The organism is Streptococcus criceti HS-6 (genome assembly GCF_000187975.2).
Taxonomy (GTDB): Bacteria; Bacillota; Bacilli; order Lactobacillales; family Streptococcaceae; genus Streptococcus; species Streptococcus criceti.
In genome coordinates this window covers 518,720-980,092 of the sequence record NZ_AEUV02000002.1, presented here as the reverse complement: position 1 = coordinate 980,092, position 461,373 = coordinate 518,720, and the positions used below count along the sequence as shown (strand labels likewise).

The following is a 461,373-nucleotide window of genomic DNA, read 5'->3' as shown; positions in this document are numbered from 1 at the left end:
TTCACCTGAAGCAGACAAACGATATTTAAGGCTATCGTCCTCATTAACAGCTAAACCATCCAAAAAGAGACTGCCAAAGGAATGTAACCTTTCCTGTTGCTTTTGACTAGCTGCTTCATTTTTCAGCTGATCAACTATCTCTTTGCCAGCAGGATCATTTTTCAGATAAAATTCTATAGCCGCCAAGTGTGAACAATAGTTCTTTTGAGCAAACATAGGGCAAGAACAGCTGACCCTGTCATCATCAAAAGAGAACTGGATAGCAACATCAGCCACCTCTGCCTTGATAATCTTATTAGCTGTTGATTTAATTTTGACTTTACCAGCTTGGGACAGGGCAATACCTTCATTACGAACCCGTCCAGGAATCAATCTTGCCATAATTATCCATGTCCAATCTAAATTAACTTATCCTTTTATTATAACAAAATGAAATAGCATTTTCATAAAAAATAGTTTAGAGAAAAAGCTTATGCTATACTAGAAAGAAACGAAAGGGGACAGCCTTGTCAATAACTATCCAAAACGCTAAAGAAGTTGACCTACCTCAGCTCCTAGCTATTTATGCACCTTATGTTGAAAAAACAGCCATCAGTTTTGAATACCAAGCCCCCAACCTGCAAGAATTCAGCCAGCGTTGGCAAAGCATTAGCCAAACCTATCCTTATTTAGTAGCCAAACAGGACGACCACATTCTAGGTTACGCTTATGCCTCTCCTTTTCACCCACGAGAGGCTTACCAGTGGCTGGCAGAAATCACTATCTACCTAGCCCCCCATGCTCAAGGCAAAGGAATCGGCCGGCTTCTCTACCAAAATTTAGGAACTTGTCTCAAGGCTCAAGGAATTGTGACCGTTCTGGCCTGCATCGCGACAACTGAGCATCCAGATGACTATCTCACCAATAAGAGTTTAGACTTCCACAAGCACCTAGGCTTTAAGGAGATCGGGCACTTCAAAAAGTCAGGCTATAAATTTGGACACTGGTATGATATGAAATGGTTGGAAAAAGACCTAGCGAAGAAAAGCGACCAGCCTCAACCGATTAAAAAGTTTAGAGAAAGCAAACTTTTTCAAGGATTATGAGTAAGACTAAAGAAGCCAGCGTCCCGTAAAACAGCCTAAAAGAGTCTGGAACCGCTTTGGGTTCCAGACTCTTTTGACATAGGTGCATTAGGCAGCAATCTCCCTTTAACTTGTTAATGCTCTGCTGCTTATTTTTGTGTTGGATTGACATTTATCTTTGCCCAGTCTAAATGGATCCCCATTAAAAAACTGTCCTGAAAATTATCAATGGGATGAAAATAGGCCTTGCCAAACTCATCAATCAATCCGTGAAATTCTTGGGCATCCTGATAAGTAAAAGGTTCCGGAAGCTGAGATAGCTGGCGGTTCAAACTTTGATAAGTGGTTAATCCCTCAACACCTAGGAGGCCAAAGAGCGTGCGAGCATACTTGTCTGCTATAAATTGCGGCTGATCAAAAATATAAGTCAACAAGACATCAGCCGTCTCAGGGCCAACACCGTGCAGCTGGAGAAGAGTGTTGCGCAGAGTCTCACCGTACTGAGCCACAATGGCCTCAGAATCTTCATCATAAGATAGGTACCACTGAGTTAGTGTTTTAATCGCCTTACTCTTATTCTTCATAAAACCTGCCGGCCTAACTAACTCCTCTAGTTTATCTGTCGACAACTCCTGAATCTTCTCAAAATTATAAGCAGTTTCCTGACGAATGAGAGACGAAGCCACTAGAGCATTGCGCTCTGTTGTATTTTGAATCAAAATAGCTTCAATAATAATTTGCTGCTTGCTGTCAGCCGGCCACCAGTTGGTCGGCCCCATGTGAGCCAGCATTTTTTGATAGAGGTCGTATACACTCAAGGCCACATGCCTACCTCCTTGTAGAATAAGTTCATGGGAATCTTTGATCTCAAGTTTTATCCATTCGATCTTAGCTATGCAAGGTTTTCTAAAATAATAGAAGCATGTAGCGGACTCATAAGCATCCCTCTACTTCCTTCTTACTCTGAAACTCATCTTAGCTCCTGTTTCCTATCCCCCTTCTTTTATCAGCAAAGAATCACCTTTCGGCTTCAATTGAGCTTATTTTCGCTTTCGGGCAATCAAATGAATAGGTGTTCCTTCAAAGGTAAAGGCTTCACGTATTTGATTTTCTAAAAAACGCATATAGGAAAAATGCATGAGCTCTTCGTCATTAACAAAGATAACAAAAGTCGGCGGTTTAACCGAAACCTGAGTTGCATAAAAAATTTTCAGGCGCTTGCCTTTATCAGTCGGTGTTGGATTAATAGCAACCGCATCCATAATCACATCATTAAGCACAGCAGATGGAATCCGCGTGTTTTGACTCTGGCTGATGCCTTTAATCAGTTCAGGCAACTTGTGCAGGCGCTGCTTCGTTTCCGCTGAGACAAAGACAATCGGAGCATAGCTTAAGAATTGAAAATTATCCCGAATATCTTCTTCCCATTTGCTGGCTGTATGGTTGTCCTTTTTGATGGTATCCCACTTATTGACCACGATGATAATTCCCTTACCAGCTTCATGGGCAAAGCCAGCAATTCGTTTATCGTAATCTCTGATGCCTTCCTCAGCATTGATAACCATGAGGACTACATCCGAACGGTCAATTGCCCGCATAGAACGCATAATGGAGTACTTTTCGGTATTCTCGTAGACCTTCCCAGATTTCCGCATGCCTGCAGTATCAATCATGGTGTACTCTTGTCCCTCATCATCAACGAAGTCCGTATCAATAGCATCCCGCGTAGTTCCAGCGACAGGGCTGGCGATTACCCGCTCCTCACCCAGCATGGCATTGATAAGACTGGACTTGCCAACATTAGGGCGGCCGATCAGGCTGAACTTGATAATATCAGGATTGTCATCGTCTTCTTCAACCGGAAGACTTTCAACAATGGCATCGAGAATATCACCAGTCCCAATGCCGTGAACAGAGGAAAGAGGGTAAGGATCCCCTAAGCCCAGTGCATAAAAATCATAAATATCGTTACGCATCTCCGGATTATCCACCTTGTTGACGGCCAGAATAACCGGTTTGTGGGTGCGATAAAGGATCTTGGCTACATATTCATCGGCATCTGTCACACCTTCCTTGCCGGAAACAACAAAGACGATGACATCACTTTCAGTCATAGCAATATCCGCCTGATGCTTGATCTGTTCCATAAAGGGAGCATCGACATCATCGATACCGCCTGTATCAATAATAGAAAACTGGCGATTAAGCCATTCCGCTTTAGTATAAATTCGGTCTCGGGTTACCCCTTCCACATCTTCAACAATGGAAATGCGTTCACCCGCAATCCGATTAAAAAGGGTCGATTTCCCCACATTAGGACGACCCACAATAGCCACAGTTGGTAAGGCCATTTGTTTTCCTTTCTTGTCTGACTTATAGGTAAAAGAGTCAGTTATTTATAAATCTAGCTCCTAGGGAGCCAAGCAATATTTTCTGGCAAATGAAATTTAGCAGGCGAAACAGAAACCAAATCCCTTGCCTAGGAAGCCATTCACCTTGCGCTACCCTCAAAATCACCGCCGATTTTCACCTAAGAGGTGAACATCCTTAGCGAGATAGCGAATACGTTCCATGACACGCTTAGCCTGCCAAGATTCATCGGCCCCTTTGATATTGCCAAACTTAGCTTCCAAATTAGCCAAGCTATAGTTGGAAGTGAAGAAGGTCGGCAATTCTTCCAACATTCGATGCTGCAGAATTACTTGGAGAATTTCATCCCGGACCCAAGAAGTGGTCTGTTCAGCCCCAATATCATCTAGGATAAGGACTGGAACCGCCTTGACTGCATCAATCTCCTCCTTGACGCCGCCAGAATTGATAGCATTTTTAATATCAATAACAAAGCTGGGATAATGAAGCATGGTCGTCTCAACAGCCTTTTTCTCGGATAACTCATGGGCCATGGCTGCCAATATAAAGGACTTCCCGATCCCCATGTCTCCGTAGATATAAAGTCCCTTTTGATTCGGACTTGGATAGCGATCAACAAAATTGACCAAATACTGGAAGACATCTGAACGCGATCCTGTAAGATCAACATCTTGAAAGGTGATATTCTTATAGGATTTAGGTAGGCTGACTACATGGATGCGATCTTCGATAGCCCTTTGCGCCTGAGCCTGCTTGAGGGCCTTAGTTTCCTTGTAGGAAACATCTGCATAGCCTTCATTCATGGTTAAAATAGGCTCGTAACCCTTGGCTATGTAACTGCTATCGCCTGTTTGAAACTTCCGTCGCTCCACCAAGAATTGGTTGAACTTGGGGAGGCTGCGTTTGATTTCTGCCTGACTCAGCTGGTGCTCTGAAATAAAACTAGCTACCGCCTGATCTGCCATGATTTGATTGGTCAAATCGTCTAAATTAACCCGACTGGCATGCCCTGTCCGATTAAGGGCTTGTCCGATACTTTCCATCTAGTCACCTCCTTTTTCTAATCGCTGGAGCATTTGTCGCTTCATTTCATCTAATTTTGCCTGCTCCTCAGGGCTGGTCTCTTCCTTATAGTCTGGATTACTCCAATCTGGCACACTGGAGGTCGTCTGCTTAGCCGCCCCCTGACCTTTACTTTTAGAATAACCTTGGCTATGTTGACTGAGCACTGTCAGGGCAGATTCCGCACTAATCGCCTTTTTTGAGGAAACAATATTCGCTAGACTCATCATAGCATTCCTGCCCAAGGTAGCCGAATTATTACGTTTGAAATAATAGACAACCATGATATTGATAACTTCATCAAGGAAATCCATCTCCACCAAATCTGCCAAGATTTTCTTTTCCTTGGCAGTTGTTGTTACAGCTCCCAAACCAGTTTTAACTTTAGCTAAGAAATTCTCTGGGGTAGAAGCCTTGGCTTCTCTGAGGATGACCTCTTCCTCGTGGCTGAATGCAGCCGACTGAGATTCTTGTCCTTGTCGCAGCTTAACAACAATCCGTTTGGGCAGAATCTTATGGTGGCTGGACGTTTCCTTAGCCAGCTGATAAACATCAAACCAAGTCAGCTGAAACTTTTCAGAAATATTATTGAGGGCGATGACATCCTGCTTTTCATTAGCGAAATAGAGACCATCAAGCGTCATCCGCTGTTTGAAGCTCTCCAAATCAAAATTAGTTTTGGGCTGCACAGGATGTAGTTCCACTTCTCCCTTATCAGAAAAAACGTCTGAAAATTTCTTAGAGAGATTACGCAGATGGCTGACGTCTTCCATTTCCAGCTCTGCTACCGCCACATCACCGATATGACTTTCCAAGAGGCGACGATAGACAGGATTCGCTAGAAAAATTTGGGCAGTCAGGGGCTCTCTCAGCTCAATGATATAGCTAGAGAGATCTTGATAAAATGCCACCAGGTCCATGCCAGTTAAGACCGCCAGAGCCGCTTCAAAGCGGGGCAGATCAAAGAGGGTATGGTTAAGGATTTCGGCGAACTTATGAATTCTTCCTCCGCCGTCATAAAAACTAGTCAGATATTGATAGACCACTGCAGCATCGCTGCCTATAATAGGCAGGTAGAGCCTGATCAAATTGGTCATATCCCTGCTGACCTGATTATTTTTCACAAAAGAAAAATCATCAATTGGTTTCATCGTTTACCTTATTTTTCTTATTTTTACTACGAACACGATTGGTAATTTGTTGGAGGAGATTCTCAATTTCATCAACATCCTTGAAGGAGCGATAAACACTGGCAAAACGGACATAGGTAATTTCATCCAGATCAGCCAACTCATCCATAACCAGATTGCCAATCACCTCACTCGACACTTCGGAATCATACTCACTGCGAATTTTCTGCTCAATCCGACTAATAACATTCTCAATATCAGTGCTAGAAACCGGCCTCTTTTGGGCACTTTGGATAATGCCATTGAGAATCTTATCACGAGAGAATTGTTCCCGAGTTCCATCCTTTTTCACAACCAAGAGGGGCACTTCTTCAATTCGCTCAAAGGTAGTGAAACGAGTCCCACAATGGTCACATTCACGACGCCGACGAATAGTATTGCCATCCTCAGCCTGACGACTGTCAATGACGCTAGATTTATTATTATTACATCTTGGGCAACGCATAAAAACACCCCAATTCTATCATATTTTAGTAATACTTTATTTTACCATACTTTGGGACATAAAAAAAGGATTGACTCTCCCTGCCAAACCTAATCTTATCCCATTTTTACGCTATTTTGAATCTATCCTATCTAAGTTTTCTCTAATGTTCTCGAATGACATAGCCTAAGCCTCGAACAGTTTGGATATAAGATTCATGACCGGGAATATCAATTTTTCCACGGAGGTAACGAACATAAACATCCACAACATTAGTCTCAACTGTGCCATCGTTATAGCTCCAGACATAGTCCAGCAATTCCTCTCGTGTCATAACCGTATTGATATGCCGCAATAAGGTCGACAAAAGAGCAAATTCTCTTTTAGTCAGAGCTATGGCTTCTCCTCTGCGGATAACCGAACGGCTGGCCTCATCCATAATTAAATCCTGATAAGCCGTTTGATTAGACTTAGGAGGCTTGCGTTTCAAACCCTTGCGTTGGAAAATTTCATCAACCTTATCCAAAAGCTCTTCCACTGCAAAGGGCTTAACCAAGTAATCATTTGCCAAGCCCTCTGTTTTGGGTAAATTTTCCACATCTTCACGATTGACCATCAAAACAGTAGAAACTTTCTTGACCTTCTTGATTTCTTGCATGAGTTTCAAGCCGTCCTGATCAGGGAGGTTGAAATCAATAAAAATCAATTCAAAATCCCTTTCCAATGCCATTTTTAAACCAGAATGACCATTCTGACTGACAAATGCCTGATAGCCTTTTTCCTGTAACTTCAAGGACACCAACCTTGATAAACTTTTCTCGCCTTCGATTAATAGAATGCGTTTTGCCATTATCCACTACCTCCTTCTTTTTCTTAGCTAATCCACATTTTCATCTGAGACTAGCTAAATCACCAAATAAACTAAACATTCGATTCTCTACTAATCTGGATCAAAAAGACCATCCAAAGCAGCAAAGGGATTATTAGCTTCTTTATTTTCCTCCTGTAATGCCTGATATTGCGATTCTGTTAAAACTGACCAATCATTACCCGCTGGCAGGCTATCATCCTCAGCTTCCTCCTGCGTTAAAACTCTGAGCGGAATGTTGAGTAAAATATTATCAACAACACTTTCCTCTAAATCAATGGTATCAGTTTCCAAGATCAGAACTAGGTCTTCATCAACCAAGTCTTTCTTAGCTTCAATCCGGCTAGCCTCAATAAATACCTCTGAAACAAAGCAGTTATTATCAAAGGCAACCGGTTCCATTGAACGACTGGACGGCAGGGTCAACTGATAAGTCAAATCATAATTGAGCAAGAAAAGCCCATCATCAAAACCTACCAATCCCTTGGCTCTAACGTCTTTAACATCAATAATCTCTGGATTTCGACTTAAAAGCAGCGACTTAATATCTAACTCTTGGTCGAAATGAAGTCCCTCTGGATTCTTCTTTAATTCTGCAATATTAAACATCTTTCTCCTTAGTATGACCGAACGAAACTAACAATTAGAACCTGCCGCTTCTCACTTATCAAACAAAATAAGACAGTCATCTGTTAAACATCTGCCTGATACAACTTTACCCACCTAGCCTAGTAACTTTACTATCACAGACTGAAGCAAATAGGTATCGTAACTCACCTACCCTACTCAAATAACTCAGTAAACTGTTCGAACCTGTCGCCTTAAAGCTGAAAAACAACGGTTGATTGCTTTGGCTCGTGTCGCGACAAAGTGTAGACTGCTGAAGTCAACACCCCTTCGTTTTGATTTTCAAGGGGATTAGGTAGTAATCACAAGGACAATCTCAATTTCTCCCTAAAATGATTGCTCTTAATATAACAGAAATAGTTTTCAATCTCTTTACAATCAAACAAAAATCGCCCTACAGGGGCGACTTGATTTGTTATATTAAAGATAAAAGGACGCAGTCTCTAAATTTTATTCAGAATTAGCTCACGCAAGCCTTATCCGTTATCCCTCCTTCGAGAGCGAACCTTTTAAACCGCCTCCAGTCGCGCAATTCGATCCGCAATCGGTGGGTGAGTAAAGAAGAGCGCCTTCATTCCACCTTTTTTTTGAGGATCATTGATATAAAGCTCTGCACTGGCATCATCGACATGCTGTTGCATAGGCTGAGATTGATCCAATTTTTTAAGAGCATTGATCAGCCCCTGTGGATTTCTGGTCAACTCTACCGAACTGGCATCCGCCAAATATTCCCGCTGACGAGAAATAGCCAACTGAACCAGACTGGCAGCCAAAGGAGCTAAAATCAGAGCCAGCAAAGAAAAGACCAGCAGGATGATACCTAAGCCGCCGTTATCACGATTGTTGGAACGTCGGCTACGACCGCCACCCCACCACATCATGCGGCCGCCGATACTAGAAATCAGAGTGATAGCAGAAGCTAGAGCTACTGCTATCGTAGAAATTCGAATATCATAATTGCGGATATGACTGATTTCATGCCCGATCACCCCTTCTAATTCTTCACGGTTTAGGACTGCAAGAATACCAGAAGTTGCAGCTACAGCAGCATTTTCTGGAGAAGAGCCTGTTGCAAAGGCATTGAGAGAAGGATCGTCCACAACAAAGACTCGAGGCATAGGGACTTGAGCCACCATAGCCATATCCTCAACAACATGGTAGTAATCAGGATATTCCTGGGCTGTCACTTCACGAGCATTGTTCATGGACATAACGACATTGGTCGATTGAAAAATCATGGAAGCGGCGTAGATAGTTCCGATGATGAGGGCTATGATAGTTCCTCCAACAAGGCTGTCCAGCCAGAGATAGCCAACGGCCGCCCCAATTAGGCTTAAAAGCGCAAAGAAAAGAATCAGCAGCACAAAGGTACGGCGTTTATTGGAAGCAATCTGTTGATATAACATAGGCAATTCCTATAGGTTAAAATCAACTTTGGGAACAGCTTTTTCATTCTCAGCTGTTTCCAAAAATTGAACAGGTTTGAAACCAAAGATAGCAGCCACCAGATTACTAGGGAAAATTTGCAACTTAGCGTTGTAGTTAGCCGTTGTATTGTTATAGAGTTGACGAGAGTAGGAAATTTTATTTTCCGTATTGGTCAATTCTTCCTGTAATTTGACAAAACTAGTATTAGCCTTTAAATCAGGATAGTTTTCTGCCACCGCAAAAATTCCCGAAACCTGCTTAGTAAGAGCGTCACTAGCTTGCATCGTTTCGGCAGGAGATTTTGCTTGTGTCACCTGTGCCCGCAATTCCGAAATTTTCGTTAAGGTTTTTTCTTCATAGGCTGCATAACCTTTTACTGTTTCCAACAAATTTGGAATTAAGTCATTACGACGTTTGAGCTGCACATCAATTTGACTCCAAGATTCTTGAGTCTGCATCCGCAGACGCACCAAGCCATTGTAACTGATGATGACCAAAAGCACTAAGACTGCCACTAGGGCAACTATAATCCATAACATAAATGATCCTCCATTTAAAACATCATCCAAACTCTTACACCAGATTAAACCAAGCGCAAGTCAAAAAAATAATCCAGATGATAAATAAGAAAAGATTCTTAAATCCTTCCATAGCTACCCTTTATTATAGCAAAAATTGCTGAGGGGAGGTAGTCGGACAAACGGATTCTTTCACTCTATCAGAATCCCGACAAAATGGGCAACAGGACGAGTAGACTTAGTCTTCTTTTATTGAGCTTTGAGACCTACAGTGGTAAAATAGAGCTATTATTCAATTTGAGGGAGAAAAATGACACCACAAGAATTTTATGAGTTACTGGCCAGCCAAGGTTTTACCCTATCGGAACAGCAGAAAAAGCAGTTTGAAGACTACTTTAAATTGCTGGTGACTTGGAATGAAAAAATCAATCTGACAGCCATCACCGACAAGGAGGACGTCTATCTCAAGCACTTCTACGATTCTATCGCACCTGTCCTGCAGGGCCTAATCAAGAACAGCCCTCTTCGCTTATTAGATATCGGAGCTGGAGCTGGTTTCCCCAGCCTCCCCATCAAGATTCTCTGTCCCGAGATTGAGGTGACCATTATTGATTCCCTTAATAAGCGAATTAACTTCCTCAATGAAGTTGCAAAAGGCTTGGAGCTAACAGGAGTGCATTTCTGTCATGGTCGAGCCGAAGATTTCGGACACAATAAAGATTTTCGTGCCAGCTTTGATATTGTCACTGCACGAGCTGTTGCTAGAATGCAGGTTCTCTCTGAGTTAACCATTCCTTTCCTTAAGATTGGTGGCAAATTATTGGCCCTCAAAGCCGCTGCTGCTGACCAAGAACTAGTCCAAGCCAAACAAGCTCTTAATCTTCTGTTTGCTAAGGTTCAATCAAACAACACTTATCAGCTGCCTAACGGGGACGGCCGCACCCTTACAGTCCTCGAAAAAAAGAAGGAAACCCCCAATAAGTATCCTCGGAAGGCTGGTCTTCCAAATAAGAAGCCCCTCTGATTGGAGTCCTTTTACCCATGACAAAATTTAATGTTATTAGAAATTTATCTGTTGCCCAGCAAATTAGCGCTAGCTTCATTTCTGTCATTCTGATTGGCAGCCTGCTTTTATCCCTGCCAGTTACACAATATGATAATGCCCCTGCCACAAACTATTTGGATCATCTGTTTAACACAGTATCCATGGTCTGTGTGACTGGACTTTCTGTTTTTCCCATTGGAGATGTTTATAATGGCTTGGGACAATTTCTCGTGATGTGCTTGATGCAAATCGGAGGCTTAGGACTAGTCAGTCTAATCGCCTTTAGCTATTATAGTATTAACAGACGGATGTCCCTCAGACAACAGGAAATCCTTCAATCTTCTATCGGCAGTAATTCCAGCGCTGACCTCAGGCACTATCTTTTTCGGATTTACAAAATCACCTTCACTATCGAATGTCTCGCCGCCCTGACCCTGATGATTGATTTTATTCCAAGGTTTGGCTGGCAGAACGGTATCTTCAACAGTTTTTTCCTAGCTGTTTCTGCTTTTTGTAATGCCGGTTTTGATAATCTTGGCTCGACCAGCTTGATTCATTACAAACTTAACTGGATTGTCAACTTAGTCGTAGCCTTTTCCATTATCTCGGGCGGATTAGGCTTTCGCAATTGGATGGCTCTGATTGACCTTGCTAAATCTTGGTTCAAGGCGTCTCCTCATAAACTTGGCCTCCTCAAGAGGAATTTAACCATTCAGACTCGCTTGGTTCTCACTACCACAGCAATCATCCTCCTCATTGGTACCTTGCTGGCTTGGATTTTAGAGCAAGATAATCCAGGCACCATTGGAAGCCTAAGTTTCTATCATCAAGTCCTCGTCAGCTTCTTCCAGACGGTCACTATGCGGACAGCTGGCTTTGCAACAATTGACTACACCAAGGCTGGTAATGCTGTTAACTTCATTTTTATGATTCAGATGCTAATTGGCGGGGCCCCTGGCGGTACGGCCGGAGGGCTCAAGGTCATCGTAACCGCTATCACCTTCCTTATTTTTCGATCGGAATTTTTGGGACAAACTCGAGTCAGTGTTTATAACCGTACTATTCCAACTCGTATTGTTAAACAGACCTTGACGATCCTCATCTTCTTTTTTGTCATTTTAATCATTGGCTATATTTGTCTGTTAGAATTTGAACCAAATATCTCTCCTTTTAGGCTGTTCTTTGAAGCCTGCAGTGCCCTTGCAACTGTCGGTGTTTCTATGGATGTTACCAGTCATTTATCAACAGCGGGTCGCTGGGTCATCATGGCCCTGATGTTCTTTGGTCGAGTTGGGCCAATCACAGTGCTTCTTAGTTTGCGACAAAAGTCCAAACAAACAATCAATTATGCCCGTGTTGACCTCACTCTAGGTTAAAAGGTAAGAATACTAGGTGCTTCTATCTAATAAAAACTAGATAGAAACGCTTAGTCTAAATTTTATTTTAAGAGGAATTTTTTATGTCAGAAAAAATTATTGGTGTTTTAGGTTTGGGAATTTTTGGAGCCACCTTGGCTGAAAAATTAGCTAAGTTTGGTGAAGAAGTGATTGTCATTGATAATAAGCCCAACCATGTACAAGATATTGCCGATTTAGTCAGCAAAGCCATTATAGGCGATATTACCAACATTGAGACCCTCAGGGATGCTGGAATTGACCAGTGCCATCAAGTTATCATTGCAACAGGAAACAACCTAGAAAGTTCCGTCTTAGCCATCATGCATTGTAAAAAACTAGGAGTTCCCTACATAGCTGCTAAGGCTAAGAACGAAACCTTCGAGGAAGTACTCTACGAAATCGGTGCCAATCGTGTTATCTCACCTGAACGAGAATCTGGTCGCACACTCGCTTCAACGCTGATGCGGCATCGTATTCATAATATCTTTTATCTGGAAGAAGGGGTCTCTATCGTAGAATTTGAATTACCCGATAGTTGGCAGAATAAAGAACTAGCCAAACTCAATCTGCGTGATAAGTACGACCTCAATATCATCGGCTATCGACTCAGAAAAAACGCCAGACTACAAACAGATATTAGCCCTGACACCATTTTCCCAGAACAAGCAACCATCGTTGCTGTTGCTAGTTCTGACACCTTTGAAAAATACGACTATCTCAACTATCTAAAATAAACAAAAGACAAAGAGCCTTGACCATAGGATATCAACCCATGATCAAGGCTCTTTGTCTATACAATCTTATCCAGTCATCTAAGCCTAACCTGATAGTACTGCATTTTCTATGCTATTGGGGAAAAAATATCTCTGAACATCAGCTCAGCTATATTCTGTGACAATCAAAAAGTGATATATCAAGCAACGGACGATAGAACAGACCTGAGGCTGGAAAAAAAGTATTCCAGCCTTCTATTTTTTGCAGTAATAACAGTCTTACTCCCTGCACAGTTCATTAGGTGCTTTAGCACCAATAAATCACTGCTGACTGATTTTCCTGTTGCCACAAGGCCAAAGCGGAAAACCTAAACGAATGTGATGACCATCGTTCATCTTATTCCCACCTTCAAAAGGTCTGGGGAGAGACCGTTTCAGGTTACCACCTTAAAACTAGGACGTAGTGAGGAACTAAAATTTTCAATTTTTGGGGTCTTTCCCACTCCCACAAACAACAAAAATAGGCTAACATGGCTACGAAACACTCCTCAAAACGTTATTTAACCGCCATCAGTCTCAACAACAAAGCATGATTAACCTTTGATGTTAATGAGTATAAACTGGCTAAACCCAAGGATTATAAAACCGTCCATGATTCCAAAAGATTAAAGCCAGACTAACAAGCAAAATGATAAAAGCTAAAGCTAGAACCCACCAATCTTTGCCAGTCATCGGCTGAGCCTGATACCAGGTCCGCTTCTTATACTTCCCAAAACGGCGCAATTCCATTGCTGTTGCTATGGTATCAATCCGCTCTAAGGAACCAAAGATTAAAGGAATAACAATTTGCAAATTGCCTTTAATTCGACTGACTAAATTGGCCTTCTTAGACAATTCTAAACCACGCGCCTCTTGTGACAGCTTAATCATGCCGAATTCCTCTTGAACATCGGGGATATAGCGCAATGTTAGGCTAACCGAATAAGCCAATTTATAAGGCAGACCAATCCGGTTGAGGCTGGCAGCAAACTGGCTAGGATGGGTGGTCATTAAGAAGAGAATCGCCAAGGGAACGGTACAAAAATATTTAAGAATCAGATTAAAAAGGTAAAAGAGCTCCTGACTGGTAACATAGAATCGTCCCCAGCCAGCAAACAATAGTGTCTTAGTCCCGTAGATTTCCTCCCCATAGGACGGAGCAAAGAGATAAACCATAAGTAGATTAAACAAGGCAATCAAAAAAACTACCGTCATAGCAAAAGACACATCTGCCCACTTAATCTTAGCCCAGCGAAAGAGTAATACGGCACAAAAACCAAGCACCAAAATAAAGCGGGTGTCATAAGTCGCCATGCAGGCAATGGAGACTAGGATGAAAAAAATCATCTTGCTGCTACCTGATAGTTGGTAGAGAAAGCCCTGACCCTGCCGGTAACCAATAAATTTATTTGCCACTAGTGAGCTCCTCCTTCTTTTGACGGTAAAACTGACTCAAAGCCAGAGGATCCAATCCTAGCTTATCCGCCAACCGAAAGATGCTGGTTTCTTTCAAGTTAGCCTTCCGTAACAGATCCCGATCTGAGAGAACTTCCATAGGGGATTTATCAGCCAAAATTTTTCCATCCGCTATCACCAAACAGCGATCTGAATAATCCAGCATCAATTGCATATCGTGGGTAATCATGACAATCGTCTGCCCAGCTTGATTGAGCTCATCCAGAAAATCCATGATTTCAGTGTAATGCTGCATATCCTGACCAGCCGTTGGCTCATCCAGCAGAATAATTTCCGGTTCTAAAACTAGAATAGAGGCAATAGTAACTCGCTTCTTCTGCCCGTAAGATAAAGCTGAAATCGGCCACTGACGAAATTCATAAAGCCCACAAGTTCTTAAACTGGCCAAAACCTTCTCCTCTACCGCTTTTTCCCCAAGTCCTCTCAAACGCAGGCCCTTAGCAACTTCATCAAAAATCATGGTCTGACTAATCATCTGATTAGGATTTTGCAGAACATAACCAATTCGGCTGGCCCTCTCCTTGATCGAATCATCCGAAATATCTTGTCCCTGCCAAAGAAACTCACCACTAGCTTCAACAAATTTGGTCAACGCCTTGGCTAAGGTGGACTTTCCAGCACCATTCTTGCCAACAAGAGCAATGCGTTCTCCTCTTGCTAAGTCCAGATGGATGCTTTTTAATATAGGGTGATTAGGACTATAACCGAAACTAAGCTGATTAACGTTTAAAAGAGGCTCCTTGGGCTGACTAGACTGACTGCTCCTTTGTCCAGCAAAGTCAATCTGAGGAAGATTCAGATTCTCTAAATCTGAAAGAGACGATAAATTGGTCATATCCAGCCCCAACTGGCGTAAAACCGTGATATAAAGAGGCTCACGAATGCCATTCTCAGCCAGAATTTCTGAAGCCAAAAGTTGATCAGGGGACCCTTCAAAAAGTATCTGGCCATCATTCAGCAAAACAACCTTGTCCACCGGTCGGTAAAGGACATCTTCTAAGCGGTGTTCAATAATTAAAGTCGTCGCACCAGTCTCTTGATGAAGTTGGTCAATAAGGGCAATGGTATCCTGACCAGATTTAGGATCCAAATTGGCTAACGGCTCATCAAAAAGCAAAATCGGGCTCTCATCAATCAGTACCCCTGCCAAACTGACCCGCTGCTTCTGACCACCGGATAAATCTTGTGGACGATGATCCAGTAAATCCAAAAGTTCTAACTTGTCTGCCCAGCTATGGACCGTGTGAACCATTTCTGCCTGCTGACAGCAGTCATTCTCTAAAGCAAAGGCCAAATCTTCTGCCACGGACAGACCGATAAATTGACCATCAGTGTCCTGCAAGACCGTGCTGACCAAGTGGGATTTTTCATAAATGGACGTGTGAAAAGCGGGTTGACCATTAATCATCAAACTGCCAGTACTTTCACCCTGATAAGTATTAGGAATAATGCCATTGATGGTCTGAGCCAGAGTTGATTTTCCACAGCCAGACGGACCGATAATCAGGACCTTTTGCCCCTTTTCAATAGTCAGGTTAAGTGACTTTAATGTTGGCTCCTTTTGGGCATCATATTTAAAAGAAAAATCCTTAAATTCAATAAATGGCTTCATAATCAATCTTTTGAAAGGCTTCCCGACTGAACTCGGGTCTTAGCATAAACTGTTAACAGTATAGTGCCTCCGATTGCAATAGTCAGAACATTAGCTGTCCCAGCAATAAATCCCTGAGCAAAGAGATAGGACCAAGCCTGTTTATACATCAAGCGGTCGCCAAGTGGGCAAATGAGCCCGTAAGCGATATAAACGGTAATGATCTGAACCAAATTGAACCCAATCAATTCTTTAAGAGCAAATTTCCCTTTACTGACATCATAGAAGCGGCGGAAAAGACCAATACCTAAACCAATCAGACCGCTGGCCAAAACCCAGGCCCAGGAGATATTACCATATTGAATCCCATCCTTTAAGGCATGGCCAATAAAACCGATGAAAAAGCCCGCTACAGGTCCAAAAATAACCGAAAAGAGGGCTTGCACCGCATATTGCAACTGGATACTAGTATTCCCAAAAATCGGAATATTGATAAACATACCAATGATTACGAAAAGAGCGGCACCAATTCCTGTTGCTACAACAGTTTTAATAGAATTATTTGTCATAAAGATCTCCTCCAGTTAAATCTTTTTGATTTCAATACGCCACTGGGGACCAACACCAACATTGTAGGCCTTGGCAAAAGACCCCTGATTAATGGCCAGCCCAACACGATACAGTGAATTAATATAAATAATCGGTTGTCCTATCCGCACATCTGCAAATGATTTCCCATAGGTGACCTGATTTTGGTATACCAACATATCATTATTAAAAATAGTTACCTCAAAGCGGTCACCAAATTGAGGATTCAGAGTGTTGAACTCGTCATTTCTGATGGAAGTCCAAAGCGATCCAAACCTGACATCTAAGATATCAACTGCTCCACGAATCAGATTCTTCTCAAGCACAGTCTTAACAACCGGCAGTTCAACAATTCCCTCAACCGAAAATTCTGGCCCAACATCCTTAAAAGCAAGGTGGCCCGAAGCTAATTTAGCGCCCGTATAGGCATAGACATCCCGACCGTGGAAGGTGTAGGAAAGTTCCGTATTTTCACGACGATTTTTCAGTTCAGAAATTTCACGAACAGCCTTGATGCCAATATGTTTTTTTATATAAGACAAAGTCCCATTATCAGGTGTAACAATATACTGATTTTTTTCTGTCAGAGCAACGACACTTTTGCGGTCAGACCCAACACCTGGGTCGACCACAGAAACAAAGGTCGTCCCTTCAGGCCAGTATTCTACTGTCTGAAAGAGACGGTAGGAACCCTCAAAAATATTATAGGGGGTAATATCATGAGTCAGGTGGTGAATTTTCAAATCACCAGCTTCTTGCAAAGCAACCCCAACCATAGCCGAAACAGCTCCGTCAACGAGACCAAAATCTGATTGTAAGACCAATAAATTATTTGCCATAGATGTCCTTCTTTTCATTCTTGTTGCCCTTCATTATAGCATATTTGACCAGCTCTTCAGCTTAGATTTTTTCTATAACCAGTTATAATAATCTCTCAGCAGGTTAGCTAATTTCAAAACAACCTCATCTAAGCAAAGAGCTCCGACCATGGATAGTCAGAGCCCTTTTGTTATAGCTAAAGTTTAACTGATTTATTAGTCGATTTTTCTCTCCCCCAGGCTGACAGTTCAGCAACTGCAGTAAAGAGAACATCGGTTGATGAATTGAGAGCAGTCTCACAGGAATCTTGAATAACACCAACGATAAATCCAGCCCCAACCACCTGCATGGCTGTATCATTATCAATTCCAAACAAGCTGCAGGCAACTGGAATTAAAAGCAATGAACCTCCGGCTACCCCAGATGCCCCACATGCTGAAATAGCAGCCACTACACTCAGAATCAGAGCTGTCGCAAAATCTACATGAATCCCCAGAGTTGAAGTCGCTGCCAAAGTCAAAACATTGATGGTGACAGCGGCCCCAGCCATATTGATCGTGGACCCTAAAGGAATGGACACCGAATAAGTATCTGGATCCAAGCCAAGGTCCTCACAAAGCTTCATGTTGACCGGAATATTGGCAGCCGATGAGCGAGTAAAGAAGGCTGTCACACCAGATTCTCTCAAGCAACGTAAAACCAAGGGATAAGGATTGCGACGCATCATGATAACAGCAATGATTGGATTGACTACTAAAGCAACAAAGGCCATCGTACCCACTAGGACAAGGATTAAAATACCATACCTGGAAAGAACACTAATCCCATTCTCTGAAATGGTTGTAAAAACCAAACCAAGAATTCCAAAAGGAGCTAGATTAATAATCCAGCGAACAATCTGTGAAGTTACCTCAGCAATCGTATTAAGCAATTCCTTGGTATGCTGACTGGCTGTCCGCATGGCAAAACCAAAGACAACTGCCCAAACCAAAACTCCGATATAGTTAGCTTCAACTAGAGCATGGATAGGATTATCGACCATCTTCAAAAGCAAAGCCTGAAAGACAGCTCCCACCCCTTTAGGTGATTGAGAAAGGCTTGAAGCTGCCTTGGTCGCTGCACCAGATAGAGTCAATTTAATGGGAAAAAGATAATGAGAGATAACAGCAGTCAGAGCAGCTGCAAAGGTACCAAACATATAGAGACCGATAACAGTGGTCATATTGGATTTTTGTCCTTCACGCGTTTGTGATAGAGCGTTAGCTACTAGGGCAAAGACCAAAAGAGGGGCAATAGCCTTCAAAGCACCAACAAACAATTTTCCTAGGAGACCAATGATGGTAAGCTTGGGAAGGACCAAACCAAGAACAGCACCACAGACAACACCAATGGCAATTCGTTTCAATAAGCTGGTGCGATTCCACGTTGATAAAATTCGTTTCAATATTCTACCTCTTTATAAAGCTGAAATGTAATATGATGTATGAAACCATCTTAATACAAAAGACCGAAGTCGTCAATACGGCTGGCAAAATTAAGGATACAAAAGAGAAGATCCGAAGATCTTCCCTCACTTTTGTTTATTTTTGAAGCGCCATTCGAAGCGAAGCTCGTCGTAGAATGGATAGACTAAATTTAAGACACCGTAGCCTAGGATAAGACTAGCAAGAACATCCGTTGGATAATGTACACCCAGATAAATCCTCGACAGACCGATAAGAAAGATAACTAATCCCAACAAAAATTCTACAAGGTAACGAATAACTTTTTGTTTAATCCGCTGACGGGCAATGATAATCATACCACCAACCATCAACATCAATACTAGCGAATGCGCACTGGGAAAAGAATATCCTGTTTCTACTACTAGATGCCGAATTGATGGACGAGGGCGCTGGTAAAGATTTTTTAAAATTACTACCAAGACAAGATCAATTACCCCCAGCAGAGTCAAAAAACCAGCTTCTATATACCATTTCCTACCAATCATAAAACCAACAATCACTACAAAAATGACCAGTAAGGTTGACGAATGTGTGATAGTTCTAAAGAAAGCTGTCAAAGGAGCCGGTAAATCCCCCCGAACAGCAGATTGAATAGACTGGTCAAATCCTTGCAGGGTACGGGGGTCAAACTTAACGATATAACCTAAGATAACAAAGACTAAAGCTGCAAAGCTAGCTCGGATAAAATATTTTTGTCGATTATGCATAACGGTATTATAACATAGGACCTACAATTTCGCTATGAGAGGTTTGATAGCTAGGTAAAGTACATAAAAGCTGACTGCAAAGATAGCCCCCTCAATGAGGTTAAAAGGAAGGACCATAGCAAAAAGGTAGTTCGCCATACCCAAGATAGCCTTAATATCAAAGTTAGCAAACTTAGCATAGAGCGGAGCTGCATAAATATAATTTAGAATAATCATGGCAGCCGTTAAGCCTAGCGTCCCCAAACCAGCCCCTAGGCAATAAGATTTAAATGTCTGCTTTTTTTTCCACATCAGTCCCAGCGCTGCTATAAAAAGACTGAGGGCGATATAGTTCATTGGTAATCCTATTAAGGTACCCACGCCACCGTTATTCAAAAGCAATTTTAACAAGGTCCGCAACGTTAGAACTGCAAAAGCACTCTTGAGATCAAAGATAGCAAGCGCTAGAAGCACTGGCAGAATTGAAAAATCAACCAGCAAAAAGCTAGCCCCTGGAATCAGCGGAAAGCTAAAATACATGAGTAAGAAGGACACCGCCGAAAGAATGGCAATATAGGCTAAACGACGTGTCGATTTGATAGATGTTGACATAAAAAATTCCTCCAATTTTTTCCAAATTGAAGGAGGCTAAGTCATTTTAGAACAAAAGATCTAGGTACCTTAGCTGAGCCCAACTACCTTAAAATTCCTTTGTAGCACAAAAAACTTGTCTCCTCCCTTCCAGACTATACTGTCGGTTGTGGAGTTTCACCACATCAACCCCGTAGGGTTCGCGGACTTCCGCTTCTTTTGAAGCCGTCACCGCCGGTCGGGAATTTCACCCTGCCCTGAAGACAATCTAAGCATAACAAAAAAGACCGATAAAAGCAAGATTATTAGTCTTGAAAACTTAATCTGGTCAAGTATTGTCTCGCTTATACAACTTTTTCCAAATAAGGTAAAACACCTCTGACACGAAAGCGAAACAAGCCATACTTTTATTTGTGAATGTAGCGTTATGGTTTTGGGAAAAAATGACTTATGAAAAGTAGCATTCAAGAATTCAGAGAACGTCTGGGACAATCTCTTATGAGCGTATTCCTCATGGAGCCTGAAACCGATACCCATCTAGAAACCACTCGTTAAACTAGGAGTGGGATCAACTCAAAAATTGAAAATTTTGGTCCTCACCACATCCTAATTTTAAGATGATGACCTGAAATGGTCTCTCCTAAGCCGTTTTTGACACTTGCTTTCAAGCTCCATTCCCCGATTAAAAAGGTCTCCCAGACCTTTTTAACCCACCCCTGCACAGCTCAAAAATTCTGAGGGACCTTTTGGGGTTGAAAATAAAATGAACGATGGTCATCACAGTCGTTTAGATTTTCCGCTTCAGCCTTGTGGTAACAGGAAAACCAACTTGTAGCTTCTTTGCTACTAAAGCACCTCATGAACTGTGCAGGGCTAAGACTTCTTGGCCTAGCCTAAGCCAACAAGTCTTGTTCCCAACCACTGCTTATCCTAAAGCAGGAATACTGGACAAATTTTTGGCCAGCCTTGGGCCACTTCACTAGAATTGTTTTTTGCCTTACTTGCATTATCAAACTAACTATTACCTTTATGGGCAAAGAATTCCTAATCATCCGTATTATCACAAACTAAAACAAAAAATCTCGGACCGCTGGGCCCGAAATTTTTACTAACCAATTTAGAAATGGATCGACTCTAGGGAAGGTAGCCTTGTTCAAATTCTCATATGAACACTTGTTAGGATTTATCTTATTTTAATTTATCATTTTCATAGGTGTGGACTAAATCCAGATGATTGAAGTTCTGCTGCCGCAAGGCTTCATAGACAATCATGCAGACAGTGTTGGAAAGATTGAGACTACGAACATGCTGATCATTCATAGGAATCCGAATAGCCTGTTCACTATGCTCTCGCATAAAGTCTTCTGGCAGTCCTTTGTCCTCTCTCCCAAATATGAAATAATGATCCTGATCATCCGCATAATCAATATCAGAGTAAATACTTTCAGCAAACTTGGACACTAGGTGGATGGCCCCCTGACATTGAACTAGAAACTCCGCTAGACTATCGTAGAAACTGATATCTAACTTATCCCAATAATCCAGACCCGCCCGCTTCATCTTACGATCATCGATAGGAAAACCCATAGGCTTAATAATATGCAAGGGGCTGTTAGTAGCTGCACAAGTACGGGCAATGTTACCCGTATTAGCTGGAATTTGGGGCTGAAAGAGAACCACATGATTGCGACCTTTGGTCTCATGATAGTTTTCCTGAATGAAGGGTTGTACGACCATAACTACCTCACAAGATTTTTTATTACTATTTGCTTCTCACTACTTGCAAAAAAATAACCACGCTGCCCGGAGTCAAGCTCAGCAAACAGCATGGTTGGTGGTGGCTCATTAACTTAAATCATAACAGGTCTGATTTAAATCAACGATTCTCTACAGTTTAGTATAGCACTCTATGGCTAGAAGTCAACACTTACTAAATAAAAAATTTTTAAATGTTACAAAAAGAATGACTTTTACGCTCATTTTATAAAATTCTTCTTTACAGTCCAAAAACTAGTTCATTTCAATCTTGTTTCAAGACTTATTATTTTAAAAAAGGGGATGATTTTTCTCCAAAAAAAGAGTAAGATAATATATTAGCTTAGGCCTTTTTGGCTATTTTTAAAAAGCTAAAGAACTGTTTTTTAACTCAGCTAATCATCGCACAAATGCAATGAATGTAAACCTATGCTAAACAATCATTAGAGCTTATAAAAAATTCGGTTCATAGACTAACATATAAGGAAAAGCAATGAAAATTATTGTTGTCGGCGGTGGTAAAGTCGGTACCGCCTTATGTCGTTCTCTAGTTGAAGAAAAGCATGATGTGACCTTAATTGAAGAAAAGGAAGAAGTCTTGGGTCGCGTTAGCAGACGCTTAGATATTATGGGAATCGTTGGCAATGGTGCCAATTATAAAATTCTGGAGCAAGCTGATGTACAGCACTGTGATATTTTTGTTGCTATTTCCGACCAAGACGAAGTCAATATGATTTCGGCCGTCTTAGCTAAAAAAATGGGGGCCAAGGAAACCATCGTTCGGGTCCGTAATCCGGAATATTCCAATGCCTATTTTAAGGATAATAATTTCTTGGGCTTCTCCATGGTGGTCAACCCTGAGCTTCTAGCAGCCCGTTACATTGCCAACAGTGTTGATTTTCCAGGAGCTCTATCGGTTGAACACTTTGTCAACGGCCGCATTATGTTGATGGAATTCAAAATCACTGAAAAGAGCAGGCTTTGCGACCTTTCACTCGATCAATTTCGCCGGAAATTTGGTAATATCTTGGTCTGTGCCATCAAGCGTGATGGCCAAGTCATTATTCCTGACGGAGATGATCAGCTGCTCACTGGTGACAAAATCTACGTGACCGGCGACCGCATCGAAATGATTCTCTTCCACAATTTTGTCAAAAGCAAGGTCATCAAGAATATGATGATTATTGGAGCAGGACGGATTACCTACTATCTGCTCAATCTCTTGCGCAACACCAAAATTAAGCTCAAGGTCATTGAAATTACCGAAAAGCGCAGCCAATACTTTAGCCAAGAATTTCCAGAAATCCCTATTGTTTTGGGAGACGGAACCGCTAAAAATATTCTGGTTGAAGAAGGTGTTGAAAACTACGATGCCGTGGCTACACTGACAGGGGTCGATGAAGAAAATATCATCTCTTCCATGTTTCTTGATACCTTAGGAATTGAAAAAAACATTACCAAGGTTAATCGAACCAGCCTTTTGGAAATTATCGACACCGATGGATTTTCCAGCATTGTTACACCAAAATCCATTGCGGTCGACAGTATGATGCATTTCATCCGCGGCCGGGTCAATGCTCAAGAATCGTCAAGTTTGGATGCTGTCCACCATATTGCTAATGGTAAGATCGAAACTCTCCAGTTCGAAATCCGTGAAAAGAATAAAATCGCCGGTAAGCATCTGGCTGATGTGCAACTCAAAAAAGGAGTCTTGGTGGCTGCTATCATCCGTAAGGGCAAACCGCTGTTTCCAACCGGACAGGATACTTATGAGGTCGGTGATAAAATCGTCGTGGTAACCCTGCTGACTAATATCACTGATATTTACGATCTTTTGAAATGAGGTGGCCTGAATGAATCGTTCTATGGTCCGCTACCTCCTAGCGAAATTATTACTGATTGAAGCCGGTCTGCTAACTGTTCCCTTGTTTGTCGCTCTCATCTACCATGAGGATTGGCAGGCATTTGCCAGCCTACTGACTACGATGGGAATTCTTGGTCTGCTGGGCTTGACAGGCTCTGCCTTTAAACCCAAAAACTATCGTATTTATACGAAGGAAGGGATGTTGATTGTCGCCCTCTGTTGGATTCTCTGGTCCTTCTTCGGAGCGCTGCCCTTTGTCTTTTCCGGTCAAATTCCCAGCCTAGTGGATGCCTTCTTTGAAGTCAGTTCAGGTTTTACAACGACTGGCGCTACTATCTTGCCCGATGTCAGCGTCCTCTCCCATGCCCTGCTCTTTTGGCGGAGTTTCACCCATTTAATCGGGGGGATGGGAGTATTGGTCTTTGCTTTGGCAATTATGGAAAATTCTAAAAATGCTCACTTGGAAGTCATGCGAGCAGAAGTTCCTGGCCCCGTCTTTGGTAAAGTAGTCTCCAAACTTAAGAACACTGCTCAAATTCTCTACATTATCTACTTGGGAATGTTTGCTATTTTTGCAGTCATTCTTTGGTCTTGCGGTATGCCCTTTTACGATAGTGTCATTACTGCTATGGGCGGTGCCGGCACTGGAGGCTTCGCTGTCTATAACGATAGCATTGCTCACTACCACAGCAGCCTGATTACAGTTATCGTTTCCATTGGAACCTTGATTTTCGGAGTGAATTTTAATCTCTACTACTTCCTCTTGATTCGGAAGTTCAAGATTTTCTTTGGTGATGAAGAACTGCGAACCTACCTAAGCATTGTAGCCATAGCTACAGGACTGATCTTCCTCAATATTTTCCACCTGTATGGCTCTTGGGCTCAAAGTTTGCGCTACTCCTTCTTTGAAGTTTCCAATGTTATCACCACGACCGGCTTTGGCATTACCGACCTAACCAAGTGGCCCCTTTTTTCTCAGGTTATCCTTTTAGTGCTGATGATTATCGGGGGATCCGCTGGTTCTACAGCCGGTGGTTTCAAGGTTATGCGTTCATTGATTGTCAGCAAGATTACCAAAAACCAAATTCTAAAAACCCTTTACCCCAATCGTGTCATGTCTCTCCATGTCAACCATAGCCCGCTGGATAAGGCTACTCAGCACAGTGTTCTCAAGTACCTGACTGTCTATGCTATGATTTTCATAGGACTGATTTTATTAATTAGTTTGGACAATAATGATTTTATTATTGTGGTCAGTGCTGTTGCTTCCACCTTCAACAATATTGGCCCAATGCTGGGAACTGCGGATACCTTCGCCATTTTCAGCCCCTGGGCCAAATTCCTTATGTCTCTAGCGATGATTGCCGGACGTCTGGAAATCTATCCGGTTCTCCTCCTCTTTATCCCAAAGACATGGTCTAAATATTAAGAATAAATCAAAAAGGAGCCGTTCAGTAAGAATGGCTCTCTTGCTTAAAAAATGGAGCTAGGTAGAACCAACCAGCTCCGTTTTTTTGTTTATTAGGGCATGTAATTTTTATATATCCGTCAGCGGGGTAGCCTCATCCGGCGAGGTATCTAAGACTTTAAAGTCATGACCAACACCAAAATCAGCCTGAGTCAGGTTGTTTTCCATGGTCATGTGGGCCAATTCCTTGATGTTATTTTCCTTACTGAGATGGCCTAGATAAATCTTCTTGGTCCGGTTGCCGATAGTGCGAATCATAGTTTCAGAGCCATCCTCATTAGAGAGGTGACCCTTGTCCGATAGGATTCGCTGCTTAAGACTCCAAGGATAGGCACCTGATCGTAGGATTTCCATATCGTGATTGGACTCAATCAGATAGCCATCCGCATTTTCAATCAGACCTGCCATCCGATCACTGACATACCCAGTATCTGTCAGCATAACAAAACTCTTGTCGTCTTTCATAAAGCGGTAGAATTGGGGATCAACAGCATCGTGACTGACACCAAAACTCTCAATATCAATATCGCCAAAGGTCACGACCTTCCCCCGCTCAAAAATATGTTTCTGCTCTGGGTCAATCTTACCAATCATATTGTGAGCATCCATGGTCTGCCAAGTTTTTTTATTGGCATAGATAGGCATCCCGTACTTTCGAGCCAAAACACCAACACCGTGGATATGGTCTTTATGCTCATGGGTAACTAATATAGCATCCAAATCTTCAGGCTTGCGGTCGATTTCAGCTAGAAGACTGGTAATCTTCTTTCCTGAAAGACCTGCATCAATCAAGAGCTTCTTCTTGGGAGTTTCCAAGTAAAAGGAGTTCCCTGAGGAACCCGATGCTAAAATACTATATTTAAAACCTTTATTGGTCATCGACTGACTCATCTTCCTCCCATTCATCATCAAAGTCGTCAGGCTCCTTATCATAAGGGAGAACAATGGTAAAGGTCGAGCCCTGACCATATTCACTCTTAGCCCAAATAAAGCCATGATGTTGCTTAATAATTTCCTTGGCAATAGCCAAGCCCAGACCGGTACCACCTTGAGCCCGACTACGCGCCTTATCTACACGATAGAAGCGATCGAAAATCAAAGGCAGGTCCTTCTTAGGAATACCCAGACCCTGATCGGAGATTGAAATAATTAATTGGGTATCGGTGGTAGTCATTGAGACTGTAATCTCACCACCATCAGGTGAGTACTTGATGGCATTGTTGAGAATATTATCCAAGACCTGGGTCATCTTGTCGGTATCGATTTCGACCCAGATTGGATTGAGTGGATAGTTGCGAACAATTTCATAATCCTTATCGGAATCCTGTTGACTCTTAATTTGATCGAAACGATTGAGAATAACCGTGATAAAAGCGGTAAAGTTGGTCATTTCAACTTCTAAATGGCTGGTATCATTATCAATCCGCGACAGCTGCAAGAGGTCAGAAATCATCCGCATCATTCGGTTAGTTTCATCCAACGAAACCTGAATAAAGCTAGGGGCTACATCCTCATTGAGAGCCCCTTCATTGAGGGCTTCCAAATAGGATTTAACCGAAGTCAAAGGAGTCCGCAGTTCATGGCTGACGGTCGAGACAAAGAGGCGGCGCTCACGCTCCTCCTTTTCCTGCTCAGTTGTATCATGCAAAACAGCAACCAAACCAGAAATAAAGCCACTCTCCCTTCGGTTGAGGGCAAAATTGACCCGCAAGGTGATAAATTCATCGTATTCATTACGGCGATAGAGAGTCACCTCTGGGGTTTGGGTAATTAAATCACGATAATCATAGTCATCCGAATCAATCAGGTCCATGATATTCATCTCAAGAGCTTCTTCTCGTGTCAGATTCAGCTGTTTACGAGCTGTATCATTAATCATAGTAATCTTTCCAACACGGTTGGTCGCCAAAACTCCGTCGCTCATATAGGAGAGGACAGAAGCTAGGCGGTTGCGTTCTTGCGAAAGGTTTTCATGAGTCAGATGGAGGACATCCGATAGGTCATTCAAGTTGGTTCCCAACTCAATCAGTTCAGAATCTCCCTTTAAATGAAGATCTTCTGTGTAATCACCAGCAATCAAACTGGTCACCTTTTGGCTGATTGCCCGAACAGTCTTAGCATTTCGGTATTCCCGAACTGCCTGATAAATAAAGTAAAGGGCAACCAAGGCCAAAAGGATTAGTAGGGCTAATTCAAAGGTATTGAGATTTTCAACAACAGGATTATTATTCATAAGACTTCATATAATAACCAACGCCACGACGGGTTAAAATATATTCTGGCCGGCTTGGGGTATCCTCAATTTTTTCACGGAGACGACGGATAGTAACATCAACAGTTCTGACATCACCAAAATAATCATAACCCCAGACTGTTTCCAATAAATGTTCCCGAGTCATGACTTGGCCGATATGAGTCGCCAAATGATGGAGCAGTTCAAATTCACGGTGGGTTAATTCTAATTCTTCGCCACGTTTTTTAGCAACAAAGGCATCCGGAACAATTTGCAAATCGCCAATAATAAGCTCACTGTCTGAAATACTGTTTTCCTCAGCAACGGCTGTTTCAATTGTTTCGGTTCGACGCAGATGCGCCTTGATTCGAGCCAGAAGCTCACGATTAGAAAATGGCTTAGTGACATAGTCATCGGCACCAATTTCCAGACCGATAACCTTATCAAATTCACTGTCCTTAGCAGACAGCATGATAATTGGCACATGGCTGCCCTTGCGAATCTCCTTAGCAACTTCGAGCCCTTCCAATTCTGGCAGCATCCAATCCAAGATAATCAAGTCTGGTTTTTCATCTTCAAACTGCTTAAGGGCTTCCTTACCATCAAAAGCAGTAACAACTTCATAACCTTCTTTAATTAGATTAAATTTAATAATATCTGAAATCGGCTTTTCATCGTCGACAACAAGAATCTTTTTCATCATTCTTACCTCTTTTTTCCTATTAATTGATATTTTATCCTTTATTATAACAAAAGTCACGAAATAATAGAAATACTAAGGGTTTACAAGTCTATTTCAAGTCTGTATAAATTTTCTGAAAATATTGACAAGAAATCTTTCTTATGATAAAATTTATACCACATTAGGTTTTCTGACATCAGAATTCAAATCAGCTAACGTCTTCGTCAAAGGAGGAATCTATGGCACTTATCGAATATAATAATGTAGAAAAATACTATGGTAACTACCATGCCCTTCGTCATATCAATCTCGAAATTGAAAAGGGACAAGTCGTTGTCTTGCTAGGGCCTTCTGGTTCAGGAAAATCAACTCTCATTCGCACCATGAATGCCTTGGAAAGTATCGAAACTGGCAGCCTCAAAGTCAACGGCCATGAAGTTTCTAATGCGTCTAACAAGGAATTGGTGCAGCTGCGCAAGGAAGTTGGCATGGTTTTTCAGCATTTCAACCTTTATCCTCACATGACCGTGCTAGAAAATGTGACATTGGCTCCTATTCGCGTTTTAGGCATGGATAAACAAGAAGCAGAGAAAATTGCTGAACAATACTTGACCTATGTTAATATGTGGGACCGCAAGGATTCTTATCCAGGCATGCTGTCCGGTGGTCAAAAGCAACGGGTAGCTATCGCTCGCGGTTTAGCCATGAATCCTGAACTCCTGCTCTTTGATGAACCTACCTCTGCCTTGGATCCTGAAACCATCGGGGATGTTCTAGCCGTCATGCAAAACTTAGCCAAGGAAGGGATGAACATGGTGGTGGTTACCCACGAAATGGGCTTTGCCCGCAGTGTAGCCGACCGCATCATCTTTATGGCTGATGGCGAAATTTTAGAAGATACTACTGATGTGGACGGTTTCTTTGATCATCCAAAAGAACCACGCGCCAAACAGTTCCTTTCTAAGATTATCAACCATACCAGTGAAAAAGTTTCTATTGAATAAGGAGGGATGACACATGAAAAGAATACCCCTCGTACTGGCAACCTTGCTACTTGCTTTAGGGAGCTTTTCCCTTTTCAAGGGAAATTCAGCACAGGCAGCCACCCAAGGTAAACTGCCAGCACAAGTACAAAAGATTAAGAATTCAGGAACTCTCAAAGTCGGTGTTAAACAAGACGTTCCTAATTTTGGTTACTATGATTCTAAAAAAGATAAATACACCGGTATGGAAGTGGATCTTGCCAAGAAAATCGCTGATACTTTAGGTGTTAAGGTCCAATATACAGCTGTTACTGCCCAAACTCGAGAAGCTCTGCTGGATAATGGGCAAACTGACATCATGATTGCCACCTACACGATCAATGACCAACGTCAGGCTAATTTCAGTATTTCAAAGCCTTACTATTATGATGAAATTGGCTTTTTAGTCAACAAGGCTTCTGGTATCAAGAATCCCAAGAATTTGGATGGAAAAACGATCGGAGTCGCTCAAGGATCAACAACCAAGGCTTCCCTAGAAACTTTTGCTTCTGATAATGGCATTAAATTCAAGTATGTTCAGTTAGGAAGCTACCCTGAATTGGCTACAGCCTTGCGGGCTTACCGAGTTGACGCCTTCTCTGTTGATAAATCCATTCTGACAGGATACGTCAGCAAAAACAACAAGATTCTTGACCAAGGTTTTGACACCATGGAATACGGGATTGCCAGCAAGAAATCAAACAGTCAAGTCACCCAATACATCAACGGTCTCCTAGACCAATGGCAAAAAGATGGTAGTCTGCAAAAGCTATATCAGAAGTATAACCTCAAGCCTGCCAGCCCTGACAATAAGTAGAAAGGAGCTCTGAGCCTATGTTTATTTTAATAACAGCAACTAGTCCCTACGCCCTTTCACGGTGGGCTGATTACTTTGCCAACTTTGGCCAATTCGCTAAAGGCTTCTTTTACACCTTAGGCATGGCCATCTGCGCCCTCTTGCTAGCTCTAGTCCTTGGTTTAGCCTTCGGAGCTATGTCTTCATCTCGCAACAAGTTAGCCAAGGCTATCGCTCGTGTTTATGTGGAACTTTTCCAAAATACACCACTACTGGTTCACTTTGTTTTTGTCTACTACGGACTCTCCATTTTAACCAGTGGAGCCATCAAGGTCCCAGCTTTCTGGACTTCTGTAATCTGTGTCGGTGTCTATACCGGAGCCTATATGTCAGAAGTCATCCGCTCGGGGATTGAATCTATCCCGCGCGGGCAGACAGAGGCTGCATTATCACAAGGTTTCACTTACCGTGAAACGATGGGGTTAATTATCCTGCCTGAGGCCATTCGGATTATCATTCCACCGATGATTAACCAAGTCGTCAATTTAATCAAGAATACAGCGACAGTTGCGATTATCTCGGGAGCAGATATCATGTTTACTGCCAAGGCTTGGGCCTACGAAACAACTAACTATATTCCTGCCTTTGCAGGAGCAGCCCTGCTTTACTTCATCGTCTGCTTCCCTGTTGCTACCTGGGGCCGGCATGTTGAAGAAACCAATAAGAAAGCTTACGATTTATAGGGAGGAGGAAAACGTATGTCTGAATTATTTGCATCTTATAACTTAAAGTTCCTCGCCCAAGGTCTCTGGACAACTATTTATCTGGCCTTTATCATCATTGTTCTCTCGACTATCTTTGGGATGATTTTGGCTGTCATGCGTAATAGTAAAAATACCGTTTTGAAGCTGATCGCCAGCATCTATATTGAATTTGTCCGCAATGTTCCTAATCTTCTCTGGATTTTTATCGTTTTCTTGATTTTCCAACTTCAAGCGACATCGGCAGGGATTACAGCCTTTACCATCTTCACTTCGGCTGCCTTGGCAGAAATTATTCGCGGAGGACTCAATGCCATTGACCATGGACAAACCGAAGCTGGCCTTTCACAAGGACTGACTCAGTTTCAGGTCTTACGGATTATCGTCTTGCCGCAGGCCATCCGCAAAATGCTACCTTCAATCATCTCTCAGTTTGTTACCGTTGTTAAGGATACCAGCTTCCTTTACTCGGTTATCGCTCTCCAAGACCTCTTCGGAAAAAGTCAGATCCTGATGGGTAAATATTTTGAAACCAGCCAAATTTTCGCACTCTACTTTACCATCACCGCTCTTTACTTCTTAATTAACTTCAGTATTTCCAGTTATTCCCGCCACCTCTCCAAAAAGTGGGAACGAGCAGCGGAATAAAGGATCAAAAGATCCTTATCTCGCTGACAAAAGCAGCTGGTGACTAACAGGGAGCACTATGCCAGCTATCTCCCTCTACTTCCAAGCTGTTATCACTATCGAGTCATCTCATATCAAAATAAGAAGACAGCTTAGGAGGACTCATCCTCTCTAATAACTTCACCTCTGACAGGATTTTATGATCGACTGTCAGGGTCAGGAATGAACTAGCCTATCAATAGGCAAAAAGCCAAGCTTGAGACATTTTCAAGCTTGGCTTTTTATACATTTCTTTATTATCGTAAGGCATATTTCATTCGCAGTACTCGCTCTTGCTGCTTACTTAGGCGCAGAAGAATAACCACCTTGTCCACACTCATATTACTTTCTAAAAGCCGCTCTGCTGCCATCATCAAACCGTTTTCGATTCCCATCTTAAGAACAGGATTTTCTGTGTCATTGGCATCAAAGAAAAACTTGCTATTAGGAAGGTCAAAGAGGATTTTCACTGCCCCAAAAAGTTGCTCAAAGCTATCAATAGCTACATCATAGACAAGCTTAGTACCTGTCTTAAGCTTTCTGCCACGGTGGTTGAACCACATAGCCTGCCAACCACTGGCCTTGGCACCAACCACATCATTGTCATAGGAATCACCAACGTAAAGAGTGGTGGCGGGATTCATTCCGAATTGCTCAGCTGCCAGATTAAAAATCTCCTTCTCAGGTTTTTGAAAGCCTGTGGCCTGGCTAACGAGAACGTGACCCGGCTCAATATAATCATAGAGGCCCAACTTGCGAACTTTCTTGAGCTGGTGCTCGGTCGGACCATTGGTGATGATTCCCATAGTGACCCCTTTTTCCTTTAGAAAATCAAGGGTCATCCTCATTTCGTCCAACATGGTGATATTTTCTAATTCGTGCTCGTAGACTTCTTGGAAGCGGCTGCCTGTCACTTCATCTATTTCGCGGTAGCCAAATTCTAAGAGGGTCTCTTTGCAGCGCCAAAAACGGAAATATTCTGTTGTCCATTCACCGGCCATGACACGAGGAAAACCGACATCTGAATAATGACGGAACCTGATATAAGCTTGATTTATTTGGCTCATATCAAAGTCTGGAAAGCATTGTTCTATAGCCAGACGATAGGGAGCTTGCTGATCATAAATAGTATCATCAACGTCAAAAACAATAGAAGTAATCATGATAGACCTTTCGATTTTATTTCCCAAAAATTATACTATCTTTTGAGAAGAATGACAAACGCTAATCGCCAGTCACAATATCGCTAAAACCAGTTTTTAGCTCTTGATTTTCAGTTTCTTTAACAACATAACGGTCACCATTGGTATCTTGCGAGTAGAGAACCTTAGGTTCACCAGAAGCACTGATCACAAAAATGTAGCGATGGACGCTGGTACCGTTACCGTACCAATACTCATAAGCATCCACAATCGTCTCATCACTGCTGAGTTTGCTGCCATCCTGCCAGTAGACAGGGAGGTCAACCGCTATTTTCTTGTAGTTTGGCTGCTTCATCTGTCTCCCCCAGGAATCCATAAAGTCTGCCAACTGGCTGGCCTTGTTAGCATTCCAATACTGGGATTTCTCGTTTTGATGATCAGCTTCTGAGGAAGAATGGGAGGATTGGCTTGAGGAAGAACTTTGACTAGAAGAGGACGAGGGCTTTGATGGTGAACGAGATTTACGGACACGGTTATTCCTCTGACTGGTCTGTTGGGTGCGGACAGACTGGGACTTCTCTTGCTTTAGTTGGAAAACCAGTACTGCGATAATGGCTAATAAGGCAAGAATCAACAGACTGAGCGCTAGCTGATGCTTATTCTTACGATTACTAGAGGCATTCTTAACCTGACTTGACCCCTGCTTTTGTTGGTTGGCAAAGGCTTCTTGAACCTCTTTTGGTGTCGGTTTGCGATGATTGATTTCTTCAAAGGCTGCAATCCATTCCAACTCTTTCTGACTTAATTTTTTCATCAATAGCTTTCCTTTCATAATACTTATCTCTATTGTAGCATAGTTGGCAAACCACAGACAAGGCTCCTCTAATTATTAGTTTAGGGTAACTATTAAAGTTTCATTTTTGCTACATTTTTTACCTCAAATAGCGGTTTTGCACTTATTTTCCTATATCACATGTTTCTATTTTATGATAAAATAGATTGGAGTAACTACTGGAGGATAAACATGTCTCAGGAACATAAGCAAGAATTGAATGACCAACAAATTGTCCGCCGAGAAAAAATGGCGGCTTTGTCCGAAATGGGCATTGACCCTTTTGGCAAACGCTTTGAACGAACTGCAAATTCAGCTGAGCTCAAGGCTAAATATGATGATAAGTCCAAGGAAGAACTTCATAAGCTTAACGAAACCGCTACTATTGCTGGCCGCCTCATGACCAAACGTGGTAAAGGTAAAGTCGGCTTCGCCCACCTGCAAGATCGGGAAGGGCAAATTCAAATCTATGTCCGTAAAGATGCCGTTGGTGAGGAAAACTACCAAATTTTCAAAAAGGCGGATATTGGCGACTTCTTGGGCGTTGAGGGTGAAGTCATGCGAACCGATATGGGAGAACTTTCTATCAAGGCAACTCATATTACGCATCTGTCCAAGGCCCTGCGTCCCCTGCCTGAAAAATTCCACGGTCTAACAGATGTGGAAACCAAGTACCGCAAGCGCTATTTGGATTTGATTACCAATCGTGACAGCTTCGAACGCTTTGTCACTCGCTCACAAATCATTTCTGAAATTCGCCGTTATCTGGACAGCCTTGGCTTCTTGGAAGTTGAAACACCTGTTCTCCACAATGAAGCCGGTGGGGCAGCGGCTAAGCCATTTATTACCCACCACAATGCTCAGGATATGGACATGGTACTGCGGATTGCAACCGAACTCCACCTCAAACGCCTGATTGTCGGTGGTATGGAGCGTGTTTATGAAATCGGCCGCATCTTCCGCAACGAGGGAATGGATGCTACCCATAACCCTGAATTTACCTCCATTGAAGTGTATCAGGCCTATGCAGATTTCAATGATATCATGGATCTGACCGAAGGCATTATTCAGCATGCCGCTAAATCCGTTAAGGGGGATGCTGCTGTCATTTATCAAGACACTGAAATCAAAATCAACGAACCCTTCAAGCGTGTGCACATGGTTGATGCTATCAAGGAAGTAACAGGAGTTGATTTTTGGCAGGAAATGTCTTTAGAAGAAGCTCAAGCGCTAGCACGGAAAAAAAATGTTCCGCTTGAGAACCACTTTACATCTGTTGGACATATTATTAACGCCTTCTTTGAAGAATTCGTTGAAGAAACGCTGATTCAGCCAACCTTTGTCTACGGACATCCAGTTGAAGTCTCTCCTCTGGCTAAGAAAAATACAGATGATCCGCGCTTCACCGATCGTTTTGAACTCTTTATCATGGCCAATGAATACGGCAATGCCTTTACCGAGTTAAATGATCCAATTGATCAGTTAGAACGTTTCAAGGCTCAGGCAGCTGCCAAAGAACTTGGTGATGATGAAGCAACAGGTATCGACTACGATTATATTGAAGCCCTCGAATACGGTATGCCGCCAACAGGCGGACTAGGTATTGGAATCGATCGTTTGGTCATGCTGCTAACCGATACCACAACCATTCGCGACGTATTGTTGTTCCCTACGATGAAATAAATTTAAAACCACCTTTTCACGGGTGGTTTTATTTATTATGTTAAAAACTAAGATTGACTGACCAGCAATCGAGGTCTTGGTCATTGTGATATGGAACTATGATTTTGTAATTCTGACACTAGTTCCCTGCCCGACCTGGCTGGTTATTCGGATAGAAAGCTCTAAACTGTCTAGTATCTGCTTGGTCATGTAAAGACCAAATCCAGTAGCCTTCTGGTGCTCATGGCCATTATAACCAGTAAAGCCTTCTTCAAAAAGTCTAGGCAGATCCTCTGGGAGAATGCCCAATCCTTGGTCCGTAATAGTCAGACCTGTTTGCGTCATGGATAAGATAATCTTTCCCTGCGGCCTAGAGTATTTAATAGCATTATCTAAAATTTGCGAAATAGCGAAGGTCAGCCATTTCTTATCGGTCTTAATCTGCCACTCTCCCTCAATCTCAACAGAAAGTTCTTTGGCCAGACAGGCGATTCGGTAAGTCTTGACTAAATCCACTGCCACTTTCCTTACCGAGATATTTTCAAAACGAAAATCATCTTGATGCTGGCTAAATTTAAAATAGGCTAAGAGGGTAGACAGATAATTTTGCAGGCGGAGCAATTGCTGCCTTACCTCTTGTTTGTCCAAATTATCTGTCTGAGCCATAAGCGATATAGCCGAGATAGGCACTTTCATCTGATGAGACCGCATCTTAACGACAGATTCTAACTGCCTAATTTGACTGATAGCCTGCAGTTGATGCTCTGCTTCTCCAGCCTTTAAATCAGCGATAATGGTTTGATAGGCTTGATCACTGGGAGTCTGCCACATTTTTAAATCCGTCAGTTCTAAATTGACTGTGGCGCTAGTTATCTGTTTTAGCTTACTGTAAAAACGGATATAAAGCCAGAGGCTGAACCCTAACAAAATAACGATATTTAAAGCTAGACTATTGATAAAATAGGCCAGAGGCAAATGATAGAGCCAAAAAGTTAAGCAGAACAGACCAGCTATGAGGCTATAAATCAGATACCAGAGGCCGTATTCTTTGATGAACTTTCTAATCATTTGAGTAAATACCCTACCCCTCTCACCGTATGAATATGATTAAAATCCAAAGGGCTTATCTTCTTGCGCAGACGGGTCATATTAACACTCAAGGTATTTTGATCGATAAAGCTCTCATTTTCCCAGAGTTTCTCCATCAGTTCTTCCTTGGACACCACCTGATCTTTATGAGACAGCAAAATCGCTAAAATCTTATTTTCTGTCGGCGATAAGGTAACCTGCCTGTCACCATTCGACAAAAGGCCGTCACGTGTCAGGCTAAAATCACCTATATGCAGGACATCAGCTGTAAATTGCTGAGCCCGGCGCAGGAAGGCGGAAATTTTAGCATCCAAAAGGGGCAGTGAGAAAGGCTTGGCAATAAAATCATCGCCACCCATATTGAGGGCCATGACCATATCCATCTCATCATCACTGGACGATATAAAAATAATAGGGACAGTCATAGACTTGCGAATCTCTGTTGTCCAATAAAAGCCGTTGAAATAAGGCAAGGTAATATCCATTAAGATGAGGTCTGGTTTAAAATCTTCAGCTTCTCGGCGGACATCACGAAAATTGCGGACACTGGCTACCTGATAGCGATCGGACAGGTGCTGGCTAAGTAGCGATACAATGGTCTGATCATCTTCAACAAGATAGATTCTCTCTTGTGTCTGAGTCATAAGCTTCCTTTCTGGATGGTGAGGGAAAAGCGGCTCTGCTCTTTTCTGCCACGCTGGCTTTCCTTTCGCAAGATACAAAAGCGGCAAGGCAAGACAACAGAGGGTAACACCGTAGGCTTGCATACAAGGCAGGCGGTCCCTTTCTCGATGTTTTTAATCCATGTTTCGTTTACAAGATACAAGGACATTGAGCACTCCAAAGAAAACGAGCGAATCTGATAAAGAAGTACCGAGACTCTAGGAAGACGGCCCTTTTTCCTCAGAAGTGCAAACGCATTTAACTCATTTTAACATAAAAGGACCTGTGTCGACACTATCGACTGAGGTCCTTGAAACTTTAATCCTAATAATCAGTTGCTCTTTCAGCGTTCAATCAGGCGATAATAGGTACGGCTGGTCAGGCGATAGATGATAAAGTAGATCAAGGCGATAACCGCAACTGTTATAACGCTGACAAGATAGACCAGATTGGAGCTGGTCACACCGAAAACTAAAAGCATCTGCTTGAGCATGGGAATAGCCATCACAAAGTTCAAGGCAGCAAAGACCAAAGGCATAAAGAAGACGAGGATAATTTGTGAATTGATGGTCTTCTTCACCTGCCCTTCACTCATACCGACTTCTTGCAAAATGCGGTAGGATTTCTTGTCTTCATGCCCTTCAGAATACTGTTTGTAGTAGATAATCAGAGCCAGTCCTAAATAAAGCTGCTGCCTAAAAGGACACCTGTGAAGAGCAAACCGCCGAAAACCTGATAACCTTCTGCTAGAGAAGCCTCGCGTGTATCCAGATGACCCGCATCTTTACTCTGGCCGATAGCAATGCCATTTGGTGCAACTTTCTTGATTTCCTTATCAGACAGTTCCAAGTAGGCCGTATACGTTTCACCGATCGTTGTCATCTTAGATAAATAAGGTTTGTAAGCTGCTACTATAGCCATAGCCTCTTGACGGTCAGCAACGACCAGAACGCCTGGATTATAGGTCGTAGTAACGTCTGGCATTTGCACAGCTTTAAAGTTCTTGACGATATTATAATGCCGTCCTAATAAATCGAGGTTTTTTAACCGACTGTTCCCCTTTTGGATATAGAAGGCTGCCTGCTTCTTTTTTAGGTGGGGGAGATCATTGCCTAGTTTTCGGAAATCCTCCTGTGTCAGGACATAGACAAACCCCTGTTGGCTAGCATCCTTTAGAACATCTTTATCGGTTACACGTACAGATTTTTGAGTGCTTAGGGGCATAAAAATCATGCTCGTAGTGTAGTCAATAAGGTCCTTGTCCGATTTGTTTAGTTTGTCTAAGACATCAGCCTGCAGACGCTGACGTCCTTCGCCATGCTTAGTGGCATAGGTAATTCTGACGGATTTTGGAAAAGTCTCTCTGGCCACATTTTGAGTATTACTATAGAGGGATACTGTTGTTCCGATGGTAACCAGAGCCATGACGGCCAACAGGGTAATGCTGGCTAGACCTATCGCATTTTGCTTCATGCGAAAGATCATCTGCGAGGTGGTGACAAAGTGTTCGGGTTGATAGTAATAAGCCTTGTTTTTACGACGGTGCTTGAGGTACCAGGTCATAAAGCTGATATAGAAAAGATAGGTCCCAGCAATAACTAATAGAACAGCGATAAAGAAACGGTAGAGTACCACGAGAGCAGCAGAATTGGTAGATGTTAAAGCGAGATAATAAGCCCAACCCAGTGACAGCAGTCCAGCTGCTGCCAAGATAATATTGCCTCGAGGTTCTTTTTCTCCCTGCTCCTGCTTACTGAAAAGGTTTAAAGGAGAGGACTTTCTGATATGCCAGAGGGCTGTCAGTTCCAAGATCAGAAAAATTCCTGCAAAAATAATAATTGTCAGAATAAAGGGCAGAACGGTCAGCTTTAAATTAAGCTTATCATAATTGATGATATTGACAAAGATGAGATAGAGAAACTTTGAGAAGACCGCACTGAATACAGAACCCAGAAGGATTAAGCCCAAAAAGATCATTCCTAGTTCTAGTGTCGCTATAAAGCTGACCTGAGCTTTATTCATCCCCAATATATTGTATAGTCCGAATTCACGGCTGCGTTGCTTGAGTAAAATCTTGTAGCTGTAGCGCTCCATGATAAGAGAAAAGATAGTCAGGACAAAAATGCCTAAAACCAAGGTAGTGGCCCCAGTGTTCATTCCTTTCCCCATAGGACTGAGCAGAATCAGCCATGACGAACAAAGCAAGGAAAAGAGCAGGAGACTGGCCAACATGAAGGGACCGTACTGACTTATAGAGTTTTTGAGGTTGCGAACAGCCATTTTAAGATAGAACATCCTATTCACCTCCTAACAGGGCTGACATGGCTAGCGAGATTTCCTTGCTGAAATCCTTGTTGCTCTTATCACCACGGTAGAGCTGATGGAAAATTCGACCGTCTTTGATAAAGAGCACACGCTTGGCGTGACCAGCGGCATTGGCTGAGTGGGTTACCATGAGCAAGGTCTGACCATCCAAATTAATCGTTTCAAATAGATTGAGCAGGTCTTCCGAGTTACGATAGTCTAGGGCTGCTGTCGGTTCGTCAGCCAGCAGAACCTGCGGATTGGCCATCAAACTTCTGGCAACTGCCACCCTTTGTTTTTGTCCGCCAGACAATTCAAAGGGGCGCTTATCCAGTAAATCCTGAATCCTGAGTACGGGGGCTAATTCATTTAGCCGACGATTCATTTCCTGATAGGACTTGCGATCCAAAACCAGGGGCAAAAAGATATTATCCCGAACCGACAGGGTATCTAGCAAATTGAATTCCTGAAAGACAAATCCTAGATTTCTGAGGCGAAAACCAGCCAGCTGACTCTCCTTGATTTTGGTAATATCCTGACCATTGAGCATGACGGAACCTTCCGTCGGCTTTTCTAAGGTTGCCAGAATATTCAAAAGCGTGGTCTTACCAGAACCCGATTCGCCCATAATAGCGATAAATTCGCCATTGTCAATCTTAAAATCAACATCCTGCAGCGCATGGGTTTCTTCCTTGGAAAAGCGCGTGCGGAAAATTTTCTTGAGATGATTAATTTCTAACAGCATGTGGTCTCCTCTTTTCTATTTATTATAACCTAAGTACCAACCAGCTTAAAGCTGAATTGGTCTAACAGATTCTTTTATCTTTAACCATCTTTAGTTTACCGAAAAATTCCCCTTTGCAACCTTACAATCGCTCTCTACTTTCTTACAGTTTTGTAAGAAAGCAAAAAAGCACCCTACTGCTGGATTCTCATCCAACAAAGCAGGGTACTCTTCATCGTTTATTATCTATGACTCAACTTTCTTGTTAAAAAGTCACCAGTAAATTGAATGATAAAAATTAAAAGAAGGATAAAGATAGTCGCTACTAGAGTGATATCTCCTTGGAAACGCTGATAGCCATAAGCAATGGCCACATTTCCCAAACCACCAGCACCAATGGCACCAGCCATAGCTGTTTCTCCGACTAATGAAATCAAGGTAACAGTAGAAACGCGAATGAGCTCAGGAAGACCTTCACTGAGATAGATCTTGATGATATCCCATAGCGTTGCGCCGCTAGCCTGTCCTGCTTCAATCACCCCTTTATCCATTTCTGAAAAGACCACCTGAACTTGGCGGGCAAAGAAGGGAAAAGTGGCCGCTGAAAGAGGAACCAAGGCTGCAGTCGCACCAAGCGTTGTTCCAGCGAGAAAGAGTGTGATACCTGATAAGATCGCCAGCAAAATAATAAAAGGAATCGCACGGAAAATTGAAACAACCTTATCCAGCACCCAAAAGACTGGTCGATTTTCAATGACACCGCCTGGGCCCGTCAAAACGAGAAAAAGACCTGCAATCAGTCCCAAAGAAGCCCCTATCAAGAAACTCCAAAAGGTCATGTAGAGGGTTGCCAAGATAGCAGACCACCAGCCTAAATCACCAGACCAGCCCAACTCATAAGCATTGGGTAAATACTTTTCAATCAGCTCCATTATTTCCTACCTCCCTTTAAAATCGTGACAGATACATCTGCCTCTTCAATAACTGTTAGAGCAGACTCAACCTGTTGACCGGACAGTATCACGACCATCTCTCCGACAGGCATATCTCCTAAAATTTCAATATTGGCATAAAGAATATTGGCCGAAACCTCATAGTCCTTATAAAGCTGATTGAGAAGGGGCTCGTCGGTCGAAGCTCCAGCATAACGCAGCAGGACCAGACGATCATTTGCTCCTAGATTCTCAACCACCTCTTGACGATTAATTTTAGCCAAGGCATCATCAATCCCCGTTGCCGTTTTGATAAAATCCTGTGTCAAGGCTTCCCTAGGATTGGAGAAGATTTCCAAAGTGGACCCTTCCTCAATCAAAGATCCATTTTGCATGACAGCTACCCGATTGCAGATATCTTTAACAATCTGCATTTCGTGGGTAATCATAACCACTGTCAAGCCCAATTTCTTATTCAAATCTTGCAAAAGCGCCAGAATTTGCTTGGTCGTCTTGGGATCGAGGGCTGAAGTCGATTCATCTGAAATCAGAATCTTTGGATCATTAGCCAGCGCACGAGCAATGGCCACCCTTTGCTTTTGACCACCAGATAATTGAGCAGGATAGTTATCGGAGCGATCTGTTAATCCCACCAAGTCCAACAATTGATCAACCTTTTTAGCCTTTTCTTCCTTGGACAAATCTGAGTGGCGTAAGGCAAAGGCGATATTTTGCCTAGCCGTTTTTTGAGCCATCAGATTAAAATGTTGAAAAATCATTCCGATTTCACGACGTTTCTGTCGCAATTTAGAGGAATCCAAGGTCACCTTTCCCTTATCAAATAAGGGATCACCGGCAACTTGAACCTTTCCCGCTGTAGGAATCTGCAAGAGATTAATGGCCCTGACCAAGGTAGACTTCCCAGCACCAGAGTAACCAACGATTCCGTAGATATCCCCTTGATTGATGTGGACCGTCACGTCCTTAACAGCCTCAATGACTTTTTTCTTTTGATGGAAAGTAATATCAATATGATCTAATTGAATAATAGCTTCATTCATATGATTTTATTAACTCCTTAACTAGTTCAATGTGAGTATAATAATCTGCAATCGAAACATTTTCATCTCCGGCATGGTCTCGGCTGTTAGCATTTCCTAAGCCAAAGGCAGCCATAGGGACCTGAAGAGCCTGATGGATCATCTTCATAGGACCCGTGCCAGCAGCTGTCGGTAGGACTGCTAGACCTGCTGGATAGAATTGCTTAGCCAAATCAATCACACGAAGAATAGGCTCAGCCGACATATCAGAACGATAGCTTTCCTCGCCTAAAGTGTAGATCACTTGAACAGCGTCAAAGCCATGCTTGAGCAGATGACGCTTAATTTTATCAATAACCAGTGCTGGCGTCAAGCCAGGTACCAAGCGCATCTCCATCTTGGCTTGAGCCGCCGACGGAATAATTGTTTTGACACCTTGGCCCAGATAACCTGAACGGATCCCTTCCACACCAAGAGCAGGTTCGAAAAAGTAGCGTTTCAGAAAAGCTTGTCTATCTTCTAACATAACAGGTAATTCTAGGCCATATAAATCTGTCAGACCTTTTCCATTTTCGATAGCATATTTTTCGACCAATTCCAATTCCCTTTCTGTCGGCTTTTGAACCTGATCGTAAATACCATCAATCAATATACGCCCTTGATCGTCACGCATACTGTCAATAGCCCTAAGGAGGTACCAAGTTGCAGACTCAATAACACCTCCAAATTTTGAATGGATATCAACGCTAGCACTTTTCACAGATAAATCAAAAGTAACAATGCCCTTATTGCCACCAGTAATCTCCAGCTGCCCCTTGGCATTTTTAATCCCCTGTTCCCAGATTAAAAAATCAGCAGGCAGAAGATCTTCTCTGTGCTTGGTCAAGTATTTTTCTAAATCCGTTGAGGCTGACTCCTCAGCTCCCTCCATCATGAAGGTTATATTAAGGGGTAGGGCACCCACCTCTGCCAAATACTGACACACAGCCGTCAGGCGGGCAATAATGTGTCCCTTATCATCATCAACGCCTCGACCATACATATAGCCATCCCTAAGGCTCAGTTTAAAGGGATCCCCTGTCCAGACCTGATCCGCATCCGCCGGGACCGTATCATAGTGATTATAGAAAATAAGGGTCTTAGCCTGAGGATTAGGGCTCTTAAACTTGGCAAGCACCAAGGGAGCCTGATAGCTCTCGTCAACTAAAACCTCCGCTCCAGCCTGAGAAAAAATATCCTTTAGATAGGCAGCCACTTCCTTCAGACCAATGCCTTGGGCAAAGATAGATTTTTTGGCAATTAGTTTTCTCAAAACCTCAAGGTACTCCTGAGCAAATTTATCATTCTCAAACTTCGCGATTTGCTCTTTCTCATTTGACCCCATCATTTTAACCTCCTCTATTTAAGATACTAAACCGTTCAGTGACTCAATAGAGAATAGGAACGTTATCGTTATCTTTTTTCTGCAGAGTCGTAAGCGTAATCCATTAATAAAAAAAGAAGCTGAAAACAGTTATGATCCAGCTCCCCTTGTTTTTCATCTAGTCTTTAGCTATTACCGGATGATGCTGGTTTTGGAGCACCCTTCCATGCAGCCCGATCAACACCATGGGTGGACTTGTCAATCAATTTTGCAATCTTATCAGATTGGTAAATCTTAACCAGAGTCTTGATGTCATCAGCCTTGTCTGATTTTTTCCAATCCTTCTTAGCTGCAATAACGTTGACCCAATCTTTAGACGTTGCATCAATTTTTTCCGTATACAGCGTCGTCTTATAATCAATCTTACCTTCCTGAGCATAAGCATTGTTGATAACCGCAGCATCTAAAGATTTATTTTTGAGATTAGTAACCAGCTGTTCAGCGCTAACCTCTGTGATATCAATATTCTTAGAATTTTCGGTAATATCCTTCAAAGTTGCTAGGTCACCATTCTTGGTAGAGAGCTTAATCAAGCCAGCAGCCTGAAGTAAGAAAAGAGCACGACTTTCATTTGAAGCATCATTAGGAATGGCAATTTTAGCACCTTCAGGTAGATCTTTAACATCTGAGTACTCTTCCTTACCAGATGAGGTTGTTTTAGAGAAGAGACGGATTGGACTGATTAGGGTATCACCCACCGCTACTAAATTCCCCTTGTTTTCCTTGTTCCAGTTATTAAGGAAATAATAATGCTGGAAGGCATTGACATCAACCTGACCAGTCGATAGGGCCTTATTAGGTTGGTTATAGTCTGTAAATTGAACATACTTGATGGTGATGCCCTTCTTAGCCGCATCCTTTTTAACCTGATCCCAGACAGGTTTTGTCGTATCGTCCAAAGTCATAATTCCAACCTTGAGTTCGTTTTTACTATTTGATTTAGAACCACAGGCTGTCAAGAACAGGGTTGCCGCAGCTACTACTGTAATGATACCAATAATCTTTTTCCACTTCATAAGAAGACCTCTTTTCTAAATTATCGTGAGTTTATTATCCCACAAGGATAGACTGCTTTCAAATTGTTTATTATTGTATAGACTTATAGCTAATAACTATATCGCTAGAATCCGACCATGAGCGACTTTTAGCAAAAAAAGGAGGCCTGACCTCCTTTCAATGATTTATTTTTTAGCAGGTACCTTCATTTCCTTGGCTGTAGGAATATAATCTTTGTTGCCTAAATGTTTCTTTGCCAACTTCGCTAAAGTACCATCCTTCTGCAATTTTTCTAGACGCTTGTTGACATAGCTTTGCAAATCCTTTTGGTCACTCGAGAAAACGAAGTAGATAAATGGTTTTTGCTCAGAAGGCACATCAATGGTTTTCAAGTTTGACAGGTTCTGACTCTTGATAACTGAGTTGACTGTCGGAGCATCAAAGAGTTTAAAGTCAAACTTGCCATCATTCAAGCTGCCTAAGATTTGGGTAACATCTTCTTCGGTATAATTGATGTCAACCGGATTATCGCTGTGCTTCTTATTATAGTCTTCCAATTGCTTAGCAGTCGTTGTCCCTTGAACAACTTGGGTAGAATGACCAGCAATATCATCATAAGATTTAATATCACTATCCTTAGGCACAGTCAAAACGGTTGGGGTTGTCCCCGTTGGCTCAGAGTAGAGATACTTCTTAGCGCGATCAGTAGAATAAGAAATGTTATTACCGCCCATTTGGTATTTGCCAGAATCCAACCCAGCAAAGACAGATGACCATTCGGTTTTCTTGAACTCAACCTTATATTTATCAGAGCCCTTAAAAACGGCCTTAGCCACTTCAATATCGTAGCCAGTCAGCTTACCGCTCTTGTCTTCATAGGAGAAGGGAGCGGTGGTTCCTACAGTTGCAAAATTGACAGTCTCTTTTCCGCCAGATGCCCCTTTAGAACTGCAAGCTGCCAGAATGGCAACTGAAGCCACAGCTACAGCGCCTAATTTCACAATATTTTTAAGTTTCATAAAAAACTCCTTACAATTTTAATCGTAAACTCATGATATCATCTTTAAGCTAGGCAAACAATTATTTAAAACTTATCAAGCGATAAACAATTTTTATCACTCTTTAGTCTTTCCCTATCAGGATAATCGGAACTAAGAAAAAAGGAGTAGGATTAGCCCAAAAATTGAAAATTTTGGGTTGTTCCACGTCCTAGTTTTAAGGTGGTGGCCTGAAACGTTCTCTTCCCAGACCGCTTTCGACACTTGCTTTGCAAACTTCATTTCCCGATTGAGAGTGGGACAGAAGTCGATTTTTATATAAATTGACTTCGTTGTCCCACCTCCGTACAGTTGATTAGGATGGCCGCTAACACTTGCATAGTAGTTAAACAGTCCAGTGGACTGTTTAAGGGGGTGCCTGAAAATGGGACTGCACCCCAAGATAAGGACCTCTAATCAACAGTGGTTCATTGGTGCTAAAGCACCTAATGAACTGTGCAGGGGTAAGACTTCTTGGCAGTGCCAACAAGTCTTACTTCCAACCACTACGTTAAGAGTTTATTCAAAAGCATGAGATTGGATGAGCCTTTGACCAGCTCCCCATTCAAAGAAGGGTTGTTCCCTCAGGGCTCTGTTTAATCTTTTGAGCTTTCATCAATCCCCCTAATGCTTTTTTAAACTGTCCCTTAGAAATGCCAAAAATCGCCTTGATAGCCTCTGGAGATGATTTATCATTCAAGATCATAAAACCGTCATGACTTTCCAGATAGGCCAAAATCATCTGAGCATCATTTTCCAGCATCTCAAAGGAGCGTGGCTTCAGCGAGAGATTAAGGGTACGATCAACGTGACGGTAACCAATGACACGCGCTTCCAGCTCCTGACCCAGACGGGGCTCTGAATAACGCTCACTCGGATGAATAAAGCCCAGCATGTTATTATCAGGCAGGTAGACAAAAGTTCCTGACAGTTTGAGACGATAGACGATGACCCGCAACTTCTCGTTCTGCATATTGTCATAAGCAGGGCCAGCCATCTTTTGGAAGACTTCTGCTTGAGCTGGGAGAGACCAGATCCGGTCCTTTTTATCAACCTCTAATTTTACATAGAGCTTATCCCCCTTCTTAGGCCAAAGTTCCTTGATATCAGGCAGGACATCTAAAGAAACCACAACTTCCTTATCCGGCAGACCCGTATCAAGGAAGACCCCTAAGTCTCTGCGGACATTGGTCACTACGCCCCAGCCATAGCTATTCTGGGTAGCAGAAACCTTAAGAGTTGTCAGTCGGAGCTTTTGATGTTGATCTGTGTAAGCAAAGCCTTGAACCATCTGGCCCAGTTGATGCTCCCCTTCCTTTTTATCCAAGGCTAAAGTCAGACCATCTTTTTGCACATAGTAATAGTGATCATTTTGGTCTGTCACCATAGCTGTAATAATTTTTGCTAGTAACTTGTTCATCTTATCTCCTCATTGACTAAGAAAGGTCCGAGACGCTCTTGTCCCAGACCCTCCCAGCTGCCATTAAACGGTTAGCAATTCTTTTTCTTTTTCGTTGGTCATGCTATCAACTTTCTTGACGGCATCATCGGTTGCTTTTTGGATATCCTTTTCCAATGACTTAAGTTCGTCTTCGGTAATTTCCTTAGCCTTCTCTTGCTTCTTAGCCTCGTCCATAGCATCACGACGGATGTTACGGATAGCAATCTTAGCATTTTCACCGACCTTCTTCACTTCCTTAGCCAGCTCTTTACGTGTTTCTTCGGTTAAGGCTGGGATCACCAAGCGAATCACAGAACCATCGTTAGCAGGGTTGATGCCGAGGTCTGATTCATTAATCGCCCGTTCAATATCCTTGATAGAGTTTTTATCAAACGGTGAAATCAAAAGGACACGAGCTTCTGGTACTGTGATAGAAGCCAATTGATTGAGGGGAGTTGGAGCCCCATAATATTCCACTTCAATGCGGTCCAAAAGACTAGCATTGGCTCGACCAGCGCGGATAGCTGAGAACTCACGAGCAAGTGACTCATGCGAGTGTTTAAAACGATCATTTGCTTTATCAATAATAGAATTTGCCATTATACTTTTTCCTTTTCTTTCTTAATTTGACGATTTGTTAGAAACAGTTGTACCGATGGATTCGCCAAAGACGACGCGTTTGATATTGCCAGATTCGTTCATATTGAAAACAACCAGATCAATATCATTGTCCATAGACATTGTAGCGGCTGTTGCATCCATAATCTTGAGACCACGTTTGATAACTTCTACATGGGTCAATTCATCAAACTTAACGGCATCAGCATTCTTGCGGGGATCATCATTGTAGACACCATCGACACCGTTCTTAGCCATGAGAATGGCATCAGCCTCAACTTCAGCCGCCCGAAGAGCTGCCGTTGTATCAGTTGAGAAATAAGGAGAACCAATGCCTGCACCGAAGATAACAATCCGCCCTTTTTCCAGATGACGCAAGGCTCGACCGCGAATGTAAGGTTCTGCTACAGATTGCATAGCAATAGCTGTTTGCACACGGGTATCAACACCAACCTGCTTGAGACTATCTGCCATAACCAAGGCATTCATGACTGTCCCCAGCATGCCGGTATAATCGGCCTGAACCCGATCCATACCAGCCGCCGCTGCTGGCTCGCCCCGCCAGAGGTTACCACCACCGATAACCAAAGCAATTTGGATCCCTAATTCATGCACTTCAGCAATTTCCTTAGCCATAGCTTGGACGGTTGGCAGATCAATCCCGACACCTTTGGAACCCGCCAAGGCTTCACCAGAAAGCTTAATCAAAACACGTTTATACTTGGGTTCTACCATTATTCCTTCTCCTTATACTTTATCCCTACTATTTTACCATAAAAGGAAGTTTTCTCCTAGCGGTTTAAAAAATAATTCTTCTCAAAGATTCCTTGAAAGAACGCAAAAAAGAGACTGGATAATCCAATCTCTTTAGACAATAAGACATTAAAGTGAATTGCTATCTACCTTAATACCTACACCTTGAGTCGTGGTAATAGCAAGGTTGGTGATGTAAGCACCCTTAACAGTTGCTGGCTTAGCTTTCACGATCACATCGTTGAAGGCCTTGAAGTTTTCAACTAACTTATCAGCATCGAAGGATACTTTACCAATGATAGCTTGTACATTACCTGCCTTGTCAGCACGGTAAGTGATTTTACCACCCTTAGACTCTTCAACAGCTTTAGCAACATCCATCGTTACTGTACCAGTCTTAGGATTTGGCATGAGGTTACGTGGGCCAAGGACACGTCCAAGACGACCAACGATTGCCATCATGTCAGGTGTTGCAATAACAACATCAAAGTCCAACCATCCACCGTTGATTTTAGCAACGAGGTCATCTTCACCAACAAAGTCGGCACCTGCAGCCTTTGCTTCTTCAGCTTTAGCGCCGCGCGCAAATACAAGAACGTGCTGTGTTTTACCTGTACCGTTTGGCAATACCATTGCACCGCGGATTTGTTGATCAGCCTTTTTAACGTCAATGTTAAGGTTATAGGCAACTTCTACTGTTGCGTCAAATTTTGCAAAGTTTGTTTCTTTTGCCAATGCTACAGCTTCTTCTACGCTGTATGCTTTTGAAGTGTCTACCTTCTCCAAGGCAGCACGCATTTGTTTACTTTTTTTAGCCATGTTATCTATTCTCCTTGTGTTATGTGGTCCTATCGATTTTCATCTTCCACACCGCCATCGAGATCCGATGATATCAGGTGCAGCCGGATTCACACTTAATCAGTAACAGTGAATCCCATTGAACGTGCTGTACCTTCGATCATACGCATAGCTGATTCGACATTTGCAGCGTTCAAGTCAGGCATTTTTGTTTCAGCGATTTCTTGCACTTGTGTACGCGTTACTGAAGCAACCTTAGTTTTGTTAGGTTCACCTGAACCTTTTTCAACACCTGCAGCCTTTTTCAAAAGAACAGCAGCTGGAGGAGTTTTAGTGATGAAATCAAATGATTTGTCTTCATACACAGAGATAACAACTGGGATCAGCATACCTGCTTGGTCAGCAGTGCGAGCGTTAAACTCTTTAGTGAATCCCATGATATTGATTCCGGCTTGACCAAGTGCAGGACCAACCGGTGGAGCTGGTGTAGCTTTACCAGCAGGAATTTGAAGTTTTACGACATTTTCGACTTTTTTAGCCATTTGTAATTTCCTCCTTTGTGGTTTTGGCGGTAAGGATAAGATTTTTACCTCCCACAAGTATGTCTGGACAACCAGATACACCTTTAATATTATACAGAAATATACTGATTTTGCAAGGATTTTTGACTTTTTCCTGAGAATAAGTTTACTTTATTCTCTAATCAGGATAAAATAGTCTTATGATATATATTCTCGCAATTCTTTACTTCTTTTTGGTACCATTTTTAGCCCAATCACTGGTTCGTTATTTCGACCTCAAGCGCTTTAGCATCAAATTTCCTGACCTTTCCTTGCCCTTCTTGGCTTGGGCTATTATTCATTACTCAAGCACTTATTTCACCCACAGCCTCTTTCCTCAGTATCTCCTGATGATGTGCCTCTTGGCTATCGCAACATGCCTTTTCATTATCCGCAGCAATCGGAACAGCAGGCGAAAAATATTCTCTTACCGACGATTTTTCAAGCTGTTCTGGCGAATGGGGTATCTGCTGACTGCTGTCTTCTACATTGTTACAGTCATTTTGATCGCCCTTCGATAATATAAAAATCGGATCTCCAAAAGGAAATCCGATTTTTATATTATTCACTTGCATTCAATACCTTAAATGTGAGAGTGGGATAGACAGCCATGATAGCTTTGCCCTCATCTACAAAGTAATGTAACTTCAGAAGATTACATATAGAGACAGGCCTTTTCCCCGACTTCTTGTCCTAAATATGGCCCGTCAGCCAGGCATCGATAAAGAAGATGGCAAACCCAAAGAGGTAAATTAAACCTGCGATAGAAAGCCATTTGAGCCATGGGGCAATCTTATGACCGTCGTTAATCACCAGCTTATAATTGAGATAAGCAAAGAAAGGTGTCGTAATAAAGGAAGCAATCATTGAAAATCTCACCATATTAGCCACATTCCCAGAGAAGAAATAGACAACAATGAGACCAATTGCTGCAGTAGCCGTCATCCAAATATTAAGAGCCTTTTGGGATGAATTTTCTCTGTCTAAAATCAAACGCAGGGTTTCATTATTAGCTCGAGAATACCCATCAATAACGGTGATAACTGTACCAAAGATACACAAGAAAGCAATCAGAGCAATCAAGAAACGGGCCCAATCTCCTAAAACAGACGTGTACATCTTAATAAATTGGGCGATGTAAGGGGCCGAAGCTCCTTGAATGGCCTTGCCTGATCCAAACTGAATCAAGGCTCCTAAAGCAAGGAAAATCAAGGCCAGAATAGCTGTTCCGATGTAGCCCACATTAAAATCGAAGAGGCCATCCAGATAGGACATTTTAACGCTCTTTCGCTTTTCTGCCGACCACATAGAATTAATAGCAGAAATTTCAATTGGAGCTGGCATCCAGCCCATCAGAGAGACGATAAAGGGCAGGGCTGCTAAGCGCCAAGGCGTTGGTGCTACAAAATTAGGAGCATACTCACGGTGCTTGAACATAGCAATCACGACTGCTGCTACCGTCGCCAGAGTCAAGGCTGTCATGACCCACTTGGCCAAGCCGTCCAGAAATTTATAACCGCCAATCAAGAGCATAGCCCAAATTAAGACAATCAGAATAGTCGTTAACTGAGAAATACTCAGGCCAAAACCATTTGGAAAAATGTTATAAAGGATGGCCGCACAGAGAATACCAACAGCTGCTGTATTGACAATAGCCGAAAAAACATTCAGGATAAAGAAAACCCAAAGGGTAAGTTTCCCCCGCTCTGCGTAACCTTCAATCAATGTTTTACCGGTCTGCATGGTGTATTCCGAACCAAAGCGGAAGAAAGGATACTTAAAAACATTAATCAAGAGGATAACAATGGCCAACTGCCAGCCATAAATAGCACCGGCTTGAGTCGAAGAAACGATATGGGAACCACCGACGGCCGCTGAAGCCATCAAGATTCCAGGTCCCATAGCCCTGAGTTTTGTCTTCCAAGTGGATGTCACTTGTTCTGTCATAAAGCTACCTCGCAATTCCATAATTTTCTGACTTTTCTGTCAAAATGTGTTTTCTATTATAAAGTCTTCTAAAACTACTGTCAAGACTATTTTTGAAATTTTCTGTAAATTTTTGTAACTGTAGCCCGTTGATTTCTCATGACCTATCCAGCCAAATAATTCACAGCCAGCTGATCAATCTGTTATAATAGAGGAAATTTGAAAAAAGGATATGATTATGAAACTCATTTCTTGGAATATAGATTCCCTCAATGCAGCTCTGACCAGTGATTCAGCTCGTGCGCTTCTCTCGCGTCAAGTTATCGATACACTCATCGCACAGGATGCAGATATCATTGCTATTCAAGAGACAAAACTATCAGCCAAAGGGCCAACAAAAAAACATCTGACCCTATTGGAAGACTATTTCCCTGACTACCAAATCACTTGGCGTTCCTCAGTTGAGCCTGCACGTAAGGGGTATGCAGGCACCATGTTCCTCTATAAAGCCAACCTGCCGAAACCAATTATTACTTATCCAGAAATTGATGCCCCATCAACCATGGATAAGGAGGGGCGGATTATTACCCTAGAATTTGATAACTTCTTCGTTACTCAAGTCTATACCCCAAATGCCGGAGACGGGCTCAAACGTTTAGAAGAGCGTCAGCTCTGGGATATCAAATACGCTGAGTATCTAGCCCAACTTGATGACCAAAAACCTGTTCTAGCCAGTGGGGATTATAATGTTGCCCACAAAGAAATCGACCTCGCTAACCCCAGTAGCAACCGCCGTTCTCCCGGCTTCACAGACGAAGAACGTGAAGGCTTCACCAACCTGCTGGCCAAAGGCTTCACAGACACCTTCCGCTACAAACATGGCGACATTCCCAATGTCTATACTTGGTGGGCACAGCGCAGTAGGACCAGCAAGATCAACAACACCGGCTGGCGCATCGACTACTGGCTGACCAGCACCCGCATCGCTGATAAAATCATCAAATCCGATATGATCGACTCAGGCGACCGCCAAGACCACGGACCGATTTTGCTGGAGATCGATTTATAACATTGCATATAGAAAAGCCACCTATACAAAATGATATGGTGGCTTATTTGTATATTGACGTTAATGCTTATTACTATTAACACTGTAGACCTTACTATCTATAGAAATAAGGTGCCTCACATCTTATCTTCCTATTGAACCATTAGGAAACTATTTTTTTAAGATGACGAATCTGTAAAAAGCTAGCTCCTAACACGATTAGCACGGTATAGAGAACCAGTCTCAGCCATTCAAAACTTGTAATCTCTGGATTAACAGCAGTCATCTGATTCATGGAAGCGGCCAGTTTAGCAAAAGGAAGCACATAACTTAATTCTGAGACTATATGTTGCGCCGTTAAAATAAAGCCAAACACACCGATCACCATAGCTAGGGCAACAGGTGGAGCAAAACTTTTGATCCGCAGAGACAAGTAGGTTTGAATAGCAACTAGTGATACTGAAAAAAGGCTAGCTAAAATGGCCCATAAAAGCAGGGGTGTTGGAAAAGCCATTTCAAATTTAAAGAGGAGCCCACTGATGGCATAAAGGCTCAAAAAATATAATTGCGATATTAAAATTAAGCCAAAAGCAACGATTATTTTTGCCCAAACAACACTAGAAAATGAGTAGGCAGATGTTAAAAGAAGTTTTAAACTATTACGCTTGTGCTCACTATTCCAAATATAGGCGCACACAATACCGATCATACCTGGAAAGAAAAAACTTCCGTAGAAAAGATAAACTTGGGTCCATAGGCTAAGCCATTCTCGTTTAAGAACTCCAATATTCCCAGCAAAATTAACACTACCATAAACAACTGATAAGAGTGGCAAAACCAAAAGTGGTAACCAGAAACGAGCTCGTCGCAGTTTTAGCAGTTCAATCTTTATTAGAGCCATCCTAATCACCAACCTTTACATGTTTGCCTAATTGAAAGAGAACAATCCCAAGAATAAGAGAAGCTATAAAAGGAAATGCATTGAAACTTCTCAGATGTCCAATAAATTCACTGCCCACCCTCTCCATATCAACTGATATTAAAAGGCCATACCAACTGTAAATCCAGATATGAGCAAATCCTTTAGAAATAAAGAGAACAAGCATCCCAACCAAAGACCCTACAAGAGCGATTGACAAACTGATAAGCTGATTGCTCCATTTTAGAGATAAAAGGTAGTGCAAGAGGAGCACTACGGCTGACACCAAGACCATAGAAAGAGCAAAAAGCTCTAGACGCGCCAGTGGGATATTGACAGTAAACCCATGAATTTTAACCAACAGCAGGATGATTACCCATTCAATAACTTGAGATACTAAGTAACAAAGGTAAATATAGGTAAATTTAACGGCGTAAATAGAACTATAATGGACGCCGCTGCTGTAAAGCATCTTCCACATCTTATGACGATTTTCCAATTGCACCGCCATACTGGCTAGACTAGCTAATATAATCGGAGCAGAAATAATTTTAAAAACAGCATTGTTATCAAACACTTGATAAAGTTTTACGATATCCCCTAGTTGGTTCGCTCCTTTCACCCGAAAGATCACAAGGGCACAGATGACAACATTTATGATAACAGAAAGTCCCAGCAAACGCACAACAGGCAGACCACGATATTTTCGCATTTCTATTTGAAATAATTTTTTCATCGTAAACACCGCCTTACAAAGTATCTTCGGCCGTAAAGTCAATGAAGAGCTCTTCAAGAGACTTGGTTACCTCATAAATACGATAGACATCCACATCAGCAGCCAATAAACGTTTGACAGTCTCTGCTATCTGCTCATCCGATAAATGCGGCAGAAGCAGGCCTTTTTCAGTCACTTTGACATCATTCGTCGCAAAGTCCAGTAAAGATACCACAAGCTCGTCATCTGAAGTTTTCAAACAAATATTGCTGCTGTGTTGGCTCTTAAACTGCTCAATGGTTCCTTGGTAGAGTGGCCTTCCCTTACCAATAATCCCTATCTGAGTCACCATTTTTTCAATCTCATCCAGAGCATGTGAGGAAATCATCACAGTCGTGTTAAATTTTTGAGGCAACTCACGAATAAGCTTGCGGATTTCTTCACGCGCCTGCGGATCAAGACCATTGGTTGGTTCGTCAAGAACAATCAGTTTAGGACGCCCTATAATTGCCATAGCTATCCCCAAGCGCTGCTTCATCCCCAAAGAATAATGCTTAACTTGCTTATCCTTGTTCTCTGTCAAATGGACAGTGGCCAGAGCTTCAGTAACATCTTGATCCTTCAGATTTTTCAGCTCTTTAAGGATCTGTAAATTCTCGTAGCCCGTTAGATTATCATAGTAGGCAGGCTCTTCAATGAGAGAACCAATCTGCTTCAAAATAGCGGTACGATTGCTTTCACTCATAACAGAACCTGCGACATTAACCTGACCAGATGTTGGTGTCAGAAGCCCACAAATCATTTTCATGATAGTGGATTTTCCAGCACCATTTGAGCCAATCAAACCGTAGACTGCCCCCTGCTCAATTTTTAGATTATTAAGATCAACAGCCGTTTGCTGTCCAAAAGTCTTTCTGATTTGGTTGAGTTCAATCATTGTTGTCATATCAACTAGTTATCCTTTCATAAGATACAAAGCCGTTAAGTGACTCTAAATTCACAGAGTCGTAGGCGCGTTCGATTAATAAGATACGGCAGAGGCTGGTTATTTAAGTACTTCGCACTTGATAACAAACGCTAATCACTAGAATGAATTGGCTACCTCTCCCACTAACTTCGTTTGCTTAGTAAGATCAACGAACCCAAAGCCATGTCACAAAGCCCGTTAAGAAAGCTAGAAAAAATAAGAGATCAATGGGCCATGAAACAATCTTTCCTTTTCTTGACACCTTCAGCTCACTTTCAATGACCTTGTTTCTACTCACAGTTTACTAAAAAGCATGCTCCAACAACCTTACAGCTGTCCCTAGTTTTCTTACAATTTTGTAAGGATCTAAAGTTTCTGGATGATGTTTTATTATTAAAATCTTCGTTGCTAAGTAACTCTTAATCTTATTACTTCTTGATTTTCGTTTTTAGGAATCAAAATTTTTGATACAAGGTATACAAGTTATTTAAATAATCTAGGCAAACAAAAAATAAGGCAGTAACCAATACCGTCTACTGTCTTATAACATTATTTTAGAAAAAATTCTTGATATCCTTGAAATGTAACATTACATACCTCTCACCAAGAATGCAATCTCACTAAGTCAAACCAAACGCTGTTTTTTTGACTTCATCGATAAAGATTATAGGGCTTCACTACTACGCTAGCCCAGAGTTTCACCGACACTTTCTACTATAAGTGCAGTGACATTATATCTACTCCTGATAGACGCGGCGCAGTAAAATCAATAAAGCCAACAACACCGGCTGGCGCATCGACTACTGGCAGACCAGCACCCGCACCGCCGATAAAATCATCAAATCCGATATGATCGACTCAGGCGACCGCCAAGACCACGGACCGATTTTGCTGGAGATAAATCTCTAATACTAGACACAAAAATTCCTACTCAAACGAGATAGGAATTTTTTAGCTAGGACAAGACAATCACCAAATGGTTAAGCGGTCCTTCTTATCCATATACATCTTGTCACCTTTTTTAATATCATAAGCCTTGTAAAAGTCATCTATGTTTTTGACAATCTGGTTAACCCGTAGTTCAGCTGGAGCGTGAACGTCTGTAGGGATCACCGATTTATAGTATTGAACATATCCGACCTCACGGAAGCTAATGGCATAGCTCTTAAAAAAGGCCTTGAGATTAGGTGAAGAATCCTGTTCTTTTAAAGCTTGCAGGGCGACATTGGCGCCACTCAAATCAGCAGCATTTTCAGTTACAGTCTGCTTAGCATTGACCTTAACACCAGCATACTCCAGACCATCCCATTGCTGAATCAAAGTATTCGTCTTTTTATCAAAAGCCCTATGGTCTGCCTTGGTCCACCAGTTCTTATGATTCCCATTTTTATCATAGTTGGCACCATTGCTATCAAAAGCGTGACTGATTTCATGACCAATAACAATCCCAATGCCACCATAGTTATCTTCATCACTATTCTTTTTCGAATAAAATGGATCCTGTAGAATGGCAGCATCTAAGTTAATCGAATTATTCGTTGGATCATAGAAGGCATTAACAACAAAAGAAGAAACCCCGCCAACTTGCTTATTGACAGGCTGATCAAATTTTGAAAATTGATAAGACATCCATTTCTTGGTAATTGCCATATCATTATCAAGAAGAGACTTAGATTTATCAATTGAAATATTTTGGTAAAAATCCTTTTCAACATAATCAGAATAACCAATATTATAGGTCATACTATCCAGCTTCTCGATGGCCTTATCCTTGGTGGCTTGAGAAAGCCAACTATTATTCTCCAAACGTTCTTTATAGGTCTTGGTGATTTTTTTAACCATTTTGGTTGCATCATTCTTAGCATTTTGACCGAAATGCTCTTGGCCGTAGTAAACACCCAGACTATCTGAAAATGATTGAGAGACTAAGTTATAAGCTAGCTTCTTCTGGCTTGGAAGCTGACTTTGTCCTGTCATCATTGTTTGATACTTACCAGCATCTTTTTGCGTAGAGTGATCCAGATAGTTCGTCATGTTCATAGCGTTTTGAACTAAGCTCCAAGACTTGACCTCTTTAAAATTTTTCTGATTCATAAACTTGCTGAGAGCTTTAAAATACTTAGGATTGGTTACATCCACCTTGTCGACCGAATGCCCAACTAAATTACTACCCAAGCCCATCAAGTCCAAATCTTTTGAATAAGATTTGAGCTGATTAGAAGAAACTTCATGGTAGATTTTCGTTTGATCTGAAGCATCTTCTGCTGACATGCGATATTTAGCCATCTTCTTATCTAAGGAAATAGTTTGCTCAACCATCTTTTCGGACTCAGACTTACTGTAGCCCATATCCTTCATAACAGCCGTTGCCGCCTCTTTATAGGCCCTGAAATATTGCTGGGATTGGTTCTTATCCTTATAAGTGCTGGTATCAGGAAGAATTCCACCAGTTTCACTGTAACTTAGAATATAGCGACTGGTATCAGTATCTTGGGGAACTAGAGAAATATTAACAGGCAGCACAATTCCTTCCATTGTCAGATCTTTATAAGATTGATTTAGCTGAGAAAGACTATCAAGATCATCCAGTTGCTTAAGGTATTTCTTAGCTGGCTTAGTACCATTCTTACTGCGGGCCTTACTGTCTGTCGCCATAGAATAATAGTCGATAACCACATTCATCCCATCAACTTTGGTAGACTTTTTCTTAGCAGCCAGTTCATCCAAATCAGACATGAGCTGCTTGTCCGCCTTGTCCTGAAGCTCATCAGTAACACCTTGTGTCGCTCTATCTTTGGGAATCTTTGTTTTGGCTAAATAGTCCTTATTGATATATTGAAAAAAATTGGACTGGGCCCTTGCATTCTTATCAAAGCTAACCTTGTGAGGAATAAAATTTTTGTAAGCATAGTAACCGCCACCAGCCAAAGCTAGGATTAAAACTGCTCCTGTCCCCCATAAGACTCGTTTAGTTCGCCTCTTCATCTTCTTTTTCGTTTGAGTTTTAGCTTTTTTCATTTAAAAACCTTTCTATTGTTATGCTCATTTAGTACAATCATATAATAGAACAACTATATTACAAAAATACTTCTAATACATTACAGGGAAGCAACATAAATGTAGACTATTCAAATTATCTTTCAAAAAAACTGACCTTCTTGTCTTTGTTTAAAGAAGATCAGTTATTTTACTTAGAAAATCAAATAGTAGTCCATTGCTTCACACTAGCCACTTGCTTGGTATCTTCGGCAATCGTCTTCAAATCGTGATTATAGGCATGAATTTTGACCAAGATAATAATTTTTTAGATCAATAAGTATTAACAGGACTCCATAGGTAATAAAACCATAGTAAGCAAGGATTAAACCAAAGTTAGACAACATTGGAAAGAGGAAACTGGTTATAGGGGGAACCAAAGTGAGGCAGGCATTGACTGTTGTAATAATCCCTCCTAACTGTCCAACTGGAGTGCAATTAACAACTTTTGCTGAAAAGCGAGGAGAAATAGTTCCTAGGAATAAAGAGAGTAAACTACTTGCTATAAGAATCACATAAAGATTATTGAGTAAAAAACCTGAGCCTACCAATATAATAAAGATATCTGAAAACATAGTTAAATTTGAAATCGACTGATTCCTCAAAATCTTTGTTCCCATTAGATTTCCAGCAATCATTGCTAAGGTAATCACTCCAGATAAGAGAGAAATTTTTAAAGAAGCTGGAAAAATGGATAAATTTTTATTTTTTTTAATAAAAAGGGTAAAAATCGGAACTAGACCACCGAAAAAACCATTCAGTAGGCATAATTGTAAAAGATTCAATGATAATTTCCTATTTTCCAAGAATTCGTTAAAATTTGTCTTTACTGCTATGAAAATATTATCAAAATCAGCTATAGCTATAGCATTTTCAGTTTTTCTCAACTGTGGAGCTAGTTTGAGAAATGCAAAGGCTACGAATACAAAAATCAAAGCATTAATCATTGCCAAAAAGCTTTTATTGAGGATAATTAAAAGAATTGAACCTAAAAAAGTCGCAAGCACATTGACCAACTGAGAACCTAAACTAATAAGCCCTTGAGCTCTTTCCATATCCTCAGCTGCAACTAACTTCTTAGTGAATGGGGAGAATAAGGCAGTTGAATAGTTTCCACTTATATCCGATAGAAGGTTCAGCAGGGAAGCCATAACTAACAAGGGTAAAGTTGACCGATAGCAAAAAAGACCTCCAATTCCCAGATACATGACTGCTCTGAATAGAGAAGACCTCATAAGGAGTTTAATCTTGCTAGCTTGCTGATCTGCTACTGTACCAGCCAATAAGCTTAGTAATACTGGTAAAGTCTCAGAGGCAGACACCACCATTACTGCAGTGCTACTATGGGGTAAAAGACTGGCTGTTGTTAGCATAGCTGTATAGAAAAGGCGATCACCAACTTTTGAAAAAAGATTAATGGTGATTAATTTCGTAAATAAACAATTTTGCTTAAATAATTTTAGCATAGCTTTCCTTTCCAAACGCAAAAACGAAACTTGACTTAGAAGATATCCTTGCCAAATTTCGTTTTTCTTCCTATGTGCTTAGTTAGCACAAATGATAATCAAGCCTTGCTCTTTCATCATGCTCACCTCCTTTCAATTCAATCTGCATTCTAAAATCATATATGGCGACGAAATATCAAATTTTCCATTGTTATAATTTCCATAAATTTGAGAGATTTGTAAGCCGGCTTGCTCAAGGAGAACTTTAATTTCTTGCAAGGAGTACAATCTCATTTCAACAGAAAACTCCCGACTAATTCCATCTATTATTCTAATTTGCTCTATCTGTATAGCACCTTTTTGAGAATCGAATTCCCGACGTTCAAGGACGTAGCCAGCCCTTTCGTTTCCAAACCACATTCGTTCACCTAGATTCTTAATTAAATAATCTCTATTGATTAGATGTAACACAAAAATACCATCTACAGTCAAAAGATTTTGTTTTAAATTTTTTAAAATTTGAACTGTTTGTTTATCGGGTAAATAACCTATAGAGCTTTCCATACTATAAATCAAGTTATATCTATGCGAATTTGAAAAATTTTGGGCATCCGCAACGTAAACCTTTCCACTACTTATTGAGTCAAGTTTCCTACTTGCAACAGATACATATTCCTTATTAATATCGACCCCATCTACTTTATATCCATCTTTATTAAGAGGCAGCAAATGCCTTCCTGTTCCACAACATAAATCAAGAATTGATAACTCAGATTTTAATTTTTTCTCTAAATAAGTTTTCCTCAAAAAGCTCAACTGATCCGCTAATTCAATATTTAATAAATCCGAATATACCCTATTATATGTGCTGTCAAAGAAATCATTTTTACTAGCATTCACCCTTTGATCGATGTCAACTTGCTTTAAATCCATTTTCAACTCCTTAAAATTACTATCGAATTATTCTAATACCTTTGTTGTCCTTATAATACCTCAATAATTTGGTATATTGATAAATTATTAAATATGAATTTATTTTTCCAATTTTTTTCATATTTGCGAATTTTCCTTTTTTCTACATTACTGCTTATAATAGAGGAAAGGAGGAAAATCAATCATGCTGAAAAGAATTCTACTACTAATCATTTGTTTACCCATCATACTTTTTCCTTTATAGGATATCATTGTTTTTTTTAAAGGCCTCCCGAAATTGATTCGGAAGGCCTTTAATTTTATTACTAAATTTTATTTCTTTATAATTTCTTCTAAATTTGTCCTTAAAAATTTGGCTAGAATCGGGTTTCCAAGCTCTTCAACTGCTTGGATATTTTTTCTAATACTTTCTAAATTATCCTGCTCTCCCGTTAAATAAGAAATAACTTGCTTTAAAAAATTCTTAAAAATTATAGCAAACATATCTTGATAGCTCAGCAAATGATCGAGATTTTCAATAAAAAAATTAGCATGGTAAAATTTTTTACGCTCAACTAAAGTTAAGATAAGATTTAACAGAACCAACTCAGCATTTCTCTTATGACTAGCTAAAGAGCGGTATAGCTTATCACGCTCAACAAATGCCTTTCCTAAGAAAACCAAATCTTCATCCGATAAGACAATCATAGTATTACCAAAAAGATAAAGTTCGTACTCCGTCCACTCTTCAATGGCATAGAGATAGCTTGTCAGAAATTCTTTTTCATCATCTGTAATTTGATAACTTGGTTCTATCGTAGAAATAACTACTTTAATGACTAACTTATTTAGGCTATTATACGTCTCATAAACTTCATCACCTGAATAGGTTGCAAGAAGCTCTTTCAAGCCAGCTAAATCATTATGTGACTGTAGTTCAACTAACTTTTTCCCCATTTTAAAAAAAATGCTATCTTGATATTGAGTAAGGGCATAACCAAACTCTGAAAATGACATGTGAATTCCTTGAATTGCCAATAGAAGCTTATCTGCTGCCAGCATTGTTTGACCATTTTCAAACTTCGACAACTGTGAAACTGATAGATTATCACGAGCAATATCTTTCAGCTTCAGTCCTCTGGCCATTCTAAGTTCTTTATAGAGTTCACCAAGTTCAAGTGATTTTCCCAACATCTCAATTCTCCTCGTAAAACAATATTCTATTATCATGACAATGACTCATCTAGTCAGCACAACAAATTATCAATTATAAGTGATTCTAAGTTAATTTCAACTTCTTACAAGATTTCCAATAATCGGCTTACATCTCCTCGCTCCTTCTTTATCAACACAGTTAGCGTTATGTTGATAAATCCATTATACTCGTTTTTTTACTTTTGGATTGTTTATATCATGAATTGGCGTTATTTTGTCGTGAATGGTTATTAAAAAAGCCGCCCCAAAATGAGAAGCGGTTTCAATATGCTATAGATCCAAATTTATATAAAGGGTACGATAACCAATCTGCAGGAGTTTTCCGTCCTTCACGAGGAGAGGTCGCTTGATCAGCATACCGTCGGCTGCTAGTAAATCAGCGGCTTCCGACAGACTGATTTTATCAATCTTGTCCTTCAAATCAAGTGCTCGATAAGACTGGCCTGAGGTGTTGAAGAATTTTTTTACCTCTCCTCCACTTTCTCCAATCCATTTCTTAAGTTCCTCAGCTTTGGGCGGATTAGCCTTAATATCAATGGCTTCATAGTTCCATCCAAGTTCATCTAATTCTGCCTTAGCGCGTTTACACGTTGTGCATTTAGGATATTGATAAAAAATAATCATGTTTTTCCTCTCTTATTTTTTCAATGTGATAGTCAGACCCTCATGCTCAAGCAGCCAAGCTTTTTTATCAAGACCACCAGCATAACCCGTCAACTTTCCTTGACTCCCCAGCACACGATGGCAGGGGATAAAGATACTAATGGGATTTTTTCCGACAGCAGAACCAACGGCTTGGGCAGACCGACAGTTGAGTTTTTTGGCAATTTGACCATAGGTCAGGGTGGATCCGGCAGGAATGGCAACGAGAACCTGCCAGACCCGCTTCTGGAAAGCTGTCCCCTGAGGAGCCAGAAAGTCAACAGCTGAGGGATTTTGACCAGCAAAATAAGTATCCAGCCAAACCTTAGCCTGCTCAAGAACAGAATTAGCCTTGAGTACTAAATCAATCTCTTCAAAACCTTTTTCATAGTATTTTTGACCGAAAAACCAAGCTCCTAAAAGAGTTCGGTCATCAGCAATCAAAGAGATCGACCCTAAGGGGGATTGGTAGGTTTGTTTACAAATCATAATTCTCCATTTCGCCACTTTTCATTGATTTTTAGACTGCCATCTGCATTGAGCAAGGACATTAAACTGCCGTCAGAAACACCAACAAAAAGATATTCTATACCTGTTTCGCAATCAATATACAAAATATCCGCTCCCCTCCTTTGGCCGTAAAATTAAGCGCATAAATGCTCCCCTAGCGATTTCTGATAGCCTTTTAAGTCTCTTTTATCCATGAGATCCTTCTAGCTAAAGCTAAGGCCAATAGTCTTATCGTACCAAATTATAGAAAAAACAATGTCTTCAAAGAGACACTGTTTCTGGTAAAAAGACATGGCTTCACTTATGAGCCTTAATCAAGCGTACCTTGATGATATTGTCACTGGATTCAAAGGCTGCCACGAGGGCATTAATCTTATCTTTATCGGTTTCATCCAAGTCCAGCAAAGTATAGGCAAAATCCCCCTTAGAACGGTTGAGGATATTGGCAATATTGATGTTGGCATCAGAAACTGCTGTCGAAATACGAGCCACGATATTGGGAACATTGCGGTTAATCAAAGTAATCCGGTAGGGGGCATCTTGTACCTGATGCATATTAGGGAAGTTGACAGAGTTCGTGATTTCACCAGTTTCCATAAACTGACGGATTTCCTGACTGGCCATTATGGCACAATTGAGCTCTGCTTCCGCTGTCGAGCCGCCCACATGCGGAAAGACCGTAATCTTGTCTTTATTGAGCAATTCTTCGCTGCCAAAATCTGTGATGTAGCGTTTGACTACGCCTGCTTCGATGGCTTCAAAAAGATCTTGATGATTAACTAATTCTCCTCGAGCAAAGTTGATAATGGTGGTTCCCTTATTCATAAGGGCAAAAGCCTCAGCATTAAAGGTCTCACGGGTATCGTCTGTCAGAGGAACATGCACGGTAATATAGTCAGCATTGGCGAATATTTCCTTGATATCTTGAACCCGCTTGACATGGTGGGAGATATTCCAAGCCGCCTCAATAGATACATATGGATCGTAACCCAGAACCGACATACCTAAGCGTCTGGCATCATTAGCAATACGGGCGCCGATAGCTCCAAGCCCAATAACACCCAGTGTTTTTCCTCGGATTTCAGTACCGGCAAATTGTTTTTTTCCAGCTTCAATCTGCTTAGGCACATCATCACCAGACAAACTGTTAACCCAAGCGTTGGCTGAAATATAATCGCGTGCTGACAAAAGGATCGAGGCCGTCACAGCCTCTTTCACCGCATTGGCATTAGCACCAGGGGTGTTAAAGACGACAATTCCACTTTCTGTAGCACGATCAATCGGAATATTGTTCGTCCCTGCACCGGCACGCGCAATAGCCTTAAGATTGCTCGGAAAGGCATAATCGTGCAAATTCTGACTGCGGATAATATAAGCGTCTGGGTTTTCTGCTAAATCCCCATCAACTTGAAATTTATTACCCAATTCTTTTAAGCCAACTTGATTGATATTATTGAAGGTTTTGACACTGTAAACCATAATTTACTCCTTGTTATAATCTCTTATTAAGAACTCATACGAAAAGAGCTATCTAGGAACACTAGCCTGATAGCTCTTTTTACCAGTCTAGATGGTGTGATGATCTGCCTCATCCACTTCCTGATAAAAGACTTTTTCAGCCTTTGACTTAATTTTTTGATAGGCCAAACGCTCACTCTCGTAAACAACTTTCCCACAGTAGTGGTAGCCTAATTTTTCTAAGATATGCTGCATGGCCTTATTTTTCTCATGCGTGTCACAGCGGAAATCCGGACCATCGTGCCCTTCGATCAGGCCCTGCAAGAAGGTTTGAGCCAAGCCCTGTCCCCGAGCAGAATCAGCCAAGGCAATCCGATGAAAGGTAACATAGCGATAATTATTGTGTTCCCACTTGCCATCATAAATACCATCATAGGCAGGTTCATGACCTTCAATAACCGCAGCATAGGCTATCAGGAGACCTTCCTCTAGGCCCACCCAAGCACGTCCTTCGAGAACATCCTCAAAGATATCCTCTTGACTTGGATAACCATTCTGCCATTGGTCACTGCCTGATTGAGCCAAATAGCTCTTCGCTTTTTCAATAATTGTCATGATTTTATCCACTTCGTTCGGATGGGCCAGACGAATTTCCATTATTCTCTCCTACTTACACATATCAAAAAGGGATTAGTTCCATTCTTTACTTATGTTGAGCTTCAAACTTCTTCATGAAATCGAGCAAATCCAAAACTCCTTGTTTTGGAAAGGCGTTATACAGACTAGCCCGCATACCGCCGACACTGCGGTGACCCTTGATATTCTTGAAGCCAAGTTTATCAGCCTGAGCGACAAATTCAGCATCCAATTCCTTACTTGGGGTCACAAAAGGAATGTTAGTGACAGAACGGTCTTTAACGTTTTTTACAGGACTGGTATAGAAGTCAGATTGCTCGATGAAATCATAGAGCAGGCCAGATTTTTCACGATTGATCTCTGCCATCTGATCAACTCCGCCGATAGTATTCTTCACCCATTCAAAGACAAGTTTTGAAATGTAGATACTATAAGCTGGTGGCGTATTGTAAAGCGAACCTGCTTCTGCCTGAATACGGTAGTCCAGCATAGCAGATAATTGGGGCTGATCATTGAGAAAGTCTTCTCTGACAATAACCACGGTCACCCCTGCTGGGCCAATATTTTTTTGAGCGCCAGCGTAAATCAAAGCAAAATCTTCTACATTGTAACGCGCTGCTAAAATATTGGAAGACATATCCGCCACAATTGGAACACCGTTAGTGTCTGGCAGATCATAGATAGACGTTCCTTCAATTGTATTGTTCGTCGTGATGTGGACATAGGCCGCATCTTTATCAATACTAGCTGGATCAAAGTCAGGAATATGGTCATAGACCGTATCTTCTGAAGAAGCCAAGAGAATCGGTTCAAAAGGAATTGTTTTGGATAATTTGACTGCCTCATTGTAGGCCTTCTTACCCCAAGAACCGCCAACCAAATAATAAGCCTTCTTGCCCTGAGCAAGATTGAGCGGCACCATGGTGAATTGGAGGGAAGCCCCACCTTGCAAGAACATGACCTTGTAATTAGCAGGAATAGCCATCAATTCTCGCAAGAGTCCTTCCGCATCTTTAATAATGTTGTCGAATTCTGGAGAGCGATGGGACATTTCTAGCACGGACATTCCGGAACCTTGATAATCAAGCAGCTCATCACGCGCTTGTTCCAAAACTGGTTTAGGTAAAGTAGCAGGTCCTGCCGAGAAATTGTAAACAGTCATAACGACACCTCCAAAATTTTAATGGTTTTATTGTAGCACAGTTGTCTGAATCTTGTAAAGATTTTCATGAAAACGATTCCTTTAACTCGGCTAGATCCGAATATTCGCAAGAAGAGATAGTTGATGAGTAAAAAAGAGTGGGAAGAACTCAAAAATTGAAAATTTTGGTTCTCACCACTTCCTGATTTTAGGATGATGACCTGAAACGGTCTCTCCCCAGACCGTTTTTGACACTTGCTCTGAAAGCTTCATTTCCCGATTAAAAAAGTCTCCCAGACCTTTTGAGGTTGGAAATAAGATGAACGATGGTCATCACAGTCGTTTAGGTTTTTCGCTTTGGCCTTGTGGCAAGAGGAAAACTAGCCAACAGCGGAGTCTGAGACAAAAGTCCAAACTCGTTAGCCTTGTTCTAGATTTACCAGATTGATGCAGAGTTTGGGAGTAAGACTTGTTGGCTATGCCAAGAAGTCTTACCCCTGCACAATTCATTACAATGAACCACTTCTGATTGGTTTTCTGCAACTGGACGCTTCTTAGTTTTTAAGCGGCCACCTTTAACTACCATGCAAGGGATAGCGCCCCCCCTGCGCCAAGAGCTTATTCAAAACAGGAATGCTGGACGAACTTTTTATACGTAATCCTCGAAGATTACAATATTTTATGGGGGAGGGCAAAGTCATCATGACCGTCTGTCCCACGCTCTTGAACTACTGAGATTAATTCTTAAAACTGAAAGGTTTATAGCCAACTTTTAGGACAAGCTAGTTAGGCACTGATTTACCAATGTGATTAAGATGGACTACTTGTCCAGCTAGTACGAATAAATGGAATGATATCACACTTCGTCAGCCTGTCTCCTGTCTTAGAGCTTGTTAATAATCTTCTGTGCGAAATCGCTGGTCGAGAGGGCCTCGACACCCATAGCAAAAGCGAAATCAGCAGTAACCTGTTTGGCCTGAATCGTTTCTTCTAGCGCAGATTCAATCTGATCGGCAGCTTCTGTCCAGCCTAGATAGCCCAGCATCATAACAGCTGATAAGAGTAGGGAACAGGGGTTAGCCTTATTCTGGCCCGCAATATCCGGTGCCGTGCCATGAGTCGCTTCAAAAATAGCATGACCTGTCTCATAGTTGATATTAGCCCCCGGGGAAATGCCAATTCCACCAACCTGTGCGGCCAGGGCGTCACTGACGTAATCCCCGTTGAGATTGGTCAGGGCCACCACTTGAAACTTTTCCGGATGAAGCAATATCTGCTGAAAGAAGTTATCAGCAATAATGTCATTGATGACCAAACGGCCATCTGCGAGTGCTTCGGCATAGTCTCGCTGGGCCAATTCATAGCCCCATTTTCTGAAACCACCCTCGGTAAATTTTTGAATATTGCCCTTGTGGACTAGTGTCACCTTTGTTAAACCATGTGTCAGGGCATAATCTATAGCAGAGCGAATCAGCCTTTCACTTCCTTGCACCGAAATTGGTTTGATGCCAATGGCTGATGTCTCAGGAAAGCGAATCTTCTTGACAGCCATTTCTTTCTGTAAAAAAGTGATCACCCTTTTGACCTCTGCTGTTCCGACTTCCCATTCAATACCTGCATAAATATCTTCGGTATTTTCACGAAAGATAGTCATCTGAGTTTTTTCAGGTTCCTTGAGCGGGCTGGGCACACCCTTGAAATAGCGGACAGGACGCACACAGGCAAAGAGGTCCAATTCTTGACGCAGAGCTACGTTAAGGGAACGTCTGCCTTGTCCGACTGGTGTCCCTAGCGGTCCCTTGATGGCGATAAGATTTTCCTTAATCGCAGACAAGGTTTGCTCCGGCAAAGATTGGCCAGTCAAGGCAAGGGCCTTTTCGCCGGCCAAGGCTTCCTGCCAGTCAATCTGGCGGTAGCCTGCATAAACCTTTTTTACTGCCTCATCAACAATGCGACGGACACTTTCCCAAATATCTTGACCGACACCATCCCCTTGAATATAAGTGACGATTGGAAAAGCGGGCACCTGCAAAGTACCATTTTTCATAGAAATTTTTTCAGACATAAGGACTACCTCCTGTTAATTGAGATATAGATCAATTTTTTAAGCCAACATAAACAAAACGAGCTTATACCCTCCCTTGCTCCTGCACATGGGCAATCCAACCCGCAACCCACAGCAACGATGAAGGAAACACAGGACCACCAAGTCTTCCAGCTATCAAATACCTCATCACGTTTTTTTAAGTCAGCTTGCCCAAGCTAATTGACAATTTAGGTATACTAAAAACACTCCTGTTTTCTCACTGATACTAGTTCCAATAGAAGTGTTTTGCTTGTCTATCAATTTATGAATGCCGTGCCAAAAGATGCCGAACACTTATAAATCGTGATAAAGTTTATAAACCTCTTGGCGGTTGAGCTGGTAAGCCTTAGCGACTTCTTTAATGGCCTTATTGGGCTTAGCACCCTGAGCAATCGCTTCTTCCACTAAAGCTGTAATCGCCGAATCATCCAGCTCAGCAGCTTGTATTTCCTGACCACTCGAGCCAGAGACAATCAGGAGGCACTCCCCCTTGGCAGGAGTATGCGCCAGATGGCCGAGGATTTCAGAAATTGATCCCCGCTGATATTCCTCATAAATCTTGGTCAGTTCCCTCACCAAGACCGCTTGGCGGTCGCCATAGATCGATCTCATATTAGTCAGAGTATCAACCAAGCGATAAGGAGATTCATAGAAAATCTGTGTTTCTGGATAGGCCAGCTTCTGTTTGAAGAATTCCTCCTGCTGCCTCTTCTTGCGCGGTAAAAAACCGTAAAAGATATGAGGCTGAGGAGATAGACCGCTGGCAATCAAGGCTGTAATCCCAGCCGAAGCCCCCGGCAAGGCAACCACGGGAATCCCCTGTTCAATAGCTGCTTGCACCAAATCATGACCTGGATCAGAAATGCTAGGTAGACCGGCATCAGAAACCTGAGCCAGATTTTTCCCAGCTGACAGTAAATCCAAGAGGTCAGGAATCTTCTCATAAGCATTGTGCTCATGGAAGGAAATCTGCTTGGTGACAATTTCAAAATGCTTGAGCAGAAGGCCAGTATTCCTAGTATCCTCGGCACAGATAAAATCAACAGATTTGAGGATTTCTACCGAGCGATAGGTCATATCCTGTAAATTACCGATGGGAGTCGGCACGAGATAGAGCTTTCCGGTCTCCTCGTCCCCCTTAAAAGATTTTTGCAGCTGCATGCCCTACTCCCTGTTCAATAATTCCATACAAAAGAGACAATCTTCGTTATTATCACGGCGTTTGCCATAATCATTGTTGCAGACATGAAAACCATCCTCATAGATGGACTCCAAATTTTCTCGGCCCTGACTGAAAGATTTGGCAGGCATTTTTTCATCGACATCAGATAGACGTTCCCGCAGCTTGGCGTTTTCCAACCGCAGCTGGGAATTTTCCTCCATAATTTCCTGCATCTTCTTTTTCATCAATTCGACCTGAGCAAAATTTTCCATCAAGTTATTGGAAACATCGTCGAAGGCAGCAAAGAGTTCATTCTTATCCATGTAAACTAATCTCCTCCAAACTATAGGTCAACAGGCCAGCCCGATCCTCAAAACGAACCTTAACGGTTTCGGCAAAGACATCCATCCCTGCCACAGTCCCCCTGCCTTCAGCAGTTTCTACTGGGCTTCCGAAATCAGGAAATTTCTGCTTGGCTTCTCGGTAAAAATCATCTTCAAAACTGAGACAGCAGAGCAAACGGCCACAAAGACCAGTTGTCTTGCCGGTATTCAGAGAGAGACCTTGATTCTTGACCATCTTAATCGAAACCGGTGGGAAATCACCAAGGAAACTAGAGCAGCAAAGAGGACGGCCACAAGGGCCCAGCCCACCAAAGATTTTAGCTTCCTCACGGGTATTAATCTGCCGCAATTCAATACGCGCTCGGAAATGACCAGCCAAATCCTTAAGCAGCTGTCTGAAATCCACTCGATGCTCAGCTGTAAAAGAAATGAAGACATGACTGCGATCCAAGGGGAAAGCAATATTAACGAGCTTCATATCTAATTGGCATTTGGCAATCATCTCATTAACCGCTGCTATATTGTCACGAGCATAACGACAATTGGCTTGATGGCGGTTAAGGTCTTCTTGTCGAGCCAGACCTAGAACCCGATCCATCTGAGCAGGCAGGTCAGCTTCTTCTAACTCAATATTAGCTTGGACCACCTGAGCCAGACGATTACCCTTACGCAAGCGAACCACTACTAAATCATTTTTTTCATAAGTTTGATCTGGCAAAACATAGGAAAGGAGATCATTTTCCTCATATTTTACCCCTATTACTTCTGTCATTCTAACACCATATATTCTAAGACATTTTGAAAACTGACATTACTAAGCCACATCTGTCTAGCCTGATAAACCTTGGTAACCCAACGAGGCTGCTGAGTCCGCCCCAGCATCACCAATAAAAGCTTAAAAGCCAAATCTTGCTCCGCTTTATCAGTTGCTAAACTAGCTAGACGTGTCACCTGTAAAAAGGATTGGTCAGAATCCTTATCTAAGCCAGCAATAAATTTTTCCAAACTGCGGCATAGGTCGTCAAATTTAGTCATTTCTGTCAATGCTAAAGCCGAAGCTCCATCATCAGCTACAGCGGCAATCAAGCTAGCCTTGGCCTTTAAAAGACCATTTTGCTCCAAGAGATTTTTTAAATACTCTTGATTCTTTGGAAAACGAAAAATCTGACAGCGACTCTTGATCGTTGGCAAGACCCTGCTCTCATCCGACGTCAAGAGAATCATATAGGAAGACGATTGGGGCTCCTCAATAAATTTCAAGAGACTGTTGGCCGCATTGATATGCATCTTATCAGCATCTCGAATAATGAAGACCTGAGACTGACCTTCAAAACCCGACCGCGTAAAATCACGCAGGAGCTCGCGAATAGTATCTGTCTTGATGACATTGCCTTGGGGCTCAATCACCTTGACATCTGAGAAATCCCGCTCAGCAATCAAATGGCATTCCCGACACTGCCCACAGGGCAGATTATCTTGCAAATTTTCACAAAATTGACTTTGAGCCAGAAAAATAGCCATTTCATAGCTGCCAAAATTCCCTGAAAAGAGGTAGGCATGACTGAGTCGTCCACGTTGTAAAATTTGATGAAACTCTTGAAAAATTTTAGGTTGTAAATCAGCTAATGTCATCCTCAGTCCTTTGTAAGTGCCAGCTGAATAGTCGCTAAAGCATCAGCGACTACTTTTTCTAAACCTTGAGCAGCATCAATGATCTTAATCCGCTCAGGCTGATTCTTGGCCAAATCCAAATAACCCTGCCGTACCCGCTGATGCAGATCCAGCTTTTCTAAATCCAGACGGTTCACTTCCCGAACATCAGCCTGCTCAATCCGTGCCAAACCAACTTCTGAAGGCAGATCAAAAAGCAGGGTTAATTCAGGCTTAGTTTCCTCAATAGCATAATCATTAAGCCAGTTAATATCGGTAACCGACAGACCACGTCCAGAACCTTGGTAGGCCACTGAACTGTCAATAAAACGATCAATCAGGACCAGCTTGCCCTGAGCCAGGGCTGGCAGAACTTTCTCAACCAAATGTTGTCGCCGTGCTGCAATATAAAGCAAGAGCTCTGTCTTTTCATCCATGGCTGTGTTATTGACATCCAAAATGACCTGACGAATACTCTCAGCAATAGCTACGCCACCAGGTTCCCGAGTCGTCACCACTTGATAGCCTTGAGCTTCTAATAAAGGGACTAATTGTTTCAGAACACTGGTCTTACCGGCCCCATCAGGTCCCTCAAGGGTAATTAAATGTCCTTTTTTTTGCGTGTTTAGGTCTTCCATAGTAGTTCTATTTTACCAAAAAACTGGCGAGATTTCTCCCACCAGTCTCCAAAAGATAAACATCAGCCAACCCAGCAATTCTGACGAGCCAAAAGGAAGCTGTCCACGGCAAAACTTCCAACCTTTCGTTAAAACAAGGCCTTGGCTTGCGTCTCTTGAATACCATCGACCATCAACCCAGCAGCTTCTAACTTAGCCTTGAGATCAGCGATATCAGCTTTACCATCAATTTGGATTTCATTGACAACCTTACCGTCCTTAGCTCCGGCAATCACTGTCCGCCGAATATTGAGACCTTCCTTGGTAATCGTGCTGACAATCTTTTCCAAAACACCAACGCTATCGTTAGCCAAAATCCGAACACGCACCCCCTCTTCACCATAACCAGAAACTTCCAAGAAGGTCCGGAAAATATCTTTATCGGTAATAATCCCTGAAACCACACCATTTTCTTCAACCGGTAACACGCCAACCTTGTGCGTCATCATCAGATAGATCGCATCTTCCACGCTGGCAAAAGGCGACACGGTCACCACATCCTTGATCATGATATCACGAATCTTAGTCTTATTGAGCAAGTAATTCATTTCATAAATAGACAGGCTGGTTGCCTTAGATGGACTGTTTTCAGCCATGGTTCCAGCCGTCACAATCCCTACTAATTTATCATTTTCAATAACTGGCAAACGGCGTAAACCCTGTTCCCGCATGATATCAGCCGCATGGGCAACGGTCGTATCAGGTGATACATAGACAACTTTTCGGGTCATAAAATCTCTAACAGCCATAATCTATCAACCTCACTTAAACACTAAAAATTTAACAGAACAGACCTTTTCTGTTCCTTATTTCAACCCTATTATATCATTTTTTTGAGAACGGTTTCAATATTTTCATAATTTTTTCAAATATTTTTGTTATAAACATCTGACAAAGAAACCAAGCGGTGCTTTCTCAATCAGCAACGGACTCTAAGATTAAAGCTTTTTGCCATAACTACGCATACCCTTTAAAAATCAAAGCGATGCATCGCTGCAAACGGAACACTGCCGATAATGCTGTGCGAAAGGATATAGTCTTAAATGACTCTTCGGTAGGTATCTGCTTGGCATTACTTAGTAACGGAACACACCTACGTTTCTGCGAAAATAGATTAGTTTCCCTTGAATCTTTAAATTAATGACTCTGCGTCAAACGTCCTAATTTTCTTTAAAATACTTAACAGCTTGGTATCTTCTTTCAGCTTACTATACTTTTAAAGCCCTGCCTTATCCATTCTCGCAATCTCAAAAGGCCCTCCAGACCTTTTGAACTGCCTACGCCTTGTTCATTTTTGATTTTCTTTGAGCACTAATAAAAGAGGTCAGGAGCTCCCCACCTCTTCTAATCTAAACGTTTTAGTCAGCAAGATCCACGTTGTGATAAACCTTTTGCACGTCCTCATCATCTTCCAAGACGTCAATCAAGCCTTGGAAAACTTCTAAATCTTCACCAGACAAGGTAACTTCCGATTGCGGAATCATTTCTAATTCCGTCACTTGGAATTCTTCTACGCCATTGGCACGTAAGGCTTCCATGCCTTTATGAAGATCTGTTGGAGCTGTGTAAACAGTGATGCTACCATCTTCTGCCTCAACATCATCAACGTCAACATCGGCTTCAAGAAGGGTTTCAAAAATACTGTCCGCATCATCCCCCTTGAAAACAATGACTCCCTTGCGGTCAAACATATAAGAAACAGAACCAGAAGCTCCCATGTTTCCACCATTCTTACCGAAAGCAGATCGAACATTAGCTGCTGTCCGATTAACATTTGACGTTAGAGTATCAACGATAATCATTGAACCATTTGGTCCAAAACCTTCATAACGCCCTTCAACAAAGGTCTCGTCAGTATTTCCCTTAGCCTTATCAATCGCCTTGTCAATAACGTGTTTAGGCACTTGCGCTTGCTTAGCCCGTTCCAAAACAAATTTCAAGGCTGAATTAGATTCTGGATCTGGTTCCCCTTGCTTAGCCGCTGCATAAATTTCAACACCAAACTTAGCATAGACCTTTGAGTTAGCACCATCTTTAGCCGTTTTTTTCGCAACAATATTGGCCCATTTACGTCCCATGGGTAAGTCTCCTTTTATCAATTTTTATTTATCCAGTAAAGCTGAAATCTAAAGTGAGAAAATCAGCTAAATCCTAAGCTATTATAGCAAGTCAGGCCTTAAAAATCAAGGTAGGAAAGGAAGCTGGAAAGTTAAGCTGTCTTTTTTCCATCACCACAAGGTGACTAGCTAGTGGGAGAGGCCTTTATATATTAAGAAGGAACCTAGCCAAGCGGCTAGGCACTTCCTCGGGGATTATGAAAAAGTACATCGGCCTGCGATACAAAGTCGGCCTAGATCGGCGGAACCTGATGCAGTGGAGTCGCAGCAGGAAAAGTTTAATCCCTTTATATAATAATGCTTTTTTAGATCCCCTTTTAACGCCAAGTCACCTGCAATCGGCAATCATTATAAAGAAACAAAGGGTTTCAATAGCAGATTTTTCTAACAGATCTAATTATGTACAATTACAGCTGTCCACTCTTCTGATCTTCCTATTCTAGCTCCTTTCAAGCACAGCAAAACAGCCTAATTCTTTAGTATTCAAAAAATTAGACTGTTCTTTTGATGTTCATTGAGGATATTTCAGCAAGCTTTATTGTTTTTTATTTCAATGACCTACTATATTGGTCGACTGCTAAAAGTGCATGGGCAACATCACTGGCACTAATTTCAAACGGCATTTGATGGATTGTCTCACCTTCAATTGTAGCCTGTTTACCGACCTTTAGAAGTTCAGAATAATCAACATTTTCTAAATGTATCTCTGCTAAAGTGGTTGGCATTCCAATAGCTCTATAGAAATGAATATATTTGTCAATTTCTTCTTTTGGACGGTTTTCAAGGAAAAGCTGGGTCAATGTTCCATAAGCAACTTTTTCACCATGTGTTAGATGATGAATATCTCCTTCTAGGGCTGTAAATCCATTATGAATGGCATGAGCAGCAGCCAAGCCTCCGCTCTCAAATCCTAGACCACTTAATAAAGTATTGGCTTCAATGACATTCTCAAGAGCCCTAGTCACCACTTTAGCTTTACAAGCCGATAAGGCCTGCAAACCATCAGCGAATAAAGTTTCTTCGCAAGATCTAGCAATCGCAAGACTGGCTAAGCTTTGTCCGGCACCAGCCATAGTCTGGCCATTTTTTTGGAGCACAGCTCTTGCTTCTACCCAAGTTGCCAAACCATCAGCAATTCCTGAAGCCAGCAACCGTACGGGTGCCTTGCTGATAACAGCTGTATCCACCAGAACTAAATCAGGATTTTTTGAATAAAAGATATATTTTTCAAACGCTCCTTCTTCTGTGTAAATAACTGATAAGGCTGAAGTTGGAGCATCTGTGGAAGCTACGGTTGGAGCAATGATAACAGGTATTTTAAGGATATCTGCAATTGCCTTTGCACTGTCAATCGTCTTTCCTCCGCCAAGACCGATAATTAAATCATTCTCATTTTCCTTTGCAATTGCGACAACTCGGTCAATTTCTTTTGTCGAAGCTTCTCCATTAAAAGGAACATATTTTACAAGCAGGCCTTCTTGATTAAGATAGGTTTCAAACCGTTGCCCAATAATCTGATAAACAGTCTCATCAGAAAGTAGAATCGGGCGACTTCCTAAATTGATAACGGCCTTTGGATTATTAAATAAGGCATTTTCTCCCTGAATATAGCGGGAAGGACTGGCAAAAATTCTCATTGTAAGATCTCCTTTCATCTTGAAAATTTGTAAATATTATATAGTTGAACGACCTTGGGTACTTTCCCAATCAGCAGCAAAATCATCAACTGCCTTTTGAATAGACGGATTGGCAAAGCCAGCAGCAAAGATATCTGCTCCAGCGGTGACAGCTTGAGCACCGGCAGCTAGAGCTTTGGTCATTTGAGAAACATTTTTAAAGCTTGCTGCTAAAATTTTTGTGGTAGCTTGTTTACGCTCAATGGCCTGAGCAAGCTGACTAATCACCTCAACAGGATCTGTATTAAGGTTTTCCATACGATTGTAATAAGGCGCTAAATAATCTGCACCAGCTTCAATGGCTAAAAGACCTTGAAAAACGGTATAAATAGCCGTTGCTGTAATTTGAAACCCTTCTTTTTTAAGCTGCTTAATAGCTGTCAGACCTTCTGGAGAAACAGGTATTTTAATATAGAGATTGCCTCCAAGTGTATCTCGAAGTTTATGAGCATCTTTGACAATACCTTCCACGTCTTCTGCAACAACTTGAGCATGAAGACTTGGTCCTTCGCCAATAATAGCACGAACTTTTTTCATCTGCTCGAAAAAGTCAATTTGCCCTTCTTTTTTAGCGATAGATGGGTTGGATGTCACACCGGCTAATGGTAAGATGGCAGCCCATTTTTTAATCTCCTCTAAGTTGAGTGTGTCAAGCATAAATTCCATTTTCTTTTCCTCTTTTTCTTAAATTGCGTGTTCTGTCCGTGCAATAATATCATCTTGAGTTGCTTTAGAAAGAACATTGAAGAAGGCTGAATAACCTGCAACACGAACAATCAAATCACGATGTTTTTCAGGATGTTTCTGAGCGTCAATCAAAGTCTCGCGGGAAACCACATTATACTGGATATGATAGCCGTGAAGACGATTGAAGAAGGTTCGAAGCAGGGCAATAAGCTTTTGTTTGTCCTCTTCTTTTGCTAGGGTTTGTGGATTTACTTTTTGATTGAGAAGAACTCCGCCGACAATTTCATCCGTTGGTAATTTAGAAACGGATTTAAGCACAGATGTAGGACCATTCTTATCCATATTGTGAGATGGCGAGCAGCCTTCAGCAAGCGGTGTGCCGGCATGACGGCCATCCGGAGTAGCTAAAGTCCCGCGGCCCTGTCCAACATTGGCTGAGATAGAAGATGTTCCTGAATAACGGATACCGCCGATTGGGCCACGACCATAGCGTGTATTAGGATATTTAGCAATTTCATCAACATAAACATCATAGCAATCACATACCAATTGGTCTGCGTAATTATTGTCATTACCGTATTTAGGAGCTTCATTAATAAGCATTTGACGGATTTCTTCACCGTGCTTACCAGCATAATCTGATTGAAGAGCTTCCCAAAGTTCAGCCGTTGTTAAACGTTTTTCTTCAAAGACCAATTTCTTAACAGCAGCCAGAGAGTCAGAAAGATTAGCGATACCAACTTGAAGTCCAGAAATGTAGTCATAGACTGCACCGCCTTCTTTCAAATGCTTACCACGACCGATACAGTCATCAGTCAAAGCTGAACAAAGAATATCTGGAACCTCACGTTCAAGACTTAGGTCAATGCTATTTTCTACAATGACACTCATCCGCGTCAAATAACGAAGGGTCTTATCCCAAGCAGTCTTGAGTTCTTCATAGGACTTCATGTTGACAAAGCGACCAAATTCTGGGGCAAAGCGTTTGCCGGAAGCTGGATCAATACCATTATTCATAGTAATGAGCAATACTTTAGGGAAGTTCATATAACTCATACCAGTACAGCGATAGCCCCATTTACCAGGAACTGCCGTTTCCACACAGCCAATTGCTGAATAATCATAAGCATCTTCTTCTGTTACACCCTTGTTGATAAAAGACGGAATGATGATTTCATCATTGTTAAAGGCTGGCATACCAAAGCCTAGTTTCATCACTTCAATAGCTTCATTCATGAAATCTGGATCAAGTCCAGCATGGTAACGAACCGTCAAGTTAGGCTGCGGCAAATGTGTTTGGGCAACTGATTTCAAAACAAGGAAAGACAAAGGGTTAACCGCATCTTTTTTATCACGTGTTTGACCACCGATAGTGACATTTTGATAAAGCGGTGATCCAGCAGATGAGAAGGTATGAGCTTGGCTGCGCACTTTATTAATCGTCAGTGTCTTAATCCAAAGATTGGTCAAGCGCTCAACAATTGATTCTTCAGTTTCACGACCTGCTTCTATATCTGCCTTCATATATGGATACATATATTGGTCAAAACGACCGTAGGAAAGAGAGTGACCATTTGATTCAATCTGAAGAATACATTGGATAAACCAGACAGACTGCACAGCTTCTGCAAAGTTTCTAGCTGGATGGTAAGGTACGTGTTCACAAATCGCTGCAATGTCAAGCAGTTCTTTGCGGCGCTTAGCATTAGCTGTCTCTGCCATTTCTTTTGCCAAAGCTGCAAAACGCTCTGCATAAGTCTTGACAGCCTCTATTGTAATCAAGATAGAATCATAAAAATGGTATTTATCAATGCTGGCTGGATCTGTCAAATCAAGATTGGCCTTAGCTTCACGCGTACGCTTTTCAAAACCGATAAGTCCTTGTTCAAGTAGTTTTTGATAATTGACAGCCAAATGAGCATCTCCGGAATTCATCTTACCTTCCATGCCGAAGAAACCTGTTTCCATATACACCTGCACTTCATCCGGAAGCATAGCACTTGCTCGAGCACGCAAGTTATTATTTTCCCAGAAAGGAGCAATTTCACGAATTTGCTTTTTGGTTTCTTCTGTAATGTAGAAAACATCCCCATCACGCTTTTCAAAAAGATCCAGTTCGTTTAAAACAAATTCAAGGGTGTATTCAGGGAAGATTGGTGCGTCTTTATCACTAGAAGCTTGGTTGCCAACAATCAAAGTTTCATCATCAATATAGAGGGACATTTTTTCCAAGATATTTTTAAGCATGTAAGCACGCTTAAGAACATTTGGTTTTTCCTGATGTTCTTTATAAGCTTCAGTAGCAAGAAGGGCACGTTCTGCATCAATGTAAGGCTTCTTGTCAAGAACCTTATCACGGTAGTTATACATGCGTTCTGTTAAATAACCAAAGTGTTTTTGAGAATTTTTTTGAACATCATTGGTATATTTTTGAGTTAAAAGTTGAACTGTCATTTCCTCCTCCTTTTTATGTTCGTAATTTTTTTATTTTCTTTCGAAATTATAATAACAGTATCTTCCCTGAAATGCAATTATTTTTCTTAAAATACAATCGTTTTTTTTAAAAAAAGGATCAGCTTTGGTGAATGAAACCACTGACCCTTTTTGCTTTTTGTGCAAATCTAAACATTTTAACAAAAAAATCTGGACAAAGCCAGATTTCTAGATTTTATTTATATTATCCAATAATGGTGTGATGCTTACAAATGCCTTAATTTTAACCTTACTTACAAACATCTTTTCAAAATCTATCAATTTCTTGTTGTGAAATTACCTCTTTTTATGATATAATTATGGTGTAGATAATTAAACCATTAAAGTTAAGAGGGAAGAAAATGGCTAAAAAACAACTCAGTTTAGAAGATGTCTTGAATTATGTGGAGACACTACCTTATACACAATTTAAAAACGTGGTGGAACACTATTCTCAAAAGCAAAGCAGTGATTTCTCCAACACACTCAATCAGCTTGTTGTATCTAATTTTGAGCAACGCTTAGAGAAATTAGAAGTTAATACAACTTGTCCTTCTTGCACCTCTGATTCTGTGGTCAAAAATGGAAAACGTCATAACATTCAACAGTTTAAATGCAAGGATTGTCATAAGCGGTTCAATCGCTTTACAGACACTATTTTAGAGAAGACACGTTGGCATTGGGATATTTGGGTTAAGGTGTTAGAAATGGTGATACACCACTATCCTATTCACGATATGATAAATGTCTTGGTAAATGATTATGGCTGCGCTGGGATTGATTATAAAACTGTGTGGTTTTGGAGAATGAAGTTAATTCATGCTCTGGCTGAGATGCCAATGCCTCAATTAACAGGGGTTGTCCAAGTAGATGAGACCTTTGTCAGAGAAAGCCAGAAAGGAAGTCGGCAGTTAGTTTCCACTATCAGTAAGAACGCCTACAGGAAACCACGTTATGGTAGGCAGCCTTCCCAGTATGGCGTGATGGGGTCAGAATTCGCCACTGTCATTACAGCTGTTGATAGTAGAGGTTATTGCGTTTGTAAAGTAGCAAGTTTAGGCAAGGTATCCCCCGAACTTTTCTTTGATTTGTTTGATGAACACTTTGATAATATTTCTTATCTCTGTAGTGATGCGAATAGTATTTATGAGGACTATTGCAAATTGAGAAATACACCTCACTATGTTCGTCCTTCTAACTACATTAAAATGATTGGGGATTATGGCTATGTGATTCAGACAACAGAAGAATTTGAAAAGAAGGCGAATAAGAAAGTGTTGGAACATCTCTACTATGAAGGAATTAGTGACCGTATTACCAATCGAGGAGACATGCTATTTGATACCTTCACCGAATTGAAATACCAAAATGGGCTATCACTGGGGCGAGTGAATGAACTCCATAAAGAGATTAAGCAATATATCTACCGTGATATGACAAATGTATCCACTAAGTATTTACAAGACTATATTGGTTTCTTCACCTATATTCGTAACTGGAGAACAGAACATGGGTATTATCCCACTTCTCAAAAAGATGCAGAATCCATCTTTATTGAGATTTTAAAGACAAAGAAAAACCTTACTTCAACTGAAGTAAGGCAAAAAGAATTAGTATTACCAAAACCAAGTTCCCGTTACATGGAAGTTTTGAAAGAAGAAACTGAGAAGGCGAGAGACGCAGTTGACAGCCCTTATTTCAAATTCAACGAGGAAGATGGAGTTCTCTCTTTTAACAAACGTGAATACCTCCTAGACCTCCCTAAAACGAGACTATATGCCATTGCCAAAGAATGTCATATCCCCCGATATAGAAAACTAGCGAGATGGTCTCTAGTCTCTATGATTTTGAAACAGAAGAATATTCAGGATATTCTCTATCAGGAATTGGCAGAGGAGCGTGTCTCATTGGTTGATGAGGAAGATTTGCAGGTGTTGGAGTGGAGAGAAAAGTTTCTTAGGTAGTTCGTAAAGCATCATTAAGAACTTAATTCTTTCAATATTTCCAATTTATTCAATACTGGGACTTCTAAGGATTTTATTGTTTTGACATTCCATCCCAATCTGGTATTAACCCTTGCTCATTATAAATCTTCTCTTTATCAATTACAGGAGAGCCATGATTATTTGTCAATACAGGTAATTAATTTTTAATGTATATAAATTACTACCAGTTAAAGCATCGCTATAATCAAATTTTTCGGAAGCTAATTTAATTATAGTTGATATAAATAAAGAATTATATTTATCCAAATTATCATTATATAATAAAGATATAGCTGACCCAGCACCACCACGTCCAAGAAAATCATGCTCTTGATAAAATGCTGAGCCATCTAGGGGGCTGACAGTTATACAATTTCCCTCCTCAATATCATCTTCATTTTTAGGTTCTAAATATGAGACAACTCCATTATTGATTGCACCTGATGATACATACGGAACATCACCTTCAATGTACTCTGAAATTTTTCTTGCTTTAGGCGATTTTATAGTGAATAACCGTGAAATTTCGAAGTCATGCCATTTCTTAATATCAATTTTCCCCATTATTTGTCTCCTCAACCACAATTGATACTATACCCGTTTCTTTTCTTTTAGTAATATCGCTGGAATAAATCACTTTTTCTGATATATTTTCTTTTAATTTTTTTAAATCAATATCCTCTTTAAACATTAAATAATCAAAGATACTTTTTTTGAAATCTTCTTCAAAAACCTCAAACTCTTTCAAATCTTTCTGATAGCTTAAATGCTCGCTTGGTTTTATCCACTTGATACTATCATCCCCACTTTGTTTCTTTATAACTTCTACCCATTTATTTTCAATTACAGACCATTTTTTATTTATATCTTGTCTGCCTTGATTTTTTACTCTTTCCAACCCATCATCTTTAATATAGCAAGTGAAAATTTCCTCATTATTTTGTGATATGCCACTTTCAAAAATAAATATAGATGTTGTTACTCCTTCATCAAAGGTTTTTTCGGGTAATTTAATAATTTTTAAAATCCTATGATTTTTCTAAAAGATTTTTTAATACCTTTTTTGATATTTTTCTAGCTTTTTATCAGGGAGTAAAAAGCAGCTAAAGAGCGTGGTTTAATATTATCAAGAACATTTTTAATGATTAACTCTGGATGGTATTTTCTTTCATAAGGTGGGTTCATTAAAACTCTTGTAATATTTTTACTGTTAATCCATTCTCCAGCCGCCTCAGAGGTTGAATCAAGTTGCTCAAGATTTGTTTTTCCATCTTTATGTATCAACATATTTGCACATGCCAAAGAAAAAATTCTTTTATCTATTTCGATTCCATATATTTGAGAAGCCATAATAGTTCCAGATTGTTTTGTACCTGGACCTCCAGATTCTTTTATCATATTAGACATTGCTTTAGTCAGAAAAGCTCCACTTCCACAAGCTGCATCTAAAACGCGGTCTTTCTTAGGGTCAATGTTTATCAATTTATACATAAACGAAGTAATATGCTCTGGTGTGAAAACTTGTCCATTTTTAGAAGAGCCTTTATAACGATTAAACTCATTAAAAAATATAGACATTACATCTTCACCATTCCAGTATTTTGAATTGATAAGTTTTGAAATAGTTTCTATATGCTCTATGAATGAATCAATGGCATTTTGGTTATCAGTAATACTCATTTGAATTCTAGAATAAGTATCCAATAATACATTTAATTTGTCATTTTGTTTTTTTGCTTCTTCAAGAGATTTAGAAAGTGTATCTAAAATTGTAAAGTGAAGTAAAGTATATGACATCCCTTGTGTCAACGGAGCTTCATATCTTTTTGCAACCAATGCGCAAGCAGTAAACACCATCCTATCATAATAATCATTTAAACCAAATTTAAAATGGAGTAAATTGTTAATTTTCATAGTTGTTAAGTATATTTTGTTAGTGTCAATTTCAAAATTATTAAACAATTCGGTATAGAATGATTTTGTTTGAAGTTTTTTCGGGGTATCAACCTGTTCTTCATCATTCAAAAAAACTCTTGTATGAATACCATTAAATAATATTCCAACGACTCTTGGATATTTTGAATTTGCAATTTTCACATTTGCTAAAAGTTCTTCTGTAAATTTGGTAGATTCAATATCCTTATCCGAACTTTTGGTTTCCAATATTATTGCGACCTTAGATACGTCATCTGGTAAATACCAACCATCAGGTTTATGATTGCTTCCTTTTCCTGTAAAACCAAGCGACTTAAAAGTAGTTATTTGCCCAGTACCTTGACTCACATTATTCTCATATTTATCAAATTCTAAAATTTGTTTTGCACCTTTAAAAAATCCATCTTTATGTGCGTAACCATCTCTAACTTGGTCTTCAGTTAATTTTCTAACCATTAAAAATCACTCCAAATCTAAATGAAGGTGATTTTGCGTATTCTGAAAAAAGGTAGTAACTACCTGTGCTGTGCTGTGCTGTGCTGTGTTGTGCTGTGCTGTGCTGTGCTGTGCTGTGCTGTGCTGTGCTGTGCTGTGCTGTGCTGTGCTGTGCTGTGCTGTGCTGTGCTGTGCTGTGCTGTGCTGTGCTGTGCTGTGCTGTGCTGTGCTGTGCTGTGCTGTGCTGTGCTGTGCTGTGCTGTGCTGTGCTGTGCTGTAGCTGTGCTGTGCTGTGCTGTGCTGTGCTGTGCTAATGGATTGTACCATACTTTTCTCCTTAATCAAGCGTTTTTCTTCTGAATTAGACGTAAAACTTTATGTCCTTTTTCAGTAATTTCATATTTTCCACGTTTATTTTGATAAGGGCAAACAAAGCCACCTTCAATCAAGTCACGCAGAAGTCTATTCGTTTTCAGTTTTGACATTTTGTTAATGTCTGCAATCTCTTGTTGAGAAAGCGGTATATAATAAATGCCTTTTACTTCAACTTGGTTTTCTTTCAATGATTTAAGTAATTTGAAAGTGTCGTTAGCAAAAGGCTCAAGAGTAAATTCAACCATAGTGAACCTCCTAATGTACCTATTATACCACAATTACCTTTCTAGTTAACAGTGCAATTCTTAACACCGTTATTTTTTAACTCTCATTCTCAACGAGAAAATAAGAAAAAACAGCCATTTTTAGCAAAATCCGTTATCAGTGGCTGTTTTATTGTTGAAGTATAGGGGTGTTCGCCGATTCAGCTTCTATCCCTCTCTAACTGGATAATATAAGATTTTATTTTAAACCAAAAACTTTTTTTATTAACCAACAATGTCAACTGAATTTTTATCCTAGATTAGCTGTATCAAGATCCTGATCTAACTCTAAAACTTTTAAAATAGTAGACTTGTCAGTCACCAAATGATTGATGTTTTAGCCAGCAAACGTCTTTTTTCTTTATTCATAGCAGTTTTACACTATTATTATTTTTAGTCCACCAATTTTAGATTAATATGATTAGCCCTTAAATGCTCACGTAAGGTTTTTGAAACATCAGAATCTGTTATGACTTGCGAGACTTGGCTTAAAGCAAATTGATTGACCAAACTGCGTTTAGTAAACTTACTTGAATCTGTTAAAACAATTAATTCATCAGCTGATTTAGCCATATATTGAACAACTTCACACCGCATCATGTCTTTTCCCATAAAACCTAATGTTTCATCAAAGCCATCTGTCCCTACGAATAATTTTTCAACATGAAATGACTTGACCATCTCTTTTAACAAGGGACCGACAGTGACTTCGGAATTAGCTTGATAATTGCCACCAAGCAAAATCACCTGACAGGAATCATACTTTCGAACGTAAGACGCAATAAAACAAGAATTAGTAATAATTTTAACATTACGTCTATGTTGACAAATGGCTTCCGCTAATAAAGCACAGGTCGATCCTGATTCAATCATAATCGTTTCATTATCACTGACCAATTCAACCGCCCTTTCCGCAATGGCTTTTTTGATCTTATAATGATAAGACAGTCTGACATTTAAATCATCGCCACTATTCAATACTGCATAGCCATGCTCACGATGCAGTAAGCCTCTGCTTTCTAATTTGTCCAAGTCTTTGCGGACAGTTACTTTTGATACACCTAACTTTTCAGATAGGGTATTAACATCTATTTTTTTAGCTTGAGAAACTAAATTAATAATGTCATCTAAACGCTTCATATGATCACCTCTGGATTTATTTTAACAGATAAATATTAAAAAAGAAAGCAAATCAAAAGATTACGTTCGTAATTGATTGAATTTCGTTTTTGTGATAGACTGACATTAAGATAAAAAAGGAAGGTAAAACCATGACTGGTGAAAAAGGAATCATTTTCAATATTCAGCATTTCTCTATCCATGATGGCCCAGGCATTCGTACAACTGTTTTTTTAAAGGGCTGTCCCTTGCGATGCCCTTGGTGTTCCAATCCTGAATCTCAAAAACGTCAGCCCGAACAAATGCTGGATGCTGAAACAAAGCTTCCAACGATTATGGGAGAAGTAAAGACAGTGGACGATATTATATTTGAAGTAAAAAAAGATGTCGATTTTTATGAAGAATCCGGTGGCGGTCTTACTCTATCTGGCGGTGAAATTTTTGCACAGTTTGAATTTGCTAAAGCCATTCTCAAACGTGCTAAAGAAGAAGGGCTTCACACAGCCATTGAAACAACAGCTTTTGCCGAACACGAAAAATTTACTGACTTAATCCAATATGTTGATTTTATTTACACAGATTTAAAGCACTACAATACGATTCGTCATCGCAAGGTGACGGGTGTCAATAACAATCTTATTATTCAAAATATCAATTATGCCTTTACACACAATAAAACAATTGTTTTAAGAATTCCCGTTATTCCTGATTTCAATAACTCATTAGAGGATGCCAAACACTTTGCAAAACTATTTAATGATATTCAAGTGGACAAAGTTCAGCTGCTCCCTTTTCATCAATTTGGAGAAAATAAATATAAACTTCTAAACCGCAAATACGAAATGTCTGACTATGCAGCTCTTCATCCAGAGGATCTTTATGATTACCAAGCTGTTTTTCTGAAACACGGCATTGACTGTTATTTTTAAAATGCAGAGCAAAAAACGCTGGAATATTCCAACGTTTTTTCATTTATCTTGCCTAAGGCTCAGTGCTCTCACTTGGTTAGTTCTGCTAGACCGATGGGGTTGCGTCCCAAGACGCGCTCGATGTCATTTGAAAGCCCAGCCTGTTCTCCTTTGGCAATGGCCGTATAAGTGGACACCCAAGCGTCATACTCCCAATCCTCTGCTGACCAAGCCTTGCGGGATTCGTAGGCTTCTTCGACCGTCTCTGGGACATAAGTGACCGTTTTCCCCAGACTTTGGCTGAGAATCCGAGCTATCTCGCCCATTGTCAGCTCTTCAGGCCCTGTCATATTCAAAGTTTGGTTGGCCCATTTACTTGGATTTTCTAAAATCTTGGCCAAGACCTGAGCAACATCTTGACGGGCCACCGCTGAAACTTTGCCATCTCCAGCAGGGCCCTTAATTTGACCATAGGCTCGACCCAATTCAACAAAGAAATCCAAGTAAAAATTATCACGAACAAAGGTATAGGTAAAGCCCTGCTCTTTGATATAATTTTCTGTCCCTGCATGGGTGCGGCTGAGCGTAAAAGTCGCATCAGGCTCAGCACCATAAAAAGAGGTATAGACAATCTGCTTGACCCCAGCCTTTTTGGCACTATCAATAAAAGCCTTATGCTCCTCTAATCTATCCACACTTTCACTAGCCGAGACCATGAGGAGAACATCCACACCAGCCAGGGCTTCTAATGTTTTTTGAGATCGATCGTAGGCCGATTGAAAAACAGGAACACCAGCAACCTTGGGAGCCCGCTCTGGGCGTCTGGCTAAATAACGTAAATCCATCTTTTTTCCGTCTAGTGCTTGAGCAACCAGACCGCCTAGATGGCCTGTCACCCCTGTTAAAGCAATAACCGTCATAGTTTGCCTCACTTTCTTTTTTCATTATAGCACGCCTCAGATAGTCTGTCCGTTTTTTAAGTTGCTAAAAGACCCCCACCTCATGGAGGCGAGAGTCTTCATAAACGAATTTATCAGCTCCAAAAACCTAGGCTTTAGAAATGACCAACTGTCCGTCTACCATATCGGCCTTAAGTGCTTTAACATCAAGATGATCAAGGTAGAAATCTGTTACCTTATCACGAATTTGGCCTTCAATAACCCGACGCAGAGGCCGAGCCCCCATGGCTTCATCGTAACCTTCCTCAATTAGGTAGGCCTTGGCTGCTTCGCTCACTTCCAATGTGATATTCTTTTTAGCCAGAGTGTGGTTAACTTCATCCAGCATAAGATCAACGATTTCTTTCAAATCTTCTTTCGAGAGGTGAGAGAACTCAATGACACCGTTGAAACGGTTGAGAAATTCTGGACGGAAGAATGGGGCCAATTTATCGCGCAGACTGAGTTCTTTACCATCCTCTTCTGAGGCAGCCCCAAAGCTATAACCAGCATTAGAGGTTGCGATAATCACAGTATTCTTGAAGTTGACGGTGTTACCTTGACCGTCAGTCAGACGGCCATCATCCAATACTTGCAAGAGCAGAGTAATGACTTGTGGATCAGCCTTTTCAATTTCATCTAGGAGGATAATGGAGTAAGGATTGCGGCGGACCCGTTCGGTCAAGGTATTGGCGTTATCATCGTAGCCTACATAGCCGGCAGTTGTTCCAATCAGCTTAGAAACGGCTGTGCGATCGCTGTACTCTGACATATCCAGACGGATAACCGCATCCTTGGTGCCAAACATATCCAAAGCCAATTGCTTAGCCAACTCAGTCTTACCGACACCAGTAGGTCCGACAAAAAGGAAGCTACCGATTGGACGATTTCCTTCGTCAAAGCCCGCACGGTTTCGGCGAATGGCCTTACTAACAGCCTGTACAGCTTCATCTTGGCCGATGACTTTACCTTTAAGGCGGCTGCCCATTTCTTTCAGGCGTTCAATATCAGAAGCACCCATTTGCGAAACAGGAATACCGGTCATACGCTCAACAGCTTGAGCAACATCATTAATAGTCGCCACAACCTTTTGATTTTCAGTGTGGTTATCGATTTGTTTTTGCAACTCATCGATCTTAACCTTTTCAGCCAAAGCTGCTTCATAATCTTCCTTATCAGCCGCGGCTTGCTGACGATCACGCGCCTTAGCTATATCAGCTTCTAGGGTTTTAACATCGGTCGCTGGATGTTGAGCTGCCAAGTGAGCTGCAGTGACATCAATCAAATCAATAGCCTTATCAGGCAGGGCCCTTTGTGGCATATATTGAATAGAGTAATCTACCGCAGCCTTCAAGACCTTATCTGGTAATTCCACATTGTGGTGTTGTTCATAGAGAGGTCTAATGCCTCTCAGAATAGCAAAAGTGTCTTCTGCCGAAGGAGCATTAACCTTAACTTCGTTGAAACGACGAGCCAGAGCAGCATTCTTCAAAATAGTGTTGCGGTATTCATCCTGGGTCGTTGCCCCAATAACCGTCAACTCACCCCGAGAAAGGGCAGGCTTGATAATGTCAGCTAGACCCTTGGAGCCTTGACCATCACCAGTACTACCAGCTCCCAAAATTTGGTGAATTTCGTCAAAGAAGAGAATGATATTGCCTGCTTGCTTGACCTCGTCCATCAATTTTTGAATATTTTCTTCAAAGGCGCCGCGGTATTGGGTTCCAGCTTCCAAACCAGAAATATCAATGGAAATGATTTCCTTGTTCTTGATGGAAGCAGGCACATCACCTGCCACAATAGCTTGAGCTAGCCCTTCAACAACCGCAGTCTTACCAACCCCAGCATCACCGACCAGAACAGGATTGTTCTTAGTCCGACGCGCCAGAATTTCAGCGGTATCTTGAATTTCTTGATTACGACCGATGACAGGATCCAGCTTACCTTGGCGGGCTTCTTCGGTCAAGTTGCGACCGAGCTTAGCCAGAATCCCATCTTGTTTAAGTTGACCTTGACTGGCTTGAGACGCCCCTTCTTGCACGGCTTCTTGACTAGGCAAGTGACCCGTTTGCCGATAATAGTTGAATTCTTCAGGAGTAACCTCCCGACCGTTGATGCGGTAACGCCGGGTTTCCGAATTGAAACCGCCCATGTTACCCATCAATTGATTGAAAATGTCGTCCATATTGTTAAATCCAAAATTGTTGTTCATAATAGTACCTCTTTACTTTTCTTATTTTTGTTTTTTGACTATTACTGACTTTTTGTCCAAAAATTTTTTCAGAACCTTACTCTTAGAATGAGAAATCTGTTCTGACCTTCTTTGACCTTTGGCTTAAAAATAAAAGGCCAAGCTTGAAAGGGCGAAAGAAATCCGTATAGAATTGGGAAGAGATAGAAAGCCCTAATTTCTAGAAGCTCATCTTTTCCCTAGATTTTTAGCCTCTTTCAATTTTTGCGACGCACTGTCAGTTTCTTCATCAGGGTTCTCCTCTCATCTCCAACCCTGTGATATTACTATATCACTTTGGTCAGGAAAGGTCAATAGAATTTTTGACTTTTTTTGACCTTTTTGAAAAATATTTTTTTAAAGCACAAAAACCCCCGAAATGTAGTGACCCCAAAAATTTGGACATAATAATTTAAGTGAAGGATTGCGTTCTGTATTGCACAGGACTCAGTCCTTTTAGTTTTAATTTAATACGTTTATTGTTGTAATAAGCAATGTAATCTGAGATGGCGAGCTTTAAGGCCTCAATGGATGGAAAGTCCTTCTCAAAGCCATAGAACATTTCAGATTTTAAGGTTCCAAAAAAAGATTCCATCATCCCATTATCTAAACTGTTACCCTTACGGGACATAGATGGTATTATCTTATGCTCTTTTAGAAAATGGTGGTAATAAGCGTGCTGATACTGCCAGCCTTGGTCGCTATGTAAGATGGCTCCCTGATAGATATCATCAGGGAAAGCCTCCTCAAGCATGGCTTTCAGCTGTTGTAAATTGGGGGAAGTGGATAAACTATAAGCAATAATTTCACTGTTATAACCATCAAGGACCGGTGACAAATAGAGCTTCTGGTCACTCGCTGGAATGGCAAATTCTGTGACATCTGTGTAGCACTTCTTCAGAGGTTGGGAAGCCTCAAACCGACGCCTAATCAGATTCTTAGCTTTCTTACCGACGTCTCCCTTGTAAGAATTATAGCGACGTTTGACACGGGTCCTAGCCTTCAATCCAAGCTCCTTCATCAAGCGTTGAACTTTCTTATGATTCACTTGAATTCCTTGGTTTCTTAGTTCAAGGTGAATTCTACGATAGCCGTACCTCCCCTTGTGTTCCGTATATATTTCTTGGATCGCTTCTTTTAGGTCTCTGTCTTTATCGGCTTGAGACAACCGCTTAACTTGATAATAATAAGTTGAACGGGATAAGCTAAGAATAGCAAGTAATAGTGTCAGGGCAAACTCTTCAATCAATTCTTGGATGATTTCTGTTACTCTTTGAGCCTTGCATCCCTCAAACGGAAGTCTCTCAGCTTTTTTAGCACAGCCACCTCCGCTTTCAGGTACTCATTTTCATATTGAAAGCGCTCCAATTCAGCCATCTCTTCGAGTTTTTTCTTAGGCTTCCGTCCCATTTTAGCAGGTCTCCCTCTTGATTTTTCAAGAATAGTATACCCGTTTTTCTTGTATTGCGCTATCCAATTTGGAAGCGTTCCTCGATTTGGCAGAGCATAATCTAGAGAGACTTCAAGTTGAGAGCGTCCTTGTAAGAGCACTTGATCAATCATTTCCTTTTTTAATTCAGACGGATAGTATTGATTCTTACCTTTTCTAACACTCTCTAGACCGTGCTTATCAATGAGCCTTACCATATACTTAAGACCAGATTCATTGACTCCGAATTTTTGGCTGAGCATTTGCCAAGTCCAGCCAGATTGCCTCAAGCGATAGATTTCAATTTTGTCTTCATACCGTAATTTCATAAGAAAAACACCCCAATCGTTAGATTTTTTGTTTAACTTTTGGGGTGCAGTTCAAAACAAGTGGTTCCGAAGGTCTTCTTGATTTAGCCTTTACAATAATGGGCAATGGCTTGGCTGACGAATTGAGCTATGCCTGTGCCACCAGTCTGATCAATGGTCTGGCTGAAACGATTATCAGCCACATACATTTTTCCAAGACCTGCCAGAATTTCAGGGCTGCAAGGGTAGAACGTTTCTGAGATGTAATCTTGCAAGACCTTAACTTGGGCTTGGACCTTGTCATCTGTAGGATCCAGGTCTTTCAAGCGACCGAACTCGCTCATTATAACCATCATCTCATCGGTCATTTTAGAAAAATCCTTCTGATTGGTCTTAGCCGCAAAGGCTTGATAGGCTTGGGTAGATTCCCAACGCTCCTTAGCTTCAGTTTCCAAGGCCTCCAGTTGGGACTTATCAAAAGCAGTAAATGTCATAGTATCTCCTCCATCTTGCAGACGACGAGCATGGGCCAGAACCCCTTCCAAATGGGCCTTTTTAACCTCCAAAAGCTTAATCTGCTCAGCTAGGGCTGCTTGCTGGTCATAACTCGGACTGTCCACAATCTTCTTAATTGTTTTGAGGGGAAATTCCAGCTCCCGAAAAAGCAAAATCTCTTGCAGACGGGCTATGGCCTTATGGTCATAATAGCGATAGCCATTCTCAGCCACCTGACTGGGCTTGAGCAGATCAATCTCATCATAATAATGCAGCGTGCGCACACTGACACCAGACAGCTGACTCATTTCCTTAACGGTTTTCATAAGAACCTCCTCTCTTTCGAGGATACTAAGCCGTTAGCACTCTAAAGAAAATTAGGAAGCCTAACGACAGTGACATAGCACCGAGGAAGGCTTCTACCTTGGTAGTCTTATCTGTAATTCGACTAAAGTCGAAACAGCTACCTCTCTATTTTCACAGGAGTGTAGGCCTGTCCACCTCAACTATGAGTATAGACTATGACGTAGCGGGAGGGTCAAGGGATTTTTTGAAAAAATTAAAACCACTCTGATTTATCATATTCAACAACATCAATTGCATCATTATCTTTAAGATGATTATTTGACCTTTTTTCTATAAGAGAATTATTGGGAATAACAAGTAAGTTGATTAGTAGTGTTAATATCCCCACAAATATTAATCCAATAAAAATTGAAAAAAGTGGAATAAAAGAATGATTATTCTTTAATAATGAAGGCATTATCTTTCTGGGAATCTGAAACCAAAATTGCTTAGCTAACCATTTGGGATCCTTCTTTAGTAAAACGTAATTAGTAAAGACAACTGTAATCAAAAACAGCTCTAATCTGGTAAATAATTTCTTTCCTTCCTTACTAAAACTTAATTCATAATTTCTCCATTTATCAGTAGCTAACTGAGGTAATCTATCATGTATTAATGTCAATAACAACGGGAAAAAGGACAGAAGGCCATCTGGATCCACAAAGTTTACTACCATTATATATACTAACAGTACCATACTACCAATTATCAAATAGGAAACTTCTTTTGGAGTAATTCCGTATATTGTATAAAATATCAATCTAATATGCATCATTAAAGAATATATAAATCCAATTAATAATACTGAAGAGACGAAGCTACCCATATTCCATTTTTCATCCATAACAACTACAATTGATAGAAATACATAAAAGGAAAGAAGTTCAGATGGAAGATGAAATTTGCCATTATAAAATAACAAATCCTTAAAGTGACATTTAAAACCGTCCCATCTTATATTCAAACTTGTAATTATGAAATATCGTATAAAAACAACTGCTATAGAAACAATGGTGATATAAGAATTATCCAAGTACTTGATGCAATATAAAACTCCCAAGGTTACAATATCTGCTATTATATGGGGAATTAACTTAAATTGTCTAAACCAATCAGCAAATAAGTAGAGAAGAATTTCCATACCTACGACAAAAATAAAACTACGCCAATTTCTACTTAATGAAACTATAAATACTAAAAATAGCAATACATAAGCAATAAACCGAACAATAGAATCTATTTTAGAGGCAGTCTTATTCCCCAATTTGCTAAATCTAACGATTACAATAGATTTTAACACCGCAAGAATAAGGACAATAGTCATACCGAGTAGACAACCAATATCGTACTTAAATTCAAATATAGATTTTAAAGAAATAACTTTGTTAAATAAAATCGACCATAATTTGAGAATCAAAACTGCTGCTATATCTATTCCAAAAAACACAAGAGCTATCCTTTTATACCTGGCGATTCTTTGAACTTTATCAGATGCAGCTTTGACCAACTTTTTTCTCCTGATATATCGAATGTACCATCTATCTTTATTAGTTAGAAATTTAATAATTGATTCTCTTTTGCTCTTTTCTTCCATCCAAAAGCTCCCTATCATTTAATTGTTTTAAGTATATCAAAAAGACCTAGCACTAACTAGGTCATCATAATCTCTCCTTGGCTTTACCACTTCTAGCTTCGGCTAAGCCTGCAATAATTTTATCTGACAGGTATTTGTTTTGAGAAATCTCCCAGGTTGACTGGTAGCCATCCCACTCCTTCTTTGATAGGATGACGACATCTTGCATTTCATCTTCAGAGGTAGAGGTTACTACTATCGGTTGGACAGTCCGGTTGACCTGCTTCATGTAGGCTTCTATATCATCTTTAAATTCATCAAAACTTATTGTTTCCATGTTAGTTCTCCTCTTCTATCCTCACCGGCACCCGGCCCCAGTTTTGCTCTTTGATAGCGGAGTTGCCGAGCTGGTAGACTGCGTCGGCTTTTTGGCTCTGGCTGTCCCAAGGCTCCTTGCCGATACGGCTGACCAGTTGAACTTGATTCTTGATAGTCTTGAGGTGGTCTTGGCCTTTTTGGTTGAAGCCCAAGACATGGATGGCTTGAGGCAGGGGGCTTTCTTGCGCCTGGACCAGAATATAGGTCAGAACCCTGCGGATTCTGGCCTTGGTATAGCGCTTGGTGGCCACCAGCTCCACTAATTCGTCCAGGCTGGTTACTTCTTTTATGGCTGAGCTAATGCGGCTGGCCAATTCCTCATTAACCTGAAAAATCTTAGTCAGGTCGGGATTGGTCAGAATCTGATATCTGAGCAAGGGGAAATAGTCGGCCCAGACAACCTTGCTGGCTTGTTCCAAGAACTGGCTGTCGGGAACGGTCTGGGCTAGGAAATCTCGGTCGTCCAGGTGCTTGCGAATAGCGGTCGCCGAGGCAATCTGCTCGGACTTGCTTTCGGAGTGATAACCGGCCCCCAATCGCTGGATCGGTCTGAGGGCAAGGCCTCTCTTGGCTACTGCCTTGGCATAGGCCAGCCCCAAAATATGGTTGGGGGTCTTGCCTGTAAAATTCACTCCTGCGAAGACTTCCCACATTTTCTGTGTCTTTTGCGGGTAGCTCAGCTTATCTGGCAAACTAGCCAGATAGGCTTCCATTTCCTGTGATTTTTGGGCATAGACTTGCGAGAGTCGCTGGTAGTCAATAACTTCTTCCGTTCCAAACATGAGCTGGTCAACCCCAAGTTTGGCTAAAAGGTCAACTCCCCCTTGGGCAAAGTAATCAGCCGATTGGACGGCTACCAGAAAGGGGAGCTCAACCACTAGGTCAGCTCCATTTTCCAAAGCCATCTGGACCCTGGTCCACTTATCAATCAGGGCTGGTTCGCCTCGCTGGACGAAATTGCCCGACATGGCCACGACGGTCACGCCCTGGCTCTGCTCCAGAAGGTGACGATGACCATTGTGGAAGGGGTTGAACTCTGCGATAATACCGGTAACTGTCAAGTGATGCTCCTTTCGCAAGATATAAGGGCGTTAAGAAATCCGTATAAAAATAGGAATCGGACGCAAGTGTCACTCGGACACGAGGACGATTCTCTTTTTTACTAGGATTTTAGCCCGCATTCAATTAGGTTTTTCAAGGATTTTCTGCCGAGAGAATCGTTAAATAGCTATCCAAACGCTCATTAATATATCGTGCAAAAAGATTCTCCATTGAGTTTATGCTTCCTTTGGCATGAAACTCCTCAAAAGCTTGATAATAAGCAAGCCTGTCTGTAAATTTGATATCAATTGGTGGATAACCGGCCTTCATCAACTCTAAGTTAACAAGAAGTCTTCCTGTACGTCCATTCCCATCAATGAAGGGATGAATACTTTCAAATTCGAGATGAAATCTAGCCAACTTTGCCACAATATTATCATGGCTACTAACATATCTCTCTAACAACTGCTCCATCATAGGACGAATCATATAGGGTTGTACAGACTCATTGCTAGCCCCCATAATACGAACAGGCACTTTACGATAAACTCCTCTATCATCCTTCTTATCAGACAAGACTAGATGATGAATGTCTTTAATAACTCTCTCAGTCAAAGGTTGTCCTTCAGCAACCATACTTTGAACATATTGGAAAGCTTCACGATGACCAATAGCCTCCATGTGATCTTTGAGAGGTTTCTGGTTGATTGTCAAACCACGTAACACCAAATCAGTTTCACGTAGTGTCAGAGTATTTCCTTCAATAGCATTTGAATTGTAGGTATATTCTACCGTAAATTCCTCATTAAGACGTTCTACTTCTCCGCTAGTCAGGGGACGCAAACTTGATAACTGGTCCATTTTTTTAGCAATCTGTTTTAGAAGGCTATTCGACTTTTTATAACGGCTATCAACAGGTTTCTTAGCATTTAAAGGAATTTTCCACAGCCGACCTTCATGAATAGCACCTAGAATCTTTCCTTGACTGCATAATGCCCGTACACGACGATCCGAAATCCCCCACAATTCAGCGGCCTGCTTTACTGTCATATACATAGACATCCCTCCATTCACCTCTTTATATGGTTAATATTATAGCATAGTTCGGAAGGATAGCTGATTTAACGGAACAACATTTTAGGATTAACGGAACAATAGAAAAACTCAGCACCCTTTAGTACTGAGTTAGATGGACAAGTTGAGGTTATCTTTTCTACTTCTCCGCCACGAAGAACCACCGCTGACTAGTTGGGGTGGGGTCCCGGTCTGTGAAATCTGCGTAAACCTTGCGGGTCTTAAAGCCGGCTTGTTCGAGTAGAATGTCGTAGGTCAGGATGTCATAGGTCCGCTCCTCATGGACCTCATCGTAGCGGGTGAAACGACCGTCAGCATCCTGAATAAAAAAGGTCAGCTCGTGAACCACCGAGTGGGGAGCCTCGTCAGCATAGCTATCCCAGACCATGGCAAAGTCTTCCGCATTTTCATGGTAGGAATACCCAGGGAAAATGTCATCCGTCTGATAGGTGGAGTGGACGTCAAAGATAAAGACACCACCGTCATTAAGCTGATTATAGACTTGCTGGAAGACATCACCGACATCGACCTCGTCCTTCATGTAACAAATGGAGTCCGAATAGCAAGTCACCAAGTCGAAACTGCCAGCTTGGGAAAGGTCCAGCATGTCACCTTGGATGAAGCTGATAGTCAGACCTGCCACTTGGGCTCTTTTCTGGGCCAGGCTTAACATCTCCTGACTGAGGTCTAGGCCCGTCACATCAAAGCCCGCCTGGGCGAAGCGAACTGACTGAATCCCCGTTCCGCAGGCCAATTCTAGCAATTTTTTCTTGCCCTTGGGAAAATGGCGGAGGGAAAATTCTGTCCATTGGTCATAGAGACTGTCGTCCATAATGGCATCGTAGACCGATGCAAATTTTTCATAATTCTTAGTCATGCCATACTCCATAGTAAAGAGTTAGAGACAAAAGTCTTTAAATTTTTACTTTTTCAAGATTAAACATCTTGAAAAAGTGGTTGATTGGAAGTCCTTATCCCTTGCAAAGCAAGTGATAGCGGCCAACCTAATCAACTGTGCGGAGGCGGGACGACAAAATTAATTTGACGGAATCACGATTTTTGTCCCGCTCTCATCTTATGCTAGATAAGCCGACACATCCACCATGGGTGCTTGGTGCCAGAGTTTTTCCAGATTAAAATGTTCCCGTGCTTCTTGCGAGAAGAGGTGGACAACACAATCGTTGAGGTCCAAGAGAACCCAGCCGGTCTTGCTGTCACCTTCAATATGGCTGGCATCGCCACCAGCTTCCTTAACCTTTTCACGGATATTGTCCGCAATAGCCTCCAACTGGCGGGTATTCATGGCGCTCATAATGATGAAGTAGTCAGTAAGACTGGTCAAACCGGCCAAAGCCAAAGCCACAATATCCTCCGCCCGCTTCTCATCAGCGGCCTGCACAACAATTTTCAATAGTTCATCTTTTGTCATCTATTCATTTTTCCTTTTTTAGTTTAATTTTCCTAATTTCTCTAGGGATACCAGTTTGGCAAAACGACCGTCCCATATGGCTTCATAATGCTCAATGAGTTGTTTGGCAGATAGTCGGTCTGTAGAAAATGTTGTATGCCCCTCTTTAGGAATAAGGACTTCATAGCCCAATTCAAAAGCTACCTTACAAGACGTATCCATGCGATATTGCGTTTGTAAGCCTAAAAGTATCAGGCGGTCAATGGACTCTTGCCATAAATAATCGGCTAAACCAGTTTCTTAAAAAATACTATTGAAGCCTTTATCAAAATATTTAACCCCATCGGGGAGATTGAGCTGCTCTGTGACTTGCCAACCTTCAGAACCAGGGGTCAATTCCTCATCACAATGACGAAGGCAAATAAGCTCCCAGCCTTTACTTTCTGCCAAGGTCAGACTTTCCTTTACTGTCTCAATGAATTCATCAAGACGATAGGGAAGACTAGCTATCAAAGCCTGCTGGCAGTCAATTAATATCAGTGCTGTCTTCACTGGCTAGTCCTTCAACTTCCCGACAAAGGCATTGTAGGTGTCAATGGTTTGCGGGTAGATGGGCAATTTTCGCTCAATCAAGTGGGCCAGCGTATGGGCCGTTTCGTAGGCGACGGCCTTATCTAGGGATTGCTCCGCTATTTGCCGAGCCTGGTTCACCCCAGGAAAATCACGGTTATCCTCAATATAATCGGCCACATAAACAATCTTATCCAAGGTGGTCATCTGGTGACTACCTGTCGTGTGGTCTTCAATGGCTTTGAGGATTTCAGCATCTGTCAGTCCCAAATCTTCTTGAATCTTGTAAATACCAACCTTACCATGCCAGATATTATTGCCCCAGTTTTTTAAGTCGGGGTCCAAGGAATACTTATCAATCAAGGCCAGAAAATCACTGTCTGAGAGCTCTTTGGCATAATCATGCAAGAGACCGGCCAGGCCAGCCTTTTCCAGAGAACAATCATTGAGTTGGGCCAAATGTCTAGCCGCCTGCTCCACACCCAGACAGTGCTGGAAGCGCTTGGCAGACAGGCGGTCTTGCATAAGGTCTAAAAGTTGCTGGCGGTCATAAGGACGACCTAAAAATGTCTCATACATTAACGATAAAGCCCCGCTTTCTTGATATAGGCCAGAACTGATTGGGGTACCATGAAATTAGGCGTGTGCCCCGTCTTAATCAACTCTCTGACGGCTGTTGAGGAGATGTCCATGAGGGGAACATCCACCCAAATAACGGGATAGGAGGTTCCTGCCTTGAATTTTGGTCTTTGAACACCAACAAATTGCACCAGGTCAACCAACTCATCAATCCGATGCCACTTAGGCAGGTACTCAACCATATCAGCCCCGATGATAAAGTAATAATCGGTATCGGGATTTTCCTCAGTCAGGTACTTCATGGTATCGTAAGAATAGCTAATACCCTTACGCTCCAACTCGATGGTCTCAATATCCAGACCTTCAACCCCATTGATAGCCAGCATCAGCATATTGAGACGGTGGGCCTCACTAATGGTTTCCTTCTTATCCACATGAGGGGGCAGGTATTCGGGCATGAGCAGGACCTCATCCAGCCCCAACTGTTGGCGCACCTGGTCGGCCACAATTAGATGGGCATTATGGACGGGATTAAAATTTCCGCCCAAAATACCGACCTGCTTGCGACCAGTTTCTTTAACCTCTTCTTCCAATTCAACCTTGGTGAAAGGCGTTACTAAATCCAGTGCCATAGCCATCTCCTCACGCTCTAGAAATCAACTCTTTTAGCCACCATTATAGCATAATTAGGGATAAAGAAAAAGTTGGGAAAGAGACCATTTACCCTGTAATTCCAATAAGAACAGTTTCTCAAGAAAAGAAAAAGGTGCTCTAAGCACCCTAATCTCAAATTTCTTTCACCTTCTGCGAAAGTTTGCGGTTTTCCTTTTTGGCGGATTGTTTGTAGAGGGTCAGAACTCGACCGGTTTTGGCAACGGATTGAGCGCCAATTTCTTCCTCTAAAATGTCAGCGACTTCGTGAATGTTTTCATCCGTATTCTGCAAGAGCTTGACCTTAATCAGCTCACGGGCATCAAGGGCCTGGCGAACACTGGTCTTAATCTGGTCATTGAGACCGTTCTTACCAACCTGAACGACCGGCTTCATAGTATGGGCCTGACTATTAAGAAAGGCTCTTTGTTTTGATGTTAATGTCATATTTTTTCCTTTTTATTTGTGAAAATAGCAGAGCTGGTCCAAAATTTACATGAGATTTCTTTTGACATCAAACAGATAAGACTGCTCTTGATAATCTTTGACATAGTATTTCATCTTAGTTTTCCCTTTTTGAATGATGCGATGGCCTTCTGCTTCCAGCAAGACTTTCTGAGCTTCCAGACCACCGGGATACTTGGCATTGACTTCTCCACCTGACTTGAGTACCCGCCAATAGGGTATTGACTCATCCTCCTCAGACCAGGCAACAATCAGAGTGGCTATTCCCGAGAAAACTGGAACACTGTCACTCTGCCCTAAGTAGGCCCGCAAGTCAGCCAAGGTCACCACTTTGCCATAGGGTATTTGTCGAATAGCTTTGGCATATTTATCTGGCGGAATAAAAGTTGACTGACTCATACTTTCTACCTTTCTTAGATGATGGCCTTGCGAACCATGACCCCGACACCCTCGGGAGCCCAGGCTGCAACCCTGGCGCTACCATTAACCCGAACCCAACCTAGTCCAGAAAAGACCACATCGGTTTTCCCCGTGATGGTAAATTCATGGCGGACCAATTTGGGAAAATTAGCCACTTCCTTAGCAGAAGGTGGCGTCAAAAGACTGCCAGCGTGCTTGAGGTAAAAATCATCGGCCCCCTCTAGTTTGGTGCGGTGGAGCTTGAGATTATTGTCAAAATAAGCTGTAAAGCCCTGTTTGTCACCTTCTACAAAATCAAAACGACCTAAGCCCCCTAAAAACAGGGTTTGCTCGGGATTGAGCTGGTAGGTCTTGGGCTTGATTTCCTTCTTGGGACTGACAAACTTGAGGTCCTTGGCCGACAGGTAGTGGGCCATCTGGTGGCGGTGAATAATCCCTGGAGTATCAAAGATATAAGCACCATCATCCAGCGGAATTTCAATCTTATCCAGGGTCGTCCCCGGAAAGCGTGAGGTGGTTATAACCTCCTGATCTCCAGTGATTTCCTTGATAATAGCATTGATCAGGGTTGACTTGCCGACATTAGTCACACCAACCACATAGACATCACGCCCAGCCCGCAGCTTTTCAATGCGCGCAATCAATTCCTTGATGGCCTGACCATTCTGAGCGGAAGTCAAGAGAACATCAACTGGTCGCAGGCCCTCTTCATGGGCACGCTCGGTCAGCCATTGGGTCACCTTGCCATTCTTGACCGACTTGGGGAGAATATCCTTCTTGTTACCGACTAGGAGGACATCATTGCCGGCAACAAAACGACTGAGACTGGGGATAACCGAACCGTTAAAGTCGAAAATATCAACCACATTTAGGATTAAGGCATCGCTGTCTCCCACCTCGTGGAGAAGCTTGAGGAAGTCATCATCAGAGATGGCCACATCGACAATCTCATTGTAGTGGCGCAGGCGGAAACAGCGTTGGCAATAGAGCTCGCCTGTCTCCTGACTTTTTTCAATGCTGGACTGGGGTGTATAGCCAGGAGCTTCCTTGTCCTGACTTTGAATCTTGGCCCCACAGCCGATACAGTATAATTCTTCCATTAAATTTCCTTTTGATACTTGAGCGGACCATACTTTTGGGCAATTTTTTTCATGACCCGTCGCTCTCTGGCTCGATTAAACTTGGTATTCCAAGCATCTGAGGTTACCAGAGGCTTGACCAGAATCGAACGGATACCAGCCCTATGGCAGGCCCTGATGTCGGTCATGAGTTGGTCCCCAACCATAACCACCTCTTCACGGTCAAAACCGTAACGCTCAATGGCCTGATTAATCCCACGGGTGAAGGGCTTCATAGCCCGACTGATAAAGTCCACATGGAAGGGCTCAACCGCGCGCTTGACCCGCTCGTGTTTATTATTGGAAACTACCACCACCGGTATATCGGCCTCGGTCATATCGTCCAACCACTCCCTTAGCTCAGGGGTCCCATCAGGATTATTCCAAGCAATGAGGGTATTATCCAAATCCACTAAAACCGCTGAAATCCCGTGTTTTCTCAGGCTCTCAGGCTTCAAATCATAAACAGCTTCGACCGCGAAGGTCGGCAAGTAATCTTCTAGACTCACAACTTTCTCCAAAACTAATAGTACCCCTTATTATAGCATACTTTGAAGGCGAGTTGAGGAGGAAAAAAGGGGGGAATTTGAAGGTTACCATAAGAAAGAACCTCCGTTGGATTACGTGGCCCTACGGAGGTGATTGTATTTGTGAAATGGAAGTTGATACTCAACTAATCTTGTTCAGGAATTGGTGGCATGGGATTATCAAAAAGCGATGAAAGTTCATCAACAGAACCTGCCTTAATTCAGTCTTTCATTCCTTGTTTCCAGACAAGAGTATCTGGATTAAACTGACTTTTTGTTTTCATTTGGGATAGGCTGGAGATGTCATAGGGACCATAGGCCTGACCATCAATAACTACATGATAATACCCGTTGTGCTAGTTAACACTAGCCAAAATAAAAAACTTTGCCTATCATAAACTCAGAACAACCACGAAATGAGGGAATGATAGGCAAAGCCAAGACTATTATCTCGCAAATCCACATCAAACACAAGATATCTTTTCAGTTTTGCTAACAAAAGTGAGTACACTTTATGACCGCTTCGTTCCTTACTGCGTGAGGCATCGGCGAAACGTTCACTTACAAAAGCAACCAGATGTCGTTATTATAGCTAGTTATCTCTGGGCCATTCAAGAGGGGTGCCGAACAGCCAGCTCAATTTATCGAGCCATTCGTTATAGCCTTTTTCCTAATGACTTTCCAGAACGTTCCCGCTTTTGTCGGATTTGTCAAAACCTTTCCCAAAGCATCCAACGCATGCGCTACTTTATGGTATCTTTCCTTTGTGAAACCTCTTCATTTGGCCTGATTGACAGTTTTCCCTGTGCCTTATGTCATCCCATCCGTAATCTAATACTCATCCAAAATCAAAAATAGCGGATGTCCAATTTCTACGAACAATGCTTTTTAAAGTGCTCCAATGCAAACCTCTAATCACTTCTTGTAGCTTATCAATGACGTCATTGAGACTTCTAAACATCCTGTTCTTGAAACCGCGTTTACGAATTTCTGCCCAGACTTGTTCAATTGGGTTCATCTCAGGCGTGTAGGGTGGAATGAAAGTAAACTCGATATTGTGAGGAACCTCTAAACTCTTAGACTTATGCCACACGGCATTATCCATAACCAGTACGATGTAGTCATCCGGAAACTGCTCAGACAAGCCTCGTAAAAATTCATTCATCCATTCAGTATTACAGCCACCTGCGATAAGGAAAAAGGAGTGCCCCGTATGGGCATCAACAGCCCCATAACAGTAGCGGAATTCTCGAATATGATGGCTAGCCACAATCGGACGGACGCCTTGCGGGGGCCAGCATTTTCCTAACTTACTAATGCGCCCAAAACCGGCTTCATCTTGATACATAAGACGCACCTTGTTATAACGGCGACTATATTTGAAGCGCTTACGGGCGCTCTTGACTATAGATTTTATTTTTAGACACTTCAATAACTTGAGCGTCTGCTTTCTTGGGATGTTGAGGTCTAGGGCTAACTTTGCGCCAACCGTGTCGTTTAAGGAGGGCATAAAATCCTTCGCGAGTAGTGGGATGCCCCACGCGTTTTTGATAAGCATCAAAAAGGGCTTCGATAGTAATAAATTTACCATCAATGGCTTGTTCAAACTGCTCTTTTAGGAAGGCCTGCTCTTCTTCAACGGTTAGATAAGAGCGGCGGCGGCCGCCTCGTTTTTCCTTTAAGATAGCTGAGAGGCCTCCTTCTTGATAGCGAGTGATAAGGTTACGTATGGTTTGATGAACGAGACCAACTTCTTTTCCAATAGCAGTCAAACTCTTTCCCTCATAGTGTAGGAGGAGGGCATGAAGTTTTCTATAGTGTTTATCATTTGCCTTATCTTTAAGGGCTTGTTTTAGTTCTTGTGCTTGTGCTGGTGTAATTTCTAGTGTCATGACTATATTATATCGCTATTTTTGATTTTTGTTAAGTGTTAGTTTGCGACATAAACAAGACTTTGACGCAGTAGTTGGAAGTTTTTATCCCTTGTCTCACAAGTGATAGCGTTTGACACTAACTTCGTTAGCTTTATTTACCCACTTCCATAGTCTATTCCTAGACTATCTTTGACGCTAACTCCATTAGCTCTATCTACCTACTTTGATAGTCTCTCCCCAGACTATCAAAGCAAAACCAACTGTGCGGAGGTGGGAGTACACGCAGCCTGAACCGAAAAATGAGAAAGTGAGGGCAATCGATTTCTCCCAAATACCGATTTTTGTCTCACTCCATCTCAACAGTTAGAACTAGTCTGCTAGGTACTGTAAGATATCAGCATCTAGGTAGGGTAGAAAGTTTTCTAAGTGCTTGTAGAATGGTCTGGCTAATTCTTTTTGGGATGATTTTAGCAGTTTAGAAAATCCTTCATAGGCTTCTTGGAAGCGACCAAGCTGGACACCGGCAGATAGAAGTTCAAAGGCAACCCAATAGTCATAGCTTGACTGCCAAACAAAGAGATTGGCAGTATCAGCTTCCAGATCTTTAGCCATATAGGCAAAGGCAAAAGCGAGATGGTGTTCTTGACGTTCCCGATGACTGCGCGCTAATTGATGCCAGGCTTCTGCACGTTTAGGATTAATAACCGTTGCCTGCTCCCACCAGTAGTCTGCCATCTTTAAATTACCTTGATTTTCATAGAGATTACCAGCAGTAAGGGCAGAACAATAGGCCTCTTCCGACCAACCCTCTGTCATATGAGCCCGTTTTTCAAACCAAGGAAGGGCTCGTTTAGGCTCATCTGCATCACGATAAGAACGTCCGCAATAAAAGACATAACGTGGCAATAAGTCGGGATCTTGATTATCTAGGATGGCCTTTTCCAAAAGCTGAGCATCTTTGAGATATTTTTTCTCATCTAGATTGCGACTGCCCTTCCTTCTAGAAATCAAGCGATAGGCCCCTAAGATGGTACTAATAGAAGAACCTTCTGGCAGGTCAATGAACTCATGGAGAACACCCCGCCAATAGATATCTGGGCGATTTTTGAAAAGGGAAATACGACGATAGACGGTTTCTGCAAATTCTGTTGAAAATTCTAGATAATAGGCATCTGCAGTTAAGGGGTCAGGCAAAGACAGCTCCCCTTCTATCTTATCGTCAGCATCGAAAACAAAGATATAATCTCCTTTTCCTCTGGCATGCTCAAGAGCCTTGTTCCGATTATGGGCAAAATTCTGCCATTTATCATAAAACAATTCACCTTTAATTCCTTTTTCTTTGAAGAAGGTTTTAATAATTTCTGGTGTCTGGTCTGTTGAACCCGTATCAGAAATTACCCAGTAATCAAAGGCTAGGTTGCTAACAAGATTTTCTAATGTTTCTTCAATGATATGAGCTTCATCCTTAACAATCATGTTTAAAACAATCTTGGTCATTACTTACTCCTTAGCTACTAGTATTTCAAGTCTTGATTTTCCTGTAGTTAGACCATCGCCATAACGTTTAGGCACACAAACACTGACGGCCCTATCTTTGACAACAGCCTCATACTCGCAGATAAAACGCTCAGGGATATAGCGTGGGCTCAAATCGTCATTAGGAAGTGGACTAATCTGACTATACAAGCGCCAGGTAAGTTTCTGTCCGTCTTCATAATTTAAATCAATTCTCTTATAATAACCACCCTCGTCACAACCAATGTGGGTGATATCATAATTTTCTCCAACTGACGTTATCGGATGAGCCTCAAAAAAGCCAAACAGGCGGTCGCTAGCATAGAGATCTTGCCGGACATACTGCCAGATATAGTCCCTTAGGAAGAATTGATCCGCAAAGCGTGGATGGAGTGAAGTGGTCTGCACATAGGTAAACATCTTTTGCGAAAACTGGGGAACACTACCTGCCAAAGCCCCCCATAAACCTGCCATAATCAACTCAGTATGAGCACCCGAATCACGAATGGTGTGAAACCGACGACCACTCTTTACCCACTCCTCAACGGTTGTTGCTTCACGTCTTGAAATAACAGAATCCGCATCTCTAAAAATGACATAGCCAGCATTTGGATCTTCTAGGGCTAAAAATCGCCACATGGTGGGTGGCAGTTTTTTCATCTCGGGTGTTGCATAGATTATTTCGGCTTTATGGGCTTCTAGACGAGCTAGGGTTGATTGTGGCACCGTCTCATCAACATAGAACCGGCAACGCCAGTCGGGATAAAACTCATCTACCAATTCCGCATTTAACACCGCTGTTTCATTATAATCAGGGCTAGCGCCATAGAGCGAAAAACTAATGATATTTTGTTTACCTTTTAGGGATATTTTGCTAGGTAGCTGAGGGGGAACCTTATTATTTGCACAGCTGACCTCATCTCGAAGTTCCAGAGCTTTTCGACCATATTGCCCAGCAGGCTCCCAATCGTATAGTGCTCCAAAAGCGTGTGCCAATACATCATGTGAATTGATATGCTTTGGCTCAATACTAATACACAGTAAGGCATACTCAATCGCTTTAACCCAATCCTGTAAAAAAATTGAATAGGTTGCAATATCAGATAGGACTTGAGGAATATTAGGAAGAATGCCATTGATTTCAAGAGCTAAGTCACGAGCTTGTTGGTATTCTTTACGTCTTGAATGTTGATAGGTAATAGCAAGCAACTGCTTAACCAAGGCTTCTTTCTCTTCTCTAGATGTAATAACTGCCATTGTCCTCTCCTTATTTGCTTCTATTTTACGTTTTACGAATAATACCGCCCCTGCTATTTTATCACATTTCTTTGAATTTTAATAATTCTATCATATTAATTTTAATTAAAAAAGGGAGCAGGACAGACAATCATGATGACTTGGCTCTCACCAACAACTAATACTCATTTAATTTCAAAAGCTAATTTTTTGATAGTTTCTAAAATAGTGCGGACGCAAGCGACTTCCTTGGGAATGCCATTGCTAATTTTTGAGCCTAAGTCTCAAAAATCCCGTTATGAGAGTGGGACAGACGTCTATGATGGTTTCCCACTCACCCACAAATAATGAAATCTTTGAAGATTACGTATAAAAAGTCCTCAGGTTCCTTAGTTTGTGAAGTAACCATCATTGTCGCAACTTTTTCACCTACTACTTGTGTTCAAAAGCTTATTTTACGACTTTGTCTTAATGGAATTAAACTTCCCCTTCACGTTTTTTTCTAGCTAAACCAGTTGTAGCTACTAACAGTAAACCTACACCTACTAGACTTGCTAGACCATTGTCTTGCTCCCCAGTTGCTGGTAGTTGGTTGGCCCCTTGCTTAGAATTAACTACTGGGGTTGAATCACTTGGTCGACCTGTTAGAGACATAGATTTGCTAGATTTACCTAGTTTAGTAGGTTTGTAAGACTGACTTGAACTATTTAGTTTATCAGAAATAATTGGCGGAAGTGGTGGTAATGGTTTATTGGGATCACTTGGTTTGCAATCACATTTCCCATCTTTACCGTCATGGACAGTCACGCGGGAAACTTCCTTACCATCGCCATCTCTAGTAATGATGGTATAAGTGCCGTCACCGTTATCAACAACCTCTACCGATGGTGATTTAGCATCCTTGCCATCACGAACTGTTATTTCTGAGATGTTACCATCTGTATCAGTAATAGTGATGGTGTAAGTACCGTCACCGTTATCAGTTACAGTTGCACTGACTGACTTACCGTCTACGCCATCACGACCTGCAGCTCCTGTGGCTCCCGTAGCGCCCGTTGCTCCTGTTGCACCATCTCTTACTGTGGCGGTTGTCGTTGAGCCATCTGCGTTGCTAATGATTATCACTTTCGTGCCGTCGCCATTGTCAGTTATAGCAACACTTGGTGAAACACCGTCAACACCATCACGACCTGCAGCTCCTGTGGCGCCATCTTTACCATCTACCACAGTCGCACTGGTCCGTTCATTATCAGATATAGTACCATCGCCATCTTGGTCATAGCCAGTAGTAATGACTTTGGTGCCATTGCCATTATCAATTACAGTCGCCATAGCTGACTTACCATCTATACCATCACGACCTGGTGCACCGGTAGCTCCAGTATCTCCTTTTTCACCTTTGATTGTTGCAACACTGAAGTTTGAACTTATCTCTTGACCGAAAGTATCAGTATAAGTGACTGTATAATTACCGCTACCGTCAGAAGTAATATTCATCGTAGGAGCTTTCAAATTCAGTGAATAAGTAATGACGTTATTCACTTGTTCAATATTGAGACCATTACCTGCTTGGAATGTGACCGTATTATTAGAAACCTTATATTCTTCAGGACCTGCTGCTGTTGTATGAACATTATTTTGTGTTCCTGAACCCACTATTCCTGTGTTGATACTCCAAGCCAAATTGTTAGCCACATTATACAATTGGCTACCATTGATAGCATCCGTAGATGTTGCTGTAATTTGACCTGCGGCTACATTTGTAAGTTGACGCTCTTGTCCTGTCTGACCAATAGATACGACGCTCGTTGGGGCATTCCCAGCAAAACCACTATAAGAAATGCCATTAACTGTGGCAGAATTGGTTGCTACTGCGGCAGAAGTCGTACTATTAGCACCTAAAGCTACACTATTTGCATGGGTTGCACTCGCAGTTGTACCAATAGCAACTGCGTTGTTAACACTGGCATTAGCAGCATTACCGATTGCTGTTGAATTCTGACCAGAAGCATTAGCTTTGAGACCAACAGCGATAGCTTGTGCTGCATTAGCATTAACCTCACGACCGATGGCGATAGTGTTGACTTGTGATGAATTTGCCTTCCACCCCATAGCAATTGCATCTGTTGCACTGGCTTTACTGTCACGGGAGATGGCAATTGCTCTAGTTCCACTAGTTTCAGCGAGATAACCTATTGCAATACCCTGCTCTCCTCCTGTGCCAGTAGCTGCATCTGCCGCTAAGTTTTTAGAACTCCAGCCGATAGCAATAGATTGAGCTGTTGCGGCGTTAGAACTTTGTCCGAGGGCACTACTACTTGTGCCTAATGCTTTGGCATTGTGACCGAGTGCGGTACTACTTAATCCATTGGCTTTGGAAAGATGACCGATAGATACTGCATTGTCTCCTTGGGCTTTAGCAGCACGACCAAATGCTAAGGCACTTATACCAGAAGCAATCGTACTTTCACCTAAAGCGACTGTACTTGTACTTGTCGCTTGAGAAGCTGTACCAATCGCAACTGCACTTTTATCAGTTGCAACTGTTGCTGAACCTACTGAGACTGCATTATCTCCCGTTGCACTTGCAGCCGCACCCACTGCCATGTTTCCTGTGGCACCTTCGTTGTTATAGTTAGTCTGTTGCTTCCCTTTATCCTCCACGCTGAAGTAGTGGATGTCATTTGAAGGGAAAGCACGTAGGACCGTATTTCTTGCCACCAAGGCGGATGAATCAAGGGTTGAAACAGTGGCATCAAGAGTATTTTCAGTAACACCTGCCGTAATGACTGGTAAACCAGAATTTTCCTGATGAGCGACATATAATTTGGTTTCTGTCACATAGGTTACAGCACCTGTACCAGCAAATGTACCATCTGGTTTAGTTGCTTGACGACTGGCTTGCGACAAAATAGTATAGTTTTCTGCTAATAGCGGGCTACCTTCAATCTTGCCTGTCGTAGCATTGGTGGAATGAGAGTGGGACAGAAATCGATTTCCCTCACTCTCTTATTTTCTGGTTCGGGGCTACGTGTACTCCTACCTCCGCACATTGGTTTTGCTTTGATAGTCTGGGGAGAGACTATCAAAGTGGGTAGATAGAGCTAACGGAGTTAGTGTCAAACGCTATCACTTGTGAGACAAGGGATAAGAACTTCCAATCAACCACTGTGTCAATGGTTGGTGACCTCTCAAATTAAGGAACCTGAGGACTTTTTCCCAGCCCCAACGGAATTTTGGAGACTTAGGCTCAATCTTAGCAATGGCATTCCCAAGGAAGTCGCTTGCGTCCGCACGACTTTAGAAACGATCAAAAAATTAGCTTTTGAAATTAAATGAGTATTAATCGTTTTATTGGCAGTGTTTTTAATTAAAAAAGGAGAGGAACAAATGCTCCTCTCCAAATGTTAGCTTTTATTCACCTGCTACTTGTGTTTAAAAGCTAATCTCATGGCCTTTGCTTAATGGTAATTAAGCATCATCCTTACGTTTTTTAGCAACTAGTCCAGTCATCGCTACTAGCATTAGACCTACTCCTACTAGACTTGCTAAACCATTGTCTTGCTCACCAGTTGCCGGTAATTGGTTTGCCGCCTGCTTAGCTACTGTAGCTGAAGCACTTGGTTGGCCAGTCAAGGTTACTGGTTTGCTTGGTTGACTTGGTTTGTTAGGAGTTGGTTTGTTTGGCCTACCTGGTTTATTAGGTTTGCTTGGCTGACTTGGTTTATCCGGTTGCGTTGGTTTGTTCGGCTGACTTGGTTTATCCGGTTTGTCAGGGGTGATTGGCGGAAGAGGTGGCAATGGCTTATCAGGATCACATGGTTTGCAATCGCACTTACCATCTTTACCATCTTTACCGTCTTTACCATCTTTACCGTCACGAACGGTTACGCGGGAAATTTCCTTGCCATCGCCATCTCTAGTAATGATGGTGTAGGTTCCATCGCCATTATCAACAACTTCTACTGATGGTGATTTACCATCTTTACCATCAACACCGTCACGACCATCTTTACCGTTGCGAACTGTCACTTCTGATGTCTTACCATCTGCATCGGTAATAGTGATGGTGTAAGTACCGTCACCATTATCAATCACGCGAGCTGTGGCTGACTTACCATCTTTACCATCTGCACCTGTAGCACCATCCTTAACGGTTGCTGTTGTGGTTGAGCCATCAGCGTTGGTAATGGTAATAGTCTTAGTGCCGTCATTGTTGTCGGTCACGGTTGCGCTAGCTGATTTACCATCTGCACCTGTAGCGCCATCCTTAACAGTAGCTGTTGTCGTTGAACCATCAGCGTTGGTGATGGTAATGGTCTTAGTGCCGTCATTGTTGTCGGTCACTGTCGCACTGGCTGACTTACCGTCCTTACCGTCCTTAACAGTGGCTGTTGTGGTTGAGCCATCAGCGTTGGTGATCGTGATGGTCTTAGTACCGTTATTGTTGTCGGTCACGGTTGCGCTGGCTGACTTACCGTCCTTACCGTCCTTAACAGTGGCTGTTGTGGTTGAGCCATCAGCATTGGTAATGGTAATAGTCTTAGTACCATCATTGTTGTCAGTTACGGTTGCGCTGGCTGATTTACCATCTTTACCGTCTGCACCTGTGGCTCCGGTGGCACCTGTTGCGCCATCCTTAACGGTTGCTGTTGTGGTTGAACCATCAGCGTTGGTGATGGTAATGGTCTTAGTACCGTTATTGTTGTCAGTTACAGTTGCGCTAGCTGACTTACCATCTTTACCATTCGCACCTGTTGCTCCAGTGGCACCATCCTTAACGGTTGCTGTTGCGGTTGAACCATCAGCGTTGGTGATGGTAATAGTCTTAGTACCGTTATTGTTGTCAGTTACAGTTGCGCTAGCTGACTTACCGTCCTTACCGTCCTTAACAGTGGCTGTTGTGGTTGAGCCATCAGCGTTGGTAATGGTAATAGTCTTAGTACCGTCATTGTTGTCGGTCACAGTTGCGCTAGCTGACTTACCATCTTTACCATCTGCACCTGTAGCACCATCCTTAACGGTTGCTGTTGTGGTTGAGCCATCAGCGTTGGTAATGGTAATAGTCTTAGTACCGTCATTGTTGTCGGTCACGGTTGCGCTAGCTGATTTACCATCTGCACCTGTAGCGCCATCCTTAACAGTAGCTGTTGTCGTTGAACCATCAGCGTTGGTGATGGTAATGGTCTTAGTGCCGTCATTGTTGTCGGTCACTGTCGCACTGGCTGACTTACCATCTTTACCGTCGGCACCTGTGGCTCCTGTGGCTCCTGTTGCGCCATCCTTAACAGTTGCCGTTGTCGTTGAACCGTCGGCGTTGGTAATCGTAATGGTCTTAGTGCCGTCATTGTTGTCGGTCACAGTTGCGCTAGCTGACTTACCGTCCTTACCGTCCTTAACAGTGGCTGTTGTGGTTGAGCCATCAGCGTTGGTGATGGTAATAGTCTTAGTACCATCATTGTTGTCAGTTACGGTTGCGCTAGCTGACTTACCATCTTTACCATTCGCACCTGTTGCTCCAGTGGCACCATCCTTAACGGTTGCTGTTGTGGTTGAACCATCAGCGTTGGTGATGGTAATAGTCTTAGTACCGTCATTGTTGTCGGTCACGGTTGCGCTAGCTGATTTACCATCTGCACCTGTAGCGCCATCCTTAACAGTAGCTGTTGTCGTTGAACCATCAGCGTTGGTGATGGTAATGGTCTTAGTGCCGTCATTGTTGTCGGTCACTGTCGCACTGGCTGACTTACCATCTTTACCGTCGGCACCTGTGGCTCCTGTGGCTCCTGTTGCGCCATCCTTAACGGTGGCCGTTGTGGTTGAACCATCAGCGTTGGTGATCGTGATGGTCTTAGTACCGTTATTGTTGTCGGTCACGGTTGCGCTGGCTGACTTACCGTCCTTACCGTCCTTAACAGTGGCTGTTGTGGTTGAGCCATCAGCATTGGTAATGGTAATAGTCTTAGTACCGTCATTGTTGTCGGTCACGGTTGCGCTAGCTGATTTACCATCTGCACCTGTAGCGCCATCCTTAACAGTAGCTGTTGTCGTTGAACCATCAGCGTTGGTGATGGTAATGGTCTTAGTGCCGTCATTGTTGTCGGTCACTGTCGCACTGGCTGACTTACCGTCCTTACCGTCCTTAACAGTGGCTGTTGTGGTTGAGCCATCAGCGTTGGTAATGGTAATAGTCTTAGTACCATCATTGTTATCAGTTACAGTCGCACTAGCTGACTTACCATCTTTACCATCCGCACCTGTGGCTCCGGTGGCACCATCCTTAACGGTTGCACTGGTACGCTCGTTATTAGATATCGTGCCATCGCCATCTTGATCATAGCCAGTAGTGATTACTTTGGTACCATCTGCTTTAGTCTCAACAGTCGCCATAGCAGACTTACCGTCTTTACCATTCTTACCGTCTTCACCCTTATCACCTTTTTCACCCTTGATTGTTGCAACAGTAAATGGTGCTTCAGAGTATTGACCAAAGGCATCTGTATACTTGATTGTATAGCCACCTTTACCATCACTAACAACTTCAAGTTTTGGTTTTTGAGTATTTACAGAATAAGTGATAACATCGCCATTTTGTTCAATATTGAGATAGTTACCCGCACGGAAGGTTACTTTATCACCACTATGAACATCCTGATTATCAGGAGCAACATCTGTATCATGAACTTGTGTCTGTGTACCAGTACCAGCAGTACCTGTGGTTACTGTCCAATGAGAGTTCTTTTCAAATAGATACAATTGAGAACCATTAATAGCATCTGTTGACTCTTCACTAACAGCACCCGCTGCCACATTCTTGATTTGACGTTCATGATCTTTAGAACCAACTGAAACTTGTGAACCTTCTTCAATCGCATCAGAAGAACCAGCAAATCCAGAGTAAGTAATACCATTAACTGTGGCTTGAGTTTCACGAGTTGCGGCTGCATCAGTCTTAGAGTCAGAACCAATAGTTGCTGAATTATCATAAGTAGCTGAGCCACCTGTACCAATAGCCGTAGCATTAGTAGCAATCGCCTTACTTCCTGAACCAATAGCAGTTGTATTATACCCATCTGCACCACTTTGAGCACCAATAGCCGTTGAGCGATAGTCATTAGCTGAACTATTACCCCCAATAGCTGTGGCTAAAATACCTGTAGATTTGGCTTGTCCACCAATGGCAGTGCCATATTCTCCATTAGTCTTAGCATAATATCCAACATTGACAGCCGAACTACCGTTGGCAGAACCTTGGTAACTAATATTAATAGCACCAACTCCTGAAGACTTGCCACCAAGAGCAATTGCAGAGTTGTCACTAGATGTTGAACCATTACCAATAGCAATTGCATTTTCACCATTAGCAGTTGTGTGAACACCAATGGCAACCGCACCACCGTTATTAGCTGGTACACCTGTATTAGTCTTCGCATGATAACCAATAGCGGTATCATACTCATGGTTAGCTTCAGAGAAATCTCCAAGTTTCATCGCACCATCAACACCATCTACTGTTTCAGGATTCATAATTGCCCTAAAGACAGACTCACCTGTTTGGACGTTAGTTGGTTGAACTGGTGCAATAGTTGGGTTGGTTGCAGCAGTCGCAGTCAGTGTTACCCTAGGTACAGCTTGTCCTTGAGTGACTGCCTTAGCGACATAGAGATGACTTTCTGTCACATAAGTAACCGCACCAGTATTGGCATAACTGCCATCAAGATTGGTCGCAGCTACACTAGCTTGAGAAAGAATAGTATAAGTCCCTGGTTGAGTAACCTGCCCTGTTATCTTTCCAGTTGTTTTATCATAAGAAAGACCTTCTGGAAGACCTTGTCCCATGATAGTTTGTCCATTGACAATAGCACTGTAGCTAAAGTTAGTAGCAGTTGCTTGACTACCTCCATTAACAGCTATACTGCTAATCGCATGACCTGCAAAAACAGCCTGATCACTCTTTGGTAATGCGTTAACATCAAGGTCAAAGGTTGTGGTAGCAGGTGCATCCTTACCAACCTGCGCTCTAGCTGTAATGCTATATTGACCAGATTGAAGAACAGTTCCTTCAATTTTTCCAGTTTCAGCATTAAAGGTTAAACCTGCTGGAAGCCCAGCTTGTTCACCGGCAAGTCCTTCTTTAGTATAAGTGAAAGTTACTTGTGCCTTTTTATCGTCATTAGCATCTTGTGAAACTTCCGCTTCTTTACCACTCTTGGTTACAGTAATAACAATTGGACGAATATTGCTAGCTTCATTAATAACTTGATAATTACGGCTAGCTGTAATATTTAAAGAACTTTGAGCATTCCCACCAAGCTGCTCTGTAACATCTTGTGTATCTTGAATTTGTACACTTGACTCACCATTTGTCGCTGTTGCAACAGCTGAATTATCAATACGTTTTACATAAAAATCAATGTACTTTGTCTTCTTTAACTCAGAAGCAACAACACCTTGTGTTGATTGACCCCAATCTGACAAAGTATAGCCATAAAGAGATGGCAAACGTAGGTTTGCTGACTCAATGACCATCTTAATATCAGCTTCATTTGTTGGAACAACGACAGACTTAGCTGGTGTTTGAGTAACTAAAGTCTTTGTTCCATCTGGATTTTGCTCAAAATAACGGACTTTATAAAAAATATAGGTATTATCCTTATCTTGAGCAACCGTTTTGGCAGTTTCTACCTGTGGTGTTTCTGCTTGATTAACCCCTTGAGAATCTGCCTTTTCCTGAGATTTACTATCAGCGGCTGAACTTGTAGTTGTATCAGCTGCTGATGTAACTACTTCTTCCCCATTTGTAGGAACTGAGTTCTCTGCTTGTGTTTGACTACTTGGTGTCGTTGTTGTAGCAGATTGATCAGGCAACTCAACAGTAGTTGTTGAACTATCTGGAGCATTAGCCTGCACTTGTTCAGTTGCCGACGTATTTGCTGGCAACTGCGCTTGTTCCTCTGCCATAACTGCGCCTGAGGTAAACAAGCTAATACCAATCAAAGCAGACGCCGCCCCGAACTTAAATTTCCGGATTGAGAAATACTCTTTCTTTTGAATCAAGTATTTCTGCTTTCTATGTTTTGCACCCATAGAATAACTTCCTCCCTTTTATTTATTCAACTCCCAAAATTTCTCCCTTTAGGATAATCCCACTTATCTTAGTGCTATGTTACACATTTTATCATAAAATTACAATAATTTTGATATAATTTTGATATTTTTCAAATAATTTTATACTCAAAGAAAATCGGAAAGTTCTAAAATGAAGTTAGCCACCTAAGAGTATCAAAAAACATCTCAGAGAGATATAATTGTAATCACCACAATAACAATTAGAAAGACTCTGAGATGCAAAACTATTATACACCAAAAAGTAAACATTTGACACTAACTGAACGTAGAATAATTGAACGTTGGCTTCAAGAAGGGCTCTCAAATCGTGAAATCGCTAGGAGATTGGCTAAAGCTCCTCAAACCATTCACAACGAAGTCAAACGTGGTCAGGTTAGACAACAAGTGCGTAAAGGAAAATTTGAGGTGATCTACTCAGCTGACTTCGCCCAAAAAGCCTATCAAAACAATCGTAAACGTTCTGTTAAACAAGTCTCCCTGACCAAGGGACTCAAAGAAAAGATAACTCACTACATCAAACAGAAATATTCTCCTGAGATGATAGTAAAGGCAAAAGGATTACCTGTTCCCATCTCCACTATTTACTACTGGATTCATCATGGACACTTAGGATTGACTAAAGCTGACATGCTTTATCCTCGCAAGGAGAAAACTAAGAAAAAGCATGCCAGTCCCAACTTTAAGCCAGCTGGAAAGTCTATCGAGGAACGACCAGAAAGCATTAACAAGCGTGAGAATGTTGGTGATTTTGAAATTGATACGGTTATTCAAACTCGGGCAAAAAACGAGTGCCTGTTGACTCTAACGGATAGAAAGAGTCGTTATCAAATCATTCGACTCATTCCCGATAAGTCCACGTCTTCAGTCAATCAAGCTCTGAAAGCAATCCTCAGGGATTATCAAATTAACTCTATCACAGCTGATAACGGGGCTGAATTCAGTCGTTTAGCAGAAGTTTTTGACCCTGCTCATATCTACTATGCCCACCCCTATTCTTCTTGGGAGCGTGGAACTAATGAGAATCATAATAGACTCATCCGGCGCTGGTTGCCTAAGGGAAGCAAAAATGCGACTCAACAACAAGTCGCATTTATTGAAAACTGGATTAACAACTATCCAAAGAAACTATTCAATTATAAATCTCCTAAAGAGTTTTTACAGACTGGCTAACTTGAACTTGAAATTTAGTACTCAAAGAAAATCAAACATAGCCGAAGTCCATTTTCTATGGACAATCGTTTTTAACTCTTTCCAATGAAAACTTTGAATAACCTCTTGAAGTTGATTAATAACCTCCTCCAAAGTTTTGAAGGCTTTGTTTTTAAACCCACGTTTTCTTATTTCAACCCAGACCTGTTCAATAGGATTCATTTCAGGAGTATAAGGCGGAATAAAAGCAAAGTCTATATTATGTGGAACTTCTAAAGCCTTTGATTTATGCCAAATGGCATTATCCATAACCAAAACAATGTAATCGTCAGGAAAAGCTTGACTTAATTGTCTTAAAAATTCGTTCATCCATTCAGTATTACAACCTCCTGCGATGAGGAAAAAAGATTCTCCTGTATGGGCATCAACGGCTCCGTAACAATAACGGTATTCTCGAATGTAGTGGCTGGCTACATGTGGCCTATAACCTTTAGGTGCCCAACAAGCTCCTAGCTTACTGATACGACCAAAACCCGCTTCATCTTGATACATGAGACGGACTTTCTTGTAACGTCGGCTATGCTTAAAGCGCTTTCTTGTCTTCCTGAATATAGATTTTATTTTTTGACGCATAAATCGTTTTAGCGTCTGCTTTTTTAGGATGTTTTGGACGAGGAGTTACCTTTCGCCATCCGTGGCGTTTTAATAAAGCATAGAATCCCTCACGAGTGGTTGACTTTCCAACTTCAGCTTGATAGGCTTCAACAAGCTTTGAACAGTTACGTGCTCCCCCTTTAATGCCCGTTCTAGTTGTTGGTTTAGGAATCTTTCTTCCTCTTCGATGGTCATATAAGCACGTCTACGACCACCGCGATTTTCTTTAAATAGAGCTGTTAGTCCCCCCTTTTGATAACGGGTAATTAAGTTGCGAACAGACTGGTGAACGAGCCCAACCTCTTTGCCGATTGCTGTTAAGCTCATTCCTTGTGAACGAAGGAGGAGGGCATGCAATTTGCGATAATGAGCATTATTTTTCTTATCTTTAATAGCTTTTTCTAACTCTTGGATTTGTAAATCGGTAAATTCTTTTTTCATACAACCATTATATAGCTATTTTTGAAATTTGTTTAGTATAACCCCAAAAATCCCCACGTTTCTCCACATTTCATATGGGTAGCAAAAAAGGCCGAGAACACTTGTCTCGACCTTTTATTATTAGTCAAGTTTAAAACTAAAATTTTAAACCAAACTAGAAGGCTGAAAATTCCTATTAATCTTCATCTTCTGCTTTACGACGAACACCGCTAAGTCCTAGAATACTCAAAAGCATTGCACCAATACCAACGAAAGCTGATGATGATTCATCGCCTGTCTTAGGCAATTCTTTAGCTTCTTGTTCAGCCACTCTATCAGCCTGAGCTTTTGCCTTGGTTGTTCCTGATGTTGAGGCAGAATTAGCAACTGGTGTTTGGTAATCCCACACTTTCGGATTCTTATCCTTGTCATCTGGAATGCCATCGTTATCATCATCTGGATCCGTGACATCTGGTTGACCATCGCCATCCGTATCACGTTGTACTGTAATCGTGATGTCTTTCGTTGTACTGTTGCCGGCGCCATCGGTTGCTGTGATGGTCACGGTGTAGTCATGGCTTTCATCACTATCATCTGTCCAGCTTTCATTGTCGGCTGAGCCAGTGATCTTACCGGTACTTGGGGCATAGGTGACACCATCTGGGAGACCTGTGACCTCTACGCTTGGCGCTGGATCATCATTATCTGTTACCGTTACTGGTACTTCAAATGGGGTCTTTTCGTTGACAGTCTTATCGCCTGCTGTGATGGATGGACCTTCACTATCTGGAACTTTCGGATTCTTATCCTTGTCATCTGGAATGCCATCGTTATCATCATCTGGATCCGTGACATCTGGTTGACCATCGCCATCCGTATCACGTTGTACTGTAATCGTGATGTCTTTCGTTGTACTGTTGCCGGCGCCATCGGTTGCTGTGATGGTCACGGTGTAGTCATGGCTTTCATCACTATCATCTGTCCAGCTTTCATTGTCGGCTGAGCCAGTGATCTTACCGGTACTTGGGGCATAGGTGACACCATCTGGGAGACCTGTGACCTCTACGCTTGGCGCTGGATCATCATTATCTGTTACCGTTACTGGTACTTCAAATGGGGTCTTTTCGTTGACAGTCTTATCGCCTGCTGTGATGGATGGACCTTCACTATCTGGAACTTTCGGATTCTTATCCTTGTCATCTGGAATGCCATCGTTATCATCATCTGGATCCGTGACATCTGGTTGACCATCGCCATCCGTATCACGTTGTACTGTAATCGTGATGTCTTTCGTTGTACTGTTGCCGGCGCCATCGGTTGCTGTGATGGTCACGGTGTAGTCATGGCTTTCATCACTATCATCTGTCCAGCTTTCATTGTCGGCTGAGCCAGTGATCTTACCGGTACTTGGGGCATAGGTGACACCATCTGGGAGACCTGTGACCTCTACGCTTGGCGCTGGATCATCATTATCTGTTACCGTTACTGGTACTTCAAATGGGGTCTTTTCGTTGACAGTCTTATCATCAGCATTAATGACTGGCGGTTGGATGTCTGATTGTTCCCAGATTGCATACAAAGTTACATTCTCAGCAACAATACGGTCACCGACTTTATACTCTACTGATGATGGGCTTGCACTTGGAGTCGTCGCATATCCTGCTAGGGTATAACCAGAACGAGTAAAGCCTTGATCTGTAACATAAACAGGATCATTTGTTGCATAGTGCTTCGTTACAGCGCTACCATCACCACCATTTGGATCATAGATTACCTCTACATTACCTACGGTATCTCCCCATTGTGCATATAAGGTAATAGAGTTACCTACAACTTTATCAAAGGCCAATGTTTCTTTTGGCAAATAGCTATCACCACTACCATCTACTTTAGTATTCCAACCTAAGAATACCTTATCAGATGATGGTGGCGTCATATTTCCTTGATCAGCAACAGCAGCATTTTCTAAGAACTCAATTCCTGCCGTGCTAGGAGCATTAGTACCTCCATTTGCATCATATCGAATGCTCTTAGATTCATATGTCCAAACTGGAACAAGGACTGTGCCAGGAGCTGTAATTTCTGTATCTAAGTCAAATTTTTCCAAACGACCATTGACTAGTTTATACCATTCTAGTGGTAACTCTGAACCATCCGCAGCCGTTTTAGTATTTGGGTGAAGTTGACTATCAAATGTTGCAGTAAGATCACGAAGGGGTACTCCATTTGCATCATACTTAACAGAACCGTCTGAATTTGTTTGCGCATAATTATTATCAGGATTAAGAACAGTATTTCCTGGAATAACTAACAATACATACTTATCTTCATCAGAATCACTAAAAGTTGTATCACGATGAACTGTCACTGAAACAGGCATTTGAATCCAACCTGCATAATAAACCAAATCACCCGCTGGAACCTTGGCATTGGTAAAGTCAGCCTTAGCTCCGACCGCTGTTTTACTATCATACCAGCCAGTAAAGAGATAGGTTACCCCATGTTCATCTGTTTTCGTACTTTGATATGGTACTAGAGTCGTTGGTACTAACGGAGCAACATCTGCCTTATATTCAGCTGTCTCTTCCACATTAGAAGTATTTGGATCGTTAGTAACAAATGTAACTTTGTAAGTTTTTTTACGAAAATAAGCAGTCTTATCATTACCGTCTACATCGATAACACGGTCACCGACAGCCTGACCTTCAAATTGAATAAATTCATATCCTTCAATCTCTGATGATAAGTTCAAGCCCGTACCCTTCTTAAGGATATTCGTATTAACTTGAACAATTTCACCGGTATCAACATCTTTAAAGTAGGTATGCATGACAATTTGATTAGCAAGTGCAATAGCTTCCAAAGTTGTATCCACATCTGGCATTGGATAATTTAAACGTGACAAAGGCGAACGTGCCCCAAACTTTCCTTCTGCTGTCGCTAACCACTTCACATCTGTCTCAAGTGGCGCTGCTTCATTAAGTGGCGTTCCCCATTTCACTTGATAAGTATGAGTATAGCTGTCATTAATACCAATAACTGTCAGCGTAAATTTCTTACGTTCTGCATAAATATTAACAACTGTCTCACCACTACCATCAATTTTGACATGGCCAAGATCTGGTTGATTACTAGAAAGCTCGTGATCAAACGAATCAGGTCCCATACCCGGATCTTCAGACACAACTTCTCCAGTTGTTCCATAATTTTCTTCAATGTGGTCAACAGCATAGCGAATACCATTAACTTCACGCACACCTGTCGGCGTTTCAATCCAATAAACCACTTCATACGGTGTATCAGTATTAGCAGTCCATTGTGCTTCTAGCTGGTAGTCATGATTAACTTCTGTCGTATCCTCAAAAGAACTGCCAGTTTGTTTATCTTTCCACCCATCAAAAGTGTAACCTTTACGTGTTGGTATTGGTAAGTTTTGTCCAGAAGAACTGATAGACCCCGAATTAATATAAATATTATTAACAGCTGTACCACCGTTAGAATCAAAAGATATCGTCTTTTGGTTCACAATAACAGCATAAAGAGTCATATCTGCTGTGATACCTTGACTAAAATCAAAAGCTGCTCCATTTGGAGTCGTTGACCAATGTGAGAAAAGATAAGAATCTTTTGGCGATAAGATAACCACATCATCAGCATTTGTAGTTGCGCCATTTTCAACTTCTTTAACCTTAACAACTTCGTTTTTATCGTTCACAAAGGTAACACGAACAGTATCTTCATACTTCGCATTGACTGTAATCTCTGTTCCAGTTGGAAAATTAGTCGGCTGACTAAAGTCAAGAAGTTGGCCATTATATTCCCAACCCTTAAAGACTTTATCCCCAGATTCAGGAATATTAGGTTCAAGAAGTTTTTCCCCATTTTTCACATACTGCGTAGACACTAATGTACCTTCATTATAAAAATTAACGGCAGTAATTCCCAAGCCAGAAATATCAGCTGCTTTATCTTCTGTGTCTAAAATTTGTCCTGCCGTCGGATTAGAAGCAGCCGTTGGAGTCGTTGCTCCTAAACTATTGGTAGCTAAAAGGGTATTAGCTAAGCGCAAAGTAGCTGGTTTTAAATTTGCAGTTTGATTAGAGACTTGAACCTTTTCTTCAGCCAAGGCAGTTGCTGGATTGTAAGTAGATTCCAAATTCTTAGTTGATTCTACAGCATCTGCAGTTGTAGTAACATCACTCGCTTGCCCTCCACTTGCTTGCGCTGGTTCTTGAACCTTGGCATCTTCAGATTTATCTGTCTCAGCAGGAGTTGTTGCTTCTTTTTTAGTATCTGTAGCTGACTTAGCAGAAACTCTCAATGTAATGACATTGTTAGCATTCTCTGTAATTGCTTGACTAACTGGTCCTCCTGTCAACTCATAGCCCGCTAAAGCTCCCATATCACTACCACTTTCGGTTACAACAGTGCTAGCATATCCTGAATCATCAGCTGTTACTGTAGTTGATTTAGTTGTTTGATAAACAACATTCCTATTATCATCAACATAACGCACTACATAACTGATTGTTACTTGGCGATTAGCTTCTACTTGATTTTGAACATTTTCTGGATTTGTCGCTGCATTATTTGTAGCATCGCCTGTAACGGCTTGGCTTTCTGAATTGCTATTCGGCGTATCTGCATCCCCTACCGTTGCAGTCACAGCACTAGTCGATTGAGCAGAAGCTACTGTAGCATCTGTCCTCTCAGCAAGACCTTGCGTACTAGCCAAAGCCATCAACAAAGTTAGTCCCAAAAAGACCGAACTTGCGCCAACACGCTTGTGTTTACGAATAGAAAAGCGTTGCTTTTCCTTGAGTTTATTCCACATACTCTCTCTCCTTCTAAATATGAAAAACTCAAGGACAAACCTAAAATGGAAAAGTCCATTATTATTCTATCTGTTCTCTCCCAACTTTAGAGTTTTCTCCTTGAGGATAGTAAAACTCTTCGACCAGCTATAAATCAACGATGACAATCTTTTACTTTACCAATTTTTAGATAAAGAAAAAATCCCCTCTGGTTTATGAACTAGACAGTCTTTCAATATCAATTATACATGATAGACTTAAATATTCTGTAATATTTTCTTAAACTTTTTAAAAATATTTATTACTAATTTGTACCGTTTTTTGCTCTAATATTATCTAATACTCAATGAAAATCAAGCATAGCCGAAGTCCATTTTCTATGGACAATCGTTTTTAACTCTTTCCAATGAAAACTTTGAATAACCTCTTGAAGTTGATTAATAACCTCCTCCAAAGTTTTGAAGGCTTTGTTTTTAAACCCACGTTTTCTTATTTCAGCCCAGACCTGTTCAATAGGATTCATTTCAGGAGTATAAGGCGGAATAAAAGCAAAGTCTATATTATGTGGAACTTCTAAAGCCTTTGATTTATGCCAAATGGCATTATCCATAACCAAAACAATGTAATCGTCAGGAAAAGCTTGACTTAATTGTCTTAAAAATTCGTTCATCCATTCAGTATTACAACCTCCTGCGATGAGGAAAAAAGATTCTCCTGTATGGGCATCAACGGCTCCGTAACAATAACGGTATTCTCGAATGTAGTGGCTGGCTACATGTGGCCTATAACCTTTAGGTGCCCAACAAGCTCCTAGCTTACTGATACGACCAAAACCCGCTTCATCTTGATACATGAGACGGACTTTCTTGTAACGTCGGCTATGCTTAAAGCGCTTTCTTGTCTTCCTGAATATAGATTTTATTTTTTGACGCATAAATCGTTTTAGCGTCTGCTTTTTTAGGATGTTTTGGACGAGGAGTTACCTTTCGCCATCCGTGGCGTTTTAATAAAGCATAGAATCCCTCACGAGTGGTTGACTTTCCAACTTCAGCTTGATAGGCTTCAAACAAGCTTTGAACAGTTACGTGCTCCCCCTTTAATGCCCGTTCTAGTTGTTGGTTTAGGAATCTTTCTTCCTCTTCGACGGTCATATAAGCACGTCTACGACCACCGCGATTTTCTTTAAATAGAGCTGTTAGTCCCCCCTTTTGATAACGGGTAATTAAGTTGCGAACAGACTGGTGAACGAGCCCAACTTCTTTGCCGATTGCTGTTAAGCTCATTCCTTGTGAACGAAGGAGGAGGGCATGAAGTTTTCTATAGTGTTTATCATTTGCTTTATCTTTGAGTGCTTGTTTTAGTTCTTGTGCTTGTGCTGGTGTAATTTCTAGTGTCATGACTATATTATATCGCTATTTTTGATTTTTGTTAAGTATAAGAGCTAGTCTTTTATCAGAAGTCGCTAACATCGGATACAACGCCACGAAGAAGATTCACTACTACGGGGTGAAGTTCTCCGTTTTAGTCAGCGATAGGGGCTTTCCTTTGGATTATGTAGTAACGTCAGCCTCTGTTTACGATAGCCAAGTGGCTTTTGAATTACTGGAACACAGCTCTATTCCACTGATTTATGGAGACAAGGGCTATATTGACAAGCAGGTTAAGAAAGAGTTGGCCAATTGTGGTATCACCTTAATTTCTCAACTCAGGAAAAATATGGCAGACTATTCTTGGTTTGAGAACTATAAAATTAGCCGATTGCGCAAACCGATTGAAACCGTCTTTTCGAGCTTAGAACAGTTTGGCATTGAGAATTTACGCTGTCGAAACTTTCGGGCATTACAGTTTAGAGTAGAAGCTATTTTACTCATCTATTCACTCATGCTGGAAAATAGTCAAAATGAATTTGGGCTGAGTTTGAAATATTCTAAGGCTTATGCCTGATTAACTAGCACAACGGGTATTATATATATATTCGATGTCAATAGTGTTACGAGAAGTTTGAGGAATAAAATCTTCAAAATTAAGGACCAAAAAAGCAAGCCTAAGCTCGCTTGAGATTATAAGGATTTTTTCCTAGAAATAATCAGGTCTCGTAGGGAAATGATAAGTACCGCTAGAACAATGAAGAGCATGCCCAGAATATCCATCTGATAAAAGACCTGCCCCAAAATTAGGGCTTCCAAGATAACGCTGGCAACTGGCTCAATAGCTGCGAGGAGACTGCCCTTTAAGGGACCAACCATGCTGATGCCCTTAAGAAAGAGGGTATAGGCCAAAATAGCCCCGACGACAATCAAACCAAAGAGTGCCAGCAGGTTGAGGCTATTTAGGGGGAGACGGTAGCGCCAAGCTTGCGTGAAAATAGGAAAGACAAGACCACCAATTAACATCCCCAGACCAACGACGGTCAAGCTTCCATAACTTTGAATGAATTTGGCTGGAATAATCATGTAAGCTGTGTAGGTGAAGGCCGAGAGGACACCCCAGAAAAGTCCAAGAGGGGTGATGGCTAGACTAGCTAAGTGGCCATGGGTCGCAATTAGAAAGGTACCCAAAATGGCCAGAAAAATAGATAAGCTTTCAGAAAATGTCGGCAGGGTCCGCCCCTTAAGGCTAACATAGGCCAGAACTAAGACTGGCGAGATATACTGGAGAACCGTTGCCGTTCCTGCATTGGTATAATGAATGGCTTGTCGATAGGCATACTGGTTGGCTAGGAGACCACAAATGGCAAAAATCAAGAGACGAACTCGGTTGGAGCCTGAGGACATCAATGATGTCAATGTCGCCTTATCCTTAATGAAGGCCAGTCCTGTCAAGACTAGACCCGCTATAATCAAGCGCAGGCTGGTAAGGAGATTGACCGAAATCCCCTGAGCCATCAGATATTGACCAGAAATACCTGAAAAGCCCCAACACAGGGTTGCGGCAATGGTAATCATAGTCCCTTTAAACGTTTTTGACATGGTGCCTACCTCTCTAGTCTCCATTCTAGCATAAAATAGTCTTCGTGGAGACCGACTTTTCTATAAAAAAGAAGGCTTTCGAATCAGTCATCGGCCTCTGCCGGAGTTAGTAAGGGAAGGAAGACAAGTCACAACTAGTGATTGGCGACAGGAGCCAAGAGCTTTAGCTCTTAGGCAACTGACCTCCCTTAAAAGCTTTTACTAAGCCTGAGAATTTTGTTATAGTTAAAGTGAAGGAGGGACATTTGTATCAAACCTAGTCGAAGCTCACTTGCTAGGCTGTCCTTCAACTAGACTAACCTATAGGGAGGTATCACTATGTTTCAACTGACTGACCAAATCGCTGTCGTGACTGGTGGAGCCAAGGGAATTGGTCGAGGTATTGCCAGAGTTTTAATCCAACAGGGAGCCAAGGTTATCATTCTTGATAGAGACCAAGATGCTGGTCAAGCTAGTGCCAAGGCTTTAGGCGCTGACTTTTATCCCTTTGATGTTACCGATAGCGACGCTATTGATCAAACCTTCCAAATGATTCGAGAAAAATACGGCAGGCTGGACATTCTCTGTTCCAATATTGGTATCTATCCCCAAGTCAAAATTGCTGAAATGAGCGAGGCTGACTGGGACCTGATTCAAACGGTCAATCTCAAGGGAACCTTCTTGGTGGTCAAGGCTGCTACTAAAATTATGCAACCCCAAGGCTATGGACGAATTGTTCTAACCTCGTCAATCACTGGCCCTATTACTGGCTATCCTGGCTGGGCCCACTACGGTTCAACCAAGGCTGGACAATTAGGCTTTATGCGGAGTGCTGCTCTGGAATACGCCAAGGATGCTATCACCATCAATGCCGTTCAACCTGGCAATGTCCTGACCGAGGGTCTGCAAGCTCAGGGACAGACCTATCTGGATGAAATGAAAAAGACCGTACCGACTCATACCCTAGGTTCCCCAGAAGACATTGGCACAGCCGTTGCTTTCTTAGCTTCTAAGGAAGCCCACTACATTACTGGTCAGACCATTGTTGTTGATGGAGGCCAAATCCTCCCAGAATCTTTTGATGCGATTCTGTAAAATTCACTACTAGATAAAGGAGCTGGGCAAAAACTCAAAATCTCACTAATTTTCTCAGATTTTAAAAATAAGAAATCGCATGAAATCAGCGTTTTTAAACGAAAGATTTCATGCGATTTTGTTAATTCAGGACTTTTTTTCCAGCCCCTTTATATCTATATCAAAGCAAAAAGGCCTAGTCTTAGATCTTGACTACTTCCTATCACGCAAAGCCCTTTTGAAGACTTTTTTCCGTTGCTTGACCAAGCTGATGAGGGCCTGACCTTCCTTGGCATAGCCCCCTTTTTTATTGTAAAAACTCTTCTCGAAATCAGCTGTTTGCCTCTCTTGCCAGAACCTGCCCAAGCGAATCCTGCCCGTCCGATTGGGAGAGCGGTAGCCCTTGGTAGCTTGATTACGAAAGGCTGGGTCATGAGGGCTGACAGGATAAACATCCAGACGAAAATGACTCTTGTTATTGTTGCCGTAATTGAAACTGGCCCCATTGATGATACCATTGGCTGTCACCTTTTCGGCATCAACTTCATTGAGAAAATTCCCTTGACTATCGATGATAAATTCCGTCCGAAACTGGAGGAGAACCTTGATATTATAGGATTCTTGCTGGTCAGGAAAGTGAAAATCACCTGCATTGATCTGGCGTTTATTGTGCAATCTGGCATGGTCCCAGAGGCTGGGCCTGAGATGATTGGCCCGCAGGTAGGCAATCAGGGCATCCTGGTCACTCATGCCATGTTTTCGGTAATATTGACGGACATACTGGGCCTGCTGACTGGAAATGACATAGCGGAGCTGGTGGAGCTGGCGGTTAAAGCTGGTCTTCTCCTGAAAATCTCGCCCCTTCATGGCTAATCGAACCTGTTTAGTTAGGTCAGCCCAAAAACGGTCATGAGGAGCCAAATCAGGCGAAAATTTAGCGACCAAGGCCTGATTTTCCTCCAACTGACCGGAGAGATCCTCTGGCATGGCCAAGCTAGCCAATAAAAATTCCAGAGCAGCTCGCGGCGTCTGCTCCTTTTTTATGATCCGCCATTCCTGCAAAAATTCCTTTGAACCAATGAGCATGGCTCCTCCTTTCTTTTGGACATAGCTATTAAACTCTTGAAAAAGACGAAAAAACTGGAAAATCAGGATTCCCCCTTTTGGTGCCATAAGATTTTGAAGCCCCGTCTATCTTGACTTTCCTATTATAGCTAATTTTAGCAACAAAACAAAAAGTCTGACTCTCCTCCTAGTCTAGTCCAGTTCATTCACTCACCAGTAGCCTTTTTCGATAGTCAGTCACCGTCATCCCCAGCCATTTTTTAAAAGCCCGACTAAAGGCAGCAACCTCGGTATAACCCAGTAAATCTGCGATTTCTTCGGTGGATAAGTTCAATTGCAAATACGAAACTGCCATAGCCTTCTGGACTGCCTGAACCTGCTCCTTAAACGAAGTGTTTTCCGCTTTTAAATTCCGTTGTAGAGTCCGACTGCTAAGACCCAAACGTTGGGCGATATCTTCCACAAGAAAGTTGCCTGCCGGAATGGCGGAGAGGAGCTCCTCTTGTACATAAGTGGCAAAAGACTTCTCACCCTCTAGGCTAGCCAAATGCTTGTTGAGCTCTGGCTCTAGATAGTGCCACATGATATTATTTTGGGTAATAAAAGGTTGGTCCAAATCAACCCTAGCAAAGACTAGCTGATTATAGGTCGATTTTTGGACTAGTTGGCCAAATTCAGCTAGGGTCTCCTCCTCATAATCAAAGGGGCTTTCAAGCAAAATGGGTTGAATGGATTGTCCTGTTCCGGTCTTTAGGAGATTTAAGAGGAGCAATTGTTCATTAAGTACCGCAAGCTTCGGCAGGTCGAACTGCCTGAGAGCATAGCTAAAATGGACAGAGACTGATAGCTCCGTCACCATCAATTCCACCTCAATGGGACCAACCAACTTTTTAAAATGAGCAAACCGCTCCAAGGCTTCTAGGCCATTTTTAGCCGATAAGGCTGCAAAAAAGGCGGGAACTAAAAGCTGGAGATTGGCAATCTGGCTAAGGGCTCGAATTTCCTTTTCGTCAAGCACTCGGTCGAGCTCGTCCAGCAAACGAAAGTATTCTAAACTGGTCAACTCAATTTCTTCGTTTCTTAATTTATTGGGAATAGTGGCTTTATGAAGTAGGCTGGAAAAATCCAGTCCTAGAGTTTTCAGATAATCTTCTAGCCCTCGAGTAACTGCTAGTTTCATTGAAAAACTTCCTTATTTCATTTGACTTAACATCATACGGTCATAGATACGATCTCCTAGGATACGGCGGATACCGACTAAGAGGTGTGCTCCTTGTCCAACTAGATAGCGTGGTTTGGGTTTACGGGCATTGATAATCTTTTGAACAATTTTAGAAATGACAGCTGGATTAGAACCTGCTACTGGCGGATTATCCATAGACTTGATATAGGCATTGGCCACTTCCTTGTGGGGGCCATTTTGCGATTCAAAAGAGAAATTGTCACGTACTCCTTGATAGAAGTCCGTGTTAATGATTCCTGGTTCAAGCAGAACAACCTTTATGTTAAAGACCTTCAATTCCAAACGGAGACAATCGCTGTAACCTTCAATGGCATGTTTAGTGGCATGGTACCATGCTCCTAGTGGTGAATAGATTTTCCCACCCATAGATGAGGTATTAATAATGAGGCCATCTCTTTGTTGACGCATGAAGGGTAGGACCTTTTGGGTCAAACGGGCCACACCATAGACATTGACCTCGAACTGCATCTGCACTCTTTCCATGGGCATCTCCTCAACTGGACCACAGAGACCATAGCCTGCATTGTTCCAAAGGACGTCAATCCGCCCTTGCTCGTCAATAATCCTCTTGACAACCTCTTCAATGTCCCCTTCGCTGGTGACATCCATTTTCAGAACATGACCGCCTAGTTGGGCCAAGTCCTTCATCTTATCAAGGCTACGAGCGACACAGTAGACGGTATGACCCGCCTTGATTAAATCCTGAGCCGTTATTTTCCCCATTCCTGATGAAGCTCCCGTAATTAAAATAACTTTTTTTGCTTTAGACATATTTCTCTCTCTTTTCTTTTAATGATGGTTCTATTTTAAAAGATAGACCGACACAATCCCATAACAATTTCCGCCAAGCTCTTACCATTTTACGCCATTTAAAAAAATAAGAAAGTCTTTTGCGCATAAAAAGGACCCAGTTCTACTTAACTGGATCCCTATTTATTTTCTATTATTTCCCCTACTCTTCCTTCAACTTAGCCAGTTCTTGAGCCAAGAGTTTGAGGGCGACTTGCGGGTTAGCCTGTCCCTTGGTAGCCTTCATGAGGAAACCGGTGAAGGCCTTGTCGGCGTTACGTTTACCAGACTTAAAGTCAGCAACCGCTGCTTCATTATCCGCAAAGACCTGATGGATAATGGGAATCAGGATCTCAGGGTCAGAAATCTGTACCAGACCAGCCTTTTCCACATAGTCACGGGCTCCACCACCATTTTTAGCCAGGTGGACAAAGACCTTCTTGGCAATCTTGGAAGAAATAGTGCTATCTTCAATCAAGCCCAGCATTTCTACCAGATTTTCTGGTGTCAGATTAATGTGCTCAATGGTCTTAGCTTCGCTATTGAGGAATTGGGCCACTTCACCTTGGAGCCAATTGGAGACCTGCTTGGCGTCGCCGCCTAGGCCAACAGCTTTTTCAAAGAAGTCTGAGGTCGCCTTGGTCGCTGTCAATTGACTAGCATCATAGTCCGTCAGACCCAATTCATTCACATAGCGGGCTCGGCGGTCTTTGGCAAATTCAGGCAGGCTGCCCCGCATGTCCTCAATCCAATCATCAGAAATCTCAAAGATTGGCAGATCCGGTTCTGGGAAGTAACGGTAATCGGCCGAACCTTCTTTAACCCGCATAAGAATTGTTTGTTTTCCAGCTTCATCATAACGGCGGGTTTCCTGGCGAATCACACCACCAGAACGCAGGATTTTGGCCTGACGCTCAACCTCATATTCCAATCCCTTGCGGACATTACTGAAGGAGTTGAGATTTTTTAGCTCTGTCTTGGTACCAAATTCTTCTTGACCGTAAGGACGCAGGGAAATATTGGCATCAACCCGCATGGAGCCTTCTTCCATCTTGACATCAGAAATACCGGTATACTGGATAATTTCCTTTAAAGCCGTCAAATAAGCATAAGCCTCTTCAGGAGAGCGCATATCAGCCTCAGAAACAATCTCAATCAGAGGCACACCCTGACGGTTGAGGTCAACGTAGGAATAACCATCGTCAGCGTGAGTATTCTTACCAGCATCTTCTTCCAAGTGCGCCCGTTCAATACGAATTTTCTTTGTCGAACCATCATCCAGCTGCGCTTCCAGCCAGCCATTATAGCCAATTGGCTCATCAAATTGCGAAATTTGATAGGCTTTTGGATTATCAGGATAGAAATAGTTCTTGCGGTCAAAGTGCATGGTCTGGTGGATATCCATGTTGAGCGCCAAAGCAGCTTTTATTCCCGCATCAATAACACCCTTATTCATAACCGGCAAAACACCGGGGAAAGACCAATCGATGATATTAGTATTGGCATTGGGATTCTCACCAAAATGAGCCGATGATGGTGAGAAGATTTTTGAATTGGTATTTAATTCCACATGGACTTCCAGCCCAATAATGGTTTCAAAGTTCATTTATTCTCACCTCCAAAAATTGCTGGCTGCTGCTTATGGTAGTCAGTTACTGCTTCAAAAGCGGAGGCCGCTTGATAGATAGTTTCCTCACCATATTTAGGACCAATCAGCTGCAAGCCAACTGGCAGACCATCCACAAACCCTGATGGAATCGAAATTCCTGGTAGCCCAGCTAGATTGACTGGAATGGTCAGAAGGTCAGCCAGATACATGGCAACAGGGTCGTGATTGAGCGTATCCAAACCGAAAGCTACCTGCGGTGCTGTAGGGCCGAGGATAAGGTCATAATTGGCAAAGACCTTCTCAAAATCTTGGATAATCAGACTGCGTACCTGACCAGCCTTCTTGAAATAAGCATCGTAGTAACCAGACGACAGACTGAAGGTCCCCAGCATGATACGGCGTTTAACTTCATCACCAAAGCCTTGGCTGCGAGTCTTGACATAGATATCCTCTAGAGATTCGGCACCTTCTGCTCGGAAACCATAGCGAATCCCATCGAAGCGTTGCAGGTTGGAGGAAGCTTCTGAAGAAGCAATGATGTAATAAACCGCCACACCATACTTGGAATGGGGCAGACTAACTTCTTCAACAATGGCTCCCAAGTTTTCAAACTGCTTAGCCGCTGCTAGAATATTTTCTTTAATTTGTGGATCAATGCCTTCGCCCAAGTATTCCTTAGGCAGGGCAATTTTCATCCCTTTGATGTCTTGCCCAATCTTACTGGTATAATCAGCAATCCGAACAGGAGCAGAGGTGGAATCCTTCTTGTCCTCGCTGGCAATAGCATTTAGCAGTTGGGCATTTTCTTTAACAGTCTGCGAAAATGGACCAATCTGATCCAGCGAGCTGCCAAAAGCAATCAGGCCAAAACGGGACACCGTACCATAAGTTGGCTTAAGACCGACAACACCATTAAAAGCTGCCGGTTGACGGATGGAACCACCCGTATCAGATCCCAGTGACAGACGAACCTGACCAGAAGCTACTGCTGTCGCTGAACCACCTGATGAACCACCGGGGACCTTGCTTTGATCCCAAGCATTTTTAGTCTTCTTGAAGTAGGAAGTTTCGGTTGAGCCGCCCATGGCAAACTCGTCCATGTTGGTCTTACCAACGACGATCATACCTTTTCCATAGGCATTTTGAACAGCTGTCGCATCAAAGATGGGTTCATAATTGTAGAGAATTTTCGATGCAGCAGTTGTCAAAATCCCCTTAGTCGAAATATTATCCTTAACCGCTAAAGGAATTCCTGACAGGGCATTATCCGCATCAATTCCTTCTTCATCTATAGTCTGAGCCTGCTCCAAAGCCGCCTCTTCCGCTACCGTGATAAAAGAACCAACAGCCGTCTCACGCGCCTTGATATCCCCAAGTGTCGCCTCAGTCAGCTCAGTCGCAGAAATTTCCTTTTTGACCAGGAGATCGTGCAATTCTTCAATTGTTTTATTATTAAAAGACATTAAGCATCTCCTCCGTCATCTAAGATCGCCGGTACCTTGATATAATAATCTTTCGACTCCGGTACATTTTTAAAGAGCTGATCGCGATCAGTTCCTTCTTCAGCCACATCAGGGCGAATAACTGTCTTGCGGTCAGCCATGGTTGTTGTAATAGGCACACCAGTCGTATCAACTTCATTCAACAGCTCAACCATGTCGACAATTTTGGTCAAGGTAGTCGCAAATTCAGCTGTTTCTTCATCTGAGAAGGACAACTTTGACAAGGTCGCTACATGGCGCACTTCTTCTTCCGAAATTTTCATCCATTTTTCTCCTATAAGCATTACATAGTCTTCAAAATTATATCACACTTTTAAAGATAAAAACATTCTTTCAAAATTGTAAGGGCAGGGCTTCATTATTTTGGTACACTGATATCAAGGAGGAAGATGCCATGAAAACATTAAAAGGATGGAATACTAATCAGCTCAAATACATCGCCCTGACTTTTATGGTAATGGATTCTGCATTTTTTGCCTTCCCCGGCTTGCCAAGCTGGCTGCATCTCATGACACGATTTGTTGCTCCTGTCTTTGCTTATTTAACACTGGAAGGCTTCTTTCATACCAGAAATCGACAAAAACATTTGCTTCGATTGTGGACGGCTGCCATTCTCATGCAGCTAGGTGACTTCCTATCTTTGCTACTCCTAGGATCTAAGCACCAGATCGTAGATAATATCTTTTTAACCCTCGCTTTAGGTTACAGCATGATCTATTTTTGGCAAAAAGCTAAAGACTCCACCAATCAGCGCAGCCTTAATTTTATCTTGGGAACAGTGATTTTCATCATGGGACTTTTCCTATCGCTTATCGGTCTGCCTCTTGGCCAGCACCTCAGTCTGACACTGGAAGGCGGTATCCCAATTCTCTTTCTCATGCTGATTTTCTGGAGATTTTATGGTAATCCTAAAAGGCAGCTGCTCGTCTTTGGATTATGGAGCGTCTTGCTCTTTATCATAATGGGACCAGACCTTAATATCAGTCATTACCCAAGTCTGGGTGTCTGGTTTGAGATGTTTTGTTACAACAGCGATGCTATGAGCTTCCTCTTCCTTCCCTTCCTATTTTTCTATAATGGGCAAAAAGGCAGCACTAAGCCTATCCATAGATGGTTCTTTTATATCTTTTACCCTGCCCATCTTTGGATCTTGAATATACTAGCTTTCTTCTTGTAAATGGATCTTGCACATCATAAAGAGGTTGGGAACGTTCCCAACCTCTTTTAACCTGCAGAGAGGATGATATCACCAACACTTCTGATGGAAATTTATCACTCTGCTGCCTGTAAAGCTTCCAGCATATCAAGATATTTGAGTCGATAGTGAACAAATACCCCTAATCCTACAAGAATAAGACAGATAAAAACAATTGGGATCACATAAACCTGAATATCAACATTTGTCCCAAATAATACATTATCAGAACCAATCATCTCCATGATTACTTGATGCAAATAATGACCAGCTAAGAGTCCCAAAACATTTCCTACCATTGAAAGAACAATCGTTTCACGGTAAATATACAAGGTAACCTCACTATCGTAAAAACCAAGAACCTTTACCGTGGATAACTCTCTAATACGTTCAACAATATTGACATTAGTCAAGTTATAAAGAATAACAAGGGCCAAAAGAACTGTATTGACAACCAGAACAATCATGGCTGCATTCAAAGAGGTAACAATTGTTTTAATCATCTTCATCCGAGATGTATTTTGAGTCACCGATGCAACCTCGTTCATAGCCAGTAATTTCGTTGATATATCCTTAATATGAGAAGAAGAATCATCCTTTAGGTTGATAAAATAAGCATTATCATCGGGCTTCTGACCAAAAATATCTTGATAGACTGACCGAGTCATAAATAAATAGTGGCCAACATTCATCTTGGCAACGGCAGCAACCTTGATACGGCGCTTCTTACCATCACTGTCCTTAAGATAAAAACTCTTACCCTCATCAACCTTATAAAAGCGGGCTAATTTTTCAGAGATAACGACACCGTGCTTAGGCAGTTTTAAGTCCAGATTAGTATGGGCATCCTTTAAGCGAACAAAGTCGTCAAAGTTGTCGCCATCCGTTGCCATAACAGCAATACTCTGCCTGTCTTTTAACTGAGGCACCTCTTCAGTCAAGTTAGTGTAATAAATACTCTGATAACGCGCAACGTCCTTTGACCTTAAAAAGTCCGTTAAGCTATCATTATCTTTGACACCTTCCTTTTTCATAGCTACCAGATGATAAGGGGTCAACTGCGTAAACTGTTCCCTAATCACCTTTCCCAAAGAGGATTGGATTCCTAAGCCTGCAAAAAGAAGTGCAACTGAACCAGCCACCCCCAAAATCGTCATCAGCATCCGCTGCTTATAGCGAAAAATATTACGGACGGTCACTTTATGAGTAAAACTCAAACGCCGCCACATAAACCCTATCCGCTCTAAGAAGATCTTCGACCCTCTCACAGGCGGCTTAGGCAGCAGCAACTGAGCCGGTTTTTCACCCAGCTCCTTACTGGCAATAAGATAAGCCGGTAAAACAGCACTCGCCAATCCTAACAAAACAGCGATTAAGGTATAAGACCAGTAAAAGGATAAATGGGGACTGCCCAAGACCATATTCCCTGAAAAAATCTGCAGAACAATACGCGAAAGCAAATAATGTCCTCCGATAATGCCTAAGAGGCTGCCTAGCATACTAGCTACAAAACCATAAATAAGAAATATCCGGATAACATCTTGTTTCGTATAACCCAGAGCTATCAGTAGACCCGATTTGTTTCTTTCCTCATCAACAAATCGAGTCATCGTCGTAAAGGTAACCAAGGCAGCAACACCATAGAGTACAATAGGAAAAATATTGCCGAGATTGCCCATACTGTCTGCATTGGCAGAATAGACCGTATAACCTTCTCCGCCCAGCATGGTCGAACGTGTATAAGTATTATAGATTGGTTTTGGCATAGCATCAATTTGAGCCTGAGCTTTTTGAATCTGCTGCTCCTTTTGAGCGATTGATTGGCGCGCTTGACTAATAGACTGCTGAGCCAACTCTTGCTGATAAGGAGGTGCTGATGCTAGAGCAGCTGTACTTTCTTGCAGCTTCTTTTTTGCGTCAGCCAAGGCTATTTTACTTTGGTCAACTTTTTTCTGCGGTGCCTTTTTCAAGTCTGCCAGACGCTTTTGGCCATTATCCTCTAACACTGTATCTAACGCGTCTTGATAACTATTCACTTTTTTAGTGTAACCATCGGAAAAAGGATTAAGCTTTTTCAGTCGGTCATAGCGAATTCTAGCCAAAGTATTGGTGCTATTCGCAAAGGCTGAGGAATTCACAACACCATAACTTGTCAGATTACCATCTCCTGCTGTCGACGATCCTAAATTTAAGTTAGACCAAATTTCAGATGACTTGATGAAACCGACTATTTTGAAATCTTTTTCTACCAAATTAGACTTCTCAGAAAGCTGAAAGGATAATTTATCACCCAGTTGATATTTCTTTTTCAAAGGAGCAGCCAGAGCAATCTCATTCTGTTTCTTGGGTAAATTGCCTGATTCTAACTGGTAAGTCGAGATGGTCTGACTATTGGAAAACACCCTCACAGCATTGTCGGTATCCTCAATCGTCACATCTGTTACTTTCCCAAACTCTACCTTAGCACCATCAACATGCTCTAACTCTTCCTGATCAGCCTGACTAAAACCATGACTGGCTGTTACAAATAAATCTGCTGTTTGATGGACCTGCAGATACTCATCAGCTCGCCCTTGCATATTGGGTCTTGTTGCTTTCAAGCCGATAAAGGTAAACGATCCTAAAAACATCAAAAGCATAATAGAAAGAAAGCGGCCTTTTGATCCCAACAAGGCCTTCCAGATCGTTTCCCAGTAAACCTTTTTTCTCATAAAATCACCCCTTTAATACTCAAGACTATCAATATCTAAAGGCTGATCATTGCAGGTAATCTTACTAACCTTGGCATCATGCAGATAGATCACTCTGTCAGCAATCGGCGCCAAGGACGAGTTATGCGTGACAATGATAACAGTGGCCCCTCTTTGACGAGACATATTCTGCAAGAGTTTTAGGATCTGCTTACCTGTTTGATAGTCCAGAGCTCCTGTAGGTTCGTCACATAGAAGTAACTTAGGATTTTTAGCCAAGGCACGGGCAATAGATACCCGCTGTTGCTCGCCACCAGACAGCTGGGCAGGAAAATGATCTAATCGACTTCCAAGTCCAACTCCCTCTAGGGTTGCGGCAGCATCTTTGGCATCAGATACTATCTCTGAAGCAAGTTCTACATTTTCTTTAGCAGTCAGATTGGGAACCAAGTTATAAAATTGAAAGATAAACCCAACATCATTTCGGCGATAAGTCGTTAACTCTTTTGGACTGTAAGTTGCGATATTGTTACCATCAATCCAAACTTCTCCTCCATCATTCGTATCCATGCCGCCAAGAATATTAAGAATCGTTGATTTACCAGCGCCAGAAGCTCCTAAGACAATAACCAACTCTCCTTTATTAATCTCAAAACTGATATCGTTATTGGCGACGACTTCTCTTTCTCCCATCTGATAACGCTTATAAGAATGTTTCATTTCAACATAACTCATCTAACCACCTCCTTATTTAGACAGTTGTTGCTTTAATCTTTCCTTTAGTATATAATAGACTAAAGTGAAAAACAAGCAGCATTATATAGACCTTTGTCTATTTAAAGAGAGGATATCCTATGACTCAAAAACGTCACACACAAAGTAAGGCCAAAATAAAAGCAGCTATTACCGAGCTGCTGCTAGAAAAGAAAGCATTTGGAGATATTACTATCCGTCAAATCACTGAGAAAGCCCACATCAACCGCAGCACTTTTTACCTTCATTATCAAGATAAATATGACTTGATTGAAAAGCTTATGCATGAGATAACTGACCACCTCCGAAAAGAATTGCATGATGATCCTGCCAGTATAGAAGAAAAACTCATTCACAGCCTCAATTACCTGCAAAGCCAGCAAGAATTTATTAAACTCATCATTGACATAGCACCAGTAAATTTTTCTCAGAAAACACGCCAGTTTATCACTGAGCTGGTTGAAAGCGACCCTGCCCTCTTTTATGATGTGGTCAACCCAGATCTACCCCTGCCCAAAGATTATAGGCTGACAACTTATGTTGCCAGCATTGAGAGTATTTATGCTCATTGGATGCTAACGGGTGCTCAAGAAGCCCCCCAAGACATTGCAGATATGATTCTAGTTGTCCGAGGATTTTATCAAAAATAATCATAAATAATGGAGGTAACATTATGGCAAGGCTATCTATCCATCGAAACATCAGTCTTTTCAACGACCGAAGCCCACTCTTTCTCATACTTGACAATAAAAATCTTGGCCGGCTGACAATCATTAAGCCAAGGGAATGCTCTGTATCGGCTGGCGAACACACTGTCTATGTCAAAGATATCTTAGGATTTACCAGTCCAGTACTGACTATAAATATTCGAGAAGATAGAGAATCTGTGATAAGGGTAAGCAACAAACTTTCCTTACTACTCCTATTGCTCTTTCTCATAGTATTCACTATTCTGCTCAAAAGTCCCCTAGTCTCATTCCCTGCCTCAGCGATTAACCCTATCTTAATAACTATCTGGCTGATATTCCTTGCAGCCCTCCTTATCTTTTCCCGCCACTCCTTTTATAAGATTCAAGAAGACAGTTTCATCTAAAAAGAGAGGCTTGGACAAACAACTATAATGGCTTTGTCTTCACCCATAAAGTATGGGAATCTCTAAAGATTGCGTATATCATTAAGTTAAGTCAGACACATACTCAAGCGACCAACTGGACATCAGGAAATTTTTCCGTCTGAGAGCCAGTTGGTTATTTTTGTGTCTACTTAAAGAAGGGGGAGTATTACCCAAAGTTTGAAATTATGACACTCAGTAGGTAAAGCTTACTGAAAATTGCGCCCCTAGTCATCGCTTAAATAGCGATTCGATTTTCATTCTGTAACAGTCGCCCCTAAGACATTCTTGAAATGATCAAGGGCAAATTGATGATTTTCTTGAGTCAGGCTTGCCACGCAGGAAGCAGGAATCTCAATATCATAACCCAGATTATAAGCATCAATAGCTGTATGAAGGACGCAGATATCGGTGAGAACACCAGTTAAGACTAAAGTTGTCACCCGCCTTTCCCGCAGCCGAATATCCAAATCCGTTCCCGCAAAGGCTGAATAGTGGCGCTTATCCAGCCAGAAAACCCGACTGTCATCCTTGATAGCTTCATAAACATCAGCCAGCTGACCATAGAGGTTGCGTCCGCTGGTCCCCTTGATATTGTGGGGGGGAAAGAGTTTGGTTTCGGGATGAAAAGTATCTCCTTCATCATGGCCATCAATGGCAAAGAAAATATAATCACCAGCTTCATAGGCTGTCTGGGTTTTAGCAGCAATGGCTGTTTCAATGGCCTGAGCAGGCTGACCTGCTGTCAGTTTGCCATCATCCGCCACAAAATCATAGGTATAATCAATCGAAATCAGCGCTTTAGTCATTTTTATCCTCCATTTTGGACATAGATATTTTCTTCATTATACTAAAAAATCCTGCCATAGAGACAGGATTTTTTCTACTACTCAAAATCTTTAATCTTATCAAAGATACCTTCGTTAATAACCTTAAGGTAGGTTCCCTTCATTCCCAAAGAACGACTTTCGATAATACCGGCACTTTCCAACTTTCGCAAAGCATTGACGATAACCGAACGGGTAATTCCAATCCGATCAGCAATCACAGAAGCAGTCAAGCGCCCTTCAAGACCGCCTAATTCATTAAGAATGGCAGCTACAGCTTTCATTTCCGAATAAGACAGGGTATTGATAGCCATATTAACAGCTGTTTGCTTGCGGATGGTTTCTTCCAAATTTTCTGTTTGCAGATTGAGCAATTGAATCCCAACAACGGTCGCTGCAATTTCAACCAAAATCAAGTCATCATCGGTAAATTCATCATCATTGCGCCAGATAATTAAAGATCCCAGCCGCATGCCACCACCATAGATCGGTGCTAAAGTGGTCAGACCTCTCGGATAGATATCTCGGGACTCTACTGGAAAGATGGTTAACTCGCTGGAGACAGGGATATTGGCTTCGGTATCGTAAACCCGACTAATCCCCCGCATATAGTCATCAGGGAACTGCTGAGCGTCAAAAATCTCCTCAACACGGTCGGTGTTGGTTTTATAATTCATGGCATAGCCAAGAAGCGTTCCCCCACCATCAACGATACAGACATTACAATCAATAATATCAGCCAACTGCAAGGCCATAATATTGTAAGGTAAATCCTCTTGCAAACTGTCAACCGAGCGTTGCAAGATGGATGTGATTTTTCTTGTTTTTTCTAATAAGCTAGGCATTTCTCTTTTCCCTCTTTATGATTTCACCTCATTATATCAGAGTCTTTTTGAAATCGCAATCAATTATCAGAAAATTTCTTATAGTTCCAAAATTATAGTCAATAATTTACAATTTTAATCAAAACGTTCGGATTTTAATGGATCTTTTTCCCTTTTTACACAATAGCCCCGCTGGTATCTTGCTCAAAATCAAGCTGCTATCACTTTTTTACGAAGAAAATCTTTGCAATGCTTGGCAAACGCCAGAAAAAAGAAACCTCCCAATTCTAGGGAAGTTTCTCCAATAATAGACTTTATAACTTTAACGTTTATACTGAGCCAAGACCCGAGTGATCTTTTCTTGAACCTCTGCCAGTTCAGATACTCGGGGCAGATAAACAATGCGGAAGTGATCAGGCTTGTTCCAATTGAACCCTTTACCAGGAACTAGCATGACCTTCTCTTGCTTAAGCAAGCGCAAAACAAATTCTTCATCATCATCGACCCTATACATATTCGGGTCAATCTTAGGAAAGATGTAGAGGCCAGCCTTAGGTTTGACGGCTGTTAAGCCAGGAATATCATTGATAGCCTTAGTGATAAACTCTCTCTGCTCATAAATTCGACCGCCTGGGACTAACAATTCATCACCAGATTGGTAGCCGCCCAAGGAAGTCTGAACAACATGCTGAGCCAAAACATTGGAGCAGAGTCGCATGTTAGACAGCATATTAAGTCCTTCAATATACCCCTTGACAGACTCCTTAGGTCCGGACAAAACCATCCATCCAACCCGAAAACCACAGATACGATGGGACTTGGAGAGGCCATTCATAGACACACAGAAAACATCAGGAGCCAGACTGGCGATGGCTATATGCTGTGCCCCATCCATTACCAAACGATCATAGATCTCATCCGCAAAGATAATCAAATCATTCTGCCGAGCAAGCTCAACAATGTCTTCCAAAATATCCTTAGGATAAAGGGCACCTGTTGGATTATTGGGATTAATGACCACGATCGCCTTGGTATTTGAGCTAATTTTGGACTTGATATCATCGAGATCCGGATACCATTCAGCCTGCTCATCACAGAGATAGTGGACAGCCTTACCTCCCGCTAGACTGACACAAGCCGTCCAAAGAGGATAGTCGGGCATAGGAACCAAAACCTCATCCCCATCATTTAGCAGAGCTTGCAGGGACATAGAGATCAGCTCAGAAACCCCGTTACCGATATAAATATCATCAATATCAACTGGTGGGAAGCCCTTGGTCTGACAATACTGCATAATAGCCTTGCGGGCAGAAAAAATTCCTTTAGAATCTGAGTACCCCTCACTCTCTCTGACATTTAAAATCAAGTCTCGGATAACTTCGTCAGGAGCTGTGAATCCAAAAGCTGCAGGATTCCCTGTGTTGAGGCGGAGAATTTTCTCACCATTAGCCAACATACGATTAGCTTCATCAAGGACCGGCCCACGAATGTCGTAAGCCACATGTTCGAGTTTGGATGACTTATTAAATTGCTTCATACTTGTAACCTCTGTCGCTTTATTATAGCTGAATTAATAAAAAATTGGAAACAATTTTAAGAGCTTTCGCTAAAAAAGATAGCTGAGAGGATTGGAAGAAATTTCCGAAAATTCTAGCAATCGCTTTCATAAAGTTTGAAAAAGAGGTATAATAAACTTACGAAAACAAGAATAGGGGGAACAATCCTATGATTCAAGCTTATAAACATATCCTCGTTGCTGTCGATGGTTCTGACCAGGCCGAATTGGCTTTTAAAAAAGGGATTGCTGTTGCTAAGCGCAATGATGCCGAACTTGTCTTAGCCCATGTTATTGATACTCGGGCTATCCAGAACATCGCTGCCGTTGATACCTTCACCTACGAAAACCTTGAAAAAGAAGCTGATGCTCTTTTAGGCGGCTACGAAAAAACTGCCAAGGAAGCCGGCGTCAAAGAAGTCCGTAAAGTAATCGAATTCGGCAACCCTAAACGTCTTTTAGCCATTGATATTCCTAAACGTGAAAAGACTGACTTGATTCTTTTAGGAGCGACCGGTCTTAATAATTTTGAACGTCTTTTAATTGGTTCTTCTTCTGAGTATATCATGCGTCATGCAAAGGTGGATATTTTAGTTGTTCGTGATGAACAAAAAACTTTGTAAATCAGCTAGTGACTTTTGTAAAAATGATGAAAAATCCTCGCCTGTTGAGCAAGGATTTTTCTGATAGCTTCGGCTATTTTCAGTTAGGAAAGTAAAGCTAATCATTTAGACTGCTAGTCTCGCTGGCTTTTCGCCGCAGAGCTTTATGCAGCTGGCGATCAACTTCTCGCTTAATGGCAGGTTCTGGAGCAAAACGCTTTTCCCAATCATCTGGTTTTAAAATTTTGTGAGTCACTGGGTCAAAATGGGCTTTGCCGTCCGGGAAGGTCTTCCCCATATTAGCCGCATGAACAATATCAAAAACACCACTAGGATCAACGCCCATCAGGACGAAGGAGCCATAGGTTAGATAGAGCAAATCAATCAAAGCATCAACTTGCCCAACCAGCGGACTTTCTGGATGCTTCTTGGCTTGCACCTTGGTCGCTGCCTTATCTAAAGCAGTATGCAAGTTAGCTAGGGCCTGCTCAAAGTCATCTGAGGTCTGACAGGTTGCATAAATGAATTCAACAATTTCCTCCAATTTAAAGTCAGCCCGATGGCTTGCTTCTTCAAGACCATAAACTCGAGGAGTATTGTTAGTTGCCCCATCCATAAGCCGGTGAAAATCACGCACCTTATTGAAATTATCATCAGCTGACAGAAAGTCATTTTCACTTCCCAGATGGATGAGACCATAATGGGACAGAGCCTTGGCAATACCATTTTGATTGTTGGAGTCAGTGATATAGTGAGCCGTCTGCTTGAGCGCCTCAGTCCCATTCCCCATGGCAATACCAATACCAGAACCCAGCAGCATCTCAATATCATTTTCCGAATCGCCAAAGGTCATGACTTCAGATAGCTCGAAATCAAAAATCTGACCCAAGCGTTCAATTCCCTTAATTTTGGACTGACCTTCTGAAATCAAGTCAGCTGAGTAAGGACTGGAACGAGTGATTTTAATATGAGGAAATTTTTCCTGAATCTTACTGGTCTCGCCTTCAGTTGCCACCATGACGACCTGATAGACAGGCTCTCGCATAATAGTTTTTAGGGCCTCTAAGTTCTGAGGTTTGACACGACGAATAATGTTTTTAAAGGACCGCTCAACAAACTTGGCCAGACGTTTGGGAACCAGCCGACTGGCCACTTGACCAAAGCGGGAAGTTCCCATATTGATGATATTAGAACCTAAGAGGCCGACCGATGTCCCTAGAGAAACCTCTCTTCGGCGTTCTTGAGCATATTTTATTAAGCGGTAAACAGTTGATTTGGGTAATTGATTCTGGTAGATAACCCGATCGCGACTGACGATGTACTGACCGTTATAGGTGACCGCAAAATCCAACCCCAGATTTTCCATGAAAGGGGCGACGAAAGCCGGACCGCGACCAGTAGCTAGGCCGACAAAGATGCCTTGATTTTTCAGCTCTGCAATAGCTTGCTGGGTCGTCCGCGAAACGTTTTTACGGTCGTTCACAAGCGTGCCATCAATGTCAAAAAATACTGCCTTAATTGCCAAAACGCCGGCTCCTTTCCAGTCTTTTATGATAGAATAAATTATAACACAATTTCAGAAAGAAAAAAGTACGATGAAAAAAATCCTTGTTCTCCATACTGGCGGTACTATTTCCATGCAGGCAGACGATGCTGGTCAAGTTAACTCCAGCAAGGATAACCCTATGAACCATATTGGGCTAGACTTGTCCAACATTGAGTTAACCGTTCTTGATTTTCTTAATATTCCCAGCCCCCACATGACTCCTTACCACATGCTGGCCCTTTACCATAAGATTAGGGAATGCGCCGATCAGTTTGATGGAGTGGTCATCACCCATGGGACTGACACTTTAGAAGAAACAGCCTATTTTTTGGATACCATGGCAATCCCAGAGATTCCCATTGTTTTGACAGGAGCCATGCGGTCCTCCAATGAACTGGGAAGTGATGGCGTCTATAATTACCTGTCAGCCATTCGAGTAGCCAGTCACGATAAGGCGACAGACAAGGGAGTTCTGGTAGTCATGAACGATGAAATTCATGCAGCCAAGTATGTGACCAAGACCCACACCACCAATGTGGCTACCTTTAATACCCCAACCCACGGTCCCCTTGGCATTATTATGAAACATGACATTCTCTTTTTTAAAACGGCAGAACCTAGGGTCCGTTTTGACTTAGATACCATCACCGGAACGGTGCCCATCATCAAGGCTTATGCTGGCATGGGAGTGGGCGAGGGGATTATCAGTCTTTTAGATCCGCAGAAAATTGATGGGGTAGTTATCGAGGCCTTAGGTGCTGGAAACCTACCACCCGAAGCAGCGAGTGAGTTGGAATGGCTAATGAGTCAAAACGTACCAGTTGTGCTTGTCTCTCGTTGCTTCAATGGCATTGCCGAACCTGTCTATGCTTATCCCGGTGGCGGTGTCAAACTACAAGAAGCCGGAGTTATGTTTGTCAAGGAACTCAACAGTCAAAAGGCAAGACTCAAGCTTCTTATCGCTCTCAGTGCTGGGTTAAAAGGAAAAGCATTAAAAGAATATATTGAGGGATAACAATGGAGGAAGAACAAGACCAGTAGCCGCACTCGGTGACCAACTTAATTCGCCAGACTGTTTAACCTATAGGTATACTACTGTATACTACTGTATTCTCGCTGATACTGATTAATGCTTAAAGCATCTAGTCTACCATCACGAATCCCCACTACGTTAAGAGAGCTATTTCAAAATAGAAGGCTGGAAAAAAGTATTCCAGCCTTCTATTTTTTTGCAGTAATAACAGTTTAACGCAGTGGTTGAAAGTAAGACCTGTTGGCTATACCAAGAAGTCTTACCCCTGCACAGTTTATTAAGTACTTTAGTCAGCACCAGTGAACCACTGCTGATTGGAGGTCCTTATCTTGGAGTGCAGTCCCATTTTTAGGCATCCCCTTAAACAGTCCACTGGACTGTTTAATTACTCCGCAATTGTTAGCGGTCATCCTAATCAACTGTGCGGAGTGCGTAAATGAGACGACGAAGTCAATTGCTTTATGTAAAAATTGACTTCTTATACGTAATCTTCAAAGATTACAATGTTTTGTGGGTGAGAGCGAAGCCATCATGGCTGTTTATCCCACTCTCTTCATTTCATCATATCTCGATAAATAGCCATTTTATCCTTCAATTTTTCCATAAACAATTGATAATCGGCTATCTTAGATTCCAGAAAAAGTTGGTGTTCTTGTAAAATGTCAAAACGCTCTTTAACAGTTTCCTCGCCCTGATATCGCAAATCGGCATAGCGTTTGATTTGTGATAAAGGCATTCCCATGGCCTTTAAGCGTTTAATAAACTCAGCAAATTCTAAATCCTTATCCGAAAACTCTCGAATACCATTATGACGTTGAACCTGCAGGAAACCCTGCTTTTCATAATACCTTAATGTACTTTCTTTAATCCCCGTTTTTTTAGCAAATTCACTAATTTTCATTTTTCCCTTGACTTAAACCTCCCTTTAAGTTTTACAATCAGTATATCACATGAATTTGTGAAATAAAAAATGAAAAGAGAAATCTTATGACACAATCGCGCTTTGACATTGGTTTAGAAAAATTCGCTGAAATTGACGGGGAGTTAGGACAGGCCACCAAAGAAAATTTAGACCAAATTTCGCCTGACCTTTCTAGAATGGTCATTGAAATGTTTGGGGATGTTTACAAAAGAGAAGGATTACCCCTAAGAACACGGGAACTTATAGCCATATCTACCTTGCTGGCTATGGGAGGCTGTGAAGAACAGCTACGGATGCACACTTATGCTGCCTTATCTGCTGGTGTGACCAAAGAAGAAATCGTTGAGATTTTGATTCAAGACATCAACTATTGTGGTATTGCTAGAGTTTTAAATGCTGCTAAGGTCATCAAGGACGTTTTAGCCTAAACCACTTAACCATTCAGAAAGGAAAAATTTCTTTTCTGAATTTTTTATTGTTTTCTAATCAAAATTTCCTTGTTCTTTTAAATTGGCTGAGAGCATAGACCAACGGGGATCAGCCTGCCAATCCTTCTGAGTAACAATTTGACTGGCAACTTTTCTGGCTTCCTCTAAGATATTATAGTCTTCGACAATATCTGCCACTTGAAACTCCGGAATTCCCGACTGACGGGTACCAAAGATTTCACCAGACCCCCGCATTTTCAGATCTTCCTCAGCCAGAACAAAACCATCAGTAGTCTCACACATGGCTTGCATCCGCCGTTTACCAACCTCATTTTTAGGATTGGCTACCAGAACACAGTAGGACTGCTTATCACCCCGACCGACTCGGCCTCGCAGTTGATGAAGTTGGCTGAGACCAAAGCGGTCAGCATCCATAATAATCATGACTGTGGCATTGGGAACATTGACTCCGACTTCGATCACAGTCGTTGAAACCAAAACTTGCAGCTTTCCATCATTGAAGTCCTGCATAATCTGATCTTTTTCATCATTTTTCATGCGACCGTGCATAAGGGCTATCTGGGTTTGGGCCCCGAAGAAATCAACCAGCTCTTGATGCAAATCAAGAGCATTTTTCAAATCCAGACTCTCGGATTCTTCAATCAAGGGGGAAATAACATAGGCTTGAGCTCCTTTGCCTACTTCTCCCTGCAACCAAGTCAGGACTGTTTCTAATTGCTCATGTTTAACCCAGCGGGTAATAATGGGCTTGCGCCCAGCCGGCATCTGGTCAATAACAGAGACATCCATTTCGCCAAAAGCCGTAATGGCCAAAGTTCTAGGGATAGGAGTTGCTGTCATCATGAGAACATCAGGATTATTCCCCTTTTCACGGAAAATTCGGCGCTGATTAACACCAAAACGGTGCTGCTCATCAGTAATGACCAACCCCAACTTGTGGTAGGAAACCCCGTCTTGGATTAAGGAATGAGTTCCAACAATCATATCCACCGAACCGTCTGCAATCCCAGTCAGAGCTGCCTTTTTAACCGCTGATTTCATGCCAGCAGTCAAGAGAGCAATGTTAAGATCAGGAAAGAGCTTAATCAGGCTCTCAAAATGCTGTTGGGCCAAGATTTCTGTCGGTACCATCAGGGCTGATTGAAAGCCTGCTGTATAGGCTGCATACATAGCCAGACTGGCGATGACTGTCTTGCCAGAGCCCACATCACCTTGCAAAAGCCGATTCATGTGAGCACCTGATTTCATGTCCGCTAAAATTTCTTCCAAACTCCGCTTCTGGGCCTGAGTCAAACTAAAGGGAAGCTGGTCAATCTCTTTTTTGAGGGCCTGCTCGTCGTAAGGGATAGCTAGTCCGTTGCTTGCCGCCCTGTTTTGCGATTTAAGAACCTGCAAATTGAGCTGAAAATAAAAGAGTTCTTCAAATTTAATTCGTCGCAAGGCCTGCTTGTATTCAGCTAGGTCTTTTGGAAAATGCATAGCCCTAGTTGCTGTCTGACGATCTAAAAGTCGGTACCTTGCTAGCAGTTCCTGAGGCAGATTCTCTTCAAGTTCTTCCAAAGCTCCGCTATCAAAGGCTGCCTTGATGGCCTTGACTAAGGCATTTTGCGAAATTCCTTGGGCTACATGGTAGACTGGCTGCATATCATCTTGGACCTGAGCTAGGACCTTCATACCTGTCACAGCTGATTTGCGAGTATCCCACTTGCCAAAAATAGCAACTTCTTGCCCCAGCTCAATTTTATCGGCTAAATAAGGTTGGTTGAAAAAACTGACTGCAATCACAGCATCACCCTGCTTGAGCTTAAAGGATAGACGATTGCGCTTAAAACCATAATATTGAACATTGGCAGGTGTCACAACAGTTCCTGTAACAACAGCCTTTTCCCCATCGATCAGTTCGGCGACAGACCTAGCCTTAAAATCCTCATAGCGAAAAGGATAGTAAAGTAGGAGATTTTCCACTGTATAAAGGCCTAATTTAGTAAATTTTTCAGCGGACTTGGGCCCAAATCCCTTGAGTACCGCAATTGGTTGGTCACATAACATGAGTTTATTATAACATACCGTCCGACTGGGAGGATAATCAGCTGCTATAGCTATTTTCCCTATTATTATAAAAGTTAAATTATCAAACTTTTATAATAATATCCCGTTAACGACATATTTTGACCGTTTCACGACAATTGTGTGTGATCACTGACATTTCATGCTACTATATTTTTGTCAGATGTATTTGATGAAAGTTGCTCTCAATTCTTATGAACATCCATCTCTTGCATTTTAGCCACATTAGGAGGCCATCAGAATATGCGAAGACAAAAATTAGCATCCTTACTGATTTTAGTCGTTTTAGGAATCACAACCTTATTTAGACATCTGGGATTACTAGCGCAAGTGATTAACCTCCTTGGACTCTCCCTTTTGCTATATGCAATTCTTACGGATAAGGATAAAAGCTAACGAGACTAGCTAAAAAATAGTCCTAATCCTCCACTGAAATAATAGAAACAGCCTCCACTGAAACAACAACGGTTGCTAAGTGAAGGCTGTTTTATTAGTCATATTCTCTCGGTACACGATCACTAAGTAGGCAGAGAACTTCATAGTTAATCGTTCCCCGTTTTTGGGCCACATCAGTCGCCAAAATAGTTTGATCACCGCTGCTGCCAATCAGAGTCACCTTGGTTCCCAAAGGATAACTTTGAGGCAATTTGACCGTAATCTGATCCATGGACACACGCCCGACAATGGGGCATCTCTGTCCATCAATCAAAACATCAAATCCTTGCATATCCCGGGTCCAACCATCTGCATAGCCAAGAGGCAGGGTACCGATCCATTCTTCCTCGGAACTAGTATAAGTGGCCCCGTAACCTATATCTGTGCCAACCGGAACTTTTTTCACATGAACTAAGGCAGACTCCAAGGTCAGAGCAGGTTTTATCGTATAGGGTAAGGTCAGCTCACAACCGCTAGGATTGAGACCATAGATAACCAAGCCTAAACGAACAGCGGTAAAAATACCCTCTCTGTGCCAAAGACTCGTTGCCGAATTACTCGCATGAACAATTTCTGGGCAATAATCCAGGCCAGCTACCAGCTCCTTGAAGAAAGCCAACTGTTCCTGAAACTTATGATCATCAGCTTCATCAGCTGTAGCAAAGTGGGTAAAAATTCCGCGGACCTGACCGCCAGCCTTTAGTAGGCCTGAAATTAAGTCATTGGCCTCAGCCAGACTGCGGACCCCGATTCGACCCATACCCGAATCTACAGCAACATGAATTAGAATTCCTTCTAAATCAAGCTGCTTCTGCTGGGCCGCCTCCAGCCACTCCAAGCTGGCTACTGTCAGAGTCAGGCGGTAATCTCGAGCTAGAGCAATTTCATCCGGCAAAACCACCCCTAAGATTAAAATAGGCTTTCTTATCCCAGCTTGGCGCAGTTCAACCCCTTCATCAATATTAGAAACACAGAAACCATCTACCAACCTTTGAACATGGCTGGCAACAGCAACAGCTCCATGTCCATAGGCATTGGCCTTAACAACGGCAAAGGTTTTAACCGCCTGAGGAATGCGGCCCTGAACCTGTTTAATATTGCTTGAAATAGCCGACAAATTAACCTTAGCCAAGGTTGGTCGGTGTAAACTTGAAATCATATCAAAACCTCTTTTTTTGATTTTAATTCAAAGACAGTCAAAAACTCCAACTTCCGCTAGTCCACTTCCAAAATCACACTGGCTTGAACAAAGCCGCCGCTATGGGAAATAGAGACAAAAGCATTACCTGAGAAGACCTTGCTGGTGATAATGGGAGCTCCCTTTTCATTGGTCGCTACCTCAATATCATGAAAACGTAATTTTCCGATCCCAGTTCCCCAAGCCTTGGCAAAAGCTTCCTTGGCTGACCAGCGTCCTGCCAGATATTCCATTTTTCTTCGGCCTTGGAGAGAATCAAAACGTTGAAACTCTAGATCCGTCAGAACCTTTTGAGCAAAAGCAGGATTGCGGATATAAGCTCCTTCAACCCGTGAAATCTCCTGCAAATCAATACCGTGTCCAATAATCATCTTTATATCCTTCGCATAAAAATCCATTCCAGCCTTATGCCTCCAGACTGGATCCTTCTTATTGTAGTATTTTTCGGTAAAATAATCCTTTGTTCAGCTTAAAAGGCGAGATTCTTAAAAGAGATTAGCCGCTGATTTCCATCTTAATCTCATGGTAAAGGAGCTGAGATTTTCCCAGCTCCCGACCATTAGTTATTTAAAAAATCTTCAAAGGAATCCTTACCTAAAGTTTGGTAAATTTCCCGAATCAATTTTTCAGTCTTATCCCACCCCAGACATGGATCTGTAATGGATTTACCGAAGACTTCTGGCTTGTCTTGACGGCCATCTTCTAAATAAGATTCAATCATAAAGCCACGCACATACTTGTTAATCTGCTTATTCCAGTCACGATTAATCAAGGTTTGTCGGACAATACGAATTTGATCCAGATAGTTCTTGCCAGAATTATCATGATTGGTATCAATCAGGATGAAAGGATGAGCTAATCCCATTTGTTCGTAACGTTCAATAGCCTTAACTAAGATGTCATAATAGAAATTAGGTTCATTTTCACCATGTTCATTCGTTGCCCCACGCAAAATCGCATGAGCCAGCGGATTCCCATCGGTGTCAACCTCAGCATCATGATAAATAAAGTTCTGCTTATTCTGAGCCGCATAAATGGCATTGAACATAATATTAAGATTGCCGGAGGTTGGATTTTTCATACCAGTTGGGACATCAATCCCCGAAGCCACAAAGCGATGCTCCTGATCTTCAACTGATCGCGCCCCAATCGCATGGTAGGAAACCAAATCATCAACCAAGGGTAAATTTGAGGGGTAGAGCATTTCATCTGCTGTGGTCAAACCAGTTTCGGTAATCACACGATAATGAAGGTTACGAACCGCTGCAATTCCATTGATGAGATCAGGTAATTTGGAAGTATCCGGTTGGTGAATCAGACCCTTGTAGCCATCACCATTGGTCCGCGGTTTAGCCGTATAGACCCGCATGACCATAAAAACACGGTCTTTAACTTCTTCCTGCAAGGCAGATAGGCGGTGAGCATATTCTAAAACAGCATCTTCATTATCGGATGAACAAGGTCCGATAACTAAGAGCAGGCGATCATCCTCCCCTTTAATGATGGCATCTAGTTCTTTATCCCTAGCTTCTTTTTTAGCCAGTGCCTCTCCTTCAAGTTTTGACAGCTGCTTAACTTGAGCAACATTAATTTTTTGGCTCTTTTGATGAATTCCCATATTATTTTCCTAGCGTTTCGTATATTTCGTGGATGAGTTCAGCAGTCTTATCCCAACCCAAGCAAGGGTCAGTGATAGACTTACCATAGACATCCGGTTGGTTTTGACGGCCGTCTTCTAGATAAGACTCAATCATAAAGCCACGAACAAATTTGTTAATTTTATCACTCCAGTCACGGTTAATCAAGGTTTGCCGAACAATCCGCACCTGTTCCAGATACTGCTTTCCAGAGTTGTCATGATTAGTATCAATAACGATAAATGGATTTTCCAAGCCCATCTCTTCATACTGATCGATAGTTGCTAGAAGGTCATCATAATAGTAGTTTGGAATATTCTTACCATACTCATTGAGAGCCCCCCGCAAAATAGCGTGAGCTAGAGGGTTCCCCGTTGTCTTAACTTCCTGACCGTTATAGAGAAAGTTCTGCTGAGATTGGGCAGCGTACATTCCATTAAACATCACGTTGAGGTTACCTGAAGTTGGATTCTTCATGCCAGTTGGTACATCAATGCCTGAGGCCACAAAACGGTGCTGTTGATCTTCAACTGAACGCGCTCCAATAGCAATATAAGATACCAAATCATCAACCAAAGAGAGGTTTTCTGGATAGAGCATTTCATCTGCCGTGGTCAATCCAGTTTCGGTAATCACCCGATAATGGAGATTACGAACAGCTTTGATACCATTAATCAGATTGGGCTGACCTTGAGCATCTGGTTGGTGAACCAGACCCTTGTAGCCATCGCCATTAGTCCGTGGTTTAGCGGTGTAAACCCGCATCACCATAAAGACGCGTTCCTTGACTTTTTCTTGCAAGTCAGCCAGACGATGAGCATAGTCTAGGACAGCATCCTCATTGTCTGATGAACACGGACCAATTACCAAGAGCAGACGATCGTCCTCACCCTTGATAATTGCTTCTAATTCCCTGTCACGCGCTTCCTTACGCGCTAAGGCTTGGCCGGTTAATTTAGAAATCTGCCGAACCTTTTCAACATCAATCTTGTCACTTTCTGGAATAAATGCCATACTTGCCTCCCCTTTAAGATAAAAATAAAACTCCAAAGAGACTTATTTTTAAGACCAGATTGCTAGGGCAAACTCCAAAAACTTGGGAGAAAATCGCCCTTACAAGCCAGTAACATTTTGAATTTATAAAAGTAAAAGTGATATAAAATACATTATATCACTTTCTAGTCTTATTTCAATCTGATTTTAGACAGTTATGCAACTCTCATTAAGAACTTGTATTCACATTTTTTGACAGTTAGCCTTATGTGATAGGGACGCAAGCGACCTCCTAACAGAGTGCCATTGCTCATTTTCAAGCCTAGGGTCTTGAAAATCCCCTCGACGATTGACTTTAAATAGGGTCAATCGTCTTTTTACCACAGCGGCAACTGTTTGTTTTGAGCGACCTTATGGTCGCTTTTTCCAGCTGATGCTGAGAATTTAAACTTGTGAATACAGTTTCTAAGTTTTGCTGACTTTAAACGTCTCAAATGATCTGTCTTTCTAACTCACCCGACGGCGGCCGTGACAATTTTTAAACTTCTTACCAGAACCGCACGGGCAAGGATCATTGCGCTTGACATCGGTGAAATCAAGGTCTTGATCCGCTACTACTTGACCAGGCCCTTGGGCCGCAATATTAGCTGCTGCAGTAGTATGAGCCTGAGCTGTTGTCTTTTCCCGTTCCTGCTGATGAATTTGTGCCTTCATCATCAGACGAGTCACATCAAACTCAATGGCTCCGATCATATCGTTGAACATGCGGAAACTTTCAGACTGGTATTCAACGATGGGGTTATTCTGAGCGTAACCACGCAGACCTACGGAATTGCGCAATTGGTCAAGAGCATCAATATGGTCGGTCCATTTGTTATCCACAACTCGCAGAATCAGTACCTTTTGAAACTCGACAACAGACTCTTGATCCGGCAGCTTAGCGATTTGCGAATCGTAAACATCCATAGCGCGATCATAGAGTTCATCCTTCATTTCTTCATAAGACCACTCATCTAAGTCATCCATGCTGATAGAATCCTCAGGCAGGAGATTATTATGAGCGAAATTAAGAATAGCTTCCAAGGCTTCATCAACATTACTATTGCGACTATGGCCATCTATGGTGCGGTCAATGGTCCGTCGAATCATCGCTTTAATTTCTGGACCAAGATCGCGTTCAGCCGTAATAACATCGTAGCGCTCAGCATAGATGATTTCACGCTGTTCCCGCATGACATCATCGTATTGGAGAACCTGCTTCCGAATATCGTAGTTATTCCCTTCAACGCGTTTTTGAGCAGATTCCACCTGACTGGTCAGAAGGCGTGATTTTATCACCACATCTTCATCCTCTGGCGAAACTCTCTCCAAGAAGAATTTAACCCGCTCGGACCCGAAACGTTTCATCAGATCATCTTCAAAAGATAGATAGAATTGAGATTCTCCCTTATCTCCTTGACGACCTGAACGACCGCGCAGCTGGTTATCGATCCGGCGGCTTTCATGACGTTCTGTACCAATAACGCAAAGACCGCCTAACTCTACAACACCCTTACCAAGCTTAATGTCTGTACCCCGACCAGCCATATTGGTTGCAATGGTAACAGCGCCGCGTTGGCCCGCATTCATAATAATTTGCGCTTCTTTTTCGTGGTTCTTGGCATTCAGTACCTCATGCGGAATACCAGCCTTTTGCAACTTCTTAGAGATTAAATCAGAAGTCTCAACTGCTACGGTACCGACCAAAACAGGCTGTCCTTTTTCATGACGTTCCTTAATATCTTCAATAACCGCCCTAAACTTAGCATCTGTAGTTGCAAAAAGCAAGTCTGGGTGGTCAATCCGCTGGACAGGTCGGTTGGTTGGAATCGGAATGACCCGCATATTGTAAATTTCACGGAACTCTTCTTCCTCAGTTTTACCAGTACCAGTCATCCCTGAGAGCTTACGATACATCCGGAACATATTTTGATAAGTGATTGAAGCCGACGTCTTGGATTCATCTTGGATTGGCACGCCTTCTTTAGCTTCAATGGCTTGGTGGAGACCGTCAGAAAAACGCCGTCCTTCCATGGTTCGACCAGTGAACTGGTCGACAATGAGAACTTCTCCTTCAGAAACCACATAGTCCATATTAAGAGTCATGATATAGTTGGCCCGCAAAGCATTATCAATATAATGGGTCAAGGCAACATTATCAATATCGTAAAGGTTTTCTAAATTGAAGAATTCCTCAGCCTTATCAATTCCTGAGTCCATAAGGCCAATGGTCTTAGAAGGGACATCAATAGCATAATCGACAGATTCCAACGTCTTAACAAACTTATCAGCTCGTGTATAGAGAGCACTGGTTTCGGAACTTACAGGCCCTGATACAATCAAAGGTGTCCGCGCTTCGTCAATCAGAACCGAGTCAACTTCATCGACCAGAGCGTAGTTAAGCGGACGCTGTACCATATCCTCCTTGCGGACAACCATGTTATCACGAAGATAGTCAAATCCGACTTCTGAGTTGGTCGAATAGGTAATATCACAGTTATAAGCTTCCCGCTTTTCAGCTGGAGATTTAGAAGACAGGTTAATCCCAACAGAAAGACCAAGCCAGCTGTAAAGCTCTCCCATCTCAGTGGCATCACGAGTGGAAAGATATTCGTTAACGGTGATGACATGAACCCCATCGCCTGCTAAGGCATTGAGATAAACGGGCATGGTTGCCGTCAACGTTTTACCTTCACCGGTCCGCATTTCCGAAACATCACCATTGTGGAGAACAATCCCCCCCATGATTTGCACACGGTAAGGGAAGAGGCCAAGCACCCGCTTAGCACCTTCACGAACAACCGCAAATGCTTCAAACAGCAATTGATCCAGCGTCTCTCCCTCTTGATAACGCTTCTTAAATTCCTCGGTTTTGGCTTGAAGTTCTGAATCTGACAATGCTTCCATTTCGTCCGCATAGGATTCGACCTTCTTAGCCATTTTTTCTAATTTTCTAATTTCGCCTCTGTCATTTTCAATGACCTTGCGTAAAATATTTGCCATCTCTTTTCCTTTCGATAGTCACTAACATCATATTTTATCATAAAAGCCATACCGATACAATAATTCAACTAGCCTAACTCATTCAAAATACTAGGTTAAATGAGTCATTTGTTCTTCTCACGACAAAGTATTTGATGGCTTGCTTTTGATGGCTTGCTATGGATAGTTATATTTATGAGACTTGTTCGAAATCTAATTTCCAAAAATAATAAGATTAATGCGGCTCGTAAGTCAAAGTTACATAAGGTTGCGTCATCAATTGACAGGCCCTAAATTAAGCACTGAAATGTCCCAGCATAATACGAATAGCCGCTATTATGCTGTCTTTTCTCACTGGTTAACTGATGAGACAACGATTAATGCTTCCTCCATCAAGATACCACAAAGTCAAAATTATCTTAAGCTAAAAAGCAACAGTCACTCAACTGTTGCTTTATCAACTTAGACTAAATGAAGCTAAATTTAATTTCCGTATTGCGTTAATTAAATATCGCCATCTTGTCTTTTTCCAAATACTCCAACCATGACCACAAGGACAAGAGCACTACCTGCAAGACTAGCAAGACTTAAGTCCTTATCCCCTGTCTCTGGTAAATGATTTGGCTGTACATCGTGCTTTTTCCTTACCAATTGTACAGGTGTTTCATTAACAACGACGCTGTTCTTTTTATTCTCACTAAAAACTGAGGTTGGAAGATCAGTGTCATGAGTACCTGGATCATCGGATGAATCAGGCGTTGAGGTATTCGGTACGATTGGAGGGAGTGGAGGCAGAGGCTGACCAGGAATTACCGGCGGACAACCACAGATACCATCACGACCATCTTTTCCATCTCTAACAGTCACTGTTGACGTTGAGCCATCTGCATTCGTTACGGTAATCGTATAGCTACCATCGTGATTATCAGTAACTTGTACGGTTGGTGTTCTACCGTCTTTACCATCTCGGCCATCTCTTACGGTTACTGATGACGTTGTACCATCACCATTCATTAGCGTAATAGTATATGTACCATTGCCGTTATCTTTAACGGTTGCAGTAGCTGATTTACCGTCTCGACCATCGCGGCCTGCGGTACCTGTGTCACCTTTATCACCTTTGTCACCCTTAGCTCCGGTGTCTCCTTTAGCACCGTCTGAAACAGTTACACGGTTCTTCTCATCGTCAGAAACGATGCCATCGCCGTTGGTGTCAGTACCCGTTGTGAGCGTCTTAGTGCCATCGTGGTTATCCACAACATTGATATAACCAGCTCCTCCTGCTTTACCGTCTACGCCGTCACGGCCATCGCGGCCTGCGGCGCCGGTATCGCCTTTATCACCTTTAGCGCCATCGGAAACCGTTACGCTGTTCTTCTCATCTTCAGAGACCACACCATCGCCATTGGTATCCGTTCCTGTGGTGATCGTCTTGATGCCATCGTGGTTATCCACAACATTGACGAAGCCAGCAGCTCCAGCTTTACCATCTACGCCATCACGGCCATCGCGGCCTGCGGCTCCGGTATCACCTTTATCGCCTTTAGCGCCATCGGAAACCGTTACGCTGCTCTTTTCGTCTTCAGAGACCACACCATCGCCGTTGGTATCGGTGCCTGTGGTGATGGTCTTAGTGCCATTGTTGTTATCCTTGACATCGACGAAGCCTGCGGCGCCGGCTTTACCATCTACACCATCACGACCAGCAGCGCCGGTATCGCCCTTATCGCCCTTATCGCCTTTGGCTCCATCGGAAACCGTTACGTGGCTCTTTTCATCGTCAGAAACTACGCCGTCACCGTTGGTATCTGTACCAGTCGTAATCGTCTTGGTGCCATTGTTGTTATCCTTGACATCGACAAAACCTGCGGCTCCAGCTTTACCGTCCTTGCCATCTACGCCATCGCGACCAGCTACACCTGTATCGCCTTTGTCACCTTTAGCACCATCGGAAACCGTTACGCTGCTCTTCTCATCTTCTGAGACCACACCATCGCCGTTGGTATCCGTACCTGTGGTGAGCGTCTTAGTACCGTCATGGTTATCCACAACATTGATGTAACCAGCAGCGCCAGCTTTGCCATCCTTGCCGTCTACACCATCTCGACCTGCGGCTCCAGTATCTCCCTTGTCACCTTTGACACCTTGGGCACCATCAGAGACAGTCGCACTAGTCTTTTCGTCTTCGGAAACGATTCCATCGCCGTTGGTGTCAGTACCCGTGGTGACGGTCTTAGTGCCATTGTTGTTATCCTTGACATCGACGAAGCCTGCGGCGCCAGCTTTACCGTCCTTGCCATCTACGCCGTCGCGACCGGCGGCGCCGGTGTCTCCTTTATCTCCCTTGTCGCCCTTATCGCCTTTAGCTCCTTGAGCGCCGTCAGAAACGGTCACACTGTTCTTCTCATCGTCAGAAACGATGCCGTCACCGTTGGTATCAGTACCTGTAGTGATGGTCTTGGTGCCATTGTTATTATCCTTGACATCGATGAAGCCTGCGGCGCCGGCTTTACCGTCTACGCCGTCACGGCCATCACGACCTGCAGCTCCGGTGTCTCCTTTATCACCCTTGTCGCCCTTATCGCCTTTAGCTCCTTGAGCGCCGTCAGAGACAGTTACGCTGCTCTTTTCGTCTTCAGAGACTACACCATCGCCGTTGGTATCAGTTCCTGTGGTGATCGTCTTAGTACCATTGTTGTTATCCTTGACATCGACGAAGCCTGCGGCGCCGGCTTTACCGTCCTTACCGTCTACACCATCACGGCCAGCAGCGCCGGTGTCTCCTTTAGCACCGTCGGAAACCGTCAGAAACAGTTACGCTAGTCTTTTCGTCGTCAGAGACTACACCATCGCCGTTGGTATCAGTGCCTGTGGTGATGGTCTTAGTGCCGTTGTTGTTATCCTTGACATCAACGAAACCTGCGGCACCAGCTTTACCATCTTTGCCGTCTACGCCATCACGACCGGCGGCTCCGGTATCACCCTTATCACCTTTAGCGCCATCAGAAACGATAACACTGCTCTTTTCGTCGTCAGAGACCACACCGTCGCCGTTGGTATCGGTGCCTGTGGTGATGGTCTTAGTGCCATCGTGGTTATCCACAACATTGACGAAGCCAGCAGCACCAGCTTTACCGTCCTTGCCGTCTACGCCGTCACGGCCGTCGCGTCCTGCAGCTCCGGTGTCTCCTTTGTCACCTTTTTCACCTTTAATGGTATTAACGGTAAACTGCGCCGAAGCTTCTTGTCCAAAGGCATCAGTATATTTAACCGTGTAGGTACCATTTTCGCCCGGTGTAATTTCGAGCTTAGGTTTTTGGGTATTGATCGAATAGGTGAAGACATTGCCATTCTGCTCAATATTAAGACCATTTCCTGCGCGGAAGGTAATGGTATCACCACCATGAACCTGCTGAGCATCTGGAGCAACATTGGTATCGTTCACTTGATTTTGCGTACCTGTTCCAGCAGTACCGGATGTAGCAATCCAATGATAATCTCTGGTCAGAAGGTACAATTGAGAACCATTAATAGCATCTGTAGATGTTTCGGAAATTGCACCTGCAGCTACATTTTTAATCTGACGTTCTTTGTCCTTATAACCAACTGAAACCTGATCGCCAGCAGCTTTCGTCTGACCTGCAAATCCTGAGTAAGTTATGTTATTAATAGTAGCACTATCTTCTGTTGTTGCATCAGAATCTGTTATAGAACCTGCACCAAGAGCAACAGAATTATAGTAAGTAGCTTGCGCTGAAGGACCAATTGCTGAAGCCAGAATAGCTTCCGACTTAGCTTGGGTACCAAGCGCAACACTATTTGACGATTGAGCATTGGCATAGTAACCTATGCTAACACTTGAAGGAGCATCGGCAGAAGCTGTATAACCAATATTTATTGCACCGACACCGCTTGCTTTACCACCAAGGGCAATGGCTGAATTAGCGCCAGCATTGGCAGTATTACCGATAGCAATCGCATTTTCACCATTGGCTTTTGTATAAGTACCAAGAGCAACTGCACCACCCTTATTATCCAAATCAACATTGGTTTCTGCATAGTAACCAATAGCGGTATCGTGATTGTTGGATGGTGTCGCGTTGTCACCCAGATGAACGGTACCCACAGGATTTTCACCAGCTACAGCCCTAAATACGGAACCGCCCGATTGGGTTGGCTGAGCAGACACTGCTGATGCATTTATCGGGTTAGCTGTAAGCGAAATAGATGGCAGACCAGGGCCATTTTGTTCAGCTACATATAAATGGCTTTCTGTTACATAAGTTACAGCACCTGAACCAACATAGGTACCGTCAGGGTTTGTTGCTTCAACACTAGCCTGCGACAAAATAGTATAGCTGCCGGCCTGAGCAACCTGCCCTTCAATTTTACCAGTAGCAGAATCATACACTAGGCCATCTGGTAAACCATCCTTGGTCACTGTTTTTCCATTGATAGTTGCACTGTAACTAAATTTGGTTGAGACCGCATTAATCCCACCATTAACGGCAATACCAGAAATTTTACGACCAGAAAAAACAGCCTGATCACTCTTAGGCAGCGCATTAACATCCAGATCAATTGTCTTGCTGGCTGTAGCCCCATCAGTGGTTTGCACAGTAGCTTTAATCGTATACTGACCAGATTGGAGGACTGTCCCTGTTAATTGGCCACTTTCGGCATCATAGAAGAGGCCGGCAGGCAATCCATCAATAACTTCAGCCGTCCCTTCCTTAGTGTAACTAAAGGATAATTCTGCCTGTGCTGCCTTACTATCTGATGCTTCTTCCTCATCTTCATCAGCACTTCCCATAAGGACAAGATTAATCGCCTGACCAGATTGAGTCGCTGTGATAGCAATGGGACGGATACTGCTTGCTTCATTCAGCGATTGATAGTCACGACCAATAGTCACACCAAGGGTGCCTTGGGCTTGACCACCACGCTGTTCAGTATCCATTTGACTGCCCTGATGCCGAACAAACGTTTGTCCATTACTTGCTGCAGCTGTCACTTGATTAGCAGCCTTTTGAACATAGAACCTTACATACTTGGACTTTTGAAGTTCTAAGGCTGCAACTGCTTGCGTATCCGCTTGATTCGGAGCTAAAGCATAACCTGATAAGCCCAGTTGATTTAAGTTGGCTGTTTCAGTCACAATTTTATCAGCTAAATCATCAGCAGGAATCACCAAGGATTTAGCTGGCGTTTGAGCAACTGTTGATTCGGAACCATCAGCTCCTTGTTCAACATAACGGACCTTATAAAAAACATAGGCATTCTGCCCTGCAGCATCCACTCTAGCCGAATCATCAACATAGCTGTTTGATTGTGAGCCCTCACTTACTGATGTGTGATCAGCAGTTGAACCCTTATCGGTAGTTAGTTCTGCATTTTGTGACGTTTCTGCTGAGTTCCCATTCTCCCTTGATGGGCTCGTCTGACTTTCACCAGCGCTATTACTAGCACCAGCATCCTGCGTTGACGTCACTGTCTGCTCCGAATTAACCGACTGACCGGCCCCTTCCGAAGACTGAACAGCTACGACTGTAGACTGAGTTTGGGGCTGCTCTTCAGCGAGAACGCTACCGGTAGCGAACAAACTGACCCCGATCAAGGCCGAAGCTGCGCCAAACTTAAACTTACGAATAGAAAAGTATTCTTTCCTTTGAATAGAATACTTAGATTTCCTAGGCTTAGGTTTCATAGAATGTATCCATCCCTCTCTAAATATTTTATGTTGATTATAAACACTTTCAAACACCTATTGTCAAAAGCAAGCACAATCACTCTAATTATAAAGCCTAAGAAAAATAATTGCAACTGAAATGTAATATTTTTAATTATTTTTATTTTGCCAGTCATTTTACTGTACACTCTTTGACAGGAATGCAATACCATGACCTTGTTACGGCTGCTTTCTAGCCCAAAACAGAGCTTAGTCTGAGACGAAATTCTGTTGAGATGAGGCACCTTTTCTCAGACTAAATTCTACTGCTCTGGAGCCAGAACTTACTCTGAGAATTCTGCTTTTTATCTGGCCCGCTTTCTCCGCCTGACGACGCCCTATATTTTTTAGAATTTAACACCTAATACAGCTTCAAAAATAACATCACGACCTAATTATTGACAAAAAAATCAAGGAGCTTATCGCTTCTCCTTGATTTGCTTTGTTAAGACGTTATATGGCTGACAATCATAGATAATTCCCCAGACATTTCCCAATTTCTAACGGTATTAGGCAGGATAAAATGCTGTCCTTTATCCAATGGATAGGACTGGTCAGCAATCCTAATCTGGCCCTGACCATCAATGACACTGACAAGATAGTAGGGGGCAACAGCCTCAAAATTAGTCTGACCAACAACATGCCACTTATAGACCGTAAAGAATTCATTGGCTACCAGCAAGGTCGAGGTTAAGTCACCCGTTTTTAAAGTGGCAGGGTGGGAATTTTGCGGTTGACCAATCGTCATGACATCAATGGACTGCTGAATATGCAGAGGACGCAAGTTTCCTGACGCATCAGGACGGTCAAAGTCGTAGACCCGGTAGGTTGTATCGCTAGACTGCTGAGTTTCCAACACCATAATTCCCTTACCAATGGCATGCATCGTGCCGCTTGGTACATAAAAGAAATCACCAGCCTTGACAGGCACTCTCGTTAAGAGTTGATCCCAATCCCCAGCTTCAATCCGCTCTGCTAATTCCTGACGACTCTGGGCGGTATGCCCATAGATAATTTCCGCCCCCTCATCGGCAGCCAGAATATACCAACACTCAGTTTTTCCTAATTCCCCTTCATGTTCCTGGGCATAGGCATCGTCAGGGTGAACTTGAACACTGAGCCAATCATTGGCATCTAAAATCTTCGTTAAGAGCGGAAAAACCGGACTGGATGGATTGCCAAAGAGCTCGGGCCTCTCTTGATAAACTCGATCTAGGCCCTGACCAGCCAAAGAACCGTTTTCAATAATGGAAACCCCGTGAGGGTGACCGGAAATGGCCCAGTATTCCCCTGTTGTTTCTGTCGGGATATCATAACCATAGACATCTCTCAGTCTTGTCCCACCCCAAATTTTGTCATGCATACTAGCCTTTAAAAATAATGGTTCTGCCATGGCTGTTTTCCTCCGTTTTTATCTGCCATTTTAACATTTTTCTCAAAAGAAAAAAAGTGAATAGGAAAGACCATCAGCCATCTAGCACCTATTCACTATAATTATCTTACTGATCAAAACGTCCTGCTGCCTTTTTCGCTAAGGCAAAATTACCAATAGTAGCTGAGCCATTGCCAGATACAGCTGGTGTGACAATATAATCTTCAACAGGCGGAACAGGGAGATAATCATTGAGCAGATTCGTAAATTTCTCACGCACCCGACGTAACATGTGCTCCTGAGCCATAACACCACCGCCAAAGACAATCACATCTGGACGATAAAGAAGAGTCGCCTGAACAGCAGCTTGGGCAATATAGTAAGCCTGAATATCCCAAACATCTGAATGCTGTTCAATCAATTCGCCCCGAATTCCTGTGCGAGCTTCCAGTGAAGGACCAGCTGCTAAACCTTCTAAACAGCCATTATGGAAGGGACAGGTCCCGTGAAATTCATTAGCTACATCGCTGGGATGCAGGGCAACGTAAACATGGCCAGCCTCTGTATGACCAGCGCCACCAACAAACTCTCCGCGTTGGATAGCCCCAGCTCCGATACCCGTTCCGATAGTGTAGTAAACCAGATTTTCAACCCCTTGGCGAACCATAGTTTCACCATAAGCTGATGAATTGACATCCGTCGTAAAATAGAAAGGGACCTTGAATTCCTTGGCAATCAAGCCAACCAAATCTACATTTGACCAATTAGGCTTAGGGGTCTTGGTGATATAACCATAGGTCTTCGAATTTTCGTCAATATCAACAGGGCCAAATGAGCCGATGGCAATTCCTTGCAAGTTGGCTTCAAATTTTTTAAAAAACTCTACAGTCTTATCAATGGTTTCATAGGGTGTCGTCGTTGGAAACTGCACTTTTTCTACGACCTGAAAATTTTCATCGCCGACAGCACAGACAAACTTGGTTCCGCCTGCTTCCACACTTCCGTATAATTTAGTCATCATTTTTCCTCTCTATACCTATCTATCTCTACTTCATTATAAAAAATTCAAGGGCATAAATCAATGAAAATCCCAAGGTTTTCTGCCAATAAAAGAAGTTTTTGAACAGCAAATCAAAAGGGAACGAGACCAAAATCTCACCCCCTTATAATATACCAAACTTATTTTACTTCAAGCAAGTCAGCACCAGCCGTAACAGAACCTGAAGCTACCGGAGTAACATCTGTATAATCTGCAGAGTTGGTTACAATAACCATGGTAGTATCTTCCAGGCCTGCATCTGCAATAGCTGCTGCATCAAATGTTCCAAGAACATCACCCTTCTTAATAGCTTGGTTGGCTTTGACCTTTTGCTCAAAACCTTTACCATCCATTGAGACAGTATCGATACCGATATGAATAAGAACTTCAGCACCTTGATCTGATTTCAAACCATAGGCATGGCCGGTTTCAAAAGCAATTTGTACAATGCCATCAACTGGCGATACAATCGTATTACCGCTAGGTTTAATAGCAACACCTTTACCCATAGCCCCTGATGAGAAGACAGGGTCATTGACAGAAGACAGTTCAACAACTTGACCATCAAGTGGAGCGTAAATGGTTTCTTCAGAAACTTCTGCTTTAGCTGCTGGTTCGTTGCCTGAGGCTTCATCAAGACCGTGTGCTTCGACATCAGCTTCAGCAGCAGCTACAGCCGCTTCTGCTTCAAATACCTTTGCTTCCTTAGTCTTACCATAGTAGTAAGTGATTAGAAAAGCAATGACGAAGGAAATCACTTCACAAATCAAATAGAAAGGAATTGATTTAGGCGCGATAGAGATAAGGCCAAGAACACCGGCTGAACCTAACGATACGGCAATAACTCGTAAAAGACCAGCGATAGCTGCTGCAATAGCCGAACCTACCAAAGCGCAGAAGAATGGGAAACGGTATTTCAAGTTAACCCCAAAGACTGCTGGTTCAGTAATACCAAGAAGAGCTGAAACACCAGCTGAACTTGAAAGTCCCTTAGTTTTAGAATTCTTAGTCAAAGCAAAGATAGCAAAAGCTGCAGCGGCTTGCGCCATATTGGCCATTGAAGCCACAACGAAGATAAAGTCCCCTGAGCCATGACCAGCTTTATAGGAATTCAGCAGAATTGTCTCGAAGGCTGGGAAGGATTGGTGAAGTCCCGTAACAACGATTGGCGTATAGAAAGCACCAAAGATACCCATACCCAAGAAGCCTAAGGTATCATATAACCAAACCAAACCATTGGCTACCCAGTCAGAAACTTGACCAAAGACTGGACCAATGATGGCAAAGGTCAAGAAACCTGAGATAATCATTGTAAAGAGCGGTGTAAAGGTAAAGTCAACTGCTGAATGCAAATGTTTGTGGAACCATTTTTCAATGATACACATAACCCAAACGGCGATAATCGCTGGGATAACTTGTGAAGTATATTGCTGTGCATGAAGTGTCCAGCCAAAGAAATTCCAATTCAGTGACGTTCCAGCTGCTTTCACCACAGCTTCATTAAGTTCTTGCGAGCTCATCATAAGTCCCAGAGCAGCTCCAAGGAACTGGTTACCGCCAAAACGTTTGGCAGTTGAGATACCAAGCAAGACTGGCATATAGATAAATGGGGCATCCGACAAGACAGTCAGCATGTCAGAGATACCGGAAACTTGTGGATATTGGGCAATCAGTGATTGTGATCCAAACAATCCTTCTGACTTAAAGATGTTATTGACCGCCATCAAGAGACCGCCGGCAACAAGGGCTGGAATAATCGGTACAAAAATTTCAGACAGGACCTTAATAAAGGCCATAATTGGGTTTTGCTTATGCCCTTCTGCTGCAATTTTCTTGACATCTTCGGTAGAAACTTCCTTCAAACCAGTTTGCTTAATCAACTCAGCATAAACATGGTTAACATCGCCAGCACCGATAATAACCTGATATTGACCATCCATCTTGAAAGTCCCTTTGACATCGGGATTGTTATCAAGAGCCTCTTGGTCAACCTTCGTATCGTCCTTTAGAACGAGGCGAAGACGAGTGGCACAGTGGGCACCTGCGACCAGATTATCTTTACCGACTGCTTTAATAACGTCGGCAGCTACTTTAGCATAATCCATTGCGTAACTCCTTTAAAATTTAATAAGATAAAAGCTTTCAGTTTTTGAAAACGCTTTTTTACAATTCTTAATTTAACATAAGACCGCCACTATGTCAACCGCTTTGCAGAAATTTTATTTTCCCCTTACTGATTTGTTGAATTCGTTAAACAAAATGCATTCGACTCCTCATCTTAAATGAGAGCAGAATTCCCTCTAATGCTATGGGATAGAACAACCTGCTAAGACCGAGTGTTTTATTACTAATCAAAGTCAATACACTTAAAATTTTCAGAACTCCTTGAACTAGTGGAACAAACCACAAAACACTGCTAACCATCCCAAAAACCGTCATTAAAATTTCAGCATAGACCAAAACTATGCTACCCGCGACATGAAGTCAGACCAGTCGATAATACTGGATTGACTGGATTAGTATGGGATAGAGCTAGATCGCCATAGCGACTAGCGTAATAAGGTGATCGCGAAAAGATCAAACCTATTTTATCCCTGCGACATGACACCAGACCAGTCGATAATACGGTCTGACAGGGTTAATAAGAAGAACAGGCATACACACAGTATACAGCACCATCGTGAAGCTAATCTTTATAAAAATAGAACTACTTTTCTTGCGAGGTGAACCTTAGCACGTCAAAATTATAGTAAGGAACATGATGAGTCACAAAATAGTAAGTAGTGTAGGGGGTCTACATTTATTTTAAATAGACCAACCCCTGCCCCTTGATTTTTTCTATGAAAACCTTTACTATGTTATGGACGTGACATTTCTTGCCAATAGTTGACATATAATATATGGAGGAATATTTATGAACCTACCGACAGAGGTGCGTTACCGCCCCTATGCTGACTGGACCGATGAGGAGAAAGCTAAGATCGAAGCTCATATCGCTGCTTCTCCTTGGCGAGCCAACTATCATATCGAACCAAAGACCGGCCTTTTAAACGATCCAAATGGTTTTTCTTACTTCAACGGAAAATTCCAGCTTTTTTATCAAAATTGGCCTTTCGGTGCAGCGCATGGCCTGAAACAATGGGTCCACACCGAATCTCAAGACCTAGTTCACTTCAAGGAAACGGGCATTACTCTCCAACCTGACCATGAAAATGATAGCCACGGAGCTTATTCGGGTTCTGCCTATCCGATTGATGATAAACTCTTCATCTTCTATACTGGTAATGTCCGCAACCAAGACTGGGTACGGGATCCTCGCCAAATCGGAGCTTGGATGGATAAGAAAGGCCATATTGAAAAATTCGACGACATCCTTATCAAACAGCCAGCCGATGTGACTGAGCACTTCCGCGACCCACAGATTTTTGATTACAAGGGACAATACTACGCCATCATTGGGGCGCAATCCCTTGATAAAAAAGGCTTTATCAAGCTCTACAAGGCTCTCAATAACGATGTCCACAGCTGGCAAGAAGTCGGTAATCTAGATTTTGGCGGCACAGGCTCTGAGTATATGATTGAGTGTCCAAATTTGGTCTTTGTCGATGGACAACCAGTCCTTCTCTACAGCCCTCAGGGTTTGGACAAATCTGAGTTAGCCTATGATAATATTTATCCCAACACCTATAAAATCTGTCAAACGTTTGACATAAATCGACCAGCCCTTGTCGGTGCTTCCCAAATTTTAAATCTGGATTATGGCTTTGAAGCCTATGCTACCCAAGGCTTCAATATGCCTGATGGCAGAGCCTACTGTGTCAGCTGGATTGGACTTCCAGATGTCGACTATCCGACCGACCAATATGACTATCAGGGAGCGATGAGTTTGGTTAAGGAACTGTCCATCAAGGATGGTAAACTCTACCAATATCCCGTTTCAGCCATGACTAGTCTGAGAACCAACCAAGAAGCCTTTGCTGACAAGTCTCAGACAGATAATTGTTATGAATTAGACTTGACCTTTGCTCCTGACCAAAAGACAGAACTTCTCCTCTTCGCAGACCAAAAGGGACATGGTCTTAAGCTTACCATCGATAATGACAAGGGTAAGGTTATCCTCGATCGCTCTCAAGCTGGTGTCCAATATGCGACTGAGTTTGGTACAACGAGAGAATGCCAATTGAACCAAACTCTGGAAGCTCGTATCTTTGTTGATAAATCCATCGTAGAAATCTTCATCAACAAGGGTGAGAAGGTCTTTACCAGTCGGGTCTTTCCTCAAGCTGGCCAATCAGGTCTTAAAGTTCTCTCTGGTCAGGTCAGCGGAACTTACTATCACTTAAAGGGATAAGCTATGGTCGCAAAATTAACTGATGTTGCCAAATTGGCTGGTGTCAGCCCGACCACCGTCTCTCGTGTTATCAACAATAAGGGCTACCTCTCTGAAAAGACCAAGAACAAAGTCCATGCAGCCATGCGTGAACTGGGCTACAAACCCAACAACCTAGCCCGTGGGCTTCAGGGAAAATCCTCTAAACTAATCGGACTGATTTTCCCCAAAATTTCTAATGTGTTCTACGCTGAAATTATTGAACACTTGGAACATATCCTCTTTTATCACGGCTACAAGGTCATTATCTGCAACAGCCAGAACGAATCTGACAAAGAGCGAGACTACTTGGAAATGCTGGCGGCTAATCAGGTTGATGGTATCATCTCTTCCAGCCACAATTTGGATATCGAGGATTACGAACGGGTGGAAGCTCCCATTGTTGCCTTTGACCGCAATCTGGCACCCCGTATCCCTGTTATTTCTTCCGATAATTTTGAAGGCGGAAAATTAGCGGCCATTAGCCTGCAAAAGGTGGGCTGCCAAAATATTATCATGTTTACTGGTAATGATAATTCCAATTCAACCACTGGTCTGCGTCGCAAGGGTTTTAGCTCTGTTCTTCCTAAAGCTAAGGTTTTCAACATTCCCAGCGATTATTCTGCTATTCGCAAAGAGATGGAAATCAAGTCCATCCTGTCTCAGGAGAAGCCTCAGGGAATCTTTACTTCCGACGACATGACAGCCATTCTGACGATGAAAATTGCGGATGATCTGGGCATTAAAATTCCCCAAGACCTCAAAATTGTTGGCTATGATGGGACTCAGTTTGTGGAGAATTATTTCCCACAGTTGACCACGATCAAACAGCCCATCAAGGAAATTGCTGAGCTCTTGGTTGATGTCCTTCTAGCTAAGATTGATGGTAAAGACGTTCAAGAACACTACACCCTGCCCATCAGCCTCCTAACCGGAAAATCTTTATAAAAATAAATCCCTTGGCAACCAATAGCTAAGGGATTTTTCACTTTTCACCAAAATAAAATGACCAACTCGGGTCATTTTGTATTATTCTTCAACAAACTTTGTCAAAATGCCGTTGATAAATTTGGCGGACGTTTGGTCGGAGTAGGTTTTAGCCAACTCAATAATCTCATTGAGGGCAACCTTGTCAGGAGTTTCTTGATAGTACTTAATTTCGAAGAGTCCTAAACGTAGGAGACTGCGGTCGGTTAAGGTCAGCCGTTCTAAAGACCAGCCCTCTTTAAGATTCTCAATAATATAAGTATCAATTTCAGCCAGATTATCCATGGTTCCTTTGACTAAATTCAAGAGCAGAGTTGGAACGTCAAATGCTTGTCCTTCTTCTGCTACTTTGTCATAGGCATAGGCAAAGCTAGCAGCCTGAAGAAAATCAGCTCGACCAAATTCTAAACTGAAAATCGCTTGAAAAGCTCGTTCTCGTAGATTATGTCTTGAATCAGTCATTCAGGAAATCCTCATCAAACAAGGCTGTCATATCTGGTTTTGGCGTCTTTTCAGGAACGATACCAACAACATGAACATTGACATCTGAAATTTCAACCTCAGCCATATCGTAGACAGCTGATTTAACAGCTCTTTGAACTTCAATCGAAACCGCCGGAACGTTTACCCCGTACTGCAGTTGCAAGTAAATATCCGCTGTGACCTTATCTTCACCACTGGTAGTGAGATAGACACCACGACTAAGGGTAGTTTTACTGATGCTATCCGTTACAGCCTTATTGTTGAGCGAATATACCCCCTCAACCTTGGTCGCTGCAATTCCTGTGATAACCTCTAACACCCGAGGAGCGATGACAATATCTCCAATTGTTTCTGTCATAGGTCTGTCCTTTCTAATTATTCTTATTAAAATTTACGCCTTAAGCAAGGCTAAGTTTTATCAAACTTTTTATTGGTTGATGACACAAAATTTGACCAGTCGGTAACACTAGTCAAACCAAGTCAGTCAGGGACTTAAAAAACTATAGATAAGAGCTTTCGTTGAGCCTGAACAAAAACTCGTCCAGTATCCCTGTTTCAGAATAAACTCTTGGCGCAGTGATTGGGAGTGAGACTTGTCGGCTAGGCCAAGAAGTCTTACTTCTGCACAATTCATTAGGTGTTTTAGCACCAATGAACTACTGCTGGCTTATTTTCCTTTTTCCATAAGGCCAAAGTGGAAAACCTAGCCAACTGTACAGAGGTGGGAGTGAGATGGTCTGGAGAAAGACCGTTTCAGGTCACCCCCCTTAAAACCAGAACGTGGTGAGGACCCAAAATTTTCAATTTTTGGGTCCCTTCCCACTCCCTTTGCCCCTAATATCGTAGCTTTAGGCACGTGATACGTAAGTTCCTTCTTGGGTATTGATGACCAATTTTTGGCCAACTTCGATGAAATCTGGCACATTGACCACAAGACCTGTTTCCAAGGTAGCTGGTTTACCTGAACCTGTTACGGTAGCACCCTTGATAGACGGCTGGGTATCCGTAACAGTCAGTTCAACAGTTGTTGGGACCTGTACCCCAATTACTTCTGTTCCATAGAATTGAATTTTAACGTCACCGTTTTCCAAAATGTAACGCAGTTCATTTTCCACGTTAGCCACTGGAATTTCATATTGGTCATAGGTTTCGCTATTCATGAAGTAGGCTGTATCATCCATCTTATAAAGGTATTGGGCAGGCACTGTTTCAATGATAGCTTGTTCAAATTTTTCTTCGGGACGGTAGGTCGTATCGAAGGTTGAACCTGAACGAACGTCACGCAGTTTCATCCGCATAACAGTGTTCCCTTTACCTGGTTTATGGTGGCTGGCTTCCAGAACGCGGATTAATTTTCCATCACCTGTCACGAAAGTCATACCAGCTCTAAGCTTACTTGCTTCAATCATGTTTTTCTACCTCTTCATTAATTTAGTTATCAGCTTATTTTATCATAATTTGTGATGCTACTCAAATTCTTTGTGAATGTAAACAGCCTCTGCCTAGTCCCTCCCTAAGGTGATATGGGGAACATCATGCTGAATATATTCCACACCTTTTTGTTTCATCAGTTCGATAGCCAGAGCATTGGGACGATAGTCGGCTTTATAGGTGATTTTCTTGATACCTGCCTGCAAAAGAGCCTTGGTGCAGTTGATACAAGGAAAGTGGGTGACATAAATTTCGGTATTCTTGGTCGAGATCCCCTCCTTGGCACATTGAATCAGGGCATTCATCTCAGCATGAACCGTCCGAATGCAATGACCGTCTTCCATATAGTGGCCGACCTCATTGCAGTTATCAGTTTCGGAAACCCCGCCGTTATAGCCCGTAGCGATAATCCGTTTGTCCTTAACCAGAACCGCTCCAACATAGGCACGGTCACAAGTTGACCGCTTAGAAATCAGCTCGGCATTAGCCATAAAATAATCCTGCCAAGATAGACGATTTTCAGTCATGGAAACCTCCTAAATAATAATCAATTCTTTGGGTGCCTTAGTCAGAACTTCACAGCCTGTCTCAGTCACCAGTATATCATCTTCAATCCGTACACCGAATTTTCCATCCAAATAAATCCCAGGTTCATCAGTGATGGCCATCCCAGACTCCACCAAGTCGGTTGACTGCCCAAAGTAAGGCCCTTCATGGATATCAAGACCGATCCCGTGACCAATACCGTGGGTGAAGCAAGCACCGTAACCAGCTTGATCAATGACTCGACGAGCAAGGCCATCATAGTCACAGCGTTTCATACCAGCCTTGACGGAGTCAATCACAGCCTGATTGCTCTTGCGGACAATATCATAAACAGACCGCTCTTCGTCAGAAGGCTGGCCAATATGAATCGTTCGCGTGATGTCACTGACGTAGTGATGATAGACACAGCCGAAGTCTAAGGTTAGGGTCTCACCCTGGCAGATAATTTTTTCGCTGGCTCGGCCGTGGGGCATGGCAGAACGCCGGCCCGAAACTACGATAAAGTCAAAAGATGGACCGGTCGCTCCTCGCTCTCGCATCCGAAAATCAAGAAAATTGGCGACTTCAATCTCGCTAGTCTGATTAGGCTTGATAAAATCTAAAACATCTAAGAAGGCCTGATCAGAGATTTTGCAGGCCTGACGAATAGCTTCAATCTCACTGCTGTCCTTAATCATTCGCAACTGTTCAATCAAATCAGTCAGAGATTGCAAGCAGTAATCCGCAAAGCTCTCCTTCAACTGCTGATAGTAGTGATAGGAAATAGCTTCCCCCTCAAAACCAATTGCAGTCAATTGATCACCTTTAATAATCTCAGCAATATCAGCAAGCGGTTGGCGGGTCTCAATAATCTCAAAGCCTTTAACTTGGTCTCTAGCCAAAAGGCTGTAACGGGAATCTGTCAGAAAAAGCCGCTGCTGCTTGGAAAGAAATACTGTTCCTGCCGTGCCATAAAAGCCAGTCAAATAATAGATATTCGTTAAATTAGTAACTAAAAAGCCATCACAGGCTGTCTTCTCCAAAGCTGCCAGCAGTTTTTCTACACGCGCTTCAAACACCTGAAAACACCTCCCATCGAATAGCTTTATTCTAGCATGAATGAGGGTAAATTACTAATTTGAAAGAATTTATACAAAGACTGACTTTAATAGACTTGTTTGAAAACTAAGGCATTTCATAATCGATAATGCCTCAAATCACTCAGCTTAACCATTTTAAATGTTCTGAGTAAAGTTTTAGGGCCTTTCGTACGCAGTTTTGGTTACCGAAGAAATCTAATATATTTTTGACATTCTAATCCTTTTAGCTCAATCCTCTGCAGTTTTTGGAAGTTCTTAAAAGAAAGGATAACCAGCCCGAGGTTGCTTAATTTTCTGATACGTTGCGTTACCGAAACCATAGTCTCTCTTAAATGATATAGATTAATTGTTGACCTTAGTATAAGAACCATTCTCATAGATACTGTACTCGGAATAGTTTGGCTCCTCATTCATTCCATACTGCCAAAGAATAGGATATAACGTTTGTCCGTCAGAACTTAATTTGTAACCAAAGTCGTATTGAATACCACTCCCCCCTAGCTGCGCAGGCAACACTGTTCCTGAATAATCCACAATTCTATAAGTTGTCTCATCAACTGGAATCATTGAATAGACTGTCCCAGAGACTTCAGAACTACTGCTATCGCTTCCATTAACCTTTATTCTTAAGTCACCATTGCTCGAGAAAGTAATCGTAGTTGGCATTCCTGACATGGTCCCCTTCCAAGTTCCAATCATTTGGTTAGGAAACACACCGTCATAAGCAACACGTTCACTGTCTGCCTGAGTAGAGGAAGAAGTTAGATCTGAGGAAGCCTGACTGGATGACAAGGAAATTGAACTTGCTTGGATTTGGTCAGTTTGGCTCTTCTTGTTTTGATAGGAAGTCCAAAGAACAAAAGCAACACAGGCTAAAACTACCAGAATCAAAACCACCAAAATATTATAAATAAGTTGCTTACGCCTTTCTTGGCGCTCCAACTTATCCTTTTCTATATAATAAAGATTTTGCTCCAAAATTGCTTCATCTAATAAATTTTTGACTTGTTGTCGCTTTTTAGGATCACTTGTCTGAGCTAGAGCTAACTCCAAACGGGAAATTTTCTCCCGCATCTCCCTCTCTTGCTGTTCATCTATGAGTTCCTGATGAAAACGTTCTTGATTTCGCTGTATTTTTTCCAGCGCAGAACTCTGCCTCGATTGTTCCCAAGTATTGCGGTCTATAGAATTTCTGATTTCCCAATCATCCATATCATTTTCTCCCTCTAGTTTAAAAAATGATAATTTTCTAAAAATTAAATATACCTTTAGTATAGCAAACAAAAAGCCTTAGGGCAATATTGATAAAGACTTCTATGACATAATATTACATTTATGATATTTTTGTGACACCAGAAAATTGCTAAGGGGCTATTGCCTAAAAGACACTATATACATTAGAACTTGATTCAGATGGAATTGGACACCTAACCTTCTCCACATAAAAAGGGAGTGAGAACAATCCAAAAATTGAAAATTTTGGTTCGTATTCCCACTCCCTAATGAACTGTGCAGTGGGGAAAACTTCTTGGCATAGCCAACAAGTCTTGCTCCCAACCACTGCACCAAGCGTTTATTCCAAAACAAAGATACTGGACGATTTTTTGCCCAGACTCTTCTGGCTTCTTATGGTTATTTTAACTTATCTTGCAAATATTGGCCGGTAAAGGACTGAGGATTTTTGGCTACTGCCTCAGGGGTACCTGTAGCGATAACTTGACCGCCGCCAACACCGCCTTCTGGTCCTAAATCAATTAGATAATCAGCAGTTTTGATGACATCCAAATTATGCTCGATGACCAGAACAGTATTTCCTTCATCGACAAAGCGCTCCAAGACTTTGAGCAGACGGGCAATATCATCGGTATGCAGACCAGTCGTTGGCTCATCCAAAATATAGAAGGACTTACCAGTTGAGCGCTTATGAAGTTCGCTGGCCAGCTTCATGCGCTGAGCTTCCCCACCTGATAGGGTGGTGGCTGGCTGACCCAGTGTCACATAACCCAGCCCGACATCCTTGATGGTTTGAAGTTTGCGAGCAATTTTGGGAATTGGGGCGAAGAAATCTACCGCATCATTAACGGTCATATCAAGAATCTCTGCGATATTTTTTTCCTTGTAGTGAACTTCTAGGGTCTCACTGTTGTAGCGCGTGCCATGGCAGACTTCACACGGAACATAGACATCCGGCAAAAAGTGCATTTCAATCTTAATAATCCCGTCACCTGAGCAGGCCTCACAGCGTCCTCCCTTGACATTGAAACTAAAGCGTCCCTTTTTGTAACCGCGAATCTTGGCTTCATTAGTCTTGGCAAAGAGATCACGAATATCATCAAAAACCCCTGTATAAGTCGCTGGATTGGAACGCGGTGTCCGGCCGATTGGACTCTGGTCAATATCAATCAAGCGCTCAATATGTTCAATCCCTTCGACGCTCCTATGCTTACCTGGTTTTTCCGAATTGCGATTAAGTTTTTGCGCAATAGCCTTTTTCAAAATACTGTTGACGAGGGTCGATTTCCCTGAACCTGATACACCAGTTACGGCGATAAATTTTCCAAGGGGAAACTTCACATTAATCGATTGCAAGTTGTGCTCAGCTGCTTCCTTAACTTCAATGAAACGACCGTTTCCCTTTCGCCTTTCGGTTGGTACAGGGATTTCCTTCTTACCAGACAGGTACTGTCCGGTGATCGATTTTTTATTTTTGGCGACCTGTTCTGGTCTACCAGACGCAACAATTTCACCGCCGAATTGGCCGGCACCCGGACCAACGTCCACTAACCAGTCAGCCTGCCGCATAGTATCCTCATCATGCTCAACAACAATCAGGGTATTGCCTAGATCACGCATTTTCTTAAGACTGGCAATCAGTCGATCATTATCACGCTGATGGAGTCCGATAGAGGGTTCATCCAAGACATAGAGGACACCGCTGAGGTTGGAACCAATCTGAGTGGCCAAACGAATGCGTTGACTTTCTCCGCCTGACAGGGTTCCCGCCATCCGGGACAGAGTCAGATAATTGAGGCCGACATTGTTGAGGAAGGTCAAGCGGTCCTTGATTTCCTTTAGTATCGGTCCTGCAATCGTTGCTTGGTTGTCCGACAGATGCAAGGTGCCAAGATGAGCCAAATGGTCCTGAATGGACAAGTCTGAAATCTGACCAATATTAAGACCATCTTCGCCCCCAAGCTTAACAGAGAGAGCAGCATCGTTGAGACGGTAGCCGTGGCAGGTCGTACAAGTCAACTCGTTCATATAGCTCCGCATGACATTGCGGGTAAAGTCACTGTTCGTTTCATGATAGCGACGGTTGACATTATTAACCACGCCTTCAAAAGGAATGTCAATATCACGCACCCCACCGAAATCATTGACATAGTGGAAGTGGAATTCTTTATCATCAGAACCATAAAGAATCAGATCCTGATCCTCTTTCGAGAGCTCTTCAAAGGGCGTATCCATATCAACCCCGAAGGCTTCCATGGCCTGCTCCAGCATGGCTGGGTAATAGTTAGAAGAAATAGGATTCCAAGGCGCTAAGGCTCCCTCACGCAAGGTCAAGCTAGGATCTGGAATGAGGAGATCCATATCGACAACCAGCTTCATCCCCAAGCCATCACAGGTTGGGCAGGACCCAAAAGGAGCATTGAAAGAAAAAAGACGCGGTTCTAACTCAGGAACGGTAAATCCGCAGACTGGACAGGAATAATGCTCCGAGAAGAGCAAATCATTACCATCCATGGTGTCGATGATGACATAGCCATCCGCAATTCGAAGCGCTGCTTCCACTGAATCAAACAGACGGCTGCGAATACCTTCTTTATTGACCAGACGGTCAATGACCACCTCAATATTATGCATCTTGGACTTGGACAGCTCAGGAACTTCAGTCACATCATAGACCTCACCATCGACACGCACACGCACATAACCTTCTTTTTGAATTTTTTCAAAAAGGGTCTTGTGCTGTCCTTTCTTGCGACGGATAACTGGTGCTAAGATCTGCATACGGGTGCGCTCTGGCAATTCCAAAACTTGGTCAACAATCTGTTCAACCGAGCTGGCGGAGATTTCCCCATGACCGTTTGGACAGTAAGGAACCCCTACACGCGCATAGAGTAGGCGCAGGTAATCATTGATTTCCGTTGCTGTACCAACGGTTGAACGCGGGTTCTTGCTGGTCGTCTTCTGGTCGATAGAAATAGCTGGGCTGAGACCATCTATGCTATCTACATCAGGCTTTTCCATATTTCCCAAAAACTGACGAGCATAGGCTGACAAACTCTCCACATAGCGCCGCTGCCCTTCTGCGTAGATGGTATCAAAAGCCAGACTGGATTTACCAGATCCAGACAAACCAGTCACTACTACCAGTTTATCTCGTGGAATTTCTACATCTATATCTTTCAAATTATGGGCACGTGCCCCATGAATCACTAACTTATCTTGCATAACTAAGATACCAAGCCGTTAAACGACTCAAAGGAATTTAGGAAAATCGACGCAGGTGAAAAGACACCTAGGAGATTTTATCTAATTCCACAGAGTCGTAGGCGGGTTCATTTCCTTTCTAAGATACCAAGCCGTTAAGCACTCCAAAGAAAAATAGCGAGTGCTACAGCTATCTGTGGTAGCGTCGTAGCACCGCCACAAGGTTGATTAGGTAAGTCGCTGTCGTGCATACGACAAGAGTTACCAATCAACTACTGTGAAAAAGGACGAAGAATCGCAAGATTCTAGGAAGGTGAGTCTTTTTTCACAGGAGTGTAGGCAGGTTCATTTCTTTGCTAAAAGACGCTATACTTTCAACGAATAGACATTACTTTAAAATTCACTCTCTAACCTGTTATTATAGCAGATTTCTTCTTTGCCAAGTGGAAAGAAATCTGAAACCATATATGTAGAGTAATTTCCTTATACCACAAATAAAGATCTGCTACCGACATCTGATTTTTATACCCACGAAATCAAGTTTGGTTTTTCAACTAAGAATATTAGCTGTGGGCTTGCACTCCCGTTTGACTTATTTTACCCTTAATCCAAAAATAAGAAGCTTGACTTAACAAAAAATCTTAGACAGTTGACAAGTTGACACTTGGATATCAAAAAAACGGATGAATAGCCACTTCAAAATCGTGAGAATGTGCCATTCATCCGTTTTTAATATTAGTGCTTCATAAGAATAAATTCTTACAGAATCTTTACCTTAGAAACTGTATTCACAAGTTTAAATTCTTAGCGTCAGCTGGAAAAAGCCTGGGGAAAAAGTATTCCAGCCTTCTATTTTTACAATAATAACAGTTTGACGCAGTGGTTGGGAGAAAGACTTGTTGGCACTGCCAAGAAGTCTTTCCCCTGCACAGTTCATTAGGTGCTTTAGCACCAATGAACCACTGTTGATTGGAGGTCCTGATCTGGGACGTTGTCTTATTTCTAGGCACCCCCTTAAACAGTCCACTGGACTGTTTAACGACTCCGCAAGTGTTAGCGGCCATCCTAATCAACTGTGCGGAGGTGGGACAACGAAGTCAATTTATATAAAAAATCGACTTCTGTCCCACTCTCAAAACAGACAGTTGCCGCTGTGGTAAAAAAGACGGTTGACCCTATTTAAGTCAATCGTCGAGGGGATTTTCAAGACCCTAGGCTTGAAAATGAGCAATGGAACTCCGTTAGGAGGTCGCTTGCGTCCCTGCCACATCAGACTAACTGTCAAAAAAATGTGAATACAAGTCCTTAGTATCTTTTTATTTCGGGCTCCGTTATTCAACAGTCTTTCCTGTCATCTCCAAATAATCCTGACACATCTTTGCCCAAGACTCTTCAATTGTATCCGCAACTGCAAAGAGACCGCTGCGGCCGATAACATAAATATCGGGGGCAGCCTGATCAATCCTCTTGAAAGTCTTACGACTGGACGAACCATCCATTTCAATTAAATAAGGATAGTTATGCTCTTTCCGTAAGTTACGCAATTGGACAATTTTATCAAGTGTGCTTTCCAAAAAACGTTGGCCTGCAAAACCAGGATCGACTGTCATAATCGTCACCTTATCCAGCAAGTCAATATAAGGCAAGATAGCGCTGACCGGTGTCTCTGGATTCAGGACAACACCAGCTTTTAGTCCCGCATCATGAATACGGTCGATTAGTCGAAAAGCGAGACCGTTAATAACTTCTGCATGCATACAGATATACTCACACCTAATACTAATCAGCCGTTCTACCCAAAAAGTAGGGTCAGTCACCATCAGGTGAGCTGACATTGGTACATCACTGAGCTTTCTTACTTCCTCAATAAACCAAGGCGAAAGTGTAATATTCGGAACAAAATGACCATCCATGATATCAATATGATAAGACTGAGCATGATCATTCAAAAAGGTGATTTCTTGGGTAAATTTATCCAAGTTCATACACATTAGTGACGGCGAAAAATGAACATGTGCCATATAGGGTTCCTTCCTTTCATTTATAAAATTTCAATATCATCTAGACTAATATCTTCTTCTTCTACCTCTGAGACTGTCGCTAATTCCTCGGCTGTTTTATTTTTGGCAATAAAAGCATAGACAAGACCCGTCACTAATACATTAACAACAATAGCAAGAACACCAGCTAAGGGATGTGACATCGTCGGAATCATCAGAAAACCTCCAAACGGAACCGTCGAATCTGCTCCCATAGCCATGGAAACCGCACCACCAGCAGCACCACCAATCGCCGCTGCTGTAATAGCACGTGCAATATCATTCATAACAATAGGAATAACTCCTTCAACAATGTTCAGAACCCCCATGGGTACTGCGGATTTCAAGGTTTCAATCTGTTCTCTGCCATAAATATTCTTACGGAGTAACTTAGCTATAAAATAGGCAAAACCAAAGCCAATAGGCGTTGAAGTATTAACTAATTGCAGGGCCGTAACCGGTTCTTTTACTCCTGACGCTAGCAGGGTTAAGGTAAAGGCATAAACTGTTTTATTGATTGGCCCACCGAAATCAACAATACTCAAAAATCCTACAACAAGACCAAATACTAACATGGAAGAAGAACTTAGCCCTTGCAAAACCGTCGTCAACCAGTTAGTAAAAGCCGCAATCGGAATACCAACAATATAAATCATCAGCAAACCAGAAATTAGAGAGGATAATAAAGGAACAATGACCGTTGGCATCAGCCCTTTGGCCCATTCGGGAACTTTGAAAGTTTTTAGAATCCCCAAGGCCAAAAATCCGGCAAAGTAGCCGCCTAGGATACCACCCAGAAAGCCAGCACTGATCGCATTAGCTGATAAGCCTACAACGAATCCGGGAGCAATCCCTGGTTTACCCGCGATAGAATAAGCAATCCCCGTTGCAATAATAACAGGTAACAGCCCTAAAGCCTTACCGCCCATTGTGGCCAAGGCATCCCAAAAGGTGAATTTCCCCTGAACCAAGGCATCTTGAGCGGTGCCGCCAAGGGCCATGCCAATGGCGACAAGGAAACCAGCTCCGCATACAATGGGAACTAAATAGGAAATGGCGGTCAGAAGATGCCCCTTAAGGTTTAATTTTTTCCATGTATCTTTCATCTAGTTTACCTCACTTCTCTATCCCTGAGCTACTTCTGCAGCCTTTTGCAAGAGTTTATTGGGAGATTTGATGGCGATTTCGGTTGGAACCTTGATGACCTTTTTTCCTTCAAATCGTTCCATCCCCGAAATTTTGACATCAATAGCCAAAATAACGATATCCGCTTCTTGAATTTGCTGCTCTGTTAATGCATTTTCTACTCCAATGGTTCCTTGAGTTTCAATATGGATATCGTAACCGGCATTTTTAGCAGCATTTTCAAGTTTTTCCTGAGCAATGTAGGTGTGGGCGATCCCAACCGTACAAGCAGCAACTCCAACAATTTTCATAAATGATCTCCTTTCTTTAAAATACAAAAGTGTTAAGCGACACACAGCAAAATAGGAAAGCAGACGCAGAGGCTCGGCATCTAGGAAGTCTATATACTTAAAGGTCTCTGCACCTGTAATCAGCTAAGGCTGAAACCGTTGCATATCTTTTGGCACAGTGTCGTAGGCGCATTCAGTTCTGGTCTAAATTTTGCCTGCCTCAATCGAGAACCCCAAGCAACTCCAATTATTTCCTTTTAGGCAAAAGCTGCAACAACATCTTCAACCGACTGAGCCGCTAAAAGATTTTCAACCACCCTATCCTTGCCCAATTTCTTAGCAAAGAGTGCTAGGAGCTTTAAGTGTTCCTGAGCATTGTCGGTGTCATTGCCAACGGCAAAGAGAATCACTACTTTGACCCCCTTACCATCTAAGCTTTCCCAAGGGATTTCATACTTGTTAATGGCAATGGCCACACCAATTTTATTAACCGCTTCGCTCTTACCATGGGGAATCGCCACAAAATTACCGATGCCTGTCTGCCCTGCTTTTTCACGCAAATAAACATCTTCTAAAAAACTATCGGCATCATCCAGATAGGCCTGCTCTTCCAGCAGCTGGCAGAGCTTCCGCAATATCTCATCCTTGCTTCTAGCAGTAAGACCTGTCAATACCAAGTTTTTATCAATCACATCTGTTACTTCCATAAATGTCTCCTTTTGATAGGGCTTCTGGGAAAAGACCAGACACAGTCTATTAACCAGCTTCATAAATTTTCTAACATGATTTCCAACTGTTTTAAATCTACCTTTCTCAATTGATGAACAAAGTGCTCATCGGCTAACTTTCTCACAAAGGCCTTAATAGCGAATTGCTCCGTTGCCCGAGCCTGACTGTCCAAGGCAATTGTAAGCACCAGCTGGACGCGATTAACAGTCTCAGACCAGTTGATTGCTGATGCCAGTCTGCTAATAATGATGCGGTTGGCTAGACCTGGAAGTTCGACATGGGGCAAGACTACTCCCGGTGCAATCTCAATACTACCCAATTTTTCCCGCCAGACCAAAGCCTCCAAAATAACTGACTGATCAATGGGTGAATCTTTTGCAAGCTCCGTTGCTAAATACTGATAGATCTCTTTCCGACCAGCCAGAGCTAAATCTAAGTGGATGTCATAAAGATTAGTGGCCATAGCGAATCTCCTCAATCTTTCGTCGAATACGCCTCTGATCATCCTCCGTCATCAAGGCACTGACTAGGATTTTGGTCATATTCTCTGGTATCGCTACATTAACGGTTGTAATTAACAGCTGGGCCTCTGGATATTGCCGACTGACATCGGCCAAATCTCGATAGGGCAGAACCGATAAAATAGCTAAATCGCCAAATTGCTGTTCAATCTTGGAGCGAAGCAACTCTGAGGTTCCAATGCCAGAAGTACACATAATTAAAGTAGGAATCGGCGGTGACTGAGTCTCTTGATAGCGAGCAAAGTAGAGGGTAATAAAACCAATTTCGTCCAGGTTAATAGCCGGGAAACCATACCGTTGACTGACTGCTTCTGAAACACGGCGAACCTGATCAAAAATTTGAGGATAGGTCAATCGTATATCCGACAGCATGGCATTTTTTATTCGAATCTTGTGATCCAAGCGCCTGAGCATGGGACTAATATGATTGGCCAAGTCGACAAAGATAGGAGAATCCTCCATAATAGCCTGTCCTCTATCAGGAAACATCTGCTCAAAATAGAAATGAGTGATGGCCAACGTTCGCTGAGAAAAATAAATCGGAGCGGAGTCATGAATATCCTGAAAGTGGGAAGCCATCAAATATTGATAGAGATGATAGATTTCACTATCATCAACACTAATCCCTAATTTTTCTCTAACATCCTGAATCACCCGCCAGCTCTCTTTCATCAAGGAGTTCATTTCCTCAAAATTCTGAAGAGACTGATGTGTACCTAGGAAGACCTTCCCATTCTTAGAACGCATAATCATGATATATAAGTGGGAAAAAACATTAACATCATAAGGGTAGGGAAGAACTGCTTGCAGATGTTGTTCAATAGAATGAAGCTCAGCCTGAATAAAGCCGGATACCTCCCTATCAATCGTTTGATCCTTTTCAAGGGATAATTGCTCCAAATCAATTGTTCTAAACGTTGGAACCAAATCCGCAATAGCCCGGCGAATATTCTGTTCTTCTCCATGAATGGAAAGAATGCGTCTTCGGCTAAGCAAACGTAATTGATAATCATTCAACAGCTTTTGTAATTCCAACTTATCCTTTTGAATGACAGATTCGCTGACAAAATAATCTTGACACAAGTCGTAAAGTGCCAACCCTTTGGGGGCTCTAAGCAAAAGGCGCTCCAAGATCAGTTCCTGTCTATTCTCAACCGTTAAGTCATCATGGAGGGGACAGGAGTGTTGAGTAAAGGTCAGGTATTTTTCTTGATTCAGCCAGTAGCCCCTGCCCTTTCGAGAGACAATCAACTGACCGCTATGCTCTTGATTGAGAGACTTAATCATTCGATAAATGGTCTTTTCTGATTTTCCCAGAGCCTGGGCTAATTGACGAGCCGTCATATAATCTGATTGCTGGCTCAAAAAGAACAAAAGCTCATCAATTTTTTTCCGACTTTCAACCATAATTCTTTCCCCACTTATACCTTTATTCTATAGCTCTTAAAGAAGTCCGCTTATTAAAAAATGGCCATTGCAACGGTCATTTTTTTCTTATCCTCACTTTAAATACCCATTCTTACAAAAGCGTTTTAAAATCTCAACAACCCTCTTACATTTGGGCATACAAAAAGGTCAGCGAAAACCGCTAACCTTTGCTTATCTCATCAACTATTCGGGTCGTCTAGGCTGCGGCCATGCAGGCCTTTTTGACGTTGAATTTGACGGAGTTTTTCTGGGGTCACGTCATTGCCTTTTTCATCAACCACCTTGATTCCTTCAATGTGATGACGCAGATTGCGACGATAGCCTTCGATATACTCCTGACGAAGCTTAGCCTGCTCAACCTTTTCCTCACCAGTCAACCCAACCGTTTTTTTCTTTTTAGCAAGCTCATTAATCCGAGCAATTTTTTTAGGATCCATATCTGATACTGAAGCCATAAAAAGCGAGAATAAAATGGGAAACTGACAATGTATCTTCTGACACTAGAAAGTTTACCTTGGGACGCTTTTTAGTTTTTAAGCGTCCACCTTAAACAGTCCACTGAACTGTTTAACGACCACGCAAAAGATAGGTCAAACAGTCTGGGAGACTGTTTGAGAAAACCAAGATCAATTGTGCGGAGGTGAACAACAAAATCAGAATCGTGATTTTTGATTTTGTCCCACTCTCAACTTCTCGATGCTTTTAGGCTGTGTTCAACTCCTTTCTGACTAAACATTATCTTATTATAATTGCAGTAGTTTATTGGGTGGCCCTATCCCTTGTTTCACAAGTGACAGCGGCCAACCAATAGACCGTGTGGAGGTAAGATAACGAAATCAAGACTAGGTCTACTGATTTCTGTCTTGATCTCATTTCGTATTTAATTTATTAAAGGCTGCGACTTGGCTGGCTTTGTTAGCCAAGTCTGAGAGAATAGCTAAGCGATTGTTTTTCACTGCTTGGTCGTCTGCCATGACCATAGTGTTATCAAAGAAGGCATCAATGACTGAGCTAAGCGCAAAGAGTTGCTCAATATTTGCACTTGCATCCTTACCCAACTCAAGCTCAGCGACAGCTTGAGCCAAGGCTTTTTCTTGCTCATTTTCAAAAAGACTAGCCTCTACAGTAGTAGCACTGTCAGCTTTTTCAGCCAGGTTGAAGACACGAGACAAGCTTTCAACTGCTGGTTTGTAGTTGTCTTTTTGCGAGGCCTCTACAAGGGCAGCCGCTGCAGCCAACATGTCTGATACAACAAAAGTAGAGCCAGCTAGAACCGCTTCCCTGATATCTTTTGGTGTCTTGCCCATCATCTTGTCCACACGAGCACGGATAAAATCAAGGACCTCAGCCTTGTTATCGTAAGTCAAGCTATCGAAAGTAAGGCCATAGAGGTTGTCCACCAACTCATCCATCGCAATAGTCCAGCCGAAGGCATCCAAAATGCGGACAATCCCTTGCGTCGCACGACGAAGAGCATAAGGGTCATTAGAACCGCTTGGGATGAGACCAACCGAGAAGAAGCTGAGAAGCGTATCCAATTTATCAGCAAGGGCCAAAACAGCACCGACCTTAGTCTTTGGAAGGTCACCGTCAGCTGAGTCAGGCAGGTAATGCTCACGGATAGCTGTCGCAACGGCCTCTTCTTCACCTGCAAGAAGAGCGTACTTCTCACCCATAATGCCTTGCAGCTCATCAAACTCGCCGACCATGCCGGTCAAAAGGTCAAACTTATAGATAGCAGCTGCACGCGCAACAGCTGCCGCCTCATCTGATGAAAGCTCTGCTAGTTTTGAAAGATAGTCCGCAATAACACCAACACGCGCCATGTGTTCAGCCAGAGAGCCGATCTTCTCATGGAAGGTCACCTGTGACAGCTTAGTCACAAGGTCTTCAATACGCAGTTTTTGGTCCTCATGCCAGAAAAATTCACCATCTTCAAGGCGGGCCACCAATACTTTTTCATTGCCTTTGACGACGTTTTCCAGAGCGACATCATTACCATTACGCACCGAGATAAAGTTAGGTCTGAGCTTGCCTTTCTGATCACGGACAACGAAATAACGTTGATGGCTCTTCATAGATGTTACCAGCACTTCTTCTGGAATCTCCAAATATTTCTCATCAAAGCGACCCATAAAGGCAGTTGGATACTCGACCAAGTTGAGAACTTCATTGAGGAGTTCTGGGTCAATATCGACTTGGACATTTTCCTTAGCTTCAATAGCCTTGATCTGATCCACAATCATGCGCTCACGCTCAGTGCTGTCTGCAATGACAAACTGTTTGCGAAGATCTTCCTCATAAGAGTCCGCCGTTGCAATCTCAGTTTCTTTGCCCAAGAAACGGTGACCACGACTGATACGACCAGAGCTGATATCGAGAAAATCCATATCAAGCGCCTTGTCACCCAAAAGTACGGTCAAGGTGTGAACAGGACGGATGTACTCAAAGGTGTTCTTAGCCCAGTGCATACTGACAGGGAAGGTAAGACTGTTAAGCACCTCAGGGATGCCTGCCAAAACATCTTCAGCAGGTTTACCTGCTTCGTTTTTAGTCACATAAACATACTCAACGCCCTTGACTTCCTCAAAGCGGATATCATCAGTGGTTAAACCTTTACCACGCACAAATCCCTGAGCAGCCTTGGTAAAGTTACCATCACTGTCTAGAGCGATTTTCTTAGCAGGACCTTTGAAATCTTCTTTCAAATCCGTTTGGGCATCAGCCAAGCCAATCACACGAACTGCCAAGCGACGCGGTGTTGAAAAAGTCTGGATACCCTCGTATGACAGGCGATTATCTGCCAAAAAGTCTGCCATTTTTTTACCCAATTGTTTTTCACTTGGGGTTACGACATAGGCTGGAAGTTCTTCTAAGCCCAATTCTACCAGTAAATTCTTAGTCATCTTAGTCTTCCTCCTGTGCCAAAAGTTTTTCACGTGTAGCTTCATCCAACAATGGATAACCTAATTTCTTGCGTTCAGCCACAAAGGTCTTAGCAACGATCCGAGCTAAATTACGAATGCGGGCGATATAACCCGCACGTTCCGTTACAGAAACGGCACCACGCGCATCAAGCAAGTTGAAGGTATGTGAACACTTGAGAACATAGTCGTAGGCTGGGTGAACCAGACCTTGTTCCAAAGCTCGACCGGCCTCTTTTTCAAACTTGTCAAAGTTTTCAAGGAGCATATCTTGGTCTGAGATTTCAAAGCTGTATTTTGAATGCTCGTATTCTGGCTGCAAGAAAATTTCACCGTATTTAACACCCGGCGCCCATTCGATATCATAAACCGAATCCACTTCTTGAATGTAAGAGGCCAAGCGTTCCAAACCGTATGTAACTTCTGCGGTTACGGGACCTGTCGCCAAACCACCGACCTGTTGGAAATAAGTAAACTGAGTAATTTCCATACCGTCCAGCCAGACTTCCCAGCCAAGACCCGCTGAACCCGTTGACGGGTTTTCCCAGTTGTCTTCAACGAAACGAATATCATGTTCCAAGGGATTGATGCCCAATTTTTCCAAGGACTCAAGGTAAAGCTCTTGAATATTGCTTGGCGATGGTTTCATAACCACTTGGAATTGGTGGTGCTGGTAAAGGCGATTAGGATTTTCCCCATAGCGCCCATCAGCCGGACGACGTGATGGCTCCACATAAGCCGCATTCCAAGGTTCAGGTCCGATAGCCCGCAGGAAGGTGTAGGGGCTCATTGTCCCCGCACCCTTTTCATTGTCATAAGCCTGCATCAGCATACAACCCTGATCATTCCAGTATTGTTGTAAAGTCAAGATAATTTCTTGAAAAGTTAGTTTTTTACTCATTGGTTCTCCCTTTTTTAATAAGTATGTTTTGCGACGATTTTTCAAGCAAACCATATTTTTACTTGAAAATCTAGTGCAGCGTCTAGGCAATCCTCATAGGGATTGCCTTTAGGTGCTTGCTCCTTTAGGAGCACTAGCACTTTTGACGAAGCGGAAGGTTAGTTTTTTTGACATTGCTGTCTTCCTTTTTCCTCTCTTAAATGGCAAAGCTAGGATAGAAAAAGAACCACGTCTTTCCACTCCTATGCCAGCTGACATAGGGGCGTATTAAACGCGGTTCCACCCTAATTTATTACTTCATTTTATTACGATTAAACTTAGTTACTCAACTAAGAGAAAGCGCCAGTTATTCCTTCTTTCTATTCGGCTTCCACCATTCCGAACTCGCTAAGATAAAGGATTGAAATAACATTCTTTCTTGGGATACATTGTAGCAGAAAAGATAGGGATTGTCTAGGCCTACCTCGTTTTCATATACTCAAAAACATGCATAAAGAAATCTCGACTGACTTCAAAATGCCCGTAGCGCAACTGGTTGGCATAGGTTTTCCAGTCTGGGTGCTGCCTTGCCACTTCAATCGGGCAGGGACGAACAGACTTGTAATACTCAACATCTCGCCTGAAAGGGACAAAGTCCGGTGCCATCTCAAATTGGTAGACCTTGTCATCCTTCATTTTACCCACAGCTGTAAAAGCCTGCAGCTTTTGATCAGAGTCAAGAGTAACTTTTGGACTGTAGTAGAGCAGATAGTCTCCTTGACTCATGCGTTTTAAGGGACCACCTTTGCCATGACAGATCTGGCAAAAACCGCCGTCAACACCGCGTTTGACATGATTTTCCGAAACCACTCCGACCCAAAATTTAACCATCTCTTTCCTCCAATTTTATTAAAAGCTGATTGAAAACTGCTAGTTGATTGTCCAGCTGGCCAAAGTAATCCTGATCAATCTCCTCAACGAGAGGCAAAGCCTGATTCATGCGCTCCCTGCCTGCATCTGTCAGAAAGACAACTTTTGCCCGACTGTCCTGCGGATGTTCCCGCCGCTCCACCAAGCCTTTTTTCAGCAAGAGCTTAAGAACCTGTGAGACCGTCATCACATCCATATCCGAAAAAGCAGCTAAAGTAACCTGAGTAATCCAATCTTGTTTCTCTTCCAAAGCTCCTAAACTCGTCAGAATAATAAACTGAGGATGCGTCAGATCAACATCTTGCAGAGCTTTTTTTACTCGGTCATGCCAAGCATTATAGACCCGGGCAAATAAAAGGCCTGTCGATTCCTGATGGTTATCCGCATATTGGGAATGAAAAGCTTTTGTCATGCCGCCTCCAAAATTTGTTTTAGTTTTCCAACACTTTCTGGCACATCGTCAAAAACCTGTTTCAAAAAGGCCAAAGCGTCCTCTGTCATCTCACCGTCTGTCAAAGAAACAGAATGTCTCAGGCTGATGCCACCGGCAGGATCTTCAAATATCTCATGCTTAAAGAGAACATTGCCAAAAGGCGTTGCTGTTACATCAGAAAAACACTGATTTTCACGCACTTCAGCTAAAGTGAAGGCCAGTTCAGGCATGCCCTCCAGCTTCATTTGCCCCTTTTGTCCTGTAGTGAAATCACCGTCCAAAGCAATCTGTTCCAAATCACTCTCCCAGACAAACCACTGATCAATTTGAGAATAGTAGACCCAAACTTCCTCTTTTTTAGCATTGACAGCCAACTCAAAAGAAAATTTCATAGAAACTCCTCCTTGTTAATAAGTGTTTATATTATAAGCTAACTTATAATATATGTCAAGAAAAAGAGGTCAGTACAAAAAATCTCTGCCTCTTTCATCTTGCCCTAGTTTTACTAGACTGGCGGTCCTTATCTTGGGGCGCCCACTTTCAGGCGCCCCCTTAAACAATCCACTAGACTGTTTAGCTGCCATGCAAGGGATAGCTTCAACAGTTTATGAAACTGTTGGAGGTTATCTAATCCCATGAACGCTGTTCATCCTATTTCCAATCTCATTCTCTTTTCATTCCCTAAGATTCCAAAAAAGAAATATGTTCCCGCACATGAGGCTTAGAAGAAAGCGCTTCTGTTATCAAGGCTTCTGCATAGTCCGCATAAGTTAAAGTACTTTTGCCACTAGCATTGTCCCTCAAATGATCGTCCGATAATACCGTTTTACCCACCTTGGGCTGACCGAATCTTAGCTCGGCAGGTGGCGAAACATAAAGCCATCTCACTGTTTGATTTTTCCTTAAAAGGGCGAAAGCATCATCTTCTGCTTGAGCAAGTGGCTTGAGTTCAGCTGGAAAATCTGTAGCATCTACCCAACGCAGTCCTTCATCAATATAAAGACTCCCTGCACCGCCTGCCACAATCAAGCGTTTGCGACTTCCTTCCAATAGATCCAGCAAATGCTGAGTAGTAACAGAAAATAAAGGCAAATCAGATAACTGGCTAACTCCAAATGCGCTGATAATGACGTCAAACGGTGCTAGATCTTCTTTTTTCAATTCCAAGATATCCTTTTTAAGAAAGTACTGGCTAGATGTCTGATTAGATTTCCTCGCAACAGCCGTTACCCTTAATCCTTTCGCTAGGCTTTCCTGGACAAGTAGATGCCCCAATTTCCCATTAGCCGCTAAAATTGCAATATTCATACTAATTCCTCCTTATAATTTACTTGTAGCTTTTATCCATGCTAAAATAGTGTAAAACATAGAAAGGAAGTCTATCAAATGACACCGGATACTTGCCCTGTCAAAACAACGTTAAGCTTAATTTCCAGCAAATGGAAGATCCTTATTATCTATCTTCTACATAACAAGGGAACACAAAGATACGGACAAATTAAGCAAGAATTGGATAACGTTAGCCAAAAAGTACTTACAGAAAGTCTACGAGAACTGGAAAGAAATGGTCTCATTTCCAGAAGAGACCATCATCAAGTACCACCCAAGGTAGAGTATACGTTGACAGACATTGGTGAAGATCTCTATCCACTCTTAATCTCCTTAGCTGATTGGGGAGAAAATTATAGCCGCTTAAAGGCAGAATTATCCACTTCCTAATGTCATCATAAAACAAAGTGCCTACACTGTAAAGTAGGCACTTTTTGGTAACTAAGTATTTCATGTTATGCTCTTACAAGGTAGAAGTATTAAACAGCAACACAAAGAGAGCAGCTCAAACTGCTCTCTAAAAATTACCACCCGATTGTTCTAAAATCTCTCATGACTTAAAAGCTAGTCTTCCCCTAACCCCAAATGTTCGGCATGAAAAGCTAGATGTTCTTGGACAAAACTAGCAATGAAATAATAACTGTGATCATAGCCTTCATGCAGATTGAGAGTGACAGGAAGCTGACGCTCCTTAGCCACCGCTTCAAAGCGCTCGGGCTGGAGCTGCTCAGGATAAAAGCCATCCGCCAGTCCCTGATCAATTAAAATCGGCAAGCACTTATCAGAATCCACCTGAGCCAGCAGCCGGGTGCTGTCATAGACTTCCCAAGCTTCTTTGTCTTCACCCAGATAGGCGGTGAAAGCCTTCTGCCCCCAAGAGACCTCCATAGGATTAACGATTGGTGCCAAGGCCGAGATAGCCGCATAGTGCTCAGGATTTTTAAGACCAATCTGGAGGGCGCCATGACCACCCATACTGTGCCCAAAAATCGAACGCTGATCAGTAACTGGGAAATTTGCCTCAATCAGCTCAGGCAATTCCTTAGCTACGTAATCATACATCTGGTAATGCTTAGCCCAAGGTTCCTGAGTGGCATTGACATAAAAGCCTGCTCCTTGCCCCAGATCATAACTATCTGCATCTGCTACATCTTCACCGCGCGGTGAAGTATCTGGCATAACGAGCGCTAGACCATACTTAGCCGCCCATTGCTGGGCGCCAGCCTTGGTTGAGAAATTTTCATCAGTGCAGGTCAAGCCTGACAGAAAATACACTACCGGCACTTTCTTGCCTCTTTCTACCTGAGGCGGCAGGTAGATGGCAAAAGTCATCTGAGTCTGAGTGCTGGTTGAAAAGTGAGTATAGCGTTGGTGTTGACCGCCAAATGAACGGTTGCTTGAAATTAATTCTAGATTTTTCATAGGTTTAAGTAAAGGGTTTGATGATTAAAGTGCGAGAGCTCTGTAGCTTATGCACTGTAGTCTGTGCTTTTCGACATTGACTAAACAAATTTTCTTTCCAACCTCCAATCATCCACCGGATCATTAGAGTCACTTAGCGATACTTCGTTTGGTTAGTCGATCTTACTAACTAAACGGAAGTTACTAAGAAAGGCAGACAAGTCACAATAGTGATTGGCGTTTGTTATCAAAGGCGAAGCACGTAGATAACAAGCCTTTGCCGTATCTTGATTAACTGAACACGGGCTGCGGATTGTGCAAAAAAGAATGGCTTCTTCCTTAGACGCAAGCGTCTGCGTCACCCCCCTATTTTGCTTTATCCGCGAACGCCCTTTGTATCTTAGTTTAATAATGGATGACTGTTCGTATTGATTTGCCCTCATGCATAAGGTCGAAGGCCTTGTTGATGTCTTCAAGCGGCATAGTATGAGTGATGAAATCATCAAGGGCGAATTCACCATCCATGTACTGGTCAACGATACCCGGAAGATCTGATTTCCCTTTGACACCGCCAAAGGCTGACCCACGCCAAACACGGCCTGTCACCAACTGGAATGGGCGCGTATGAATCTCAGCACCCGCTGGGGCAACCCCGATGATGATACTTTCTCCCCAACCTTTGTGGCAGGCCTCAAGGGCAGAACGCATGACCTCGACATTTCCGATACATTCAAAGGAATAGTCCACCCCACCGTTGGTCATCTCGATGATAACCTCTTGGATTGGACAATCATAGTCATTAGGATTGACAAAGTCAGTAGCTCCAAGCTCCTTAGCTTTTTCAAACTTATCAGGATTGGTATCAATCGCAATAATACGACCAGCCTTGGCCATACGAGCTCCGATAATCGCGGCAAGTCCGATACCCCCCAGACCAAAGATAGAAACCGTTGAATCTTCTTCGACCTTGGCTGTATTGAGCACAGCCCCCATACCAGTCGTCACGCCGCAACCAAGCAGGCAGACTTCCTCAAGAGGGGCATCGTCACGGACCTTAACCAAGGATACATCCGCAACAACTGTGTGTTCCGAAAAGGTTGATGTTCCCATGTAGTGGTAGATAGGCTGACCGTCTTTATAGAAACGAACAGTCTCATCTGGCATAAGTCCACGGCCTTGTGTCTCACGGACAGATGAACACAAGTTGGTCTTACCTGACAGGCAGAACTCACACTTACCGCACTCAGCAGTATAAAGCGGAATAACGTGGTCACCAACCTGAAACTCAGCGACCCCTTCACCGACAGCCTCAACGATACCTGCACCCTCATGCCCTAAAATACAGGGGAAAACCCCTTCGCTATCCTGACCTGAAAGTGTGTAAGCATCCGTATGACAGACTCCTGTAGCCGTTATACGGACCAAGACTTCATGCGCCTTGGGCATCATGAGATCGACCTCTTCTATCTTTAAGGGCTCATTAGGCGCCCAAGCCACGGCTGCACGTGTTTTCATAAATTCCATAATAGATTTCCTCCTCTATCTACCACTCTAAACAAGTGATTAGCGACCAAAAGAGCAGATGAACACCGCTAAGATGTATTAAACTGAAAAATGAGTACGTTGGCCCAGCTCAAACACAGCCCCCACTGCTACCGCTCTAACCTAAAACGCTTTCTTGCTACATATTTTAACAAAAGAAAAAAGCCGGCGCAAAAATCTGCTGCCAGCATTATAGAGCAAGTGCTAAAAATTAAAAGATAGTCGGTCCACCTATTCGCCCCAAACCTTTTCACCATTGATATAAGTCGCTACTAGACTCATATCATCTTTGAGAACGATAAAGTCGGCTGAGAGGTTAGCCTTAATCTGGCCGCATTGTTCTTCCAGACCAACGGACTTAGCTGGAACGTAGGTTGCCATATGAACCGCTTCTTCAGGAGTGGCAATGCCCCAATCTACTACATTCTTGAGTCCGTCTTTAAGTTTGAGGATAGAACCAGCTAAGTTACCCCCATCCTTGAGACGGGCAGTATTATCCTTAACAATCACAGGCAGCTCACCTAGCATATAATCACCGTCTGGCTGACCTCCAGCTGACATGCAATCGGTAATCATGGCCACATGCCCTGTTCCCTTTTGCTTGAGGAGGATTTGACAAGCCACTGGCGATACATGATAACCATCACAAATCAACTCAGCATAGGTATTGTCAAGATTATAAACAGCACCCACCATGCCAGGCTCGCGATGGTTAAGCCCACTCATACCATTGTAGGCGTGCACCCAGACACTAGCACCTGCTTGGACGGCCCGTTTGGCATCCTGATAAGTCGCATCAGAGTGCCCCAAAGCAACAATGACTCCCGAAGCTGTAGCTTTGCGGATAAAGTCAACCGTTCCTTCACGTTCAGGCGCTAAACCGATTTTACGCAGGAGTCCCTTAGCTGCCTTTTGCCAGCGCTCCAGCTCCTCAAAACTAGGATTGCGCATATAGGAAGGATTTTGCGCTCCCTTATATTTCTCTGTGAAATAGGGGCCCTCAAAGTAGATCCCTTGAATCTTGGCACCTGTCTCAGACCCCGATACATCAGCGATAGTCGCGCAGATATCTTCCAGCTGCTGACTGCTAGCTGTCAAGGTCGTCGGTAAAAAAGAAGTCACCCCAGCTTCTGGCAAGTGCTGACTGATACTGCGAAGACCATCCGCAGAATTATCCATGACATCATGACCGGCATAACCATGGATATGGGTATCAACCAAGCCTGGCGCAATCTGATACCCTGTATAATCTAAAACTTGAGCAGCACTTGGCATACTCTCTGTCCACTGACCAAAGCGCCCATCAACCAACTCAAGATAGCCAGCTGGCTTAGTTTCATGAGCATAATAAAAACGATCTGCCTTAAGGTAGGTTGCCATTATTGTTATTCCTCTCTTCCAACGAGTTTTTCTTTCTTTTATTATAGTGCTTTTATGATAGTTTGTAAATGGTATATACCAGTTATCTTATAAACTGTACTCCCAATTCTAATATCTAAGGAAAATCAAAGATGGACAGGGCCATGAAGTATAAGGACTCAAAACCTCCATCATTTTCATAGTAGGATTACTGATTACAGAAATTATGGAGCCAATTCTTGATATCTGCAAATTAACCAGTCTGAGCCAAGTCACTGCTCAAACCACTGATTTTATTTTTATGATAATTATCAGAAAAAATGTTTTTATTTTTCTATTTATTACTATTTATGTTAAATATTACAAAAACCCTCCTGATTTCCCTTGCATAAGTAAATTTTAAGCGTTAAAATAACCACGTAATTTTTAAAGAAGAAGAATTTTTATGAACACATTAACGTTAGACTCAATGGCCTTTGATAATTTTGAAGTGGCGGATATTAGTCAACTTGCTGAAGTTGATGGGGGAAGTGTTCGAAGCGATTATGATAAATTGAGTAATGCTGAGGGGTATGCAGCTGCAGCCTGTGCCTTATACTCTACTGCATATGCATCTGCTGCTTGTCCACTTGTATCTATTCCAGCATTGGGTGGTGGTGCCGTGTGTACTTATTTTGAATATTCAGAGTTAGGATATATTTAATCTAGGATAATTAATCAATTTGCATAAACAATAATTTAATAGTGATTATTTAAATTAAAATTTCAAAAATTTAATAAATTATCATAAGTTTAAAGGGGAAAAAATGAATTCTATTTTATTAGATAGTAACGTATATACTGATTTTAAAACCGTTGAGGGGGAGGAGCTTGCCACTATTTCTGGTGGGGAAGTGACCACAGATACTCTTAAAGCTGATGTAGTTGGTACAATTGCTGGTGGTGTTGGTACAGTTGCTACACTTGAATGTCCACCAGCTGCAGCTATAGCTGGTATTGGAACTGTTATCATGCTCCATAAAACAATTTGTGATACCATGATGTATCTATATGAAAAGTTCGTTTATTAAAGGATTTAATTGTTGATGGCGAGTGGAACTTTGAAACGTATAAAAGAGTATAAATACGAATCTACCTTTCTGTGATACTTTTTTCTTGATAGAAATAAAGAGCACGGTTGCACAGGCCATTGTCACAAGTGTGATATTTCCTTTTTAATAGTTTAAAAGAAGGTACGCGGGGATGAAAAATAATAGTAGGGTGAAGACATGGAAGATTTTTTTATTAAGTCTAGTTATGAGTCTATCAATATTCATTATCTATCAGTTGACTCATGATTCGGTTTATCTATTTGCCTTAATAACATGGATTGCTATATCTATAATTGTACTTTTTTCTTATGCAATATCCTTTTTTAGGAATTGGAAAAGAAGAGATAAATAAAAAGGATGCTGTTAGGTTTGCTTCTCGTAACTATTGATACTTTCAGAAAATCCCAAAAAAGTTCATTTGCTTAAGAAATAGAAATTAATTTTTCAGGAACCATTTGCGATTTTTTGTTAAAAAGCCAAAGAATAACGAAGTTAAATAAATTTTTATTCTGCTTTCTAAACAGTCCTCCTCCATCTTGGTGTCGGGGATCTTTTGATAATGATTCAGGGCCTTCAGGAGCTGGATCGTTTGAAGGTAATATGGCTCTCAGTTTTAAGTTATAGAGCAGGAGATTGTTTTACTAATTAGTGTTATGAAATATGTGATTATTTTTATCCTTTGGATAATTTTGGTTGTTCTAGATACCATTTTTATCAAGTTTTCTAAAAACAAGAAATTAAAAGCCTTATCTTCCACATCTGTCTTGTTGATAACAGTCTTGTTGGCTCTCTATGAACTGTTTTGGTCCTAGGCGAATGAGTTATGAACAAATCTGAAAAATACTTAATCAGTTGCGAGATTAGGTATGTATGGATTTATTCAGATAAAAGAGCTGACGAAGGCAATATCAAAAATAGATAACAACTATCCGACTGAAATGACTGAACCGTTTATTTCAAAATTTTCGACTTTTTGCCAATTGCAGTGTGGAATTGATAAATAAAGCACGAGAGGAGACGAAATTCATCTTCTCTCTTTTTAATATTCAAAAGCACTAAAAGCATAGGCGTGTCCAATCAACAACCTAACATTGACATTGCTATTCAAATAATAGATTTGATCGAAAACTAAGGCATTTCATAATTGCTAATGCCACAAATCAACTCAGCTTAATCATTTTTAATGTTCTGAGTAAAGTTTTAGGGCCTTCGTATACGGTTTTCATGAGTTTAGCATATCAGTTTTGGTTATCGAACAAGTCTAATATTAAAAGGCTTGGAACACAACCAAACCTTTTAATCTAATACATACTCATAGATAGAATTACTGGATATTAATTCTTGCTTTTTCAGTTCCCCACACACCTGTTTGAACTTGTAATTGGAGACCCTTAGCATTTGCAATATTTTGGGGGACATCAATGGCTACTGTGCTTGTTACAGAATTTCCTGGATTAATTTCTTCTAAGAAAAATCCAGTATTATCATTAGCATACAAAGAAGCTTCAGAATCAGATTTATATTCAGTGTCTCCTTTATATATTTTAAAGAAATCATCTGAAACACTTAAAGATTCTTTACCATTATTTTTAACAGTAATATTTACCAATAGATAAACACCTTGAGCAGTCTCTCCAAAATATTCAGAACCTACGCTAGTTGCTTGCGATACCGAATTGACTGTATATTCTACATTGCCAACTTTAACAACATCACCAATTCCGTATGTCTTGTGAGTCTTTTTCTGACCGGCTTTCTTTTTAGTAGATTTAATTGTATCAGTAACTTCTTTTTGTACCCTAGAATTACTGCTAGTGTTTGCACTACTTCTACTATCTTTTCCAAACGCACTACCAATTGCACCGATTATCATTAGCAATACAATGACACTTAAACAGCCTTTTAATTTCTTCATATCTTAGAACTCCCATCTAATTGATAGAAATATTATATATATATAATTTGTCAATAGATTACAAAAATATTGCAATTTAATTTCTTGATTTAAAATAAAAAAGCCTTAAAAATAACTACTACATTCAAGGCTTCATATCTTGTTTAATTGAATTCGGAGAATAACTGTCGCAAAAATAGTTTTTCATAAGTCCTTAGAGGCTCTACCTTAGCTCTTCATGGTAGAAACTTTCGTTACGTCAAAAACTCCTTTGTATATTAGTCTAACACATACTCATAGATAGCTTTAGCTACGCCAGCTTGATCATTGCTGGCTGTCTGGTGATGACAAACTGCTTTTACGCTGTCTGCCGCGTTGCCCATAGCCACACTGTGGCCGGCAAATTTCAGCATCTCTAAGTCGTTGGCCGCATCGCCCAGAGCCATTATTTCGGAGCGATCGATTCCCAGTTGCTGGGCCAATGCCTTGAGACCAGAAGCCTTGCTTGTCCCTTTAGGGAGTGCTTCAACAATGTAGTGCTGACTGCGAACATGAGAAAAATGCTGATCAAAATAGGAGCGATTTTCGTCATGAAAACGGTCTAAAGCATCACAATCTCCCATAATCATCGCTTGGAAAATACGGCCATGCCCTGCTTGGAAATCTGCCCAAGAGATAGTCTGAGCCTGAGTAAAAATTAAACTGGCATCATAGGCGACAATCTCAGGTACCTGATCCGCAAAGACCAAAAAGCGTTCCTGTTCCGTCAAGGTTAAATAGATGTTATCATAATCGGCGACCCTATCTAATAGCTCTTTGACCTCTTGATCACTCAGGGTCACATAATCAACCAAGGCCCAATCCTTGAGCGCAAAGGTTGAGCAGCCATTGTTTAAAATCGCAAATTCTTTGTCTTCTCCTAAGCCCAACTCCCTCGCATAGGGTTCAACACCAGACTGGCAGCGGCCTGTACAAAGGACAACATCATAACCGGCTTGACTAGCTTTCTGGAGTGCCTCAATGTTTTCCTGAGGCAGTTGCTTTTGATTGTCCAAAAGAGTGCCATCCATATCAATAGCAATAAGTTTGATCATCTTTATTTCTTTCTAATTTGTCATGAGGACTGATTTTTCCGTGACCAGTGCTCGTTAATCTTGGTTTATCATGTCTTGGACCTTGGTATAGAAGTCAGGATAAACCCTCTTGAGAGCAACAAACCGCCCAGCCTGATCTAAAAAGCTATGCTCCGAATGTGCCTGACAAACCAGCTGCCCGTCTTGATTCGTCATCACATAGTCAAATCCCAGTTTGGCTCCCTTAAGTGTACGGACACTAATATCAATAGCGATAACATCTGCAAATGTTGATGTCGCCTTATAGTGACAATCTACCGCAGTAACTGGCGAAATAATACCATCAGCCTCTAGTTTATCATAGGGGAGACCTACTTCATCCAAAAAATAGACACGCGCCTCCTCCATCCAACGGACATAATTGGAATGATGTGTAATGCCCATCCGATCGGTTTCATAATATTGAACCTTGTGAGTAAAACCTTTCATTACTTTTCCTCTCTAGTTAGCATGATAGCTGGCGCTGCATAGCCATAAGCCAACTGCCATTTTATTTACCATTGTTTAACCTAAGTTAGCAATAGTACAGCCCGAACCACCTGCATTTTGAGGCGCATAGCCAAAACTCTTGACATGACGATGGCTACGCAGGTACTTGGTCACACCTTCACGGATGACACCGGTACCGATGCCATGAATAATATCAACCTGGGCCATATTATTGAGAAGAGCCTGATCAATAAAGTCATCCAGTTCCTGCATAGCTTCTTCGTAGCGCTTGCCTCGGAGATCCAAACGGGCATGTGGCCCCGTACTTGCAGACTTTTTGACAACATTAACTTGTTTTTTCTTACGGGGGTTCTGACTTTCCCTATGGTTCACTAGATTGAACTCATCTTCCTTTAGGATCATTTTAATCAGACCAACCTGAGCCTCCCAGCGGCCATCTTTGAGCTGATTGATGAGGGTTCCGCGCTGACCGTAGGCAATAACGATGATATCATCCCCCACCTTAGGCGCACGCGCTGCCCTTTGCTTTTTAGCCTTACGTAAAACCTTATTTTTAGAAAGATCCTCACTCGGTGCCAATTTCTTAAGTTTGCCCTTAGCCTCAATCACCTCATGTGGTTTAAGCTGCGAACGATCGTTAAGATTTTTAAGAATTTGGTTGCTCTCGTTCGTCGCCCTAGCCACCAGCTGACGAATCTCATCTTGAGCCTGCTCTAATTTCTTGTCATAAGCATGTGAAAATTCATTGTAAAGCTTTTTGACAGCCCGATTAAATTTGAGATTCTCTTGTTCAACATCTCTAATGTGATCCAAGCGCTGACGGCTTTCAGCTGTTTGGGTCTCCAGCTGTTCAATAATAGCATTGGTATCACTCTCTCGATTAGTCATCTGTTCAGCATCATCTACGATGACCTTAGCCAGGCCTAGACGTCTGGCAATTTCAAAGGCATTGGAACGTCCCGGAACTCCCTGCATAAAATGGTAAGTTGGTCTGAGGCTGTCTATATCGAACGCCATACTGGCATTCTGAACGTGAGCAGTTTCAATTCCGTAGGCCTTAAGCTCAGGATAATGGGTCGTGGCCATGGTTTTAATATCGCTGAGACGCAAATGCTCTAAAATGGCCATAGCCAAACTGGCACCTTCCTGCGGATCAGTCCCTGCTCCCAATTCGTCGAGCAGAACAAGACTCTGATCATCAGCCCGATCCAAAATATCGACAATGTGCCCCATGTGACTGGAGAAGGTTGACAGGCTCTGCTCGATCGACTGCTCATCGCCGATATCCGCAAAAATTTCCTTGAAGATAGCTACCTTGCTGCCTGAATCTGCTAGAATGGGTAAACCTGACTGAGCCATGATTTGACTCAAACCTAAAGTCTTAAGCATGATGGTCTTACCACCCGTATTTGGACCAGTAATAACAATGACAGAGAGATTTTTAGAAAAGTGAAGGTCATTGGCAACAGGATTGACCAACAGGGGATGACGAACATTGAGTAAGTTGACCGTCTTATCTTCTGACAGACTGGGCAGGCTGGCCTGATGCTCCTGCATAAAGAGGTATTTAGCCCGCACAAAATCCAAATGCCCAATCAGCCAAGCATTGTTACGGATGGTCTGGGTATGAGGGCGAAGTAAGTCTGATAACTTCCGCAAAATCCGATGCAATTCATGCCGCTCGTCCGCTCTGGCTTGAGTGATGTCTTCATTGAGCTGCACCACAGCCCGAGGCTCAATATAAACCGTCGTCCCCGAGGCCGAAATATCGTGGACAACTCCCGCTATCTTATTGCGATAGGTGTTGCGAACAGGCAAGACGGACCGACCGTTACGGCTGGCAATCAGATTCTCTGCCAACATATCCGACTTGGACTTGACCAAGTCTTGTAAGATTTGCCGAACCTGACTCTCTCCTTGATGAATACGGCAGCGAATCTTGCTCAAACTTGGGCTGGCAAAATCTTCAATAAAACCACCATCATTAATAGACTGCAGACTTCCCTGCAATTTAGGAAAAGCCTCCAGATTTTCAAAAAGACGATTAAGAGCAGAAAGCTCCACATTTTCTAGATGTTCATAAAAACGGCCAACTTCTGCAGACACCTCTAAGACCCGCTTAACAGCTAACAGTTCATCAACATTAAGATCTGCTTCTAACTCTAAACGTCTTAAGGGTTCAGCCAAGCTCCTGATGGCGCCAATTGAAAAGTCATGATATTCCACAAAAATAGCCTGCATATCAGCGATTTCCGCGAAGGATCGTTCAATCTTTTCCCGATTGGTCTCAGGCAGTAAAGCACGCAGCTCCTCTTGGGCGACTTCTGTCTGTAAATAGGGTTCAAATTGGTTTTTGACCTTGGCAAATTCCAAAGCCTCCAAAATTTTTGTATTCATAAGACTATTATAACAAATTCCCAAGGAAAATTAGGACCAATGAGATGTTAAAAAGCCCTACGGGGCTTTCTGAAATTTATTGGCTCGGCACAATAGCCGCTCATAAGCTGACTGGACCACTACAACCTTATAGAACCTGACTTTCTTAATAAGAACACACTAAGAGATCCAAAAAGTCATAAAAAAATCACAACCGCCTAAACAGATGATTATGATTTTTGATAGTGATGGTTCAAACCTCTACCCAAATAAAGCCTTGGGGAAAATCATAATTAATAACTTAAGCAGCCAATTATCGGCTAAGAAGTTTTGCAGATTCGTCATAGGTACAGTAGCTAGGATAGTGAAAAATGTTGCTAGACCAAAGGCAGTAATCAGAACAGCTAGCCCACCTGCAATAGACCGCTGGTAGGCTAACTCCTCCAAACGGGAATACTCAAAAGCATGGGCAAAAATCCCCAAAAAGCGAAAAATCAGATAAACGGCCAAGTAAATGATGAGAAAGGCCACCCCTGCATAATAAAGTCGATTGAGTCCGAAAACATTCTCTGACACAAAAAAGGTCATCTTACCTCCCTGCGTCGGGTTTGCATAAGGAACCCAGAGATAGAGGGCCTGAGCTAGCTTGGCCTTAAAGATACTCGCTACAACGATGGCGACCAAACTAGCCAAAAAATAAAAGGCTTGCAAGAAAAGACCTCGACTATAGCCAAGGTAAAAATTCCATGCCAAAACGAGGAGAATAACCAATGAAATCATCAATCATTCTCCCTGAGTCTTGCTGACCTTACGCCCCTTGATATTAGTCAAAGTCTTCTTGCGTAGAGCGTCCAATTCTGCCTCTTTCTTGTCGAACTCAATTTCTCGACTGAGCTGGGTTGACAGAGAATTGATAGCCATCAAAATGGCAACTGTCTCATCATCAGCTGTTGGCAAGGCTTCCTTGATACTGTCGTACTTTTCACGCGCCACTCGCTCAACCTCTTCCATGAACAGATTATCCTTATCCGTGGTTAAGGTCAAAGGCTTTTGCCCAAATATAAATTTATAGCGATTTTTTGTCTTTGTCATAGAGCACCTCTTTGCCTGTCATTATACCGTAATTTTAGCCTTTAGACAATGACTAAACGATAGACATCAAGTCCTTACCTAGACCAAATGTTTTTCTAAGAAACTGTATTCACAAGTTTAAATTCTTAGCATCAGCTGGAAAAAGTCTGGGAAAAAAGTATTTCAGCCTTCTATTTTTGCAGTAATAACAGTTTGCCGCAGTGGTTGGGAGAAAGACTTGTTGGCTCTGCCAAGAAGTCTTTCCCCTGCACAGTTCATTAGATGCTTTAGCACCAATGAACCAATTGGAGGTCCTTATCTTGGGGTGCAGTCCCATTTTCAGGCACCCCCTTAAACAGTCCACTGGACTGTTTAACGACTCCGCAAGTGTTAGCGGACATCCTAATCACCTGTGCGTAGGTGGGACAACGAAGTCAATTTATATAAAAAATCGACTTCTGTCCCACTCTTAAAACAGACAGTTGCTGCCGTGGTAAAAAGACGATTGGTCCTATTTAAGTCAATCATCGAGGGGATTTTCAAGACCCTAGGCTTGAAAATGAGCAATGAAACTCCGTTAGGAGGTCGCTTGCGTCCCTACCACATAAGACTAACTATCAAAAAAATGTGAATACAAGTTCTAAAAAGCAGACTAGTTTGAAAACCCTGACTGATCATTCTATGAAAAGATAACGGACTGTCGGTGAAACAATTTTAGCCGGCAGCTTCTCAGTCACTGGATTTTTAAACCTGACAAACTTCTCGCCTAAACCAATAACGGAAATAACGACGCGTCAATCTTTTCCAAATTTTCTCTACTTCTAACTGTCACGACTGGGCCATTTGTGATAAAATAGTCCCCATGGATACACTCGTCATGAAAATGGACCAAAGGTCGGTAAATAGCCTTATAACTGAGCTGACTGACTATCAAATGGCTAACAAGAATCCTTATGTCAGCTTTGCAGCTAAGTACAGGAATACGACCGTCCTCGTCTATACTTCTGGCAAGATTGTCTTTCAAGGTAAGGAAGCCCTGAGCCTTGCTCAAACATTCGGTTACCGAGAGGATAAGAGATCGCAAACCAAAGCAAGTCAAGCAAAGGGAGCCAATCAGAACCAGCAAAATTTGGCTCTGATTGGTTCTGACGAGGTTGGCAACGGCTCTTATTTTGGAGGCCTAGCCGTTGTAGCCAGTCTGGTCAAACCAACTGACCATTCTCTGCTTAAGGATTTAGGAGTAGCTGATTCCAAGGTCTTAACCGATCAAAAGATTCAAACGATCGCTCCTATCTTGGAGGAGAAAATTCCCCACAAGGCCCTGCTCTTGTCCCCAAGCAAATACAATGAAGTGGTAGGACCTGGTAAAGTCCACAATGCCGTATCGGTCAAGGTGGCCTTACATAATCAAGCAATCTACCTTCTCCTGCAGGAAGTCCCTAAGCCAGATAAGATTGTTATCGACGCCTTCACTAATCAGGATAACTACAATAAGTACCTAAAAAATGAGCGTAATCAATTCCATAACCCGCTAACCTTTGAAAAAAAAGCCGAAGGAAAATATTTGGCCGTTGCTGTCAGCTCCATCATCGCCCGCAACCTCTTTCTTGAAAATCTAAAAAAACTAGGAGAGGACCTAGGCTACACCTTACCCAGTGGGGCAGGCACTAGGTCGGATAAGGTAGCCAGTCAGATCCTTGCTGCCTATGGTATGCAAGGCTTGGAACACTGTGCTAAACTCCATTTTGCCAATACGAAAAAAGCTCAAAAATTATTGAATAACTAAAGGATTTCACACCGCATGTCTGCTACTACATCTAAGAAAAAAACAATTAGTTACTTTGACTCCCCTTTTATCTACTTCATGAAAGAGTGGGGGATCTTCCTCTTTATTATAATCACCATTCTGATTACACGTATTTTTCTCTGGACTCTCGTAACCGTCGATGGTCATTCCATGGATCCAACTCTAGCTGGCCATCAAAGACTTTTCGTCGCCAAGACTGCCAAAATTGACCGTTTTGACATTGTTGTTGCCAAAGAAACAGAAAATGGCAGATCCAAACAAATTGTCAAGCGTATCATCGGGATGCCTGGTGATACCATCACCTACGATCATGATAAATTAACTGTCAATGGTAAGAAAGTTAATGAAGACTACCTTAAGAGCTACCAAACAAAATTTGCTCAGGATAAGTTGCAGTCAACCTACAGCTACAACAGCTACTTCCAGCAATTGGCTCGGTCGGCCCAAGCCTTTACCGTTGACAAAGAAGGCAATGCCAGCTTCACAGTCAAGGTGCCTAAGGGGTCCTACTTACTTCTAGGTGATGATCGCATCGTCTCCAAAGATAGCCGAGCGGTTGGAACCTTCAAAGAAGACAGCATCATCGGGGAAGTAAAATTCCGTTTCTGGCCTCTGACCGAAATTGGTAGCCCAGAATAAATGATAAGAGGGAGATAGGAGAAGGCGCCCAGACTGCACCTCTCCCGCCCCTCTTTTTTGCTAACGCAACCGCAACATAATCTAAGCTATCCCCCAAAGTCCAAGAAAATTTATAAAACTGACGCGCCCTGAATTAAACCGAACAAGCAAGGTAAACAATTATGACAGAACTCTATTTTTCAGGAACTGTTGACCGCATCATCTTTGAAAATGCCAGCAACTTCTTTAAAATCCTCCTGCTCGAGATCGAAGAGACCAATGCCCCCGATTTTGATGACTTCGAAATCATCATCACGGGGACCATGGCAGATATCATGGAAGGTGAAGATTATACCTTTTGGGGCCAGCTGACCCAGCATCCTAAGTACGGGGAACAGCTTAAAGCCAGTCGCTATGAACGAGCCCAGTTAACCTCGGCCGGTCTCATCAAATATTTTTCCAGCGATAACTTTAAAGGCATTGGGAAAAAAACTGCTCAAAGGATTGTCGAGACCTATGGTGATGACAATACCATTGACAAAATCCTGGCTCAACCTGATAAATTAGAGGCTATCGCAGGACTTTCCAAGACCAATCGGGCCAACTTTCTGGCCAGACTAAGAGCCAATTACGGAACGGAACAGATTCTCTCAAAACTAGCTGAGTTTGGCCTCAGCAATCGTCAGGCTCTGGACATCTACGACAGTTATAAAGAAGAAACTCTGGATATTATTCAAGAAAATCCTTATCAGCTGGTCGAAGATATCAAGGGGATTGGTTTTAAAATTGCTGATAACCTCGCTGAACAGCTGGGCATCGAGAGCGACTCTCCTCAACGCTTCCGAGCTGCCCTCGTTCACAGCCTCACTGAAACCTCGCTGGAAAGAGGCGACACCTACGTCGAAGCTCGTGACTTGCTAGAAAATGCTGTCAATCTGTTGGAAGAGTCCCGTCAGGTAGAGCTGAATCCAGCTCTAATCGCCAATGAATTAACCAATCTAATTGCCGAAGATAAGATACAAAATATAGGAACCCGCATTTTTGATAACACCCTTTTCTACGCCGAAGAAGGAATCAAAAACAATCTCCGGCGGATTCTCGATTTTCCCCTCAAACGAGACTATCAAGCTCAGCAAATTGAAGAAAAACTGACGACTGTTCAAGCCGAACTGGGAGTCCATTATGATGACATTCAAAAGCAAGCCATTGTCAAGGCTCTGGCCAGCAAGATTTTTCTCTTGACAGGGGGGCCCGGTACTGGCAAAACCACTGTCATCAAGGGACTGATTAAAACCTATGCCGAGCTCAATCAGATTGACCTCAATAAAGGAGACATTCCTATCGTACTGGCTGCCCCTACTGGTCGAGCCAGCCGACGAATGAGTGAACTGACCGGTCTGCCAGCAGCTACTATCCACCGACATCTAGGCTTGAGCACTGATGATAACAACTTTCAGGCCTTGGAGGACTATCTGGACTGCGATCTGATTATTATTGATGAATTTTCCATGGTGGATACTTGGTTAGCCAATCAATTGTTTACCGCTATCTCCAGTAATACCCAAATCATTATTGTTGGTGATAGTGACCAGCTGCCTTCTGTTGGCCCTGGCCAGGTTTTGGCAGATCTCTTAAAAATTTCTGATTTGCCTCAAGTCACTTTGACAAAAATTTTTCGTCAGTCAGAAGATTCCACTATCGTTACCCTAGCCAGTCAGATTCGTCTAGGACAGCTGCCAGCAGATTTCACAGCTAAGAAAGCCGACCGCTCCTATTTTGAATCTCAGGCCAATCATATTCCCGGTATGGTCCAACAGATTGTCAGCTCTGCTATCCGCAACGGCATCAAGGCACAGGAAATCCAAATCCTCGCCCCCATGTACCGCGGTCAAGCTGGCATTACCAATCTTAACACTCTTATGCAGGAACTCCTCAATCCCTTAGAAGATGGAAACAACCAGTTTCTCTTTAACGACCTAAAATTCAGAAAAAGAGATAAGGTCCTCCACCTGATTAATGATGCCGAGCTCAATGTCTTCAACGGTGATATCGGCTACATTACTGACTTGATCCCAGGAAAATATACCGAGAGCAAGCAGGATGAAATCTGGTTAGACTTTGATGGCAGCCAGGTAGTTTACCCCCGTAATGAATGGCACAAAATCACCTTAGCCTACGCTATGTCTATCCATAAATCCCAAGGGAGTGAGTTTCAGGTAGTGATTCTGCCCCTTACGCGCCAGAGCGGTCGCATGCTCCAGCGCAACCTCATCTACACAGCTATCACCCGTTCCAAGAGGAAGCTGATTATGCTAGGGGAAATCTCTGCTTTTGATTATGCTGTTAAAAATCAGGGAACCCAGCGCAAGACCTATCTTGTCCAACGTTTTGACCCAGCTGACCGCGAAGAGGAAACTTTCCAAAAAGAAATTCAAGCCGGAACTCCACTCTCGCAGGGCCTTGATAATAAAGCAAAAAAGGCGGATTCTTCCTCAACCTCGGATATGAGAAGAGCAGAGTTTAACAGGACCGCAGACATCGGACTGCTTCGCTTAAGCGAAGACAATCTGCTCACCATCGATCCTATGATCGGCATCAGCCAAGCTGATATTGCCAACTTTTTTAAGAACAACTCATAAACTCAGGAGACCAATATGCCCATCAAAGACATACAAACGATCTTTAGAAAATCCAATCGTACCGTAGCTATCCTTCACTTGATTAATTTAGTACTAAATATTCTGGCCCTACTGGGACTGCTAATGTTGCACTTTGGACTCAAGTCAGGCATCTATCAGGATAGCGGACTGAGTCAGACCGATTTAGCTTATATTAAAGAGATAGTGCATTCGGTCACGACCAGCGTTCAGTTCAATCATTGTGTTAATATTATTTTTAACATTGCTATCATGAGCTTGGCCTTTAGAAATCAATCCCGCTTCAATCGGAAGGACAGCCTTTCAGAGCTTCCTTATATGTTGGGTTACAGTCTCTTTTTCATCAATATTTTTGCCGACCTCATGGCTGTCGGACTCAATCTCAACATGGTTTTACAACTCTTTTATCTGCCACTCTATATCAACAGCCGTCGCTCAGCCAAACTGCTCAATGCCTTGAACTAAGTCTGGGCTCACAGATTCTTTCCAAACACCACAGTCAAATAATGATTCTCCTGCAAGATAAGAACCGCCAATCAACCACTGCGTCAATCTAGAACAATGCTAATGAGTCTGGACTGTTGCCCCAGACTCCGCTGCCTGCTGTTTTTCCTCTTGTCACAAGGTCACAGCAGAAAAACCTAAACGAATGTGATGACTATCGTTCATCTTATTTCCAACTTCAAAGGGCCAAAAAACCTTCTTAATCGGGAAATGAAGCTTGTAAAGCAAGGGTCAAAAACGGTCTGGGGAAAGACCGCTTCAGGTCACCACCTTAAAACTAGGACGTGGTGAGACTCAAAATTTTCAATTTTGGGGTTGATCTCATTCCCTTTTTATTAAGTTAGGCAGTCATCGGTTAAACGGCTAAAACAGGGTCATTTCACTGGCTCCTGTATCCTCTAAATCTGTTACGGTAACGCCGAGGAGACGGATACCCAGACTAGATTCTTCTTCCAGTTCCGCAAAGATAGCATAAGCTTCCTTTTCGATTTGTTCCCTATTCTGTGTGGCTAGCTCCAGACTGTGACGTTTTGTTAGGGTAGAAAAATCTGAATAGCGGACTTTTAGAACAATAACCTTGCCCTGCTTACTGTGTCGCTCTAAGGTATCAGCGACTCTCTTGACATGTTTGGAAATTTCAGCCTTAATGTCCTCATCATTTCGGAGTAACTTTCCGTAAGTTCGCTCGCTGCCGATGGATTTGCGCACGCGATTGGGTTTAACGGGACTGTTGGAAATACCTCTAGCTTTGCGATAAAGGTCATACCCAAAGCGTCCAAAGTGATCAATCAAGGTCATCTCAGGAATCTCCAAGAGATCCTGCCCCGTATAAACCCCTAGCTCATGCAAGCGTTTGACCGACTGCTTGCCTACCCCATAAAATTTTTCAATGGGAAGACCTTTCAAAAAATCCTCAGCCTCATCAGGTAAAATCAAGGTCAGGCCATGGGGTTTGTCATAGTCACTAGCCAATTTAGCCAGAAACTTATTATAAGAGACCCCAGCTGAACAAGTCAGCTGAACCTCCTGCCAGATATCAAGCTGGATCATCTTAGCCAACTTGACAGCCGATTTAATCCCTAATTTATTTTCGGTGACATCCAGATAAGCCTCATCAATAGACATGGGCTCGAACAAATCCGTGTAGCGTTTAAAAATCTCTCGGATCTGCTGTCCAACCTGACGATACTTCTGATAATCACCCGATATGAAAATAGCCTCAGGACAACGCTCCAAAGCCTCCTTAGAATTCATGGCCGAATGTACACCAAATTTTCTAGCCTCATAGTTACAGGTAGACACGACACCTCTACCACCTGTTTTTCTAGGATCAGCTCCGATAATGACGGGCTTACCAACTAGCTCAGGATTATCCCGCTCTTCAACCGAAGCAAAAAAGGCATCCATATCAATATGGATGATTTTTCTGCTGGTATCGTTGAGAAGGGGAAAAATCAGCATACCTTTCCTTTCTGACTAACATCTAGTTAGTTTATTATACAACTTTTATGAAAAAGATCCAAGGAGAAAAGTTTATAATACAGTTTAGCAAAAAATCCTATCTGTATTATAAAAGAAAGTGGATATTCTGAGGTTTCTCCTTGTGAAAACGGTTACTCTGTGTTACTATTATACTGTAAATTGTAACAGGTGGTAGAGCCATTATGTTACTAGAAAATAGGAGAAATTAGTCTTATGGCAACTGTTAAAACAAACACTGATGTCTTTGAAAAAGCTTGGGAAGGGTTTAAAGGAACTGATTGGAAGGAAAAAGCAAGTATTGCTCGTTTCGTTCAAGATAACTACACCCCTTATGATGGTGATGAAAGCTTCTTGGCTGGTCCGACCGAACGGACACTCCATGTCAAGAAAATTGTAGAAGATACGAAAGCTGACTATGAAGAAGCTGGCCGTTTCCCAATGGATACGCGCCCAACATCAATTGCTGACATTGATGCAGGTTATATTGACAAAGACCAAGAGTTGATTTACGGTATTCAAAATGACGAACTCTTTAAGCTCAACTTCATGCCAAAAGGTGGTATCCGTATGGCTGAAACTGCTTTAAAGGAACACGGATATGAACCAGATCCAGCAGTGCATGAAATCTTTACCAAATATGCAACGACTGTCAATGACGGTATTTTCCGTGCTTATACTTCTAACATCCGTCGTGCCCGTCACGCTCACACTGTAACTGGTTTGCCAGATGCTTACTCACGCGGTCGTATTATTGGGGTTTACGCACGTCTAGCTCTCTACGGTGCTGACTACCTCATGCAAGAAAAAGTTAATGACTGGAACGCCTTGACTGAAATTGATGAAGAAACCATTCGTCTGCGTGAAGAAGTTAACTTGCAATATCAAGCCCTGCAAGATGTTGTTAAATTAGGTGATCTCTACGGTGTTGACGTTCGTCGTCCTGCAATGGATACTAAGGAAGCTATCCAATGGACCAATATCGCCTTCATGGCTGTCTGCCGTGTCATCAACGGTGCTGCTACTTCTCTTGGACGTGTGCCAATCGTTCTTGATATCTATGCTGAACGTGACTTAGCTCGCGGCACTTATACTGAAAGCGAAATCCAAGAATTTGTTGATGACTTCGTTCTGAAATTGCGTACTGTTAAGTTTGCTCGGACTAAAGCTTACGATGAACTTTACTCAGGTGACCCAACCTTCATCACAACTTCCATGGCAGGTATGGGGGCAGATGGTCGTCACCGTGTTACTAAGATGGACTATCGTTTCCTTAACACCTTGGATAACATCGGCAATGCTCCAGAACCAAACTTGACCGTTCTTTGGACTGACAAATTGCCATACGCTTTCCGTCACTACTGTATGCACATGAGCCACAAACACTCTTCTATCCAATATGAAGGTGTAACAACAATGGCTAAAGATGGTTATGGTGAAATGTCTTGTATCTCATGCTGTGTATCACCGCTTGACCCTGAAAATGAAGAACAACGTCACAACATCCAATACTTCGGTGCTCGTGTAAATGTCTTGAAAGCTCTTTTAACTGGTCTTAACGGCGGTTATGATGATGTTCATAAAGACTACAAAGTCTTCGATATCGAACCTGTTCGTGATGATGTTCTAGACTTTGATACCGTTAAGGAAAACTTTGAAAAATCATTGGATTGGTTGACTGATACTTATGTTGACGCCCTTAACATCATCCACTACATGACTGATAAGTACAACTATGAAGCTGTACAAATGGCCTTCTTGCCTACTCATCAACGTGCTAACATGGGATTTGGTATCTGTGGTTTTGCCAACACAGTTGATACGCTTTCAGCTATCAAGTATGCTACTGTAAAACCAATTCGTGATGAAGATGGCTACATCTACGATTACGAAACAACTGGTGACTACCCACGCTGGGGTGAAGACGATCCTCGCTCAAACGAGCTAGCAGAATGGTTGATCGAAGCCTACACGACTCGTCTCCGCAGCCATAAGCTTTACAAGAATGCTGAAGCTACTGTATCACTTCTTACCATCACTTCAAACGTTGCTTACTCTAAACAAACTGGTAACTCTCCAGTCCACAAGGGTGTTTACCTCAACGAAGATGGCACGGTTAATTTGTCTAAACTTGAATTCTTCTCACCAGGTGCTAACCCTTCTAATAAGGCAAAGGGTGGCTGGTTGCAAAACCTTAACTCTCTTGCAAGCCTTGACTTTGGTTATGCAGCAGATGGTATCTCATTGACCACTCAAGTTTCTCCACGTGCTCTCGGTAAGACCCGTGAAGAACAAGTAGATAATCTTGTTACTATCCTTGATGGTTACTTTGAAAACGGTGGTCAACACGTCAACCTCAATGTCATGGACCTTAAAGATGTCTACGACAAGATTATGAATGGTGAAGATGTTATCGTTCGTATCTCTGGCTACTGTGTTAACACCAAATACCTTACTAAGGAACAAAAGACTGAATTGACACAACGTGTCTTCCACGAAGTTCTTTCAATGGATGATGCCGCTGAAGCCGTTTCAGGCCAAGCTAAATAAAGTCCACTTGTAAAAAGGCTTTGCCGCTTAGGCAAAGTCTTTTTTACTTATAGTACTACATCAAACTAGAAGAGATGGCAAACTGTAGAGAAGAATCAATGCTTTAAATTACTGATGTCCCTCCTGCTCTCATCATAAGTACACCGACATATTAAAAAATTCTTCCCTTCTTTTTTTAATCGTCTATAGATTAAAAAATGCTATAAATGATATGAAGATTACCAACTTCTTAATTTTCTTATCATTTGAAATAAAAGCAGTCATCAATCGCCTAATAATGCTATAATGACTATAATTTATAATCCTAATATAAGAAAGAACACTATGTTATTTGAATATCGAGAAAAAAAGAGCTTACCTACCTTCCTTTTAGTCTTTGGTATCATATCACTTTCCATCTCTCTAATAATGTTCGTATTTATAGCTCTTTTTAGTTTTATTTTCGCATCTACCGGTGCAGGAACATTTTGGATTTTTTCCCTTTTACCTGCTGCCCTTCTGATCGGCAGTGTGATTATTCTAATCACTGCTGCTATCAAGCGCAGCAGTTCACATTCTCTTATCAGAGGAGATCAGCAAGGGCTTATGATTTTTAAAAGAGGACAGAACTACCAATTTAGATGGGAAGATATCGATTCAATCCTTGTTACAAAAAGTAAATATCCTCTTCAGCTGCAGAATTTCTCTCCCCTACCTTTTCTCCATATGGATCGGACTGGCAGCCTCAGCAGACCTTACTACTTCTACTTAACTGTCAACTCTAGATCTGTACCAGAGCCCCTGCAGATCGAAATTACTTATATTAATGGAGATATTAATGTACTTCTGCAGCAGTTACAGACCTTTATTCCCAATATCCTCTGGCAAGACCAAAACGTTTAGGTCAAAATCAAGAAGTCTGACACTGTGAATCATTTCTATTTGATAGCTTTTGTCTTTTATTCCTCGCTCTTTCAACACTTTTGATGACTGATTGTAATGTAAAGCTTTTCAGATTATGGGGCAGCCTTATTGCAAGTGAAAAATGAGATCTGAACTAAGATCTGAGTTAATTGATAGTACTATCAATTACCAAATAAATTAGTTTCCAGACTCATTTCATATAGACCAAACCTGCAATCGGTTAATTGCAGGTTTTTAACGATTTTGACTTAACAATAGACGTCTAGTCAGATTATTGATAAACTGAAACTTGATCATTAAATTCATTAAGGCTTTCCTGTGTCCTGTGAATCAATATGCTTACTGAGGATGGTTTAGCAAAGGATGTAATCATAAAATAGGAAATTAATATGGAAACAAAAAAGAAAATAAGACGTTCAAATATAGAGTTATTACGTATTGTAGCTCTGTTTATGATTATTATGTACCACATTGTCAGACACTGTATTAGAGTTCAGCTGGTCTCTCCTGAAGACTTGGAGAGGGAGGCAGTAGAAGTCTTTAATCAGCCCGTCTTCTATCCCCGCCTGTTAATACTGAATGTTATTATGACCTTTGGTAGTATTGGCAATGCCTTATTTATTCTGGTCTCTGGATATTTTATGGCCAACAGGGAACCCGATACTATTCAGATCGGAAAGATTTCTAAAAAGCTGCTCTATCAACTTTTATTTGCGGCTACCTTATTGACCTGCCTTTCTCCTTGGCTGCATCACCTACGTCCAGATATATTCTCGGGTCTGCAGCGATTTATGCGAATCAACGAGCGATTTTGGTTTGTCGGTTATTATTTTGTTGTGATTCTTTTTGGGAAACTGTTCTTAAATAAGTTTCTTAAACAATTGGAATATAAGCAGTATGCTAGCTTTCTTCTTGTCTTTTTAGCTCTGATAACTTTTTCTTGGACCAATCATATTATGAGATCTTTTGCGACGGGGTTAGAGGTTTTCTTGACAGGAGTCTTTCTCTATTCCTTTGCAGGGTTTGTTAGGAGGTTTGATGTCCTTTCCAGGGTACGGACCTATGTTTTATTCCTCCTTCCTATGCTAGTCTATGCCTTGGTCCTGATTTCTGGTTATAATACTGTTGTAACTAGGATTCAAACCTACATAAAAAGTGAATCTACAGAAGTCTTTCTCCAGCGTATTCCTAACTTTAATAATAGTAGTTTAGTCGTTATTATCGTTGCTATCTGTATTTTTGAACTCTTCCGACGGCTGTCACTACCAGACAGTAGACTAATCGCCTTTTTAGGACAGTCGACCTTTATGGTCTACCTTGTCCATGACAACCGTTTCTATTATGAGCTTTGGAATCTCAGAGACTGGGTAACGACCTTGGCTGCCAGTCCAACAATCTTTATCATCCAGCTGATCAAATGGACTATGTATACCTTTGTAACTGGTGTGTTTGCTTACATCTTATATGTACTATTGCACTTTATTTTAAGACGAAACAAATGGCTATTGTTGAGATCTGAAAAAAATAACATAAATAAACTATAATTGCCGTGGGCCCATTCAGAGCCTGTGGCAATTTTGGGGTTCTCGAAAAAGGGAGTGGAATCACCTCAAAAATTTTCAATTTTGATTCTCACCATGTTCTAGTTTTAAGGTGTCAAAAACGGTCTCTTCCCAGACCGTTTTTGACACTTGCTTGGTGAGCTTTCATTTCCCGATTACAAAGGTCTCTCAGACCTTTGTAATCCTCCCCCTCCCCCGCACAGCTCAAAAGTCTAGGGGGGAGGTTGAAAATAAGATGAACGATGATCATTATCATCACATTCGTTTAAATTTTCCGCTTTGGCCTTCTGGCAAAAGGAAAACCAGCCGGCAGTGGTTCAGTGAGGCTGGGAAAAAAGTATTCTAGCCTTCTATTTTTGCAGTCATAACAGTTTGACGCAATGGTTGGGAGTCCTTATCTTGGGGTGCAGTCCTATTTTCAAGCACCCCCTTAAACAGTCCACTGGACTGTTTAACTACTCCGTAATTGTTAGCGCCATCCTAATCAACTGTGCGGAGGTGGCAATTTTTATAAAAATTAACTTCTTATACGTAATCTTCAAAGATTACAATGTTTTGTGGGTGAGAGTGAAGCCATCATGGCTGTTTATCCCACTCTCTAATGAACTGTGTGTGCAGGGGTAAGACTTCTTGGCGCAGCCAAGAAGTCTTACTTCCAACCACTGCGCCAAGAGTTTATTCCAAAACAAATATACTGGACAAGTTTTTTGCACAGACTCTTTATGAAACTTAAAAAAACAGTCACAGTCAGCTTTTAACAAAGCTTTAACAGGCATTACAGATGGTCATGAGAAAGACCAAGATAATCTGCCAGCTTAGCATAGGTCTTGTGATTGCGAATAGTTATTTCTTTATAGAAGGACTGCTTGAGAAGGGCCTTATGGTAAGCCGTCTTCAGGAAATTTTTCTCCTGATATTTACCCCAGTAGATACCTAAATGCCCAAAATGAACAATCTCATCAGTCAGTTTCAACTTTTCAATAGTCTTTCGCACCATCTTACTATCCAATTCTACAGTGTAAAAAAGGACATCCTTTCTGACTAAATCATCAGTCCACCAATCCGGAAGTTCTTCTGCTGCAAAATCCTTAGACGCTATAAGGGCGAAGGTCCGCACAAAGGGATAGCTAGCTGCAAAGAAGGCCTTAAATCCCTCAATAATGTCAGCTTCTGGTTTTTCGCTATTAAAAAAGAGATTGCCGGAATTAATATAGGTCTCAACTTGACGATAACCCAGCTCCTCAACCCGCTTAACCAAGTCAGCCATAGCAATCTTATTCTTACCACCCACATTAATACCTCTAAAAAGCAAGGCATAACGCATCAGAGCTCCTCCTTGATGACTGTAATCAATTGATCCCGATCCAAAATCCACTGAGCGCGTTCATCCTTTTCATAAGTCCGATTGGAGAGGAAGATAGCTGCTTTCTGTGCCTTACGGTTGTAGAGAACAAAGGTTCCTGTGTAGCCTGTATGCAGGAGCCAGTCACCTTGCTTATCCCAAGCCAGACTGCGCTCTTTTGAACCCGAAGGTGCAAAATTATGGTTGAGATAAGCCGCAAAATCCCTTTGTAAATAGGCATTCAAAAATTTTTCCAAATCCTTCAGCGTCGAAAAAAGCCCAGCCGATCCCGTGTGAACTCCTAAGACCTTAGCCTTAGGATCATGCACCACTCCGGGTAACACTCCTTTGACCGTTGGGACTGCTACTGGGACTGGACCAAAGTTAGTCTCCTTCATGGCAAATGGTTTAAAAACCTTCTGCTCCAATAAATCAGCCAAGGTTTGACTGGTTAGGGTTTCCAGCATCAGGCCCAATAAAATAAAGTTGATATCCGTATATTTAAACTCATGTTGGCTGGTTACCTGAATATGATTGATGGCCTCAATCAAGGATTCAGCATCCAATTCGTTACGGTTGGGAATATAGGGATCAATGCCTGACGTATGGGTCAGTAGCTGGCGGATAGTCACGCTATTATCAGCAAAGGCTGGGTAATAAGCCCTGAGGGGCCAATCTAGCTTGACGATCCCCTCCTTAACCATCTGAATCAGCACCGTTCCCACACCGACAACCTTAGACACACTAGCTAGATCATAAGTTAACCCTGACACGACCGGCTGCTTACCATCTAAGGTACCCAAGTAGAATTCCTGCCAACATCCATTGTAAAGGGCAAGGCTGGCACCATGATAGATGTCAGCCTCAATTTGTTGCTCTATTTTGTCTAAAATTTTTTTCATTTGCTAAACCATAATTCAATTTGACTAGGATCAGAAACTACAAGCACGGTTTGTCCTTTATCAAGGTAGACAGAAAGGCCTGCAGCTTCCAAATAAGCTTTCAGGGCTGTAAAATCATAATCAGTCGGAACTTGATAATCAATAATTTCAAGATCCCAAGTGGTGTTCTCTGCTGCCTGCAGATCTGAACCTTGAGCTGCCTTTAAAGTCGGTAAAAAGGCTAAGCCAGCTAGGACTTGATAAAACTCCTGAGAGACTTCTAAATCAGCAACGTTCAGAACCAAATTGGCAATCTGGAAGTCAGACAGCCCTTGAAATTCTGGCAAAGCAGCGAAGGTTAGACCAGCCCCTGAAATTTCCTCCAAACAATCACTACTGTCCTCGGCGTGGAGGAGAACAAGATCATTTTCTGGCGAAATGACTTCATAAGCATAGCCCTTGTTTCCCCTAAAAAGTCGCTTGTAAGCCACTCCCTGAGCCAAAAGAGCCTCAATTTCAGCGGGATTTTGAGCCCTAACTTCTAAGCGATTAAGCTTCTTGGGCCCTTCAACCTCCCGCACGCGCATGGAGGGGGATTCTTCAATAACAAGTTTGACATTCTTATTGATATACCCGCTGAAAAAAACTTCAGAATTTTCCTCTTTTAAGACTTTAAATCCTAAGTTCTTGCGATAAAATTCCGTATTACGCTCCCGATTATTGATACGAAAAAACGGTGCTGCTAAAGTAATTCCTTCAAATAATGACATCATTTTTCTCCTAACTGCTTCCATTTTAGTCAAATTCTTTTCATTTGACAAATAATTATATGCTTTAAGCAAAAACTATTTACTATTACTAGCTTTTTCTGTAAACTAGGTACATGAATGAAAATCTAATTTTACACCTGATTCAAGCAGTACTGGTGTTGGCTATGATTATCATTATCATTGAGCTGACCCTCCATATTCGCCATAAAAAAATAAATATTTTCCAGCGTTTTGCAACTGGATTTTGGATTGGGTTGGTCACCGATATGCTAGATACTCTGGGGATTGGCTCTTTTGCAACGACAACTACCCTTTTTAAGATTACCAAACTCAACGATGATGATAGTAAGCTGCCTGGAACTATGAACACGGCTCATGTTATCCCTGTCATGGTGCAGGCCCTCTGCTTCATTTTAGTTGTCAAGGTTGAACCCTTAACCCTGATTTCGATGGCTTCCGCCTCCTTCTTCGGAGCCCTCTTTGGTACGCGAATCACCAAAAATTGGAATGAACGCCTTGTCCAACGAATTTTGGGGTTGCTTCTGATTGTTGCAGCCTTGATTATGGCCTACCGTATGCTAACGAATCCCGGCGGAAATCTATCAACAGCCGTTCATGGCTTGCACGGCATCTGGCTGATTATTGGAGTTGCCTTCAACTTTGCTATCGGTGTACTTATGACCATGGGACTAGGGAATTATGCTCCTGAGTTGATTTTCTTCTCCCTGATGGGATTGAGTCCAACCATTGCCATGCCCGTTATGATGCTGGATGCTGCTATGATTATGACAGCCTCCAGTACTCAATTTATCAAAGCTGACCGCGTCAACTGGACCGGTTATGCCGGCTTAGTTTTAGGGGGCATTATCGGTGTTCTCATTGCCGTATTCTTCCTTACAAGTATCGACCTCAATACTTTAAAAGTCTTAGTCGTAGGTATTGTTATCTTTACTGGCGCTATGCTCATCCGCTCTTCTCTAACTAAAAAAATCTAGCTTCGGCTAGATTTTTTTAGTTAAAACCACTTTAATACTCAATGAAAATCAAGCATAGCCGAAGTCCATTTTCTATGGACAATCGTTTTTAACTCTTTCCAATGAAAACTTTGAATAACCTCTTGAAGTTGATTAATAACCTCCTCCAAAGTTTTGAAGGCTTTGTTTTTAAACCCACGTTTTCTTATTTCAGCCCAGACCTGTTCAATAGGATTCATTTCAGGAGTATAAGGCGGAATAAAAGCAAAGTCTATATTATGTGGAACTTCTAAAGCCTTTGATTTATGCCAAATGGCATTATCCATAACCAAAACAATGTAATCGTCAGGAAAAGCTTGACTTAATTGTCTTAAAAATTCGTTCATCCATTCAGTATTACAACCTCCTGCGATGAGGAAAAAAGATTCTCCTGTATGGGCATCAACGGCTCCGTAACAATAACGGTATTCTCGAATGTAGTGGCTGGCTACATGTGGCCTATAACCTTTAGGTGCCCAACAAGCTCCTAGCTTACTGATACGACCAAAACCCGCTTCATCTTGATACATGAGACGGACTTTCTTGTAACGTCGGCTATGCTTAAAGCGCTTTCTTGTCTTCCTGAATATAGATTTTATTTTTTGACGCATAAATCGTTTTAGCGTCTGCTTTTTTAGGATGTTTTGGACGAGGAGTTACCTTTCGCCATCCGTGGCGTTTTAATAAAGCATAGAATCCCTCACGAGTGGTTGACTTTCCAACTTCAGCTTGATAGGCTTCAAACAAGCTTTGAACAGTTACGTGCTCCCCCTTTAATGCCCGTTCTAGTTGTTGGTTTAGGAATCTTTCTTCCTCTTCGACGGTCATATAAGCACGTCTACGACCACCGCGATTTTCTTTAAATAGAGCTGTTAGTCCCCCCTTTTGATAACGGGTAATTAAGTTGCGAACAGACTGGTGAACGAGCCCAACTTCTTTGCCGATTGCTGTTAAGCTCATTCCTTGTGAACGAAGGAGGAGGGCATGAAGTTTTCTATAGTGTTTATCATTTGCTTTATCTTTGAGTGCTTGTTTTAGTTCTTGTGCTTGTGCTGGTGTAATTTCTAGTGTCATGACTATATTATATCGCTATTTTTGATTTTTGTTAAGTATAAAACAGACGAGTCAATTGATACTCAAAAAATTAAAACTGGACTAGACAACGAGCTGCTGATAGCTTGGTTGGAGATGAGACAAGCAACAACTTATAGCACTGAAATACGGCAAAGAGCGGCAACAAAGTATCAATTTGATTGTCAAGGATTATTAAAGGGTTAAGGGAATATAACTGACAAATAAAAAAAGCAAGGCAAACTTGCTCCTTTTAATCAATTACATATACAGTGCTTTAAAGGCAGCTGCAGCAATGATTCCGGCAATGATTGGTGCAACGACTGGCACCCAAGCATACCACCATTTCGAATCACCTTTATGTTCACCAAGAACTGTTTCAGGCAAGAGATGGTGGAGCAAACGGGGACCTAGGTCACGCACTGGGTTAAGGGCTGGGCCGGTTGGTCCACCGAGGGAAATAACTAAGGCTGCAACCAAGAATCCAAGACCAAGGTGAGCGGCTCCCAGAGCCCCACCAGTCATCAACGGGATTTGCGGACTTTGCTGTGTCAAGGCATCAACAGTCATACCAGTTTGTTGGGCGGCATCTTTAAGCGCTTCAGACCCAAAGTAGTTATGAGTCAAAGCCAAAGCACCAAAGATTAGAACAAAAGTTCCAATAAACTCGTTGATAAAACCATTGATAGTAGAAGGGCGGCGACTTTCTTCTGTACCATCATCCAAAGCAGAGATAGTCGAGAAAGAACCAAGGATTGCATTTGGATCTTCTGTCTTTTGATAGTAGGCGGCGTGTCCCATTACCAGAATTCCTTGTCCCAACATAGCTCCCAACATTTGAGCGATCAGATAACCTGGGACATAGGTCCATTTGAAAAGACCTGAAACAGCCAAACCAAGCGTAAAGGCTGGGTTGATGTGATTACCGGAAACCGTACCAAACATAAGAGCTGGCAACATTACGGCAAAGCCATAACCAAAACCGATAACGAGCCAACCTGATTTATGGCCTTTAGTTCCTTTCAGTTCAACATTGGCTACAGAACCATTCCCAATCAAAACCATGAGAGCAGTTGCAATAACCTCTGTCGCATACTTCACCAGCCATTCATGCGTCAGGGCTTCTTTAAAAAATTCATTCATTCGTCTAGACTTCCTTTCTCCTTAACAAGTATTTAGACAGCTACCATTTTATCAAGTATAATAGATAAAGTAAAGGCATTACTGAAAATAAAACGTTTACTAGTGAGGTAAGAGCATGCGTTTCAATCAATTTAGCTACATTCCCCTTTCAGTCCAAGAAGCTGAAGCAGAATTACAAGAACTAGGTTTCTCTGTCTCTCTAAAAAAATCAGCCAAGGCCAATCTGGAAAGTTTCCTTCGCAGAATTTTCTTCCACTATGGTGATACTGATATTCCTTTAAGTAATTGGATAGCCGATTCTGAGACAGATCTGCTGTCTTTCTTTCAATCTGACAGACAACTGACTAAAGGTATTTTTTATACGGTAGCTTGCCAAGTTCTGGACTTTGTTCCCCATGTCGATTTTGAGGATGTCACAGATTTTCTAGATCGGACAAATTTCCCTATTCAATACCAAGAAGGCCAGTTCATTTTAAATCTCTATCAATTATTGGCGACCAGACAAAAAACGGGCATGACCCTGATTGATAAGCTAATCAGTCAGGGACTGATTCCTGCTGACAACCATTATCACTACTTCAATGGTAAAAGTTTGGCAACCTTCGATACCAGTCAGATTATTCGCGAAGTTGTCTATGTTGAAACCAGTCTCGACAGCGATCAAGATGGTAAAAACGACTTGATTCGCGTCCATATTATGCGGCCCCAAGCCAATCAGCCTATTCCAACAACCATGACTGCCAGTCCCTACCACCAAGGTACTAATTCTGTGGCAAATGATAAAAAGATGCACAAGATGGATAGTGAATTAGTCGTTAAAGCTACTGGCCAGATTGAAATAGAAGAAAAGCCCATCCCTCAAGTGACCTATACAAAATCACAAGCACCCCAAGAACCTGCCTGTGAGACCTTTACCCATATTGCCAACTACAGCCTCAACGACTACCTTCTGGCTCGAGGTTTTGCCAATATCTATGTTTCAGGTTTAGGCACCCTGGCCTCTGAGGGCTTTATGACCAGCGGAGACTACCAGCAGGTCAATGCCTTTCGGGCTGTCATTGATTGGCTCAATGATCGAGCTATTGCCTATACTAGTCCCAAACGATCCAGCCAAGTCAAAGCTGACTGGGCTTCCGGCAAGGTTGTTACTACAGGAATTTCTTATCTGGGAACGATGTCTAATGCCTTGGCTACTACTGCTGTCGATGGCTTGGACGTCATCATTGCCGAAGCCGGTATTTCCTCCTGGTATGACTACTACCGTGAAAATGGCCTCGTATCTAGTCCAGGTGGTTATCCTGGTGAAGATTTAGATGTCTTGACCGAATATACCTATTCTAGAAATCTCCTAGGCGGTGAATACCTTCGCAGCAACCAAGCCTATCAGGTCTTTCTCAGGCAGATGAGCCAAGACCTTAAAAGGGACAAGGGAGACTACAGTCAGTTCTGGCAGGATCGAAACTATGTCAGTCATGCTAAAGAAGTTAAAGCTGAAGTCGTCATGACCCATGGCAGTCAGGACTGGAATGTTAAGCCCCTCCATGCTTATCAATTCTTTAAGGCTCTTCCTGCTGACATCCAAAAACACCTTTTCTTTCATAATGGGATGCACGTCTATATGAATAACTGGCAATCCATTGACTTCCGTGAAAGCATGAATGCCCTCCTGACTCGGAAACTCTTGGGTCTGAACAATGGCTTCCAGCTACCAAGCATCATCTGGCAAGACAATAGCCAAGATCAGGTTTGGCAAAGCTTAAGAGAATTTGGCGGGACCAACTATTACCCCCTCGATTTAGGTCAAGGTCAAGCGGTCATTGACAACCACTATGGCCAAAAAGACTTTGACCGCTACGCCAAGGATTTCAATACGTTCAAGGCTCAACTCTTTGAGGGCAAGGCTAACCAAGTTACTCTCGATTTGACCTTAGGTAAAGACCTCCTGCTCAATGGTCGCCCACGTCTGGATCTGAAAATCAGATCCTCAGTAAACAGGGGAATCCTATCCGCTCAAATCCTAGATTTTGGTCCCAAGAAGCGTTACAAAGATGTCCCGACCATCAAGGAAATCCGAGGTATTGATAACGGTCGCAATTATGCTCGCGAAAATTGCATGGAACTTCCTTTCGTCCAAACACCATATCGGGTTATCAGCAAAGCCGTGCTCAACCTCCAAAACCGTCAGGATCTGCTATCCATTAAGGAAGTCCAAGCTAATCAATGGCTGACCATTCAGTTAGACCTACAACCCAGCATCTACCGCCTAGCCAAAGGAGATCAGATCCGTCTGGTTCTTTACACAACTGATTTTGAACATACTATTCGCGATAATAGCGATTACCAGCTGACTGTAGATTTAGCCCAGTCTAAACTCTTACTCCCTTACGATTAAATTGGACCCAGTCAAATGGAACTATAAAAGACTCCCAGAGTTGATTCAGAAGAATCTCTAGGAGTCTTACTTTTTTATCCTCAAGCACTAGCATCAATCGGTATGAAGTTACCAACAATTTTACCAACAATCCTAGGATTCTCGTCGTAAGGAGCGAATTTATCCGCATACTGCTGATTGATAGAGACTAGGCGAAGACCATTTGGCTCGCGATAAACCCGCTTAATGTAGGTCTGACCATCCCAATCAACCGCATAAACAGCCCCATCATAATCAAAACCGGTCTGCTTAATCAGAACCACTTCACCATTGAGGTAAGTTGGCTCCATGGAATCCCCAAAGACCCAAGAAGCAAAGTCGTGGTCAATCTTTTCATCATAGAAGACTTCATCATAATTACCATCATTAAAGTAGGTATAACCCGTACCAGCTGACAGACGTTCGTAGACCTTGTAAGCAAAGAGCTGCCGTCCAGACTCAGATCTTATTTTGCCTTGTTCAGCTAAAAGGCGATTGGCAAAGTCTACAGTCTTCTTTTTGTTTCCCTTATTGAGTTGAACATAGGTCTCAACAATCTCATATTCCGACAAAAAATAAGAAGGATTAACCTGCAAAATCTTACTGAGCTTGTTCCAGTTCTTTTGATTAGGTTTGGTTTTCCCATTTTCCCAGTTAAAATAAGAGGGACGGGAAATTCCCAATTGCCTAGCAACGTCAGCCTGTGACATTCCCAACTCCTTACGACGATTTTTTAATTTTTCAGCCGAAAACATAGCCTCACCTCATCATTAGTTTTATAACTTACAATTAGTATAACATAGGAAAACCAGCCAAGCAAGAGATTACCCCAAAATGTATTCAAAAGGGAGTAGGATCAACCCCAAAATTGAAAATTTTAGGTCTCACCACTTCTTAATTTCTAGGCGGTGACCTGAAACGGTCTCTCCCCAGACTGTTTTTGACACTTGCTTTGCAAGCTTCATTTCCCGATTAAAAAGTCTCCCAGACCTTTTTAACCCATTCCGCACAGTTGATATTGGTTTTCTAAACAGTCCACTGGACTGTTTAAGGGGGCGTCTGAAAATGGGACTGCACTCCCAAATAAGAACTTCCAATCAGTCACTACGCCAAGAGTTTGTTCCAAAACAAGAAGACTGGACGAATTTTTGCCCAGCCTCAAACTTAATCTTTCCAAAAATCATCAAAGACAGTGATTGGCAGATGGCGCTTGTGCTCACCCCTGAACCACCAAGTTTCAATCGTCTTTTGAGCCTGAGAACTAACACGCTTTCCTTCCAGATAATCATCAATATCCTGATAAGTCACACCCAGAGCTACTTCATCAGCAATACCAGGTTTGTTTTCTTCCAAATCTGCTGTCGGAATTTTTTCATAGAGGGATTGGTCAGCACCCAATTCTGCTAGAAGCTGCTTTCCTTGACGCTTATCAAGACGAAAGAGAGGCAAAATATCAGCGCCCCCATCACCGAACTTAGTAAAGAAGCCGGTCAAATTTTCAGCCGCATGATCTGTCCCAATAACCGCTCCGCTATTTTCCCCAGCTACAGCGTACTGGGTAATCATCCGTTGGCGGGCCTTGATATTCCCTTTGTTGAAATCAGAAACTTTAACGCCCGCCCTCTCCAGCTCTGCTACTTGGCCATCGACCGCTTCCTTGATATTAATGGTCAACGAAACATCCGGTTGAATAAAGGCCAGAGCCTTTTGAGCATCAGCCTCATCGGCCTGAACCCCGTAAGGTAGACGAATAGCGATAAATTTGTAGGGTTCACCTGTTTCAGAACGCAGTTCCTCAACAGCCATTTGAGCCAGACGACCGGCCAAGCTGGAATCCTGACCGCCAGAGATGCCTAATACATAACTCTTTAAAAAGCTATGCTTTTTCAAATAAGCCTTGAGAAAATCTACTGACCGTCTGATTTCTTGCTTGGGGTCAATGTGTGGTTGAACCCCTAATTCTTTAATAATAGCTTCTTGTAAACTCATCGCTACCTCCTCTATTAAGACACTAAACCATTAAACACTAAAAATCCTGAGTTTGATTGGCTTTTTCCCGCATTTTAGCAATCAAGTCCATCTTGTCTTGCCAAACATCAGGAGCTAAATCAACTGGATAATCCTGCGGATTGAGGACCCGCTTATATTCATCCCAGAGATGATCCAGCTCTTTCCTAGCGTAATCCTTGATTGCCATCAAGCTCGGCCGTTCGTAGACCAAGCTCCCCTCCTTAAAGATGTCCTGCAGAAGGGGAACAGCATCAAAGTTTTTAACGGTCTTATTGATATAGGTATAGGTTGGATGGAACATGTTCAATTCCTCAACCTCATTGACATCAACACCATCATAGGTGATGTAATCACCTTCAGATTTGCCCTTCTCGCGGCTAGTAATCCGCCAAACCTGCTTTTTACCAGGCGTTGAAACCTTCTCAGCATTGTTGGACAGCTTAATAGTATTTTGCATGATGCCCTTGTCATCCTCTAAAGCGACCATCTTGTAAACAGCCCCTAGAGCTGGTTGATCATAGGCTGTAATTAACTTGGTGCCGACACCCCAAACATCAATCTTAGCTTTTTGCATCTTAAGGTTGAGAATCGTATTTTCATCAAGGTCATTTGAAGCATAGATATGAGCATTTGGAAAACCAGCTTCATCCAGTTGCTTGCGGACCTTTTTCGACAAATAAGCCAAGTCTCCCGAATCCAAGCGAACACCTAGAAAATTAATTTTATCACCTAACTTTTTAGCCGCCTTGATAGCAGCTGGTACGCCTAACCTCAAAGTATCATAGGTATCCACCAAGAAGACACAATCTTTATGGGTCCCTGCATAAGCCATAAAGGCATCATAGTCATTGCCATAGGCTTGAACTAGGGCATGGGCATGGGTTCCGGAAACTGGGATACCAAACATCTTACCAGCCCGAACATTGGAAGTAGCATTAGCGCCGCCTATGACTGCAGCCCTAGTTCCCCAGATAGCTGCATCCAGTTCTTGAGCCCGACGGGTCCCAAATTCCATCAAGGGCTCATCGTCAATGACTGATCGAATCCGAGCGGCCTTGGTCGCAATCAAGGTTTGATAGTTGACGATATTAAGAATAGCCGTCTCAACTAACTGACATTGTGCTAAGGGACCTTCGATTTGCACGATAGGCTCATTAGCAAAGACCAAATCCCCCTCCTTAGCCGAACGGACGCTCAAGGTCATCTCAAGATTTTCCAAGTAGTCTAAAAAATCCTTAGGATAACCCAAATCCTTCAAATAAGCCAAATCTGTTTGTGAAAAGGTCAGATGATTGAGATAGTCGATAATTCGCTCCAAACCGGCAAAAATCGCATAGCCATTAGCAAAAGGCTCCTTGCGGAAAAAAACCTCAAAAACAGATCTTTTATTGTGAATTCCTTTGTCGAAATAGACCTGCATCATATTAAGTTGATATAAATCGGTATGTAAAGTTAAACTGTCGTCTGCGTACATCTGCCTGTTCTCCTTTGAGTTTGTGACTATTATAACATAATAGAAGATACTAAGGGCGGCAAGAGAGACGAATAATTTTAAGGGACGGACAAAAAATCTCGATTTTTTAGGATGGCAATCTAAATTATCAGCTTTTCAGCCCGTATTCAATTGAGCAGTCTCACCAAGCATTCAAGTGCTTGTTCGGGAGTGGATCAACTCAAAAGTTTTCAATTTTGGTTCTCACCACTCCCTAATTTTAAGGCGGTGACCTGAAACGGTCTCTCCCCAGACCATTTTTGATACTTGCTTTGCAAGCTTCATTTCCCAATTAAAAAGTCTCCCAGGCCTTTTTAACCCACTCCCGCACAGCTCAAAGGCTTTAGGGGCTGTTTGAGGTTGAAAATAAGATGAACAATGATCATTACCATCACATTCGTTTAGATTTTCCGCTTTGGCCTTGTGGCCAAAGGAAAAACAGCCAACAGCGGATCATTAAGGCTGAAAAAAAGTATTCCAGCCTTCTATTTTTGCAGTAATAACAGTTTGACACAGTAATTGGGAGTCCTTATCTTGGGGTGCCGTCCCATTTTCAGGCACCCCCTTAAACAGTCCAGTGGACGTGGAATGTTTAACTACTCCGCAATAGTTAGCGGCCATTCTAATCGACTGTACGGAGGTCACCTGCAGAGCAAAACTGACTAAAGTCGCTAACAGCTAGGGACATTTTCCATTGAACTCCTGACTTCTTCACTAACACCGAGAAAAAGAGAGATAAGCAACTTCAAAACAAACCCCTGCACACATTCACTAAAGTATCTCTACAAAAAAAAGCCGGAACATCTGTTCCGCCTCTGTTTATTTTATAGTATTCTTACGCGTAACCATCTGACAAATAGTCCCCATGACTAAAATCCAAAGGGTCGAGCCGACTGCTCCGATAAAGGTTGACTGTTGCAGGAAGAGCGACAGATAGATGAAGCCAAAGAAGGCAATAGTCAAGGGGTTGAGCACCTTATAGGCTGGCATGAGGAAGCCATTCGCCATAAAGTCTTGCGACTTGCGATAGCGCAAATGGGCCAGCATAGTCAGCGCATAAATGGCAATGTAAACCCCTGAAGAAGATGAGGTGATAACGGTAAAACTATCGGAAATCCATGGAACTACGCTGAGAATAGCCGCAATAACCATAAATCCAGCTGAGGTAAAAATAGCATTTTGCGGAACATTGGTTCGAGACAAACGGTTAAGTTTGTAGCGATCCAAGGCAGGCGTTTCTCTGGCCAATTGGTAGAGATGACGACCGCTGGAATAGAGCATGGAATTGAGGGAGGAAGCTGCCGCTGTCAAAACCACAAAGTTAATCAAGGCTGCTGCCCAGTTGACACCGGCTAGCTTAAATACCATAACAAAAGGAGATTGGTCATCAGGTAGCTGTCTCCAAGGAAAGATTGACATAATAGCAATCAGGGCTCCTACATAGAAGAACATAATCCGACTTGGAATGGCATGAACCGCCTTAGGCAGAACCTCTCTAGGGTTCTTGGTTTCAGATGTTGTAATTCCGACAAACTCAATGGCCTGATAGGCGAAGAAGACCATTTGGAAGGCCATAAAAAAATGATCAATTCCTAAAGGGAAAAACTTAAAACCATGGAAAATATTGGTGAGACTAGCGTGGCCAACCGGAGTCTGAAAGCCAGTCAGCACCATAAAAATAGCTGTTGCAATCAAGGCTAGAATAGCAATGATCTTAATCATCCCAAACCAGAACTCCACCTCACCAAAGACAGCTACGGCGACAACATTGACTCCGCAGAGGATCAAGAGAAAGACCAACTGAATCAGCCAACTGGGAGCGCTGGGAATGAAGTATTGAACATATTTAGCAATGGCAGTCAACTCTGCCATCCCTAAGAGTACCAAGGATATCCAGTAGGACCAGCCAGCGAAATAGCCCCAGCCCTGTCCCAAGTACTTGGTAATAAAGTTAATAAAGGTATGTTGGTCGGGATCTTGGAAAAGCATCTCCCCAATTCCTCGCATCATCAGGTACATAAAAATTCCTGTGATGATATAAACCAAGACAATGGAAGGCCCCGTCAGGTGAATGGACTTCCCAGCTCCCAGAAAGAGCCCTGTCCCAATGGTTCCGGCAATGGCGATAATCTGGACATGACGGTTGGTCAATCCCCGATCCATACCATTTTTCGTCGTTTCGACATCTGCCCCGTTTGTACGTTGTTCTGACATTTGAGCTTGTCATCTTTACCTGCCAGCTTAGAGGCTGGAGGTTCAAAGAATTTCCTCCTTTTGAAGTATAGGTAATATTATAGCACAATTCGAACAATAAGAAAAAAGCACTCCAGACGGAATGCTTGAAAAATACTTGTCAAATAGCGGTTCCCCAGTCTTTTGGGGTAATGCCTAAGCCTGCTCAGTAATATAATTATAGACTTCTTGACCGGCAATAGCACCATCGCCAACAGCTGTTGCAATCTGCCGCAGGTCCTTCTGGCGAATATCACCAATCGCAAAAATACCTGAGCGGTTAGTCCTCATTTTCTCATCGGTAATAACCCAGCCTGCTTGATCGGTAATCCCAAGATCACTGATCATGCTGGACACTGGATCTAGACCAACATAAACAAAAACACCGCCAAATTCATGGTTAGTCACTTCCCCAGTCTTAACATTCTTGATGTCAACCGAGCGAACCTTAACATCATCACCCTTGATTTCCTCAACCACAGAATCCCAGATGAAGTCAATCTTATCATTAGCAAAAGCTCGATCCTGCAAAATTTTTTGCGCTCGCAATTCATCACGGCGGTGAACAATAGTCACCTTATCAGCAAACTGGGTCAAGTAGATTCCTTCTTCAACCGCTGAGTCGCCACCACCGATGACCAAGAGATCTTGATTGCGGAAAAAAGCCCCGTCGCAGACCGCACAGTAGGAAACACCACGACTGTTGTACTCTTGCTCGCCGGGAACACCCACCAAACGGTGTTTGGCACCCGTTGCTAAAATAATAGTTTTGGCGTCATAGTGATCATCGCCAGCAATCACCCGCTTGAAATCACCATGATCTTCAACCCTCTCAACAATGCCGTAAATATTTTCAACGCCAAATTTTTCCAAGGGTTCATACATTTTCATAGACAGATCTGGACCAGAAATGGTCTCAAAACCTGGATAATTTTCAATATCTGAAGTATTGTTCATCTGGCCGCCGGGTGCCCCTTGCTCAATCAAGCCAACGTTGAGATTAGAACGACCAGCATAGAGAGCAGCAGTCATCCCACCAGGACCAGAGCCAATCACCAATGTATCATAAATCATATCGTTTCTCCTTAGCATACCTTTAGTAGACCTAGTTTACTCCAGAAGTGCAGCCGGGTCAACTATTATGACTTTATCATCAAAACAATAGCCATAAAAGCGAAGGACAGGATGGGAATAGAAATCAAAGCCATCATAATACCATCATAAAGGGCATTTTGGCGCTCCTTGATCGTCTTATCCTTCAACTTGAGCGCTCGATAGGACAGCCAGACAATCACAGCGAAAATAACAAAGGCAACAGCCATAAATAGACCCTGCAAATAAAATTTAAAAATATCGACTAACATAAAAAACCTTAGACACTTTTAGAAAATCTAATCACCTGAAATGGCCGAAATAACAATCAAAGCCCAACAAGCAAATTGCGACTGAATCCACAAGAAAACCCGCTTGACTGGCCAAACGAGCTTCAAACTTATTCTTATTATATCAAACATAAGATTTTTTGTAACTAGCAAAAAATTCTTTGGTTCTTTCCTCTTTCGGATGGTTGAAGAGTTGATCTGGTGTCCCCTGTTCGAGGATCTTTCCTTTTTCTAGGAAGAGGACCTTATCAGCCACCTGAGCAACAAAATTCATATCATGACTGACTAAAACCATAGTTTGACCAGTCTTAGCAGCATCCGCAATGGATTTTTCCACTTCGCCTACCAATTCAGGGTCTAGAGCCGAAGTCGGTTCATCCAAAAGGAGAACATCTGGTTTCATCGCAAGAGCCCTTGCCAAGGCTACCCGTTGTTTCTGCCCGCCAGAGAGGTGGCGAGGATAATGATTCTCTCGGTCAGCCAGTCCGACCTTCCGCAACTCCTCCTTAGCAAGAGCTGTCGCTTCCTTGTCGGGCATCTTTTGGACAATCTTGAGTCCTTCTTTGACATTGTCCAGAGCCGTCCGCCGTTCAAAGAGATTAAACTGTTGGAAAACCATGGCCAATTTGCGGCGCAGAGTCAGGATTTCTTCTTTAGTAATCGTTTCAAAATCCACCTTGAAATCATCAATCTCAATCGTGCCAGAATCCGCTTCTTCCAAGTAATTCATGCTGCGTAAAAAGGTCGACTTCCCAGCACCGGAAGCACCAACGAGAGCGATAACCTGCCCCTTTTCAATGTCCAGATCGAGGCCATTCAAGACCTTTTGACCGGAAAAGGTCTTGGTCAAATTTCTAATCTTGATCATTAGCGTAAGCCTCCTTCTTCTCCGGAAATATTTTCTGGTGATTTAATTTCCATACTCTTTTCAATATAACGGCCAATATTTTCAATGACAATGCTGACAATCCAATAAATCAGGGCAACTGAAATGTAACGTTCAAAATAGCGATAGTCTCGGCCGCCGATAATCTTTGCTTGGGCAAACATCTCAATAATACCAGCACTGAAGGCCAGAGAGGTCCCCTTGGTCAGACTAATCAGAGTATTGATGAGGGTTGGGGTTGCAATAACAGCTGCATTTGGAATAATAACCCGACGGTAGATCTGCGTATTGGTCATTCCCAAACTCTTAGCTGCCTCAATTTCACCCGAATCAACTGCCTGAATCGCTGCCCGAATAGTCTCACTGGTGTAAGCCGCCTCATTAAAGGCAAAAGCTACAACCGCAAAGACCAGAGGAGAGACATTATTGATATTCCAACCCGAATGGGTCTTCATATTAATATAGCGCAGTAAAAGCGGAATCCCATAATAAGTCAGCATAAGCTGAACCAAGATAGGTGTTCCCCGTAAAAAACTGACAAAGAAAGCCTGAATTTGATAGAGAACAGGCACGCGATTAATTTTGACAATGGCAAAAAGCAAGGCCAAAATCAAACCAAAGATAGAGCCCCAGACAGTCAGACCCAAGGTCATTGGCAGATGTTTTAAAATATCAGGAATAGCACCGAAAACGGCGCGTACGCTAAAGAGCATCCCATCGGGCAAGGTATTGACAAACTTATCATAGAGACCTGTTTTTATAAGATAGCCCCAGACCTGCATCAAAATCAGGATAGCAAGAATTAAGCCGATAAAGAAGCCAGCCATTTTCCCTCTAGTTGTTTTAAAGAACTTACTTAGTCCTTCTTGTGAGTTATTCGTTTCTGACATAAGATCTCCTAATTTTTATTCTTATCAAGTTATACTATCGGTTCATTGTATCATCCTAGGCAGCAGCTGTAAAATAGTTTACTCCAAAGACTAGGACTAAATAGAAAAGCAACATGAGACAAAAAATAGTAAGTTGTCATGAAGCGGTGATTCCGATTGCCTTTGCTCTCCTGTTTTAAGGAAGACTCAGCCCTCTGCCACACTCTTGTTTCAAGGCGACAGCTTTCTTGCTCCCCATTCCTATCCTTTGGCAGGCTGCCACACTCTTGCATGGCCGTTAAAAATCCACTGAATGGTTTAAAGGGACACCCAAATAGGAATCGCACTACTTCTAATCAGCAGTGATTCATTGGTGCTAAAGCCTCTGATGCCCTAGGCAGAAGCAAGACCCATTGGGCCAACCTACAGACCTTGCTTCCGACTACTGCATCAAACTGTTCTGCCTAAAATAGTTAGCACGAGACAGAACCTTTTCTACGTCATCTTCAGAGATTACAATATGTTATGGGTGAGGGTGAAGTCATCATGGCTATCCGTTCCAGCCCATTTTTGTCTATTACTTGAGACTTGAAACGTAGTCCCCGCCAAAATACTTTTGGCTTAATTTCTTCAATGTACCATCTTTTTGGAGGGTCTTAATCCGCCGATTGACAAAGGCTTGCAGCTCTTTACCTTGATCGGTCTTTCCAAAGAGGAGGTATTCCTTACCATCCTTGTTAGAGCCGACTTTATCCTGTAATTTGCTGACCGTAAAGTCAAAACCTTGGTCCTTAGCTGCATAGCTGGAAGAAATTTGGTCATAAAAGATAAAGTCAATCTTACCCTGATCCAAATCCTGAAGGCGTGAAGTGAAGCCCGTTTGACCAGAGACATAGTTAACCTTAATTGGCTCTTTATCAGGATGCTGTTTATTCCAATCCTCTAGGGTCTGGGCATAATTTGAGCCTGCCAATGCTTCGGTAGATTTTCCAGAGAGCTGCTCCAACTTATCATATTTAGTGCCAGATTTGGTCACAATAGCATAGTTGGAGACTGAGATTGGATCAGAAAAGAGATACTTCTTAGCCCGATCAGCATTGTAATTGAAATCATTAGCCGCAATTTGGTAGCGGTCTGAATCGATTCCCGGCAGAATAGACTCAAATTCGGCTGTCTCAAACTTGAGATGATACTTCTTTGAACCCTTAAAAATGGCCTTCATGACTTCAATATCATAACCAGTTTGCTTATTATCCTTGCCAGTGAAGGTGAAGGGAGCCGTATCAGAATCCGTTGCGACAATGATATCCTGCTTGGCTGAGCCACCCGATTTAGACGAACAAGCTGTTAAAGTTAAAGCAGCCAGACCAAGTGCCAAGCCAACTAGAAAAAAGTTCTTTAATTTCATAGACAGTCTCCTTTAAGTCTTCATCGTGACACTAGTTTAACATGCCATGAATCGTTTGGATAATAGGGAATTTCTATCAAGTGATAAAAAGATACTATCAAAAAAGAAAAAAGAACGTTTTGATGACTAGGCAAGAAAACGTTCGACTGGCAAGACTAGATAAAATAGCAGATAAACGGGAGTGGGATCAGCCCAAAATGTTTAATTTTAAGGTGGTAACCTGAAACAGTCTCTCCCCAGACCATTTTTGACACTTGCTTTGCAAGCTTCATTTCCCGATTAAAAAGGTCTCCCAGACCTTTTTAACCCACCCCCGCATAGCTCCAAAGGTCCTGGGACCTTTGGAGATTGGAAAAAAGATGAACAATGGTCATCACATTCGTTTAGGTTTTCTGATTTGACCTTGTGGCAAAAGGAAAAACAGCCAACAGTGGGGCATTAAGGCTGGGAAAAAGTATTCCAGCCTTCTATTTTTTACAGTAATAACAGTTTGACACAGTGGTTAGGAGTCCTTATCTTGGGGTGCCGTCCCATTTTCAGGCACCCCCTTAAACAGTCCACGGGACTGTTTAACTACTCCGCAATTGTTAGCGGCCATCCTAATAACTGTGCAGGGGTAAGAGTTTATTTCAAAACAAGGATACTAGACGAGTTTTTGCCTAGACTCTTCAACCGTTAAATGTATTAAATTTAAAAATTCTGCTTTTTAGCTTTACGACTGGCACGGCCCTTGGCTCTGACTTGCGCTCGTCTTTCTCGTTTACGTTTTTCATCAACCTTCCACTGAATTTTCTTCTTGTAGCCCGGTTTAATTTTTTTCTTTTTCTTCTTAACCAAGCCAATCATTTCCGTATCCAGCTTCTGGTAAGATTTCTCACGATTAGCCCGACGGTCGCGATCATAGGTGTCTTGGAATTCCCCATTTTTAAAGACCTTAGGCACAAAACTAATCCCCATCTTTTCCAATTCACGAATATCGGTGTCATCACTAGGTTGGTAGAGAGTGATAGCCGTGCCAGATAGACCATTTCGCCCTGTACGGCCGACCCGATGGACAAAGAAAGATAGATCCTGAGGAATGGCATCATTGATGACATGGCTGACCCCTTCAATATCAATCCCCCGAGCCGCAAGATCGGTCGCTACGATATACTCGAAATCCAACCGTTTAATCTGGTTCATGATTCGCTTGCGCTCCCTTGGCGGAACACCACCGTGAATCTTGGCTACCTTGAGACCATTGGCTACCAAAAAGTTGTGAAGCTCGTCCGCCCGCTCCTTCGTATTGACAAAAATCATAGCCAAATAGGGCTGAAGATGGGGCAAGATTTCCAAAATCTGACTATTCTTATCGCGACCCTTAGTTGAAATCAGCCAATTATCAATGGTATCAGCAATCACTGTCTGAGTTTTAATTTTTTCAATAACAGGATCTGTCAGATACTTCTTCAAGAAGGGCTGAAGCTTCTGTGGAATGGTAGCCGAGAAGACTAGGAATTGCACATCCTTAGGCAGACTGGCAGCTATCTTATCAACTGTGTCCAAGAAGCCCATGTCCATGGTCATATCAGCTTCATCAACGACAAAAGTGGAGGCCTTATGAATATCCAAATGACCTGATTTTATCAAATCATAGATCCGGCCAGGCGTTCCAATGACAATCTGAGGCTGCCCAGCCTTCAATTTGTCCACCTGTCGCCGCTTATCCGTTCCCCCAACATAATTAACCAGCCGAATCTCGCTATCAGCTTGGTCAGCCATCTGTTTAGCCGCCTTATAAATCTGGGTTGCCAGTTCTCGGCTGGGAGCTGTAATCACGGCCTGAACCTGCTTGACTCCTGCTTCTAGCTTTTCAAAAATTGGCAATAAAAAGGTGTGGGTCTTGCCCGAGCCCGTCTTAGATTCACCAACCAAGTCACGGCCAGATCGAACCACTGGAATCAATTTAGCCTGAACCGAAGTGGGTTCCTTAAAATTCATTTGGTCCAAAGCCTGATTGATATAGGCCTTGAAATTATAATCTTTAAAAGTCATACGTCCCTCATTAACTCTGCCCGAGTTCTTTTATATCTTACTTTTGCTTAACCCATTATACCAGAAGAATAGGGAGTGGGAAAGAACCCAAAAATTGAAATTTTGGGTTATACGCCCATCTCCGAACAGCTCAAGAGCTCTGGAGGACCTCTTGAGGTTGGAAATCAGATGAACGATGATTATCACATCCATTTAGTCTTTTCTGCTTTGACCTGCTGGCAAAAGGAAAAACAGCCAGCAGTGATTCATTGGGGCTAAAGCACTTAATGAATTATGTAGGGGCAAGAATCGGTAAGTTGTCAGGAAATGGCGATTTCGATTTTCCTCGCTCTCCCATTTTAAGGCTCAGGTAGAGATCCTCCACTGTATCAAACTGCTCTATCTAAACTAGTTAATAGGATGCAGAACTTTTGCTCAACCTCTCGCTCCCAACAACTGCGCTAAAAGTTTATCCCCCAAAAAAGAATACTGAAACGAGATTTTACCCAACATTTTTATTATGACTTAAAGCCATAATAAAAATGCTCGTATCTTTTTCACAAGGCGAGCATTTCTTATATCCCAATTATCAAAAGGCCTTGTCCCCAGTGCCTCCTAAAGCACTGGCAGCAGGGCCGTTTGCTATTGATGAATCTCGTTTAATCTGACAATCTAGGCATCTGTAATCTTGATAAACGGAGCACCGATACCACTGGTATCAATCGGGTCATGACTTTGTTCATTCCAAAGCTGACTCACTGAATACCAGCCAGAGAGTTCAGAAGTATAAGGATCGGATACATGAGTACTACCATTGTTGTAGCCCTTGAGAACCAATTCATGACTGCCATTTCTGACAAAGACACTATTCTGCACAGCGGCCAGAACATGATAGCCTTGCGATAGGGCTGTTTGAACCTGGCCTAAACTTCCCAGAGGTGTCGCAACCAGACCCCAATGACTGGCAGCTTGTAGGATCCCTTGACCACTGGTTCCGTCAAAATTCTTGTTGAATTCATTGGTATTGTTGTAAAGGTAGTCCGCCACTTGGTTCGGGGTAACTTCTTGGCCCTTGAGTGAGCTGATGACCATTGCTAAATCAGTCGGTACGCAGCCTGTTGGGCCAAGGTAACCACGGCCATATTTCAGACCAGACCAGCGGTCATCTCTTTGATTGTAATAAGGTGTATCATAGTTGGACTTATTAACTTGGAAATCATAACCGCTCAAAGCAGTCATCTTATCTCCAAGCCGTTGATAAACATGGGCATGATAGGTTCCAGTTCCATTGTGATTTTGAGTATTAACTTGCAGGGAAGCCTCTAGGTTGGAACGGTCCATCTCATACCAAATGATATCATCCTGATCATGAGTATCCGACCAAACAGCCACTAGAATATCACCATCACTAGGAACATTATGAGCCGTAATCAGGTAGTTTCCAGTTCCCTTATAGGTACTGGTTACCGTTACCTGCTCCTTATTCTCATGAGCTGGCACTTCATAAGTTGTTCCGGTGACACCAACCAGCTGATTATTGTTGTCGACATAGTACAGATGAATCATATAGGTACCTGTCTCATACTGATGTTCAGACAGTTTCACAGTCACTTTATAACTATTATCAGCTTGTTTATTAGCATCATACCAGATAATATCATCTTGGTCACGATTGCTGGTCCAAACAGGAACCTTGACCGCTACAATACCGTTGCTGTTCGACACATTGGTAATCAGGACATCAAAACCATCGGAAGTCTGATTTTGAATAGCAAGAGTTCCGGTCACCCGTTTATCCATCTTCTTAGCTTCTGAGCGATGCTGCTGACCTGTTATACCAACCAGCTTGCCATCATTTTCTAGGTAATAGAGATGGACATTATAGAGGCCTGTTTCATTCTTATGGTCAGATACTCTGACGGTGACCTTGTAGGTCCCATCAGCCTGTTTAATGCCATCATACCAGATAATATCATCTTGGTCATTCCTATCTGTCCAGACAGGCACCTTAACCGCCTTAAGTCCTTGGCTGTCGGTGACAGTCGAAACGATGACATCGAAATCGCCGTTATCCTTGTTACTAAAGGAGAGGGTTCCGGTTCTGGTAACTTGAGGCTCAGCCACCTTAACCTGTTGTGCGGCAACCCCTTTCATAGCTCCGTCAGTTTCAACATAATACAGGTGGATATTGTAGGTGCCGGTTTCATTCTTATGGTCAGACAGTTTGACCGCTACCTTGTAAGTGCCATCTCCCTGCTTAACGCCGTCATACCAGATGATATCATCTTGGTCATTTCGGTCCGTCCAGATAGGTACCTTGACGGCTAGGATACCCTTGCTGTCTGAAACATTGGAAATCCTGACATCAAAGCCTTGGTTAGTTTGGTTCTCAACACTGATTTGCCCGGTCAGTTTGGATTCTGATGGCTGAGAATTGGGCAGCTTGTCCAGCATGACATAGCGGCGGATACCGCTGTAGGAGACATAGGAAATCCACTTGTAGCCATCGGCCTTGAGTTCCTTATCATAGTTAACCCCTTCTCCTTTGGTAAAGGTGAACTCTGTCTTAGCGGCTGCCCTGGCTTCGTTTTTAACCGCGACTTCCCGATCGAAGGTGTAACGCTGCAGGGTTGGAAAAGTAGTTTCGCTGTCTCCTGCTGACTGATCGTCTGTCTTAGGTGCTGGAACTTCTTTAACCTCTAGCTTAGCAATATTGGCATAGCGGCGAATACTGCTGTAAGACTTGTAGCTCAGCCATTGATAGCCATCTTGAGTGAGCACTTGGTCATAGTAAACACGGTCACCGGCATTGGCGTAAAAGGCGAGGGGCGCACTGGCAGAGGGACTATTCTTGACTTCTGTACGCTCTGGATAGGTATAATAGCCTGAACTTGGGATATCTTTGCCACCGGTTCCGGACTGAGTTTTAGGGACTGAGGGTGCTGGAACTTCCTTAACCTCTAGCTTAGCAATATTGGCATAACGGCGAATACCGCTGTAAGACTTGTAGCTCAGCCATTGATAGCCATCTTGAGTGAGCACTTGGTCATAGTAAACACGGTCACCGGCATTGGCGTAAAAGGCGAGGGGCGCACTGGCAGAGGGACTATTCTTGACTTCTGTACGCTCTGGATAGGTATAATAGCCTGAACTTGGGATATCTTTGCCAACCGCTTGAACCGTTGTCGCCACAGACGCTCTCGTCACAGCTGGCTTTCTTGAGTCGGTGCCAGACTTTCGTTCTGCTGTGAGGTGACACTAACCGTTTGAACCGCTGATTGTGACTCAACCTGAGCGGGTATAGCATCCGTCTGGGTGGCAGTGTCCACCCTAGCTGGCGCTGCTGCAGTACTTGTCACAGCGTCTGTGGGAGCAGACGTTTCTGCCGTGGCCTGAGCTGAATCCTGACTAGCTTGTTGAGACACAGATGCCTTGTCTGAAAGGACTGCAGTGTTACTGTCTTCTGTCTGAGAAGCTAAGCTATTCCCATCTTGAACGGGCTGGTCAGCAATGGTGGTTTGAACCGTTTGGTCTTGAGGCTGACCCGCTGGCACTGCTTGTTCATCAGCCAGTACTTGACCGCCGAAGAATAAACTAGCACCGATTAGGACTGAGGCCGCACCAAAGGAATATTTACGAATGGAAAAACGTTGTCTTTCATTCCAAATAGGAGCTCTTTTCATGAATTAATCTCCTTTCTTACTAAGATATCTCGTCAATAACATTGTAGATCAATATCTAGGATTATTATAACAATAAAAGAAAACGATTTCAATATATAATTGTAACTTTTGTCACATTATTGTAACAGTGCATTTATCCCCCATGCTAAGCTCAGAGCAATAAAAATAGCATGAAATCAAGATGTACAAGCAAGGATTTCATACTATTTTCACTATAGATAAGAAAAGAAACACAAATTTGGTTTTAGCTCAGCAACTCATTCTAGTAATAAACTGCGACTATGGTAACAAATCTCTGATGTCATTTAATCACCAGCCAAATCACAAGAGCTACCAGACTGGAGCAGGCACCAACAGTCCAGAGAAAGGCATCTACCTTCCATTCGCTCCACTCTTTTCCTTGACCAGACAGGCCGCCCAGCTCCAAATGATGGTGGAAGGGGGTCATCCGAAAAATCCGCCGGCCTTCACCATACTTTTTCTTGGTGGCTTTGAAATATGCCACCTGCAGCATGACAGAGGCCGTTTCAAGAACATAGACCAGACCAATGACAAGCAAGGTCCATTCTTGCCGCAGGGCAATGGAAATCGAAGCCAGCATAGCTCCTAGAGCCAGACTGCCGACATCCCCCATAAAAACTTTGGCAGGCTTGTGATTGAAGACGAAAAAGCCTAAAAGAGCACCAATCATGACAACAATGATCAAGAGAATATCCGCTTGCTTTTGCACATAAGCCATGACACCATAGGCAATTAAGGAGATGACCACCGAAATTGAAGCCAAACCATCAATTCCATCGGTCAAATTGACCGCATTGGAAAAGCCAACAACCCAGAAAAGGACAAAAGCTAGATAGAAGACACCAATGTGAAGCTGGAAGCCAAAAATATTGATAGCGTCCGTTCCGCTGGGACGAACATGGGTAAAGTAGAAAATCAGACCAGCCAGAATTTGCAGGAGCATCTTCTGCCAAGGTGTTAAACCTTCGTTAATTTTCTTGAAAATCTTTAAAAAGTCATCCAGAAAACCGATGATCCCATAGATAACCACAACCGAAAGAATGCCAGCCGTTGCCCCAAAGGCAGCCCCACGAAAGAGACTTAGAGTAGAAAAGGCCAGAGTCACCACGGTTGCTACGATGATGAAGACTGTTCCCCCCATGGTTGGAGTTCCAGCCTTGGCCAAATGCTGTTTAACATCCTCATGCATCTGTTGGCCAGCAATTTTCTTAGCCTGATAAAACTTAATAAAGAAGGGCATACCGACTACCGTCAAGATGAAGGCAATCAGACCTGCTAATAATATGGTAAACATCTTAGTCTCCTAGTGTAATTGTTAATTTTTTAACATTTTTCAGCTTTGAACCTGAGTCAATATTCTGCTTAGTAACGGTTCCCGAACCCTTGAATGTCACCTTGATTCCCATCCAGTCAGCAAATGTTTTGACATTAGCCTTGGTCCAACCGTACATATCAGGCAGTTCTTGAAGCTTATCCGTCAAAATCAAGACCTGACCGCCCGATTTCACATCACTGCCGGCCTTGACTGAAGTTTTTTTGACCTTACTTCCATTTCCCAAGGATACCACATGAACTAGATTTTGCCGCAGGGTAACAGCTGCATCGCCGGCACTCTTTCCATTAAAGTTCGGCATCCGATAACTGGTTTCTGAAGAAGCTTGCGAGCTGACTGAGGTTGATGACAATTCATCCTGCATCAGCATGGCCTGTTCCAGTACTGGATTGACAACATCAGCCCAAAATGTTCCGCTAAAGTTTTCAGGCTTTTTCAGGGTTACATACATGATAAATTTAGGATCATCAGAAGGAACCATGGCGACAACAGAGTAGATATAACTGTGCTCCCCCTGCTCGTAACCTCCGTCATCGGAGGCATACTGAGCTGTCCCAGATTTAACGGCCACAGGATAGTTGCCAACTTGAATGATTGGAGCACCCGCTGAAGCGGAATAAAGCGTTCCATAAGTAGGGTCCGTTCCGACATTAACCATGTAGTCGCGAGTCTGGCTAGCCGCATCTGCTGACACCGGATTACCAACGACTTCAGTCGAACCAACTCGGCTGGTATTATTATCTGAATCATAGATCTGACTGATAAACCGAGGCTCCAGCATAATACCATTATTAGCAATAGCACTAAAGGCACGCAGCATTTGCGTTTCTGTGACAGACACCCCTTGCCCGAAGGCAGACATGGCCGCAGTAACCTTATTGTCCAAGGAAACTGAGCCGGAAGCCTCATCATCCATTCCAAAGCGGGTTGGCAAGCCAAAACGGAACTTGGAGAGATAGCTTCCCCATGTAGAATCTCCCATTTGTTGCTCCAAAATGGTCATTCCCACATTGGACGAATAAGCAAAGCCTTGCGCCAGAGTCATAGTCTGACCAGACGATGTTCCCTGATTGACTGCCCAGTCATTGATTGTCGTATCCGCAATCTTGATCCCATCACCATTGTAGTAGGTCTGGTTGGCATTGAAGGCTCCTTCATTCAGAGCCGAAGCCAGAAGCATAACCTTCATAGTTGAACCTGGCTCATAGTTAGTGCCATAGAGCATGTTGAGCCAATTGTAACCTTCATCCTTGCTCATCCCTTGTAAGGTATCAGCATTATAGGTTGGCCGCTGGGTCGTCGCCAGAATTTCACCTGTCTGAGCATTGACCAAGGTAGCACTGGCATCTGTGGCATTGCCGACCTTTCCCATAAAAGTATCCATCTGAGTTTCCAGATAGGTCTGCAGAGTGGCATCCAAAGTCGTGTAAACATCCCGACCATCTATGGTTTTCTTGACATTTTTTCCTGTTCCGAATTGAATATTGCCATTTTGGTCCTTTTCATAGGTGACCTTACCATCTGTTCCCGATAGAATGCCATTCATGGAAGCCTCCAAACCAGTCGCTCCGACTAGGGTAGAATCCCCCTTCTTGCCATTTTTACTTTGGGCAATACCAATGAATTCTGAGGCAAACGTTCCATTAGGATAGAGCCGACTAGCACTGGAATCAAAGTCAACACCCTTAATGCCGGCATCCTTGGCCGCATCAGCAATAGCCTGCATGGTCGAATAAGATAAATTAGTTCCCTTGGATCCAAAATAGACCTGAGTCAGCTTTGGCTGATTCAATTGCTTTCTAATATAATCTTTTTCCATACCAAGCTGTTGATTGAGGATATCGGTCAACTTATCAAAGTCTTTATTTTGGACATAAAGTTTTTCACCTTTAGCTGAGACATACTTTTTATCAATAATGGCATAAACGGTATAAGTAGTTGAATTTTCAGCAATCACATTACCATTACGGTCATAAATGGTTCCCCGCTTAGCAGCCTTAGTCACTGTTGTCTGATAGACATTCCTCGCCTTGGGAGACAGTTTAACACCAAACTTAGAATCCGTGCCGATAATAACCGCAAAATTAATGATAAAGATAAAAAAGATGACAACCGTAGTAATCATCAAATTTTGGCCAACCCGTTCCCGGTTAGCCTGAGGTCCTCGCCGGTCTTTTGTCACATAAGACAAAAAGCGATTAATCAATTTTTTCATGCCTTACTTGTTACTCCCAACATTTCCAAGATTAGAGTTATCAATGTTAAGTCCAGCTTTTTTAGCTATCTCGGCAATACGATCAGAGCGAGTCAGCTCATTGACCTCCTGCTTAGCATTATTCAGATCTGTTTCAGCATCCGAAATCTGACTGTTAATCTCTGTAATATCCTGCTTGACTTGTAAGTTTCGGCTCTGCAAATAAATAATTCCCACAGCCATCAAAACAGCAGTAATAATAATAGAACCGTAAAAAGCCAGCTCAAGTCTGGAAAACTTTCGGAACCGCTTCTGAAAAGCTGCTCGAACCGCTCTTTCTTCCTGTTTATTATGAGCCATAATTATTCTCTACTTTCGAATTTTTTTAGCAACTCTCAGTCTAGCCGAGTGAGCCCGATTATTGACTGCCAGCTCCTCAGAAGAGGGTAAAATAGGTTTACGGTTGACCAAAGCGAACTTAGGCTGCATTTCCTCTGGAATAAAAGGGAGTCCCTTGGGCACATCCACCGTCGAAGCTTCTTTAAAAAGCTGCTTGGTCAAGCGGTCTTCTAAGGAATGAAAAGTAATGACCGAGATTCGACCATCCAAAGCCAAGAGCTCCAGAGCCTGCTGGATGGATTCATCTGCCGCCCCTAATTCATCATTGACCTCAATCCGAATAGCCTGAAAAATCTGCTTAGCCGGATGGCCTTTCTTCTTCAATTCCTTGGCTGGCTTGGCCGACTTGATGATGTCAGTCAGCTGAGTCGTTGTTTCAATCGGTTTGACTTCCCTAACCTGCTCGATTTTTCTAGCAATCTGTTTGGAAAACTTATCTTCTCCATATTTAAAGAAGATTCTTACCAAATCCTGATAGCTGTAAGTATTGACAACATCATAAGCCGACAGATCAGCAGCCTGATTCATTCGCATATCAAGAGGGGCATCCTGCTTATAGGAAAAGCCCCGCTCTCGCTGATCCAGCTGGGGACTGGAAACCCCAAGATCGTAAAGGATACCATCAATTTCAGTTACACCACACTCAGCAAGGCGTTCCTTGAGATTGCGAAAATTATCCCTGATGAAAGTCACCATCCCCTGATCGACATAGTCCTTGAGCTTAGTCTGGGCATGATCAATAGCAGTCTGATCCTGATCAAAACAGTAAAGATGGCCTTCTGAGCCCAATTTCGACAGTAAATAAGTACTGTGCCCAGCCCCGCCAAGTGTGGCATCAACATAGATACCATCGGGCTTTAGGTCCAGCATATCCACTGTCTCATGTAAGAGCACGGTTACATGGTGAAAGTCATTTGTCATAACTTTTATTTTACCATAAATATAGCAGATATGCCCAAGTATTTCACAAGATACTAAGTCCTTAAATATCCTCAAGAAAAATAAGAAAGCTAGCGATAAAGCATTGGACTTCAAGATAAACATTCTCTCTTTCCACAAGGGCATAGGCGACTTTGATGAAAAAATACAGAGGGCAAATACTTCTCACCAAAAAAAGCCATGCCTAGGCATGACCTTAATAAATGAACTTATTCCCTGATTTGGCCTTGACCATTGATGTAGAACTTAGTCGAGGTCAAAGCTTCAAGGCCCATAGGACCACGCGCATGCACCTTCTGGGTAGAAATGCCAATCTCAGCTCCCAGCCCAAAGACAAAACCATCGGTGAAGCGGGTTGAAGCATTGACATAGACTGCTGCTGCATCAACCTGTTCCTGAAAACCGTCGGCAGCTGCGATGTCCTGAGTAATAATACTTTCTGAATGATGGGTAGTGTAGGTATTGACCCACTCAATAGCTTCCTCCAAGTTATCAACAACCTTGACCGATAGAATATAGTCCAAAAACTCCGTCGCAAAATCTTCAGCTTGAGCAGGAACTGCCTCCGGCAGCAGAGCAAGAGCTCTATCATCTGCCCGAAATTCAACCGGATGGACATCCTTAATGGCCTGAGCTAACTGAGGGAGAAATTCACCTGCTACAGCTTGATGAACAACTAGACTTTCTGCAGCATTACAGACACTGGGACGCTGGGTCTTAGCATTGATAACGATCTTAGTCGCCATATCGAGGTCAGCTGTCTGATCGACATAGATATGGACATTACCGACGCCAGTCTCAATCACAGGCACTTTGGCCTTATCTTTAACCGTCTGAATCAAACGAGCACCACCACGAGGAATCAGCAAGTCCAAATAATCAGCCGCCTGCATCAGTTCCTCAGCTACAGCATGACTGGGGTCTTCAACAAGTTGAACGGCATCAGGGTTAACTCCCGCTTCTCTCAAGGCCTGGCGAAGCACACCAACTAAGACTTTATTAGAATGGATAGCATCGCGGCCGCCTCGCAAGATGATGGCATTATTCGTTTTAAAAGCTAGGCTAAACGCATCTACAGAAACATTGGGACGACTTTCAAAAATCATCCCGATCACACCCATAGGCACCCGCTTCTGAACGATTTTTAAACCATCTCTATTGGTAAAACCTTGAACAACCTGACCGATAGGGTCCTGCAAATCAGCTACCTGACGCAGTCCCTCTGCCATTGCCTCAATACGTTCAGCCGTTAAGCGCAGGCGATCCTCCATAACCGCACTGATGCCATGTTCCTGGGCTAAGGCCAAATCTTTAGCATTCTCAGCTAAAATAGTTTCTCCTGCTTGCAGCAAGGCTTGAGCTGAGGCCCCAAGGACTTGATTTTTTTCAGCAGTACTCAAGGACAGCAAGTCCCGACTGGCCTGCTTGGCCCTCTTTCCTAAATCTTCAATGACTGTCATAGACTGCTCCCTTCCAAAATTCCTTAGGCTAGTAGTCAATACTCCTGCTTAAACCAAGTACCTAACTTCTCGCCAGCCAAAAGCCGTAAGATATCCCGAGGATTCTCACCATTCATCAGAACCATCTGACCCTTATTTTCAAAAACCATCTGGGCCGACTGCACCTTACTGAGCATGCCCCCCGTACCAAATTTACTACCAGCTCCGCCAGCAGAAGCAAGGATGTCATCAGTAATTTCCGTCACTCGGTCTCGCAAGACCGCATCTTCATAAATGTTAGGATTCTTATTGAAAAGACCGTCAATATCCGAAAGCATGACTAATAAATCAGCATGGGTGATGTTGGCAACGATAGCAGAGAGTCGATCATTATCGCCAAACTTGGTCTGGTGGTCCATCTCTTCAATACTGACAGCATCATTTTCATTGACAATTGGAACAATGCCCATCTTAATTAAAGACTCAAAAGCATTGGTAAAGTTTTCCAGACTCTCCGGATAGACTATCACATCTCGCGTTATCAAGAGCTGACTAACCGTGGTTTGGTAGTGAGAAAAGACCTGAGAGTAAAGGCCCATCATGGCCACCTGACCGACACTTGAAACTGCCTGTTGCTGAGCGATTTCCGCTGGTCTTTTATCCCTGCCCAAAACATTGAGTCCAAAACCCATCGCTCCCGAAGACACTAAAATAACTTCCTTGCCTTGATTCATCAAGTCAGAAATGACAAAAGCCAACTGGTCAATTTTATTGAGATTAATTTTTCCATTAGGCAAAACAAGCGAGCTGGTTCCTACCTTGATGACCAGTCGCTTTACGCCTGTAAAATTACGTTTCATACACTTAATTATACACTAAAAGGGAGTGGGAAAGAAGTCATAAATTCAAAGAATTAGGCTTCCTCTCACTCCCAAATTTCAAGAGATTAGGCTGAAATGAGGCTGGGAAAAAAGTATTCCATCCTCCTATTTTTGCAGTAATAACAGTTTAGCGCAGTGGTTAGGAGTCCTTATCTTGGGATGCAGTCCCATTTTCAGGCACCCCCTTAAACAGGCAAGAGATTATTTTGACCTATCACATGCCTAGTAAAGCGAATCAATAATTCCCGTTTTACCGATATCCGATAAGTACGATTTAAAGAATATATTTAATCCAACTGTTTCCAGAAGGTGCGGTTGATTCGGTATTGAAGAAAAGCAAAGATGAACAAACTGATTAAAAGAACCAGACAGCTTGTTGCTAGGGCACCCATCAATAAGGTAAGTAGAACCGTTATGCCAATAATCACACCACCACAAAAGATGACAGCAAGTAGGAAGGCAAAAGCCACCCATTGCCCCCCTCCTCGATTAAAGAGTTGGGTTATATCCTGCCAGTTCAAGACCAGATTGCGATAGTCTCTACGATACATAAATTCATTGAGAACGAAAGCAGACAGCAGATAGCCTAAGGCGAGGGCCAAAATAAGGGGAAGCTGAATTCCCAAATAAAAGCCAATACCCACACTGACCAACCAAGGGAGAAGCATCTGGAGACTAACCAAGACCAAATATTTCTGCTTCAAGAAAGCTTTGAAATTAATCGGCAGAGACTTAAAAACTAGGTAGTTTTCTTTCTCTAAAGATAGACCAACAGCTGGGAATGAGGCTGGCGTAGCACTCAAACTGCCAAAAGCTAGACCGGCCAGCCAAGCGAAGCCAAAGTAGGCACCCGAGAATTGACCAATGACGCTCCTATCAATACTAAAGGAGTAAAAAATAATCATCAAGGGAAAGAGAATGGGAGTCATCATACTTTGCACAATCAGGGTAGCATTTTGCAAGGTAGATAAATGGTGACGAACCAAGGTTCCTCTTAAGCCAATATTCTTATAACCCCTTTGCTTTTGTGACTTAGATTTTTGTTCCTTACTGGTATAGAAGGCTTCCTGATAGTAGCGAGGAATAAAATATTTCACCAATAAAGCAGTTAAAATCAAGACTAGGACAAGGGGCAGATAAAAATTATAAACCGTTTCTAGCGCAAATGGATGGGCTAAGATATCATAATAGCCTCTAAAGTAAGGAATGAGGGGACGGTCAACCATCTGACTACCCGTCATCTCCGTTAATTTATTATTTGAGGCTAAGAAATAAAAGAGACTTCCCATAATTCCGACGGTTGTTAGAATCATCAAGATAGTCGAAAAGAGCTTGCGGCGAGAGCTCCTAACAACCAAGCCTCCGATTAAGTGATTGAGCGTCAAGGCCAAGGTCAGGCAAGAAGCAAGAGCCACGATAAAAAGAAGAATTCCCAGAGGAATCAGCAAAACCCCTCCTAATCGTAAGGCCAACAAAATAAAGAGGGACAATAAAGGCATTAAAAACACCGCCCCCATCCCTAGAGAGGAAACTACCTTAGCTAGATAGAGATCAGTATTTTTTATAGGCAAGGGGGCATAGAGGCCCAAATCCTTACTGTCATAAAAGATGGCATACATGGCTGAAAAAGCATTGAAAACAGCCATCAAAAAGAAGATCAAAACATACTGGGTGAAATAACCTGGTAGTCGGCCAAAATCTATAACTACAAAGTTGATGATATAGACAAAAGTAAAGAGAATCATCAATCCGCCTTGCTGCCGCAGCATACTCTTATAAGCTGTGATATTTTTACCAGGATTCTTCTCCTGCCTTTTCTTTATCTGAGACAAATTTTGCGGATTAGAATAGAGAATATTGATCTTTATCAGTTCCCAAATATTGGACCAACTCATAGGCTTGCCTCCTCATTATCAAGAGAAGAATCTGCTTCTTCAGCATTCCGACCGGCCATCTCCAGATAGATGGTTTCCAAATCTTTTTCAGGATGATTAGCCTTAAGTTCTTCAAGTGTACCAACAAAAATCAATTTCCCTTGTTTAAGAATACCAATGCGGTTACAGAGCTGCTCTGCCACTTGCAGGACATGGGTAGAAAAAAGAACTGTATTGCCAGCCTGAGCATGCTGCTTCATCATTTCCTTGAGATCATAAGAAGCTTGAGGATCAAGTCCGGTCAGAGGTTCATCCAAAATCCAAATATCTGGATTGACCACTAGAGCTCCGATAACGATGACCTTTTGTCGCATCCCGTGGGAAAAGCTGTCAATAATATCATTTTGCTGCTGAGTCAGGTCAAAGACTTTAGTCAAATCCGCGATCCGCTGGTCAACTTGACTGTCTGCCACACCATAGATTTTCCCTAGGAAATGCCAATATTCACTAGCTGATAGATTGAGGAAAATATCAGGAGAATCGGGAACATAGCCAATTTTCTTCTTAATGGCATCCCGATTAGCGGATAAGACCTGACCATCGACCACCACATCTCCATAAGTGGCTTCGATAATCGATGTCAAGATGGAAATCGTCGTCGTTTTCCCAGCTCCATTATGACCAATTAGGCCAAAGATTTCACCGTTATTGATGGTCAAATTGAGATCACTGAGAGCCTCTTTATCACCATAGAGTTTCGAAACATGCTGAAATTCAATCATAAATTACCTCCTACAAGGAAAAGCAGAGAACCTTTCCGCCAATCCAAGCAGGACTGGCCTTTTTCAAAATCAGACTGACAATACTTTTATGCATCAAATATTGTACTATAGATATATTACAAAGCCATTGTAAGAGATTTACTAAGTCTTGTCAATGATAATTCACAAGAAAGCCTTATAAAAGAATCGTGCCGCAACATGAATAAGAGTGACACAACATCAAAAATTACAAAGATCTGACTCCATCTCATTCATCAAAAGAGATAGCCAAACAACCAAGGTTTACAGAGCAGCCATCATGTTTTAAAAGTATCAACTTCACAACTTATAGGCGTTCATCTCAATATAAAAAGCTCACCCTAAGATGAGCTTAATGTCTCAATGATTAAAGAGAGTTGTAGAGAGCAATCGCATTATCAACGGTAAAGCCATACTCTTCAAAGATCTTGCCACCCGGTGCCGAAGCTCCCCAAGTATCAATGGTCAAGGCCTTACCTGCTAGGCCGACATATTTGCCCCAGCCGAAGCTAGAACCAGCTTCAATCGCCAGACGTTTGGTTACAGCCGCTGGGAGAACACTTTCTTTGTAGGTGGCCTCTTGCTCATCAAAAATATTTTGAGCTGGCATAGAAACAACCCGAACATAGGTACCCTGAGCTTCCAGAGCAGCCTGTGTATCCAAAGCCAACTTCACTTCAGAACCAGTCGCAATAATGATACCATCCAAATCACCCTTGGCTTCTGACAGAACATAAGCCCCCTTGTTGATACCATCTGCTGCCTTTTCTTTGGTACCCTCTAAAACAGGCAAGCCTTGACGGGTCAGAACCAACATGGTTGGGCGGTCAGTTTCAGCCAACGCTCTCTGCCAAGCCGCATTGGTTTCGTTACCATCAGCCGGACGAATAACATTAAGATTAGGCATGGAGCGGACACTAGCCAATTGCTCAATTGGTTCATGAGTTGGGCCATCTTCACCAACGGCAACTGAATCATGCGTCATCACATAGACAGTCGGCAGGTTTTGTAGGGCCGCCATCCGAACAGCAGGCAGGAGATAGTTTGAGAAGACAAAGAAAGTGCCGCCATAAACACGCGTACCGCCATGCAGAGCAATCCCATTCATAGCTGCCGCCATGGCAAATTCCCGTACACCAAACCAGATGTTCCGACCAGCATAGTTATCTGCCTGAAAATCAGTTTCAGCCTTAACCATGGTATTGTTAGAAGCCGATAAATCAGCCGAACCACCCCAGAAATTAGGAAGCTGCGCTGAGATTTGCTTAATTGCAGACTGACTAGAAACCCGGCTAGCCACTGCTGTACCAAGCTCATGAGCTTCCAGCTCAACGGACTCTGGCTGACCGGCAAAAGCTGCCTTATACTCAGCTGCCAGTTCAGGGTAAGCTTTTTCATATTCACTGAACTTGGTAGCCCAAGCATTTTCAGCCGCTTCACCGCGGAATTGAATACCAATTTCAAAACGCCGTTTAACTTCGTCCGGTACTGTAAAGGCTGGATAATCATATCCCCAAGCCTTCTTGGCATAGTCAACGCCTTCTTGACCCAATGGAGCACCATGGACAGCAGACGTTCCTTGCTTTTCCGCCCCGAAACCGATGACAGTCTTAACTTCAATAATCGATGGTTTATCTTTTTCAGCCTTAGCCGCCTCGATGGCTGCCTCAATAGCTTCCAAATCATTGCCATCTTTAACTAAAATATGCTGCCAGCCGTAAGCTTCAAATTTGCCTCTAATGTCTTCGGTAAAGGCCATTGAAGTTGGGCCATCCAAGGAAATATCATTGGAATCATAGAGCAAAATCAGCTTGCCTAACTTGAGGTGACCAGCCAAACTTGCAGCTTCTTGGCTAACCCCTTCCATCAGGCAGCCATCACCATTAAGAGCATAGGTGTAATGATCAACAATATCAAAATCAGGCTTATTAAATTTAGCAGCTAGATGGGCTTCTGCCATAGCCATACCAACAGCATTGGCAATCCCTTGCCCCAGAGGACCAGTTGTTGCTTCAACACCATCGGTATGTCCCACTTCTGGATGGCCTGGCGTCTTAGAACCCCATTGTCGGAAATTTTTCAGATCATCCATGCTGACAGCATAGCCAGACAAGTGAAGTAGACTATAAAGAAGAGCACTACCATGACCAGCTGATAGAACAAAACGGTCGCGATTGCTCCATGAACGGCTGGTCTTTGGATTAACATTCATCACGCGATTCCACAAAACATAAGCCATTGGTGCAGCACCCATTGGCAGACCAGGGTGACCTGAATTAGCAGCTTGGATAGCTTCAATCGACAGTGAACGGACGGTATTGACCGCCAATTGATCAATATTATCAAACGACATGACTGGAACGACCTTTCTATATAAAAAAGAATAAGAATCTATATCGTTATTGTATCATAAATAAATCAAATATTCTGAAAACGGTTGTAAAAAATTGTAAAAGACAGTAAGGTTATACGAGCTCCTCATTTCACCCTAGATTTAAGGATTATTCTTATAAGTTGAAGTGATTCAATCTTTTTTGAATGATTTTATTGTTATTTTGAACGCATATATGATATAATCAGTGCACGAAAAAGCCCAAGTTCGAGTTGTACGTTAGGCCTAATGGAAGAAACGAATTTCTAGATTTTTTAGAAGGATTGCCGCAAAAAGATAAGAATAAGTTACTAACGATTATTGATCAAATTCAATCTTATGGTTTACTTATCTCTCAAAAAATGGAGTGGGTCAAACGATTAGATAGTGAAATTTTTGAAATACGCTCAAAAGTTTCTAGTAATATTCAACGCGCCTTATACTTTCACGTCGTAGACGACCGTTATATAATTACACATGGTTTCACTAAGAAAACTCAAAAAACTCCAAAAAGTGAGATCCAACATGCTAAGCAACTCAAAATAGAATTTGAAGAAAGGGAGAAAAAGAAAAATGACAACCGTGAAATTTGATGATTTTTTAGCAGAACAACTCAAAGACGAAAAGTTCCAAAAAAAATATTTACAAGAAAAAAAGAGGATGGATAACGCCGTAGCTCTTATGCTTGCAAGGGAAGCACAAGGATATAGCCAGCGAGAACTGGCAGAACTGGCCCATGTGCCACAATCAACAATAGCACGGATAGAACGCGGAGCAAACACCAGCATTGATACATTATCAAAAATTGCATTAGCATTAGGAAAAGAATTAACTATCAATTACTCATAGAAACAAAAAAGACCATGACGGTCTTTTTTTGTCTGTCACGCATAGGGAAGGGAAAAGCCCTAGACTAATACTCTTTAAAAATCAAAATAAATCATCGTTGACTTCACCTTGCCGTACTTCAGTACTGTCTACGATTTGTCGTCTTATCCTATTTTGATTTTATTTAAGCCAAATTGTTCTGAAAATATCGCAAAGACTGAAAGTCCATACAATTAAAAAACCAACCCTCACTAACATAGAGGATTGGCTCAAATTTTAAATCGAACTTTTTAATGATTAAGGCTCAGGAATAGCTAATCCACCGAGAGCACCTAGAGCGCCTCCTGCTTGTCCCCCTATAATACCACCAACGACTGTTCCAATACGCTTATCAACACCCCAAGCATCTGCAATGCTCGCTCCTGCATCTGCTCCTTCAAGGTAACCGCCTAAATAACCACCAACGCCTCCTATAACAGCACCAATAACACCCCCGCCCTCTACGGCAGCTAAGTCAACCAATTCTACTGTTTCAAAATCATTAATTGCAAATGTGTTCATAAGAAATTCTCCTTTTATTTTTTTGCTAAGCACTTTTACTTAACGAGACTTAGCTTAACACAATTAGTTTCAGATGAAAATACAGTTGAGCCTAGTTTAATGAAATTTCAAACTAACCATTACAGGCTTAAAAAAATTCTTTTTCTTTTCATTTTCATTTATTCCAGATAACAAAAATTACTTTTTCACCTAACCCGATACCCTTGTCAACTGATCTCATAGAAACTAGACGGAACATCAACTGATGCTCTCACGTGTTTAAAAATAGTTTGTAATGCGCCTTAAAATCACTGTTATCTTATAAAGTATTTCTAGTGAAAATCCTCAGTAGTTTAATAAATACCCCAAAAACACCTCAAGTATTAGACTTTCCGCCTAATTTTTAAGATACCGTTCATAAGTTCCACTATCCTTAGCATGAGTAGAAGCCTCTTACCTAAAAACTTCTCAGTCAAATCCTGTCGGTCTCTATTACAGCCTTTTTCCACAAATAGTATGCAAGTCTGAGACTTTTGTGAGTTTCCTCGAGCCCTTATCACTAAAATTTCTCAAGCAAATATAGTGTTTTCGTGTTCATAAAAAAACCATCTGAGTACTGAAACTGCGAAATCTCCTATACTCAGATGGGGCATACAATCTAGGATTTACTTAAACTTAATGAGATTGGATTGGCTAGCCTAAAACCAGCTATGTTTACTTGAACGTCTTTTGAAGCAAGTCATAAATTTCTTCCTGAGACCTTAATCCCTTCAGCTCACTGATAAGTGTTTGATTTGAAAGGAGCTTAAGCAGGTCTTTCATGACCTGCAGATGGCTCTCATTATCTACAGCGGCAAGAAAAATAATCAGGTTGATCTGACCAAAAGCCGTCTCAAGTGGCTTCGGCAATGTAGCTAAACCTACCCCTATAGCATTAACACCATTAGGATAGGCATGGGGCAATAACACTCCCGGAGCGATTAAAAAATTTTGCAAGTTTTGATCCAGATTTTCTAAAACCTGATTAGTGTAACTCACTTCAATGACATTTTTTTCCACTAATGGCTGAGCCACCATTTCAACTGCTTTATGCAAACTGGATATACTTTCAAGAACAAGGACAAACTCCTTTTTTAATACATCACTTAAACCTAATTTTCCGGAAGGACGCTTGCTATCTCTCGATTGAGGAGAAAGGTATTGAGACAGTTCCTGCCGCAAAGATGAGTTGTATTGAATAATTGCATATTTTTCGATAATCGCCATCAAATCATCTACATTAGGCAGCTTAAAATAAGAATTTCCTACAGTCTCATAAACTCGTTTGACTAGACGGTACTCTTCATCAGCAGTCATGACAGGATTGACAATAAAAACAGGCTTATGCATGCGATAAATCGAAGCATCACTGGCTGTAGAAAAAATAATATCAAAATCACCATCAGCCATCGTCAGCATTTTCTCCATAGTCATCGGCCCCAGCAAATCTATTTCGGTAAATAAATGGTCTAATTCTTCAAACAGGATGGCCGAACTGCCTACACCATTCGTACAAACAACCAACGCTCTGACTGATCGATGATGAACTCTTCGCTGATTCTTCGTCAAGATGGAGGCAAAGTGCATCGTCAAAAAGGCTAATTCTTCATCTGGAACCACAAACATTTTTAGACCGTCCGTCTCTTGCAAAGCCCTTTCAACGAGATAAAAAATACTAGGATACTCTGACTTTACCTTATCAATTAATATATTATTGATGGGTAGATGAAATAGTAAACGGTAATAGGTTGGCCTTAAATGGCTATAGATTTGCCCCACGATATCGGACCATTCCATAAAATGAATCCCAGATAAGGTCTGAAAATGAGTAACCATTGCCTCTGTTAGTCCTAAAATTTTCCCCCTATCTGGTGAATCACAATTAATATCGCCGACTGATTCTCCCAAAACCAAAGCGGATAAAAAGGAACTTTCTTTAGTACTTTTTATGTCTAGACTTTTTAGTAAGGCTTGAACAAAATGATACTCCTCAAAGTCTGAGAGCTCAATATCCGAAAAATCGCTTCCTTGATAGAATCCTCCTCTTAAACGATTCAGAGTCAAAACAATAAAATAGGCCAGTTCAACCATCCTGCTTTCTACTAGCTGGAGACGATAGGACTGCTTCAATAAACGGATTTTTTGGACAAGAGTTTCAACATTCTCCGCCTTAAATGTTGAAATGTAGACATCGTAGATAATACTATTATCCTCTTCAATATCTTTTGTTAACCACTCTAAAAGTAGGTTTCTCAAAACTAATTCATCACCCAAGAGATGGTAGCCCTTATCTCTGGAATAAGCCAAAGTGACACCCTTGACCTTTAAACACTTTTCCAAATTCTTCAAATTGGCAAGAGCAGTTGTCTTACTGACCCGTAAGTCATCCATGATATCTGCTAAAGAAATGTAGTCTAAATCGACAGCAACTAGCATCAAATAAAGGAACTTCTGCCTCTCTTCATTATTCATAATATAATTCTTCATTTGAGAGGTAGTGAGCAGTTGTGACAGAAAATCCAATTGCCTATCCGTGAGTTCGAACTCCCGTCCTAGATAAGAAATCGGTGAAATCTGATTTTCTCGAAAGAGTTCATTTAAACGATCGAGTACGTATGTAATTTGCCGACGCGACAGGCCTAAATAATTTTCTAAGACAGCTAGGCTGCTTCGTCTCTCCCTGATAAAAAAATTAGCCAGATCTCTTAACCGCTTATCAAGCATACTTATCCTCCAACCCTTGATGCAAACCAATCATTAGTACTAGTTAGTATAATCATTCTAACCTACTGATACCTTATTTCAAAATCAAAAACTACCGTCCGAATTGTTGGGACGATAGTTTGCTTATCATTCACTGCTGACAGCTCTTGCCTTCCTTCCCAGAAGAAAACTAGCCATGATAACAAGTAGTACAAAAGCAATAATACTGGCTACCAAGACTACAGAACCGGCTTGACCCAACGTACCTAAAATCCATCCTGGAATTAAGTAGTCCGTATCAGCAAAGGTTGAAGCCGCCAATTTTAAAGAGCCTAGAAGCGGCAAAATAGTTAGGGGCAACCAGCTGAGTAAGAGACTATTGACTGCCGAACCTAAGACAGCTCCCCGACGGCCTCCTGTAGCATTCCCATAGATACCCGCTGCTGCTCCACAGAAGAAGTGCCCGACAACCCCCGGAATGATCACTGTCGTATGAAGAGCAATCATGACAAACATCGATAGGGTACCAACGATAAAGCTAACGAAGAAGCCAATCAGCACAGCATTTGGAGCATACGAGAAAATAATTGGAACATCCAAGGCCGGCTTAGAATCAGGAACCCACTTCTTAGCGATTCCTTGAAAGGCTGGAACAATTTCAGCCAAAACCATCCGAACACCTTGAAGAACAACAACAAAGCCAGCTGTAAAAGTTCCGGCTTGAACAAGAGCAAAGACGATAGCACTGGTTCCATCACTTAATTTATTTTCCACGTAACCAAGACCCGTAAAGAAGGTCAAAGCAAGGTAAACCAAGCTCATTAAAATCATAATAGAAACTGTAGAGTCCCTTAAAAAACCAAATGATGATGGAACATTTAAATCCTCTGTTGACTTTGTTTCATCACCAAAAAATTTTCCAATCCAGCCAGAGACTGCATAGCCAATATTGCCAGTGTGTCCCATTGCTACCTTATCATTGCCAGTTATTTTTCTCATGAATGGTTGACAAAGAGCAGGTGTAATCGTTAAAAGCGTCCCTTCAAAAATACCGCCTAAAATAATCAGCAGAGGACTGGTCTTCATGCCAGAGCTAATTAGAATAACGGCAGTAATACAGGAAACATACATCATTGCTTGTCCCGTCAAAAAGATATATTTAAATCTTGTAAAGCGGGCTAATAGTACATTGACGATCATCCCTACCAGCATAATCAAGGCAGTCTGGCTGCCATAATCTTTTAGGGCAATAGCAACAACAGCTTCATTACTTGGAACGACCCCTTGGGCATGCAGAGCAACTTGAAACATCTTCGCAAAAGGCTCCAATGCCGATTGAAGAATGCCGGCTCCGCCTGTCAAAACAAGGAAACCAACAGCTGTTTTAATCGTTCCCGAAACAATATCAGAAACCTTTTTCTTTTGCAAAACCAAACCAATTAAAGCAATCAAGGCAACTAAAATTGCCGGTTGCGTTACGATTGATACAAATAGATTGAGAATCCCTGTCATATTATCATCTCCCGTCTAAGTATGTGGAATATTATTCTTATCTAAAAGCTCTTTGACTTTCTGAGTGATTTCATCTGCGTCAATAATAGAATCTAAAGAAATTATCTTTTCATCTGGTAGATTATTTAAAGCTGGTACTAGTGTTTTTTCCGCAAAGAAATAATCTGCCATATCCCCGCTGATACTGCCAGAATCAGCATGATCAACCTGGAAATCATTCATATCAACCCCAGCTGCTTCTAAAGCTGCTTCGATATTCATTTGAACCATAAAACTAGTTCCTAAACCACTTTGACATACGGCATAAATTTTCATGATCCTTCCTCCATTTTTATAATAGTAATAAATTCCTGACTAGTCTTGGCCTCTTTTAACCGCTTCAAGGTCTGCTTATTGGACAAAAGTTTCGTTAAAGAGGACAAAGCTTCTAAATGCTTGTCATTATCACTAGCCGCTAAACAAAAAAGTAAATCCACTTTTTGCTGTTCATCATTCAATAAAAACATCGGCTCTTGCAATTTTAAAACTGACATTCCAAAATCCTTGACACCTTCCTCCGGTCGAGCATGTGGGAGAGCCACTCCCTGCCCCAAATTAATAAAGGGACCAAACTCTTTTACCTTATTGATCATTGCCTCAATGTAAACTTCGTCAATTTTACCTTGATCAAGCAGCGGCTGGGCAGACAAGCTTATTGCATCTTCCCAAGATATTTTTTTATCAGAAAAGCGTACACAATCCTGAGTTAAGAATCGCGATATCATACGAGCCTCCTTCCTTATTTCCTTGTTACCATCATTATAGGCAAGAAATGTAAGCGTTTCAATGTTTTTTGGGTACAACTTCTGTCACGGCCGCTAACAAAAAGTGCACCAAAAAGGAGCAGGACAGGAGTCATCAATTCTAAGAATTCAACTTCCTGATCCCACCCCACTGGTGTCTGATTTTTCAAATAGTCTATTGACTTACCGCTTATCCTCACGAAAGCTCACAGTTAAAAACTGCGCTAAGGGATTATTTTTAGGACTTGTATTCACATTTTTTGATAGTTAGCCTTATATGGTAGGGACGCAAGCGACTTCCTAACGGAGTTACATTGCTCATTTTCAAGCCTAGGGTCTTGAAAATCCCCGCGACAGTTGACTTAAATAGGGACAATCGTCTTTTTACCACGGCGGCAACTGTCTGTTTTGAGAGTGGGACAGAAGTCGATTTTTTATATAAATTGACTTCGTTGTCCCACCTCCGCACAGTTGATTAGGATGGCCGCTAACACTTGCGGAGTCGTTAAACAGTCCAGTGGACTGTTTAAGGGGGTGTCTGAAAATGGGACTGCACCCCAAGATAAGGACTTCCAATCAGCAGTGGTTCATTGGTGCTAAAGCACCTAATGAACTGTGCAGGGGAAAGACTAAGTCGGCAGAGCCAACAAGTCTTTCTCCCAACCACTGCGGCAAACTGTTATTACTGCAAAAATAGAAGGCTGGAATACTTTTTCCCCAGGCCTTTTCCAGCTGACGCTAAGAATTTAGACTTGTGAATACAGTTTCTTAGTCTAGAAGCTTAGCAGCACTTTTTGCTCAGCTTTCACTAAACTATAATAGTTGACTGCTGAACTTAATGGCGGATTAATTTTGCCTTTTTGACAGCTTCGACAGTCTGAGTACCCGCTAATTGCATAGTGATGCGGAACTCATTATTCAAATGTTCAACAACGCCTTGAACTCCTTGGGCTCCTCCAAGAGCAAGCCCATAGATAATTGGTCGGGCTAGAGCAACAAGGTCTGCCCCACTTGCTAGGGCCTTAAAGACATGGGAACCCCGACGAATACCACTGTCAAAAATAATTGGTACCCTTTTATCTACCCGTTTAGCAATAGTTTCCAGGACATCGAAAGAAGCTGGCCCCCCATTGAGTTGACGCCCACCATGGTTGGAAACCCAGATACCCTTGGCACCGGCCTCGATAGCTGCGACCGCATCATCTGGATCTTGAACCCCTTTGACAATAACCGGCAAATTCGTATAATCAGCGATGCGTTTAATATCTTCTGGTAAAATCCTTTGGGCTGCGGCCGCATAAATATCGCTGATCCCTAAACCTTGGCTAGCCTCTGCCAATTTTTCTAAATTTCCCATCGGTAAAGGAAATTGGAAATCGTTGATAATATCCGCCTCACGGTAGCCGCCTACTGTTGAATCAACTGTCAAAATAATAGCCTTAACACCAACCTCAACTGCTTCATCCAACCAAGCCTGATTGACCGACCAATCTTTACTTAGATAAAGTTGGAAAAACTGAGGGGCACCTTGACCAGCCTCAGCAGTTTGTGTGATGGTCGTGGTTCCATAAGTACTTTGGGACATGATCGTTCCAGCTGCAGCCATTCCTTCAGCAGTTGCCATTTCACCACGGGCATGAGCTAGCCCCTGAGCCGCTGCAGGTGAACTGATGATAGGCATAGACAATTTTTGCCCAAAAATGTCCGTCTGCGTTGAAGGATTTTCCACTCCCGTCAGTACTCGAGGGACAATTTGTACACGATCAAAAGCTTTGGTATTTTCTTTAATAGTCCATTCGTCTTCAGAACCACCTGCAATATAGCCAAAACCTCCTTTTGGAATCACTTCTTTAGCTCGCTCCTCCAAGCTAGTCAAGTTGACCAAGTCAATCTTTTCTTCCTTATCTGATTGGAAATAATTATTTGTAATAGTCATCATAAACCTCTTTCTATTTGTTACTTTTTTTATAACAACAAATATTGTAAAGCCAGTATAAGCCTTAACCATTCCAGTGTCAATAAACTTGCTCGCCAAACACGAAAGCAGTTAGTAAACAAGAGCTTCACCGCCTTGTCTATTTTTGATTTTCTTTGAGTATAAACAGCCACAAAACCGGCTCTTATCTTCTCCCCCATCGTAACCAATCAAAAAAGCCGCTAGATACTCTAACGACTCCTTTTTCTTATTTGGCATAATCAATGGCACGCAGTTCACGGATAACTGTTACCTTGATATTGCCGGGGTAATCCAAATTATCCTCAATTTTTTTACGAACTTTGTGAGCCAAAATAGTTACCTGATCATCAGAAATTTTCTGAGGCTGAACCATAATACGAATCTCACGTCCTGCCTGCAGAGCAAAACTATTTTGAACCCCCTCGAATCCGGACGCAATATCTTCTAGATCGCGCAAACGCTTGATATAGTTCTCAATAGATTCATTCCGAGCTCCTGGACGCGCTGAACTGAGCGCGTCAGCTGCAGCAACCAGAACAGCAATGACGCTCTCTGGCTCTACATCACCATGGTGGCTGGCAATCGTATTAACCACCACAGGGTGCTCCCTGTATTTACGCGCAAATTCTGTTCCAATTTCGACGTGACTGCCTTCAATATCCCGATCAAGCGCCTTCCCCATATCATGGAGAAAACCTGCCCTACGAGCCAATGCAACATTTTCACCGACTTCACCAGCTAAAATACCAGCCAGCTTACCAACCTCGACCGAATGGCGCAGAACATTTTGTCCATAAGATGTTCGGTACTGTAAGCGTCCCATAATTTTAATCAAGTCAGGATGCAAATTAGGAGCACCAATCTCATAAGCAGCCGCTTCACCAGCCTCACGGATACGATTGTCAATCTCCTGCCGGTTCTTTTCAACCAATTCCTCTATACGAGCTGGATGAATGCGTCCATCCTGAATCAAGGCCTCCAGAGTCATACGAGCAATCTCGCGGCGGATAGGATCAAAACCAGAAAGAACAACAACTTCTGGGGTATCATCAATAATAATATCAATACCAGTTAGACTTTCCAGAGTCCGAATATTACGACCTTCGCGTCCAATAATCCGCCCTTTCATACTGTCATCTGGCAGATGAACTGTCGTAATGGTCTGCTCAGTGACATAATCACCAGCCAAGCGTTGCATGGCCTGAGCTAATAAGTTTTTAGCCCTTTTATCCACTGTCCGCTTGACCTCATCATCAGCATCTTTAATCCGACTGGCAATATCCTGACTCAGATCATTTTCAGTCTCCGTCAAAATGACATCACGCGCCTCAGCAATGGTCATATTGGCAACTCGTTGCAACTCAGCCTGTTTTTCTTCTTCTAATTGTGCGATCTTAGCTTCTCGCTCATCAATGTGTTTAGATTTATCAGAAAGACTTTGTTCTTTACTATCAAGTGTTTTTTCCTTGCTTGATAAATTTTCATCTTTACGATCAAGACTTGAAGCACGCTCAGTCAAACGAGTCTCCATTTGCTTCAACTCTTGTTTTTCAGACTTAAATTCTTTATCAACTTCTTCACGATATTTTCTGGCGTCTTCCTTAGCCTCAAGAAGTAGCTCCTTGCGTTCAGCCTTCATATCCAATTCTGCTGTTTTTTTAATATGAACAGCGTCATCTTGAGCTTTTTCACGGATCGTAACAGCTTCTTGCTCGGCATTTAAAAGCGCTAGTTCTGCAGCTTCACGGTCAGCTTTTGTCTTAGCAACCATGGCTCCATAACCAATACCTAAACCAATGAGGATAGCAACAATCGCTAAAATAATATCTAGCATGTTTCACCTCAAATCTAATACCCTTTTTACCAAAAGGCTAACTTTAAGTCTAGCATATTTTAAAGAATATCTCAATTATATTTCTTACATAACAAACTCCCAACACCAGTATTTTACAAACCTCGATGTCCATTTTCCGTTTATTTCCAACATTTATGGTATGATAAGGCTAGTAATGCTCAAAGGAAATCAGACTAGGCGATGAGTCGCAGACCAGAGGCCGGGACAGACAAGCCCTTTGGGGATAGGATAAATCTAGCTTATGCCACTGAGATGCGGCAAGGCACAGTCAACGATGTATCGCTTTGATTTTCAAAGAGCATAAAAACTTTTAAAAGCGAGGTAAACTCATGCCAAAAGATGTTGTTGTAGAAAGTTTTGAACTGGATCATACCATAGTCAAAGCACCTTACGTCCGCTTAATTTCTGAAGAACAAGGCCCTGTCGGAGACACCATCACCAACTTCGACCTTCGTTTAGTTCAGCCTAACGAAAATGCTATTGATACAGCAGGTTTGCACACTATCGAGCACCTGCTAGCTAAACTTATCCGTCAGCGTATTGATGGCCTCATCGACTGCTCTCCTTTTGGCTGCCGCACAGGCTTTCATATGATTTTCTGGGGCAAGCAAAACCCGACAGAAATCGCTAAAGCCGTGAAATCCAGTCTGGAAGAAATCGCTAATAGCATTACCTGGAACGATGTCCCAGGAACAACTATCGAATCCTGTGGAAATTATAAAGATCACAGTTTGCATTCAGCTAAAGAATGGGCCAAGCTTATCCTTTCCCAAGGAATTTCCGATAATGCTTTTGAGCGGCACATCGTTTAAACAGTTGTAAAGTCTGGGTTGAATACTTTCTAATCCTAGTGAATAGCTTAATCCCAGCAGATTTTTAAGCTTTAGTCGTATAAAAAACAAGAGTCTGAGACAAAAAGAGTTCAGGTCAAAGAAAAAACAGAGATTCACTTTTGATGTGAGTCTCTGTTTTTGTTGTGAGCCATTTTCTTGTTGTATTTGAGGAGGTGTTATTGGTCATAAGAACCAATCCCATGTCAATGGTTACTTGGCGTTTTCCCCTTAGGTACAGCGTTTGTACCCCAAACAAGCCTTTATCTGCCCACTACATCAACTTTCCCTTGTGCAGAGATGGGATGAAATGCTCCAATGAACTTTGGTAGTCTGGAGATAGACTGCCAAACGCTCGCCACCTTAAAGAACAACAGAAGTTAAAGCCTTAAAATGGGAGAGCAAGGAAAATCAAAATCGTATTTGTATCACGATTTACCGATTGAGTCCCACTCTCTTTTAAAAACTTAAAAATCAAGATTATCTGAATTGCCAGAAGCATTCCCAACAAAGTAGCCCGTTTGAGCATTTACAGAAAAGAGATAGGTGCCATCTGACTTATACATGTTGTAGTAGCCGTGACCATTGACGATATTAACTGGTTCCAAAATATAGTCATCACCTGAGAAATACCCACGTGATTGTGACGTCGAGACAACCTTTTCTAAGATACCATCACCAAAAATCCAAGCGGCATTATTGACATCCTTAACCGCATCCGCATTGTAAGGGACACGACTCCGATCTCGTTGAAGAATGGAAGGATCATAGCTGGTAATACCAGACTGACGGATATTGCCACCAGAAGGAATGGCTGGAGTACTAGATGAACCAGCATTGGTATTTTGACCACCATTATCAGCTGGAGCAGAACTAGATTGACTAGATGAACTGGAAGCAGAAGTTTGATCAGCTTTTTGCTGCTCCTTCCCCTTTTTGATAGCTTCTTGAATCAATTTATCAAGTGTGCTGTTGCCAGTTTTGAGGGTATCATCAGTCAGTTTATCAAAGTCTGCCTCCTTCTTGGCCTTGGCATCAGCAGCCAACTTTCCATCAACAATTATATCCTTGTCAAAAAGTTTATTGACTGTCTTGATCGCTGTAATCTGTTTATTCAGGCTGCTATAATCTGACTTAGCATCCTTATAATAAGTCGTACCATCAAGTTTTTTCAGAGTCTTGTTGAGATTAATCAGCTGGCTGAACTGACTATTTTTCAACTGAGTCTGTTTATCATCAATAAAGAAGGACTTATATGACTTTTGAAAGGCTTTATAATCGGTTTTGCCATCATCCTTACCTTTGGCACTAGCCCCAGAAGATACCGTTGTCGTTGACTGCTTATTCCAATAATTCAAGCCAAAGCCAGTCCCGACAATGACCACTAGAATAGCTACTAAGCCTGCTACAATTCCTACTTTTTTCTTTTTAGAGGGCTCTTCTTCTGGTAAGAAATCCTCAACCTCATCTGACTTTTCCTCTGGTTCAACCAGATAATCTTCATCATTGATGGACTGGTCATCCTCAGCAGTCTTATCCACTGCTCTCACCCCTTCTTTAGCAGGGGCAAAGACACGGGTTTCATCTAGGAATTCTGGGTCCTTTTGTTCGGTAGCCATTGTCTCAGAAGCCTGATTTTGCTCCTGAACTTCCGGCTCCTCTTTAGATAGCACCCCCTGATGAGCCAACTCTTCTCTCTGCTTTTGAATAAAACTATCCAAAGATGACGTGTCAATATTCTCAAAATCAGACGTCTGTGACTCATACTTTTCAGCTGCCACTTGATCACGGTGCTGCTTAATATACTTATCGAGGACACCATCATCATCAGTAACACCGGCTTCAATTTCCTTGTGTTTTTGAAGAGCTTCTTGAACCGTCATATCCTTGGCTTCTTCAAAATCCAGCTTCCCATTTTCATTTTCCTTAGCCATAAAAGTCCTCTCTACATTTCTGATCGCTTAACCCGCTGACCAAAATATTGATACAAATCAACCCGCAAGGTTCCGTTATAGAGCTTGCGTTTCTTATCAGCGACTGTCCCATACTTTTGTTCAAAATTTTCATCACTAGTCAAAATAAACTTACTCCAAGTCCTCAGTGGAGCAAAGGTCTGACCCATTTCATTATACAGAATGTCAACCGCTTTGTCATCAAGCAATCGCTCTCCATAAGGAGGATTAGAAATGATAACGCCGTTGATTTTATCCGTTTTCAAGTCTTGCAAGCGCATTTGTTTCAATTTGATAACATCTGCAAGTCCAGCTTCTAAGGCGTTATTTTTAGCAACTTCAATCATGCGGGAGTCAATATCTGTCCCCATAATATCCAATTCTATATCGTAGTTAGCTTTGCTGTCTGCTTCCTCACGGACAGCCTCAACCAGCTCTTTATCAACCCAGGGCCAAGCTTCAAAGGCAAAATCCCGATTAAATCCTGGTGCAATATTCATGCCAATCATAGCCGCTTCAATACAGAAGGTACCTGACCCACAGGTTGGATCGATAAAAGGTTTATCAGGATACCAGTTGGACAGCATAATGATAGCCGCTGCCATATTTTCTTTGATAGGAGCTCCGCCCTTATCAGTTCGGTAGCCCCGTTTAAAAAGACTTTCCCCTGTTGTATCAATCATGACCATGGCCTGATTCTTATGAATCGATATCTCTATCCTAAATTCAGCCCCAGTTTCTTGCAAAGGAACCCCTTCAGGACGATGGAAATAGCTCTGCAATTTTTTAACGATGGCTTTTTTGGTAATAGCCTGAACACTGGGCTCATTATGGAGCTTGGAACGGACACACTTGGCCTTGGCCACTGGAAACTTAGCCCCCAAAGGCAGGTAGTTTTCCCAATCCAGGGCAAAGACTCCTTGAAAAAGTTCCTCAAAGGTCCGGGCTGGAAATTCTCCAACCACAATCTTAATACGATCTGCTGCCCGCAACCAGAGATTCGTCTGAGCTACGGTTGTGATATCTCCTTGAAAACGAACCCGGCCATTTTCAACCTGGCGCTCAATTCCCAAATCTTTAATTTCACGGCCAACTACTGCTTCGAGTCCTGCTGCCGCTGTTGCTATTAAATTAAATGTTTGCTTCATATTTGTCCTATTTTTATACAATAAAAGCTAGCCTGAGCTAGCTCCTAAACCTATTATGCAATTTTCTATAAGCCATGTTTTGTTCCAGAGACACTAGGTGCTGTCTCCTTCGATAATCATCTGTCTACTGCTTACGCAGTCAAGATGGTCCGTTCGGATTCCAGCCATCTCGTGCCCCGACCAAAATTTGGGTTGCTAGCTTGAGGGGTTTACCGCGTTCCACTCCTTAAGTTTCCTCAAGGACTCCGTCACTGTGGCACTTTCAGGACTGGGAACATATCCAAGAACTTAGCTCCGTCGTCCGCCGTCATGTCAAATAGACATGCCTAGGCTTATTGTTTCACCTAGCACAAACACTACTGGCATCACAGCCAGTGCTAGCATGGACTTTCCTCATATCAACTAAAAAGTGACATGCGATTATCCAAAAATTGCACACTGTCTTCTAGTCCATCAATTGTTTCCCGAAAACTTCCTTTTCAAGGCGGCTAACGCGCTTCAAAAGATCAATATTACTAGCTTGTGCCGAGGCCACACTAGCCGTGCGAAGACCATCACTGCCGTACGATGGGGTCACACTAGCAGGCTGAGCCGCAGCTTTTTTAGCATCAGCTTTTAACTTTTCATTTTCCTTGCGCAAAGCTGCAATTTGAGACGCATAAGTCTCATAGTCCTTGATGACATCATCTAAAAATTCATCAACTTCATTCTTGTCATAGCCGCGCATACTGGTTTTAAAATCTTGTTCATAAATGTCCTTAGGACTAAAAATAATACTTGCCATTCTTTTCTCCATACCTATCTGTCATTTTTGTCAGAGCTAACAGCCCTAGCAAATAGTAATTATACAGACAAAACTATCAAAAATCAAGTCTTTACCACTCATCCTCTTCCAAAATTTCATTTAAATTTTCGAAAGTTAAGAAGTCTACAAAATAATGATTATTTGAGGTCATTTGCTTGATAAAATATTTCAAGTTCGTTTCAGCTTCAGAATCATAAAAAACATAGGCGCCATCAGTATTATCAATCAAAAATTGATTGTAAATTCTAAATTGGCTAGGATTTTGATAGCTCTCATAGGAATATTTCACAAAATCAGCCTGCTTAAAACGAGCCAGCTTTTCTTGATTGCTTTCCTTCCAATTTTGACCATGCGTTTGAAAAGGAAAAATCACTGCCGTTTGAAACTGATATTCTGACTTCAGCTCTTCAGCAACTTCAAAAGTCCAGAATTCAAAACCCAGATTTCCTGTAAAAATGAGCCATTCCAAACCTTGATCACAATATTGTAAAATGGCCCGTTTGATAGCTTTTTTGATAATCCCAATTTTAGGGTCATCATCTTTAAAAATTCCCAGTTCAAAATTACGGTAACCCGTTACAAGAATTGAGGTCATAGACTGTATTCCTTCAAATTTTTATGGTATAATGGGAAGGCTTATGGAAATAAGTCTGTTTCAGTTAGGAGAATTATGGTTAACTATCCACATAACCTTGTTCGTAAGCCATTTCCAAAAGTAAGGCAGCAAAAGAAAAAAACTGATTTTGCCAATCGGGGAATGTCTTTCGAAGCAGCTATCAACCAGACCAATGAATACTATTTGGCCCATCAGATGGCTGTCATTCACAAGAAACCGACCCCTGTTCAGATTGTCAAGGTTGATTATCCCAGACGGAGTCGGGCAAAAATAGTAGAAGCCTACTTTCGTCAAGCCTCCACAACAGATTATTCTGGTGTTTATAAGGGGCATTATATTGACTTTGAGGCTAAGGAGACCCGCCAAAAAACAGCCATGCCCATGAAAAATTTTCATGCCCATCAGGTTGAACACATGGAACAGGTGCTCAAGCAGGACGGCATTTGCTTTGTCCTATTGCATTTTTCTAGCTTGAAAGAAACTTATCTCCTACCAGCGAGGGCTCTGATAGATTTTTATCAGATTGATAATGGCAGCAAGTCCATGCCCCTTCATTATATCAGAAAAAAGGGTATTATAATCAAGGAAAGTGCCTTTCCTCAGGTACCTTATTTAGACATTATCGACTACCATTTTTTGAACGGAAGTAAAGACTTATGAAAAATTTTAATTTTAAATTTCCAGATTTGAAGGGCATTGGGAATAATTTATCCGACCGAATCAAATCAATTGGAAAAAGTGAAGGCGAACATGGACGCAAATTAACACCTAAGCAGAAGTCTTGGAAATTCTTCAAGTACTTTCTAGGCATTATCGCCTCCTTAGCAATCGTTGGGATCATCGCCGGCGGCTTGCTGTTCGCTTATTATGCCAGCAGCGCACCTAGCCTGTCTGAAAGACAGCTGGTTGCTACTAACTCAAGTATTCTCTACGATAAGAATGGCAGTGAAATTGCTGACTTGGGGGCAGAAAAACGGATCAGTGCTAAAACCGATTCAATTCCTGTTAATCTGGTTAATGCTATTACAGCTATTGAGGACCATCGCTTCTATAAACACCGTGGGATTGATATCTATCGGATTATCGGTGCGGCCTGGCACAACATGACCCGTACCAGCACCCAAGGGGGATCCACACTTGACCAACAATTGATTAAACTGGCTTACTTCTCCACTAACAATTCCGATAAAACTCTTAAACGGAAGGCTCAAGAGGCATGGCTGTCAATCCAGATGGAAAAGAAGTACAGCAAAGAAGAAATCATGACCTTCTACGTCAATAAAGTTTATATGGGGAATGGTTATTATGGAATGCAAACTGCAGCCAAGGGCTACTATGGCAAGAGCCTCACTGACTTATCCATTCCTCAGCTGGCTCTCCTTGCAGGGCTGCCAAATGCTCCGACTCTCTATGACCCTTACACCAATCCTGAACAAGCCAAGAAACGGCGGGATACCGTCCTTTCTGAAATGTATAAGGTGGGAAACATCGATAAGAAAACTTATGATTCTGCTATCGCCACTGATGTTGGAGATGGGTTGATTCCGCAGACCGAAAAATCAAGCTATGATGCCTACCTTGATAATTATATTAAGGAAGTTGTCAATCAGGTTTCGGAAAAGACCCATGCAGATGTCTACAGCGCAGGACTCAAAGTTTACACAAATGTTGACTCGACTGCCCAACAGCGTCTTTACGATATCGTCAACTCTGATGATTACGTCGCTTACCCTGATGACAAAATGCAGATTGCAACAACTGTCATTGATGTTACTAATGGTAATGTCGTTGCTCAAATCGGTGCCCGGCACCAAGATGCAGCTGTTTCGATGGGATCCAATCAGGCCGTCCTAACCGACCGTGACTGGGGTTCAACCATGAAACCAATCACGGATTATGCGCCAGCCATCGAAAATGGTGTTTACAACTCAACTGGTGCAAGTATTTCCGATAGCCCTTACAACTTCCCTGGAACATCGACACCAGTTTACGACTGGGATAGAAAATACATGGGAACCATGTCTATCCAAACCGCTATCCAGCAATCACGGAATATTCCAGCAGTTAAGTCCCTCTATGCAGTCGGTCTAGATAAGGCCCAATCCTTCTTGAGCGGGTTGGGGATTAACTATCCTGAACTACAATACTCCAATGCGATCTCAAGTAATACTAGCAGTTCTGATCAAAAATATGGAGCCAGCTCTGAAAAAATGGCTGCTGCTTACGCTGCTTTTGCCAACGGCGGTACCTATTATGAGCCGCTCTATATCAATAAAATTGAGTTTAGCAATGGTAAAGACCAAACCTTCTCATCGAATGGCTCACAAGCTATGTCACCTGAAACAGCCTACATGATGGTCGATATGATGAAGACCGTTCTACAAGCTGGTACAGGTACCAAAGCTGCTGTGCCCGGTGCTATCAATGCTGGTAAGACTGGTACTTCCAACTACTCCGATGATGAGTTGGCACAGGTCGAGGCTGATACCGGTCTCTACAATGCCTCTGTCGGAACCATGGCTCCTGATGAATCCTTCGTTGGAATCACGCCGATGTACTCTATGGCAGTTTGGACTGGTTACAAGAGCCGTTTCACGCCTGTCTATGGTACAGGTCTTGATGTCGCAGCAGAAGTTTATCAAGCTATGAGTTCCTTCCTCTTCCAAACTTATGGCAGCGGTTCTACAGATTGGACAATGCCTGATGGGGTCTATCGTAGCGGTGGCTATGTTGCCAAGAGTGGTTATAGTAACAACTACAGTTACAGTACATCGTCATCATCCTATGGCTACAGCAGCAGTTCTGATTCTCAAACGCAAAGTTCCAGCAGTAGTTCTGATAATAGTAGCTCATCGAGCAGTCAAACTGACCAAAATAATAGCGACAGTGATGATAATGATAGTGAATAGTCTAAAGAGTCTTGAGTTTACACTCAAGGCTCTTTTAAACATCTTAAAAATCCTAGAAGCATTTTTCTCCTAGGATTATTATATATCTCTAAAAAACTAGAACTTATTTACTAGCCAAAGCTCCCATTGGATCCCAAGGAGCCAAAACTTTCGGTTCTGCTTGATAGGCTGCCAGCTCTTCTTGAGTTAGTAACTCTTTACGGACAACAATTTGATAGGTATATTCGTCCATCCAACTGTCAGTTGCAACGAAGTAACCATCCTGACCAACCTTTTCTCCCCAAGAATTTTCAACCTTCCATTTAATAGGTTGACCCTCAGCATCCAAATCAACACCAGTGAGAACCATGGCATGAGTCATCAGGCTTTCGCTGTAATCCAACCGACCAGCTTTATCCTGCTTAAGGTTGATATCAAGAGCTGTCGCAAAATCGTAAAGATTAGCAGCCATAACGCCAGATTGACGGTTGCTGGATTGCCCCACATCTGAACCAAACCAAACTGTTTCACCAGCCTTCATTTGAGCGATAGCCAATTCCTTAAAGCGTTTCATATCTAGGTTGAGGTAGCGAACTTGGCGACTGCCAACTACATTCCCTAAAAGCTCAACTGTGTAAGACTTACCATAGGGCTTATCCGCTGTCGGAGCATTGATGATAGATACATAATCATACAGCTTGAGGCCAACATACTCTTGGTAAAATTCCTGCGGTGTAATATCACTATCCTTATGGTAATTATCATCCTTATCGCGATAGGCAAAATCAAACCGACGCGGTGGCAGACCAAGATTAACAGCTAAGAAATTAAAGATTTCTTGCAAGAGCTCCTCCTTCTTAGCTTGGACAGAGCTGTCATCAGCACCAGCAGCAATTAATTCCCGCAAGATTTGAGCATCTTGACGGAGCAACTTATTAAGATATTGATTAAGTTCCCGACTATTGCTAGATGAAATAGATTCTGGATAAACTGATTTAGGTACGACTCCGTACTTTTCAAAGAGAGCCACGACCATGTCCCATTGGCCCCCATCTTGTTGCGGAACATCAAGCAAGAATTTAACCTTGCGGCTACCTAACTCTTGGTCAGCTGTCGCAATAATTTGCTCTAAGAACCAGTTAGATTTTTCATACTTATCCCAGAAGAAGGTATGAGCTTGAGAGAGCTCAAAATTCTCCAACTTAAAGTCTGCAATTAATTTATGACGGAAGGTATTGAGAGCCGCAAACATCCAGCAACGACCGGATTGTTTTTGATTGGCAACCTCATCCTTGGTTAAATCAATGGAGTAGGCAAAATCATTGTTTTGACTAGCCTTGCGATTTTCTAAAGACTTAAGCAGTCCAGCATGAGTCACAGCATTTTCAACAGCTCTCAGCTTAGGGTTGGCCTGGTAGTCTGCATATAGTTTGTCAGTAAAACGTGTTTCAATTTTCGACATAGTGCACTTCCTTCTAATTTTCATTTCTCATCTATTATAATACATGCCAAAGAATATGCAAACTCTTGCAAAGAGCAAAAGCCCAAAAGCCCAAAAGTTCACTTCTAGAGCCACAACCATCATTATCACCTTGGTCTTTTCACTATTTTAAAATTAAGATTAAACATGATATAATGGCAAGGTAAAAATTTTAAGGAGAATTTAGAACAATGATGAATATGCAAAACATACTTCACAGTTTTTTAAATTCCGTTATCATCAAAAACATTGATTTTACTAGACTAATCTTTCAATAACTTCATTTAACATTACAAAAAATCATTTTAATAAGACAAAAAATAGACAATAGCAGTATCTGAGTTGCACTAAAAAAGCTTCCCTCTTTTGAAGGAAGCTATTTTTATATTATAGATTTTTAGCTTTTTGGATGATCTTATCCAAGTCTTTTTGTCGCTTCTGGGCAGAAATTTTTTCAACACCAGTAATTTGACTGATGGTGACCGGTGAAATACCACAGGCTTTTAAAATCTGATTTTTAAGAACCTTACCATAGTCTTGAGAAAATAGCGTAATAAAAGATGGCGTATTGTGGGTAGTAATAATCCAAGCCTTACCTTTTAGATGACCTTTCAAGCCAGTCTTAGTGTTGTGATAAGCAAATCCAGCAACAAAGACACGGTCAATAAATCCTTTGAGCATTGCCGGCATCCCCGACCACCAAATGGGAAAGATGAAAATGAATTGGTCAGCCCAAGTCACCAAATCACGATATTTTGCAGTTTCAGGATCAGAGACTAAATCACGTCTACGATGTTTATCATCAAAACGCAAAGCAGGATCAAATCCTTCAGCATAGAGATCAAGTACTTGAAGTTTATGGGACTTATCAATATTTTCTCGTACTTGTTTGAGGATGTAAGCGTTGAAACTTTGTGGGTTAGGATGAGCCGTAATAATTAAAATATTCATGTGTTTTCTCCTTTGATGTAAATATCAAGCATATGTTCGATCATTACTCGAAGAGATGCTTGTGAAAAATCCGTTCCGATAGGGCTTTTTGATAGAATAGCCAGGCCTGATATAAAGCTCCAAAAATGAAAGAGAGTTTCAGCTTCACTATTATGGAAGCCCTCCTCCTCTCTTAATGCTAGGACAACACGTTTAAAAGCATCAAAACCAGGTAAGTCCTTTTCTGCTAAAATAGTATCCCCAGAAGGCTCCATGTATTTAAAGGGATATTTAATAAAAAGCGCTTCAAAGACATAAGGATTCTTTTGTGCAGCTAAAACAAAGTTTAATCCCATTTGACTCAATTCATCTCTCGCTGATGAGAATGACGTGAGGCCTACGAACATCTCATTGGCCCTTTGCGGCTCTATAATTTCTGTAGTGGGTAAATCCACTTTGGAGATTATGGAGCTTTTGAGTGTACAAAAAAAGTCCCATATGACTTATAATGAACAGCGACGAAACCATCATTAGAAAGGCTCATATGGAACTACTTAAGAATACCACAGATTTAATCGGATTGAAAGACAAAAATATTTCTATTCTCTGCGCTTGGCAGCACCCATCTCATATCGAAATCAAAGCTAAGTTGGATTATACTGCCCCTTTATGCCCCCATTGTCAAGGGACTATGATTAAGTACGACTTTCAAAAAGAGTCTAAAATCCCTATTCTTGACGCACAGGGAATGCCTACCGTTCTCAAACTCAAGAAGCGACGCTTTCAGTGCAAATCCTGTCGTCGAGTCTCGGTCGCTTAGACCCCTCTTGTTCAGAAAAACCACCAGATTTCTAAACCTGTTCTCTCAAAGATAACAGAGCTTCATACCGACAAACTTACTAATTCTGATATTTCCAAACGACTACATATCTCGGTCTCCGCTGTTCAACGAAAGCTAGAACAATTCACCTTTAGAAAAGACTTTTCAAAGCTACTTAAAGTCCTATCTTGGGACGAATTCTCTTACCAAAAAGGGAAACTAGCTTTTATTGCTCAGGATTTTGAGACCAAAAAGATTATCACTGTTTTGGAGGATAACAGACAAACAACCATCAGAAATTACTTCTACCAGTATCCTAGAAAAGTACGTGAACAAGTCAAGTTCGTGACTGTAGATATGTCTGGAAGTTACATCCCCATCATCAGGCAACTATTTCCAAAGGCCCAGATAGTTTTAGATCGGTTCCACATCACTATTTCTCATGGACTTGTGGAGGGCGCTGATGATATTGTAGTGCTCCTCACCATCCTTATCGTAATAAGCTGTCTTATCCCCCAGCATGAGGGTGAGGAGGTACTGATTGATAACGACGGTCTCGTCTGTGCGCTCCGCATTTAGAACCAGCATCTCCAGTGTATTGAGGGCATTTCTAGCATCCCCATTTGAAAAGATGGCTAACTGCTCCAAAATCTCCTGACTCACTTCAATTGTGATCCCTGGAAAGGCTTCGTACTCAGCTATGGTTTGCTGCAGGAGTTTAAGAATATTGTCCTTGGTCAACTGCTTGAGCACAAAGACCTTGGCGCGTGACAAGAGGGCGGCATTGATCTCAAAGGATGGATTTTCCGTCGTTGCTCCGATCAGGATGATGGAACCTTTTTCCACATAGGGTAAAAAAGCATACTGCTGGGCCTTATTAAAGCGGTGGATTTCATCGATAAAGACAATGGTTCGCTCGCCCATCTGACGGTTGAGCTCAGCTTCCTTCATGATGGTACGGATTTCCTTGATCCCATTCATGACCGCACTGAAGGTGCCAAAGTGAGACTGGGTCTTTCTGGCAATGATCTCTGCCAAGGTAGTCTTTCCGACACCAGGTGGCCCCCAGAAAATCATGGAAGAAATCTGGTCACTCTCAATCATTTGACGTAAGAATTGGCCCTCACCGACCAAGTGCTCCTGACCAATAAAGTGATCAAAATCCTTGGGCCGCAAGCGATTGGCTTAGGGCATGGTAGACGTTTGGTCCGCCTCAAATAGAGATGCTTGTTGCATGGGAGCCTCCTTTCTAGTGGGGTGAAAATGAGCGCTAGAGCTTTTCAATCAAGGCAGCAAACTGAGCGGCAGGCCGGTCATTGATAGCTTGACTATCTTGAACTTGAGTGGGATCCCCTTAAATCATGGGGTCTCTTTTCCTGTCAGCTCTCTCACCTAGCTCCTTCTTTTAAATAATCGGCTAGTGAGGTGGCCTTTCTCCCCAGCACCTTTTCAACATCATTGGTAACTGTCGCTAGCTCGCCATTGGCGATCGCTGTGTAGGTCGATACCCAGCTGTCCACTTCCCACTGCGGTGCCGACCAGACCTTTCGGGAGTCATAAGCCTGAGGAACCGTTTCTTGGACATAAGTGATTGGCTTATTCCAAGCTTTGCTGATGAGAGTTGCTATCTCAGCTAGACTTAGACTCTCTGGACCTGTCATGTCTAGCACCTGGTTTTCATAAGCTTTAGGATTTTTCAGGACAGCTGAAGCAACGCCTGCCACATCCTCACGAAAGACAGTTGAGACCCTTCCTTGACCAGCAGGCCCCTTGATTTCTCCGTATTCTCGGGCCAGATCAATAAAGAAATCCATATAGAAATTATCTCGGATAAAGGTATAGGTAAAGCCTTGGTCCTTGATATAGTTTTCCGTTTGGGCGTGGTCACGCGCTAGGGTAAAGGTGCTATCTAACTTAGCATTGAAAAAACTCGTATAGATGATGCGGCTTACGCCAGCCATTTTTGCAGCATCAATTAAGGCTTTATGCTCTGCAACACGGGTTTCTGATTGGTGAGCTGAGACAATAAAGAGGATATCGACGCCACTTAAAGCCTCCACTGTCTTCTCACTCTTATCATAATAGGCCTCATGGATAGTAGTGTGAGGCAGGACTTCTACGGCTTCTGGCCGACGGGCCAAAAGTTTGGCAGAAATCCCTGCTTGCGATAGGTCACGGGCCAATTGACCTCCTAGTTTGCCAGTCACTCCTGTTAAGGCAATCATACGGTTATCTCCTTTCAACTAATCCATCAAGCCCAGCAGACGACGGGCGTAAAAGACTTGGCCTGAGTGCATGGTAATGTCGTCCAGAGTGGAGACAAGGCGCACACCACGAGTCACGGCCGGTGTCCAAGATTCATCGACGATATCGTCCAGGCTCTCCTCAGTCAGGCTGTTAATATAGGCAACCGCCTGATCTCTCGCTGCCTTGAAATAGGCAAATAAGTCATCAAAGCTATCCACCGTGATGGTTTGCGCTTCTTCTAGCGTGTGGAGCCAGCTTGGATTTTTGGTGTCATTTTTGGGTAATTTTTCCTGCCAGCCTTGTTTGTAGAGCCAGTCAGTCCCTGCTAGTTCAGCGATCTGGATATCCAGCACCATGGCGGTGTGCCAAAGGAGCCAGGTCATGGACTTGATCTGAGGAGCCATCTCTGCAGCTGGGAAGCTATTGGCCTGCTCGACACTCACGCCTTCGAAAGCTCGTTCAAAGCGCTCATAAGCACGGTTAAGGTCATCAATCAATAAATCAGTATAGGTAGTCATTACAATCTCCTTTAGTTATGGGTTGAATTGAGGTGAAATTTTGCAGCGTGTTCTCTCAGGTAGTCCAGCGTCAGGCTAGAGTCCTTTGAAGCAATCAGCTCCATAGGTCGGCCTTGAGCCATAATCTGGCCACCATTGAAGCCTCCGCGTGGGCCAAGGTCTACCAGATAGTCGCTGTTAATCATGACGTCCAAGTCATGGGTGATGACAATGAGGCTGGCACCCTTTTCCTTGAGGCGGTTAAAGACACCCAGCAGGGTTTGGACATCACGGGAATGCAGGCCGATGGTTGGCTCGTCAAAAACAAAGAGGGTCTCTGATCGCTTCTTGTTGAGGTGGCTGGCTAGCTTGAGCCGTTGGACTTCACCACCAGACAAAGCCGGCGTACTCTCACCTAGGTGCAAGTAACCAAGACCAATCTCAGAGAGGTTCTTAAGCTCCTTGTAGATGCGGGCTTGGTCCTCAAAGACCTCTAACGCCTCCTCTACGGACAAGTCCAAGAGGTCAACGATACTGTAGCCCTGCCAAGTGATGTCCTGAATTTCAGGCTTATAGCGCTTGCCCTGACAGTCTGGACAGGTCTCCTCCATATCGGGCAGGTACTGGATATCCAGAACGATCGTTCCCAGGCCATTGCAGGTTGGACAGGCCCCTTCCTTGTTATTATAGGAAAAATAGGTAGAACTATAGCCTTTTTCCTTGGCTTCTGGCAAATCGGCAAAGAGCTTGCGCAGATTGGTCATGATGCTGGTGTAGGTCGCTAAGGTCGAACGCAGATTCTTCCCGATTGGTTTGGCATCAATGCTGACGACTTCTTTGAGGCTAGTGTCTAACCGTTTGACGTGCGTGGGCATAGCTTCACCGGCTTTTTTGGCCTGGATGGCTGGCACGAGACTCTCGAGAATCAAGCTGGTTTTTCCAGCCCCAGAAAATCCTGATATTGCTGTCATTTGCCCCTGAGGCAAATCAACCGTCACATCCTTGAGGTTAAAGAACTCACTAATCTCCAGATGAAGCTTTTCCTGGCTAGTTGATACGACCTTGTCATGCATGACCTTGGCATCCCCGGTGATAAAGGGGGCAATCAAGGACTTGGGATTTTGGACAATGTCCTCTGGCCGACCTTGAGCCACCACCTGACCACCATTTTCCCCAGCTTGGGGACCAATCTCTACAATCCAGTCCGCCTGGCTGATGATGGAAACTTCGTGATCCACGACCACTAGGGAATTCCCCTGAGCGATTAACTCGCGGAAAATGCCAATCAAGCCCTGAACATTATCAGGGTGCAGCCCGATAGAAGGCTCGTCCAATACATAGAGGACACCGGTGGTTTGCGTACGCAGGGTTCTGGCCAGTTGAATCCGTTGGAGCTCCCCAGTCGAGAGGGTATTACCATCACGAGAAAGGGTCAAATACTCCAATCCTAAGTCTAACAGTGGGCGCAGGTTTTCACGCAAATGGTTGCACAGCAGCTTAGCCATATTGTCCAGCTCTGCTGGTACACTGGCTAAAATCTCCTGAGACCAGCCCTCGAGCTCACCAAGACTGAGATCGGCAACCTGGGCGATATTCTTGCCAGTCAGGATCTGATCAAGTAAGGCAGGATTGAGCCTAGAACCGTGACAGGTTGGGCAGGTCGTAAAGTGAAAGAAAGCATCAACCTTGGCCATAGCCCGCTCGCTCTTGACCGACTTGAGAGAGGCATAAACCGCCTCATAGGCATTCTCATAGAGGGTATTTTCCGTGCTAAAGACCCGACCGGTCGAGGTCCTAAAATCCACCGCATATTTCTTCTTTTCCCCATGGAGGACGATGTCTTTTTCCGCATCCGTCAAGTCCTTATAAGGCACATCCGTGCGAACACCGATGTGGGCAGCAACTGTCGGCATAAAGTTTCGACCAGGCAGGCGCCAGGAAGCAATAGCCCCCTCTTGTAAGGTCAAATTTTCATCCGCAATCAAGCGGTTCTCATCCAGCGAGCGAATCTTACCGGTCCCCTGACAATCTGGGCAAGCTCCGGCAGAATTAAAGGAAAAATCCTCAGCTGCCTTGGCCATAAATTGGACCTGACAGGTCGGACAGGTAATGACCCCCATCTTTTCCCCTGAGAAATCCATGGCCTGGGCAATGGCAAGACTAGGCGCAATCTCATGACCATTTGGACAATGGGTGCTACCTAGCCGTGAAAACATAAGGCGAATGATGTTAAAGACCTCACTCATAGAACCAACTGTGGAGCGCTCAGACGGCACCGTTGGCCGCTGACGCAGGGCGATGGCTGATGGAATGTGGCGCACCTCCTGCACCTGGGACTGGCGATTCATATGAATGCGACGTCTGGTATAGGTAGATAGAGCCTCTAGATAACGCCTAGACCCTTCGGCATATAAAATTCCCATGGCCAAGGAACTCTTCCCAGAGCCAGATGGGCCTGTGATGGCGACAAACTGGTTGAGCGGGATGTCGATATCAATATTTTTAAGATTGTTCACCTTACCGCCACGCACCTGGATGGCATTTATCTCTGTCATAACTACTCCTTTATGATTTCCTTCTAACTACTTGGACAGTGGTTGCCGGACCTAGCGGTCTAGGCTGCCTGGGTCCCTACTGGTCTTTTTCAGGGATGTCTGATTTCCCAGTCTCCTCCATAGCCTGGCTAAGGTTGTCCAGGATCCGCTGGAGATAACCTTCTGTCTCCTTGATTTCCTCTGGTGTAAAACCCTTGTAAAAGACGTCGCTGAGTTTTTGGCTGACCGCCTGGCCAACCGCCTGCTGACTTCTGCCAAGCTCGGTCACATTATAGGCCTTCTTTCGGCCATCCCTGTGATCAGCTTGCGAATAGATCAGGCCCTGTTCCTCTAAGCGTTTGAGCATGAGAGACAGGGTGCTGGCTGCTAGTCCAGTCACCTGTGAGAGTTCGACAGCCGACTGGGGCGCCTTGACCCAGAGAGCTGACAATATCTTGCCCTGCTCTGCATTGTAGCGAGCATCCGGTGCCTGACTCAAATAGCGATTGAACAACCTGGCATTGAGCAGGCGAATCTTTAAAATCAAATAACCACCAATGGCTGACATGTGAAATTCCTTTTATATAAAACTGTTTTATATAAAAGATTATAAATCTAGACACTAAAAAAAGCAAGCCGAAACTTGCTTTGTCATCATAATAGGTAATCACTAGAATAAGCGCCTAGGCCACAAATTCAGCTACCTTAGCCCAAGGCTAACAGCTCTACTTACACAACTATGATTGGCATTTTAACTTATTTTTTTGATCGTTTCCATTTGTTCCAGTGGACACGGTTTTTGAGGGTGGCATTGACCTGAGTGGGAAGTTCAGCCTGGTCGATTGGGTGACCTAGGGCTAGAACAGCTGGTAGGTAGTAACGCTCTGGAACTCCTAAATAATCCTTGATAAGCTGGCTTTCTTTTCCTACTGGTGCATGTAGGTTTGCTCCCAGGCCTTCTGCCGTCGTCGCTAGGAAAATATTTTCAATCAGAGTCCAGGTTGCCCCATAGTCCCAAAGTCCATAATCGTTTTTAGGGCTCTTGATCTCATATTTAACGGGGAAAAAAGGCAAAATCAAGCAGGCTGCTTCCGATAATTGTGTCCTCTGCTTGGGATAGGAAATCATGGCCATCTCTTGCCGTGGCGTTTTAGCCTCTTTCAAGTCCATTCGATAGGGCTTGACAAAGCTCGCCACTTCCGAAATAAGTGTCTTGTCCGTCAGAGTCACCAGCTCCCAGCGTCTCTGATGATTGGATGAAGGGGCCTTTAGCCCCGCCTCCAAAATCCGCTCAATCACTACCTTCTCAATTGGCTCATCCTTAAATTGTCTGATGGTTCTTCGTTTGTTGATGACGTCATAAAATTCCATGTTAGTTTCCTTTCAATAAATCGGCCTTAACCAAATAGGCATGAGCTACACTGGCTGCAGACTTACCTTCGACATCGACTTGGTAGTTCATATCAGACATTTCTGTGGCTGAGATTTTACCCGCCAATTGGTTGAGGATTTTTTCCAGCTCTGGATGTTTGTCCAAGAGCTCTTGCTTCATAAGCGGTGCCCCCTGGTAAGGCGGAAAGAGCTGCTTGTCATCCTCTAAGACGACCAGGTTGTACTGTTTGAGCTGGCTATCGGTCGAGTAGGCGTCAATGATATTGACTTCCCCCTTATTGATGGCCTGGTAGCGCAGGCTTGGCTCCATGGTATTGACCTTGAAATTGAGGCCATAGAGCTTTTGTAGGCCTGGGTAGCCATCTGCCCGGTCGTTAAATTCCAGAGAAAATCCAGCTACTAGCTGATCTTGTACCTTGGACAGGTCTGAGATCTTCTTAAGCCCGTGTTCCTTAGCAAAGTCACTGGTAACCGCTAGGGCATAGGTGTTTTGATAGGCCATGGGTTTTAAGAGAGCAAGTTTATCCTGCTTGAGAATGCCGTCTTTGGCAGCTTCATAAACCTGCTCTGGATCATTGGAGACCTGAGGGGGATTTTTCAGAAGCGAGCCTGTCACGGTACCTGTAAACTCTGGGTAGATATCGATATCCCCAGACTTGAGGGCTTCATAGAGGAAACTGGTCTTGCCAAAGGATGGCTTGAGCTCCACAGTCATATCCGTGTCCTGCTCGATCAGCTCCTTGTACATATTGATGAGGATCTCAGGTTCTGCACCGAGCTTTCCAGCAATGACCAACTTCTCAGAAGGTTCCTGGTTAGCCTTGATAATGGCTGGCGCAAAGCTAGCGCCCAAGCCTAGAATCATGACTAGGAAAAATGCTCCGATGGTCTTTAGTTTGGCCTTTTCCAGCCATTTCAATATAGCGTTAAAGAGGATGGCTAGAAGGGCAGACGAGATAGCCCCAATCAAAATCAAACTACTGTTGTTTCGGTCAATCCCCAGCATGATAAAGGAACCAAGACCGCCCGCCCCGATCAGTGAAGCAAGGGTCGCTGTTCCAATGACTAGCACCGCAGAGGTCCGAATCCCGGACATGATGATGGGCAGGCCAATAGGAATTTCGAAGGTTTTAAGCCGTTCCCAGCGGGTCATCCCAAAGGCCGTCCCTGCCTCAACTAGGCTAGGGTCAATGCTATTGAGTGCTGTGATCGTGCTTTGTAAGATGGGAAACAGCGCATAGATGACCAGAGCCACCACAGCCGGTAGCGTCCCAATCCCCATAAGTGGGATAAAAAGTCCTAGGAGAGCCAGTGAGGGAATAGTCTGGAAAATCCCCGTAATCTGTAAAGATATCTCAGACAGCCGTTTTTTCTGAGCCAGCAAAATTCCCAAGGGAAGGGCTAGAAAGATAGCAATTAAGAGCGCTACCAGTGAAATCTGTAGGTGCTCCATCAAGGCTGTCAGCCAGTCGCCGAAGCGGTCCTGAAAGGTTGCTAGTAAGTTAGTCATGGGTCACACCTCCAAATAAATCTGCCACAAAATCATCTGCTGGTTGGGATAGAATCTCCTCAGGTGTCGCCAATTGGCTGATCACCCCTTGGTTTAGGACCGCAATCCGGTCAGCGAGGGCAAGCGCCTCCCGCACATCGTGGGTCACAAAGATCGTCGTCATGTCAAACTCCTCATGCAACTCCTTGGTCAGCGTCCGCAGTTGCTGGCGCGTGATCGGATCAAGCGCAGAAAACGGCTCGTCCATCAGTAAATACTTGGGTTCGTGAATCAAAGCCCGCACGATGCCAACCCGCTGCTGCTCACCACCAGACAGGTCCTTGGGATAACGATCCAGATAAGCGCTTGGCTCTAAGTCCACCCGCTTTAAGAGCTCCTTGGTCCGCTCCTTTATGCGTGCCTTATCCCAGCCCTTCATCTCAGGAATCAGGGCGATGTTTTCAGCTACGGTCAGGTTAGGAAAGAGAGCAATCTGCTGAAGAACATAGCCTGTCGATAGGCGCAGCTCTCTCACATCTAAATCCTTTTGATAAAGGCCATCCATCAAGATATGGCCGTCCGTCAGATCCACCAGGCGGTTGATCATTTTTAAGAGGGTCGTCTTGCCAGAACCAGAAGGCCCAACCAGGACTAAAAACTCCCCATCCTTGATCTCAAAGGACTGCCCTTTTAAGACCTCTTTGTCCCCAAAGCGTTTGGTGACATTATTAAATCGTATCATTCATCTTCTCCATTTCTTGTGTGAGCGCCTGGTTATAGCGCTGGGTCAATTGCGTCAGGATCGCCTGCTCATCAAGCGACAAGACCTGCGTCGCTCTTTCTTCCATAGCGGTCAGCTGCTGGTAAATTCTCCTCGCAAAGGCTTCTCCCTCATCTGTCAACTGAATCAGCTTATGCCGCTTATCCTCTGGATTCTCCAGCAGACTCACATAGCCTTTCTTCTGCCAGGTCTTGATAGTGGCGTGCACCACCTGCTTACTGGAATAGGTCTTCTCCGCTAATATTTTTTGCGTCACCTGCTGTCCTGTCATCTCTGGGTAATTGAGCACCCAAAAGAGAATCTGCATGGACTTATGGGTCAGTCCGTATTGCCGGGCAAACCACTCATAGCGGCTGTACTGCTCATCCATCGAGCGGATGTAATGGTTAAATACTAGATCTGCCATATGAATCCTCATTTCTAACAATGACCTTGCCAAAGGCGTCTTTACTTTCCAAAAAATCATGTGCCTTGGCGATCTCATCGATGGTAAAAATCTTTTGTGGCGTCACATCCACCTGGTGCTTCTCAATGAAGTCAAAAAGGTCCTGCCAGGCCTTGTCTGAGACGTTGCCTGAGTAAAAGGTGGTCAAGTAAATGTTCTTGCATAAGTCATAGGTCGGATCAAAATCTTCCAGATACCACTGGCCGCCTAGAAGGCCCGTGCTACAGACGATACCTCCCATGGTCATGTGACTGATGGTGTCCTTGATAACACTAGGGCCAACTAGCTCCAAGACCTTGCTGAAAGACTGGTCTGTCTCAAGCTTTCCCTCTTTTTCCAGCAAAATCTCATCATAGCCCACTGCTAGGAGCTGGTCTTTCTTGTCAGCTTGGCGAACCGAGCCATAGACACGGACCTGAGGAAAAGCCGCCTTGACCAGCTTGGTAAAGCTAATCCCAACACCTGAGGCAGCCCCACGCACCAGGACAACATCATCTGCCTCTAGTCTCAGCTGAAGCGTGGAGCCATAAGCCGTGTAGAAGGTCTCAGGAACCGCCGCAAAGGCCTCCCAGCTCAGATCCGTCTCAACAGGGAAAATCTGGTCGTTGGGCAAGAGCGCATACTCTGCATAGCCACCATCAAAGGCCCGTCCCATCTCTCCCATGGTCGATAGGACCTTCTGCCCAACCGGCAGACGCTCTGGATCAGTCGATTCAGCGATGACCCCAACACACTCAATCCCCAGAATCCGAGGAAACTGCACCTGCGGCGAATGCCCCTGGCGCGTAAAAATCTCAGACCGATTGATGCCAAATCCCTTGATGCGAACCAAGGACCAACCTTCCTTAACCTCAGGAATCGGACACTCAACGACCTCTAACACCTCAGACCCTCCAGGCCTACTCACCACAACTGCCTTCATCTGATACCTCCGTAGTTAGTCAGATATTTTTACTAACTGATACTAGTACACCATTTAAGCGAAATTAGTCAAAGATTTTTACTGTTTTTTTACAAAAAAATAATCTGCTCTAATTCCTCAATCAGCGTGCGATAAAAGGTTAACCTCACAAAAAAAAGACCATTTTGGTCCTCTCTCGTTGTTAGCTATAAGTCACCCACTACAGTTGACAAAGAGCCACTTTTGCTTTCATGCTCTACATTTTATCATCACTTAGAAATTTGTCAACAATTTTTTAAAATTATTGATCTTCATTTTATAACGACCATCTCTTGACTACATCACTGGTATTCTCCAAACTTCCCATCACGATAGGCTCCTTTAATTTCTTCTTGTACTGTAATGTACATCTACTTCACCCATTTTTAATTTTTTCTGCCACCTGCAGAATAAATAGTAATTTTTATATTATTATCTAAATCTACTAACAATATTCTACTCCAATATAACCATTTAAATTATTCTCTAAATCCGTTATGCATTATCATAAGGAAATTTGTAAATATCTGCGCAACTACATATTGCGTTTATGTAGTTGCGCAAACAGATTTGGTTAAGTAATTTTCCGCAACTATATATTGCGTTTATGTAGTTGCGGATTTAAACTAGCACCCTTGCTAGTAAAGCATTCGGTAACACAAAAGAAAAACAGCGAAGCTTTCTCTCTTTTCTAACAAAAATCTGCCTCATCTCACTAAATATCAATCACTAAAATAATATCTCAATCTTATACCCAATAATCTAAGAAAAAGAATTGAAAATTCAAAGATGAATCCATGGTAGGTCACACAAAGAACCGCATCAAAATAACGTTTAGAAACCTTCAACTAATAATAAATAAGAGAAAAGCAATGCTATTTTCTTTCTATTCTCTCGCCACTTCAGATAGAAATAAGAAGAGAGAAAGAAAAGAGATATTGCAACCCCACCCTAATAAACGAACTGATAGCAAGGTTTAAGGCACATATAAAACAAAGATAAAACCATGAATTGTAATAGAAAAATGGCATAGCCTTCTCTCTATTCTTCCAGCAACTAAGGTAGTGACACAATATGGAAAAACACCCACGAAGCGCATAATATAGAGGTTTATTCACCTATTAACGACTCAAAACAGCGCTAAATCACGCGCAGCAATCCACGAAAAAACGAAGAAAAATCTAAGATAAAAACGATGCTTAAGAAGAGTCCGGGACAAAATCAATTCCCAGTGACAAAAAAACTAGAGATTCACTTTTGTGAGTCTCTTTTTTAGTTTTGAACGGTTCTTCTGTTGTATTTTAGGAGATTGTTGGCCATGAGAACTAATCCCATGTCAATGTTTACTTTCTGCTTGCCTCTCAGGTGACATCGCTTGTAACCCAAACAAGCCTTTATCTGCCCAAGACAGGTTCCACCTCAATCTTGCGTTGGGCAAAATCTGTCTGCCTTCACGGAGATAAAAAGCGACTTGACATTCTTTAGCTTTGAGTTTTTGATAACGTTCGTTGATGTAGAGCCCCTTTTGAGGAGCTAAATCTGGTTCTTCAGCGTAATAGACCTTGATTTCTTGTTCAAAACCAGTTGGGGTCTTCTGGTGCTTGAGATGATGAAACTGATAGCGCCAGCCTTCAGGATGGGTGTAGCTGTCCTCTGTCTCATCATAGTGCCAGTTGGTCAAGTTCTTAACCGACTGTTGGTGCTTTTTCTTCTGCTCCTTATCAAACATGGCGTACTTAATCAAGTGGTTAATTTCCTGTTGATCCATCTTCAGTAAATTCTCCTCACTGCCGTAGCCCGCATCTGCGACAACCGTCTTCAATTCATGCGGGTAGGTTTCAAGAAATGGCAAAAGGGTTCTGGTATCCGTAGGATTTGGGAAGACATCATAGTGAAGAACAAATTGATTTTCAGTTGGCGATTTGAAGATTTATAGCCTGCCTTGAGCTGGCCATTTCTCATGTGATCATCCTTCATTCTCATAAAAGTGGCAGCTGTGTCCGTCTTGAAAAAACTGTTACGCCCATCAAAGGTCTCTTGGTAGGCCTCATATTTTTTAGCCCGCACAGAAAAGTCATTCTGAACTTTGTGCAGGACTTTCTTGAGTTTGCGACGTTTCACTTTTCGCTCGTCCTTACCTTTAACAGGATTTTCTTCAATAGTTTGGTTAACAGCCTGTAACTCATTCTCCAAGAGCTGAGCGAATTCTGATAACTGTTGGGAAGTAACGGGCTCTTCCTCATCTAAAATGATAGCCTCTTGAATGAGAGGAGTAATTTCCTCTTGGAAATAGTGGCGTAAGTTAGCTTGAAGTTTGGCTGAAAACTTATCGGTGGCTTTCTTCCAAACAAAGCTGTATTTATTGGCGTTGGCTTCAATCTTAGTCCCATCAATAAAGAGACAATCCAAAGTAACCAACTCTTCCATTTTCAAACGAAGATTGAGGTCAATGAACAAATCACGAATGAGTTTCTCCATACCAGATGCCACTCGAAAACGATTGATGGTGCGGTAGGAAACCACCAGTTGTCCTGTCAGATACTGCATGGCGATATTTTCTACCATCATTTTTTCGATTTTACGCCCAGAGAAAATTCCTTGCGTATAAGCAAACAGTAAAGAAGCTAGGAGCATTTTAGGATGGTAGGATGGGCGCCCATAGTCGTGGTAAAAGGTGTCAAAGTTACTATCATCAAGCGCATGAACCACCTTTTCAATTGTAAACACCAGGTGATTGGAGGGCAACAAGGAACGCGTTTCTAGTGGTAAAGTGGTTTGATTTGTGTTATAGTGAATATACATGGGGTAGCCTTTCTAGTAGGTTTTAGTCAACTCTATTTTATCAAGGCTAGCTCACTAAAGCAAAAAGCAACGGCATCAAAACCGTTGCTTTTTGTCTGCCGCGGAACAGGTTTTGTCCCAGACTCTAGTATAGAAGCACATATTTTAGTATTATCTTTTTCTTATAAAAATGTGGCACTGCCTTTTGCTTTTCTTTCGCCTTTATATCACGGCTCACTATAAAAGCCCATAGCAGTTAGAAAACACGGTACAGTATAGAAGCCCATGTTTATTAAAAGATAACAAGCGCAGCTTTCTCTCTTTTCTTATGGCGCGTGATGTAGATATCTGTATAGTATAGATGTCCATAATGAGTCTTATTCATAATCTACTATAGAGAGCCATGAAAATTTTGATTATGTTTAACTATAGAAGTCCATGTTTATTAAAAATATGGACTTTATATGTAATCCACTATTGAGATATTCGTGGTAAAGTATACTACCTCATAAAAATAATAAATAATGGTCTAATATAGTGTGCCATGTTCCTTTAATTCATGGTCAATTATAGTTAACCACCAATGACGAAATAATGGGCCAGTATAGAGTAGCCAAATGGGGAATTTTATGGTCTTGTATAGTAACACATGATTTAACTATTTATGTCCCGCTATAGTTGACCATTATTTGAAAATTTACATTCTAATATAGATGCCCATGTTTAACAAAAATATGGGCATCATATGTAGACCATTATTGAGATATTCATGGTACAGTATAGTGTGCCATGTTCCTTTAATTCATGGTCAATTATAGCTAACCACCAATGACGAAATAATGGGCCAGTATAAAGTACTCCAATAGGGAATTTTATGGTCTCGTATAGTAGCACTCGATTTAATTTTTTATGTTCTACAGTAGTTGACCATTATTTGAAAATTGGCGTCCTAGTATAGAAGCCCATACCACCCTATATAAACGATCGCTATACTAGTCCATCTTTTGCTGATTTATGAATTGCTATATAAGATCATGAAAGAATACTTTATATGTATACCATAGTTAGTAAAAAATGGTCTTTGTGTGACCACATTTCCTATCAAATAAAAAGCATATAAACTGAGAGGGGCTGGCACTACTGCTCCAGACCCTCTCTAATTTTATACTATATAATCATTACTGAACTTCAATACCAAGGTATTCATTTGTACAATGTATGTTAATTTGAGTAAGAATTTCATTATCAAAAGTGAACTCTACATAAGAAGGACGGTCATTTTCTTCACGCTCATCTAATATATAACTTATGAAGCAGCGCGTATCATTCTTATCATACTCTCTGTCATATCTGAAATACTCATCTTTATATATAGGGTTCTTAATTTTGACATTATCTAAAAATTGATTTCTTGTAATTCCTAAATTAATCCCTTCATACGATAATCTATTTCCTGCATTTTCATTTGGCTTAATTGCACTATTGACACTGCCTTTATATTGGAAAGTAAGAATGTTAATATCCGAATCAACAGCCTGGGCACTACGTCTATTTGTGTTAATAACATTTGCGGAAATAAAGAAGGTTGTTGAGTTTTTTCGATTTTTTGATGAGATAGACTCAAATGGTGTTGCTGTCTTTCCATTATCTATTTCAGTCATTGCTCCATCGTTACCTTCCATCTCTTCGCCCTCAACAGTTTCCCAAATTTTTCTAACAGTATTAGGCAGATTAAAATGATAAGAGTCAATTACAAAATTTGTTCCAAGAGTTACGTTTATCTTCTTTTGATTATGAACTGGTAGTATTTGGTCAATATCCAAGTATGACATTGCATCATATACAGAATCATTATTCTTCAAAAAACTATAACGGTAGATCCCCTCATCGTCCAATTTACCCTCTGGTGACTCATAAGTTTCAAAATTGTGTACAGTATCAGCAGAAATTATTTTACTGCTTGCTGTATCAGAACTTTTATTTTCAACTGATCCGTTTTTTCCTTTTCCACAGCCGACCAATAGTATTCCACAAATTATCAAGATAAAAAAATATTTTAATTTATTCATCACCTACATACGTCCTTTCGATTTCTTATAACTAGGATTTAATTGATTAATCTTTTCTTCATGCTCTTTGATTTGACTGACTAATGATTGAAACTCTGAATCCCAATCGTTAGCAAACTTACTATAATACGCTTCGCCTAATTGTTTAAACAGCATATCAAGCTTCCGTTTTTCTAAACTAACCTCAATATTAGTCCTTACGTTACTTGTTAACTCTTTTGTCTTTTTTGAAGCTAAAGAACTGACATCTGATATCTTCTCTGTAATATCTATTAAAAAGGAATACTCCCCATCTGTTGAGCCAAACTTTGCTCCACATTTTGGGCAATAGTCACTATCTACTTGTAACTGATTTCCACATTTATAGCAGAATTTCTTTAATGGCTGCTCTTTCTGAAAATGATTAGAGTTAGATAGAGGTGAAGTTGTCAGTTCAACTTTCTCACCATGCTCTACCCCACCTGCCATCATCGGTATGATTGGACTATTTAGAATTTGTTCTGGATTTTCAATAGAATCAGAACTAACTTTAGCATTTTCAGTTAAAAACAACCCAGCATTCTTAGCCTCAATAAATTCTTTGGGTGTTGGTTTGCGGCCTTTTTCCTTTTCAAAAGACTCAATCCATTCATCTCTATTCATCCTTTTGAAATCCTCTAGTAAGCTCTATTATAAGTAACTCCCATATTTTGCATAAAACCTATACGTTGGCTCACTGCTGGGAAACCTCTTTCAAAAAATTTCGTAATTCTCGAATTATCAACTGATGTTATATTGTCTAAATAATAACAGTGCACTTCTCCTAAGTTGTGCTCAGCTACATATTGATCAGCAGCTAAAACATCTTTTTTAATCGTACTTCTGACAAATAGATAGGTTAAGCCTACCCAAGCCGCAATTATTGCTAAAGAAACATAAAAGATGATAGCACCGTCCTTACTTTGTGACGTACCAGACCAAAATGATGTCCTTCTGTCTCCATAGTTTTTATTAAGTCCACTCCAGATTAAAATGACAATTGCTGCTAATACGACGATAATGTTAGCAGAAAGAACAACTAATAATAAATTCGGGGCCATATCGCTAATTCGATGCAATTCAAACATTACTTTAGATTCAAAAATTTCTGGGTGTTGAGCCAGTGATTCTGATACAACAAGTTTGTTCATCCCAACCGCATAAGCAACTGGTACATCACTATTAATAGTATGAATATCAATTATCTCAGGCAATAACAAACCTTCAGATCTAGCTTTGGCTATCATATTATCTATGGGGACTTTTAAATATTCTATTTGTTCTTGACGTTCAATCTTTCTGGCACCAATAATCCGACACACTAGCCCCTGCCCTGTTTTTGATATCGCAAACATCATCAAAAGAATCGGTATCCCATATTGAAAAAAACTGAGTATCGCTAAATAAATTAATAAGATCCATCTTTTATGCTGTATGCAATTCATCAAATAGTCAAGTATGGAGGTCTTCTGAACCTGGACAAACAAATTACCACTTGCATAGCTTTTTCCTTCCAATCTCTCACCACAGTTTTGACAAAACTGCACCCCCTCAATAGCTTGGCTACCACAAGAAGTACAAAACACTGTGGCTTTTGTTGGTTCATTTAGATTGCTTTTGAAGCCTTCTTGGGGACTCGATTGATTTACTACAGCTGTATTTTCTGTGAATTCTCCGTTGAATTTAGCGGAAGCCATTTCTTCTTCAGTAGCTCTTCTTCCATTTATAGCTTCAAAAGCTTCTAGCCATTCTTCCTTTGTCATAGTATTCTCCTAATTCTTATATATAAGACTATTTTACCATATTTTCAGTTTTATATAACTGTATAATTTATTTTTCAGTTTTTTATAGTGGTTCTTTGAAAAATTAATACCTGTATGATGGGGTTATGGAAAATACTTTACAAAAATTTATAACTCAGCGAATCAAAATTCTACGAAAACAAGCTGGTATGACGCAAATGGAACTCGAAGAAAAAGCTGGTTTAGGTTTTAATTATATTTACAAACTGGAAAATAAGCCTAGCAACATTACTCTCAGTACACTTTACAAAATCATAGAAGCTCTTGAAGTAGATATACCTACCTTTTTCGATATGAAGCAAGGCATTGATGAGGATACCGAAGATCTATTACTACTCTTAGCCGAACTTCCCAAACAAAAACGTCATGAGTTCACGAAAGCTTTATCAATTCTGATTAAATCTCTAAAATAAAGAATTAAATCATTGTAAAGCTAATAATAATGTTACAACGTCAATCGAGGGTGGACTCCTAGCTTATTTATCATCTTGTGTGCCTCCACGCGCACAAAGCATTCACCTAGACATCCTCTTCAGATGTCTTTTTATTGACTCTCCTAAACTTTTCCTATGGATATTTTTACAATCTTAGCATACATATAGCAAACCACCCATCTAGGGGATAGAGAGAAGGCTCTGCTGACTCTTTTTCTTTTCTCATTGCTCTTACTAAAAAAATTTGATATACTTTTGTTAGTTTATAAAACAACAAGCGATCCAGGAGGTTATATGTTTTCAGGGAAACGTTTAAAAGAGAGACGGATGCTTTTAGGCTATTCGCAATCTGCTATGGCAGATAAACTTCATATCAACCGTTCCTCCTACTTTAATTGGGAAAATGGAAAGACTAAGCCCAATCAAAGTAATCTTCAACATCTAGCCACCATCTTAAAAGTTTCAAAGACTTACTTTGAGTCTGAATACAAGATTGTTAATACTTACCTCCAGCTCTCTTCAGATAATCAAAAAAAGGTTGATGGCTATGCTGAAGAATTGCTTCAAAAACAACAATCACATGGTGACATTGTTCCACTGTTTTCTGTGGAAGTTCTATCTGATGTGGCTCTTTCTGCTGGTCTTGGTGAAGCTCTCTTTGATGAATATGAGACAGAAACCGTTTATTCAGACGAAGAACAATATGGCTACGATATTGCTGCTTGGATTAAAGGAGACTCCATGGAACCTGTATACTTAGATGGTGAAGTTGCTCTTATTCGTGCCAGTAGTTTTGATTATGACGGGGCTGTCTATGCACTGTCATGGAATGAGTCCGTCTATATCAAGAAGCTCTATCGAGAAGAAAATGGGTTTCGGATGGTATCTCTAAATGATGATTATCCTGTTCGATTTATCCCCTATGAGGATCAGCCACATATTGTTGGATTAGTCGTCAGTCACTTCATGCCCACTATAAAAGCTGATTAGGATGCTATCTGTTAAAACTATTATTTATAGACGAATTTACATTGCACCACAACATATTGAATATGAGGTAACAGATCATATTGATGAACTAGTTTAAAAATTAGAGAAGCTAAGGAGAAAGTAGAATAATGGGCTATATTGATTATTCCAAAGAGCCTCAATCTGATATAGCTTTCGTTGACATGAAATCCTTCTACGCCAGTGTAGAATGTGTTGACCGTGGATTAAATCCACTACATACTTCTCTGTGCGTTATGAGTAGAGCTGAAAACGCTGCTGGGTTGATTTTAGCATCATCTCCCATGTTTAAAAAAGTCTTTGGAAAAAACAATGTTGGACGTGCCTACGACTTGCCCTTTGATATTCAGACGAGAAAGTTCAATTACTATAATGCTAAGCGCCAAGGACTTGATATCTCACCTCAGTATATCTCCTATATTGAGAATTGGGCCAAACGGACACTCGTTGTCCCACCTAGAATGGATAGATATATTGAGAAGAACTTAGAAATTCAGAATATTTTTCAAAACTATGCTGCTCCAGAAGATATTCTGCCTTATTCTATTGATGAAGGATTTATCGATCTTACTTCTTCTCTCAACTACTTTGTCAATGATAAACAGATGAGTAGAAAAGCAAAATTAGATGTCGTCTCTGCTAAACTACAACATGATATTTGGCAAAAGACTGGTATCTATTCGACAGTAGGAATGAGCAATGCTAATCCATTATTAGCCAAATTAGCTCTTGATAATGAAGCGAAAAAGACACCGACCATGCGCGCCAATTGGTCTTATGAAGATGTCGAATCAAAACTTTGGTCTCTTCCACACCTAACTGACTTCTGGGGTATTGGCAGACGTACAGAGAAACGACTCCATAAATTGGGCATCCCCTCTATCAAAGAACTGGCTAATGCTAATCCAGACATACTTCAAAAAGAATTTGGAAAAGTCGGCGTACAATTGTGGTTCCATGCCAACGGTGTAGATGAGAGTAATGTTCACAAGCCTTACAAACCTAAGTCTCACGGTCTAGGTAATTCTCAGGTTTTACCTCGTGACTATTACTCAAAACGAGAGATTGAGACTGTCTTATCGGAAATGGCAGAACAGGTAGCGAATCGATTAAGAGCGGCCCACAAAAAGGCCACGGTAGTATCTATCCAAGTCGGTTACTCAAAAATAGAGAGGAAGCGACCTATTATGGCGCAAAAGAAAATTGAGCCTGCCAATCTAACAAAAACAATGGTGAATCATGTACTGGAGTTATTCCGCAGTAAATATAACTCTGGGGCCGTGAGAAATATCGGCGTATTCTACAGTGGCTTTGTCGATGAAAGCATTGGACTCCTATCACTTTTCGATGATGTTGAAACGATAGAAAAGGAAGAAAGACTCCAAGCAGCCATTGATACTGTTAGGGAACATTTTGGTTTTTTGGCTATACAAAAAGGAACCGTCCTTACAGAAGGTTCCAGAAATATTGAAAGAAGTAAACTCATCGGCGGTCACTCCGCTGGAGGATTAGAGGGACTGAAATGATAGATCGTTCTTATTTACCTTTTCAATCAGCAAGGGAATATCAAGATGTTGGGATGCAAAAATGGATGGGATTTTTCTTGTCAGAGCACACTGCTGCTCTCTTTGATGATGCGAGTAAAAGAACCTTTCAGTCTGAATTAACTATGGAGATGAAACTTCTGCTGCTAAGCCAGTTGTATGTCAACCAACTGACCGCACGAATCACAATAGAAGAAAAGAACAATTTAAACCATGTTATTGGTAACGTCTTAACGCTCACAAGTGACCATGTTTTAGTGAAATCAACTGATGGGCACATCACTATCGCGCTTGAAGATATGCTTGCTATTGAACTTTTGGAGGAGGTGCCCCTGCATGAATCAGCTTGACTTTCATCATAATGAGTTACAAATGGATTATTTTAGCGATAGCTATCGTCGCTTTGAGACAGACTTCTACCGCTACTCTGCCTTAGATATCCCCTTAACGTTCTTAACAGATGATATTCTCTTGGCCATGTCTAAATCCCAACATAACTACTTTAAGCTCAATAAAGAGAATGCTAAGGATAATAGGGACCACTACTTCATCTTTGATGTTAAACCTGTAAAGGAAGAAAAGCTAATTCGGAAGTTTGTCTATTTAAAAACAAGTCTTCAGCTCTTCTCTTGAAGTACCTAATAGCAATTAAATTATATATATGAACAAAAGGAGTAGGCGTTATCGCTTACTCCTTTTGTTATATCCATAGATAATATTGAAAAACTATCAATAGAGTATTCTTTAACATTTACAAATATTAGTAGATAAATACTTGAAAAATTATTTATCCCTAAAAAAATGAATTTTTGAATAAGACTGAAGATTTTTTGTGGCATACTACCTATGCGAGAAAATAAATCTAAAATAAATTGTATCAAAATGATTTACTTAGAGCTCTAAAATACTAACATTTTTATGATGATTAATTTTCAAGCATTCACAAATACATAGAGGAGAGTAATACACCCCCTATCGACTGATTCTATAAACTCAAAAAAGTCAATCAAGAACAGTCTTTACAATTAATTAAAAATTTTAAAAAGGAGATACTTATGATAGACATAAAAGTTGATCAAGTTACTGTAGTTGTATTTGATAATAATTCTCAGAACGAACATACATTTTGGAAGGAACGAGCCCAAAAAAATATTCAAAAATTACTGCACCTAAGCAAACTTTCTGAATTATATAGTTTTACTGATGAGAACGTAAAATTATCGCGGGGATACACAATCGGTTTCAATATAGACAATGAGACCTTCCAGTTATCAATTGCATATCATCCTGATAATCCACAAATGGGGATCATCATATATTTCTCAGCTAAAGCATGGGATAACTATCAACAAGCCTTTCAAGAAAAGTTTGGCAAATCTATTAATGTCCACACTTTATTACAAGAGCTACAATTTTCTTCTCTCAATATAAGATTGAGTCGAATAGATATTTGTGTTGATTTTATCAACGAAAAAATCAATATCTCAAAGCTAAAGCGTTCCCTAGAAAGCGGACGGACAGAACTTAGGTACGGAAAATACAAAAACTCTGACAAAATAAGCCCTGAAAATATACAAGAGGATAACTTAAAAAAGCCATATCCCAGAAACACATCTCAAATCAATGATATTTCTAAAAACTTTAAGACAGAAACAATCTACGTTGGATCTCGTTCGAACAACAGTAAAGCTCTAGTACGTATTTATGATAAAAAAAGAGAATTGCAAGAACGCAATATAAATAAAAAGGTAGAGAGTTGGATTCGATTTGAAGTTGAGTTTAAAGGCAAATTTGCACACCAGTTAACCTTAGCTCTTTTTGATTGTCAATCAGATAACGAAGCCAAAAATATTATACTATCAGCTATTCTTAATAAATATCTATTTTTCTATACTAAATCTAATAAACTTCATAAAATATCAAAGTTAATGTTAGAGCAACTTGAAATTGGTGCATTTTCTTTTACTACATCAAAAATCACTAATAATAGCTTAGAAAAAAGTATTCAATATCTTATAAGAGGCTCTGGTTTGTTAGCACTTTTGTGGAAAGTTGACCAAATCTATGGACAGGGAAGTTCACAAAAATTACTAGACCATTTTTACCGGATTTACAAACATACATTCAAGCCAAACAAAGACCATTTGAGTTGGCTTAATAAGTATCAACACGAGCTTAAAGACACAAAAGAACCGTGGACTTAGTCTAAAAAAAGCAACTATAAAATAATATATGAGGAGAAAATTATGATCGATTTATTATCAAAAGAAGAGATTATCACATTAACAGGCTACCCAGAATCTCAAGCAAAAAAAATTATACGAATGGCAAAAGAAGATCTAGTAAAGCATGGTTTTTCTTTTTATAATAATAAGAGAGTTGGTCGTGTCCCTAGAAAATCAATTGAACAAATTCTAGGTTTTGAGCTCTCACTTAAAGATGGTATAATTGATAGTGTGCAGGAAGATACTGTTTTTGAAAAAGGAGTTTCAAATGACAGTAACAAGACAAAGAAATAAGAAATGGAGGGTAGATATTAGTGACGGTTATGATCCTGTAACAGGGAAACAAAAACGTCATAGAAAAACAGATTTCAAATCACGCAAAGAGGCAGAAAGATATGAGGCAGACTATCGAATCAATAAACTTCATAAAGTAGGATATCAAGATAAAATCAGTGTAGACTATTTGTATTCACTGGTTCGAGAAGAAGATGAACTTCGTGGCAATAAACGGGGTACAATTGATAGTCAAGAATCCTATTTCCGAGTATATATCTCAAAATATTTTAAAACTGCAAATATGCGAGCAGTATCTATTGCTGATATTAAGGATTATAGAAATTGGCTTAAGAGCCAACCAAGTGCAAAAGGGGGAACTCTATCTAATACTCACATCAATCAACAAATGGTTTTTCTTCATAAAATGTTTGATGTTGCAGTTTCTAATCAGCTTCGTATAGATAATCCCTGTGATGGTTTGCGGCAATTGCCTCAACCATATAAAGAAATGAATTACTATACGCCTGAACAATTCAAACAATTCGACTCACTCTTTAAAAAAACAGAATACCAATATCAACTCTTTTACAGAATATTGATGTATACCGGAATTCGTATAGGAGAAGCATTAGCTTTAACTTGGAAACAGGTTAATCTTGACGAAAAATATATTGATATTAAATACTCGGCTTATTACCGTAATGGACAAGTTCATATCGGCACTGTAAAAACAACTCAATCAAATCGTAGAATTTATATTCACAATGCCTTTATAGAAGAATTGAAATTATGGAAGGCAAAACAGTTTGATTTATTAGGTGAATTTACAGATGACTCAGATAATCTTCAAATTTTTCAAACAAGTCCTGAGGTTCTCACAGGTCCCAATATTTCAAATTTTAGAGTAATCCTAAAAAGGAGAATGCCTGATAATCTCAAGTTAATTCGCAATCATGATTTCAGACACTCTCATGCAGCCTTTCTTATTTCACAAGGCTTACGAAACGGCGAGGGGAGAGATTATATCTTCTTTACCTTGATGAAACGCTTAGGACATAGTTCTATAAACACTACTATAAATGTTTACTCACATTTATTTCCAACCCAACAAAAAGAGATTGCCTCTGCTTTTGAAAATTTTTAACCATAAGGCAAAATAAGGCAACGAAAATTTACAAACAGGGTCTAACCCCTTGATACGAAAGGAATCTAAAAAATATTATGATGAATATGCAAAACATGATGAAGCAAGCCCAAAAGCTGCAAAAACAGATGGAACAAAAACAAGATGAGCTCGCTGCTCAAGAATTTGTTGGAAAATCTGCTCAAGACCTCGTTGTAGCTACCTTCACAGGGGATAAAAAATTAGTCTCTATTGACTTCCAAGAAGCCGTCGTGGATCCAGAAGATCTTGAAACCCTATCTGACATGACTGCTCAAGCAGTCAATGATGCGCTGACTCAAATTGATGAAGCAACTAAGAAATCAATGGGAGCTTTTGCTGGTAAATTGCCGTTTTAATAATTGGAAGCTAGAATCCTTATCAGCCACCAGCCTAGCTGGTGGTTTTCTTGTTTTTCTCTCTGAGAAAAACTGGCTGAAACCATAATAAAAAATCGTTGGGAGCTTCCAAGCGATTTTTTATACTATATACGATTTTATTGAGTAATATAGATCTCCATATTAAAAATCTTAGTGAGGATATAAAAGGCAAGTCCATTTAATACGGCTAAAATTCCTACGATTATCAACATTAGATCAACACCAATTAACATCACACCTGTACTTTGTGAAATCATTAGAGTCACTAAGGGCAGAACCAATAACATAGAAACTGACTGAGCTGACTTGCTGGTTTTGATATACTGGGAGACCCCTAAGACCAAAAAACTCGATAACATCACAAGCAAAGGAGAAACCAAGAGCCCGCTCATTAACCAAGTCATATTAGGAAAAAGCAACTGCTTAAAGATATGATAGCCCATCACATCGACAACCACAGCATAAACGAGCATGGCCAGCCAAGTCACTAAAATAGCTGGAATCATAGAGGCTAGCATTTTCCCAATAATAAGATTACGGGTACTGATAGGGGTGCTGAGCAAGCCTTCCAAGGTCTTATGTTCCTTTTCTCCAATAAAGCTAAAACTAGCCATCAAATTGGAAAAAATAATCGGTAGCATCATAAAAAGAGGAAGCATAAAAAATACCAAGATGGCATAAAGTGCTACTAACTGACTATCAATGGTTTTGGGAAGGATGTCCAAGGGGAGATGATCAACGAAACTCTTCATGCCATTGATAGAGCTAAGGAGAGCTTCGTTGGTTCCAAGCGATAACAATAATCCGGGAAGGATAAGGCTAAAGAGTAGAGGGAGAAAAATAAAAAGCCCTAGAATACTCTTATCTGAGAAAAAATCCTGCAAATCCTTACGGACAATTACTAGAATTTGTCTCTTATTCATCTTTTGCACCTCCTATGACCTCTAAATAAAGGTCGGTTAAACTAACAGATTCACGGACTAGGCTATAGAGTTGACAGCCTTGAGTCGTCAAATCTCGCACTAGGTTAGGAATCCCCTGACGTGTGATGTTTTTAACAAGGAGATAGCCCTTTTCAGCAGATGCTTCACCATATAGTTGAGCTAGTGTCTTCCCTATTGCTAATGGTTCCACTTCCAAGTGCAAGGGCTGCCCATCATCATAACTAGCTAGTAGGGGTTGCAAGTCCCCAGCTAATAAAATCTTTCCTTCTGACATAATAGCCACCTCATCTACTATCTCCTCTAAGCCGTGTAGCTGGTGTGTACACATCAGAACAGTCGTTCCACGACTGGCAACGAGTTCCTTTAAATAACTGAGGAAGGATTCTACCATTTGCGGATCTAAGCCTGTAGTAGGCTCATCCAAAATCAAAAGCTTTGGCTGATGTAAAATGGCTCTGGCTAGGGCAGCTTTCTGGCGATTTCCTTTACTGAGTTTCCCAACAGGTTCATTGAGATAAGCTACTAAATCCAGACATCTTACCACTTCACTGATCGCTTGTTCAATATCAGAAGCATCAAGACCATAAAGCTGACCCCAGATTCTTAAATTTTCTTTGACCGATAGCTGCTCGTAGAGGTTGCCATCATTTTGAACCCCAATATGCTTTAATAAGTCAGTACGATTCCTTGTTGTCAGCGTTTCTCCAAACAGTTCAACCGTTCCACTATCTGCTTTTAATAACCCTAAGATTGTCCGTATTAAGGTTGTCTTCCCTGTCCCATTAGGACCTAACAGGGCAAGAATGCGACCAGCTCTAATCGTTAGGTCAACCCCTTTTAAGACTGACTTTGTTTTAAAGTGTTTCACAATCTGTTTACAGGTTAAAATCGTTTCTACCATCAGTCAACCTCCTTAGCCAATTCTAAGCAAAACGATTTTTGCTGACAATGAGGGCAGATTAGTTTTCGTGTCCTCGGCGTATGCGAAGCGAAAACAAAGGCTTTAAGCGAAACATTAAATATTTGATGACAGTTCGGGCATAGATAAACGACGCGTCGATAATACCGGTATATTAATCCTGTCACGATGAAAAAAACGACTGGTAAAGCAAGCAGAATCGTCCATTCATAGTGGCTACCATCAATAAAACTCGCACAGGCAATGGTAACTACCATCATCAGCATTAGACTGCCCCCTAATTGCCATTGCAATCGACGCCAGTGTTTTTGATTTTTCAAGGTTAGTGAAAGGCCTGAAAGAGATTTAAGGGACTGATTACCCTGCTTCTTAAGCCTGTCAAGCAAATTGACAGCAGTGTCAAGCTTGCCCTGTCTATCGCTGATTTCTGCCTTTAGCTCTGTAATACGGTCGTTTAACAGCATCTGCAAGATCTGACTGACATTATCTTCAGCCAAAACCTTTTTAATATCTTCAATGGAAAAATCCATCTCCCTTAGAAAATAAATCAGTTTGAGCCGTTCAGCATCATGTTCTGTGTAGATGCGACGCCCACCTTCAGTTAATTGCGACGGTTTCAAAATGCCACGTTGATCATAATATTGCACGGTCCGCACCGAAACACCAACCAGCTTAGCTAATTCACCAGTCGAATAAGTCTGAGACATCTCTTTCATCTCCTTATATAAGATACAAAGGGCTAGTTCGCTGGACGAAAATCTCCGACAGGAAATTAGGCCCGTGTTTAAGTTACTAAGATACAAAGGGCGACCACGGATCAAGCCAAGCTGAACTTTCCTTCCATTCACCCCCTGTTCTCCTATATCCTAGCAAATGACGCTGCGTTACATGCAAGCCAAAACATCACTTTTTTGACAATTTTTGCTATTAATCAAATAAATCCCCCAAAGCTGCAAACGGATTGTCACCATGCGCTTCCTCCTGCTGATTAAGGTAATCTTTGTTACTGTCCAGTTCTAAAAAGGCTTCGTAAACACGCGCCGTCATTCGAGCATCCTCTAAGCTATCATGCCCACGCCCCTTGATTCCTAAAAAGTCAGCTACACTTGTTAATTTAAGGTTGACGATACCGTTTAAATCAGTCGAACGGCGCTCATAAGCTTCATCAAAGATGTCTAGCTTATATTGTGTAGCTAAACCAAGACCATTTTCAGCTAAAATCGGGAGATCAGACTTGTGAGCATTGTAGCCAATAAGTGGTGTGTCCCCAATAAAGGACTTGAAAGCATCCAGTACCTGATCAATCTTTGGGGCTTGTGAAATTTTATCCGCTGTAATTCCTGTCAAGCCATTAATAAAACTCTGCAAGGGGACAGACGAATAGACATAGCTATCGAACTGTGCCGCTTCTTCATGCTTGTCAAACTTAACAGCTGAAATTTGGATAATATGGCTGACTCCCTCAACTGTATTAAATTCTAGATCAAAAGCAATATAAGTATCTAATTTTTCCATGGTATATCCTTTCCAATCAAAAAGGGAGTGGGAGCAACCCAAAAATTGAAAATTTTGGGCTGCATTCCCACCCCCGCACACCTCAAAAGGTCCGGGAGATCTTTTGAGGTCGGAAATAAAATTAAGAAGGTTCATCACGTTGGTTTAGGTTTTCCGCTTTGGCCTTGGCCAGCAATGGAGTCTGGGACAAAAGTCTAGACTTGTTAATATTGTTCTAGATTGACCAGATTGACGCAGTGGTTGATTGGTAGTCCTCAGTCCCATTGTCAGGCAACCCCCTAAACAGTCCACTGGACTGTTTAACTATCACGCAAGTGAGAGCAGCCAGCCTAATCAACTGTGCAGGGTAAGACTGCTTGGCATAGTCAACAAGTCTTGCTCCCAGCCAATGCGCTAAGAGTTTATTCCAAAACAGGGAGATTGGACGAGTTCTTACCCAGCTTCCTCTGTATTTTCAATTACTTACCGCCGAACACCCGAGCAAAAAAGCCCTTCTTCTGTGCACGAGCCTGCTGAATTTGAATCTCTTCAACCTGAGTACGAGCTTCATCCAACTCCAATTTAAGATTTTCACTATCCTGCATAGCCGTTAGGGTTAGCTGTTGCTGTTGATCCAATTGCTTATCTTTTTCTGCAATCTGCACATCCTTGATATTGAGTTGCTCATTCATAGAAGATAGCTGAATATCCTTAGCCTTAAGTTGGTTATAGAGACGTTCAATCTCAGCATTCTTCTCATCCACCAGAATTTCCATCAGTTCTCGCTGCTTAGTTTCCTCACTGACCGGCTCATCTTCAAAAATCGTTTTCTTATATATTTCTTCCAGCTTAATGAGGCCATCGCGGTTGACAACCGTCACACCCTTTTCATTTTTTCCAACAAATTCTTCTGGTAAAGATTTCACACGATTGTTGACCGCTTGGCGACTGACACCAAGAATTTCAGCTAATTCACTGACTGTTTTTTCAATAGCCATAAAGTCCTCTTTTTATCCGAAATTTCTTCTAAAATAGTATCATAATAGGCTTTGACTGTCAATTAGACAAGAATGCCAAAGGATGTCTACGGTTGTCATTAACGAAGCTAGTCATCCGAAAATCCAGCCAGTTTATCCATTAATAGTGCCAGACGATACCAGTTGAAGAAAACCTAGTGAAATCTGAGTCAGTTTTTACATTGATTCCTAACCTACCTCCCCTTATGCTATAATAAAGTCATGACAAAAACTGCATTTGATACCATAATTATCGGTGGAGGTCCTGCAGGCATGATGGCAGCTATTGCTTCTTGCTCTTACGGATTCTCTACCCTCCTCATTGAAAAGAATAAACGTCTGGGGAAAAAATTAGCGGGAACTGGTGGCGGTCGCTGCAATGTTACGAACAGCGGCAGTCTGGATGACCTCATGGCTGGAATCCCCGGTAATGGCCGTTTCCTCTATAGTGTCTTATCCCAATTTGATAATCATGATATCATCAATTTTTTCGAGGATAATGGGGTCCCTCTCAAAGAAGAAGACCATGGCCGTATGTTTCCAACAACTGATAAATCTCACACCATCATTCAAACCTTAGAAAATAAAATCGGGGAACTGGGCGGCCAGATTTTAACCCAAACAGAAGTAGTTTCGGTTAAAAAACAAGGTGAGATTTTTGTCCTCAAATCTGCTGATCGGACCTTCACTTGCCAAAAATTGATTGTCACAACAGGAGGCAAGTCTTACCCCTCAACCGGTTCTACTGGGTTCGGACATGAGATTGCCCGTCACTTTAAGATGACAGTCACTCCCTTAGAAGCCGCTGAGAGTCCTCTGCTAACCGACTTTCCCCACAAAGCCCTGCAAGGCATTTCTCTGGATGATGTGACCTTAACTTATGACAAACACAAGATCACCCACGACCTGCTCTTTACCCATTTTGGCCTATCTGGGCCCGCTGCCCAAAGGCTGTCCAGCTTCGTTTCAGGGGGCGAAGTCGCTCATCTTGACCTCTTACCCAAGCTGACAGCTGATGAGCTGGCAACCTTGCTCGAACAAGAGCGGGAAAAATCTGTCAGGAACGCTTTAAAAACCTTACTGCCAGAACGTTTGGCTGACTTCCTCACCCAGCATTTCCCTGAAAGAGTCAAACAGCTGACTCCACAAGAAAAAGCTGAGCTCATCAAAAAAATCAAGTCTCTGCCTATTAAAATCACTGGTAAGATGTCTCTGGCTAAATCCTTTGTGACCAAGGGTGGAGTAGACCTCAAGGAAATCAATCCCAAAACCCTTGAAAGCAAAACAGTTTCAGGTTTGCACTTTGCTGGCGAAGTCTTGGATATCAATGCCCACACCGGTGGTTTTAATATCACTGCCGCTCTCTGTACCGGCTGGGTAGCTGGCAGTCCTCATTATTAGAAGAAATTATTGCCGCTTCCCCAAACAAGTATAGTATTAAGTTTTCTAACAGTTTTTCTTAAGTATGATTTCAGTGACTTTGGTTATAATTATCTTACAATTCTTCTTATTCAAACCCTTTGCAGCCCTAGCGGCTGCTTTTTTCTTATCTATTTTTGGTACAAGCCTTATTATTTAAGATTTAAAAAGAGTGACTCAATCAGCCACTCTTTTCTATAAAATTTCTTTTAATTGATCGATATCTTCCTGAGTCGTGGACCAGCTTGTTGCTAGACGAATTACCGTATGGTTATCATCATATTTTTCCCAAGAACTGTAGGCCAACTTTTCCCCCAATATTTCTAGCTGGCCGTTTTCAACAATAACAAATTGTTGATTGGTCGGCGATTCATAAAAGAAAGAATAGCCCTTATCTTTTAAAATTCCCTTGAGCTGTTCAGCCAAACGAAGAGCTCCTTTACCAATTTCTTCATAGAGATTATCCGTAAAGAATTGATCAAACTGGATCCCCAAGATCCGCCCCTTAGCCAAGAGAGCACCGTGCTGCTTGACCATAGTATTAAAGCGCTTAGGCATATTTCCATGTGTAAAGACGACCGCCTCGCCTATTAGAGCACCCATCTTGGTTCCGCCAATATAGAAGACATCTGTCAGCTCAGCAATCGTAGGTAAATCAAGGTCTGTATCCTTCGCTGCTAAACCATAACCCAGTCTAGCCCCATCTAAAAATAAGGGAATGGCATAAGAACGGCAGACTTGAGCAAGCTCCGCCAACTCTTTCTTGCTGTAAAGGGCACCGTATTCGGTCGGATGAGAAATATAGACCATACCAGGATAAACCATATGCTCATGATTATCATCAGCATAAAAATTCTCCAGCGACTCTTTAACATCCCCAGCAGTTAGCTTTCCATTTTTGTGCGGCAGGGTTGATACCTTGTGACCAATATATTCAATTGCTCCAGCTTCATGAGCAGCAATGTGCCCTGTTTCTGCCGCCAAGACTCCTTCATAAGGTGCCAGCATCGTATCAATGACCACCTGATTGGTCTGAGTTCCGCCCGTCAAAAAGAAGACCTGAGCGTTGGGAGTCTGACAGGCCTCTTTGATTTTCTGACTGGCCCTCTCCGTATAGGAGTCAAGGCCGTACCCTGCTAGATTTTCAGTATTAGTCTTGGTCAAGACCTCCAAAAGCTTGGGATGGACCCCTTCATTATAGTCGTTTTCAAAATGTAACATAAATTTCCTTTCCATACCATACAGCTCGACACTAATAATCAACTGGACCTAGCCGTTTAAGAACTTAACTATCAGAAAAATCGTAGAGCTGCGGATAATTATGACATTCTGGATTCTTAGGATGGCAAATTTCACGTCCAAAAAGAATCATGGCCTGATGAGCTGGCAGCCACTCCCCTTTCGGAAGAACTTCCATCACCCGTTTTTCTACTTCCAGAGGACTGGCAGACTTCTTCACAATATCATGGTGTTTACAAATTCGCTCCACATGAGTATCAACTGCGAAGGCCGGAATACCGAAACCAACGCTCATAACCACATTAGCCGTCTTACGACCGACACCTGCTAGGCTCTCCAATTCTTTTCTCGTTTGCGGAACCTGACCAGCGAAGTCTTCGACTAATTGCTGAGCGCATTTTTTTAAGTACTTGGCTTTGTTACGATAGAGTCCTAAGCGAGAAATACATTGGGCTAAATCAGCTTCGCTGGCTTCTGCCATAGTCTCAGGAGTTGGATAAGCCTCAAAGAGGGCCGGTGTCACCGTATTAACTGCAGCATCCGTTGTTTGGGCGGACAGCATGACTGCCACCAACAATTCAAAATGATTGGCAAAATTTAAACTGGGTTTGGCATCAGGGTAGAGGGCAATAATCGCCTCAATTACCTTTCTGGCACGTTTCTTAGATAAAACCATTTGAGCCTCACTTTCTTGTCCCTATTTTACCACAGCTTGGTCCTTCTAAAAAACCAAACGCAAGAAAGCCAGACTGATAATACCTGTCAAAACAGTATAGAGAAGATTTTTTGTCCGAATAGCGACCAGTAGAGTGGGCAAACTGGCTAGTCCCTCCAAACCATTTAACCTAGGTAGTTGCCCCACCTTGCTGGTAAAAAGGCTGGATAAGGTCAAAGCAAAGAGAATGGTAACTGGCAGGTATTTCAAAAAATGAACGACCACATCAGGTAGCCCCCGATATTTGACTAAAACAAATGGAAGCACTCGAGGAATCCAAGTCACAACAAACCCCAGAACGATAGCTAGTAAAATAAAACTAGTGTTTGCCATCTAAAATCACCCCCAGGCTACAGCCGATGAAGGTTGCCAGCAAAACTACCAAAGACGAAGTCAAGACGGTCGCCAAGAGCAGGTAACTAGCCGCCACAGCTAATAAAATCAAGCAGAGCTTTTTGACTCCTTGCGAAATCATGGACTCCAGCTGGAAGACCAAGAGTCCCAGAAACATTGCAATCAAGGCAAAATCCAGCCCCATGGCTTGCGGACTAGGTATAAGATTGCCCACTAGAGTTCCAATAACTGTCGCCGAAAACCAGACTAGGTAGCCAACTACATTATTACCATGCATCCAGGCCGCTGTAATAGCTTTATTGTGAACCTGTTCTCCCAAGAGAACGCCATAGCTTTCATCGGTAATTAGAGTAGCCATGAGAATATTCTGCAAAAAGGGAGTCTTAGTAAAGATAGTTGTAGCATGCAGGCTCATCAGCATATTTCGCAGATTAACCAGAAAGACAGTCAGGGTAATCGTCAACAAATCAGCTCCTGAAACAATCATGGCCACCATAGCAAACTGAGCTGAACCTCCATAAATGAGAAGGCTCATCAGACCGACTTCTAAGGCTGACAGACCTGCCGAAGCTGCCACTACCCCAAATGCAATCCCTATCGATATATAACCTAAAGCTGTCGGCAAAGCATCTTTAGCCCCGGCTTTAAATCCCTTTTCTTGCATATCAAGACTTCTTTCAATTTTTAGAATATTCTATTATTATAGCAGAGGAAAAAACCCAAGACAAGAAGTCTGGGAAATCTGAATTCTCAATTAAATCTCCGGCTTACAGTAAAGATAACTTGGGATAGAAAGCTAGTCAGCTAGGCTTTCAAAAGCCAAACTCGGCTTAGCATTGAGATCCAGATTGGCAAAATGTCCCTTCTTAAACTCAATGGCTGCTGCCAAAGCAATCATCCCAGCATTGTCACCACAGAGGCGGAGCGGCGGAATTCGTACCTCAACTTGATCAGCTACTTCCTCAGCCAAGCGCTCCCTGAGACCATGATTGGCCGCTACACCGCCAGCTACGACCAAGGTCTTGACTGGATAAAGCTCGAGGGCCCTCTTAGTCTTAGCCAGCAAAATATCCAAAACCGCTGCTTGAAAGGAAGCAGACAAGTCAGTGCTTTTTAGGGCTTGACCTTTTTGTTGAGCATTGTGATACAGGTTAATAAAGGCTGATTTGAGACCCGAAAAAGAAAAATCTAGGTTATCTTCCTTAATCATAGCCCTAGGGAAATCGTAGATATCCTGTCCTTTGTGAGCTAAGTTATCAATTTCCTTACCCGCAGGATAGGTCAGCCCCATGACCCGACCGACCTTATCATAGGCCTCGCCAACCGCATCATCTCTGGTTTCCCCAACAATTTTGTAATCACCTGGTTCTTTGACATAGACTAACTCAGTATGGCCGCCTGAGACCAAGAGCGCCAAGAGCGGATAGGTCAAGGCACCCGCTTCCCTAGCTGCCATCAGGTGACCTGTCATGTGGTTAATAGGAATAAGCGGGAGACCATTGGCCCAGGCAAAGGCCTTGGCTGCAGCCATCCCAACCAAAAGAGCCCCAACGAGTCCAGGACCATAGGTCACAGCCACAGCATCCAGTTGCTGAACCCCAATCCCAGACTCATTCAGAGCATCCTGAATACAGAGTGTCACCACCTCAACATGATGACGACTGGCCACTTCTGGCACCACACCACCGAAGCGTTTATGGCTCTCAACCTGACTGGCAATAATATTGCTCAAAAGCTCCGAATTGTTTTTTAAAACGGCGACACTAGTCTCATCACAAGAAGACTCAATCGCCAATATATATCTATCTTTCGTCATTATTCAACCTCATAATAGCCAATTTGCCAGACTCAATCTTCCTTATTTCTTAGCAGCCCGTTGCATGATCAGAGCATCTTCGATTGGATTATGATAATAGGCCTTGCGTTTAGCCAAGCAGCTAAAGTTAAACTTTTCATAGAGCCTTTTGGCGGACTGATTTGAGGCCCTAACTTCCAAAAAGATGTCTTCTGATCGGCCTTCTAACTTCTGCAATAACCGACTGGCCAATCCTTGACCTTGGTAGGCTTTCTTAACAGCCAGATTAGTAATTTCTAATTGACCAACCAGATTCTGAATGGATAAAAAACCAACAATTTCATGCCCTTCATAAGCATAAAAATAATCGGTATTGTCCTGAGCTAAATCCGCTTGTACCTGAGCCAAGGTCCAAGGGGACTGGCCATAGACATCCGCTAGAATATCATAAATAGACTGAGCTAATTCTTTCTCTTTCATTTTAGACGCGCTTGATATAATTATCAGAATTATTTTCTTGATGGGTTTTAAGCCAATTTTCTTCCGCCTCAACTCGTTTGAGATAATTTGGTACAAAGGCATGGACATCTACCGCTGACTGACTTCGACCCAAATGCCCTAGCAAGCTAGCCGATGGCAAGGTTTCAACAATCTGGGCTTGAGGCAGAACTTCTTCAATTTCTGGACGAAACTTCTCTGCTTCACCAACAAAGGTTACTTGAGGATAAGACTTGGCAAAGTCCAAGACGTCTGCCAAACTAGCATGCCGCTCTGGGGAAACGATTTGTCCAGCCTCATAAAAACCGACGTAGACATTCTGTCGTCTAGCATCAATTAAAGGGATAACTAGACCGCCCACTTCCAGATCACATAAAGCCTGTAAACTAGACATTCCAACCAAATCAATCCCTAAGCTATAGGCCAAGGTTTTAGCAGTCGCTACCGCTACTCTTAGCCCAGTATAGGATCCAGGCCCTTGAGCCACGACAATCCGCTCCAAATCACTGGGTTGCCAACCTGCTTGAGCTACCAAAAAATCAATAGTCGGCATCAAGCTGATACTGTGGTTCTTTTTAACCGTCAAGGTCAAGTCCGCCACGATTTTATCATCTTCCAAAAGCGCCACTGACAAGGGCTGATTGGATGTGTCAAAAGCTAATAATTTCATGATTTCCCTCTCGTCAAATTCCTTCTTATTTTATCATAAAATATAGTCCTTGACACCTCAGTCTCCCCGACAAGATTGATTCCTTTTTACTAATCCCCTTTTTTATGATATAATTTCGATAGCTATAAATGTTCAGGTCAAACTACTACTCAGTATAATTTAATAGAAAATAATCAAACTGGCACGACAAGGCTTTTTTGATTTGAATCTTTTAGAAATACCTGACAACTCAGAAAGGAAAACCATGATTTATAAAGTTTTTTATCAAGAAACTAAGGACCGTAGCCCAAGACGCGAAACCACTCAAGCCCTTTATCTGGATATTAACGCCAAAGATGAACTTGAAGGTCGAATCAAGGCTCGAAAAGTAATTGAAGAAAAAACAAACTACAATATTGAATTTATTGAATTATTATCTGATAAACACCTAGACTATGAAAAAGAATCAGGTGCCTTTAGTCTAACGGAGTTCTAATATGTCAGCTATCAATTTAAAACCCGAAGAAGTCGGAGTTTATGCTATAGGCGGACTGGGGGAAATTGGTAAAAATACCTATGGTATCGAATACCAAGATGAAATCATCATCGTCGATGCCGGTATCAAGTTCCCAGAAGATGACCTTCTTGGTATCGACTATGTTATTCCCGACTATTCCTATATCGTTGAAAACGTTGCTCGGATTAAAGCCTTAGTTATCACCCACGGACATGAAGACCATATTGGAGGAATCCCTTTCCTGCTCAAGCAGGCTAATATTCCTATCTATGCTGGTCCATTGGCCCTAGCTCTCATTCGCGGAAAGTTAGAAGAGCATGGCCTCCTGCGCGACGCTAAACTTTATGAAATCAATGATAACACTAAATTGACCTTCAAAAATCTCAGTGTCACCTTCTTCCGGACAACCCACTCAATTCCAGAACCTCTAGGAATTGTCATCCACACACCACAAGGAAAAATCGTCTGTACCGGTGACTTCAAGTTTGATTTTACGCCTGTTGGTCAACCAGCTGATCTTCACCGTATGGCTGCCATCGGTGACGACGGAGTCCTCTGCCTGCTATCAGACTCAACCAATGCGGAGATTCCAACTTTTACTAACTCAGAAAAAGTTGTTGGTCAGTCCATCATGAAAATTATCGGAGACATCCACGGTCGAATTATCTTCGCTTCCTTCGCCTCCAACATTTTCCGCTTGCAGCAGGCTGCAGAAGCTGCTGTTAAGAATGGCCGTAAGATTGTTGTTTTCGGTCGCTCTATGGAAAAAGCTATTGTCAATGGGATTGAGCTTGGCTACATTAAAGTGCCTGACGGAACCTTTATTGAACCTAATGAACTCAAAGATTATCACGCCAGCGAAATCATGATTATGTGTACAGGAAGTCAAGGGGAATCCATGGCTGCCCTAGCTCGGATTGCCAATGGTACCCACCGGCAAGTTACCTTACAACCTGGGGATACGGTTATTTTCTCATCCAGTCCCATTCCAGGCAATACAACCAGCGTCAACAAGCTGATTAATACTATCCAGGAGGCTGGCGTTGATGTTATCCATGGTAAGATTAATAATATCCATACTTCTGGACACGGTGGCCAACAAGAACAAAAACTCATGCTCCGCCTGATTAAGCCCAAATTCTTTATGCCCGTCCACGGTGAGTATCGAATGCAAAAGGTCCATGCGGGACTGGCCGAAGATACGGGTATCCCCAAAGATAATATTTTTATCATGGAAAATGGAGATGTCCTCGCCCTGACTAAAGATTCTGCTCGTCGCGCCGGGCACTTCAATGCTCAGGATATCTACGTTGATGGCAATGGTATCGGTGATATTGGTACTGCTGTCCTGCGGGATCGCCGGGATCTCTCAGAAGATGGGGTCGTTTTAGCAGTTGCTACCGTTGATTTTAAAACCAAGATGATTTTAGCAGGGCCAGATATTCTTAGCCGTGGTTTCGTCTATATGCGTGAATCAGGTGATCTGATTCGCCAAGGCCAACGTATCCTCTTCAATGCTATTCGGATTGCCTTGAAAAATAAGGAGGCTAGTATCCAAAGTGTTAATGGAGCTATCGTCAATGCCCTAAGGCCCTTCCTCTACGAGCAAACCGAACGTGAACCAATCATTATTCCAATGATTCTAACGCCAGACAAAAATAACGATAAGTAGAAAAAGGGAGCTTTAGCTCCTTTTTATTTTCCTCTTTTCTAAGTATAACTTTTCATCTAATCTGTAATTATGGCTCCGCCAAATGGTGGCTTATTATCTCATACCTAGCAGGGGTTAGATGGAGACAGATTAAATGACATAAAGAAAAAGCCTCCCAAAAATAGGAAGGCTTCGTTTACTCTGTTTGATTATGAATTAGGGTAAATATAGCTAACTTGGCCTGGAGTTACGCTATTATTAGGATCGAACCAACCACGGTAGTTACTAATTTCTGGATTATCCTTGTAGTTGGATTCCAAAACTTGGATTTGACCTTGGTCGTTGACGTCTGTGACATAGGCAACGTGACCGTAACCACCATCAGACCAGCAAATAATAGAGCCAACCTGTGGAGTAGAGCCGACTGTATATCCATCACTAGCAGCGCTGGCAGCCCAATCACCACCATTACCCCACCAGTCACCGGCCCAGCCAGTAACCTGTTTTACTCCCCAAGTACATTGACCTGTAGGATAAGTATTTACTGCCGTATCCAAGGCTGGAGCCGCAGCCTGTCCTTGATCAGCAGGGGCTTCAGCAACCGGTGCAGCTTCTTGAGCTGGTGCAGCTGCCTGAGTAGAACCATCAACTTCAATGGTTTGACCAGGTAAAATTGTGCTTGAAATGGTCATTCCATTATTGGCTGCCAATTGATAAGGATCCATCCCTTGATTGCTAGCGATAGAAAAGAAGCTATCTCCATTTTGAATCGTGTAGGTTTCAGCTTGAGCAACTTGACCTGCCAAACCCACTAAAACTGTCGCGGCAACAAATAAACTTACAGTTGATAATTTTTTATTCATCTTAATTCCCCTTATGTTCATAATAAAAATCCTAATCAATAAATTTACTTAGGATTCTTTTACTGTGTTTCCAGTTTAACAAGAAAAAATAACAAGTCCATTAACTCAAAATTAAAATCCTTGATTATTCTGGTGACAAATTTCACTTGGATTGTTAATTTTTTAATCAAATTGACACAAAGAGAAAATTTTAAGTCTAGCATTCGCCAAATAATGGAAGCTAGAAGCCTTATAAGACACTAGTTTAGCCGGTGGTTTTCTTGTTTTTATCAGAGGGAAAAACTGTCTGAAGCCATAATAAAAAGAACCTGACAAGTCATCAGGCTCCTTACTTTATTTTTTATCTGACAGCCTCAACTTCAGGCAAGACTTAATACAAATCTAAATAGTTCTCAACTTCCCATTGAGAAACAAAAGCTGCATAGCTAGCCCATTCCATCCGCTTTGCTTCAACAAAGTTAGGATAGATATGATTACCAAGAGCTGCTTTAACTACTTCATCCTCTTGCAGAGCCTTGACGGCATTATGGAGAGTTGAAGGTAAATCACGAATACCGGCAGCCTTACGTTCGTCTTCTGTCATAACATAGATATTAGACTCAACAGGAGCTGGGGCTTCAATCTTATTTTCAATACCATCAAGACCAGCCTCCAGCAGCACCGCCAAAGCTAAATAAGGATTAGCTGTAGGGTCAACCGAACGTAGTTCCAAACGTGTTCCCTTACCACGAGATGCAGGGACACGGATCAATGGAGAACGATTTTGACCAGCCCAAGCAATATATACAGGTGCTTCGTAACCAGGTACCAAACGCTTATAAGAGTTGACAGTTGGGTTGACAATAGCTGTATAGTTATAGGCATGTTCCATCAAACCACCTAAAAAATAGTAAGCATTTTGCGATAACTGCATACCACGGGGATCGTCAGGATCAAAGAAAGCATTATTACCTTCAGCATCAAAGAGAGACATATTACAGTGCATCCCTGAGCCATTGATACCGAATTTAGGTTTTGCCATGAAGGTTGCATAGAGGCCATGCTTACGAGCAATCGTTTTAACAACCAATTTAAAGATTTGAATATGGTCACAAGCCTTGAGAACATCGCTATACTTGAAGTCAATTTCATGCTGACCAACAGCCACTTCATGGTGACTAGCTTCAACTTCAAATCCCATCTTAGTCAAAACATTGACAATTTCCCGACGGGTATTGTCAGCTAAGTCAGTCGGAGCAAGGTCAAAATAACCACCCTTATCATTCACTTCCAAAGTTGGATTACCAAGTTCATCCATTTTAAAGAGGAAAAATTCTGGTTCTGGACCTAGATTGAATGATTTAAATCCTACTTCTTCCATGTGACGTAGGGCACGCTTCAAATTGCCTCGCGGGTCTCCTGCAAAAGGCTCACCTTGAGCCGTATAGATATCACAAATTAACCCAGCAACAGCACCATTTTCTCCTCCCCAAGGGAAAACAGTCCAAGTATCAAGATCTGGGTAGAGATACATATCAGACTCGTTAATCCGTACAAATCCTTCAATAGATGATCCGTCAAACATAGCCTTGTTTGATAAAACCTTATCAAGCTGTTCTTCGGTAGCAGGAATTTCAACATTCTTCATAGTCCCTGCAATATCCGAAAACATTAAACGTAAAAAGGTAACATTTTTCTCTTTGACTTCGCGACGAATATCATCTACTGTGATTGCCATAACGGCCTCCTCTTTCTAAGTTGTAAGGGGCAATTTCCAACCTGCCCAAGTTTTATGAGTAAGAATAGTGAATGGGATTACCAGAAACTACATCCGGAAACCGCCAAAGTTGGACTTAGGTGAAGTAAATCTCGCTTGATTGCGCAACTCATCCTGCAAAATCCGCCGAACATCGGCATCTGTTAATGGCTTTTGTTTGTTATTAGCAGACTCTTGACGTTTCGCATATTCTTTTTTGATAGCTGCAATATTCAATCCTTCATCCAAAAAGTCTTTAATTTCTAGCAAGACATCCATATCATTCAGGGAATAGAGACGGCGGTTGCTGGAACTGCGATCAGGAGTTAAAAGACCTTGATCTTCATAATAGCGAATCTGTCTGACTGTTAAATCGGTCAGTTTCATAACCGAACCAATGGGAAAAACGGCTAGAGAACGTCTGAACTCTTTTTCTCGCATAAAAACTCCTTTCACGAACCATTATAGGCTGAAAAGGGGGCTCTGTCAAGTCAAATGTTACATTTTCTAACATTGAAAGCAAAGTCCCCCGTTGTAAAATGAACTGAACAAAAGGCCTCATAAATCAATGATTTATAAGACCTAACCTTAAGACTTAGTAAAAAATTTTTCACGAACTCGGTCGATATCTGCATTGACTAAGGTTGCGATAAATACACCTACAAAAGTTTCAAAAATCCGAGCAATTGTGTAGATAAAGGTATCTCCTTCTGGAATAGATAGGGTAATAATTAGAAAAGCTGCTACTGCCCCAATAATCCCCGTTTTATTATTCATAGCCACATTAGTCATAATGGTCAGCATGGTAAAAATAGGAACAAAGACTAACATCACCCACAAGGAACGATGGAAAAGTTCACTAATACCAAAAAAGAGCAAAGAATAGACGCCGCCAATGGTATTACCAACAATTCGAGAAGTTCCAAAGTGAATACTTTTATCAAAATTCTCTCTGAGGCTAAAAACAGCTGTTAAACTGCCAATCTGCAAACCCTTAAACCCCAAAAGAGAAAAAAGAGCCAAGACCAAGAAAACGGCCAAGCCAGTTTTAAAAGTCCGCATGCCTAGCTTAAATTCCTTAGGATTAAAACGAAATCGTCCCACGACTGAAGACCTGCCTTCCAAAAATTCACTTCCCTATTCTACCATAGATTTAGATGAGTGACAAAATTTTCTGACAATTTCGAAGGATAAAATTACCTCTGTTTTGCTTCTATTTTATACGATATTAACTAATGTCCACTTGTTCCACCCCAAAGAGAACAATCTGTCATAATAAGACATTTCACTACCAACCTTAACCATACCACATTGAACGACTCTCTAACTTTTTTCGTAAGGCACCGCTGGAATAAAAATTTTGTAAGGCATACTAAGAGTTCTAAAATTAATCCCTTATTCAAATGGTTGCTGAGGTAAATTATTGACAATAAAATAGCAAAAGACTAAACTACACCTAATTGAATAATAAGTCCTTAAATTAATGTTTCCTAAAGAGGAGTTTTTACATGAATACAACCATTCCATCCCGAACTATCAAACATGCCTTTGTTACTGGAGCAACAGGGCTTTTGGGAAATAACCTTGTCCGCGCTTTACTCAAAGAGAATATCCACGTTACCGCTTTAGTTAGGTCAATGGATAAAGCACAAAAACAATTTAGAAATCTCCCCATTCACTTTGTTCAAGGAGATATTCTCAATCCTAAAAGTTACCAATCCTATTTATCTGACTGCGACAGCCTTTTTCACACGGCAGCCTTCTTTCGTGACAGCCATAAAGGTGGCAAACACTGGCAAGAACTCTATGATACTAATATCACAGGAACAAAAAATCTTTTGCAAGCCGCCTATGATGCCGGAATTCGACAAATGGTGCACACCTCATCCATTGCTGTCCTCAAAGGCCAGCCTAATCAGCTCATTGATGAGACAATGTCCCGCAGTCCCGATACCAAAATAGACTACTATCGCAGTAAAATTCTCAGTGAGAATGCCGCTAAAGATTTTCTCACTGAACACCCCGATTTGTTTTTAGCCTTTGTGCTTCCGGGATCTATGTACGGTCCTGGTGATATGGGACCAACTTCTACAGGCCAGATGATTTTAAATTATATGCAACAGAAGCTCCCATGGATTATCAAAGCCAGCTATAGCGTAGTTGATGCTAGAGATGTGGCCGATATCCATATTCGAGCTATAAAATATGGGCGCAAAGGCGAGCGCTATTTAGCTGCTGGTCAATACATGACCATGAAGGAACTAATGAATACTCTAGAGACAGTCACAGGAATTCCTGCCCCCAAAAGACAGATTCCCCGCCCCTTGCTTCAGGCCTTTGCCATTTGGAATGAAGTGTATCACCGAATAACTGGTAATCCCATTTTAGTCAGTAAAGATTTAGTCGATCTCTTTGCCGAAGAATACCAGCGCACTCACTTTGATCATACTAAAACAAAAAAGAACTGGGAGGATATTTCCGCCCAGTTGAAGAGACAATGTTAGCTACCATCAAATGGTACCGTAATCATGGCTATTTGGATTAGCACAAAAATGAGAGTGGGACAGAAGTCAATTTATAAAGTCAATTTATATAAAAAATTGACTTCGTCGTCCTATCTCCGTACAGTTGATTAGGAACGCTAACAATTGCGGAGTAGTTAAACAGTCCAGTGGACTGTTTAAGGGGATGCCTGAAAATAGGACAGCGTCCCAGATAAGGACCTCCAATCAGCAGTGGTTCATTGGTGTTAAAGCACCTAATGAACTGTGCAGGGGAAAGACTTATTTGCAGAGCCAACAAGTCTTTCTCCCAACCACTGGTCTAGCAAATAAAATTGACCAAATAAATAAGGCTGAGAACTTCCCCAAGCCTCATTTTTTATATCGACTCTGTTTTCTTTCTAAAAAATCAAGATTTTGCAGAGACCGACGAGCTCAATTTTATTTTTCTGTCAACACAGCCAAGCCTGGCAATACTTTATACCTTGCTAGATTTTCTAACTCGCGCAGCTTCGTAGAAACTCTACGTGATGTACAGAAAAAAGAGACATCCGTCTCTTTTTTCTAGCCTTCAAGACCTATTTCTCAGTAAGTGCAGCAAGACCTGGCAACACTTTACCTTCTAACAGCTCCATACTTGCGCCTCCGCCCGTACTAATCCATGAGAATTTGTCTGCACGACCAAGATTGATTGCTGCTGCTGCTGAGTCACCGCCACCGATAATTGATTTAACACCTGGTTGCTTAACAATCGCATCCATCACACCGATTGTACCAGCTTGGAAGTCAGGATTTTCAAAGACACCCATAGGACCATTCCAAACAACTGTTTTCGCACCTGTCAAAGCTTCATCAAATTTAGCGATAGATTTTGGACCAATGTCAAGACCAAGGAAGCCAGCATCAACTGCTTCACCTTCAGTATCTTTAACTTCGGTGTAGTCAGCAAAAGCATTAGCTTCTTTAGAGTCAACCGGCAAGACCAATTTACCATTTGCTTTTTCAAGCAATGATTTAGCGATATCAAGCTTATCTTCTTCAACCAAAGAATCACCAATTTCGATACCTTGAGCCTTAAAGAAAGTATAAGTCATACCACCACCGATAAGGACCTTGTCTGCTTTTTCAAGCAAGTTTTCGATAACACCGATCTTATCAGAAACTTTTGAACCGCCAAGAATAGCAACGAATGGACGTTCTGGTGTTTCAACAGCTTCTTGGATATAAGCAATTTCGTTTTCAAGAAGGAAACCAGCAACCGCCTTTTCAACGTTTGCAGAAATACCAACGTTAGAAGCATGGGCACGGTGAGCTGTACCAAATGCATCGTTTACAAAGATACCATCACCAAGGCTAGCCCAGTATTTACCAAGCTCTGGATCGTTTTTAGATTCTTTCTTACCATCAACATCTTCAAAACGAGTGTTTTCAACCAAAAGAACTTGTCCATCTTGCAAAGCATTAATGGCTTCTTCCAATTTTGGACCACGTGTTACACCTGGGAAAACGACATCTTGGCCCAACTTAGCTGCCAAGTCTTTAGCAACCGGTTCAAGAGATTTACCTTCTTTGTCAGCTTCTTCTTTAACCCGTCCGAGGTGAGAAAATAGAACTGCACGACCACCTTGTTCGATGATGTATTTAATAGTTGGAAGGGCCGCAGAAATACGGTTGTCATTTGTGATAACGCCATCTTTTACAGGTACATTAAAGTCAACACGAACGAGGACTTTTTTTCCTTTCAAATCAACGTCTTTTACAGTCAATTTAGCCATGGATAGGACTCCTTAAAATTTATTTTTTACCCCATCATTATAACATAATTTCAAAGCTATATCTAAATTCTTCCACAAAAAGTGATAGCTTTCACTAATTAAGAAATCCCATCTGCAGGCTCATGACAATTAATCCCCTTTAAAATCAAAACGATACATTGTTAACTTTAACTTACTATGCTCAAGCCATCTACACGTCATCCTGTTATTTGATTTTCTTTGAGTATAAAATATAAAACCCATATTAAAAAGGCCCTACCGTACCAAAGTAGAGTTATTCATCACAGATATTATAAGTCATAAAATAAGTACCAAAAAAGGCTAGCCTAAACTAGCCTTTACAATCATTAAATAAGAACTTATTTAGCGATTTTTGCGAAGTATTCAAGAGTACGAACAAGTTGTGAAGTGTAAGACATTTCGTTGTCGTACCATGATACTGTTTTAACCAATTGAGTGCCATCAGCACCTTCAGTTACTTCTGTTTGAGTGGCGTCAAACAATGAACCGAATGACATACCAACAATATCAGAAGATACGATTGGATCAGTATTGTAACCGTATGATTCAGTAGCCGCTGCCTTCATAGCTGCGTTTACTTCTTCAGCAGTAACTTTCTTGTCAAGTACTGACACAAGCTCAGTCAATGAACCTGTTGGAACTGGAACACGTTGAGCATGACCCTGAAGTTTACCATTCAACTCTGGCAATACAAGACCGATAGCTTTAGCCGCACCAGTTGAGTTAGGAACAATGTTAGCTGCAGCAGCACGAGCACGACGGAAGTCACCTTTACGGTGTGGACCATCAAGAATCATTTGGTCACCAGTATAACCGTGAATAGTTGTCATAGTACCAGCTTTAATGCCAAAGTTTTTATTCAATGCGTCTGCCATTGGTGCAAGACAGTTTGTTGTACATGAACCAGCTGAGATAACTGTTTCAGAACCATCAAGAACGTCATGGTTAGTGTTGAAGACAACAGTCTTAACATCTGATCCACCAGGAGCAGTGATAACAACTTTCTTAGCTCCACCTTCATGCAAATGCTTTTCAGCAGCTGCTTTTGTAGCGAAGAAACCAGTTGCTTCAAGAACGATTTCTACACCGTCGTTAGCCCAATCAATTTGTTCTGGATCACGTTCTGCAGAAACTTTAACGAATTGGCCGTTTACTTCGAAACCACCGTCTTTAACTTCAACAGTACCGTTGAAACGACCTTGAGTTGTATCGTATTTCAACAAGTGTGCAAGCATTGCTGGGTCTGTAAGGTCGTTGATGCGAGCAACTTCAACGCCTTCAACATTTTGGATACGACGGAATGCAAGACGTCCGATACGACCGAAACCGTTAATACCAACTTTAACTACCATCTGTGATTTCCTCCTTATGAAAATCATATAAATTTGATTAAGGGCGAGCCCTTTAAACGATTTGTGAAAAGGTTAACTTGTGAACGTTCACAAAGCCCCTTCAACATGATTATTATATAATCTTTTTCTGTAAATTGCAACCACTTACCATTTTCAGAAAGTTACAAATTCAGTGTGAAAACCAAACAAAAACTAGCAAGTTTAACCTGCTAGTTTTGAATTTTAGGCTTTCTCTCCTTCAAAGAACTCCTATCTCAGATTAAGCTTCGCCTGAGTTCTTCTTGATAATTTCTTCTTGTACCGATTTTGGTACATCTTCGTAGTGATCAAATACCATCATGAAGGTACCGCGACCTTGTGAAGCTGAACGAAGAACCGTTGCATAACCAAACATTTCAGCCAATGGTACATACGCACGAACAATTTGGCTGTTACCATGTGCTTCCATACCATCAACACGTCCACGGCGAGCAGTGACGTGACCCATGACATCACCAAGATTTTCTTCTGGAACTGTAATAGTTACCAACATCATTGGCTCAAGAATGGTTGGTTGAGCGGTTTTTGCTGCTTCTTTAAGTGCTAAGGAAGCGGCAATCTTGAAGGCTGTTTCAGATGAATCGACATCGTGGTATGAACCATCATAAAGCTTAGCCTTGATGTCAACCAACGGATAACCAGCAAGAACACCGTTCGCCATAGCTTCTTCCAAACCTTTTTCTACGGCTGGAATAAATTCACGTGGGACAACACCACCAACAATGGCATTTTCAAATTCAAACCCTTTACCTTCTTCGTTCGGTGTGAATTCAATCCAAACATCACCAAATTGACCCTTACCACCAGATTGGCGTTTGAAGAAACCACGGGCTTGAGTAGAAGCACGGAAAGTTTCACGGTAAGATACTTGAGGAGCACCAACATTAGCCTCAACCTTGTGTTCACGTTTCAAACGGTCAACAAGGACATCCAAATGCAATTCACCCATACCAGAGATAACTGTTTCACCAGTTTCTGGGTTAGTTTCAACACGGAAAGTTGGATCTTCTTCTGCAAGTTTTTGCAAGCCGATCGCCATCTTATCTTGGTCAGCCTTAGTCTTAGGTTCAACCATGAGTTGGATAACGGGTTCTGGAACTTCGATTGATTCAAGAATAACCTTATGCTTTTCATCAGTCAGTGAGTCACCAGTTGTAGTATCTTTCAAACCGATAGCAGCTGCGATGTCCCCTGAATAAACCGTTTCAATTTCTTTACGACTGTTCGCATGCATTTGCAGGATACGTCCGATACGTTCACGTTTACCCTTAGTAGTATTCATAACGTATGAACCAGAGTTGAGAACACCTGAGTAAACACGAATAAAAGTCAGACGACCAACAAATGGGTCAGTCATAATCTTGAAGGCAAGAGCCGCAAATGGTTCGTCATCAGACGCTGGGCGTTCTTCCTCTTCATCTGTATCTGGATTAACACCCTTAATTGCTGGAATATCAAGTGGGCTTGGCAGATAGTCAATGACTGCATCAAGCATCATTTGAACTCCCTTGTTTTTGAAGGCTGAGCCGGCAAGAACTGGGAAAAATTCAACATTGATTGTTGCCTTACGAATAGCAGCTTTTAATTCTGCTTCTGTGATTTCTTCACCCTCAAGATATTTCATCATGAGGTCTTCATCAGTTTCTGCTACAGCTTCAATCAATTTTTCACGGTATTCGTTAGCTTGGTCGACATATTCAGCTGGAATATCTTCAATTAAAATATCTGTACCAAGGTCGTTAGTATAGATTTCAGCTTTCATTGTTACCAAATCAATGATTCCTTGGAAATCATCTTCAGCACCAATTGGCAATTGAATTGGGTGAGCATTAGCTTGCAGACGTTCGTGGAGCGTAGAGACTGAATAAAGGAAGTCAGCACCAATTTTATCCATCTTGTTAGCAAAAACAATACGGGGAACTCCATATTCAGTTGCCTGACGCCAAACAGTTTCAGTTTGAGGTTCTACACCTGACTGAGCATCCAAAACGGTAACCGCACCATCAAGAACACGGAGAGAGCGTTGTACTTCAATAGTAAAGTCTACGTGCCCTGGGGTGTCAATGATGTTAACACGGTGATCTTTCCATTGTGCAGTTGTTGCAGCTGAGGTGATAGTGATACCGCGTTCTTGTTCTTGTTCCATCCAGTCCATTTGTGAAGCTCCTTCATGAGTTTCACCGATTTTGTGGATACGACCAGTGTAGTAAAGAATACGCTCTGTAGTAGTTGTTTTACCGGCATCGACGTGAGCCATGATACCGATATTACGAGTTTTTTCCAATGAAAATTCGCGAGCCATGAATGATTCTCCTATAAATCTATATTTTTGGAAAAAACGGATAGGCAGGGACCTACCCGTTCTAAAATGTTTATTAACTTGTACGAGTAAGATAGTGTTCAATCAACCTATCATTCTAAATTGAGCAGCTCCTTCTTAACGTTCCTCACTTCAATTGAGCACGAGTTGCACACTTTCAGTGAAAAATGAACTCCCTTATGCGTAACCGCATAACATCAGTTCCCTATTTTTCAGGATCTGCTAACTCCTTGAATCTTGGTTTAATTGAACGCGACTCAAGAGCGACCAATTCAAAAAGATAAAACTGCCTAGAAGCTGAAGCCTCGTTGTCAGCTTTCCTATTTTGACCTTGCTCTCCTCATCTCTGTATCTTAAATAATTGAGTTTAGACTAAAGCAACAGTTTAGTAGCTCGAACAATCTGCCGACAACGAAAAAAAGACAAACCTCATTGAACACGACTGCGTTCTGCTTCGATTTCCTATTTTTCGTCTGCAGACTCGTTCTCTGCATCTTACGCTTACCAGCGGAAATGCGCGAAAGCACGGTTGGCTTCTGCCATACGATGTGTATCTTCACGTTTCTTAACGGAAGCACCTGTGTTATTAGCGGCATCCATGATTTCTTTTGCCAAACGGTCTTGCATCGTGTGTTCACCACGTGCACGTGAAGCATTTACCAACCAGCGGAGTCCAAGAGTTGTACGACGTTCTGGACGAACTTCAACTGGGACCTGATAGTTAGACCCACCAACACGGCGAGCACGTACTTCAAGTACAGGCATGACATTTTCCATTGCTGTTTCAAAAACTTCAAGAGCATCATTGCTAGTGGCTTCTTTGATTTGGTCAAAGGCACCGTAAACGATGCTAACAGCTGTACCACGCTTACCATCAAGCATAACACGGTTGATAAGACGCGTTACAAGTTTTGAATTGTACAATGGATCTGGCAACACTTCGCGCTTAGGCGCTTGATTTTTACGACTCATTAGTTCTTATCCCCCTTCTATTATCCTTTAGGACGTTTAGCACCGTATTTAGAACGGCCTTGTTTACGGTCAGCAACACCTGCAGTATCAAGCGCACCACGGACGATGTGATAACGAACCCCTGGGAGGTCCTTAACACGTCCGCCACGGATAAGCACAACACTGTGTTCTTGCAAGTTATGACCGATACCTGGGATATAAGCTGTAACTTCAATCAAGTTGCTCAAACGGACACGAGCGAATTTACGAAGGGCAGAGTTAGGCTTCTTAGGTGTCATAGTACCAACACGCGTAGCAACACCACGTTTTTGTGGTGAAGAAATATTTGTTGGAACTTTTTTGTGAGAGTTATAACCAACGTTAAGTGCTGGTGAGTTAGATTTCTCAACTTTAGATTTACGTGGTTTACGTACCAGTTGGTTGATTGTAGGCATCTACATTTTCTCCTGTAAAATTTTATTTTTGGTTGATAGAGTACTTGGTGACAGGTACCTATCTGGGTGTACTTTGCAACATTTGTCAGCACGTCTCTGTACACTTTGGAGAGACCAAAAGTAAAAAGTACCATCTATCATAATACTACAACACCAGTATTTTGTCAATATCTTGTCTTAACTTAACATTTTCACAAAACCAAAAAGCTGAAATAGAATTCCTTGCCCTTTATTTAGAAAATTTGTAAGCAATCATGAACAAATTTGGCCAACTAGAAACTTTTAAATAGGAGCGCCTACCTACTAATAGTAGACACTCCCTTAATGTTTTTCTTAATTCTTAACGCTTAAAGATATTCCCCAATTCTACCTTCACCAAATTATTTTTAATGTCTATTTCTGAGACGGTCAAGAGAGACTTGTAGTCAAATAAGTGGGCCCGCTCTTTTTGTGCATTCTCTGCAAAGACAGCAACTCCAACCAATTCACTTTCAAATTCCTTGAGCAGGCTGATCATTCCGCTGATCGTTCCTCCTCCTTTGAGGAAGTCGTCAACAATTAAAACACGACTGTTAGGCTGGAGACTGCGCTTCGAAAGAAACATTTTTTCAATCCGGTCGCTGGAACCACTAGCATAGTTGACCGAAACAGTTGATCCTTCTGTAATTTTCAAATCACGCCGGACAATCACAAAAGGGACATTGAGAACATTGGCAACCGCATTTGCCAGAGGAACTCCTTTAGTAGCCACCGTCATCACAGCATCAATCTTTTGACCAGCAAAGGCACTGGCAATGATCCGCCCGACGCTCTGTAAAATACTGGGGGTGCTGAGCAAATCAGATAGATAGATATAGCCACCTGGCAAAATTCGGTCACTCTCAGATAGGCGCCGACAGAGATCTACCACGATTGCTTTAGCTTCTTCCTGTGAGATACTAGGTGTAAAAATCACACCGCCGCTAGCACCTGTCACAGTTTCAATATGGCCGATATGGCTGTTTTCAAAGGCTCGCTTAATAATAGCAATATCTTCTGAGATAGATGACTTAGCGGCTTCATACTTCTCGGCAAAAGTATTCAAGCTGGTTAAACTATAGGGATTGTTAATCAGGTAGTTAGAAATAACAACCATCCGTTCACTTCTTCTTAATTTCATTCGTTTTCCCATTCCTTATTATTTTACTCATATTGTATCATAAAAGCAGCAAAAAACGAACATTTATCCAATAAATATTCGTTTTAATCTTTATTTTACAGTTTTGGTTTGTAGAAGGACCGATTTTCCAAGGCAAAAATCCGACTGGTCATTTCTCCGTCTTCAACTTGTGTCAGAGCTGTTGTCATCATCATCATTTCAGCATCAATATTATCAATTAAGTGGATAATCTCAGCTTCCATAATTCGCGGGCGAACGGGACTGCCGTACTCCAGCTGACCGTGGTGGCTGAGCACCACATGGCGAAGAATCGTAACATCTTCACGGTCATCTTCAATCCCCAGCTCAATGATAGCTTTGGTAATTTCTTCATTAACCAGTGCGATATGGCCGATAAGATTACCGCGAATGGTATACTCGGTTCCGTCAACACCAGAGAGCTCAATGCACTTGGCTAGGTCATGGAGCATAATTCCTGCAAAAAGGAGACTCTTATTGAGATTGAGGTAGATGTCTCCGATACTGTCTGCCAGGCGAACCATAGTTGCCGTATGATAGGCTAAGCCATTTTCAAAAGCATGATGATTGGTCTTAGCGGCTGGATAGGTAAAGAAGGCTTGATCAAACTTGCGATAGAGCGTTCGGACAATTCGTTGCCAAGTAGCATTTTCAATCTTGAACATCATCCCCTCTAGATAATCGCGAATCTCTGCAATGTCAACAGGAGATTTTTCACGGAAATCAGCTGGGTCATTCGGTTCACCCTCTTTAACATTACGCAAGGTAATCTGATTGACCTGAGGAGCGCCATTATAGACTTCCCGCCGCCCTTGCATGTGGATAACCTTACCAGCCGTGAACTCTTCTACATTGCGAGGCTGGGCATCCCAAAGATTCCCAGAAATCTCTCCTGAATCATCCTGAAAAGTCATAGCCAAATAATCCTTACCAGCCCTAGTCTTTCTTAATTCAGCCTTTTTTATCAGGTAGAAACCTTCAAAAAGCTCATCTTTCTTCATTTGATTAATTTTCATGAGAATCCTCACCTTCTTCTGCTTGAGGGATATTCAGTAACGATTGGGTACTTGAATCTTGATAAGCGTCAACCGTGTCCAGAGCTTTAACAATAGCATTGGTCCTAGTTGTTAGAAGACTATCAACAGTCTTACTTGCTGTATTGAGCTGCTTCTGTGCCTTGACCAACATGCCGCTAAATTTTCCAAATTCAGTTTTGACATTGCCTAAAATTTTAGAAATATCATCAGCATTTTTCTGAATATTGAGAGTTTTAAAGCCAACGGAGAGGGAATTGAGCAGAGCAGATAGGGTAGAGGGGCCTGCCACAACAATATTTTCCTCCCGTCTCAAGGCATCAAAGAAGGCTGAATTTCTAACCACTTCTGAGTAGAGGCCTTCTGTTGGTAGAAACATGATCCCAAAATTGGTGGTTTCTGGTGGGTTGAGGTATTTCTTTTGAATGTCCTTGGCAAAACGCTTGAGACTAGCCAGAAGCGACTTACGATAGGTCTCAATCTGCTGACTGTCACCGGATTCATAGACTTCCTCCAGACGGTAATAATCCTCCAAAGGAAACTTGGAATCTATGGGCAGATAGACATACTCACCATCATGGTTCCCAGGGAGTTTGATAGCATATTCTACCCGCTCGCTGGATCCCTTTACCGTCGCAAATTCTCGCTCATATTGGTTGTCTGTCATGATATCTTCAATAATTTGGCCCAACTGCAATTCACCCATAATCCCTCGAGTTTTGGTGTTGGACAGAACCTTATTGAGAGTGCCAACATCTTGGGCTACGGTCTTCATTTGACCCAAGCCTCGGTTAACGGATTCCAACTGTTTAGAAACCGTTGCAAAGGAGGCCTGCAGACGGGTTTGCAGAGTCTGTTCTAATTTTTCTTCAACGGTCTGACGCATTTGGTCTAGACGTTTTTCATTGGAAGCCTGCATTTCTTTAACAGCCGTACTCAAACTTTGTGTCATCTGTTCCAGCCTTTGATCCGATCGATCCCGATTATCGCTGAGATTTTTATGAAGGACATCTCGAATTTCCGACAACTGTTGATAGATTTCTGTCTTTTGCCGCCCCAACTCCTGATTGAGAGCCAGAAGCTGATCCTTCTTAGCCAGATCCAACTGATAGGAAACCTGCTCAGACAGATTGTCTGCATTATCATCCAGCTTCTTGGCCAGTTTGCTGTGGAGAACGGATAATTTACTCAGCACATAAAGAGAGAGACCTAAACTGGCTAGGCCTATGAGAATTAAAATGAGGGTCATAGCTTATCCTTACTTTGAATCACAATGAGGTAACCCTGATCTAGGCTAACCTCTATTGCTTGACTCGTAAATTCATTGCTGGAATAAATTTGTTTTTTAAAATAATTTTCCGGTGTCAGTTCATACTTAGCCCCTTTGATCATCAAGTTTGCTTCTTGAGAAGCCATAAAAGAGACGTAGGTCATAGCAGAATCAGGTAGAATCTGATGTTTACCAGCCGGCAGATAGCTGACAGCATTCTGCTCATCCAATAAGCTGATAGCCTGCATAAAAGGAGCAATTTCAGGGTCGCTGGGCAGGAAAAGATTACTGAGAGTGTGGTCCAAACGGCCGCCAAATGCTCCGTAAATAGTCAAGACGGCTTTGGGGTACTGACTCAATACGGTCTTGACTGCTAGTTCAGTATCCGTATCATTCTTCTCACTTGGGGCTTGAATCATTTTCCCTGCCTGCTGCCTAATCAAGGCTAGCTCCTCGACAGTAACAGAATCAAAATCCCCAATGGCTAAATCCAAGGGAAATCCCTGTTCCAAAAGCCAGAGGCAAGCACGGTCAATGCCGACGTAAAGGTCGAAAGTCTCAGGAAGCTGAACCTTACAACCACCTGCTAAAAGGGCGACTGTTTTAGGCATTGAGGACATCTCGCAGGGTTTGAACTTGACTAGCTAAATCATCGGCCTTAAAGAGGTAAGAGCCCGCAACAAAAACATTGGCACCAGCGTCCTTACAAGCTTTGATAGTTTTATCATCAATACCACCATCAACTTCAATATCAAAGTCATAACCTGTTTCTTCCCGCCAAGCCGCTACTGTTTTAACCTTATCTAGCATTTCAGGGATAAAAGCCTGCCCACCAAAACCTGGATTAACAGTCATAATCAGTACCTGATCAATCAAGCTGAGAACCGGCTCCAAAGCTGAAACTGGAGTGCCTGGGTTGATGACCGCACCAGCCTTGAGGCCTGCTTTTTTTATCTTTTGCAGAGCTCCGTGAATATGCTTGGTCGCTTCAGCATGAATAGTCATAATATCAGCACCAGCTTGTGCAAAGGCATCCACATAGCGTTCAGGCTCGACCACCATCAGGTGACAGTCAAAGACCAGCTTGCTGTGTTTGCGTAAACTAGCTACCACATCAGCCCCAAAACTGATGTTAGGGACAAACTGACCATCCATAATATCAATATGAACATAATCCGCACTGGTTTGATCAATCCGATGGAGTTCTTGAGCAAAATTAGCATAATCCGAAGCTAGAATAGAGGGAGCAATTTTATTGACCATAGAAGATTAATCCTACTTTCTTTTGATGACCTTTTTATAGGTTTCTCGACGATTCTCAATTTCACTGAGAAAGATGAGGTAATTATCATAACGACTAGACCAAAGCTGTCCAGTCCCTAGGGCGGCTTTAACCGCACAATCTGGCTCATGAGTATGGGTACAGGAGCGAAATTTACAGCTCTGACTAATTTTTTGAAGCTCAGGAAAAGCTTGATTGAGCTGGACACTATCGGAAAGTTCATAGTCAATGGAAGAAAATCCTGGTGTATCCGCAATTTTTCCCCCACAAGCATTATAGAAACTGACCGCCCGTGTCGTATGACGGCCCCGCCCCAAACTATCGGAAATAGCATTGGTTTCAAGCGCTAACTCAGGGACTATTTTATTAAGGAGGGTGGATTTACCTACACCTGTTTGCCCCATAAAGACAGTTACTTGATTGTTTAATTTAGGGATGAGCTCATCCAGCGACCAGTAAAAATCGTAGCCAATAGCCCGATAGCACTGGCGGATAGCTTTCATCTGTCCATCATCCTCGATAAGGTCCATCTTAGAAATATAAACGATAGGCCTAATTCGCTTATGTTCCAAGAGCACTAGAAAGCGATCCAAAAGATTACTGTTGAAATCCGGCTCCTTGGCCGACATGATAACCACAGCCTGATCGATATTGACAATAGGTGGCCGGACCAAACTATTTTTCCGTTCATGAATCTTTAAAATATAGCCTTCAGAATTCTCCTCCGCCGAAAAATCGACCCAATCGCCAACATAGGGGGTCTGCCCCTTTTTGCGGAAATTTCCCCGGGCTCGGGTCTGATAAAGCTGGTTGGCTGACTCAACATAGTAAAAACCTGCTAAAGCCTTGATAATTCTACCTTGCAAATGAGCTCCTTTATGAATTTTATGGGCTTATTATACCATAAAAGACCCTCTCTTGGGGGCAGAAACAAAGCCTTGCAATTTTCAGAAAATACGCTATAATAGTTGTGTATGCGGAGGTGGTGGAACGGCAGACACGCATGCTTCAGGCGCATGTGCCCGTACGGGCGTGAGGGTTCAAATCCCTTCCTCCGCATTTGATTGAGAAAGATTAATCACAGGTGGGTTTTCTTCCTGTGATGTTTCTTTTCAATCAATACATTTACAAAGTCAGATAAAAATGGATTTAGGTAACTCACAATTGATAGTGAAGCAATTCATTTTCAAAAGACTCTTTTGGAAAGGTGGCCCAGCTTGGTACGGCACCGGACTCGAAATCCGGCAAGTGGACTCTGTTCACGCGCGGGTTCAAATCCCGTCCTTTCCTTAAAATACTAAGTCGTGAAGACCTGATAACCTATGGCCTTTTATAGGTTTCACTTATATTTAGCCATAGGGCAAAAAATCTCTCAACCTTAATCGGGTGGGAGATTTTTGTGATTATAAAGCAAAAACAGACTAATCAAAAAAGCTAAGAACGTGATGACTCCTGTCACGTACTTTTCAAAAAAGCTGTTACTGACAAAGAAATTAAAGCAAGTGGCTAAACCTAGAAAGACCGTGACAAGCTGGATAATTCTAGTAAGTGTTTTTTCCTGCCAAGATGATTTTAGAATCCCGCCATAAAGCAAATAACTATAACCAAAGAAGGTCCAAAGCAAGAATAAAGCCAGATTAACTGGTTTCAGCCACAGCGGGAAAACCGTATAAACTCCGCCAAAAACAAATTGCCCCAACGGAGCTCCTATCAGCAGCAGGAAATGTAAGAACGCTTGCGAAAACCAAAGCAGAGCACTGACCAAGGATAGCCGTTTGATTTTCATCTCTTTCCTCCTAATCTTATCCAAGCAGTCTGCTACTAACATTAATACAATCACCTTATCAGAAAGCGGGGACCCATCAGAAATTGTCTTAAAATCTTTGGCTAGCAAGTGATTCCAACAAGCAGTTAAAACGGAATCCTCTTGAACAGGCCGCTGCTTCGCTGCAATTTATTTAGTGCTATAATAGCAAAGGAAGATTAAGTTGTCTAGAAAGAGGTAGATCATGGAGATTAAAGATATTGAATATGTTAAAACAATTATTGATTACGGCAGTATCACCAAGGCCGCAAAGGCCTTATACATTACCCAACCGTCTCTAAGTATTTATATCAAAAATATGCAACAAAGATTGGGTTTTGACGTTTTTTACCAGCGTGGAAAGAAACTTGAGCTAACCTACCTTGGAGAAGAATTTTTAAAGTATGGTTTACAAATCCTTCGCATTCAAGAAAATTTTAACGATACTGTACAGAATGCTTTAAATAATAAATTTGGCCGTTTGCGTTTAGCTATCCCCCTTTTGCGAAGTTCCTATTTGGTGCCAGAGTTGTTACCTAAATTTCATAAAGAATTTCCTAATGTCGATATTCAATTAAATGAATCCTCATCCGCTTCATTTCCTTACCTCATTGAAAATGGAAATGTGGATTTGGCTCTAATGAATCGGACCCAAGAAAATCACCTTCTAGAAATCAAAAAAATAAAATCAGAAGAAATCTTAATTGCTCTGCCTGCCAAGCACCATCTAGTAGGACAAAGCCATCTAAAAAAAGAGGGAGACTATCCCTCTCTAAGCCTAGATCTCTTGGCTGATGAATTATTCATTTTACACCAGCCAGACCAATTTTCAAGGCATATTTCCGACAATATCTTCCTAGAAAATCACTTCCAGCCAAAGCAGGTTTTACAAACCCGAAATATCGAGACTGCCGCCAACCTTGTTGCCAACAATCTGGGCGTTTGTTTCATTAATGCTTCACATACCAAGCATTTAAATGACAACGCCAAAATAAAATTTTTTTCGCTGGAGCAGAAAGTCTATGTTGATTTAGTAGTCGCCTACCGTAAAAACAGACAGCTTCCTAGTTTTGCTAAAGCCTTTATCGAAATTTGCAAACACAGTATTTAAATCGGGATGGCTCCTGTCAAAACAGCAATGCTCGTCTGTAAAACGAAACTGGCAAAGCCCCATTTCAAATATTCCTTTTGATATTCCACAAAGCTTACTTCCGTCCGATCAACTAAGACATATAAGAAAGCAACGAGGGGGCTGGCGAAACGAATAGCTTGCCCCATTAAAGAGGCTACCCCAATTTGAACAGGCGTTGCCCCATAAGAATAAGCAATTGGTGCGATAACAGGTAATAAGCCAAAATAGAAAGCATCGTTTGGCAAGAAGAACAAACCAGGCAAAGAAATCAGAGCAAAAATCAGAGGGATATAACCTCCCAAGCTATGGGGAATCATTGATACCAACTGATGCGCAATAGCAGCGCTCATGCCGCTACCATTTAAAACACCCATGATGACCCCAGCACCGAACACCAAGGAGACTGGGCCGAGAGCTTCGGCACCATTTGCCAGTAAACGGGAATTTTGAAGAGATAGATCACGATAATTGACAATCAGAGCAATAGCTGTCCCAGCTAAGAAGAGGATTCCTCCGTTGACGATATCCAACACCAGCAAAACCATGATGGCCACCGTCATAATAAGATTGAAATAAATCAATTTAGGCCGCTTGTATTCAACGTTTGTCAGAGTGACATCATCAATAATACTTTGTGTTTCAGACTGAGTGAGGATTCCTTGTCCTTTGACATAGCCGAGTCGTTTTCTCTCCTTCTTACCATACGTATAAGCCTGAAAAATAGCTAAGAGCGCTGCAGCAACCATCCCCGGAAGGACTGGTAAAAGGAATTCCTTAGGCCCAATATTTAGGACCGGCATTGCACGCGCCATGGGACCGCTCCAAGGCACCAAGTTCATAACAGAATTACCAAAACCGATGATGGCCGCCAAATAAATCTGCTTCATTTTCATCTTCTTAAACAGCACCAACATCGAAGCTGTAACAATCAGAACGGTCGTTGTACCGTCACCATCTAAGGAAACCGACAGCGTAATGACTGCTGCAGCAACCATAATCTTCATCGGATCCCCCTTAGCCCATTTGATCATCATAACGGCTAAGGGATCAAATAAACCAACATCCAGCATAACAGAGAAATAAAGGATGGCAAAAAGTAAGAGGGTAATAGTCGGTGCAACCCCTGTTGTGATTTTTCCTCCACTACCGACAGCATAATAAAGTCCTTGATAGACCCATTCAAAAGTTTTCAAAAATGGGACGCCGGTTATCAAAGCCGCTGCTATTCCAAAAATTAACGGAACCAAAATTAGTCCTGCAAAGGGGCTAATTTTTTTGCCTAGCAATAAGGCCATGAAGGTAATGATCATTAAATATCCGAGTATAGCTAGCATAGGACTATTCCCCCTTAATAAAGGCCGTTCCTGTCATAATCTTTCTGGCTGTCCGATAACTCGAAACAGACCTAATAACAGTTTTTCCTTCAACAATCTCACTCTTGACAGAAACCGAAATCTTGCCGCTACTATGGGCAATCTCCAGCTTATCGCCAATCTCTCTATCCTGAACCAACTCATAAGGTATCGTTCCCTTTAGATGAGTAGCTGCTCCAGTGCATAGGGCACCTGTCAAAGCAATGGATTTATGAGCCTTTTGCATACTCATCATACGGACAGCAATATCAAAATCGGATTTTTTTATTTCTTTTCCTTCTTTAGTCAGGTAAGTTTTTGGTTTAGAAATAATTGTCAGCTTAGGGACACCTGGAGTCAGAACTGCACTATCTTTAGGGTCTTTAATAATTCCCATCAGTACGGCTGCCTTACCGCGAATTTCTTCCAAAAGCTGCAGGAGACTATCCTTGCTATCAATCATTTCAGGGGTCTCGATTCCCTCTAAGCCAATATCTTCTGCCCGAATATAGACGAGGGGATTGGCGACATCAACTAAGGAAACGTCAATATCTTTCCCATCACTTAAGGTTATGACATCCTTTGCTTGTCCCGTTGGGAATAATTGCCCACTGAACGCCCCCGCAGGCTCAAGAAATTCCAGCTCAATTTTTAAGCCTTTACCCGGAACGCCAGATATCTCAAAATCTCCTTCATAGGTCAATCGCCCATCTGGCGTTGGGATATACTCGTTGATTACTTTCTTGGTGTTTGTATTATAAACTCGGACCAAGGTTTGGGGTGAGCTGGTTTTAACCAAATTATTTTCAATGGCATAAATACCAACTGCAGACGAAATATTTCCACAGTTTCCAGAATAAGAGACAACGGCCTTATCCACAGCAACTTGTGCAAAGGTATAATTGACATCCCAGTCATTAACCGTCTCTTTAGAAATAATAGCCACCTTACTTGTCGTTGAAACAGCCCCACCCAGACCATCAATTTGTCTGGCATCAGGACTTCCCATCAATTTCAAGAGAATTTTCTCTCTGTCGCCGAGGTCACTTGGCAAAACTGCTTCATCAATAAAAACTGCTTTGCTAGTCCCACCACGGTAAATACTCACTGGTAAATCTACTAGCATTCTTAACCTCCTCGTATAAGATACAAAGGGCGTCCGCGGATCAAGCAAAAATAGGAGGTTCGACGAAGACGCTTGCGTCTAGGAAGAAACTATCTTTTTTGCACAAGCCGCAGCCCGTGTTCGATTATTAAGATATGGCAGAGGCTTGTTACCTAAGTGCTTCACACTTAATAACAAACGCCAATCACTAGAGTGAATTGGCTGCCTCTCCCACTAACTTCGTTTGGTTAGTAAAATCGACCAACCAAACGTCGTGTCGCAAAGGGCGTCTGCGGATAAAGTCAAAATAGGGAGTCCGACGACGAATCATCAAAGATTCTAGGAGAACTCATCTTTTTGACACAATCCGCAAGCCCATGCTCCGTTATCCAAACCAAGACTTATCAAATTTTTGCCAATAAATTGGTTAACTCACTAATATCAATGTCTTCAAGCCGAGCAATTGTATCTGCAATTTTTTGAGCTAGAGTCTGGTCAATAGATTCTGTCAGCAAATGATATTTTTCCAAAAGGACATCCCAGCTTGCCGGTCTTGAGGTGAAGCCTTGGTAATCATCTTTATCAATCCTATAAATATGACCATCATTGGTTTCTACTTCCAATCTGATAGCCATCTCATTCGGAAAACGTTTGCTGAACTCAGGATTTTCCCTAACGGTTACCTTTTGCAAAAGATTTTGAATATCATCCCTTAGAATCCGATCTTGTTCATACTGGGCTGGCAAAACCTGACCATCCAGATAAGCAGCTGACAGCATGTATGGAAGCGAGTGGTCAGCCTCCTCTTTGAGGCGAATTTGTTTCTTATCGCCTTCTTCACCCCCTCCGATAATATTAAACGCAACATCAAAGGTATCCAAACGAATTTCCTTAATAGCTTCCGGAGCAAGGTGTTCCTTATTTCTAAATTCAATCAGCCCTTCGATTGAAGACTGGGAGTGAATTTCAGCATTATAGCGCTTGATAATTGTCTTTAAAACACGTTCCAATCCTTCTTTTTCCCAGTCGATTTCAAACTTACCAGCAATAGTTTCATAGAAACCTTTATTGCCTTCAAAAACTTCTCGTGGACCTGTAATATTATACTTTGCCAAGAGAGCCGAAGACATTGCACCGCGGGCTGTATTCGGTGCTGCCAAACCCTTCCAGTTCGACAGTGCACCCGTCCGAGTGACCCGCAGAGAATTATAACTAGTTCCTGAGATGGCGATAGCATTTGCAATTTGTGCCTGTGTCAGTCCCAAAGCCTTAGCCGCACCAGCTGCAGCCCCATAAGCTTCCTGAACAGTATGGTCAAAACCATGTTTCCTGACAGGAGCCTCATCAGAAAGCCGGCACTGGATTTGGTAAGCAATCGCTAGACCAAGAAGAAAATCTTTCCCAGTCCCATGATTGTGTTCTGTCGCTGCCAAAATAGCTGAAATATTATCAGATGGATGGCAGGTTTCTCCTTTAGCTAAATAGGAGTCGTTATAATCTAAATAACGAATAGCCGCACCATTAAACAAGGCTGCATAATCCGGTGTGGTTTTTCCCCCACCAATCATGGTCACCGAGCCATCAGCAGTTAAATCATGCGTCATTTGCTGGATATTCTTGATTGTCTGGCTATTCAAAGCACCAATGGCACAACCAATAGCGTCAAGCACACGCCCCTTCAAAGCAGTTACTTCTTCCTGCGAAAGGTCAGCAAAATTTTTTGTAGCAACCCATTTAGCCATTTGTTCAACAACAGTTAGATTTTCCATTTTTTATCTCCTTTAAATTTTTTTCACCCCCATTATATTGCAAGCGAATTCATTACACAAATTAATGTTTTTTATATTTTAAATAGATTAGACCTATCATTGATAGCCAATGACATCACTTTCCTTTCAAACTGCGAGCCTTCTTATTAGGCATTTTGGGTATTAAAAAAAGTGGGATCAACCAAAAATTGAAAATTTTTGGTTGATCCCACTCCCTACTTTTAAGGTGGTGACCTGAAACATTCTCTCCCCAGACCGTTTTTGACACTTACTTTGCAAGCTTTATTTCCCGATTACAAAGGTCCCTTAGACCTTTGGAGATCGGAAATAAGATGAACGATGGTCGTCACATTCATTTAGGTTTTCCGCTTTAGGCTGGCTTAAGGGCCACGATTACATCATGACATCAGCTCAAAGAGACTATGCAGACTCCCCCTATCGTCTTAACAAGATAGAAATTCTGGTATTATCATACTTCAACTCTTTTAACCTATCAAAGTCTTTGATCTTTTAACGCATCTGCCAATCTAGCAAAATCCATAATAGACAAGGCTTCGCCGCGGATAGATGGCTGGAGTTCTGCCTGCTCCAAAGCGGCTTCCAATTTAGCTTTGATATCTTCTGACTTGCCAAAGCGGTTGGTCAGATTATTCCACAAGGTCTTGCGACGGTGGACAAAGCTGGCTTTTGCGACATCAAAAAGAAAATCCTCGTCTTGCACTTCCACCAAGGGCTGATTGCGGCGTACCATTTTGAGAATGGCTGAGTCAACATTTGGCGCTGGTACAAAAACAGTGCGAGGCACGATAAAGGCTACCTCAGCCTCCATATAATACTGCACTGCAATCGACAGCGACCCATAAGCCTTGGTGTTGGGTTCAGCCGAAATGCGGTCTGCCACTTCTTTCTGCATCATGATCACAAACTCTTGGAAAGGAATTTTACTTTCAATCAAATGCATGAGAATCGGTGTCGTGATGTAATAAGGGAGGTTTGCGACCACCTTAATCGGCAGATCTGGATTTTTAAAGCTCTGGATCTGCGTCTGCAAATCAGCCTTGAGGATATCTTGATTGACTACCTGCACGTTGTCAAAATCACGCAGGGTATCTGCTAAAATCGGAATCAGGCGCTCATCAATCTCAAAAGCCATGACCTCTGCCGCATTCTCCGCCAAAAACTCGGTCAAAGCCCCGATACCAGGCCCAATTTCGATGACATTAACATTTTTGTCAACCTCTGCCGTATCGACAATCTTCTGTAAAATATTGGTATCAGTCAAAAAATTCTGACCGAAGGATTTTTTAAAGGTAAAGCCGTGACGCTCCAAAATGGCACGGGTCACAGAGTAGTCTGCTATTCTCATAGGTGCACTTTCTATTTTAATTCTTTCTACTTATTCTACCATAAATAAAACAGGGGTGACGGGCGACCTAGAACAGTTGAGCTAATTAATCAATAAAAATCAAAAACTCTCCTACCTTTCTCCTAACATGGGGATGACCAGATTTTAAGGCTTTCCCCACAGACAGCATTAAAATAGGTTCCCAATCAGAAGAGAGTTTTAGGTAGTCCTTCACCGCCTCAAAATCCACTCCTCTCATCGGCACACTATCATAACCATAGGTACGGACAACATGCATGAGGTTCATAGCAAAGAGACCAACATCCAGTCGTAAGCCTTCAACATCCTTATCGTCGGGATGCAAGCTAAAATATCTCTCTATTCTTAATAGCTTGTCAGCTACTTTGTCTTTTGAAATAGCCTCATGCTGAAGATGAAAATCCTGCCACCACTCTAAGTCATAGGCCTTTTTATCACCAAAGAGCAAAAAGACTGCGGATGCCTCCTTGACTTGCAGCTGCCCTGCTGCAAATGCTGCAAGACGTTCTTGCTTCTCTTTATCAGCGACGACCGCTACCCGCCAAGGCTGGAAATTATTACCAGATGGAGCGTAACTGGCATGTTTCAGTATGTCGACGATCACACTTTTTTCCAAGATGACTTGGGAATCAAAATGCCTGACAGACCGACGTTCATCCAAAAAGTTTAAAATATTTTCCATAATCTTGTATCCTCCTTTGTGTTTCTTAACAATTTCATTATAATAAAGCTAATAATGAAAAAACAGTAGTCACTTTTTTGTGACCACTGTCTTAGGAGACCCTGCTATGCAAACAAACACACACTGGAACTGTGGGGTATCAAGATTAATGGACAGTACTTCGGGAAAATGGAAACTCAATATTATCTGGATTATCTCACAGCATGAGCCTATTCGTTTTAACCAGTTAAAGCGTGAAGTAGAGGGAATCACCAAAACCATGCTGACACGCGCTTTAAACGATTTAATAGTCGATGGCCTAGTGCTCAAAACAGACCTACAAACCTTACCTTTTCACACTCAGTACCGCTTAACAGCAAAGGGACAAGAACTATTGAAACTTTTACTCAAACTCAACACTTGGGGTAAAGATAATATGTAGCTGCCCTCTATGTTAGAAAGCAACAAAATATTGACATTTAGTCTATAAATTTATAGACTGTTACCAGTATTATCTATTACAAGGAGGCCATTTATGAAAACAATCAACGCCACGTTCTTTATTAAAGAGGATAATCGTCAAGATTTCTTGCAGGCGATTCAACCACTGATTGAATCCTCAAGACAAGAAAAAGGAAACCGCAGCTACCAGCTCTATCAAGCTGTGGACAAGCCCAATCAATTTATCATGATTGAACAGTGGGAAAATCAAGAAGCTATCGATAGCCACAACCAAACACCGGTCTTCACCCAATTTTTCGACCAATTGTCTGACTGGTCATCAGCTGAACCAATTGTGACTGTATTTGACTAAATGATCCTAAAGGGAGTGGGAATACGAACCAAAACTTTCAATTTTTGGGTTCTTTCCCACTCCCTTTGTCATTCTTTTTCACAGCTGACTCAAACGCTTCGTGACACTAAGCTTCCGCATGGTGGCTCGGATGCCCAACGTCTTTTCTAAAAAATTAGTATTCAACTTTTTCTTTTTAGCTTCTCTGGGTAAATACATATAAAGACACTGGCTACCTGCATACAGCGCCTCATCCCCAAAGTCTTGTGCTAGAAGCTCTGCTAGTTTGCTTGAAGAAATAGTATCATTGGTGAAAACCAGATGAATGCGTGAACTATCATAGGTCTCACTAAAAGGATTTTCCTGCGCAGCTTTCGCTAACTGCTCAGGATTTTTGATAATGACGGACAAATCCGCTCCGATATTTTCGTATCGTGGACGAGATTTTTGATGTCTTTATCAGCTAAATCTGTCTCGCAAATAATATTCCCACTTTGGATACAGGTCTCTATGGACTGCAAACCTGCCACTTCTAAAATCTCTCTAAGATAAGCCATCTTGGGGATTTTATTTGGCCCGGTCGGCGTAACGCCACGCAGGAGGATAATCGCTTTCTTCATCAGGTCTCCTCACTCTGAGAATGAGGACATCAATCTGGCATAAGCGGCAACATCTCCCGTAGAGAAATAGTCAAACCAAGCTTCGATTGTTTTGTTAGCATACAAGTCTAATTTTTCAACAATCAGTTTTGCCCACAAGAGTGAACCAGCAGAACTTGCTATGATCAAATTGCCATCACAAACAGCCACATCATCCTTATAATATATCTGCCCAGTATAATGGGGACTCATTTCTGGATAAAAAGAAGCATTGCTCGTATGGAAACGTGTATTTAAGGCACCACGGTCGGCCAGACCCAAGGTAGCTCCGCAGATAGCGGCAACCAAGAATCCCTCCTGTAACAACTCGGCCGCAAGGTTCAAAATAGCTGCTTGCTCCTTATCCAGCCAAGTCTCACCGCCAATGAGCACCAAAGCTGCTGTACTCGCAACATCTATATCATCTAGACTTAAATCTGGTACTAGAGTAATGCCGCTGGCTGTCCTGATCGGCGCTTTTGTCCTGCCTACCGTTTTAAAAGAAACTTTGGGCTTTTTCAACATGACCTGTAAACTCAGAGCTTGCATCAAGTAGCCATGCTCCCAATCGGCCATGGTATCTTGGACATACATATAAACGGTTTTCATCATTCCTGCCTCACACACTTATTGGATAACGTTTTCCATGTATTTACCTCACGGAGTACCTAAGTATAGTTTTTTGCTTGTCTTCAGCTGTTCTGTTGCGATTGCTTAGGTAGATTTCTCTGTGAAAATCGGCCGTTCGTGTAAGATTAAGATCATTGGTAAGTTGATCCATCAATGCAAAAGACTTGGGTTCATCATCGTAGCTTCCCATATGTAAGATCTGAATAGCTTTGCCATCTTTTACTTCTTCAAAGCCTATCTCATCATACAAGTCATTAGGCTTTTTCTTTCTAACAGTCTCAAGCGCCTTGGTAAAATCCTTCTGCTTTATAAAATCAGGTTGTTTAATCATCAGTGTATAGGTCAGTTTGTTTTTATCAAATGCTGACTCATCACCATTTTCCCAAAGTCCCTCCAAAGGATAGACGGTAAAATCCGTCACTTCAGCATCGGACCTATCTTTCATATCTTTCTTATACTGCATCTTGATAGCATAGGCCAGCGCATATAGGGCGGATATCCTATCTGAAAAATCCGCTTCATTGGGATTACCTTTGCCTTTTATCAGGATAAACTGCTGTTTGGGTACTTCTACTACGACCGGTGTCTGCTTGACACCATAAAGTGTTTTTTCCTGTTTTCTCCATTCGTATTTCATGATCTAATCCTCCTGTATTTTGATAGTTCTATTGTACAGGAAGATACTTGACACCATTTGTCAGGTTCTATATTTTTTGGCCATTTTAATAGTCATTTCTCTCATTTGCTTTCGAACATCCTCTGGTTCTAAAACTTCTACCGCATCTCCAAATGAAAGAATATAACGATAAAGGTTGTCATCATTAGGCAGTTCTATCTCAGCATAGAGATTGCCCTCTTTATCTTCTACAGCATTTTCTGCCATTTCATCGTAGACCCTAAATGCTGCTGTTTTATCAAATTTCATTTTGATTGCTACTGTACCTTCAGTCTTTACTTCCCTTGGCAAAACAATACTGTCGAATTGATCGTTAAAGCGATCCCGACACGTTTCAAAGCCTTTGATACGAGACAGTTTAAAATATCTAAAATCTTTTCTGAGCAAACAAAAACCATAGACATACCAATCCCAGCTTTTAAATAAAAGCCTGATTGGCTTGACTTCTCTATAAGTCTCTTCTTTACTGCTGGAAAAATACCTGAATCTTACAATATTTTTATCGATAATGGCTGACTTTATGTCTCTAAATAATGCATCGGCTTTATTCCCCTGCCAGCTGTCAAAATCGACCTCTATCCAATTAGTATTTTTCATTTTAAAGAGTGCCGACAGTTTTGTCAGAAGCTCATTCTCATATTCTTTACTTGTTTCCTCCAGTCCTTTCAAGGCGATTAAAATCTGCTCCTGTTCTTCCCCAGAAAGGAGTGATTTCCTCAGTACAAAGTCATCAGAAATTTCGATGCCGCCACCCTTGCCTTGAGTCGCATAAATCGGAATGCCTGCACTGCTGATAACATCGATATCTCGGTATATGGTCCTGACCGAGACTTCATATTTCTCAGCCAATTCATTAGCCGTTACTTTACCCTTCTCTAGGACGTAGTATAGAATTCTAAACAGTCTATTATTCTTCATGATTCAATCGCTCCTACAAATAGGACAGCACAAGCCTGACAGAGATTATCGAGTTAGGATATTTCTCACTCAACAAATCTTTCAAAACCTTCTGCAAATTTGCTTGGGAAAAATTCCGTAATCTCGTACTCTGCGATGGCGTTGACATTGAACGGATCTTCCTAGATTACTCTCGCATTAGGTTTTAAGTATCAATCCTGACAATATCCGTCAGCGCCTTATTGCGGTAAACCAAATCTTCTCTAACGGTAAAGCCGCACTTTTCCCAGAAGCCATTGCCGGCCTGATTGCGGTCAAAAACAACTAAGGCCACCTTGTGAATCCCTTCTTGCTGAAGCGCAGCAAGTCCATGGTCAACCAGCTGTCGGCCAATTCCGCCATGTCTGAAATCTGGGTTAACCGCCGTATGGTAAATATAACCGCGTCTGCCATCATGACCAGCCAAAAGAACACCAACCACCACAGTATCCTCAACAGCTACTAAACAGGTTGTCGGATTGCGCTTGAGAAAAGCAGCAATTCCCTCTCTTGAATCATCCAGATTATTAAGCCCCATGCCCTTACAGGACAGCCAAAGCTGATAAACCGCATCGTAATCATCTATAACCATTTCTCTAATCTGCATGTCCACCTCCAAGCACTCATTTTAGTCAATGATCAGTCTCACACCCTCATCTTCTTCCAGATTGTAGACGTGTTTTCCGATAATCGAGCGAAGTTTTTGAATATCTTCTAAGTCAGAACTGGCAAACTCTAGATAATTCTTTTCAGAATCCGCTGTATTCATATCCCTATAAAAATCACTAATATAGCAGTAAAATTCATCTAAAATGTCTTCCAGAGGATACTGCGATATAGCCTCACCAGCTCCCTCACCCAAGTCGGGCTCCTGTACAAAAGACAATGAAGTCATATACTGAAGTTCTCCGCTCTCATCTTTGGTCTGATAAATACCTGATTCAATTTCTTCGTATTTAGTTTGTTGATATTTTTCTGCCTGATAATCTTCAATAGCCTTCATATCGCACTCCTTTATACCTTGCCATTACTTAACTTTCTCCAAAGTTATATCCAATTGAAGAACTATAATAACCTACTATAATTCAACCACCATAATCAGCTCTTCATCTTTCTCAGATACTGTGTGGAAACCGAGTTTCCGGTACAGTTTAACGGCATAATTGGCCTTTTGAACTGATAAAGAAGCTGCTTTAAAGCCATTTATTTTGAGCAAAGTCAACATTTCTCTCATCAGGGCTGTTCCAATCCCCTGCCCTCTGTATTCTTTGAAAAGAGAAACGGCAAGAGAAGGCGTGTCATCATTGATGTGCCCATAATCCTCTATTATCCTGCTCCATACAGCACCGACTAGCTCTTGATTGATTTCTGCCACCAGGCAAAAATCCCCAAACTGACTGCCAAAGTCTTTGACATATAGCTGCAGATCTGGAAGCTTGATAATCTCTTTATCAGGTTTTTCCGCCCCTTCCGGAATAAAAATCGCTTCATACAGAAAATCATTCAGCCTATCAACTTCATTTGCTTTCATTTTTCTAATCTTGTAGGTCATCATATGCCCCCAGCAATTATGGTTTGATTACCTTTCTTGGCTCCTTAGAAATTTATATATAGCCTTTTCAATCTGTCCCGAGTGAGAAGTAAGCACTTGATGGGCTCCACCTTCAATCCATTCTAATTGAGCTACCTTTATACGCTTGGCTAACTCTCTGGCAGCCCTCTTATTGGGAACATCTTTTGTTCCACATAATACCAAAGTCGGACAAGAGACTGCCGACAATTTTTCTTCTAGATTAACATCTACCATGGAATTCATAAATTCAATCGCCCGATTTTTTGTCAGCCCCAAACCTTTAAAAGTCTGCTCAGGCATGAAATGAAAGATGAAATTTTGTACTTTTATCAGCCATTTGGGTGTCTTATACTGAGCAGAAATTAAGATCAAGCCAGAAACTTTATCCTGATGAGCAGCCGCATAATGTAAGGCCAGTATAGCTCCTAGTGAATGTCCAGACAAAACCAATGGCTCGCTAGTAGCGTGACAGTAATTCTCTAAACCTTCATACAATTGCCTGTAATGTGGATGCTCTTTATCAAACCAATCCCCTAAAGGCAAAATAGAAGATTTTTCTGAAGGAATTTTAGTTGCTATATCTCGCCAGACAGATGGAGAATCGCCTAAACCGTGCAGATAAACATGCTCCATTTCCCTTCCTCCAATTTTTAATTTTTTTGATAATTCTCCATCACTTCCTCAACCTCTGCCAAGGTCACGCCAAATAGTTCTAAGCGTTTGAGGATCTGCTTACCATTGGTATAGCCGATACGTAGCTGTTCACCGAGGTACTCACGGCGCTGACGACTGTCAGCTCCCATGAGAAGGCCGAGGCGCATGAGATCGGATTGGGTAATATCAAAATGATTGTCATCATCGTAGCTGCCAAGTACCCCAGACAAAGCTTTTTGCAAATCCTCAAAAGAGGCATGCTCAACACCGAGCGAGCGCCCCTTAGTTTTTGATTTAGGGACAGCCTCGCCGCGATTGAGAAAGGCATGCTTAGCTGTCGGCACAGCTTCCATGATAATTTTACGGATACGCTCACCGTTGTAGTCTGGGTCGGTGAAGACGATAACACCTCGTAACTCATTGAGATAAGCGATGCGTTCTAGATCCTCATCGGTAATGGCAGAACCCTTGGTTTCGTAGGTATCAACCTCATAAAAACGGCGCAGATTGGCCGTGTCACTCTTGCCCTCGACGACGAGGACTTCTTGTATTTTAATTTTATTTTCCATCATTTTTATTGTCGCTATGTGCACAAACTGACTAGCGAATAATTAATAAACCTTTTCAAATACTTCACACAGCATAGGGGCTTGTTCATAAAACTCTTTTCCGACTTTTTGGTATTCCTGAGTGAAAAAATCATCATGAACCTTTTTCCAATAGGCGTAACTTCTATCACCTTCTCCCTCATGCCAGGCATGCTCAGGCGGAATCAAATGATAGGGCATGATATAGGTCACTTTTGTTTGCGTGACACAAACAGGTTCATCCGAACCATTGAGGATGATGTTGTATTCCCCAATCTGGGGCACCCACTCTCCAAGCTCATACAATTCATAGGCTGAGGTCGTGGCTGTTTTGATCCCCTTGTTGACTAAATCTGCTAGCTCATCCGCCATCTCTTTAGTGTTTCCAAAACTCCAAGTCTCATGCTTCGTATCTTCTGGTATATTGAGTTCTTTGCAGCAACGAGCCCAGAAGTCCTTGATAGTATCCACCATATAATTTTATTCCTCTCCTTATATTAGCAGTCAATTCCAAAAATGCGCAGAGCATTTTCAGTCGTGACTTTCGCGACTTCTTCGTTAGTGATGCCTCGGAGTTCTGCAATTTTATCGACGACATAACGAGTATAGGCCGTTCTATTTTCTCGACCGCGCTTAGGGACAGGAGCTAAGTAAGGCGCATCGGTTTCGACGAGGATTTTATCCAGCGGTAACTTCTGCGCTGCTTCCTGCACATCCAGCGCCTTTTTAAAGGTCACCACACCCGAAAAGGAAATCATCATGCCAAGTTCGACAAAACGCTGTGCCATTTCCAAGGATCCTGAGTAGGAGTGCATGATCCCACCACGGGGGCCGACGCCAACCTCCTTAACGACCTCATAAGTGTCCTCTAGGGCATCACGGGTATGCACCACAAAGGGCAGGTCATGGTCCTTAGATAGCTGGATTTGGCGTTTAAAGACCTCAATCTGAACGTCCTTAGGATCTTCCATCCAGTGGTAATCCAGCCCAATCTCACCAAGAGCAACCACGCGCGAATTGGACAGATGACTAACAATCATATCCTCCACTTCCTGCGTGTAAGAACCAGCCTCAGTCGGATGCCAGCCGATAGTCGAATAAAGCTCAGAAAACTGGGCAGACAATTCCAAACTCCGCTTAATCGTCGGTTCATCAAAACCAACAATATTCATCTTAGTCACGCCGAGTTCACGCGCTGCTGCAATTTCTTCTGCTTCTTTTCCTGCAAAATTTTCTACGTTTAAATGAGTATGGGTATCGAATATATTCATGCCTTTATTTTATCACAAAGTCCAGATAAAAAGAGAGTGGGACAGAAGTCGATTTTTTATATAAATTGACTTCGTTGTCCCACCTCCGCACAGTTGATTAGGTTGGCCGCTAACACTTGCGGAGTAGTTAAACAGTCCAGTGGACTGTTTAAGGGGGTGCCTGAAAATGGGACTGCACCCCAAGATAAGGACCTCCAATCAGCAGTGGTTCATTGGTGCTAAAGCACCTAATGAACTGTGCAGGGGAAAGACTTCTTGGCAGTGCCAACAAGTCTTTCTCCCAACCACTGCGTCAAACTGTTATGACTGCAAAAAGAGAAGGCTGGAATACTTTCTTCCCAGCCTCTGCTATCTTATTCTTTAGTTTAGTTCTTGGAATTTACCATCTTTGACCTCGGTGTAACCTTGATCTTTCAAAGCCTGACTGGATTGCTTAAAGCTGATATGATCAACCTTTTTACCATCAGGTACCTGAACTTGCAAGAGGTCAGCGTTGGCATTGATATCAACCTTAGAAAAATCAACTGTTGTGGTTTCAACCATTCGATCGCCTTGATAGTCGACCTTATGCTTAATTCCTTTAACACCATCCCACTTGTTACCGCCGTGCGCTTCTAAATACTGCTTGGCAGCATCAGCTGAATCTACCTGAATAGCTGAGTAAAGCAAGGTGGTGGTGGTGGTCATTTTCAACACCTTATCACCCCTATACTCATAGTGATTTCGGACATCCATCTGTCCCGCTTTTACTAATTGAAAATCAGCTGTCTCACGGGGACTAGCATTCTCAGCCGCTTGTTTGCTGCCGCAAGCCACTAAAAGCAGGGCCGCTAAGAAGGCGACTAAGCCAAAGGCTAATTTTTTTAATGTCATAGGATTAGCTCCAATCTTTATTTAATTCAAAGCTATTATAGGAATCCCGATGAAACTTGTCAAGCGCTTTCATAAGACTTCTGAGGACAAACCATAAAAAATTAAGAAAGGCAGTCCTGCCTCTCTTGTATTGCTCTAGATTTACCAGATTGACGCATCCGGTGAAAGCAAGACTTGTTGGCTAAGCCAAGAAGTCTACCGCTGCACAGTCCATTAGAGAGTGGGACAAACAGCCATGATGGCTTCGCCCTCACCCACAAAACATTGTAATCTTTGAAGATTACGTATAAAAAGTCATTTTTTATATAAATCGACTTCATCGTTCCACCTCCGCACAGTTGATCTGGGTTTTCTCAAACAGTCTCCCAGACTGTTTGACCTATCTCTTGCGAAGTAAGGGGATAAGGACTTCCAATCAACCACTGCGTCAAACTGTTATTACTGCAACAATAGAAGGCTGGAATACTTTCTTCCCAGCCTCAATGAACTACTGCTGGCTGATTTTCTCTTTGCCGCAAGGCCAAAGTGGAAAACCTAAACGAATGTGATGATCGTCATTCATCTTATTTCTAACCTCAAAGGGTTCTCAGGCCCTTTGAGCTGTTCTGAATGGGGGGAAATGAAACTTGCAAAGCAAGTGTCAAAAACGCTCTAGGGAAGAGACCGTTTCAGGTCACCACCTTAAAATCAGAACGTAGTGAAATCCAAATTTTCAATTTTGGGGTTGAGCCCACTCCCCTTACTACTTGGTTAGTCAGCTTTGAAAGCCTCAGGCTGACCTGTATAATTAGCCCAGTCCTGAGTCAGGAAATCGTCGCTAATATGATAATCTGGCTGAACCTGCTTTTGTGTCAAGAAGGGATTGACATACTTGTCAACGGCTAACCAGCCATTCCAACCCAAGTGAATGGTGTCCTGCATAAAGTGAGAACGCCCCCCATCTTTAGAAAGGTCGGCAATATGATTAAAACCTTGACTTTGCAACTGATATTTGATTTTAGCAACGGACGCTTGATACAGTTTAGTATCCAATCCTGTATAATCAGACCATTTCTTATTAACTGGCGGGATGATAAAGAGCACATCAGTATCCATCTGAGCAAACTGGTGGAGCACCAGCTGCAAATCATTGAACTCAGGCGACTTAGTATAGTTAAATGTCTTCTGCGCCCCCTTCAAGGCCTTGTAATTTCCCTTAATCCGATTATTATAGAAACGATTAGAGATCCCAAAGCGGTTGTTGTTCGTTGCCTTGGCAGCTAACTTATCAGCTTTGGCTGACAGAACCTCATAAGAGAAATCATCTGGTAACGTGGCAGCCTTCTTGGCAATTTTCTCATCATAGTTCCAACGACTTACACCAAATTGGCTATAGAAGTTATCTTCCTTCTCTAAGACCTGTTTTCTAAGCTTGAGCTGGGCTCGATCGGATTTAGATAAGGTTTGACCCTTAGCAACCTTTTCCACCATCTTGGACAGTGGAGCTTCTGGATACAGCTTGAGGAAGCGTTTTGCCGCATAACGATCATATAGGGTCCCCTTTTGATTCTGCAAAAAGCTTACCATCTGATCATTGCTAAAGAAGCTTTGAAAGGCTGCCGGATTAGCACCATCCTTAACGAACCATTGAGGCGAAATAACATAAACCGCCTGCTTGCGGGCCATCTGAGGAATGATTTGCTGCATACCATAATATTGAGTCAGAGAGGCTGCCCCCTTTTGTCCTAAGAGATAGGGAGTATAACCACGGTCATAGGCATCAGCTAAGACAGAAGGATGCAGGGCATCCATCCGTGACCATTCACTGGAGCCAAAAAAGGGAACGAAGCGGTGTCTAGGGTCTCCGAGAGCCCGCACTTTCTTGGCCCGACTTTTAAAACTAACCTTAGTCAAAGCGGTTGCATCGATCTTCTCAGCCTTGAAGGAATGTCCCCGATTACTCGGATAAAGACCAATTAGGGCAATAACCAAGATAAAGGCACAGATCAGAGGGCCAAAAATTTGCCACAAACGTTTAAGCATTGCGCAACTCCGTTACCCCTTGAACAATTTTATTGGCAGTATTCCAGTCATCACGACCAAACTCTGAAACAGGTACGTTGATATCAAAATGACTTTCCAATTCAACGATCAATTCAACAGTTCCCATACTATCGAGCACACCGGCATCAAATAGATCTTCATCCATCATATCAGATACATCTTCCATGAAAAGAGCATCAATAATTTCAATAACTTCTGCTTTAATATCCATTTTTATTCCCCCTTATTTTTTAATCAGTGGATTATTAAACCACTGGGCATCTAGGAAACCTGAGAAGAGCAGGAAGGAAACCATAACGACATTGAAAGTAATAAAGATTCCCAAAGCTTGCGTCCACTTATTATCAGGCAGAGGCTCCTGCCCCTTCTTCTTTCTTTCCTTGTTGATTTTTTTCTTTTTTCGGAACCAGGCATCATTGATAACGAGACCGACGCCATGGAAAAGACCGTAAGCGATATAGTACCAGGTTACTCCATGCCAGAAGCCCATTACCAACATATTGACGAGATAGGCCACACTAGAGGTGACATTGCGATTGTCAAAGACCTTCTTTTGAATTAAGAGCTTAACCAACCGCATGAAAATGAAATCTCGGAACCAAAAGGACAGGCTCATGTGCCAGCGATTCCAGAATTCCTTTAAATCCCTTGAAATGAAGGGCTTATTAAAATTAACTGGGCTCTTAATTCCCATGAGATTGGAGATTGCTAAAGCAAACATAGAATAGCCTGCAAAGTCAAAAAAGAGGTCCAAACCATAGGCATACATAACACCGATAGTATAACGATTAAAAACACCGCCCAATTGGAGAGAGCCTTCCTTCATTGGATTGAGCAGATAGGTCTCATCCAGATAGGCAATGATAAATTTATAGAGGAAGCCCAGCATAATCCAATAGACAGCCTGTTCCAGCATATTGAGCAGCTCATCGCGCTCAGGAATCTTTTGGTAATCCTCATCAAAGCGCTTGAAACGATCAATAGGACCGCTTGAAAAAGTTGGCATAAAAAGCAAGAAACGCAGAAACTGCCAGAGGGTAAATTCCTTGAGCACTCCGTCTCGCATCTCAATAATCATGCCGACCGCTCGGAAGGTCAGATAGGAAATCCCTAGAAAACCAAAGAGGGAGGCAAAGCCATGCGAGATGGTCGGTGCTACTTTGACAAAGGCCAGAGGCAGAATCGACAGAAAAGTCCAGACATAGAAAACTCCAGAACTATTGGCTCGCCTGCGATAGGCCTTATAGGAGAGAACCAGAGCCGTTTCCCAGATAACATAGAGTAAGAGGGATAACAACTGATTGAGGTTTTTCCCTGTCAGCATCAAAACAATAAAAGCCAGGCTGACTAAGATTTCATAAGGAGCAAAACGTTTCTTGAAGAAAAGACCGATGAAAATCGGCAAAACCGCCAGAATAATATAGACAAAATACTGAGGATTCCCATAAGCTTCCAGCTGAGGCAGAGAGGTCAAAAAGCTGATCATCGCTTATTCACCTCATTCATAAGTCCCTTAATATCAATCTTGCCATTAGGAGTCAGCGGCAAATCATCACGATAGATGAATTTAGAGGGCATCATGTAGTCCATCATAATATCCTTGAGATCCTCTTTGATGGCTTTAGTGATATCCAAGGCCTTGTCAAATTGCTCTGCCACTCCGTCTTTGAGAACGATATAGGCCAGAAGATTCTGTACCTTGTGGTCTTTATTGTAGCGCGGGACTGCTACAGCTGAATCAACATATTGCGACTTATTGAGGCTCTGAGCCACATCTTCCAACTCAATGCGGAAACCGTTGAACTTGATTTGGAAATCCATCCGACCGCCGTAGAGCAAGAGGCCTTCGTCGGTCATCTTCCCCAGATCTCCTGTATGGTAGGCCGGCAAACCCTTGTAGCTAAAGAAAGATTCTGCTGTCTTTTCAGGGTTGTTGAGATAGCCCTTGGATACGGCAGGTCCTGAAACAATAATTTCACCCTGCTGACCATTAGGCAGTGGATTGCCTGCCTCATCAATGATATAGGTTGGCGAATCCTTCTTGGTATAGCCGATTGGCAGACGCTTGCAGGTCGCCAGCATCTCATTGGTCACAGCAACAGCTGATAAAGCAACCGTTGCTTCAGTTGGCCCATAAGCATTGACAATACGAGCCTGAGGGAAACGATCTCGCAATTTCTGAGCCGTCTTAACCGTTAATTCTTCCCCATCAAAATAGAAATGAGTCAGCTGAGGCAGAGTTTGACTATTAAAGTCATCCGACAGCATGGCCATATCAACAAACGATGGCGTTGAGGTCCAAACCCCAATCGGCAGCTCATTGATCGTTACAAAAAGTTTCTTAAAATCAACAATGATTTCCTTAGGAAGAGCAAAGAGGGTACCGCCCTTGGCCAGAGTCGGAGCCCAGTACATAACCGATAAGTCAAAGGAATACGGCGGCTGAGCCAGCATCTGCGGATGCTCAGGAATGCTGAATTCTGGATCGCTGATAATCCAATTGGTGAAGCTTAGGAGGTTGTCATGCGAGATTTGTACTCCCTTTGGTTTACCGGTCGTCCCCGAAGTGAAAATAATATAGTAGTTATCATCACCCTGAACAGGATGGGTCAGCCGGTAGGCTGTTTTTGTCGCAAAAGCAGCTTCAACATCCGATAGACTTAGTATCGGCGTAGTCACATTAGTCATTGGAAAAGCACCGATAGAAATAATCAGGCTAGGTTGGGCCACTTCCAAGATAGCTTCAATTCGGTCTAAAGCCGAGTGCTGATCAACTGGAATATAGGCATGGCCTGACTTACTGAGGGCAAGGAAACTTGCTAACATTTCATACTCTTGTCCCCCAAAAACCATGACTGGTGACTGAGCAGGCAGAGCCAAAGTATCAAGATAGGCAGCTAGACTATCAGAGTCAGATTTTAATTCACCATAAGTATGGACTTCTCCCAGAATATTATAAACAGGATAATCCGCCTGCGACTGAGCAAATGCTTCAATCGTTTGAATCATATCTTTAATCACAGTAGTCTAACCTCTCTTAAAATTCGTTGTAAATAAAGTTGCCTTGGCCACGGCCCAGATAACTAAAGAAATACAATAACATCAGAATGATAATAAAATACAAGGCTGTCCGCCACAAGAATCGCCAATGGGCCTTCATGTTTGCTTCCCTCTCATCTTTGGATTTGCAGATTTAAACGTCCTCTCAACACGAGTCACCAATTCCAATCAGGACCGGTCTTAAGTCTTCTCTCTGCAATATTTAGTCTCTTTATTTTACCATATTATTACAGGATGGAGACGGTTAACCGTTTTCAGATTAAGCAAATTCCTAAAATCAGATCCCAGACCTCGTATTTGAATCTAAAAGTCTAAAAAGATGACTGTTCCAATAAGATTTAGGGCCATTAGTAAATCGGCTCTCAGTTCTCCAGCTTATTCCCTCTTCTCATTTTTGAAAATGAGAAGAGGGCTAGAGATTTAGCCAAGAAAAAATCAGCTCCCTCGAGTAAGAGCTGATCTTGTGTTTGATGTCATTATGCAGACAAGACTTTACGTCCTTTGCGGCGACGTGCTGCAAGAACACGACGGCCGTTCTTAGTTGCCATACGATGACGGAATCCGTGTTTGCGTTGACGACGGATCTTACTTGGTTGGTAAGTACGTTTCACCTGGAATACCTCCTCATAGATTTTCGTATTCGTTTAGCCGGCTATTATTATGATCAGTTACTAAACATACTTATTCATTTTATCCTAAGGCTAGGCACTTGTCAAGATTGCTCCCTCCTTTTTTCTGCCAATTTGCGATTAATCCTACTAACACGGCGATAAAAGATCAGATAAACCACAAACCAAATCACTAGGTAGACTATGGCAAAATTCAAGAAAAAAGCAGGAGACAAAGCATGATGGTTAATCCTATTCATCAAGACAATTAAAGCAGCAACTGTTACAAAATGCAGACTAGCCTGCCAAAGAAGAGCTGGCTGTTCCAATTCATAAATCATGGTCACAAGGCCAATCAAAGCACTAATCCAGACAACATTTGTAATCTGACTGACTGTCTGTGTTTGAGCACCATCAGCTAAGAGACTAAGTGTATAGACAATTCCGCCAAAGCCAACACCAACGATGGCATAAATTACAGGCTTTCTAACATTTATTTTCATCTTCACCCCTCACAATCCTAGGCGTTGCTCGAGATATTTCAAATAACGCCGGCTGACATCCAGCTTGCGTTGGCCCGTCAAAATCGCCAGCATATTTCCTGAAAAACTAGCTTCCAGAGCCTCCAAATGATTGATATTGAGCAGGGCATGCTTGGATACCTGAACGAAGTCAGGATTGTTCAGCCGCTCTGCAAATTTATAGAGGCGGTCATTGGTCAAAAAGCGACCCTTGCATGCCTCCAAAATTAAATAACTTCCTTCAACATCAACATAAATTAGGTCTTCAACTTTAAGCATCTCAATCCGATCGTTAGTCTTGATGGGAAGAACAGTCACATCTTCACGATCATAGCTTGACAGATAATCCAGCAAGTCTTGAACTTCTCTTGTTTTTTCCTGACTTTGAACCAAAACTTGCACCTCATCTGGTTCTAAAGCTTCAATTTTCTCAAAGCGATAGTGCATGCTCCATCTCCTATTTTTCTTTCTATCTTAACTTTTTAGAGCTGGTTATGCAATCATCAATTGACAGAAAGAATAGCAAAACAGATCAAAAGAAAGTAAAGGTTGCCGAAAAAAAGGAAAATTCTTTCAAAAAGGCCAAAGTATTTTTTTAAAAAAGGAAGAATCAAAGCGGCTACTAAACCGTAGAGACCTATTTCAACCAAAATTTTTAAACAGTACGCAAGCTGGTAAAAATGGTATTTTAAAGGGAGAAAGGCGCCTTCAAAATTCAGGAGCACTAGGGCCAAGGCTGTAAATTGAAAAATGGCAAACAAAAGATGCAAGCGGCCTTTAAGCGTCCTTTCCTGCCCTTCTATGTCTGTTGGAAAAACGGCTACTCCTAACGTCCCAAGCAAAGCTAGACAGAGTAAAGCAACGGCTTTCCCCTTAAAATCAAACTGATAGGTCCAAAATCCTAAGGCCAAGGCTAAGGCAATGTTTCGCACAGCCGTCAACAGACCGGCCAACTGAAAATAATTTTTATAATCGCCGACCCCATAATCACTGACTGCCTGAGAAATCGGATGATAGACTCCTCTGTTCTTAATATGCAATACCGTTAACAAATAATAATAGACCAGAATACAGATGATAGCTAGACCAGCAAAAATATTAGTTAGCATGGCTTTAATCTCCTTTAAATCCATTTTTTCTGAGTATCGTTTCTTAGATTTTTTTAGCTTTTCTTGCAAAAACACTCAGGCCCAGCAAAAGCAAGCCAGCTAAGAAACTCAAACCAAGGACCAAGAACTCTTGGCTAAGGCTGGTCAGTTTCTCCCATTTTAGGCCAATCCCTAAGTACTCCTGAACACTTAGCCCCGGTCGATGCCAATTCACCACCTGATCACCAATCATAATATGGCGATAAGCAGAGGCTACATAGGCCCAAGGAGTATATTTCATCAGAGTTTGAGCAGAATCTGGCAGAGTTCCGATTGGGACGTAAACACCGACCAAAAAACCTGAGGCTGTCCCGATGATCACACCTAGTCGCTCCACAACTTCTGAAGTCTTAATAAATTGCACGACTGCCAAACCGATCACCGCACTCACCACACTGCTAGCAACCATAATGGCAAACATTTTCAATCCTTGCTCCAAAGAAACAAAATCCAAATTATCCTGCCAGCTAAAATAGACAGCCATCAGCAGATAAACCAAAACTTGCATAATCACGCCAATAACCGTGCTGGAGATAACATAACCGAGATTTAACTGAAAAAATGACGTGTCTGTCAAAAGAAAATCGTCTAACTTATGACTTTCCCAATCACGCACTAGGCGAGTAATACCAGTCCAAACGGTCGTAACAGAAGCTACTGCCAAGGTACCGCCCATAATCCATTGATCCAGCATTTTCTCAGGATGACTAGTGCCAGACCAAGCATCCTGCATGTTTTTTTGCAAAAAGATGAGATAAAGGCCAAAGGCAATCCAGGCTCCCATGAGGGAGAAAAAAACGGTCACCTTATTATGAAAATAGAGTCGTAAGTTCCTTTTTGCCATTGTAATCATAGGTAAGCTCCTTCTTAGTTTTTAAATTCAGTTCCTGCAACAGCCATAAAAACATCATTAATGTCCCCCTTTTGAAAATCAAAATCAAGGATGTGATTTTGATGGCTAACTAGAAAATCCAAGGCCTGTGGCGTAGTTAGATCTTCAAACAGCAACCAACCATCAGCTTTCTCCTCATAGGTTAGCCCTGAAAATTTCCTACGGTCAGTCTTAATCAAGAGACGATTTTTGGCATATTGCTCCTTGAGTTCTTGAGCAGAACCTTGAACCAGAACCCGACCATGGTCAATAATATAGGCCATATCAGCATTTTCAGCTTCTTCCAAGTAGTGGGTGGTCAAAAAGATAGTCAACCCTTCTTCTCTCTGCAGCTGATACAGCAGATCCCAGATACCCCTGCGGCTTTGGAGATCCAAACCCGTTGTCGGCTCGTCTAAGAAAAGCAAATCTGGTTTAGTCAAGAGAGCTCTGGCGATATCCACTCGACGCCGTTGACCGCCCGATAAAGTACCGTATTCCTGTTTGAGGAGGTCCTCAATCGAAAGCATCTTCACCAAGTCTTTAGTCCAAGCCTTATCAATTTGGCGATAAAGGCCTGCACGACTCTCCAAATTTGCCTGAACACTCAAGTCCTCATCAAGAACGCTGTCTTGAAAGACCATTCCAATCTTGAGATTTGGTGCTAATTTGACCTGACCTGAACTGGCTGCCAAAAGCCCTGTCAAAATCTTAATTGTGGTTGATTTCCCGGCCCCATTGGTTCCAATATAAGCGAGCAATTGCCCCTTATCTACCTGAATATTGAGGTTTTCCAGAACCGCTTTCTCACCGTAGACCTTCGTTAAGTTTTTCGTTTCAATAAGCATCTGAACACCCGCTTTCCTTTTACTGGCCTAATTGTACCAAAGGAAAAAGGTTTGTGGACAAAATTCAGCCAAGCGGTCAAAATCCATAGGTAAGCGGAGAAAAAGAACCCTGAACATTAGATTTTTTATCTAGCTTTTACAATACATATCATCTTGATAGGGTGTTCCTACCTAATAAATGACAGCTCAAAACCTTAGTAGCCATCAGCTGGGCTGATAGTTTTATTGTTTGGCTCTCCGTTAAAAACTGGCTGGAAGCCATAACAAAACGAGTCTGGACTTTTGTCCCAGACTCGTTAACATTGTTCTCGATTTACAATTGACGCAGTAGTGGGAGTAAGACTTGTTGGCTAGGCCCAAGAAGTCTTACCCCTACACAGTTCATTGAGAGTGGAACAGAAGTCGATTTATATAAATCGACTTCGTTGTCCCACCTACGCACAGCTGATTAGGATGGCCGCCAACACTTGCGGAGTAGTTAAACAGTCCAGTGGACTGTTTAAGGGGGGGCCTGAAAATAGGACTGCACCCCAAGATAAGGACTCCCAACCACTGCCGATTAGCGGTTCCACCCTCTTAATTAGTTTAATCTTCTCGACTAGGAACAACAACCACATAACGCTTAGGGTCGTGTCCCTCTGAATAACTGTCCACGTCAGGAATTTTGGCAATCGCTTTATGGATGATCTTACGTTCATCGTTGGACATGCTGTCCATACGATAAGCCTGACCGCTGTCTGAAACACGCTCAGCAATTTTATGGGCAAAATCAATCAAGGTCTCCATGCGACGTTCGACATAATCATGAACATTGACTGTCACTGAGAAAGAACGGGAATAATGGTCATGTAAGAAGTTTTGGGCCAAGATTTGCAGGGATTTAAGCACCTTACCATGATAACCGATTACTCGACCGGCCTCTGGTGCTTCAACCTGAATGGTGATTTGACGACCGGATTGATTAGTTGTTAAACCAGCCTCCACATCCATTTCGTAGATAATAGTTTCAAGATAGCCTGTCACAGCCTCGGCGGCTTCATCAATATCCTTGCCGACCGTGGTTTCAATCGGATGGGACCCACTCTCAGAGTTTTCAGTTAAGCGATCCAACTCTGGCTCCGATCCTTCAGCCGCTGACTGTGCTGGATTCTCTTGGGCAACCGAGGCTTCCGCCACAGGGACAGCTGCTCTTTGGCCAACGGTCTTCTGTGAATCTTCAGCAGAAAGCTCAGCTGAATCAGCAGCTTGACTATCCTCAGCTTCTAGCTCATCTGTCCAATCAAGGCCTTCCTTATCCAGCTCTTCCTTCTTACGCCGATACTCTTCAACAATTTCATCGGGAAGTAAATCGCTAAGAACAGACGTTATTGAGCGTCTAGCATCCAGCATTTCAGATTTAGCCTTATCATTAACGATTTGGCCACGATTTTCCAAATACTTGATAATGCTCGTCACCTTGCGGGACTCTGCTGCCTCTTGTTTGAGAGCTTCTTCTGAAGCTTCCCGTTTACTCAAGGCTTTTGGCAAGTTCCGAACAATCTCTTGGTCAGCTTGAGAAACAGTCGTGCGGCTGATGACCTCTACATCAACTTTGGCTGGTTTCTTACCAAAACCGAAAAAACCTTTTTTCCCGCGCGAGAGAACGCGGATAGAAGCCTTAGTTCTAGTGATACCTAAATCACCAAGACCTGCCTGAATTGCTTCTTCAACAGTATTACCTGTGAACACTACCATAATATCTATACTCCTTCGCTAACAGAAAATTTTCGCCTTTTTCTGATGCGTCTACTTACGTTTCTTCCGGGCTTTTTTCTTCGCTCGACGAATTTTTGCTTCCCTTTCTTTTTCTTGTGCCTCCTTAAGTTCCCGCTCAGCAATAATTTTAAAGGGATTGTGGAAAATTAAAAGCTGAGCTACCTGAAAGGCATTACCGATTGCCCAGTAGAGGGCAATCCCACTCGTGAAGCGAGTTCCAATCCACAAAATAAAGAGAGGCATAACAATGCTAGTAGCTGTCATAAAGGCATTCTTTTCCTTGGCTGCCTTATTGCTGAGCCACATAGACAGGTAGGTGAAAATGGCTGCCAGAATCGGCAAGATATAGGTTCCATCATTTTCACCTAGATTCCAGAACAAGAAATTCCCTTGACTCAAGGCAGGTACCCGAATCAAGGCCTGATAAAGAGCCATCATGACGGGAAATTGGATGGCTAAAGGCAGTAAGGCTGCCCACTGGTTCACACCATTTTCTTTGTAGAGCTCCTGCGTTTTTATAGCCTGCATATTGCGGTCGTCAGCGTATTCTTTCTGAATCCGTTTAAGCTCAGGCTGAAGTTCTTGAATTTCTTGGCTGGATTTAATCTGACGATTATAGAGAGGAATCAAGGCCAAACGAACAATTAGCGTAAAAAGAATGATCCCAATTCCAACCGATCCACCAAAGGACAGCCACTGGATAGCGCGACCAAAACCGTAAACCAACTGATCCCAGCCTGTCGACGAACTGTTAACTGGATTACGACGAGCACAGGCAGACAAGACGATCAAAGCTGCTAGAACTAGACCACTTAATTTAAGTTTTTTTTTCACAAAATATTCCTTTCAATACGACATCACTAAATCATCAGGACCCCACTCCAAGGGCAAAACTCAATCTTGATAGAGACCAGCTAGACTCAGAACATGTTTCAAATTCTGTCTCACTGCTCGATAGTCCATATCTTCAACACCTTTTCGAGCAATGATAACAAAGTCATCGTTGCTTAAATGCGGAGCCAATTCCATCAAAACATGTCTCATCTTCCGTTTGATCCGATTGCGGGTAACGGCATTGCCGAGCTTTTTACTGACTGACAGACCAACTCTAAAATGCTTCTGTGGCCTTTCTAAACTATAAACAACAAATTTCCTATTGGCGACACTCTTGCCTCGCCTAAAAATAGCTTGAAAATCTAAGTTTTTTTTAACACGATAGGTCTTCTTCAAGGCAGTCTCCAAACACTCTAAATTACCCCTTATTATACCATAAAAGAGCCAAAAGCCAAAAATCCCCTAGATTTAGCACTCCTCATCTAATATCTCAGATGATTCCCTTTACCAAGCTACATTTTATCACTAGTTAGCCATAAATGCCAGACCAATTGAGCTCTAAGTATTAAACCAGCTACAAAAACCTCCGAAGGAAAGATTGACTGTTATACGATAGAAATTAAATGTTATACAATTAAAGTTCGGAGTTTAACTTGTTAGTTTCTATTTTCTGTGTATAATAAAACCTGAAAGCGTCTATAAACGAACTTTTAGGCATCCGTCTTTTACAGCATTTAAATGTAAGCACAGCTGCCTTCTTTCCGCCTTGCCTATATGGCCATCATTAATTAGTAAGGAGTTTCTACATGTCTCAACACTACCTAAGAAAAAGTGCCTTGCTGCTCTCGCTGGTCACAGCTGGACTAGTCGCTAACCAAGTCACAGCTGACGAGCAGCTCCCTCAGTCCCAGACACAAAATCAAGTAGCAAGCGCCAATGACGTTAGCAGTCAACAGGTTCCAACCAATCAAGACCAAAGCCAAGACTATGCTAATGCCCAAGCCTCTGCTGTTCAAGCTTCAAATAGCCAAGAGCAATCAATCTATCAAAATCAAACTCCGCAAACCGCCGAACAAGAAAAGGCTGATGATACAAAGCCGATTGAAGGTGAGAAGGTAGATGTCCAAATCCTTTCAACCACCGACCTCCACACCAATCTGGTTAACTACGATTACTATCAAGATAAGGATGCCCAAAATATCGGCCTAGCCAAGACCGCCCTTCTCATTGATCAGGCTGAAAAGGAAAATCCTAACTCCGTCTTGGTCGATAATGGCGATACCATTCAAGGCACCCCACTGGGAACTTACGAAGCACTCATCAATCCTGTTAAGCAGGGCCAACAGCATCCCATGTACAAGGCCTTTACGACCTTGCATTATGATGCAGCTTCGCTGGGAAACCATGAATTCAATTATGGTTTGGACTACCTCAATCGCGTTGTTGATTCAGCAGGTCTACCAATCGTCAATGCCAATGTCATTGATGCTAGAACTGGCAAACACTATTTCAATCCCTATATTATTATTCCCAAAACCTTTACCGATATTAACGGCCGGCAAGTCACCGTCAATGTTGGTATCACAGGTATCGTTCCACCTCAAATCATGAATTGGGATAAGGCTAATTTAGAAGGTAAGGTCAAGACCATCGATGCAGTTCAAGCTGTCGAGGCTGTCGCCCCAGAGATGCGGGCCAAGGGGGCCGACATCGTTTTGGTCATGTCCCACTCAGGTATTGGTAACGATCGCTATGATATCGGTGAAGAAAATGTCGGCTACCAAATTGCCAGCGCTAAGGGAATCGACGCGGTTGTCACTGGTCACGCCCATGCTGAGTTCCCATCGGGGAATGGTACAGGAGTCTATGAAAAAATTCCCGGTGTCGATGGTTTTAACGGCAAAATCAACGGTATTCCTGTTACCATGGGCGGGAAATATGGCGACCATCTAGGCGTCATCAAGCTCAACCTGCTCTTTCAAGGTGGTAAATGGAAGGTTGAGCAAAGTCACGCCGAAATTCGCAAGATTGACAGCAATTCTAATCAGGCTGATGAAAGAATTTTAAACCTAGCCAAACCTGACCACGAAGCCACTATCGATTATGTCCGCGAACAAGTCGGAACAACAACTGCTCCAATCAACAGCTATTTTGCCTTAGTAGAAGACGACCCTTCCATTCAAATGGTCAACAATGCCCAACGCTGGTATCTGAAGGAGCAACTGGCAGGAACACCAGAAGCCAGTCTGCCCCTCCTCTCAGCAGCTGCTCCTTTTAAGGCCGGTGCTCGCAATGATGCTTCTTCCTACACTGATATTCCTGCCGGTCCAATCGCAATTAAAAACGTCGCAGACCTTTACCTCTACGACAATGTTACAGCTGTTCTCAAAGTTACCGGCAAAGATTTGCGGGAATGGCTGGAAATGTCAGCCGGCCAGTTTAATCAAATCGACCCTAGCAAGACAGGGCCTCAGCAATTGATTAATACCGACTATCGTACTTACAATTTTGATGTCATTGATGGTATCAACTACACATTCGATGTCACACAGCCTAATAAATATGACATGGATGGCAACCTAGTCAATCCAGACGCCCATCGCGTTCGGGACTTAACCTACATGGGACAGCCGGTTGCTGATGGCCAAGAATTTATGGTGGCAACCAACAATTATCGGGCAAGCGGAAACTTCCCAGGCGTGAGAAACGCTAGCGAAAACCGTCTGCTCAATTTAGAAAACCGCCAGGTTCTCATCAATTACATTACGGCTGAAAAAACGATCAACCCCACTGCCGACAACAATTGGCGTTTTGCCGATACCATCAAGGGACTGGATGTTCACTTCCGCACAGCCGAGCGGGCGAAAAATCTCCTTAATCAGAAGACAACCATTCAGTTTGTTGCAGCCGATCCTAGTCAGAATGGCTTTGGCGACTTTAAGTACATCTATACCGAAGCCACTGATCCAAGCCGTCCAACAACTCCAGCAGATCCACAAGCCAAGGAACAAGAGCAGACCGCTAAACCAGCCTTGTCGCTCCACAAACGTCAAGCTATCTTACAAATGGTAACCAGCAACTACCAAAACCTGCAAAGTCAGACAGCAGCCCCAACAGGATCCAAGACCAGCAAGCAGGCTGAATTACCAAAAACAAATGGGCAATCTAGCTGGAGCCTGAGCCTAGTCGGTCTCCTTATCAGTATATTTGCGGCTAACCTTTTGCCTAAATCTAAACGCCACTAATAGAACAATTCCCCAGTTAACTTAAAAGCTCCCACTAGTACATTTTACTAGTAGGAGCTTTTTTCTGATGGTCAGCAATCATCATTTATCACTCATTAAAGTTTTCTTCGCTTCTTCAATCTGCCAGTGTACCTGATCAAAGCCTGTGCCACCCAGCGAATTACGACGCTCAACGGCAGTCCTCGATTGCAGGGCAGTATAGATGTCTCCCTCAATCAGATCAGAGATTTCTTGATAGCGCTCTAAGGGGACATCTTGAAGGTAGTGACCATTCTTGGTGCATTCTAAAACCAGCTTACCAACAATTTCGTGAGCCTGACGGAAAGGAAGCCCCCTGACAGCCAGATAGTCTGCTAGTTCTGTTGCATTGGAGAAATCTTTTTCGGTTGATTCCGCCATGTGGCGGTCGTTGACCGTCATACTGGACAACATTCCCGCCAAGATATCAATAGCCACCGTGATGGTTTCCGCTGTATCAAACATACCTTCCTTATCCTCTTGCAGGTCCTTATTGTAAGCGAGAGGCAGGGATTTCATAACCGTCAGCAGGCCAGTCAAATTGCCATAAACTCGGCCTGTTTTCCCACGAATGAGTTCAGCCATGTCAGGATTTTTCTTCTGCGGCATGATAGAAGAGCCTGTGGAAAAGGTATCAGATAAGGTGACGAACTGGTACTCGTTAGAACACCAATTAATGATCTCTTCACAAATGCGGCTCATGTGCACCATGAGGATACTGGCATTGGCCAAAAATTCCAAAATAAAGTCTCGATCAGACACCGCATCCAGAGAATTGCTATAGGGAGCATCAAAGCCCATCAAATCGCTGGTCAGTTGGCGATCAATAGGGAAGGTTGTCCCAGCCAGAGCTGCAGCTCCCAAGGGCGAAAGATTGGTGTGCTTTTGGTTAAAGGTAAACCGCTCACTATCTCTGGTAAACATGCTGTAGTAGGCCATGAGGTGATGACCAAAGGAAATCGGCTGGGCATGCTGCAGATGGGTGTAGCCCGGCATAATAGTATCAACATGCTTATCAGCCAAATCAACCAAGGTTTGTCGCAAATGATGCAGTTTATCCAGCACTTCAACTAATTTAGCCTTGAGATAGAGGTGCATATCGGTCGCCACTTGGTCATTACGTGAACGAGCCGTATGGAGCTTTCCAGCTACTGGTCCAATTTTCTGAGTCAAAAGTGACTCCAGATTCATGTGGATATCTTCATTAGCGATATCAAATTCTAGCTGACCAGCATAGAAGTCCTGCAAGAGTTCCTCAAGACCTGTTTTGATTTGGCTAGCTTCTTCAGGACTGATGATGCCTGTTTGCCCCAGCATGGTCACATGAGCAATGGAACCCTTTAAGTCAAATTCTGCCATCTTTTGGTCAAAAGAAATAGAAGCACCGAATTCCTCGACCCATTTTTCTAGACCTGCTTCAAAACGGCCACCCCAGAGTTTATGATTTTCTGCCATAGTATTACCAGATTCGCTTAGCTAGCGAACATTCCCTTTCTTTAATGTTACAACATCTATTATAAAGACAAGAAACCCAGCTAGTGAGTCAACCAGCTTTCTTTATATCCCCTTACAGTCAAGACAAGGCAAAGCCTTAGTTAAATTCGCTGTCACTGGATCTAACACGCCAAGTCCTATGGGACCTTGGCTAAAGCACCTAATGGACCTGTACAGGGGCAAACTAAGCTAGCATGGCCAACAAAGACTTGTCTTCCAACACTGCGCCGCATCAGACTGTTCTACTAAAATAGTCAGTAGAAGGCCATACTTTTGTTTCACTCCCAAAAGTACAGCAAGCTGAAACTAAGATATAAAGCCCTTAAGCGTTTCAAAGAAAACCCACCTAGTTTACAGAAACACAGGCGTGTTCAGTGTGCAAGGACCTATCGTTTTGATTTTCAACAGGTATTACCATCATATCAAAAAAACTAGCCTATGTCATAGCTAGTTTTGATGGTCTCACAGGACTTGTCCCTAAAAGGAAGAGCACTTCTTCCTCTTGGGCCCGTCAGTCGCCTCACCGAACGGCCTCATCGGGCATTAAGTTTAAAGAAAAGAGGTCCAGATGGGGCTCTCTGACCCCTTTTATCTGAAGATTTTCCTTGCCTTTATTTTGAGCTCTGCCCACTCACCTCTCACATTAACATTATTTGTTATTAACTTGTGAGTTGACTTGAGTTGGCAGCCCCCAAAGTTTAATGAATCCTACAGCTGCATCTTGATCAAAACTATCTGCTGTGGTGTAGGTTGCCAAATTTTCATCATAAAGAGAATTCGGCGACTTCCGTGCCACAACCTTAGCAGTTCCCTTGTACAATTTCACTTTTGCAGTTCCATTAACCACTTTTTGAGTTTCTTTGATATAGGCCAAAATACTTTCCGTCGCTGGGCTAAACCAAAGGGCATTATAAATCAAATTAGATAATTCATTTTCAAGAATTGGTTTAAAGTGGGACACTTCCCGAACCAAGGTCAGGTCTTCAATTTCCTTATGTGCGGTCAACAGTGTAATAGCACCAGGGCATTCATAGATTTCCCGAGACTTGATACCGACCAATCTGTTTTCTACATGGTCAATCCGACCGACACCGTGCTTCCCAGCCAAATCATTTAATTTTTGAATTAAATCAGCCAATTTCATTTCTTGACCATCGATAGCCACCGGTTTACCAGCTTTAAATTCAATATCAACAAATTCAGGCGTATCAGGAGCCTCTTCAACAGAATTGGTAATACCAAAGGCTTCTTCAGGGGCCTGATTCCATGGATTTTCAAGGACACCGCATTCATTGGCACGCCCCCAAAGGTTTTGGTCAACTGAATAAGGATTGTCAAGATCAGCAGGAACTGGCACGCCATTCTTCTTAGCGTATTCAATTTCTTCTTCTCTGGACCATTTCCATTCCCGAACTGGCGCAATAACCTTCAACTCTGGATCAAGAGCCGCAATAGCCACTTCAAACCGAACTTGGTCATTCCCCTTACCAGTACAGCCATGAGCGATAGTCGTTGCTCCAGTCTTATGAGCAATCTCAACCAATTTCTTAGAAATTACTGGACGGCTGAGGGCTGATACTAAAGGATACTTTTGTTCATAGTAAGCATGAGCCTGCAAAGCTGGCAAAACATATTCCTCAGCAAATTCATCCTTAACATCAAGGACGTAAGACTCAACAGCTCCAACGCTCAGCGCCTTATCATGGATGAATTCCAAGTCCTTACCTTCACCGACATCCATGCAGACAGCAACAACATCGTAATCTTTTTTCAACCAAGTAATCGCGACGGAGGTATCAAGTCCCCCTGAGTAAGCTAGAATGACTTTTTCTTTTGACATAATTATTTCTCTTTTCTTCTTTTTTAGGCTGTTTTTTGTATATCTCAACCTTACGAAAGTCATTATATGGTATTTTTATTCATGAGTCAAGTACTTTTTGTATTTTTTTTCGATTTTTTATAATTTTTTGTTTTTTATTCATGTTTTGGGTAAATATACAGGAAATTATTCATTTGAAGACGAAAAGTCTCTAGTAAGTTCCAATACAGCTTCAAAACTATTACCGCTCTCACCTACCTCTGCACAGGTTCATCAAGATACCCCAGAGACTTGCTATTAAACACCCCTCACTTGATAGCCAACACCAAGCACTATGGCACATTGACCTCAACCCCACACGAGGCCGAACAAACACCAACACCATATCGCAAACCCCTTAGATCTGGCAAAAAGGAATTTAGAAAACCGTTGCTGATAATCAAACATCTTGAAAGATTTTATACTTTTAGCAGCCATATTTGTAAAAGTTCGAAACACCAGCAGCTATACCTGCCATTTCACAGCATAACAGTATAGTAGACTAACAATATCGACTGTAGCAGAGGTGAGATTGAAATGCTCCAGTAGACTTTGGCAGTCTGGGGATAGACTGCCAAAGCCTGCCACCTAAAAATAGAAAAATAGCAGAGGCCTGAGCCTTAAAATGGGAGGGCGAGGAAAATCGAAATCACCATTTCATAACGATTTACCGATTTTTGTCTCATTCTCAACCTATGCAGGAGTAAGGCTTCTTGGCCTAACCAACAAAGTCTTAGAAACTGTATTCACAAGTTTAAATTCTTAGCCTCAGCTGGAAAAAGCGACCATAAGATCGCTCAAAGCAGACAGTTGCCGTCGTGGTAAAAAGACGATTGACCCTATTTAAGTCAATCGTCGAGGGGATTTTCAAGACCCTAGGCTTGAAAATGAGCAATGGAACTCCGTTAGGAGGTCGCTTGCGTCCCTACCACATAAGGCTAACTGTCAAAAAATGTGAATACAAGTTCTTACCCTCATGCTCTCTAAACCAGTTAAATCGAATTCGAATATTTTAGATGTCATCTATAGCTTACATGATCTTACAGCTGAGAGCGCAGCACTCATGATCGTCTGTTCCAACCTCTTATGATCCTCTTTTCACCATACTGGCAGAAATTAGAAAATAATTTTTGCAAAAAAAAGAACCCGCCGTCGCGGGTCCCTTTCCATTTCACAGTATATTGGGAGAGAGATGAGAAATGGGTTTCGAATAAATAAGAAGTTCGGGATAAGTTTGCGTCTGTCTTCTATCAGAATAATTATTGGGAGAGAGAAACTGATAGAAAACTTCATCCCTACGCTGATTAGTATATCTCAAATCAAAGATTTTTAAACCACAATATCTTGAATTGTCGTTTTTTTATCTTGAAATGTCAAAATTTCTCTTGAAATGCATTTTTTATCCCCAACTGCTCTTTCTGATCATAGAATAATATCCTAGATTGATGGACTAAAATCAGATTTTTTCTATGTAAATGGACAATTGAACCACCTAGTTTTTCAATCTTCTCCAGCAAAATAAAAAAGAGTCTGGAACAAAAGTCCAAACTCGTTAGCATTATCCTAGATTTACCAAATTGACGCAGTGGTTGATTTTTGTCCCACTCTCAAACTTTATTTTTTGCCTTAAACAGTCTCCTGTCTGGCTCCCCACTCCCGCATAAGAGCCTTCATCTTCAAGCGGGAAACTGGACAGGCATCTCCATTCTCAAAGAAGACTAAGAGCTCAGCCTTATCCACTCGACTAATATTATCTAAATTAATTAGGAAGGATCGGTGGCAGGAAAAGAGTCGTGAATTGACTTCTGCAATCTCTGAGAGACTACCGTAAAACTCTAAACGCTCATTTTTTGTAATTAACATGACCTTATGGGGCGTTGGCGAGGTCGCAAAGTAATAGATATCCTTGAAGGGCAGCTGAACACGCGCCTGAGCTGATTCAAAGGTAAAAACCTCATCCACTTCCTCCGAGCGGTGCATATTGTTAGCCGTATAAGCAATAACTTCACGCAGATCAGTCTTGAACTGCTCATCCGGAGCTGTTTTATCAATAAAATCTAAGGCAGAAACTTTATACTTAAAACTAATCGGAGCGAATTCTGAGTGAGTGGTCACAAAAACAATAACAGCCGCAGGATCAATCCGACGGATATCCGCCGCTGCCTCTAACCCCTTTTTTTCTTCTCCCTTAATTTCAATATCCAAGAGGAAAAGCTGGTGATTACCTTTTTCAGCAATAGCATCCAATAGATTTTGTGCCTTGGAAAAAACTTCAAACTGACGAGCTGAAATTCCTTCTTCCCGCAATATCTCCGTTACTAAGGTTTTAATCCGCGTTTGCTGGATTAAATTATCTTCCAAAATAAATATATTCATAAACTCCCACCATTTCTAACCACTCTTTGATTAATTATATTATTTCACACTTAAAATAACAAAAATTATCTTCATTTTAAAATAAAAACCCTCCGAATACTCGGGGGGATCACATTCAGTGAACAGCGTGTTCTTATGGTTGGCTCAGTTATTAGAAGCAGCTCCAGAGCCTTGAGAATATCTCTCCCCCATTCTCAAGGCAGATCTTCTCCTCATGGCCAACTTTAACAGCAAGCAAACTTATCACTAATTCCTATTTAGTATATCATAACCTTCCTGTAACAGAAAATAAAAGGATTGTAAATTTTACAACAGTTAAATCTCCAAGTCTGAGGCTCTTTAAATCTCTTTTTATAAAACACTTAGATGCGAGAAATTTTATGACACCAACTCTATATCAAAAATGAAACTTGGTCTGAGATTAAATGCTACTGACTTTATTCACCCTCCTCATACTAAATTCCAGTACTCAAGCACCCAGAACTTATCTTGAGATCTTAGTAATTTTGTAATAACTAATGGATAATAGATAATAGGCAGCAGAAAAAAGACCAGCCTAAGCCAGTCCTGATATCCTTCTTATTTCAAGTTCTTCAGCATATTCTCAATATGTTGGATAGATTTTTCCTTCCCCAATAGATAAATAGTATCTGGTAATTCTGGACCGTGCATTTCACCAGAAACAGCAATCCGAATTGGCATGAAGAGATTTTTACCTTTGATGCCCGTTTCCTTTTGAACAGCCTTGATTTGCGGGAAGATATTTTCTGCTTGGAAGTCCTCATCAGACATGGCTTCCAGCTTAGCCTTGAAGGCCGTAAGGACAGTTGGAACGCTTTCACCCGCCATAAAATCCTTTTCTTCCTGAGTCAATGCTGGAAAGTCTTCAAAGAAGAGGTCAGTCAGAGGGACAATTTCATCAGCTGACTTGAGCTGAGGCTTGTAAAGCTCTACCAACTTTTCAGCCTTGTCGGTCAGGCGTCCCGCTTCTTCCAAGAAGGGTTTACAGAGGGCGAAGACAGACTCAAAATCAGCTTTCTTGATATAGTCGTTGCTGACCCAGTCCATTTTCTTTTGATCAAAGGCTGCTGGTGACTTGCTGAGACGACTTTCATCAAAAAGTTTAATCAATTCCTCACGGGAGAAGATTTCTTCTTCTCCACCAGGATTCCAACCTAAGAGGGCAATAAAGTTGAAGACAGCTTCCGGGAGGTAGCCCTTCTTGCGGTAGTCCTCGATAAATTGCAGGGTATTGGTATCTCGTTTAGACAGCTTTTTACCTGTTTCAGAGTTAATAATCAAGGTCATGTGACCAAATTGTGGAGGCTCCCAACCAAGGGCTTCATAGACCATGAGCTGTTTAGGAGTGTTCGCGATATGATCATCACCGCGAATAACATGGGAAATACTCATATCATGATCATCAATAACGACAGCGAAGTTATAGGTTGGATAGCCATCGCGTTTTTGAATAACCCAGTCACCGCCGATATTGCTGCCTTCAAACTCGATATCACCCTTGACCATATCAGTCCATTTGTAAATACCAGCTTCATTAACAGCCAAGCGGACCGTTGGGACAATACCGGCAGCCTCACGCTCAGCAATATAAGCAGCCTTTTGCTCCTCGTCCATACCTAGGTATTCATTGACGTAACGAGGGGTTTCTCCAGCAGCTTCTTGGCGTTCCCGTTCAGCTGCTAATTCTTCTTCTGTTACGTAAGACTTATAGGCCTTACCTTCCGCCAAAAGTTGATCAATATAGCTTTGGTAGAGCTCCAAACGTTCTGACTGACGATAACGTTCATGAGTTTCAGGACTTTCATCCCAGTCAATCCCTAGCCAACGCAGGTTTTCCAATTGCGAGCGTTCACCATCTTCAACATGGCGCTTGCGGTCAGTATCTTCAATCCGAATGACAAAAGTACCGCCATAGTGACGAGCATAGAGATAATTAAAGAGCGCCGTCCGCGCATTTCCGATATGTAGCAGTCCCGTTGGACTTGGTGCGTAACGCACGCGAATTTCATTAGACATAGTCTTTATCGTCTCCTATTCAAAATGATTCAATCCTTATTATTATAGCACTAAATAGGAGAAAAAGGGAAGGGCGTGGGATCAACCCAAAAATTGAAAATTTTGGTCCTCACCATGGCCTGGTTTTAAGGTGGTGACCTGAAACGGTCTCTCCCCAAACCGTTTTTGACACTTGCTTTGCAAGCTTCATTTCCCGATTAAAAAGGTCTCCCAGACCTTTTTAACCCACCTCCGCACAGTGAGTTAGGATAGTGGCCAACCACTGCGTCAAGACTTTATCCCAAAACGGGATACTGGACGAGTTTTTGCCCAGCCACCTCCCTTAATGCTTGAAAATTATCTCTAACTAAAGATAAACCACTTCCAAACTGCCAAAAGCCACACTACCAGTCAACTCCAAAGTCTTTCTTCCTGCAGAGCGCCGACTAGGCAGATTGACAGAACCGAACACATTCGAGACCTTACAAACAACCGACCAATCTCTAGGAATATAAAGAACTATGCTAGCAAAAGAGACCTCAACCTCAAACGTAGCAATGTCACCCAAAATCATTGCTTCATCAAAGTAAATTACCTTCTTGCCAAAGGTTACTTCCGCCCTACCTGAGATGAAATTGTCATCCCTGATGTGACTGGCATTGCTATTATAGGGGGCATAGGTATACTGATTATTTTTCTTGGTCCGCCATCTAAAATTCCAAGGTTTCCTTCTTCCAAACAAATTATCCAGCCCCAGACCCACTAAGAAAGCAACGAGAAAAATTGTACTATTAGACAAGGGTAAAAAATGCAGGCGGCCATTTAAAATGATTAGGAAAAAACCTAGACTAAGGAAACTACTGGTAAAAGCGGCACGCAGGATACTTCCTAAAAACCAAGCGGCCGTGATACAAAGACCAAGAAGAGCCCAGCCATCAACTAGGGCTGGGGCAAATAAATCTTGAAATACGATAACGGCAGCCAATAAAATTAGGCTAATTCCTAAGAAAAACTTTCGCATATTGCTTCCTTCTTTACAGAGTGAGCGAGACTAAAACGGTCTTGATGGTTACAATTGAAATGGAGAGCAAGTCAACCTGCCCTCCTCCCCTATTTTCTAGAGACTGCAAATCTAACCATCTAAAACAGATCCATGATCCCCGAACCCTTGTTACTAGTAGATGGTGTCACTAAATGGCCACCGATAACTTGGGCAAAGGTTTCAATATTGAGACTTTGTACATAGATTTCACCGCTGCCACGGAAGGTATTAACAATACCTTCACCTGTACCGATAGATTGCAGAAAGCCATTTTCCAAATGGATTTGGTAATCCAACTCTCTGGACCAAGCAACCACATGAGCATTATCAATCGTAATCTCCTGCTGGTTAAGCTCGATTTTCTGAATGGAACCAAAGCTATTAGCTAAGAGTGTCCCTTGACCTTGGGTTGTCATAATAAAGAGACCACCCTGACCACCAAAGAAGGCCCGTCCAACTGACTGGCGCTCCATGGTATATTGGGCAGAACCATCCAGAGCGAGAAAGGCTCCATCGTTAAGGCGGTACTGTTTGGCTCCCAATTCCAGAGCAATAATCTGACCAGGCATGGAAGGGGCAAAGCCAGACGGCCATCATCTGCATTGGAAACTGCTTGAGTAATAAAAGCTGATTCACCAGAAGTCATGGAGCGACCGACGGCCTTAAAGAGTTTACCTAAACCATCTCCCTTAGCATTAAGCTTGGTGTTAAGTGTGATTGATGGGGTATGGTAAACCATGCTTCCGCGCTGGATATAGGCCGACTCTCCTGCTTCAAGGAAAATTTCTACCAACGGGAACTGCATATTGCTATCAATACGGTAAGTCATATGATTATCAGACATAATTTTTTTCGCTCATTTCTTTAATAATAGTCTCAGTATAGCGGGTTAACCCAAAGCTTGTCAATAGACCAAAAGAAAAATCAGCCCAAAGTCTTAGGCTGACTTCCCGTTAGCACTCAACTGCTGAAATATGGCCACTGTCAACATCATAGATAGCACCAGAGATAACAATGTCATCTGGAATCAGCGGAGAATCCCGTAAGAGGTTGACATCCTCACAAACACTGGCCTCAAGATCACTAAATGGAAGAAAATCCTGATCATGTACATTTTGGTGCAACTTACTCTCAACAAAATCAGCTAGCTCCTCATTTTTAAATGTAAGCATGCCACAGTCTGTATGATGTAGAACAACAATTTCGTGCGTCCCAAGCAATTGTTCTGAAATAACAAGAGAACGAATCATATCCTCGGTTACACGGCCACCGGCATTTCTCAATATATGGGCATCTCCAAGATCTAGACCTAGAGCCGGAGCAACATGGAGACGGGCGTCCATACAAGTAATAATAGCGACCTTGGTCTTTGGCTTTATGGGCAGATGAGCTGTCCCATGTCGGTCAATATAGGCTTGGTTAGCCTTGATAAAATTTTCAAAATAAGACATAATACCTCCTTTAGCCGATCCAGAAAAAGATTCGAACATCAAAGTTTTGACCATTATAACATGGCTAAAGGAGAAATACTAATTCTCGCTCCCAAGAACAGGGATGCTCAAACAAAAAATGTTCCTAGCCAAAGATTATCACGTAAGAGGTTTACCAATCACATAAGTCAGTTCAGCAGCTTGGTCAGCTGTAAAAATCCGATAAGAAATGACACCAGAAGCCAAGGCATTAGATTCAGAAATAAGGATGGAACCGTCCTTCTTGACCTGCTCAACAATGGCCACATGACCGTAATCTGGGTCCGCTCCAGCTTGGCCTGGTGCAAAAGAAACAGCATAACCCACCTTTGGCTGGTGACTAAGATCGTAACTCGGTTTGAATTGCCAGTCTCCACCATTGCCCATATAGGGATCAAATCCGTAACCCAATTCACGAGCCCGATTGTAGACATACCAGGTGCACTGACCCCAAGGATAGGAGAACGCTAGGTAAGCTTGAGGATTCATAGGACGAGAAAGCTGGTAGCCTGTCGGCAAGGACGCCTGACTGATACCAGACAAGTGCTTTAACTTTTCTGGTATTTCTGGGGTCCCGCCATGTTGATCAATCCAATCATCAAGATCCTGCATCGTTTGCGCCCGTCGCCTGCCACTGCCTGAGCTATCGGTAAAATAGACACCACCATCACGAATGACATCCAACTGGCCCAAGGCATTCTTTCTCGCCTTGTCGTCTTGTATTTTGAAAGTCCAGTTTTTATTTTGAATAATCGTCTGCCCTACCATTTTAGAAATAGCTTGGCTATCGTTAAAATGACTAGCCTGATTAGGATTGTTATCAAAAGCTCCATAGCCAAACATATTGGCACCTGGAAGCATCGCTACCCCAGCAGTCCCTAAAGAACTTTCGTGGAGAGCTATAGCGACAATCGCCCGTACATCAAGGCCAGTCTCCTTCTCCCATTTGAGGAGCAGTTCCCCGTTGATCCGCCGGTTATCATAGGCCAGTCCTAAGGAGTTCAGATAACCGTCCAACTGCTCTGCCTTGACACCATAGCGATGGGAAAGAAGATTGTGATTATAAGCATCCTGACCTGACCAATGCTCTACATACGTAGTATAGGTCAAAGGATCAGCAGACTCTTTATCTTCCGTATCACTAACGTAGACAGCAGCTGGCTTCTCTGCCCAGTAGCTATCAAAAAATGGGCTGACCAGCACATTTGTTTGAACAAGTGGCAGTGGAGGTAACTGGCGGTAAAAAACTGATTCTTTCTCTAACTTTTCTGATTTTGCTGGTTTCTTTTCCGCCACTGGTTTCGATTTCGACTCCTCATTCTGGTCAGGGCCACTCTCATCAGAAAGTTGCTGTTCTACCTGTGAGCCTTCGGCAGACTCAGTATCTTGTCCAGCTTGGTTATCCTGACCTGTAAGCTGAGAAGCTTCCTGATGGCTTTCCGATTGCACATGAGAATCTTTTGAGGGGGAAGAATCGGATTGATTGGAAGCACGGTCACCTCCCTCTTCTTTAGGAACTGCCGGCTGCTCCTCTTTATCGGATGGTTTTACAGAGTCGGCACTGTCCTCTTCTGAAGACGCCTCATCCGTGGACTTTGTTTCTGCTTTACTCTTTTCGTCCACTGATTTTTTCTCTTCTTGTGAGGTGCTGGAACTGACCTCCCCATTTTCACTGTCTCCAACGTCTCCCTGTTCCTCTCTAGGACTACGAACTGAGTTACTGACAGACTCTGCCAGTGTTACTCCCGGAGCTAGGTAAGAGCTCGACAGAAGAAACAAGAGAGTCAGCGATAAAAATTTCTCCTTTTTCATGACATGCAACTCCTTTCACGAATAATCTCACCTATTTATTCGTAAAAGCAAAAAAGGACTCCTGCCGAAGTCCCTTTCCCATTTTTTACTTTTGTTCACCATCTCTTTCGATAGCCTTTTTCAGACCATTCCAGGAAAGAGTAGCACACTTGATCCGCTGGGGAAACTTAGCGACCCCTGCCATAAGTTCCGCTTCACCCAATTCTTTTTGTTGGTCATCTTTTTGTCCCTGGACCATTTTGGAGAAAATTTCTGCCAGATGCAGGGCCTCATCCTTGGTCTTGCCGATGACAGCATCGGTCATCATGCTGGAAGAAGCTGTTGAAATGGTGCAACCATCCCCAGCAAAAGCAATATCCTCGATGACATCACCATCGAATTTGACAGACAAATTAATGACATCGCCGCAGGTAGGGTTACTGAGCTGAAGCTGTTCAACCCCTTCTAAAAAGCCATGATGGTGAGGACTTTGAGAATGCTCTGCAATCACCATTTTATAGAGATTATTCAAACTAGAGAGTGCCATTGAAAAACTCCTTTGCTGCTATGATTGCTTGAACCAATTTATCACAATCTTCCTTACTATTATAGAGGTAAAAACTTGCCCGAGCAGCTGAATGAATTCCCAGATGGTTAATCAAAGGCTGGGCACAATGGTGACCTGCCCGAACAGCTACGCCTTCGTAATCCAGAGCAGTAGCTAAATCATGAGGATGGACACCATCCAGATTAAAGGCGATGACACCAGTATGCTGATTAGGATCTTCAGGCCCATAAATTGTCAAGCCCTTAATAGTCTGTAATTTGGGCAGAACATAGGCCACCAGCTCTTGCTCGTGGGCATGGACCGCCTCCATACCAATCTTATCCAGATAATCCAGAGCCGCTCCCAAAGCAATACTTCCTGCAATATTAGGTGTTCCCGCCTCAAATTTCCAAGGGAGCTCCTTCCAGTTGGCTTCCTGCTCGTAGACGAAATCAATCATTTCCCCACCGAATTCAATAGGCGGCATGAGGTTGAGCACTTCTTCCTTGCCGTATAGAACTCCGATCCCCGTTGGTCCTAGCATCTTGTGACCTGAGAAGGCAAAGAAATCACAATCCAAGTCCTGCACATTGATGGGCATGTGGGGGGCAGATTGGGCCCCATCAACAACCATGTAGGCTCCTGCCTGATGGGCTAGGCTGGCAATCTCCTTGACAGGATTGAGACAGCCTAGGACATTGGATGCCTGTGCCATACTGACAAACTTGGTGCGGTCATTGAGTTTGGCCTTGAGATCTGCCATATCCAACTGGCCATCTTTGAGATAGACATAGACAAGCTCAGCACCAGTAGCCCGACAGGCTTCCTGCCAGGGAATGACATTAGAATGATGCTCCATAATAGAAATCAAGACCTGATCACCCGGCTGCAGAACTTCTTTAGCAAAATTAGCCACCCAGTTTAGTCCAGTAGTTGTCCCTCTGGTAAAAAGAACTTCCTTAGTTGATTTTGCCCTAATAAAAGCACGGACTTTCTCCCGACTGTTCTCGTAAGCGGCTGTTGCCCGCTCTGCTAGGGTGTGAACCCCTCGGTGAACGTTGGCGTTGTCTGTCTCATAATAAGCACGCAAAACCTCAAGAACTGCTTGAGGTTTTTGGGTTGTTGCGGCATTATCCAAATAGACCAGAGGTTCATCATTGACTACCTGATCTAAAATTTTAAAATCTTTTTTAAGCGTTTCTGTATCTAACAAGGATGACCTCCTCGAATCATCTTAACGTTGGTCTAACTTGTGATCAAGAACGGCAATCATTTCATCACGCACATTCTTGCTTGGGATTTCTGTAATCACAGCTCCCAAGAAACCAAGAATAACAAGGCGTTCCGCTTCTTCATATTTCAGACCACGACTCATCAAATAATACATATCATCAGGGTCTACTTGGCCGATGGAAGCGGCGTGACCAGCAGTGACATCATTTTCATCAATCAAAAGAATCGGATTAGCATCAGATCGTGCTTTGTCCGAAAGCATGAGGACTCGACTTTCCTGTTGCGCATCCGCTCCTTTAGCCCCCTTGACAATATGACCAATACCATTGAAGGTCAGAGTTCCTTTTTCCAGAATAACCCCATGTTGCAGGATATGTCCAACCGAGTTGCGGCCGTAGTTGGTTACACGGGTATCAATCCCTTGCACCTGCCGACCGCTGGAAGCCGCCACCACCTTGAAATCAGCATGGCTACCATCACCAATCAAATCGCTATCAAAATCACCGATGACATTGCCTTCATTCATCACGCCCAGAGCCCAATCAATGCTAGCATCGCGCTCCAAGCGTCCCCGCCGGCTCATATAAGTGGTCAAGTTCTGCCCCAAACGGTCAATAGCTGAAAACTTGACCTGACTGCCAGCCCCAGCGATAACTTCCACACTGATATTCGCAGTTGCTTTAGAACTAGCTTGACCGATAGATTCAAAGCGTTCCAGATAACTAAATTTACTATTGCGACCAGCAATCACAAGAACATGCTTATTAAAAGGTACATCTGAATCACTATCTTGATAGAAGACACCTTCCAGGGGCTGGGCAATTTCAATATTGTCAGGAACATAGAGGACGGCTCCGGTATTGAAATAGGCATAATGATAAGCCGCCAACTTATCTTCATCATAGGCCAGAGCCTTAGCAAAATTAGCTTCTAAAACGTCTGGAATAGTCTCCAGAGCACTGGCAAAATCAGTAAAAATAACACCTTTTTCAATAAGTTCAGGACTCAGCTGTTCCAGAATCGTTTGGGTACCGACTTGAACCAACTTAGGATTCTGACTCAAGGCAGTAAAATCAGGCACATTAGCCGTCGCTTCATTTTCGGCCAGACTACCATCCCCAAAATTCCAGCGGTTAAAGCGAACCTTTTCAATCTTGGGTAGCTTCAGCTGATCAATTTTCTCAAAAGCGGCCAAACGGCGGTCTTGTAACCAGGCTGGCTCCGCCTTGAGCTGGGAAAAATTTATAATTGCTTCTTTTGTCATAATGATGCTTACTCCATTTCTAATCAAACTGTTTGAGTAAAAGTTCGTTTTTTAGGTCTGTTAAAAACAAGGAGGCCTCTCTAGGCCAATCTGCCTTCGGAAAGCAGAGCGGCCCTTCAACCCCCTTTTTCCATCATTAGACTTCTTCGTGGTACTCTAAGCCCAAATCGTCAGCTAATTGCGCATAGCCTTCTTTTTCCAAGCGGGCAGCTAGATCAGCCCCGCCAGTCATCACCACACGACCGTCCATCATAACATGAACCACATCAGGGGTGATATAGTTAAGCAGGCGTTGGTAGTGAGTAATAATCATCGCTCCGAATCCTTCACCACGCATAGCATTAACGCCTTTGGACACAACCTTAAGAGCATCGATGTCAAGCCCAGAGTCAATTTCATCCAAAAGAGCAAATTTAGGCTCCAGCATGAGGAGCTGGAGAATCTCATTGCGTTTCTTTTCACCGCCTGAGAAGCCTTCATTGAGATAGCGTTCCGCCATTTCCTCCTTCATGCCCAAGAGTTCCATCTTTTCATCTAGCTTAGTAATAAATTCACGGATAGAAATCTTCTCATCATCTTCCTTACCAGCATTCATAGCTGCCCGAATAAATTCAGCATTGGTAATTCCAGGAATTTCTGCTGGATACTGCATCGCTAAGAAAAGACCCAAACGCGCCCGCTCATCGGTTGCCAATTCAAGGATATCCTGACCATCAAAAAGAATTTGACCTTGGGTCACCTCATAATTAGGATTGCCCATGATGGCTGCAGATAGGGTTGATTTCCCAGTCCCGTTAGGACCCATGATAGCTGCAATTTCCCCTGTTTTCAGGGTCAAATTCAACCCCTTCAATATTTCTTTGTCTTCGATAGACACATGCAAATCTTTAATTTCAAGTACAGACAAAACGTTCCTCCTCTGTATATTTTATAAAAAAGAAGAGTAGAATAGAAATCAGTAGACAACGTCTTAATTTCCTCACTCTTTAACATCTAAGCTCAGGTTGACATCCTCCACTAGAGCGTGTCAATTCTACCTCCGCACAGTTGATGAGATGAGACGAGCTAGGTTCCTCCATCTATATCCTTTACTCATCATTTTCCAGACTTGTAAGCTATCACTTACGCATCGAGTGGACAACTTAAAGGAGTGTTTGAAAAATAGGAATCCCCCACAAGATAAGAACTTCCAATCAACCTCTGCATCAAGCAATAACTACCATCTATGTCAGAGAAGCTAGCTTTTTCTACACTTATTTCAAAGATGATAGCGCTTTGTTGTGAGGGAGCAACACCTTGACTGTTTATCTCTCACTCTCTTCGAATCAAGTTTGAGCACTCGGCTCTGAAGAAACCAGGAGATAATTTTCTCAACCATTCTCCAGTCTCAAAACGAAAGCAGGATCAGTTTGCTTAAACACTAGCCAGTTTGCCTTCACTCCCCAAACACCCTACATTATAACAAAAAAAGCCAAGCTTGGCTTTGTCTTTGATTGTAATCAGCTAACTCACTTCCACCTTTTTTTCCACTTATCCAGAACTATTTGACGGTAGGAACTATTCCCAATAAACTTGAGACAGTCAAAGAGTGGAGTTCGTCCCACACCCCAAATTTGCAGGCCCTCAATCAGAACTTCTGCTGTAAAGAGGAGACCGATTATCAGAAGCACGCCCCCAAGTCGAGTTGATACATTCAACAGTAAGGAAGTCAGCGAGAATACCATAGCGATACCATAGACCACCAAAACTGCACCCCGATGGGTGAACCCCATCGCTAAAAGTCGATGGTGGAGGTGCATCTTATCAGCCTCCGTCGCGGGTCGCCCTGATAATTTCCGCCGAATAATGGCCACAAAAGTGTCTAAAATCGGCACGCCTAGGATAATGACCGGAGTAATAACCGCAACGGCCGTCGAATTCTTCAACCCCTGCAAGGAGAGCACCCCAATCATAAAGCCGATAAAGAGGGCACCCGTATCCCCTAAATAAATAATCGCAGGATTGTAATTATAGGGGAAAAAACCCGCAATAGCAGCAATTAGTAGAAAGATGGTCAGGGTCGTATAGAGATTGCTATCAAATAGAAAAAAATAAGAAATCAAGCCCATGGTTGTCAGACTGATAACCGACACCCCACAGACCAAACCATCCAGCCCATCAATTAGATTGATCGCATTGGTAATAGCCACGATCCAAAGAACTGTCAGAAAAAAACTCAGGACAGGACCAAAATAAAGCATGGGGCCACCAAAAGGGATTTTAAAACTATCGAAACGGTAGTCCGTAAAAGCCCAGACGACAACCGCACCAATAATAATTCCTAACATTTTTGTTCTCGGCCTAAGCTCTAAAACATCGTCAACGAAGCCTGTCATCGAGACGATTAACCCTCCCATGGCTACCGGCAGAATATAGTCAAAGTAGGACATGAAATAGTGATTCTTTTCAGTGATAATGGGCATTAAAATCAGAGCCCCCACTAAAAAGGCAATCAAAATCCCCAAGCCTCCGCTCGAAGGCATGGGAACCTTATTAATCCGTCTTGCATTAGGATTATCAACCGCTCCGACCCGAAAGGCCAAAAAGCGAATCAGAGGTGTTAAAACCAAGGGAATCAGAAAGACTCCAATCAGAACCAGAATGTATTGTAAACGAAATTGACTAATCATTCTTTATACCAATTCTATCGTTTTCAATTTATCTACTGCTGTATGATCTAAAAGTTTAACAGCATGCTCCAAGAGATAGGCCCGAGTGTGCTGAGCAGGTTCACCATATTCTAAAAGGTGAGCTTGCAACTGCTTAGCTCGAATAGGCTCCTCACCTTCAATGCTGAAGAGAACAGTCAAATGATAGCCTTCTTCTGATTTAAAGAGTTCTGAGGCCTCAGTTGGCACAGCCAAGGCCTTGGCTGCTACAATAACGGCCTCCAAATTAGGAAAATCTGCGACATAATGCGCATAACTGGTAACAGGAATCAAATCTTCCTCTTTGAACTTGAAAGGTCTAGCATCGCTCTCACTGTCTTCTGAACTGGCTGTTGCCGCTTGAACTTCTTCTGGCAAGCCACTGATAGCATCATCCAGCATGGCTTCCAAATTTTTCAATTTTTCATGAGCTTCCGTATCACCCTGAGCCATCATATTTTTTTCTAGATTTTTGAAAAAGTCCTCCGGATTCATGTCTGACATATCCCCCATATCTTCGGCTAACTGCTCAAAATCCAGACTCTCATTAAGCTCAGACTTCGTTACAAAGACATCAACCCGATCCTTACGGGGAGTTACCCGAAAGCTTAACATACCGGTTGATTTAAAACTATCTGGGATATCCAATTCATCTAAAATAGTATAGAAAAATTCTTCTGTTTTTTCTTGAGGCATCAGGAAATCTTTTAGTTCCATGCCGTATGAATCAAGGTCCTCAAGACTAACAGAAATCTTGAGGGTTGACTCATTAATTTGTTTCATTTCCATAGTAATTACCTCGCACGAGTAGTTATTATATTATACAAGAAAAGGGCCAAAAGTTCAACGAAACAAAGACAGCAGAGACCTAAGCCTGAGACCTCTGACCGATTATTCTCAATTAACTCTAGACAAAGAAAAGACCGAAAGTTTCCTTTCAGTCGTCTAGTCATTATACCATCAGAACCTTGACAGCCGCATAGATAAGCAAAATAATCCCCAAAACGATACGGTACCAACCAAAAACGGTAAAATCATGTTTTTTAACGAAATTCGTCAAGAACTTGATAACAGCCATGCTGACCGCGAAGGCCACGATAGAGGCAACCAAGAGTACCAACCATTGAGCAACATTCAAATGATTACCATCCAGCAAGAACTTAACGAATTTGAGACCGCTGTAGCCAAACATGGTCGGAATCCCTAAGAAGAAAGTGAAATCCGCTGCCACACTCCGACTGGTCCCAACTAGAATAGCTCCCAGAATAGTAGCTCCAGATCGGCTGGTTCCTGGAATAATACTGAGCACTTGGAAGAGACCGATATAAAGGGCCGTCTTGTAATGCATCCGAGCCAAATCAGTCACCTGAGGCTCTACATTGCGATTGCGGCGTTCAATCCAAATAAAGGCAATCCCATAAACAATGAGCATAGTCGCCACGCTGGTGAAATTGCTAAAGTGAGCATCCATCCAATCATCCAAGAGCAGGCCAAAAATAGCTGAGGGAATACAAGCGATAACCACCTTCATCCAGAGTTGCCAAGTCAGGCGAACCTCCTTAGGGGTCTTCCCTTTTTGAAAAGGATTGAGGCGCTCAAAGTAGATGACCATGACCGCCAGAATAGCTCCTAGCTGGATCACAATATTGAAAAGTTCATTAAAGGCGTGACCTTGATTAAGCTTGACAAATTCCTGCACCAAAATCAGGTGGCCAGTACTGGAGATGGGAAGCCATTCGGTAATACCTTCAATAATTCCCAGAAAAATGGCCTTAATCAATTCGATAACTAACATAATATCTCCTGTTTGTGAAAATCAATTGGCTTCATTATAACAAAAAGCAAGGACTTTTAAAAATGGGACAATAAAACCAATTAGTCTATTTAAAAAGCTAAGCAATTTTACTTGACCAGCTAAATAGAAATAGACAGCAGACAGGCTCTAGAAAGATCCAAAGCCTCCTCCGCCGCCGCCTCCGGAAAAACCACCGCCACCAGAGAATCCTCCACCACTTGAAACGTGGAAATTTTGAGCCGCTACAGCCTGATGACCAAAGTTGGCAAAGTTTTGAGAAGATAGGTATAGATAAGGGAAAAGATTGTAGGTTAAATATTGATTAACAACTGGAGGAACTGGAATAGCTTGCATTCTCAGAACCTCTTCAACCTGCTTAGCATAGCCAAAAAGTGTTGCATAAACCAAGATACGATTCCAAACGACAATAGACTCTAACTGCGCTTTGTCAAAGCGTTTAATATCCTTCATCATTTGGCGGAAAGCCTGCCAAGCATGGTAATCAGCCTTGACTTCTTCTCGTGGAGTACCATCTCGCTTATCAAACCTGCTAAACCCGAAGAGGATAATAACCAAAACAATGGATAGCAGAATCATGCCAATATAACCTAGAATCATAGGCCAATTGAAGCCACTCAAGAAGTTGGCTAATCCAGCATAATCTATAGCGACAAACATGAAAATCATAGCTAGATATAAAACCGCAAAACTTAAACGACGCAGCTTATTTTCACCAGATGTTAAAGGTCGGTAGTAGTCCTCTAAACCTAGTGAGCGCTTAGCCTTTTCAACACTCTGAGTTAATTCGTCTAAATCTTTGCCGAAACCAGATGTCATCTTACGACCATAGCGATTAACCTCTTCAACACTATAGCCATTTTTGACACTGACCTTCTTATCCACTCGGTATGCGGAGAAAAGGTCAGATACTGCTAACTTATCGCCTAGATTAGGCCCCATAGCCATCTCTAGGAAGGTCAATTCAAACGATGACAAATTATCCGAATGAACATGATAAAGTAAGGGTCCGCCTTCAGAAGGTTCTAGTTTCAAGTTCCCACGATCAATCAAATCCAGCAGGCTGGCTTGGACCATATTTTCAAATCGTAAGTTCCCTCTTCCTGCGGTAATAGGATTCACCTCAGACCAATCCGTACTATAAACAACCGAGGCAACTAGCTGAGGCGACCAATCATTAGGAGCTGAATAGAGCCACTTGGGTACTCCGGCAGCACCATTTTGATGTTGCAGGGAAAATTTATAATAGATAAATAACAGAACTCCTACTACTAGCATGATAAACCCAACGACAGGAATGATCACATAGAATAATTTTTGATACAATTTTGTTTTTCTATTAATTTCTTCCTCTTGGTTTTTAAAGTGAGGAAGGCCCTTTCCTGGTACATACCTAGCTACCGAAAAGGCTTGAGAATCCCAATAACCGTGCAATTCCAGTGCCTTCCCAGCACCAATATAATCAGTCGATAATTGGTAATCATTACCTGCTTTTGAAATTTTAACTTTTGGTTGTAAAAATCCTAGATGGGCAAAAAGTTGTGATCTTCTGGTTTCAGGTGCACTTACCCTAAACCTCACATGGTGGGCTGCTTTATCACCATCTGAAATTGGTTTCCAATTTAATTCAGCAATATCCCGATGAATGGACAGGATATTTTTTAGCTGCCAAGTCACTTTTACCTTGACAGTATCCCCTGAACTTCCACCATCATAAATTTTAAGGCGGTAACCATCCTCAAGTCTTTCTATGTCCGTCTTTGGTGTAAAAGCCTTACCATTATTTATAGTAACTTCTGGTCTTGCATGCTCCCCATCAATGGAAAAGCCTTGTGGCATATTTCCGGCTTCACCTAGACTAACATACTGCCCATGATATTCCGATTTGTAATGAAAGGTAAGCGTTTGAGTAAAGGTTGCTGTATTATCCTTTTGAATTTCTAATAGACCGTCATAGCGACTGATATTATAGTCAACCTCATCAGCAACTGACCTTCTAGAAAAAAACAATAGCAAAGCCAGTAAGCTCAAGCAACATAAAATAATTTTCTTTTTCATTCCCTACTTCCCCTTTTCTATTAAACTTGTCCGAAAACTAAGGCATTTATAATTGATAAGGCCACAAATCAACTCAACTTAACCATTTTAAATGTTCTGAGTAAAGTTTTGGGGCTTTTTGTATGCAGTTTTCATGAAATTAGCATACCAGTTTTGGTTACCGAACAAGTCTATTGTTTTTCTATTCTATCATAGTTTATTAGCAACTGAAAATCCTTCATCATACAAAATCTCTGTAGCCCCCATTGAAATACTACCCTATTTCCTGTAAAATAGGGTAGTATGTATTGTTATACCCTGATGATTTAATCAGGAAAAACCACTAGGAGAACCACATGGATCGCTTTAAAAAAATTAGTCTAACCATCGTTCTAGCCCTGACTATTCTCTTTGGAGGCATGTCAGTTGCCAAGGCCGATGAGTACTTACGTGTCGGAATGGAAGCTGCCTACGCTCCTTTCAACTGGACACAAAATGACGACTCTAACGGCGCCGTACCAATTGAAGGCAGTAAGCAATATGCCAATGGTTACGATGTCCAAATCGGTAAAAAAATTGCCAAGGGTATGGGTAAGAAACTCTTGGTTGTTAAAACCAAATGGGACGGTCTCCTGCCTGCCCTAACTTCTAAGAAAATTGATCTCATCATTGCTGGGATGAGCCCGACTGAAGAGCGCAAGAAAGAAATCAATTTCTCCAACAGCTACTACACCAGCGAACCGGTCTTAGTCGTTAAGTCAGATAGTAAATACGCTAGTGCAAGCAACTTGTCAGATTTCAAGGGAGCTAAGATTACAGCTCAACAAGGGGTTTACCTCTACGATCTGATTGACCAAATTTCAGGAGCTAAGAAGCAAACCGCCATGGGGGACTTCTCGCAAATGCGGCAAGCCCTCTCATCAGGTGTCATTGATGCCTACGTCTCTGAACGACCGGAGGCCAAGACCGCTATGGCTTCCAGCAAGGACTTCAAAATGATTACCCTCAAACAGGGCTTCAAAACTAATCCTTCTGACACAGCTCTCTCCGTCGGCTTACGTAAAGACGATACAGCCACCCAAGAAAAAGTCAATCAAATCCTAGCTACCATTCCTGAAAAGGATCGGCTTAAGCTTATGGATAAAATGATTACTGAGCAGCCATCTAACAGTAAGAATAATAGCAGCTTCCTCAGCCAAGCTTGGATCATCCTCAAGAACAACTGGTCCCAATTTCTGCGAGGAACCGGTCTGACCCTGCTCATCTCTATCGTCGGTACCCTGGTCGGTTTGGTCATTGGTCTCTTAATTGGCGTTTACCGGACAGCACCAATAGCTGGCAACAAAGCTCTGGCCTGCCTTCAAAAAGGCTTTGGCTGGCTCCTTAATGTCTATATTGAAATCTTCCGTGGGACTCCGATGATTGTTCAAGCCATGGTTATCTACTATGGGACTGCTCAAGCCTTCGGGGTCAATCTGGATCGGACCTGGGCCGCTATTTTTATCGTTTCCATCAACACTGGTGCCTATATGAGTGAAATCGTTCGCGGTGGTATCTACGCCGTTGACAAGGGACAATTTGAAGCAGCGACAGCCCTCGGTTTCACCCACAACCAAACCATGCGAAAGGTTGTCCTGCCACAGGTTGTTAGAAATATCCTGCCAGCCACTGGTAATGAATTTGTTATCAATATCAAGGATACCTCAGTCCTTAATGTTATCTCAGTTGTTGAACTTTACTTCTCTGGTAATACCGTGGCTACCCAGACCTACAAGTATTTCCAAACCTTCCTCATCATCGCTGTCATCTACTTTATCCTGACCTTCACAGTAACCCGTATCCTGCGTTACTTAGAACGCCGTCTGGATCAAGATAATTACACCCAAGGAGGTGCCAGCTAATGGCTGATCCAATTTTAGAAATCACACAGTTGAAAAAATCTTACGGACAAAACGAAGTCCTCAAAGGCATCTCCCTCAGTGTCAATAAGGGAGAAGTTATCTCCATCATTGGTAGCTCAGGTTCAGGGAAATCAACCTTCCTGCGGTCTATCAATCTCTTGGAAGAGCCAACCGGAGGTCAAATCCTCTACCACGGTCAAAATGTTTTGGAAAAGGGTTATGATCTGGCCACTTACCGAGAAAAATTGGGTATGGTTTTCCAATCCTTCAATCTTTTTGCCAACCTCAATGTCTTGGACAATGCTATTGTGCCTCAAACAACTGTCCTCAAGCGTGACAAGGCCGAAGCCACCAAAATTGCCAAGACTAATTTAGAAAAAGTTGGTATGAGCCAACAATATTGGCAAGCAAAACCAGCCCAGCTCTCAGGTGGGCAAAAGCAACGGGTTGCTATTGCCCGTGCTCTTTCTGTAAATCCAGAAGCTATCCTCTTTGACGAACCAACCTCTGCTCTAGACCCTGAAATGGTTGGTGAGGTACTCAAAACTATGCAAGATCTAGCCAAATCAGGCTTGACCATGCTGATTGTTACCCACGAAATGGAGTTTGCTAAAGAAGTTTCCGACCGGGTCATCTTCATGGACCAAGGCGTTATTGCTGAGCAAGGAACACCTGAGCAAATCTTTGAACACCCACAAGAAGCCCGCACCAAAGAATTCTTACAACGCTTCCTCAACTAGATCAAAAAGCTTCACAGAATGTGTACTGTGAAGCTTTTTACTGGTTAATACCCAAAAATAGACAAGGCGGCGAAGCGCAGGCAGTACTGGTTGTACGGCAAGCTGAAGTCAACGACATATCGTTTTGATTTTCAAAGAGTATAAACTCTTTCCCAGATAGAATTGGCCTAAGCTAATACCGCATTACCGATAGCATTTCTTTGCTCGAGAGTGTGACAAACAGCCATGATAACCTCTCTAGCAGATCTAATAATCAATCAATAAGAAATCGTAGACTGGTTCCCCTTGACAGCCTTAACTTTAGCTTGTTATAATGAACTGTCATACAATTTTATGCAATTCTAATTTTTCATTAATCGATATGGAGGAATTCATGCAAAAAAAATCCACTTACTGGATTATCGGGTTTATGCTCTTCGCCCTCTTCTTCGGGGCTGGTAACCTGATTTTCCCTGCCTACCTCGGTATCTATTCTGGTACCAACCTAGCCCTAGCTATTCTAGGCTTCTGTATCACAGGGGTATCCTTACCTCTGCTAGGTGTTGTGGCTGTAGCCTATTCAGGCAGGACCGATGTTGAATCTATCGCTAGACCTGCTTCTAAGGCTTACGCTCTCTTCTTTGCCATTGCCCTCTACCTGACCATCGGTCCCTTCTTTGCTATCCCTCGGACAGGAGCAGTTTCCTATGAAATCGGAATTAAACCCTTCTTTGGTAGTGGTCAAGCCGCTCACATCATCTATGGACTAGTCTTTTTCGGATTATCCTACTTGATTGCTGTCCGGCCAAGTAAGATTGCTGACCGTATCGGGAAATATTTGACACCGGCCCTCTTGATTTTCCTAGGAATTCTGATTGTCGCTTCCTTTATCTCTCCGGCAGGTCATATCGGATCTGCGCACAATGCTTCTCCTGCTGTCAGTGACAGCTTCAAGAGTCTACCTTTTGTGGCTGGACTGATTCAAGGTTACAGCACCATGGATGCTTTGGCTTCTCTGGCCTTTGCTATCCTAGTCATTGATGCTGCTAAAGGACACGGTGCCAAAACCTCTAATGCTGTTGCTAGCTTAACTCTCAAGTCTGGTATCATCGCAGCTGTCATCTTAGCCGCTATCTATATTTTCGTTGCCCGTCTGGGGGCAACCTCTCAATCTCTCTTTGGCATGACCAAAGGCCTCTTCACCCAAGGAGATGCCCCAATTTCTGATGGCGGACCCGTCCTCATCCAGTCCGCCGCTCACTACATGGGCAACTTTGGCCAAATTATCCTAGGCATGGCTATCTTTCTAGCCTGTCTGACAACAGCAACTGGACTGATTACGGCCTGCGCAGAATACTTCCATAAGATCTTTCCAAAAGTTTCTCACATTGTCTGGGCAACGGCCTTCACTCTGATTGGAGTCATCCTTTACTTCGGTGGCCTTGATCAAATTATCAAATGGTCAATACCCGTTCTTTATCTGCTCTACCCACTGACTATCGTCACCATTATCCTCATCTTCCTGAAGAAATGGATTGGCTATAACCATGTCGTTTACAAGACAGCTCTAGGCTTCACGGCTATTGCAGGTCTCTTTGATGCCTTCAATACCCTATCAGCTCAAACTCAACTTTTCACCCTACCAAGTAGCCTAGTCAACTTCTTTACTAAGACCCTGCCTCTAGGTGCCTACAATATGGGGTGGATTAGCTTTGCAGTCATTGGTCTGGTCGTTGGCTTAGTCCTGACAGGCTTTAAGCCACTTAAAGAAACAGAAAAAGAAGATTAATAAAGACTAATCTCTATAGATAAAATAAGGCTGAGAACTTTTGTCTCAGCCTTATTTATTTGGGCAATTTTATTTGCTAGACGCAGTGGTTGGGAAAAAGACTTGTCGGCTTTGCCAAGAAGTCTTTCCCCTGAACAGTTCATTAAGTGCTTTAACACCAATGAACCACTGCTGGTTGGATATCCTTATCTTAGGGTGCAGTCCCATTTTCAGGCACCCCCCTTAAACAGTCCACTGGATCGTTTAACTACCATACAAGTGATAGCGGCTATCCTAAGCAACTGTGCGGAGGTGGGACGACGAAGTCAATTTTTTATATAAATTGTCTTCTGTCCCACTCTCCTTTTATTATTCAAAAATCTTATTTAGCCTTCAAAGCTGACAAAATTTGTGTGCGAATATCTTCCACCCCTTCTGGATTATTAGGCAAAAATAGGGTCTGGTTACCACCTGCAGCAAATTGATTCAAGGTATCAAGATATTGGTTAGTTAAGAGGATTGACATAATCTGTTCTTCCGTCATGCCGACATTAGCTTGCTTGAGTTCGGCAATAGATTCAGCTAGGCCATCAACAATAGCTTTACGCTGTTGGGCAATACCAACACCATGCAGCCGATCCTTTTCAGCTTCGGCAGAAGCAGCTGTGACAATTTTAATCTTATCAGCTTCGGCCAATTCTTGGGCAGCCACACGTTTACGCTGAGCTGCATTAATTTCATTCATCGATTGCTTCACTTCAGCGTCAGGTTCAACCTTAGTAATCAAGGTTTTAACAATAATATAACCATAAGTCGACATTTCTTCTGCCACTTGGTGTTGAACTTCCAGAGCAATTTCATCCTTTTTCTCAAAGAGCTCATCCAAGGTCAACTTAGGAACAGAAGAGCGCAGAGCATCTTCAATATAAGACTTAATTTGTGCTTCTGGGCGCATCAATTTGTAATAAGCATCAATGACATTTTGCTCATTAACTCGGTACTGGGTTGCCACATTGAGGGTAACGAAAACATTATCCTTGGTCTTAGTTTCAACGACAATTTCACTCTGTAAGAGACGCAACTGAACACGCGCTGCGATCCTGTCCATACCAAACGGCAGACGCATGTGAATCCCGCTAGCCGAGGTTGTTTGGTAGCGACCAAAACGTTCAATAATAGCTACTGATTGTTGCCTTACAACATAAAGCGAGCTGACCAAAAAAACAATAAAGATAATAAGACACAATAATAAAAATACTAAAAATACACCCATAATACTTTCCTTTCGTAAGGTACTAAGCCGTTAACTAACTCAAAGGAAAATAATGAAACTAAGGCTGATACAACAAGTATCTAAGAAGCTTCATCTTTTTCCACAGAGTTATAGGCAAGTTTCATTAAAATAAGATATTCAGACCTAAGTTCCCTTATCGGCCTGTCAAACTTCGTGTCATCGCACACGATCAAACCAGCATATTATAAAGACTTTCGTTACCATGCAGGTTGATATAATTAGGATCAAATCCAGCCAAGCGACTCAACAGGCCATCATAATCATGCTTGTCAGACAAGGTTACGCCCACCAAGCAGGGCCCTGTTCCTTTGGCAGCCCGCTTAATGTATTCAAAACGCGTGATATCATCATTTGGCCCTAAGATATTATTAACAAACTCTCGTAGTGCACCCGGCCGTTGGGGGAAGTTGACAACAAAGTAATGCTTAACCCCATCATAAATCAGGGCTCTTTCTTCCATCTCCTGCATGCGGTTAATATCGTTATTTCCTCCCGAAATAATGCAGACCAGAGTCTTACCCTTGATAGCTTCTTTGAGAACTTCTAGAGCTGCAATTGAAGCCGCTCCAGCCGGCTCAGCGATAATGCCTTGACGAGAATACATATCGATTAAGGTTTCGGAAATCAAGCCTTCATCAACACCAACTAACTGATCGACCGTCCGGCGGGCCACTTCATAAGCCTTTTGTCCGACCTGCTGAACAGCAATCCCATCTGCAAACTTATCAATATGTTCCAGTTTAACAGGATGCCCTTTATCGAAGGCTGCCCGCATACTACGAGCACCATTGGATTCAACACCAACCACCCAAATGTCAGGCGACACGTCCTTCATATAAGTTGCCACACCAGCAATCAAACCACCGCCGCCAACAGGTACTAGGATACTGTCAAAATCAACGCCTTCGTCCTTAGCTTGCTCATAGATTTCATAGGCAACGGTCCCTTGCCCGGCCTGAACATTGTCATCATCAAAAGGTGGAATGAAGGTACGCCCCTGAGCCTTGGTGAATTCTTGAGCCGCTTGTGCCGAAGCATCAAAGGTATCACCAACCAGTTGGATATCAACATAAGCTCCACCAAAAAACTTAACTTGAGTAATCTTCTGTTGAGGGGTAGTGATAGGCATAAAAATAGTAGCTGAAATCTTCATTTCATTACAGGTATAGGCCACGCCTTGGGCATGGTTCCCAGCCGAAGCACAGACAACACCGTTGGCCTTGTCTTCATCTGATAGCTGGTGGATAGCATAGTAGGCTCCCCGCAGCTTAAAGGAGCGGACCCTTTGCATATTTTCCCGCTTGAGATAGATAGTGGCCTGATACTTTTCCGACAGATAGCGGTCAAACTCCAGCGGTGTTCGCTCAACAACATCCTTGAGAACATCATGAGCTTTTACAACATCAGTTGCTGTTATCATAGACTCTCCTTTTTACTATTGTCTAAATTTTCTGTAGATTCATTATAACATAAAAGCTAACTGAAATTAAGGGAATTCCCTGAAATCATGAAAAGGGTAAGAGAAAAAGCCCGAGGCGTAATCCTCAAGCTTAGACTTGAATTTTTTTCTAGTCTTGACAGGCACCCTTCTTTGGCAAGAAGTGGACCAATGGCTTTGCGAGTAGCATTATTATTATCAATTTCAAGCAGCTTAATTTGAGCCTTTTCCTGCACAGTTACTTGCACCTGCTTGTCCTAAGCTACTTGATTATCGTCAGCTTACCTACGCCAGTACTGACTGCGCTTTGTCACCTTGTTTATTTTTGATTTCCTTTGAGTAGACTAATTTGGAAACTACGCCTTTCATAATTGATACTGCCACAAACCAACTCAGATTAGCCATTTTAAATTTTTGGAGTAAAATTTTAGGGCTTTTTTGTGTGGTTTCCATGAGTTTAGCATAGCAGTTTTGGTTATCGAACAAATCTAGTATTAAACCATTCCTTTAGACAATTAATCCTTTACCACCAACTTCATCCTTAAAATCATTGATGGTCGCTGAATTTAGTTTAATACTAACGAGCCTAACTGAAACCTTAGCAATATTCGCTGGAATAGACACCTTCAAAGGGACAATTAGTAAGATTAGGCGAGCTAGGAGAAACTCTCTCTATCAATATAGCACCTCAATTCAAAGACTTTGTACTGTACTAGTAATTGATTAGATAAAAGCCTTCACTTTTCATTAATGACAGCATTTTACTTTCATTTTAGTAAAGCTATTTAAGACTTTTTGAGTATAGTTAGAAGTATCAAATAATTTCTGAGAATCTCCTAAAAAAATAAAAAGCCAAGAACTTTTGTCCTCAACTTCTACTCTTAGATAGTACTAGCATCCTCTTCCTGACAATCTGGAAAGAGCCCATAGAGCATGACCTGACTGCGAGTAACCTTATAGCCCGTCTGCTGACTGGCTTCCTGATACATATCCCTCAAATCACCATCCAAAAAATCAGTAATCTTCCCACACCGCTCACAGGCAATGTGAACCTCATGATGGCCTAAAAAATCATAATAGGTCGTACTGTAGTTGCAGAGTTTGAGCTCTGTCACAAAACCCTCATCAACCAAAACCTTGAGATTATTATAGACCGTTGCCAAACTCATACTGGGGTACTCTGGCAAAAGATCCTCATAAATCATTTCTGCACTGGGATGACTTTTGGTGGCAATCATATAACGAATAATGGCTTTACGGGTTTCTGTAATCCGTATATGCTTACTTTTTAGGTGCTCTAGAACAGTCTCGTAAGCTTCTAAAGCCATGCGATCGTTTTCCATCGCTACCTCCTCTTAATCAGTCATTACTTGAGTTTATTATAGCATAAAGAGTCGGACCCTCACCAAATGAGCCTAACTTAAGCTATAAGTCGACCATATTCTATTTTGATACAGCGATTCATGACAATCTTCTCACAACCGGCTTGGCGCAAGAAGGCCTCAGCATCCTCAGCTTCCAGCCCTAGTTGTGACCAAAAAACATCTGCATCTGCCTGAACAAAGTCATGAGCTACATCAATCAAAAACTCACTCCGCCTAAAGACATCAACAATATCAATATGAACCGAGATATCCTGCAGAGAAGCATAGACAGTCTGCCCTAGAATTTCTTGGCCAGCCAGCCTAGGATTAACAGGCATTATCTGGTAACCTGCCTCCTGCATGACCTTAGCAACTTTATAGGCAGCGGTCTCAGTCCTATCGGAGAGTCCTACAACCGCAATCGTCTTAGCCCTTTGCAGATAGGACTTAATGGTATCATCGTTAGGATTTGTAAAATGATAAGTCATAAAAACCACCCTTTCTCATTAGCAGCTTCTTATTTTGCTTCGTACCAGGTTTTTCCGGTATTTTCATCAGCCAAGAGAGGAACCGCCAGTTCAATAGCCGACTCCATGGTTTCCTTAACTAGCTGCTTGATAGCAACCAGCTCCTCATTAGGCACTTCCAAAACAATCTCGTCGTGCACCTGCAGCAGCATTTTAGTTTTAAAACCACCTGCTTCCAAGGCTTGATCCAAATTAATCATAGCAATCTTGAGAATATCAGCCGCACTACCCTGAATAGGGGAATTGATAGCTGTTCGTTCAGCAAAATTACGGATATTGAAGTTACGTGAATTAATATCTGGAAGCATCCGACGTCGCTTAAAGAGGGTCTCAGCGTAGCCCTTGTCTCTTGCCTCACGCACCACTCGCTCCATGTAATTTTTAATGCCAGGAAAACGTTCAAAATAGGTGTCAATATAATGCTTGGCCGCCTTGCGACTGATACCTAAGTTCTGGGACAATCCATAATCAGAAATACCATAGACCACACCGAAGTTAACTGCTTTGGCATTGCGGCGGTCATTAGGAGTAACATCCTCAGGTCTTGCAATATTAAAGACCCGCATAGCTGTCGCCGTGTGAATATCTTCGCCATTCTTAAAGGCCGCTATTAAATGCTCATCACCCGAGATATGGGCCAGTACTCTCAGCTCAATCTGCGAGTAGTCCGAACTGAGGAGGACACTATCTTCCCATTCAGGCGTAAATGCCTTACGAATCAGGCGACCTTGCTCTAAGCGCACCGGAATATTTTGCAGATTCGGATCAACACTGGAAAGACGTCCGGTCTGGGTCAAGTCTTGCAGATAACGGGTGTGAATTTTCCCATCATCCATGATAAAATCCTGTAGACCGACCACATAGGTTGACTGCAATTTAGCTATTTGTCGATATTCCAAAATCTTAGCCACAATCGGAGCATGTGGAGCCAGCCGTTCTAAAACATCGACAGCTGTTGAATAACCAGTCTTAGTCTTCTTGGTCATCGAGGTTGGCAATCCCATCTTTTCAAAGAGAATCATTCCCAGTTGCTTTGGTGAATTAATATTAAATTCTTGACCAGCCAGATCATAGATTTCCTGGGTTAGAGACTTGAGGGTTACCTCATTTTCTAGCTCCATATCCCTCAGGGTCTGGCGGTCAACCTTAATCCCAGCAATTTCCATCTTAGCCAGAACGTTAGCTAAAGGTAATTCCATCTCAAAGAACAGATTAGATTGGTCATGCTCAGCTAATTTTTCCTTGAGAATAGGCTCAGTCTCTACTAGGACTTGAACTTTAGTCGCCAGATGTTCAAAAAGAAGGTCGTCCTCAGGTACCGCCTTCTTGGCTCCCTTGCCGTAAACCTCTATATCTTTAGCTAGAGGTGTTTGCCCATAGAGACTGGCAATAGTGGAAAGTTCATTATCCTCCACAGTAGACAACAGATATTTTGCCAGACGACTGTCAAAATCAGCTGTCAGCAGCTCAAGTCCTAAGTGACTCAAAAGAACCTTGGCACGCTTGAAATCATAGGTTTTGATTGGCTTAGAAAGGGCTTGGATAAAAAGCTCATCTTTGAGCAAATCTAAGTTTTTGCTGACATAGATAGCCTGATCATTACCCCAAGCAAAGGCTAGAATATCCTCGCGGTGATAATTATCATTAAAAACTTCAAAATAAAAGAATTGATCAGGCTCAAACATAGCAGGCTCAAGTTTATCAACAACTTGATAATTGATCTCAACCTGTTCGACCTCTTCTTTGAGCCCCAAGTTTGCCCTAAACTGTTTAAAATCCATCTCATCATAGAACTTAGCCAATTCGTCCAAATGAGGTCCCTTGTAAAGCGTATCATCTAAACCAATTTCAATCGGTGATTGAGTATTGATGGTTGCCAAAGTCTTGGACATAAAGGCCTGATCCTTATCATTGATGAGATTTTCCTTCATCTTAGATGGCTTGAAGCTATCAATATGGTCGTAAATGGCTTCCAAACTACCATACTCCAATAGGAGTTTGAGCCCTGTCTTTTCGCCAATCTTAGTTACACCAGGAATATTATCCGACTTATCCCCCATCAAGGCCTTAAGATCAATAAACTGGGTTGGCGTAATGCCCATCTTTTCCATAAGATATTCAGGCGTATATTCTTCAAACTCAGCCACACCCTTGCGAGAAATCTCGACCACCGTATTATTATCGGCTAGCTGAATCAAATCCTTGTCCCCACTGACAATAGTCACATCAAAATTGCCATTTTCAGCCAACTTATCCAAGGTTCCGATAATATCATCCGCTTCATAATTTTCCAAATCATAATAGGCAATACCAAGATGATTCAACATCTCCCGAATATAAGGAAATTGCTCACGAAATTCATCTGGCGTCTTATCACGACCACCCTTATAATCGGCATACATATCTGTCCGAAAAGTGGTCTTACCCGCATCAAAAGCCACTAGTACATGGGTCGGCTCAATCCGCTTCATCATATGGTCCAGCATGAGATGAAAACCATAGATGGCATTAGTATGCAGACCAACAGGATTTTTAAACCGTTCAATTTGATTATAAAGAGCAAAAAAAGCCCGAAAGGCGATGGAAGACCCATCAATCAATAGTAATTTATTCTTATTAGCCATGCTCCTATTATACCACAGAAGTTCCACCATAAAGCAAACACAAGCAGGCCCAAACAGAAGAACAAGAGGCTATAAATCACTAATTAGTATTTTCACCTAAAAAAGAATTTAGTTACTGCTGGCTCTTCCCAGAGATTATGAAAACACCTGACCCTATACAAACTAAATTGAGACTTACATACGTTGCCTATTGCAACGACATCACATTAAAAATTGATTCCTAAAAACCAAAAAGGAAGAGCCCTGCTATAACAGGACCCCTCCCCGGAGATTATGAAAAAGAAAAGTTTATTTAGGATACCTATAGTATAACTAGAGTTACTTAAATAGCACTTAAATATTTAACTAATAGGTTCACTAAAAATCAATTATACAAAAAGTTGACTTTCCTCTTATTTGGACCACTCGGCTACTTTATCCTTATTATTTTTAATCCATTTTTGAGCTGCTTTAGATGGCGATGTCCCATTGCTAATATCTAGCATAACAGATTCCATATCATCAGAAGTCCAATGGAAATTATCAATAATCTTGTAAGCACCTGCATTATCCTGTTTAAGATTCTTGCGAGCGATAGTATGGATATCTTCAGATTTTCCAAAGACACCTTTTGGATCTTCTAGAAATTTCAAATCATATTTAGCAAAAATCCAGTGTGGCTTCCAAGCAGTGATAACAATATCCTCTTTATTTTTTAACGCCTGTTCAAGACTGGTAATCATCGCCCCAGTGGATGAAGAACTTACTTCCCAATTAGAGAGATTGGAATACTCTTTTTGTGCCTTCTCGGCACTGGTCACAATACCTGCTCCAGGTTCAATACCAGTGATGGTTGAATCAGCTTGATTAGATAAATCTTCAATACTGTTGACATCAGTCATATATTTAGGAACAGCTAAACCAAGTTGCGTTCCCTTAAGATTGACACCCAAGTCATCCAATTGATTTTTATACTTATCATACTGAGCCTTATGAGTAGTTGGCAGCCAAGCTGAAACAGAAGCATCAACACTACCGTCAGCAACCGATTTCCAAGCAATGGCATTATCCAGAGGCTTGATTTCAACATCATAGCCTTTTTCTTTGAGAACTTCAGCTAAAACATTAGTCGAAGCCACTTCCGAATCCCACTCTACATAAGCCAAGGTAACCTTTTCCTTATGTGGACCCATATGGCTAGCAACTGTTTGTGCAATTCCCGTAGCAAGAAAGGCTATGACCAATACGGGAGCTATCCATTTCTGCCATTTGGGCTTGCTTGCTTGCTTTTGACCAACCGGTGCATTTAATTTTTGGGTAAAACGATCAATAATGATGGCCAAGATTACCAGAGCCAAACCATTGACAAAACCGTTACCAATTTCTGCGTGCTGCAGGGCCGAAAGAACTCCATTACCAAGGCCAGGAGCCCCGATCATAGAAGCCGTCACCACCATAGACAGAGCTAACATGATGGTCTGGTTAACCCCAGCCATAATCGTACTCTTAGCCAGTGGCAATTCAACACCGAATAACTTTTGCCGACTGGTACTACCGAAAGCATCCGATGCCTCAACCAGCTCGGTAGGAATTTCTCGAATCCCAAGATTGGTCATCCGTACTGTTGGTGGTAAGGCGAAGATAACCGAAGCAAAAACCCCAGGCACCATACCAATACCAAAGAAAGCAACCGCTGGAATCAAATAAACGAAGGCCGGCATAGTTTGCATAAAGTCTAGAATTGGATTAATAACCTTTTTGGCTGTCTCACTCTTAGCCATCCAAATCCCCAGCGGAATCCCGATCAAAATCGAAATCAAGCTGGACAATAGTACCAAGGTAAAGGTATTAATCAAATCTCCCCAGAGTTCCTGATTATAAATATAGAACAAACCGATAGCTGTTAAAATCGTAAAGCCCCATTTTTTAGAAACTAGATAAGCCAAAGCCACGATGAGAAGCATCAAAATCCAAGGATTGATGAAAGTCAATGTATTGGAAATAAATCCCATAAGGCCATCACCAATGATTTTTAGAACATTGAAGAAACCAGCAAAAGTTTTAGTCAGCCAGTCAACAAAAGAATCCATATAATTAGAAATAGGTAATTTCCCAATTCCTGCTAATAATAAGCTTTTCAAACTTCTCACCTACCCTTCTACTTCAATACCCTGTTTGGTAAGGGCCTCAATCACACGACCCTTAATAATAACGCCAACAGGACGCTTGTTCTCATTTAAAACAGCAATCGGAGCTGCTGAGTCATAAATCAATGGTAAGATATCCGTCAACACCATATCCTGAGGCACCGTCCGAATATTAGGATCAACAACATCAGCTAGTTTCTTACCTGCCTTACGAGCATCATACGCTGCATCAGCCGAGATAACTCCCAAGAGCTGACGCTTCCGATTAGTGGCTACCAACATAGAAACTTCTTCCACATCCATCCGCTTCAGAGCCACATTTGGTCCATCAACATCAACATTGGCCGTAATTGGCTTAATCATAATATTTTGAGCCGTCAGAACCTTAGAGCGGTCGACATCTTCGACGAACTCTCTGACAAAATCATTAGCTGGCTGTGTCAAGATTTCTTCACCTGTACCAATTTGCATGATTTGACCATCCTTCATCAAGGCGATACGGTCACCAATCCGCAAGGCTTCATTGAGATCGTGAGTAATAAAGATAATTGTTTTTTGAACCCGATCCTGCAAATCTAGGAGCTCATCCTGCATTTCTTTACGAATCAAAGGATCCAAAGCAGAGAAGGCCTCATCCATCAAAAGAATATCAGGATTATTGGCAAGTGCTCTAGCCAAACCAACCCGTTGCTGCATCCCACCGGATAATTGATCAGGATATTGATCCTTAAAAGGCAAGAGGTTTGAATTATCCAAGGCCTGTTCAGCCATTTTTTCCCATTCTTCCTTAGGCACCCCTCTCAATTCCAAACCATACTCAGTATTTTCCAAAATGGTCTTATGCGGAAAGAGACCAAAATTCTGGAAAACCATATTAACCGAATGGCGGCGAACCTCTCGCAGTTCATTAGCAGTCATTTCAGAAACATTCTGACCATTAATTTCGATGGCTCCAGAAGAAGGTTCAATCAGACGATTAATTAAACGAATCAAAGTAGACTTCCCGCTTCCAGAAAGTCCCATAATTACAAAGATTTCACCCTCTTGAACCTCAAAATTAGCATCATAAACACCGACTGTGCAGCCAGTCTTCTCTAAAATTTCAGTTTTACTTTTTGCCTCTTTGACCATCTGGAGAGCAGCCTTTTGCTTTTTCCCAAAGATTTTGGTTAAATGGCTAACTTTTAAAATCGTTCCCATATATCCCTTATCCTTTCTTTTTACAAAATATCTATATATTCTAAATATCTATTAATTAGTAGGCATCTATATTATTGTACCAAAATCATAGCTATTATTAAATAAAAAATGGTTACAAGTTAGTTACCGATGTCCAACAACGATAAAACTTCCCGCCAAGTGATGGCAGCACTAAAGGCTGGTGACACTCCCAACCTCGCTTGGCTAACTAAAAAAAGAAAGAGTTCTTAGAAGAACTCTTTCAAGTGATATCTCTACTCCGCCAGTAGGACTCGAACCTACGACATCATGATTAACAGTCATGCGCTACTACCAACTGAGCTATGGCGGATCAACGCTAAGCGACTCCCTTATCTCACAGGGGGCAACCCCCAATTACTTCAGGCGTGCTAGGACTTAACTGCTGTGTTCGGCATGGGAACAGGTGTCTCTCCTAGGCTATCATCACTTAACTATGAATGGGTTAGGTGGGAAACGTCGTTTCCTGATTCCCCAACCCAAACAATCCTCTGGATTGTTTGTGCACTCAAAATTGAATACCTATCTATTGTACCAAGCTCAACCTCTCGCTGTCAATACCTTTGGATAAGTCCTCGAGCGATTAGTATTGGTCCGCTTCACATGTCACCATGCTTCCACTCCCAACCTATCTACCTGATCGTCTCTCAGGGCTCTTACTGATATAAAATCATGGGAAATCTCATCTTGAGGGGGGCTTCACACTTAGATGCTTTCAGCGTTTATCCCCTCCCTACATAGCTACCCAGCAATGCTCTTGGCAGAACAACTGGTACACCAGCGGTAAGTCCACTCTGGTCCTCTCGTACTAGGAGCAGATCCTCTCAAATTTCCTTCGCCCGCGACGGATAGGGACCGAACTGTCTCACGACGTTCTGAACCCAGCTCGCGTGCCGCTTTAATGGGCGAACAGCCCAACCCTTGGGACCGACTACAGCCCCAGGATGCGACGAGCCGACATCGAGGTGCCAAACCTCCCCGTCGATGTGAACTCTTGGGGGAGATAAGCCTGTTATCCCCAGGGTAGCTTTTATCCGTTGAGCGATGGCCCTTCCATGCGGAACCACCGGATCACTAAGCCCGACTTTCGTCCCTGCTCGAGTTGTCGCTCTCGCAGTCAAGCTCCCTTATACCTTTACACTCTGCGATTGATTTCCAACCAATCTGAGGGAACCTTTGGGCGCCTCCGTTACCTTTTAGGAGGCGACCGCCCCAGTCAAACTGCCCGTCAGACACTGTCTCCATTGACGTTTAGCCAATCGGGTTAGAGTAGCCATAACACAAGGGTAGTATCCCAACAGCGCCTCTGCCGAAACTAGCGTCCCGGCTTCTATGGCTCCTACCTATCCTGTACATGTGGTACAGATACTCAATATCAAACTGCAGTAAAGCTCCATGGGGTCTTTCCGTCCTGTCGCGGGTAACCTGCATCTTCACAGGTACTAAAATTTCACCGAGTCTCTCGTTGAGACAGTGCCCAAATCATTACGCCTTTCGTGCGGGTCGGAACTTACCCGACAAGGAATTTCGCTACCTTAGGACCGTTATAGTTACGGCCGCCGTTTACTGGGGCTTCAATTCATACCTTCGCGTTACCGCTAAGCACTCCTCTTAACCTTCCAGCACCGGGCAGGCGTCACCCCCTATACTTCATCTTGCGATTTCGCAGAGAGCTGTGTTTTTGATAAACAGTTGCTTGGGCCTTTTCACTGCGGCTGACTTTAAGCCAGCGCCCCTTCTCCCGAAGTTACGGGGCCATTTTGCCGAGTTCCTTAACGAGAGTTCGCTCGCTCACCTGAGGCTACTCGCCTCGACTACCTGTGTCGGTTTGCGGTACGGGTAGAGTATACATTAACGCTAGAAGCTTTTCTTGGCAGCGTGACATCACTCACTTCACTACTAAACTTCGCTCCCCTTCACAGCTCAACGTTACAGAACTAAGCATTTAACTCAGTTCACGCCTCACTGCTTGGCCAGACACGTCCAATCGTCTGGTTGAGTTAGCCTTCTGCGTCCCTCCTTCACTCTATACTCTAGTACAGGACTATCAACCTGTTGCCCATCGGATACACCTGTCGGTCTCTCCTTAGGTCCCGACTAACCCAGGGCGGACGAGCCTTCCCCTGGAAACCTTAGTCTTACGGTGGACAGGATTCTCACCTGTCTTGCGCTACTCATACCGGCATTCTCACTTCTATGCACTCCAGCACTCCTCACGGTATGCCTTCATCACACATAGAACGCTCTCCTACCATCCCTTTCGGAATCCACAGCTTCGGTAAATTGTTTTAGCCCCGGTACATTTTCGGCGCAGGGTCACTCGACTAGTGAGCTATTACGCACTCTTTGAATGAATAGCTGCTTCTAAGCTAACATCCTAGTTGTCTGTGCAACCCCACATCCTTTTCCACTTAACAATTATTTGGGGACCTTAGCTGGTGGTCTGGGCTGTTTCCCTTTCGACTACGGATCTTAGCACTCGCAGTCTGACTGCCGACCATAAATACTTGGCATTCGGAGTTTATCTGAGATTGGTAATCCGGGATGGACCCCTCACCCAAACAGTGCTCTACCTCCAAGATTCTCAATGTCGACGCTAGCCCTAAAGCTATTTCGGAGAGAACCAGCTATCTCCAAGTTCGTTTGGAATTTCTCCGCTACCCACAAGTCATCCAAGCACTTTTCAACGTACTCTGGTTCGGGCCTCCAGTGAGTCTTACCTCACCTTCACCCTGCTCATGGGTAGGTCACCTGGTTTCGGGTCTACATCATTGTACTCACTCGCCCTATTCAGACTCGGTTTCCCTACGGCTCCGTCTCTTCAACTTAACCTCGCACAATAACGTAACTCGCCGGTTCATTCTACAAAAGGCACGCTCTCACCCATTAACGGGCTCGAACTTCTTGTAGGCACACGGTTTCAGGTTCTCTTTCACTCCCCTTCCGGGGTGCTTTTCACCTTTCCCTCACGGTACTGGTTCACTATCGGTCACTAGGGAGTATTTAGGGTTGGGAGATGGGCCTCCCAGTTTCCGACGAGATTCCTCGTGTCTCGCCGTACTCAGGATCCTGCTAGGCTTATAAACGATTTCAAATACGAGGCTGTTACTCTCTTTGGCGACCCTTCCCAGAGTCTTCTTCTATCATCTATAAGTCCTCATTGCAGTCCTACAACCCCAGAATGTAAACATCCTGGTTTGCCCTCTTGCCCTTTCGCTCGCCGCTACTCAGGCAATCGCTTTTGCTTTCTCTTCCTGCAGCTACTGAGATGTTTCAGTTCACCGCGTCTTCCCTCAACTAATCTTAACAATTAGTGATGACAACCTGTAGTTGCCGGGTTCCCCCATTCGGATATCTCTGGATCTCTGCTTACTTACAGCTCCCCAAAGCATTTCGTCGTTAATCACGTCCTTCATCGGCTCCTAGTGCCAAGGCATCCACCGTGCGCCCTTATTAACTTAACCTTATTAATTAACTCATTAAATATTTACAGCGTTTCGGTTTATTTTCTTGTTACTATTTGATAGATATTCAATTGTCAATGGACAAGTGCATGATATCAAGATCCGGTGCGACCTGTCGCAAAACTTGCGTAGAATAAGGAGACAACCAACGACGTGTCGCTAAGACACTAGGTGGTTTTGACTTATTCCTAGAAAGTTTAGGATCGTATTCTAATATCAGCTTATCTAGTTGAACACGAGATTAATTTCTTAGGAAAAAAGATAAATCTCCTTGTGTGCAAGACACACTGCGTCGATTTCCTATTTTTCTACAGAAATTTCGGCAAGCCGAACATCTCTTTGTATCCTAGATAATGGAGCCTAGCGGGATCGAACCGCTGACCTCCTGCGTGCAAAGCAGGCGCTCTCCCAGCTGAGCTAAGGCCCCACAAAACCTCTGAAAACTAAATAGACACTCCCCAAAACGTGCTTCCGTAGCTAAATAAGGGTACCATTAACCTTATCGGCTAAATTGTACTCGGGCTAAAAGCTTGTGATTTAGATAAACCACCTTGTATGCAAGCATACTGCCTTGGTTTCCTAAAATCAAGTCGCTTTTAAACGCCCTCCGTTACTTAGTTTTTCCTTAGAAAGGAGGTGATCCAGCCGCACCTTCCGATACGGCTACCTTGTTACGACTTCACCCCAATCATCCGTCCCACCTTAGGCGGCTGGCTCCCGAAGGTTACCTCACCGACTTTGGGTGTTACAAACTCTCGTGGTGTGACGGGCGGTGTGTACAAGGCCCGGGAACGTATTCACCGCGGCGTGCTGATCCGCGATTACTAGCGATTCCGACTTCATGGAGGCGAGTTGCAGCCTCCAATCCGAACTGAGATTGGCTTTCAGAGATTAGCTTGCCGTCACCGGCTTGCGACTCGTTGTACCAACCATTGTAGCACGTGTGTAGCCCAGGTCATAAGGGGCATGATGATTTGACGTCATCCCCACCTTCCTCCGGTTTATTACCGGCAGTCTCGCTAGAGTGCCCAACTCAATGATGGCAACTAACAATAAGGGTTGCGCTCGTTGCGGGACTTAACCCAACATCTCACGACACGAGCTGACGACAACCATGCACCACCTGTCACCGATGTACCGAAGTAACTCCCTATCTCTAGGGATGGCATCGGGATGTCAAGACCTGGTAAGGTTCTTCGCGTTGCTTCGAATTAAACCACATGCTCCACCGCTTGTGCGGGCCCCCGTCAATTCCTTTGAGTTTCAACCTTGCGGTCGTACTCCCCAGGCGGAGTGCTTAATGCGTTAGCTCCGGCACTGAGTCCCGGAAAGGACCCAACACCTAGCACTCAGCGTTTACGGCGTGGACTACCAGGGTATCTAATCCTGTTCGCTACCCACGCTTTCGAGCCTCAGCGTCAGTTACAGACCAGAGAGCCGCTTTCGCCACCGGTGTTCCTCCATATATCTACGCATTTCACCGCTACACATGGAATTCCACTCTCCCCTTCTGCACTCAAGTTTAACAGTTTCCAAAGCAAACATTGGTTGAGCCAATGCCTTTAACTTCAGACTTACTAAACCGCCTGCGCTCGCTTTACGCCCAATAAATCCGGACAACGCTCGGGACCTACGTATTACCGCGGCTGCTGGCACGTAGTTAGCCGTCCCTTTCTGGTAAGATACCGTCACTTGAGTAACTTTCCACTCTACTCAACGTTCTTCTCTTACAACAGAGCTTTACGATCCGAAAACCTTCTTCACTCACGCGGCGTTGCTCGGTCAGGGTTCCCCCCATTGCCGAAGATTCCCTACTGCTGCCTCCCGTAGGAGTCTGGGCCGTGTCTCAGTCCCAGTGTGGCCGTTCACCCTCTCAGGTCGGCTATGTATCGCAGCCTAGGTAGGCCTTTACCCTACCTACTAGCTAATACAACGCAGGTCCATCTGATAGTGGTGCCATTGCACCTTTCAAGTCATTAACATGAGTTAATCACTATTATGCGGTATTAGCTATCGTTTCCAATAGTTATCCCCCGCTACCAGGCAGGTTACCTACGCGTTACTCACCCGTTCGCGACTCTTCTTCCTTGTGAGTGCAAGCACTCGGTAAAAAAGAAGCGTTCCACTTGCATGTATTAGGCACGCCGCCAGCGTTCGTCCTGAGCCAGGATCAAACTCTCATTAATGCTAGTTTGTCCGGCTAAGCACTCTGGCTTATCCGTTTATTGTTCCTTGACAGGTTAATCTCTTAACCCGCACGTCTTGGTTCGTCTCTATTCAGTTCTCAAAGGTCTTGTCCCCTGTCGAGGACAGCTCCTTTATTCTAGCAAACACCTACCGCTCTGTCAATACTTTTTTATTATTTTTTTAGTGATTCCTGTTCAAAGTTATGTCAAGCCCGGCTGGGAAAGGAACAAACCGCCTGAAAGATTATTTTGTAGTGAAATTTATCCAAGGAATGAAGCGTTTTTTACAGTAACTCCTATATTGATAGAGTGGTTAAAGCTAATTTTTAGCGGGTTTTCTGAAAAGCCACTAAAAAATGCAAAAACAGATTCCAAGCGAATCTGTTTGAATTTTATTTAACTACAATGTTAACAAGCTTATTGGGGACTGTGATGACTTTCAAGATATCTTTTCCCTCAACTTCAGCCCTGATCTTATCATCGGCTAAAGCTAGTGCCTGCAGATCTTCTCGCGGAAGGTCTTTAGGGATCATCATCTTGGCTCTAACCTTACCCTTAATCTGCACGACAATTTCAACCTCGGCTTCAACAAGTTTCGATTCATCCCAAGTTGGCCAAGTCACGTAAGAAATAGAATCTCCTGAGCTAGTCAAATTTTGCCACAACTCCTCAGCAATATGCGGAGCAAACGGTGCCAATAATTGAACGAATCCTCGAGCATAATCAATAAAGAGTGTCCCTTCCTTATTAGCTGTATTAACAAAGACCATGAGCTGAGCAATAGCTGTATTAAATTTCATGGCTTCAATCTGTTCAGTTACTGCCTTAACAGTTTCATTGTAAACCTTATCAAGCTTACCATCATTTTCAGCTATAATATCTTTTGTGGTTAAGAGACGATAAACACGGTCGAGGAACTTACGAGATCCTTCAAGACCTTCTTCTGACCAAGCAATCGAGGCATCAAGCGGCCCCATGAACATTTCATAAACACGTAAGGTATCTGCACCATACTGTTCCACGACATCATCCGGATTAACAACGTTCTTGAGGGATTTAGACATCTTAGCTGGTGCCTGCTCCAATTCTTCACCAGTTTCAATATTGAAGAAACTGCCATCGCGCTTTTCAACCTTGTCTGTTGCGACAAGAGCCCCGCGACTATCACGATAGCTAGTCCCCAAAATCATTCCTTGATTAAAGAGTTTCTGGAAAGGCTCCTTGGTTGGAACAATACCTAGGTCGTAGAGGACTTTATGCCAAAAACGGGCGTATAGCAAGTGAAGTACAGCATGCTCAGCCCCGCCAATATAAATATCAACTGGCAACCATGTCTTAAGTAAGTCTTCATCAGCTATTTTTTCATTATTGTGCGGATCGATATATCGCAAATAATACCAGCTTGACCCCGCCCATTGTGGCATGGTATTGGTTTCACGGCGGCCCTTGACACCATCTTCGCGAACCACTTCTAGCCAATCAGTCAAATTTGCCAGCGGCGACTCTCCAGTTCCCGAAGGTTTAATGTTCTTGGTGACAGGCAACACCAATGGTAGCTGGTCTTCTGGTACCGCACTGGAAGTACCATCCTCCCAATGGATAATTGGAATGGGTTCACCCCAGTAACGTTGACGGCTAAAGAGCCAGTCTCGCAGACGATAATTGATCTGCCTCTTACCAAATCCCTTTTCTTCTAAAAACTCGATAATTTTATCAATCGCTTCTTCCTTATTTAAACCATCAAGAAAGTCAGAATTAATGTGTGGCCCATCTTCTGTCCAAGCCTCTTTTTCAACATCCCCACCCTGAAGAACAGGAATAATATCCAGACCGAATTTCTTCGCGAATTCCCAGTCACGCATATCATGAGCTGGAACAGCCATAATGGCTCCTGTTCCATAACTAGCTAAGACGTAATCTGAAATCCAGATTGGAATGTGACGACCATTGACAGGGTTAATGGCATAGGCACCAGTCCAGACTCCCGTCTTATCCTTATTGAGATCAGTCCGAGCTAGATCGGATTTGAGGCTGGCTTCATGCTTATAATCAGCAACTGCCTGAGCCTGTTCTGGGCTAGTGATGACATCAACCAGCTCATGCTCTGGCGCCATCACTGCATAGGTAGCGCCAAAAAGGGTATCAGGACGAGTAGTAAAGACTGTAAAGCTCTTATCCGTTCCAGCCACCTGAAAGTCAACATGAGCTCCGACTGATTTACCAATCCAATTGCGTTGCATTTCTTTGATGGATTCTGGCCAATCGAGCTCGTCTAAATCCTGCAGAAGACGCTCCGCATAAGCAGTAATTTTCAACATCCATTGTTTCATGGGTTTGCGGACAACAGGATAACCACCACGCTCAGACGTGCCGTCAGGAAGAACTTCTTCATTAGCGATAGCTGTACCCAATTCCTCAACCCAGTTAACAGGGACCTCTGCTTCATAGGCTAAACCATTTTCATATAGCTTAGTAAAAATCCATTGGGTCCACTTGTAATAATCAGGATCGGTTGTATTGATTTCGCGGTCCCAATCATAAGAAAAGCCCAAGCTGTTGATTTGACGCTTGAAATTAGCGATATTTTCTGCCGTAAAATCGGCTGGGTCATTCCCTGTATCCATAGCGTATTGCTCGGCTGGAAGACCAAAAGCATCCCAACCCATTGGGTGAAGGACATTGTAACCTTGAGCACGCTTATAACGACTGAGGATATCTGTCGCCGTATAACCTTCTGGGTGGCCAACGTGCAGACCAGCTCCTGAAGGATAAGGAAACATATCTAAGGCATAAAAGTTAGGTTTGGAGCTATCGGTCCCTGTCTTAAAAGTCTCATGCTCAGCCCAATATTTCTGCCATTTGTGTTCAATTTCTTTGTGATTGTAGAAAGTCATAGAGTATCTCTCCATCTTAATATAGTCCCGTTTATTATAACATTTTCAGTATATTTTTAAAGGCCAGTTTCGCCCTCTACGCTAGCTCAACCTCTTCAAGAAAAAAGAAGGCTATCGCCTTCTCTATCTACTAACAGGATTAAATCATTCATAAATCTTGAAAGCATCGTCATCATTTTGGTTGACAAATGGCATAGCCTTACGCAATTCTGCCCCAATTTTTTCGATTTCAAGATTTTCAGCTTCTTCACGATAAGCTTTCAAGCGCGGGAAACCTGCATCGTGATCTTCAACAAATTCTTTTGCAAATTTGCCAGATTGGATATCTTTAAGGGCTGCCTTCATGTTTTCCTTAACTTCTGGTCCAATGACACGTGGACCAGTTACAAAGTCACCAAATTCGGCAGTATTTGAACATGATTGACGCATCTTCTTGAAACCACCTTCATAAATGAGATCAACAATCAATTTCATTTCATGAAGGACTTCAAAGTAAGCTAATTGAGGCGCATAGCCCGCTTCAGTTAAAACTTCAAAACCAGCCTCAATCAAATGAGTCAAACCACCCATCAGAACAGTTTGTTCGCCAAAGAGATCTTCTTCAGTTTCTTCCTTGAAGCTGGTAGTCAAGAGTCCAACACGAGCAGAACCAAGCCCCTTAGCCCATGACATAGCGATTTCTTGTGCATGACCGGTTGGATTTTGATAAACAGCATAGAGAGATGGAACACCAAAACCTTCTGTATATGTGCGGCGAACCAAGTGCCCTGGCCCCTTAGGAGCAACCATGAAGACATCAACATCTTCTGGCGCCTTAATATAACCGAAGTGAATATTGAAACCATGGGCAAAACCAAGAGCATTGCCAGAAGACAAATTCGGTGCAATTTCCTTAGCATAGATATCTTTTTGAATTTCATCCGGTGCCAAAACCATGATGATATCAGCTAGTTTAGTTGCTTCTCCAACCTCATAAACATCAAAGCCGTCTTCCTTAGCTTTATCAAACGACTTACCATGACGCACACCAATGATGACATCATAACCTGAATCACGCAGGTTTTGAGCATGAGCATGACCTTGTGAACCATAACCCACAACAGCAATTTTCTTTCCCGCAAGGGCGTCAACTGTTACATCTTTTTCGTATTCCATTTCTACTGCCATAATAAAGTTCTCTTTTCTAAAAATATATTTTTACTAAACTAGCAAACTAGCATTGGTAAGGGAGATTTTTAGGACAAATCTCGTGAAAAACCTGTTGCTCCTGTTCGAGCAATGTTTTTAATGCCATAAGGTTCAACCACTCGCAAGAGGGCATCAATCTTATTAGCATCTCCTGTCACCTGAATAGTGATAGATTTTAAAGCTACATCAATAACACTAGCTCTGAAAGGCTGAATAACAGCTAAAATTTCCGCCCGCTTATGAGCTGGAGCTGCCAACTTAATTAAAATGACTTCCCGTTCCAGATGCGGGATATCTGTAATGTCACGTACCCGAATAACATCAATTAAACGATTGAGCTGCTTGATGATGAGATCAGTTTCTTCCAAACTAGAGACATCGACAATAACGGTGATACGAGTAATCCCCTCTTCTTCAGTATGCCCTGCTGAAACTGCCTCAATATTAATTTGCTTTCTCAGAAGGACACCCGTAAAGCGATTAAGGACACCAGCTGTGTTGCGAAGCCTCGCTGTTAACATTCTACGCATCGAAGGTCACCCCCATCATCTCAGCATTTGATTTCCCAGATGGAACCATCGGATAGACATGCTCACGATTGGAGATATTCACCTCAATTAACATAGGCTTGTTTTCGGTAATAACCTGCAAATCCTCTCCCAAGGTCTTGGGATTAGAGAACTGATAATGGGAGATACCATAGGCCTCAGCCAAAAGTTGGAAGTTTGGTTCATCATCAAAAGTTGATTCACTGCGCCGTTCATCATAAAAGGACTCCTGCCATTGGCGAACCATACCCAAGGAATGATTGTTGATAAGAACCACCTTAATTGGCAGGCCATAACCATTGAGGATAGCCAATTCCTGATTGGTCATTTGGAAACCACCATCCCCAACAAAGAGAATAACCTCCTTGTCAGGATTAGCCAGCTTGGCACCGACTGCAGCCGGAATACCAAAGCCCATAGTGCCTAGACCGCCTGAAGTGATGAGCTGACGCTCATTTTGGTAGGGATAAAATTGAGCCGCCCACATCTGATGCTGACCGACATCAGTCACTACAATAGCTTCCCCTTTGGTTAACTTACCAATGATCTCAATAGCATGCTGAGGTTTAATGATGGTTTCATCAAACTTGTAGGAGAAAGGAGCCTTAACCTTATTAGCCAAAACTTCCTTAGTCCAATCATCATGCCTCGTCTTGACTTCCTCCTCAGCTAGCAACAAACTCAGGGTCTCCTTAGCATCCCCAACGATAGGGATATCGGTCTTAACAACCTTTCCAATCTCAGCTGCATCAATATCAACATGAGCAACTAAGGCGTTCTTAGCAAAGGTCTTTGGATTGCCGGTCAAACGATCAGCAAAACGTGAACCGAAATTGATCATAAAATCGCAGTGAGTCATGGCCATGTTGGAAGCATAGGAACCATGCATCCCACCCATACCAAGAGCCAGAGGATGGGAAACAGGAATAGTCCCCAAACTCAAAAGGGTCGAGACAACTGGGATGTTATATCTTTCCGCAAAAGCAATCAGTTCCTGAGAAGCTCCAGCATAGTTTACACCACCTCCAGCAATAATTAGAGGCCTCTTAGCTCGCTTAAGCTGATTCAAAAGTTTCTTAACCTGCAAGCCATTGGGTTCAACCTTGGGCTGATAGCTAGGCAAATTTAGACTTGGATCGTTGTAGCCAGTCACCCTAGTCTCGGCTATATTCTTAGGTAAATCAACAACGACAGGCCCTGGTCTCCCAGTAGTCGCAATGTGAACCGCTTCGGTAACAATCCGAGGAATATCAGCCGTATCACGAATCTGATAATTATACTTAGTAATGGGCATGGTAATTCCGACAATATCAGCTTCCTGAAAGGCATCCTTACCGATTCCAGCCATACCAACCTGTCCAGTAAAAATCAACATGGGAACACTGTCGCTCATACCATCCGCAATCCCTGTGATAGCATTAGTTGCTCCAGGACCACTCGTAACGACCGCCACACCAATCTTACCTGTTGATTTGGCAAAGCCTTCAGCCTCATGGAGAGCCCCTTGCTCATGACGAGCAAGGATATGCTGGATATCATCATGTTGATAAATAGCATCGTATAACGGGAGTACAGCTCCACCGGGGTAGCCAAAAATAGTTTTAATGCCTAAACTCACCAAGGTATCTAAAAGTAAATCAGAGCCGGTCTTGGCTTGTTTTAAAGTTATTTGGTTCATATTACCCCCTTTATCTGAATTTTACGGATTTTTCTAAAAATTCAAAAATCTTGTACTTATAATAACATTTTCAGAAAATAATGCAAGCCTAAAATTAGAAAAATTTGTTCAGTCCTCTTCAAAAATAGCCTATAAAAAGAGAGTGCGGGACAACGAAATCAATTTCTATCAATTTCTTCGAAATACTGATTTCTTATACGTAATCTTCAAAGATTACAATGTTTTGCGGATGAGAGCGAAGCCAGCATGGCTGTTTGTCCCATTCTCTTAGCTTTTCTGCTTTGGCCTTGTAGTAACAGGAAAGCCAGCCAGCATGGTTCATTGGCACTAAATGAACTGTGCAGGGGCAAGACTCAGTTGGTGGCCAATAAGTCTTGCTCCCAACCACTGTACCAAGAGTTTATTCCCAAAAAGGAAGACTGGACAAGTTTTGCCCAGTCTCTAGATATTCTAATAAACTTACTCAACACTCATCAAGTATGGATAAACTGGCTGGTCACCCCGGTGAACTTCAACCTCAATATCTTCATAACTAGTTTTTAAGTTCTCCGCCAATTTATTAACAACTTCTTCTTGACCATCTTGACCGATATAGACAGCGACAATTTCACTGTCTTCACCAATCATTTTATCAAGAGTTGTAAGCAGGGCTACTTCCATATCAGGATTAGAAACAACAATCTTACCATCAACCATGCCCAAGATATCATCCTTGTGGATGTCCAGACCATCAATACTAGTATCACGAACAGCCAAAGTCACACTACCACTGACAACATCAGCTAGACTGGCTGACATGGCAGCTGCATTCTCTTCTAAAGAATTGTCAGAATTAAAGGCTAGAAGACTGGTTAAACCTTGGGGAATCGTTCGACTTTCAATAACAGCTGCAGGAATATCAACCACCTCAACTGCGGACTGGGCTGCCATAAAAATATTTTTATTATTCGGTAAGATGATAACATTTTTGACATTGAGAGACTCAATAGTCTTAACGATATCTTCAGTCGATGGGTTCATAGTTTGCCCCCCTGAGATGATAGCGTCAACACCTTGAGATTTAAAAATCTCCGCCAAACCATCACCAGCTACAACAGCAATCAAACCAAATTCTTTTGCAGGAACTTCCGGCGCGACCTCTTGACCGGCCTCTTTTTCCAACTGAGCTTCATGTTGTCCTCGCATATTGTCAACCTTGACCTTAACCAAGGCACCATACTTTAAGCCTTCTTGCATAACCAAACCAGGATCTTCAGTATGGACATGAACCTTGACGATTTCATCATCATTAACAACTAGGAGGGAATCCCCAAGTTCATTGAGATAATTACGAAAAGCATCATAATCAAAATCCTTAACGTAAGTAGGTCCCTTACGGAGAGCCACCATGATTTCAGTACAATAACCGTACTTGATATCCTCAGTCGCCACATGACCCGCGACCGATTTATGGTGCTCTGCATTAATCATTTCGCTCATGTTAGCTGGCGTAGCTCGAAACTCTTCCGAAGCAATGTAGTCCCCCGTCAAAGCGGACAGGAAGCCTTCATAAATAAAGACCAAACCTTGACCACCAGAGTCTACTACACCGACCTCTTTCAAAACCGGTAACATATCTGGTGTCTTAGCCAAGGCCGCCCTAGCACCATCAAGGGCTGCTCGCATGACCTCTACAGCATCATTAGTTGTTTCCGCCTTTTTCAGAGCTGCGGTAGCCGCTCCACGTGAGACAGTCAAAATTGTCCCTTCGACAGGCTTCATCACTGCCTTATAGGCAACTTCTACCCCTGATTGAAAGGCTTCTGCCAGAGCTTTACCATCTAACTCTTCCTTATCTTTGATAGCTTGGCTAAATCCACGGAACAGTTGCGAGGTAATGACACCAGAATTTCCGCGTGCTCCCATCAAGAGACCCTTAGACAAAATCTGACCGACTTGACCAACAGTTGAAGCTGGTTGATCAGCAACTGCCTTCGCTCCATTTTCAATGGTCATCCCCATATTGGTTCCTGTATCACCATCAGGAACTGGAAAAACATTCAAAGAATTAACATATTCTGCTTGATTTCCAAGACGAGTCGCAGCTGCCTGCACCATTTCTTGAAATAAGCTCGTTGTAATATTTGGCACTAATCTTCTCCTACAACTTTAATATTTTGAATATAGACATTAACAACATTGGCATGAATACCAAGTTGATTTTCTAGATTAAACTTCACGCGTTCTTGAATATTCTTAGAAACTTCACTGATTTTAACACCGTAACTCATCACCGTGTAAACATCCACAGTAATACCATCTTCCATCGATTTAACAACAACACCCTTAGAATAGTTTTCTTTACGTAGCAATGCTTGAAAATTATCTTTGATGGCACTCTTACTAGCCATCCCGACTACCCCAAAAATTTCTGTCGCTGAACCTCCGACAACCGTCGCGATAACATCATCAGATAGTTCAATCTGACCATCTTTCGTATTAATTTTTACAGTCATCCTCTTACCTCACAAGTTTTTATCACCTTATTCTATCATAAACCCTAGCTAAAGTACAAAGATACAAGGGAGCAACTTACACTTACCGAAACGCTAAAACACTTGGCAATAACACCAATCACTGGGGATAAGCTGGCTGCTTCCTTTGCTAACTTTGATTAATAAATATTATCGCCCCTTCATCTCCGTATCATAAGATCTTCAATTATTTTAATAAAGAGGAACTTACCTAAGTACTAAAGTCCTCAATCATCAATGTCAACCATTAAAGAAAAAATTATCACTTCTCAAGTGTCTGTCATTCCCCAAAACAACTAACATAGTCTTATACTAAAGGTAAAAAGAGCAAGAAAAAAAGAGCCCTTGGGCTCCTCATTAAACACGTTCCACTTTTCCTGATTTAAGGGCACGAGCTGAAGCCCAAACTTTTTTAGGCTTACCATCAACAAGGATAGTAACCTTCTGCAAGTTTGGCTTAACGGCACGTTTAGTTTTGTTCATTGCATGTGAACGGTTATTGGCTGATTTTGTTTTACGGCCTGTGAAATAACATACTTTTGCCATTGATCTGTTTTCCTCCTACTTAGTCTAAGGGTGAATCCACCACATACCGTAGTATTGTAGCAAAATTCAAGCCATTTGACAATAGGCACTGCAATTATTTTTATCGCTTGTACTTCATCATCAGAGTACTATAATGATTATCAATAGGAAGTGGGTGAATTTGATGAATGCAATAATCAAAAATGCTGGAGCTGCTCTAGGAGAAGCCTCAGCAGAAGGTGCTGTCATTGTTCCAAATGTTATTTTTGCAGGTTTATTATACCCGCATTATGGTCAGTACCGTTTCTTGCTTCCTTTTGTATTGTTATACTCATTTGAAAAAGCTGGAACCTTTGCCTTGCAAGGTTTTGGAGAAATTAAAAATTCATATAAAGTTTTAAGATACAGCCTTTTGCTAACACTCTTAGGATGTTGTTCTTGCCTATTAGGAGAGATTCATTTTATATTTTGGGAAGTCGGAGCCATTTTAATAGGATTGGGACTATCTAACTACAACGCCCTCTTTAAGACAATCAAAAGCCTTTTAAAAGAAGAAAATAAATGGAAAGGGAAAGGAGCCTTAGTTAAGGGCTATCTTATCTTAGGAATCACGATTGTTTTACTCTTATATCTCCGTCATACTGCTATAACACTGGTATTTGCTCTTTGGTTACTCCCTTTAGGTGTGTTATATATTTTCATCTACCAGCTTGAGCAAGAACAGGGAACACAGATAAGGGCTGCTTTTGCCAAAAAAAGAAGATCCTGGTTACATTTCTTACCGGCCATTTGTATGCTGCTGTTTTCCTTTTTTACAAGATTATTAAAACAAACGGCAGATGCCCATTATATTTTGGACATAGGTTTTGCTTTGTGCTTATTTCTGATTGTCGGACTGGCTCTCAGTCCTTTACACTTCTCCTTTCGGACTGTATCTACCATGTGGTTTGGCGCCGCAAGAAATTTCATAGTCATTTACAGCCTCATCTACTTTATAGCTATTAACAAACTCTATATGGTTGGACTTTCTTATATCATGCTTGTTTTAGGCTTGCTTTTATCAATGATGATAAGAAGGAAGTTTAAAGCGACCATAGATGACCGACAGTTATTGGCTATCTCCCTAATCAGTAGTATTATAAGCTTCCTACTTCTCCTACCACCTGCAACCTACCTCATTGGAGTCCTTCTAAGCTGTACTTTTATTGCCACTGGTAACCACTTAGTCTTGCAAGACTATACTAAAGATAAAACTTTACCGTTTTTAGAAAGAAGAATTAAACGTTCTCAATACTATGGGCTCGGTGCTATTATCCAACAAGTTGTTTTATTGTCAACACTCATAGTAGTATCTTGGATTAAGGACCACAATTCAGCCTTGAGTGTCTACGCACTTTCTAGCGATATCAGCAATATAGCAGGGAGTTTCTTCTATACAAAATTAATTTGCTTAGCCTCCATTGGACTAGCGGGCAGCATTTTAGCAGGACTGGCTTTAAAGCCTAAAAATTGATATAAACTCAAAAATAGAAACTAAAATTCAAAAAATGCTTTAAGCGTTCATACAAACCTAAAGTATTTTAAAGACACTCATCTTTAACCGCAGCCTTCAGACCTGCAACCTACACGCTACAAACGCCTCTATCAACAACTAACAGCGATATCTCTCTACTGATTTTGTCAATCTTATTCTTTTTTGAAAACAAAGAAAGCCCGCGCTATATACACGGACTTTTTTAGTATAAACTCAACACAATTACAATTAAGCTTTACCTTCTGAACCAAATACGTCGATACGTTCTTCAACAGCTTCTGTGATAGCTTCGAAACCAGGTTTCAAGAATTTACGTGGGTCAAAGAGTTTCTTCTTCATGTATTCAGCTTCGTTAGCATCAAATTCATGAACGAATTCACGAGTTGCTTTACAGAAGGCCAATTGACATTCAGTGTTTACATTTACCTTAGCCACACCAAGCTTGATAGCAGCTTGGATTTGATCATCAGGAATACCTGAACCACCGTGCAATACGATTGGGAAGTTAGGGACAGCCGCAACCAATTTTTCAAGGTGATCAAGATGAAGACCTTTCCAGTTTTCAGGATAAGGACCGTGGATGTTACCAATACCTGCAGCCAAGAAGTCTACACCGGTAGCAACCATTGCCTTAGCATCTTCGATTGGTGCCAATTCACCATCACCGATAATTCCGTCTTCTTCACCACCGATAGTACCAACTTCGGCTTCGACAGAAACACCCTTAGCATGTGCTTTTTCAACAACAACTTTAGCTTTTTCAAGGTTTTCTTCAATTGGAAGGTGTGAACCATCAAACATAACTGAAGTGTAACCTACTTCGATACATTCCAATGCATCTTCATAGTGACCATGGTCAAGATGAATAGCAACTGGCACAGTAATTCCCATTGATTCTACAAGATTTTCAATAAGATTCTTACATACCTTGTAACCACCCATGTATTTAGCAGCACCCATAGAAGTTTGAATAAGAACAGGGGCTTGTTTAGCTTCTGCGGCACGCAAAATTGCTTGAGTCCATTCAAGGTTGTTTGTGTTAAATCCACCAACTGCATAACCATTGTCACGAGCTGCTTGGACAAATTTTTCTGCTGAAACGATTGCCATTATAAAGGCCTCCTATTTATTTTTCGGGTTAACCCGTTTACACCGTTAATTCTAGCACAAATTAGTCTAAAAAACTAGCCTTAATCAGACTTGGAAGCGTTTTCTAGAGCTCGTACAAAATAAAAAAGAACCAACCTCAGTCGATTCTTGCAATGCGGAAAGAGGGACTTGAACCCTCACAGCCTAAAGCGGCCACAGGATCCTTAGTCCTGCGCGTCTGCCAATTCCGCCATTTCCGCTACTCTTACAACAGAACTTATTATATCAAGGGAGATTTTTCTTGTCAATAATATTTTTCAATTTTTTCAGAAACCCTTCAAAATAGAACATTAAGGAAAGTTCTAAAATGAAGTTAGCCACCTAAGAGTATCAAAAAACATCTCAGAGAGATATAATTGTAATCACCACAATAACAATTAGAAAGACTCTGAGATGCAAAACTATTATACACCAAAAAGTAAACATTTGACACTAACTGAACGTAGAATAATTGAACGTTGGCTTCAAGAAGGGCTCTCAAATCGTGAAATCGCTAGGAGATTGGCTAAAGCTCCTCAAACCATTCACAACGAAGTCAAACGTGGTCAGGTTAGACAACAAGTGCGTAAAGGAAAATTTGAGGTGATCTACTCAGCTGACTTCGCCCAAAAAGCCTATCAAAACAATCGTAAACGTTCTGTTAAACAAGTCTCCCTGACCAAGGGACTCAAAGAAAAGATAACTCACTACATCAAACAGAATATTCTCCTGAGATGATAGTAAAGGCAAAAGGATTACCTGTTCCCATCTCCACTATTTACTACTGGATTCATCATGGACACTTAGGATTGACTAAAGCTGACATGCTTTATCCTCGCAAGGAGAAAACTAAGAAAAAGCATGCCAGTCCCAACTTTAAGCCAGCTGGAAAGTCTATCGAGGAACGACCAGAAAGCATTAACAAGCGTGAGAATGTTGGTGATTTTGAAATTGATACGGTTATTCAAACTCGGGCAAAAAACGAGTGCCTGTTGACTCTAACGGATAGAAAGAGTCGTTATCAAATCATTCGACTCATTCCCGATAAGTCCACGTCTTCAGTCAATCAAGCTCTGAAAGCAATCCTCAGGGATTATCAAATTAACTCTATCACAGCTGATAACGGGGCTGAATTCAGTCGTTTAGCAGAAGTTTTTGACCCTGCTCATATCTACTATGCCCACCCCTATTCTTCTTGGGAGCGTGGAACTAATGAGAATCATAATAGACTCATCCGGCGCTGGTTGCCTAAGGGAAGCAAAAATGCGACTCAACAACAAGTCGCATTTATTGAAAACTGGATTAACAACTATCCAAAGAAACTATTCAATTATAAATCTCCTAAAGAGTTTTTACAGACTGGCTAACTTGAACTTGAAATTTAGTAAATAGAACATTAAAAGCGATAAGAAAACTCCAGCCAAAGGCTAGAGTCTTCTTCAAATAACTTTACTTTTTATTTAGCATTTTCAACCGCTGCTGTAACAAAGGCCGTATAAAGTTCTTCGGCACGATTAGGACGGCTCTGCAATTCTGGATGATACTGGGCTGCTACGAAAAATTTCTTATCAGGCAGTTCTACCACTTCCATCAAGCGGTTATCTGGCGATACTCCAGAGAATACAAAACCAGCTGCCTCAAAATCTTCCCGATACTTCGTGTTAAATTCATACCGGTGGCGATGACGGCGCTGCACAACCTCTTGATTATCATAAGCCGCAGCTGCCTTAGAACCTGGTTTTAATTTACATGGATAGAGGCCCAAACGTAAGGTCCCTCCCATATCTTCTACATCAACCTGATCTCTCATCAGGTCAATCACTGGATAAGAGGTATTAGGGTCCAGCTCTGATGAATTAGCTCCTTCCATATTGAGGACATGGCGGGCAAACTCAACACAGGTCAGCTGCATACCCAGACAGATACCCAGCATAGGGACATCATTTTCCCGAGCATAGCGGATAGTTTGAATTTTACCTTCGGTACCGCGCTGTCCAAAGCCACCTGGCACAATAATCCCGTCGACATCTCCTAGCAGGTCCGCCACATTTTCAGCCGTAACATCATTGGCATTGATCCACTTGAGATCAATAGCTGAATCGTTGACATAACCAGAGTGCTTAAGCGCTTCAACAACAGATAAGTAGGCATCTGGCAACTCAACATACTTTCCAACTAGGGCAATCCGAGTAGTTTTCTTGAGATTGAGAACCTTTTCGACCATAGCTGACCATTCGCTCATATCTGCCTTAGGAACATCCAATTTCAAGTGGTCACAGACAATTTGGTCCATGCCTTGAGCCTGCATATTAAGAGGCACTTGGTAGATGTGGTCAACATCCAAAGATTCAATAACAGCTTCTGGCTCTACATCACAGAATTGCGCTAGCTTATTTTTCACTCCCTGGGTAGCTGGTTGTTCGGCCCGAATAACTAACATATTAGGCTGAATCCCGAGACCACGCAACTCTTTAACAGAGTGTTGGGTAGGCTTAGTCTTCATTTCACCAGCTGCCTTCAAATAAGGCAAGAGGGTCGTGTGGATATACATAACATTATCTGACCCCACATCAGCCTTCATCTGACGCAAAGCTTCTAGAAAGGGTAAACTTTCGATATCCCCAACGGTACCACCAACTTCAGTGATAATAACATCAGAATCCGTGGTAGTAGCTGCCCGCTTAATTTTTTCCTTAAGAGCATCTGTGATATGCGGAATAACCTGAACCGTTGCTCCTAGATATTCACCCTTACGCTCTTTACGAAGGACTTCGCTGTAAATTTTACCAGTGGTAACATTAGAATACTTGTTGAGGTTAATGTCGATGAAACGTTCATAGTGACCGAGATCCAGATCAGTTTCAGCCCCATCATCAGTGACATAAACTTCCCCGTGTTGGTAAGGACTCATAGTTCCAGGATCAATATTAATGTAAGGGTCAAACTTCTGAATGGTCACCTTAAGACCACGATTTTTCAACAGACGCCCCAGACTAGCTGCAACAATCCCTTTACCAATAGAAGAAACCACACCGCCGGTAACAAAAATGTACTTTGTCATACAAACTCCTTCAACTTTATGATTCAGACCGAAACTTATGTTAAAAGTCCCAGCTAATAAAACAAAACAACAAGGGTACAGTACTTTGACTTATTTGGAACAAGCCAAGCTCCCGAAAAAGTTCAAAATACCCAACCATTCAAAAATCAATTAGGCGGGGCAATAGACCCTGCCACATTTAAAGAGCTTTTAAAAAATAAAAATAGCCCCCTATTCAAGTAGGGAGCTCTCCGACCTCTAAAAGAGGTGCCCGATAATTAGTATAGATTATCTGAACTTGTTTGTCAATTGGAAAATCAGTCGTTTTCGACCTCATCTTCGTCATCATCGTCATCCGACTCGTTCAAATCAACGGCATCTTCATCACTAACTTCATCGTCTGGAATAATTTCATTGATTTCAGAATCGTAAGACTCGACTTCTGATTTTTCATCATCAGGATTTTCATCATCGTATTCAGCATCCGTTGGCGTGAAGTTATCCTCATCTTCCGGATCATCATCATTGTAATCAATGGCATCTTCATCACCATCCATGAAGGCATTGACCCGTTTGCGCTTACGTTTTGGAGCATTTTCTCCGTTTTCTTCCAGGGTAATAACTTCTTCATCAATTTCATCAATAGCATACCAAGATCGCAAACCCCAACGATTTTCACCAAGCGGAATAAAGCTACCGTCAGTGTTCAAATCTGAATAGAAAAATGGAAGGGCTTGACGAATGTCCGCATCTGATTTTTCTAAATAATTTTGAATTTCATTAACCAAATCGCTAAAGTACATTTCATGGTCACGTCCACGTGATTCCAAAATTGCACGAGCAACTTCAATCATTGACAATTCACTTTTTTCTTGTCCAGCAAATACTTCTAATTCCAAGGTCTACTCCTTATATTAAGATACAAAGCCGCTAAGCACTTCGAAGAAAATGAGGAACCCGATAAAGGTAACGAAACACCTGATAGGGCGTGTCTATTCTCAGAGAAGTGTAGGTGTGTGTTCAATTGAACAATCTTACAATGCACTAAAGTGATTGCCTAAGCTCCCTGATAACTCCTGACAAAACAGTAGCATTATCCGTCTTATCTCTATGTCGAAATGAAACAAAGCTAGTCAAAACTATTGAAATGACTTGCTACAAGGATTGCTAGGCAATTTGTCCATCTCTTGCTACCCTTTCAGAAAGCATACAAATTCACTTTTATCATTATCTAAGTAACGTCAGCACTTATTATTTTACGCTAAAATTCAACTTTTGTCTATTACTAATTTTTAACCCCACTGTCCCTCTTTTAACGATAAGCCGCGGGTATGCAAGCATAGATTAGACAAATCAATAAGCAATGCTTAAGGTGAGATAAAAAATTGACCGCCAAATGACAGTCAATCTTACCTACTACTAAACTTATTTAACGCTTGCTGAGCTTGTGACAGCTTCGATCGCTTTCTTCATCGTAATATCATGCTTGAGCATGTCAGTTGAAAGAAGGGAACGCACTTGGTCAGCCGGCATATCGTATTCAGCAGCTAAATCCGTAATTTCTTTTTCAATTTCTTCATCAGTCGCATCAAATCCTTCGGCAGCTGCGATTGCTTCAATAACAAGATTAGTACGGACACGTTTGTCAGCATCAGCTTCATATTGTTTATGCAGGTCCTCTTCACTTGTACCAGTCAGCTGATAGTACATTTCAGGAGAGATACCCTGACGCTGCATATTGCTCAAGAACTCATTCATGGCACGATGAACTTCATCGTGAACCATTTCTTCTGGCAATTCAACGATTTCAGCATTTTCTACTGCTTTTTCGATTGCAGCGCCTTCAACAGCGTCATCATAAGCAATTTCTTTAGTAGCTTCCAATTCCTTGCGGTATTTAGCCTTCAATTCCTCAAGTGTTTCTACTTCTTCGTCGATATCTTTAGCTAATTCATCATCAAGTTCTGGAACTTCTTTAGACTTAACTTCATGAACTTTTGTCGCAAAAACTGCATCCTTACCAGCCAAATCTTCAGCTTGGTAATCAGCTGGGAAGGTCACCTTAACCTCAACATCATCGCCAGCCTTAGCACCAACTAATTGTTCTTCAAAGCCCGGAATAAACTGGCCAGAACCAAGCTCAAGCGAGAAGTTATCTCCCTTTCCGCCATCAAATTCTACGCCATCAACAGTTCCGACAAAATCGATTACAACAGTGTCGCCATTTTCAGCCGCAGCATCCTTGATAGTCAACTCTGCCAAATTATTGCGTTCACGCTCAATCTTGTCGTCAACTTCTTGGTCAGAAACTTCCTTGCTTTCATCTACAGAAACTTCAAGGTCCTTGTAGTCCCCTAATTTAACTTCTGGCTTAGTAACAACTTCTGCCTTGATAGTCCAGTCTTGGCCTTTCTCCATTGAGTCAACATCAATTTTTGGTTGAGCAACCACATCAAGGCCGCTCTCTGCAACCGCAGCTTCATAAGCCGCTGGCAAAATAGCATTTAAAGCATCTTCATAAAGAGCTTCTTCGCCAAATTTTTGATTGAAGACAGCACGTGGCAAATGTCCCTTACGGAAACCGGGAACGTTCAAATCTTTTTTTACTTTATTGAAGGCTGTGTCAAGGGCTGGTTGAATTTGTTCTTGACTGATTGTAAATGTAAGCACGCCACGGTTTGTGGCAGTGTTTTCAAATGATACAGACATCTTATTCTCCTTAAAAATCGTAATACACCTTAGTCTATCATAAATCAAGGCTTTTTGGAAGTTTTTTTGTAGGCGGCAATATGAATAAAGCCTGCCAACTCTCTAATTTTTTGCTACACTAGAAAGGCGAAAGGATGTTTCTATGTCAATTTTAATCAAATATTGGGAGTCCCTCCACTTAGAAGATATGGCTGTCAATCTATTATCTAAGGCTGTATCTTTAATACTTCTAATCATCGCCTTCCTTATTGGTAAACAAGTGGCTAACTGGGCTTTTAACAAATTTTTTTCTCATTCCCCGCGGCTCTTAGGGCAGTCTGAAGGGCGGCGCAAAACCTTAATTAAGCTTTTCCATAATATCATGGACTATCTGCTCTATTTTCTCTTAATCTATTGGATTTTAGCCATCATAGGTCTACCAGTCTCCAGCCTATTAGCTGGGGCGGGAATTGCAGGCTTAGCTATTGGTCTTGGAGCTCAAGGATTTTTGTCAGATTTAGTCAACGGTTTTTTCATCCTGATTGAGCGGCAATTTGATGTTGGGGACTCCGTTATTGTAGGCACCGTTGCAGGAACTGTTTCCAGCATCGGCATTCATACAACTGAAATTCGTGGCTTTGACGGAACCCTTCATTTTATTCCCAATCGCCAAATTCTTCTGGTTAGTAACAAATCCCGAGGTGACATCCGAGCACGGATTGAAATTCCAATCTATGCGACAACAAATCTGGACCGAGTTACCCAAATTATCAAAGAAGTCAACGCAGAAGAAATCCCAAATACGCCAGAAATGGTTGGTGTCCCGTCCATCTTAGGCCCTCGAAATTCTACTAACGGCCAATTTGTATTTCGCGTGGATATTTTTGTTCAAAATGGGCAAGAGGAAAAAATTTATTCTAAATTTTTCAGGCTCTACCAAGAGGCTTTGCTCAAAGAAAATATCAGCCTGCCAACACCAAATACTCATATCCTTCCAACACAAACAAGAGAGTGGAACAAACAGCCATGATGACTTCGCTCTCACCCACAAAACATTGTAATCTTTGAAGATTACGTATAAAAAATCAGTAATCGTGATAAAATCACGATTTTGATTTTCCTCGCTCTCTTATTTTAAGGCTCAGGTAGAAATCCTCCACTGGAGCATTTCAATCCCACCTCCGCACAGTTGATTAGGTGGGCCGCTATCCCTTGTGTGGTAGTTAAACAGTCCAGTGGACTATTTGAGGGGTGCCTGACAATGGGACTGCACCCCAAGATGGGCCGCCAATCAGCAGTGGTCCATTGGTGCTAAAGCACCTAATGAACTGTGCAGGGGAAAGACTTCTTGGCAGTACCAACAAGTCTTTCTCCCAACCACTGCGTCAATCTGGTAAATTTAGAACAATGCTAACGAGTCTGGACTTTTGTCCTAGACTCGTTTTATATTAGCCTTAATAATAAACTCATCTCTTGCGAATAGGGTCTGATTTGTACTTAGCTCTAGCCCCTCCAATCAATTTAGGACGACTAGCCAGAGCCGTTACATGAGCGCTTCCGAGCTCACGTTGCAAGGGAATCAAAGGAACTTGAACCCGCTTAACGTGCATCCCGATAAAGGTATCACCAATATCCAGACCAGCGTGAGCGGTAACTTCTTCAACCTCAACTGGGCTCTCCATATAGTCAAAAGCAGCCAATTGACCGCTCCCTCCTGCATGAAGACTAGGAAGGACATTGACAATTTCTAAGTCCTTGCTTTCTGCAACTGCTTCTTCTATGACCAAAGCTCGATTGAGATGTTCGCAGCCCTGAACTGCTAGGTGGATACCTTTAGCCTTGGTTTCTTCCAGAATGGTTTTGACGATGACTTGGCCAACCTCTAGGCTAGATTTTTTTCCAATCAGGCCCCCAACTACTTCGCTGGAAGATAAGCCTAGGACAAAAATTTGTCCTTTTTTAATAGCCGAACGTTCCAAAATATCTCTGATAATGTTTCGCGTTTCCCTTTCCAAAACCTGCAAATCCATAACACCCTCACTTTCTCGGAAACACCTTGTCAAAGGCTCTACAAAAACTAGCTCCCAGAGCTAATCCCAAGGTATTCTGACAAAAATTTCCCCAGACGCTAGCTAGGGCCGCTCCCCAGCCAAAACCTAAAATTAGGGCCGCCAGAATATAGATAGCAATCATAATAAGACCGGCTAGTATGACCCCAAGAGCGCGGCGAGACCCATTCCAGCCTGCAAAATAGCCTTGCATCCCATGAGCAATAAGGCTGAAAATCATATACTGGGGATAACCTAAAAGAAAATCTAGGAGGAAAGCCGACAAACCGCCGACGATAGCTCCCGAACGGCTGCCTAAGTAGAATGCCGTGAAAAAAATCCCCACATCAATCAAGGTCAAAAATCCTGTCGGAGTAGGAATATTGATAAAACCAAGCGCCAAACTGAGAGCTGTTAAAATAGCTAATAAGGTTAACCGACTAGTCTTCGTGCTTCCCATAAGCTTGTACCACCCCATAATCATCTGAATGTAAAATTGCCTGATAGACAAAGGACTTAGCTGTTTGAACCGCTTCGAGCGTCTCTTTCTCCAGAACCAACTGGCTGGCAATAGCAGAAGCAAAGGTGCAGCCAGCCCCAACATTGTTCTCCTCGGACAAAGGCCCACTCAAGACTTCCAGCCTTTCTCCATCGTAGAAAACATCCAAAGCACGGTCTGACCCTAAGCGGCTGCCACCCTTGATGACAACAGCCTGAGCACCCAAGGCGCACAATTTTTTAGCCGCCACTTTCATATCTTTAAGTTCTTTGATGGAGAGGCCTGTGAGAATTTCTGCTTCTGCCAAATTCGGTGTCACAATAGATACATAAGGCAGAAATTTCAAAAGCTCATCTCTCAGAGCACTGACGGCCATATCGTGCTTTTCCTTACAAACTAAAACAGGATCCAAAACAATAGGAAGGCCATCATGTGACCTAACAAAAGATAGGGCAGCCTCAGCAATTTCAGCATTAGGCAAAAGCCCTAGTTTAATCCCAGCAAAGTCAACCTTTCGCAGACTATTCAGCTGAGCCTGAAAGACTTTTGAATCTGTCGCAAAGACCTGAAAACCCTCCTCTGTCACAGCTGTTAGGCAGGTCACCGCCAAAAATCCCCGAAGACCATTAAGAATATAGGTCGTCAAGTCAGCATAAAGACCGCCGCCACTAAAAATATCATTACCTGAAATAGCTAGAATCTTCTCACTCATAAGTAATCTCCTTTAAATAAAGACCATTACCTGCTGCCGTCGGACCTGCTAGACTTCTATCCTTAGTCTCCAAGATTGTCTTAATCTGACTGACTGGCATCCGAGCATTGCCAATTTTCAAGAGGGTTCCCACCATATTGCGCACCTGTTTATAAAGAAATCCGTTGCCTGAAAAAGTGAAAACCAAAAAGCCAGTTTTGACGTCTCGCTCGACCTTAGCCTCAGTAATAGTACGGACCTTATTTTGCACCGAACTCCCAGAAGCTGTAAAGCCGGTAAAGTCATGAGTGCCAACCAAATCAGCCATCGCTTCCTGCATAGTTCCTAAGTCCACTGCGTAGGGAAAATGAGTGGCATAGGCCCGCATCATGGGATTTTTAGGCCGACCAGTATCCACTAGAAATTCATAAGTCTTGCTGTGGGGATTGTAGCGGGCATGAAAATCATCCGAAACCTGCTGAACACTAACGACATCAATATCCCCAGGCGATTGAGTATCCAGACCAAAGCGTAATTTCTCCTCATCACGGACCTGAGATAAATCAAAATGAATAACCTGACCATAGGCATGGACACCACTGTCAGTCCGACCAGCTCCATGCACCTTGACTGGTCTTCCACTATTTAACCGCTCTAAGGTTTTTTCTAATTCTTCTTGAACCGAACGCTCCTTAGTCTGGCGTTGAAAGCCAGCAAAAAGAGTCCCGTCATAAGAAATAACTGCCTTATATCTTACCATGGCCCTATTTTAGCACGATAAATTGGACTTGCCTAGAGGAAAGGATAAAAACTGTCCCCAGACAGATTTAAGCTGAGACAATCAATTCGCATAGCCATTTCTATCATAGCTATTTATAGTAGATTGCATTAAGCCCAAGATATCCTTAAATTATTTGATGGTAGAAAAACCAGAGCAACTCTTTTAACAGAATCCTAAAACGCGAAAATGGGGCGTTCTATCTGAATTACCTTGCTTTGTTCTATTTTTTCAATCCACTATAAAAAGTTCTCTTTCCATAAAAAAGAGCAGACCTATAAAATCTGCTCTTTCATCATAAGTTTATTCTCCATCAAAGGCGTCTTTAACCTTATCAAAGAATCCCTTTTTCTTAGGCTGAATACTGCCTTCACCACTGGCTGCTGCCAACGCAAGCAGGGCCTCTTTTTGTCCATCATTAAGCTTAGTCGGGGTGACAACATTAATCGTCACATACTGATCTCCCTGACCGCCGCCACGCAAGCGAGGAGCGCCCTTGCCCTTGAGACGGAAGGTTTTGCCCGTTTGAGTTCCTTCTGGAATCGTCATCTCAACATCACCATGGACAGTTGGCACCTCTACAGTATCTCCCAGAGCTGCCTGAGCAAAGCTAATATTGAGGGTATAGTAGATGGTTGAACCATCCCGTTCAAATTTCTTACTTGGTAAAACATTGATAATAACGAAGAGATCACCATAAGGACCGCCATTAAAGCCAGCTTCCCCCTGACCTTGCAGGCGGATTTGTTGACCCGTTTCGACACCAGCAGGAACCTTAACAGAAACCTTGTGAGATTTCTTTTCATGACCAGTACCTTGACAGGTGCCACATGGTTCCTTGATTTCCTTACCGGTACCATGACAGACATCGCAGGTAACCTGACGGCGCATCATACCAAGAGGTGTCTGAGTATCAACATTGATAACCCCTTGACCATGACAGCGGCTGCAGGTCACTGGGCTGGTTCCAGGCTTAGCTCCTGAACCATGACAGGTGTGACATTCCGCTTCGCGGTTATAGGTGACATCCTTCTCAGCCCCAAAAATCGCCTCTTCAAATTTCAGGTTCAAACGATATTGCAGATCATCACCCTGGCGTGGTGCATTGGGGTTACGGCTGCTTCCGCCGCCACCAAAGAAGCTAGAAAAAATATCTTCGAAGCCACCAAAACCTGCACTATCAAAACCGCTGAAACCGCCGCCAAAACCTGCATTGGCACCATCAGGTCCATACTGATCATAGGCAGCTCGTTTTTGCTCATCACCTAAGGTTTCATAAGCCTCTTGAATATCCTTATATTTTTGCTCAGCTCCCGGATCCTTGTTGATGTCAGGATGGTATTTCTTGGACATTTTCCGGTAAGCTTTTTTGATTTCGTCTTGTGAAGCGTTTTTAGAAACACCAAGACGATCATAGTATTCTTGATTGTTCATATAAGATACAAAGGGCGTTAAAGGGACACCACCAAAATAGGAATTTTGACGACGGACGTCTTGCGTCCTAGAAAAAAATTATCCTTTTAGCACAGTCCCTAGCCCGTGTTCAGTTGCGAACACTTCTTCCTTTCTATATATTTAGAAGGTTATTTTTTGATAATTTTCTTAAATGGTGGGGACGCAGGCGACCAACTACGTCATTCCATTGCTTATTTTTGAACCTAAAGGTTTTAAAAATCCTCTCGTAACAGTAGCTCCAGCTACTGTTACTCTCACCACGGCAAAAATTATCGGCTGTGTCGTCTTCGACCGCTTTTGTTGCTGACGCTATTACCCAAAAACAGAGGCTGGTTTGCAACCTCTGCAGTTGGTTTTATAGTACAATTGCTATCTCGCTTTCACATCTCCAAGCTCAGAATAAAACAGTCCAGTGAACCACTGCTTATTTCTAGCTTCTGGCTCGCAGGCTAAAACAATCCCCCGAATCTGCCTTGCTCTCGAATTTCTAAGCTCGAGACGAGGGGGGAAACAAAAGTCTCGCTTCCTATTAACTGGCTTAGATAGAATCGTTTGACGCAGTGGTTGATTGGAAGTCCTTATCCCTTGCCTCGCAAGTGATAGCAGCCTTCCTAATCAACTGTGCGGAGGTGGGACAACAAAATCGAAATCGCTATTTCATAACGATTTACCGATTTTTGTCCCGCTCTCATTTCTCAGTAAACTCACCATCTACGACGTCATCGTCACCTTTATCTGATGATCCAGCATCAGCTGCGCCTTCAGTTCCGCCAGCGGCTTGTTGAGCTGCGGCAGCTTGTTCGTACATTTTAACAGCTAAGGCTTGGGCTTTTTCGTTAAGGGTTTCCAGCTTAGCTTTCATATCGTCCAAGTTGTTGTCTTCTTGAGCTTTCTTAAGATCATCAAGAGCTGATTGGGCAGCATCACGTTCAGTGTCAAAGCCTTTACCTTCGGTTTCTTTAATAGTCTTTTCTGTTGCAAAGATAGCTTGGTCAACTTCATTTTTGAGGTCAACTTCTTCTTTACGCTTAGCATCAGCATCAGCATTAGCTTCCGCATCTTTCATCATACGTTCAATTTCTTCTTCAGAAAGACCGTCATTTGACTTGATAACGATGTGTTGTTCTTTTTGCGTACCGAGGTCTTTAGCCTTAACAGATACGATACCGTTCTTGTCAATGTCAAATGTTACTTCGATTTGTGGCACACCACGAGGTGCAGCTGGGATATCTGTCAATTGGAAACGTCCCAAAGTCTTGTTGTCCGCTGCCATTGGGCGTTCACCTTGAAGAACGTGGATGTCAACGGCTGGTTGGTTATCAGCTGCGGTTGAAAAGACTTGTGACTTAGAGGTTGGGATAGTTGTGTTGCGGTCAATCAACTTCGTGAAGACACCGCCCATGGTTTCGATACCAAGTGACAATGGGGTCACATCAAGAAGTACGACGTCTTTGACATCACCAGTGATGACACCACCTTGAATAGCAGCACCCATGGCTACGACTTCATCAGGGTTCACAGATTTGTTTGGTTCTTTACCTGTTTCAGCTTTAACCGCTTCAACAACTGCTGGAATACGCGTTGAACCACCAACCAAGATAACTTCATCAATTTCTGACAGGCTCAAATCAGCATCAGACAAAGCTTGACGAACAGGGGTCTTGGTACGTTCAACCAGATCGCGAGTCAAATCATCAAATTTAGCACGTGTTAATGAGACTTCCAAGTGGAGCGGTCCAGCATCACCGGCAGTGATGAAAGGCAGGCTGATTTGTGTTTGGGTGACACCTGACAAGTCCTTCTTAGCTTTTTCAGCAGCATCTTTCAAACGTTGCAGAGCCATCTTGTCAGTTGACAGGTCAATGCCGTTTTCTTTCTTGAATTCATCAACCAAGTAGTCAATAATCTTTTGGTCGAAATCGTCACCACCTAGTTTATTATCACCAGCAGTAGCCAATACATCGAAGACACCATCGCCCAACTCAAGGATAGAGACATCAAAAGTACCACCACCAAGGTCAAACACTAAGATTTTTTCATCTTTATCTTGTTTATCAAGACCATAAGCAAGAGCTGCTGCGGTTGGTTCGTTGACGATACGTTCGACTTCAAGACCCGCGATTTTACCAGCATCTTTTGTTGCCTGACGTTGGGCATCGTTGAAGTAAGCAGGGACTGTAATAACGGCTTTTTCAACTTTTTCACCAAGATAATCTTCAGCATAACCCTTGATGTATTGCAGAATCATAGCTGAAATTTCTTGAGGAGTGTATTCTTTACCATTAGCAGAAACTTTTTCAGAAGTCCCCATCTTAGATTTGATAGAGATAACAGTATCTGGGTTAGTTACCGCTTGACGTTTAGCCGCATCACCGACAATGATTTCCCCGTTTTTAAACGAGACAACAGAAGGAGTTGTACGGTTACCTTCTGGGTTAGCGATAATTTTACTTTCAGTTCCTTCAAGAACGGCAACTGCTGAGTTTGTTGTTCCTAAGTCAATACCAATAATTTTGCTCATAATTAAGATACCAAGAACGCCGAGAAAGCGACTAGAATTTTAGGAAATCAACGATGTGTGCTTGTACACGAGGTGATTTATCTCAATTCCGAGTCCGAGCTTTCCGTTCGGGTTCAATTCCTTTCATTTTTCCTCTTTACTTGTTTTTATTCGCAGTAGTTGACTGAACTTTCTACACCCTTCAGGCCATAAAATGCTAGTCAACCTTGCGGGGGCGCGTCAACGAAATCAAAGATTTCTGACTTACCACCTAGTTTATTGTCATTTCGGACACGGTTATTTTATTGATTAGCTATCATCATTGTATAGTTACGACGTGAGATAGTAAGGAGTCTAGGCAATCCGCCATAGCGGTTGCCGTATAATGACGAGACGTTTTAATGCCCATCATTATTGACTAATTATATACCACCACCATAGCTGGCCGAAGCAGGCGATCGTGCAGTTTGTAGCCTTTTTGGAAAACTTCCGCAATGCTGTCTGCTGGATGCTCATCATCAGCCGGTAAGGTTTGAACAGCCATGTGAAGGTTGTGATCAAAGCTTTCAACTGCCACTTCTTCCACACCCTCTTCTTTAAGAGCTTGATTCAGGCTTTCCTGTACCATTTCCAACCCTTTTTTCACATCATCGCTCAAGCCCTCAACTGCTAAAGCACGTTCTAAATTATCCAAGCTAGGCAAGATTGCCTTAGCGAGATCTTGCGAACGATACTTCTGTAACTGCTGACGTTCCTCATTGGCGCGACGCTGAATATTTTGCATTTCAGCGTGAGCCCGTAAGAATTTATTTTCAAAATCCTCAGCCTTCTCTAAAGCTGCTTCTAATTCTGTTTTTTCAGTAGTTTCCTCAGAGGCCGCTTCAGTTTGCTCTTTTTCTTCGGTTTCAGAAGCCTGAGTCTCTTCGGTCACTTCCTCTTTTTTAATATCTTCTGACATAATGCCTCCTTTATTAAATGTTACTAATTGACTTCATAATGATTGCTACTAAGGTAACGATAGAAATCAGCTGATTTCATAGTCAACACCCGGCTGACAATTCCCAATAGACTGAAGGCCCGTTGGTAATCAATCGTCACAGGTCCAAACAAGCTTAAGCTGCCAAAACCTCGGTAGGGAATGAGAAATTTATAGGACAACTGTGTTAAAGAAGTCAAACCAGTTTGTTTCTCATCTGCCAGACGAATGGCATAGGGTTTATCCTCTTGAAGCAACTGACGAATTTCCAAAGCTAATTCTTGGGTCTTATCAAAAAAACGGTAGATCTGGTCGTCAGAAAACTTGAGTAGATTCTCCTTGCCAGCTAAAAACGGCTTTTCGACAAACATTTCCTTAAAAATATGTTCAAATAATTCTAAGACATTGTCTGTTGTCTTAAAATAGCGCTGAACAATCTGTGGAATCTCAGTTCGAATCCGATAATGAATCTCCATAACTGTTTGTCCCAAAAAACGCTCATGTACTAAACCGCTTAAAGTAGCTAAGTCTTCGTCAAGAAAATTCTTAGGAATAGCAAACTGACTGGTGACCGTATTAGAATCATCAAAGGTCATGACAGCTAGAGCATCGTGGTGACTGAGCTTTACAATATCAAAAGCGCTCAAGCGCTGATTGCTTGGTTCAACATCTAAAGCAACTGCTGTGCACCCTGTCAACTCTGCTAAAAGATCGCTGGCCTTCTGCAACAAATCTTCCAGTTTAAAAAATTCAAAATCAAAACCTTTGATAACTTGATAGGCATCATCTTCGTCAATCCTCTCAAAATTTAGGAGATGACTAACATAGTACTGAAAACCCTGCCGACTTGGCAGACGGCCACTAGATGTGTGCGCCTTTTCCAAGAGACCAATTTTTTCTAAGGCAGCCATATCATTGCGGATGGTGGCACTACTAGAAGCAATGTAATTTTGTAAAACCTTGGATCCGACAGGTTCGTGTGTCTGCGTAAACAGCTCAATCACAATAGATAAAATATCATTTTGCCGCTGCGTAATCATCACGGACCTCCATTCCAAAAGTTCATTAGCACTCTTAAAGCAAGTCTGCTAACTTATGTTTCTATTATACCGCTCTAAAACCAACTGTCAAGAGAAAAGCGCAAAAAATTAGCACTCTTTTAAAAAGAGTGCTAATTCAGCTAATTCTTTAGAAAACTAGATCCTAACTATCATACTGAGTAAGATTCTTTTCTCGGATGATCGTAATGAGCTTATTAGCATAGTCAGGGTCTGTATTAACCCCTGCTTTTTGCAGAGCCTGAGCTGCTGTAACATACTCTTCAGTTGTGGCTAGGATGGTGTAGAGCTGTTTCCCCCACATACCCGAAGAAATGGCCTCAAGATAAGCCATCAAACTATCCTGCCAGTTGCTATAAATAGCATAAGGCAGTTTAACTGTTTGCCACTGACCGTTTTCATAAGACCGAGTAGTTAAAACAATCTTAGCTTGCCCAGACTGAGCTAAGGTTCCTGTGAAATTATGATAGCGCACAGCCAGCAAGTCAGAGCCATAATCAGATGACTGGGCCGCCTGAGCAATAATTATAGAAGCCTTAATACCATAGGCTTTTGATAACTTCTGGGCTACCGGAGCTACCTCTTTAATGAAGGAAGACTCTGTATAAGGCGTGCTAACCTTGGTATTGGCAGCCTTTGTTTTCATGTTCAACAAGAGAGGCAAAAGAATAAGGGCTAAAACAAGTCCAAAAACGATCATAAAAGGCCGAAACTTTAGCCTTGATTGCATACTATTTCAACCCCCTATCCTAATCCTTTAATAAGGCTACATACTCTTCCAAGCTTAGATTATGCTCGGTCATATATTTGGCAGATGCCTTGCCAACATAGCGAAAATGCCAATCCTCGTAATCAACACCCGTTGAATCGCTCTTGCCCTTTTCAAAACGAAGAACAAAACCATAATCTGGCGCAATCTTTTTCAATTGTTCTACAACGCTAGGGTCGCTTTCATTGAGGCTGTCAACCGTACTCATATCAATCGCTAACCCTGTCTGGTGCTCACTAGCTCCAGCTGGCTGGGAATAAGTTTTAACCTTTTCCTCAGCTTGGTCTTGACTCAAACTAGGGTCGTTAGACATCTCCTGCTTGACGTAAGAATCAAAGAGCTCCTGTTGATACTCGACACTGCGATAACCCGAAATCAGGTGCTCGCTGCTATCAATCTTCTGCGCAGCCGCTAAAAATTCTTTGACATTGTCTGCAATCCGCGAGTCCACCTTGATATTATCAATAGCCACCAGGTCAGGATTAAGTTCCTTGGTAATGTTGTCACGATTGACCACAATTAGTTGCCAATCATCTGCTGAAACATCAGGCAGATCCGAACCTAATTCAACTTTCTTGGTTTTTTTAACCTTGGCTAACTGACTGGCTCCTGTCTGATTCGACCGAGAAGCTAATTTATCATGCAGAAAGGCAAAGCTAAAAATAACGACTAACCCTAAAATAAAAACGATAAAAAAGTTACGACTAGACTTTTTCATGGTTCTCCCTTGCTAAAATTTCTCGACCTTTTTGTCGGTAAGTCATATCTCCGATTGCTTCAATATGGAATGTGTCGGCTTCATAAGTTACCTGACAGACGCTGCCGTTATCAAGAGCTAAACTCCTTGGAAGACTGGGATCAATCAAGCCCATTAAAGTACCAATAGTCATCCCGTGACTGACCACGATCGCATCGCCACCGCCCAAGCTCTCAACTTCCTTGGCAATGTCAGTGAAACCAGACAGAATTCGATCTCGCAAGATATCCCAAGGCTCAGCCCAACCAGCTGTATCAACCGCTAGAATAGCATCAGCCATATCTTGGTAGGTCATTTCTTCAACCGGCTTATCAAAAACTCTTGGCACAACTCCGTTAAAGAGTTCCGCATCATAACCGCCATCAAGGCTGCCGAAACACCACTCACGAATGCGCTTATCTCGCTTATAAGGAATGTCACTCTGCCCCATTTCTCGTAAAATAATTTCCATGGTCTGCAAGGTCCGGCCACTATCACTAGAATAAGCAGCAACAAAATTTAGACCTGCTGCCTTCAAGCCTAGGCCAAGTTCCTGAATCCCCCGCTCACCTTCTTTAGTCAGTGGCGTATCAGACCAACCTTGAGCCCGTCCAATAGTGTTAAACATAGTTTTACCATGGCGGGCAATAAATAAGCGTGTTTTTGTCATAAGGCCCTTCTCCTTGATTTTCTTTCTATTATAACAAATTTAAGGAAATAAAAATAGCTGATAAATAAGACATCTAATGACAATGAAAATGTGGCCTGTTATTATTTTATAAATATTAGTGAACGGTTTGGACTGACAATTCTGCCGTTCGTTCTATCGCTAAGCAGATGACGGTGGCAGAGATACCATGGCTTTAGTAATAACTAGGCCATGGCAATAGGGAAATAGACTAAAAACAATCAATTTCCCATACTAATGGGCCCTTATTGCAAACAGAGATAATCTAAGCGAGATAGAGATTTGTTCACTCAATCTGACCAACTCAGGCAACTTTTTGGATATAAAATCGGCATAAACTCTGCCCCTAATAATAAAACCCTTTTTAGCAAAACAAGATTGCAAATAAGAAATTTGATGACTCAAAACATAAACAGTTCAGGCTCTACTTGGTCGGGCAAGCTCAAATCAACGAGATAGTGTTTGGGCTTTCAAAAAATATTAGTCCCGTTAATGGTACTCCAACAAGTGTTTTCGAGTAGAAAAAATCCCCGCCAAGGTTGGCAAGGACATAAATACTAATTCTTAAAACTGTGAATCGGTGCTGGAATTTGGCCACCACGAGCGATGAAATCTGCCGATGATTTTTTATTGACTGACATGACCGGAGCAGAGCCGAGGAGACCGCCAAACTCGATAGTGTCTCCCTCTTTGCCCTTAGGAATCAGACGAACAGCGGTTGTTTTCATATTGATAACGCCGATAGCGGCTTCGTCAGCAATCATGGCAGCGATGGTTTCGGCCGAAGTTTCTTCCGGAATAGCAAGCATATCCAGACCGACCGAACAGATGGCCGTCATGGCTTCTAACTTTTCCAGATTAAGCGAACCAGCCTCCACCGCGGCAATCATACCTTCATCCTCAGATACTGGAATAAAGGCACCAGACAGCCCCCCGACCTGATTGCAAGCCATTACTCCGCCCTTTTTAACCTGATCATTGAGAAGGGCTAGGGCTGCTGTTGTCCCATGGGTACCGACAGTTTCGAGGCCCATTTCCTCCAGAACCCGAGCCACTGAATCTCCTACCGCTGGCGTCGGAGCTAGAGAGAGGTCAACAATACCAAATTTAACCCCCAATCTCTCACTAGCCAAGCTGCCGACCAGCTGACCAATGCGGGTAATCTTAAAAGCTGTCTTCTTAACGGTTTCAGCCACAACATCAAAAGACTGACCTCGGACCTTTTCTAAGGCTCGCTTAACGACACCCGGACCAGAAACACCGACATTGATGACAACATCAGTCTCACCAACACCATGGAAGGCTCCAGCCATAAAGGGATTATCCTCAACTGCATTAGCAAAGACTACCAGCTTAGCCGGCCCCATCTCGGACAGCTGGGCGGTTTCCTTAATAATCCGCCCCATATCCCTAACAGCTGTCATATTGATCCCCGACTTGGTTGAGCCAATATTGACAGAGGAGCAGACAAAGTCAGTCTCAGCTAGAGCTCTGGGAATGGACTTGATGAGAATTTCATCACCTTTCTGATAACCCTTTTGCACTAAGGCTGAGAAGCCGCCGATGAAATTGATGCCAATTTCCTTAGCAGCCTTGTCCATAGCCTTAGCTAGAGGGACATAATCGGTTGCATCAGTTGCTGCCCCAATGATAGCAATCGGTGTAACTGAGACTCGCTTATTGACAATAGGAATCCCCAATTCTGCCGATATCTCATCACCAACCGCAACTAATCTGGCGGCCTTATCGACAATTTTGCGGTAAACTTTATCAGCTGCCCGATTGATGTCCGAATCAATACAGTCAAGAAGCGAGATGCCCATGGTGATAGTGCGAACATCAAAGTTCTGCTCCTCAATCATGGCAATGGTTTCTGTAACCTGTTGAATATCCATGGAAATCTCCTTTACAACTTGTGCATAGCATCAAAAATAGCCGAACTTTGAATGTTAATCTTAACACCCAGACTGTCCCCCAATTTTTCCAGTTCCGAACGAAGAAAAGTAAAATCCTTTTTCTCTGGCGAGGACACCACTGTCATCATGGTGAAATACTCATCCAAAATGGTTTGGGTGATATCATCAATATTCAGGCCTAAATCAGCGATTTTGGCAGAAACTCCTGCCACAATCCCCTGACTATCTTTACCAACAACTGTAATAATTGCTTTCATGTTTATTCCTCTTTTTCTTGGTATTGTTAGTATTTTAGCACATATCTGGAAGATTTTTCAAAAATTATTAGAAGCTTCACTATAAATCCGAACCTTCCTAAAATATAAAGAGCCAGCAAAGTCTGACTCTCTAGTTTTTTTCACTTTCTGCTAAACTAGCCTTCACCCGCTCAATAAAAGCCTCTATAATTGGAGTTTTTTTGCGTTTATTATTGGTCACAAGGCCCAAGGTATGAACTGGACTATCCGCCAGCGGAATAAGGACAATCTGCTCTTTGATAAATCCATTGACAATCCCTAAACCCGAAGCATAAGCATCTGAGGCCGTCAGCAAGTTCATAACCGTTCCTCGATCGTTACTGTACATAATCGTTTGATTATCCAAAACCTCCAGAGTATCCTCATCAAAATTCAATCCTGACTTTTCCTGACGAAAACGCACCTGAGGATAGCCTTCCAAATCAGCTTTGGTCAGGACTTTTCTATCTGCCAAGGGATGGCCCTTCCGCAGAAAAATCCGCGTTGGAAATTCCCCCAGGGAGATAAAACTTAAATCCTGATTAATCAGAGATTTTTCTAGGATAGGGCGATTATCAGCATCCAGATAAATAATCCCTAGGTCGCTTTCAAATTTATCAACGCTTCTGAGAATTTTCTTAGTGGTAGTCTCAATCAACTGAAATTCCTGATAGTCAGCCTCAAATGCTTGAACAATCTCAGTCAAGGGCAGGAAAAGAAAATCATAATGGTGGGAGGCTACCGTGAAACCCTTGCGAAATTTCTGCTGATAACGCTTCTCCAATAAATCCAGCTCCCCAATAATCCGCTTGGCATATTTGATGAAATCGTTGCCATCGTCAGTCAATCTGGCACCCGTATTGGAGCGGACAAAGAGCTGCACGCCCAGTTCCGCCTCTAAATCCTTGATAGAGGCGGATAAGTTGGGCTGGGTAACATACAGCTTTTTCGCAGCTTGGCTAAAAGAACCTGTTTCTGCAATTGCCTCAACATAGCGACACTGTTGGAAATTCAATACAGGTCACTCCCTTTCTTTTGAAAAACTTGCTCCTATTATAGCAGAGCTAGGTTCAATTAGAAGGGAAATAGCCATAGGAAAATTTAATCAACTCTTTGGTTTTTTTAATAAAAATCTCGCCAGAGAAAAAAGCACCCGAACAGATTCGGATGCTTTCTTTTCATGAACTCTTTGACCAAAAACTTATCGCATCTTTTTAAAATGTTCAACATCACGCGCAATCATCAATTCTTCATCGGTTGGAATGACCAGAACCCTAACCTTAGAATTTGGAGTTGAAATGTCACCAACATAGCCAAAGACATTCTTTTCTGGGTCGATCTCCATACCAAACCAAGAGAGCCCAGCAATGATATCCTGACGCATACCAATAGCATTTTCACCCATACCTGCGGTGAAGACCAGAGCATCAGCTCCATTGAGAACAGCGAAGTATTGACCAATAAACTTCTTGAGACGGTCAATAAAGATATTGTAAGCCAGAACTGTGTTTTTATCATGAGCTTCAATACCAGCTTCAATATCTCGCATATCGCTAGATTTTTCAGATACTCCCATGAGACCTGATTTCTTATTAAGCATTTCCACCACATCGGCAGCTGTTTCCAAGTCTGGATCCTGCTGAATCAAAAAAGGAATAATGGCTGGGTCAATATCGCCTGAACGGGTTCCCATCATAGGGCCAGCCAGTGGCGTCAGTCCCATAGAAGTATCCACTGATTCCCCGTGGTAGTTAGCCGTGATAGAAACACCATTACCGATGTGAGCTGTGATCAATTTTAATTCATTGAGAGGGCGGCCTAACATCTTAGCCGCTTCCTGAGCAACATACCGATGGCTGGTGCCATGAGCTCCGTATTTACGCACCTTGTAATCACGATAATATTTTTGCGGAATAGGATAGAGATAGGCATATTTAGGCATGGTCGTATGGAAAGATGTATCGAAAACAACCACGCTGGTAATGTCTGGCAAGATGTCTCGGAAAGCTCGAATTCCAGCAGCAGCCCCTGGATTGTGAAGCGGAGCTAAAAGTGACAGTTCCTCAACCTGTTCAATAACTTTGTCATTAACCAAGGCCGATTCCTTAAAGTATTCGCCACCAGCGACAACCCGATGGCCAACTCCCGTAATCTCTTGATAATCCTTAATCAAACCATGCTTAAGCAGATCTTCCAAAAGAATCCGAACCGCCATGGTGTGATCAGGAATATCTAGCGTCTGTGAATCAGACTTGCCATTGTACTTAACTGTTGAGATTGAATCATTTAAGCCAATGCGCTCAATGAGCCCCTTGGCCAAGACTTCTTCTTCCGGCATTTGATAGAGCTGCCATTTGAGACTGGAGCTCCCAGCATTGATTGCGATTGTTTTTGACATAGATTACCTCTTCTAATGTAAACGTTTTCTAAATTCGTCTTCCATTATAGCAAATTTTCTCATCAAAGAATATAATCAGCTGACCATTTCTTAAAATTTTCCATGAAATCTAGGAGAGTATCGCGATCCTGCAAATCACTCAGAGGATAAACAAAAGTTTCCGGCGCCTGATTGCTCTGCTTTTGCAGGACAAAGATAGACTTGGCATTAGCAGGATTGCCAAAGAGTTCCTCAGGCAGGGTAATGACTGCCACGATATCTGCATAACCTTTGAGCCAACCCTTGAGCAGATCGCTTTGAGGACTGGTCAAAAGATTAACCGGAGCTAGAAAGATAGCAAAGCCATGAGCTTTCAAGTATTTAAGCGACTGCTCCATGAGTAGATGGTGCGCATAGGTATGATCATTTTGAGCAGCCACCTGATAGCGACTAGCTATAGTATCATTAGGATAATAGCCGACAGGTAGATCACTAATAATAATATCGCTCTCTTTAATCAGCTGAGGGCGCACAGCGTCTTCCTGCACAAAACTGCCGTCTGAACCCACCACATCAGCGATACTAGCTGATAAATCAATCAATAAATCATCAACTTCCAGTCCCATGTAATCCAGCTGTTTGCTGCTGTTGTTAATGAGCGTCTGAGCCAGATTTCCAGTTCCAGAACCAATTTCCAGAACATCCAACCTTTCGTCTTTAGTTAGATTTTCCAGCAAAAAAAGCAGGACAAAACCAATGCTGTCTGGCGTAAACTGGTGGTTGGCTTGCAGAGGCTCAGATTGGGCCAGCTTGATAAACAAAAACTGGTAGGCCCGTCGCCATTCTTCCCTGGTCAGTTCGAGCTGTTGCAAGGCTTGATTGTTAGTAAGAATCCTCTCATTTTCAGTCTTACCATCCAAATAGAGAGCATTCTGCTCAATCAGAGCATCATAGCTATTCGTTTTCAAGTCGTTTTGCAGGAGCTGGACATTTTCCAAAAGCAGCCCGTAGGCTTTTTCAATCTTCTCAAAATTCATAATTCTATCATAACAAAAATGCCAGAAAATGGGAACGAAAGGCCCCATAAGACAGTAAAATCCAAACCCTGATGAGTAAAGATTTGACTGCCATTTTCCCAAGAGTTACGATTCTTCTCTAGACTTTTTTTACTGAGTAAGCTGCTATGGAAATTAATTTCTTTAACGTTTTTTCTAAGACAGTATCAAGCGTCATCGTTGGAACTTTCCTCACCTTCACCATGGTGCGAAGACGAACTTTTTTCATCTGATTGTGACCTTGAAGAACTGCCGGACGACGAAGAGAAAGAGGTGGACTTATCCTTCTTTTTGTCCTTGTCGGAACTAGATGAACTAGTTTCTTGGTCTCCCATAAAATCATAGCAGTAACTATTGCCATCAGAAAGGATTACTTTCACACTCAGCGAAGCCCCTTCCTTTTGGTAAGTCGCCCGCCCCTGCTCAAAGGACATTTCTCCTGAAGACTGATTAGCCTGCTCTTTGACCAGCTGGGCTATCAGATAGGCTTGTGAGTTGTTGGCTAAGGCCTGATTCTGTCGCTGACTGGCCACCACTCGGTCCAAATAAAACTGCAAGAGCAAAACAAAGATTGCTGCCATGAGCAAGGCGTAGATTAAGACTCCTGCTCTAAGACGTTTTTGCAAAATCATAGACAAAAGTCCTTTCTAAGCCTGATTCAAAGGTGACAAAAACTGTGATGGTCTGACCGGCCTGACTGATAGTACTAGCTTTGACATGGAAGAGCATGGGCTGATAGCCACGCCCATCCGCATTGGTTTTACGAAAATCATCCGAACGGGACTGCCCAAAGGCTAAAGGTTGATCACCTTTTTTAACATAGAGTTTATTGTCCGCCACATGGTCTAGCTCAGTCTCTGCTAACTCCGAGCGTAACTGCTGACAAAAAAGAAGCCAGTCCTCCTCGTCATTCTTACTGATATAGGCGACATTGGTTACCAGAACTTGAGTCAGACCTTGATAAACCATGACACTGCCTGCAATAACCAAGAGAGCTACCAAACACTCCAAGAGAGTGAAAGCCCGAATTCTAATTTTTGGACACATGAAGAACCTCCTTTCCGTCTTCATAAACGGTAATACAGGTTGAGGTCCGCTGAACTTGGACAGTCACCCCATTAAGGCTCAACTGATCTTGCTTGGTTTGAACCGCCATTTGGGCGACATTGAGCGCTTCTTGTTGCTGAAGACTGGCTGCCAACTCCTGGCGGTTTCGATTTATCTCGCCTAGAATCAGACTAACGATAGTAACCAAAACCGCCAGAGCAATCAGACTTTCCAAAAGAATATAAGCTTTAATTTTCCGTTTTTTTATAGCGACCACTTCCTATATAAAGTTGATAAGAGACAGACCCTTTCTCAGTTGTGAAAGTCAATTTTTCCAACGAGGAATTGCCACCTTCTGGTGAAAATTCTATGGTATAGGGCTGGCTAGGTCTGACAGTGGCAGGAATGGTCAAACTTTCTTGACCATTAGTCACTTGGCCTTCTGAAATATTTAAGGTCAAGGTTTTTTGCTGGGCATTGCTGAGCTTCTGGCTATCCTGATAAAGGTGCTCAAAAGAGAGAAAGAAGAGCTTCTCTTGTACTCCCGCAAAAACTTCCTGAACACCGCCTGTAAAGGCTAACAATAAAAAGCTGGTAATCGCCAAAACCAACAGACTTTCAACCAGGGTAAAGGCTCTAGTTTGGAACCTGCCGATTTTCCTTATGCTTCTTGTAATAATCATTGTAAGAATCCGCCTGTTTTTGTGTGATATCACCGCTAGACACTAGTTTAGAAACAGTGGCATCGTCCGTATGGTTTAGTTCATAAAGTTCAGCTTGGCTTTCTACCACCTTGACAACGGCCGCGCCACCAGTATCCTTGACTTTATCCTTCTGCTTGGCTAAGTTAGGCACAAAAAGCAGGAGCAGAACACTGATGATTAACAGGACCACTAACATTTCAAGAAGAGTGAAAGCTTTAACTTTCTTTCCTTTTAAACGTTTGAGTAATTTTTTCATCATAAAGGTACCTCCATATTGTGATACATGGGCAGTAGCATGGCTGCATAAATCATGACGATAACAAGGGCCACCAAGATAAAGACCAGGGGCTGAATCAGCTGGGTTGCCCGATTAACCCGGCTAAAAAAGGCATCCCAAGTTTCCTGAGCATAGATCTCTAGCTCGCTACCCAGTTTAGCTTTGACTTGACCATATTCAATAATCAGACTCAATTCCCGTAGGAAGAAAGGATAATCCAAGACCTTATCGTGAAACTCTTGACCAGCCAGCAAGGCATCCTCCATCTCGCGGCCAAGTTCTTGAAAGAGTTGGGATTTCTGCTTCTGCATGAGCTGGACAATCTGACTCATCTCCACCCCTTGACCGATCAACTTCCCCCACTCCCGCGCATAATAAGCCGTCAAGTAAAGTTGGGCGAATCTGCCAAGCAAGGGAAGCCTAGCCAAATGGCTGTACCAAGAAATTTTTCGCGATCGTCTCTGCAGCCAAATCAATAAAAGGATAATCAAGACCAGAACCAAAACCCCTATTAGAAAAATCACGGGAAAATGGTTGACAATACTGGTTGCTAGGTTCGTTCCCTCCAGCTGAGGCAAGAGATAGTTGCGAAGTCCCAACATGATGAGAATCAAAAAAGTTAAGAGGATGATGGGATAGCTAGCTACTTCCAAGAGTTTCTTTTTAACGGTCATCAAATTGGCCAGATATCGCTCTATTTTTAAAAGACTCCCTTGAGTATTTCCGTGGATATCGGCTAAAGCCAACTGAGTTACCACATCATCAGAAAAGCCCAGTCTTCCCATCATAGAAGCTAGATTTTCACCTGCTAAGAGACTGGATCGCATTTCCTGCGTATAGTATTGGGCAAGAAGATGACTGCGCTCCAAAAAATCCACAATCTCAGTCAGCGTGAAACCAGACTCCAAAAGGTTGTTAAAGAGCTGAATAACCTTGCGCTGGCGGCTAATCCTTAATCTTTTCGGCTTCTGCTTGCTCGTAAGTGAGATGTCCTGTTGTAAAAAGCTGGTCAATTTTCTCATTCCAGCTGTCAGCCTTGTGGCTTTGAAAATGGTCTTGGGCAAAATCAATCAATCCTCCTCCTCCGATTAAGCGCTGGTAGGCAATGCCAGCCAGACAATTATCTAACTCCTCCCGAGAAACTCCCAATTCTAAAATCCGGGCGTAAACGCCTGGAATACTCTTAGCATGGACGGTCGAAAAAACGCGGATTCCTGTCAAGCTAGCTCTGATAACGGATTGGGCTGTCTCTTTATCGCGAATCTCTCCTATAATTAAAACATCCGGTCGGTGTCGCAGCGAAAGTTTAATCAAATTATCATAGGTCATCGCGATAGAGGGATTAAGTTGGAGCTGCAGCATCTGATCCTGTTTAATCTCAACAGGATCCTCAATAGTAATAATCTGACTGTCAGGATACTTACGACTGACCAACTCATACATCAGAGTTGTCTTCCCCGAACCGACGGGGCCAGAGAAAAGATAGAGGCCTCGGTCAATAATCTTGGGTAACAGTGCATTGAGGCCATCAAACCAAAATTTTAATTCTCGTCGTCTATCAAAGAGCAAGCGAACGACCAGACTTTCTCGTCCCCGATAGTCTCCGACCGTTGACAACCGCAGAGCGGCCGTCTCACCATCTGCAAAATCATAATGGCAGGCTCCCAACTGGGCTCGCCGCTTCTCACCAACATTCATCCCAGCGACAAATTTAAAATGGCTGATTAATCCCACAGCCTGTTCCTGAGGACAAGTTTGAAATAGACGTCTCTCATCACCTATTCGCAGATAAATCTCATAATAATCAATCTTTGGCAGCAAATAGATATCCTGAGCCTGCCATTTGACAGCTTCCTCAATCAAGCTTTTCCCCAGTTCTTGCACCTCTACCATAGTGGCCTCCTTTTTCCTCCTGCTTACCTATTGATTCGTAAAAAATTTTCAAAAGTAGAAAACTTTTGTTAGATAAACTTTTAACTTCAAACTATTTTGAATATAAAGAAAAGACCGAGCAGAGGCTCGATCTCCATCACTCTATTCTTACTAATAGTTCATTGGCTTCCAAATGATTTTATCTGACATTGGAAAGGAACAGGATTATCATTGCTCCGCTCATAACCTGGACGATGCCAGTCCTTAGGAATAGCCTCCCAGTCCTTGAGCAGGGCCAGTGAATAGTACTGCTGCAAATCTTCGCCGCATTCTTCACACCAACGTTGGTCTTTACTATCCCAAAAAGCCGTCATGACACTGCTTTTACTATTAAAGCTGGGATAATGGTTCATCAAATCAAACCATTCTTTTTTATAACAACTGAGCGCTTCGTAATAGTCCTCAAACTCTTGAACGTCAACAATATCGTCTTGCCAATCATCGAGAAACCACCAGGGCTCTAAGTCTCCGTACATTTTTACTACTTGATACATAATTTAATCCTAACTTACTCTGATTATATAGGAAAAGTTGGTGAAGTTAAAAAAATTTGCTTGGAAATATCAAAAAATTAGAAAGTTTAATTAATTCTTGTTTTAAAAAGACATTGATGTCATTCAACTAAAATTTTTCCAGCTCCAATGATTTCTAGCTTTCTTATTTGGAGCATGATAAAATAAACAGTAATCACGCTCTGGGAAAAGAGGATTTTATGAAAGATATTAAAGGATTAACAAGTCAAGAAGTCGCTAGCCGAGTGGCTAGGGGCCAAGTCAACAAGGCCAGTATCTCTGATGTAAAGACAACCAAGCAGATTCTCAAGGAAAACACCTTAACTTATTTCAACTTAATTTTTGCCGTTTTGACTATTTTATTACTGATTAGTGGTAATATCGGTATCAGCAACTTCACCTTCTTGCCCGTAGTCTTCATCAATGCTATCTTGGGGATTATTCAAGAACTGCGGTCCCGTAAGACTGTCTCCAAACTAGCTATCGTCACCACGCCCAATGTGACCGTCCTGCGCGATAACAGGCTGTCGACCATTCCGATTGAAGAGCTGGTCCTTGATGATGTCATCCAGCTGTCAGCTGGTAACCAAATTTCGGTTGACGCCCACGTTTTATCCAGTAGCATTCAAGTGGATGAGTCTATTCTAACTGGGGAAGCCGACGAAATCACTAAAAATGAGGGAGATGAGCTCATGTCTGGGAGCTTCGTTGTCGCAGGAACTTGTCTGGCTCAAGTTATTCGTGTTGGAGAAGATACCTATGCTGCTAAACTGGTCAAGGAAGCTAAGACCTTTGATAGTGATGAACAATCCGAAATGATTCGCTCCATTAATGCTATCGTTAAATGGGTGGGAATTCTAATTATCCCTCTAGCTCTAATTATGCTCTATCAAAGCCTAATAGTCAACCAAACTGGTTTTGGCGGAGCTGTCAAGGCTATGGTAGCAGCTGTCATCGGCCTTATTCCAGAAGGTCTCTACCTCCTGACTACCATCTCTTTAGTGGCTAGCACTATGCGACTGGCCCGTAAGAAGGTTGTCCTCCACGATATGAAGAGCGTTGAAAAGCTAGCCCGAGTTGACATTCTCTGCATTGATAAAACAGGGACCATTACTGAAAATAGCATGTCGGTTCAAGACTACATAGCCACCGATGCTTTTAGTAAAAGTCCCGATGCAGGCCTCCGCCTAGACAATCTGATTGCAGGTGTTGCTAATGAATTAGCTGGGGATAATGATACTATGGAAGCCCTACAAGCCTACTTTCCCAAGGAGCAGGCAGCCGGCCTAAACCTCCAAAAAAAGAAGCTCCTGCCCTTTAAATCCTCCAATAAATACAGCGGGGTAATCTATGATGGCTTTTCCTATCTAATCGGAGCTCCTCAAATCTTATTGGGAACAAACTGGCCAAACTACGAGGAAGAAGTCAATCACTACGCCGCCCAAGGTTATCGGGTACTGGCCTTTGGTAAACTGACTTCCGAACAGGTTGAGCCTCTGGATCGCCCGCTTATTCCTTATGCCTTCATCCTGATTTCCAATCCTATTCGTCAAGAAGCTCCTGAAACCTTTGCTTATTTTGGTCGGCAAGACGTGGCCATCAAGGTCATCTCTGGAGACGATCCCGTGACCGTTTCCCACGTAGCCGGCAAAGCTAAAATTAAGGAAGCAGAAAATTATGTAGATGCCAGAACCCTAGTGACAGACGACCTAATCAAAGAAGCAGCCCGTACCTACACCGTCTTTGGTCGGGTAACACCTGAGCTCAAACGCCAACTAGTACTAGCCCTACAGGAGGATGGTCATACTGTTGCCATGACAGGGGACGGGGTCAACGATGTTTTGGCACTCAAGGCTGCCGACTGTAGCATCGCTATGGCTTCCGGTAGCGATGCTGCCCTCAATGCTTCGCAAATCGTCCTCGTTGACTCCAACTTTGCCAGCATGCCATCAGTGGTCGCCGAAGGCCGCCGTACTGTCAATAATATTGAGCGCTCGGCCAGCCTCTTCTTGATTAAAAATATCTTCTCCTTCCTGCTGGCTATTCTCTCCATTATTTTTGCTATCGTCTATCCACTCAAAGCTTCTCAGATTTCTCTAATTTCGGCCTTTATGATCGGCCTGCCAAGTTATCTTTTGACCTTCGAAGCTAACAACAAGCGGATTTCTGGCCACTTTATGCTCAAGGTGCTCAAAAACGCCCTGCCAGCAGCTGTAGCAGCCGTGGCAGCTATCGGTCTCTTGGTTGGGGCAGCTGCCTTCTTCCAAATCGACTACGATCAAACATCGACCGTTTCAACCTTCCTGCTCTCCATCATCGGTTTTATGGCCTTAGTTCGCCTGTCTAGACCCTTAAACACGGGCAAGGTTGCGATTATTACAGTGTCTATCCTAGCTTTTATCATCTCAGCCCTCTTACTCAAAAATATCTTTGAGCTCAGCCATGTCACCCTAGAAGTCTTCCTGTTAGGACTGGTCTTCTTCCTAGTCGGCGAATCCATCTACCGCAACCTCTCTACCTTCTTTGACTTCATTGCCAATAAGGGCTGGCGACGCTTTAAATGGTTTAGGAGATAGAATACAGCAAACCTAACATTTGAGCAGAAGTCAATTTAAAGTAACAAATCGCATCAAATCAGCGGTTTGTTTTAATAACAGGATCTCATGCAATTTTATTGATTTTTATACTTTTTAAACACGTTTTTATAGCTTCATAACTTCCTGAACTGGATCATGTAACTGATTAAAATCTCTATCGTTTGACCGATAGAGATTTTTACGTTGACGATAATATAGCAATCAGAACTCCTCGTTTCTACCCTTTAGGATTCAGGTAAAAGAGTCGCTTTGCGTTTTCTACCACCAAACGACTTAAGGAGGCCTTGATCTTAAGTCAATCTGCTGTACCTTTGCCATTCTTAGCTAATAAAGACTTCCCAGAATCGGCACGTTTTTTATTAAAAATCTTATGTTTATCCAAATATCCTTGAAAATCCCTTTCCCTTAAGAAATTCATCGTTATAGATTAGACCTATTTAGTCACATTTCGTAAGATTTCTTCCTCAATATCAGCCAAATCCCCAACCTCATCTTGACCAGCCAGTCCTAAAATCTGAGTTTGATAAAAATAGGTTAAAAGCGGTCCTACCATACGCCGAATCAAGCTAGATAAGGGCAAGTCTTTACGAAAATTTGGATTAGCTGCCTTGATCTCCCGCACAACAGTCAGGTCCTCCAGCCCTTGGAAGTTCTTCAGCAACTCCGCCTTAAAACCTTCATTGGTCAAAAACTGTTGGATCAAAATTTTGAGCAAGGGACTGTTGGACTTGATAAAAGCCCAGCGATCCTGAACTAAAAAATGAACAGCATCTTCTAACTTTTTATGGGCTAAGAGATTGCTAAAGAATTCATCTTTGACCCTAGGAATAACTGGATTCAAAATCGCTAGCAAAAGCTCTTCTTTGGTCTTAAAATACTTGAAAATCGTGGCTTGACTGATCCCAGCCTGAGTGGCAATTTGGGCCGTCGAAGTCCCGTCAACCCCCTGCTTAGCAAAGAGCTCAATGGCCGTAGCCATAGCTTTTTTCTTGCCCGGCGGCATCTTCTCCTCTGCCAGAATCTGACTATAATCTTTAACAATATTTTGTGGCATCTTTTCCTCAATCTATTTTATTACTAATTAAAAATATATCATTTTCTTGTTCAAGGTTCTTAAGTTAATCAACCTCATCACTAAACTAACTAAGCTCGTCACAGTATGAAGAAATTAAAGGGCGATATCCCTTGAGTCTTGCCGTTAACGAGGAAAGCAAGGAAACCGCGGATTTTCCCTTCCATGACGATAGGGGGTAAAATAATTGATGATAGTCTTAAAAGCTGCTTTTTCACCCTGCTACTAGACTAAGGAAAGAACAGCCGATCGTATCCGAAAGTAGATCAAAATGAATGAAGTAGCTTTTCGCCTTCAAAGGGAATTACACCTTCCGATATCGCTTCAATCCCTGTATATTAAAGATTGTCAAAACGATAACAAAGATGAGCAAAACCCAAATATCCCTGTTGATGGCGGACAAACCCTGTCCCCTCATCACAACCTTGGTTAGAGCATCTCCCGAATAGGACAGAGGCAGAACTGTCCCAATAATCCGCACCCATCTAGCCATGGAATCCAAAGGAATGAGACCTGAGAAGAAAAGCTGCGGAATGACAACCAGAGGAATAAACTGCACCATCTGAAACTCCGATTTAGCCAACGTTGACAGGAGAATACCAAAAGAAAGTGCAACCAAAGCCATCAAGACATTAATGATTATAACATAGCCGATAGAACCTACCACTTCAACATCCAACAGCCAGATGGTCGCAAAAATAATCACTAAGGTTTGAACAATGGCTAAGAGCCCATAAGATAAGAGATAGCCAAAGACAATATCGCTGCGTTTGACCGGTGTCGCCAGCAAGCGATCTAGAGTGCCGCTGGTTCGTTCCTTGAGCAGAGACATGCCTGAAATTAAGAAGACAAAGAAGAAGACAATAAAACCCATTAAAATCGGAATCATCTTATTAAAGAAATTTGAATCCTTATCTCCGTAGTTGTAAGACTCCTTGAGAGTAACCTTATTAAGTTGCCGACTAGCCACTTGCTTTTGAGCTATCGGTGGTAGATTTTTTTGAACCTGCTTTACATTATCCGTTAACTGCTGGGTAGAATCCTTGGCAATAGCCGCCTTTATGGATTGACGAACGACACTGGTCTTAGTCGCATCCGTATTAGCATGGAGAACCTTTAACGCTTTATCCCCATCCTGAGTCAAAATAGCGTCAACCTCTCCCGTCTTCATATCTGCCTTGGCCTGCTTAACACTGGCATACTTTTCCAAGGTCACATGTTTGACATTACCCAGATTTTTCACAACAGAACTGTTCGCATGAACTGTAGCAATGGTGACAGCGGTATCCGTATTAGCTGAGAACATGACATTCATTAGCCACATAATAGCAATTGGTGCGATAAATATCAAGGCCAAGGTACGTTTATCCCGCAGAAGTTCTTTGATAATTCTTTTGGTAATTGCTAAACTTTTCATCTCTATATTCCTCACTTGTTTTCTGCTGTTAGAAAGACCTCTTCAATGGAAGCTACTCCGTAGGCCTCTTTGAGTTTATCTGGCTCATCGCAGGCAATAATCTTACCCGCCAGCAGAAGAGCCACCCGATTAGTCAGTTCGGCCTCATCCATGACATGCGTAGTAATTAAAATTGACCGTCCTTGGTCTCGAATAGCACGCAACTCTTTCCAAACCTCCCGCCGCAGAGCAGGATCAATGCCAACCGTCGGCTCATCTAAAATTAAGAGTTCTGGATTTCCAAGTAGAGCAATAGCGAGTGACAGCCTCCGTTTCATCCCGCCAGAATAGTCGGAAACATAGGTTCCCAGACTATTCTGTAAATCAACTACCTTGGCCACATGGGAGACAGCACTCGCTAATTCTTCTCGCACAAGCCCCTTCATCTGACCAAAAAATTCTAGGTTTTCCAGCCCCGTCAAACTCTCATAAAGAGCGTCTGACTGAGCCATATAGCCAATCCGTCCCAAGACATGCCGCTCAGGCATGTGAGTATCCAATACCAGAGCCTGACCGCTATCCGACTTTTCCATACCCAACATAGTCTTAATCAGCGTGGACTTACCAGCTCCAGACGGCCCAATCAACCCTAAAATCTCACCTTTAGCTAGAGTCAGACTAACCCCATCCAACACCGTTTGGGGCCCAAAGGCCTTATGCAAACTCTGTAAAACAATCCGATTTTCCATCAATGTCACTTCCTTTTGACAAAAGGAGATGAAGAAAATTAGAGTCTTCTAATCTCTTTCTCCTGAACAACCTCAGGTGAGTGGTTGCTCACCTACCGACACCCTCCATTGTAGTGAGTAACCGCTCACCTGTCAAGAGAAAAATCTTATTTTGAACGTTTTTTACCTTATCATTCAATAATGTACATAAGGAAAAGGGAGTGAGATCAACCCAAAAATTGAAAATTTTGGTTCTTACCACGTCCTGATTTTAAGATGGTGACCTGAAATGGTCTCTTTCCAGACCGTTTTTGACACTTGCTTTGCCAGCTTCATTTCCCGATTAACAAGGCCTCCCAGACCTTTTGAGGATGGAAATAAGATGAACAGTGGTCATCACAGTCGCTTAGATTTTTCGCTTTGGCCTTGCCTTGTGGCAAAAGGAAAAACCCGCCTCAAGCGAGCTTTTTACTTTTTATATTTATTTCATCCGTCTAGTGTGCCACCAGTAGCCCAGATCGTACCGAAGAAAAACGGCCACTAACATAAAGCCAAATCAGGCCCATTCTCGACTGGCACCCTAGTCTTCTGTCTCACGATAATCGGAGCTCAACTTAAAATAGGAAAGGCCCATAAAACTAATGGGCATCTAGGCTAGGTAGGGCTGATAAGCCGGCCGCCTGAATGCCAAATAAATCTTGATAGACATAGCTGTCTCACGCTATACTAGCCAAAATCCAAACAAAAGGGGGGGAATCATCTTCAAGACAGATTGAATGGTTGGTGCCATAGAATCCTCTTTATTGCTCAAGATCTTTCAGGGCATCTTCTAAAACCTTCTTAGTAGCTTCATAATAGGCCAAACCATACTTAATAGTCATTTCCTGAGTACTAGTCAAGCCTCCATCCTCTTTCCAAGTCTGGAGATTATCATGCAGCTGCTGAATTTTCTCTTCCTTACGAGCAATCCCTTCTGCTAGAAGTGGCTGCAACTTTTCCTTGGATAGGTCTGTAGCAAAGAAGAGCCGCATAAGTAAATCTGATTTAACTGTCTCATCATCTACTGCCGACTCAAAATAAGCTACAAACTCTTCTCGCCCAGCTTCAGTAATCGCATAAACATTCTTATTGGGCCGGCCCTCTTGAATGACGACCTCCTTTTTTATCTTCCCTTCTGCTTCTAACTTCCGCAGAGTCGGATAGATCATTCCATAGGTTCCATCATAAAAATAGGAGAGCTGATTTTCTAAAATATTTTTAATATCATAGCCTGTCCGCTCTTTGCGGCTCAGAATTCCCAGAATGACATCTCTACCTTTCATGGCTTATCCTCGCTTTCAATTTTATTATAAGGGGATTTAAAATAAGTGTCAACAAAAATATGGTTGACATTATTATTTATTTAGTTTATATTATCATTGTTAATATAAAAGAAAGAGAGCTTCCCTATGAAACGAACTTTTACTATTTTTGCTATGTGTATCGGCATCTTCCTCTGTATGTTGGATACTACCGTCATGAATATTGCTCTACCAGCTATTCAAGATAGCCTGAAGGTCACACTCAATAATCTACAATGGGCCCTCAATGTTTATACCATCGTCTTTGCTTCTTTAACCATTCCCTTGAGTAAATTAGCTGAAAAATTTGGCAAACAAAAATTTTATCTTTTAGGACTAATGACTTTTATGCTGGGTTCCCTCCTATCTGCCCTAAGTAAGGACTTAAATTTCTTATACTCAATGAAAATCAAGCATAGCCGAAGTCCATTTTCTATGGACAATCGTTTTTAACTCTTTCCAATGAAAACTTTGAATAACCTCTTGAAGTTGATTAATAACCTCCTCCAAAGTTTTGAAGGCTTTGTTTTTAAACCCACGTTTTCTTATTTCAGCCCAGACCTGTTCAATAGGATTCATTTCAGGAGTATAAGGCGGAATAAAAGCAAAGTCTATATTATGTGGAACTTCTAAAGCCTTTGATTTATGCCAAATGGCATTATCCATAACCAAAACAATGTAATCGTCAGGAAAAGCTTGACTTAATTGTCTTAAAAATTCGTTCATCCATTCAGTATTACAACCTCCTGCGATGAGGAAAAAAGATTCTCCTGTATGGGCATCAACGGCTCCGTAACAATAACGGTATTCTCGAATGTAGTGGCTGGCTACATGTGGCCTATAACCTTTAGGTGCCCAACAAGCTCCTAGCTTACTGATACGACCAAAACCCGCTTCATCTTGATACATGAGACGGACTTTCTTGTAACGTCGGCTATGCTTAAAGCGCTTTCTTGTCTTCCTGAATATAGATTTTATTTTTTGACGCATAAATCGTTTTAGCGTCTGCTTTTTTAGGATGTTTTGGACGAGGAGTTACCTTTCGCCATCCGTGGCGTTTTAATAAAGCATAGAATCCCTCACGAGTGGTTGACTTTCCAACTTCAGCTTGATAGGCTTCAAACAAGCTTTGAACAGTTACGTGCTCCCCCTTTAATGCCCGTTCTAGTTGTTGGTTTAGGAATCTTTCTTCCTCTTCGACGGTCATATAAGCACGTCTACGACCACCGCGATTTCTTTAAATAGAGCTGTTAGTCCCCCCTTTTGATAACGGGTAATTAAGTTGCGAACAGACTGGTGAACGAGCCCAACTTCTTTGCCGATTGCTGTTAAGCTCATTCCTTGTGAACGAAGGAGGAGGGCATGAAGTTTTCTATAGTGTTTATCATTTGCTTTATCTTTGAGTGCTTGTTTTAGTTCTTGTGCTTGTGCTGGTGTAATTTCTAGTGTCATGACTATATTATATCGCTATTTTTGATTTTTGTTAAGTATTAATTATCGGTAGGAGTATCCTAAGTATCGGGGCAGCCCTTGTCTTTCCTCTCTCGATGACTCTAGGAATCAACACTGTTAATATTTCCGCCCGAAAGAGAGTCATTGCCGCTTTGGGCGTCACGCAAGGACTTGCTGCAGCCTTGGGACCAACCATCGGAGGAATTCTCACCCAGTACCTAGGCTGGCGTTGGATTTTTCTCGTTAATCTCCCCTTGATGATTATTTCCCTTGTCATTTGCCTGATTTGCTTTAGCTGGCATGAAGAAAAAGAATCAGCCAGAATTGACTTTCTGGGGGCTATCTTTAGCATGGCAGCCCTCTTTTCCCTCACTTTAGGCTTGGTTCAAGGACGGACTTGACATTGGACTAGCCCAACTATTATCGGACTCTTAATCGGTTCGGCTCTCCTTTTAACCCTCTTTATTTGGTGGGAAGGAAAAGCTCAAGCTCCTATGATGCCACTGGCCCTCTTTAAGAACAAAGAATTTACTGGATCAGCTTTAGCTATTGTTCTAAGTAATGTCTTTCTGGTCGCTGTCACAGTTGTTCTGCCAACCTACTTTACTCGGGTGCAAGGCAAAGCTGAACTTGAGGCTGCACTACTGGTAACACCTATAACGGTCATGATTTTTGTCTTCTCCCCTCTGGCTGTATTAATGATTGACAAACTTGGATCACGTCTCGTTATGGCGAGCGGATTCATATTCATGACCATTGCCTATATCCTCTTCACAAAAATTGATATGACCAATAGTTTTCAGACAACCCTGACTTGTCTGATCTTAGGGACAGGATACGGTATTATCGCTGGTCCCATAACGGTTTTAGCCGCTTCCGATTTTACTGGCAATCTTCTGACAGCTTCTCAAAGTGTGGCAGGAGTCCTGCGGCAGGTTGGGATTGTTTTAGCAGTCGCCATCTATGTGACTGATCTCTATAGCAACCTCACTGCAGCAAAAAATGAATCCATTACTTATATTAAAAAGGAAGTTAAGACCATCCAAGTTCCTAAGGATAAGCAAAAGATGATTGCTGACACTTCCATCAAGGCTCTAGGCAAGACCAAACAAGCTAAAACGACCCAAAATCATTTTAGCCCAAAAGAAAAACAAGCCATTATCAATGAAAACTACCAGAAGGTCTTGAACAACTATCCAAGCCGCCTTCCTGATCAGGCCAAACAGGCCATTCACGGCAAAGTTGAGACCCAAGTTCAAGCCAAACTACAAACCATCAACCAACAGATCAATAAGGCAATTTCAGCCATTAAAACCTATGCTAAAGGTCGCTATACCAAGGCCTTTACTAGGCTCTACCGGTATTCCATCTGCTTTATCGGACTGGCTGTTTTCACCTTTCTACTTTTCCCTGAGAAGAAAAATAGGAAGCTCGGTTAGCCCCTCGGGGATGCGGGCTTATCTTGGTCACTACTCGAGTTCAGGGTTTCAAGCTTTAACTTCTTTTGCTATATTATTTCCCCATAATTTTCAAGCGACAATAAGAAAAGCCTCAGCTGGTTAGAGCTGAGGTCCTTTTATTTCTTATAGTTTTCAGCCTCTTGGTCAGTCGCATAGACAAAGTGACCAGGGGTAATTTCGTGCATTTGGCGGGCTTGCCCATCTTCTTCCAGACTTGGGTCATAAACCTGAGGCACCCGAGCCCGTTCTCGCTCTGGATCCGGTTCAGGAATGGCTGATAGAAGCGACTTGGTGTAAGGGTGGATAGGATTGTTGTAAACCTCATCCGCCGGTCCGACTTCCAAGAGCTTGCCCCAGTGCATCACGCCGATACGATCAGAAATATACTTGACCATGGACAGGTCATGGGCAATAAAGAGGTAGGTCAGGCCTTGATCATGCTGAAGTTTTTGCATAAGGTTGACCACCTGAGCCTGTATGGAAACATCCAAGGCAGAGATGGGTTCATCGGCTACGATAAACTTAGGTTTAACCGCCAAGGCTCTGGCAATCCCAATCCGCTGGCGTTGACCACCGGAGAATTCATGCGGATAGCGAGAGAGGTGATCCTTATTGAGACCGACCAATTCGATCAGCTCTTCCACCCTCTTCTGGCGTTCTTCCTTGTTTGCAGTCAAATGATGGATATCCAAACCTTCAGCAATAATATCCCGGATGGTCATCCGACCGTTGAGACTGGCCTGAGGATCTTGGAAAATCATTTGGGCATCCTTACGGAAGTCATGCAGGTCCTTACCTTTAAAAGTTTCAATGGATTTCCCATTAAAACTGATACCACCACCATCAATATCATAGAGCTTGAGGATAGAGCGACCAATGGTCGTCTTACCAGAACCTGATTCTCCAACCAGACCGAACACTTCACCTTCATAGATATCAAAACTAACATCATCAATAGCCTTGACTTGGTTGGATTTTCCCTTGTTAAAGGTCAGGGAAACGTTTTTGACTTGGACTAATTTTTTAGGGTCTTGGGTCATTTTTGTCTCCCTTCTAATTCTTGCCACTGTTTCCACCGTTTTTGGATAAAGTCTGGCGGTGTCACCTGAGGTGCTCGTTCATCTAAAAGCCAAGTAGCCGCATAGTGGCTATCAGATACCTTAAACATGGGCGGCTCTTCCTCGTGATCGATATCCAGAGCAAAAGCATTTCTGGCAGCAAAGGCATCCCCCTTAGGCGGATTGAGCAAGTCCGGCGGTGTCCCCGGAATGGCTTGCAGGCTGCCAGACTCGGTTCCTATGGTTGGCATGGAACCCAGAAGGCCCCAAGTATAAGGGTGTTGCGGATTGTAGAAGACTTCATCAACACTACCGTATTCAACAATCTTACCAGCATACATAACGGCAACCCGATCAGCCATACCAGCGACGACCCCTAAATCATGGGTGATAAAGATAATGGAACTCTCGGTTTGCTGCTGAATATCCTTCATCAGATGCAGAATTTGAGCCTGAATAGTCACATCCAGAGCAGTCGTCGGTTCATCGGCAATGAGGATTTCTGGATTAGCCGCTAGGGCAATAGCAATGACAGCCCGCTGCCGCATTCCTCCAGACCACTGATGAGGGTAATCATTAGCGTGTTCACGCGCATTAGGGATTCCAACTTTTTCCATCAGATCAACAACGATTTCAAAAGCTTGATCGAATTCCATTTCGTCATCGTGAATCAAAATGGGCTCAGCAATCTGCTTCCAAATTTTCATGGTTGGATCCAGACTGGTCATAGGATCTTGGAAAATCATGGCAATTTCATTACCACGAACGCTGACCCAATCTTTTTCATCCAGTTCATTGAGATTACGTCCCTTAAACTGGATATCGCCACTGACCTCAGCATTCTTGGCCGATAGGCCCATGAGGGTCCGAGTTGTGACAGACTTCCCAGAACCAGACTCGCCAACGATAGCTAGCGTTTCACCCTTGTAGAGTTCAAAATTGACATTTCGAATAGCCTTGACATCGCCAGCATAGGTATGGAAATTCACATGAAGGTCTTTGACGCTTAAAATTTCTTCTTTTGACATAAGGACCTCCTCACTCATCAGCATTTGACTTAGGGTCAAAGGCATCCCGCAGACCATCACCCAAGAGAATGAAGGCTAGGGAAATAAAGACCAAGGCAAGAGCTGGAATAATCAGCTGATAGGGATAATATTGTAAGTATTCTTGGGCATCGGTAATCAGAGAACCTAGGGAAGCCGTCGGTGGCTTCACCCCCAGATTGATAGCTGATAAGACAGCTTCATACATGATGGCACTAGGTACAGTCATCATAATTTGTACAATGATAATCCCTGAAATATTTGGCAGAATGTGTTTAAAGGCAATCTTGATCCTGCTTTCACCCAGAGTCCTTGAAGCTAGGACAAAATCCCGCTCCTTATAGGACAGGGTCATATTGCGGACCTGACGAGCCATCGCTGTCCAACCGACAATAGCGATGGAGATAATGATAGCCGTCACCCCATTTCCCAGAAGGAGCCCCAGCATGGTTACGATAACCAAGTTAGGGATTGAAGAGATAACTTCGATAATCCGCTGCATAATGGTATCGATCCGACCGCCGATAAAACCTGAAATCAGACCATAGCTAACGCCAATCAGGAGGTCAATCAAGGTCGCAACCACAGCAATCAAAAGGGAAATCCGAATCCCGACCATAACCCGCTTGGCCACACTTCGGCCTAAGTTGTCGGTTCCTAAAATAAATTTTTGACCCTTGGGAACCTCTTGTTCCTTATAGACATCTGTCTTCTTATCAGCACCAGAATATTTGATTGTCCCATTCCAGAAAGGTAAATGATCGCTGATTTTAGGAGGCAAATTGCGATAAGTGGTCACCTTATCACTGTTAAAAGTATTGGCATCTTCCTTACTGACAAAGGCCGTTGAAATAGCGGCAAAAATCAGCATGAAGGCCAAGAACCAGAGAGCCACTAAGGCTAATTTATTCTTTTTCAACCGTCGCCAAGCATCCTGCATAAAGGTCAGGGTAGGCTTTTGAATTTTTTCTTGTGAAAGCGTGCTGCCCGCACCCACAAGTTTAAATGTTTGTCTTTCGTCCATAGTATCCTTCCTTACTGCAAGCGAACCCGAGGATCGACAATACTAATCACAATATCTGTCACCAGAATAGCCACCATCAGCATGAGAGCATAGACAATCGTTGTTCCCATAATAACTGGATAATCCTTGGTGGGAATGGAGCTGACAAATTGCTGCCCGATACCGGGAATTGAGAAGATTTGCTCAATCAAGGCAGAACCCGTCAAAATATTAGCAGCCAGCGGACCAACTAAGGTCAAGACTGGAATCATGGAATTGCGGTAGGCATGCTGCTCTGTTACCTCTGATGAAGTCAGCCCCTTAGCTCGAGCCAACTGAATGTAATCTGTATTGAGGGTTTCAATCATTTCACTGCGGAAGAAGCGTGTAACCTGAGCAAAGACCGGAATAGCCAAAGCCAGAGTTGGTAAGACGGACTGACCAAAGCTACCCCAACCAACTAAAGGCAGAAGATTCCACTTGAAGCCGAGGTAATCCAAGAGAAAAAGTCCAATAATGAAGGACGGTACTGAGATACCTAGAGTTGAGATAACACTCAAGACACTATCAATCCAGTTATTCTTATTGCGGGCTGAAACAGCACCGACAAAAAGACCAGCAATAACACCGACAACCAGAGCCTGAATACCCAGTTGAGCAGAAACAGCCAGGCGTTGACCAATCAGGGTTGACACTTTTTGATTAATAGAGGCGTAAGAAGTTCCCAAATCACCGTGCAGGATATTCCAGAGATAGGTCAGATACTGCTGCCAGAGCGGCTTATCCAAGCCGTATTGCTTGTTCATCATGGCAATCATTTCATCCGTTAACTTGGGGTTGTTGTAAGGCGTTCCTGGTAAAACCTGCATAAGAAAGAAAGACAGGGTTACAACCACCCAAAGAGTAACTAACAAGATTGCTATACGTTTTAATAAATATTTCACCATATTATTGATTCCTTTAAAATCAGCAAACAAGAGAGTGAGACAGACAGCCATGATGGCTTAGCCCTCACCCTCTTGCCCGACGTTGATTACTTCTTGTAGGCATAGGTAAAGTCCGTGTAAAGTCCAGTTGCATTCCGTATCAGGCCTTTCAAATGTGGATTTTGTAAAGCTCGAGTTGAACGGAAGTAGATTGGATTGTAAAGAGCCTCGTCGTAAAGGGATTTTTCTGCTGCCTTATAATCTTCTGCACCTGCCGCTTGATTCAAAGCATCAGTGGTCAGAGCTTTTTGGTAAGCAGCATCGTAATCAGCATTTGAAAACTTACCATAGTTATAAGCAGAGTCAGAGGTGAATAGACCGTAGAAAGTTGAACCTTCCGGATAATCACCCCCCCAAAGAACAAGAGCCACATCAAAATTTTGTTTTTTTGTATCATCCAAGCGCTGCTTGAAGGTAACAAATTTTTCCTCAACGGTTAAACCAGGCAGGGCTTTCTCCCATGTCTCCTTGATATAGTCGACCGCTGCCTTGGCAACAGGCTGATCAGAATCAGCTGTAACGACGAGTTTCAAAGAACTTAGCCCTTCTTCTGCTAACCCAGCCTTAAAGAGCTGACTAGCTTTTTTAACATCATAAGTGTAGCCCGGAGCCACATAATCCGTTAGATCCCTTCCACCCGGCAATTTCTCTAATCCTTCAGGAGCCAAAGCAGTAGCCGGCTTAGATCCTGTATCAATAGCAGCCTTAACCACTCCCTTACGATTAGTTGCAAAGTTGAGAGCCTGACGAATCTTTTTATTGGTCAAACCAGGAACCTCCCCCGTTTGATTGTAAACGATATAGGTGGTTGTTGCTTCTGGAACCTTAACAACCTCTTTGCTGTATTTGTTAGCATTATACATAGCTGAGGTCGCAGAAATATTAGCATAATCAAGATCCCCTTGTTTATACATCTGAACAGCCGTATCAGGCTTTTTGACAGTCTGAACATTGACAACCTTGGTTTTAACATGCTTTGCATCCCAGTAGTATTTATTCTTAACCAATTTATAGCTACCACTAGTACCGTTCCAATGTTCAACCTTATAAGGGCCTGAATAGACAGAATACTTAGAAGCCGTTCCGTACTTATCTCCAGCTTTATCCACAAAGGATTTTTTCTGTGGCACAAAATTAGAAAAAGATAAGAGAGATTTGAACTGAGGAGCCGGCTTGCTAAGAGTAAAAATAACCTTGTTGCCTTCTGCCTTAACACCTAAGTCCTTGACTGGCTTCTTGCCAGCGATAATCTCATCGGCATTGAGAACATGGGCATCCTGAGTCAAGTAAGCATATTCAGAAGCCGTTTTCGGGTCGACCATGCGCTGCCAAGAATAGACAATGTCCTGTGCTGTCAAGGCACTGCCATCCGACCATTTGAGATGATCGCGCAGGGTCGCCGTATAGGTTAAACCATCAGCCGACACATCCACCTTTTTAGCTAAATCTAGCTTCAAATCACCATGTTTATCTACCCGCATTAAGTTACTGCCAGAATTACCGATAGCCATTGCCGAATATTGATCAGTATTCTTAGAAACATCCAAAGTAATGATTTCAGTCGGTGTATACCAATTAATCTCATGCTTAGAATCATTTGTTTGGGTAAAGTTATGAGCTGTAACACCAACAAGTACCACCCCAGCAGCCACGATCCACTTAGCATTCTTTCGAAGCTTTTTTCTGAATTTTCTTTTTATTAATACCATAAAATTCCTTCTATCTTAAGCGTCAGGGGAAACTGAACGCTTCTTCTCTCTAGCCAAATAAAAATAGACTTGAACCGGTCTCAAGACAAGACCCGCCCAATCCATTGAATGACTATAACGTTTTCAATTATAGCAGTTTATTAAGAAAATGTAAATATTATGTTTCGCCTTCTTTTCAGCTTTGCCTCCTCAAATAACTTACCGAGTCAAACTTTCCCTGATTTTAATAAGGAAAAAGCCTCTCCTAAAACTAGGAGAGGCTGAGAAGCCTTTCTTATATCTATACAGATTTCAGAAAAAAGTCTGAGTTATTATTCAGCAACTGGTGCTTGAGCTTCCTCTTCATTTGGCCCTACTTCTTCTTCAATGATTTCAACTTCATTGACAGCCTGAGGTTCGATATTGCGGTAGCGAGCCATACCAGTACCAGCAGGGATAATCTTACCAATAATGACATTTTCCTTAAGACCAAGCAGATGATCCTTCTTACCACGGATAGCCGCATCGGTCAGGACACGAGTGGTTTCTTGGAAGGAAGCTGCTGATAGGAATGAATTGGTTTCCAGTGAAGCTTTGGTAATCCCCATAAGGACTGGACGGCTGGTTGCAGGAATACCGCCAGCGATGACGATGTCCTTATTAGCATCCGTAAAGTCAGCGATATCCATGAGCGTACCTGGCAGGAGATCCGTATCACCTGGATCCATGACACGCACCTTGCGCAACATTTGACGAACCATAACTTCGACGTGCTTATCACCGATTTCTACCCCTTGGCTACGGTAAACTTTTTGAACTTCTGCCAAGAGATAGGTTTCAACTGACAGGGTATCACGCACTTCCAGCAAATGTTTTGGCTGGATAGATCCTTCGGTTAGGGCAGAACCGCGGGAAATTTTATCACCGACTTGAACCTTCATCCGAGCTGTAAATGGCACGACATATTCACCCTTACCAGTTCTACCTTCAACGTAAACCTTCTTGGTACGAGTTGCCGCATCTTCCTCAATGTCAGTCACGCGCCCCTTAACTTCTGTGATGACCGCTTCCCCTTTAGGATTGCGGGCTTCAAAGATTTCTTGGATACGAGGCAAACCTTGAGTGATATCGGTATTCGAAGCAACACCACCGGTGTGGAAGGTCCGCATAGTCAACTGGGTACCAGGTTCGCCAATAGATTGGGCAGCGACAGTACCAACAGCTTCCCCAACTTCAACCGCATCACCTGTTGCCAAGTTGATACCGTAACAGTGGCGGCAGACCCCATGACGGGTCTTACAGGTGAAGACAGAGCGGATGGTGACTTCTTCAACGCCAGCCTTAACAATTTCAGCCGCCATATTTTCTGTCAGCAAGGTATCAGGTTCAACCAAGACTTCCCCAGTTTCAGGGTGTTTAACACTCTTCTTGGTATAACGACCAACCAAGCGTTCCTGCAAGGTTTCAGTTACTTCCTTACCATCGGTAATAGCTGTGATGGTCAAACCACGGTCCGTACCACAGTCGTCTTCGCGGATGATAACATCTTGAGCCACATCGACCAGACGACGAGTCAGATAACCCGAGTCGGCGGTCTTGAGAGCCGTATCAGTCATACCCTTACGAGCACCGTGGGTAGAGAAGAACATTTCCAGAACAGACAGACCTTCACGGAAGTTAGACAGGATAGGCAATTCCATGATTTGTCCATTAGGAGCCGCCATCAGACCACGCATACCAGCCAATTGAGAGAAGTTGGAGATGTTACCCCGAGCTCCTGAGTCCATCATCATAACGATAGGGTTCTTAGGATCTTGGTTAGCAATCAGAGCTTCTTCCAATTCTTCCTTGGCTTCGCGCCAAGTATTTGTAACGGCTGTATAGCGGTCGTCATCCGTCATCAAACCGCGGCGGAAGGCCTTATTGATTTGTTCGACCTTACTGTGAGCAGCTTCGATAATTTCTTGCTTATTGTCAATAACTGGGATATCAGCAATACCAACAGTCAAACCAGACAGGGTTGAATGATAGTAACCCAAGTCTTTCAAACGGTCAAGGAAGGCAGAAGTTTCTGTCGTCCGCAGGCGTTTGAAGGTTTCAGCGATGATATTACCCAAGTGTTTCTTCTTGAATGGTTCATTGATTTCAAGTGCTTCAATAGCTGGCTTGATATCGCTACCTGGTTCCAAGAAGTACTTATCAGGAGTCTTTTCAGTCAGATTGCTGGTGGTTGGTTCTTGCAGATATGGCAGTTCTGCTGGCATGATATCATTAAAGAGAATCTTACCAACAGTCGTAATCATAACCTTGCCCTTTTGACTTTCAGTCCAAGGTTTTTCAGGCATGCTGTCCGTTGCGATACCAACACGGGTATGCAAGTGTGCAAAACCATTGCGGTAAGCCATGATAGCTTCGTCCTTGTCCTTGAAGACCATACCTTCGCCTTCACGGCCAGCATCTTCCATAGTCAGGTAGTAATTACCCAAAACCATATCTTGAGATGGGGTAACGACTGGTTTACCATCTTTAGGGTTAAGAATGTGTTCGGCCGCCAACATCAAGAGACGAGCTTCTGCTTGAGCTTCTTCAGACAGAGGCACGTGGATAGCCATTTGGTCCCCGTCAAAGTCAGCATTGTAGGCTTCACAAGCCAGTGGGTGAAGTCGCAGAGCCTTACCATCGATCAGAACAGGTTCAAAGGCTTGGATACCAAGTCTGTGCAGGGTAGGTGCCCGGTTGAGGAGAACGGGGTGTTCCTTGATCACATCTTCCAGAATATCCCAGATCCGTTCATCACCGCGTTCAACCATACGCTTGGCAGCCTTAACATTACCAGCATATTCACGCGCAACAATTTCTTTCATGACGAAAGGTTTGAAGAGCTCGATAGCCATTTCACGCGGTACACCGCATTGGTACATCTTGAGGGTTGGACCAACAGCGATAACCGAACGTCCAGAAAAGTCAACCCGTTTACCCAGCAAGTTTTGACGGAAACGTCCTTGCTTACCTTTCAGCATGTGGCTGAGAGACTTAAGCGGACGGCTGCCTGGACCTGTAATTGGACGGCCGCGCCGACCATTATCAATCAGAGCATCAACAGCTTCTTGCAACATCCGTTTTTCATTTTGCACGATGATACCTGGAGCGTTGAGTTCCAAAAGACGCGCCAAGCGGTTGTTCCGGTTGATAACCCGACGGTAAAGGTCATTCAAGTCAGAGGCAGCAAAACGACCACCATCCAATTGGACCATAGGGCGCAAATCCGGCGGAATAACCGGCAGGATGTTAAGTACCATCCATTCTGGCTTGTTGCCTGATTTTTGGAAGGCATCAAGAACATCCAAACGGCGAATTGCCTTAATGCGCTTTTGACCTGAAGCAGTCTTCAGTTCCTCTTTGAGTTCTGCAATTTCTGCTTCCAAGTCCACTTGCTTCAGGAGGTCCTGAACAGCTTCCGCCCCCATCTTAGCAACGAAGGAACCGTAACCATACTCCTGCAGTTTTTCGCGGTATTCACGCTCAGTCAAGATAGACTTGCGTTCCAACGGAGTATCCTTAGGATCAATGACCACATAGGCTGCGAAGTAGATAACTTCTTCCAAAGCCCGCGGACTCATATCCAAAGTCAAGCCCATGCGTGATGGGATACCCTTGAAGTACCAGATGTGAGAAACAGGAGCCTTCAATTCGATGTGACCCATACGTTCGCGACGAACCTTGGCACGAGTAACTTCAACCCCACAGCGATCACAGACAATCCCTTTATAGCGGATCCGTTTATATTTACCACAGGCACATTCCCAATCCTTAGTAGGCCCAAAGATGACTTCATCAAAGAGCCCTTCACGTTCAGGCTTGAGCGTGCGGTAGTTGATTGTTTCAGGTTTCTTAACTTCCCCGTAGGACCAAGAACGGACCTTATTAGGAGAAGCTAAAGTGACTTGCATACTTTTAAAACGATTTACGTCAACCACTAGTATTACCTTTCTATTTATCTGGCCAAACTAGGGGCAATGCCTAGCCTGGCTTATGATGAGACTTAGCTAGTTGGCTGAAAAGGCCCCTTCCCAGCCAACCTATTGGCCATCTCATTCTTCAGTCTTTTGACTCACAGCAGCTTGTGCTAAGCGAGCAGCCTCAGCTTCTTGCTTTTGGCGGGCCTTTTCCAGATCATCAACATGCATGACGTCGTCATCTTCACCTTCGTCAAGATCACGCAGTTCAACTTCCTTGTCATCTTCATCCAGCACGCGCATATCAAGACCAAGTGATT

At 42.4% G+C, this 461,373-nt stretch carries 385 protein-coding genes, 5 tRNA genes, 3 rRNA genes, 1 other RNA gene, 19 pseudogenes and 1 riboswitch (2 of these 414 only partly in view); of the genes and pseudogenes, 74 read left to right on the top strand and 339 right to left on the bottom strand.

Going from position 1 to position 461,373, the window contains the following annotated elements:
- On the bottom strand, window positions 1-381 hold the 5' end (the start) of the coding sequence (locus tag STRCR_RS04725) for a pilus expression-regulating Snf2 family helicase (RefSeq protein ID WP_004226769.1). Its footprint begins 2,727 nt before the window's first position; the window shows 381 of its 3,108 coding nt (coding positions 1-381); its start codon is at window positions 379-381; the stop codon falls past the left edge of the window.
- Between the two features lie 125 nt (window positions 382-506).
- Here STRCR_RS04725 and STRCR_RS04720 point away from each other — a divergent pair, with 125 nt between their 5' ends.
- A complete protein-coding gene (locus STRCR_RS04720) occupies window positions 507-1,085 on the top strand; it encodes a GNAT family N-acetyltransferase (RefSeq protein ID WP_004229682.1) in 579 nt (192 codons plus the stop codon).
- Between the two features lie 128 nt (window positions 1,086-1,213).
- Here the strand turns inward: STRCR_RS04720 and STRCR_RS04715 are convergent, their stop codons facing one another.
- From STRCR_RS04715 to STRCR_RS04675, 9 genes are all read right to left on the bottom strand, one after another.
- Window positions 1,214-1,888 (bottom strand): endonuclease III domain-containing protein, encoded by a 675-nt coding sequence (locus STRCR_RS04715; protein WP_004229736.1) that lies wholly within the window; start codon window positions 1,886-1,888, stop codon window positions 1,214-1,216.
- A 216-nt stretch (window positions 1,889-2,104) separates the two neighbouring features.
- Window positions 2,105-3,415 carry a ribosome biogenesis GTPase Der gene (der, locus tag STRCR_RS04710; RefSeq protein WP_004226789.1) on the bottom strand — a complete coding sequence of 437 codons (1,311 nt, stop codon included), beginning with the start codon at window positions 3,413-3,415 and terminating at the stop codon, window positions 2,105-2,107.
- 162 nt (window positions 3,416-3,577) lie between these two features.
- Window positions 3,578-4,477, bottom strand: coding sequence for a primosomal protein DnaI (gene dnaI / locus STRCR_RS04705; protein WP_004225683.1), 900 nt, complete (start codon window positions 4,475-4,477; stop codon window positions 3,578-3,580).
- Window positions 4,478-5,647 (bottom strand): replication initiation and membrane attachment family protein, encoded by a 1,170-nt coding sequence (locus tag STRCR_RS04700; protein WP_004229075.1) that lies wholly within the window; start codon window positions 5,645-5,647, stop codon window positions 4,478-4,480.
- Window positions 5,634-6,131: a transcriptional regulator NrdR gene (gene nrdR / locus STRCR_RS04695; RefSeq protein WP_004225597.1), complete on the bottom strand. Its 498-nt coding sequence runs from the start codon at window positions 6,129-6,131 to the stop codon at window positions 5,634-5,636. Before nrdR ends, STRCR_RS04700 begins: the two co-directional genes overlap by 14 nt.
- Before the next feature lie 142 nt (window positions 6,132-6,273).
- Window positions 6,274-6,960 (bottom strand): response regulator transcription factor, encoded by a 687-nt coding sequence (locus tag STRCR_RS04690; RefSeq protein WP_004227876.1) that lies wholly within the window; start codon window positions 6,958-6,960, stop codon window positions 6,274-6,276.
- Window positions 6,961-7,050: 90 nt separating this feature from the next.
- Complete coding sequence (locus STRCR_RS04685; protein ID WP_004227368.1) at window positions 7,051-7,587, bottom strand: YceD family protein; 537 nt, start codon at window positions 7,585-7,587, stop codon at window positions 7,051-7,053.
- 527 nt (window positions 7,588-8,114) lie between these two features.
- Window positions 8,115-9,011 carry a zinc metalloprotease HtpX gene (htpX, locus tag STRCR_RS04680; RefSeq protein ID WP_004226302.1) on the bottom strand — a complete coding sequence of 299 codons (897 nt, stop codon included), beginning with the start codon at window positions 9,009-9,011 and terminating at the stop codon, window positions 8,115-8,117.
- A 9-nt stretch (window positions 9,012-9,020) separates the two neighbouring features.
- A complete protein-coding gene (locus STRCR_RS04675) occupies window positions 9,021-9,572 on the bottom strand; it encodes a LemA family protein (protein ID WP_004229648.1) in 552 nt (183 codons plus the stop codon).
- Window positions 9,573-9,861: 289 nt separating this feature from the next.
- On the opposite strand from STRCR_RS04675, the gene rsmG reads away from it, so the two are divergent.
- The 3 genes from rsmG (at window position 9,862) to STRCR_RS04660 (ending at window position 12,727) form a co-directional block, all read left to right on the top strand.
- Window positions 9,862-10,575 (top strand): 16S rRNA (guanine(527)-N(7))-methyltransferase RsmG, encoded by a 714-nt coding sequence (rsmG, locus tag STRCR_RS04670; RefSeq protein ID WP_004227433.1) that lies wholly within the window; start codon window positions 9,862-9,864, stop codon window positions 10,573-10,575.
- A 17-nt stretch (window positions 10,576-10,592) separates the two neighbouring features.
- Complete coding sequence (locus STRCR_RS04665; RefSeq protein ID WP_004225967.1) at window positions 10,593-11,972, top strand: TrkH family potassium uptake protein; 1,380 nt, start codon at window positions 10,593-10,595, stop codon at window positions 11,970-11,972.
- 83 nt (window positions 11,973-12,055) lie between these two features.
- Complete coding sequence (locus tag STRCR_RS04660; protein WP_003048854.1) at window positions 12,056-12,727, top strand: potassium channel family protein; 672 nt, start codon at window positions 12,056-12,058, stop codon at window positions 12,725-12,727.
- Between the two features lie 603 nt (window positions 12,728-13,330).
- Here STRCR_RS04660 and STRCR_RS04655 read toward each other — a convergent pair.
- The 8 genes from STRCR_RS04655 to STRCR_RS04620 all read right to left on the bottom strand — a co-directional run bounded on the left by STRCR_RS04655 (window position 13,331) and on the right by STRCR_RS04620 (window position 21,738).
- Window positions 13,331-14,161, bottom strand: a complete 831-nt coding sequence (locus STRCR_RS04655; protein ID WP_004228924.1) for an energy-coupling factor transporter transmembrane component T family protein — start codon at window positions 14,159-14,161, stop codon at window positions 13,331-13,333.
- Complete coding sequence (locus tag STRCR_RS04650) at window positions 14,151-15,833, bottom strand: ABC transporter ATP-binding protein (protein ID WP_040804447.1); 1,683 nt, start codon at window positions 15,831-15,833, stop codon at window positions 14,151-14,153. The genes STRCR_RS04655 and STRCR_RS04650 overlap by 11 nt, the downstream gene beginning before the upstream one ends.
- A 2-nt stretch (window positions 15,834-15,835) precedes the next feature.
- The gene (locus STRCR_RS04645; protein ID WP_004229605.1) at window positions 15,836-16,381 is read right to left on the bottom strand and encodes an ECF-type riboflavin transporter substrate-binding protein; all 546 of its coding nucleotides are present in this window, start codon (window positions 16,379-16,381) and stop codon (window positions 15,836-15,838) included.
- A gap of 15 nt (window positions 16,382-16,396) precedes the next feature.
- On the bottom strand, window positions 16,397-17,239 hold the full coding sequence (locus tag STRCR_RS04640) for an SAM hydrolase/SAM-dependent halogenase family protein (protein ID WP_004228844.1): 843 nt from the start codon (window positions 17,237-17,239) through the stop codon (window positions 16,397-16,399).
- A gap of 176 nt (window positions 17,240-17,415) precedes the next feature.
- Window positions 17,416-18,663 (bottom strand): serine/threonine transporter SstT, encoded by a 1,248-nt coding sequence (gene sstT / locus STRCR_RS04635; protein ID WP_004227231.1) that lies wholly within the window; start codon window positions 18,661-18,663, stop codon window positions 17,416-17,418.
- A 126-nt stretch (window positions 18,664-18,789) separates the two neighbouring features.
- Window positions 18,790-19,431 carry a phosphatase PAP2 family protein gene (locus tag STRCR_RS04630; protein WP_004226586.1) on the bottom strand — a complete coding sequence of 214 codons (642 nt, stop codon included), beginning with the start codon at window positions 19,429-19,431 and terminating at the stop codon, window positions 18,790-18,792.
- Window positions 19,432-19,452: 21 nt separating this feature from the next.
- Window positions 19,453-20,022 carry an ECF transporter S component gene (locus tag STRCR_RS04625; protein WP_004225146.1) on the bottom strand — a complete coding sequence of 190 codons (570 nt, stop codon included), beginning with the start codon at window positions 20,020-20,022 and terminating at the stop codon, window positions 19,453-19,455.
- A gap of 113 nt (window positions 20,023-20,135) precedes the next feature.
- Window positions 20,136-20,270, bottom strand: a riboswitch (FMN riboswitch).
- Between the two features lie 919 nt (window positions 20,271-21,189).
- On the bottom strand, window positions 21,190-21,738 hold the full coding sequence (locus tag STRCR_RS04620) for a tRNA (cytidine(34)-2'-O)-methyltransferase (RefSeq protein ID WP_004229926.1): 549 nt from the start codon (window positions 21,736-21,738) through the stop codon (window positions 21,190-21,192).
- Between the two features lie 511 nt (window positions 21,739-22,249).
- Here STRCR_RS04620 and trkA point away from each other — a divergent pair.
- Complete coding sequence (gene trkA, locus STRCR_RS04615) at window positions 22,250-23,599, top strand: Trk system potassium transporter TrkA (RefSeq protein ID WP_004225985.1); 1,350 nt, start codon at window positions 22,250-22,252, stop codon at window positions 23,597-23,599.
- A 10-nt stretch (window positions 23,600-23,609) separates the two neighbouring features.
- Window positions 23,610-25,049 carry a TrkH family potassium uptake protein gene (locus STRCR_RS04610; RefSeq protein WP_004226033.1) on the top strand — a complete coding sequence of 480 codons (1,440 nt, stop codon included), beginning with the start codon at window positions 23,610-23,612 and terminating at the stop codon, window positions 25,047-25,049.
- Between the two features lie 108 nt (window positions 25,050-25,157).
- Here STRCR_RS04610 and STRCR_RS04605 read toward each other — a convergent pair whose 3' ends face one another.
- The 3 genes from STRCR_RS04605 to yycF are packed head-to-tail and all read right to left on the bottom strand — an operon-like array spanning window position 25,158 to window position 28,021.
- On the bottom strand, window positions 25,158-25,967 hold the full coding sequence (locus STRCR_RS04605; RefSeq protein ID WP_004227445.1) for an MBL fold metallo-hydrolase: 810 nt from the start codon (window positions 25,965-25,967) through the stop codon (window positions 25,158-25,160).
- Window positions 25,957-27,321 carry a cell wall metabolism sensor histidine kinase VicK gene (vicK, locus tag STRCR_RS04600; protein ID WP_004229049.1) on the bottom strand — a complete coding sequence of 455 codons (1,365 nt, stop codon included), beginning with the start codon at window positions 27,319-27,321 and terminating at the stop codon, window positions 25,957-25,959. Before vicK ends, STRCR_RS04605 begins: the two co-directional genes overlap by 11 nt.
- Window positions 27,314-28,021 carry a response regulator YycF gene (yycF, locus tag STRCR_RS04595; protein WP_004225299.1) on the bottom strand — a complete coding sequence of 236 codons (708 nt, stop codon included), beginning with the start codon at window positions 28,019-28,021 and terminating at the stop codon, window positions 27,314-27,316. Before yycF ends, vicK begins: the two co-directional genes overlap by 8 nt.
- A 221-nt stretch (window positions 28,022-28,242) precedes the next feature.
- On the opposite strand from yycF, the gene STRCR_RS04590 reads away from it, so the two are divergent.
- From STRCR_RS04590 to STRCR_RS04575, 4 genes are read left to right on the top strand one after another with little or no spacing between them, the layout of a single operon-like run.
- Window positions 28,243-29,007: an amino acid ABC transporter ATP-binding protein gene (locus tag STRCR_RS04590; protein WP_004228678.1), complete on the top strand. Its 765-nt coding sequence runs from the start codon at window positions 28,243-28,245 to the stop codon at window positions 29,005-29,007.
- Between the two features lie 13 nt (window positions 29,008-29,020).
- Complete coding sequence (locus STRCR_RS04585) at window positions 29,021-29,842, top strand: transporter substrate-binding domain-containing protein (protein ID WP_004229998.1); 822 nt, start codon at window positions 29,021-29,023, stop codon at window positions 29,840-29,842.
- A 17-nt stretch (window positions 29,843-29,859) separates the two neighbouring features.
- A complete protein-coding gene (locus STRCR_RS04580) occupies window positions 29,860-30,564 on the top strand; it encodes an amino acid ABC transporter permease (protein WP_004226909.1) in 705 nt (234 codons plus the stop codon).
- A 15-nt stretch (window positions 30,565-30,579) separates the two neighbouring features.
- On the top strand, window positions 30,580-31,230 hold the full coding sequence (locus tag STRCR_RS04575) for an amino acid ABC transporter permease (protein WP_004225348.1): 651 nt from the start codon (window positions 30,580-30,582) through the stop codon (window positions 31,228-31,230).
- Between the two features lie 275 nt (window positions 31,231-31,505).
- Here STRCR_RS04575 and STRCR_RS04570 read toward each other — a convergent pair whose 3' ends face one another.
- Together STRCR_RS04570 and STRCR_RS04565 are read right to left on the bottom strand one after the other, a co-directional pair.
- The gene (locus STRCR_RS04570; protein ID WP_004229064.1) at window positions 31,506-32,411 is read right to left on the bottom strand and encodes an HAD family hydrolase; all 906 of its coding nucleotides are present in this window, start codon (window positions 32,409-32,411) and stop codon (window positions 31,506-31,508) included.
- Window positions 32,412-32,472: 61 nt separating this feature from the next.
- Entirely contained in the window at window positions 32,473-33,204 is a 732-nt protein-coding gene (locus tag STRCR_RS04565; protein WP_004227699.1) for a DUF4767 domain-containing protein, read from the bottom strand.
- 210 nt (window positions 33,205-33,414) lie between these two features.
- Between STRCR_RS04565 and lysS the strand changes: the two genes are divergently transcribed.
- Window positions 33,415-34,905, top strand: coding sequence for a lysine--tRNA ligase (gene lysS / locus STRCR_RS04560; protein ID WP_004227535.1), 1,491 nt, complete (start codon window positions 33,415-33,417; stop codon window positions 34,903-34,905).
- A 96-nt stretch (window positions 34,906-35,001) separates the two neighbouring features.
- Here lysS and STRCR_RS04555 read toward each other — a convergent pair whose 3' ends face one another.
- From STRCR_RS04555 to rplK, 14 genes and pseudogenes are all read right to left on the bottom strand, one after another.
- Window positions 35,002-35,952, bottom strand: coding sequence for a sensor histidine kinase (locus STRCR_RS04555; protein WP_004226161.1), 951 nt, complete (start codon window positions 35,950-35,952; stop codon window positions 35,002-35,004).
- Entirely contained in the window at window positions 35,949-36,617 is a 669-nt protein-coding gene (locus STRCR_RS04550; RefSeq protein WP_004229714.1) for a response regulator transcription factor, read from the bottom strand. Before STRCR_RS04550 ends, STRCR_RS04555 begins: the two co-directional genes overlap by 4 nt.
- A gap of 362 nt (window positions 36,618-36,979) precedes the next feature.
- Window positions 36,980-38,931 (bottom strand): annotated as a pseudogene (locus tag STRCR_RS04545) (ABC transporter permease).
- A gap of 1 nt (window position 38,932) precedes the next feature.
- Window positions 38,933-39,685 (bottom strand): ABC transporter ATP-binding protein, encoded by a 753-nt coding sequence (locus STRCR_RS04540; RefSeq protein ID WP_004226549.1) that lies wholly within the window; start codon window positions 39,683-39,685, stop codon window positions 38,933-38,935.
- Between the two features lie 221 nt (window positions 39,686-39,906).
- A complete protein-coding gene (locus STRCR_RS04535; RefSeq protein ID WP_004227473.1) occupies window positions 39,907-40,596 on the bottom strand; it encodes a methionine ABC transporter permease in 690 nt (229 codons plus the stop codon).
- The gene (locus STRCR_RS04530) at window positions 40,596-41,657 is read right to left on the bottom strand and encodes a methionine ABC transporter ATP-binding protein (protein WP_004227614.1); all 1,062 of its coding nucleotides are present in this window, start codon (window positions 41,655-41,657) and stop codon (window positions 40,596-40,598) included. The genes STRCR_RS04535 and STRCR_RS04530 overlap by 1 nt, the downstream gene beginning before the upstream one ends.
- Window positions 41,650-43,023 (bottom strand): M20/M25/M40 family metallo-hydrolase, encoded by a 1,374-nt coding sequence (locus STRCR_RS04525; protein ID WP_004229373.1) that lies wholly within the window; start codon window positions 43,021-43,023, stop codon window positions 41,650-41,652. The genes STRCR_RS04530 and STRCR_RS04525 overlap by 8 nt, the downstream gene beginning before the upstream one ends.
- A 161-nt stretch (window positions 43,024-43,184) precedes the next feature.
- Complete coding sequence (locus STRCR_RS04520) at window positions 43,185-44,075, bottom strand: MetQ/NlpA family ABC transporter substrate-binding protein (RefSeq protein ID WP_004225691.1); 891 nt, start codon at window positions 44,073-44,075, stop codon at window positions 43,185-43,187.
- A 165-nt stretch (window positions 44,076-44,240) separates the two neighbouring features.
- A complete protein-coding gene (locus STRCR_RS04515) occupies window positions 44,241-45,074 on the bottom strand; it encodes an amino acid ABC transporter substrate-binding protein (RefSeq protein WP_004229684.1) in 834 nt (277 codons plus the stop codon).
- Between the two features lie 583 nt (window positions 45,075-45,657).
- Window positions 45,658-46,512, bottom strand: a complete 855-nt coding sequence (locus tag STRCR_RS04505; protein ID WP_004226311.1) for a CvfB family protein — start codon at window positions 46,510-46,512, stop codon at window positions 45,658-45,660.
- A gap of 63 nt (window positions 46,513-46,575) precedes the next feature.
- Window positions 46,576-47,133 carry a ribosome recycling factor gene (gene frr / locus STRCR_RS04500; protein WP_003048881.1) on the bottom strand — a complete coding sequence of 186 codons (558 nt, stop codon included), beginning with the start codon at window positions 47,131-47,133 and terminating at the stop codon, window positions 46,576-46,578.
- A 21-nt stretch (window positions 47,134-47,154) separates the two neighbouring features.
- A complete protein-coding gene (gene pyrH / locus STRCR_RS04495) occupies window positions 47,155-47,886 on the bottom strand; it encodes a UMP kinase (RefSeq protein ID WP_004226566.1) in 732 nt (243 codons plus the stop codon).
- A 147-nt stretch (window positions 47,887-48,033) separates the two neighbouring features.
- Window positions 48,034-48,723: a 50S ribosomal protein L1 gene (rplA, locus tag STRCR_RS04490; protein ID WP_004229120.1), complete on the bottom strand. Its 690-nt coding sequence runs from the start codon at window positions 48,721-48,723 to the stop codon at window positions 48,034-48,036.
- A gap of 95 nt (window positions 48,724-48,818) precedes the next feature.
- Window positions 48,819-49,244 carry a 50S ribosomal protein L11 gene (rplK, locus tag STRCR_RS04485; protein ID WP_004226069.1) on the bottom strand — a complete coding sequence of 142 codons (426 nt, stop codon included), beginning with the start codon at window positions 49,242-49,244 and terminating at the stop codon, window positions 48,819-48,821.
- A gap of 179 nt (window positions 49,245-49,423) precedes the next feature.
- On the opposite strand from rplK, the gene STRCR_RS11660 reads away from it, so the two are divergent.
- Window positions 49,424-49,783: a DUF3397 family protein gene (locus tag STRCR_RS11660; RefSeq protein WP_004229246.1), complete on the top strand. Its 360-nt coding sequence runs from the start codon at window positions 49,424-49,426 to the stop codon at window positions 49,781-49,783.
- A gap of 172 nt (window positions 49,784-49,955) precedes the next feature.
- On the opposite strand, the gene STRCR_RS04475 is transcribed toward STRCR_RS11660, so the two are convergent.
- Window positions 49,956-51,209 (bottom strand): NRAMP family divalent metal transporter, encoded by a 1,254-nt coding sequence (locus STRCR_RS04475; RefSeq protein WP_004225217.1) that lies wholly within the window; start codon window positions 51,207-51,209, stop codon window positions 49,956-49,958.
- Window positions 51,210-51,426: 217 nt separating this feature from the next.
- On the opposite strand from STRCR_RS04475, the gene STRCR_RS04470 reads away from it, so the two are divergent.
- On the top strand, window positions 51,427-52,257 hold the full coding sequence (locus STRCR_RS04470) for an exodeoxyribonuclease III (RefSeq protein ID WP_004227160.1): 831 nt from the start codon (window positions 51,427-51,429) through the stop codon (window positions 52,255-52,257).
- A 142-nt stretch (window positions 52,258-52,399) separates the two neighbouring features.
- On the opposite strand, the gene STRCR_RS04465 is transcribed toward STRCR_RS04470, so the two are convergent.
- The 3 genes from STRCR_RS04465 to STRCR_RS04455 are packed head-to-tail and all read right to left on the bottom strand — an operon-like array spanning window position 52,400 to window position 54,816.
- The gene (locus STRCR_RS04465) at window positions 52,400-53,137 is read right to left on the bottom strand and encodes an ABC transporter permease (RefSeq protein WP_004228424.1); all 738 of its coding nucleotides are present in this window, start codon (window positions 53,135-53,137) and stop codon (window positions 52,400-52,402) included.
- 1 nt (window position 53,138) lies between these two features.
- On the bottom strand, window positions 53,139-53,891 hold the full coding sequence (locus STRCR_RS04460) for an ABC transporter permease (protein WP_004226451.1): 753 nt from the start codon (window positions 53,889-53,891) through the stop codon (window positions 53,139-53,141).
- A 13-nt stretch (window positions 53,892-53,904) separates the two neighbouring features.
- Window positions 53,905-54,816, bottom strand: coding sequence for an ABC transporter ATP-binding protein (locus STRCR_RS04455; protein ID WP_004227521.1), 912 nt, complete (start codon window positions 54,814-54,816; stop codon window positions 53,905-53,907).
- 691 nt (window positions 54,817-55,507) lie between these two features.
- On the opposite strand from STRCR_RS04455, the pseudogene STRCR_RS12305 reads away from it, so the two are divergent.
- Window positions 55,508-55,746: pseudogene (locus STRCR_RS12305) on the top strand (exodeoxyribonuclease III); the annotation flags it as partial.
- Between the two features lie 60 nt (window positions 55,747-55,806).
- On the opposite strand, the gene STRCR_RS04450 reads toward STRCR_RS12305, so the two are convergent.
- From STRCR_RS04450 to STRCR_RS04350, 21 genes and pseudogenes are all read right to left on the bottom strand, one after another.
- Complete coding sequence (locus STRCR_RS04450; RefSeq protein ID WP_004229095.1) at window positions 55,807-57,855, bottom strand: M13-type metalloendopeptidase; 2,049 nt, start codon at window positions 57,853-57,855, stop codon at window positions 55,807-55,809.
- Between the two features lie 251 nt (window positions 57,856-58,106).
- Window positions 58,107-59,339 carry an MFS transporter gene (locus tag STRCR_RS04445; RefSeq protein WP_004225421.1) on the bottom strand — a complete coding sequence of 411 codons (1,233 nt, stop codon included), beginning with the start codon at window positions 59,337-59,339 and terminating at the stop codon, window positions 58,107-58,109.
- A gap of 132 nt (window positions 59,340-59,471) precedes the next feature.
- Window positions 59,472-60,251 (bottom strand): class I SAM-dependent methyltransferase, encoded by a 780-nt coding sequence (locus STRCR_RS04440; RefSeq protein ID WP_004225425.1) that lies wholly within the window; start codon window positions 60,249-60,251, stop codon window positions 59,472-59,474.
- Window positions 60,252-60,563: 312 nt separating this feature from the next.
- Window positions 60,564-61,424 carry an Rgg/GadR/MutR family transcriptional regulator gene (locus tag STRCR_RS04435; RefSeq protein WP_004226931.1) on the bottom strand — a complete coding sequence of 287 codons (861 nt, stop codon included), beginning with the start codon at window positions 61,422-61,424 and terminating at the stop codon, window positions 60,564-60,566.
- 291 nt (window positions 61,425-61,715) lie between these two features.
- Window positions 61,716-62,069 carry an arsenate reductase family protein gene (locus STRCR_RS04430; protein WP_004226377.1) on the bottom strand — a complete coding sequence of 118 codons (354 nt, stop codon included), beginning with the start codon at window positions 62,067-62,069 and terminating at the stop codon, window positions 61,716-61,718.
- Between the two features lie 12 nt (window positions 62,070-62,081).
- The gene (locus STRCR_RS04425) at window positions 62,082-62,576 is read right to left on the bottom strand and encodes a methylated-DNA--[protein]-cysteine S-methyltransferase (protein WP_004230061.1); all 495 of its coding nucleotides are present in this window, start codon (window positions 62,574-62,576) and stop codon (window positions 62,082-62,084) included.
- A pseudogene (locus tag STRCR_RS12460) lies at window positions 62,573-62,791 on the bottom strand (DUF6440 family protein). The gene STRCR_RS04425 and the pseudogene STRCR_RS12460 overlap by 4 nt, the downstream one beginning before the upstream one ends.
- A gap of 103 nt (window positions 62,792-62,894) precedes the next feature.
- Window positions 62,895-64,076: a phosphoglycerate dehydrogenase gene (locus STRCR_RS04415; RefSeq protein WP_004227794.1), complete on the bottom strand. Its 1,182-nt coding sequence runs from the start codon at window positions 64,074-64,076 to the stop codon at window positions 62,895-62,897.
- Between the two features lie 87 nt (window positions 64,077-64,163).
- Window positions 64,164-64,712 (bottom strand): GNAT family N-acetyltransferase, encoded by a 549-nt coding sequence (locus tag STRCR_RS04410; RefSeq protein WP_004227260.1) that lies wholly within the window; start codon window positions 64,710-64,712, stop codon window positions 64,164-64,166.
- A 46-nt stretch (window positions 64,713-64,758) separates the two neighbouring features.
- Complete coding sequence (gene serC, locus STRCR_RS04405) at window positions 64,759-65,853, bottom strand: 3-phosphoserine/phosphohydroxythreonine transaminase (protein WP_004226266.1); 1,095 nt, start codon at window positions 65,851-65,853, stop codon at window positions 64,759-64,761.
- An 862-nt stretch (window positions 65,854-66,715) separates the two neighbouring features.
- Complete coding sequence (gene icd / locus STRCR_RS04400; RefSeq protein ID WP_004229685.1) at window positions 66,716-67,897, bottom strand: NADP-dependent isocitrate dehydrogenase; 1,182 nt, start codon at window positions 67,895-67,897, stop codon at window positions 66,716-66,718.
- 315 nt (window positions 67,898-68,212) lie between these two features.
- Window positions 68,213-69,079: a 16S rRNA (cytidine(1402)-2'-O)-methyltransferase gene (gene rsmI / locus STRCR_RS04395; RefSeq protein WP_004228481.1), complete on the bottom strand. Its 867-nt coding sequence runs from the start codon at window positions 69,077-69,079 to the stop codon at window positions 68,213-68,215.
- 3 nt (window positions 69,080-69,082) lie between these two features.
- Window positions 69,083-69,403 (bottom strand): DNA replication initiation control protein YabA, encoded by a 321-nt coding sequence (gene yabA / locus STRCR_RS04390; protein ID WP_004225156.1) that lies wholly within the window; start codon window positions 69,401-69,403, stop codon window positions 69,083-69,085.
- Window positions 69,396-70,196 (bottom strand): PSP1 domain-containing protein, encoded by an 801-nt coding sequence (locus tag STRCR_RS04385; protein ID WP_004229263.1) that lies wholly within the window; start codon window positions 70,194-70,196, stop codon window positions 69,396-69,398. The genes yabA and STRCR_RS04385 overlap by 8 nt, the downstream gene beginning before the upstream one ends.
- Window positions 70,193-71,056 (bottom strand): DNA polymerase III subunit delta', encoded by an 864-nt coding sequence (locus tag STRCR_RS04380; RefSeq protein ID WP_004227324.1) that lies wholly within the window; start codon window positions 71,054-71,056, stop codon window positions 70,193-70,195. Before STRCR_RS04380 ends, STRCR_RS04385 begins: the two co-directional genes overlap by 4 nt.
- Before the next feature lie 2 nt (window positions 71,057-71,058).
- On the bottom strand, window positions 71,059-71,712 hold the full coding sequence (gene tmk / locus STRCR_RS04375) for a dTMP kinase (protein WP_004228605.1): 654 nt from the start codon (window positions 71,710-71,712) through the stop codon (window positions 71,059-71,061).
- Window positions 71,713-71,840: 128 nt separating this feature from the next.
- The gene (locus STRCR_RS04370) at window positions 71,841-72,500 is read right to left on the bottom strand and encodes a CBS domain-containing protein (RefSeq protein WP_004229658.1); all 660 of its coding nucleotides are present in this window, start codon (window positions 72,498-72,500) and stop codon (window positions 71,841-71,843) included.
- Window positions 72,501-73,109: 609 nt separating this feature from the next.
- Window positions 73,110-73,829, bottom strand: a complete 720-nt coding sequence (locus STRCR_RS04365) for a YebC/PmpR family DNA-binding transcriptional regulator (RefSeq protein ID WP_004225723.1) — start codon at window positions 73,827-73,829, stop codon at window positions 73,110-73,112.
- Between the two features lie 584 nt (window positions 73,830-74,413).
- On the bottom strand, window positions 74,414-75,505 hold the full coding sequence (locus STRCR_RS04360) for a glycerol dehydrogenase (RefSeq protein WP_004226399.1): 1,092 nt from the start codon (window positions 75,503-75,505) through the stop codon (window positions 74,414-74,416).
- 36 nt (window positions 75,506-75,541) lie between these two features.
- Entirely contained in the window at window positions 75,542-76,210 is a 669-nt protein-coding gene (locus STRCR_RS04355; protein WP_004227901.1) for a fructose-6-phosphate aldolase, read from the bottom strand.
- An 18-nt stretch (window positions 76,211-76,228) separates the two neighbouring features.
- Complete coding sequence (locus tag STRCR_RS04350) at window positions 76,229-78,685, bottom strand: glycyl radical protein (RefSeq protein WP_004226050.1); 2,457 nt, start codon at window positions 78,683-78,685, stop codon at window positions 76,229-76,231.
- Between the two features lie 380 nt (window positions 78,686-79,065).
- Between STRCR_RS04350 and STRCR_RS04345 the strand changes: the two genes are divergently transcribed.
- Window positions 79,066-80,667 (top strand): transposase-like zinc-binding domain-containing protein, encoded by a 1,602-nt coding sequence (locus tag STRCR_RS04345; RefSeq protein WP_004225446.1) that lies wholly within the window; start codon window positions 79,066-79,068, stop codon window positions 80,665-80,667.
- Window positions 80,668-80,832: 165 nt separating this feature from the next.
- Here the strand turns inward: STRCR_RS04345 and STRCR_RS04340 are convergent, their stop codons facing one another.
- The 6 genes from STRCR_RS04340 to STRCR_RS04315 form a co-directional block, all read right to left on the bottom strand.
- Window positions 80,833-81,252: a restriction endonuclease subunit S gene (locus tag STRCR_RS04340; RefSeq protein WP_004226125.1), complete on the bottom strand. Its 420-nt coding sequence runs from the start codon at window positions 81,250-81,252 to the stop codon at window positions 80,833-80,835.
- A complete protein-coding gene (locus STRCR_RS12300) occupies window positions 81,239-81,586 on the bottom strand; it encodes a hypothetical protein (RefSeq protein WP_004227601.1) in 348 nt (115 codons plus the stop codon). Before STRCR_RS12300 ends, STRCR_RS04340 begins: the two co-directional genes overlap by 14 nt.
- A gap of 176 nt (window positions 81,587-81,762) precedes the next feature.
- Window positions 81,763-83,079, bottom strand: a complete 1,317-nt coding sequence (locus tag STRCR_RS04330; protein WP_004230131.1) for an HsdM family class I SAM-dependent methyltransferase — start codon at window positions 83,077-83,079, stop codon at window positions 81,763-81,765.
- Between the two features lie 6 nt (window positions 83,080-83,085).
- Window positions 83,086-83,385 (bottom strand): hypothetical protein, encoded by a 300-nt coding sequence (locus STRCR_RS11655; RefSeq protein ID WP_200856100.1) that lies wholly within the window; start codon window positions 83,383-83,385, stop codon window positions 83,086-83,088.
- Window positions 83,386-83,399: 14 nt separating this feature from the next.
- Window positions 83,400-83,678, bottom strand: coding sequence for a winged helix-turn-helix domain-containing protein (locus tag STRCR_RS04320; RefSeq protein ID WP_004228538.1), 279 nt, complete (start codon window positions 83,676-83,678; stop codon window positions 83,400-83,402).
- 411 nt (window positions 83,679-84,089) lie between these two features.
- Window positions 84,090-84,836, bottom strand: coding sequence for a DeoR/GlpR family DNA-binding transcription regulator (locus STRCR_RS04315; RefSeq protein WP_004227291.1), 747 nt, complete (start codon window positions 84,834-84,836; stop codon window positions 84,090-84,092).
- Window positions 84,837-84,967: 131 nt separating this feature from the next.
- On the opposite strand from STRCR_RS04315, the gene STRCR_RS04310 reads away from it, so the two are divergent.
- On the top strand, window positions 84,968-85,744 hold the full coding sequence (locus STRCR_RS04310) for a glycyl-radical enzyme activating protein (RefSeq protein WP_004229269.1): 777 nt from the start codon (window positions 84,968-84,970) through the stop codon (window positions 85,742-85,744).
- A 68-nt stretch (window positions 85,745-85,812) separates the two neighbouring features.
- On the opposite strand, the gene STRCR_RS04305 is transcribed toward STRCR_RS04310, so the two are convergent.
- The 18 genes and pseudogenes from STRCR_RS04305 to STRCR_RS12500 form a co-directional block, all read right to left on the bottom strand.
- Entirely contained in the window at window positions 85,813-86,643 is an 831-nt protein-coding gene (locus STRCR_RS04305) for an SDR family oxidoreductase (protein ID WP_004228192.1), read from the bottom strand.
- A 127-nt stretch (window positions 86,644-86,770) separates the two neighbouring features.
- Window positions 86,771-88,873 carry an ATP-dependent Clp protease ATP-binding subunit gene (locus STRCR_RS04300; RefSeq protein ID WP_004226421.1) on the bottom strand — a complete coding sequence of 701 codons (2,103 nt, stop codon included), beginning with the start codon at window positions 88,871-88,873 and terminating at the stop codon, window positions 86,771-86,773.
- 430 nt (window positions 88,874-89,303) lie between these two features.
- Window positions 89,304-90,649, bottom strand: a protein-coding gene (locus STRCR_RS11650) for an IS3 family transposase (RefSeq protein WP_100207981.1) whose coding sequence is annotated in 2 segments (ribosomal slippage) — window positions 89,304-90,199 and window positions 90,199-90,649 — 1,347 coding nt in all. Because the reading frame shifts where the segments join, the coding sequence is not laid out codon by codon here.
- A gap of 83 nt (window positions 90,650-90,732) precedes the next feature.
- On the bottom strand, window positions 90,733-91,449 hold the full coding sequence (locus tag STRCR_RS04285; protein WP_004227025.1) for a MerR family transcriptional regulator: 717 nt from the start codon (window positions 91,447-91,449) through the stop codon (window positions 90,733-90,735).
- Between the two features lie 233 nt (window positions 91,450-91,682).
- Window positions 91,683-93,062: a hypothetical protein gene (locus tag STRCR_RS04280; RefSeq protein ID WP_004227830.1), complete on the bottom strand. Its 1,380-nt coding sequence runs from the start codon at window positions 93,060-93,062 to the stop codon at window positions 91,683-91,685.
- A gap of 64 nt (window positions 93,063-93,126) precedes the next feature.
- Window positions 93,127-93,378, bottom strand: coding sequence for a type II toxin-antitoxin system Phd/YefM family antitoxin (locus STRCR_RS04275; protein ID WP_004229345.1), 252 nt, complete (start codon window positions 93,376-93,378; stop codon window positions 93,127-93,129).
- Window position 93,379: 1 nt separating this feature from the next.
- Window positions 93,380-94,480: a nucleotidyltransferase gene (locus STRCR_RS04270; protein ID WP_003048841.1), complete on the bottom strand. Its 1,101-nt coding sequence runs from the start codon at window positions 94,478-94,480 to the stop codon at window positions 93,380-93,382.
- Window positions 94,481-94,613: 133 nt separating this feature from the next.
- Complete coding sequence (locus STRCR_RS04265; protein WP_004226836.1) at window positions 94,614-95,516, bottom strand: Fic family protein; 903 nt, start codon at window positions 95,514-95,516, stop codon at window positions 94,614-94,616.
- A 157-nt stretch (window positions 95,517-95,673) separates the two neighbouring features.
- Entirely contained in the window at window positions 95,674-96,411 is a 738-nt protein-coding gene (locus STRCR_RS04260) for a class I SAM-dependent DNA methyltransferase (RefSeq protein WP_004228952.1), read from the bottom strand.
- A 198-nt stretch (window positions 96,412-96,609) separates the two neighbouring features.
- Window positions 96,610-96,963: a ribosome silencing factor gene (gene rsfS / locus STRCR_RS04255; RefSeq protein WP_004229939.1), complete on the bottom strand. Its 354-nt coding sequence runs from the start codon at window positions 96,961-96,963 to the stop codon at window positions 96,610-96,612.
- A gap of 18 nt (window positions 96,964-96,981) precedes the next feature.
- Window positions 96,982-97,494 (bottom strand): annotated as a pseudogene (locus STRCR_RS04250) (isochorismatase family protein).
- Window positions 97,495-97,497: 3 nt separating this feature from the next.
- Window positions 97,498-98,091 (bottom strand): bis(5'-nucleosyl)-tetraphosphatase (symmetrical) YqeK, encoded by a 594-nt coding sequence (gene yqeK / locus STRCR_RS04245; RefSeq protein ID WP_004229402.1) that lies wholly within the window; start codon window positions 98,089-98,091, stop codon window positions 97,498-97,500.
- On the bottom strand, window positions 98,091-98,723 hold the full coding sequence (locus STRCR_RS04240) for a nicotinate-nucleotide adenylyltransferase (protein WP_004225366.1): 633 nt from the start codon (window positions 98,721-98,723) through the stop codon (window positions 98,091-98,093). Before STRCR_RS04240 ends, yqeK begins: the two co-directional genes overlap by 1 nt.
- Before the next feature lie 154 nt (window positions 98,724-98,877).
- Window positions 98,878-99,189 carry a ribosome assembly RNA-binding protein YhbY gene (gene yhbY / locus STRCR_RS04235; protein ID WP_004229864.1) on the bottom strand — a complete coding sequence of 104 codons (312 nt, stop codon included), beginning with the start codon at window positions 99,187-99,189 and terminating at the stop codon, window positions 98,878-98,880.
- A 45-nt stretch (window positions 99,190-99,234) separates the two neighbouring features.
- Window positions 99,235-99,606, bottom strand: a complete 372-nt coding sequence (locus STRCR_RS04230; RefSeq protein ID WP_004228909.1) for an MGMT family protein — start codon at window positions 99,604-99,606, stop codon at window positions 99,235-99,237.
- Between the two features lie 14 nt (window positions 99,607-99,620).
- Entirely contained in the window at window positions 99,621-100,727 is a 1,107-nt protein-coding gene (yqeH, locus tag STRCR_RS04225) for a ribosome biogenesis GTPase YqeH (protein ID WP_004227056.1), read from the bottom strand.
- Complete coding sequence (locus tag STRCR_RS04220) at window positions 100,727-101,254, bottom strand: YqeG family HAD IIIA-type phosphatase (RefSeq protein WP_004225942.1); 528 nt, start codon at window positions 101,252-101,254, stop codon at window positions 100,727-100,729. The genes yqeH and STRCR_RS04220 overlap by 1 nt, the downstream gene beginning before the upstream one ends.
- 239 nt (window positions 101,255-101,493) lie before the next feature.
- Window positions 101,494-101,604 carry a DUF4339 domain-containing protein gene (locus tag STRCR_RS12500; RefSeq protein ID WP_081478772.1) on the bottom strand — a complete coding sequence of 37 codons (111 nt, stop codon included), beginning with the start codon at window positions 101,602-101,604 and terminating at the stop codon, window positions 101,494-101,496.
- A gap of 145 nt (window positions 101,605-101,749) precedes the next feature.
- On the opposite strand from STRCR_RS12500, the pseudogene STRCR_RS12495 reads away from it, so the two are divergent.
- Window positions 101,750-102,106 (top strand): annotated as a pseudogene (locus STRCR_RS12495) (IS982 family transposase); the annotation flags it as partial.
- A gap of 4 nt (window positions 102,107-102,110) precedes the next feature.
- Here STRCR_RS12495 and STRCR_RS11635 read toward each other — a convergent pair.
- The 5 genes from STRCR_RS11635 to STRCR_RS11970 all read right to left on the bottom strand — a co-directional run bounded on the left by STRCR_RS11635 (window position 102,111) and on the right by STRCR_RS11970 (window position 114,984).
- Window positions 102,111-103,164 (bottom strand): IS630 family transposase gene (locus STRCR_RS11635; protein WP_100207980.1). Its coding sequence is split into 2 segments (ribosomal slippage): window positions 102,111-102,722 and window positions 102,724-103,164, totalling 1,053 coding nucleotides; the frame shifts between segments, so codons are not numbered across the junction.
- A 351-nt stretch (window positions 103,165-103,515) separates the two neighbouring features.
- Window positions 103,516-104,643, bottom strand: coding sequence for a glycosyltransferase (locus STRCR_RS04205; protein WP_004227927.1), 1,128 nt, complete (start codon window positions 104,641-104,643; stop codon window positions 103,516-103,518).
- 3 nt (window positions 104,644-104,646) lie between these two features.
- Complete coding sequence (locus STRCR_RS04200; RefSeq protein WP_004227413.1) at window positions 104,647-105,918, bottom strand: tetratricopeptide repeat protein; 1,272 nt, start codon at window positions 105,916-105,918, stop codon at window positions 104,647-104,649.
- Between the two features lie 456 nt (window positions 105,919-106,374).
- Window positions 106,375-108,807, bottom strand: coding sequence for a collagen-flanked surface repeat-containing protein (locus STRCR_RS04190; RefSeq protein ID WP_004227179.1), 2,433 nt, complete (start codon window positions 108,805-108,807; stop codon window positions 106,375-106,377).
- Between the two features lie 561 nt (window positions 108,808-109,368).
- Window positions 109,369-114,984, bottom strand: coding sequence for a collagen-flanked surface repeat-containing protein (locus STRCR_RS11970; RefSeq protein ID WP_004228292.1), 5,616 nt, complete (start codon window positions 114,982-114,984; stop codon window positions 109,369-109,371).
- Between the two features lie 258 nt (window positions 114,985-115,242).
- On the opposite strand from STRCR_RS11970, the gene STRCR_RS04180 reads away from it, so the two are divergent.
- Window positions 115,243-116,196 carry an IS30 family transposase gene (locus tag STRCR_RS04180; protein ID WP_004225294.1) on the top strand — a complete coding sequence of 318 codons (954 nt, stop codon included), beginning with the start codon at window positions 115,243-115,245 and terminating at the stop codon, window positions 116,194-116,196.
- A gap of 21 nt (window positions 116,197-116,217) precedes the next feature.
- Here STRCR_RS04180 and STRCR_RS11575 read toward each other — a convergent pair.
- The 3 genes and pseudogenes from STRCR_RS11575 to STRCR_RS11570 all read right to left on the bottom strand — a co-directional run bounded on the left by STRCR_RS11575 (window position 116,218) and on the right by STRCR_RS11570 (window position 123,460).
- Window positions 116,218-117,270: pseudogene (locus STRCR_RS11575) on the bottom strand (IS630 family transposase).
- Window positions 117,271-117,445: 175 nt separating this feature from the next.
- The gene (locus STRCR_RS04165; protein WP_004228690.1) at window positions 117,446-122,083 is read right to left on the bottom strand and encodes an InlB B-repeat-containing protein; all 4,638 of its coding nucleotides are present in this window, start codon (window positions 122,081-122,083) and stop codon (window positions 117,446-117,448) included.
- Window positions 122,084-122,406: 323 nt separating this feature from the next.
- Window positions 122,407-123,460 (bottom strand): IS630-like element ISStso1 family transposase gene (locus STRCR_RS11570; protein ID WP_076612110.1). Its coding sequence is split into 2 segments (ribosomal slippage): window positions 122,407-123,021 and window positions 123,023-123,460, totalling 1,053 coding nucleotides; the frame shifts between segments, so codons are not numbered across the junction.
- A 34-nt stretch (window positions 123,461-123,494) separates the two neighbouring features.
- Between STRCR_RS11570 and STRCR_RS04150 the strand changes: the two are divergent.
- Window positions 123,495-124,007: pseudogene (locus STRCR_RS04150) on the top strand (IS982 family transposase); the annotation flags it as partial.
- 116 nt (window positions 124,008-124,123) lie between these two features.
- Here STRCR_RS04150 and STRCR_RS04145 read toward each other — a convergent pair.
- Window positions 124,124-125,032 (bottom strand): DMT family transporter, encoded by a 909-nt coding sequence (locus STRCR_RS04145; RefSeq protein WP_004225245.1) that lies wholly within the window; start codon window positions 125,030-125,032, stop codon window positions 124,124-124,126.
- 318 nt (window positions 125,033-125,350) lie between these two features.
- Between STRCR_RS04145 and fabG the strand changes: the two genes are divergently transcribed.
- The gene (fabG, locus tag STRCR_RS04140; RefSeq protein ID WP_003000960.1) at window positions 125,351-126,106 is read left to right on the top strand and encodes a 3-oxoacyl-ACP reductase FabG; all 756 of its coding nucleotides are present in this window, start codon (window positions 125,351-125,353) and stop codon (window positions 126,104-126,106) included.
- A 192-nt stretch (window positions 126,107-126,298) separates the two neighbouring features.
- Here fabG and STRCR_RS04135 read toward each other — a convergent pair whose 3' ends face one another.
- From STRCR_RS04135 to gatC, 6 genes are all read right to left on the bottom strand, one after another.
- A complete protein-coding gene (locus STRCR_RS04135) occupies window positions 126,299-127,171 on the bottom strand; it encodes a DUF3114 domain-containing protein (protein WP_004230083.1) in 873 nt (290 codons plus the stop codon).
- 181 nt (window positions 127,172-127,352) lie between these two features.
- Complete coding sequence (locus STRCR_RS04130) at window positions 127,353-128,330, bottom strand: helix-turn-helix transcriptional regulator (protein ID WP_004225743.1); 978 nt, start codon at window positions 128,328-128,330, stop codon at window positions 127,353-127,355.
- Between the two features lie 12 nt (window positions 128,331-128,342).
- Window positions 128,343-129,164, bottom strand: coding sequence for an oxidoreductase (locus STRCR_RS04125; protein ID WP_004227315.1), 822 nt, complete (start codon window positions 129,162-129,164; stop codon window positions 128,343-128,345).
- Between the two features lie 181 nt (window positions 129,165-129,345).
- A complete protein-coding gene (gatB, locus tag STRCR_RS04120; protein ID WP_004228003.1) occupies window positions 129,346-130,788 on the bottom strand; it encodes an Asp-tRNA(Asn)/Glu-tRNA(Gln) amidotransferase subunit GatB in 1,443 nt (480 codons plus the stop codon).
- Entirely contained in the window at window positions 130,785-132,254 is a 1,470-nt protein-coding gene (gene gatA / locus STRCR_RS04115) for an Asp-tRNA(Asn)/Glu-tRNA(Gln) amidotransferase subunit GatA (protein WP_004226564.1), read from the bottom strand. Before gatA ends, gatB begins: the two co-directional genes overlap by 4 nt.
- Window positions 132,254-132,556: an Asp-tRNA(Asn)/Glu-tRNA(Gln) amidotransferase subunit GatC gene (gatC, locus tag STRCR_RS04110; protein ID WP_004225847.1), complete on the bottom strand. Its 303-nt coding sequence runs from the start codon at window positions 132,554-132,556 to the stop codon at window positions 132,254-132,256. Before gatC ends, gatA begins: the two co-directional genes overlap by 1 nt.
- 131 nt (window positions 132,557-132,687) lie before the next feature.
- On the opposite strand from gatC, the gene STRCR_RS04105 reads away from it, so the two are divergent.
- Window positions 132,688-133,470, top strand: a complete 783-nt coding sequence (locus STRCR_RS04105; RefSeq protein ID WP_004229632.1) for a TraX family protein — start codon at window positions 132,688-132,690, stop codon at window positions 133,468-133,470.
- 95 nt (window positions 133,471-133,565) lie between these two features.
- Here STRCR_RS04105 and STRCR_RS04100 read toward each other — a convergent pair whose 3' ends face one another.
- Together STRCR_RS04100 and STRCR_RS04095 are read right to left on the bottom strand one after the other, a co-directional pair.
- A complete protein-coding gene (locus STRCR_RS04100) occupies window positions 133,566-136,199 on the bottom strand; it encodes an ABC transporter permease (protein ID WP_004229589.1) in 2,634 nt (877 codons plus the stop codon).
- Window positions 136,200-136,211: 12 nt separating this feature from the next.
- Entirely contained in the window at window positions 136,212-136,913 is a 702-nt protein-coding gene (locus STRCR_RS04095; protein ID WP_004228619.1) for an ABC transporter ATP-binding protein, read from the bottom strand.
- Between the two features lie 119 nt (window positions 136,914-137,032).
- On the opposite strand from STRCR_RS04095, the gene STRCR_RS04090 reads away from it, so the two are divergent.
- Window positions 137,033-137,581, top strand: coding sequence for a TetR/AcrR family transcriptional regulator (locus STRCR_RS04090; protein WP_004227089.1), 549 nt, complete (start codon window positions 137,033-137,035; stop codon window positions 137,579-137,581).
- 718 nt (window positions 137,582-138,299) lie between these two features.
- On the opposite strand, the gene STRCR_RS04080 is transcribed toward STRCR_RS04090, so the two are convergent.
- From STRCR_RS04080 to STRCR_RS04070, 3 genes are all read right to left on the bottom strand, one after another.
- Entirely contained in the window at window positions 138,300-138,851 is a 552-nt protein-coding gene (locus STRCR_RS04080; RefSeq protein ID WP_004225258.1) for a cysteine hydrolase family protein, read from the bottom strand.
- A 77-nt stretch (window positions 138,852-138,928) separates the two neighbouring features.
- Entirely contained in the window at window positions 138,929-139,714 is a 786-nt protein-coding gene (gene codY, locus STRCR_RS04075) for a GTP-sensing pleiotropic transcriptional regulator CodY (RefSeq protein WP_004226020.1), read from the bottom strand.
- A 301-nt stretch (window positions 139,715-140,015) separates the two neighbouring features.
- Window positions 140,016-141,230, bottom strand: a complete 1,215-nt coding sequence (locus tag STRCR_RS04070) for a pyridoxal phosphate-dependent aminotransferase (protein WP_004228433.1) — start codon at window positions 141,228-141,230, stop codon at window positions 140,016-140,018.
- A 191-nt stretch (window positions 141,231-141,421) separates the two neighbouring features.
- Between STRCR_RS04070 and STRCR_RS04065 the strand changes: the two genes are divergently transcribed.
- Window positions 141,422-141,871, top strand: a complete 450-nt coding sequence (locus tag STRCR_RS04065; protein WP_172459641.1) for a universal stress protein — start codon at window positions 141,422-141,424, stop codon at window positions 141,869-141,871.
- Between the two features lie 97 nt (window positions 141,872-141,968).
- Here STRCR_RS04065 and STRCR_RS04060 read toward each other — a convergent pair whose 3' ends face one another.
- A complete protein-coding gene (locus STRCR_RS04060; RefSeq protein WP_004226257.1) occupies window positions 141,969-143,375 on the bottom strand; it encodes a Cof-type HAD-IIB family hydrolase in 1,407 nt (468 codons plus the stop codon).
- Between the two features lie 70 nt (window positions 143,376-143,445).
- Here STRCR_RS04060 and STRCR_RS04055 point away from each other — a divergent pair, with 70 nt between their 5' ends.
- The gene (locus STRCR_RS04055) at window positions 143,446-144,411 is read left to right on the top strand and encodes an asparaginase (RefSeq protein WP_004227312.1); all 966 of its coding nucleotides are present in this window, start codon (window positions 143,446-143,448) and stop codon (window positions 144,409-144,411) included.
- Between the two features lie 571 nt (window positions 144,412-144,982).
- On the opposite strand, the gene STRCR_RS04050 is transcribed toward STRCR_RS04055, so the two are convergent.
- A complete protein-coding gene (locus tag STRCR_RS04050) occupies window positions 144,983-145,330 on the bottom strand; it encodes a MerR family transcriptional regulator (protein ID WP_004229184.1) in 348 nt (115 codons plus the stop codon).
- Between the two features lie 86 nt (window positions 145,331-145,416).
- Between STRCR_RS04050 and STRCR_RS04045 the strand changes: the two genes are divergently transcribed.
- Window positions 145,417-145,779 carry a carboxymuconolactone decarboxylase family protein gene (locus STRCR_RS04045; RefSeq protein ID WP_004230040.1) on the top strand — a complete coding sequence of 121 codons (363 nt, stop codon included), beginning with the start codon at window positions 145,417-145,419 and terminating at the stop codon, window positions 145,777-145,779.
- A gap of 54 nt (window positions 145,780-145,833) precedes the next feature.
- On the opposite strand, the gene recG is transcribed toward STRCR_RS04045, so the two are convergent.
- The 11 genes from recG to STRCR_RS03990 form a co-directional block, all read right to left on the bottom strand.
- The gene (gene recG, locus STRCR_RS04040; protein WP_004228591.1) at window positions 145,834-147,849 is read right to left on the bottom strand and encodes an ATP-dependent DNA helicase RecG; all 2,016 of its coding nucleotides are present in this window, start codon (window positions 147,847-147,849) and stop codon (window positions 145,834-145,836) included.
- 508 nt (window positions 147,850-148,357) lie between these two features.
- Entirely contained in the window at window positions 148,358-149,461 is a 1,104-nt protein-coding gene (gene alr, locus STRCR_RS04035) for an alanine racemase (RefSeq protein WP_004229568.1), read from the bottom strand.
- Window positions 149,462-149,517: 56 nt separating this feature from the next.
- A complete protein-coding gene (gene acpS / locus STRCR_RS04030) occupies window positions 149,518-149,871 on the bottom strand; it encodes a holo-ACP synthase (protein ID WP_040804842.1) in 354 nt (117 codons plus the stop codon).
- A gap of 188 nt (window positions 149,872-150,059) precedes the next feature.
- Window positions 150,060-151,118, bottom strand: coding sequence for a 3-deoxy-7-phosphoheptulonate synthase (locus STRCR_RS04025; RefSeq protein WP_004228202.1), 1,059 nt, complete (start codon window positions 151,116-151,118; stop codon window positions 150,060-150,062).
- Between the two features lies 1 nt (window position 151,119).
- The gene (locus tag STRCR_RS04020) at window positions 151,120-152,151 is read right to left on the bottom strand and encodes a 3-deoxy-7-phosphoheptulonate synthase (RefSeq protein WP_004227540.1); all 1,032 of its coding nucleotides are present in this window, start codon (window positions 152,149-152,151) and stop codon (window positions 151,120-151,122) included.
- 486 nt (window positions 152,152-152,637) lie between these two features.
- Window positions 152,638-155,172, bottom strand: a complete 2,535-nt coding sequence (gene secA, locus STRCR_RS04015; protein WP_004225254.1) for a preprotein translocase subunit SecA — start codon at window positions 155,170-155,172, stop codon at window positions 152,638-152,640.
- A 483-nt stretch (window positions 155,173-155,655) separates the two neighbouring features.
- On the bottom strand, window positions 155,656-157,545 hold the full coding sequence (locus tag STRCR_RS04010) for a collagen-flanked surface repeat-containing protein (RefSeq protein ID WP_004228208.1): 1,890 nt from the start codon (window positions 157,543-157,545) through the stop codon (window positions 155,656-155,658).
- A 391-nt stretch (window positions 157,546-157,936) separates the two neighbouring features.
- Window positions 157,937-160,858 (bottom strand): putative Ig domain-containing protein, encoded by a 2,922-nt coding sequence (locus tag STRCR_RS04005; RefSeq protein WP_003048849.1) that lies wholly within the window; start codon window positions 160,856-160,858, stop codon window positions 157,937-157,939.
- 466 nt (window positions 160,859-161,324) lie between these two features.
- Window positions 161,325-162,272 (bottom strand): mannose-6-phosphate isomerase, class I, encoded by a 948-nt coding sequence (gene manA / locus STRCR_RS04000; protein WP_004229157.1) that lies wholly within the window; start codon window positions 162,270-162,272, stop codon window positions 161,325-161,327.
- Between the two features lie 106 nt (window positions 162,273-162,378).
- Window positions 162,379-163,269: a fructokinase ScrK gene (gene scrK / locus STRCR_RS03995; protein WP_004227685.1), complete on the bottom strand. Its 891-nt coding sequence runs from the start codon at window positions 163,267-163,269 to the stop codon at window positions 162,379-162,381.
- 161 nt (window positions 163,270-163,430) lie between these two features.
- Complete coding sequence (locus STRCR_RS03990; RefSeq protein WP_004226896.1) at window positions 163,431-165,395, bottom strand: sucrose-specific PTS transporter subunit IIBC; 1,965 nt, start codon at window positions 165,393-165,395, stop codon at window positions 163,431-163,433.
- An 809-nt stretch (window positions 165,396-166,204) separates the two neighbouring features.
- Here STRCR_RS03990 and STRCR_RS03985 point away from each other — a divergent pair.
- Window positions 166,205-167,641 carry a sucrose-6-phosphate hydrolase gene (locus STRCR_RS03985; RefSeq protein ID WP_004225382.1) on the top strand — a complete coding sequence of 479 codons (1,437 nt, stop codon included), beginning with the start codon at window positions 166,205-166,207 and terminating at the stop codon, window positions 167,639-167,641.
- 3 nt (window positions 167,642-167,644) lie between these two features.
- Complete coding sequence (locus STRCR_RS03980; RefSeq protein WP_004228785.1) at window positions 167,645-168,607, top strand: LacI family DNA-binding transcriptional regulator; 963 nt, start codon at window positions 167,645-167,647, stop codon at window positions 168,605-168,607.
- 81 nt (window positions 168,608-168,688) lie between these two features.
- On the opposite strand, the gene nusB is transcribed toward STRCR_RS03980, so the two are convergent.
- The 20 genes from nusB to STRCR_RS03880 all read right to left on the bottom strand — a co-directional run bounded on the left by nusB (window position 168,689) and on the right by STRCR_RS03880 (window position 189,229).
- Window positions 168,689-169,108 carry a transcription antitermination factor NusB gene (gene nusB, locus STRCR_RS03975; protein WP_004229991.1) on the bottom strand — a complete coding sequence of 140 codons (420 nt, stop codon included), beginning with the start codon at window positions 169,106-169,108 and terminating at the stop codon, window positions 168,689-168,691.
- The gene (locus tag STRCR_RS03970) at window positions 169,101-169,487 is read right to left on the bottom strand and encodes an Asp23/Gls24 family envelope stress response protein (protein ID WP_004225183.1); all 387 of its coding nucleotides are present in this window, start codon (window positions 169,485-169,487) and stop codon (window positions 169,101-169,103) included. Before STRCR_RS03970 ends, nusB begins: the two co-directional genes overlap by 8 nt.
- Before the next feature lie 490 nt (window positions 169,488-169,977).
- Entirely contained in the window at window positions 169,978-170,538 is a 561-nt protein-coding gene (gene efp / locus STRCR_RS03965) for an elongation factor P (protein WP_004225331.1), read from the bottom strand.
- Window positions 170,539-170,631: 93 nt separating this feature from the next.
- The gene (locus tag STRCR_RS03960; protein WP_004226449.1) at window positions 170,632-171,087 is read right to left on the bottom strand and encodes a deoxycytidylate deaminase; all 456 of its coding nucleotides are present in this window, start codon (window positions 171,085-171,087) and stop codon (window positions 170,632-170,634) included.
- 9 nt (window positions 171,088-171,096) lie between these two features.
- Window positions 171,097-172,164 (bottom strand): M24 family metallopeptidase, encoded by a 1,068-nt coding sequence (locus STRCR_RS03955; RefSeq protein ID WP_004228175.1) that lies wholly within the window; start codon window positions 172,162-172,164, stop codon window positions 171,097-171,099.
- Window positions 172,165-172,527: 363 nt separating this feature from the next.
- The gene (locus STRCR_RS03950; protein ID WP_004229544.1) at window positions 172,528-173,397 is read right to left on the bottom strand and encodes a hypothetical protein; all 870 of its coding nucleotides are present in this window, start codon (window positions 173,395-173,397) and stop codon (window positions 172,528-172,530) included.
- Between the two features lie 420 nt (window positions 173,398-173,817).
- On the bottom strand, window positions 173,818-176,643 hold the full coding sequence (gene uvrA / locus STRCR_RS03945; RefSeq protein ID WP_004225223.1) for an excinuclease ABC subunit UvrA: 2,826 nt from the start codon (window positions 176,641-176,643) through the stop codon (window positions 173,818-173,820).
- Between the two features lie 1,310 nt (window positions 176,644-177,953).
- Window positions 177,954-178,643 carry a D-allulose 6-phosphate 3-epimerase gene (gene alsE, locus STRCR_RS03940; protein ID WP_004228130.1) on the bottom strand — a complete coding sequence of 230 codons (690 nt, stop codon included), beginning with the start codon at window positions 178,641-178,643 and terminating at the stop codon, window positions 177,954-177,956.
- A gap of 20 nt (window positions 178,644-178,663) precedes the next feature.
- A complete protein-coding gene (locus STRCR_RS03935; protein WP_004229375.1) occupies window positions 178,664-179,767 on the bottom strand; it encodes a PTS fructose transporter subunit IIC in 1,104 nt (367 codons plus the stop codon).
- A gap of 18 nt (window positions 179,768-179,785) precedes the next feature.
- On the bottom strand, window positions 179,786-180,097 hold the full coding sequence (locus STRCR_RS03930; protein WP_004225901.1) for a PTS fructose transporter subunit IIB: 312 nt from the start codon (window positions 180,095-180,097) through the stop codon (window positions 179,786-179,788).
- 236 nt (window positions 180,098-180,333) lie between these two features.
- Window positions 180,334-180,783 (bottom strand): PTS sugar transporter subunit IIA, encoded by a 450-nt coding sequence (locus STRCR_RS03925; RefSeq protein WP_004227042.1) that lies wholly within the window; start codon window positions 180,781-180,783, stop codon window positions 180,334-180,336.
- Between the two features lie 59 nt (window positions 180,784-180,842).
- On the bottom strand, window positions 180,843-181,268 hold the full coding sequence (locus STRCR_RS03920; RefSeq protein ID WP_004226894.1) for a PTS sugar transporter subunit IIA: 426 nt from the start codon (window positions 181,266-181,268) through the stop codon (window positions 180,843-180,845).
- The gene (locus tag STRCR_RS03915) at window positions 181,258-182,733 is read right to left on the bottom strand and encodes a BglG family transcription antiterminator (protein WP_004225455.1); all 1,476 of its coding nucleotides are present in this window, start codon (window positions 182,731-182,733) and stop codon (window positions 181,258-181,260) included. The genes STRCR_RS03920 and STRCR_RS03915 overlap by 11 nt, the downstream gene beginning before the upstream one ends.
- Window positions 182,734-182,933: 200 nt before the next feature.
- The gene (locus STRCR_RS03910; protein WP_040804840.1) at window positions 182,934-183,191 is read right to left on the bottom strand and encodes a DUF896 family protein; all 258 of its coding nucleotides are present in this window, start codon (window positions 183,189-183,191) and stop codon (window positions 182,934-182,936) included.
- 432 nt (window positions 183,192-183,623) lie between these two features.
- Window positions 183,624-185,660, bottom strand: a complete 2,037-nt coding sequence (glyS, locus tag STRCR_RS03905) for a glycine--tRNA ligase subunit beta (RefSeq protein WP_004228714.1) — start codon at window positions 185,658-185,660, stop codon at window positions 183,624-183,626.
- A gap of 1 nt (window position 185,661) precedes the next feature.
- Window positions 185,662-186,579 carry a glycine--tRNA ligase subunit alpha gene (gene glyQ / locus STRCR_RS03900; RefSeq protein ID WP_004227483.1) on the bottom strand — a complete coding sequence of 306 codons (918 nt, stop codon included), beginning with the start codon at window positions 186,577-186,579 and terminating at the stop codon, window positions 185,662-185,664.
- 459 nt (window positions 186,580-187,038) lie between these two features.
- A complete protein-coding gene (locus tag STRCR_RS03895; protein ID WP_004229730.1) occupies window positions 187,039-187,449 on the bottom strand; it encodes an EVE domain-containing protein in 411 nt (136 codons plus the stop codon).
- Window positions 187,442-187,900, bottom strand: a complete 459-nt coding sequence (locus STRCR_RS03890) for a MarR family winged helix-turn-helix transcriptional regulator (protein ID WP_004229253.1) — start codon at window positions 187,898-187,900, stop codon at window positions 187,442-187,444. The genes STRCR_RS03895 and STRCR_RS03890 overlap by 8 nt, the downstream gene beginning before the upstream one ends.
- Window positions 187,897-188,313, bottom strand: coding sequence for an SRPBCC family protein (locus STRCR_RS03885; RefSeq protein ID WP_004228121.1), 417 nt, complete (start codon window positions 188,311-188,313; stop codon window positions 187,897-187,899). The genes STRCR_RS03890 and STRCR_RS03885 overlap by 4 nt, the downstream gene beginning before the upstream one ends.
- A 289-nt stretch (window positions 188,314-188,602) precedes the next feature.
- Window positions 188,603-189,229 carry an NAD(P)-dependent oxidoreductase gene (locus STRCR_RS03880; protein WP_004225902.1) on the bottom strand — a complete coding sequence of 209 codons (627 nt, stop codon included), beginning with the start codon at window positions 189,227-189,229 and terminating at the stop codon, window positions 188,603-188,605.
- 78 nt (window positions 189,230-189,307) lie between these two features.
- On the opposite strand from STRCR_RS03880, the gene STRCR_RS03875 reads away from it, so the two are divergent.
- Window positions 189,308-189,640: a winged helix-turn-helix transcriptional regulator gene (locus STRCR_RS03875; protein ID WP_004227225.1), complete on the top strand. Its 333-nt coding sequence runs from the start codon at window positions 189,308-189,310 to the stop codon at window positions 189,638-189,640.
- A 174-nt stretch (window positions 189,641-189,814) separates the two neighbouring features.
- Here the strand turns inward: STRCR_RS03875 and fghA are convergent, their stop codons facing one another.
- The 3 genes from fghA to nagA form a co-directional block, all read right to left on the bottom strand.
- Window positions 189,815-190,672 carry an S-formylglutathione hydrolase gene (gene fghA / locus STRCR_RS03870; RefSeq protein ID WP_004228536.1) on the bottom strand — a complete coding sequence of 286 codons (858 nt, stop codon included), beginning with the start codon at window positions 190,670-190,672 and terminating at the stop codon, window positions 189,815-189,817.
- A 384-nt stretch (window positions 190,673-191,056) separates the two neighbouring features.
- On the bottom strand, window positions 191,057-192,175 hold the full coding sequence (locus tag STRCR_RS03865; RefSeq protein WP_004226722.1) for an S-(hydroxymethyl)glutathione dehydrogenase/class III alcohol dehydrogenase: 1,119 nt from the start codon (window positions 192,173-192,175) through the stop codon (window positions 191,057-191,059).
- A gap of 249 nt (window positions 192,176-192,424) precedes the next feature.
- Window positions 192,425-193,573, bottom strand: coding sequence for an N-acetylglucosamine-6-phosphate deacetylase (nagA, locus tag STRCR_RS03860; protein ID WP_004225605.1), 1,149 nt, complete (start codon window positions 193,571-193,573; stop codon window positions 192,425-192,427).
- Between the two features lie 424 nt (window positions 193,574-193,997).
- Between nagA and STRCR_RS03855 the strand changes: the two genes are divergently transcribed.
- Entirely contained in the window at window positions 193,998-194,255 is a 258-nt protein-coding gene (locus STRCR_RS03855) for a hypothetical protein (protein WP_040804423.1), read from the top strand.
- A gap of 103 nt (window positions 194,256-194,358) precedes the next feature.
- Entirely contained in the window at window positions 194,359-194,622 is a 264-nt protein-coding gene (locus tag STRCR_RS03850; protein ID WP_004229476.1) for a hypothetical protein, read from the top strand.
- 1,345 nt (window positions 194,623-195,967) lie between these two features.
- Here STRCR_RS03850 and STRCR_RS03840 read toward each other — a convergent pair.
- From STRCR_RS03840 to STRCR_RS03815, 6 genes are all read right to left on the bottom strand, one after another.
- The gene (locus STRCR_RS03840; RefSeq protein WP_004227016.1) at window positions 195,968-196,558 is read right to left on the bottom strand and encodes a DUF4352 domain-containing protein; all 591 of its coding nucleotides are present in this window, start codon (window positions 196,556-196,558) and stop codon (window positions 195,968-195,970) included.
- A gap of 257 nt (window positions 196,559-196,815) precedes the next feature.
- Window positions 196,816-197,631 (bottom strand): Cof-type HAD-IIB family hydrolase, encoded by an 816-nt coding sequence (locus tag STRCR_RS03835; RefSeq protein WP_004227924.1) that lies wholly within the window; start codon window positions 197,629-197,631, stop codon window positions 196,816-196,818.
- A gap of 54 nt (window positions 197,632-197,685) precedes the next feature.
- A complete protein-coding gene (locus STRCR_RS03830) occupies window positions 197,686-198,099 on the bottom strand; it encodes an acyl-CoA thioesterase (RefSeq protein WP_004229523.1) in 414 nt (137 codons plus the stop codon).
- Between the two features lie 75 nt (window positions 198,100-198,174).
- Window positions 198,175-200,517 (bottom strand): endonuclease MutS2, encoded by a 2,343-nt coding sequence (locus STRCR_RS03825; protein WP_004228062.1) that lies wholly within the window; start codon window positions 200,515-200,517, stop codon window positions 198,175-198,177.
- A gap of 240 nt (window positions 200,518-200,757) precedes the next feature.
- The gene (locus tag STRCR_RS03820) at window positions 200,758-201,276 is read right to left on the bottom strand and encodes a CvpA family protein (protein ID WP_004229532.1); all 519 of its coding nucleotides are present in this window, start codon (window positions 201,274-201,276) and stop codon (window positions 200,758-200,760) included.
- Window positions 201,277-201,279: 3 nt separating this feature from the next.
- The gene (locus STRCR_RS03815) at window positions 201,280-201,588 is read right to left on the bottom strand and encodes a hypothetical protein (RefSeq protein WP_004227048.1); all 309 of its coding nucleotides are present in this window, start codon (window positions 201,586-201,588) and stop codon (window positions 201,280-201,282) included.
- Window positions 201,589-202,429: 841 nt separating this feature from the next.
- Here STRCR_RS03815 and rnhC point away from each other — a divergent pair.
- The 4 genes from rnhC (at window position 202,430) to STRCR_RS03795 (ending at window position 207,114) form a co-directional block, all read left to right on the top strand.
- A complete protein-coding gene (gene rnhC, locus STRCR_RS03810) occupies window positions 202,430-203,353 on the top strand; it encodes a ribonuclease HIII (protein WP_040804417.1) in 924 nt (307 codons plus the stop codon).
- A 15-nt stretch (window positions 203,354-203,368) separates the two neighbouring features.
- Window positions 203,369-204,013: a signal peptidase I gene (gene lepB / locus STRCR_RS03805; RefSeq protein WP_004229743.1), complete on the top strand. Its 645-nt coding sequence runs from the start codon at window positions 203,369-203,371 to the stop codon at window positions 204,011-204,013.
- 161 nt (window positions 204,014-204,174) lie between these two features.
- Window positions 204,175-206,631 (top strand): SF1B family DNA helicase RecD2, encoded by a 2,457-nt coding sequence (recD2, locus tag STRCR_RS03800; protein ID WP_004225472.1) that lies wholly within the window; start codon window positions 204,175-204,177, stop codon window positions 206,629-206,631.
- Between the two features lie 15 nt (window positions 206,632-206,646).
- Complete coding sequence (locus STRCR_RS03795) at window positions 206,647-207,114, top strand: hypothetical protein (RefSeq protein WP_004226400.1); 468 nt, start codon at window positions 206,647-206,649, stop codon at window positions 207,112-207,114.
- Between the two features lie 402 nt (window positions 207,115-207,516).
- On the opposite strand, the gene dinB is transcribed toward STRCR_RS03795, so the two are convergent.
- Complete coding sequence (dinB, locus tag STRCR_RS03790; RefSeq protein ID WP_004226921.1) at window positions 207,517-208,614, bottom strand: DNA polymerase IV; 1,098 nt, start codon at window positions 208,612-208,614, stop codon at window positions 207,517-207,519.
- 234 nt (window positions 208,615-208,848) lie between these two features.
- Here dinB and pflB point away from each other — a divergent pair, with 234 nt between their 5' ends.
- The 3 genes from pflB (at window position 208,849) to STRCR_RS03775 (ending at window position 213,629) form a co-directional block, all read left to right on the top strand.
- On the top strand, window positions 208,849-211,182 hold the full coding sequence (gene pflB, locus STRCR_RS03785) for a formate C-acetyltransferase (RefSeq protein ID WP_004226552.1): 2,334 nt from the start codon (window positions 208,849-208,851) through the stop codon (window positions 211,180-211,182).
- Window positions 211,183-211,506: 324 nt separating this feature from the next.
- Entirely contained in the window at window positions 211,507-212,064 is a 558-nt protein-coding gene (locus STRCR_RS03780; protein ID WP_004227229.1) for a hypothetical protein, read from the top strand.
- A 410-nt stretch (window positions 212,065-212,474) separates the two neighbouring features.
- Window positions 212,475-213,629 carry an acyltransferase family protein gene (locus STRCR_RS03775; protein WP_004229419.1) on the top strand — a complete coding sequence of 385 codons (1,155 nt, stop codon included), beginning with the start codon at window positions 212,475-212,477 and terminating at the stop codon, window positions 213,627-213,629.
- A gap of 793 nt (window positions 213,630-214,422) precedes the next feature.
- Here STRCR_RS03775 and STRCR_RS03770 read toward each other — a convergent pair.
- The 3 genes from STRCR_RS03770 to STRCR_RS03760 are packed head-to-tail and all read right to left on the bottom strand — an operon-like array spanning window position 214,423 to window position 216,640.
- Complete coding sequence (locus tag STRCR_RS03770) at window positions 214,423-214,971, bottom strand: DUF1697 domain-containing protein (protein ID WP_003048835.1); 549 nt, start codon at window positions 214,969-214,971, stop codon at window positions 214,423-214,425.
- The gene (locus tag STRCR_RS03765) at window positions 214,971-215,891 is read right to left on the bottom strand and encodes a serine hydrolase domain-containing protein (protein ID WP_004227218.1); all 921 of its coding nucleotides are present in this window, start codon (window positions 215,889-215,891) and stop codon (window positions 214,971-214,973) included. The genes STRCR_RS03770 and STRCR_RS03765 overlap by 1 nt, the downstream gene beginning before the upstream one ends.
- Window positions 215,888-216,640 (bottom strand): CppA N-terminal domain-containing protein, encoded by a 753-nt coding sequence (locus STRCR_RS03760; protein WP_004228079.1) that lies wholly within the window; start codon window positions 216,638-216,640, stop codon window positions 215,888-215,890. The genes STRCR_RS03765 and STRCR_RS03760 overlap by 4 nt, the downstream gene beginning before the upstream one ends.
- 113 nt (window positions 216,641-216,753) lie before the next feature.
- Between STRCR_RS03760 and STRCR_RS03755 the strand changes: the two genes are divergently transcribed.
- On the top strand, window positions 216,754-217,635 hold the full coding sequence (locus STRCR_RS03755; protein ID WP_004226772.1) for a sulfite exporter TauE/SafE family protein: 882 nt from the start codon (window positions 216,754-216,756) through the stop codon (window positions 217,633-217,635).
- A gap of 38 nt (window positions 217,636-217,673) precedes the next feature.
- On the opposite strand, the gene STRCR_RS11560 is transcribed toward STRCR_RS03755, so the two are convergent.
- Both STRCR_RS11560 and gla read right to left on the bottom strand, forming a co-directional pair.
- A protein-coding gene (locus tag STRCR_RS11560; RefSeq protein WP_076612110.1) for an IS630-like element ISStso1 family transposase occupies window positions 217,674-218,727 on the bottom strand; the annotation gives its coding sequence in 2 pieces (ribosomal slippage) (window positions 217,674-218,288 and window positions 218,290-218,727; 1,053 coding nt in all).
- A 258-nt stretch (window positions 218,728-218,985) separates the two neighbouring features.
- Window positions 218,986-219,867, bottom strand: coding sequence for an aquaglyceroporin Gla (gene gla, locus STRCR_RS03740; protein WP_004225495.1), 882 nt, complete (start codon window positions 219,865-219,867; stop codon window positions 218,986-218,988).
- A gap of 115 nt (window positions 219,868-219,982) precedes the next feature.
- Between gla and STRCR_RS03735 the strand changes: the two genes are divergently transcribed.
- The gene (locus STRCR_RS03735) at window positions 219,983-222,259 is read left to right on the top strand and encodes a Xaa-Pro dipeptidyl-peptidase (RefSeq protein WP_004229593.1); all 2,277 of its coding nucleotides are present in this window, start codon (window positions 219,983-219,985) and stop codon (window positions 222,257-222,259) included.
- Between the two features lie 80 nt (window positions 222,260-222,339).
- Here the strand turns inward: STRCR_RS03735 and STRCR_RS03730 are convergent, their stop codons facing one another.
- The 10 genes from STRCR_RS03730 to STRCR_RS03685 all read right to left on the bottom strand — a co-directional run bounded on the left by STRCR_RS03730 (window position 222,340) and on the right by STRCR_RS03685 (window position 234,590).
- The gene (locus STRCR_RS03730; RefSeq protein WP_004226270.1) at window positions 222,340-223,032 is read right to left on the bottom strand and encodes a LexA family transcriptional regulator; all 693 of its coding nucleotides are present in this window, start codon (window positions 223,030-223,032) and stop codon (window positions 222,340-222,342) included.
- A gap of 409 nt (window positions 223,033-223,441) precedes the next feature.
- On the bottom strand, window positions 223,442-224,266 hold the full coding sequence (gene nadE, locus STRCR_RS03725) for an ammonia-dependent NAD(+) synthetase (protein WP_004227261.1): 825 nt from the start codon (window positions 224,264-224,266) through the stop codon (window positions 223,442-223,444).
- A 37-nt stretch (window positions 224,267-224,303) separates the two neighbouring features.
- Window positions 224,304-225,761, bottom strand: coding sequence for a nicotinate phosphoribosyltransferase (locus STRCR_RS03720; protein ID WP_004227785.1), 1,458 nt, complete (start codon window positions 225,759-225,761; stop codon window positions 224,304-224,306).
- Between the two features lie 837 nt (window positions 225,762-226,598).
- Window positions 226,599-227,993 (bottom strand): amino acid permease, encoded by a 1,395-nt coding sequence (locus tag STRCR_RS03715; protein WP_004225579.1) that lies wholly within the window; start codon window positions 227,991-227,993, stop codon window positions 226,599-226,601.
- Window positions 227,994-228,167: 174 nt separating this feature from the next.
- On the bottom strand, window positions 228,168-229,085 hold the full coding sequence (gene trxB / locus STRCR_RS03710) for a thioredoxin-disulfide reductase (RefSeq protein ID WP_004229083.1): 918 nt from the start codon (window positions 229,083-229,085) through the stop codon (window positions 228,168-228,170).
- A 65-nt stretch (window positions 229,086-229,150) separates the two neighbouring features.
- Window positions 229,151-229,375, bottom strand: coding sequence for a DUF4059 family protein (locus tag STRCR_RS03705; protein ID WP_040804414.1), 225 nt, complete (start codon window positions 229,373-229,375; stop codon window positions 229,151-229,153).
- A 142-nt stretch (window positions 229,376-229,517) separates the two neighbouring features.
- On the bottom strand, window positions 229,518-230,261 hold the full coding sequence (locus STRCR_RS03700) for an amino acid ABC transporter ATP-binding protein (RefSeq protein WP_004227958.1): 744 nt from the start codon (window positions 230,259-230,261) through the stop codon (window positions 229,518-229,520).
- Window positions 230,261-231,169, bottom strand: a complete 909-nt coding sequence (locus STRCR_RS03695; RefSeq protein ID WP_004226546.1) for an amino acid ABC transporter permease — start codon at window positions 231,167-231,169, stop codon at window positions 230,261-230,263. Before STRCR_RS03695 ends, STRCR_RS03700 begins: the two co-directional genes overlap by 1 nt.
- 556 nt (window positions 231,170-231,725) lie before the next feature.
- Window positions 231,726-232,556: a transporter substrate-binding domain-containing protein gene (locus STRCR_RS03690; RefSeq protein ID WP_004225451.1), complete on the bottom strand. Its 831-nt coding sequence runs from the start codon at window positions 232,554-232,556 to the stop codon at window positions 231,726-231,728.
- Between the two features lie 690 nt (window positions 232,557-233,246).
- Window positions 233,247-234,590 (bottom strand): DEAD/DEAH box helicase, encoded by a 1,344-nt coding sequence (locus tag STRCR_RS03685; RefSeq protein WP_004228317.1) that lies wholly within the window; start codon window positions 234,588-234,590, stop codon window positions 233,247-233,249.
- 75 nt (window positions 234,591-234,665) lie between these two features.
- On the opposite strand from STRCR_RS03685, the gene STRCR_RS03680 reads away from it, so the two are divergent.
- Window positions 234,666-234,848, top strand: coding sequence for a hypothetical protein (locus STRCR_RS03680; protein WP_004227306.1), 183 nt, complete (start codon window positions 234,666-234,668; stop codon window positions 234,846-234,848).
- Window positions 234,849-235,241: 393 nt separating this feature from the next.
- On the opposite strand, the pseudogene STRCR_RS12490 reads toward STRCR_RS03680, so the two are convergent.
- From STRCR_RS12490 to tkt, 11 genes and pseudogenes are all read right to left on the bottom strand, one after another.
- Window positions 235,242-237,725 (bottom strand): annotated as a pseudogene (locus STRCR_RS12490) (GBS Bsp-like repeat-containing protein); the annotation flags it as partial.
- A 47-nt stretch (window positions 237,726-237,772) separates the two neighbouring features.
- Window positions 237,773-238,252: a YSIRK-type signal peptide-containing protein gene (locus STRCR_RS12485; RefSeq protein ID WP_004227820.1), complete on the bottom strand. Its 480-nt coding sequence runs from the start codon at window positions 238,250-238,252 to the stop codon at window positions 237,773-237,775.
- A 301-nt stretch (window positions 238,253-238,553) separates the two neighbouring features.
- Complete coding sequence (gene mraY, locus STRCR_RS03670) at window positions 238,554-239,567, bottom strand: phospho-N-acetylmuramoyl-pentapeptide-transferase (RefSeq protein WP_004228753.1); 1,014 nt, start codon at window positions 239,565-239,567, stop codon at window positions 238,554-238,556.
- Between the two features lies 1 nt (window position 239,568).
- A complete protein-coding gene (gene pbp2x, locus STRCR_RS03665) occupies window positions 239,569-241,821 on the bottom strand; it encodes a penicillin-binding protein PBP2X (RefSeq protein ID WP_004227587.1) in 2,253 nt (750 codons plus the stop codon).
- Between the two features lie 3 nt (window positions 241,822-241,824).
- Window positions 241,825-242,160 (bottom strand): cell division protein FtsL, encoded by a 336-nt coding sequence (ftsL, locus tag STRCR_RS03660; RefSeq protein ID WP_004225859.1) that lies wholly within the window; start codon window positions 242,158-242,160, stop codon window positions 241,825-241,827.
- A gap of 9 nt (window positions 242,161-242,169) precedes the next feature.
- Window positions 242,170-243,120, bottom strand: a complete 951-nt coding sequence (gene rsmH / locus STRCR_RS03655) for a 16S rRNA (cytosine(1402)-N(4))-methyltransferase RsmH (RefSeq protein ID WP_040804834.1) — start codon at window positions 243,118-243,120, stop codon at window positions 242,170-242,172.
- 227 nt (window positions 243,121-243,347) lie between these two features.
- The gene (locus STRCR_RS03650) at window positions 243,348-244,598 is read right to left on the bottom strand and encodes a glutamate-5-semialdehyde dehydrogenase (protein ID WP_004228200.1); all 1,251 of its coding nucleotides are present in this window, start codon (window positions 244,596-244,598) and stop codon (window positions 243,348-243,350) included.
- A 35-nt stretch (window positions 244,599-244,633) separates the two neighbouring features.
- A complete protein-coding gene (gene proB / locus STRCR_RS03645) occupies window positions 244,634-245,437 on the bottom strand; it encodes a glutamate 5-kinase (RefSeq protein ID WP_004227474.1) in 804 nt (267 codons plus the stop codon).
- A 308-nt stretch (window positions 245,438-245,745) separates the two neighbouring features.
- A complete protein-coding gene (locus tag STRCR_RS03640) occupies window positions 245,746-247,353 on the bottom strand; it encodes a hypothetical protein (protein WP_004228929.1) in 1,608 nt (535 codons plus the stop codon).
- Complete coding sequence (locus STRCR_RS03635) at window positions 247,350-248,114, bottom strand: ABC transporter ATP-binding protein (RefSeq protein ID WP_004229382.1); 765 nt, start codon at window positions 248,112-248,114, stop codon at window positions 247,350-247,352. The genes STRCR_RS03640 and STRCR_RS03635 overlap by 4 nt, the downstream gene beginning before the upstream one ends.
- Before the next feature lie 385 nt (window positions 248,115-248,499).
- On the bottom strand, window positions 248,500-250,485 hold the full coding sequence (tkt, locus tag STRCR_RS03630) for a transketolase (protein WP_004225435.1): 1,986 nt from the start codon (window positions 250,483-250,485) through the stop codon (window positions 248,500-248,502).
- Window positions 250,486-250,736: 251 nt separating this feature from the next.
- Here tkt and STRCR_RS03625 point away from each other — a divergent pair, with 251 nt between their 5' ends.
- Both STRCR_RS03625 and STRCR_RS03620 read left to right on the top strand, forming a co-directional pair.
- The gene (locus tag STRCR_RS03625) at window positions 250,737-251,096 is read left to right on the top strand and encodes a type II toxin-antitoxin system RelE/ParE family toxin (RefSeq protein WP_004225406.1); all 360 of its coding nucleotides are present in this window, start codon (window positions 250,737-250,739) and stop codon (window positions 251,094-251,096) included.
- Window positions 251,077-251,352: a helix-turn-helix domain-containing protein gene (locus tag STRCR_RS03620; protein WP_004226907.1), complete on the top strand. Its 276-nt coding sequence runs from the start codon at window positions 251,077-251,079 to the stop codon at window positions 251,350-251,352. The genes STRCR_RS03625 and STRCR_RS03620 overlap by 20 nt, the downstream gene beginning before the upstream one ends.
- A gap of 276 nt (window positions 251,353-251,628) precedes the next feature.
- Here STRCR_RS03620 and STRCR_RS03615 read toward each other — a convergent pair whose 3' ends face one another.
- The 7 genes from STRCR_RS03615 to STRCR_RS03585 form a co-directional block, all read right to left on the bottom strand.
- Window positions 251,629-251,892, bottom strand: coding sequence for a hypothetical protein (locus STRCR_RS03615; RefSeq protein ID WP_004229778.1), 264 nt, complete (start codon window positions 251,890-251,892; stop codon window positions 251,629-251,631).
- Window positions 251,893-252,585: 693 nt separating this feature from the next.
- Complete coding sequence (locus STRCR_RS03610) at window positions 252,586-254,634, bottom strand: BglG family transcription antiterminator (protein WP_004226154.1); 2,049 nt, start codon at window positions 254,632-254,634, stop codon at window positions 252,586-252,588.
- 126 nt (window positions 254,635-254,760) lie between these two features.
- Window positions 254,761-256,125: a PTS ascorbate transporter subunit IIC gene (locus tag STRCR_RS03605; protein ID WP_004225443.1), complete on the bottom strand. Its 1,365-nt coding sequence runs from the start codon at window positions 256,123-256,125 to the stop codon at window positions 254,761-254,763.
- Between the two features lie 15 nt (window positions 256,126-256,140).
- A complete protein-coding gene (locus tag STRCR_RS03600) occupies window positions 256,141-256,440 on the bottom strand; it encodes a PTS sugar transporter subunit IIB (RefSeq protein WP_004227294.1) in 300 nt (99 codons plus the stop codon).
- The gene (locus STRCR_RS03595; protein WP_100207978.1) at window positions 256,437-256,889 is read right to left on the bottom strand and encodes a PTS sugar transporter subunit IIA; all 453 of its coding nucleotides are present in this window, start codon (window positions 256,887-256,889) and stop codon (window positions 256,437-256,439) included. Before STRCR_RS03595 ends, STRCR_RS03600 begins: the two co-directional genes overlap by 4 nt.
- Window positions 256,890-257,742: 853 nt before the next feature.
- Window positions 257,743-258,843, bottom strand: coding sequence for a lactate oxidase (locus STRCR_RS03590; RefSeq protein ID WP_004228719.1), 1,101 nt, complete (start codon window positions 258,841-258,843; stop codon window positions 257,743-257,745).
- 247 nt (window positions 258,844-259,090) lie between these two features.
- Window positions 259,091-260,698 carry a ribonuclease Y gene (locus STRCR_RS03585; RefSeq protein ID WP_004226250.1) on the bottom strand — a complete coding sequence of 536 codons (1,608 nt, stop codon included), beginning with the start codon at window positions 260,696-260,698 and terminating at the stop codon, window positions 259,091-259,093.
- Window positions 260,699-261,048: 350 nt separating this feature from the next.
- On the opposite strand from STRCR_RS03585, the gene STRCR_RS03580 reads away from it, so the two are divergent.
- Window positions 261,049-261,531 carry an S-ribosylhomocysteine lyase gene (locus STRCR_RS03580; protein ID WP_004227287.1) on the top strand — a complete coding sequence of 161 codons (483 nt, stop codon included), beginning with the start codon at window positions 261,049-261,051 and terminating at the stop codon, window positions 261,529-261,531.
- 485 nt (window positions 261,532-262,016) lie between these two features.
- Here STRCR_RS03580 and STRCR_RS03575 read toward each other — a convergent pair whose 3' ends face one another.
- The 5 genes from STRCR_RS03575 to STRCR_RS03560 all read right to left on the bottom strand — a co-directional run bounded on the left by STRCR_RS03575 (window position 262,017) and on the right by STRCR_RS03560 (window position 266,049).
- Window positions 262,017-263,483, bottom strand: a complete 1,467-nt coding sequence (locus STRCR_RS03575; protein WP_004229139.1) for a cell division site-positioning protein MapZ family protein — start codon at window positions 263,481-263,483, stop codon at window positions 262,017-262,019.
- Window positions 263,484-263,494: 11 nt separating this feature from the next.
- Window positions 263,495-264,649: a THUMP domain-containing class I SAM-dependent RNA methyltransferase gene (locus STRCR_RS03570; protein ID WP_004227655.1), complete on the bottom strand. Its 1,155-nt coding sequence runs from the start codon at window positions 264,647-264,649 to the stop codon at window positions 263,495-263,497.
- Between the two features lie 63 nt (window positions 264,650-264,712).
- Window positions 264,713-265,081, bottom strand: an RNA gene (rnpB, locus tag STRCR_RS11545) — RNase P RNA component class B.
- A gap of 13 nt (window positions 265,082-265,094) precedes the next feature.
- Window positions 265,095-265,433 carry a cell division regulator GpsB gene (gene gpsB / locus STRCR_RS03565; RefSeq protein ID WP_004225864.1) on the bottom strand — a complete coding sequence of 113 codons (339 nt, stop codon included), beginning with the start codon at window positions 265,431-265,433 and terminating at the stop codon, window positions 265,095-265,097.
- Window positions 265,434-265,524: 91 nt separating this feature from the next.
- Window positions 265,525-266,049, bottom strand: coding sequence for an SLOG family protein (locus tag STRCR_RS03560; RefSeq protein WP_004225336.1), 525 nt, complete (start codon window positions 266,047-266,049; stop codon window positions 265,525-265,527).
- A gap of 75 nt (window positions 266,050-266,124) precedes the next feature.
- Between STRCR_RS03560 and recU the strand changes: the two genes are divergently transcribed.
- Window positions 266,125-266,730, top strand: a complete 606-nt coding sequence (gene recU, locus STRCR_RS03555) for a Holliday junction resolvase RecU (RefSeq protein WP_004225326.1) — start codon at window positions 266,125-266,127, stop codon at window positions 266,728-266,730.
- Window positions 266,727-268,979, top strand: coding sequence for a penicillin-binding protein PBP1A (gene pbp1a / locus STRCR_RS03550; RefSeq protein WP_004226434.1), 2,253 nt, complete (start codon window positions 266,727-266,729; stop codon window positions 268,977-268,979). Before recU ends, pbp1a begins: the two co-directional genes overlap by 4 nt.
- Before the next feature lie 103 nt (window positions 268,980-269,082).
- On the opposite strand, the gene pepC is transcribed toward pbp1a, so the two are convergent.
- The 3 genes and pseudogenes from pepC to STRCR_RS03535 form a co-directional block, all read right to left on the bottom strand.
- Window positions 269,083-270,420: an aminopeptidase C gene (gene pepC, locus STRCR_RS03545; RefSeq protein ID WP_004229982.1), complete on the bottom strand. Its 1,338-nt coding sequence runs from the start codon at window positions 270,418-270,420 to the stop codon at window positions 269,083-269,085.
- A 405-nt stretch (window positions 270,421-270,825) separates the two neighbouring features.
- Window positions 270,826-271,389: an NAD(P)H-dependent oxidoreductase gene (locus STRCR_RS03540; RefSeq protein ID WP_004226276.1), complete on the bottom strand. Its 564-nt coding sequence runs from the start codon at window positions 271,387-271,389 to the stop codon at window positions 270,826-270,828.
- Window positions 271,386-271,751 (bottom strand): annotated as a pseudogene (locus STRCR_RS03535) (TetR/AcrR family transcriptional regulator); the annotation flags it as partial. The gene STRCR_RS03540 and the pseudogene STRCR_RS03535, both read right to left, overlap by 4 nt.
- A gap of 161 nt (window positions 271,752-271,912) precedes the next feature.
- Between STRCR_RS03535 and STRCR_RS03530 the strand changes: the two are divergent.
- A pseudogene (locus STRCR_RS03530) lies at window positions 271,913-272,620 on the top strand (ISL3 family transposase); the annotation flags it as partial.
- Here the strand turns inward: STRCR_RS03530 and STRCR_RS03525 are convergent.
- The 14 genes and pseudogenes from STRCR_RS03525 to STRCR_RS11310 form a co-directional block, all read right to left on the bottom strand.
- A pseudogene (locus tag STRCR_RS03525) lies at window positions 272,612-273,364 on the bottom strand (AAA family ATPase); the annotation flags it as partial. The pseudogenes STRCR_RS03530 and STRCR_RS03525 overlap by 9 nt on opposite strands.
- 212 nt (window positions 273,365-273,576) lie before the next feature.
- Window positions 273,577-274,413, bottom strand: a complete 837-nt coding sequence (locus STRCR_RS03520; RefSeq protein WP_004229823.1) for an SDR family oxidoreductase — start codon at window positions 274,411-274,413, stop codon at window positions 273,577-273,579.
- A gap of 18 nt (window positions 274,414-274,431) precedes the next feature.
- A complete protein-coding gene (locus STRCR_RS03515; protein WP_004229020.1) occupies window positions 274,432-274,953 on the bottom strand; it encodes a DinB family protein in 522 nt (173 codons plus the stop codon).
- Window positions 274,954-274,964: 11 nt separating this feature from the next.
- Complete coding sequence (locus tag STRCR_RS03510; RefSeq protein WP_004227538.1) at window positions 274,965-277,487, bottom strand: ATP-binding cassette domain-containing protein; 2,523 nt, start codon at window positions 277,485-277,487, stop codon at window positions 274,965-274,967.
- A 76-nt stretch (window positions 277,488-277,563) separates the two neighbouring features.
- Entirely contained in the window at window positions 277,564-278,034 is a 471-nt protein-coding gene (locus STRCR_RS03505) for a MarR family winged helix-turn-helix transcriptional regulator (RefSeq protein WP_004228437.1), read from the bottom strand.
- 188 nt (window positions 278,035-278,222) lie between these two features.
- Entirely contained in the window at window positions 278,223-278,837 is a 615-nt protein-coding gene (locus tag STRCR_RS03500) for a nitroreductase family protein (RefSeq protein WP_004229251.1), read from the bottom strand.
- Window position 278,838: 1 nt separating this feature from the next.
- On the bottom strand, window positions 278,839-280,368 hold the full coding sequence (locus tag STRCR_RS03495) for an ABC transporter permease/substrate-binding protein (RefSeq protein ID WP_004225736.1): 1,530 nt from the start codon (window positions 280,366-280,368) through the stop codon (window positions 278,839-278,841).
- A complete protein-coding gene (locus tag STRCR_RS03490) occupies window positions 280,361-281,089 on the bottom strand; it encodes an ABC transporter ATP-binding protein (protein WP_004226751.1) in 729 nt (242 codons plus the stop codon). The genes STRCR_RS03495 and STRCR_RS03490 overlap by 8 nt, the downstream gene beginning before the upstream one ends.
- Window positions 281,076-281,534 carry a MarR family winged helix-turn-helix transcriptional regulator gene (locus tag STRCR_RS03485; RefSeq protein ID WP_004227671.1) on the bottom strand — a complete coding sequence of 153 codons (459 nt, stop codon included), beginning with the start codon at window positions 281,532-281,534 and terminating at the stop codon, window positions 281,076-281,078. The genes STRCR_RS03490 and STRCR_RS03485 overlap by 14 nt, the downstream gene beginning before the upstream one ends.
- Complete coding sequence (locus tag STRCR_RS03480; protein ID WP_004230072.1) at window positions 281,515-282,495, bottom strand: alcohol dehydrogenase catalytic domain-containing protein; 981 nt, start codon at window positions 282,493-282,495, stop codon at window positions 281,515-281,517. Before STRCR_RS03480 ends, STRCR_RS03485 begins: the two co-directional genes overlap by 20 nt.
- 1,290 nt (window positions 282,496-283,785) lie before the next feature.
- Window positions 283,786-285,315, bottom strand: a pseudogene (locus STRCR_RS12480) (IS1182 family transposase).
- A gap of 1,157 nt (window positions 285,316-286,472) precedes the next feature.
- Window positions 286,473-287,363: a hypothetical protein gene (locus STRCR_RS03465; RefSeq protein WP_004228416.1), complete on the bottom strand. Its 891-nt coding sequence runs from the start codon at window positions 287,361-287,363 to the stop codon at window positions 286,473-286,475.
- A 3-nt stretch (window positions 287,364-287,366) separates the two neighbouring features.
- A complete protein-coding gene (locus STRCR_RS11315; protein ID WP_003048861.1) occupies window positions 287,367-288,005 on the bottom strand; it encodes a zinc ribbon domain-containing protein in 639 nt (212 codons plus the stop codon).
- 14 nt (window positions 288,006-288,019) lie between these two features.
- A complete protein-coding gene (locus tag STRCR_RS11310; protein WP_004226273.1) occupies window positions 288,020-289,144 on the bottom strand; it encodes a zinc ribbon domain-containing protein in 1,125 nt (374 codons plus the stop codon).
- Between the two features lie 125 nt (window positions 289,145-289,269).
- Between STRCR_RS11310 and STRCR_RS03450 the strand changes: the two genes are divergently transcribed.
- The 9 genes from STRCR_RS03450 to STRCR_RS03410 all read left to right on the top strand — a co-directional run bounded on the left by STRCR_RS03450 (window position 289,270) and on the right by STRCR_RS03410 (window position 296,191).
- Window positions 289,270-289,596 carry a helix-turn-helix domain-containing protein gene (locus STRCR_RS03450; protein ID WP_040804404.1) on the top strand — a complete coding sequence of 109 codons (327 nt, stop codon included), beginning with the start codon at window positions 289,270-289,272 and terminating at the stop codon, window positions 289,594-289,596.
- Between the two features lie 315 nt (window positions 289,597-289,911).
- Window positions 289,912-290,607, top strand: coding sequence for a helix-turn-helix domain-containing protein (locus tag STRCR_RS03445; protein WP_004228502.1), 696 nt, complete (start codon window positions 289,912-289,914; stop codon window positions 290,605-290,607).
- 128 nt (window positions 290,608-290,735) lie between these two features.
- Window positions 290,736-292,151: a Y-family DNA polymerase gene (locus STRCR_RS03440; protein WP_004229560.1), complete on the top strand. Its 1,416-nt coding sequence runs from the start codon at window positions 290,736-290,738 to the stop codon at window positions 292,149-292,151.
- On the top strand, window positions 292,148-292,519 hold the full coding sequence (locus STRCR_RS03435; protein ID WP_004229731.1) for a hypothetical protein: 372 nt from the start codon (window positions 292,148-292,150) through the stop codon (window positions 292,517-292,519). The genes STRCR_RS03440 and STRCR_RS03435 overlap by 4 nt, the downstream gene beginning before the upstream one ends.
- A complete protein-coding gene (locus tag STRCR_RS03430; RefSeq protein WP_004228734.1) occupies window positions 292,506-292,802 on the top strand; it encodes a DUF5960 family protein in 297 nt (98 codons plus the stop codon). The genes STRCR_RS03435 and STRCR_RS03430 overlap by 14 nt, the downstream gene beginning before the upstream one ends.
- 422 nt (window positions 292,803-293,224) lie before the next feature.
- A complete protein-coding gene (locus tag STRCR_RS11305) occupies window positions 293,225-294,373 on the top strand; it encodes a replication initiation factor domain-containing protein (protein WP_004227653.1) in 1,149 nt (382 codons plus the stop codon).
- Between the two features lie 42 nt (window positions 294,374-294,415).
- On the top strand, window positions 294,416-294,688 hold the full coding sequence (locus STRCR_RS03420) for a DUF3173 family protein (RefSeq protein WP_004228815.1): 273 nt from the start codon (window positions 294,416-294,418) through the stop codon (window positions 294,686-294,688).
- Window positions 294,663-295,814 (top strand): site-specific integrase, encoded by a 1,152-nt coding sequence (locus STRCR_RS03415; protein WP_004225247.1) that lies wholly within the window; start codon window positions 294,663-294,665, stop codon window positions 295,812-295,814. The genes STRCR_RS03420 and STRCR_RS03415 overlap by 26 nt, the downstream gene beginning before the upstream one ends.
- 77 nt (window positions 295,815-295,891) lie before the next feature.
- On the top strand, window positions 295,892-296,191 hold the full coding sequence (locus STRCR_RS03410) for a YbaB/EbfC family nucleoid-associated protein (protein WP_004227498.1): 300 nt from the start codon (window positions 295,892-295,894) through the stop codon (window positions 296,189-296,191).
- Between the two features lie 137 nt (window positions 296,192-296,328).
- On the opposite strand, the gene STRCR_RS03405 is transcribed toward STRCR_RS03410, so the two are convergent.
- The 5 genes from STRCR_RS03405 to STRCR_RS03385 all read right to left on the bottom strand — a co-directional run bounded on the left by STRCR_RS03405 (window position 296,329) and on the right by STRCR_RS03385 (window position 300,567).
- Window positions 296,329-297,135 carry an ABC transporter permease subunit gene (locus STRCR_RS03405; protein WP_004225732.1) on the bottom strand — a complete coding sequence of 269 codons (807 nt, stop codon included), beginning with the start codon at window positions 297,133-297,135 and terminating at the stop codon, window positions 296,329-296,331.
- A complete protein-coding gene (locus STRCR_RS03400; protein ID WP_004229717.1) occupies window positions 297,128-298,057 on the bottom strand; it encodes an ABC transporter ATP-binding protein in 930 nt (309 codons plus the stop codon). Before STRCR_RS03400 ends, STRCR_RS03405 begins: the two co-directional genes overlap by 8 nt.
- On the bottom strand, window positions 298,057-298,782 hold the full coding sequence (locus tag STRCR_RS03395; protein ID WP_004227670.1) for a MerR family transcriptional regulator: 726 nt from the start codon (window positions 298,780-298,782) through the stop codon (window positions 298,057-298,059). The genes STRCR_RS03400 and STRCR_RS03395 overlap by 1 nt, the downstream gene beginning before the upstream one ends.
- A 220-nt stretch (window positions 298,783-299,002) precedes the next feature.
- Window positions 299,003-299,590 (bottom strand): 3'-5' exonuclease, encoded by a 588-nt coding sequence (locus tag STRCR_RS03390; protein ID WP_004226538.1) that lies wholly within the window; start codon window positions 299,588-299,590, stop codon window positions 299,003-299,005.
- A gap of 458 nt (window positions 299,591-300,048) precedes the next feature.
- Window positions 300,049-300,567: a DUF536 domain-containing protein gene (locus STRCR_RS03385; RefSeq protein WP_004227408.1), complete on the bottom strand. Its 519-nt coding sequence runs from the start codon at window positions 300,565-300,567 to the stop codon at window positions 300,049-300,051.
- Between the two features lie 240 nt (window positions 300,568-300,807).
- Between STRCR_RS03385 and aao the strand changes: the two genes are divergently transcribed.
- Window positions 300,808-301,986, top strand: coding sequence for an aminoacetone oxidase (aao, locus tag STRCR_RS03380; RefSeq protein ID WP_004226305.1), 1,179 nt, complete (start codon window positions 300,808-300,810; stop codon window positions 301,984-301,986).
- 213 nt (window positions 301,987-302,199) lie between these two features.
- On the opposite strand, the gene STRCR_RS03375 is transcribed toward aao, so the two are convergent.
- The 7 genes from STRCR_RS03375 to tsaB form a co-directional block, all read right to left on the bottom strand.
- Window positions 302,200-303,225, bottom strand: a complete 1,026-nt coding sequence (locus tag STRCR_RS03375) for a threonine aldolase family protein (RefSeq protein ID WP_004228525.1) — start codon at window positions 303,223-303,225, stop codon at window positions 302,200-302,202.
- 64 nt (window positions 303,226-303,289) lie between these two features.
- A complete protein-coding gene (gene nth / locus STRCR_RS03370) occupies window positions 303,290-303,919 on the bottom strand; it encodes an endonuclease III (protein ID WP_004226724.1) in 630 nt (209 codons plus the stop codon).
- A 45-nt stretch (window positions 303,920-303,964) separates the two neighbouring features.
- Complete coding sequence (locus tag STRCR_RS03365; protein ID WP_004226030.1) at window positions 303,965-304,291, bottom strand: AzlD domain-containing protein; 327 nt, start codon at window positions 304,289-304,291, stop codon at window positions 303,965-303,967.
- Window positions 304,278-304,976, bottom strand: a complete 699-nt coding sequence (locus STRCR_RS03360) for an AzlC family ABC transporter permease (protein WP_004225274.1) — start codon at window positions 304,974-304,976, stop codon at window positions 304,278-304,280. Before STRCR_RS03360 ends, STRCR_RS03365 begins: the two co-directional genes overlap by 14 nt.
- Window positions 304,977-305,108: 132 nt before the next feature.
- Window positions 305,109-306,128: a tRNA (adenosine(37)-N6)-threonylcarbamoyltransferase complex transferase subunit TsaD gene (tsaD, locus tag STRCR_RS03355; RefSeq protein ID WP_004226419.1), complete on the bottom strand. Its 1,020-nt coding sequence runs from the start codon at window positions 306,126-306,128 to the stop codon at window positions 305,109-305,111.
- A 42-nt stretch (window positions 306,129-306,170) separates the two neighbouring features.
- Entirely contained in the window at window positions 306,171-306,587 is a 417-nt protein-coding gene (rimI, locus tag STRCR_RS03350) for a ribosomal protein S18-alanine N-acetyltransferase (protein WP_004228123.1), read from the bottom strand.
- 1 nt (window position 306,588) lies between these two features.
- A complete protein-coding gene (tsaB, locus tag STRCR_RS03345; protein WP_004229335.1) occupies window positions 306,589-307,275 on the bottom strand; it encodes a tRNA (adenosine(37)-N6)-threonylcarbamoyltransferase complex dimerization subunit type 1 TsaB in 687 nt (228 codons plus the stop codon).
- Between the two features lie 244 nt (window positions 307,276-307,519).
- Between tsaB and STRCR_RS03340 the strand changes: the two genes are divergently transcribed.
- Together STRCR_RS03340 and rnjA are read left to right on the top strand one after the other, a co-directional pair.
- A complete protein-coding gene (locus STRCR_RS03340) occupies window positions 307,520-307,750 on the top strand; it encodes a DNA-dependent RNA polymerase subunit epsilon (protein ID WP_004226615.1) in 231 nt (76 codons plus the stop codon).
- A gap of 1 nt (window position 307,751) precedes the next feature.
- The gene (gene rnjA, locus STRCR_RS03335) at window positions 307,752-309,443 is read left to right on the top strand and encodes a ribonuclease J1 (protein WP_004230068.1); all 1,692 of its coding nucleotides are present in this window, start codon (window positions 307,752-307,754) and stop codon (window positions 309,441-309,443) included.
- A 188-nt stretch (window positions 309,444-309,631) separates the two neighbouring features.
- Here the strand turns inward: rnjA and STRCR_RS03330 are convergent, their stop codons facing one another.
- From STRCR_RS03330 to STRCR_RS03315, 4 genes are all read right to left on the bottom strand, one after another.
- The gene (locus STRCR_RS03330; protein ID WP_004229398.1) at window positions 309,632-310,285 is read right to left on the bottom strand and encodes a COG3942 and LysM peptidoglycan-binding domain-containing protein; all 654 of its coding nucleotides are present in this window, start codon (window positions 310,283-310,285) and stop codon (window positions 309,632-309,634) included.
- Window positions 310,286-310,655: 370 nt separating this feature from the next.
- Window positions 310,656-312,002 carry a type I glutamate--ammonia ligase gene (gene glnA / locus STRCR_RS03325; protein ID WP_004227961.1) on the bottom strand — a complete coding sequence of 449 codons (1,347 nt, stop codon included), beginning with the start codon at window positions 312,000-312,002 and terminating at the stop codon, window positions 310,656-310,658.
- A gap of 87 nt (window positions 312,003-312,089) precedes the next feature.
- A complete protein-coding gene (locus STRCR_RS03320; protein ID WP_004225767.1) occupies window positions 312,090-312,461 on the bottom strand; it encodes a MerR family transcriptional regulator in 372 nt (123 codons plus the stop codon).
- Window positions 312,462-312,608: 147 nt separating this feature from the next.
- On the bottom strand, window positions 312,609-313,082 hold the full coding sequence (locus tag STRCR_RS03315; protein WP_004228668.1) for an FUSC family protein: 474 nt from the start codon (window positions 313,080-313,082) through the stop codon (window positions 312,609-312,611).
- 446 nt (window positions 313,083-313,528) lie between these two features.
- Here STRCR_RS03315 and STRCR_RS03310 point away from each other — a divergent pair.
- A pseudogene (locus STRCR_RS03310) lies at window positions 313,529-314,565 on the top strand (SDR family oxidoreductase).
- Window positions 314,566-315,099: 534 nt separating this feature from the next.
- Here the strand turns inward: STRCR_RS03310 and STRCR_RS03300 are convergent.
- The 11 genes from STRCR_RS03300 to rsgA form a co-directional block, all read right to left on the bottom strand.
- The gene (locus STRCR_RS03300; RefSeq protein WP_003048864.1) at window positions 315,100-316,296 is read right to left on the bottom strand and encodes a phosphoglycerate kinase; all 1,197 of its coding nucleotides are present in this window, start codon (window positions 316,294-316,296) and stop codon (window positions 315,100-315,102) included.
- Window positions 316,297-316,655: 359 nt separating this feature from the next.
- Window positions 316,656-317,669, bottom strand: a complete 1,014-nt coding sequence (gap, locus tag STRCR_RS03295; RefSeq protein ID WP_004226199.1) for a type I glyceraldehyde-3-phosphate dehydrogenase — start codon at window positions 317,667-317,669, stop codon at window positions 316,656-316,658.
- Between the two features lie 259 nt (window positions 317,670-317,928).
- Entirely contained in the window at window positions 317,929-320,010 is a 2,082-nt protein-coding gene (gene fusA / locus STRCR_RS03290; RefSeq protein ID WP_004227233.1) for an elongation factor G, read from the bottom strand.
- A 519-nt stretch (window positions 320,011-320,529) separates the two neighbouring features.
- The gene (rpsG, locus tag STRCR_RS03285) at window positions 320,530-321,000 is read right to left on the bottom strand and encodes a 30S ribosomal protein S7 (protein WP_004227963.1); all 471 of its coding nucleotides are present in this window, start codon (window positions 320,998-321,000) and stop codon (window positions 320,530-320,532) included.
- A gap of 20 nt (window positions 321,001-321,020) precedes the next feature.
- Window positions 321,021-321,434 carry a 30S ribosomal protein S12 gene (gene rpsL / locus STRCR_RS03280; RefSeq protein ID WP_004229404.1) on the bottom strand — a complete coding sequence of 138 codons (414 nt, stop codon included), beginning with the start codon at window positions 321,432-321,434 and terminating at the stop codon, window positions 321,021-321,023.
- A gap of 340 nt (window positions 321,435-321,774) precedes the next feature.
- A complete protein-coding gene (purR, locus tag STRCR_RS03275; RefSeq protein WP_004226317.1) occupies window positions 321,775-322,593 on the bottom strand; it encodes a pur operon repressor in 819 nt (272 codons plus the stop codon).
- A gap of 95 nt (window positions 322,594-322,688) precedes the next feature.
- Window positions 322,689-323,627 carry a 3'-5' exoribonuclease YhaM family protein gene (locus tag STRCR_RS03270; RefSeq protein ID WP_004227117.1) on the bottom strand — a complete coding sequence of 313 codons (939 nt, stop codon included), beginning with the start codon at window positions 323,625-323,627 and terminating at the stop codon, window positions 322,689-322,691.
- Window positions 323,617-324,894 (bottom strand): DNA recombination protein RmuC, encoded by a 1,278-nt coding sequence (locus STRCR_RS03265; RefSeq protein ID WP_004228738.1) that lies wholly within the window; start codon window positions 324,892-324,894, stop codon window positions 323,617-323,619. The genes STRCR_RS03270 and STRCR_RS03265 overlap by 11 nt, the downstream gene beginning before the upstream one ends.
- Window positions 324,891-325,526, bottom strand: a complete 636-nt coding sequence (locus STRCR_RS03260) for a thiamine diphosphokinase (protein ID WP_004229705.1) — start codon at window positions 325,524-325,526, stop codon at window positions 324,891-324,893. The genes STRCR_RS03265 and STRCR_RS03260 overlap by 4 nt, the downstream gene beginning before the upstream one ends.
- Window positions 325,519-326,178 (bottom strand): ribulose-phosphate 3-epimerase, encoded by a 660-nt coding sequence (rpe, locus tag STRCR_RS03255; RefSeq protein ID WP_004228169.1) that lies wholly within the window; start codon window positions 326,176-326,178, stop codon window positions 325,519-325,521. The genes STRCR_RS03260 and rpe overlap by 8 nt, the downstream gene beginning before the upstream one ends.
- A 12-nt stretch (window positions 326,179-326,190) precedes the next feature.
- Entirely contained in the window at window positions 326,191-327,063 is an 873-nt protein-coding gene (gene rsgA / locus STRCR_RS03250) for a ribosome small subunit-dependent GTPase A (RefSeq protein ID WP_004226492.1), read from the bottom strand.
- Window positions 327,064-327,173: 110 nt separating this feature from the next.
- Here rsgA and STRCR_RS03245 point away from each other — a divergent pair.
- Together STRCR_RS03245 and STRCR_RS03240 are read left to right on the top strand one after the other, a co-directional pair.
- Window positions 327,174-327,256: transfer RNA gene (locus STRCR_RS03245), tRNA-Leu, on the top strand.
- Between the two features lie 142 nt (window positions 327,257-327,398).
- Window positions 327,399-327,487, top strand: a tRNA-Ser gene (locus tag STRCR_RS03240).
- A gap of 88 nt (window positions 327,488-327,575) precedes the next feature.
- Here the strand turns inward: STRCR_RS03240 and STRCR_RS03235 are convergent.
- Window positions 327,576-327,983 (bottom strand): hypothetical protein, encoded by a 408-nt coding sequence (locus STRCR_RS03235; protein ID WP_040804399.1) that lies wholly within the window; start codon window positions 327,981-327,983, stop codon window positions 327,576-327,578.
- A 223-nt stretch (window positions 327,984-328,206) separates the two neighbouring features.
- On the opposite strand from STRCR_RS03235, the gene STRCR_RS03230 reads away from it, so the two are divergent.
- Complete coding sequence (locus tag STRCR_RS03230; protein WP_004227398.1) at window positions 328,207-329,112, top strand: LysR family transcriptional regulator; 906 nt, start codon at window positions 328,207-328,209, stop codon at window positions 329,110-329,112.
- Here the strand turns inward: STRCR_RS03230 and STRCR_RS03225 are convergent.
- The 5 genes from STRCR_RS03225 to STRCR_RS03205 form a co-directional block, all read right to left on the bottom strand.
- Window positions 329,109-330,467 (bottom strand): CitMHS family transporter, encoded by a 1,359-nt coding sequence (locus STRCR_RS03225; protein ID WP_004229867.1) that lies wholly within the window; start codon window positions 330,465-330,467, stop codon window positions 329,109-329,111. The two genes, STRCR_RS03230 and STRCR_RS03225, sit on opposite strands and share 4 nt — an antisense overlap.
- 4 nt (window positions 330,468-330,471) lie before the next feature.
- Complete coding sequence (locus STRCR_RS03220) at window positions 330,472-331,611, bottom strand: 2-methylaconitate cis-trans isomerase PrpF family protein (RefSeq protein ID WP_004225785.1); 1,140 nt, start codon at window positions 331,609-331,611, stop codon at window positions 330,472-330,474.
- Between the two features lie 383 nt (window positions 331,612-331,994).
- A complete protein-coding gene (locus STRCR_RS03215) occupies window positions 331,995-333,359 on the bottom strand; it encodes an MmgE/PrpD family protein (RefSeq protein WP_004229726.1) in 1,365 nt (454 codons plus the stop codon).
- A 493-nt stretch (window positions 333,360-333,852) separates the two neighbouring features.
- The gene (rsmA, locus tag STRCR_RS03210; protein WP_004229261.1) at window positions 333,853-334,725 is read right to left on the bottom strand and encodes a 16S rRNA (adenine(1518)-N(6)/adenine(1519)-N(6))-dimethyltransferase RsmA; all 873 of its coding nucleotides are present in this window, start codon (window positions 334,723-334,725) and stop codon (window positions 333,853-333,855) included.
- An 85-nt stretch (window positions 334,726-334,810) separates the two neighbouring features.
- Window positions 334,811-335,425 carry a nitroreductase family protein gene (locus STRCR_RS03205; protein ID WP_004227439.1) on the bottom strand — a complete coding sequence of 205 codons (615 nt, stop codon included), beginning with the start codon at window positions 335,423-335,425 and terminating at the stop codon, window positions 334,811-334,813.
- Window positions 335,426-335,531: 106 nt separating this feature from the next.
- Between STRCR_RS03205 and STRCR_RS03200 the strand changes: the two genes are divergently transcribed.
- Complete coding sequence (locus STRCR_RS03200; RefSeq protein ID WP_004228873.1) at window positions 335,532-335,846, top strand: winged helix-turn-helix transcriptional regulator; 315 nt, start codon at window positions 335,532-335,534, stop codon at window positions 335,844-335,846.
- Window positions 335,847-335,939: 93 nt separating this feature from the next.
- Window positions 335,940-336,218 (top strand): putative quinol monooxygenase, encoded by a 279-nt coding sequence (locus STRCR_RS03195; RefSeq protein ID WP_004226296.1) that lies wholly within the window; start codon window positions 335,940-335,942, stop codon window positions 336,216-336,218.
- A gap of 78 nt (window positions 336,219-336,296) precedes the next feature.
- Here the strand turns inward: STRCR_RS03195 and STRCR_RS03190 are convergent.
- The 26 genes and pseudogenes from STRCR_RS03190 to rnpA all read right to left on the bottom strand — a co-directional run bounded on the left by STRCR_RS03190 (window position 336,297) and on the right by rnpA (window position 356,119).
- Window positions 336,297-336,817: pseudogene (locus STRCR_RS03190) on the bottom strand (DUF1697 domain-containing protein).
- Window positions 336,818-336,826: 9 nt separating this feature from the next.
- Complete coding sequence (locus STRCR_RS03185) at window positions 336,827-337,444, bottom strand: DJ-1/PfpI family protein (RefSeq protein ID WP_040804397.1); 618 nt, start codon at window positions 337,442-337,444, stop codon at window positions 336,827-336,829.
- A 43-nt stretch (window positions 337,445-337,487) separates the two neighbouring features.
- Entirely contained in the window at window positions 337,488-338,102 is a 615-nt protein-coding gene (locus tag STRCR_RS03180) for a GyrI-like domain-containing protein (RefSeq protein WP_004225707.1), read from the bottom strand.
- A gap of 60 nt (window positions 338,103-338,162) precedes the next feature.
- The gene (locus STRCR_RS03175; protein WP_004228998.1) at window positions 338,163-339,059 is read right to left on the bottom strand and encodes a helix-turn-helix transcriptional regulator; all 897 of its coding nucleotides are present in this window, start codon (window positions 339,057-339,059) and stop codon (window positions 338,163-338,165) included.
- 184 nt (window positions 339,060-339,243) lie between these two features.
- Window positions 339,244-339,684, bottom strand: coding sequence for a GNAT family N-acetyltransferase (locus STRCR_RS03170; RefSeq protein WP_004227911.1), 441 nt, complete (start codon window positions 339,682-339,684; stop codon window positions 339,244-339,246).
- Window positions 339,685-339,705: 21 nt separating this feature from the next.
- Window positions 339,706-340,080 carry a hypothetical protein gene (locus STRCR_RS03165; RefSeq protein WP_004227396.1) on the bottom strand — a complete coding sequence of 125 codons (375 nt, stop codon included), beginning with the start codon at window positions 340,078-340,080 and terminating at the stop codon, window positions 339,706-339,708.
- A gap of 75 nt (window positions 340,081-340,155) precedes the next feature.
- A complete protein-coding gene (locus STRCR_RS03160) occupies window positions 340,156-340,629 on the bottom strand; it encodes a GNAT family N-acetyltransferase (protein WP_040804395.1) in 474 nt (157 codons plus the stop codon).
- Window positions 340,630-340,656: 27 nt separating this feature from the next.
- Window positions 340,657-341,283, bottom strand: coding sequence for an alpha/beta fold hydrolase (locus STRCR_RS03155; RefSeq protein ID WP_004226700.1), 627 nt, complete (start codon window positions 341,281-341,283; stop codon window positions 340,657-340,659).
- 17 nt (window positions 341,284-341,300) lie between these two features.
- Entirely contained in the window at window positions 341,301-341,873 is a 573-nt protein-coding gene (rnmV, locus tag STRCR_RS03150; protein ID WP_040804797.1) for a ribonuclease M5, read from the bottom strand.
- Window positions 341,874-341,915: 42 nt separating this feature from the next.
- Window positions 341,916-342,365 (bottom strand): ASCH domain-containing protein, encoded by a 450-nt coding sequence (locus tag STRCR_RS03145; protein ID WP_004227849.1) that lies wholly within the window; start codon window positions 342,363-342,365, stop codon window positions 341,916-341,918.
- A 23-nt stretch (window positions 342,366-342,388) separates the two neighbouring features.
- Window positions 342,389-343,162, bottom strand: a complete 774-nt coding sequence (locus STRCR_RS03140; protein WP_004229046.1) for a TatD family hydrolase — start codon at window positions 343,160-343,162, stop codon at window positions 342,389-342,391.
- A gap of 360 nt (window positions 343,163-343,522) precedes the next feature.
- Entirely contained in the window at window positions 343,523-344,035 is a 513-nt protein-coding gene (locus tag STRCR_RS03135) for a DUF1307 domain-containing protein (protein WP_004226319.1), read from the bottom strand.
- 750 nt (window positions 344,036-344,785) lie between these two features.
- Window positions 344,786-346,057 (bottom strand): D-alanyl-lipoteichoic acid biosynthesis protein DltD, encoded by a 1,272-nt coding sequence (dltD, locus tag STRCR_RS03130; RefSeq protein ID WP_004227123.1) that lies wholly within the window; start codon window positions 346,055-346,057, stop codon window positions 344,786-344,788.
- The gene (gene dltC, locus STRCR_RS03125) at window positions 346,050-346,289 is read right to left on the bottom strand and encodes a D-alanine--poly(phosphoribitol) ligase subunit DltC (RefSeq protein WP_004228366.1); all 240 of its coding nucleotides are present in this window, start codon (window positions 346,287-346,289) and stop codon (window positions 346,050-346,052) included. Before dltC ends, dltD begins: the two co-directional genes overlap by 8 nt.
- A gap of 12 nt (window positions 346,290-346,301) precedes the next feature.
- Entirely contained in the window at window positions 346,302-347,564 is a 1,263-nt protein-coding gene (dltB, locus tag STRCR_RS03120; protein WP_004229724.1) for a D-alanyl-lipoteichoic acid biosynthesis protein DltB, read from the bottom strand.
- Entirely contained in the window at window positions 347,561-349,099 is a 1,539-nt protein-coding gene (dltA, locus tag STRCR_RS03115; protein ID WP_004226118.1) for a D-alanine--poly(phosphoribitol) ligase subunit DltA, read from the bottom strand. The genes dltB and dltA overlap by 4 nt, the downstream gene beginning before the upstream one ends.
- 16 nt (window positions 349,100-349,115) lie before the next feature.
- Window positions 349,116-349,238 carry a teichoic acid D-Ala incorporation-associated protein DltX gene (locus tag STRCR_RS03110; RefSeq protein WP_040804393.1) on the bottom strand — a complete coding sequence of 41 codons (123 nt, stop codon included), beginning with the start codon at window positions 349,236-349,238 and terminating at the stop codon, window positions 349,116-349,118.
- Between the two features lie 376 nt (window positions 349,239-349,614).
- Window positions 349,615-349,749 carry a 50S ribosomal protein L34 gene (rpmH, locus tag STRCR_RS11530; protein ID WP_004228750.1) on the bottom strand — a complete coding sequence of 45 codons (135 nt, stop codon included), beginning with the start codon at window positions 349,747-349,749 and terminating at the stop codon, window positions 349,615-349,617.
- Window positions 349,750-349,850: 101 nt separating this feature from the next.
- Window positions 349,851-350,249, bottom strand: a complete 399-nt coding sequence (locus tag STRCR_RS03105) for a DUF3021 domain-containing protein (protein WP_004229570.1) — start codon at window positions 350,247-350,249, stop codon at window positions 349,851-349,853.
- Window positions 350,250-350,258: 9 nt separating this feature from the next.
- On the bottom strand, window positions 350,259-350,714 hold the full coding sequence (locus STRCR_RS03100) for a LytTR family DNA-binding domain-containing protein (RefSeq protein ID WP_004229870.1): 456 nt from the start codon (window positions 350,712-350,714) through the stop codon (window positions 350,259-350,261).
- Window positions 350,715-350,770: 56 nt separating this feature from the next.
- Window positions 350,771-351,376, bottom strand: coding sequence for a DUF998 domain-containing protein (locus STRCR_RS03095; RefSeq protein ID WP_004225350.1), 606 nt, complete (start codon window positions 351,374-351,376; stop codon window positions 350,771-350,773).
- Between the two features lie 43 nt (window positions 351,377-351,419).
- Window positions 351,420-352,268, bottom strand: a complete 849-nt coding sequence (locus STRCR_RS03090; RefSeq protein ID WP_004227002.1) for an ABC transporter permease — start codon at window positions 352,266-352,268, stop codon at window positions 351,420-351,422.
- A gap of 14 nt (window positions 352,269-352,282) precedes the next feature.
- Window positions 352,283-353,134, bottom strand: a complete 852-nt coding sequence (locus STRCR_RS03085; protein ID WP_004228932.1) for an ABC transporter ATP-binding protein — start codon at window positions 353,132-353,134, stop codon at window positions 352,283-352,285.
- A 585-nt stretch (window positions 353,135-353,719) separates the two neighbouring features.
- Entirely contained in the window at window positions 353,720-354,868 is a 1,149-nt protein-coding gene (locus tag STRCR_RS03080; protein ID WP_004229618.1) for a Jag family protein, read from the bottom strand.
- Window positions 354,869-354,919: 51 nt separating this feature from the next.
- On the bottom strand, window positions 354,920-355,723 hold the full coding sequence (locus STRCR_RS03075; RefSeq protein WP_004226489.1) for a YidC/Oxa1 family membrane protein insertase: 804 nt from the start codon (window positions 355,721-355,723) through the stop codon (window positions 354,920-354,922).
- Between the two features lie 60 nt (window positions 355,724-355,783).
- Complete coding sequence (gene rnpA, locus STRCR_RS03070) at window positions 355,784-356,119, bottom strand: ribonuclease P protein component (RefSeq protein ID WP_004228233.1); 336 nt, start codon at window positions 356,117-356,119, stop codon at window positions 355,784-355,786.
- A 410-nt stretch (window positions 356,120-356,529) separates the two neighbouring features.
- Here rnpA and STRCR_RS03065 point away from each other — a divergent pair, with 410 nt between their 5' ends.
- A complete protein-coding gene (locus STRCR_RS03065; protein WP_004228521.1) occupies window positions 356,530-358,968 on the top strand; it encodes a bifunctional 2',3'-cyclic-nucleotide 2'-phosphodiesterase/3'-nucleotidase in 2,439 nt (812 codons plus the stop codon).
- Window positions 358,969-359,049: 81 nt separating this feature from the next.
- Here the strand turns inward: STRCR_RS03065 and argH are convergent, their stop codons facing one another.
- The 16 genes and pseudogenes from argH to STRCR_RS02985 all read right to left on the bottom strand — a co-directional run bounded on the left by argH (window position 359,050) and on the right by STRCR_RS02985 (window position 380,634).
- Entirely contained in the window at window positions 359,050-360,441 is a 1,392-nt protein-coding gene (argH, locus tag STRCR_RS03060) for an argininosuccinate lyase (RefSeq protein ID WP_004227947.1), read from the bottom strand.
- 688 nt (window positions 360,442-361,129) lie between these two features.
- Window positions 361,130-362,320, bottom strand: coding sequence for an argininosuccinate synthase (locus STRCR_RS03055; protein WP_004226304.1), 1,191 nt, complete (start codon window positions 362,318-362,320; stop codon window positions 361,130-361,132).
- 1,644 nt (window positions 362,321-363,964) lie between these two features.
- Window positions 363,965-364,714, bottom strand: a complete 750-nt coding sequence (locus STRCR_RS03050) for a response regulator transcription factor (protein ID WP_004228558.1) — start codon at window positions 364,712-364,714, stop codon at window positions 363,965-363,967.
- Window positions 364,715-365,293: 579 nt separating this feature from the next.
- Window positions 365,294-366,751 (bottom strand): glutamate--tRNA ligase, encoded by a 1,458-nt coding sequence (gltX, locus tag STRCR_RS03045; protein ID WP_004229892.1) that lies wholly within the window; start codon window positions 366,749-366,751, stop codon window positions 365,294-365,296.
- Between the two features lie 346 nt (window positions 366,752-367,097).
- Window positions 367,098-367,751, bottom strand: coding sequence for a hypothetical protein (locus STRCR_RS03040; protein ID WP_004225423.1), 654 nt, complete (start codon window positions 367,749-367,751; stop codon window positions 367,098-367,100).
- Window positions 367,752-367,870: 119 nt separating this feature from the next.
- Window positions 367,871-368,616 (bottom strand): annotated as a pseudogene (locus tag STRCR_RS03035) (TIGR00266 family protein).
- Between the two features lie 109 nt (window positions 368,617-368,725).
- Window positions 368,726-369,223 (bottom strand): beta-class carbonic anhydrase, encoded by a 498-nt coding sequence (locus STRCR_RS03030; protein WP_004227674.1) that lies wholly within the window; start codon window positions 369,221-369,223, stop codon window positions 368,726-368,728.
- A gap of 138 nt (window positions 369,224-369,361) precedes the next feature.
- Window positions 369,362-371,053, bottom strand: a complete 1,692-nt coding sequence (locus STRCR_RS03025; RefSeq protein ID WP_004229114.1) for a CHAP domain-containing protein — start codon at window positions 371,051-371,053, stop codon at window positions 369,362-369,364.
- Window positions 371,054-371,138: 85 nt separating this feature from the next.
- Complete coding sequence (gene sufU, locus STRCR_RS03020; protein WP_004225518.1) at window positions 371,139-371,579, bottom strand: Fe-S cluster assembly sulfur transfer protein SufU; 441 nt, start codon at window positions 371,577-371,579, stop codon at window positions 371,139-371,141.
- Complete coding sequence (locus tag STRCR_RS03015; protein ID WP_004227293.1) at window positions 371,566-372,792, bottom strand: cysteine desulfurase; 1,227 nt, start codon at window positions 372,790-372,792, stop codon at window positions 371,566-371,568. The genes sufU and STRCR_RS03015 overlap by 14 nt, the downstream gene beginning before the upstream one ends.
- Before the next feature lie 21 nt (window positions 372,793-372,813).
- On the bottom strand, window positions 372,814-374,076 hold the full coding sequence (gene sufD / locus STRCR_RS03010) for a Fe-S cluster assembly protein SufD (protein WP_004225808.1): 1,263 nt from the start codon (window positions 374,074-374,076) through the stop codon (window positions 372,814-372,816).
- A 136-nt stretch (window positions 374,077-374,212) separates the two neighbouring features.
- Window positions 374,213-374,983 carry a Fe-S cluster assembly ATPase SufC gene (gene sufC / locus STRCR_RS03005; RefSeq protein WP_004229669.1) on the bottom strand — a complete coding sequence of 257 codons (771 nt, stop codon included), beginning with the start codon at window positions 374,981-374,983 and terminating at the stop codon, window positions 374,213-374,215.
- 601 nt (window positions 374,984-375,584) lie between these two features.
- Window positions 375,585-376,745 (bottom strand): glycosyltransferase family 4 protein, encoded by a 1,161-nt coding sequence (locus STRCR_RS03000; RefSeq protein WP_004228762.1) that lies wholly within the window; start codon window positions 376,743-376,745, stop codon window positions 375,585-375,587.
- A gap of 3 nt (window positions 376,746-376,748) precedes the next feature.
- Complete coding sequence (locus tag STRCR_RS02995) at window positions 376,749-377,552, bottom strand: adaptor protein MecA (protein WP_004225289.1); 804 nt, start codon at window positions 377,550-377,552, stop codon at window positions 376,749-376,751.
- A gap of 163 nt (window positions 377,553-377,715) precedes the next feature.
- The gene (locus tag STRCR_RS02990; RefSeq protein ID WP_004229032.1) at window positions 377,716-378,558 is read right to left on the bottom strand and encodes an undecaprenyl-diphosphate phosphatase; all 843 of its coding nucleotides are present in this window, start codon (window positions 378,556-378,558) and stop codon (window positions 377,716-377,718) included.
- Window positions 378,559-378,705: 147 nt separating this feature from the next.
- Complete coding sequence (locus STRCR_RS02985; RefSeq protein WP_004228088.1) at window positions 378,706-380,634, bottom strand: DUF2207 domain-containing protein; 1,929 nt, start codon at window positions 380,632-380,634, stop codon at window positions 378,706-378,708.
- A gap of 335 nt (window positions 380,635-380,969) precedes the next feature.
- Between STRCR_RS02985 and STRCR_RS02980 the strand changes: the two genes are divergently transcribed.
- The 3 genes from STRCR_RS02980 to brnQ all read left to right on the top strand — a co-directional run bounded on the left by STRCR_RS02980 (window position 380,970) and on the right by brnQ (window position 385,022).
- Window positions 380,970-382,514, top strand: coding sequence for an ABC transporter permease subunit (locus STRCR_RS02980; RefSeq protein ID WP_004227257.1), 1,545 nt, complete (start codon window positions 380,970-380,972; stop codon window positions 382,512-382,514).
- The gene (locus tag STRCR_RS02975; protein ID WP_004226196.1) at window positions 382,514-383,254 is read left to right on the top strand and encodes an amino acid ABC transporter ATP-binding protein; all 741 of its coding nucleotides are present in this window, start codon (window positions 382,514-382,516) and stop codon (window positions 383,252-383,254) included. Before STRCR_RS02980 ends, STRCR_RS02975 begins: the two co-directional genes overlap by 1 nt.
- Before the next feature lie 373 nt (window positions 383,255-383,627).
- The gene (gene brnQ, locus STRCR_RS02970; protein WP_004228312.1) at window positions 383,628-385,022 is read left to right on the top strand and encodes a branched-chain amino acid transport system II carrier protein; all 1,395 of its coding nucleotides are present in this window, start codon (window positions 383,628-383,630) and stop codon (window positions 385,020-385,022) included.
- Window positions 385,023-385,383: 361 nt separating this feature from the next.
- Here brnQ and STRCR_RS02965 read toward each other — a convergent pair whose 3' ends face one another.
- From STRCR_RS02965 to rpmB, 19 genes are all read right to left on the bottom strand, one after another.
- On the bottom strand, window positions 385,384-386,274 hold the full coding sequence (locus tag STRCR_RS02965) for an SPFH domain-containing protein (protein ID WP_004229749.1): 891 nt from the start codon (window positions 386,272-386,274) through the stop codon (window positions 385,384-385,386).
- A 190-nt stretch (window positions 386,275-386,464) separates the two neighbouring features.
- A complete protein-coding gene (gene ilvA / locus STRCR_RS02960; protein ID WP_004228343.1) occupies window positions 386,465-387,715 on the bottom strand; it encodes a threonine ammonia-lyase IlvA in 1,251 nt (416 codons plus the stop codon).
- Window positions 387,716-388,614: 899 nt separating this feature from the next.
- Window positions 388,615-389,076, bottom strand: a complete 462-nt coding sequence (locus STRCR_RS02945) for a Fur family transcriptional regulator (RefSeq protein ID WP_004229109.1) — start codon at window positions 389,074-389,076, stop codon at window positions 388,615-388,617.
- A 77-nt stretch (window positions 389,077-389,153) separates the two neighbouring features.
- Window positions 389,154-389,585 (bottom strand): CoA-binding protein, encoded by a 432-nt coding sequence (locus tag STRCR_RS02940; protein WP_040804386.1) that lies wholly within the window; start codon window positions 389,583-389,585, stop codon window positions 389,154-389,156.
- A 29-nt stretch (window positions 389,586-389,614) separates the two neighbouring features.
- A complete protein-coding gene (polA, locus tag STRCR_RS02935; RefSeq protein ID WP_004227465.1) occupies window positions 389,615-392,248 on the bottom strand; it encodes a DNA polymerase I in 2,634 nt (877 codons plus the stop codon).
- A gap of 392 nt (window positions 392,249-392,640) precedes the next feature.
- Window positions 392,641-394,377 (bottom strand): ABC transporter permease/substrate binding protein, encoded by a 1,737-nt coding sequence (locus STRCR_RS02930; protein ID WP_004228880.1) that lies wholly within the window; start codon window positions 394,375-394,377, stop codon window positions 392,641-392,643.
- A complete protein-coding gene (locus tag STRCR_RS02925; RefSeq protein WP_004228652.1) occupies window positions 394,378-395,574 on the bottom strand; it encodes a quaternary amine ABC transporter ATP-binding protein in 1,197 nt (398 codons plus the stop codon). It abuts the gene before it with no gap.
- Window positions 395,575-395,831: 257 nt separating this feature from the next.
- Window positions 395,832-395,905: transfer RNA gene (locus STRCR_RS02920), tRNA-Asn, on the bottom strand.
- A gap of 5 nt (window positions 395,906-395,910) precedes the next feature.
- A 5S ribosomal RNA gene (gene rrf / locus STRCR_RS02915) occupies window positions 395,911-396,026 on the bottom strand.
- 129 nt (window positions 396,027-396,155) lie between these two features.
- Window positions 396,156-399,056, bottom strand: a 23S ribosomal RNA gene (locus STRCR_RS02910).
- Between the two features lie 354 nt (window positions 399,057-399,410).
- Window positions 399,411-399,483 (bottom strand) — tRNA-Ala (locus tag STRCR_RS02905).
- A gap of 202 nt (window positions 399,484-399,685) precedes the next feature.
- Window positions 399,686-401,242 (bottom strand): 16S ribosomal RNA (locus tag STRCR_RS02900).
- The 16S, 23S and 5S rRNA genes sit together here with 2 tRNA genes alongside, the layout of an rRNA operon.
- 392 nt (window positions 401,243-401,634) lie before the next feature.
- On the bottom strand, window positions 401,635-404,136 hold the full coding sequence (gene leuS, locus STRCR_RS02895; RefSeq protein WP_004229481.1) for a leucine--tRNA ligase: 2,502 nt from the start codon (window positions 404,134-404,136) through the stop codon (window positions 401,635-401,637).
- 144 nt (window positions 404,137-404,280) lie between these two features.
- Window positions 404,281-405,303 (bottom strand): ketol-acid reductoisomerase, encoded by a 1,023-nt coding sequence (ilvC, locus tag STRCR_RS02890; protein WP_004228024.1) that lies wholly within the window; start codon window positions 405,301-405,303, stop codon window positions 404,281-404,283.
- A 68-nt stretch (window positions 405,304-405,371) separates the two neighbouring features.
- The gene (ilvN, locus tag STRCR_RS02885; RefSeq protein WP_004226495.1) at window positions 405,372-405,854 is read right to left on the bottom strand and encodes an acetolactate synthase small subunit; all 483 of its coding nucleotides are present in this window, start codon (window positions 405,852-405,854) and stop codon (window positions 405,372-405,374) included.
- Window positions 405,847-407,550: an acetolactate synthase large subunit gene (locus STRCR_RS02880; protein WP_004225373.1), complete on the bottom strand. Its 1,704-nt coding sequence runs from the start codon at window positions 407,548-407,550 to the stop codon at window positions 405,847-405,849. The genes ilvN and STRCR_RS02880 overlap by 8 nt, the downstream gene beginning before the upstream one ends.
- 459 nt (window positions 407,551-408,009) lie before the next feature.
- Complete coding sequence (locus tag STRCR_RS02875; protein WP_004226109.1) at window positions 408,010-409,680, bottom strand: DAK2 domain-containing protein; 1,671 nt, start codon at window positions 409,678-409,680, stop codon at window positions 408,010-408,012.
- A complete protein-coding gene (locus tag STRCR_RS02870; RefSeq protein WP_004229225.1) occupies window positions 409,680-410,045 on the bottom strand; it encodes an Asp23/Gls24 family envelope stress response protein in 366 nt (121 codons plus the stop codon). Before STRCR_RS02870 ends, STRCR_RS02875 begins: the two co-directional genes overlap by 1 nt.
- A gap of 375 nt (window positions 410,046-410,420) precedes the next feature.
- A complete protein-coding gene (rpmB, locus tag STRCR_RS02865) occupies window positions 410,421-410,609 on the bottom strand; it encodes a 50S ribosomal protein L28 (RefSeq protein WP_002960104.1) in 189 nt (62 codons plus the stop codon).
- Window positions 410,610-410,772: 163 nt separating this feature from the next.
- Here rpmB and STRCR_RS02860 point away from each other — a divergent pair, with 163 nt between their 5' ends.
- A complete protein-coding gene (locus tag STRCR_RS02860) occupies window positions 410,773-412,101 on the top strand; it encodes a hypothetical protein (RefSeq protein ID WP_004227568.1) in 1,329 nt (442 codons plus the stop codon).
- Window positions 412,102-412,350: 249 nt separating this feature from the next.
- Here the strand turns inward: STRCR_RS02860 and STRCR_RS02855 are convergent, their stop codons facing one another.
- Both STRCR_RS02855 and STRCR_RS02850 read right to left on the bottom strand, forming a co-directional pair.
- Window positions 412,351-413,232, bottom strand: a complete 882-nt coding sequence (locus tag STRCR_RS02855; RefSeq protein ID WP_004229704.1) for a class II fructose-bisphosphate aldolase — start codon at window positions 413,230-413,232, stop codon at window positions 412,351-412,353.
- Between the two features lie 153 nt (window positions 413,233-413,385).
- Window positions 413,386-413,471 (bottom strand) — tRNA-Leu (locus STRCR_RS02850).
- Window positions 413,472-413,664: 193 nt separating this feature from the next.
- Here STRCR_RS02850 and STRCR_RS02845 point away from each other — a divergent pair.
- Window positions 413,665-414,617: pseudogene (locus STRCR_RS02845) on the top strand (IS30 family transposase).
- A gap of 89 nt (window positions 414,618-414,706) precedes the next feature.
- On the opposite strand, the gene STRCR_RS02840 reads toward STRCR_RS02845, so the two are convergent.
- The 3 genes from STRCR_RS02840 to tig all read right to left on the bottom strand — a co-directional run bounded on the left by STRCR_RS02840 (window position 414,707) and on the right by tig (window position 418,999).
- On the bottom strand, window positions 414,707-416,311 hold the full coding sequence (locus STRCR_RS02840; RefSeq protein ID WP_004227377.1) for a CTP synthase: 1,605 nt from the start codon (window positions 416,309-416,311) through the stop codon (window positions 414,707-414,709).
- Between the two features lie 296 nt (window positions 416,312-416,607).
- Window positions 416,608-417,189: a DNA-directed RNA polymerase subunit delta gene (gene rpoE / locus STRCR_RS02835; RefSeq protein ID WP_004229130.1), complete on the bottom strand. Its 582-nt coding sequence runs from the start codon at window positions 417,187-417,189 to the stop codon at window positions 416,608-416,610.
- A 526-nt stretch (window positions 417,190-417,715) separates the two neighbouring features.
- Window positions 417,716-418,999 (bottom strand): trigger factor, encoded by a 1,284-nt coding sequence (tig, locus tag STRCR_RS02830; protein ID WP_004226590.1) that lies wholly within the window; start codon window positions 418,997-418,999, stop codon window positions 417,716-417,718.
- A 142-nt stretch (window positions 419,000-419,141) separates the two neighbouring features.
- On the opposite strand from tig, the gene STRCR_RS02825 reads away from it, so the two are divergent.
- On the top strand, window positions 419,142-420,008 hold the full coding sequence (locus STRCR_RS02825; protein ID WP_004227956.1) for a mechanosensitive ion channel family protein: 867 nt from the start codon (window positions 419,142-419,144) through the stop codon (window positions 420,006-420,008).
- Between the two features lie 436 nt (window positions 420,009-420,444).
- Here STRCR_RS02825 and STRCR_RS02820 read toward each other — a convergent pair whose 3' ends face one another.
- From STRCR_RS02820 to STRCR_RS02705, 24 genes are all read right to left on the bottom strand, one after another.
- On the bottom strand, window positions 420,445-421,008 hold the full coding sequence (locus tag STRCR_RS02820) for a TIGR01440 family protein (protein ID WP_004229400.1): 564 nt from the start codon (window positions 421,006-421,008) through the stop codon (window positions 420,445-420,447).
- 7 nt (window positions 421,009-421,015) lie between these two features.
- Window positions 421,016-421,486: an ECF transporter S component gene (locus STRCR_RS02815; protein ID WP_004229626.1), complete on the bottom strand. Its 471-nt coding sequence runs from the start codon at window positions 421,484-421,486 to the stop codon at window positions 421,016-421,018.
- Window positions 421,467-422,237: a bifunctional hydroxymethylpyrimidine kinase/phosphomethylpyrimidine kinase gene (locus STRCR_RS02810; RefSeq protein WP_004230092.1), complete on the bottom strand. Its 771-nt coding sequence runs from the start codon at window positions 422,235-422,237 to the stop codon at window positions 421,467-421,469. The genes STRCR_RS02815 and STRCR_RS02810 overlap by 20 nt, the downstream gene beginning before the upstream one ends.
- Window positions 422,230-422,976: a tRNA pseudouridine(38-40) synthase TruA gene (gene truA / locus STRCR_RS02805; protein WP_004227196.1), complete on the bottom strand. Its 747-nt coding sequence runs from the start codon at window positions 422,974-422,976 to the stop codon at window positions 422,230-422,232. Before truA ends, STRCR_RS02810 begins: the two co-directional genes overlap by 8 nt.
- A 321-nt stretch (window positions 422,977-423,297) precedes the next feature.
- Window positions 423,298-424,428 (bottom strand): molecular chaperone DnaJ, encoded by a 1,131-nt coding sequence (dnaJ, locus tag STRCR_RS02800; protein WP_004228435.1) that lies wholly within the window; start codon window positions 424,426-424,428, stop codon window positions 423,298-423,300.
- A gap of 709 nt (window positions 424,429-425,137) precedes the next feature.
- A complete protein-coding gene (dnaK, locus tag STRCR_RS02795; protein ID WP_004226779.1) occupies window positions 425,138-426,970 on the bottom strand; it encodes a molecular chaperone DnaK in 1,833 nt (610 codons plus the stop codon).
- 397 nt (window positions 426,971-427,367) lie between these two features.
- Window positions 427,368-427,907 carry a nucleotide exchange factor GrpE gene (gene grpE, locus STRCR_RS02790; RefSeq protein ID WP_004228141.1) on the bottom strand — a complete coding sequence of 180 codons (540 nt, stop codon included), beginning with the start codon at window positions 427,905-427,907 and terminating at the stop codon, window positions 427,368-427,370.
- A gap of 23 nt (window positions 427,908-427,930) precedes the next feature.
- Window positions 427,931-428,965 carry a heat-inducible transcriptional repressor HrcA gene (hrcA, locus tag STRCR_RS02785; RefSeq protein ID WP_004228988.1) on the bottom strand — a complete coding sequence of 345 codons (1,035 nt, stop codon included), beginning with the start codon at window positions 428,963-428,965 and terminating at the stop codon, window positions 427,931-427,933.
- Between the two features lie 163 nt (window positions 428,966-429,128).
- On the bottom strand, window positions 429,129-429,713 hold the full coding sequence (locus tag STRCR_RS02780; RefSeq protein WP_040804381.1) for a glycoside hydrolase family 73 protein: 585 nt from the start codon (window positions 429,711-429,713) through the stop codon (window positions 429,129-429,131).
- Window positions 429,714-429,732: 19 nt separating this feature from the next.
- On the bottom strand, window positions 429,733-430,470 hold the full coding sequence (locus STRCR_RS02775) for a M15 family metallopeptidase (protein ID WP_004227589.1): 738 nt from the start codon (window positions 430,468-430,470) through the stop codon (window positions 429,733-429,735).
- The gene (locus STRCR_RS02770) at window positions 430,457-431,158 is read right to left on the bottom strand and encodes a histidine phosphatase family protein (protein ID WP_004228893.1); all 702 of its coding nucleotides are present in this window, start codon (window positions 431,156-431,158) and stop codon (window positions 430,457-430,459) included. The genes STRCR_RS02775 and STRCR_RS02770 overlap by 14 nt, the downstream gene beginning before the upstream one ends.
- 575 nt (window positions 431,159-431,733) lie before the next feature.
- Window positions 431,734-433,071: a PFL family protein gene (locus STRCR_RS02765; protein WP_004229787.1), complete on the bottom strand. Its 1,338-nt coding sequence runs from the start codon at window positions 433,069-433,071 to the stop codon at window positions 431,734-431,736.
- 11 nt (window positions 433,072-433,082) lie between these two features.
- On the bottom strand, window positions 433,083-433,349 hold the full coding sequence (locus STRCR_RS02760) for an ACT domain-containing protein (RefSeq protein WP_004228423.1): 267 nt from the start codon (window positions 433,347-433,349) through the stop codon (window positions 433,083-433,085).
- Between the two features lie 130 nt (window positions 433,350-433,479).
- Window positions 433,480-434,382, bottom strand: a complete 903-nt coding sequence (locus STRCR_RS02755; protein ID WP_004225740.1) for a LysR family transcriptional regulator — start codon at window positions 434,380-434,382, stop codon at window positions 433,480-433,482.
- 186 nt (window positions 434,383-434,568) lie between these two features.
- Window positions 434,569-435,765 carry an acetate kinase gene (locus tag STRCR_RS02750; protein ID WP_004227487.1) on the bottom strand — a complete coding sequence of 399 codons (1,197 nt, stop codon included), beginning with the start codon at window positions 435,763-435,765 and terminating at the stop codon, window positions 434,569-434,571.
- A gap of 62 nt (window positions 435,766-435,827) precedes the next feature.
- Window positions 435,828-436,781, bottom strand: coding sequence for a class I SAM-dependent methyltransferase (locus STRCR_RS02745; protein WP_040804378.1), 954 nt, complete (start codon window positions 436,779-436,781; stop codon window positions 435,828-435,830).
- 185 nt (window positions 436,782-436,966) lie between these two features.
- Window positions 436,967-437,431 carry a competence type IV pilus minor pilin ComGG gene (gene comGG, locus STRCR_RS02740; RefSeq protein WP_004229825.1) on the bottom strand — a complete coding sequence of 155 codons (465 nt, stop codon included), beginning with the start codon at window positions 437,429-437,431 and terminating at the stop codon, window positions 436,967-436,969.
- A complete protein-coding gene (comGF, locus tag STRCR_RS02735; protein ID WP_004226174.1) occupies window positions 437,409-437,846 on the bottom strand; it encodes a competence type IV pilus minor pilin ComGF in 438 nt (145 codons plus the stop codon). Before comGF ends, comGG begins: the two co-directional genes overlap by 23 nt.
- Window positions 437,830-438,123, bottom strand: coding sequence for a competence type IV pilus minor pilin ComGE (comGE, locus tag STRCR_RS02730; protein ID WP_004228164.1), 294 nt, complete (start codon window positions 438,121-438,123; stop codon window positions 437,830-437,832). The genes comGF and comGE overlap by 17 nt, the downstream gene beginning before the upstream one ends.
- A complete protein-coding gene (gene comGD / locus STRCR_RS02725) occupies window positions 438,095-438,529 on the bottom strand; it encodes a competence type IV pilus minor pilin ComGD (protein ID WP_268739568.1) in 435 nt (144 codons plus the stop codon). The genes comGE and comGD overlap by 29 nt, the downstream gene beginning before the upstream one ends.
- Complete coding sequence (gene comGC, locus STRCR_RS02720) at window positions 438,483-438,809, bottom strand: competence type IV pilus major pilin ComGC (protein ID WP_004225160.1); 327 nt, start codon at window positions 438,807-438,809, stop codon at window positions 438,483-438,485. The genes comGD and comGC overlap by 47 nt, the downstream gene beginning before the upstream one ends.
- On the bottom strand, window positions 438,806-439,849 hold the full coding sequence (gene comGB / locus STRCR_RS02715; protein ID WP_081478740.1) for a competence type IV pilus assembly protein ComGB: 1,044 nt from the start codon (window positions 439,847-439,849) through the stop codon (window positions 438,806-438,808). Before comGB ends, comGC begins: the two co-directional genes overlap by 4 nt.
- Window positions 439,773-440,720, bottom strand: a complete 948-nt coding sequence (comGA, locus tag STRCR_RS02710) for a competence type IV pilus ATPase ComGA (protein ID WP_004229150.1) — start codon at window positions 440,718-440,720, stop codon at window positions 439,773-439,775. The genes comGB and comGA overlap by 77 nt, the downstream gene beginning before the upstream one ends.
- A gap of 158 nt (window positions 440,721-440,878) precedes the next feature.
- Entirely contained in the window at window positions 440,879-441,253 is a 375-nt protein-coding gene (locus tag STRCR_RS02705; RefSeq protein WP_004227703.1) for a DUF1033 family protein, read from the bottom strand.
- A 218-nt stretch (window positions 441,254-441,471) separates the two neighbouring features.
- Here STRCR_RS02705 and STRCR_RS02700 point away from each other — a divergent pair, with 218 nt between their 5' ends.
- Window positions 441,472-443,847, top strand: coding sequence for an HAD-IC family P-type ATPase (locus STRCR_RS02700; protein ID WP_004226940.1), 2,376 nt, complete (start codon window positions 441,472-441,474; stop codon window positions 443,845-443,847).
- A 454-nt stretch (window positions 443,848-444,301) separates the two neighbouring features.
- Here the strand turns inward: STRCR_RS02700 and STRCR_RS02695 are convergent, their stop codons facing one another.
- From STRCR_RS02695 to STRCR_RS02680, 4 genes are all read right to left on the bottom strand, one after another.
- On the bottom strand, window positions 444,302-444,922 hold the full coding sequence (locus STRCR_RS02695) for a TetR/AcrR family transcriptional regulator (RefSeq protein ID WP_004227955.1): 621 nt from the start codon (window positions 444,920-444,922) through the stop codon (window positions 444,302-444,304).
- Between the two features lie 322 nt (window positions 444,923-445,244).
- Complete coding sequence (locus tag STRCR_RS02690) at window positions 445,245-446,357, bottom strand: ABC transporter permease (protein WP_004228461.1); 1,113 nt, start codon at window positions 446,355-446,357, stop codon at window positions 445,245-445,247.
- 11 nt (window positions 446,358-446,368) lie between these two features.
- Window positions 446,369-447,085 carry an ABC transporter ATP-binding protein gene (locus STRCR_RS02685; RefSeq protein ID WP_004226995.1) on the bottom strand — a complete coding sequence of 239 codons (717 nt, stop codon included), beginning with the start codon at window positions 447,083-447,085 and terminating at the stop codon, window positions 446,369-446,371.
- 779 nt (window positions 447,086-447,864) lie between these two features.
- Complete coding sequence (locus STRCR_RS02680) at window positions 447,865-448,386, bottom strand: PadR family transcriptional regulator (protein ID WP_004226204.1); 522 nt, start codon at window positions 448,384-448,386, stop codon at window positions 447,865-447,867.
- A gap of 126 nt (window positions 448,387-448,512) precedes the next feature.
- Between STRCR_RS02680 and STRCR_RS11505 the strand changes: the two are divergent.
- Window positions 448,513-448,800: pseudogene (locus tag STRCR_RS11505) on the top strand (MFS transporter); the annotation flags it as partial.
- 3 nt (window positions 448,801-448,803) lie between these two features.
- Here the strand turns inward: STRCR_RS11505 and STRCR_RS11500 are convergent.
- Window positions 448,804-449,856 (bottom strand): annotated as a pseudogene (locus STRCR_RS11500) (IS630-like element ISStso1 family transposase).
- Window positions 449,857-449,894: 38 nt separating this feature from the next.
- Here STRCR_RS11500 and STRCR_RS02660 point away from each other — a divergent pair.
- Window positions 449,895-451,295 (top strand): annotated as a pseudogene (locus STRCR_RS02660) (MFS transporter); the annotation flags it as partial.
- A 137-nt stretch (window positions 451,296-451,432) separates the two neighbouring features.
- Here STRCR_RS02660 and STRCR_RS02655 read toward each other — a convergent pair.
- The 7 genes from STRCR_RS02655 to rpoB form a co-directional block, all read right to left on the bottom strand.
- On the bottom strand, window positions 451,433-452,356 hold the full coding sequence (locus tag STRCR_RS02655; RefSeq protein ID WP_004225478.1) for an ABC transporter ATP-binding protein: 924 nt from the start codon (window positions 452,354-452,356) through the stop codon (window positions 451,433-451,435).
- The gene (locus STRCR_RS02650; RefSeq protein ID WP_004225936.1) at window positions 452,353-453,402 is read right to left on the bottom strand and encodes an ABC transporter ATP-binding protein; all 1,050 of its coding nucleotides are present in this window, start codon (window positions 453,400-453,402) and stop codon (window positions 452,353-452,355) included. The genes STRCR_RS02655 and STRCR_RS02650 overlap by 4 nt, the downstream gene beginning before the upstream one ends.
- A gap of 10 nt (window positions 453,403-453,412) precedes the next feature.
- Window positions 453,413-454,444 (bottom strand): ABC transporter permease, encoded by a 1,032-nt coding sequence (locus tag STRCR_RS02645; protein WP_004228615.1) that lies wholly within the window; start codon window positions 454,442-454,444, stop codon window positions 453,413-453,415.
- A gap of 11 nt (window positions 454,445-454,455) precedes the next feature.
- Window positions 454,456-455,370: an ABC transporter permease gene (locus tag STRCR_RS02640; RefSeq protein WP_040804788.1), complete on the bottom strand. Its 915-nt coding sequence runs from the start codon at window positions 455,368-455,370 to the stop codon at window positions 454,456-454,458.
- Between the two features lie 86 nt (window positions 455,371-455,456).
- Window positions 455,457-457,118, bottom strand: a complete 1,662-nt coding sequence (locus STRCR_RS02635) for a peptide ABC transporter substrate-binding protein (RefSeq protein WP_004226281.1) — start codon at window positions 457,116-457,118, stop codon at window positions 455,457-455,459.
- 311 nt (window positions 457,119-457,429) lie between these two features.
- Window positions 457,430-461,074, bottom strand: a complete 3,645-nt coding sequence (rpoC, locus tag STRCR_RS02630) for a DNA-directed RNA polymerase subunit beta' (protein ID WP_040804371.1) — start codon at window positions 461,072-461,074, stop codon at window positions 457,430-457,432.
- Between the two features lie 114 nt (window positions 461,075-461,188).
- Window positions 461,189-461,373, bottom strand: partial view of a DNA-directed RNA polymerase subunit beta gene (gene rpoB / locus STRCR_RS02625; protein ID WP_004229085.1) — the 3' end only. 3,394 nt of this gene lie beyond the right edge of the window; only the last 185 of its 3,579 coding nucleotides appear in the window; its start codon lies beyond the right edge, outside the window; the stop codon is at window positions 461,189-461,191.

Coding starts and splice junctions, on each gene's coding strand:
- der (WP_004226789.1), bottom strand. CDS start 3,415: ATGGCCTTACCAACTGTGGCTATTGTGGGTCGTCCTAATGTGGGGAAA.
- dnaI (WP_004225683.1), bottom strand. CDS start 4,477: ATGGAAAGTATCGGACAAGCCCTTAATCGGACAGGGCATGCCAGTCGG.
- STRCR_RS04700 (WP_004229075.1), bottom strand. CDS start 5,647: ATGAAACCAATTGATGATTTTTCTTTTGTGAAAAATAATCAGGTCAGC.
- nrdR (WP_004225597.1), bottom strand. CDS start 6,131: ATGCGTTGCCCAAGATGTAATAATAATAAATCTAGCGTCATTGACAGT.
- STRCR_RS04690 (WP_004227876.1), bottom strand. CDS start 6,960: ATGGCAAAACGCATTCTATTAATCGAAGGCGAGAAAAGTTTATCAAGG.
- STRCR_RS04685 (WP_004227368.1), bottom strand. CDS start 7,587: ATGTTTAATATTGCAGAATTAAAGAAGAATCCAGAGGGACTTCATTTC.
- htpX (WP_004226302.1), bottom strand. CDS start 9,011: ATGTTATATCAACAGATTGCTTCCAATAAACGCCGTACCTTTGTGCTG.
- STRCR_RS04675 (WP_004229648.1), bottom strand. CDS start 9,572: ATGTTATGGATTATAGTTGCCCTAGTGGCAGTCTTAGTGCTTTTGGTC.
- rsmG (WP_004227433.1), top strand. CDS start 9,862: ATGACACCACAAGAATTTTATGAGTTACTGGCCAGCCAAGGTTTTACC.
- STRCR_RS04665 (WP_004225967.1), top strand. CDS start 10,593: ATGACAAAATTTAATGTTATTAGAAATTTATCTGTTGCCCAGCAAATT.
- STRCR_RS04660 (WP_003048854.1), top strand. CDS start 12,056: ATGTCAGAAAAAATTATTGGTGTTTTAGGTTTGGGAATTTTTGGAGCC.
- STRCR_RS04650 (WP_040804447.1), bottom strand. CDS start 15,833: ATGAAGCCATTTATTGAATTTAAGGATTTTTCTTTTAAATATGATGCC.
- STRCR_RS04645 (WP_004229605.1), bottom strand. CDS start 16,381: ATGACAAATAATTCTATTAAAACTGTTGTAGCAACAGGAATTGGTGCC.
- STRCR_RS04640 (WP_004228844.1), bottom strand. CDS start 17,239: ATGGCAAATAATTTATTGGTCTTACAATCAGATTTTGGTCTCGTTGAC.
- STRCR_RS04630 (WP_004226586.1), bottom strand. CDS start 19,431: ATGCATAATCGACAAAAATATTTTATCCGAGCTAGCTTTGCAGCTTTA.
- STRCR_RS04625 (WP_004225146.1), bottom strand. CDS start 20,022: ATGTCAACATCTATCAAATCGACACGTCGTTTAGCCTATATTGCCATT.
- STRCR_RS04620 (WP_004229926.1), bottom strand. CDS start 21,738: ATGGTCGTACAACCCTTCATTCAGGAAAACTATCATGAGACCAAAGGT.
- trkA (WP_004225985.1), top strand. CDS start 22,250: ATGAAAATTATTGTTGTCGGCGGTGGTAAAGTCGGTACCGCCTTATGT.
- STRCR_RS04610 (WP_004226033.1), top strand. CDS start 23,610: ATGAATCGTTCTATGGTCCGCTACCTCCTAGCGAAATTATTACTGATT.
- STRCR_RS04605 (WP_004227445.1), bottom strand. CDS start 25,967: ATGACCAATAAAGGTTTTAAATATAGTATTTTAGCATCGGGTTCCTCA.
- vicK (WP_004229049.1), bottom strand. CDS start 27,321: ATGAATAATAATCCTGTTGTTGAAAATCTCAATACCTTTGAATTAGCC.
- yycF (WP_004225299.1), bottom strand. CDS start 28,021: ATGAAAAAGATTCTTGTTGTCGACGATGAAAAGCCGATTTCAGATATT.
- STRCR_RS04590 (WP_004228678.1), top strand. CDS start 28,243: ATGGCACTTATCGAATATAATAATGTAGAAAAATACTATGGTAACTAC.
- STRCR_RS04585 (WP_004229998.1), top strand. CDS start 29,021: ATGAAAAGAATACCCCTCGTACTGGCAACCTTGCTACTTGCTTTAGGG.
- STRCR_RS04580 (WP_004226909.1), top strand. CDS start 29,860: ATGTTTATTTTAATAACAGCAACTAGTCCCTACGCCCTTTCACGGTGG.
- STRCR_RS04575 (WP_004225348.1), top strand. CDS start 30,580: ATGTCTGAATTATTTGCATCTTATAACTTAAAGTTCCTCGCCCAAGGT.
- STRCR_RS04570 (WP_004229064.1), bottom strand. CDS start 32,411: ATGATTACTTCTATTGTTTTTGACGTTGATGATACTATTTATGATCAG.
- STRCR_RS04565 (WP_004227699.1), bottom strand. CDS start 33,204: ATGAAAAAATTAAGTCAGAAAGAGTTGGAATGGATTGCAGCCTTTGAA.
- lysS (WP_004227535.1), top strand. CDS start 33,415: ATGTCTCAGGAACATAAGCAAGAATTGAATGACCAACAAATTGTCCGC.
- STRCR_RS04555 (WP_004226161.1), bottom strand. CDS start 35,952: ATGATTAGAAAGTTCATCAAAGAATACGGCCTCTGGTATCTGATTTAT.
- STRCR_RS04550 (WP_004229714.1), bottom strand. CDS start 36,617: ATGACTCAGACACAAGAGAGAATCTATCTTGTTGAAGATGATCAGACC.
- STRCR_RS04540 (WP_004226549.1), bottom strand. CDS start 39,685: ATGCTGTTAGAAATTAATCATCTCAAGAAAATTTTCCGCACGCGCTTT.
- STRCR_RS04535 (WP_004227473.1), bottom strand. CDS start 40,596: ATGGAGCTGATTGAAAAGTATTTACCCAATGCTTATGAGTTGGGCTGG.
- STRCR_RS04530 (WP_004227614.1), bottom strand. CDS start 41,657: ATGAATGAAGCTATTATTCAATTAGATCATATTGATATTACTTTCCAT.
- STRCR_RS04525 (WP_004229373.1), bottom strand. CDS start 43,023: ATGATGGGGTCAAATGAGAAAGAGCAAATCGCGAAGTTTGAGAATGAT.
- STRCR_RS04520 (WP_004225691.1), bottom strand. CDS start 44,075: ATGAAGTGGAAAAAGATTATTGGTATCATTACAGTAGTAGCTGCGGCA.
- STRCR_RS04515 (WP_004229684.1), bottom strand. CDS start 45,074: ATGAAACTTAAAAATATTGTGAAATTAGGCGCTGTAGCTGTGGCTTCA.
- STRCR_RS04505 (WP_004226311.1), bottom strand. CDS start 46,512: ATGAACAAGTTACTAGCAAAAATTATTACAGCTATGGTGACAGACCAA.
- frr (WP_003048881.1), bottom strand. CDS start 47,133: ATGGCAAATTCTATTATTGATAAAGCAAATGATCGTTTTAAACACTCG.
- pyrH (WP_004226566.1), bottom strand. CDS start 47,886: ATGGTAGAACCCAAGTATAAACGTGTTTTGATTAAGCTTTCTGGTGAA.
- rplA (WP_004229120.1), bottom strand. CDS start 48,723: ATGGCTAAAAAAAGTAAACAAATGCGTGCTGCCTTGGAGAAGGTAGAC.
- rplK (WP_004226069.1), bottom strand. CDS start 49,244: ATGGCTAAAAAAGTCGAAAATGTCGTAAAACTTCAAATTCCTGCTGGT.
- STRCR_RS11660 (WP_004229246.1), top strand. CDS start 49,424: ATGATATATATTCTCGCAATTCTTTACTTCTTTTTGGTACCATTTTTA.
- STRCR_RS04475 (WP_004225217.1), bottom strand. CDS start 51,209: ATGACAGAACAAGTGACATCCACTTGGAAGACAAAACTCAGGGCTATG.
- STRCR_RS04470 (WP_004227160.1), top strand. CDS start 51,427: ATGAAACTCATTTCTTGGAATATAGATTCCCTCAATGCAGCTCTGACC.
- STRCR_RS04465 (WP_004228424.1), bottom strand. CDS start 53,137: ATGGCTCTAATAAAGATTGAACTGCTAAAACTGCGACGAGCTCGTTTC.
- STRCR_RS04460 (WP_004226451.1), bottom strand. CDS start 53,891: ATGAAAAAATTATTTCAAATAGAAATGCGAAAATATCGTGGTCTGCCT.
- STRCR_RS04455 (WP_004227521.1), bottom strand. CDS start 54,816: ATGACAACAATGATTGAACTCAACCAAATCAGAAAGACTTTTGGACAG.
- STRCR_RS04450 (WP_004229095.1), bottom strand. CDS start 57,855: ATGAAAAAAGCTAAAACTCAAACGAAAAAGAAGATGAAGAGGCGAACT.
- STRCR_RS04445 (WP_004225421.1), bottom strand. CDS start 59,339: ATGCTAAAATTATTTAAGCAAAATTGTTTATTTACGAAATTAATCACC.
- STRCR_RS04440 (WP_004225425.1), bottom strand. CDS start 60,251: ATGGATTTAAAGCAAGTTGACATCGATCAAAGGGTGAATGCTAGTAAA.
- STRCR_RS04435 (WP_004226931.1), bottom strand. CDS start 61,424: ATGTTGGGAAAATCACTTGAACTTGGTGAACTCTATAAAGAACTTAGA.
- STRCR_RS04430 (WP_004226377.1), bottom strand. CDS start 62,069: ATGATTATTTTTTATCAATATCCTAAATGCACAACGTGTAAACGCGCT.
- STRCR_RS04425 (WP_004230061.1), bottom strand. CDS start 62,576: ATGATTTGTAAACAAACCTACCAATCCCCCTTAGGGTCGATCTCTTTG.
- STRCR_RS04415 (WP_004227794.1), bottom strand. CDS start 64,076: ATGGTTTACAGTGTCAAAACCTTCAATAATATCAATCAAGTTGGCTTA.
- STRCR_RS04410 (WP_004227260.1), bottom strand. CDS start 64,712: ATGGAAATTCGTCTGGCCCATCCGAACGAAGTGGATAAAATCATGACA.
- serC (WP_004226266.1), bottom strand. CDS start 65,853: ATGACTGTTTACAATTTCTCGGCAGGACCTGCTACTTTACCTAAACCA.
- icd (WP_004229685.1), bottom strand. CDS start 67,897: ATGTCTGAAAAAATTTCTATGAAAAATGGTACTTTGCAGGTGCCCGCT.
- rsmI (WP_004228481.1), bottom strand. CDS start 69,079: ATGCAGCTGCAAAAATCTTTTAAGGGGGACGAGGAGACCGGAAAGCTC.
- yabA (WP_004225156.1), bottom strand. CDS start 69,403: ATGGATAAGAATGAACTCTTTGCTGCCTTCGACGATGTTTCCAATAAC.
- STRCR_RS04385 (WP_004229263.1), bottom strand. CDS start 70,196: ATGACAGAAGTAATAGGGGTAAAATATGAGGAAAATGATCTCCTTTCC.
- STRCR_RS04380 (WP_004227324.1), bottom strand. CDS start 71,056: ATGACATTAGCTGATTTACAACCTAAAATTTTTCAAGAGTTTCATCAA.
- tmk (WP_004228605.1), bottom strand. CDS start 71,712: ATGGAAGACCTAAACACGCAAAAAAAAGGACATTTAATTACCCTTGAG.
- STRCR_RS04370 (WP_004229658.1), bottom strand. CDS start 72,500: ATGGCTGTTAGAGATTTTATGACCCGAAAAGTTGTCTATGTATCACCT.
- STRCR_RS04365 (WP_004225723.1), bottom strand. CDS start 73,829: ATGGGACGTAAATGGGCCAATATTGTTGCGAAAAAAACGGCTAAAGAT.
- STRCR_RS04360 (WP_004226399.1), bottom strand. CDS start 75,505: ATGAGAATTTTTGCCAGTCCTTCCCGCTATATTCAGGGAGAAAATGCC.
- STRCR_RS04355 (WP_004227901.1), bottom strand. CDS start 76,210: ATGGAATTTATGCTTGACACACTCAACTTAGAGGAGATTAAAAAATGG.
- STRCR_RS04350 (WP_004226050.1), bottom strand. CDS start 78,685: ATGACAGTTCAACTTTTAACTCAAAAATATACCAATGATGTTCAAAAA.
- STRCR_RS04345 (WP_004225446.1), top strand. CDS start 79,066: ATGGCTAAAAAACAACTCAGTTTAGAAGATGTCTTGAATTATGTGGAG.
- STRCR_RS04340 (WP_004226125.1), bottom strand. CDS start 81,252: ATGGGGAAAATTGATATTAAGAAATGGCATGACTTCGAAATTTCACGG.
- STRCR_RS04330 (WP_004230131.1), bottom strand. CDS start 83,079: ATGGTTAGAAAATTAACTGAAGACCAAGTTAGAGATGGTTACGCACAT.
- STRCR_RS11655 (WP_200856100.1), bottom strand. CDS start 83,385: ATGGTACAATCCATTAGCACAGCACAGCACAGCACAGCACAGCACAGC.
- STRCR_RS04320 (WP_004228538.1), bottom strand. CDS start 83,678: ATGGTTGAATTTACTCTTGAGCCTTTTGCTAACGACACTTTCAAATTA.
- STRCR_RS04315 (WP_004227291.1), bottom strand. CDS start 84,836: ATGAAGCGTTTAGATGACATTATTAATTTAGTTTCTCAAGCTAAAAAA.
- STRCR_RS04310 (WP_004229269.1), top strand. CDS start 84,968: ATGACTGGTGAAAAAGGAATCATTTTCAATATTCAGCATTTCTCTATC.
- STRCR_RS04305 (WP_004228192.1), bottom strand. CDS start 86,643: ATGACGGTTATTGCTTTAACAGGGGTGACAGGCCATCTAGGCGGTCTG.
- STRCR_RS04300 (WP_004226421.1), bottom strand. CDS start 88,873: ATGAACAACAATTTTGGATTTAACAATATGGACGACATTTTCAATCAA.
- STRCR_RS04285 (WP_004227025.1), bottom strand. CDS start 91,449: ATGAAAACCGTTAAGGAAATGAGTCAGCTGTCTGGTGTCAGTGTGCGC.
- STRCR_RS04280 (WP_004227830.1), bottom strand. CDS start 93,062: ATGGAAGAAAAGAGCAAAAGAGAATCAATTATTAAATTTCTAACTAAT.
- STRCR_RS04275 (WP_004229345.1), bottom strand. CDS start 93,378: ATGGAAACAATAAGTTTTGATGAATTTAAAGATGATATAGAAGCCTAC.
- STRCR_RS04265 (WP_004226836.1), bottom strand. CDS start 95,516: ATGTATATGACAGTAAAGCAGGCCGCTGAATTGTGGGGGATTTCGGAT.
- STRCR_RS04260 (WP_004228952.1), bottom strand. CDS start 96,411: ATGACTAAGAATTATGAAAAATTTGCATCGGTCTACGATGCCATTATG.
- rsfS (WP_004229939.1), bottom strand. CDS start 96,963: ATGACAAAAGATGAACTATTGAAAATTGTTGTGCAGGCCGCTGATGAG.
- yqeK (WP_004229402.1), bottom strand. CDS start 98,091: ATGTATGAGACATTTTTAGGTCGTCCTTATGACCGCCAGCAACTTTTA.
- STRCR_RS04240 (WP_004225366.1), bottom strand. CDS start 98,723: ATGGCACTGGATTTAGTAACGCCTTTCACCAAGGTTGAATTGGAAGAA.
- yhbY (WP_004229864.1), bottom strand. CDS start 99,189: ATGACATTAACATCAAAACAAAGAGCCTTTCTTAATAGTCAGGCCCAT.
- STRCR_RS04230 (WP_004228909.1), bottom strand. CDS start 99,606: ATGAGTCAGTCAACTTTTATTCCGCCAGATAAATATGCCAAAGCTATT.
- yqeH (WP_004227056.1), bottom strand. CDS start 100,727: ATGGAAGAATTATACTGTATCGGCTGTGGGGCCAAGATTCAAAGTCAG.
- STRCR_RS04205 (WP_004227927.1), bottom strand. CDS start 104,643: ATGACCAAGATTGTTTTAAACATGATTGTTAAGGATGAAGCTCATATC.
- STRCR_RS04200 (WP_004227413.1), bottom strand. CDS start 105,918: ATGGCAGTTATTACATCTAGAGAAGAGAAAGAAGCCTTGGTTAAGCAG.
- STRCR_RS11970 (WP_004228292.1), bottom strand. CDS start 114,984: ATGGGTGCAAAACATAGAAAGCAGAAATACTTGATTCAAAAGAAAGAG.
- STRCR_RS04180 (WP_004225294.1), top strand. CDS start 115,243: ATGCAAAACTATTATACACCAAAAAGTAAACATTTGACACTAACTGAA.
- STRCR_RS04165 (WP_004228690.1), bottom strand. CDS start 122,083: ATGTGGAATAAACTCAAGGAAAAGCAACGCTTTTCTATTCGTAAACAC.
- STRCR_RS04145 (WP_004225245.1), bottom strand. CDS start 125,032: ATGTCAAAAACGTTTAAAGGGACTATGATTACCATTGCCGCAACCCTG.
- fabG (WP_003000960.1), top strand. CDS start 125,351: ATGTTTCAACTGACTGACCAAATCGCTGTCGTGACTGGTGGAGCCAAG.
- STRCR_RS04135 (WP_004230083.1), bottom strand. CDS start 127,171: ATGCTCATTGGTTCAAAGGAATTTTTGCAGGAATGGCGGATCATAAAA.
- STRCR_RS04130 (WP_004225743.1), bottom strand. CDS start 128,330: ATGAAACTAGCAGTTACTCGAGGGCTAGAAGATTATCTGAAAACTCTA.
- STRCR_RS04125 (WP_004227315.1), bottom strand. CDS start 129,164: ATGTCTAAAGCAAAAAAAGTTATTTTAATTACGGGAGCTTCATCAGGA.
- gatB (WP_004228003.1), bottom strand. CDS start 130,788: ATGAACTTTGAAACCATTATTGGGCTGGAAGTCCATGTGGAATTAAAT.
- gatA (WP_004226564.1), bottom strand. CDS start 132,254: ATGTCTTTTAATAATAAAACAATTGAAGAATTGCACGATCTCCTGGTC.
- gatC (WP_004225847.1), bottom strand. CDS start 132,556: ATGAAAATTTCGGAAGAAGAAGTGCGCCATGTAGCGACCTTGTCAAAG.
- STRCR_RS04105 (WP_004229632.1), top strand. CDS start 132,688: ATGAAAACATTAAAAGGATGGAATACTAATCAGCTCAAATACATCGCC.
- STRCR_RS04100 (WP_004229589.1), bottom strand. CDS start 136,199: ATGAGAAAAAAGGTTTACTGGGAAACGATCTGGAAGGCCTTGTTGGGA.
- STRCR_RS04095 (WP_004228619.1), bottom strand. CDS start 136,913: ATGAGTTATGTTGAAATGAAACATTCTTATAAGCGTTATCAGATGGGA.
- STRCR_RS04090 (WP_004227089.1), top strand. CDS start 137,033: ATGACTCAAAAACGTCACACACAAAGTAAGGCCAAAATAAAAGCAGCT.
- STRCR_RS04080 (WP_004225258.1), bottom strand. CDS start 138,851: ATGACTAAAGCGCTGATTTCGATTGATTATACCTATGATTTTGTGGCG.
- codY (WP_004226020.1), bottom strand. CDS start 139,714: ATGCCTAGCTTATTAGAAAAAACAAGAAAAATCACATCCATCTTGCAA.
- STRCR_RS04070 (WP_004228433.1), bottom strand. CDS start 141,230: ATGAAGCAATTTAATAAGTCATCCAAACTCGAACATGTGGCTTACGAC.
- STRCR_RS04055 (WP_004227312.1), top strand. CDS start 143,446: ATGAAAAAAATCCTTGTTCTCCATACTGGCGGTACTATTTCCATGCAG.
- STRCR_RS04050 (WP_004229184.1), bottom strand. CDS start 145,330: ATGAAAATTAGTGAATTTGCTAAAAAAACGGGGATTAAAGAAAGTACA.
- STRCR_RS04045 (WP_004230040.1), top strand. CDS start 145,417: ATGACACAATCGCGCTTTGACATTGGTTTAGAAAAATTCGCTGAAATT.
- recG (WP_004228591.1), bottom strand. CDS start 147,849: ATGTTATGTGACCAACCAATTGCGGTACTCAAGGGATTTGGGCCCAAG.
- alr (WP_004229568.1), bottom strand. CDS start 149,461: ATGATTTCAAGTTTACACCGACCAACCTTGGCTAAGGTTAATTTGTCG.
- acpS (WP_040804842.1), bottom strand. CDS start 149,871: ATGATTATTGGACACGGTATTGATTTGCAGGAGATTTCACGGGTTGAA.
- STRCR_RS04025 (WP_004228202.1), bottom strand. CDS start 151,118: ATGGGAATTCATCAAAAGAGCCAAAAAATTAATGTTGCTCAAGTTAAG.
- STRCR_RS04020 (WP_004227540.1), bottom strand. CDS start 152,151: ATGGCATTTATTCCAGAAAGTGACAAGATTGATGTTGAAAAGGTTCGG.
- secA (WP_004225254.1), bottom strand. CDS start 155,172: ATGGCAAATATTTTACGCAAGGTCATTGAAAATGACAGAGGCGAAATT.
- STRCR_RS04005 (WP_003048849.1), bottom strand. CDS start 160,858: ATGAAACCTAAGCCTAGGAAATCTAAGTATTCTATTCAAAGGAAAGAA.
- manA (WP_004229157.1), bottom strand. CDS start 162,272: ATGGCAGAACCATTATTTTTAAAGGCTAGTATGCATGACAAAATTTGG.
- scrK (WP_004227685.1), bottom strand. CDS start 163,269: ATGACTAAATTATACGGAAGTGTGGAAGCAGGCGGAACCAAGTTTGTC.
- STRCR_RS03990 (WP_004226896.1), bottom strand. CDS start 165,395: ATGGATTATGCTAAAGTAGCTGCCGACGTTATTAAAGCAGTCGGTAAA.
- STRCR_RS03985 (WP_004225382.1), top strand. CDS start 166,205: ATGAACCTACCGACAGAGGTGCGTTACCGCCCCTATGCTGACTGGACC.
- STRCR_RS03980 (WP_004228785.1), top strand. CDS start 167,645: ATGGTCGCAAAATTAACTGATGTTGCCAAATTGGCTGGTGTCAGCCCG.
- nusB (WP_004229991.1), bottom strand. CDS start 169,108: ATGACTGATTCAAGACATAATCTACGAGAACGAGCTTTTCAAGCGATT.
- STRCR_RS03970 (WP_004225183.1), bottom strand. CDS start 169,487: ATGACAGAAACAATTGGAGATATTGTCATCGCTCCTCGGGTGTTAGAG.
- efp (WP_004225331.1), bottom strand. CDS start 170,538: ATGATTGAAGCAAGTAAGCTTAGAGCTGGTATGACTTTCGTGACAGGT.
- STRCR_RS03960 (WP_004226449.1), bottom strand. CDS start 171,087: ATGACTGAAAATCGTCTATCTTGGCAGGATTATTTTATGGCTAATGCC.
- STRCR_RS03950 (WP_004229544.1), bottom strand. CDS start 173,397: ATGGATGATTGGGAAATCAGAAATTCTATAGACCGCAATACTTGGGAA.
- uvrA (WP_004225223.1), bottom strand. CDS start 176,643: ATGCAAGATAAGTTAGTGATTCATGGGGCACGTGCCCATAATTTGAAA.
- alsE (WP_004228130.1), bottom strand. CDS start 178,643: ATGGCACATGTTCATTTTTCGCCGTCACTAATGTGTATGAACTTGGAT.
- STRCR_RS03935 (WP_004229375.1), bottom strand. CDS start 179,767: ATGAAAGATACATGGAAAAAATTAAACCTTAAGGGGCATCTTCTGACC.
- STRCR_RS03930 (WP_004225901.1), bottom strand. CDS start 180,097: ATGAAAATTGTTGGAGTTGCTGCTTGTACGGTTGGGATCGCCCACACC.
- STRCR_RS03925 (WP_004227042.1), bottom strand. CDS start 180,783: ATGGAAGTAACAGATGTGATTGATAAAAACTTGGTATTGACAGGTCTT.
- STRCR_RS03920 (WP_004226894.1), bottom strand. CDS start 181,268: ATGGCCACTAATCTTTATGACATCCACTTAGATTTAGCTCTGGCTGGT.
- STRCR_RS03915 (WP_004225455.1), bottom strand. CDS start 182,733: ATGGTTGAAAGTCGGAAAAAAATTGATGAGCTTTTGTTCTTTTTGAGC.
- STRCR_RS03910 (WP_040804840.1), bottom strand. CDS start 183,191: ATGGATCCTAAAAAAATTGCTCGGATTAATGAGCTTGCTAAAAAGAAA.
- glyS (WP_004228714.1), bottom strand. CDS start 185,660: ATGACTAAGAATTTACTGGTAGAATTGGGCTTAGAAGAACTTCCAGCC.
- glyQ (WP_004227483.1), bottom strand. CDS start 186,579: ATGAGTAAAAAACTAACTTTTCAAGAAATTATCTTGACTTTACAACAA.
- STRCR_RS03895 (WP_004229730.1), bottom strand. CDS start 187,449: ATGGTTAAATTTTGGGTCGGAGTGGTTTCGGAAAATCATGTCAAACGC.
- STRCR_RS03890 (WP_004229253.1), bottom strand. CDS start 187,900: ATGACAAAAGCTTTTCATTCCCAATATGCGGATAACCATCAGGAATCG.
- STRCR_RS03885 (WP_004228121.1), bottom strand. CDS start 188,313: ATGAAATTTTCTTTTGAGTTGGCTGTCAATGCTAAAAAAGAGGAAGTT.
- STRCR_RS03880 (WP_004225902.1), bottom strand. CDS start 189,229: ATGAATATTGCAATTTTAGCGGCTAATGGGAAATTGGGGCATCTACTT.
- STRCR_RS03875 (WP_004227225.1), top strand. CDS start 189,308: ATGACACCGGATACTTGCCCTGTCAAAACAACGTTAAGCTTAATTTCC.
- fghA (WP_004228536.1), bottom strand. CDS start 190,672: ATGAAAAATCTAGAATTAATTTCAAGCAACCGTTCATTTGGCGGTCAA.
- STRCR_RS03865 (WP_004226722.1), bottom strand. CDS start 192,175: ATGGAATTTATGAAAACACGTGCAGCCGTGGCTTGGGCGCCTAATGAG.
- nagA (WP_004225605.1), bottom strand. CDS start 193,573: ATGGCAACCTACCTTAAGGCAGATCGTTTTTATTATGCTCATGAAACT.
- STRCR_RS03855 (WP_040804423.1), top strand. CDS start 193,998: ATGAACACATTAACGTTAGACTCAATGGCCTTTGATAATTTTGAAGTG.
- STRCR_RS03850 (WP_004229476.1), top strand. CDS start 194,359: ATGAATTCTATTTTATTAGATAGTAACGTATATACTGATTTTAAAACC.
- STRCR_RS03840 (WP_004227016.1), bottom strand. CDS start 196,558: ATGAAGAAATTAAAAGGCTGTTTAAGTGTCATTGTATTGCTAATGATA.
- STRCR_RS03835 (WP_004227924.1), bottom strand. CDS start 197,631: ATGATCAAACTTATTGCTATTGATATGGATGGCACTCTTTTGGACAAT.
- STRCR_RS03830 (WP_004229523.1), bottom strand. CDS start 198,099: ATGAAAGGTTTTACTCACAAGGTTCAATATTATGAAACCGATCGGATG.
- STRCR_RS03825 (WP_004228062.1), bottom strand. CDS start 200,517: ATGAATACAAAAATTTTGGAGGCTTTGGAATTTGCCAAGGTCAAAAAC.
- STRCR_RS03820 (WP_004229532.1), bottom strand. CDS start 201,276: ATGATTTCATTGGTTATTCTCCTCGTTTTGGCATGGAATTTTTACCTT.
- STRCR_RS03815 (WP_004227048.1), bottom strand. CDS start 201,588: ATGACAAAGACAAAAAATCGCTATAAATTTATATTTGGGCAAAAGCCT.
- rnhC (WP_040804417.1), top strand. CDS start 202,430: ATGGATACACTCGTCATGAAAATGGACCAAAGGTCGGTAAATAGCCTT.
- lepB (WP_004229743.1), top strand. CDS start 203,369: ATGTCTGCTACTACATCTAAGAAAAAAACAATTAGTTACTTTGACTCC.
- recD2 (WP_004225472.1), top strand. CDS start 204,175: ATGACAGAACTCTATTTTTCAGGAACTGTTGACCGCATCATCTTTGAA.
- STRCR_RS03795 (WP_004226400.1), top strand. CDS start 206,647: ATGCCCATCAAAGACATACAAACGATCTTTAGAAAATCCAATCGTACC.
- dinB (WP_004226921.1), bottom strand. CDS start 208,614: ATGCTGATTTTTCCCCTTCTCAACGATACCAGCAGAAAAATCATCCAT.
- pflB (WP_004226552.1), top strand. CDS start 208,849: ATGGCAACTGTTAAAACAAACACTGATGTCTTTGAAAAAGCTTGGGAA.
- STRCR_RS03780 (WP_004227229.1), top strand. CDS start 211,507: ATGTTATTTGAATATCGAGAAAAAAAGAGCTTACCTACCTTCCTTTTA.
- STRCR_RS03775 (WP_004229419.1), top strand. CDS start 212,475: ATGGAAACAAAAAAGAAAATAAGACGTTCAAATATAGAGTTATTACGT.
- STRCR_RS03770 (WP_003048835.1), bottom strand. CDS start 214,971: ATGCGTTATGCCTTGCTTTTTAGAGGTATTAATGTGGGTGGTAAGAAT.
- STRCR_RS03765 (WP_004227218.1), bottom strand. CDS start 215,891: ATGAAAAAAATTTTAGACAAAATAGAGCAACAAATTGAGGCTGACATC.
- STRCR_RS03760 (WP_004228079.1), bottom strand. CDS start 216,640: ATGTCATTATTTGAAGGAATTACTTTAGCAGCACCGTTTTTTCGTATC.
- STRCR_RS03755 (WP_004226772.1), top strand. CDS start 216,754: ATGAATGAAAATCTAATTTTACACCTGATTCAAGCAGTACTGGTGTTG.
- gla (WP_004225495.1), bottom strand. CDS start 219,867: ATGAATGAATTTTTTAAAGAAGCCCTGACGCATGAATGGCTGGTGAAG.
- STRCR_RS03735 (WP_004229593.1), top strand. CDS start 219,983: ATGCGTTTCAATCAATTTAGCTACATTCCCCTTTCAGTCCAAGAAGCT.
- STRCR_RS03730 (WP_004226270.1), bottom strand. CDS start 223,032: ATGTTTTCGGCTGAAAAATTAAAAAATCGTCGTAAGGAGTTGGGAATG.
- nadE (WP_004227261.1), bottom strand. CDS start 224,266: ATGAGTTTACAAGAAGCTATTATTAAAGAATTAGGGGTTCAACCACAC.
- STRCR_RS03720 (WP_004227785.1), bottom strand. CDS start 225,761: ATGTACGCAGACGACAGTTTAACTTTACATACCGATTTATATCAACTT.
- STRCR_RS03715 (WP_004225579.1), bottom strand. CDS start 227,993: ATGTCAGAACAACGTACAAACGGGGCAGATGTCGAAACGACGAAAAAT.
- trxB (WP_004229083.1), bottom strand. CDS start 229,085: ATGATTTATGATACATTGGTGATTGGCTCTGGTCCTGGTGGGATGACT.
- STRCR_RS03705 (WP_040804414.1), bottom strand. CDS start 229,375: ATGTTAGTCGATATTTTTAAATTTTATTTGCAGGGTCTATTTATGGCT.
- STRCR_RS03700 (WP_004227958.1), bottom strand. CDS start 230,261: ATGATCAAGATTAGAAATTTGACCAAGACCTTTTCCGGTCAAAAGGTC.
- STRCR_RS03695 (WP_004226546.1), bottom strand. CDS start 231,169: ATGTCAGAAACGAATAACTCACAAGAAGGACTAAGTAAGTTCTTTAAA.
- STRCR_RS03690 (WP_004225451.1), bottom strand. CDS start 232,556: ATGAAATTAAAGAACTTTTTTCTAGTTGGCTTGGCACTTGGTCTGGCT.
- STRCR_RS03685 (WP_004228317.1), bottom strand. CDS start 234,590: ATGACTTTTAAAGATTATAATTTCAAGGCCTATATCAATCAGGCTTTG.
- STRCR_RS12485 (WP_004227820.1), bottom strand. CDS start 238,252: ATGAAAAGAGCTCCTATTTGGAATGAAAGACAACGTTTTTCCATTCGT.
- mraY (WP_004228753.1), bottom strand. CDS start 239,567: ATGTTTACCATATTATTAGCAGGTCTGATTGCCTTCATCTTGACGGTA.
- pbp2x (WP_004227587.1), bottom strand. CDS start 241,821: ATGAAAAAATTGATTAATCGCTTTTTGTCTTATGTGACAAAAGACCGG.
- ftsL (WP_004225859.1), bottom strand. CDS start 242,160: ATGGCTCATAATAAACAGGAAGAAAGAGCGGTTCGAGCAGCTTTTCAG.
- rsmH (WP_040804834.1), bottom strand. CDS start 243,120: ATGACAAATGACTTTCACCATGTAACCGTGCTCTTACATGAGACAGTG.
- STRCR_RS03650 (WP_004228200.1), bottom strand. CDS start 244,598: ATGACAGTCATTGAAGATTTAGGAAAGAGGGCCAAGCAGGCCAGTCGG.
- proB (WP_004227474.1), bottom strand. CDS start 245,437: ATGAAACGTAATTTTACAGGCGTAAAGCGACTGGTCATCAAGGTAGGA.
- STRCR_RS03640 (WP_004228929.1), bottom strand. CDS start 247,353: ATGAGTTGGTCCAATATTTGGGAACTGATAAAGATCAATATTCTCTAT.
- STRCR_RS03635 (WP_004229382.1), bottom strand. CDS start 248,114: ATGATTGAATTTCAGCATGTTTCGAAACTCTATGGTGATAAAGAGGCT.
- tkt (WP_004225435.1), bottom strand. CDS start 250,485: ATGTCGTTTGATAATATTGATCAATTGGCGGTCAATACCGTCCGTTCA.
- STRCR_RS03620 (WP_004226907.1), top strand. CDS start 251,077: ATGACAACCGTGAAATTTGATGATTTTTTAGCAGAACAACTCAAAGAC.
- STRCR_RS03615 (WP_004229778.1), bottom strand. CDS start 251,892: ATGAACACATTTGCAATTAATGATTTTGAAACAGTAGAATTGGTTGAC.
- STRCR_RS03610 (WP_004226154.1), bottom strand. CDS start 254,634: ATGCTTGATAAGCGGTTAAGAGATCTGGCTAATTTTTTTATCAGGGAG.
- STRCR_RS03605 (WP_004225443.1), bottom strand. CDS start 256,125: ATGACAGGGATTCTCAATCTATTTGTATCAATCGTAACGCAACCGGCA.
- STRCR_RS03600 (WP_004227294.1), bottom strand. CDS start 256,440: ATGAAAATTTATGCCGTATGTCAAAGTGGTTTAGGAACTAGTTTTATG.
- STRCR_RS03595 (WP_100207978.1), bottom strand. CDS start 256,889: ATGATATCGCGATTCTTAACTCAGGATTGTGTACGCTTTTCTGATAAA.
- STRCR_RS03590 (WP_004228719.1), bottom strand. CDS start 258,843: ATGACTATTACAAATAATTATTTCCAATCAGATAAGGAAGAAAAGATT.
- STRCR_RS03585 (WP_004226250.1), bottom strand. CDS start 260,698: ATGCTAGATATTATTTTAGCGATTGTTGCTATCCTCATTGGTTTAGGT.
- STRCR_RS03580 (WP_004227287.1), top strand. CDS start 261,049: ATGCCAAAAGATGTTGTTGTAGAAAGTTTTGAACTGGATCATACCATA.
- STRCR_RS03575 (WP_004229139.1), bottom strand. CDS start 263,483: ATGGCTAAGGAAAATGAAAATGGGAAGCTGGATTTTGAAGAAGCCAAG.
- STRCR_RS03570 (WP_004227655.1), bottom strand. CDS start 264,649: ATGAAGCAAACATTTAATTTAATAGCAACAGCGGCAGCAGGACTCGAA.
- gpsB (WP_004225864.1), bottom strand. CDS start 265,433: ATGGCAAGTATTATTTTTAGTCCTAAGGACATTTATGAACAAGATTTT.
- STRCR_RS03560 (WP_004225336.1), bottom strand. CDS start 266,049: ATGACCTCAATTCTTGTAACGGGTTACCGTAATTTTGAACTGGGAATT.
- recU (WP_004225326.1), top strand. CDS start 266,125: ATGGTTAACTATCCACATAACCTTGTTCGTAAGCCATTTCCAAAAGTA.
- pbp1a (WP_004226434.1), top strand. CDS start 266,727: ATGAAAAATTTTAATTTTAAATTTCCAGATTTGAAGGGCATTGGGAAT.
- pepC (WP_004229982.1), bottom strand. CDS start 270,420: ATGTCGAAAATTGAAACACGTTTTACTGACAAACTATATGCAGACTAC.
- STRCR_RS03540 (WP_004226276.1), bottom strand. CDS start 271,389: ATGAATATTTTAATTATTACGGCTCATCCTAACCCACAAAGTTTCAAC.
- STRCR_RS03520 (WP_004229823.1), bottom strand. CDS start 274,413: ATGATTGCCTTAACAGGAGTGACTGGCAAACTAGGAGGTCAATTGGCC.
- STRCR_RS03515 (WP_004229020.1), bottom strand. CDS start 274,953: ATGACTACCTATACTGATTTATTGATTGATGACCTTAACCGTGCTTAT.
- STRCR_RS03510 (WP_004227538.1), bottom strand. CDS start 277,487: ATGACAGAGATAAATGCCATCCAGGTGCGTGGCGGTAAGGTGAACAAT.
- STRCR_RS03505 (WP_004228437.1), bottom strand. CDS start 278,034: ATGTCAGCCATTGGTGGTTATTTGATTTTAAAGATTCGCCTGCTCAAT.
- STRCR_RS03500 (WP_004229251.1), bottom strand. CDS start 278,837: ATGGAATTTTATGACGTCATCAACAAACGAAGAACCATCAGACAATTT.
- STRCR_RS03495 (WP_004225736.1), bottom strand. CDS start 280,368: ATGACTAACTTACTAGCAACCTTTCAGGACCGCTTCGGCGACTGGCTG.
- STRCR_RS03490 (WP_004226751.1), bottom strand. CDS start 281,089: ATGATACGATTTAATAATGTCACCAAACGCTTTGGGGACAAAGAGGTC.
- STRCR_RS03485 (WP_004227671.1), bottom strand. CDS start 281,534: ATGGCAGATCTAGTATTTAACCATTACATCCGCTCGATGGATGAGCAG.
- STRCR_RS03480 (WP_004230072.1), bottom strand. CDS start 282,495: ATGAAGGCAGTTGTGGTGAGTAGGCCTGGAGGGTCTGAGGTGTTAGAG.
- STRCR_RS03465 (WP_004228416.1), bottom strand. CDS start 287,363: ATGAATAAATTAAAATATTTTTTTATCTTGATAATTTGTGGAATACTA.
- STRCR_RS11315 (WP_003048861.1), bottom strand. CDS start 288,005: ATGAATAGAGATGAATGGATTGAGTCTTTTGAAAAGGAAAAAGGCCGC.
- STRCR_RS11310 (WP_004226273.1), bottom strand. CDS start 289,144: ATGACAAAGGAAGAATGGCTAGAAGCTTTTGAAGCTATAAATGGAAGA.
- STRCR_RS03450 (WP_040804404.1), top strand. CDS start 289,270: ATGGAAAATACTTTACAAAAATTTATAACTCAGCGAATCAAAATTCTA.
- STRCR_RS03445 (WP_004228502.1), top strand. CDS start 289,912: ATGTTTTCAGGGAAACGTTTAAAAGAGAGACGGATGCTTTTAGGCTAT.
- STRCR_RS03440 (WP_004229560.1), top strand. CDS start 290,736: ATGGGCTATATTGATTATTCCAAAGAGCCTCAATCTGATATAGCTTTC.
- STRCR_RS03435 (WP_004229731.1), top strand. CDS start 292,148: ATGATAGATCGTTCTTATTTACCTTTTCAATCAGCAAGGGAATATCAA.
- STRCR_RS03430 (WP_004228734.1), top strand. CDS start 292,506: ATGAATCAGCTTGACTTTCATCATAATGAGTTACAAATGGATTATTTT.
- STRCR_RS11305 (WP_004227653.1), top strand. CDS start 293,225: ATGATAGACATAAAAGTTGATCAAGTTACTGTAGTTGTATTTGATAAT.
- STRCR_RS03420 (WP_004228815.1), top strand. CDS start 294,416: ATGATCGATTTATTATCAAAAGAAGAGATTATCACATTAACAGGCTAC.
- STRCR_RS03415 (WP_004225247.1), top strand. CDS start 294,663: ATGACAGTAACAAGACAAAGAAATAAGAAATGGAGGGTAGATATTAGT.
- STRCR_RS03410 (WP_004227498.1), top strand. CDS start 295,892: ATGATGAATATGCAAAACATGATGAAGCAAGCCCAAAAGCTGCAAAAA.
- STRCR_RS03405 (WP_004225732.1), bottom strand. CDS start 297,135: ATGAATAAGAGACAAATTCTAGTAATTGTCCGTAAGGATTTGCAGGAT.
- STRCR_RS03400 (WP_004229717.1), bottom strand. CDS start 298,057: ATGGTAGAAACGATTTTAACCTGTAAACAGATTGTGAAACACTTTAAA.
- STRCR_RS03395 (WP_004227670.1), bottom strand. CDS start 298,782: ATGTCTCAGACTTATTCGACTGGTGAATTAGCTAAGCTGGTTGGTGTT.
- STRCR_RS03390 (WP_004226538.1), bottom strand. CDS start 299,590: ATGGAAAAATTAGATACTTATATTGCTTTTGATCTAGAATTTAATACA.
- STRCR_RS03385 (WP_004227408.1), bottom strand. CDS start 300,567: ATGGCTATTGAAAAAACAGTCAGTGAATTAGCTGAAATTCTTGGTGTC.
- aao (WP_004226305.1), top strand. CDS start 300,808: ATGACAAAAACTGCATTTGATACCATAATTATCGGTGGAGGTCCTGCA.
- STRCR_RS03375 (WP_004228525.1), bottom strand. CDS start 303,225: ATGTTACATTTTGAAAACGACTATAATGAAGGGGTCCATCCCAAGCTT.
- nth (WP_004226724.1), bottom strand. CDS start 303,919: ATGGTTTTATCTAAGAAACGTGCCAGAAAGGTAATTGAGGCGATTATT.
- STRCR_RS03365 (WP_004226030.1), bottom strand. CDS start 304,291: ATGGCAAACACTAGTTTTATTTTACTAGCTATCGTTCTGGGGTTTGTT.
- STRCR_RS03360 (WP_004225274.1), bottom strand. CDS start 304,976: ATGCAAGAAAAGGGATTTAAAGCCGGGGCTAAAGATGCTTTGCCGACA.
- tsaD (WP_004226419.1), bottom strand. CDS start 306,128: ATGACGAAAGATAGATATATATTGGCGATTGAGTCTTCTTGTGATGAG.
- rimI (WP_004228123.1), bottom strand. CDS start 306,587: ATGAAAGAGAAAGAATTAGCTCAGTCTATTTATGATATTCTAGCGGAT.
- tsaB (WP_004229335.1), bottom strand. CDS start 307,275: ATGAAATTATTAGCTTTTGACACATCCAATCAGCCCTTGTCAGTGGCG.
- STRCR_RS03340 (WP_004226615.1), top strand. CDS start 307,520: ATGATTTATAAAGTTTTTTATCAAGAAACTAAGGACCGTAGCCCAAGA.
- rnjA (WP_004230068.1), top strand. CDS start 307,752: ATGTCAGCTATCAATTTAAAACCCGAAGAAGTCGGAGTTTATGCTATA.
- STRCR_RS03330 (WP_004229398.1), bottom strand. CDS start 310,285: ATGAATAAAAAATTATCAACTGTAAGTTTATTTGTTGCCGCGACAGTT.
- glnA (WP_004227961.1), bottom strand. CDS start 312,002: ATGGCAATCACAGTAGATGATATTCGTCGCGAAGTCAAAGAGAAAAAT.
- STRCR_RS03320 (WP_004225767.1), bottom strand. CDS start 312,461: ATGCGAGAAAAAGAGTTCAGACGTTCTCTAGCCGTTTTTCCCATTGGT.
- STRCR_RS03315 (WP_004228668.1), bottom strand. CDS start 313,082: ATGCGGACTTTTAAAACTGGCTTGGCCGTTTTCTTGGTCTTGGCTCTT.
- STRCR_RS03300 (WP_003048864.1), bottom strand. CDS start 316,296: ATGGCTAAATTGACTGTAAAAGACGTTGATTTGAAAGGAAAAAAAGTC.
- gap (WP_004226199.1), bottom strand. CDS start 317,669: ATGGTAGTTAAAGTTGGTATTAACGGTTTCGGTCGTATCGGACGTCTT.
- fusA (WP_004227233.1), bottom strand. CDS start 320,010: ATGGCTCGCGAATTTTCATTGGAAAAAACTCGTAATATCGGTATCATG.
- rpsG (WP_004227963.1), bottom strand. CDS start 321,000: ATGAGTCGTAAAAATCAAGCGCCTAAGCGCGAAGTGTTGCCAGATCCA.
- rpsL (WP_004229404.1), bottom strand. CDS start 321,434: ATGCCTACAATCAACCAACTGGTACGTAAACCACGTAAATCTAAAGTT.
- purR (WP_004226317.1), bottom strand. CDS start 322,593: ATGAAATTAAGAAGAAGTGAACGGATGGTTGTTATTTCTAACTACCTG.
- STRCR_RS03270 (WP_004227117.1), bottom strand. CDS start 323,627: ATGAAAATTAATCAAATGAAGAAAGATGAGCTTTTTGAAGGTTTCTAC.
- STRCR_RS03265 (WP_004228738.1), bottom strand. CDS start 324,894: ATGACCCTCATTTTAATTCTCATAGGCCTAGCCAGTTTAGGTCTCTCT.
- STRCR_RS03260 (WP_004229705.1), bottom strand. CDS start 325,526: ATGCCTAAAACAGTCGCCCTTTTAGCAGGTGGTTGTAAGGTTCAGCTT.
- rpe (WP_004228169.1), bottom strand. CDS start 326,178: ATGGTCAATAAAATTGCTCCCTCTATTCTAGCTTCGGATTATGCTAAT.
- STRCR_RS03235 (WP_040804399.1), bottom strand. CDS start 327,983: ATGAAAATCAAACGGCTATCCTTGGTCAGTGCTCTGCTTTGGTTTTCG.
- STRCR_RS03230 (WP_004227398.1), top strand. CDS start 328,207: ATGGAGATTAAAGATATTGAATATGTTAAAACAATTATTGATTACGGC.
- STRCR_RS03225 (WP_004229867.1), bottom strand. CDS start 330,467: ATGCTAGCTATACTCGGATATTTAATGATCATTACCTTCATGGCCTTA.
- STRCR_RS03220 (WP_004225785.1), bottom strand. CDS start 331,611: ATGCTAGTAGATTTACCAGTGAGTATTTACCGTGGTGGGACTAGCAAA.
- STRCR_RS03215 (WP_004229726.1), bottom strand. CDS start 333,359: ATGGAAAATCTAACTGTTGTTGAACAAATGGCTAAATGGGTTGCTACA.
- rsmA (WP_004229261.1), bottom strand. CDS start 334,725: ATGAGAATAGCAGACTACTCTGTGACCCGTGCCATTTTGGAGCGTCAC.
- STRCR_RS03205 (WP_004227439.1), bottom strand. CDS start 335,425: ATGGAAAATATTTTAAACTTTTTGGATGAACGTCGGTCTGTCAGGCAT.
- STRCR_RS03200 (WP_004228873.1), top strand. CDS start 335,532: ATGCAAACAAACACACACTGGAACTGTGGGGTATCAAGATTAATGGAC.
- STRCR_RS03195 (WP_004226296.1), top strand. CDS start 335,940: ATGAAAACAATCAACGCCACGTTCTTTATTAAAGAGGATAATCGTCAA.
- STRCR_RS03185 (WP_040804397.1), bottom strand. CDS start 337,444: ATGAAAACCGTTTATATGTATGTCCAAGATACCATGGCCGATTGGGAG.
- STRCR_RS03180 (WP_004225707.1), bottom strand. CDS start 338,102: ATGAAATACGAATGGAGAAAACAGGAAAAAACACTTTATGGTGTCAAG.
- STRCR_RS03175 (WP_004228998.1), bottom strand. CDS start 339,059: ATGAAGAATAATAGACTGTTTAGAATTCTATACTACGTCCTAGAGAAG.
- STRCR_RS03170 (WP_004227911.1), bottom strand. CDS start 339,684: ATGCAGATTAGAGAAATGGTTATAGATGATTACGATGCGGTTTATCAG.
- STRCR_RS03165 (WP_004227396.1), bottom strand. CDS start 340,080: ATGAAGGCTATTGAAGATTATCAGGCAGAAAAATATCAACAAACTAAA.
- STRCR_RS03160 (WP_040804395.1), bottom strand. CDS start 340,629: ATGACCTACAAGATTAGAAAAATGAAAGCAAATGAAGTTGATAGGCTG.
- STRCR_RS03155 (WP_004226700.1), bottom strand. CDS start 341,283: ATGGAGCATGTTTATCTGCACGGTTTAGGCGATTCTCCATCTGTCTGG.
- rnmV (WP_040804797.1), bottom strand. CDS start 341,873: ATGGAAAATAAAATTAAAATACAAGAAGTCCTCGTCGTCGAGGGCAAG.
- STRCR_RS03145 (WP_004227849.1), bottom strand. CDS start 342,365: ATGGTGGATACTATCAAGGACTTCTGGGCTCGTTGCTGCAAAGAACTC.
- STRCR_RS03140 (WP_004229046.1), bottom strand. CDS start 343,162: ATGAATATATTCGATACCCATACTCATTTAAACGTAGAAAATTTTGCA.
- STRCR_RS03135 (WP_004226319.1), bottom strand. CDS start 344,035: ATGACATTAAAAAAATTAGCCTTTGGCTTAGTCGCCTTCTTAGCGGCC.
- dltD (WP_004227123.1), bottom strand. CDS start 346,057: ATGCTTAAACGTTTGTGGCAAATTTTTGGCCCTCTGATCTGTGCCTTT.
- dltC (WP_004228366.1), bottom strand. CDS start 346,289: ATGGATATTAAAGCAGAAGTTATTGAAATTATTGATGCTCTTTTCATG.
- dltB (WP_004229724.1), bottom strand. CDS start 347,564: ATGATCAGCTTTTTGACCTCTCTGCCTCAGCTGGAAGCTTATGGGAAT.
- STRCR_RS03110 (WP_040804393.1), bottom strand. CDS start 349,238: ATGAAGGCCCATTGGCGATTCTTGTGGCGGACAGCCTTGTATTTTATT.
- STRCR_RS03105 (WP_004229570.1), bottom strand. CDS start 350,249: ATGAAAATAAATGTTAGAAAGCCTGTAATTTATGCCATCGTTGGTGTT.
- STRCR_RS03100 (WP_004229870.1), bottom strand. CDS start 350,714: ATGCACTATCGCTTTGAGAAAATTGAAGCTTTAGAACCAGATGAGGTG.
- STRCR_RS03095 (WP_004225350.1), bottom strand. CDS start 351,376: ATGCTAACTAATATTTTTGCTGGTCTAGCTATCATCTGTATTCTGGTC.
- STRCR_RS03090 (WP_004227002.1), bottom strand. CDS start 352,268: ATGATTACAATGGCAAAAAGGAACTTACGACTCTATTTTCATAATAAG.
- STRCR_RS03085 (WP_004228932.1), bottom strand. CDS start 353,134: ATGCTTATTGAAACGAAAAACTTAACGAAGGTCTACGGTGAGAAAGCG.
- STRCR_RS03080 (WP_004229618.1), bottom strand. CDS start 354,868: ATGGTAGTGTTCACAGGTAATACTGTTGAAGAAGCAATTCAGGCAGGT.
- STRCR_RS03065 (WP_004228521.1), top strand. CDS start 356,530: ATGTCTCAACACTACCTAAGAAAAAGTGCCTTGCTGCTCTCGCTGGTC.
- argH (WP_004227947.1), bottom strand. CDS start 360,441: ATGGCAGAAAATCATAAACTCTGGGGTGGCCGTTTTGAAGCAGGTCTA.
- STRCR_RS03055 (WP_004226304.1), bottom strand. CDS start 362,320: ATGTCAAAAGAAAAAGTCATTCTAGCTTACTCAGGGGGACTTGATACC.
- STRCR_RS03050 (WP_004228558.1), bottom strand. CDS start 364,714: ATGAATATATTTATTTTGGAAGATAATTTAATCCAGCAAACGCGGATT.
- gltX (WP_004229892.1), bottom strand. CDS start 366,751: ATGTCTAATGAAATTCGCGTGCGTTACGCACCAAGTCCAACGGGACTG.
- STRCR_RS03040 (WP_004225423.1), bottom strand. CDS start 367,751: ATGCGAAAGTTTTTCTTAGGAATTAGCCTAATTTTATTGGCTGCCGTT.
- STRCR_RS03030 (WP_004227674.1), bottom strand. CDS start 369,223: ATGTCTTATTTTGAAAATTTTATCAAGGCTAACCAAGCCTATATTGAC.
- STRCR_RS03025 (WP_004229114.1), bottom strand. CDS start 371,053: ATGAAAAAGGAGAAATTTTTATCGCTGACTCTCTTGTTTCTTCTGTCG.
- sufU (WP_004225518.1), bottom strand. CDS start 371,579: ATGGCACTCTCTAGTTTGAATAATCTCTATAAAATGGTGATTGCAGAG.
- sufD (WP_004225808.1), bottom strand. CDS start 374,076: ATGACAAAAGAAGCAATTATAAATTTTTCCCAGCTCAAGGCGGAGCCA.
- STRCR_RS03000 (WP_004228762.1), bottom strand. CDS start 376,745: ATGATTAGTCAATTTCGTTTACAATACATTCTGGTTCTGATTGGAGTC.
- STRCR_RS02995 (WP_004225289.1), bottom strand. CDS start 377,552: ATGGAAATGAAACAAATTAATGAGTCAACCCTCAAGATTTCTGTTAGT.
- STRCR_RS02990 (WP_004229032.1), bottom strand. CDS start 378,558: ATGTTAGTTATCGAATTGATTAAGGCCATTTTTCTGGGAATTATTGAA.
- STRCR_RS02985 (WP_004228088.1), bottom strand. CDS start 380,634: ATGAAAAAGAAAATTATTTTATGTTGCTTGAGCTTACTGGCTTTGCTA.
- STRCR_RS02980 (WP_004227257.1), top strand. CDS start 380,970: ATGGATCGCTTTAAAAAAATTAGTCTAACCATCGTTCTAGCCCTGACT.
- STRCR_RS02975 (WP_004226196.1), top strand. CDS start 382,514: ATGGCTGATCCAATTTTAGAAATCACACAGTTGAAAAAATCTTACGGA.
- brnQ (WP_004228312.1), top strand. CDS start 383,628: ATGCAAAAAAAATCCACTTACTGGATTATCGGGTTTATGCTCTTCGCC.
- STRCR_RS02965 (WP_004229749.1), bottom strand. CDS start 386,274: ATGGGTGTATTTTTAGTATTTTTATTATTGTGTCTTATTATCTTTATT.
- ilvA (WP_004228343.1), bottom strand. CDS start 387,715: ATGATAACAGCAACTGATGTTGTAAAAGCTCATGATGTTCTCAAGGAT.
- STRCR_RS02945 (WP_004229109.1), bottom strand. CDS start 389,076: ATGGAAAACGATCGCATGGCTTTAGAAGCTTACGAGACTGTTCTAGAG.
- STRCR_RS02940 (WP_040804386.1), bottom strand. CDS start 389,585: ATGACTTATCATTTTACAAATCCTAACGATGATACCATTAAGTCCTAT.
- polA (WP_004227465.1), bottom strand. CDS start 392,248: ATGGCTAATAAGAATAAATTACTATTGATTGATGGGTCTTCCATCGCC.
- STRCR_RS02925 (WP_004228652.1), bottom strand. CDS start 395,574: ATGGGAACGATTTTAAAAGTTAGCCATTTAACCAAAATCTTTGGGAAA.
- leuS (WP_004229481.1), bottom strand. CDS start 404,136: ATGACTTTCTACAATCACAAAGAAATTGAACACAAATGGCAGAAATAT.
- ilvC (WP_004228024.1), bottom strand. CDS start 405,303: ATGGCAGTAGAAATGGAATACGAAAAAGATGTAACAGTTGACGCCCTT.
- ilvN (WP_004226495.1), bottom strand. CDS start 405,854: ATGCGTAGAATGTTAACAGCGAGGCTTCGCAACACAGCTGGTGTCCTT.
- STRCR_RS02880 (WP_004225373.1), bottom strand. CDS start 407,550: ATGAACCAAATAACTTTAAAACAAGCCAAGACCGGCTCTGATTTACTT.
- STRCR_RS02870 (WP_004229225.1), bottom strand. CDS start 410,045: ATGACTGTAAAAATTAATACGAAAGATGGTCAGATTGAACTATCTGAT.
- rpmB (WP_002960104.1), bottom strand. CDS start 410,609: ATGGCAAAAGTATGTTATTTCACAGGCCGTAAAACAAAATCAGCCAAT.
- STRCR_RS02860 (WP_004227568.1), top strand. CDS start 410,773: ATGAATGCAATAATCAAAAATGCTGGAGCTGCTCTAGGAGAAGCCTCA.
- STRCR_RS02855 (WP_004229704.1), bottom strand. CDS start 413,232: ATGGCAATCGTTTCAGCAGAAAAATTTGTCCAAGCAGCTCGTGACAAT.
- STRCR_RS02840 (WP_004227377.1), bottom strand. CDS start 416,311: ATGACAAAGTACATTTTTGTTACCGGCGGTGTGGTTTCTTCTATTGGT.
- tig (WP_004226590.1), bottom strand. CDS start 418,999: ATGTCTGTATCATTTGAAAACACTGCCACAAACCGTGGCGTGCTTACA.
- STRCR_RS02825 (WP_004227956.1), top strand. CDS start 419,142: ATGTCAATTTTAATCAAATATTGGGAGTCCCTCCACTTAGAAGATATG.
- STRCR_RS02820 (WP_004229400.1), bottom strand. CDS start 421,008: ATGGATTTGCAGGTTTTGGAAAGGGAAACGCGAAACATTATCAGAGAT.
- STRCR_RS02815 (WP_004229626.1), bottom strand. CDS start 421,486: ATGGGAAGCACGAAGACTAGTCGGTTAACCTTATTAGCTATTTTAACA.
- STRCR_RS02810 (WP_004230092.1), bottom strand. CDS start 422,237: ATGAGTGAGAAGATTCTAGCTATTTCAGGTAATGATATTTTTAGTGGC.
- truA (WP_004227196.1), bottom strand. CDS start 422,976: ATGGTAAGATATAAGGCAGTTATTTCTTATGACGGGACTCTTTTTGCT.
- dnaJ (WP_004228435.1), bottom strand. CDS start 424,428: ATGAACAATCAAGAATACTATGATCGTCTTGGTGTTTCTAAAAACGCT.
- dnaK (WP_004226779.1), bottom strand. CDS start 426,970: ATGAGCAAAATTATTGGTATTGACTTAGGAACAACAAACTCAGCAGTT.
- grpE (WP_004228141.1), bottom strand. CDS start 427,907: ATGTCAGAAGATATTAAAAAAGAGGAAGTGACCGAAGAGACTCAGGCT.
- hrcA (WP_004228988.1), bottom strand. CDS start 428,965: ATGATTACGCAGCGGCAAAATGATATTTTATCTATTGTGATTGAGCTG.
- STRCR_RS02780 (WP_040804381.1), bottom strand. CDS start 429,713: ATGCAATCAAGGCTAAAGTTTCGGCCTTTTATGATCGTTTTTGGACTT.
- STRCR_RS02775 (WP_004227589.1), bottom strand. CDS start 430,470: ATGAAAAAGTCTAGTCGTAACTTTTTTATCGTTTTTATTTTAGGGTTA.
- STRCR_RS02770 (WP_004228893.1), bottom strand. CDS start 431,158: ATGACAAAAACACGCTTATTTATTGCCCGCCATGGTAAAACTATGTTT.
- STRCR_RS02765 (WP_004229787.1), bottom strand. CDS start 433,071: ATGGATATTCAACAGGTTACAGAAACCATTGCCATGATTGAGGAGCAG.
- STRCR_RS02760 (WP_004228423.1), bottom strand. CDS start 433,349: ATGAAAGCAATTATTACAGTTGTTGGTAAAGATAGTCAGGGGATTGTG.
- STRCR_RS02750 (WP_004227487.1), bottom strand. CDS start 435,765: ATGTCAAAAACAATCGCAATCAATGCTGGGAGCTCCAGTCTCAAATGG.
- STRCR_RS02745 (WP_040804378.1), bottom strand. CDS start 436,781: ATGAATTTTGAGAAGATTGAAAAAGCCTACGGGCTGCTTTTGGAAAAT.
- comGG (WP_004229825.1), bottom strand. CDS start 437,431: ATGATTTTGCAAAAACGTCTTAGAGCAGGAGTCTTAATCTACGCCTTG.
- comGF (WP_004226174.1), bottom strand. CDS start 437,846: ATGTGTCCAAAAATTAGAATTCGGGCTTTCACTCTCTTGGAGTGTTTG.
- comGD (WP_268739568.1), bottom strand. CDS start 438,529: ATGATTATTACAAGAAGCATAAGGAAAATCGGCAGGTTCCAAACTAGA.
- comGC (WP_004225160.1), bottom strand. CDS start 438,809: ATGATGAAAAAATTACTCAAACGTTTAAAAGGAAAGAAAGTTAAAGCT.
- comGB (WP_081478740.1), bottom strand. CDS start 439,849: ATGAGAAAATTGACCAGCTTTTTACAACAGGACATCTCACTTACGAGC.
- comGA (WP_004229150.1), bottom strand. CDS start 440,720: ATGGTAGAGGTGCAAGAACTGGGGAAAAGCTTGATTGAGGAAGCTGTC.
- STRCR_RS02705 (WP_004227703.1), bottom strand. CDS start 441,253: ATGTATCAAGTAGTAAAAATGTACGGAGACTTAGAGCCCTGGTGGTTT.
- STRCR_RS02700 (WP_004226940.1), top strand. CDS start 441,472: ATGAAAGATATTAAAGGATTAACAAGTCAAGAAGTCGCTAGCCGAGTG.
- STRCR_RS02695 (WP_004227955.1), bottom strand. CDS start 444,922: ATGCCACAAAATATTGTTAAAGATTATAGTCAGATTCTGGCAGAGGAG.
- STRCR_RS02690 (WP_004228461.1), bottom strand. CDS start 446,357: ATGAAAAGTTTAGCAATTACCAAAAGAATTATCAAAGAACTTCTGCGG.
- STRCR_RS02685 (WP_004226995.1), bottom strand. CDS start 447,085: ATGGAAAATCGGATTGTTTTACAGAGTTTGCATAAGGCCTTTGGGCCC.
- STRCR_RS02680 (WP_004226204.1), bottom strand. CDS start 448,386: ATGAAAGGTAGAGATGTCATTCTGGGAATTCTGAGCCGCAAAGAGCGG.
- STRCR_RS02655 (WP_004225478.1), bottom strand. CDS start 452,356: ATGACCCAAGACCCTAAAAAATTAGTCCAAGTCAAAAACGTTTCCCTG.
- STRCR_RS02650 (WP_004225936.1), bottom strand. CDS start 453,402: ATGTCAAAAGAAGAAATTTTAAGCGTCAAAGACCTTCATGTGAATTTC.
- STRCR_RS02645 (WP_004228615.1), bottom strand. CDS start 454,444: ATGGACGAAAGACAAACATTTAAACTTGTGGGTGCGGGCAGCACGCTT.
- STRCR_RS02640 (WP_040804788.1), bottom strand. CDS start 455,370: ATGGTGAAATATTTATTAAAACGTATAGCAATCTTGTTAGTTACTCTT.
- STRCR_RS02635 (WP_004226281.1), bottom strand. CDS start 457,118: ATGGTATTAATAAAAAGAAAATTCAGAAAAAAGCTTCGAAAGAATGCT.